The organism is Acidobacterium sp. FHG110202_01 (assembly GCF_059115305.1).
Window position 1 is genome coordinate 57,672 of the sequence record NZ_JBZYWJ010000003.1, and the last position, 461,373, is coordinate 519,044.

Annotated in this window: 391 protein-coding genes, 4 tRNA genes, 2 other RNA genes and 3 riboswitches (2 of these 400 running past the window's edge); of the genes, 185 read left to right on the forward strand and 212 right to left on the reverse strand. The window is 56.6% G+C overall.

All coding sequences use genetic code 11. The features are described from left to right. Positions 1-2,538 carry the 3' portion of an ABC transporter permease gene (locus AC5S16_RS06600; protein ID WP_493929246.1) on the forward strand. It extends 1,131 nt beyond the left edge of the window, so the window shows 2,538 of its 3,669 coding nt (coding positions 1,132-3,669); its start codon lies off the left edge, out of view; the stop codon is at positions 2,536-2,538. Between the two features lie 4 nt (positions 2,539-2,542). On the opposite strand, the gene AC5S16_RS06605 is transcribed toward AC5S16_RS06600, so the two are convergent. From AC5S16_RS06605 to AC5S16_RS06625, 5 genes are all read right to left on the reverse strand, one after another. Beyond that, complete coding sequence (locus AC5S16_RS06605; RefSeq protein ID WP_493929247.1) at positions 2,543-3,601, reverse strand: DUF6807 domain-containing protein; 1,059 nt, start codon at positions 3,599-3,601, stop codon at positions 2,543-2,545. Next, positions 3,591-4,949, reverse strand: coding sequence for a Gfo/Idh/MocA family oxidoreductase (locus tag AC5S16_RS06610; protein ID WP_493929248.1), 1,359 nt, complete (start codon positions 4,947-4,949; stop codon positions 3,591-3,593). Before AC5S16_RS06610 ends, AC5S16_RS06605 begins: the two co-directional genes overlap by 11 nt. Before the next feature lie 20 nt (positions 4,950-4,969). After that, positions 4,970-8,329, reverse strand: a complete 3,360-nt coding sequence (locus tag AC5S16_RS06615) for a TonB-dependent receptor (protein ID WP_493929249.1) — start codon at positions 8,327-8,329, stop codon at positions 4,970-4,972. A 571-nt stretch (positions 8,330-8,900) separates the two neighbouring features. Next, the gene (locus tag AC5S16_RS06620) at positions 8,901-9,080 is read right to left on the reverse strand and encodes a hypothetical protein (protein WP_493929250.1); all 180 of its coding nucleotides are present in this window, start codon (positions 9,078-9,080) and stop codon (positions 8,901-8,903) included. Further along, positions 9,074-9,490, reverse strand: a complete 417-nt coding sequence (locus AC5S16_RS06625; RefSeq protein WP_493929251.1) for a DUF6677 family protein — start codon at positions 9,488-9,490, stop codon at positions 9,074-9,076. Before AC5S16_RS06625 ends, AC5S16_RS06620 begins: the two co-directional genes overlap by 7 nt. Before the next feature lie 107 nt (positions 9,491-9,597). Between AC5S16_RS06625 and AC5S16_RS06630 the strand changes: the two genes are divergently transcribed. Then, positions 9,598-9,674: transfer RNA gene (locus AC5S16_RS06630), tRNA-Val, on the forward strand. A 220-nt stretch (positions 9,675-9,894) separates the two neighbouring features. Here AC5S16_RS06630 and AC5S16_RS06635 read toward each other — a convergent pair. The 7 genes from AC5S16_RS06635 to AC5S16_RS06665 all read right to left on the reverse strand — a co-directional run bounded on the left by AC5S16_RS06635 (position 9,895) and on the right by AC5S16_RS06665 (position 19,714). Then, complete coding sequence (locus tag AC5S16_RS06635) at positions 9,895-11,610, reverse strand: ATP-binding protein (protein WP_493929252.1); 1,716 nt, start codon at positions 11,608-11,610, stop codon at positions 9,895-9,897. Then, positions 11,607-15,962, reverse strand: a complete 4,356-nt coding sequence (locus AC5S16_RS06640) for a cobaltochelatase subunit CobN (RefSeq protein WP_493929253.1) — start codon at positions 15,960-15,962, stop codon at positions 11,607-11,609. Before AC5S16_RS06640 ends, AC5S16_RS06635 begins: the two co-directional genes overlap by 4 nt. After that, on the reverse strand, positions 15,959-16,966 hold the full coding sequence (locus AC5S16_RS06645; protein WP_493929254.1) for a FecCD family ABC transporter permease: 1,008 nt from the start codon (positions 16,964-16,966) through the stop codon (positions 15,959-15,961). The genes AC5S16_RS06640 and AC5S16_RS06645 overlap by 4 nt, the downstream gene beginning before the upstream one ends. Beyond that, positions 16,963-17,730, reverse strand: coding sequence for an ABC transporter ATP-binding protein (locus AC5S16_RS06650; protein ID WP_493929255.1), 768 nt, complete (start codon positions 17,728-17,730; stop codon positions 16,963-16,965). Before AC5S16_RS06650 ends, AC5S16_RS06645 begins: the two co-directional genes overlap by 4 nt. After that, positions 17,727-18,626, reverse strand: coding sequence for an ABC transporter substrate-binding protein (locus AC5S16_RS06655; protein ID WP_493929256.1), 900 nt, complete (start codon positions 18,624-18,626; stop codon positions 17,727-17,729). Before AC5S16_RS06655 ends, AC5S16_RS06650 begins: the two co-directional genes overlap by 4 nt. A 108-nt stretch (positions 18,627-18,734) precedes the next feature. After that, a complete protein-coding gene (locus AC5S16_RS06660; RefSeq protein WP_493929257.1) occupies positions 18,735-19,478 on the reverse strand; it encodes a CbtA family protein in 744 nt (247 codons plus the stop codon). Positions 19,479-19,492: 14 nt separating this feature from the next. Then, the gene (locus AC5S16_RS06665; protein WP_493929258.1) at positions 19,493-19,714 is read right to left on the reverse strand and encodes a CbtB domain-containing protein; all 222 of its coding nucleotides are present in this window, start codon (positions 19,712-19,714) and stop codon (positions 19,493-19,495) included. 199 nt (positions 19,715-19,913) lie between these two features. Here AC5S16_RS06665 and AC5S16_RS06670 point away from each other — a divergent pair, with 199 nt between their 5' ends. Next, positions 19,914-20,495: a histidine phosphatase family protein gene (locus AC5S16_RS06670; protein WP_493929259.1), complete on the forward strand. Its 582-nt coding sequence runs from the start codon at positions 19,914-19,916 to the stop codon at positions 20,493-20,495. Positions 20,496-20,673: 178 nt separating this feature from the next. On the opposite strand, the gene AC5S16_RS06675 is transcribed toward AC5S16_RS06670, so the two are convergent. The 22 genes from AC5S16_RS06675 to AC5S16_RS06780 form a co-directional block, all read right to left on the reverse strand. Further along, positions 20,674-23,094 (reverse strand): TonB-dependent receptor, encoded by a 2,421-nt coding sequence (locus tag AC5S16_RS06675; protein ID WP_493929260.1) that lies wholly within the window; start codon positions 23,092-23,094, stop codon positions 20,674-20,676. 33 nt (positions 23,095-23,127) lie between these two features. Further along, a riboswitch (cobalamin riboswitch) is annotated at positions 23,128-23,298 on the reverse strand. Positions 23,299-23,609: 311 nt separating this feature from the next. Next, positions 23,610-23,825: an ATP-binding cassette domain-containing protein gene (locus tag AC5S16_RS06680; RefSeq protein WP_493929261.1), complete on the reverse strand. Its 216-nt coding sequence runs from the start codon at positions 23,823-23,825 to the stop codon at positions 23,610-23,612. A 360-nt stretch (positions 23,826-24,185) separates the two neighbouring features. Next, a riboswitch (cobalamin riboswitch) is annotated at positions 24,186-24,382 on the reverse strand. A 209-nt stretch (positions 24,383-24,591) separates the two neighbouring features. Continuing rightward, a complete protein-coding gene (locus tag AC5S16_RS06685) occupies positions 24,592-25,719 on the reverse strand; it encodes a pyridoxal phosphate-dependent aminotransferase (RefSeq protein ID WP_493929262.1) in 1,128 nt (375 codons plus the stop codon). Continuing rightward, positions 25,716-26,687, reverse strand: a complete 972-nt coding sequence (gene cbiB / locus AC5S16_RS06690; protein WP_493929263.1) for an adenosylcobinamide-phosphate synthase CbiB — start codon at positions 26,685-26,687, stop codon at positions 25,716-25,718. The genes AC5S16_RS06685 and cbiB overlap by 4 nt, the downstream gene beginning before the upstream one ends. Continuing rightward, positions 26,684-28,273 carry a cobyric acid synthase gene (locus tag AC5S16_RS06695; protein WP_493929264.1) on the reverse strand — a complete coding sequence of 530 codons (1,590 nt, stop codon included), beginning with the start codon at positions 28,271-28,273 and terminating at the stop codon, positions 26,684-26,686. The genes cbiB and AC5S16_RS06695 overlap by 4 nt, the downstream gene beginning before the upstream one ends. After that, complete coding sequence (gene bluB, locus AC5S16_RS06700; protein WP_493929265.1) at positions 28,270-28,938, reverse strand: 5,6-dimethylbenzimidazole synthase; 669 nt, start codon at positions 28,936-28,938, stop codon at positions 28,270-28,272. Before bluB ends, AC5S16_RS06695 begins: the two co-directional genes overlap by 4 nt. 4 nt (positions 28,939-28,942) lie before the next feature. After that, the gene (locus AC5S16_RS06705) at positions 28,943-29,521 is read right to left on the reverse strand and encodes a cob(I)yrinic acid a,c-diamide adenosyltransferase (protein WP_493929266.1); all 579 of its coding nucleotides are present in this window, start codon (positions 29,519-29,521) and stop codon (positions 28,943-28,945) included. Beyond that, entirely contained in the window at positions 29,518-30,321 is an 804-nt protein-coding gene (locus AC5S16_RS06710; protein WP_493929267.1) for a hypothetical protein, read from the reverse strand. The genes AC5S16_RS06705 and AC5S16_RS06710 overlap by 4 nt, the downstream gene beginning before the upstream one ends. Next, positions 30,318-30,878 carry a histidine phosphatase family protein gene (locus tag AC5S16_RS06715; RefSeq protein WP_493929268.1) on the reverse strand — a complete coding sequence of 187 codons (561 nt, stop codon included), beginning with the start codon at positions 30,876-30,878 and terminating at the stop codon, positions 30,318-30,320. Before AC5S16_RS06715 ends, AC5S16_RS06710 begins: the two co-directional genes overlap by 4 nt. Beyond that, a complete protein-coding gene (gene cobS, locus AC5S16_RS06720) occupies positions 30,878-31,654 on the reverse strand; it encodes an adenosylcobinamide-GDP ribazoletransferase (protein WP_493929269.1) in 777 nt (258 codons plus the stop codon). The genes AC5S16_RS06715 and cobS overlap by 1 nt, the downstream gene beginning before the upstream one ends. Continuing rightward, the gene (gene cobT / locus AC5S16_RS06725; RefSeq protein WP_493929270.1) at positions 31,651-32,706 is read right to left on the reverse strand and encodes a nicotinate-nucleotide--dimethylbenzimidazole phosphoribosyltransferase; all 1,056 of its coding nucleotides are present in this window, start codon (positions 32,704-32,706) and stop codon (positions 31,651-31,653) included. Before cobT ends, cobS begins: the two co-directional genes overlap by 4 nt. 47 nt (positions 32,707-32,753) lie before the next feature. Beyond that, on the reverse strand, positions 32,754-33,311 hold the full coding sequence (cobU, locus tag AC5S16_RS06730) for a bifunctional adenosylcobinamide kinase/adenosylcobinamide-phosphate guanylyltransferase (RefSeq protein ID WP_493929271.1): 558 nt from the start codon (positions 33,309-33,311) through the stop codon (positions 32,754-32,756). 131 nt (positions 33,312-33,442) lie between these two features. Continuing rightward, a riboswitch (cobalamin riboswitch) is annotated at positions 33,443-33,621 on the reverse strand. A gap of 737 nt (positions 33,622-34,358) precedes the next feature. Next, the gene (locus AC5S16_RS06735) at positions 34,359-35,348 is read right to left on the reverse strand and encodes an alpha/beta hydrolase (RefSeq protein ID WP_493929272.1); all 990 of its coding nucleotides are present in this window, start codon (positions 35,346-35,348) and stop codon (positions 34,359-34,361) included. A 103-nt stretch (positions 35,349-35,451) separates the two neighbouring features. Further along, the gene (locus tag AC5S16_RS06740; protein ID WP_493929273.1) at positions 35,452-37,245 is read right to left on the reverse strand and encodes a hypothetical protein; all 1,794 of its coding nucleotides are present in this window, start codon (positions 37,243-37,245) and stop codon (positions 35,452-35,454) included. Between the two features lie 1,203 nt (positions 37,246-38,448). Further along, a complete protein-coding gene (locus tag AC5S16_RS06745) occupies positions 38,449-39,825 on the reverse strand; it encodes a hypothetical protein (protein WP_493929274.1) in 1,377 nt (458 codons plus the stop codon). Positions 39,826-39,836: 11 nt separating this feature from the next. Beyond that, on the reverse strand, positions 39,837-44,021 hold the full coding sequence (locus AC5S16_RS06750) for a TonB-dependent receptor (protein ID WP_493929275.1): 4,185 nt from the start codon (positions 44,019-44,021) through the stop codon (positions 39,837-39,839). A gap of 42 nt (positions 44,022-44,063) precedes the next feature. Further along, positions 44,064-45,962: a hypothetical protein gene (locus AC5S16_RS06755; RefSeq protein ID WP_493929276.1), complete on the reverse strand. Its 1,899-nt coding sequence runs from the start codon at positions 45,960-45,962 to the stop codon at positions 44,064-44,066. 22 nt (positions 45,963-45,984) lie between these two features. Next, positions 45,985-46,851, reverse strand: a complete 867-nt coding sequence (locus AC5S16_RS06760; RefSeq protein ID WP_493929277.1) for a hypothetical protein — start codon at positions 46,849-46,851, stop codon at positions 45,985-45,987. 110 nt (positions 46,852-46,961) lie between these two features. After that, entirely contained in the window at positions 46,962-50,846 is a 3,885-nt protein-coding gene (locus AC5S16_RS06765; protein ID WP_493929278.1) for a beta strand repeat-containing protein, read from the reverse strand. A gap of 13 nt (positions 50,847-50,859) precedes the next feature. Then, entirely contained in the window at positions 50,860-52,572 is a 1,713-nt protein-coding gene (locus AC5S16_RS06770) for a hypothetical protein (protein ID WP_493929279.1), read from the reverse strand. Between the two features lie 82 nt (positions 52,573-52,654). Beyond that, complete coding sequence (locus AC5S16_RS06775; RefSeq protein WP_493929280.1) at positions 52,655-53,275, reverse strand: RNA polymerase sigma factor; 621 nt, start codon at positions 53,273-53,275, stop codon at positions 52,655-52,657. A gap of 156 nt (positions 53,276-53,431) precedes the next feature. After that, positions 53,432-56,521 carry a chitobiase/beta-hexosaminidase C-terminal domain-containing protein gene (locus AC5S16_RS06780; RefSeq protein WP_493929281.1) on the reverse strand — a complete coding sequence of 1,030 codons (3,090 nt, stop codon included), beginning with the start codon at positions 56,519-56,521 and terminating at the stop codon, positions 53,432-53,434. Positions 56,522-57,442: 921 nt separating this feature from the next. Here AC5S16_RS06780 and AC5S16_RS06785 point away from each other — a divergent pair. Then, positions 57,443-58,426 (forward strand): YncE family protein, encoded by a 984-nt coding sequence (locus tag AC5S16_RS06785; protein WP_493929282.1) that lies wholly within the window; start codon positions 57,443-57,445, stop codon positions 58,424-58,426. A 380-nt stretch (positions 58,427-58,806) separates the two neighbouring features. On the opposite strand, the gene AC5S16_RS06790 is transcribed toward AC5S16_RS06785, so the two are convergent. Continuing rightward, positions 58,807-58,929, reverse strand: a complete 123-nt coding sequence (locus tag AC5S16_RS06790; RefSeq protein ID WP_493929283.1) for a hypothetical protein — start codon at positions 58,927-58,929, stop codon at positions 58,807-58,809. A gap of 877 nt (positions 58,930-59,806) precedes the next feature. Between AC5S16_RS06790 and AC5S16_RS06795 the strand changes: the two genes are divergently transcribed. Continuing rightward, positions 59,807-62,683 (forward strand): TonB-dependent receptor, encoded by a 2,877-nt coding sequence (locus AC5S16_RS06795; RefSeq protein WP_493929284.1) that lies wholly within the window; start codon positions 59,807-59,809, stop codon positions 62,681-62,683. A 150-nt stretch (positions 62,684-62,833) separates the two neighbouring features. Here the strand turns inward: AC5S16_RS06795 and AC5S16_RS06800 are convergent, their stop codons facing one another. After that, positions 62,834-65,197, reverse strand: a complete 2,364-nt coding sequence (locus AC5S16_RS06800) for a metallophosphoesterase (RefSeq protein WP_493929285.1) — start codon at positions 65,195-65,197, stop codon at positions 62,834-62,836. Positions 65,198-65,491: 294 nt separating this feature from the next. On the opposite strand from AC5S16_RS06800, the gene AC5S16_RS06805 reads away from it, so the two are divergent. Beyond that, positions 65,492-67,081, forward strand: a complete 1,590-nt coding sequence (locus tag AC5S16_RS06805; protein WP_493929286.1) for a multicopper oxidase family protein — start codon at positions 65,492-65,494, stop codon at positions 67,079-67,081. A gap of 36 nt (positions 67,082-67,117) precedes the next feature. On the opposite strand, the gene AC5S16_RS06810 is transcribed toward AC5S16_RS06805, so the two are convergent. From AC5S16_RS06810 to AC5S16_RS06835, 6 genes are all read right to left on the reverse strand, one after another. Further along, complete coding sequence (locus tag AC5S16_RS06810; RefSeq protein WP_493929287.1) at positions 67,118-68,305, reverse strand: VIT1/CCC1 transporter family protein; 1,188 nt, start codon at positions 68,303-68,305, stop codon at positions 67,118-67,120. 38 nt (positions 68,306-68,343) lie between these two features. Further along, the gene (locus AC5S16_RS06815; protein WP_493929288.1) at positions 68,344-68,865 is read right to left on the reverse strand and encodes a hypothetical protein; all 522 of its coding nucleotides are present in this window, start codon (positions 68,863-68,865) and stop codon (positions 68,344-68,346) included. After that, a complete protein-coding gene (locus AC5S16_RS06820) occupies positions 68,858-69,484 on the reverse strand; it encodes a response regulator (RefSeq protein ID WP_493929289.1) in 627 nt (208 codons plus the stop codon). The genes AC5S16_RS06815 and AC5S16_RS06820 overlap by 8 nt, the downstream gene beginning before the upstream one ends. 10 nt (positions 69,485-69,494) lie before the next feature. Continuing rightward, positions 69,495-72,527, reverse strand: coding sequence for a sensor histidine kinase (locus AC5S16_RS06825; RefSeq protein WP_493929290.1), 3,033 nt, complete (start codon positions 72,525-72,527; stop codon positions 69,495-69,497). Between the two features lie 65 nt (positions 72,528-72,592). Further along, positions 72,593-73,267, reverse strand: a complete 675-nt coding sequence (locus AC5S16_RS06830) for a metal-dependent transcriptional regulator (protein WP_493929291.1) — start codon at positions 73,265-73,267, stop codon at positions 72,593-72,595. A gap of 102 nt (positions 73,268-73,369) precedes the next feature. After that, positions 73,370-74,125 (reverse strand): tetratricopeptide repeat protein, encoded by a 756-nt coding sequence (locus tag AC5S16_RS06835; RefSeq protein ID WP_493929292.1) that lies wholly within the window; start codon positions 74,123-74,125, stop codon positions 73,370-73,372. A 362-nt stretch (positions 74,126-74,487) separates the two neighbouring features. Here AC5S16_RS06835 and AC5S16_RS06840 point away from each other — a divergent pair, with 362 nt between their 5' ends. Both AC5S16_RS06840 and AC5S16_RS06845 read left to right on the forward strand, forming a co-directional pair. Continuing rightward, complete coding sequence (locus AC5S16_RS06840) at positions 74,488-75,036, forward strand: hypothetical protein (protein WP_493929293.1); 549 nt, start codon at positions 74,488-74,490, stop codon at positions 75,034-75,036. A gap of 60 nt (positions 75,037-75,096) precedes the next feature. Next, positions 75,097-75,582 (forward strand): thioredoxin family protein, encoded by a 486-nt coding sequence (locus tag AC5S16_RS06845; RefSeq protein WP_493929294.1) that lies wholly within the window; start codon positions 75,097-75,099, stop codon positions 75,580-75,582. A gap of 2 nt (positions 75,583-75,584) precedes the next feature. Here AC5S16_RS06845 and tyrS read toward each other — a convergent pair whose 3' ends face one another. Continuing rightward, complete coding sequence (tyrS, locus tag AC5S16_RS06850; RefSeq protein ID WP_493929295.1) at positions 75,585-76,865, reverse strand: tyrosine--tRNA ligase; 1,281 nt, start codon at positions 76,863-76,865, stop codon at positions 75,585-75,587. A 119-nt stretch (positions 76,866-76,984) separates the two neighbouring features. On the opposite strand from tyrS, the gene AC5S16_RS06855 reads away from it, so the two are divergent. The 11 genes from AC5S16_RS06855 to AC5S16_RS06905 all read left to right on the forward strand — a co-directional run bounded on the left by AC5S16_RS06855 (position 76,985) and on the right by AC5S16_RS06905 (position 84,225). After that, positions 76,985-77,404, forward strand: coding sequence for an MmcQ/YjbR family DNA-binding protein (locus AC5S16_RS06855; RefSeq protein ID WP_493929296.1), 420 nt, complete (start codon positions 76,985-76,987; stop codon positions 77,402-77,404). 39 nt (positions 77,405-77,443) lie between these two features. Beyond that, positions 77,444-78,244 carry an SDR family NAD(P)-dependent oxidoreductase gene (locus AC5S16_RS06860; RefSeq protein WP_493929297.1) on the forward strand — a complete coding sequence of 267 codons (801 nt, stop codon included), beginning with the start codon at positions 77,444-77,446 and terminating at the stop codon, positions 78,242-78,244. Positions 78,245-78,295: 51 nt separating this feature from the next. Then, complete coding sequence (locus AC5S16_RS06865; RefSeq protein WP_493929298.1) at positions 78,296-79,096, forward strand: hypothetical protein; 801 nt, start codon at positions 78,296-78,298, stop codon at positions 79,094-79,096. Between the two features lie 108 nt (positions 79,097-79,204). Further along, the gene (locus tag AC5S16_RS06870; RefSeq protein WP_493929299.1) at positions 79,205-79,783 is read left to right on the forward strand and encodes an RNA polymerase sigma factor; all 579 of its coding nucleotides are present in this window, start codon (positions 79,205-79,207) and stop codon (positions 79,781-79,783) included. After that, on the forward strand, positions 79,780-80,244 hold the full coding sequence (locus AC5S16_RS06875) for a hypothetical protein (protein WP_493929300.1): 465 nt from the start codon (positions 79,780-79,782) through the stop codon (positions 80,242-80,244). Before AC5S16_RS06870 ends, AC5S16_RS06875 begins: the two co-directional genes overlap by 4 nt. After that, positions 80,228-80,791 (forward strand): Spy/CpxP family protein refolding chaperone, encoded by a 564-nt coding sequence (locus tag AC5S16_RS06880; protein ID WP_493929301.1) that lies wholly within the window; start codon positions 80,228-80,230, stop codon positions 80,789-80,791. Before AC5S16_RS06875 ends, AC5S16_RS06880 begins: the two co-directional genes overlap by 17 nt. Before the next feature lie 237 nt (positions 80,792-81,028). Next, positions 81,029-81,550 carry a 3-hydroxyacyl-ACP dehydratase FabZ gene (gene fabZ / locus AC5S16_RS06885; RefSeq protein ID WP_493929302.1) on the forward strand — a complete coding sequence of 174 codons (522 nt, stop codon included), beginning with the start codon at positions 81,029-81,031 and terminating at the stop codon, positions 81,548-81,550. After that, entirely contained in the window at positions 81,547-82,323 is a 777-nt protein-coding gene (gene lpxA / locus AC5S16_RS06890) for an acyl-ACP--UDP-N-acetylglucosamine O-acyltransferase (protein WP_493929303.1), read from the forward strand. The genes fabZ and lpxA overlap by 4 nt, the downstream gene beginning before the upstream one ends. 6 nt (positions 82,324-82,329) lie before the next feature. Next, positions 82,330-83,187: an LpxI family protein gene (locus AC5S16_RS06895; protein WP_493929304.1), complete on the forward strand. Its 858-nt coding sequence runs from the start codon at positions 82,330-82,332 to the stop codon at positions 83,185-83,187. A gap of 36 nt (positions 83,188-83,223) precedes the next feature. After that, on the forward strand, positions 83,224-83,775 hold the full coding sequence (locus AC5S16_RS06900; RefSeq protein WP_493929305.1) for a peroxiredoxin: 552 nt from the start codon (positions 83,224-83,226) through the stop codon (positions 83,773-83,775). A 6-nt stretch (positions 83,776-83,781) separates the two neighbouring features. Further along, complete coding sequence (locus AC5S16_RS06905; RefSeq protein ID WP_493929306.1) at positions 83,782-84,225, forward strand: DinB family protein; 444 nt, start codon at positions 83,782-83,784, stop codon at positions 84,223-84,225. Between the two features lie 159 nt (positions 84,226-84,384). Here AC5S16_RS06905 and AC5S16_RS06910 read toward each other — a convergent pair whose 3' ends face one another. Together AC5S16_RS06910 and AC5S16_RS06915 are read right to left on the reverse strand one after the other, a co-directional pair. Next, a complete protein-coding gene (locus AC5S16_RS06910) occupies positions 84,385-84,810 on the reverse strand; it encodes a hypothetical protein (RefSeq protein ID WP_493929307.1) in 426 nt (141 codons plus the stop codon). 320 nt (positions 84,811-85,130) lie between these two features. Continuing rightward, entirely contained in the window at positions 85,131-86,876 is a 1,746-nt protein-coding gene (locus AC5S16_RS06915) for a lytic transglycosylase domain-containing protein (RefSeq protein ID WP_493929308.1), read from the reverse strand. A 305-nt stretch (positions 86,877-87,181) separates the two neighbouring features. Here AC5S16_RS06915 and AC5S16_RS06920 point away from each other — a divergent pair, with 305 nt between their 5' ends. The 3 genes from AC5S16_RS06920 to lepA all read left to right on the forward strand — a co-directional run bounded on the left by AC5S16_RS06920 (position 87,182) and on the right by lepA (position 91,130). Beyond that, positions 87,182-87,640, forward strand: a complete 459-nt coding sequence (locus tag AC5S16_RS06920; protein WP_493929309.1) for a hypothetical protein — start codon at positions 87,182-87,184, stop codon at positions 87,638-87,640. Between the two features lie 106 nt (positions 87,641-87,746). After that, positions 87,747-89,162 (forward strand): glycosyl hydrolase family 79 C-terminal domain-containing protein, encoded by a 1,416-nt coding sequence (locus AC5S16_RS06925; RefSeq protein ID WP_493929310.1) that lies wholly within the window; start codon positions 87,747-87,749, stop codon positions 89,160-89,162. Positions 89,163-89,318: 156 nt separating this feature from the next. Further along, the gene (gene lepA / locus AC5S16_RS06930) at positions 89,319-91,130 is read left to right on the forward strand and encodes a translation elongation factor 4 (RefSeq protein WP_493929311.1); all 1,812 of its coding nucleotides are present in this window, start codon (positions 89,319-89,321) and stop codon (positions 91,128-91,130) included. Positions 91,131-91,448: 318 nt separating this feature from the next. Here lepA and AC5S16_RS06935 read toward each other — a convergent pair whose 3' ends face one another. From AC5S16_RS06935 to AC5S16_RS06955, 5 genes are all read right to left on the reverse strand, one after another. Then, entirely contained in the window at positions 91,449-92,117 is a 669-nt protein-coding gene (locus AC5S16_RS06935; protein ID WP_493929312.1) for an OmpH/Skp family outer membrane protein, read from the reverse strand. 527 nt (positions 92,118-92,644) lie between these two features. Then, positions 92,645-95,533, reverse strand: coding sequence for an outer membrane protein assembly factor BamA (bamA, locus tag AC5S16_RS06940; protein ID WP_493929313.1), 2,889 nt, complete (start codon positions 95,531-95,533; stop codon positions 92,645-92,647). A gap of 131 nt (positions 95,534-95,664) precedes the next feature. After that, positions 95,665-95,847: a CPXCG motif-containing cysteine-rich protein gene (locus tag AC5S16_RS06945; RefSeq protein ID WP_493929314.1), complete on the reverse strand. Its 183-nt coding sequence runs from the start codon at positions 95,845-95,847 to the stop codon at positions 95,665-95,667. 93 nt (positions 95,848-95,940) lie between these two features. Continuing rightward, entirely contained in the window at positions 95,941-98,043 is a 2,103-nt protein-coding gene (locus tag AC5S16_RS06950) for a molybdopterin-containing oxidoreductase family protein (protein ID WP_493929315.1), read from the reverse strand. A 64-nt stretch (positions 98,044-98,107) separates the two neighbouring features. Continuing rightward, complete coding sequence (locus tag AC5S16_RS06955) at positions 98,108-99,205, reverse strand: bifunctional transcriptional activator/DNA repair enzyme AdaA (protein WP_493929316.1); 1,098 nt, start codon at positions 99,203-99,205, stop codon at positions 98,108-98,110. Positions 99,206-99,311: 106 nt separating this feature from the next. Here AC5S16_RS06955 and AC5S16_RS06960 point away from each other — a divergent pair, with 106 nt between their 5' ends. Beyond that, the gene (locus tag AC5S16_RS06960; protein WP_493929317.1) at positions 99,312-99,758 is read left to right on the forward strand and encodes a YybH family protein; all 447 of its coding nucleotides are present in this window, start codon (positions 99,312-99,314) and stop codon (positions 99,756-99,758) included. A 160-nt stretch (positions 99,759-99,918) separates the two neighbouring features. On the opposite strand, the gene hslU is transcribed toward AC5S16_RS06960, so the two are convergent. Both hslU and hslV read right to left on the reverse strand, forming a co-directional pair. Further along, positions 99,919-101,451: an ATP-dependent protease ATPase subunit HslU gene (gene hslU / locus AC5S16_RS06965; RefSeq protein ID WP_493929318.1), complete on the reverse strand. Its 1,533-nt coding sequence runs from the start codon at positions 101,449-101,451 to the stop codon at positions 99,919-99,921. A gap of 31 nt (positions 101,452-101,482) precedes the next feature. Beyond that, positions 101,483-102,013: an ATP-dependent protease subunit HslV gene (gene hslV / locus AC5S16_RS06970; protein ID WP_493929698.1), complete on the reverse strand. Its 531-nt coding sequence runs from the start codon at positions 102,011-102,013 to the stop codon at positions 101,483-101,485. Positions 102,014-102,397: 384 nt separating this feature from the next. Here hslV and AC5S16_RS06975 point away from each other — a divergent pair, with 384 nt between their 5' ends. Both AC5S16_RS06975 and AC5S16_RS06980 read left to right on the forward strand, forming a co-directional pair. Next, positions 102,398-102,880 carry a hypothetical protein gene (locus AC5S16_RS06975; protein ID WP_493929319.1) on the forward strand — a complete coding sequence of 161 codons (483 nt, stop codon included), beginning with the start codon at positions 102,398-102,400 and terminating at the stop codon, positions 102,878-102,880. 52 nt (positions 102,881-102,932) lie between these two features. Further along, positions 102,933-103,832 carry a cation diffusion facilitator family transporter gene (locus tag AC5S16_RS06980; RefSeq protein ID WP_493929320.1) on the forward strand — a complete coding sequence of 300 codons (900 nt, stop codon included), beginning with the start codon at positions 102,933-102,935 and terminating at the stop codon, positions 103,830-103,832. 118 nt (positions 103,833-103,950) lie between these two features. On the opposite strand, the gene AC5S16_RS06985 is transcribed toward AC5S16_RS06980, so the two are convergent. Continuing rightward, on the reverse strand, positions 103,951-105,780 hold the full coding sequence (locus AC5S16_RS06985; protein ID WP_493929321.1) for an ATP-dependent DNA ligase: 1,830 nt from the start codon (positions 105,778-105,780) through the stop codon (positions 103,951-103,953). Between the two features lie 57 nt (positions 105,781-105,837). Here AC5S16_RS06985 and AC5S16_RS06990 point away from each other — a divergent pair, with 57 nt between their 5' ends. The 5 genes from AC5S16_RS06990 to AC5S16_RS07010 all read left to right on the forward strand — a co-directional run bounded on the left by AC5S16_RS06990 (position 105,838) and on the right by AC5S16_RS07010 (position 110,745). Further along, positions 105,838-106,143 (forward strand): hypothetical protein, encoded by a 306-nt coding sequence (locus tag AC5S16_RS06990; RefSeq protein ID WP_493929322.1) that lies wholly within the window; start codon positions 105,838-105,840, stop codon positions 106,141-106,143. 155 nt (positions 106,144-106,298) lie between these two features. Beyond that, positions 106,299-107,375, forward strand: coding sequence for a peptide chain release factor 1 (gene prfA / locus AC5S16_RS06995; protein WP_493929323.1), 1,077 nt, complete (start codon positions 106,299-106,301; stop codon positions 107,373-107,375). A 75-nt stretch (positions 107,376-107,450) separates the two neighbouring features. After that, complete coding sequence (prmC, locus tag AC5S16_RS07000) at positions 107,451-108,296, forward strand: peptide chain release factor N(5)-glutamine methyltransferase (protein ID WP_493929324.1); 846 nt, start codon at positions 107,451-107,453, stop codon at positions 108,294-108,296. A 15-nt stretch (positions 108,297-108,311) separates the two neighbouring features. After that, positions 108,312-109,568 carry an aminopeptidase gene (locus AC5S16_RS07005; RefSeq protein WP_493929325.1) on the forward strand — a complete coding sequence of 419 codons (1,257 nt, stop codon included), beginning with the start codon at positions 108,312-108,314 and terminating at the stop codon, positions 109,566-109,568. 184 nt (positions 109,569-109,752) lie between these two features. Further along, positions 109,753-110,745: a zinc-dependent alcohol dehydrogenase family protein gene (locus tag AC5S16_RS07010; protein WP_493929326.1), complete on the forward strand. Its 993-nt coding sequence runs from the start codon at positions 109,753-109,755 to the stop codon at positions 110,743-110,745. Between the two features lie 63 nt (positions 110,746-110,808). On the opposite strand, the gene AC5S16_RS07015 is transcribed toward AC5S16_RS07010, so the two are convergent. From AC5S16_RS07015 to AC5S16_RS07025, 3 genes are all read right to left on the reverse strand, one after another. Further along, positions 110,809-111,360: a glutathione peroxidase gene (locus AC5S16_RS07015; RefSeq protein ID WP_493929327.1), complete on the reverse strand. Its 552-nt coding sequence runs from the start codon at positions 111,358-111,360 to the stop codon at positions 110,809-110,811. 140 nt (positions 111,361-111,500) lie between these two features. Next, positions 111,501-114,155, reverse strand: coding sequence for an ATP-dependent chaperone ClpB (clpB, locus tag AC5S16_RS07020; RefSeq protein ID WP_493929328.1), 2,655 nt, complete (start codon positions 114,153-114,155; stop codon positions 111,501-111,503). Between the two features lie 124 nt (positions 114,156-114,279). Then, positions 114,280-114,774, reverse strand: coding sequence for an Hsp20/alpha crystallin family protein (locus AC5S16_RS07025; RefSeq protein WP_493929329.1), 495 nt, complete (start codon positions 114,772-114,774; stop codon positions 114,280-114,282). Positions 114,775-114,988: 214 nt separating this feature from the next. On the opposite strand from AC5S16_RS07025, the gene AC5S16_RS07030 reads away from it, so the two are divergent. Further along, positions 114,989-115,882: an ornithine cyclodeaminase family protein gene (locus tag AC5S16_RS07030; RefSeq protein WP_493929330.1), complete on the forward strand. Its 894-nt coding sequence runs from the start codon at positions 114,989-114,991 to the stop codon at positions 115,880-115,882. A gap of 278 nt (positions 115,883-116,160) precedes the next feature. Here AC5S16_RS07030 and AC5S16_RS07035 read toward each other — a convergent pair whose 3' ends face one another. Next, a complete protein-coding gene (locus AC5S16_RS07035; RefSeq protein ID WP_493929331.1) occupies positions 116,161-116,940 on the reverse strand; it encodes a hypothetical protein in 780 nt (259 codons plus the stop codon). A gap of 376 nt (positions 116,941-117,316) precedes the next feature. Between AC5S16_RS07035 and gyrB the strand changes: the two genes are divergently transcribed. The 3 genes from gyrB (at position 117,317) to AC5S16_RS07050 (ending at position 122,437) form a co-directional block, all read left to right on the forward strand. Continuing rightward, a complete protein-coding gene (gene gyrB / locus AC5S16_RS07040; RefSeq protein WP_493929332.1) occupies positions 117,317-119,965 on the forward strand; it encodes a DNA topoisomerase (ATP-hydrolyzing) subunit B in 2,649 nt (882 codons plus the stop codon). Positions 119,966-120,197: 232 nt separating this feature from the next. Then, positions 120,198-121,682 (forward strand): alpha-L-fucosidase, encoded by a 1,485-nt coding sequence (locus tag AC5S16_RS07045; RefSeq protein ID WP_493929333.1) that lies wholly within the window; start codon positions 120,198-120,200, stop codon positions 121,680-121,682. 80 nt (positions 121,683-121,762) lie between these two features. After that, a complete protein-coding gene (locus AC5S16_RS07050) occupies positions 121,763-122,437 on the forward strand; it encodes a hypothetical protein (protein WP_493929334.1) in 675 nt (224 codons plus the stop codon). Positions 122,438-122,585: 148 nt separating this feature from the next. On the opposite strand, the gene AC5S16_RS07055 is transcribed toward AC5S16_RS07050, so the two are convergent. Together AC5S16_RS07055 and AC5S16_RS07060 are read right to left on the reverse strand one after the other, a co-directional pair. Further along, entirely contained in the window at positions 122,586-123,242 is a 657-nt protein-coding gene (locus AC5S16_RS07055; protein ID WP_493929335.1) for a hypothetical protein, read from the reverse strand. A gap of 299 nt (positions 123,243-123,541) precedes the next feature. Beyond that, positions 123,542-124,357 (reverse strand): rhomboid family intramembrane serine protease, encoded by an 816-nt coding sequence (locus tag AC5S16_RS07060; protein WP_493929336.1) that lies wholly within the window; start codon positions 124,355-124,357, stop codon positions 123,542-123,544. A gap of 146 nt (positions 124,358-124,503) precedes the next feature. Here AC5S16_RS07060 and AC5S16_RS07065 point away from each other — a divergent pair, with 146 nt between their 5' ends. From AC5S16_RS07065 to AC5S16_RS07075, 3 genes are all read left to right on the forward strand, one after another. Then, entirely contained in the window at positions 124,504-126,498 is a 1,995-nt protein-coding gene (locus tag AC5S16_RS07065; RefSeq protein ID WP_493929337.1) for a serine hydrolase domain-containing protein, read from the forward strand. Between the two features lie 284 nt (positions 126,499-126,782). After that, positions 126,783-126,977 carry a hypothetical protein gene (locus tag AC5S16_RS07070; RefSeq protein WP_493929338.1) on the forward strand — a complete coding sequence of 65 codons (195 nt, stop codon included), beginning with the start codon at positions 126,783-126,785 and terminating at the stop codon, positions 126,975-126,977. Then, a complete protein-coding gene (locus tag AC5S16_RS07075) occupies positions 126,974-127,333 on the forward strand; it encodes a carboxypeptidase-like regulatory domain-containing protein (RefSeq protein ID WP_493929339.1) in 360 nt (119 codons plus the stop codon). Before AC5S16_RS07070 ends, AC5S16_RS07075 begins: the two co-directional genes overlap by 4 nt. A gap of 3 nt (positions 127,334-127,336) precedes the next feature. Here AC5S16_RS07075 and AC5S16_RS07080 read toward each other — a convergent pair whose 3' ends face one another. Continuing rightward, positions 127,337-128,602 (reverse strand): class I SAM-dependent rRNA methyltransferase, encoded by a 1,266-nt coding sequence (locus tag AC5S16_RS07080; RefSeq protein ID WP_493929340.1) that lies wholly within the window; start codon positions 128,600-128,602, stop codon positions 127,337-127,339. A 108-nt stretch (positions 128,603-128,710) separates the two neighbouring features. Between AC5S16_RS07080 and AC5S16_RS07085 the strand changes: the two genes are divergently transcribed. After that, the gene (locus AC5S16_RS07085; protein WP_493929341.1) at positions 128,711-130,984 is read left to right on the forward strand and encodes a RelA/SpoT family protein; all 2,274 of its coding nucleotides are present in this window, start codon (positions 128,711-128,713) and stop codon (positions 130,982-130,984) included. 75 nt (positions 130,985-131,059) lie between these two features. Then, positions 131,060-131,136, forward strand: a tRNA-Pro gene (locus AC5S16_RS07090). 848 nt (positions 131,137-131,984) lie between these two features. On the opposite strand, the gene AC5S16_RS07095 is transcribed toward AC5S16_RS07090, so the two are convergent. Continuing rightward, positions 131,985-135,332 carry a TonB-dependent receptor gene (locus AC5S16_RS07095; RefSeq protein ID WP_493929342.1) on the reverse strand — a complete coding sequence of 1,116 codons (3,348 nt, stop codon included), beginning with the start codon at positions 135,330-135,332 and terminating at the stop codon, positions 131,985-131,987. A gap of 353 nt (positions 135,333-135,685) precedes the next feature. Here AC5S16_RS07095 and AC5S16_RS07100 point away from each other — a divergent pair, with 353 nt between their 5' ends. The 4 genes from AC5S16_RS07100 (at position 135,686) to AC5S16_RS07115 (ending at position 137,833) form a co-directional block, all read left to right on the forward strand. After that, positions 135,686-135,958, forward strand: a complete 273-nt coding sequence (locus AC5S16_RS07100) for an oxidative damage protection protein (RefSeq protein WP_493929343.1) — start codon at positions 135,686-135,688, stop codon at positions 135,956-135,958. Between the two features lie 81 nt (positions 135,959-136,039). After that, on the forward strand, positions 136,040-136,432 hold the full coding sequence (locus AC5S16_RS07105) for a RidA family protein (protein WP_493929344.1): 393 nt from the start codon (positions 136,040-136,042) through the stop codon (positions 136,430-136,432). 25 nt (positions 136,433-136,457) lie between these two features. After that, entirely contained in the window at positions 136,458-136,850 is a 393-nt protein-coding gene (msrB, locus tag AC5S16_RS07110; protein WP_493929345.1) for a peptide-methionine (R)-S-oxide reductase MsrB, read from the forward strand. Between the two features lie 8 nt (positions 136,851-136,858). Beyond that, positions 136,859-137,833: a hypothetical protein gene (locus tag AC5S16_RS07115; protein WP_493929346.1), complete on the forward strand. Its 975-nt coding sequence runs from the start codon at positions 136,859-136,861 to the stop codon at positions 137,831-137,833. Here AC5S16_RS07115 and AC5S16_RS07120 read toward each other — a convergent pair. The 8 genes from AC5S16_RS07120 to AC5S16_RS07155 all read right to left on the reverse strand — a co-directional run bounded on the left by AC5S16_RS07120 (position 137,830) and on the right by AC5S16_RS07155 (position 143,084). Continuing rightward, on the reverse strand, positions 137,830-138,420 hold the full coding sequence (locus tag AC5S16_RS07120; protein WP_493929347.1) for a cation efflux transmembrane domain-containing protein: 591 nt from the start codon (positions 138,418-138,420) through the stop codon (positions 137,830-137,832). The two genes, AC5S16_RS07115 and AC5S16_RS07120, sit on opposite strands and share 4 nt — an antisense overlap. Positions 138,421-138,445: 25 nt before the next feature. After that, positions 138,446-138,742: a type II toxin-antitoxin system RelE/ParE family toxin gene (locus AC5S16_RS07125; RefSeq protein WP_493929348.1), complete on the reverse strand. Its 297-nt coding sequence runs from the start codon at positions 138,740-138,742 to the stop codon at positions 138,446-138,448. Next, positions 138,742-138,960 carry an addiction module protein gene (locus tag AC5S16_RS07130; RefSeq protein WP_493929349.1) on the reverse strand — a complete coding sequence of 73 codons (219 nt, stop codon included), beginning with the start codon at positions 138,958-138,960 and terminating at the stop codon, positions 138,742-138,744. Before AC5S16_RS07130 ends, AC5S16_RS07125 begins: the two co-directional genes overlap by 1 nt. A gap of 112 nt (positions 138,961-139,072) precedes the next feature. Beyond that, on the reverse strand, positions 139,073-139,261 hold the full coding sequence (rpmB, locus tag AC5S16_RS07135; protein ID WP_493929350.1) for a 50S ribosomal protein L28: 189 nt from the start codon (positions 139,259-139,261) through the stop codon (positions 139,073-139,075). 159 nt (positions 139,262-139,420) lie between these two features. After that, positions 139,421-139,858 carry a PIN domain-containing protein gene (locus tag AC5S16_RS07140; RefSeq protein ID WP_493929351.1) on the reverse strand — a complete coding sequence of 146 codons (438 nt, stop codon included), beginning with the start codon at positions 139,856-139,858 and terminating at the stop codon, positions 139,421-139,423. Continuing rightward, positions 139,836-140,084, reverse strand: coding sequence for a hypothetical protein (locus AC5S16_RS07145; RefSeq protein WP_493929352.1), 249 nt, complete (start codon positions 140,082-140,084; stop codon positions 139,836-139,838). Before AC5S16_RS07145 ends, AC5S16_RS07140 begins: the two co-directional genes overlap by 23 nt. 35 nt (positions 140,085-140,119) lie before the next feature. Continuing rightward, a complete protein-coding gene (locus AC5S16_RS07150) occupies positions 140,120-142,753 on the reverse strand; it encodes an ABC transporter permease (RefSeq protein WP_493929353.1) in 2,634 nt (877 codons plus the stop codon). 1 nt (position 142,754) lies between these two features. Then, on the reverse strand, positions 142,755-143,084 hold the full coding sequence (locus AC5S16_RS07155; RefSeq protein ID WP_493929354.1) for a PadR family transcriptional regulator: 330 nt from the start codon (positions 143,082-143,084) through the stop codon (positions 142,755-142,757). Positions 143,085-143,263: 179 nt separating this feature from the next. On the opposite strand from AC5S16_RS07155, the gene asnS reads away from it, so the two are divergent. From asnS to AC5S16_RS07180, 5 genes are all read left to right on the forward strand, one after another. Next, complete coding sequence (asnS, locus tag AC5S16_RS07160) at positions 143,264-144,628, forward strand: asparagine--tRNA ligase (RefSeq protein ID WP_493929355.1); 1,365 nt, start codon at positions 143,264-143,266, stop codon at positions 144,626-144,628. 185 nt (positions 144,629-144,813) lie between these two features. Continuing rightward, a complete protein-coding gene (rocF, locus tag AC5S16_RS07165; protein ID WP_493929356.1) occupies positions 144,814-145,815 on the forward strand; it encodes an arginase in 1,002 nt (333 codons plus the stop codon). A 269-nt stretch (positions 145,816-146,084) separates the two neighbouring features. Continuing rightward, positions 146,085-146,684 carry a hypothetical protein gene (locus tag AC5S16_RS07170; RefSeq protein ID WP_493929357.1) on the forward strand — a complete coding sequence of 200 codons (600 nt, stop codon included), beginning with the start codon at positions 146,085-146,087 and terminating at the stop codon, positions 146,682-146,684. Further along, complete coding sequence (locus AC5S16_RS07175; protein ID WP_493929358.1) at positions 146,681-147,862, forward strand: D-alanine--D-alanine ligase family protein; 1,182 nt, start codon at positions 146,681-146,683, stop codon at positions 147,860-147,862. The genes AC5S16_RS07170 and AC5S16_RS07175 overlap by 4 nt, the downstream gene beginning before the upstream one ends. Positions 147,863-148,040: 178 nt before the next feature. Next, positions 148,041-148,493: a hypothetical protein gene (locus AC5S16_RS07180; protein WP_493929359.1), complete on the forward strand. Its 453-nt coding sequence runs from the start codon at positions 148,041-148,043 to the stop codon at positions 148,491-148,493. Between the two features lie 92 nt (positions 148,494-148,585). On the opposite strand, the gene purF is transcribed toward AC5S16_RS07180, so the two are convergent. From purF to AC5S16_RS07210, 6 genes are all read right to left on the reverse strand, one after another. Beyond that, positions 148,586-150,046 carry an amidophosphoribosyltransferase gene (gene purF / locus AC5S16_RS07185; RefSeq protein WP_493929699.1) on the reverse strand — a complete coding sequence of 487 codons (1,461 nt, stop codon included), beginning with the start codon at positions 150,044-150,046 and terminating at the stop codon, positions 148,586-148,588. Between the two features lie 128 nt (positions 150,047-150,174). After that, positions 150,175-152,499, reverse strand: coding sequence for a phosphoribosylformylglycinamidine synthase subunit PurL (gene purL, locus AC5S16_RS07190; protein WP_493929360.1), 2,325 nt, complete (start codon positions 152,497-152,499; stop codon positions 150,175-150,177). A gap of 150 nt (positions 152,500-152,649) precedes the next feature. Continuing rightward, positions 152,650-153,663, reverse strand: coding sequence for a homocysteine S-methyltransferase (mmuM, locus tag AC5S16_RS07195; protein ID WP_493929361.1), 1,014 nt, complete (start codon positions 153,661-153,663; stop codon positions 152,650-152,652). A gap of 40 nt (positions 153,664-153,703) precedes the next feature. Beyond that, positions 153,704-154,876, reverse strand: a complete 1,173-nt coding sequence (locus tag AC5S16_RS07200) for a S1C family serine protease (protein WP_493929362.1) — start codon at positions 154,874-154,876, stop codon at positions 153,704-153,706. A gap of 214 nt (positions 154,877-155,090) precedes the next feature. Further along, positions 155,091-155,744: a dephospho-CoA kinase gene (coaE, locus tag AC5S16_RS07205; RefSeq protein WP_493929363.1), complete on the reverse strand. Its 654-nt coding sequence runs from the start codon at positions 155,742-155,744 to the stop codon at positions 155,091-155,093. A gap of 2 nt (positions 155,745-155,746) precedes the next feature. Then, a complete protein-coding gene (locus tag AC5S16_RS07210) occupies positions 155,747-156,673 on the reverse strand; it encodes a bifunctional 5,10-methylenetetrahydrofolate dehydrogenase/5,10-methenyltetrahydrofolate cyclohydrolase (protein ID WP_493929364.1) in 927 nt (308 codons plus the stop codon). Positions 156,674-156,709: 36 nt separating this feature from the next. On the opposite strand from AC5S16_RS07210, the gene AC5S16_RS07215 reads away from it, so the two are divergent. Together AC5S16_RS07215 and AC5S16_RS07220 are read left to right on the forward strand one after the other, a co-directional pair. After that, positions 156,710-156,883 carry a Trm112 family protein gene (locus AC5S16_RS07215; RefSeq protein WP_493929365.1) on the forward strand — a complete coding sequence of 58 codons (174 nt, stop codon included), beginning with the start codon at positions 156,710-156,712 and terminating at the stop codon, positions 156,881-156,883. Positions 156,884-157,143: 260 nt separating this feature from the next. After that, complete coding sequence (locus AC5S16_RS07220; protein WP_493929366.1) at positions 157,144-158,604, forward strand: UbiA family prenyltransferase; 1,461 nt, start codon at positions 157,144-157,146, stop codon at positions 158,602-158,604. Between the two features lie 601 nt (positions 158,605-159,205). On the opposite strand, the gene AC5S16_RS07225 is transcribed toward AC5S16_RS07220, so the two are convergent. Further along, the gene (locus AC5S16_RS07225; protein WP_493929367.1) at positions 159,206-160,210 is read right to left on the reverse strand and encodes a cytochrome D1 domain-containing protein; all 1,005 of its coding nucleotides are present in this window, start codon (positions 160,208-160,210) and stop codon (positions 159,206-159,208) included. Between the two features lie 171 nt (positions 160,211-160,381). Between AC5S16_RS07225 and AC5S16_RS07230 the strand changes: the two genes are divergently transcribed. After that, a complete protein-coding gene (locus AC5S16_RS07230) occupies positions 160,382-164,002 on the forward strand; it encodes a carboxypeptidase-like regulatory domain-containing protein (RefSeq protein ID WP_493929368.1) in 3,621 nt (1,206 codons plus the stop codon). A gap of 50 nt (positions 164,003-164,052) precedes the next feature. Here AC5S16_RS07230 and AC5S16_RS07235 read toward each other — a convergent pair whose 3' ends face one another. Next, positions 164,053-164,988, reverse strand: coding sequence for a tetratricopeptide repeat protein (locus AC5S16_RS07235; RefSeq protein WP_493929369.1), 936 nt, complete (start codon positions 164,986-164,988; stop codon positions 164,053-164,055). A gap of 54 nt (positions 164,989-165,042) precedes the next feature. Here AC5S16_RS07235 and AC5S16_RS07240 point away from each other — a divergent pair, with 54 nt between their 5' ends. The 3 genes from AC5S16_RS07240 (at position 165,043) to AC5S16_RS07250 (ending at position 171,054) form a co-directional block, all read left to right on the forward strand. Then, positions 165,043-166,635: a tetratricopeptide repeat protein gene (locus AC5S16_RS07240; RefSeq protein ID WP_493929370.1), complete on the forward strand. Its 1,593-nt coding sequence runs from the start codon at positions 165,043-165,045 to the stop codon at positions 166,633-166,635. A gap of 123 nt (positions 166,636-166,758) precedes the next feature. After that, positions 166,759-168,261: a glycoside hydrolase family 27 protein gene (locus AC5S16_RS07245; protein WP_493929371.1), complete on the forward strand. Its 1,503-nt coding sequence runs from the start codon at positions 166,759-166,761 to the stop codon at positions 168,259-168,261. Between the two features lie 228 nt (positions 168,262-168,489). After that, positions 168,490-171,054, forward strand: a complete 2,565-nt coding sequence (locus AC5S16_RS07250) for an ABC transporter permease (RefSeq protein WP_493929372.1) — start codon at positions 168,490-168,492, stop codon at positions 171,052-171,054. A 178-nt stretch (positions 171,055-171,232) separates the two neighbouring features. Here AC5S16_RS07250 and pyk read toward each other — a convergent pair whose 3' ends face one another. Both pyk and AC5S16_RS07260 read right to left on the reverse strand, forming a co-directional pair. Beyond that, positions 171,233-172,777, reverse strand: a complete 1,545-nt coding sequence (pyk, locus tag AC5S16_RS07255; RefSeq protein ID WP_493929373.1) for a pyruvate kinase — start codon at positions 172,775-172,777, stop codon at positions 171,233-171,235. Positions 172,778-172,861: 84 nt separating this feature from the next. Then, on the reverse strand, positions 172,862-173,743 hold the full coding sequence (locus tag AC5S16_RS07260) for a YihY/virulence factor BrkB family protein (RefSeq protein WP_493929374.1): 882 nt from the start codon (positions 173,741-173,743) through the stop codon (positions 172,862-172,864). Positions 173,744-174,194: 451 nt separating this feature from the next. Between AC5S16_RS07260 and AC5S16_RS07265 the strand changes: the two genes are divergently transcribed. Beyond that, positions 174,195-174,530 (forward strand): YegP family protein, encoded by a 336-nt coding sequence (locus AC5S16_RS07265; protein ID WP_493929375.1) that lies wholly within the window; start codon positions 174,195-174,197, stop codon positions 174,528-174,530. Positions 174,531-174,560: 30 nt separating this feature from the next. On the opposite strand, the gene AC5S16_RS07270 is transcribed toward AC5S16_RS07265, so the two are convergent. After that, complete coding sequence (locus tag AC5S16_RS07270) at positions 174,561-175,514, reverse strand: hypothetical protein (protein WP_493929376.1); 954 nt, start codon at positions 175,512-175,514, stop codon at positions 174,561-174,563. 512 nt (positions 175,515-176,026) lie between these two features. On the opposite strand from AC5S16_RS07270, the gene AC5S16_RS07275 reads away from it, so the two are divergent. Beyond that, positions 176,027-176,386: a DUF7684 family protein gene (locus AC5S16_RS07275; protein ID WP_493929700.1), complete on the forward strand. Its 360-nt coding sequence runs from the start codon at positions 176,027-176,029 to the stop codon at positions 176,384-176,386. Positions 176,387-176,589: 203 nt separating this feature from the next. Here the strand turns inward: AC5S16_RS07275 and AC5S16_RS07280 are convergent, their stop codons facing one another. The 3 genes from AC5S16_RS07280 to AC5S16_RS07290 form a co-directional block, all read right to left on the reverse strand. Then, the gene (locus AC5S16_RS07280) at positions 176,590-178,683 is read right to left on the reverse strand and encodes a radical SAM protein (protein ID WP_493929377.1); all 2,094 of its coding nucleotides are present in this window, start codon (positions 178,681-178,683) and stop codon (positions 176,590-176,592) included. Positions 178,684-179,126: 443 nt separating this feature from the next. Next, positions 179,127-179,465: a histidine triad nucleotide-binding protein gene (locus AC5S16_RS07285; protein WP_493929378.1), complete on the reverse strand. Its 339-nt coding sequence runs from the start codon at positions 179,463-179,465 to the stop codon at positions 179,127-179,129. Positions 179,466-179,596: 131 nt separating this feature from the next. Beyond that, positions 179,597-180,016: a pyridoxamine 5'-phosphate oxidase family protein gene (locus tag AC5S16_RS07290; RefSeq protein WP_493929379.1), complete on the reverse strand. Its 420-nt coding sequence runs from the start codon at positions 180,014-180,016 to the stop codon at positions 179,597-179,599. A 60-nt stretch (positions 180,017-180,076) separates the two neighbouring features. Between AC5S16_RS07290 and AC5S16_RS07295 the strand changes: the two genes are divergently transcribed. Further along, positions 180,077-180,778 (forward strand): DsbA family protein, encoded by a 702-nt coding sequence (locus AC5S16_RS07295; RefSeq protein WP_493929380.1) that lies wholly within the window; start codon positions 180,077-180,079, stop codon positions 180,776-180,778. Between the two features lie 190 nt (positions 180,779-180,968). After that, positions 180,969-181,277 (forward strand): FmdB family zinc ribbon protein, encoded by a 309-nt coding sequence (locus AC5S16_RS07300; protein WP_493929381.1) that lies wholly within the window; start codon positions 180,969-180,971, stop codon positions 181,275-181,277. Positions 181,278-181,590: 313 nt separating this feature from the next. Here AC5S16_RS07300 and AC5S16_RS07305 read toward each other — a convergent pair whose 3' ends face one another. After that, the gene (locus AC5S16_RS07305) at positions 181,591-183,153 is read right to left on the reverse strand and encodes a hypothetical protein (protein WP_493929382.1); all 1,563 of its coding nucleotides are present in this window, start codon (positions 183,151-183,153) and stop codon (positions 181,591-181,593) included. A 46-nt stretch (positions 183,154-183,199) separates the two neighbouring features. Here AC5S16_RS07305 and bcp point away from each other — a divergent pair, with 46 nt between their 5' ends. From bcp to AC5S16_RS07320, 3 genes are all read left to right on the forward strand, one after another. Then, positions 183,200-183,673 (forward strand): thioredoxin-dependent thiol peroxidase, encoded by a 474-nt coding sequence (gene bcp, locus AC5S16_RS07310; RefSeq protein WP_493929383.1) that lies wholly within the window; start codon positions 183,200-183,202, stop codon positions 183,671-183,673. 187 nt (positions 183,674-183,860) lie between these two features. Then, positions 183,861-184,472 carry a DNA-3-methyladenine glycosylase gene (locus AC5S16_RS07315; protein ID WP_493929384.1) on the forward strand — a complete coding sequence of 204 codons (612 nt, stop codon included), beginning with the start codon at positions 183,861-183,863 and terminating at the stop codon, positions 184,470-184,472. 76 nt (positions 184,473-184,548) lie between these two features. After that, positions 184,549-185,007 (forward strand): c-type cytochrome, encoded by a 459-nt coding sequence (locus tag AC5S16_RS07320; RefSeq protein ID WP_493929385.1) that lies wholly within the window; start codon positions 184,549-184,551, stop codon positions 185,005-185,007. A 240-nt stretch (positions 185,008-185,247) separates the two neighbouring features. Here AC5S16_RS07320 and panC read toward each other — a convergent pair whose 3' ends face one another. Then, a complete protein-coding gene (gene panC, locus AC5S16_RS07325) occupies positions 185,248-186,093 on the reverse strand; it encodes a pantoate--beta-alanine ligase (RefSeq protein WP_493929386.1) in 846 nt (281 codons plus the stop codon). 2 nt (positions 186,094-186,095) lie between these two features. Continuing rightward, positions 186,096-187,004 (reverse strand): 3-methyl-2-oxobutanoate hydroxymethyltransferase, encoded by a 909-nt coding sequence (gene panB / locus AC5S16_RS07330; RefSeq protein WP_493929387.1) that lies wholly within the window; start codon positions 187,002-187,004, stop codon positions 186,096-186,098. A gap of 245 nt (positions 187,005-187,249) precedes the next feature. Between panB and AC5S16_RS07335 the strand changes: the two genes are divergently transcribed. Further along, on the forward strand, positions 187,250-187,990 hold the full coding sequence (locus AC5S16_RS07335; RefSeq protein WP_493929388.1) for an MgtC/SapB family protein: 741 nt from the start codon (positions 187,250-187,252) through the stop codon (positions 187,988-187,990). Positions 187,991-188,045: 55 nt separating this feature from the next. Beyond that, entirely contained in the window at positions 188,046-188,255 is a 210-nt protein-coding gene (locus tag AC5S16_RS07340; protein WP_493929389.1) for a DUF6496 domain-containing protein, read from the forward strand. 199 nt (positions 188,256-188,454) lie between these two features. On the opposite strand, the gene AC5S16_RS07345 is transcribed toward AC5S16_RS07340, so the two are convergent. The 6 genes from AC5S16_RS07345 to AC5S16_RS07370 form a co-directional block, all read right to left on the reverse strand. Further along, positions 188,455-189,918: an efflux transporter outer membrane subunit gene (locus tag AC5S16_RS07345; protein ID WP_493929390.1), complete on the reverse strand. Its 1,464-nt coding sequence runs from the start codon at positions 189,916-189,918 to the stop codon at positions 188,455-188,457. Between the two features lie 3 nt (positions 189,919-189,921). Continuing rightward, positions 189,922-191,112, reverse strand: a complete 1,191-nt coding sequence (locus tag AC5S16_RS07350) for an efflux RND transporter periplasmic adaptor subunit (RefSeq protein WP_493929391.1) — start codon at positions 191,110-191,112, stop codon at positions 189,922-189,924. Beyond that, entirely contained in the window at positions 191,109-194,405 is a 3,297-nt protein-coding gene (locus AC5S16_RS07355) for an efflux RND transporter permease subunit (protein WP_493929392.1), read from the reverse strand. The genes AC5S16_RS07350 and AC5S16_RS07355 overlap by 4 nt, the downstream gene beginning before the upstream one ends. A gap of 364 nt (positions 194,406-194,769) precedes the next feature. Further along, positions 194,770-195,531 carry an SDR family oxidoreductase gene (locus AC5S16_RS07360; RefSeq protein WP_493929393.1) on the reverse strand — a complete coding sequence of 254 codons (762 nt, stop codon included), beginning with the start codon at positions 195,529-195,531 and terminating at the stop codon, positions 194,770-194,772. Further along, a complete protein-coding gene (locus AC5S16_RS07365; RefSeq protein ID WP_493929394.1) occupies positions 195,524-196,846 on the reverse strand; it encodes an FAD-binding oxidoreductase in 1,323 nt (440 codons plus the stop codon). Before AC5S16_RS07365 ends, AC5S16_RS07360 begins: the two co-directional genes overlap by 8 nt. Before the next feature lie 154 nt (positions 196,847-197,000). Continuing rightward, on the reverse strand, positions 197,001-198,878 hold the full coding sequence (locus AC5S16_RS07370) for a M61 family metallopeptidase (protein ID WP_493929395.1): 1,878 nt from the start codon (positions 198,876-198,878) through the stop codon (positions 197,001-197,003). Between the two features lie 57 nt (positions 198,879-198,935). Between AC5S16_RS07370 and trpC the strand changes: the two genes are divergently transcribed. The 8 genes from trpC to AC5S16_RS07410 all read left to right on the forward strand — a co-directional run bounded on the left by trpC (position 198,936) and on the right by AC5S16_RS07410 (position 206,547). Beyond that, positions 198,936-199,742 carry an indole-3-glycerol phosphate synthase TrpC gene (gene trpC / locus AC5S16_RS07375; RefSeq protein WP_493929396.1) on the forward strand — a complete coding sequence of 269 codons (807 nt, stop codon included), beginning with the start codon at positions 198,936-198,938 and terminating at the stop codon, positions 199,740-199,742. 5 nt (positions 199,743-199,747) lie between these two features. Then, positions 199,748-200,410, forward strand: a complete 663-nt coding sequence (locus tag AC5S16_RS07380) for a phosphoribosylanthranilate isomerase (RefSeq protein ID WP_493929397.1) — start codon at positions 199,748-199,750, stop codon at positions 200,408-200,410. A 21-nt stretch (positions 200,411-200,431) separates the two neighbouring features. Beyond that, the gene (trpB, locus tag AC5S16_RS07385) at positions 200,432-201,649 is read left to right on the forward strand and encodes a tryptophan synthase subunit beta (protein ID WP_493929398.1); all 1,218 of its coding nucleotides are present in this window, start codon (positions 200,432-200,434) and stop codon (positions 201,647-201,649) included. A gap of 11 nt (positions 201,650-201,660) precedes the next feature. Beyond that, positions 201,661-202,440, forward strand: a complete 780-nt coding sequence (trpA, locus tag AC5S16_RS07390; protein WP_493929399.1) for a tryptophan synthase subunit alpha — start codon at positions 201,661-201,663, stop codon at positions 202,438-202,440. Positions 202,441-202,519: 79 nt separating this feature from the next. Further along, positions 202,520-202,825: a chorismate mutase gene (locus tag AC5S16_RS07395; protein WP_493929400.1), complete on the forward strand. Its 306-nt coding sequence runs from the start codon at positions 202,520-202,522 to the stop codon at positions 202,823-202,825. Further along, positions 202,822-203,841: a 3-deoxy-7-phosphoheptulonate synthase gene (aroF, locus tag AC5S16_RS07400; protein ID WP_493929401.1), complete on the forward strand. Its 1,020-nt coding sequence runs from the start codon at positions 202,822-202,824 to the stop codon at positions 203,839-203,841. Before AC5S16_RS07395 ends, aroF begins: the two co-directional genes overlap by 4 nt. Positions 203,842-203,843: 2 nt before the next feature. Then, a complete protein-coding gene (locus AC5S16_RS07405; protein ID WP_493929402.1) occupies positions 203,844-204,722 on the forward strand; it encodes a prephenate dehydrogenase in 879 nt (292 codons plus the stop codon). Between the two features lie 10 nt (positions 204,723-204,732). Continuing rightward, entirely contained in the window at positions 204,733-206,547 is a 1,815-nt protein-coding gene (locus AC5S16_RS07410) for a glycoside hydrolase family 2 protein (RefSeq protein ID WP_493929403.1), read from the forward strand. A gap of 15 nt (positions 206,548-206,562) precedes the next feature. Here the strand turns inward: AC5S16_RS07410 and AC5S16_RS07415 are convergent, their stop codons facing one another. After that, positions 206,563-209,148, reverse strand: a complete 2,586-nt coding sequence (locus AC5S16_RS07415; RefSeq protein WP_493929404.1) for a ribonuclease R family protein — start codon at positions 209,146-209,148, stop codon at positions 206,563-206,565. A gap of 308 nt (positions 209,149-209,456) precedes the next feature. On the opposite strand from AC5S16_RS07415, the gene AC5S16_RS07420 reads away from it, so the two are divergent. The 5 genes from AC5S16_RS07420 to AC5S16_RS07440 all read left to right on the forward strand — a co-directional run bounded on the left by AC5S16_RS07420 (position 209,457) and on the right by AC5S16_RS07440 (position 215,751). Next, the gene (locus AC5S16_RS07420; protein ID WP_493929405.1) at positions 209,457-209,984 is read left to right on the forward strand and encodes a bactofilin family protein; all 528 of its coding nucleotides are present in this window, start codon (positions 209,457-209,459) and stop codon (positions 209,982-209,984) included. A 73-nt stretch (positions 209,985-210,057) separates the two neighbouring features. Further along, the gene (locus AC5S16_RS07425; RefSeq protein ID WP_493929406.1) at positions 210,058-210,948 is read left to right on the forward strand and encodes a LysR substrate-binding domain-containing protein; all 891 of its coding nucleotides are present in this window, start codon (positions 210,058-210,060) and stop codon (positions 210,946-210,948) included. 65 nt (positions 210,949-211,013) lie between these two features. Further along, positions 211,014-211,934 carry a YeiH family protein gene (locus AC5S16_RS07430; RefSeq protein WP_493929407.1) on the forward strand — a complete coding sequence of 307 codons (921 nt, stop codon included), beginning with the start codon at positions 211,014-211,016 and terminating at the stop codon, positions 211,932-211,934. Between the two features lie 145 nt (positions 211,935-212,079). Continuing rightward, the gene (locus AC5S16_RS07435; protein WP_493929408.1) at positions 212,080-213,813 is read left to right on the forward strand and encodes a putative bifunctional diguanylate cyclase/phosphodiesterase; all 1,734 of its coding nucleotides are present in this window, start codon (positions 212,080-212,082) and stop codon (positions 213,811-213,813) included. Positions 213,814-214,263: 450 nt separating this feature from the next. Further along, a complete protein-coding gene (locus AC5S16_RS07440; RefSeq protein WP_493929409.1) occupies positions 214,264-215,751 on the forward strand; it encodes a GGDEF domain-containing protein in 1,488 nt (495 codons plus the stop codon). 86 nt (positions 215,752-215,837) lie between these two features. Here the strand turns inward: AC5S16_RS07440 and AC5S16_RS07445 are convergent, their stop codons facing one another. Together AC5S16_RS07445 and AC5S16_RS07450 are read right to left on the reverse strand one after the other, a co-directional pair. Next, the gene (locus tag AC5S16_RS07445; RefSeq protein WP_493929410.1) at positions 215,838-217,967 is read right to left on the reverse strand and encodes a S9 family peptidase; all 2,130 of its coding nucleotides are present in this window, start codon (positions 217,965-217,967) and stop codon (positions 215,838-215,840) included. 83 nt (positions 217,968-218,050) lie between these two features. Continuing rightward, complete coding sequence (locus tag AC5S16_RS07450; protein WP_493929411.1) at positions 218,051-220,891, reverse strand: TonB-dependent receptor; 2,841 nt, start codon at positions 220,889-220,891, stop codon at positions 218,051-218,053. Between the two features lie 419 nt (positions 220,892-221,310). Here AC5S16_RS07450 and AC5S16_RS07455 point away from each other — a divergent pair. The 7 genes from AC5S16_RS07455 (at position 221,311) to AC5S16_RS07485 (ending at position 229,585) form a co-directional block, all read left to right on the forward strand. Beyond that, positions 221,311-221,387, forward strand: a tRNA-Ile gene (locus tag AC5S16_RS07455). A 71-nt stretch (positions 221,388-221,458) separates the two neighbouring features. After that, complete coding sequence (locus AC5S16_RS07460; RefSeq protein WP_493929412.1) at positions 221,459-222,580, forward strand: site-specific integrase; 1,122 nt, start codon at positions 221,459-221,461, stop codon at positions 222,578-222,580. Further along, complete coding sequence (locus tag AC5S16_RS07465; RefSeq protein ID WP_493929413.1) at positions 222,570-223,535, forward strand: DUF6387 family protein; 966 nt, start codon at positions 222,570-222,572, stop codon at positions 223,533-223,535. Before AC5S16_RS07460 ends, AC5S16_RS07465 begins: the two co-directional genes overlap by 11 nt. 145 nt (positions 223,536-223,680) lie before the next feature. Continuing rightward, a complete protein-coding gene (locus tag AC5S16_RS07470) occupies positions 223,681-223,917 on the forward strand; it encodes a hypothetical protein (protein ID WP_493929414.1) in 237 nt (78 codons plus the stop codon). A 102-nt stretch (positions 223,918-224,019) separates the two neighbouring features. After that, the gene (trfA, locus tag AC5S16_RS07475; RefSeq protein ID WP_493929415.1) at positions 224,020-225,006 is read left to right on the forward strand and encodes a plasmid replication initiator TrfA; all 987 of its coding nucleotides are present in this window, start codon (positions 224,020-224,022) and stop codon (positions 225,004-225,006) included. A gap of 443 nt (positions 225,007-225,449) precedes the next feature. Continuing rightward, positions 225,450-226,967: a site-specific DNA-methyltransferase gene (locus tag AC5S16_RS07480; RefSeq protein ID WP_493929416.1), complete on the forward strand. Its 1,518-nt coding sequence runs from the start codon at positions 225,450-225,452 to the stop codon at positions 226,965-226,967. Between the two features lie 2 nt (positions 226,968-226,969). After that, positions 226,970-229,585 carry a DEAD/DEAH box helicase gene (locus AC5S16_RS07485; RefSeq protein WP_493929417.1) on the forward strand — a complete coding sequence of 872 codons (2,616 nt, stop codon included), beginning with the start codon at positions 226,970-226,972 and terminating at the stop codon, positions 229,583-229,585. Between the two features lie 401 nt (positions 229,586-229,986). Here AC5S16_RS07485 and AC5S16_RS07490 read toward each other — a convergent pair whose 3' ends face one another. Continuing rightward, complete coding sequence (locus tag AC5S16_RS07490) at positions 229,987-230,673, reverse strand: metallophosphatase domain-containing protein (RefSeq protein WP_493929418.1); 687 nt, start codon at positions 230,671-230,673, stop codon at positions 229,987-229,989. A gap of 325 nt (positions 230,674-230,998) precedes the next feature. Between AC5S16_RS07490 and AC5S16_RS07495 the strand changes: the two genes are divergently transcribed. From AC5S16_RS07495 to AC5S16_RS07515, 5 genes are all read left to right on the forward strand, one after another. Further along, positions 230,999-231,442 carry a hypothetical protein gene (locus tag AC5S16_RS07495; RefSeq protein WP_493929419.1) on the forward strand — a complete coding sequence of 148 codons (444 nt, stop codon included), beginning with the start codon at positions 230,999-231,001 and terminating at the stop codon, positions 231,440-231,442. 402 nt (positions 231,443-231,844) lie between these two features. Then, positions 231,845-232,588, forward strand: coding sequence for a P-type conjugative transfer protein TrbJ (gene trbJ, locus AC5S16_RS07500; protein ID WP_493929420.1), 744 nt, complete (start codon positions 231,845-231,847; stop codon positions 232,586-232,588). A 19-nt stretch (positions 232,589-232,607) separates the two neighbouring features. Next, positions 232,608-232,961: a hypothetical protein gene (locus tag AC5S16_RS07505; RefSeq protein ID WP_493929421.1), complete on the forward strand. Its 354-nt coding sequence runs from the start codon at positions 232,608-232,610 to the stop codon at positions 232,959-232,961. Positions 232,962-232,971: 10 nt separating this feature from the next. Next, positions 232,972-234,840, forward strand: a complete 1,869-nt coding sequence (gene trbL / locus AC5S16_RS07510) for a P-type conjugative transfer protein TrbL (RefSeq protein ID WP_493929422.1) — start codon at positions 232,972-232,974, stop codon at positions 234,838-234,840. Between the two features lie 81 nt (positions 234,841-234,921). Beyond that, positions 234,922-235,605: a hypothetical protein gene (locus AC5S16_RS07515; RefSeq protein ID WP_493929423.1), complete on the forward strand. Its 684-nt coding sequence runs from the start codon at positions 234,922-234,924 to the stop codon at positions 235,603-235,605. A gap of 169 nt (positions 235,606-235,774) precedes the next feature. On the opposite strand, the gene AC5S16_RS07520 is transcribed toward AC5S16_RS07515, so the two are convergent. The 6 genes from AC5S16_RS07520 to AC5S16_RS07545 all read right to left on the reverse strand — a co-directional run bounded on the left by AC5S16_RS07520 (position 235,775) and on the right by AC5S16_RS07545 (position 240,568). Continuing rightward, complete coding sequence (locus AC5S16_RS07520) at positions 235,775-236,611, reverse strand: DUF8757 domain-containing protein (protein ID WP_493929424.1); 837 nt, start codon at positions 236,609-236,611, stop codon at positions 235,775-235,777. 2 nt (positions 236,612-236,613) lie between these two features. After that, the gene (locus AC5S16_RS07525) at positions 236,614-237,546 is read right to left on the reverse strand and encodes a DUF488 domain-containing protein (protein ID WP_493929425.1); all 933 of its coding nucleotides are present in this window, start codon (positions 237,544-237,546) and stop codon (positions 236,614-236,616) included. A gap of 177 nt (positions 237,547-237,723) precedes the next feature. After that, positions 237,724-238,134: a hypothetical protein gene (locus tag AC5S16_RS07530; protein WP_493929426.1), complete on the reverse strand. Its 411-nt coding sequence runs from the start codon at positions 238,132-238,134 to the stop codon at positions 237,724-237,726. Further along, a complete protein-coding gene (locus AC5S16_RS07535; RefSeq protein WP_493929427.1) occupies positions 238,106-238,681 on the reverse strand; it encodes a nucleotidyltransferase domain-containing protein in 576 nt (191 codons plus the stop codon). The genes AC5S16_RS07530 and AC5S16_RS07535 overlap by 29 nt, the downstream gene beginning before the upstream one ends. Positions 238,682-238,739: 58 nt before the next feature. Next, complete coding sequence (locus AC5S16_RS07540; RefSeq protein WP_493929428.1) at positions 238,740-239,639, reverse strand: retron St85 family RNA-directed DNA polymerase; 900 nt, start codon at positions 239,637-239,639, stop codon at positions 238,740-238,742. Positions 239,640-239,650: 11 nt separating this feature from the next. Then, complete coding sequence (locus AC5S16_RS07545; RefSeq protein ID WP_493929429.1) at positions 239,651-240,568, reverse strand: retron St85 family effector protein; 918 nt, start codon at positions 240,566-240,568, stop codon at positions 239,651-239,653. Positions 240,569-241,082: 514 nt separating this feature from the next. On the opposite strand from AC5S16_RS07545, the gene AC5S16_RS07550 reads away from it, so the two are divergent. The 3 genes from AC5S16_RS07550 (at position 241,083) to AC5S16_RS07560 (ending at position 246,578) form a co-directional block, all read left to right on the forward strand. Continuing rightward, positions 241,083-244,757 (forward strand): hypothetical protein, encoded by a 3,675-nt coding sequence (locus tag AC5S16_RS07550; RefSeq protein WP_493929430.1) that lies wholly within the window; start codon positions 241,083-241,085, stop codon positions 244,755-244,757. A gap of 21 nt (positions 244,758-244,778) precedes the next feature. Then, the gene (locus tag AC5S16_RS07555; protein ID WP_493929431.1) at positions 244,779-245,585 is read left to right on the forward strand and encodes an ABC transporter ATP-binding protein; all 807 of its coding nucleotides are present in this window, start codon (positions 244,779-244,781) and stop codon (positions 245,583-245,585) included. 240 nt (positions 245,586-245,825) lie between these two features. Beyond that, complete coding sequence (locus AC5S16_RS07560; protein ID WP_493929432.1) at positions 245,826-246,578, forward strand: metallophosphoesterase family protein; 753 nt, start codon at positions 245,826-245,828, stop codon at positions 246,576-246,578. Here AC5S16_RS07560 and AC5S16_RS07565 read toward each other — a convergent pair. The 3 genes from AC5S16_RS07565 to AC5S16_RS07575 form a co-directional block, all read right to left on the reverse strand. After that, entirely contained in the window at positions 246,575-246,856 is a 282-nt protein-coding gene (locus tag AC5S16_RS07565; protein WP_493929433.1) for a hypothetical protein, read from the reverse strand. The two genes, AC5S16_RS07560 and AC5S16_RS07565, sit on opposite strands and share 4 nt — an antisense overlap. 85 nt (positions 246,857-246,941) lie before the next feature. Further along, positions 246,942-247,964 carry an LLM class flavin-dependent oxidoreductase gene (locus AC5S16_RS07570; RefSeq protein WP_493929434.1) on the reverse strand — a complete coding sequence of 341 codons (1,023 nt, stop codon included), beginning with the start codon at positions 247,962-247,964 and terminating at the stop codon, positions 246,942-246,944. Continuing rightward, the gene (locus AC5S16_RS07575) at positions 247,964-248,785 is read right to left on the reverse strand and encodes an ATP-grasp domain-containing protein (protein WP_493929435.1); all 822 of its coding nucleotides are present in this window, start codon (positions 248,783-248,785) and stop codon (positions 247,964-247,966) included. Before AC5S16_RS07575 ends, AC5S16_RS07570 begins: the two co-directional genes overlap by 1 nt. 678 nt (positions 248,786-249,463) lie before the next feature. Between AC5S16_RS07575 and AC5S16_RS07580 the strand changes: the two genes are divergently transcribed. Together AC5S16_RS07580 and AC5S16_RS07585 are read left to right on the forward strand one after the other, a co-directional pair. After that, a complete protein-coding gene (locus tag AC5S16_RS07580) occupies positions 249,464-249,904 on the forward strand; it encodes an antitoxin Xre-like helix-turn-helix domain-containing protein (protein ID WP_493929436.1) in 441 nt (146 codons plus the stop codon). After that, complete coding sequence (locus AC5S16_RS07585; RefSeq protein WP_493929437.1) at positions 249,901-250,632, forward strand: RES family NAD+ phosphorylase; 732 nt, start codon at positions 249,901-249,903, stop codon at positions 250,630-250,632. The genes AC5S16_RS07580 and AC5S16_RS07585 overlap by 4 nt, the downstream gene beginning before the upstream one ends. A 422-nt stretch (positions 250,633-251,054) precedes the next feature. Here AC5S16_RS07585 and rplI read toward each other — a convergent pair whose 3' ends face one another. The 10 genes from rplI to AC5S16_RS07635 form a co-directional block, all read right to left on the reverse strand. Further along, positions 251,055-251,510 carry a 50S ribosomal protein L9 gene (rplI, locus tag AC5S16_RS07590; RefSeq protein ID WP_493929438.1) on the reverse strand — a complete coding sequence of 152 codons (456 nt, stop codon included), beginning with the start codon at positions 251,508-251,510 and terminating at the stop codon, positions 251,055-251,057. A 207-nt stretch (positions 251,511-251,717) separates the two neighbouring features. Beyond that, on the reverse strand, positions 251,718-252,059 hold the full coding sequence (gene rpsR / locus AC5S16_RS07595) for a 30S ribosomal protein S18 (RefSeq protein ID WP_493929439.1): 342 nt from the start codon (positions 252,057-252,059) through the stop codon (positions 251,718-251,720). Positions 252,060-252,180: 121 nt separating this feature from the next. Beyond that, positions 252,181-252,609 (reverse strand): 30S ribosomal protein S6, encoded by a 429-nt coding sequence (gene rpsF, locus AC5S16_RS07600; RefSeq protein WP_493929440.1) that lies wholly within the window; start codon positions 252,607-252,609, stop codon positions 252,181-252,183. Positions 252,610-252,722: 113 nt separating this feature from the next. Next, a complete protein-coding gene (gene pth, locus AC5S16_RS07605; protein ID WP_493929441.1) occupies positions 252,723-253,322 on the reverse strand; it encodes an aminoacyl-tRNA hydrolase in 600 nt (199 codons plus the stop codon). Between the two features lie 147 nt (positions 253,323-253,469). After that, positions 253,470-254,150 carry a 50S ribosomal protein L25 gene (locus tag AC5S16_RS07610; protein WP_493929442.1) on the reverse strand — a complete coding sequence of 227 codons (681 nt, stop codon included), beginning with the start codon at positions 254,148-254,150 and terminating at the stop codon, positions 253,470-253,472. 255 nt (positions 254,151-254,405) lie between these two features. Then, positions 254,406-255,446: a ribose-phosphate diphosphokinase gene (locus AC5S16_RS07615; RefSeq protein ID WP_493929443.1), complete on the reverse strand. Its 1,041-nt coding sequence runs from the start codon at positions 255,444-255,446 to the stop codon at positions 254,406-254,408. Positions 255,447-255,570: 124 nt separating this feature from the next. Next, positions 255,571-255,644: transfer RNA gene (locus AC5S16_RS07620), tRNA-Gln, on the reverse strand. An 81-nt stretch (positions 255,645-255,725) separates the two neighbouring features. Further along, positions 255,726-256,697, reverse strand: coding sequence for a 4-(cytidine 5'-diphospho)-2-C-methyl-D-erythritol kinase (gene ispE, locus AC5S16_RS07625; RefSeq protein ID WP_493929444.1), 972 nt, complete (start codon positions 256,695-256,697; stop codon positions 255,726-255,728). A gap of 193 nt (positions 256,698-256,890) precedes the next feature. Next, a complete protein-coding gene (locus AC5S16_RS07630) occupies positions 256,891-257,175 on the reverse strand; it encodes a HigA family addiction module antitoxin (RefSeq protein ID WP_493929445.1) in 285 nt (94 codons plus the stop codon). A 12-nt stretch (positions 257,176-257,187) separates the two neighbouring features. Then, entirely contained in the window at positions 257,188-257,673 is a 486-nt protein-coding gene (locus tag AC5S16_RS07635) for a type II toxin-antitoxin system RelE/ParE family toxin (RefSeq protein ID WP_493929446.1), read from the reverse strand. Here AC5S16_RS07635 and ggt point away from each other — a divergent pair. Continuing rightward, entirely contained in the window at positions 257,558-259,291 is a 1,734-nt protein-coding gene (ggt, locus tag AC5S16_RS07640; protein WP_493929447.1) for a gamma-glutamyltransferase, read from the forward strand. The two genes, AC5S16_RS07635 and ggt, sit on opposite strands and share 116 nt — an antisense overlap. A gap of 1 nt (position 259,292) precedes the next feature. On the opposite strand, the gene AC5S16_RS07645 is transcribed toward ggt, so the two are convergent. Together AC5S16_RS07645 and AC5S16_RS07650 are read right to left on the reverse strand one after the other, a co-directional pair. Continuing rightward, on the reverse strand, positions 259,293-259,583 hold the full coding sequence (locus AC5S16_RS07645) for a hypothetical protein (RefSeq protein WP_493929448.1): 291 nt from the start codon (positions 259,581-259,583) through the stop codon (positions 259,293-259,295). Continuing rightward, on the reverse strand, positions 259,580-259,882 hold the full coding sequence (locus tag AC5S16_RS07650) for a BrnT family toxin (protein WP_493929449.1): 303 nt from the start codon (positions 259,880-259,882) through the stop codon (positions 259,580-259,582). Before AC5S16_RS07650 ends, AC5S16_RS07645 begins: the two co-directional genes overlap by 4 nt. A 174-nt stretch (positions 259,883-260,056) precedes the next feature. On the opposite strand from AC5S16_RS07650, the gene AC5S16_RS07655 reads away from it, so the two are divergent. Together AC5S16_RS07655 and AC5S16_RS07660 are read left to right on the forward strand one after the other, a co-directional pair. Continuing rightward, positions 260,057-260,395 (forward strand): hypothetical protein, encoded by a 339-nt coding sequence (locus AC5S16_RS07655; protein WP_493929450.1) that lies wholly within the window; start codon positions 260,057-260,059, stop codon positions 260,393-260,395. A 5-nt stretch (positions 260,396-260,400) separates the two neighbouring features. Beyond that, positions 260,401-261,234, forward strand: a complete 834-nt coding sequence (locus AC5S16_RS07660) for an LOG family protein (protein ID WP_493929451.1) — start codon at positions 260,401-260,403, stop codon at positions 261,232-261,234. Positions 261,235-261,356: 122 nt separating this feature from the next. Here AC5S16_RS07660 and AC5S16_RS07665 read toward each other — a convergent pair whose 3' ends face one another. After that, positions 261,357-264,863, reverse strand: coding sequence for a TonB-dependent receptor (locus tag AC5S16_RS07665; RefSeq protein WP_493929452.1), 3,507 nt, complete (start codon positions 264,861-264,863; stop codon positions 261,357-261,359). Positions 264,864-265,124: 261 nt separating this feature from the next. Here AC5S16_RS07665 and AC5S16_RS07670 point away from each other — a divergent pair, with 261 nt between their 5' ends. The 5 genes from AC5S16_RS07670 (at position 265,125) to AC5S16_RS07690 (ending at position 268,692) form a co-directional block, all read left to right on the forward strand. Then, positions 265,125-265,880, forward strand: coding sequence for a YggS family pyridoxal phosphate-dependent enzyme (locus AC5S16_RS07670; protein ID WP_493929453.1), 756 nt, complete (start codon positions 265,125-265,127; stop codon positions 265,878-265,880). Then, on the forward strand, positions 265,877-266,185 hold the full coding sequence (locus AC5S16_RS07675; protein WP_493929454.1) for a DUF167 domain-containing protein: 309 nt from the start codon (positions 265,877-265,879) through the stop codon (positions 266,183-266,185). Before AC5S16_RS07670 ends, AC5S16_RS07675 begins: the two co-directional genes overlap by 4 nt. Before the next feature lie 29 nt (positions 266,186-266,214). After that, positions 266,215-266,739 carry a hypothetical protein gene (locus AC5S16_RS07680; protein ID WP_493929455.1) on the forward strand — a complete coding sequence of 175 codons (525 nt, stop codon included), beginning with the start codon at positions 266,215-266,217 and terminating at the stop codon, positions 266,737-266,739. 44 nt (positions 266,740-266,783) lie between these two features. Further along, positions 266,784-268,229 carry a sodium:solute symporter family protein gene (locus AC5S16_RS07685; protein ID WP_493929456.1) on the forward strand — a complete coding sequence of 482 codons (1,446 nt, stop codon included), beginning with the start codon at positions 266,784-266,786 and terminating at the stop codon, positions 268,227-268,229. 61 nt (positions 268,230-268,290) lie between these two features. Next, entirely contained in the window at positions 268,291-268,692 is a 402-nt protein-coding gene (locus AC5S16_RS07690) for a hypothetical protein (RefSeq protein WP_493929457.1), read from the forward strand. A gap of 66 nt (positions 268,693-268,758) precedes the next feature. Here the strand turns inward: AC5S16_RS07690 and AC5S16_RS07695 are convergent, their stop codons facing one another. Then, on the reverse strand, positions 268,759-270,279 hold the full coding sequence (locus AC5S16_RS07695) for an MBL fold metallo-hydrolase (RefSeq protein WP_493929458.1): 1,521 nt from the start codon (positions 270,277-270,279) through the stop codon (positions 268,759-268,761). A gap of 101 nt (positions 270,280-270,380) precedes the next feature. Between AC5S16_RS07695 and AC5S16_RS07700 the strand changes: the two genes are divergently transcribed. The 5 genes from AC5S16_RS07700 (at position 270,381) to AC5S16_RS07720 (ending at position 275,382) form a co-directional block, all read left to right on the forward strand. Continuing rightward, entirely contained in the window at positions 270,381-270,698 is a 318-nt protein-coding gene (locus AC5S16_RS07700) for a DUF503 domain-containing protein (protein WP_493929459.1), read from the forward strand. Positions 270,699-271,027: 329 nt separating this feature from the next. After that, entirely contained in the window at positions 271,028-271,399 is a 372-nt protein-coding gene (rbfA, locus tag AC5S16_RS07705; protein WP_493929460.1) for a 30S ribosome-binding factor RbfA, read from the forward strand. Between the two features lie 118 nt (positions 271,400-271,517). Continuing rightward, positions 271,518-272,495: a DHH family phosphoesterase gene (locus tag AC5S16_RS07710; protein ID WP_493929461.1), complete on the forward strand. Its 978-nt coding sequence runs from the start codon at positions 271,518-271,520 to the stop codon at positions 272,493-272,495. 58 nt (positions 272,496-272,553) lie between these two features. Beyond that, positions 272,554-274,299 carry an ArnT family glycosyltransferase gene (locus AC5S16_RS07715; protein ID WP_493929462.1) on the forward strand — a complete coding sequence of 582 codons (1,746 nt, stop codon included), beginning with the start codon at positions 272,554-272,556 and terminating at the stop codon, positions 274,297-274,299. 114 nt (positions 274,300-274,413) lie between these two features. After that, complete coding sequence (locus tag AC5S16_RS07720) at positions 274,414-275,382, forward strand: GNAT family N-acetyltransferase (RefSeq protein WP_493929463.1); 969 nt, start codon at positions 274,414-274,416, stop codon at positions 275,380-275,382. A 275-nt stretch (positions 275,383-275,657) separates the two neighbouring features. On the opposite strand, the gene AC5S16_RS07725 is transcribed toward AC5S16_RS07720, so the two are convergent. Together AC5S16_RS07725 and AC5S16_RS07730 are read right to left on the reverse strand one after the other, a co-directional pair. Next, the gene (locus AC5S16_RS07725; RefSeq protein ID WP_493929464.1) at positions 275,658-277,145 is read right to left on the reverse strand and encodes a B12-binding domain-containing radical SAM protein; all 1,488 of its coding nucleotides are present in this window, start codon (positions 277,143-277,145) and stop codon (positions 275,658-275,660) included. 63 nt (positions 277,146-277,208) lie between these two features. Further along, entirely contained in the window at positions 277,209-279,632 is a 2,424-nt protein-coding gene (locus AC5S16_RS07730) for an ABC transporter permease (RefSeq protein WP_493929465.1), read from the reverse strand. 279 nt (positions 279,633-279,911) lie between these two features. On the opposite strand from AC5S16_RS07730, the gene AC5S16_RS07735 reads away from it, so the two are divergent. Next, positions 279,912-281,813 (forward strand): DUF885 family protein, encoded by a 1,902-nt coding sequence (locus AC5S16_RS07735; RefSeq protein ID WP_493929466.1) that lies wholly within the window; start codon positions 279,912-279,914, stop codon positions 281,811-281,813. A gap of 167 nt (positions 281,814-281,980) precedes the next feature. After that, on the forward strand, positions 281,981-283,573 hold the full coding sequence (locus AC5S16_RS07740) for a GmrSD restriction endonuclease domain-containing protein (RefSeq protein WP_493929467.1): 1,593 nt from the start codon (positions 281,981-281,983) through the stop codon (positions 283,571-283,573). A gap of 334 nt (positions 283,574-283,907) precedes the next feature. On the opposite strand, the gene AC5S16_RS07745 is transcribed toward AC5S16_RS07740, so the two are convergent. Beyond that, the gene (locus AC5S16_RS07745; protein WP_493929468.1) at positions 283,908-284,672 is read right to left on the reverse strand and encodes a MerR family transcriptional regulator; all 765 of its coding nucleotides are present in this window, start codon (positions 284,670-284,672) and stop codon (positions 283,908-283,910) included. An 83-nt stretch (positions 284,673-284,755) separates the two neighbouring features. Here AC5S16_RS07745 and AC5S16_RS07750 point away from each other — a divergent pair, with 83 nt between their 5' ends. Further along, the gene (locus tag AC5S16_RS07750; protein ID WP_493929469.1) at positions 284,756-286,123 is read left to right on the forward strand and encodes a glycosyltransferase family protein; all 1,368 of its coding nucleotides are present in this window, start codon (positions 284,756-284,758) and stop codon (positions 286,121-286,123) included. Here the strand turns inward: AC5S16_RS07750 and AC5S16_RS07755 are convergent. Next, the gene (locus AC5S16_RS07755) at positions 286,114-286,395 is read right to left on the reverse strand and encodes a DUF2277 domain-containing protein (RefSeq protein WP_493929470.1); all 282 of its coding nucleotides are present in this window, start codon (positions 286,393-286,395) and stop codon (positions 286,114-286,116) included. The genes AC5S16_RS07750 and AC5S16_RS07755 overlap by 10 nt on opposite strands. Before the next feature lie 203 nt (positions 286,396-286,598). On the opposite strand from AC5S16_RS07755, the gene rplU reads away from it, so the two are divergent. Together rplU and rpmA are read left to right on the forward strand one after the other, a co-directional pair. Beyond that, positions 286,599-286,907, forward strand: coding sequence for a 50S ribosomal protein L21 (gene rplU / locus AC5S16_RS07760; protein WP_493929471.1), 309 nt, complete (start codon positions 286,599-286,601; stop codon positions 286,905-286,907). A gap of 117 nt (positions 286,908-287,024) precedes the next feature. Then, positions 287,025-287,285: a 50S ribosomal protein L27 gene (gene rpmA, locus AC5S16_RS07765; RefSeq protein WP_493929472.1), complete on the forward strand. Its 261-nt coding sequence runs from the start codon at positions 287,025-287,027 to the stop codon at positions 287,283-287,285. Positions 287,286-287,354: 69 nt separating this feature from the next. Here the strand turns inward: rpmA and galU are convergent, their stop codons facing one another. From galU to mfd, 3 genes are all read right to left on the reverse strand, one after another. Further along, on the reverse strand, positions 287,355-288,230 hold the full coding sequence (gene galU / locus AC5S16_RS07770; protein ID WP_493929473.1) for a UTP--glucose-1-phosphate uridylyltransferase GalU: 876 nt from the start codon (positions 288,228-288,230) through the stop codon (positions 287,355-287,357). 113 nt (positions 288,231-288,343) lie between these two features. Then, positions 288,344-290,092: a DUF885 domain-containing protein gene (locus AC5S16_RS07775; RefSeq protein ID WP_493929474.1), complete on the reverse strand. Its 1,749-nt coding sequence runs from the start codon at positions 290,090-290,092 to the stop codon at positions 288,344-288,346. An 18-nt stretch (positions 290,093-290,110) separates the two neighbouring features. Then, complete coding sequence (gene mfd, locus AC5S16_RS07780; RefSeq protein WP_493929475.1) at positions 290,111-293,668, reverse strand: transcription-repair coupling factor; 3,558 nt, start codon at positions 293,666-293,668, stop codon at positions 290,111-290,113. Between the two features lie 67 nt (positions 293,669-293,735). Between mfd and AC5S16_RS07785 the strand changes: the two genes are divergently transcribed. The 4 genes from AC5S16_RS07785 (at position 293,736) to gatB (ending at position 297,736) form a co-directional block, all read left to right on the forward strand. Further along, positions 293,736-294,137, forward strand: coding sequence for a hypothetical protein (locus AC5S16_RS07785; RefSeq protein WP_493929476.1), 402 nt, complete (start codon positions 293,736-293,738; stop codon positions 294,135-294,137). A gap of 82 nt (positions 294,138-294,219) precedes the next feature. After that, positions 294,220-295,413, forward strand: a complete 1,194-nt coding sequence (locus AC5S16_RS07790; RefSeq protein ID WP_493929477.1) for a carbohydrate porin — start codon at positions 294,220-294,222, stop codon at positions 295,411-295,413. Between the two features lie 195 nt (positions 295,414-295,608). Next, positions 295,609-296,226, forward strand: coding sequence for a DUF6338 family protein (locus tag AC5S16_RS07795; RefSeq protein WP_493929478.1), 618 nt, complete (start codon positions 295,609-295,611; stop codon positions 296,224-296,226). Between the two features lie 34 nt (positions 296,227-296,260). Beyond that, entirely contained in the window at positions 296,261-297,736 is a 1,476-nt protein-coding gene (gene gatB / locus AC5S16_RS07800) for an Asp-tRNA(Asn)/Glu-tRNA(Gln) amidotransferase subunit GatB (protein ID WP_493929479.1), read from the forward strand. On the opposite strand, the gene AC5S16_RS07805 is transcribed toward gatB, so the two are convergent. Genes AC5S16_RS07805 through purD form a run of 4 tightly spaced genes read right to left on the reverse strand, consistent with a single transcriptional unit; the run spans position 297,733 to position 300,739 of the window. Further along, on the reverse strand, positions 297,733-298,170 hold the full coding sequence (locus AC5S16_RS07805) for an SRPBCC domain-containing protein (protein WP_493929480.1): 438 nt from the start codon (positions 298,168-298,170) through the stop codon (positions 297,733-297,735). The two genes, gatB and AC5S16_RS07805, sit on opposite strands and share 4 nt — an antisense overlap. Positions 298,171-298,206: 36 nt before the next feature. Then, positions 298,207-298,704 carry a DinB family protein gene (locus tag AC5S16_RS07810; protein WP_493929481.1) on the reverse strand — a complete coding sequence of 166 codons (498 nt, stop codon included), beginning with the start codon at positions 298,702-298,704 and terminating at the stop codon, positions 298,207-298,209. Between the two features lie 5 nt (positions 298,705-298,709). Further along, positions 298,710-299,456: a dienelactone hydrolase family protein gene (locus tag AC5S16_RS07815; RefSeq protein WP_493929482.1), complete on the reverse strand. Its 747-nt coding sequence runs from the start codon at positions 299,454-299,456 to the stop codon at positions 298,710-298,712. Positions 299,457-299,461: 5 nt separating this feature from the next. Next, positions 299,462-300,739 carry a phosphoribosylamine--glycine ligase gene (gene purD, locus AC5S16_RS07820; protein WP_493929483.1) on the reverse strand — a complete coding sequence of 426 codons (1,278 nt, stop codon included), beginning with the start codon at positions 300,737-300,739 and terminating at the stop codon, positions 299,462-299,464. A gap of 155 nt (positions 300,740-300,894) precedes the next feature. Here purD and AC5S16_RS07825 point away from each other — a divergent pair, with 155 nt between their 5' ends. Beyond that, entirely contained in the window at positions 300,895-302,223 is a 1,329-nt protein-coding gene (locus AC5S16_RS07825; RefSeq protein WP_493929484.1) for an Nramp family divalent metal transporter, read from the forward strand. A gap of 10 nt (positions 302,224-302,233) precedes the next feature. Here AC5S16_RS07825 and AC5S16_RS07830 read toward each other — a convergent pair whose 3' ends face one another. Next, positions 302,234-303,451 carry a glycoside hydrolase family 18 protein gene (locus AC5S16_RS07830; RefSeq protein WP_493929485.1) on the reverse strand — a complete coding sequence of 406 codons (1,218 nt, stop codon included), beginning with the start codon at positions 303,449-303,451 and terminating at the stop codon, positions 302,234-302,236. 393 nt (positions 303,452-303,844) lie between these two features. Here AC5S16_RS07830 and acnA point away from each other — a divergent pair, with 393 nt between their 5' ends. Then, a complete protein-coding gene (acnA, locus tag AC5S16_RS07835; RefSeq protein ID WP_493929486.1) occupies positions 303,845-306,640 on the forward strand; it encodes an aconitate hydratase AcnA in 2,796 nt (931 codons plus the stop codon). Positions 306,641-306,773: 133 nt separating this feature from the next. On the opposite strand, the gene AC5S16_RS07840 is transcribed toward acnA, so the two are convergent. Then, entirely contained in the window at positions 306,774-307,082 is a 309-nt protein-coding gene (locus AC5S16_RS07840; protein WP_493929487.1) for a putative quinol monooxygenase, read from the reverse strand. Between the two features lie 115 nt (positions 307,083-307,197). Between AC5S16_RS07840 and AC5S16_RS07845 the strand changes: the two genes are divergently transcribed. Then, a complete protein-coding gene (locus tag AC5S16_RS07845; protein ID WP_493929488.1) occupies positions 307,198-307,503 on the forward strand; it encodes a winged helix-turn-helix transcriptional regulator in 306 nt (101 codons plus the stop codon). On the opposite strand, the gene AC5S16_RS07850 is transcribed toward AC5S16_RS07845, so the two are convergent. The 7 genes from AC5S16_RS07850 to AC5S16_RS07880 form a co-directional block, all read right to left on the reverse strand. After that, on the reverse strand, positions 307,500-307,715 hold the full coding sequence (locus tag AC5S16_RS07850; protein ID WP_493929489.1) for a hypothetical protein: 216 nt from the start codon (positions 307,713-307,715) through the stop codon (positions 307,500-307,502). The two genes, AC5S16_RS07845 and AC5S16_RS07850, sit on opposite strands and share 4 nt — an antisense overlap. Before the next feature lie 120 nt (positions 307,716-307,835). Continuing rightward, the gene (add, locus tag AC5S16_RS07855; RefSeq protein ID WP_493929490.1) at positions 307,836-308,846 is read right to left on the reverse strand and encodes an adenosine deaminase; all 1,011 of its coding nucleotides are present in this window, start codon (positions 308,844-308,846) and stop codon (positions 307,836-307,838) included. A 2-nt stretch (positions 308,847-308,848) separates the two neighbouring features. Continuing rightward, the gene (locus AC5S16_RS07860) at positions 308,849-309,298 is read right to left on the reverse strand and encodes a type II toxin-antitoxin system VapC family toxin (RefSeq protein ID WP_493929491.1); all 450 of its coding nucleotides are present in this window, start codon (positions 309,296-309,298) and stop codon (positions 308,849-308,851) included. Continuing rightward, a complete protein-coding gene (locus tag AC5S16_RS07865; protein ID WP_493929492.1) occupies positions 309,298-309,555 on the reverse strand; it encodes a hypothetical protein in 258 nt (85 codons plus the stop codon). Before AC5S16_RS07865 ends, AC5S16_RS07860 begins: the two co-directional genes overlap by 1 nt. A 57-nt stretch (positions 309,556-309,612) precedes the next feature. Further along, positions 309,613-311,133, reverse strand: coding sequence for an amino acid permease (locus tag AC5S16_RS07870; protein ID WP_493929701.1), 1,521 nt, complete (start codon positions 311,131-311,133; stop codon positions 309,613-309,615). Positions 311,134-311,268: 135 nt separating this feature from the next. Then, positions 311,269-311,424 carry a hypothetical protein gene (locus AC5S16_RS07875; protein WP_493929493.1) on the reverse strand — a complete coding sequence of 52 codons (156 nt, stop codon included), beginning with the start codon at positions 311,422-311,424 and terminating at the stop codon, positions 311,269-311,271. A gap of 44 nt (positions 311,425-311,468) precedes the next feature. Beyond that, positions 311,469-314,132, reverse strand: coding sequence for an ATP-dependent helicase (locus AC5S16_RS07880; protein WP_493929494.1), 2,664 nt, complete (start codon positions 314,130-314,132; stop codon positions 311,469-311,471). A 129-nt stretch (positions 314,133-314,261) separates the two neighbouring features. On the opposite strand from AC5S16_RS07880, the gene AC5S16_RS07885 reads away from it, so the two are divergent. The 3 genes from AC5S16_RS07885 to AC5S16_RS07895 are packed head-to-tail and all read left to right on the forward strand — an operon-like array spanning position 314,262 to position 315,513. Continuing rightward, on the forward strand, positions 314,262-314,507 hold the full coding sequence (locus tag AC5S16_RS07885) for an AbrB/MazE/SpoVT family DNA-binding domain-containing protein (RefSeq protein ID WP_493929495.1): 246 nt from the start codon (positions 314,262-314,264) through the stop codon (positions 314,505-314,507). Then, positions 314,504-314,899, forward strand: coding sequence for a type II toxin-antitoxin system VapC family toxin (locus AC5S16_RS07890; RefSeq protein ID WP_493929496.1), 396 nt, complete (start codon positions 314,504-314,506; stop codon positions 314,897-314,899). The genes AC5S16_RS07885 and AC5S16_RS07890 overlap by 4 nt, the downstream gene beginning before the upstream one ends. A gap of 11 nt (positions 314,900-314,910) precedes the next feature. Then, positions 314,911-315,513, forward strand: coding sequence for an LOG family protein (locus AC5S16_RS07895; protein WP_493929497.1), 603 nt, complete (start codon positions 314,911-314,913; stop codon positions 315,511-315,513). Here the strand turns inward: AC5S16_RS07895 and AC5S16_RS07900 are convergent, their stop codons facing one another. From AC5S16_RS07900 to AC5S16_RS07910, 3 genes are all read right to left on the reverse strand, one after another. Then, positions 315,514-315,723 carry a hypothetical protein gene (locus AC5S16_RS07900; RefSeq protein WP_493929498.1) on the reverse strand — a complete coding sequence of 70 codons (210 nt, stop codon included), beginning with the start codon at positions 315,721-315,723 and terminating at the stop codon, positions 315,514-315,516. 148 nt (positions 315,724-315,871) lie between these two features. Further along, the gene (locus AC5S16_RS07905; RefSeq protein WP_493929499.1) at positions 315,872-316,732 is read right to left on the reverse strand and encodes an EamA family transporter; all 861 of its coding nucleotides are present in this window, start codon (positions 316,730-316,732) and stop codon (positions 315,872-315,874) included. Next, positions 316,729-318,036 (reverse strand): VWA domain-containing protein, encoded by a 1,308-nt coding sequence (locus AC5S16_RS07910; protein WP_493929500.1) that lies wholly within the window; start codon positions 318,034-318,036, stop codon positions 316,729-316,731. Before AC5S16_RS07910 ends, AC5S16_RS07905 begins: the two co-directional genes overlap by 4 nt. Before the next feature lie 212 nt (positions 318,037-318,248). Here AC5S16_RS07910 and AC5S16_RS07915 point away from each other — a divergent pair, with 212 nt between their 5' ends. Beyond that, the gene (locus tag AC5S16_RS07915) at positions 318,249-319,316 is read left to right on the forward strand and encodes a VWA domain-containing protein (protein WP_493929501.1); all 1,068 of its coding nucleotides are present in this window, start codon (positions 318,249-318,251) and stop codon (positions 319,314-319,316) included. A gap of 20 nt (positions 319,317-319,336) precedes the next feature. Here the strand turns inward: AC5S16_RS07915 and AC5S16_RS07920 are convergent, their stop codons facing one another. Continuing rightward, on the reverse strand, positions 319,337-320,890 hold the full coding sequence (locus AC5S16_RS07920) for a GGDEF domain-containing protein (RefSeq protein WP_493929502.1): 1,554 nt from the start codon (positions 320,888-320,890) through the stop codon (positions 319,337-319,339). A gap of 233 nt (positions 320,891-321,123) precedes the next feature. Here AC5S16_RS07920 and AC5S16_RS07925 point away from each other — a divergent pair, with 233 nt between their 5' ends. Then, on the forward strand, positions 321,124-321,369 hold the full coding sequence (locus tag AC5S16_RS07925; protein ID WP_493929503.1) for a hypothetical protein: 246 nt from the start codon (positions 321,124-321,126) through the stop codon (positions 321,367-321,369). Positions 321,370-321,379: 10 nt separating this feature from the next. After that, positions 321,380-322,759 carry a DUF6895 family protein gene (locus AC5S16_RS07930; protein ID WP_493929504.1) on the forward strand — a complete coding sequence of 460 codons (1,380 nt, stop codon included), beginning with the start codon at positions 321,380-321,382 and terminating at the stop codon, positions 322,757-322,759. Here AC5S16_RS07930 and AC5S16_RS07935 read toward each other — a convergent pair. The 5 genes from AC5S16_RS07935 to fabD form a co-directional block, all read right to left on the reverse strand. Further along, complete coding sequence (locus AC5S16_RS07935) at positions 322,668-323,867, reverse strand: pyridoxal phosphate-dependent aminotransferase (RefSeq protein ID WP_493929505.1); 1,200 nt, start codon at positions 323,865-323,867, stop codon at positions 322,668-322,670. The two genes, AC5S16_RS07930 and AC5S16_RS07935, sit on opposite strands and share 92 nt — an antisense overlap. A 116-nt stretch (positions 323,868-323,983) precedes the next feature. Continuing rightward, complete coding sequence (locus AC5S16_RS07940; RefSeq protein WP_493929506.1) at positions 323,984-324,760, reverse strand: GntR family transcriptional regulator; 777 nt, start codon at positions 324,758-324,760, stop codon at positions 323,984-323,986. A 129-nt stretch (positions 324,761-324,889) separates the two neighbouring features. After that, positions 324,890-325,570, reverse strand: a complete 681-nt coding sequence (locus tag AC5S16_RS07945) for a MarC family protein (RefSeq protein ID WP_493929507.1) — start codon at positions 325,568-325,570, stop codon at positions 324,890-324,892. 12 nt (positions 325,571-325,582) lie between these two features. Then, the gene (locus AC5S16_RS07950) at positions 325,583-325,972 is read right to left on the reverse strand and encodes a DUF302 domain-containing protein (protein WP_493929508.1); all 390 of its coding nucleotides are present in this window, start codon (positions 325,970-325,972) and stop codon (positions 325,583-325,585) included. A gap of 12 nt (positions 325,973-325,984) precedes the next feature. Next, on the reverse strand, positions 325,985-326,938 hold the full coding sequence (gene fabD / locus AC5S16_RS07955) for an ACP S-malonyltransferase (protein WP_493929509.1): 954 nt from the start codon (positions 326,936-326,938) through the stop codon (positions 325,985-325,987). A gap of 199 nt (positions 326,939-327,137) precedes the next feature. On the opposite strand from fabD, the gene AC5S16_RS07960 reads away from it, so the two are divergent. Together AC5S16_RS07960 and AC5S16_RS07965 are read left to right on the forward strand one after the other, a co-directional pair. Beyond that, entirely contained in the window at positions 327,138-327,518 is a 381-nt protein-coding gene (locus AC5S16_RS07960; protein ID WP_493929510.1) for a BlaI/MecI/CopY family transcriptional regulator, read from the forward strand. Continuing rightward, the gene (locus tag AC5S16_RS07965; RefSeq protein WP_493929511.1) at positions 327,515-328,849 is read left to right on the forward strand and encodes a M56 family metallopeptidase; all 1,335 of its coding nucleotides are present in this window, start codon (positions 327,515-327,517) and stop codon (positions 328,847-328,849) included. Before AC5S16_RS07960 ends, AC5S16_RS07965 begins: the two co-directional genes overlap by 4 nt. A 98-nt stretch (positions 328,850-328,947) precedes the next feature. Here the strand turns inward: AC5S16_RS07965 and rnpB are convergent. Continuing rightward, an RNA gene (rnpB, locus tag AC5S16_RS07970) (RNase P RNA component class A) lies at positions 328,948-329,428 on the reverse strand. A gap of 234 nt (positions 329,429-329,662) precedes the next feature. Here rnpB and AC5S16_RS07975 point away from each other — a divergent pair. Then, on the forward strand, positions 329,663-330,280 hold the full coding sequence (locus tag AC5S16_RS07975) for a DNA-3-methyladenine glycosylase I (protein ID WP_493929512.1): 618 nt from the start codon (positions 329,663-329,665) through the stop codon (positions 330,278-330,280). Positions 330,281-330,399: 119 nt separating this feature from the next. Here AC5S16_RS07975 and AC5S16_RS07980 read toward each other — a convergent pair whose 3' ends face one another. Continuing rightward, positions 330,400-331,251 (reverse strand): DUF3037 domain-containing protein, encoded by an 852-nt coding sequence (locus AC5S16_RS07980; RefSeq protein WP_493929513.1) that lies wholly within the window; start codon positions 331,249-331,251, stop codon positions 330,400-330,402. Further along, positions 331,248-332,030, reverse strand: a complete 783-nt coding sequence (locus AC5S16_RS07985) for a HipA family kinase (protein WP_493929514.1) — start codon at positions 332,028-332,030, stop codon at positions 331,248-331,250. The genes AC5S16_RS07980 and AC5S16_RS07985 overlap by 4 nt, the downstream gene beginning before the upstream one ends. A 121-nt stretch (positions 332,031-332,151) precedes the next feature. On the opposite strand from AC5S16_RS07985, the gene AC5S16_RS07990 reads away from it, so the two are divergent. Genes AC5S16_RS07990 through AC5S16_RS08000 form a run of 3 tightly spaced genes read left to right on the forward strand, consistent with a single transcriptional unit; the run spans position 332,152 to position 334,532 of the window. After that, complete coding sequence (locus AC5S16_RS07990) at positions 332,152-332,922, forward strand: SDR family NAD(P)-dependent oxidoreductase (protein ID WP_493929515.1); 771 nt, start codon at positions 332,152-332,154, stop codon at positions 332,920-332,922. Positions 332,923-332,951: 29 nt separating this feature from the next. Then, a complete protein-coding gene (locus tag AC5S16_RS07995; protein ID WP_493929516.1) occupies positions 332,952-333,923 on the forward strand; it encodes a sugar phosphate isomerase/epimerase family protein in 972 nt (323 codons plus the stop codon). A gap of 39 nt (positions 333,924-333,962) precedes the next feature. Beyond that, the gene (locus AC5S16_RS08000) at positions 333,963-334,532 is read left to right on the forward strand and encodes a hypothetical protein (RefSeq protein ID WP_493929517.1); all 570 of its coding nucleotides are present in this window, start codon (positions 333,963-333,965) and stop codon (positions 334,530-334,532) included. A gap of 6 nt (positions 334,533-334,538) precedes the next feature. Here AC5S16_RS08000 and AC5S16_RS08005 read toward each other — a convergent pair whose 3' ends face one another. Further along, on the reverse strand, positions 334,539-335,537 hold the full coding sequence (locus AC5S16_RS08005) for an RluA family pseudouridine synthase (protein ID WP_493929518.1): 999 nt from the start codon (positions 335,535-335,537) through the stop codon (positions 334,539-334,541). Between the two features lie 26 nt (positions 335,538-335,563). Next, a complete protein-coding gene (locus AC5S16_RS08010) occupies positions 335,564-336,577 on the reverse strand; it encodes an alpha/beta hydrolase (RefSeq protein ID WP_493929519.1) in 1,014 nt (337 codons plus the stop codon). 71 nt (positions 336,578-336,648) lie between these two features. Here AC5S16_RS08010 and AC5S16_RS08015 point away from each other — a divergent pair, with 71 nt between their 5' ends. Further along, positions 336,649-337,683 carry a VWA domain-containing protein gene (locus AC5S16_RS08015; RefSeq protein WP_493929520.1) on the forward strand — a complete coding sequence of 345 codons (1,035 nt, stop codon included), beginning with the start codon at positions 336,649-336,651 and terminating at the stop codon, positions 337,681-337,683. A 154-nt stretch (positions 337,684-337,837) separates the two neighbouring features. On the opposite strand, the gene ligA is transcribed toward AC5S16_RS08015, so the two are convergent. Then, the gene (ligA, locus tag AC5S16_RS08020) at positions 337,838-339,880 is read right to left on the reverse strand and encodes an NAD-dependent DNA ligase LigA (protein WP_493929521.1); all 2,043 of its coding nucleotides are present in this window, start codon (positions 339,878-339,880) and stop codon (positions 337,838-337,840) included. Positions 339,881-340,041: 161 nt separating this feature from the next. On the opposite strand from ligA, the gene AC5S16_RS08025 reads away from it, so the two are divergent. Then, on the forward strand, positions 340,042-341,100 hold the full coding sequence (locus AC5S16_RS08025) for a metal-dependent hydrolase (RefSeq protein WP_493929522.1): 1,059 nt from the start codon (positions 340,042-340,044) through the stop codon (positions 341,098-341,100). A 225-nt stretch (positions 341,101-341,325) separates the two neighbouring features. On the opposite strand, the gene AC5S16_RS08030 is transcribed toward AC5S16_RS08025, so the two are convergent. Both AC5S16_RS08030 and AC5S16_RS08035 read right to left on the reverse strand, forming a co-directional pair. After that, on the reverse strand, positions 341,326-343,758 hold the full coding sequence (locus AC5S16_RS08030) for an ABC transporter permease (protein WP_493929523.1): 2,433 nt from the start codon (positions 343,756-343,758) through the stop codon (positions 341,326-341,328). Between the two features lie 349 nt (positions 343,759-344,107). Next, positions 344,108-345,304 (reverse strand): BaiN/RdsA family NAD(P)/FAD-dependent oxidoreductase, encoded by a 1,197-nt coding sequence (locus AC5S16_RS08035; protein WP_493929524.1) that lies wholly within the window; start codon positions 345,302-345,304, stop codon positions 344,108-344,110. 52 nt (positions 345,305-345,356) lie between these two features. On the opposite strand from AC5S16_RS08035, the gene AC5S16_RS08040 reads away from it, so the two are divergent. Together AC5S16_RS08040 and AC5S16_RS08045 are read left to right on the forward strand one after the other, a co-directional pair. Next, on the forward strand, positions 345,357-345,533 hold the full coding sequence (locus AC5S16_RS08040; RefSeq protein WP_493929525.1) for a hypothetical protein: 177 nt from the start codon (positions 345,357-345,359) through the stop codon (positions 345,531-345,533). A gap of 55 nt (positions 345,534-345,588) precedes the next feature. Continuing rightward, positions 345,589-345,960, forward strand: a complete 372-nt coding sequence (locus AC5S16_RS08045; protein WP_493929526.1) for a SnoaL-like domain-containing protein — start codon at positions 345,589-345,591, stop codon at positions 345,958-345,960. 22 nt (positions 345,961-345,982) lie between these two features. Here AC5S16_RS08045 and AC5S16_RS08050 read toward each other — a convergent pair whose 3' ends face one another. Continuing rightward, positions 345,983-347,203, reverse strand: a complete 1,221-nt coding sequence (locus AC5S16_RS08050; RefSeq protein WP_493929527.1) for a glycine C-acetyltransferase — start codon at positions 347,201-347,203, stop codon at positions 345,983-345,985. Between the two features lie 108 nt (positions 347,204-347,311). On the opposite strand from AC5S16_RS08050, the gene AC5S16_RS08055 reads away from it, so the two are divergent. The 7 genes from AC5S16_RS08055 (at position 347,312) to AC5S16_RS08085 (ending at position 355,685) form a co-directional block, all read left to right on the forward strand. Continuing rightward, positions 347,312-348,145: a hypothetical protein gene (locus tag AC5S16_RS08055; protein ID WP_493929528.1), complete on the forward strand. Its 834-nt coding sequence runs from the start codon at positions 347,312-347,314 to the stop codon at positions 348,143-348,145. Between the two features lie 264 nt (positions 348,146-348,409). Continuing rightward, on the forward strand, positions 348,410-348,751 hold the full coding sequence (locus tag AC5S16_RS08060) for a PadR family transcriptional regulator (protein WP_493929529.1): 342 nt from the start codon (positions 348,410-348,412) through the stop codon (positions 348,749-348,751). After that, positions 348,751-351,279, forward strand: coding sequence for an ABC transporter permease (locus tag AC5S16_RS08065; RefSeq protein WP_493929530.1), 2,529 nt, complete (start codon positions 348,751-348,753; stop codon positions 351,277-351,279). Before AC5S16_RS08060 ends, AC5S16_RS08065 begins: the two co-directional genes overlap by 1 nt. A gap of 128 nt (positions 351,280-351,407) precedes the next feature. Continuing rightward, entirely contained in the window at positions 351,408-354,092 is a 2,685-nt protein-coding gene (locus AC5S16_RS08070; RefSeq protein ID WP_493929531.1) for an ABC transporter permease, read from the forward strand. Between the two features lie 304 nt (positions 354,093-354,396). Next, positions 354,397-354,759 carry a response regulator gene (locus AC5S16_RS08075; protein WP_493929532.1) on the forward strand — a complete coding sequence of 121 codons (363 nt, stop codon included), beginning with the start codon at positions 354,397-354,399 and terminating at the stop codon, positions 354,757-354,759. Between the two features lie 107 nt (positions 354,760-354,866). Continuing rightward, entirely contained in the window at positions 354,867-355,292 is a 426-nt protein-coding gene (locus AC5S16_RS08080) for a MarR family winged helix-turn-helix transcriptional regulator (protein ID WP_493929533.1), read from the forward strand. 84 nt (positions 355,293-355,376) lie between these two features. Further along, positions 355,377-355,685 carry a hypothetical protein gene (locus AC5S16_RS08085; RefSeq protein WP_493929534.1) on the forward strand — a complete coding sequence of 103 codons (309 nt, stop codon included), beginning with the start codon at positions 355,377-355,379 and terminating at the stop codon, positions 355,683-355,685. 157 nt (positions 355,686-355,842) lie between these two features. On the opposite strand, the gene AC5S16_RS08090 is transcribed toward AC5S16_RS08085, so the two are convergent. Further along, positions 355,843-356,271: an NINE protein gene (locus AC5S16_RS08090; protein ID WP_493929535.1), complete on the reverse strand. Its 429-nt coding sequence runs from the start codon at positions 356,269-356,271 to the stop codon at positions 355,843-355,845. A gap of 155 nt (positions 356,272-356,426) precedes the next feature. Between AC5S16_RS08090 and AC5S16_RS08095 the strand changes: the two genes are divergently transcribed. The 4 genes from AC5S16_RS08095 to AC5S16_RS08110 are packed head-to-tail and all read left to right on the forward strand — an operon-like array spanning position 356,427 to position 361,305. After that, the gene (locus tag AC5S16_RS08095) at positions 356,427-358,292 is read left to right on the forward strand and encodes an AI-2E family transporter (protein WP_493929536.1); all 1,866 of its coding nucleotides are present in this window, start codon (positions 356,427-356,429) and stop codon (positions 358,290-358,292) included. 37 nt (positions 358,293-358,329) lie between these two features. Continuing rightward, positions 358,330-358,842: a heme-degrading domain-containing protein gene (locus tag AC5S16_RS08100; RefSeq protein ID WP_493929537.1), complete on the forward strand. Its 513-nt coding sequence runs from the start codon at positions 358,330-358,332 to the stop codon at positions 358,840-358,842. Positions 358,843-358,875: 33 nt separating this feature from the next. Continuing rightward, positions 358,876-360,045, forward strand: coding sequence for an alanine racemase (alr, locus tag AC5S16_RS08105; protein ID WP_493929538.1), 1,170 nt, complete (start codon positions 358,876-358,878; stop codon positions 360,043-360,045). A 9-nt stretch (positions 360,046-360,054) separates the two neighbouring features. Continuing rightward, a complete protein-coding gene (locus AC5S16_RS08110; RefSeq protein ID WP_493929539.1) occupies positions 360,055-361,305 on the forward strand; it encodes an alpha/beta fold hydrolase in 1,251 nt (416 codons plus the stop codon). 80 nt (positions 361,306-361,385) lie between these two features. On the opposite strand, the gene AC5S16_RS08115 is transcribed toward AC5S16_RS08110, so the two are convergent. After that, complete coding sequence (locus AC5S16_RS08115) at positions 361,386-362,279, reverse strand: peptidoglycan DD-metalloendopeptidase family protein (RefSeq protein WP_493929540.1); 894 nt, start codon at positions 362,277-362,279, stop codon at positions 361,386-361,388. 190 nt (positions 362,280-362,469) lie between these two features. Here AC5S16_RS08115 and glyA point away from each other — a divergent pair, with 190 nt between their 5' ends. After that, a complete protein-coding gene (gene glyA, locus AC5S16_RS08120; RefSeq protein ID WP_493929541.1) occupies positions 362,470-363,747 on the forward strand; it encodes a serine hydroxymethyltransferase in 1,278 nt (425 codons plus the stop codon). Positions 363,748-364,061: 314 nt separating this feature from the next. Here glyA and lpxC read toward each other — a convergent pair whose 3' ends face one another. Further along, positions 364,062-364,982 carry a UDP-3-O-acyl-N-acetylglucosamine deacetylase gene (gene lpxC, locus AC5S16_RS08125; RefSeq protein WP_493929542.1) on the reverse strand — a complete coding sequence of 307 codons (921 nt, stop codon included), beginning with the start codon at positions 364,980-364,982 and terminating at the stop codon, positions 364,062-364,064. Positions 364,983-365,119: 137 nt separating this feature from the next. On the opposite strand from lpxC, the gene AC5S16_RS08130 reads away from it, so the two are divergent. After that, positions 365,120-366,277 carry a M20 family metallopeptidase gene (locus AC5S16_RS08130; protein ID WP_493929543.1) on the forward strand — a complete coding sequence of 386 codons (1,158 nt, stop codon included), beginning with the start codon at positions 365,120-365,122 and terminating at the stop codon, positions 366,275-366,277. 6 nt (positions 366,278-366,283) lie between these two features. Further along, complete coding sequence (locus tag AC5S16_RS08135) at positions 366,284-366,433, forward strand: hypothetical protein (protein ID WP_493929544.1); 150 nt, start codon at positions 366,284-366,286, stop codon at positions 366,431-366,433. A 258-nt stretch (positions 366,434-366,691) separates the two neighbouring features. On the opposite strand, the gene AC5S16_RS08140 is transcribed toward AC5S16_RS08135, so the two are convergent. From AC5S16_RS08140 to AC5S16_RS08190, 11 genes are all read right to left on the reverse strand, one after another. Continuing rightward, positions 366,692-367,954, reverse strand: a complete 1,263-nt coding sequence (locus AC5S16_RS08140) for an RNA polymerase sigma factor (RefSeq protein WP_493929545.1) — start codon at positions 367,952-367,954, stop codon at positions 366,692-366,694. A 37-nt stretch (positions 367,955-367,991) separates the two neighbouring features. Beyond that, on the reverse strand, positions 367,992-368,372 hold the full coding sequence (locus tag AC5S16_RS08145; RefSeq protein WP_493929546.1) for a YciI family protein: 381 nt from the start codon (positions 368,370-368,372) through the stop codon (positions 367,992-367,994). 118 nt (positions 368,373-368,490) lie between these two features. Then, positions 368,491-368,841 (reverse strand): YciI family protein, encoded by a 351-nt coding sequence (locus AC5S16_RS08150; protein ID WP_493929547.1) that lies wholly within the window; start codon positions 368,839-368,841, stop codon positions 368,491-368,493. Positions 368,842-368,892: 51 nt separating this feature from the next. Beyond that, positions 368,893-369,303, reverse strand: a complete 411-nt coding sequence (locus tag AC5S16_RS08155) for a VOC family protein (protein WP_493929548.1) — start codon at positions 369,301-369,303, stop codon at positions 368,893-368,895. A gap of 153 nt (positions 369,304-369,456) precedes the next feature. Then, positions 369,457-369,846, reverse strand: coding sequence for a YciI family protein (locus AC5S16_RS08160; protein ID WP_493929549.1), 390 nt, complete (start codon positions 369,844-369,846; stop codon positions 369,457-369,459). A 36-nt stretch (positions 369,847-369,882) separates the two neighbouring features. Next, positions 369,883-370,311: a YciI family protein gene (locus AC5S16_RS08165; RefSeq protein WP_493929550.1), complete on the reverse strand. Its 429-nt coding sequence runs from the start codon at positions 370,309-370,311 to the stop codon at positions 369,883-369,885. Between the two features lie 61 nt (positions 370,312-370,372). Further along, positions 370,373-370,801 carry a YciI family protein gene (locus AC5S16_RS08170; protein ID WP_493929551.1) on the reverse strand — a complete coding sequence of 143 codons (429 nt, stop codon included), beginning with the start codon at positions 370,799-370,801 and terminating at the stop codon, positions 370,373-370,375. Next, entirely contained in the window at positions 370,780-371,031 is a 252-nt protein-coding gene (locus AC5S16_RS08175; protein ID WP_493929552.1) for a hypothetical protein, read from the reverse strand. Before AC5S16_RS08175 ends, AC5S16_RS08170 begins: the two co-directional genes overlap by 22 nt. Before the next feature lie 134 nt (positions 371,032-371,165). Continuing rightward, positions 371,166-372,542, reverse strand: a complete 1,377-nt coding sequence (locus tag AC5S16_RS08180; RefSeq protein ID WP_493929553.1) for an esterase-like activity of phytase family protein — start codon at positions 372,540-372,542, stop codon at positions 371,166-371,168. Positions 372,543-372,648: 106 nt separating this feature from the next. Then, the gene (gene ruvA, locus AC5S16_RS08185; RefSeq protein ID WP_493929554.1) at positions 372,649-373,236 is read right to left on the reverse strand and encodes a Holliday junction branch migration protein RuvA; all 588 of its coding nucleotides are present in this window, start codon (positions 373,234-373,236) and stop codon (positions 372,649-372,651) included. A gap of 119 nt (positions 373,237-373,355) precedes the next feature. Next, entirely contained in the window at positions 373,356-374,093 is a 738-nt protein-coding gene (locus tag AC5S16_RS08190) for a hypothetical protein (RefSeq protein ID WP_493929555.1), read from the reverse strand. Between the two features lie 21 nt (positions 374,094-374,114). Here AC5S16_RS08190 and AC5S16_RS08195 point away from each other — a divergent pair, with 21 nt between their 5' ends. Next, positions 374,115-374,396, forward strand: coding sequence for a hypothetical protein (locus AC5S16_RS08195; RefSeq protein ID WP_493929556.1), 282 nt, complete (start codon positions 374,115-374,117; stop codon positions 374,394-374,396). Positions 374,397-374,399: 3 nt separating this feature from the next. Then, positions 374,400-375,314: a Kdo hydroxylase family protein gene (locus tag AC5S16_RS08200; RefSeq protein WP_493929557.1), complete on the forward strand. Its 915-nt coding sequence runs from the start codon at positions 374,400-374,402 to the stop codon at positions 375,312-375,314. 6 nt (positions 375,315-375,320) lie between these two features. On the opposite strand, the gene AC5S16_RS08205 is transcribed toward AC5S16_RS08200, so the two are convergent. From AC5S16_RS08205 to AC5S16_RS08215, 3 genes are read right to left on the reverse strand one after another with little or no spacing between them, the layout of a single operon-like run. Continuing rightward, positions 375,321-375,614, reverse strand: a complete 294-nt coding sequence (locus tag AC5S16_RS08205) for a type II toxin-antitoxin system RelE/ParE family toxin (protein WP_493929558.1) — start codon at positions 375,612-375,614, stop codon at positions 375,321-375,323. Beyond that, positions 375,611-375,844 (reverse strand): addiction module protein, encoded by a 234-nt coding sequence (locus AC5S16_RS08210; protein ID WP_493929559.1) that lies wholly within the window; start codon positions 375,842-375,844, stop codon positions 375,611-375,613. The genes AC5S16_RS08205 and AC5S16_RS08210 overlap by 4 nt, the downstream gene beginning before the upstream one ends. 20 nt (positions 375,845-375,864) lie before the next feature. Beyond that, entirely contained in the window at positions 375,865-377,475 is a 1,611-nt protein-coding gene (locus AC5S16_RS08215; RefSeq protein WP_493929560.1) for a DHA2 family efflux MFS transporter permease subunit, read from the reverse strand. A 65-nt stretch (positions 377,476-377,540) separates the two neighbouring features. Here AC5S16_RS08215 and AC5S16_RS08220 point away from each other — a divergent pair, with 65 nt between their 5' ends. The 4 genes from AC5S16_RS08220 (at position 377,541) to AC5S16_RS08235 (ending at position 384,549) form a co-directional block, all read left to right on the forward strand. Next, positions 377,541-378,158 (forward strand): TetR family transcriptional regulator C-terminal domain-containing protein, encoded by a 618-nt coding sequence (locus AC5S16_RS08220; RefSeq protein ID WP_493929561.1) that lies wholly within the window; start codon positions 377,541-377,543, stop codon positions 378,156-378,158. 50 nt (positions 378,159-378,208) lie between these two features. Next, positions 378,209-378,901: a GNAT family N-acetyltransferase gene (locus AC5S16_RS08225; RefSeq protein WP_493929562.1), complete on the forward strand. Its 693-nt coding sequence runs from the start codon at positions 378,209-378,211 to the stop codon at positions 378,899-378,901. Positions 378,902-379,107: 206 nt separating this feature from the next. Continuing rightward, entirely contained in the window at positions 379,108-380,871 is a 1,764-nt protein-coding gene (locus AC5S16_RS08230; RefSeq protein WP_493929563.1) for a M20/M25/M40 family metallo-hydrolase, read from the forward strand. 294 nt (positions 380,872-381,165) lie between these two features. Further along, entirely contained in the window at positions 381,166-384,549 is a 3,384-nt protein-coding gene (locus tag AC5S16_RS08235; protein WP_493929564.1) for a TonB-dependent receptor, read from the forward strand. A gap of 758 nt (positions 384,550-385,307) precedes the next feature. On the opposite strand, the gene AC5S16_RS08240 is transcribed toward AC5S16_RS08235, so the two are convergent. Then, positions 385,308-386,210, reverse strand: a complete 903-nt coding sequence (locus tag AC5S16_RS08240; protein WP_493929565.1) for a LysR family transcriptional regulator — start codon at positions 386,208-386,210, stop codon at positions 385,308-385,310. Positions 386,211-386,311: 101 nt separating this feature from the next. On the opposite strand from AC5S16_RS08240, the gene AC5S16_RS08245 reads away from it, so the two are divergent. The 3 genes from AC5S16_RS08245 (at position 386,312) to AC5S16_RS08255 (ending at position 389,828) form a co-directional block, all read left to right on the forward strand. Continuing rightward, complete coding sequence (locus AC5S16_RS08245; protein ID WP_493929566.1) at positions 386,312-386,941, forward strand: hypothetical protein; 630 nt, start codon at positions 386,312-386,314, stop codon at positions 386,939-386,941. Between the two features lie 126 nt (positions 386,942-387,067). Continuing rightward, positions 387,068-389,107: a threonine--tRNA ligase gene (gene thrS / locus AC5S16_RS08250; protein WP_493929567.1), complete on the forward strand. Its 2,040-nt coding sequence runs from the start codon at positions 387,068-387,070 to the stop codon at positions 389,105-389,107. Between the two features lie 151 nt (positions 389,108-389,258). Then, positions 389,259-389,828 (forward strand): DinB family protein, encoded by a 570-nt coding sequence (locus AC5S16_RS08255; RefSeq protein WP_493929568.1) that lies wholly within the window; start codon positions 389,259-389,261, stop codon positions 389,826-389,828. 54 nt (positions 389,829-389,882) lie between these two features. On the opposite strand, the gene AC5S16_RS08260 is transcribed toward AC5S16_RS08255, so the two are convergent. From AC5S16_RS08260 to AC5S16_RS08275, 4 genes are all read right to left on the reverse strand, one after another. Next, positions 389,883-391,640 carry a hypothetical protein gene (locus AC5S16_RS08260; RefSeq protein WP_493929569.1) on the reverse strand — a complete coding sequence of 586 codons (1,758 nt, stop codon included), beginning with the start codon at positions 391,638-391,640 and terminating at the stop codon, positions 389,883-389,885. Positions 391,641-391,812: 172 nt separating this feature from the next. Continuing rightward, the gene (gene mnmE / locus AC5S16_RS08265) at positions 391,813-393,201 is read right to left on the reverse strand and encodes a tRNA uridine-5-carboxymethylaminomethyl(34) synthesis GTPase MnmE (protein ID WP_493929570.1); all 1,389 of its coding nucleotides are present in this window, start codon (positions 393,199-393,201) and stop codon (positions 391,813-391,815) included. Between the two features lie 5 nt (positions 393,202-393,206). Further along, positions 393,207-393,731, reverse strand: a complete 525-nt coding sequence (locus tag AC5S16_RS08270; protein ID WP_493929571.1) for a Jag family protein — start codon at positions 393,729-393,731, stop codon at positions 393,207-393,209. Positions 393,732-393,838: 107 nt separating this feature from the next. Then, positions 393,839-394,948 carry a Rieske 2Fe-2S domain-containing protein gene (locus tag AC5S16_RS08275; protein WP_493929572.1) on the reverse strand — a complete coding sequence of 370 codons (1,110 nt, stop codon included), beginning with the start codon at positions 394,946-394,948 and terminating at the stop codon, positions 393,839-393,841. Positions 394,949-394,999: 51 nt separating this feature from the next. Here AC5S16_RS08275 and AC5S16_RS08280 point away from each other — a divergent pair, with 51 nt between their 5' ends. Together AC5S16_RS08280 and AC5S16_RS08285 are read left to right on the forward strand one after the other, a co-directional pair. Further along, on the forward strand, positions 395,000-395,254 hold the full coding sequence (locus tag AC5S16_RS08280; protein ID WP_493929573.1) for a type II toxin-antitoxin system RelE/ParE family toxin: 255 nt from the start codon (positions 395,000-395,002) through the stop codon (positions 395,252-395,254). A 72-nt stretch (positions 395,255-395,326) separates the two neighbouring features. Beyond that, on the forward strand, positions 395,327-395,629 hold the full coding sequence (locus AC5S16_RS08285; protein ID WP_493929574.1) for an addiction module antidote protein: 303 nt from the start codon (positions 395,327-395,329) through the stop codon (positions 395,627-395,629). Positions 395,630-395,693: 64 nt separating this feature from the next. Here AC5S16_RS08285 and AC5S16_RS08290 read toward each other — a convergent pair whose 3' ends face one another. After that, complete coding sequence (locus AC5S16_RS08290) at positions 395,694-397,148, reverse strand: aldehyde dehydrogenase family protein (RefSeq protein WP_493929575.1); 1,455 nt, start codon at positions 397,146-397,148, stop codon at positions 395,694-395,696. Positions 397,149-397,163: 15 nt separating this feature from the next. Here AC5S16_RS08290 and AC5S16_RS08295 point away from each other — a divergent pair, with 15 nt between their 5' ends. Next, a complete protein-coding gene (locus AC5S16_RS08295; protein WP_493929576.1) occupies positions 397,164-397,853 on the forward strand; it encodes a DNA-3-methyladenine glycosylase family protein in 690 nt (229 codons plus the stop codon). A 189-nt stretch (positions 397,854-398,042) separates the two neighbouring features. On the opposite strand, the gene AC5S16_RS08300 is transcribed toward AC5S16_RS08295, so the two are convergent. Beyond that, on the reverse strand, positions 398,043-398,705 hold the full coding sequence (locus AC5S16_RS08300) for a Pr6Pr family membrane protein (protein WP_493929577.1): 663 nt from the start codon (positions 398,703-398,705) through the stop codon (positions 398,043-398,045). A gap of 249 nt (positions 398,706-398,954) precedes the next feature. Here AC5S16_RS08300 and AC5S16_RS08305 point away from each other — a divergent pair, with 249 nt between their 5' ends. Continuing rightward, on the forward strand, positions 398,955-399,488 hold the full coding sequence (locus tag AC5S16_RS08305) for a dihydrofolate reductase family protein (protein WP_493929578.1): 534 nt from the start codon (positions 398,955-398,957) through the stop codon (positions 399,486-399,488). A 25-nt stretch (positions 399,489-399,513) separates the two neighbouring features. Here AC5S16_RS08305 and AC5S16_RS08310 read toward each other — a convergent pair whose 3' ends face one another. The 11 genes from AC5S16_RS08310 to AC5S16_RS08360 all read right to left on the reverse strand — a co-directional run bounded on the left by AC5S16_RS08310 (position 399,514) and on the right by AC5S16_RS08360 (position 410,396). Continuing rightward, positions 399,514-401,211 carry a glycoside hydrolase family 43 protein gene (locus AC5S16_RS08310; protein ID WP_493929579.1) on the reverse strand — a complete coding sequence of 566 codons (1,698 nt, stop codon included), beginning with the start codon at positions 401,209-401,211 and terminating at the stop codon, positions 399,514-399,516. Between the two features lie 313 nt (positions 401,212-401,524). Then, on the reverse strand, positions 401,525-402,058 hold the full coding sequence (locus AC5S16_RS08315) for a hypothetical protein (protein WP_493929580.1): 534 nt from the start codon (positions 402,056-402,058) through the stop codon (positions 401,525-401,527). 20 nt (positions 402,059-402,078) lie between these two features. Then, positions 402,079-402,591, reverse strand: coding sequence for a hypothetical protein (locus AC5S16_RS08320; protein ID WP_493929581.1), 513 nt, complete (start codon positions 402,589-402,591; stop codon positions 402,079-402,081). Between the two features lie 480 nt (positions 402,592-403,071). Next, positions 403,072-403,647, reverse strand: a complete 576-nt coding sequence (locus AC5S16_RS08325) for a hypothetical protein (RefSeq protein WP_493929582.1) — start codon at positions 403,645-403,647, stop codon at positions 403,072-403,074. A gap of 192 nt (positions 403,648-403,839) precedes the next feature. Continuing rightward, positions 403,840-404,763, reverse strand: a complete 924-nt coding sequence (locus AC5S16_RS08330; protein WP_493929583.1) for a ParB/RepB/Spo0J family partition protein — start codon at positions 404,761-404,763, stop codon at positions 403,840-403,842. Between the two features lie 81 nt (positions 404,764-404,844). Further along, positions 404,845-405,690: a ParA family protein gene (locus tag AC5S16_RS08335; protein WP_493929584.1), complete on the reverse strand. Its 846-nt coding sequence runs from the start codon at positions 405,688-405,690 to the stop codon at positions 404,845-404,847. A 469-nt stretch (positions 405,691-406,159) separates the two neighbouring features. Next, on the reverse strand, positions 406,160-406,762 hold the full coding sequence (gene rsmG, locus AC5S16_RS08340; protein WP_493929585.1) for a 16S rRNA (guanine(527)-N(7))-methyltransferase RsmG: 603 nt from the start codon (positions 406,760-406,762) through the stop codon (positions 406,160-406,162). Then, positions 406,759-407,487 carry a gamma-glutamyl-gamma-aminobutyrate hydrolase family protein gene (locus tag AC5S16_RS08345; RefSeq protein ID WP_493929586.1) on the reverse strand — a complete coding sequence of 243 codons (729 nt, stop codon included), beginning with the start codon at positions 407,485-407,487 and terminating at the stop codon, positions 406,759-406,761. Before AC5S16_RS08345 ends, rsmG begins: the two co-directional genes overlap by 4 nt. Further along, positions 407,484-408,308, reverse strand: coding sequence for a lysophospholipid acyltransferase family protein (locus AC5S16_RS08350; protein WP_493929587.1), 825 nt, complete (start codon positions 408,306-408,308; stop codon positions 407,484-407,486). Before AC5S16_RS08350 ends, AC5S16_RS08345 begins: the two co-directional genes overlap by 4 nt. After that, the gene (locus AC5S16_RS08355) at positions 408,305-409,615 is read right to left on the reverse strand and encodes a bifunctional folylpolyglutamate synthase/dihydrofolate synthase (protein WP_493929588.1); all 1,311 of its coding nucleotides are present in this window, start codon (positions 409,613-409,615) and stop codon (positions 408,305-408,307) included. Before AC5S16_RS08355 ends, AC5S16_RS08350 begins: the two co-directional genes overlap by 4 nt. Positions 409,616-409,706: 91 nt before the next feature. Next, positions 409,707-410,396 carry a hypothetical protein gene (locus AC5S16_RS08360; protein ID WP_493929589.1) on the reverse strand — a complete coding sequence of 230 codons (690 nt, stop codon included), beginning with the start codon at positions 410,394-410,396 and terminating at the stop codon, positions 409,707-409,709. 267 nt (positions 410,397-410,663) lie between these two features. Here AC5S16_RS08360 and AC5S16_RS08365 point away from each other — a divergent pair, with 267 nt between their 5' ends. From AC5S16_RS08365 to AC5S16_RS08380, 4 genes are all read left to right on the forward strand, one after another. After that, positions 410,664-411,611: an isoaspartyl peptidase/L-asparaginase gene (locus AC5S16_RS08365; RefSeq protein WP_493929590.1), complete on the forward strand. Its 948-nt coding sequence runs from the start codon at positions 410,664-410,666 to the stop codon at positions 411,609-411,611. 547 nt (positions 411,612-412,158) lie between these two features. After that, positions 412,159-412,545 carry a hypothetical protein gene (locus tag AC5S16_RS08370; protein ID WP_493929591.1) on the forward strand — a complete coding sequence of 129 codons (387 nt, stop codon included), beginning with the start codon at positions 412,159-412,161 and terminating at the stop codon, positions 412,543-412,545. 28 nt (positions 412,546-412,573) lie between these two features. Next, positions 412,574-412,759, forward strand: coding sequence for a hypothetical protein (locus tag AC5S16_RS08375; protein WP_493929592.1), 186 nt, complete (start codon positions 412,574-412,576; stop codon positions 412,757-412,759). Between the two features lie 219 nt (positions 412,760-412,978). Beyond that, on the forward strand, positions 412,979-413,590 hold the full coding sequence (locus AC5S16_RS08380; RefSeq protein WP_493929593.1) for a Maf family protein: 612 nt from the start codon (positions 412,979-412,981) through the stop codon (positions 413,588-413,590). Between the two features lie 4 nt (positions 413,591-413,594). Here the strand turns inward: AC5S16_RS08380 and AC5S16_RS08385 are convergent, their stop codons facing one another. Genes AC5S16_RS08385 through AC5S16_RS08400 form a run of 4 tightly spaced genes read right to left on the reverse strand, consistent with a single transcriptional unit; the run spans position 413,595 to position 418,011 of the window. Next, positions 413,595-414,482 (reverse strand): dienelactone hydrolase family protein, encoded by an 888-nt coding sequence (locus tag AC5S16_RS08385; protein WP_493929594.1) that lies wholly within the window; start codon positions 414,480-414,482, stop codon positions 413,595-413,597. Between the two features lie 33 nt (positions 414,483-414,515). Further along, positions 414,516-415,250, reverse strand: coding sequence for a methyltransferase family protein (locus tag AC5S16_RS08390; protein WP_493929595.1), 735 nt, complete (start codon positions 415,248-415,250; stop codon positions 414,516-414,518). Further along, positions 415,247-416,167: an N-acetylmuramic acid 6-phosphate etherase gene (gene murQ / locus AC5S16_RS08395; protein ID WP_493929596.1), complete on the reverse strand. Its 921-nt coding sequence runs from the start codon at positions 416,165-416,167 to the stop codon at positions 415,247-415,249. Before murQ ends, AC5S16_RS08390 begins: the two co-directional genes overlap by 4 nt. Positions 416,168-416,190: 23 nt before the next feature. Then, entirely contained in the window at positions 416,191-418,011 is a 1,821-nt protein-coding gene (locus AC5S16_RS08400; RefSeq protein WP_493929597.1) for a glycoside hydrolase family 35 protein, read from the reverse strand. Between the two features lie 125 nt (positions 418,012-418,136). Between AC5S16_RS08400 and AC5S16_RS08405 the strand changes: the two genes are divergently transcribed. From AC5S16_RS08405 to AC5S16_RS08425, 5 genes are all read left to right on the forward strand, one after another. Next, positions 418,137-420,635 carry a DUF3536 domain-containing protein gene (locus AC5S16_RS08405; RefSeq protein WP_493929598.1) on the forward strand — a complete coding sequence of 833 codons (2,499 nt, stop codon included), beginning with the start codon at positions 418,137-418,139 and terminating at the stop codon, positions 420,633-420,635. 75 nt (positions 420,636-420,710) lie between these two features. Next, positions 420,711-420,901, forward strand: a non-coding RNA gene (ssrS, locus tag AC5S16_RS08410) — 6S RNA. A gap of 11 nt (positions 420,902-420,912) precedes the next feature. Beyond that, positions 420,913-421,701, forward strand: coding sequence for a prolipoprotein diacylglyceryl transferase (locus AC5S16_RS08415; protein ID WP_493929599.1), 789 nt, complete (start codon positions 420,913-420,915; stop codon positions 421,699-421,701). A gap of 13 nt (positions 421,702-421,714) precedes the next feature. Beyond that, positions 421,715-421,864 (forward strand): hypothetical protein, encoded by a 150-nt coding sequence (locus AC5S16_RS08420; RefSeq protein WP_493929600.1) that lies wholly within the window; start codon positions 421,715-421,717, stop codon positions 421,862-421,864. A gap of 75 nt (positions 421,865-421,939) precedes the next feature. Next, positions 421,940-422,509: a thioesterase family protein gene (locus AC5S16_RS08425; RefSeq protein ID WP_493929601.1), complete on the forward strand. Its 570-nt coding sequence runs from the start codon at positions 421,940-421,942 to the stop codon at positions 422,507-422,509. 30 nt (positions 422,510-422,539) lie between these two features. On the opposite strand, the gene AC5S16_RS08430 is transcribed toward AC5S16_RS08425, so the two are convergent. The 4 genes from AC5S16_RS08430 to AC5S16_RS08445 form a co-directional block, all read right to left on the reverse strand. Continuing rightward, on the reverse strand, positions 422,540-425,881 hold the full coding sequence (locus AC5S16_RS08430) for a WD40/YVTN/BNR-like repeat-containing protein (RefSeq protein ID WP_493929602.1): 3,342 nt from the start codon (positions 425,879-425,881) through the stop codon (positions 422,540-422,542). 136 nt (positions 425,882-426,017) lie between these two features. Next, a complete protein-coding gene (locus AC5S16_RS08435) occupies positions 426,018-426,635 on the reverse strand; it encodes a ferric reductase-like transmembrane domain-containing protein (RefSeq protein WP_493929603.1) in 618 nt (205 codons plus the stop codon). A 28-nt stretch (positions 426,636-426,663) separates the two neighbouring features. Further along, positions 426,664-427,629: a M48 family metalloprotease gene (locus AC5S16_RS08440; RefSeq protein WP_493929604.1), complete on the reverse strand. Its 966-nt coding sequence runs from the start codon at positions 427,627-427,629 to the stop codon at positions 426,664-426,666. Then, positions 427,629-428,048 (reverse strand): BlaI/MecI/CopY family transcriptional regulator, encoded by a 420-nt coding sequence (locus tag AC5S16_RS08445; protein ID WP_493929605.1) that lies wholly within the window; start codon positions 428,046-428,048, stop codon positions 427,629-427,631. The genes AC5S16_RS08440 and AC5S16_RS08445 overlap by 1 nt, the downstream gene beginning before the upstream one ends. Before the next feature lie 288 nt (positions 428,049-428,336). Here AC5S16_RS08445 and AC5S16_RS08450 point away from each other — a divergent pair, with 288 nt between their 5' ends. The 5 genes from AC5S16_RS08450 (at position 428,337) to AC5S16_RS08470 (ending at position 442,526) form a co-directional block, all read left to right on the forward strand. Further along, positions 428,337-431,540 (forward strand): VPS10 domain-containing protein, encoded by a 3,204-nt coding sequence (locus AC5S16_RS08450; protein WP_493929606.1) that lies wholly within the window; start codon positions 428,337-428,339, stop codon positions 431,538-431,540. A 146-nt stretch (positions 431,541-431,686) separates the two neighbouring features. Next, complete coding sequence (locus AC5S16_RS08455) at positions 431,687-434,635, forward strand: TonB-dependent receptor (protein ID WP_493929607.1); 2,949 nt, start codon at positions 431,687-431,689, stop codon at positions 434,633-434,635. 20 nt (positions 434,636-434,655) lie between these two features. Next, positions 434,656-437,475, forward strand: a complete 2,820-nt coding sequence (locus AC5S16_RS08460; RefSeq protein ID WP_493929608.1) for a TonB-dependent receptor — start codon at positions 434,656-434,658, stop codon at positions 437,473-437,475. Positions 437,476-437,590: 115 nt separating this feature from the next. Continuing rightward, on the forward strand, positions 437,591-440,464 hold the full coding sequence (locus AC5S16_RS08465; RefSeq protein WP_493929609.1) for a WD40/YVTN/BNR-like repeat-containing protein: 2,874 nt from the start codon (positions 437,591-437,593) through the stop codon (positions 440,462-440,464). Next, complete coding sequence (locus AC5S16_RS08470; protein WP_493929610.1) at positions 440,454-442,526, forward strand: alpha/beta hydrolase domain-containing protein; 2,073 nt, start codon at positions 440,454-440,456, stop codon at positions 442,524-442,526. Before AC5S16_RS08465 ends, AC5S16_RS08470 begins: the two co-directional genes overlap by 11 nt. A gap of 10 nt (positions 442,527-442,536) precedes the next feature. On the opposite strand, the gene dnaN is transcribed toward AC5S16_RS08470, so the two are convergent. Together dnaN and AC5S16_RS08480 are read right to left on the reverse strand one after the other, a co-directional pair. Beyond that, positions 442,537-443,706: a DNA polymerase III subunit beta gene (dnaN, locus tag AC5S16_RS08475; protein ID WP_493929611.1), complete on the reverse strand. Its 1,170-nt coding sequence runs from the start codon at positions 443,704-443,706 to the stop codon at positions 442,537-442,539. Positions 443,707-444,214: 508 nt separating this feature from the next. Further along, positions 444,215-445,336: a prolyl oligopeptidase family serine peptidase gene (locus AC5S16_RS08480; protein WP_493929612.1), complete on the reverse strand. Its 1,122-nt coding sequence runs from the start codon at positions 445,334-445,336 to the stop codon at positions 444,215-444,217. A gap of 221 nt (positions 445,337-445,557) precedes the next feature. Between AC5S16_RS08480 and AC5S16_RS08485 the strand changes: the two genes are divergently transcribed. Together AC5S16_RS08485 and AC5S16_RS08490 are read left to right on the forward strand one after the other, a co-directional pair. Then, positions 445,558-446,052, forward strand: a complete 495-nt coding sequence (locus tag AC5S16_RS08485) for a sunset domain-containing protein (RefSeq protein ID WP_493929613.1) — start codon at positions 445,558-445,560, stop codon at positions 446,050-446,052. Between the two features lie 39 nt (positions 446,053-446,091). Continuing rightward, positions 446,092-446,424, forward strand: a complete 333-nt coding sequence (locus tag AC5S16_RS08490; protein WP_493929614.1) for a ComEA family DNA-binding protein — start codon at positions 446,092-446,094, stop codon at positions 446,422-446,424. A 71-nt stretch (positions 446,425-446,495) separates the two neighbouring features. On the opposite strand, the gene AC5S16_RS08495 is transcribed toward AC5S16_RS08490, so the two are convergent. After that, positions 446,496-446,750, reverse strand: a complete 255-nt coding sequence (locus AC5S16_RS08495) for a GlsB/YeaQ/YmgE family stress response membrane protein (RefSeq protein WP_493929615.1) — start codon at positions 446,748-446,750, stop codon at positions 446,496-446,498. Between the two features lie 234 nt (positions 446,751-446,984). Next, complete coding sequence (dnaA, locus tag AC5S16_RS08500) at positions 446,985-448,421, reverse strand: chromosomal replication initiator protein DnaA (protein ID WP_493929616.1); 1,437 nt, start codon at positions 448,419-448,421, stop codon at positions 446,985-446,987. A gap of 457 nt (positions 448,422-448,878) precedes the next feature. On the opposite strand from dnaA, the gene rpmH reads away from it, so the two are divergent. Genes rpmH through yidC form a run of 4 tightly spaced genes read left to right on the forward strand, consistent with a single transcriptional unit; the run spans position 448,879 to position 451,570 of the window. After that, on the forward strand, positions 448,879-449,034 hold the full coding sequence (gene rpmH, locus AC5S16_RS08505; RefSeq protein ID WP_493929617.1) for a 50S ribosomal protein L34: 156 nt from the start codon (positions 448,879-448,881) through the stop codon (positions 449,032-449,034). Between the two features lie 52 nt (positions 449,035-449,086). Next, positions 449,087-449,482, forward strand: coding sequence for a ribonuclease P protein component (gene rnpA, locus AC5S16_RS08510; RefSeq protein WP_493929618.1), 396 nt, complete (start codon positions 449,087-449,089; stop codon positions 449,480-449,482). After that, positions 449,479-449,808, forward strand: coding sequence for a membrane protein insertion efficiency factor YidD (gene yidD / locus AC5S16_RS08515; RefSeq protein ID WP_493929619.1), 330 nt, complete (start codon positions 449,479-449,481; stop codon positions 449,806-449,808). Before rnpA ends, yidD begins: the two co-directional genes overlap by 4 nt. A gap of 10 nt (positions 449,809-449,818) precedes the next feature. Then, on the forward strand, positions 449,819-451,570 hold the full coding sequence (gene yidC, locus AC5S16_RS08520) for a membrane protein insertase YidC (RefSeq protein WP_493929620.1): 1,752 nt from the start codon (positions 449,819-449,821) through the stop codon (positions 451,568-451,570). Between the two features lie 79 nt (positions 451,571-451,649). Here yidC and AC5S16_RS08525 read toward each other — a convergent pair whose 3' ends face one another. The 5 genes from AC5S16_RS08525 to miaA all read right to left on the reverse strand — a co-directional run bounded on the left by AC5S16_RS08525 (position 451,650) and on the right by miaA (position 456,696). Further along, positions 451,650-451,988 (reverse strand): cell division protein ZapA, encoded by a 339-nt coding sequence (locus AC5S16_RS08525; protein WP_493929621.1) that lies wholly within the window; start codon positions 451,986-451,988, stop codon positions 451,650-451,652. Between the two features lie 29 nt (positions 451,989-452,017). Beyond that, positions 452,018-452,299: a hypothetical protein gene (locus AC5S16_RS08530; protein ID WP_493929622.1), complete on the reverse strand. Its 282-nt coding sequence runs from the start codon at positions 452,297-452,299 to the stop codon at positions 452,018-452,020. A gap of 152 nt (positions 452,300-452,451) precedes the next feature. Next, entirely contained in the window at positions 452,452-454,548 is a 2,097-nt protein-coding gene (gene pheT, locus AC5S16_RS08535) for a phenylalanine--tRNA ligase subunit beta (protein ID WP_493929623.1), read from the reverse strand. Next, positions 454,545-455,648, reverse strand: coding sequence for a phenylalanine--tRNA ligase subunit alpha (gene pheS, locus AC5S16_RS08540; protein ID WP_493929624.1), 1,104 nt, complete (start codon positions 455,646-455,648; stop codon positions 454,545-454,547). The genes pheT and pheS overlap by 4 nt, the downstream gene beginning before the upstream one ends. Before the next feature lie 112 nt (positions 455,649-455,760). Continuing rightward, entirely contained in the window at positions 455,761-456,696 is a 936-nt protein-coding gene (gene miaA, locus AC5S16_RS08545; RefSeq protein WP_493929702.1) for a tRNA (adenosine(37)-N6)-dimethylallyltransferase MiaA, read from the reverse strand. A 20-nt stretch (positions 456,697-456,716) separates the two neighbouring features. Between miaA and AC5S16_RS08550 the strand changes: the two genes are divergently transcribed. Then, positions 456,717-456,923 (forward strand): hypothetical protein, encoded by a 207-nt coding sequence (locus AC5S16_RS08550; RefSeq protein WP_493929625.1) that lies wholly within the window; start codon positions 456,717-456,719, stop codon positions 456,921-456,923. Here the strand turns inward: AC5S16_RS08550 and tolA are convergent. Continuing rightward, positions 456,907-458,004, reverse strand: coding sequence for a cell envelope integrity protein TolA (gene tolA, locus AC5S16_RS08555; RefSeq protein ID WP_493929626.1), 1,098 nt, complete (start codon positions 458,002-458,004; stop codon positions 456,907-456,909). The genes AC5S16_RS08550 and tolA overlap by 17 nt on opposite strands. A gap of 143 nt (positions 458,005-458,147) precedes the next feature. On the opposite strand from tolA, the gene AC5S16_RS08560 reads away from it, so the two are divergent. Both AC5S16_RS08560 and AC5S16_RS08565 read left to right on the forward strand, forming a co-directional pair. Continuing rightward, the gene (locus tag AC5S16_RS08560; RefSeq protein ID WP_493929627.1) at positions 458,148-458,660 is read left to right on the forward strand and encodes a MogA/MoaB family molybdenum cofactor biosynthesis protein; all 513 of its coding nucleotides are present in this window, start codon (positions 458,148-458,150) and stop codon (positions 458,658-458,660) included. Positions 458,661-458,665: 5 nt separating this feature from the next. Continuing rightward, the gene (locus AC5S16_RS08565; RefSeq protein WP_493929628.1) at positions 458,666-459,298 is read left to right on the forward strand and encodes a YqaA family protein; all 633 of its coding nucleotides are present in this window, start codon (positions 458,666-458,668) and stop codon (positions 459,296-459,298) included. Positions 459,299-459,361: 63 nt separating this feature from the next. Here AC5S16_RS08565 and AC5S16_RS08570 read toward each other — a convergent pair whose 3' ends face one another. Both AC5S16_RS08570 and AC5S16_RS08575 read right to left on the reverse strand, forming a co-directional pair. Next, positions 459,362-459,892 (reverse strand): 5' nucleotidase, NT5C type, encoded by a 531-nt coding sequence (locus AC5S16_RS08570; RefSeq protein WP_493929629.1) that lies wholly within the window; start codon positions 459,890-459,892, stop codon positions 459,362-459,364. Then, complete coding sequence (locus AC5S16_RS08575) at positions 459,889-460,659, reverse strand: zinc ribbon domain-containing protein (RefSeq protein WP_493929630.1); 771 nt, start codon at positions 460,657-460,659, stop codon at positions 459,889-459,891. The genes AC5S16_RS08570 and AC5S16_RS08575 overlap by 4 nt, the downstream gene beginning before the upstream one ends. Before the next feature lie 209 nt (positions 460,660-460,868). Between AC5S16_RS08575 and AC5S16_RS08580 the strand changes: the two genes are divergently transcribed. Beyond that, positions 460,869-461,373, forward strand: partial view of a DUF1684 domain-containing protein gene (locus AC5S16_RS08580; protein WP_493929631.1) — the 5' portion only. The gene runs 401 nt beyond the window's last position; the window shows 505 of its 906 coding nt (coding positions 1-505); it begins with the start codon at positions 460,869-460,871; the stop codon falls past the right edge of the window.

A 461,373-nucleotide genomic window follows, 5' to 3' on the forward strand; every position in this document is an offset into this window, starting at 1 on the left:
GTGGAAGGCGGCGCAGCGCTCTTCTTCTACATTGTTGCAACTTTATATGCCGCGGAACTCATCTGGCGCGAACGTGATACTCGCTTCTCCGGCATCCACGATGCCCTGCCGATCAGTGAAGTCACCGACTGGTTCTCCAAGCTCTTTGCCATCTGCTTTGTTGAGTTCGTTCTGCTTGCCGTCGCAGCCCTCTGCGGCATTCTCATGCAGACCATTGCGGGCTATCACCACTACGAGCTTCTCCAGTACTTCAAGGAGCTCTATCTCGTGACCTTCCCGCAGGTTCTTATCTTCGTTCTGCTCGCGCTCTTTATCCAGACTGTAGTTCCTAACAAATTCATTGGACACGGCATCGTCATCGGCATATTCGTAATTACGCCTATCCTCTATAGCTTCGGATGGGAAAATACTCTCTACCTCTTCGGAAACACGCCGCCTTACACCTACTCCGACATGAACGGCTACGGACACTTCGTGCCCGCGCTCTTCTGGTCCATCACTTACTGGCTCTCGATAGCAGCTGTCCTCGCTGTCATCTCCGTCGCGCTCGCGCGCCGTGGCTCCGATGATAACTGGGCTGCGCGCTTTCGTCTTGCCCGCCACCGCGCTCCGCATCTTCTGCCGGTTGCGATCATATTTCTTCTACTCGCCATCGGCAGCGGTGTCTGGTATTACTACAACGCTCACGTTCTGAATGAATACCTCACCGCAAAAGCGCGGCGCGATATCCAGGCCGGCTACGAACGCGACTTCAAGAAGTACGAGAACCTTCCCCAGCCTAAGATCATTGCCGTCGATTCCAACATCGATATCTATCCGGAACACCGCTCCTTCAGCGGCAGCGGCCACTTCGTTCTACAGAACAAGACAGCGCAGCCCATCAATCAGATACACATTACCGACCAGATGCAGTCGATATCGAATGTCCACTTCAGCCACGCATTCCATGTCGTCTCTTCCAGCCCGCGCGATCTCTACTCCATCTATCAGCTCGAAACTCCGCTTGCGCCCGGCGACAAGCTCGACATGACCTTCAACGTCGGCTACACCAGCCGCGGCTTCAAGGACGGCAACGAGCGCCCGGAACTTGCCTATTCAGGAACATTCTTTGACTCCAGCTACTTCCCCACCATTGGCTATGACAATAGCATCGAGCTTGGCGACCCGCGCCGTCGCCGCGAAGAACATCTCCCCGAGCAGGAGCTTCTTCCGCAGCGCGGCGACTCGGTCGGAAGCGTGACCAATCTCTTTACGCCTCACTCCGACTGGATCACCTATCGCACCACGGTCAGCACCTCCGATTCCGATTCGGAAGGCAAGCCTCAGATCGCACTCTCTCCCGGCTACCTCACGCGCGAATGGCACGCCAATGGGCGCCACTATTTCTCCTATGACATGGGCGCTGTCAGAACCCTCGACTTCTACGCCTTTGTCTCTGCCCGCTACGACGTGAAGCGCGAGATGTACAAGGGAGTTGAAAACCCAATCTCAATCGAGGTCTACCACATCCCCACGCATCCTTATGACGTGGACGATATGATCGCCTCTTCCAAGGCAGGCCTCGCCTATTACGAAAAGAACTTCAGCCCCTTCCAATTCCGCCAGTACCGCATCCTTGAATTTCCGCGGTACCGCACTTTTGCACAATCCTTCCCCAACACGGTTCCATTCTCTGAAGGTATCGGCTTCATCACTCGTGTAGAGAAGCCGATCGACATCGACTTCGCTTATTTCGTCACCGCGCATGAGCTCGGCCATCAGTGGTGGGCGCATCAACTTATCGGCGCGCGCGTTGAAGGCTCCAACATGCTCTCGGAAACGCTCGCCGAATACTCTGCTCTCATGGTGATGCAGCAGAAATATGGCCGCGACAACATGCGACGATTCCTCAAGCACGAGCTTGACCGTTACCTGCGCGGGCGCGCCGGAGAGATCCGCAAAGAACGCCCGGTCGTCCTCGTCCAGAACGAGCCCTATGTCTGGTATCAGAAGGGCGGCCAGGTCATGTACACGCTCGCCGACTACATCGGCGAAGACAAGGTCAACCTCGCCCTGCATAACTTCCTCATGCACTACCGCTACGCCAATGCAACTGACTCACAGTCCGGTCCCTACCCCGATACGCGCCAGTTCATCGACGCCCTCCGTGCGCAGACTCCCGCCGACCTGCAGTACTACATCACAGACGCATTCGAAAACATCGTTCTCTATGACAACAAGGTGGTTTCCGCCACTGTCACGCCTACGCCTGACCACAAATACAAGGTCACGCTCGTCGTTCAGGCGCGCAAAGTCAAATCGGATGGCAGCGGCAATGAATCGCCTATGCCGCTCAATGATCTGATCGATATCGGCATCTTTACCGGCAAGAAAGATGAAGAGAAGCCGCTTTATCTTGAGAAGACACGTATTTCGCAACCCAGTCAGACATTTGAAATTGTCGTAGACAAGATGCCCACGCGCGCAGGCATCGATCCCTACAACAAACTCATCGACCGCAATTCAGACGACAACCTGATTGACGTCACCAATCATTGAGGAACTACTTATACTCCGCGGCAAAGGCATCCGTCGCGTGGTTCATCTCCTCTGGAGTAACAGCGCGCGGGTATAGGAGCACTCTGTACCGGAAGGTCGCAGTCTGATCCTTCTCGATGCTGTAGTTAAGAGCAGGCTGCTTTGTATCGAAGATTTTCTGCCCTAAAGGATTCGCCGCAAACAAGCCATAGCCGCGCGCATGCCAGTAGGTCGGATACCCGGGGTTGCCCGGATGATCGAGAATGGCAATCGAAACCGTCTTACCGTCTTTGGAGCCGGTCAACGTGCACCAGCGCCCGCGAGTGCTCCACACCGCATCACCGCGCTTTCCTTCGCTGGTCAGATAGATTCCACTCGCGCCCGGAGAACCCGAGCCGGCAACTTTCGTCGTGTTGCCGTTCGCATCGGTGAATTCGCCGCCCTTTTCCGTCGGCGATTCCAGCCAGCTCGCCACGCGGATGCCAAGCATCCCTTCCTTGTCGTCGTTGAAGACGACATGATCGAGTGCCTTCAGTGTCGTAACCTGATCGATGACGCGCGCATCGCCCTGCACGGCGAAGACATATCGCGTCGTATCATCCAGAATCTTCTCACCTGTTCCGGTGACCCATACTGATTCGACGACCAGTTCACCAGCATCGTGCCCGCTTTTTGCAGAAAGGATTTTCTCCTGATAGATCGAACCCATCTTGCTGCGGTTCTCAGGCTTGATCGCATCGGAATTATTCCAGAAATCAAATCCGTTCACGTTGCCATAGTTAAACCACATTCCCGCATGGTGCGGGTGATCGACGCGCTCGCCCGCATGCGGAGTCAGCGGGTATCCGCGCGTGACCACAGTCCCACCTGGAGCAATCAAAGGAAACAGAACAGGCTTTTTAAGCGAGGTGGGCCACATATAGGTAGTGAACGGTTCGCCGTCAATTGTGATATCGACACGCCTCTCTGCCTCGTTCGGCGTTACCTGCACGCGCTCCTTCAGCTCCTTTGCGATGACCCTTCCGCTAAACCCTGAGAGAACCAGCAATGAACAAACAACCAGCGCGGAACCTTTAGCCAGCATACGGCTTGCCTCCGACCATCACTTTCTCTGTCTTATCGTCGAAGGTGACTTTTTCTCCGGTCTGGATTGCGGCAACGTTCATGCAGAGCGCGACGGAATGGCTGTAGCCCGCGTCAATGCTGGCGTTCGGTGTTTTCCGCGAGCGGACACACTCCATCCAGTTGCGCATATTCGCTGAAGTCATCGGATCTCCGTGAGTGTCCGCTGAGGTATCCACCTTCTGCGATTCATCCCCCAGAGAAAAGGTCTGCAGCAGGTCTTCTTTCATTCCCATCTCTGCGGCTGCTTTTGCATGCAGGCCACCCTCAGGGGTCACACGCTGCGTATCCATATCAAGCATCCCGCCAACGGAGTAATAGAGCTCTTTCACGCCGCCAGCCGAGTTCGTCTGCCGCGATGTATACAGGACCTGGAAACCCTTTGAAAGATCATCCGGCGGACCATAGTCAAAAACGGCAGTCATCGTGTCCCAGTTCTTGCGTCCATCCCTCCACGCATAAATGCCGCCATTCGCCACCACGCTGCGCGGATGCGGATACCCGCTGAACCAATGCACAGTATCAATCTGGTGGACGAGCCATTGATCGGGGATGCCCGAGGAGTAAGGCCAGAAGAGGCGGAACTCGAGATACTTCCGCGCATTGAACGGCTCATAGGGCCGGTTCATCAGATAGCGCTTCCAGTCCGTGTCTTCTTCCTTCAGCAGCGGCACAAGCTCGGGCCGCCGCCAGCGCCCAGGCTGATTGACGTTCCACGTCATCTCGACCATCACGATGTCACCGAACTTGCCGGACTTGATGTATTCAGCAGCCTTCTGATAGCTCGGCGTGCTGCGGCGCTGTGTACCCACCTGCACAATCTTGCCCGTCTTCTTGACCGCATCGCGAAATGCCTTCGCATCCGCCATCGTGTGCGCCGTCGGCTTCTCCACATAAGCATCGCGGCCGGCATGGACTGCTTCCACGCCATGCATGGCATGCTGGAAATCAGCCGTCGCAACCAGCACAGCATCCACATCCTTGCGCTCATACAGTTCGTCGTTGTTGCGCACAGCCGTAATGGAACTGCCGCACAGTTTCTGGATATACGCAACGCCATCTTCGCGCTGCTTTTTCCAGATATCGGAAACGGCAACAAATTCGAAATTCATGTCCTTCGCATTCTGATGGAAGGCCGGGATCAGTGCGCCTTTCATGCGGTCTCCGCAGCCCACAACTCCTACACCAACGCGGTCATTCGCGCCGATCACACGCGCATAGCTCTTTGCGCTCCATGAGACGGCCGCTCCTGCCAGGGCGGCCCCACTCATCTTCAGGAAGTCTCTACGATTGCTGTCCTCTACTGTCATGGCTCACCTGTGCTTTGAATTCAGAACGTAAGTTTCACAGCGCCCTGAAAAACCCGAGCGCCATACGAGTTGAGTGTAGATGTGATCTGGCCAAAGGTCGACGACACCAGCGAACTGCTCGACCCCAGATAGCCACTGCCGCTGCCGGGAGCCGCGAACGCCGGATGATTCAGCACGTTGAAGGCCTCGATGCGCAGATTCAGGGCCAGCCTTTCATGCAACGGGAAGGTCCGGCTTACTTCACTGTCGAACTGGAAGTAGCCTGGACCGCGATATGCAAATCGCCCGGAATTACCGAACGTGCCGGTAGAATTCTGCGTGAATGAGGATGCATTTATCCACGACCGGTTTCCTCCGTTGGAACTCGATTGCGTGATCTTCTTATGCGTGTAAACATCTCCTGGCTTCACGTTAGGCCGGTCGTTGCCGACATCTGTAAGTGAATTATCAATGCCGGAAGTCACTGTGAATGGCGAGCCATCCTGAATGTGAATGAGCGGAGCAAGCTGCCAGTTATTCGCGAGCGCAGCCTTCCATCCACTCAAAGGAAATTTGCTCGACACAACCATCGTGGTATTGAAGACGTTACGGAAATCAAAACCGCAATTCGACTGGTCTCCCTTGATGTTGGCTGGGTTCTGCACCGTTGTGCCCGCAATATCTCCTGGATTGTCTTCAATGTCGATACAGTGCGACCACGTATAGTTCGCGAGAAAGCTGAAGTTGGACGAGAGACGATGTTGGATCGACGCTACAAGTCCGTCGTAAAAAGCATTCGCACCTGATGCGACAAGAATCGAACCACCGCCGCCACCTGCATATCCAGGACCTGCTGTTGGATTCTGCAAAGCCAGATAGAAGCGCGAAGCCTGATTACCGGTGGTTGAACATGGCCCGCTCCCGCATGTGCCTGGAATGTAGACCGCTGGATTCAGCGGATACCCATATCCGTTAAAGCTTGTCTTCGATCCGATGTAATCAAGCTGGAATTGCCATCCGTGCGGAAGCTCCTGCTGCATGCTCGCCGTCCACTGAACCGTGTAGGGTGGATGAAAATGTTTCGGCAGAACAATATATTGCGACTGCTTCGCAAATGTCGTTGATGCAGGCGGCTTGAAAGGCAAAGGAAAAGGATTGCCCGGCGTACTGCCGTTCGACCATGGACTGCTGAAGCTCAGCGGAACTCCCTGAGGAACATTCGAGATAGCAGTTGCATAAGGCGGATTCTGGTTTACGCGCTGCGCTGTAAAGAAGTTCGGCTCATCATACACAATCGCTGAGCCTGCGCGAAATACCGTCTTGCCCTGGCCCGTTGGATCAAACGTGATGCCGATGCGTGGAGAAAACTGCCATGGCGAGTTCTGCGTAAATGCCTCCGGCACTCCGGCGTCGCCATAATAAAAGCTCCCTGCCGGAGCATTCGGAAATACATTGCTCTGAGTATTGCTGAGAAACGATGCCATGTCGAAGGTAGAGCCGCGATGGAAATAATCCACCGGAACAAACTCAGGGTCCCAGCGCACGCCGGCAGACAACACAAACCGCTGCGTCACATGATACGTGTCCTGAATGTAGAGGCTCGGGATCGGCGCACGCAGTGCATTCTGCTGCGCCTTGCTCTGCTGGTAAGTATTCAGCGCTCCCATCAGAAAATCGAGATTCGCATCCGCGCCTGTGCCTCCCGGGCTGTTCCCCGCAGGCCCTTTCTGGCTGTAGACACCGCTGATTCCGAAATTCCCATTCGACTCATAAAGATTGCTGATGTTCAGCTGCGAACGGACGAACTCGCCTCCGAATGCAAGCTGATGCTTGCCCAGCACCATGTTCACATCATCCGCAAAAGAGAATGTGTTCACATTGAAATGCGCCGCCGCACATGTACCGCAGTAGGTGCTCCACTTGTTCGTAACCGTCAGTTCCAGGAAATTATCGGCGGGCGCATACGAGTCGATTCCGATTGTGCCTGGCCCGATTCCTTCTGAAGCAGCACCACGGTTGTTGCGCCGCCTCGTTGCCGTTGCATGAAATGAATTCACAAAATGTGAATTGATCACCCATGTCTCGCCGATCGTCAGCCCCTGCGCGCGCTCAAGATTTCCCGGAAGCGTTGTGATCAGTACATTGGTCGGAGAAAAATACGCAGGGTTCGAATAGTCGTCGTAAAAGTACCGCCCGTACAGGCTATGCTTCGCATTGATGGTCGCGTCGATGCGACCGACAATCTGGTCTTCTGTCTGCAGCGAAGGAATTGCATACGTCACCAGCCCGCAGTCGTTCGTGGCCTGAGGCAGATACTGCATCAGCTTCAGCGAGCTTGCGTTGAACTGTGATGGATCAATCTGATTATTCGGCAGCACCTCTCCAGTTAAAGGATTCAGCAGCTGAATCGCCTTGCCGCTCGATTGGCAGGCCGCGCTTTCCGTTGCAGAAAAATCCCCACGAAGGTTCGCTGCAGTAGGTACATAAGCCTGAGTCGAAGCCTGTGTCTGCGCCGCCCTCAGGTGCTGATATCCGCCGAAGAAAAACAGCTTGTCGCGAATGATCTTGCCACCCAGTGTCCCACCATACTGGTTCTGGTGCAGAGTATCTTTGCTCGTCGAGAAGAAGTTGGTCGCGTCGATAAAGTTATTGCGGATGAACTCAAATGCAGACCCATGCCAGTCATTCGATCCCGAACGCGTCACCACGTTGACCAGCCCCCCCGGATGCAGCCCGCTCTGCGCTCCCAGCGACGATGTCTCCACGCTGAACTGGCTCACCGCATCTGGAAAAGGAAATGGAAGATTGACATTGGTCATGTAATCGTTGTGGTCGCCGCCATCCAGACGATAGTCCGTCGCATTGCCCATTCCGCCACCGACTGAAACCACCACGGAGCTGAAAAATGTCTTGCTTCCCTGAACGTCGCTGCCTTCGTTCGCATTCGCAGAGCCGCCTGACAATGTAATCAGCGAAGTCACCTGGCGTCCATTCAGAGGCAGCTCCGTAATCGTTTTCTGATCAATCGTCTGCTTAAACGAAGGGTCTTCTGTTTGCAGGGCCATGCTGCTGGCTTGAACCACAACCCTCTGGTCCGTTGTGCCCACAGACAGAGGCACATTGACAGCGATGCTGCTTCCTACCTCAAGCACAATGTGCGACTGCGTATAATGCTGAAACCCCTGCGCCGACACATCAAGGTTATAGACCCCGATGGGGGTATTCGGAAAGCTATAGAGCCCATCCGCACCGGTCGTTGTTTTGTGCTGCACTCCCGTTGAGTCATCAGTAATTGTCACAACGCCGCCCTGAACAACCGCACCCGTTTGATCCGTAAGTGTGCCTTGAATATTTCCCGTACCAGCAGTTTGCGCGAACAAGGGCACGGAGATCAGAAGCATACAACTCACACAGGCACTGTACAGACTTATTTTTCTAGAATGACGTAAACACACTTCGAGCCTCCAAAATGCCCGTAAAGGTCCGACCTCTCTTTATGAGCGGAAACAGTGTGGTGACGAGAACTCAGAACTGTCAAGAACAAACTTTTGAAGGCTGGTTAAGCAGCACTTTCGCTATACGAGGCCTCGAGAAAAAAGGCACCCACTCCACCTGTATAAGGTGGATCATAAGCATATTATTTACATGTAGATAAGTGTGTGCTCTATGGCTATGCTTAAGAAGCCGAAAACGATTGAGCCCCTAGTCCCAAAGGAAAAGCTCCTACCGTTAAAGGGGACGTGGCCAAATCGCAGACCCGCGCCACATAGTCAAGCAGCGAACGTATCTGATAATGAAACCGGGAAGATATAGTGGTTAGACCTTAGCATCTATTCACAAATAAAAAAATGAAGCCGAATCGGTGTTCCGCGAACATACTATCTCAATGTCAATTGTTTATCGACCAGGAGTTACACGCCAAGGAAGTCAGTAGACAACTGACCTCGATGCTTCCTTTGATAGAAAAAGGCCTCAGCGCCGGACCAACCACATAAGCCAGCTGGCGGCGATCACGATCCCGACAAATAAGGCCCAGCAATAGAGCCCATAACGGACCATTGCCTTTGGCGCCGTGCGCTGTGTAATCCCGAAGACCACCGAGGCGAAAGTAGCAAAGAGCAGGACGGAAGAAAAATGTGAGAGCACTAACATGCCGGCTTCCTGCCAATATAAAGGTTGTGCGCGTCCACCGCAGAGATGACATTCAACAGCCCGGCAACCACGATGAACTTCGTCCCGTAATCTGCTGTGGCAATCTGCACCGCGCCATGTCCAAGGTCCATGACGCGCCCAAGGAGGTAGAGCGCGCCACCGCCAAGATCACCGGCAAACCCGAGCATCTCCAACATGTCACCAGTGTTTGCCTGATAGAGTTTCCCCTGCATCAACAGCCCGAGGACAAACATGGCGATAATCGAGACGAAGAGAAGCACCGCACGAATCCAATGCTTGGTGAGCACATGCCCAAGGCCTGGAATCAGCCATCCAAGAATGAGCGCAGTGTACAGAAAACCGGGAGTCTTCGCCTCCGGCTTAGAGTTTACCTGGACTTTCGAAGCCATTATTTAAGACTATACAGCAGCAGAAGTAGCTCTTTCCGCTGGATAAAGAACTCGTGCCACAGGCAGGAAAATCTTGATATCATAAACAGGTAAGTCTCCCACCTTGCAGGCGCGTAGCTCAGTTGGTTAGAGCGCTACCTTGACACGGTAGAGGTCAGCGGTTCGAATCCGCTCGTGCCTACCATATCCTTCTATTACTTAGCTCCATCTCCCTCTCTTGTCGATACTCCAAATTGCTCCGGTTAGACCACTATCTCCTTGATAAATAGGCGGTTTAGAGATGATCCAATTGGAGGTAGACATTAATTAAACGTTGATTTCGGGAATGGAAGTATCAATCTCTTCTGAAAGAATGGATTGGACGAGGCGCTGTTGCACCATTCTCTTTGCACCAGTTTCCGATGCTAGAACCTCGTGGGTTCTTCCGAGGATTTCTTGATCTCCAGTCGGTCGAGATCTTCGAAGTCAGCAAGAGTGATTAAGGAGGCCCTCAACGCGTCTGCCAGCTCGCCGGCACGTCGGCCCGAATATGCGGCGTTCTCTGTGTCGACAACGAGAGAGCGACAGTGCAGCTGCCTGGCGATTTCCAAAGCCTCCTTCCACGGATCACCGTCGCGGAAAGCCACGTTCGCTCGTCCGTCACTCAATACAATCAGAAGGGTTGAGGAGGTAAGATACGTCTTCGCGAGTTCAAGGGCATGCGACAGTGGTGTTCGTCCGCCTGTGGGAAGGTATTCAAGGGCTGCAGCAACGTCGTCTAGCTGATGCGACGGCTCAAGCAACACCTTAGCATCGACGCCACGAAAGACAACGATTGCCACTTCATCATCTTTCTTGAATGAGCGATTGAGTATGCCGAGAACTGCACCCTTCACAAGCCGCATCTTCTCCTGCGCCGCATGCGAGCCACTTGAATCGATCAGAAATAGATACCTCACACCTGATCTTGGTGCGCGCACTTTCTCATGCATATCCGACAGGCGCGGTTGAAGAGTTCCTCTTTCGAGCACTGCATGGTTCAGAGTCGCGCGAAGATCAACCTCCCGAGGGGTTTCGGTTCGTCGCGTGGCGATAACCGGCCCTGGGTGTTCAACAAGGGCTGCCTGAGCATCGCCGCGCTGTGCAGATTCGTTCACAGGCGCGTAAATAACCGGCGCAATCATTTCCCTTGGAGCGAAGATACGCTCCATTGCTTCCTTCGCATTTTGATTTTGACCAGAGTTTTCGGGCTGTGGGCGCGGAAGGGGCGAAGGAGTTGGCGGCATGGAACGAACACCTGTTTTTGTGCGGTGATTGAGCACGAGGGGAAGTACAGCATCGACATGGCGTGACTCTACGCTCGCATCACCCATTACGGAAGCACATGCAATGCTGGCACGCACTGCGGCAAGGTCTGCTCGCAGTGAGCGCACACCTGCTGCACAGATTGCCGCTCCGATCTGTGTCAAAATTTCTCCTGGGCAATTGACTGAATTTATGCGATCTCTGCCTCGGGCAATCTTGTCATGCAGTGCTTTCTGTTCGTTGGCCCACTCCACTACGAATCCTTCCGGATTGCGCTCGAATTCGAGTCTGCGCTCTACAATCATCTGCCGCTCTTGCACTTCCAGAGGCGCTGCAATGTCCACAGACAGGGCGAAGCGATCGAGTAACTGTGGGCGCAGGAGACCTTCTTCCGGATTCATGCTGCCGAGCAGCACGAACTCCGCCGGGTGGGATACGCTGAAGCCTTCACGCTCGATCACATGAACACCAGTGGCAGCGGCGTCGAGTAGCGCATCTCCGAGATGTGCCGGCAGGAGATTCACTTCATCGATATAAAGCACACCTTCGTTGGCCTCAGAGAGCAGCCCAGGCTTCAGAGAAGGACTTCCTTTGAGGGTACTTTCGAGGTGAAGGCCTCCAAGCAGGCGATCCTCCGTAATGCCAATGGGCAGATTCACGAATGGCGCCGGTTCAGGAAGCAGCATTGCGAGCGCACGTGCCGTTGTGGTTTTGCCGGCACCTTTGTCGCCGCGCAGCAGAACGCCGAGACGCCAGTCAACGGCAGCCAGGAGTAAGGCAAGTTTCATTTGCTCCTGCCCGACGATAGCTGAGAACGGATACGTGATCGGCTTCATTCCACTGCTTCCCGCTTCGGTTCACCTTGTGCTTCGAGAACCGCTTCGCTTTCCAGCAGTACGCCTCGCAGAGCCTCCAGCGTCTCCGGATTTGGATTCTCCCACAGCCCACGATTGACCGCCTCTAAGAGCCGTTCGGCAATCGCATTCAAAGCCCAGGGATTCGATTTTGAGAGGAATTCTTTCATCTCCTGCGAAAGCGCATAGTGTTCGGTAAGTCCTTCGTAGACGAAGTCTGGTGCGATCTGCGCCGTGGCATCGAAGCCGAAGATGTAATCGACTGTGGCTGCAAGTTCGAGACCGCCCTTATATCCGTGGTGCTTGATGCTTTCTATCCACTTCGGATTGACGACGCGCGAGCGATAGACGCGCAGAGCTTCCTCCTTCAAATCGCGGACGCGCACAGCATCAGGCCGGGAGCTGTCGCCGAAATAGGCCTTGGGTTGAACACCTGTGAGCGCACGGATAGATGCAACCATGCCGCCGTGAAATTGGAAGTAGTCGTCGGAATCGAAGATGTCGTGTTCTCGATTGTCTTGATTGTGAAGTGCGACCTGAATGGACTGAAGTCGCTCGGCAAATACTGGCCGTGCATCGACGCCTGCCGCAGTTCCGCCATAAGCGTAGCCGCCCCATTCCAGGAAGGCGCGGGCAAAGTCTTGTTCGTCTTTCCAGTTGCCGGTCTCAATCAGAGGGAGAATGCCCGCTCCGTAGGCGCCGGGCTTTGCTCCGAATATACGATAGCGCGCCTGAGCCTCGGCTTCATCGGCAGGTAGTTCCTTCTTCTTTTCGAGGTCCGCCAGATAGTGTTTCCGTGGGAAGTTCTGGTCGAGCGGTTCATCCTGATCGATCACCAGCGAGACTGCCTGGTCAAAGAGATCGATCAGGTGCGGGAATGCGTCGCGGAAGAATCCGCTGATGCGCAAGGTCACGTCGATGCGCGGCCTTCCCAGATTTTGAAGTGCGATTAGAGAAACGCCATCAATGCGGCGGGACTGCGCGTTCCATCTCGGCTCAACACCAAGCAGGGCGAAGGCCTCTGCGATGTCGTCACCGTGAGTCCGCATCTGTGAGGTGCCCCACACGCTTAATCCCATCATCTCGGGATATGTGCCCTCTTCTTTGACGAAACGCTCGATGGCTTCGTGTGCGAGGTGTTGGCCGACTCGCCAGGATGCTTGAGAGGGGAGCGCTCTTGGATCGACGGCATAGAAGTTGCGGCCAGTCGGCAGGATATGCGCCATTCCTCGCGTGGGAGCACCTGCTGGTCCTGCAGGGACGTATTTCCCCTCAAGCGCATCAAGTAGATGTTCAATCTCATCGCCGGCCTGCTCCAACCGTGGAACAAGCGTTGCGCAGGCAAAGTCGAGAACATTGCTAACGTCCTCTGACGCGAAGCCGAGAACAGCCTTCTGAACCTCAGAGATAGAATCTCTCCGAAAGCCCAAGTTTTCGAGCATGGTGTACAGATCGAGTGCCGCTTTATCGAGCAAATCCAGGACATCGGCATGCGTATGCACTATCTGACCAAGTAGATTGCGGCTCTCTGGAAGCCGCTCTCCTGGTTTTTCCAGAAGAGCCGCAAGGTCAAAACCGGATGCGCTGGCTATAGACGACTGAAGGCTTGGAGCACTTGAGTTGGAGAGACGTGTCAGCGACTGAAGCATTTCCGGCAGAGGTGGCATTTGCCCCAATGTATGCAATCCACTACGAATCTGCGCCATGCCCAGTTCGCAGAGGTAGCCGTCGAGGTCTTCAATTAGGTGAGCGACGTCATTGCCGCTCATTTCCGCCAGCGTTGTCGGAATTCCCTCTGGCGTCAGTTCGTCATCCCAATCGTGCTTATGGTCGCCATGATCACGGCTGAGCATCGTCTTGAGGCCAAGGTCGGCCTGTAGATTCGCTTTTTGCACGAGATCCCATATCTGCTGCTGCAAATAAGGCAGCTTTGCGGGATCAAGCTTTTCTACGGCGTAATACTCGTTGACAAGCTGATTGAGCTCAGCGAGCACGCCGTAGGTTTCTGCCGTGGTCATTGGTGGAGTCAGGTGATCGATGATTACCGCATGCGCGCGGCGTTTGGACTGGCTGCCTTCACCGGGGTCGTTGATGATGAATGGATAGACAAGAGGCATGTCCCCCAGTAGAAGATCGGGAAAACACTCCTCAGAGAGACCGATGCCTTTGCCGGGAAGCCATTCAAGTGTGCCGTGCTTCCCCAGATGCACGATGGCATCTGCGCCCCACCCGCCTTCCGATTGCGGCGTGCTGAGCCAACGGTAGAAGGCGGCATACTGATGCGTCGGTGGGAGATCAGGTGTGTGATAGATGGTATCCGGATCGATGCCGAATCCGCGTGGTGGCTGGAGAGCCACCAGTGCATTGCCAAAGTTGAGAGATGCGAAGTGATAGCTTTGCTCGTCGCTCCACGGCTCATGATCGAGGGCTGCGAGTTTTCCAGCGAGCGAGCCCATGAGCTTCTTATCCGTCTTTGGCTTCGCGGAGCGCACGCTGGATCCATGAGGCTGCGGCTGTCCCCAGTAGTCTTCCATTCTGCGGCGGGAACGCTCAGGGAACGCGGAGAACTGTGCGTGATATGCCGCTCTTGAGAAACGTTCCGCATAGTCGGGATGTAGCGGGTGACGATCGTCATACGATCCGCGTTCGAGCAAACTCTGCATCAGGTCGTCGGATGTATTCGGCAATGCGGTGATGTTGTAGCGGCGACTTCGCATGGCGTGCAGTGCCGTCAGGAGACTTGCGGGAGTATCGAGACCAACTGCTCCGCCAACCTGAGAGGCCTTGGCGGCTGAGTTTGTGAGAACAAAGGCGATACGCCGTTCTGAGTTTGGCGTGTGGCTAAGCTTCGCCAAGCGGGCTGCGATTCCGGCTACTCGTTCGATCCGTTTCTCGTGCGGAACATAGAGACCATCGGAAACCGATGCGCCGCGTTCCTTGAAGGAAATCGGTACGGTGATAATGCGGCCATCAAATTCAGGAATGGCTACATTGATGGCAGTATCGAGCGAGTTCAGGCCTCGGCGCGATCCTTCCCATGCGCCTTGCGCCATTCCGCTGGCAATGGCTTGGATGACGGGAACTCCTAGTTCTTCGAGCGATGTGACGGCTTCGCCTGGTTCCGTAATGTCTCCGGTGTTGACTTCGCCAAGCGCAAATGACAGCGTTGAAATTAGCACGTCTGTGCGCCCTTCGATCCACTGGAAGGCTGCAGGTCTGCCGGCCTCCAACGACTTGAGGCTCGAAGTGAAGATGCAGAGTGCATTCATTCCACGCTCTTCGATTGCCTGCGCCAGGGCATCGATAAATCCAGTGTTGCCGCTCATGCGATGAGCCCGGTAGAAGAGCACAGCAACCGTGGGCTTGCGCGGATCGGCTCTGCGTTCCCAGTCTTCGATGGCGGCAATATCCATGTCGGGGAGATAGACACCATGTTCCGGCATTGGAGTGGGAGCTGCGTAGCCATGTCCGGTTAGTAGAAGGCGGTCGGAAAGGAAGCGACACAACTCGATAAAGTTGTTGACGCCGCCAAGAGCAAGATACTGAGCGGCCGTCTCCATCACGTCGCCAGGAACGTTGACGGTTTGCGAGAACTCGGGGCTTAGCTCGCCGGTGCCGCTGATGAGCACGAGAGACTGTCCGCGCTGAATGCACATCTCGCGCAGGCGGTTAAACGCTGGCACGCAACTGAGAGGGCCATGAACACGCAGCACAATAACGCGGGCACGGCCTAACTTCCCGCCAAGCAGTACCTCCATCTGATCTTCGCTGTGGAGTGCGTTGAGGGAATAAGAACCTACTTCGAGTTCCGCAGGGAGAAGGTCTTTTGCGCGGGCTAACGTCAAAAGGTCCGTATCCGCGTGTGAAAGCAGCATGATGCCGCCGGTTGGTTGCGGAGCCTCGGTTTCGTCGGGCAGTTCGGCCGGTTTGCGTACATCCCAGTCGTAGTAGTTGAAGACGAACTCGCTCAGCTCAGCCGGAGGTTTGAGGAATCGGTCGGCTTTGAGCATCGACTCGGTGTAATCGAAGATCTGCCGGACCTGCCAGGCGCTGTTTACGGAGTGGAACCAAACGGATCGCCCGTCAAAGACGAGGCAGGCTACATTCGCCAACGCGCAGGGGCCGAGGCATCCGCCTTTGGTGAGATGTACTTCATTGCGGATTTTGCGCCGCAGCCACTCTTCCTTATAGACATCGACCGGAACCTCAGCATAGCCGCGGTCGGTTCGGCCACAGCAGCAGCCGGTTACGCAGTACGACAGATGCCCGCGGTGTTGAACGATGTTCAGAGTGCGGCCATCCGCACGGATGACGCGCTGACGATACGATGTCATATCTCCTCCACAGGCGTTCTTTGGCGGATTACCCAGACCAGGTATGGGCCACCAATTAAGGCAAGTACAGCACCGGCTGGAAGCTCCGAGGGCGGCATGATGATGCGACCGAGGGCATCACAGAGCGCGAGTAGTGCTCCACCTAAGAGAAAGGAACAAGGCATCAGGAGCCGATGATCGGGGCTGATGCGTGAGCGCACAAGATGCGGCACAATCAATCCGACAAAACCGATGGGGCCGGTGAGAGCAATTGCCCCGGCAACAAGAATTGAGCCGAGGATATAGCCTTGCGCGAGTAGAGCTCCAACACGCACACCACGCGAGGCCGCCCATCGCTCCCCAACAGCAAGCAGATTCCAACTGCGTGCCTGCGCGAGTATGAAGGCAGAAGTTATGAACACAACTGCTGCCAACACTACTAGCGAGGTGTAGCTTGTCGCGTCGATGCTGCCGATCAGCCATCGCGCAATGGAGAACGAACGCGACATGCCAGCGAAATTGCTCAAGATAATGATGAAGGCAGCACAGATGCTATTAATGGCGATCCCTGTCAGGAGCAGGCTGAAAACTGAAATCTGGCGTTGACGAAATGCGCCTCCGATCACGAGGATGAGAACACCGAAGGCCCCGGTCAAGGCTCCGATCCACGTTACGGGAACTCCGAGGAAGGTCTCCCAGCCGGCGGCTATGACGGCGACTGCTCCTAGTGAAGCGCCCGCCGAGATGCCAAGTGTGTATGGTGTGGCAAGCGCATCGCGCAGCATCGCCTGAAAAAGCGTACCTGCGAGTGAAAGTGCGCCTCCGGCAACGAGTGCGAGAAGAGTACGGGATACCCGCAATTGAAGCAAAATCTCGTAGTCCGGCGCCTCACGTTGCAGCACGCGCGTCAGGCTGATGGGGCCGGCTCCGACCCACGGGAGCAGCAACGCTGCTCCGACAAAGACCATGAAGGAGAGCAGGACGCTGTACCGCGTCAGGAAGCCAAGCTGTTGGGTTGTGGTCATTGGTACCACACCCAGGGCGAGCCTGCCGGAGTGCTGCCCATATCGAGGCGTTTTGAAAACAGGCTCAGCCATTCTGTGTTGTCATGGGTTTCTGCGGTTCGGATGTCATAGGCGATGGCTCCGCTTGCAAGCACGATGAGGCGTGTACAGTAGGTTAGCGCCAGATTCAAGTCATGCGTAGCGGCGATGCAGAGTTTTCCTTCACGCGCTTCTTCCCGCAATATGTTGAAGCAGTGCAACTGCTGTTCGATGTCGAGGAAGGTGGATGGCTCGTCCAGAAGGAGCGTATTGGCGTTCTGAGCGAGACACGCGGCGAGCAGCACACGCTGGCGTTCACCTCCGCTCAGAGAGCGAAAGGCGCGATGACGCTGCGGCCAGCAGGAAGTGCGCTCCATAGCCGCACGGATGTATTTGTGGTCCTCCTCGGATTCATACCAGTGGTCAGTGTGCGGGTATCGGCCCATACCGACTAACTGCTCTGCAGTGAATGGGAGATCGGCATGGATGGCCTGCGGCAGATGACTAATCTGTTGCGCGATTTCCCGGCGTCTCCATTGCTTCTGATGGCGTCCGACGATGGTGACTGCACCGGTTTCGGGCATGCGAAACCCGGAGATGATGTCGAGCAGAGTGCTCTTTCCGGAGCCGTTGATGCCGAGCAGCGCAAGGAACTCTCCTTCTTCGGCGCAAAAGCTGATCGAATCAAGGACGGGGCGGCTTCCGTAGGAGAAGCTCACGCCATCGACTTCCAGCAGACAGCTCAATCCGAACCTCCGATGCCATGAACGAAATCAAATAGCTGTTGCGTCGCAATCGGAGTGCGCGGGCCGGGAACGACGAGCGAATCGGTGGTGCCGGCGTAAACGTGTCCAGTTCGGACAGCCGCAAGATCCCGATATTGACTCCACAAGGCAAGAGTTGCGGCACGTGAGGCTCGGCGAGCCTCTTCAGTTTCCTGTGTACCACTCAGATCGATAATGACATCAGGATTCTCACGCAGGACCGTTTCAAGCGAAATATGCGGGTATTGCGGCAGACCTGGTTTTGCCAGGACATTGATGCCGCCGGCAATTTCGAGAACCTGGTTCACATAACTATCAGGACCAACAGCAATCAGATTATTCAGCGTTCCCTGTTGACGATCCACTATGATCAGCACACGCGGGGAGCGCATAGTCTTTGCTTTGGACTGAATGGCGTCGAGAGAGCTTTTGATCTGGGCGATCAGGATGGCCGAGCGGTCGGGAACGCCTGCGGCTTTCCCGATGAGCTGAATGCCTGTGTAAATATCTTCCAGCCTGACGTATGGCACTTCGACGAATGGAATGTGAAGAGCAGTCAACCTGTCCGTTAGATCATTGGCATTGCTTTTGCGCTCCAGCACAACGAGGTCAGGCACAAGTCGAGCAATGGCCTCGGCATCAGGATGGACATAGCTGCCGACTTTTGGAAGTTTCTGAACCTGAGGCGGGTAATTCGAGAAGCGTGACACCCCGACGACCTCATCTCCAACGCCCAGCGCAAAGAGCGTTTCCGTGATACTGGGGGATGTGGAAACTATCCGCTGCGGTCTGGTTTGTGCCGAAAGCGTCAAGACGTGGATCGGCACATAAACCAGCAGAAGAATTGCTTTGAGGCGGAATTGCTGTCGTAGAGCCATGCCAAACCGGAGAACCCTCCTCGGAGGATGCGAACGATGGATGCCAGAGTTTGAGGATTCCTGCAGCGGATACATTGTTTCTTGTCCTTTGGTAAAACGAAGGCTTATCTACTGGCTGTATGCCGTCCAGCGATGTGTGCTTTCAGGGCTTGATGCAGCTTTCTCCGCAAGCCACCCAAAAAAGAACCCAAGTACAGTCCACAGAAGCATCTGCATTTCGAGGACGGCCATACGGAATCTCCACATCAAGGTCACGGGAAATCCGACCGGAACCTCGTCGAAATTTGGAAGAAAATGAGCACCTGTGGCAACGACAACGACGAAGAAAACTGCCGCAACCAGCAAAGCATTCCAGACGCCCAAACGGTTATGCAAACGGTTCTCAACTTGAACTGCGAGGACCATGGCAATGACCGAAACGGCAAGCAGCAGGAAGAATGCCCCGGTGCGCAGGCCGATGGTTTCGGGATTCCCTACGGAAGGCGGATTTGCCGGATATTTCAGCGCAGGGACAACTGCAAGTGTTGCAAATCCCAAACCTGCCAACAGGGCTGAAAGTGAACGCGGGCTTGTCACAGGCATCCGGCCATAGGCGAAGGCAAAAACAAGCGCGAAAATGCCACCTATGGCAGTACCTTCAATGACGGTCGCCGTCAGCAATCCGAAGTTCCTTTGAATGCTGCGGCTCACAATTTCAGGCTCAGGCGGCTCGTCTTTCGCCCGGTCCATGCTGATTTCAATTGCGATGGCGCGTTCTACCTGCGGTTCGCCGATCCACCGGGCCAATGCGAAGACGAAAAGGCCTGCGACGACGCCTGCAAGCATCCCGCGCAGAAGCAGGATGCGAATCATCTAATAGCCTCTTGTCAGTGACAGGGAAATCCGAGGAGATGACGGCCGTCATGCACGAATTCATGAACGGCATGTCCCTGGATGAGAGAAGTAGCCCCCTGTTCGGCTCCGACAAAGTAAATCGCCAGCAACATCAGGAGCCCGCCAAACAAGGCCCAAGGCAATATTTCGCGGACGGGAATAGCTGGAATGGAAACAGGTTGAGGCGTCAGCACACTAACTACGGATTGGGCCATTTGAGAACCTCCCGGGATCATGCGTCCCACAAGCAGAGTTCGCTTCAGGAATGAAGGAAGGTCTGGCTTATATCACAGTGGCGCGACCGCGCCGGAATTGCACCGGCTTCTTCACTTCATTATCAAAGACTAATCTAACCCTATGGTCCCTCTATCATAAGTGTCAAGGTTCTGGTATAGACCCGGCAGAGGAACTCCCTTGACCGCTCGGCTCACGCTCATCGCGCACGCAGCAACAGAATCACAAAGACAGGCAGCCTTTCCGCTCGACGAACCTGTTATCGAGCGCGATGATAAGGGGATTGGTGGATTTCCCTGGACTGTGCCTCGGGCGGACCGCATTTTGTCAGCACCCGAGCAAAGAGCCCAACAAACATCCCATATCTTGGGACTCCCGGTGGTGCTGGCAGAGGAACTGCGAGACTACGACTATGGACGATGGAGCGGTAGGAAGTTGGATGTACTGCAAGCCGAGGATCCCGACGGAGTCCTTGCGTGGTTGACCGATCCAAGCGCCGCACCGCACGGAGGAGAGTCGCTGGAAAACCTAATTGCTCGAGTCGGAAGATGGATGGACGAGCAGCGGTCAATAAAACACACCATCGCCGTAACTCATCCAGCGGTAACTCGTGCAGCGATTGTCCATGCTTTGCAAATGCCCATGATGATTTTCTGGCGAGTGGACATTGCTCCGCTGACTCTGACCGATCTGCGTTTCAGCCGTGGCGTTTGGACGCTGCGTTGCGTAGGTTGCTCACTGAAGCAACACTCGGACGAGTGAGATGTCTGATCCGAGAAATCGCGAGGCTCGCGTCCAAAGTTGGCCGGGTGTTCCTATCCATTGTTGGGGGGAATCTAGGTAAGGGCAAGTTGCTTCCTCGTTCATTTTGTGCTCCTGATGAGCTTGAGCACAGCCTGTGCAATTGAAAGGCGGTGCTCAAAACCTGCACTCGGTTTCGCTATTTCCAGAAAGCCCAGCCTGTTGGGCCGCCTAGCGTGAACCGAAGGCCGCTGCGGATGGTAAACGGTGTGGCCGGGAACCCGAAGGCCGCTTGATAGTGTTGGCTGAAGAGATTTTCGATGCTGGTGTAAAGCTGCAATGAAGAGCGTAAGTTATAAGAGCCACTCATATCGAACTTCTGATAGGCAGGAGCCAGATTCCGGTTAGGAAGCAACATGGTATTGCCGCCATCTGCATTGGAGAGAAACGTGCTGTCATCGCGGCTTCCAATCAGAGACCCGCTGAAGGTCGCAGTGAAATTTTTGTGGTTGTAGAAGAGAGCCAGGCTTCCGGAATGGGGGGCACGTCGAAAAGGTCTTGCTCCGACGAGTGGAGAAAAAGCTCCAATTGGAATACTGGGAAACTGTGGATTGAACGATGGAACACCGAAGGCCTTGGTGGTCACTGGATCGAGATACGTATAGTTTCCCTGAAAGATCAGGCCATGCCTCAGGTCGATTTTGGCGTCGAGCTCAGCACCCAATGCGCGTTCGGAGTCCGCATTGACGTATGCTCCGCCGAAAGGCGTGGCTTCGGCGGCTTCCGGAGGCACTCCCAAAGCGACCAGTTCATTTACATTCAGAAAGGAAATCAGATCATAAAATCTGTTATAGAAGAAGGTTGCCCCGACGATGGCACGTCCATTCCAGAGTCCCTGTTCGATACCCGCATCGAATGTACGGCTTCTTTGGGGACCGATCGGCGAAATGTTGAACTGACTGATCTGCTCCGGAGTAAGCAAGGCAAAGAGTGCTGACCCCTGCTGTGATGTACTGGGCTCCTCGATTCCTTGTCCATAGTTGAATCTCAGTTTCGTTTGTCCAAAGAATCCTGCGTCCAGCGGGCTCCGCAAATAATAGGCCAGAGAGACGCGCGGCGTTGCGGCAACGCCAAAGACTTCGTTCTTATCGACGCCCACGCCTGCAGTCGCAAAAAAGCGATGGGCCAGGCTGCCGTGACCTTCAGCAAAGTAACGGTAATTGTTGCGAGTCAGTCCCTGGCCGTTCTCATGCTCGAAACGAGCACCTGCGACTCCTGTCCAGTCTTCCCAGAAACGATACTCCGTCTGGGCATTGATGGACCGGTGGCCTTCATATGACGAGAAGATCATTGGATAGGCGCCGCCGAAATCAAGAATTGCCTGGCCGGTCACACTGTATCCATTGCTTCCGCGAATGGTTACCGTATTTCCCAGATACACAGGTCCTTCAATTGGTGAATCGAAGAATGAGCCCGTCGGTGTTGGATTAACATTCAGGTCGCTGAATTGTGTATAAGCGAACTGCGCCTGATTATGCCAGCGTTCTGTGGTTTGATCCTGTATGGTTCCACCGATGTATGTGTTCTCGTTTCGTTGCGTGGAATCATCTTCAATCCCATAGAACAAGATGCCGTTGGGGGTTCCAAGATTGGTGGTATTGTGACGTGCGGTGATGCGTATGCCTGTTCTCTCGTTCAAAAACCAGCCAAGATTTCCGTCGAACGTAACATTATGAAAGAAATCGTTGGAATAGCTGCCTCTCGTGTCATAACGCGCAAAGTTGCCGAAGTAATCGAAGTGCCCGATTGCCTGCCCAAGAGAGGCGTCCTGATTGTAGGTATTGAAGTTTCCGCCGTCTGCTGCGTATTTCAACTGAGGAGTGCTGGTTGAGCCTTTGGCTGAGGTCACACTCACGACACCGACCAGCGCATTGCTTCCATAGAGAACACTGTTCGATCCGCGAAGCACTTCCACGCTGGCAACCCCACTGTTGGTGAGCTGCGCGAAGTCGAAGCCGCCTCCGATGCTGTTTGCCGGAATGCCATCGATCAAAACCTTATTGAAATCGGATTCGCCTCCACGAAGGAACAGGGAAGTGGTGCCTCCGCGCTGACTGGTCTGGACGATCTGTGCTCCGGGCACCAGCCGAAGTTCCTCGAGAACATCCAGCTTGTTCAATGCCTGAATCTGGTCGCTGTCGATGAGGCTGATCGATGCGCCCGTCTGGGACTCCGGAATCGCTGTTCCGGTTGCAGTCACGACAATCTGCTGCGGCAGAGCGCCAACGCTCAAATGCACGGTCGTCTCTACCGTCTTTCCGTCGCCGACAAATATTGGTGAAATGGTCTGTTCTGAAAAGCCCTCGGCCTCGATGTGAAGGCTGTATGTTCCTGATCGAGGCGCGTTGAGCGAGAAAAAGCCTTCGGCATCCACAGTGCCTTCGGCGACTTTATTGTCTCCCTGAAGAAGAGCGACTCTAGCAGGCGAAACTGCATTGCCTAAGGAGTCCAGGACCTTGCCGCGTATTGTTTCGCCCGTTTGAGCATTTAGATTCAGTACGAATAGAACAGCCAGCAAACTCAGACCGGTAGAAAATAGAAATCGAAATCTTGCAATCACTTTTCGTGTCCTCCTTCGCCCTAGAAAGAGCGGACTTATCGTGCTGGAGGGATCGGTCTTCTGACTTGCGATGTCTTGCCGCGACTGCGCCTTCCCACCCTTACAAGGGCAGTGGCATTGTGCAATCGGTTCCATCGCATACAGCTGCTGGGCAGTGGCGGATTCGCACCGCGCTTCCCGTACATCCCGCCTTGTATTAAATTGTGCAAAGCTCCGACGCGCTTTGTTCAGATATAAAAGGACCCTACTTAACAAGTTCTAAATTGCGGAACTACATTTCCCGACTGTGCCCCTTTCCGTCCTCACTCGTATGAAAGACATAGAATGGATGCCCCTCGCGTCCGTAGAGAGTTTCGGCAGTGACACGAAAGACTTCTTCGATGGATTGCGCATTCAACACCCGTTCGCAGGGGCCAATCGATTGAATTCGCCCAGATGCATGAGTGCAACTTTCGAGCAATAACGAGCGACTGCGGTAAGCCTCCGGCACAGGGTGAGAACTTCCAGCGAATGTTCTATGTCGAGATTTGCCATTGGCTCATCGAGCAGGATGCCTCCTCAGAAGTAGCTCTCCAAAGACCGGCAATCGTACGCAGCAATGTGCTTTTTCCGCTTCCGTTTGGCCCGACTATCGCCAGAAAGTCTCCCGTCCGCAGCCGAATCGAAACTGAGTCGAGGATCGTCCTTCCCCCTCGCACTACGGATGCCTGCCTTAGTTCAAGAATGCTCATTGGGCTGCTACGTCCTTGTATTGGCGCATCAAAAGCCAAATAAACACCGGCCCACCGATGGTGGAGCGATTGGCGGTGGATGCATCTGAGTCATACTTTGTTTCGACATTGATCGCGGGCTCTTGCACAACTTCTCCTTCCTGCGCCGCAAGGCACAGCAGACCGAAAGGCGAACGCGGAGAAGCTCTGCATCAGCCTGGGCTCATGCTCATGCGCTCTCCTCCGAGACATATCAGGCGGTTTTACCGGCCGATTATCTCTTCATCCTGGCGGAAAGCCGACGGAGACATTCTTGGAATGAGAAGTGGAAACTGGATCGGAAAAGAACCGTCGCATTCTGCCTGTTCTCCGCAGGGCTTTACGTCAGAATCATTCAGGGTAGGTCTCCTGACTCCCAGGTAGAACGGGCTATGCCATTCTTAGTCCTTCCGCCTTCCCCAGCCGAAGCTGAGTGGCGATTGGAAGGACCTGCTCCTGGTAACAGTGGCGGGACCGTGCCGGACTCACACCGGCTTCCCTTTTATGTCCTTGCGGACACCCTGAATCTTTGTAAGACAACAATAGCACAGCGATGCAGTCAGATTGTCACTGTTTTGTCGCTTATGAGCGAGATCATTGCTCCGGATTATCGGTCTGCACCTGATCGTTCCCCCGAGGATCTACCGCCGATTCAGAGGCCCTTGGATGTAGCAGGCGAGGGATTCCGTTTTTGAAGTAATCCTCTTAGCCGGAAGCAAAGGCAGGTACTAGTGCGCCATGCTCTCGGTTACCCTTCCTCGCGCTCTTCAGATATAACTTTGGCACTCATCCCAAACGACACGAATGTCAGCCTTAGAGCTTCTACCAATTTGCGGTTCTCGAAATCACTACGCACAGCTGCGCGAAGATAGCCTTCTGGAAGAGCCTCGTAATCCTTGCACAACCGCAATACGATGTGATGCTCATCAATCATGCGTTTCCAGAACGCGCCAGCATCGATCCATGATGGCAAGCGGAACAGAACAAAATTCGAGGAAGAGGGTTCGGTTCGCAATGAAAGCTTCCGCAGCTCATCGTCAAGCCGACTACGCCTTCGCTCATTGAGTCTCAGTGTCTGGCGGATATAGTCCTTGTCCGCCAATGCTGCTGCGGCAGCACGAGACGCAAGTGTGGTAATCGACCACGGCGCGATTCGATCCTGAATCCGAGAAACTGTGTTAGCACATGAAACCGCATACGCCACGCGAAGTCCCGGCATGCCGAAGAACTTCGTCACGGAACGAAAAACGACAAGGTTCGGATATCGATCCACATCACCCACAAGCGATGCTTCGGGATGATAATCGATAAATGCCTCGTCAAGGAAAATCAGGATTCCCTGTTCTGCAGCCAGGTGAGTAAGCTCCAGTATCCTCTCGCGAGCTTGCAGAACCCCAGTGGGATTCTGCGGATTTGCGAGCAGAATTGCCTCATGGGAACCCTGCAACAAAGACTCGATGTCGTACTGAAAGTTCGATTCTGGATCAAGGCATTCGGGGACAATTTCAACCGAGGAGTTCGACAAGACCCGGCGGTACTCAATGAATGCAGGAACCGGAAGCCGGCATCGCCGTATGGACAAGGCTCGTAAAGCAGCATCAAGAAGCGGAACAAAGCCATTGGCAACCGCGATGTTTTCAGTCTCGACGCCGGCATAAGAGGCCAATGCTCGGCGTAGCGCAGTTTCTTCCAATTCCGGATAGGCAGTGAGCACGGAAGGTTCGTCTAGCGCCTGGCGTAACGCGGCATACATACCAAAAGGAGGACCATCCGGATTGATGTTGGCACTGAAGTCGAGAAGGCTCTCCGCAGGAACGCCAATGTTCTTCGCGATCTTCTGCAACTGACCGCCGTGGAGAGGATGTTCCATCATCATGCCTGTCCTCTCCTCCGGAAAAATGCGGCTATCAGAACGCCGGCGCCGAAGCCAAGCAACGTAACAACCGAGACGATGCGAAGTGCCTTGCGAGCGTCCTTTGGCATTGGCTGTCGAAACTCGGCGCCAAGTAGCGGCGCGGGTACAAACTCGCCTCCATAGACATTCCCACCACCAAGACGGACTCCAAGAGCTCCGGCCATGGCGCTTTCAGGATGGCCTGCATTCGGACTTTTGTGCCGGTTCCCGTCGCGCAGCCAGGTACTCAAAGCAGCTTGTGGAATGCCTTCAGCTGACAACGCCGAAGCTGCCACTGTGGCCAGTGCCGTCAGGCGTGCCGGCAGATAATTCGCAACATCGTCCAATCGCGCGGCGGCTTTTCCAAAGAAGAAATAGCGTTCGTCTGCATGACCGATCATTGAATCAAGAGTGTTGACGGCCTTATAAGCCATCGCAAGCGGAACACCACCCAGCACCATATAGAACACAGGCGCTATCACCCCATCCGATGCGCTCTCGGCCAAGGTTTCGATCACCGCACGGCCGATGTCCTGTGTGCCGAGTTGCTCCGTATCGCGCCCAACAATCCGCGCAACCCGCTGGCGTGCCAGTTCTATATCCTTCACATCAAGCGCTGCCAGAACAGAAGAGGATTCCTGCGTAAGACTGCGGGCCGCGATGCACGTCCAACCAAGCGTAATCTCCACCAGAGAACCCAGCATGCGAGAGCGGCGATAAGCTTCACGAATGATAAGCCGCGTCAACAGGTAACTTGAAGCCACGAGTGCTGTCGCCAGCAAAACACCTCGCAGGAATTCTTCGCGTGGACTTTGCCCCGGCCTACGAAGCAGGAACTCTCCTCGCGCGATTGCGCACCCCATCCATCGCACGGGATGCGGAAACCACTCCGGGTCGCCTACGACCTGATCGGCGAGATAAACGGCTGGGAGCAAATAACCGCGCTTCATAAGACTGACTCGCCGAGGCCTCTCTCATACTGCGGTTGATATGTCAGTCCAACCCACTCGAAGATGCTTTTCATATCAAGGGATTGACTGGCAACGCCTGCCAGCCGGTCAAATGACGCCCGGCGCTTTGTCCACCAGTTATTCAACTCAGCTGCCGGAGCCAGATGGCAAAACATACGGGCCGAGGTAATGAAGGTATGGCGAAACTCGTCTTCGTCAAAAATGCCGTGAAGATATGTGCCGAATACCCGTGAGTCTGGGCTGATGCAGCCATCAGCCACCAACTCCGCTTGTTCCTGTGTTCGCCGCACGAGTTGAGCAAAGGGTTGCGCTTTGTCGAGATATTCGGTCTCGCCGACATGGATTTCGTATCCATGCACGTCAATTTCATCAACCGACTGCTCAAAGAGGGATCGCGTTAAAAGTCGCCCCGTGCCCGTAAGAGTAATCTTCTCTGTCCGCATGGTAGTGCTGATTGGCAGCAGGCACAGGCCTCGAATCGATCTTGCACTCTCTATCTCATATGGATCGAATATACGTTGGCCCAACATCTGCATTCCACCGCAAATGCCGACCACTAAGCTACTATTAGCGCCCTCCGTTACCGCTATATCCAGGCCTTCCGCCCGCATCCAGAACAAATCATCCACTGTTTGCTTACTGCCGGGCAGGACAATGACATCTGCTCCTTGTAATTGCGCTCGACTGCGGCAGAACCGTACCACAACCGACGACTCGGCACGCAGCGCATCAAAATCCGTAAAGTTGGAAAGCGACGGAAATGCGATCACCGCAACACGCAACGGCCTCTCATCGCTGACCGCAGACCACAGCGCATTGCACAGCGAATCCACTGCCGGCAATCCGAGACTGTCCTCTTCTTCGAGGGCAAGACCCTGAAGATATGGCATCACTCCAATACAAGGTTTGCCGAGCCGATCTTCCATCATGCGAATACCGGGCGCAAGCAACGAAACATCACCGCGGAATTTGTTGATGACGAAGCCGCCGATGCGCGCCCGCTCTTCAGGCTCCAACAACTCCACAGTTCCCAGCAGCGAGGCAAAGACGCCGCCGCGGTCAATGTCGCCAACCAGCAGACACGTGGCATCTGCCAACTCCGCCATCCGCATATTCACAATGTCATGCTGCTTCAGGTTGATTTCGGCCGGCGACCCGGCTCCCTCAAGCACAATCACGTCATTCTCTGCTTCCAGCCTTTCATAACTCTCTCTGACAAGCGGCATCAGTTCTTCCACCCGCCGTTGGTGATACTCAGCAGCAGAAAGGCGTCCCCAGATTTTTCCACGCACGATCACTTGTGATGTCATATTCCCCGCAGGCTTCAGCAGGATCGGATTCATGTGAACCGATGGAATAATTCCAGCAGCCTCTGCCTGCAGTGCCTGGGCGCGACCAATCTCAAGCCCTTCCGGCGTAGCCGCAGAATTGAGTGACATATTTTGCGATTTGAAAGGTGCGGCCTGATAACCATGCTGAGCAAAGATGCGACACAGTGCCGCGGTCAGCAGAGATTTTCCGGCGTGGGAGCTTGTGCCAAGAACCATCACTGCACGGGCCGTCATGGTTTCTCCGTCCCGGAAAAACGATCGTAGGACACAACACTCTCCAACCCGACACGTTTTTCCCACCCTAATCGTTCGAGATCAGGCTCCAATGCAAAGTCATCGACATAACCGAGGCAAAGATACGCAACGAACGTCAGGTGTTCCGGCACATGGAGCAACTTGCAGAGTTGCTCTGGATCGAGAATGCTAACCCAACCAACGCCGACACCCTCACTACGAGCTGCGAGCCACAGGTTCTGAATCGCACAGACGCTTGAGTAGACCGCCGTTTCCGGCATCGTCTGGCGGCCTAGTCCGGACCCGCGCGTGCTACCTGAATCACACAACACACAAAGATTTTGTGGAGCTTCCAGGATCCCTTCAAGCTTCAGGCCGAAGTATCGTTCCGCCTGGTCGCCAGCGTAGCTCTCCCGAGCCTGATGGTTCGCTTCCGAGAAAATGTCATGGACCGCCTTGCGAACTTCATAATCTCGGATCACGACAAATCTCGTTGGCTGCATCAGGCCAACGGAAGGAGCGCTGTGCGCGGCGGCAAGCAGGCGGTTGAGCAATTCCTCTGGCAAAGGTACGTCGAGAAAGCCCCGGCGAACATCGCGGCGCTCCACTATCGCACGGTAGACCGCGGCGCGTTCACTATCGCCAAAAGCGTGAGACTGAATCATGACGCTACCACGCTCTCGAAAATTTTGGACCGGCGTTGCTGTCCTCGCGCAAGCGGCTGTTGATGCCGGCATTGTGCTCGATCACGCGGCCGAAGAGCCAGATCACATCGGAAAGTCGATTGAGATAGGCCAACACCTCTGGCTGCACATCCATTGCGCCACTCTCCACAAAGCGAACAGCGCAGCGCTCGGCGCGGCGGCAGACAGTGCGCGCAATCTCATATGCCGCGGACTCTGTGTGACCTCCGGGAAGCGACCAATCCGCGAGAATGCCTTCTATCTCCTCCATCCTGTGCACGAGTTCTGTGAGCTTGTCCACATCTTCGACTGAGATAGCGGGCGGCTTTTTTCTGCTCTCGGGAGGGGTAGCTAATGCTGACCCGACGCGAAAGAGCGTTCTCTGAATCTCCTCGGTCCATGCCGCAATCTCCTTGTTCTGGCAGATGCTGCGGGCAAAACCAAGATGCGTATTAAGTTCATCGACCGTACCGTAGGCCTCCACGCGAAGGTCAGCCTTCGAGACACGAATGCCACCGGCCAAACCGGTCTGTCCTTTATCTCCACGCTTGGTTGCAATGCTCATTGTTCTTCTCCTTGCAGGGAATAGGTCTCCTCCAACGTAAGGCGAAGCGTCTTGATGAGAGGAGAGCGTTCGTATTGGATAACGAGTTCATCATCGAGGAAGTCGAGAATTCGCGGCGGCGCATCAGAAAAAAGCACGCTCTCAGAAAAGAACCAGGGCTGGGCAGCTCCCAGTTCTTCGAGGGTCCGTGCTCGGACAATCACAGCGGGAAGATAGAAGACACCCGATTGCAGAGCGCGAAATGCCCTGTGATAGCCGTCTCGAAGAAACCATCGTCCACGGTATTCCCCTACCTCAAAGAATGGACTTCCTGAATGGACTACGACCGGATTGGAACTATCATCCGTCAGACGAAATTGCAGGTTTGGGTTTCTAGAGCGAAGCAGGACAGATGTGTTTGTCCGTATGGCATCGCAGACCACAGGCTTTGTCTCTCCAAAGCACAGATCCATCAGGCTGTCCCAATCGTTATTCTCTGGCATCGGGAGCTGCTGCGTTTCTGAATCGAAAATAAGCCTTCGTTGAAAGGCGAGAAGAAACCGAAGATCCACGACACCGAGAAACCAGTCTAGCCCGGTCATTTCGCTGTGAAGATCGGCTCGCGATGTCTGCTCTTCGAAGCGCACAGTTAATCTGCTATCGCAGCATTCCATTAGGGCTGATCTGTCTTCAAACAGCACTCTCCGAGCCACGACCTTGCGTGCCGCCTCTGGACTGCCGCGATCCATTGCAGGGCGGTATTCGTCCTCATCGAGACCCCATCCCGCCAGCTCTCTCACGCGAGCCTTCACGCCATTCATGCCATCCTCCCCGGTTGATAGCGGAAGAAGCTGCAATATTCTCGAGTCCGCTCCCAGGCTTCCCTCTCATCAACTCCACAAAGCGAACGAAGCACAACACGCATGGCTCCCCCGTGTGTAACCACCGCGGCCATTCTTTGCGAAGGTACAGTGAGGAGGCGTTCCACTTCGGTCAGGACTCTGGATTGGAATACTTCAAATCTCTCGCCACTTGGCGCCGGTAAGTCCGGATAGGCTTCTGACCAGCGGCGAGCGTACCCTTGATCGCGGGATTCGATTTCCTCCCAACTCAGTCCTTCCCACTCCCCGAAGTTGATCTCACGAAGTTGGGGGACCGCTATCGGCAAATGGCCGCTGGCTCTCCCGATTGCCTCTGCCGTAGCCAGCGCTCGAACTAGATCGCTGGTATAAATGGCATCGATGGATCCGGCCTTCAGTGCTTTCAGAAGCCTCTCGATTTGTCGCTGACCACGTTTGTTGATTGGCGGGTCGGAATGTCCACAAAACCGGCCCGCAAGATCGGTCTCGGCGTGCCGGATGAAGATGAGTGTATCCATCACGACCACGCTCCACAAAGATACACCGCGACCTCAGCCAGTTGATTTGTGGCGCCGAAGCAATCGCCAGTGATGCCGCCGATCCTGCACTTGTAATAGAGTGCCGTAGCAAGTGTTACGGCCACGCTAGCCATGACAGGAACGAGCGCGCGGAGGTGCAATAACGCAAACACAGTCACTAGCGTGAGCAGGCTTCCAACGACTAAGCTGCTGCTTGTCGTGAGACGTGCGATCCGCGCGCCCTGTCCGTCGACTTGCTCCTTATTCTGTTCTCGCGCAGGCGGGAGGTAGAAGCTGAGCGGCAGAGTCGTCCACCTGCACAATACAGGAGCGGCGATGAGATAACCTGCAGCCTCGGAGTGAGACAACGATGCAATTAAAAATATCCGCACAATTAGAGTGAGCGTCAATGCTGCTGCTCCGTATGTGCCAATGTGACTGTCGCGCATGATGGCCAGAACCTTCTCGCGATCCCTTCCGCCACCAAAGCCATCCGCAGCATCGGCAAGCCCGTCTTCATGCAGGCAGCCCGTGATGGTGACCAGGTATCCAACGATCAACACGGCAACAAGTGTCACGGGAAGATGCGGAACCAATAGGAAATACAACAGAGCACTCCCCAGGCCAATCAATGCTCCGACAATCGGAAAGAATTTCACTGACCGAGCGAGAGTATGCGGCTCGTAGGGGCCAGCCGGAACCCGCAAGCGGGTCAGGAACTGCACAGCCGCGAGCAGATCGAACCATGTTCGCCGGATCTGGTTCACTACGCTCATTGCGTAGCTCCACTTACCCCAGCGGAAGTGAAGGTCGCCATCTGATGGTAAAGAGCAATCGCCGATTCAATGATCGGCATTGCCAGCACAGCTCCGGTCCCTTCGCCGAGACGCATCCCGAGGGAAAGCAAAGGATCCAACTGGAGATGTTCCTGGAGCAACCTATGTCCTGGCTCCTCCGAGCGGTGTCCTGCAATGAGATACCCAAGTACATGCGGCACCATGCCAACCGCGAGGGCCGCCGCCGCAGTAGAGATAAATCCATCTAATACGACAACAAGGCGATGTCTGGCGCCAGCAAGCACCATCCCGGTCATGGCGGCAATTTCAAGCCCTCCGAGGCAACGCAAAATCTCAACAGGCGAAGTGGTGATGGAAGCACCGCAATGTTTGACGACGGCAGCTTCGACCACGCGCACCTTGTTCGCATACGCAGAGGGATCAACTCCAGTGCCTTTTCCGGTCGCCTCTGCGGCCGCCGTACCCGTGAGAGCACAGGTCACAGCGCTGGCCGCGGTCGTGTTGCCAATCCCCATTTCTCCAATCGCAAGGATGTTATGCCCAGCGGCCGCAGCTTCTACTCCAAGTAGATAACCGACTCTCAGCGCCTTCCCAACCTCCTCTTCGCTCATCGCGGCCTCGCGCAGCATATTCCGTGTACCACGCCGCACCTTGCGGTCGAGAAGCCCCGGAATCGAACCAAAATCCGTATCCACTCCCACATCGACGACGTGTAATGCGGCCTGATGCAACCGCGCCAGCACATTGATCGCAGCACCCTCCGCCAGAAAATTCAGAACCATCTGCCGGGTCACTTCACGCGGATACGCACTGACGCCCTCTTCTGCCACCCCATGATCCGCGGCAAAGACAAAGACCGCCTTGTGGACTGGTTCGCTGAGTTTCTCGCCTCGAATAGCCGCAGCCTGTGCCGCAACATTTTCAAGTCGGCCAAGACTTCCGAGCGGCTTGGTCAGGCTGTCGAGGCGCAGACGCGCCCTCTGGCGCCAATCTTCGCTCGGCGGATCTATGCCTCGAATGAGTTTGTCCATATCAGGTTGGCTACCTTCCGCTTCTTGCCTGGATTCGCGGGGACGGATCATACGCCCTCCCTGAGGAGAGAGCCCTTAAGAGCAAGTGGAAGTCCTGCCACCATCAAAACGACATGGTCAGCCACTGCGGCGACGCGCTGATTGATTTCGCCGAGCAGATCCCGGTATCGCCTCCCCATCTCGAAAGCCGGGACAACTCCGCTCCCAACCTCGTTCGAAACCAGAACAATGGAGAATTGATTCGATTTGAGGGCCGCACACAGCGCATCAATTCTTTGGCTGATAGCTGCCGCATCGTTTTCATAAATCTCAAGGAGTTTTCCCGCGAACAGCGTCAGGCAATCCACAATCATTAGGTCGCAGTCCGTTGCCGATGCAATCACTACCGCCAGATTCAGAGGCTCTTCGATCGTTGTCCAGTGTTCAGGCCGCTCGGAGCGGTGTCGTTCGATCTTGCGCTGCATCTCACTGTCCTGGCGATGTTCCGCTGTTGCAAGAAATGTGACCTTTGCCGCACCCGACGCGAGCTGCAACGCATAGCGGCTCTTGCCGCTGCGGACACCGCCCAGTACGAGAGTCACATTTCGGGCAGAAGCTGAACCCATGCATCGTTCTCCGCGTCACTCACGCAAACGCTCAAAAGACAGGCGGGAAGAAATACTGAGGCAGCTGCCACCGCAGTCCTAGAAGCGTACACTGCGGGTATGCTTTTCAACTCTCCCATCGAAGTCGAATAAGCCCAGGCTGGCATCTGGCCGGTCTCCTGACTTGCGCTTCATCAAGATCGGGCGGCCTTCCCGGAGACATAAATCCCCAGTGGCTTCCAAAAGGAGTGCCGATCTCTCAGCGTTCACAGTTACGGGGTAGTGGCGGAATTGCACCGCCTTCCCGAACACCAGATGCCTTGAAAGATACCGTTTTAGAAGTCTGCTGGTCAATGGGACGTGCGGGTCAAGCCGATGTTTCGGTTGTCTACTTCTTGCAGACAGTATCACCAGGTAAACTCGCCTCACGGCAACTATGATCCCGGTTATCGATAGCCAAACTCTTCCTGACAGACAAAAGATAACGATTATGTCCCAAAGAGGCCTATGCCGATAAAGCCAGGGAATGTCGAAATCGTGAAGGCCCTGATAGAGCCAGCGGTCCAGGCGCTCCCAGCGAGTGTAGCTTCTGGTAGAGCGATCCAGATAAAGAATGGACTGCTGAGGATCGTTGAACCGCAGAAACAATGCAGGCAATCGCAACCGATTTTTAGGATCGGCATAATGTGCCTCATAGCGTGTTATGAGCCGCGATTCAGTGATGGAGTATGGCAGCGCAGCGTACGCTGCGATGGACTTCAAAGCGCCTGGATTTAACAGCGTCTGGCGGAGCCACTTTCTGGAAGAATGATGGTTTTAGAAAGGACTCTTGACAGCAATCGTGCTTACCATATCCTCAATCACTTACGGAATAGCTTAGAAATTAATTATTGATACCCTTTGCTCAATAGGAACTTAGGGCATCTCTTCAACTCTTTCACTTCAGGTAAAACATGCCCATTATTCGGCATTGCCTTGGCAGATAGCCGCAATTTGGCTGGCCTGTTAGCTATCCCACCGGCGTAAATGCAATTCCGGCATGGGTTGGCGCCCAACTCTCTCCAAGCGCTAAGGTAACAACCCATTCCGCACGGTCTGCTGGATATTGAGTTGCTCTCCGAACCATCCGACAAGGCCCTCTGCACCCAGCGCTTTGGCTTCTGCCGTCAGGTCTGGATACTGTTCCACCAGTGCTGTCTTCGGGACCGCATCCACAATCTTCTTCCTGGCAGCCGCTGGCGTAGCTGTGTCAGAAGTAAGCTGCTGAATGCGGAGAGCCTTTCCTTCTAATCGTGAAAGATAAAGTACGGGATCAAGACTTGAGACGCGTCGCAAAAACTCAGGCTTGAGATATGCCGTCCGTTCTTCTTCAGATATCTGTTTGGAACCCTTCAGCCAATCTGGCCAATCACCCCATGGATCCATCAAATCAAGTGCGGCAATTCGAGGATCGGCAGCCGCAGCAAGAATGGCAATGGCCCCTCCCGATCCTTGCCCGAATATACCCGCATGCTCCACATTGAGATCACCGCGTGTCTCCAGATAATTCAAAATCATCTGGACGTCGTGGGCGGAGGTAGCCAGCGCCTCCTGCAACTCACTAACAAACCATTTTGTTAGGGGGCGCGGCATATGAATCCGCGGCCAGGACAGAGCGGATGGAAACCCGGCCACAGCGAATCCATTATGCACTGCGCGCTCGCACCAGCGGTCTTCTCGAAAAACATCTATGTCGTAGGTGTAGTTGTACAGAAAAAGGACAACAGGCATTTTTCCTAAGTGCTTAGGCCGTATCACGTAGAGATCAATGGGATCGTTCGATCGCCATTGCAGACGCACCAGCTCCCGGGTACATCCCTGCTGAAGCTCTATTTTACTGAGAACAACGCCTCCTGTTGCATGAAGCGGAAGCCCGCTCTTTGCTAGATAAATAGTCGTCCAGTCTTCATTGCCTGACGTTACTTCCGATTGCCCTGGTTGAGAAGTCTCTGTCTGTGCCTGAAGGATCGAAATAGTGAATGCAAGACATGCGAGCATTACAGCCAAGCGGCGGTACATTCCCTGCTCCTGACAAACATCTCTCGGTTTGCGTAAAACAAGAAACAAGCAGACCCGCCGTAGAGACAGGTCTGCCTGCTGAAGAATGATGGAACCGGGATACTTACCGGCGCTGTGTTGTGGTACCAGCAGTGTTTGTTGAGCTGCACGAGCTGGAATCCTTTGTCAGCGAAATGACTACACCACCCACATCGCCACCAGTTTCCGGCAGTTTTGTGCAGGAGGTTCTGCCGGTGCCGAGCTTCGAATCACCGTTAGCCAGATTTGCAGCAGCTGGCTGCCCTACGCCGGCAGGAGGAACGAAGTGCGAGCGGACCACAGTAAGCTGTGACGGAGTTTTGAAGTCCGGGCGCGAGCTGGTGGTGCCGAAGCTGACGAATGCCTGCGCTGCACTGGCCAGGTTCGCGACCCCGGTCGACACAGCCGAACCGGTGTTGACCAGACGAATCAGAGACCAGATCGGATAATTCACTGTGTTTCCAAAACCCGCGAAGGTTCCAGAGGCTTGCGTGCTGTTCAGGGTGTGGAGATCAACGTGTGACAGCTCTGTGCTGCCCGTGGTGGGGATGGCGCCATTGAAGGTGGAGTACGGAGTGCTGGCATCCAGCAGGGGATCAATGCCATCGACGGTGAGGTACTTGACGTTAGCTGGGTTGAAGGTTGATGAGCTGGCAAAGTTGGCGACGCTCCAGAAAGCATAGCCGAGAGCATCGGTGTTCGTGCTCACCTCAGTCAGTTCCTGGCCAGTGCCGATGGCTCGCACACGCTTGCCGCCACCGGTAGTTGCGATATCCAGCGGGTTCTTCGAGACACCGGTGCCGCTGCAATTCTTCTGAGCGCTGGCCTGGTTTTGTCCCACATCCTGCGAGGTGAAATTTCCTGTGTCTCCGTCCAGTGTGTTGCTGATTGTGTTCGGAACATTGAATTCCATCGTGTTGTAAGTTCCGGAAAGCGGCTCGCGAATGACGACCGTTGCCACAGCACCGGAGTTCGCGCTGGGATTTGTAGCCTGGTTCACAAAGGAAAAGGTTCCATCGAGGAACTTGGCCAGAGTCGAGCTGCTGAGGTTAGTGATAGTGCTTTGCCCGAATCCGCTCGTATTGGTTTTATTGACAACAACCACGATCGGAGTAGCGCCGACCGGAGTTACGGTATAGCTGGAGGGAAGGCTGAAGTTAATCACATGGAAGGAGCTGCTGCTGAAGAAGCTCAGAATATCTTCACCGCTGCTATAGCCAAGTCCCTGATATGAGGAACCCGTTGCCACAGCCTGACCACAGGGCGCGATTGCGCGGGCGGTAGCAAATTCAGCGTCTTCCGGACGAATATCCGTGCCGGCTGCGTTCGGAGCATGACCGGTACCGGCGGTGGTAGCAGTGCCGCCGCTAAGAATATGCGCAATAGCCGCAGGAAGCGCGCATTCTCCAGGGGTTGTGGTATTTCCGCAATCTGTGGTTGGACCTGCAAGAATCAGGTTGGCTGGGGTGGTTCCTGCTGCGCTTTCATAGCTGATCTTGCATTCTGGCGTGGATAGCGCGCCGTTGAACAGGCAACGGTTGCCGACCACGGAATCGGTCTGCAGATAAGCATAAATTTGAGCTGAGGTGCCAGGAGCTGCGCAGGTTCCTCCTCCAGTCGTCCACGCCACCCAGGCGTTGCCTGTGTCCGTGAGAGAGGTATTAGAGACGCTTGTGTCAGTCGCGACGACGCCTGACTTTCCGCTCCATACGCAGGTTGCTTTAATGGGACCGTTGGGGTTCCATGCGCCCAAGCCGGCCTCGAGAAAGAGAGCGGAAGAACCGATGCCGCTCACTTGTACGCTCTGTGCCTTGACAACCCCCGACAGTGCGGCGGCGGTGATGCCAATAGCAAGAAAGATTTTAAGGAAACTCTTCATGGGAATTGCTCCTAATCGTTCAGGTTTAGGAAATGCCCTGGCTGCTCGAGTCCAGGCCGCTGTCTCGTTTTGCAAATCCCGCAGACTGAGGAAAGTTTTTGTATTGCCGTACAGACTTTGTAGCTGTGCCGCTACAGATAGTTTTTGTGCTTCTGAGAGGTAGACAAGGAGAGCGAATCTATCCCAACGGATCACCCATGAAATTCATCGCGGTTCAACAGAAGATTCACATGGATGGTGATTCAACACATTCTGGATATTTCGTCTCACAGTGTGATGGAAGGGGTGAATGGGAAGAGGTTTTCTGCCACTCTGGAGCAAATTAAAGCAGTTTTCACTCTGGGTATAGACCAGGTTTTCAAGAGGTAGGAGCACCAGCCTTCAGGCCGGTGAATACCAGCTGAAAACCCCAGGGCTTTAGCTCAGGAGTTTATCCATCATATCGGCCCATGAGCAACGCGAAGGGATAGCGGAGGAGCCTTCCGGTTACACGAATTCCTAATCCGCCTTGTCAACGATTCCGAAAGTAACATTGTGCTGTAAGTTGCTGGCTTCAAATGATAGTAGTTGCGACGAACAATGAACGGATATTTCCTCTCTTTTTGGTATCCTGAATGTAAGAGGGAAAAGGAACAGAAAACCCGCCTGACTGGCGGGTTTTTTTATTGCCGGCTCAAATTTCGTATTGGTGTGATCCGTCATTCTTACGGCCAATGGGAGGAAGTATCTCAGTGATGCCGGTTAGTTTCAGACCAGCCGGTATGATAGCGATGTTCGATGATAGAAATCAGTACTTTACCTCAAAGCTTTCTGTTTTCAATACTTTGCCAACATTGAAAATGAGGGCCGTATGTTTTCAAAGACTTAGCCCCTCCCCCGGGGAGGGGGAGGGGGCATCCCATGGGCGACCAGATGTTAGAGCAAAATCAGGTTTGAGTGAAATCACTTCATGAATTGTCATCTCGGCTGGACCCCTGACCTGAATAATGTAGTGAAGAGGGGAGGAGAGCGGAGGGACCTGTAGTTTCTCTTCCGGGCTACACTCATTCACCATCCGGCATAAGGGCGGCACAATGGAGCTCTCCATTCTTTAAAACGGACACCAGCTCCAAAAAAGAAGGCAGACCAACAAGGGGTCTGCCTGTGAACGAACCATCGGGGTGTTGATGGTTAACGGCGAAGCGCTGCGATCCCGGCTTTACTCTAATTCGACTGCAACAGGTAGATTCCCCAGGGTTGCGTGGGATCGACTCCGATGACAAAGATGGCGTACTTGCCATTCAGTTGTCCGGCAATGGCTACTGCCTGAAAGGAATACGTGGCTCCTGTAGTATTTGCGAGATAATTAGCGCCCACCCACACTGTGGCGTGAGGGTATAAGCCATTGGTGGAAGCATCCTGGACGCCAAGATCGATGGCGAAGTCGCAATTGCCGAAACCGTCCTGCGAAGTAGATGGATCGTCGTTGGGGAAGTCTCCGCCATAGATGAGTGTGCTGGTTTTAGGCGCGACAGAAGCGCAACCCGACGGCGGATTAGAGAAACCGAAGGAGGCAACATGCGAAGTCCAGCCGGCAGGTGGCTGTTCGGCACTTGTAAATATACCTGAGGAATAGATAAAGCCCAGATATTGCGCGCCAACCACAGCCCCTGTGTCTACCGCGCCTGATGACTTTGGAAGCCCAACGCTTCCGGAACCAGCACCGAGAACATTGAAACGGCTATTTTCAACCAGAAGCCCGCTTGTACTGATTCCAATCATTGTCTGTGGAGACGCGCTTTGATTGACCCCTGGATTTGTAATCATCAATTGGCCCGGGACATTTGTGATATAGCCGTAAGAGGTTGGCCCACAAACACCTGTTTGTGAGGAAGAGGCAGGCTGAGCTGGCGCTCCGCTTCCTCCTACCGAAGGCAGAGTGAACTGGCGGATATTTTGGAAATTTACCGTGCTGCCGCTGGAGCTGATGTCCACGCTGCCATAAGCTGTATCCGTAGTGGAGTCCCAGGCCAGCGCTTGTGGACCCGTGATCGAGAGGCCCTCTGGAATTGTAACGAAGAGATAGGTTTGCGCAGTCTTCTGGCTGGGGCATTGTGTAGCGGCAACCAGAGGCTCGACTGGATGCGCCACTAACTGAACGAGTCCTCCCGTCTGACCTGCAAGTTCCACTGCGAAACTCCCAGGCTTGGGTGGATTGTAGGTCTGAGTATTGCTGCCCGGGTTGTAGTTTGCTGTGATTCCCAGGCTGCGCAGGTTTCTCTGGCCTACCGTGAAGACGCCGGCATTGAGCACTTGAGAATATACAATTCCTGGCGGATCAAGTTCATAGATTGTCTGCGAAAATTTGTTCCCCTTATCGTCGATTGTGTATGTCAGCGGCATGAAATCACTTTCAGTGGTTCCGGCAACATACGGAGCAAAGTAGGTTTGCGGTCCCGGTTGCGGTGTGTTATCGGCAGGTGTCGCGCCGGGGCCCGGAGTTGTTCCGCACCCGGAAGCCCAGAACACCAGCAACAGACCCAGGCAGGTTTTCTCCGCAGAACTTCGAAATGAATAGATCAACCGCTTCAGTTTCTCCATAGCTCCCTCCGTTAAAAGCTGCCTTTAAGGGCAAACTGAAGGATGCGCGGATCGTGCGCATCTACCGGATGCAGGAAGGAGTTGCCCACAAGACATCCGGACCCTCCTGCGGAATAGATCTCCGCCTGGGAGCCGTAGCAGTTGATGACGTTGTTGCCGATGTTGCCGGGATTCGCAGGATCGGTAATGCGGAACTGGGTATGGTTGAAGACATTGAAAGCCTCAGCGCGAAACTCGATATCGAGCCGCTCCGAGAATGGTTTGAAGTGCTTGAACAACGCCATGTTGAAATTGATCCGCGAGGGATTGTTCAGGTAATTGCGGCCGGAATTGCCGAAGGTGAGTCCGCGCGGCGCTGAGAACCCCCCTGGATTCAGAAGCAGAGGGCCAACGTTGTTTACGCCCTGCGCGACGAACGGCTTGCCCACGCGCGCTTTGCCGCTGACGTCCGCATAAGACCCGATTCCCAATCCATCAGCCACTCCGGCATTGTCTGCCGTGCCTGTGCCGTTGGATCCGCCTCCGTTGATAACGCTGAAGGGAGTTCCGGTTGCATAGGTTGTGATGCCGCTGAGCTGCCACTTGTCGAGCAGCGTCTTCCAGATGGGAGCAATGTTCCAGGGCGTTTTTTCAGTTGGAGCAGGAGCGGGAGCGGAATCATTGTCCGCATCGCTGCCGCTTCCCACCAGATGAACAAAACCATCCAGCAGCCGCATGATCGGGAGATCGTAAATATAGTTGACGTTCAGCAGATGTCTTTGATCAAAGTCCGAACTTGCATGATTGGAGTGGATGTCGAGAGAGTTAGCGAAATTGGCTGAGGCCCGGTCGGAGGAATCATCGAGCGAATGGCTGTAGGTATAGGCTACGCCAATGGTCAGGGGACCAGTCGTCTGGCGGAGCGTAGCCTGAAGCGCGTTGTATTCGGAATCAGCGACGTTCTCTACAGAAATAATGTTGCTCATGCCGAGATAGGGCCGCGTGATGTCGGCGCTTACTCCAAGTTTTGTCGGCGTGCTGCCGCTACGGAGTTGTCTGACAAAGCCTGGATTACCAGTACAGGCAATAAAGATATTGATGTAGCCAGGATCGCCGGGACCAATACCAGGCGAGCTTGGTATCGTAATTCCTGAACCAGGTGTTCCACTGTTCAAGCCGGCCACGGAAAAATAGTTGAAAGTCGCTCCGCTTCGGCAAACGTCAGCAGTAATAGGCTGGCCTTTCCCGAAAGGATTGAGATCATTGCTGAGCGGCTGCAGCTGGTTGAGATCGCGCACCGCGGTAAGGTGCGTCCCCTTGGTGCCTACGTAAGTGATCTGGCCGACCATTCCTCTGCGTAATTCGTGCTGCACTCCAAAACTCCATTGCTGGACGTAGGAATAAATCGCCTTTTGCGGAATGGAGGTAACGTTTAACGGGAAGGTGGCGCCCCCCGCTGGAATACTGGCGCTGCCGCACTGTGTCGTGCCGTCCTGGCAGGAAAGCCCGATCAGGTTGTACGCGCTAAAGGCCGGAGGATTATTAGAATCGCCATGAAGGTTGGACTGTGTCTCGCTTAATACCAGAGGCGCGCTGCCAATGAGAGAACCGACATTCGCTTCATATCCGGTGCCATGCTCCCAGAAGAGCCCATACCCGGCGCGGATCGCGGTCTTGCCATTGCCCCATGGGTCCCATACGATGCCCACACGCGGTGAAGGATGAAAGAGGCTGTTGGACATGCAGGAATTGGAAACTCCATTCGCGCCGCATTGCACCAGGCCATTAGTGATGATAGAATCTAGAGAGCTGACACTATACGGCCCTGTCCGGCTCAATGGAACCGGGGCGCCCGTATTCTTGTTGACCAGATAGCCCTGGTTTGGGTCTACGAAAATAGATGCTCCAACAGAGGTGTCAAATGCTTCGGGACGCCAGTTGTAGGCCGTATTTTTTGCGTTGTACCATGCACCGAAAAAACTCCCCCGGAGTCCAAGATTCACCGTGAGCCTGGGGAGAGCGCGCCAGTCGTCTTGAAGATAGAGATCAACCGTCTTGTAGCGGGTGTAATACTTCGCCTGGCCGCTGTCCTGCGTATAGCTCTTGATTGCACCCTGCACGACGCCTGTGCCTGTTACATCCTGACTGTTCTCGAAGCCGGAACCGGCAAGAAAATCAGCAAATGCGTTGCCCGTGGTATAGATGGATTGCTGATTGCTGAAGGTCAGCAGGCCTTGCAGATCGCCGGAATTTGCGCCGGTAACACCGCTTAATTCATTCTGCTGTATGTACGATCCCCAGAAGCCCCACTGCAAATTGTGCTTTCCTACAATTTTGCTGGCATCATCACGGATAGTGAAGGTCGGATTGGCCTGATTCCACGGAGCATATCCGGTGTCAGCGGCAAAGCCGTGGCCTCCATAGGCGCCGTTGTTTCCTTGAAAAATGAGCCCAGGCAGTTTATTGCCGAATCCATTGTTGAAGATATAGCCCATGGGGCACTCGACGAGCGACGATGGGACATCATTTCCGTTGGGAGTAAATTGCGAGCATAACTTCGCATTGGGAACAGCGGACCCGCCCGCCAAAGAGGGATTGTCCAGAATCTGAGACCTGCTCAGCGACGCTACTCCAGGACCCGGCTGAGGAGTCAGGGTGATGTGTTCCACTTCATAGCTCGCGGAAATCAGGTTGTTGAAGTTATGCGGCAATGTCTGCGCCAGAATGACCGCCATGTTCAGGCCGGGCCCGTTGAGCTGGTTCTGGACTGTTGGGAAACTGTTATGAACAACGCCCCACAACGGTACCAGCGTCACGGTGTCCCATGCATCGTGCACATAGCGAAATGAGAGGCGGGTGTAATCGGTTATGTTGTGGTCGATGCGGAACAACTCCTCGCGCCAATGGGTCGGCGGTGAAATAGCAGTCACATAGCAATGCGGCAGTGGCGAGGGATTGGTGGAGTTGCAGCCGCTGGATGCGTTGGGCTCCGGGAGAAGGCCCGAATTGAGGATCGCGGCGCTGGTGTAATCCACCGGAGCATGGCGGCCCGGATAGAGTTGCGATGTCTGCGGGCAGTCAGGATATTTGGATGTATCCAACGGTGCGTCGCCGCTGGGCTGAAGCGTTGGGCACACATCGGAGAAGTCTCCCGAGCGCTCTGCCATGGTCGGCACAGCCTGGTTGTAGTCAACAGGCGTCTTTTCGCGGCGAACTTCTTCTGAGAAAAAGAAGAAGGTCTTCTTTTTCGCCGGATTGTAGAGATGAGGAATGTAAAACGGACCGCCAATCGTCCCGCCAAAATCGAGACGGCGGTAAAGAGGTGTCCGGTATGTGCGCTTGCCTTCGTATCCCTGAGGAATCGGATTCGGCGGATCGAAGAAATTTCGCGCATTGAACATTTCATTGCGCAGAAAACCATAAGCACTGCCGTGAAACTTGTCCGTGCCCGATTTCGTGGTCACCAGCACACTTCCCGATGCGCTTTTGCCATACAGGGCGCTGTAGTCCGCGGTGAGAACCTTCATGTCCTGAATTGCATCAATGCTGGGATAAACAATGAGAGGCAAGCCCTGTCCGCGGCTGCTATTGATGCTCGTGTTGAGAACATCGCTGCCATCCACCTCGAATGTGTTGTATTCCACGCGACCGCCGTTGACACTGAACTTCGCGCTTCCGGCCACACCCACCTTGGCCTCATCCTGTCCGGTCTGGTTGCTCACGCCGGGCGCCATGGTAATCAGTTGCGAGAAGTTGCGGCCATTCAGCCCGTAGCCCGTGACCTCCTGACTGCCCAGCGTTGTGTCAATCGACGCGGAATTTGTTTCCACTCTGGTGATTCCTGCTTCTGCAACCTGCACTTCCTCCTTTACAACGCTTACGGAAATCTGAGCATTAAAGACAACCGCTTGTCCTGGCGACAAGGTCAAAATATCGCTTGACCTCCGACTGAATCCCTCCGCCTCCACAATGATTTGATAGCGTCCGGGCAGCAGTCCCGGAACGTGATATTCGCCTGCGCTGTCTGTTTTCTCCTCGCGCTTTACCAGCGTGTCCTGATTAATGACCTGAACAGTGGCTCCGGGAATAACGCCTCCGTCCGGATCGGTGACATGGCCGGAGAAGCTCCCGGTGCCACGCTGACCCACAAGAGGCGGAACATGAACCATGACAATAAGAACCGCTGTGAACAGAAGCCGCGAAAACAACCGACGCATTTTCAGAACTACTCCTTCCCTTGTTCCGCTTCGCCTGGCTCTTTATTGAGGCAGGTAATAGCGGAAGGAGGTAAACCACATGTTGTCGATAGCTTTTGGAGAATTGGGCAGTCCTGCCACAGGATTGCCAATTCCCTGCCATGTGTGGCGGACGGCATAGGAATACTGAATGCCCTGCTGCAAAGTGCCTCGCGCTCCTTTGTAGAAGCGGAACCAGTAGCCTAGAGTTCCTTCCTGAATATTGCGGGTATCTGCGTTGCAGTTGGACGCGCTGCCGGGAACGTTGCCTCCACCATTAGGCGATGACACAGGCAGCACCTCCACGTAGCATCCGGAGACAATATTGGTAGGAGCGCCGTAACCGGTCAGGATCGGTTGACCGAAGGTTGGGCCTGGGGTAGTGATCGTATAACCCGTGTCATAGTAGGCGCGCTTGGCGTACTCCCCGCCGTAATAACCATAAAGATCAAGCCGCGGATTAGGATGCCACTCTATAGAACCCAGGGCAGACCCGCCTGCCAGAAGCTCCAGAGAGCCATCGGGATGTGCGGTTGCATCTGGCAACAGGGCGCTGCTGTATCTGCCAAGGCCGTTTCCTATGAGTCCATGCGCACCGATGACGAGGCTTTTATCCAGGAGCCATATGCGCCCATTCGCGCCTACTCCTCCGCCTTCAGTCTTTGAGTTATATGCTCCGAGCGCCGAAGGCGATGGGTTTGAAGGAGCACCGGTCGGAGTAGGCCCGTTCGGATAGACACGGTTGCGGAAGAAACGCCCTATGCCGAAGGCTTCGAAATGGCCCCAGTTATTTTCGTAGGCCATTTTGGCAACCAGGTCAGGAGCATAGTTATAGCTGTAGTTAGCTGTTGGGTTATACAGGCCGCCCGCATTACCGGCCTGCTGGTAGAGAATGGTAGGCAGATTGTGTCCACCAATATTAAGCGTCTGTGCCGCTTCGACCGCTCCGCCGACCCAGAATTTATTTCCGATTTCCTTTACAACACGAAATCCGTACTGCCGCTCCCACGTAAATCCAACATTGTATTGAGAATCAATTGTCAGTGGAATGGCTTCGGAAAGGTTCGCAAGCCCGTGAGTGTACTCTGTGGCGAGTGACCACATCTGGCCGCCAGTCAGCGTCCATCCGCTGTCGAGGGCAGCTTGTGCCCAGGCCTGTCGCTGGCGCAGAGTATAGCTGTTGCTTTGATTGTCATTTGAGGTAGTTCCTGCAGAAAGGAAGTCGGCTTCCCAGTAGCCGCGCAGGACCGCTGACGGCAGCTTGCCCTCAGCCAGCAATGAAATGCGCGACTGACGCCCAGTGGCATTGAATTCAGATGCGAGTCCAGCCGACTGGCCAGTAAAAGGAATACCGGAAAACTGCGTATTAATGTCTCCGCCGGTAGCGCGCTGCCGATTAACTGTCTCAGCTGCAAGGAAACCACCGGGCTTGAGGTCCACGCCCTTGAAACGGATCGCTTCCGGATTCGAGAGCTTCCTGGTCTCTTGCTGTGTCGTCTGTACTTGAGAAGAAAGTGTGTCTGAAGTAGACTTCAAGGTCGCAACTTCGTTCTGCAGAGTCGTAACTGAAGACCCGTTCACTCCGATGTTCTGCTGCGTGGCTTCAAGCTTCTGCCTTGCGTCAGCAGCATCAGCCTGTGCAGCAGTGGCATTCTTCTGTGCCTGCTCCAGCTCGGCATCGCGCGCCGTTATACGCTGCTGCAGAGAATCAAACTTCCGCTGCAGATCGTCGTATTTCTGGTTTAGTTCGTCAAGCTTCTGGAACTTGTCATTCAACTGTTCCAGGAGAATTCGCTCTTGCGTCTTCGGACTCGCCTTGCTGGTCTTTGCCCTTGCTGCCGGCTGACTTGCGCTGGTCTGCGCCGGCGAACTGACGCATGTAGCCAGAGTGATGCCAGCCAGTATCGCTTTCAGAGTGTGCATCGGTTCTCCTTGAATTCCTTCTCTAACTGCGGGAAATACGTTCCTTGTTCCTGTCCACTGCACCAGTGCTCGAAGTATAGGCATGAGTTCCGGACCGCATATCGCCTGCTGGCTGCTCAGGTCGCATAACGGAACTGCTGGCCGGCTGGGCCGAAATGTTATAGCTGACAGCTTTGTTGGGATCTGCCACAGAAGCCGCCGTAATCTGCACTTGAACTGCGCCGGTCCCGCCAGGCGCTGTATAGGTAGTCGCTACGCCGCTTGCTGTTGTCGTTGGATTGAAGGAACCGCAATCGGATAACTGGCAGGTTACTTTCCAGATCACACCTGAGTTTGTCGGATCATTGTTCACAACCGCTGTGAGCTGTGTGCTTGATCCCAGCACTACTGTCGATGGCGGAAGAGGCTCGAAGGCAATGGATATGGATTGGGGATCTACAATCAGAGTCGTCGTGGACAAATGGCTGTGATCGGTGGTCGCCGTAGCATAAAGAGTAATCGTGCCTGATTTCGGAGGAGCTGCAGGCGCGGTGAAGAGAGTAACGTATCCTGAGGGATTGGTAACGTAGCCGGGAATCGGACCACTCATCGTATGCACCGGAATAAATGTCCCGCACGATTGGTCCTGTGTCTGTCCCGGAGGTAGAGGCGTACCGGGTGGCGGCGCGCTTCCACAATAAACGCTCCAATCTGCGCCCAGGTTCTCAGGATCGTTCGTCAAGGTCACATCCATATAGGCGCTCTCACCCGCCGTGAGAACTTTGCGTGTTGTCTGCGGAGCTCCGTTTGCATCGGTAAATGCGATCGGACCGACCTGCAGCCTGGAGGGAGAGGCGTCAGATCCGCAACCAGAAGCAGCAACCAGGCCAGCCAGCAAAAAAGCGAGCATCGTTAAGCTTATGGAGTTGGACTTATGTGAAATAGCAGTCTTTCTGGACATGAAAGTGCGAACCATTTTTGTCTTTCCTTGAGAAGCCTGATGTGCAGACAAAGAACCGCTCATGGCTCCGCTCCCAGCTTTTTGTTTTTGAGCCCCAGAGCGATGGGAGTCATGACTGGAGTTGCAGCTCCCACGTATTCGGTGATGGTGTTATCCGCGAGCAGTACCCAGACATTGCCGGATCCGTCTACAGCAACGCGTAACGGACCGGCAGCGAGAGTTTGTGACACTAAATAGCCATGACTACTCAGTGAGGACAAAGCTGAAGGAATGATAGGAAGCACACTGGGCGGTATGAGCGCAGATCCGTTTGCACCACCCTGGCTGGCAACCCATCCTGTGGCTGAACCGTCAAGCGCAATGCCTCTTGCGTTGGCCAAGGAGGTCAGGCCGGGAAAACAAACATTACCGAAGTCCAGAGTAGATCCACTTCCACCGTAAGGCGGCACTCTGCAAGCGTTGAATGAAGAAAGAACGGCCCAGATGTAACCTGAGTTATCAGCGGCAAGCCCGGGGAATATTGTTGTGTTAGAGCCGTTCCCCTCATTCACAATCAATTGCCCGCCGGGATTGGTTAATTCAGCAAAATTTGCATTGGCAGTGCCACTACTGGTGTTCTGGTCTCCCAACCAAACATTGTTGGAACTATCAATGCCAACAGCAGAAATGGCTGTGACACTGTTATTTACAAAGCCATTCTTTGGGGAGATGGCGACTCCAAGATTGGATATCTCATTCACTCCATCGCCATTCGCAATCCAGAGATTGCTCTGCGCGTCGAAGGCCATGTCGCTGCCGCTACCAGCTATTCCAGTGAAGGGGCTTCCGGGAGCAGGAGTACCGAAACTCGTCAGCTCCGTCAGTTTGCTGTCGCCGGAAATCCATATGTTGCCGGATGCATCGATGGCAATTGGACCGCCGCCTGCAGCGAATCCGGTAGAGGGCGAGATCGCCGCGCCCACGGCATTCCACTCGATCACGCTGCTGTTTGCTGTATCCGTAATCCAGAGACTTCCAGATGCATCGATCGCAAACGAGCCTACCGTGCTCGTGGAAGAGAGCCCTCCTCCGCCGGTGTAGTTCAGCGAGATGGACCAGTCATTCGGTTGAGTAGTCAGAATGGGTTGGAAAGGAGAACTGGATGTTGCCAGGCTCAAAAGGACTGGGGCACTGTTTAGGGAGAAATCCAAACTATAGCCATAGTTCCCGCCTTCGACTGGATGCTGCGCAATGTTATAAACCGCCTGCAATGTATCGGACGGAGCAATGGAGCTGGGGTAAAGCACGTGATTTGACAGCACGTCCGTATCGAAAAACAAGGTGCTGCACGCACTTCCATCGCCTTCTGTCCCGCCCGCCGTCGCCGTGCAGGCACTGAGCATGTCCGCCAGGGTATTTATCTCCACGTAGGGCACAGACGCATTTCCTGCTGGAGTCATGAATCTCGCCTGACCCGTTGTGATATCCACTAAATTGTTGACGGCGGCAAACGCATTGACCAGGCCAGCAGCATTGCTGCTGCTCGTCCCGAGATAGAGATAGCTGAGGTTGCCATTGAGCGCGTCATTTGCTGCGAACGGAGCAGTCGCGAATGCCGACGCAACTGTCGTGACCTCATTCACCACGAACGGAGAGCCAAGATTGCTGCAGTTCCCAAGCGCGGTCATCAAGGTAAGATTTGGGTTTGCCGCGTTTGTGCCAACCTTGCCACCTGTAGCTACCAAGTACATCTGGCTGGAGGACGACGGGCACGCATATCCGGCAGGCAAGGTAAAGTTGCCGTTGCCGTCGCTGGTGGCTGAGGCAACTTGCGCAGAAGCGGACGCATATCCGCTGCTTCCAGCCGCATACAGAACAACGGAAGCCCCTGCGACTGGCTGCGACCCCGCTTTCACGACTCCGCTTAACGCCGGCCCGCTTGCGCTGGTGCTGATGACGGTCGAGCCGGAGACCGTTTTCGTTGAGTCTGCATGCGCCGACGCCATGATGGTGACATTGCCGGATGAAGGCAGCTGCGATGGAGCAGTGTAAGGAATCGGCGACCCATTGGGCCACGCGGAAACGCTTGTAGCCGTCACCGCTGGAACAGCTGGAACATACGGTGTAGTTGCAGTGGCAGGAATTTCCGGTTGCGCGGGCTTAATCGTGAAGAAACCGCATCCGCTCGGGCAGACCTGCCAATCAATACCCGCATTGCTTGCATCGTTTGCGACAGCTGCTATCAGGTTTACTGTAGTGTCCGTCTGCACCTGCGCCGGAAGCGAAGGTATGAAACTGACTGACAGGGTTGTATTCGAATTGATCGCAATAGAATTTGAAGTAATGCTCACATCCGGATCTGCAGTCGAAGTTGCCGTGATCGTCACCGAGGTCCCCATCGATGTCACGGGCGGCGCCGTATAGATTGCTGTTGCTCCGCTCGCCGTCTGCACGGGCCCGATCCAGCCGCAGCCTCCTGGGACAGTGTTTCCGCATTGCATAGACCAGGTGACTCCGCCCGGGGAAACATCATTCGCAACGGTGGCACTGACCTGCGCTTGTGTCGCCGCTACCATGCTGTCCGGCGGCTGCTGTGAGAATGAAACGGATGGCGATTGGGCAATGATTGTAGTGACGGCGACCGCGGGATTCGACCCGGACGCGGGCGAGGAAGCTGTAATCGTCACAATGCTTCCTGACGGAACCGCAGACGGCGCTGTATAGATGATCTGTCCTCCACTCGCTGTATGCGCTGGGGATAGATTGAAGCTGCCGCATGCGCCCGAACTGCCGCAATTTGCTGTCCAGTCCACTCCAAGGTTAGCCGTATCCGAGCTGACATTTGCCGCAAGCGTTGCTTGAGTTCCTGGCATCAGCGTTGGTGGAGGAGCACTGGACATGGTCACAGAAACCGGAGTGACCGACACCACTTTCGCAGTGGCCGTGGCTTTCGCAGATGGATTTGCAGTCGATGCCGCTGTGACCGTGACATTTCCGCCCGAAGGAATTGATGGCGGCGCCGAGTACGTTGCGGCAACGCCGCTCGCGGTATGAGCGGTGATTCCTCCGCAGTTCGAAGCGCCACAACTTAGCGACCAATCCACTCCGGCAGCTGAAGAGTCATTGGAAACTATGCCTACAAGATGAGCTGTATGAGCGGCGCCTACTGTCTGGACGTATATGGTTGCCGGCAGAACGCTCGTGGTTATGTTGGGTGGTGGAGTTGGTGTCGTTATAGTGAGCGTAGCGCTCGCTGACTTCGTGGTGTCCGTCAACGAAGTAGCAGTGATGTTTACGGTTCCGCCAGCGGGCACTGCCGATGGAGCGGTATAAGTTGATGAAGGTGACGTGCTCGGATTAAATGATCCGCACGCACTCGACCCGCATGTGGCTGTCCAGATTACTCCTGCATCCAAAGGATCGTTCGTGACCTGAGCAGTCAGTGGCAAAGCTGTGTTGACATTCAAGGAGCTGGGAACTGTGGTTGCAAATAAAACTGCGATCGGAGCAGGAATGATCGTCAGGCTCATGTTGCTGCTTTGCGAGGGATTGCTAGTCGCCATTGCCGTAATGGTGATGGAGTTGTTGATCGGCACCACGGAGGGCGCAGTGTAGACAGTAGTCCCGCCATCCGCCGTATGTGCCGGCGTCAACGTTCCACACGCGCCTTTACTCGTGCTGCCCGTGACCGGATTGCCACTACACAACACGGTCCAATCGACGCCAGCATTTATCCTGTCGCCGGACGGCATCATGCTGAGCTTCAGTGCGGAACCCACTGCAAGCACGCTGACCTTTGCGTTTGAACCGACAACAGATATAGGGCCTGCCGTTGCATGAGAGCCGGAACCACTCCCGCAACCGATCACTCCCAGAAAAAGCGCGCACAGAAAGCCGGCAATTACCGGCAAAGCAGGTTCCTGTATGAATCCAGGCGTCAATCTTTGAACAAGCGTGGTTAACATGGCTCGGCGATTTCTATCTCTTCTCATTCAGAACAGCGTCTTTGTGTGGCTTGCCGTATACCTCATGAGCGGCAGCATTGAGACGGTCCAGCGTCCCCGACAACTTGGCAAATATCTCTTCGGCGCTGTATTGAGAAGGAGAGTTGGTCGCTGTAAGCTCTTTCGAAAGTTCGAGGTTGCGAACCGCCGCATCCGCAAGCGAGAGATCGCCTCGCTCGGAGTTATCCGCGCCCGGCACAGGAGTTACTCCTGCTGCCTTCAACAGCTCGCGCTCCCGTTGCAGCGCAGCCTCCAGACGTTGTTGATGGCTATAGAGCAGCTCTGCCAGCGTTGCTGATGCGATGAGGGACATCCGTTCCGGAGAAACAAAGCGAGCCTTTAAGTCATCAATGGCCTTGCTTTCCTGACTGATCTTCAGTGCTTCATTGAATATGTCTCCGGCCTGCGTACTGATGTCCGCGACACTGCGTCCTTGCGCCACCAGATATGTTTCCAAAGGGGACGGAGTATCCGGCAGCGTGGCGGCCTTGATGCTGACCGACGCGTTGCCTGAGGCAGGATTTTCCCTCAAGTCCGTCACGCTTTGGATAGAAACCTTCAACCGCGGCACAATCATCAACTGGGTGATCAACTCTCGTTTGCGTTTGTCCGTCTCGACGAGCCCTTCTACTTCAACTTCCTGCGGAGAACGGTGAATCTCAATCTGTTCGTCCGTGTCTGCATGAAGCTGATTCAGAATCAGCCTTGCGGCGAGTTCAGTTTCATCAAGCTGCTCACTGCTTGACATCGGTGGAAGATGCAATTGCGGGAGATCACGCGACTGGGTTGTCGCCACACCATTCGCTAAGCCTCCGATGGGTTCGAAAACATTTGCATCCACCGCGCTCCAGGGCAATACCTTAAAATCGAGTTCTGCAATCTCGATCATTTGGTGATTTCGGAAGCCAACGGTTCGTTCGACTGGATGAAAATCCGAGTCGCGCACCGTAAGCGACGCTTCTGCTACTGTGCTGTCTGCCACGGTGGTCGTGAGGGTAAGCAAATGATCGCCGGTGCGAGTAACACGGTCTGCCTGCACGCGTTGTCGCCCGCGCCATGCTCCATAAGCGGAAGCAGAAATGGGCCGATCCCAATCCACTCCTGCCTGGTTCAACTCTGTTCTGAGTTTTTCTGTAGCGGTGGACAGGGCTACATGCCTGAGCTTGCGCTTCCCTTCCACATCCCAGTAAATAGAGCGATCGAAAGTCTGACCCGGGGCAGTGATGCGGACCGTTTGATGTGCAATACCGGGCTGGACCGCATCATCTCCCGATGCTTCTCCTTTCTCCGCACGCGCAAGGAGCGTATTTACACTCACCTCTGGCGCGTGCTGACGCCTCCAGTACAGGAGAGCGGGAATTGCTGCGACCACGGCAAGCATGGCTGCCAGTGCTGCGCGAGATAGCAACGGCAATCGTGGCAGTGTCCGGATCTGTGAGCTGCGCTGCTCCTGCTGTGTCGCGGTCAAGGCATGAAGATCCAGCCACGCAACAAAAGCAGCGCGCGGCTCTTCCGGGAGCCATGGATTCTCTTCGCGGATGACCTCACGGTAGAGTTGCAATGCGCGTTGCGCGCGCGGGCCCAGGAGATGTTCCTGGCGAAGACGGCAAGGCTGACATTTCTTCAGATGACGCTGTGTCGCCCACCTCTCGGCAAGAGAGAGGTCACCGCAAAAAAGATTCGCCATTTCCTCATCAGAAAGATGACGGCTCGAGTCCGGAATAAAAAGCCGCAAAAGCTTTTCAACCACCACGTTACTCACCACCTTGCTATCCACAGATTGCCGCCAGACGCACCGCCACTTGTTTCACGATGAAAGCCGCTCGCTGTTCACTGATTCCGAAGGCAAGGCCGATGTCCTTATAACGGAAACCCTGTGCGCGCATCTGGAAGCATTGCCGATGCAGCGGTTTCAGATTGGACAGCGCGATTTTCATCCGTCTGGATTGTTCTTTCTTCGAATAAATCTCTTCGGGACTCAAGCCGGAACCGGCGCGGTTTTCAATCGCAAAAGCAACGCTCTCATCCGAGAAAACGGGCTCCCGTTGCTTTTTCAGCGTGTCCACTGCAAAGTTATGGGCAACCCTTACGATCCATCCCTGCACATTCCCGATCATGGTTCCCTTGAGCAGTTCCGCAGTCAGTCGCATGAACGTCTCCTGGATCACTTCATCTGCAGAATCCTGTCCCAGATTCATGCTGCGCATATATCTGAAGAGCCGGGGACGATACTCGTCATAAAGCGCGAGGATTCTTTCCTGCAAATTGCCGCCCAATTTTTTTTCGTCCTGCGCTGCATCATCGCCCAATGACAGATCAAAAGCCTCATCAGCTGAATTCAGTTCCATAGCAGGTTTTGAACCAGGCACAGCCCTGTGACACGTGCTCATCCGTCCAACTCCTCTTCTGCTTGCGGGGCGCACTTTAGGCGGGAACGATTCCTGGACACGAGCGGCCAAGACGAAGTCTTGTATTGCGCGCACATCGAGTATGGTGCCAGTGTTCACGTTCATTCTCCTGCCGTGCCGTTGAGTTTCCGCATTTTGTTATGGGCGCGCTCCCAGTTGACCGTGCTGAAGCGCGATAGAGGTAGGCGTAACTACAGGGGCAGCGAGTCCGACAAACTCCACCAGCACGTTGCCAGGCTGCGGGCTTCCATTCGTGTCTGCATTCAGAACCCACAGGTTGCCGGAACTGTCGATAGCTGCATTTTGTGGATAGTACGAAATACCGAGAGGAATATTGGGATCTTGGGTGATAGTAGGAAGCTCGCTATCACTGGTTCCGGTGTAACCATTCGCCGGCGAACTCAGCGAGACTGCATTGCCGCTAACTGTAAACTCATCGACTGCAGCGCCAGGCGGGTAGCCTAACCCATCACTCACCGCAAAGAAATGCCCTTGCCCGTCAAGCAATAATTGCGCGCCACAGCCTCTGCTTGTCGAGATCGGATAGTTGCCTGCGGCGCCCCCAGCATTAAACACATCAAGGGTTTGACCTCCGGAATCTCCGCAGACATATACGTTTCCTGAACCATCTGCTGCGAGTGTCAAAGGAGTGAATGACGCGCCTGAAGGAAACAGATTTGAGGCGATGCTCCCGTCAGATGTGTTGATCTGATATAAGGTGGGGACTAGAAAATCTGCGCCCCATAACCCCCCATTTGCGTCGAAGGCAAGATAAGCTAGTGAGTCGTACGTGGAGGTATTCGTAGAGCTTTGCCCGTTACTAGATAAAATTTTTGTCCCGTCGTTTTGTAATGCATATATTCCGCCAAGGTTTCCAAACCACGCATTTCCATTGCCGTCGATTGCTGCACTAAAAACTGAATTCCCTAATGCTTGAGGAGGAAGCACGACTGAGAGATTGGGAGTTGTACTTACTTTCAGGATGTTTCCACTGGCGGATCCGTCTCCCAGCCACAGATTCCCTGTTTGGTCGAAGGCGCCTACAGTCAACGCCAACAATGCGTTCGGTTCCGGAACGAAGCCGCCAAAGGTTACAACCGGAGGATTATCCGAACTTAATGTGGTTGCTGGCGTGAGGGGAGCTCCCAGGTTGTTAAACCCGGCCAGTAAAGAATTAATCGCACCGCCCACTGCTGGAGAAAAGGGAGTGTTTTCGCCGTAAGCAGTAACCCAGATATTTCCATTGGCATCGATCGCCAAAGAAGTATTGATAATGGGCCCTACACCTGTATAGGTGTTCCCTCCCACTTGAACCGTAGCTGATGTTCCTGGCGCAATCCCCAATCCCGCTCCGGTAAAGGTCAACGTGAGCGTCCAGTCATTTGGCGCATCAATAAGCAGCGGCTGGAACGGTCCACTGGAAGACGCAAGGTCGAAGAGCGCCGGCACATTAGCTCCTGGATTTTGCGCGATATCCAGGATGGCCTGCAAAGTATTGTCGGGAGCCGTACCTGATGCGGGCGTTGCATTCCCGAAGAGACCCGAGCAGCCCGTGCTGCTGGCGCCATTCGAATCCACGCACGCATTCAGGATTCCCGCCAACGTATTAATGCGTGCCTGCGGCACGGTGCTGCTGTTGAGATAAGGGACAGGATTACTGGCGTAAGCCGGCGTGATGCTGAGTGAGTTTCCGGTAGTTACGTCCACCAGATTGTTGACTGTGCCGAAGGCATTGCTCATCCCTTGATAGTTCCCTGAGGAAGAGCTGACGTTCGGCGCAGTAGTCATGAACTGGGCCAGCGCATAACTCGACGCGACCGTGGTCACCTCATTGACGATGATCCCCTTGGTCACGATGTTGCTGGTCGAAGTCAGCTGACTGCATGGCCCAAGCGCTGTCATTAAGTCCAAAGCAGAATTCGGTCCGGCGCCCGTATCGCCCCCTGTCACAACCAGGTATATGAGGTCGCCCGGAGAAGGCGGGCAATTGTAAGTGCTCATGGAAAATGCGCCATTGCTGTCTGTAGTTACAGGCGAACCCAGCGTGGTCGCATTCGTGCTATAGCCGGAAAGTCCTGCCGCGTACAACTGCACCGTGGAGTTCTTGACCGGTTTCGTTCCACTAAGGACTGTGCCGTTGAATGGCGTACCCGGAGTGCTCGGAGGCAGCACAGTATATGTAGCTGACGCTACCTGGCTGCTTTCACCTGAATCAATGGCAATGGCACTGATGGCTGTAGTACCTTGCGTCGACAGCGTGATTGGAGCGGTGTACTGCGTTGATGTTGCATCAGGAATGCTTCCATCGCTCGTGTAGTAAATGGCTGCATTCTGGTCAGCGTCTGCAATGGTCACTTGCTGCCCTGCGGAAATCGTCCCTGCAGCAGGATTGAACGTCGGCGCAGGCACAGCCACGACCGCGGAAATCGTATAGGCCACGACAGTGATAGGACTGACGCTTCCATTCACCACCGCAATAGCGCTGATCGTCTCTGTCTTGGAAACCGTAATCGGGCCTGCGTACGGAATCGAAGAGGATGATGGCGCGCTGCTGTTGATCGCGTAATAGATCGCGGCATTCGGGGTTGCATCGCTGATCGTCACCATCTGCGCCGATGCATAATTCCCGGTAGCAAGCGAGAAGACAGGCGCGGCTACAGGTTGGTTAATGGTGTAAGCTGCGCTGGCCACTCCGCTGGTGGAATAGCCTGATGCCGCTGCGATGGCATTGATGGTCTGGCTGCTGGAGACTGCGACCGGGCCGGTGTACAGTGCTGACGCTGCAGTCGGCACGCTGCCATCCACGGTGTAATAGATATTTGCCCCTGTGGTCGCATCAGAAAGAGTGACCTGTTGAGGAGATGTATAGCTGCCTCCGGCAGGAGAGAACGTAGGCGTCGCTGCGGCGCTCAGCGTAATCGTGTACGCTGCGGAAGCGACAGTGCTTGGATTCTTACCCGGTGCGACAGCAATCGCCTGAAGAAATTCCGTCTGAAAAACCGTAGTCGGCTGGGAGCATTTCGGCGATGAAGTTGTCGGCGTCGTTCCATCCGTAGTGCAGTAAAACACTGCGCCGCTGGTCTGGTCTGAGATAGTGACCGCCTTTGGTGCGCTGTAAGCTCCTCCACCCGGACTGAAAGTAGGAGTTGCGGTTACATTTGACGACGGATTAAACGAACCGCCACCGCATCCCGCTATTCCCAATGCAGACAGCAGAGCAACGGCCATAACTTTCGGCCTAACCCTATTCAACATACGCAGAACGGCCTCCACAGGCACGGCATTCTTCCACGACTCAAAAAACATATGAACTAATATGCGGAGAAGTAAGGAAAGTTCACCCTCGTCAACAGTGACTGTTGAACCCAGCAGTTCTCAACGGCCTTCCACAAATTTTTCTTGTTTCTGTTGGAGGCGGATTTATCCCCAAGGCAAAAAGACATCACTGCGGATGTCAAAAAAAACGCGTGCGCGTCACAGTTTGTATTGAAAGCGGCTTCATTGTGGCATATCGGAGCTGCACCATTGCGTTAAAAACATATAAATTGACGGCTTGTTACATTTATCGGCAAAACTCCGCGTCTCGTCACAGATCGTTTCTCTTGAATCTAAATAACAAAATGTTTGCAGAGCGCCAGACGCAATAGAGTTCAGCTTGACGTTGCTGACATCCGATTCGATCTTCTTCTACGCCAGTCGTTCACGTTTTCTTCCAGAAGGATTCACCGAAACTTAAATCAAATTGCATTGAGTGAGCAGGCTGCTAACAGTCATTCCTGGCAGGTAGAAACAATGCGGCGAGCATAATCTAGTGCAGAGTGTGCTCATCGCAAGAGACTTCTACTTCCGGCATCCAGTGAGAGCAGTTACGAACTAGGTTGCACGGCGCTGCCCGGAGCAGCAGCAGGAATCATGTAAGGCAACGTCGTTCTGAGCGAAGCAAAGAATTTCAGCGATTCTCGTCTGCGGACACATTGCTAAAATTCCCCCTCTCCCTACGCACCGCTCAGAATTCTCAGTTCGATGGGTGCATTACAGCAGTCCTGCTGCTCCTAAAAATATCCCGTGACATACTTTCCGCCGACTGCCACGAACAAAGGTTCACCAGTGCGGCCAAAACGAAGAGAGGCGATATCGATGAGAAATCAAGTGTGCAAACTTCTTGCGATGGCCATGCTGGCTACAGGCATTTCTGTATCTGCTGGCGCGCAGACCATCAAAACAGTTATTAATTTTCCGATTGCGACGCAGGGGTTAGCGGCCAATCCGGTAACGAACAAAATCTACGTTGTTTCTCCGGGGCTATTTGGAGCTACGAACGACAATCTCGCGGTAATCGATGGGAATCAGGACGTATTGCTCCAGAATGTCGCTGTTCCTTCGGGAGCATCGTTCGCCACAGTTGACTATCTCACAAATCGCATCTACGTTGCCGGATGCAATTACAACGAGGATCCGATTTCCTGCACTGTTACTGCGATCAACGGCAAGACAAACACAGTGATCACCACAATCCCTGTTACCACAACATCCGGTTTCGGCCTCACTGGAATCGTTGCAAATCCACTCAATGGACTCGTCTACGTAGCAAATGGAAGTGATAACGTCATCAACATCATCGATGGATGTAAAAACAAGCTCGTCGGAACAATTAGCCTGAATGGTAATTCTCCTGCGGCCATCGCCTTGAATCCAATTCAGGACCGGCTTTACGTCCCCTTCGGAACCAATCTGACTGGCATCGTAGACGCCGGCAAAAAGAAGCTCCTGACCACAACTACCTTCGGTAGCTTAACAATAGGGGCAGCAGTGAATCTTGCAACGGGCCGTGTCTTTGTCACAGACGATGAGTTGACGTCCACATCTGCGACTGGCGTACTGGACAAGAACGGTAAAGTGCTGTCCAGTATTACTGTGGATGACGCTCCTTTAGGCGTGGATGTAGATCCACTAACAAACCTGGCATTTGTGGCAAGCACGGCGCTCGACAGTGTCACCGTGATTGATGGCTCTACGAATACCGTGAAGTCCATTGTCACTGGTACTCCAGCCGATTATGTCGCTGTAAACCCAGTTACTCAGAAGGTGTATATCTCTGGCCGGAATGGTGTGACAGTCCTGACAGAGAAGTAATCACTCATACTAGAAATGGACATTGCAATTCGCGAAAGGGCCGGCAAGAAGTTTCGTTGCGGGCTCTTTTGCGTTTTTAGCTTAAGTAAAGTATTTAAACCTCTTCTCAGCAACTTCGACTCATCACTGAGAGAATGCCAAACTTAAACCCATCATTCCTGTCTTTGCCCAAAATAATGCACGATGAGTCCATACTGATTCAATCAGTCAGCCCCAATAATAGACGCAACAGTAGTTAAGGTTCGGTACATGCATTGGCATCATTTGAGGAAGCATGGCTGCGACTGAGATTTGCTTTAGAAACAAGTCAATGCTTCAATAAAAGGTTGCGTAGACTCCTAGCCATTTTGTTGCTGGCATTTGCGTGCTTGCCCTTTGCGTCAACGCTCTTTGCGATGATTGCAGAAAACACGAACGCGCCCATGTGCTGCCGCAGTGATGGCAAGCATCACTGCATGATGACGATGGTTGAGCGTAACCAGCAGGAGAGTCGTAATACCCACATCCATGCTCCGGCAGAAAAATGCCCATACTGGCCAGGGACAGTCGCAGTTGTTCACGATATCTCCTGTTTCCCTCCCGTAGCTCAGGCTATCTTTGCCTCGTTGGTTGCTCATCCAGCGAACAATGCACAAGTTGAGTCCAAACTTCGCATCTCCGAGAATCGTTCTCGCCAGAAGCGCGGCCCACCTGCCTCATCTTTCTCTCTGGCTTAGTTTCAAAAACGGATCGCTCGTCCCAGTTGCATAACCTTATCTCTTAGGCATGAGTGGGCTCTCTGTTCTTTGAATGCTAAGGTGACTCCCACGAGTAGCAACCGATCTATTTAGGGATCTGGTGTTACGGATCGGCAAAACCTTTTCAGCCAACAACAAAGGGCTTTGATCTTGCAGGCGAAAGTGTATTCAAGGGAGAGAAGACAACACGGCCAAGTCAGCGCACTGTTTCTGGTCCTGAGTCTCCTCCTTCCTTTTGCGCAACTGGCATTTGGCTCATCGCAAAATGCTGAAAGCCTGTTGCCTGCCTGCTGTCGCGTTCATGGAAAACACAAGTGCGCGCTGAGTTCATTACGCGATTCTGAAGGAAACATATCTGCGAAATTCTCTTCGCCTCAGCTCGCTCAGATCGGCGAGAAATGCCCGTGTCTACCGGCATTATCGTCTTCATCGCACAGCCAGCCGTTCTGGAATCGCGCTCCGGCAGGCAACAGTTTTCCAATAGATGAAGACTGGGACTCGATCAGCTGGATCAAAGGCGTCCGATTCTCTCTTCCGGAACGCTCCAACCAAAAACGAGGCCCGCCCAGCTCCAGTATTTCCGCCTGAGCCAACGCACTCTGGCCCGCAGCCTTACGGCTGCCGAAATACTTGGAGACCAAAGATGTTTCGATTTGTACGATGCATTTCTCTGATCATCGCGATATTGCTTTTTAGTGTACCGATAGCCATTCTTGCCCAGGAGTCTCTTACCAACGCTTCCGTCACAGGAAGACTATTTGATCCAAGCGGCGCAGTAGTTCCAAATGCAACTGTAACCGCATTACAAGTTGCTACCAACCAGGCCCATACCGCGAAAACGGATAATCAGGGCCGTTTTCGCTTCTCCTACCTGCCGGCAGGACAATACCGCATCAGTGCCGGGGCCAGCGGTTTTGCAGAAGCAGTTCAGGTAGTAGTGCTCACAGTAAGCGCTGCGTTTGATGTGACGCTCAAATTTTCTCTTTTTCAAGCTGCCACAAGCGTTCAAGTGACAGCGCAACCGCCGGTGATTGAAACAGAGCGCAGCCAGATTGGAGAAACAGTCAACCAATCCGAAATCGCACATCTTCCGTTTGAGGGGCGCAATTATCTTGACCTCGCATTGTTACTGCCAGGCGTATCGCCAACAAATACGGCCAGCACGCAAACGCTGGCAGAGACGTCGGAAGTGGCAGGTCAAGGTTATTCGGTAAATTCCCAGCGAAATTTCTCGAATGGCTTCATCGTAGACGGCCTCTCTGCAAACGATGACGCCGCAGGCGTAGCCGGCAATGTCTTCGGGATGGATGTCGTCAGCGAATTTCAGGTTGTGACTTCGGGTGGTCAGGCCGAATTCGGACGCGCTCTTGGCGGATACTTCAACATCATTACAAAGAGCGGGACCAATGAATTGCACGGCGCGGCTTACGGCTTTCTGCGCAACCAACGACTGAATGCAGACAATGCACTCTCTGGAACGAAGCTGCCTTTGACGCAGGGACTGTACGGCGCAAGCCTTGGTGGACCGATTCGCAAAGATCGTACTTTTCTGTTTGGCAATTTTGAAGAAGGCAAGTTGAATACAAATGGTGTCATCACGGTCACACCAACGAATGCAGCGACGATCAACGCCCATCTGATTGCAGTTGGATACAGCGTTCCGCTGCTGCCTGTGGGGACAGCGGCAACGAGCTTGTACCCGACTACGCTGCATACAGATACGCTCTTTTTGCGCGGCGACCATCGCTTCAGCCGGAACGATCAGTTCAACATGCGGTACAGCCTCTACAAACTCAGCAGCACGAATGCCCGCGGCACAGGCGGCTTGAACGAAATAAGTAATGGAACGTCGGTATACGACACGAACCATACCGTAGCCGCCAGCAATATTTTGACTCTGTCCCCACGCACCTTCAATGAGACACGTGCTCAGTTCAGTTATGACGACCTGACCGCTCCACCTAACGATCAGACTGGCCCCGCAGTGACAATTTCCGGTGTAGCCGTCTTTGGCCGCTCAGTATCGTCCCCGACTGCCCGGTTGAACTATCTTGGGGAGGCCGTCGACAACCTTCTGCTGGAAAGAGGCGCACATACCTTCAAGACCGGAATTGATTTTCTTTATAACGACGACACGATTGCATATCCGCAGTCCCTGCGCGGCTCTTATAGTTTTTCCTCTCTGGCAAGCTTCCTGGCTGGCACATATAACAACCAGGGCTACACGCAGAACTTCGGCACTCCCACAATTCAGCAGAACAATCCTAATCTGGGTTTCTATGCTCAGGATGACTGGAAGATCAGCCCGTCATTTACTGTGAATGCCGGCGTCAGATATGACCTGGAGTGGCTGAAAACAATCAATACAGATAAGAGCAATGTTTCTCCGCGCATTGGTTTCGCATGGTCGCCATACGCTAACGGAAGAACCGTGGTGCGCGGCAGCTATGGCCTCTTTTATGACCGCATACCGCTGAGGCCGCTAGCGAACGCGCTCCTTTCGGCAAACAATACGATTGATCCGGCGCAGGCGCGCTTCTTCAGCTATTCTTTTTCGCCCACAGATGCAGGCGCTCCGGTTTTCCCCTCTGTAGCGGCAGCTCCGCCCGCTGTTGCGAAGCTTAACTACTCGACAATGAACAAGGATATTCAAAATCCTTATTCACAGCAGGCGAGTCTTGAAGTGGAGCAGCAGATATCGCCCACAAGTACGCTGGGTATCAGCTATCAGCATGTGCGTGGACTGCATCTCATCAGTTCCATCAACACCAACATCAACCTAGATGGAACGCGCTCTGACCCGACACGCGGGAATATCAAGCCGTATAGCTCAGTCTTCGACTCTTACTACGACGGTCTTGCCGTTTCCTACTTGCAAAGACCTGTCTCCTGGGGATCAGTGCGGCTCTCCTATACATGGTCGAAGGGGATCGATAATGTCGGCGAGTTCTTCTTCAGTTCGCCAATCAACAATTTCAATTTCGCAATGGACCGTAACCGTTCCGATGATGACCAGCGCCATCGCGTTGTGTTCGATGCGACAGTGAATTCGCCGATGTCGCCGGCGCATGGTTTTGTGCAACGCCTGACGCATGACTGGAGGCTCGGAGGCATCCTGCAGTATTACTCAAAACTCCCCTTCAATATCACAACCGGAGGCAATACGAAGCAGGCAACAACCCAGCGGCCATGTGCCGCAGGTTTCAGTTTGACTGCAAATGGGGGATTGAATCCTTGCACGGAAGCCTTGCCCGGCGCGGTGATTGGACGAAATGCCGGGACCGGCTTTGACCTCTTCAACCTGAATGCACGATTGAGCCGTACGTTTGCTCTTACTGAGCGGGTAAAGCTCGAGGGTGTCGCTGAGGCCTTCAATTCCCTCAATCACCGTAATGACATGATTCCGAATGCCACGTGGGGAACCGGGGCGTATCCAACGACTCCTAATACGACATTTGGCCAGGCCACTGCTGTTGGAGACCCGCGTAATGTGCAACTCGCTATACGGGTGAGTTTCTAGCTGCCAAATCGAAGGGCAAGAGCATCTGCCCTCCGATCCTCTCAAGCTGATGTGGCACGCGCAGCGACGATCCTTGAAAGCGTGCAGAGAGCAGGAAAAACGCGGCAGGATATTTCCTGCCGCGCTGGAAGATGTTGTCTTGTTGATGAATTAGCGGATCACAATGGTTGTCGCTCTGTTTGTGAAAGCAGGGAGGGCGGTCGATGAGGTAACGGTTGCAAATCCCGTGATTAGCCCACGGCTTTGCGGAGAAACTGCTGCAGGGATAGTAATGGTTTGCCCGCTACCAGCAGCCAGGCGCCCAATAGTTACCACGACTTCATTACCTTGGAGGGTTGTGGTGGTGCCTGTTGTTCCCGCGAATGTTACTCCAGCAGGGAGCGCCAGTCGCACCTGTGTTCCGTTCAACGAATACCGTGAGTGGTTCTTAACCTGGATAGTGTAGGTGAGTGTACTGCCGGCATGAACCTTTTCCGCCCCTATCAGGGTTGCTGATAGGAAAGAAAATATCTCCGGTTTAGTGATCGTCCATTTATCGAGTAGGGCCGAAGTTCCGTTCGCTGGAACGGAGGTGACCTGTCCGGTTGAAGGATCGAGTTCGGTATCCGGTATCGGATCGTTTAGTGGCTCGCCATTGATATCGGTTCCGTAAGGAGCAGGGTCAGCGGATGTTGCGGATGAAGTGGATTGTAGCGGCTCGCTGATCTGGTAGAGGGTCAGTTTGTTGTGATCCACCAACACATGGCCGAAGGAAAACACCTTCGCCTTGAACTTCGTGGTGATCTTTGCCCCCTGGCCAGCGTTGGGCAGGAAATTGATCATCTCGGGATTGGTCAGGTTCGTGTCGAGCCATGATGCCGGGCCTTGCGGCACGGTCAGCCCTGGTTCGTCGGTGAAGGTTCCGGCCGCAGAGTCATCTTGATCGAGACCCACGCCGCTGCCGCGCGGCGGTGCGAAGTTGCCGTCGAAGTCGCGGTTGCCTCCCGCACCTTCCACGATGTAGAGGACACCGTCAGGCACCGTCTTCGTCATACCATCGAACTTCTGGTCGACATAGACTGCCGGCGTTCCCACGCTAGTACTCACTGGGCCAGCGGTACGCGCCGTCGAACGGATCGGTAGCGTGCGCTGGTAGTTGTGCTCGTGGCCATTGAAGACAATGCTCACGCCGTGGTCCTCAAGTAGCTTGGCGACGGCACGCATCTGGCCATTGACGATGGTGGCGTCTCCGGATGAGAAGGCAGGCTGATGATAGACGACGATCTTCCAGAGTTGCTTGCTCGAGTCGAGATCGTTGATAACCCACTGGCCGAGCGCGGTCGGGTACGACGTGAAGACCGGGGGCGCCGCATTGAAGGCATTGGTACTGGGCAGATTGTCGTTGAAGAGGTGCGGGTTAGCGTCGAGATAGAGGAAGTGCGCATTGCCATAGTCGAACGAGTAGTTGCTCTGGTGATCGATCTGCGTGCTCGGACCCATGCCGGTATCTACCTTTGTGGAAGCACGGAAGGCAGCAAGAGCAGCCGGGGAGTTATAATTCTGTCCCTGATAAGTAAAGGTGAAACCGGTGGCTGAGGGCGTATCACCGTTCCATGCGTACTGGATGTCAAAGCCCTTGGGACCATTCTGGGGAAAGTAAAAATCGGTGAAGTAGGAGAGTGCGTCTCCGCCGCTCAGGTTGCCGCTGAAAAGCGGCGCAGAATTGTCTGCCAGCAGGTTGGCCGAGACCCCAGTGCTTCCGAGGTCGTGGTTGCCATCGACGTGGAAGAAGAGTTTGCTCCGGAGGAGCGGCGCTCCGGTCTCGTTAGAATCCTGATCGCTGTTAAAGACCCCGAAAAAGAAATCGCGGTAATTATCTTCGGTGCCCTCGTTGTAGACGTTGTCGCCTGTATTGAGAACAAATTCGGGCTCAGGACGATTGGGCTCATTGGGCAGTTGAATATCAGCTGCGTCGTAAATCAGATGTGCGATGCGCGCCTCGTAGTCAACGATCGTGGATGCATTGGATACAGGGAAGTAGCCTTCGTCCCCCTCCACCGCAAAGGAAAATACAGGATCCAGCTTGCGCGTACGGAATGATGCGGCAAATCCGTTGCCAGGCATGCCCGGGCCGGTTACGCGGTAGTGATAGACCGTGTCATAGCGCAGACCGCGCACGACTGCTGTGTAGTTGGTGTGCGCGCCATAGGCACCCGGAATCGGCGGCAACGACGGATCGGCGGCGAGGTAGTTATCGACCACACGGCCGTTGGGCGTAATGGTAGAGTCGTGACCATGACCGTGTTTATCGATGGAAAACTCAACCTTGTAGGCGGAGGGATTGGGCGACGTCTCGTTGGTCTGCCATGCGATCACGATCTGATCCGCAGGAGCAAGCGTCCCGTTAGCACCAAGTTGAATGTAAGGGAAAAATGTAACCTCCTGGCTGAAGGCAGCGGGCGTAAACGCAGCGCAGCTCAACAGAGCGGGAACAGCTAATCTTGAGAATGCGCGCATCGGGGAGAATAGCTTCATGGGGAATCTCCTTTCGCTCCGGCGGGCTCATAGAATGAGGACACAGAACTGCGCAGACCGGAGACGAGCGCGAGTCTAAGCCCAGCTCCATCACATATTCGTGAATACAGCTTCAAAATTTGTGCGGGTTCGCTGGCGTGTCCGGCGTGGATGTGCTTCAAATTTAATCTGCCAGCAATGTCCGTCATTCAGGCTCGATCTGCGGCGGTCCTTCATGCCTCTGATGAAGACAGCCTCCGCGATTCCAGGCCAGGGTTCATGATACGGATTACAAGGCGGCGATTCCTCGAGCAGATGAGCTGGTTCACGGCGGCCGGGGCTGTAGTGCCCGTGGCAAATGGCGTCCATGTCATGCAAGCAGCGGGGACGGCACCGCAACTGCTCGATACAAGAGCGCTGGCTCGCTTTGTTGACCCGCTCCTGATTCCGGAGCTCGCGACACCAACGGGTATTAAGCCGAGTCCGACGGACACAACTATACAGACGCCTTATTACCGCATTGTCATGCAGCAATTTCAGGCGAAGATTCATCGCGATATGCCCCCAACGACATTCTGGGGATATGGAGCATCCTGTCCCGGACCTACGCTAGAAGTGCACGAAGGAAAGCCGATTTTCGTTGAGTGGGTCAATCAGCTTCCGCAGCAGCATCTCTTTCCCATTGATCACACTCTCCACGGAGCCGAGTCCGACAAACCCGATGTGCGCACGGTAGTGCATCTCCACGGTGGTAAAACCAGACCAGAGAGCGATGGCTATCCGGAAGACTGGTTTGTCAGCGGGCAGTCTGCTACCTGTTATTACCCAAATCAACAGGAAGCGGCCAGCCTCTTCTATCACGACCACGCCATGGGCATCACACGCCTGAACGCGGCTGCGGGCCTGATGGGGCTGTATCTCGTGCGTAGCGAATTCGAAGACGAACTGAATCTGCCAAAAGGAAAGTATGAGATTCCGCTGGTGATCTTCGACCGGTCATTCCGGCTCGATGGCCAGATTTACTATCCCGTGTCGGGTAAGCCCGGAGCGCCCTGGGTTTCGGAATATTACGGCAGTGCGATTCTCGTTAACGGAAAGATCTTCCCGTACCACGAAGTCGAGCCGCGAAAGTATCGCCTTCGTCTGCTCAACAGCTCGAACGGCAGTTTCTATAAGCTCTCCTTTTCGCCGAAAGCTACCGTCACATCGGAAGCTCTTGCGTTTTATCTGATCGGAAGCGAACAAGGATTTCTGTCAGCACCGGCAGAGACAAATCTCCTTATTCTTGGCCCCGGCGAACGCGCTGATCTTATCATCGACTTCAGTAGCCATGCAGGCAAAGAGGCCATCCTGCGAACTGACGTAGCAATCATCATGCAGTTTCGCGTGTCAGATGCAAAGGCTGCCGACCCCTCATCTCTGCCCAAGACTCTTCGTCCAATTGTCCGCATAACGGAATCGAGCGCTACGCGCACGCGTGAGCTGACTCTGGCGGATTATCAGAACCGTCTAGGCAAGTCGAGCGTGATGCTGCTGAACGGCGCACACTGGCAGATGCCAGTCACGGAAAACCCGGTACTGAACTCGACCGAAATATGGTCATTCATCAATCTGACTGATGATTCCCATCCCATCCACTTGCATCTGGTCCGCTTCCAGGTACTCGACCGCAGGCCGTTCGACGTCGCTGTATACCAACTCACCGGCAAAATCGTCTTCATCGGCCCTGCTGTGGCCCTTACCGCCAACGAGCTTGGATGGAAGGATACCGTCCGCGTCGACCCTTTCACCGTCACCCGCATCATCGTAAAATTTGAAGGCTACACCGGACGCTATGTCTGGCACTGTCACATGCTCGAGCATGAAGACAATGAGATGATGCGTCCCTACATCGTTACGACTTAAGTATTGTTGCTTTAAGAAAGTCGCATGCGGAATTCCTCAGCTCCCAATGCCCCCAAGAGCGATGCCGATGACGTAAGTGACCAGGCCTTCGACTGCACCGACGAGGGTCATCTCCAAGCCGCTCGACCACCAGGAACGCACAGTGATGAGTGACTTTGCCGCGCCGACGGCGAAGTGAGCCAGGAGTGAAACGATGGCCGAGACGATCACTGCCGGATATCCGCTGAGGAAGAAGAAGGGGATGACAGGAATGAATGCGCCCAGGGCGGTCGAGAGCGATCCGGATACGGCGGATACCAGCGGCTTGGGCAGAGCTTCTTCGGTAGAGTTCAGTCTTTCGGCGGCGAGGGCGCGGAGGAACTGGTGCTGGTCCTGAGCGATGTGTTCCACCATGCGGTCAGCGTCGTCAGCCGGAAGTCCTTTTACCTGGTAGTAGAGGGAGAGCAGTTCGCAGGCTTCGGGACCGTTCATCTGGATGGCTTCGCGTTCGCGCGAGACCTCAGCCTCGTAGATTTCGCGTTCGCTTTTCGCGGCAAGATACGCGCCTGAGCCCATGGATAGTGCGCTGGCGACCATGCCGGCTATGCCCGCCAGAAGAACGTACTTGCTGTTGCCGAGAGTTGCACCGGAAACGCCAGAGACAATGCCGAAGATCGCGCCCAGTCCGTCGTTCACTCCATAGATAGCGTCGCCGATCCATCCAGCGGCCTGACGGCCGGAGTTGCCCCGCTTGGCGAGCAGTTCCTCAAGCATGACCTTAGGATCGACGGCCTGGGTGACGCTGCGCGGGTAACGCTGGCGGATGAGACTGCTGAGCTCCTGGTAGTGCTCCTGCTCGTCTTCTATGACGCGGTGCAGGATGGCGATGCTTGGTTCGTCTCCGAGCTCTTTCAATTGCTGGCCATAGCGGGCAATGTCGCGGCTCTCGTCAATTTCGAGGCGGCGCAGGGTCATGCCGGAGCCGCCAATTTTATTGGCTACCGAATTCGCATCGCCGGAAGGATTACCACGATACACGGGCTCTTCACCGCCCAGCTCGCGAATGCGCTGTGCCCATAGAGCTGCATGGCCCTCCTCGGCTTCGGCTAAATGCAGAAGCGTCTTTTTCCGTAGAGGGTCCTTGTCCTGTTCAGCGAGCGCCTTATAAGTGCAGAAGCCGTACATCTCGGCCTGCCAGTTCTGTTCGAGGGCGTTAAGAAGTTTTTTGTTTTTTGTGTCTGCCATGCAGGTGCTCAGGAAATCATACCGCGCACCTGCTCTTTCTAGCCTTCGATCTGATAGGGGAAGGTGAAGCGTCCGATCTGTATGAGGGACTTTTCTGCCGGAGGCCAGATGCGGAAAGATTCAACGCGGGTGATGGAGGAATTCCTTGCCGCTTCGACCGCGCCCAGCAACCTGCCACTGGTGGCTTCATAGACACTCACGGTCAGCGAGTCTTCGCTGCTGTGCTTCCATCCGATGAGGTAATTGCCAGCGCCGAGATGCACATCACCGATCTTCAACGGGACCTGCGTGATCAGAAAATGCGAGTACTTGCCTTCGGCGGAGTATCCGGCGGTGATAAGCACCACCCCGGCGACATATTTGCCTTTGCCGTCGGTTATGCCGGAGGCGGTACGCAGCTCGGTTTCGATGCGCTCCTGCACAACGGGAGCGCGCGCAGGGATCAGGACTTTTAGTTCGGAATCTGTTGCGATACGCCACAAACTCTGCGCAAAGGAGACGGCTGCCATAGAAAGGAACAAGGCAAAGCCAAGCCAGATTTTTTTATTTGTATCAGTCAAGGTGCACAATTCCCCGTTGCAGAGCAGTGGTTGCGGCCTGGGTCCTGTCACTTACACCAAGCTTGCTGAGAATACTGTTGATGTGGGTTTTTACGGTGGCTTCAGAAATGAACAGGTCGCCGGCGATTTCCTTGTTGCTGCGGCCGACGACGATGCGCCTCAGTACTTCGAGCTCGCGCGCGGTGAGCGACGGCCCGCCCATGCGGCTGGCAAGACGCTCGGCCACGATGGCGGGAATGCGTGATTTACCTGCGTGCACGGTGCGGATAGCCTCGATGAGCTCGTCAGCGTTCATGCCTTTGAGCAGGTAGCCTTTTGCTCCAGCCTGCAGTGCGCGGTAGATATCTTCGTCGCCATCGAAGGTGGTGAGAACGATGATGCGCGCTGAAGGAAATGCTTCGCGTATCTCGGCGATAGCATCGACTCCGTTTTTATTCGGCAGACGGAGGTCCATGAGGGTGACGTCCGGTTTGTGCTGGCGGAACAACTCTACGGCCTGCTCGCCGTCGGAGGCTTCAGCGATGACCTCGATGTCCGGGACGGTGCGGATGAGCGCGACCAGTCCCTGACGCACGATATGGTGGTCGTCGACGACCATGATGCGGATTGCTTCTGCCATAGGCTCCTTCTTAAATGGGCACCTCGACTTTGATCTCTGTGCCGCATCCTTTTGCAGTAGTGACTTCGAACTGTGCACCAATTTGTTGCGCTCGCTCGCGCATTCCTGTCAGGCCAAAGTGACCGTTCCGACTGTAGGCATCCAGACTGCCTTCAAAGCCGCAGCCATCGTCCTTGATCGTCATGCGTAGAAGCTTTTCCTGAAAGAGCAGCGTAACATCGATGCGCGTTGCCCGCGCGTGACGAACGGCATTGTTGACGGCTTCCTGTGCGATACGCAGGAGCTCCGATTCAAGCGACGGAGCGAGAGGGCGGTATGTTCCGCTTATTCGGACATGCGGTTTGGCGCTGCTCTTTGCGGCGATGCGTTCGGCTGAGCTGGTGATGGCCGCAGCGAGATCGTTCTGCTCTGAACCCTGCGAGCGCAGGTTCCAGATGGACCGGCGCGCTTCGTCAATGCATTCGCGCGTGAGTGTCTGGGCCTGCTGCAGGTGTTCGCGTGCGGCTTCAGTGGAAGAGTTCAGCAGCCGCCCGACGACTTCGAGCTGCACGGAGACGGCGACGAATCCCTGCGCGAGAGTGTCGTGAATTTCGCGTGCGATACGGGTGCGCTCGGCGAGGACTACGTTAAAGCGCGATTCGACGCTGCGCAGACGCCACTGATAAATGGCCCAGGCGAGTAACGCCGCAAGCAAAACGAGAAGCAGATAGAACCACCATGTCTGGTAGAAATGCGGACGCAGGCGGAAGCTGAGCTGCGCTGTCTGTTCGCTCCACACACCGTCGTTATTGCACGCCATCACGCGGAAGGTGTGACGTCCTGAAGGAATGTTGGTGTAATAGGCAGTCCGGCGCATGCCGGCGTCGACCCAGTCGCGGTCCACGCCATCGAGCTTGTAGCGGAAACGGACCTTTTGCGGAGCGGCGAAACTCAGGGCAGCATACTGAAATGCAAAGCGCGTGTGCCCTGGATCAATCTCCATAGATGTGTTTGCTGGAAGCGAGGAATCGTCGACCGAAACCTGTTCGATTGAGACGAGCGGAGGTACGCGATTGACGGGCATGTGTGCGGGATCAACGGTGGTGACTCCACGCAGTGTGGCGAACCAGAGCGTGCCGTCCTGCGCCTTCCATGCGGCGGGATGGCCTCCGCTGCTGCATTCACTGATGCGCATGCCGTCGGATGTGCCGTAGGCGTCAGGCATAATGGGCGCAGATTCGTGCAGCGCATGCTTGCTGATACGGAAGATGCCTTTGTCAGTCGCGAGCCAGAGATTTTCGCTCGCATCTTCCAGAATTCCGTAAATGTTCTGAGGCAGATGCGTGCGCTCGGGCGGGAAACTCAGGAGCTTCCCGTTTTCCCGCGCATTCAGGCTGCCACCATTGGTGCCGATCCATAGCGTACCGGCGCTGTCCTGATAGAGCACAGTGATAACGTTGCTCGACAGGCCATTCTGTATGGTGAAGTTAGTGAAATGCCCGTTGGCAAAATGGGTGAGGCCGCCGAGAGTGCCGATCCAGAGGCTGCCGTCTGCATCTTCAGTGATAGCGCCGACCAGGTCGCTGCCCAGGCCGTCCATGGCGGAGTAGGAAGTGAAGGTACCGTCTTTGTAGCGCGTGAGGCCGCGGCGCGTGCCGATCCATAATGTGCCGCTGCGATCAGTGTAGAGGGAGCGGACGAAATCGTCGGCTAAGCCATCAGCAGAAGTAAAGACGGTGGTATTACTACCTTGGATACGATTCAATCCATCAGGTGTGCCGATCCAGAGATTGCCTTTCGCATCATCAGCTAATGCGAGGGCAACTCGGCTGGATAAGCCTGCTGCTCCGGATAATGGAGAGAATTTTCCTTTAGCGAACTGATTGACCCCGCCTGCATTGGTGCCGACTAATACCGTGCCGTCGTGCGTCTGAAAGACGGAGCGCACGAGGTCATCGGTCAAGCCATCCTGCGAGGTGTAGGTGATGAACTTACGGTCGCGCAATACGCCTAAACCGCCGGATTCGGTGCCAAGCCAGAGATTGCCTTCGCGGTCTTCATAAAACGCGATCACTTGGTTGCTGGAGAGGCCCTGTTGCGGGGTGAAGGCTTCAACGTGACCTGCAAAGATGCGAGCGATACCGTGTCCGGTGGCAATCCAGATGGCGTGCTGATGGTCTTCAAACAAGCCAGTGATGTGGTTATCGGGCAGGCCGTCGCGGGCGGTGTATACGTGCGTAGTTTTGCCGTCGAATTCCCCCAGGCCGTTGCTGGTGCCGATCCAGATGTGGCCGCTGCTGGAGTTGAGGAGACTGCTGACGTCGGAGCCCAGGCCCTCAGGCAAGTGAAATGGAGAAGGCGATTGCCCTGGCGCGATGGTTTCAAGACCTGTGCGCGAGCCGATCCAGATGCCGCCTGCATGATCGCTGATGAGCACTTGTGGTTGAGTGTCTGCGTAGAACGCATGATTGGCGCCGATTCTGACGACGCTGTCTGCTGCGAAGAGCCAGAGAGAGCCGTCCGGCGTTTCGGTCATTGCGCCAGTGCTGGAAACGGCAGGCACATCAGGCACGGATTCAAAATGGCCGTCTTTATAGCGCGCGAGACCTGCAACTGTCAGTGCCCAGAGAGTTCCGTTATGGTCTTGATAGACAGAAAAAACCATGTCGGCAGGCAGTCCATTCTTTGTGTTGAATGTGCGGAAACGGTTGGCTTCGAGAACCACGAGACCGTCGGCGGTGCCGATCCACAGTGCGCCGCTTTTGTCTTCAAAAAGGCTGTTGATGACATTGCTTGTGAACTGCGGCGTGCTGGATTTATCGAAGACGGCGAATTGTATGCCGTCGAAGCGCACGAGGCCGGCTTCGGTGGCGATCCAGAGAAAGCCGTCGCGCGTCTGCAGCACAGCATGGACGGTGTTCTGCGGCAGTCCGCCATCGGTCTGCCAGGACTGGTATCCGTAATGCTGCAGCGGGTGATGAGGATCGAGAGCTGCTGCGCGGAGGCTGATAAACAGAAACAGGCATGCGCAGCGTGTGATCCATGAGTGGCGGCAGACAGACATTTACGGACTTACACGAATACTACACACCAGCCAGTGGGAAAGAACACTCCACCAAAAGGTGGAGATTACGCCTTTGCTCTGCGGCGCTTTACCCAGACCTTGTCGGCTGCGGGCGCACCGATGGTGAATGTGCCTCCGGCTGTTTCGATGGCCACAGTCTGGTCGTAGTTCTTCTGGAGGACACGCACTGTGCCTCCCGGTTCGATGCCTACATGATGCAGGAAGCGCAGCAGCTTCGGATCGCGCTCGTAAAGGCTGAAGACGATGTATTCGGCGTCTTCCTTGACTTCGGAGAGCAGTTGAAGGCCGTACTTTGCGCGCTGGGCCGGCGTTTCCGGAAGCACCGAATTGCCGTGCGGACAGGTGCCCTTTTCGCCCAGCTTTTCCAGCAGTCGCGCTTCAAATGTGGGCGAAACAGCGTGTTCCAGGCGCTCGGCTTCATCATGCACCTCGTACCACGGCATGCCGAACATTTCGGACAGCATGCGCTCGATCAGATAATGGCGCAGCGCTGTGCGATAGGCGGTCTCCTTGCCTTTTGCGGTCAGCTTGATGATGCCGTCGGTTTTGACATCGACATAGCCATCGCGCTTCAGGCGGCGGAGCGCCATCGAAACCGCGGGAGGAGAAACTTCAAGCCAGTGAGCGAGGGTGGCGGAGATAACATTCTGGCCTTCGCTTTCGGCTTCGAGAATTGCCTTGAGGTAGTCCTCTTTGGAAATGCTGATTGCAGTCTTCACCGCAATCAGAATACAGTTTGCGCCGGGTTCGGGCTATTTCGCAAAAGCTACCGCCTAGAGGCTAAGAGCGCCAAGATCCGCCAGGGAATACAGCAGCCGCAGCTATCGCTTCTCAGCAATCAACTGCTGAAACTCGGGAGTTGTGCGCATTCCTGCGAACTCCTTGTCTTCCTGAAGCTTCTTGCGGTCGTTGAAGCCTTCATCGAGCGCCTTGCGCAGATAGTAGAGCGCTTCCTCTTTTCGTCCTTCAGCCGCATAGGTTTTGGCCAACAGATAGTTCAGTTCGGCCATTTCATGGGTCGGGCCGGCTTCGGCAACCTTGGCCGCGGGGTCGCCGTTAAAGACATTCGGATCGAGTCGCAGCGCTGTGCGGTATGCTTCAGCGCCCTTCTTGTATTTGCCCTGCGCGACATAGGCAGTCCCGAGATTGCTGTAGAATGTGGCCGACCTGGGGCTGAGTTTGATGGCCTTCTTGTAGGCGTGCTCGGCGTCCTTATAGTTCTTTTCGCCATAGTAAACGGCACCGAGATTGTTGAACACCTCGGGATAATGAGGATTCAGTTTCAGGGCCTTCACATAGTCCCTTTCAGCCTCGCGCAGGTTGAACAGATGATGGTTCGCGATGCCCATTTTGTTCCACAGCACGGCTGAATCAGCAGGGCCTGTGCGATATGCGTCGAGAGCCGCAATGTAACGTTGGCGCGCCATGAGGATGTCTCCCTGTGACTCGGCGCTGAGCGCGAAGTGCGGCGAATCATCCATCTTTACCGGTGGTTGCTGGGCATAACTGCCCATGGCGACAAAAGAGTTGGGTGTCTGGCCGATGGAATCGAAAGTGACTGCACAAGCAAGGGCCATAACCGCACAAGCAGATGAAGTGTGTGACCAGCCCATAACCGCCTCCTGCGCTGGAATGGAATGCAACGGAGGATGAGACTGAGGGCCCGGGGAGACGACGCTCACGACCACTGCGCGTTCCGTTAACGCAGCAGGCGGCTGCACGGAGCTGTGTCCAGGTGACCCAGCCTTTGGACTGTCATTTTAACTCTATTAACTTATGACCGGCGATATGACTCCTATGCAAAATTCGTCAAGAATTCGTCAGGACGGTGGCCGTGAGAGCCAGTCCGTTGCCTGATCATGTTCCACGCCGTCTTTTTGCCCGGATCGTAATTTTCCATTGACCGTACGTTATTGCAGACACACTACTTTTTAGGCGGATGAAAACTACAAGCGATTTGCGTTCGTGGCTTGCGCCGCTGGCCTGCTGGAACTGGAAATGCGCCATCCTGGCTGCCCTGATGCGCGGGTCGGCCTGCATCCTGGCCTTGAGACATGCACAGCCGCACGCGCGCCAGCACTTCGGGCTGGTGGAGATGGGCTATGTGTTGCTCACTTCAGGCATGTTTTCCGGATGGCAGCAGCAATCGCTGAAGCTGAAGCCGCGGCACATCGCGTGGCTTATGGTGGTCATTATCCTGCCGCTGGTATCACTTGGGGCTGATGCGCTGGTCCATATATGGCTTGACAGCGTCAAAGCGCACGCACTCGGCATTGGTGCTCTCATCTTCACGCTGATTTCCGCCATGTTCCACTGGCACGTCATGGAAAATGGCGCCATGCTCGTGGGCGAAGGCGGACGCTCTTTCGCAAGTGATCTCCGGCAGATACCCATCCTTCTGCTGTCGTTTGTCTGCGCGCCGTATGTGGCTCTGAGGAAAGCAGTCATCAGCGGCGAGATGGAAAAAGCCGATCTCGAAATCGCCTGAACCAGTCCGTCCTTTGTGGCATCCTATACGATAAAGCTACAAGGAGGCTGCAGCATCTCTATGCGCGCATCCGCGCGAAAAGCTTTCCCTATCGGCATCGCCGTTCTTTTCCTTGCTATTTCTGCCGCTTACGCGCAGCAGCTGAACCGCATGGTCTATTCCGAGACAGCCAATGCGCATCTGGATATCCGGCAGGCGCTCATCGATGCAAAGCGTGAGCACAAGCGCATCATTCTCGATTTTGGCGGGAACTGGTGTGGCGACTGCCTGGTGCTCGACTATTACCTCCATCAGGAACCGAATTTGAGCCTGCTTGAAAAAAACTTCGTGATGGTTCACGTAAATATTGGCCACTACGACAAAAACACTGATCTGGCAGAGAAATATCAGATTCCACTGAAGAAGGGTGTACCCGCACTGGCAGTCCTTGATGCGCACGGTAAGCTTCTCTACAGCCAGAAGAACAAGGAGTTTGAAAAAATGGCCAACGTGGCCCCCAGTTCGGTGACGGCATTTCTGAATGAATGGAAGGCGACGAAGATCTAGCCTTACGACTCGATCACCGCGATTTTCGCCCTCTTCCCAACGCGGACCGTAATCCTTGCCGGACGCTTTCCTAAGTCAAAGAACTTCTCGGTCGTGGTCGCGCCATCGATGTTCACCCCGGCGGCAACCTGCTTTTCCGCCTCGGTACGTGATGCCTTAATACCAAGCGCAACCAGCAGCTTCGCCACATTCACGCGGACCTCGACTGACGGGTCCTGCGCGGCGCGCTCGATATGCGCCCGATCGCCGATAGCAACGCTCGACAGATGCACGTGCGTTTCTTCTGTAACCGCAGTTGTATCTTTTTGCTGGAAAAGCCGCGCCCAGTTTTCGTCAGCCTCTTTTGCTGCAGCTTCTGAATAAAACCCGGAAACGATCGTGCGCGCAAGCTGCTTCTTGGCTTCCATGGGATGCAGCGCTCCGCTGGCAACATCGGCTTGCATCTTCTCGATCTCGGACTGGCGCAGGTCTGTGAGCAGTGTCCAGTAGCGCCACATCAACTCGTCGTTAACGGACATGAGTTTGCCGTACATCTCCTGCGGCAGTTCATTAATCCCAATCGCATTGTTGAGCGATTTCGACATCTTCTGCACGCCGTCGAGCCCTTCGATGATCGGCGTCATCAGGATGATCTGCGGCTGCTGGCCGTAGTCGCGCTGCAGCTGGCGGCCGGTAAGCAGGTTGAATTTCTGGTCGGTGCCGCCGAGCTCGACGTCGGCCTTGAGCGCGACCGAATCATAGGCCATGGCCAGTGGATAGAGAATCTCATGAAGCGCGATCGGCTGCTCATTCTGGAAGCGTGTGTGGAACTCATCGCGCTCAAGCATCTGCGAGACGGTGAACTTCTGCGCGAGCCGGATCATACCTTCAAAGCCCAGCGTGCTCAGCCACTCCGAATTGAAGCGGACCTCAGTTTTTTCACGATTCAGAATGCGGAAGACTTGGTCGGTGTAGGTCTTCGCGTTTTCATCGATCTCTTCGCGCGTGAGCACCTTGCGCGTTGCCGAGCGTCCGCTGGGGTCGCCGATCAACGAGGTGAAGTCGCCGATAAGAAAAATCACCTGATGGCCCAGGTCCTGAAAGTGCTTCAACTTCCGCATGACTACGGTGTGGCCAAGATGCAAGTCGGGCGCGGTGGGGTCGAAGCCGGCCTTCACGCGCAAGGGCGTGCCGGTCTGCCGCGACTTCTCAAGACGCTCCCTCAATTCGGAAACGCGGATGATCTCTGCTGCGCCTTTTTCCAGCAGGTCGAGCTGTTCATCTACAGGAAGAAATGTGGACATTGTTGATTCAGTATAAAAGCTAAACACCGGCTAGCTAAGAAGCGGTCAGCGCGGCTTGCGCCGCCGGCAAGTCAGTGGGTTATCTCAGCGAGCCTTCTCATTGGCCGATAATGTTGGTTATGGATGCTGAGCGTCTGCGTGAATACCTGCTGAAGCTACCTCATGTCGAAGAGACGATGCAGTGGGGCGCGAATCTTGTCTTCTGGGCGGCGGACAAGTCCATCGGCGGCAAGATGTTTGCGCTTGCCAATCTCGACGGAGATGGCAAGGGTGTTCTGTCTTTTGCAGCGGGCCCGGAGCGCTATAACGAGCTGCTGGAGAATGAGGGTGTAATCCCCGCTCCTTACCTGGCGCGGGCTTATTGGGTGTGTCTCGAACGATGGGATGCTCTGCCTGACCGTGAGCTGAAAGAGCATCTGGCTCATGCGTACGAGATTGTCTTTGCCAAACTGCCGAAGAAGACGCGCGATGTGCTTTCCATGCCTCCCAGTGAGCGCCGGAAAGCGATTGCTGCAAGGAAGAAGGGGCTCGCCCGGTAGAGTTGCGCCTGAAATGAGACTTCCTTTAGCGTCAAGAACATGAGTGATGGAAATCATGGAGTGACGCTGTCGCTTGCGGGCCTGGTTGCGCTGATTACCGGCGGCTCGCGTGGAATCGGTGCCGAATGCGTGCGTCTTTTTCAGAAATCGGGCGCCAGGGTTGCGTTCAATTATCGAACAGCGCAGGCTGAGGCCGATGCTCTTGCCGCAGAACTCGGCAAGGATTGCGTTGCCGTACAGCAGGACTTGTCTTCCCCGGAAGATGGACGCGCACTGGTCGCGAAAACGGTGAATGCGTTTGGAAGGCTCGACTGCCTGGTCGTGAATCATGGCATCTGGCCGCCCAACGATGCTCCGATTGCCGCAATGGACGAAGCACAGTGGCGTAAAACCCTCCAGGTGAACCTCGATAGCGTCTTCGGTCTGGTGCAGGCGGCGGTCGCGCAAATACAGAAGCAGGGGCGTCCATCGCAGGATGCTGCCGCGGGGCACATCGTCCTTGTCAGCTCCACGGCGGGACAGCGCGGCGAGGCCTTTCACGCCGACTACGCGGTGACGAAGGGCGCGCTCATCAGTCTTACCAAGAGCCTTTCGAGCGAGCTGGCCCGTGAGGGCATCTACGTCAATTGCGTGGCTCCGGGATGGGTGGCGACCGAGATGTCCGCTCCGGCATTGAATAATCCGGTGACGCGGGAGAAGATTTTTGCGACCATTCCATTGGGACGCGTAGCTTCAGCGCGCGAAATTGCGGGACCGATTCTGTTTCTCTGCACGCCGTTCGCAGGCTTTATGAGCGGCGAGATCGTCAATGTAAATGGCGGCGCGGTTCTGGTGGGGTGAGGATTGAGAACTACCTCAGGGGCTAAAGCCCTTTCGAATCTGGTGGCTTTTTTGCGAGGACTAAAGTCCTCGCCTACCTTTGTTTTACGCACTGTTTCCACCTTTGTTCTCCTGCTTACATTGAGTGCGTGCAGTGCGTTTGCGCAGGATGCAAGCGCGAAGAAGGCGCACGACCTTCTTGACGCGATGGTGCAGGCTCTCGGCGGCGACCGTTGGCTGAACCTGCAGAACAGCTACCTTGAAGGCCGAAGCTCCGGCTTTTATCAGGGCAAGCCGACGGGCGCGATCGGCGATTTTTTCTCGTGGCATGTCTTCCCTGACCAGGACCGTGTCGATCTTACGAAGAAGCATGACGTTGTCGAAATCTTTACCGGCCGCCAGGGATGGGAGATCACCTATCGCGGCAAGCGTCAGCTGGAAAAAGACCTGGTGGATGATTTTCTACGCAGGCGCGACCACTCGATCGAGACAGCAGTAAAGGTCTGGATGAAAGATCCAAACACGATTTATCTATACGAAGGCCAGACGCTTGCGGAGCGCCACCTAACCGACCAGGTCACGCTCATCTCCTCCTCGAACGATTCGATCACTTTGCGGCTTGCCGCCGACACGCACCTTCCTATGAGCCGCACTTTTCAATGGCGCGATCCTGTGTACAAGGACAAGAACGAAGAAGTGGAAGAGTACGACGATTACCACACCATTGACGGTATTCCCACCCCGTTTACCATTGCACGCTTCCACAACGGCGACATGACCGGCCAGCGCTTTATCTATAAGGCCGCATACAACGTGCCTCTTCCACCGGATGGGTTTAATGCGGACACTTTAGCGGCGAAAATCAAAAAGTAGGGCTTACCGCTCAGGTTCGTCTCGTCTGGTTTAGCTTGTGACTTACCCGGACAGCGCTTAATGTGCTTCTGTAAACTCCTCCTATAGCCCTCCCGTCTATTCCTATGCATGGAACAGATCGCAACGGGTGAGCTCACCCACTTGACGCGAGAGCAGGCAGTGCTCGATCTGGCCGACTTCGATGAAGTTGTACGGCTCTATCGTCCGCGTGTCTTCCGGTTTCTTCTGGCATCGCTGCGCGACCGCGATGCAGCCGAAAACCTGACGCAGGATTGCTTCCTGCGCGCGTACCTGGCGCGGGAGAACTTTCGCGGCGACTCGAGCCTGAGCACATGGCTGATGAAGATCGCCATCAACCTGCTGCGTGACCATTTGCGCAACCGGCGTATGCGTTTCTGGACGAAGACGCGCGAGTCGGCGCTCGATCCGATGGATGTGAGCGACTGGCTGCCGGACCAGCATAGTTCGCCGGAAGAGAGTTTTGCGGCGCGGTCGCAGGTAAAAGCTGTGTGGGACGCGGTGAATGAGCTTCCAGTAAAGCAGCGCAACGTTTTTGTTTTGCGCTTTGTGGAAGAGATGGAGTTGAGAGAAATTGCAGAGGCTACGGGGATGAATCCTAGCACGGTGAAGACGCACCTCTACCGCGCGTTGGCGGCGGTGCGGGCAACCGTAGGAGGCAGGATATGACGAGAGAAATGACAAATCGGCAGATCGAGGAACTGTATCCGGAGAGCGATGCAGCCACGAAGCGCGATCTCGAAAGCCTGGCAAATGCAATCAGTCAGTTCCGCGCGGCGGTGAGCCACATCGCGGCTAAAAGAAATGATGTGCCGGCCGCGGTCCAGCTGGAGCAGGCGAGACAACGGAGGCATTCCGTGCAAAGACGCGTGGCGCTTGAGTGGGCCTTTGCCACGGTAGCGGCGGCCGCGCTGCTGCTTCCTGGAGCTGAATATTACCGCCATCATGCAGCGATGGCGCGCGCACAGCAGGAGCAAGCGTTGAAGCAGAGCGAGGCCGACGCCGCATTGCTTGACCAGGTAGCCAGCGAGATTTCAGCAGATGTGCCTGTTGCAATGCGTCCGCTTGATTACACAAACGATCAGGATTTGACAAAGCAGGGGGAGAAGAACGGTGGGAAAGACAACTAGAAAGTATTCGAGACTGGCTCTTGGGCTGGCTTTACTTATGGGGACAGGTCTCTGTGGCAGTGCATTTGCACAGGACGGACGGATGGGTCCACCTCCGATGGAGCGCGCTTTTCAGGGGCGGATGATGCATGGCCGCTGGTGGAATGATCCAAAGGTCGCGCAACAAGTCGGGTTGACTGCTGACCAGCAGAAAAAGATGGACGATATTTTTCAGCAGAACCGCCTGAAACTGATTGACCTGAGCGCAGCACTTGAAAAGCAGGAACTGATCATGCAACCGCTGATGGAAGCCGATCAACCAGATGAAACGAAGGTTCTGAAACAGATCGACGCTATCGCCCAGGCGCGGGCCGAGCTCGAAAAGAATAACGCGCGGATGTTGCTAGGGATACGACAAGTGCTGACACCTGACCAGTGGAAAAAGTTAAAGGACATACAGCCCCAGGAAAAACGACTTTTTGTTCAGAGGTTTGGGCGCAGAGATGGCGACGGGCCGCCACCGCCTCCAGATGGTGGGCCTAGGAAACCTGCGCCACCGCAAGAGTAGCGGTTTTCTTCAGACAAGCGAGAGGAGCGGCCTAGGTCGCTCCTTTTTACTTGAACGATGCTTGTGGAGAGAGATGTGGGATTTGGTTCCTGCCCACCCTATCGCAGCAAACTACAAGGTTCCTTCGGCCACGCTCAGAATGGCAACCATAAGGAATACACGAGTCAAAGCAAGAATGGCCCCTGAAAGGCGCGTCCGCCCGGGACCGCCAGTCCCTTATAATGGCCTCTGGTAGACATGGAGAACCCGACACATATTGCTGAGGCGCGCCAGGTGCTCGAAATTGGTGACATCATGGCGATTCTGCCTCACCGTTTCCCCTTTCTTCTGATCGACCGCGTCATCGAGATCGAGCGCAAGAAGCGTATTGTTGCGATTAAGAACGTCACCATCAATGAGCCTTTTTTTCAGGGACATTTTCCCGACTACCCGATCATGCCGGGCGTGCTCGTGGTGGAAGCCATTGCTCAAGCAGGCGGCGCGCTGCTGTTGACCGAAGTCCCGGACCGCGAGAACAAGCTGATGGTCTTTACCGGCATTGAGCGCGCGAAGTTCCGCCGTCCTGTCGTGCCCGGAGATCAACTCCGTATCGAGATCAGCGTGCTCCAGTGGAAGTCGCGCGCTGTGCGTATGGAGGGACTGGTAACGGTGGACGACAAGCTGGCCTGCGAGGCGGTTGTCATGTGCCAGCTCGTTCCGCGGCGCAGGCAGCAGGCGCAAGCGGAAGCGCCTGTACTGGCAGCGGTGACGGAAGAGTGAGCATTCATCCTACTGCGATCATTGCACCTACGGCGGTCATTCCTGAATCCTGTATTGTCGGCCCTTATTGCACCATCGGTCCGGATGTTGTGCTTGGAGAAGCATGCGAGCTGATATCTCATGTCGTTCTCGATGGACATCTGACAGTAGGTACACGAAACAAATTCTATTCATTTGCATGCGTAGGCGTTGCTCCGCAGGATCTGAAATACAAAGGAGAGCCGACAGCCGTTCAATTGGGAGACGACAATGTCATCCGTGAGTGCGTGACAATTTCTCGCGGCACTGCGGGCGGCGGCGGTACCACATATATCGGCAGCCACTGCCTCATCATGGCATACACACATGTCGGGCATGACAGTGTAATCGGAAGCCACTGCATTCTGGCGAATGCAGCAACGCTTGCAGGTCACGTGATTGTCGAGGACTATGCGACTGTGGGTGCGCTCAACCAGGTGCATCAATTCTGCCGCATTGGTAAATATGCCTACACTGGCGGTGGCACTACGGTGACGCAGGATGTGTTGCCGTTCTCTCTGACTTCGGCAAAGCGCGAAACCCATGCTTATGGGCTGAACAAAATCGGCCTAGAACGGCAGGGCTTTGATCGCGAACGGCTACGGGCACTTCAGCACGCGTACCGCTATCTGCTTGCGGGGAAAATGAACACATCGCAGGCCCTCGAGAAATTGAAGAGCGAAGAAGCGGCTTCTGAGGATGTTGCTTACCTTATTGGGTTTATTGAGGCATCGGAGCGCGGAGTGTTGAAGTAAGCTGCCATGAAGCTCGGACTCATTGCAGGCAACGGACGCTTCCCCTTTCTTCTGCTCGATGCGGCGCGCGCACATGGCGTCGATGTGATTGTTGCCGCCATTAAAGAAGAGACTGATCCAGAGATGAATGACCGGGCTCAAGCTGACGCAGGCGTGTGCGTGTACTGGCTGTCTCTGGGTGAGCTGTCGAAACTCATCGAGACATTCCACGAGGAAGGTGTCACGCGTGCGGTGATGGCCGGACAGGTGAAGCATAAGCAGATTTTTTCAAGCATCCGACCGGACTGGCGGCTGGCGAAACTTCTGCTTTCGCTACGCACCAAGAATACGGACATGCTGCTGGGCGCAGTCGCGAAAGTCCTCAACGATGAGGGCATCGAGCTGATCTCGTCGACTGCGTATCTTGAGCCGCTGCTGGCAAAGGCTGGGATTCTCACCGAGCGCGCTCCCTCCGAGCAGGAGCAGAAGGACATCACCTATGGCCGCAGCGTGGCGAATGCGCTCGCCGGATACGATATCGGCCAGACGGTGGTTGTCGCCAGCCAGTCCTGTGTTGCCGTGGAGGCGATGGAGGGTACCGATGCCGCCATCGAACGTGCTGGGGGCATTATGAAGACCATGGCTCTTGAAGGCGATGCTTCGACCTTCGACCGCAGCCTGACCGTAGTGAAGGTCGCGAAACCAAAGCAGGACATGCGCTTTGACGTGCCCGTGATCGGCCTTAAAACCATCGAGACGATGGAGCGCGCCGGAGCCACATGCCTTGCCATCGAGGCAGGCCGCACGCTGATTTTTGATAACGATACAATCATTTCCCGCGCTAACACCGTCGGGATTGCGATTGTAGCAGTCGAACAGAGATAATAAGCGCACGCATAAGCTACAGGAGGACCATGCGCCGTGTCTAAGCTCTCTATTTTTGTCATCGCAGCAGTCGTAGTTCTCGGAATTGGTTTTGCGGCAGCTCGCGGTTTTGCTGCTGACGACCAGCCGATGCCGCAGGTCGGCGCTCAGGCGCCCAACTTTTCTCTGCTGTCGCAGGAGGGCAAACAGGTCAGCCTGGATAACTTCCGCGGCAAATGGGTGGTGCTCTATTTTTATCCAAAGGACATGACCACGGGCTGCACCATTGAGGCCCACAACTTTCAGCATGATCAGGACAAGTATCTGAAGGCCAATGCCGTGATTCTCGGCGTGAGCGTTGATTCGGTCGACAGCCACAAGGAGTTTTGTGCCAAGGACGGACTGAACTTCACACTGCTCAGCGATACAGACAAGAAAGTTGTTGCGGAATATGGCTCGCTTGGCAGCTATGCAGGATTCAAGATTGCGAACCGCAATACCTTCCTCATCGATCCGCAAGGCAAAATCGTAAAGGTGTGGACGAAGGTCGATCCCTCGCATCACAGTGAAGAAGTGCTGACGGCTCTCAATCAGATCAAGGGCCAATAAGCGCGGATGAACAAAACAGCACGGGAATTTCTAACAAGTTGCGAGGCGGTTTACGCCTCGCTTCTTTCTGTGCCCGAGAATCTTGCTTCCGTTCCATGGCGCGAAGGTGGCTGGACGCGCAAGCAGGTGCTGGGACACATGATCGATTCAGCCGCAAACAATCATCAGCGATTTGTGCGCGCCTCGCTCGATGGCGGCTATACCGGACCGTTCTATGCGCAGGATGCGTGGGTCGATGCCCATGGCTATAACGACATGCAGTGGTCCGTGCTGCTTGAATGGTGGCGGGTGTATCACGACATTCTAAAGGCGGTAGTCGAGCGCATTCCAGGAGACAGGTATGAAGCGGTCTGCCACATCGGTGATAACGGCTCGGCAACGCTGCGCTTCCTTATTGAGGATTACATCGCGCACCAGAATCATCATCTGGAGCAGATTCTGACAGCGTAAAAACCATTGCACCCAACACACGTGTTATTCGCGTGTTGGGTGCGGGCAGTGAAGTAGCAGTGAAATGACGCTGAAGATGCACATGCCGCGGACGTCCGTCCGCGGGCGCAAAAAAGCCCGGCGATGAGCCGGGCTCTTTTGCTTGCCTGATGCAGCTGGTTACTTCTTCTTAGCTGCCTTTTTGGTTGCCTTTTTTACAGCCTTCTTCGTTGCCTTCTTGGCTGCCTTTTTCTTTGCAGGAGCCTTCTTGGCTGCTGCCTTCTTTGCTGCTTTCTTCACTGCCAAATTAGTTTTACCTCGTTTGGTGGATTTTTTACTGCTGGCGCTCTTTTTCGCGGCCACGGACTTTTTCGTAGCCTTGCTGCCGCCCCGAGCGCCCTTGCTGGACTTCGCGGCAGATTTCTTTGCGGCCTTTTTCGCCGGAGCTTTTTTCGCAGCCTTCTTGGCTGGTGCTTTCTTCGCAGCTTTTTTCGCGGGAATTTTCTTTGCCGGTGCCTTCTTGACTGCTTTCTTCGTGGGAGACTTCGGCGGCGCAACCGGCTCAGCTTCGACCACAGCTACTTCTTCGGCGATGATCGCCGGCACTTCAACATACTCCGGTTTTTCTTCTTCAAGGTCCTCAAGGTCGTCATCATCGGAAGAAATGGAGATGCTCACTTCTTCCTCTTCGTCTTCGCCGAAGCCATCATCAACTTCATCGGAGAAGTCGTCATGTTCGGGTCCAAATTCATTGTCATTCTGCGCGTAAAGTTTGCGATCATCCTGCATGAAATGCCCTCCGGCTTATCGGCGCCTGTTTTCCTGTTCTATCACAGGGCAAGGCTATTAATAACATTGCCCTGCGGCGCGGATTATAGCAACAGCATGCAACGTCTTTCCAATCGAACGCAAGTACTTAATTCAGTTCACTGCTTTGTTTTCTTCCCGCTCACGCCTCGCCTTGGAGCCGCTGCCTTCGTATCCGCACGAACCTGTGCCTGTGCATTCGCTCCGTGATGAGATGCGCTTTTCACATTGCGCGTCGAAGCTTTTCCGCGTTTTGAGCGCGAAGAAACTGCAATGCGTGCCGGTTCTGCGACGTAAAGCCTGTGCCCTGCAGTGACTGCGTTACCACTCAGGTGATTCCAGCGCTGCAGCTGCTCTACCGTCACACCGAAGCGATCAGCCACAGTTACCAATGTATCGCCGCGACGTGTCTGATAGGTGCTGCTGCGCAACGAGGAGGGTGCAGCTGCTGGAGTAATGGGAATCACAAGCGAATCAAGGCCGGTGACATCGTTCGATGAGTTGAGCTGGTTGACGAAGGCAATCTCCGAGGCCGAGACACGATACTGCCTCGCCACATCATCGAGCGTCTCGCCTGCGGTCAACACGTGGAAGCGCCAGTAGCGGCGCTTGTCTTCCGGAATCTCAGCAATGCGTTTTTGAAAAAGTTCTTTTCCACCCGGAGGCAGATGCAGTTCATACGGCTCATCCGGAGGCGTGGACATGCGCAGCAGGCTGGGATTCAGACTGACGACATCCTGCACTGGGGCGTTCACCACATCTGCGACCAGCCGCAGGTCGACAGCATAGTTAGTGGTGATTGTCTCAGTAACTAAAGGCGGATCGGGAACGACATCCGTCAGTCCATACTGCTTCGGGTTCTTCGCCATGATCGTAACGGCGAGAATGATGGGGACGTAGTTCTTCGTCTCGGGTGGAAGATTGTTGCGGCGGTACAGTTCCCAGAAGTCTGCGTAGCCGGTGCGCTCGACCGCACGTTGGATATTGCCCGTGCCCCAGTCATACGCAGCCATGGCAAGGTACCAGTCACCCAACTGATCATAGAGTTGCTTGATCCAGCGTGCATAAGCGCGAGTGGCCTTTTCGGGATCAAAGCGTTCGTCATACCAGCCCGTGCGTGTAAGGCCATAAGGCCCATAAGGCAGGAACTGCCACATGCCGCCTGCCCCATAGCGAGAATTCACAACTTGCGGACGGAAACCGGATTCGGCAAAGGCCTGATAGATCAAGTCCTGAGGCACACCCTCTTCTTTAAGGATGCGCTCGATCATGTCCTTATAACGGCCGGCGCGCGTAAGGGAGGCAACGATGGTGTTGTGGCCTTTGGCGCTGTTGGAGAAGAAGTTGATGTAACTCGCCACGTAGTCGTTCATTACCAGCGGCAAATCGGATTGCGTCGTCTTCAGTTCTGCTTCTGCCTGTGCTCGTACCTTTGGATCAGCGGGAAAGGTCACATCATTCGCAACATCGACCGGCGCGTCTTCAGGATGTTGCTGCGCAGTCTGTGTGCCGTTTTCGCGAAGAGCGTCCATCTCAAGCGTGTTGATGGCATCGACGATGTGGTCGAACTCTTCGTTGATCGCAGGGTCATTCTTGAGGTCGATGCCGCTACGCAGAATGATGTCTACGGCGTAATCGAAATTCGATCGCGCTGCAGTGATGTGCCCGTCTTTATAGTTGGCCAGGCCCGCCTGATAGGCCTTTTCGACGCTGTCAATTAGCGTCTGGTCGCGCTGCGAAATAGCGGGCAAGGACGAAGGCTTGGCGGTATTTTGCGTCTGCGCCGACGCAACGTCCGCTCCGCGACCCAGGGATAAAAACATTGCCGCGACAAGAGCGGCGGCTGGCAATTTTCGAACAACCATGAAGATTTACTACTTTATTGTATTTGCTGCGGCTGTGGCGCGTCACACTCCCTGTAGGAATGGGATCAATTTTTGCACCATATTTGTTGACTTCTGAACATTTGATTCTGACGGACCCCAGCGTTGCTATGCTCAAGTGCATTCCGTAAGGCGAAGCACCCAATAAATAAGTTCGAGAAACTGATTTTCGAATCTGGACAATAGCAGGCCGAAAAACAGCAGCTTTCAAAATTCTGGGAACCGGCCAGAAAAAATAACCGTACCTTCTACGAAGAGTTTCGTCAATCCTGTGGAGGAGTACGCAAATGACCATCCATTGGCCAGATCTTGCAGCTGGGGCTGCATTAGGAGTCGTACTGGGAGCCATCGCCGATTGGAAGATCGGCGCGAGATTCCGAAAGTGGTCAGAACTGCGGGCACTCACCAGGGAATACTGCTCACTGACGGGCCAGTACCTGAATTACCGCATCAGAGACGACGGAACGCATGAGCCGACCGGCGGCACAGTGGAAATCACATGGCAGCCCAGGGAAGGCCTCCTCGAAGCCGCCGGCTTCCACGCAAAAGGCGATCCGGAGTGGCACAGCTATATCCGAATGAGCCGTGAGCACAGAGGCGCAGGGGTTGGACACTACAACAACTCGAACTCAATCCACGGAGGCATTCATCAGGTCATCTATTCAAAGCAGACGCGCTCTTTCAACGTGATGGGAACCAGCCACACACGAAAAGAATTTGCCCATTGCTGGAAGCGTGAAGAATAATCCAGGTCCTCTATATCTGACAAGCGTCAACCGGGATGTGCCGGCAGCGTGATAGTGTGACGGAAGAAATCTGTTATGGCCGTTGAAATCAGGAGCCCGTACCACTATGGTGACTCGCCGATCGCTTCTAGGAAACGCATTGAAAATTTCCGCCGGACTGGCGTTTATTTCCAAAGCAGTACTTCCTGCTGAGGGCCAACCTGCCATCGCACTTAGACTGGGCAAGACTGCTCCTGTAACTGTTCCCGCCAACTTTATCGGGCTTGGATACGAAATGTCTTCCGTTGCTCCAATCGGTTTATTGAGTGCTGCGAACCATCGCTATGTTGAACTGGTCAAAGGTCTCGGACCTCAAGGCGTCATTCGTGTCGGCGGTATCGTGGCAGACTATACCCGATATGAGCCTAACGGAACCATTGTGGCGGATCGCCAGAATACAGTGATCACCCGCGCGAGCCTTGAACAGTTTGCCGGCTTTCTCAAGGCAATCGGCTGGACCGCAATCTGGAGCGTCAACTTTGCTCAAGGCAGCATTCAGGAGGCGGTGGATGAGGCGAGTGCCCTTGCCTCAGTTCTGGGATCGCGATTACTTGCTCTTGAAATCGGCAACGAAGTGGAGAATTATGACCGGGGCCAGAAACCATTTCGTAAGTCACCATATGAGTACCAGACGTATCGCAAAGAGTACAGTGATTGGCGCTCTGCAACTCTGAAGGCGGTACCAGGTGTACGCTTTGCCGCTCCGGATACAGCCAGCTCGGTCGAATGGGCCGAACGAATGGCCGCGGACGCGAAAGGCGAAGTCCAGCTGCTGACCACGCATTACTACCGCAATGGCCAGACTCGCGGCAGCGTCGAGCAATTGCTCAAGCCTGACCCGAGACTGAGAGAGGTCCTTGTACGTCTGCAAGCTGCTTCGCAACAGAGCGGGATCCCATGGCGAATGTGCGAAACAAATTCCTTCTCAGGTGGAGGCCGTCCCGGCGTCAGCGATACCTTTGTTGGCGCTCTGTGGACGCTCGATTTTATGCTGCTGCTTGCACAGTATGGATGCACTGGCGTCAATATAGAGACAGGCGTCAACCAGCTGGGGTTCGTGAGCTCATACTCTCCAATCCAGGATGACGGCAAAGGCGTGAATACGGCAGGTGTGCCTTACTATGGCATGCTTGCATTTGCCAATGCCATGTCAGGCTGTCACGAAGTGCTGCCAATCGACTTTGAAGCGCCGGGTGTGAACGTCACGGCCTATGCTCTTGGAGTCAGAGGAAAGCCTCGATCAGTCGTCGTCGTAAATAGAGACCTCTCGCAAGATGCGAAGCTCTCCATTGCTGAACTGGGCATGAGGGAGGTTTCGGCTCTGTGGTTGACAGCACCTTCGCCCGATAGCAAAACGGGTATCACTTTTGGCGGGGCTTCAGTTGACACGGAAGGGCGTTGGCAGGCGAAGGATCAGGGGCGACTCAGTACTGGAGCGGTAAGGGTACCGAAGATGAGTGGCGTCGTTCTTCGTTCGGCCTGAACTTCGTATCAATGACTCATCGTCAATATATTTCATCCAAACCAAAACAAATCCACTATGTGCTATACCCCAAAATCCCTCACCATATCTCTGCGATAATAAAAATACAGGTTGGGAAAGTCTTTCGAAGCAATCCTTCCGCCTTGTATTGATTCCATGGACAGTAAGTTTATCCGCAATTTCGCGATCATCGCGCATATCGATCACGGTAAGTCCACGCTCTCTGACCGGCTACTCGAGCTGACCGGCGCTCTCACTGCACGCGAGATGCAGGCTCAGGTACTCGATGCCATGGACCTCGAACGCGAGCGCGGCATCACCATCAAGGCGCATGCCGTGCGCATGATGTATCCGGCCAAGGACGGGCAGACCTATCAACTGAATCTGATCGACACGCCAGGGCACGTCGATTTCTCATACGAGGTCTCGCGCTCGCTGGCGTCGTGTGAGGGCGCACTTCTTGTCGTCGATGCGTCGCAGGGAGTCGAAGCGCAGACGCTCGCCAATGCGTACCTAGCCATCAATCACGGCCTCGAGATCATTCCCGTCATCAACAAGATCGACCTGCCCAGCGCCGACATTCCGCGCACGCAGGAGATGATCGAGCAGGCCGTAGGACTCGACGCCACCGACGCGATCCCGGTAAGCGCGAAGACCGGCCTCGGCGTCCCCGACATTCTTGAGGCGATCGTGCATCGTCTGCTTCCGCCAACCGGAGACGCTAATGCCCCGCTGCAGGCACTGATCTTCGATTCCTGGTTTGACGCCTACCGCGGCGTGATCGTGCTGGCGCGCGTGGTGAACGGCACGCTGCGCAAGGGCGCGAAGATCCGCCTGATGTCGAACGGCAAGGTCTTTGACGTGGAGTCGCTGGGGATTCTCACACCCAAGCCGGTTGAGATTGACGAGCTTTCCGCCGGTGAGGTCGGCTTCTTTGTCGCGACCATCAAGAATGTCAGCGACACCAAGATCGGCGATACCGTCACCGAAGACGGCCGCCCCGCCGCTGAGCCGCTGCCCGGCTTTGAAGACATCAAGTCGATGGTTTTTGCCGGGCTCTACACCGTCGACTCGCATGAGCACACTCTGCTGCGCGATGCGCTTGAAAAGCTTCGCCTGAACGACTCATCGTTCTTCTTCGAGCCGGAAAGCTCAGCGGCCTTGGGCTTCGGTTTCCGCTGTGGTTTCCTCGGCCTGCTGCACATGGAGATCATCCAGGAGCGACTGGAGCGTGAGTTTAATCTCGACCTGATCACTACAGCTCCGGGCGTACGCTACAAGGTCACCATGACTGACGGCTCGCTGCTCGAGGTCGATAACCCGTCTCGCTGGCCTGATCCCAGCGAGATTGAAAAGGTCGAGGAGCCGATCATCACGGCAACTATCCTGACCAACGAGGAGTATGTCGGCGGCATTCTAAAGCTGGTCGAAGAAAAGCGCGGGCGGCAGAAGAATTTCGAATACGTCACGCCAACGCGGGTGATGCTGACCTACGAGCTTCCCCTGAATGAAATCGTGCTCGACTTCTACGACCGTCTGAAGTCGGTCTCGCGAGGGTATGCGTCGCTCGACTACCACCTCTCCGGTAGCTGGGAATCTCCGATGGTGAAGATGGACATCCTCGTCTCCGGTGAGCCGGTGGATGCGCTCTCGATCATCGTCCACCGCGACTTTGCCTATGAACGCGGTCGGGCTCTGGTCTCGAAGATGCGCGAGCTGATCCCAAGGCAGCAGTTCGAAGTCGCCATCCAGGCAGCAATCGGATCGAAGATCATTGCACGGGAAACTGTTGCGGCGCTGCGCAAGAACGTGCTGGCCAAGTGCTACGGCGGCGACATCAGCCGTAAGCGCAAGCTGCTCGAGAAGCAGAAAGAAGGCAAGAAACGCATGAAGCGCATTGGCAAAGTGGATATCCCACAGGAGGCCTTCCTGGCGGTCCTCAAAGTTGGAGAAGATAGCGGCAGGTAATCCAACTATTGGCCCTGCATGAGACCAACAGTCATACTCCCTTAACTTGTCCTGTGGAAAGCACAAGCTGTGCCTTTCCATGGATTCGCGCAGATTTATGAAGGGTTGGAGCACCTTCAGCGCATTTCTCTATTGAAAATAAAGAGGTTGCAGGGTCCCTACAGTCCTGTTTAACAAATTTGTGCTTTTGCGAAAATGTTCGAAGAAGTCACGGTCGCGTCTTCCACATTTTTTTCCACAGCCACATCGGCTCTTTGGGGGAATTCATTAACAATAAAAAGCCCCGGCTGAACCGGGGCTTTTTTGATTGGAACGTTATTACTGTTTCGGAGTAGTTCCGCTAGGCCGCGGAGCAGTCCGCGGTGTCGGAGCCGAAGGTGCACCGGCTGCAGCACCGCCCGCAGGAGCAGGAACACCGGACTTCTGGTTGTAGGCCTGGATGACGGCCTGAGTGATATTCGTCGCCTCGCTGGCCCAGAGAACCGGGCTCTGCTGCGCACTTGAATCAATCACGATAGTGTAACCATTCTGCTGTGCATAGGTCTGGACGACTGTGAAGACTTTTTCCGCCAGCTGGGTGTAGGTATTCTGCAGATCCTGCTGGAAGTCGTTCTGTGTGTCCTCGCCGAGGCGCTGGAAGGCCTTTTCCTTCTCGTCGATGCTTTTCGCGCGGTTTCCGCGTTCGGCATCGCTGAGGTTGGCGCCGCCGCTCTGAAGCGACTTCTTGAGATTGTCAATCTCATCGCTCATGCTCTTCAGCTGAGTCCGCTTCGGGTCGTATTTCTTTTGCAGATCAGCAAAATTACGCTGGCCCTCGTTCGTCTGCATGACTGCGGGCTGAAACATGATGACGGCGATTTTGGTCCCGCCCGTAGGCGCGGCTGCGGCTGCAGCTGGCGCAGGATCAGTGGCGCTGCCCGCCTGGGCCACGGCGTGCAGGCCGAGTCCGGACGCGAGCATGCAAACGAGTGCTAACGAACGCTTCATGGAAATCAGAAACTCCTTCGGTTCTTGGGTGTGATCGCCCGCATTTCGGTGCGGAAGCGAACTTTCGCTCCCTGGCTTTCCCGTCTGAGGCGCTTCGTGCGACTGTTTTCTGGCTCAGCGCCGAAAACACAGACTGAAACACGGACAGAGGACATTCTCAGGAACTCAAGCGAATTATATAAGGGAGCGGGTGGTGAAGGTCAAATATGAGGTATCACCGTCTATAGATTCCACGGCGATGGCTGACCTTCAAAACCAATACCTGCTATTCCTTGCGGTAAAGCAGGTTCCGAATAGCCTTCCTCCGTGCTTCGTTCAATCCAGCATCGCCTTTGTCTTCGCCAGCATTAATTGTGCCGGTTGATTCAGGCTCGCTGCATTCCGGGCAGCGATTGGCAAAACCTGGCTTGTCCGGTTTCAGCTCAAATTCCTGCGAACAGATGACACAGATTTTGATCGGATACGGCATTACTCTATGGTAAACAAAAAGGCCATCTTATAGGATGGCCTTCTGTCCTGCAGCTGTTTTAGAATGTGGTGCTGACCGTCAGACGGAAGGTCTTGGTCGGCTCACGCAACTCGTAAATCTGGCCGTAGAGTTGCTGCGCCTGGGCATAGCTGTAGTCGCCCGCTCCTCCTGCAGGGAACATGCTGCGGGTGATCAGGTGCTGGCCTGGAAAGGAATCGTGCAGGCGCAGCGGGTTATAGGCATAGTAGATACGGAACGGCGCATTGATGATCGGCATCATGACCGAAATCTGCGCGCCGATCGAATCGCGTGGGACGTAATTGGTCCCAGGAATCGGCCGGATGTAGCGATCAAACTGGATCTGCTGTCCGCCTACGCAGGCGCCGTTCACATAATTTGGGCAGCCGTAGAGCGGAGCGTTCAGCTGATCGAAGCCCTGCGGACTCTGTTTGAGCTGACCGGAGCTGATCGCCATGTTCATGCCGAAGTCGTTGAAGAGCTCGAGCGCAGCCGTGCGCCCGACCAGCGGAATGCGGTATTCGATGTTGCCGGTAATCTCCGTGTCGCCGCCGATGGGGCCGATGCCATAAACAGGAATCGGCACCTTGATGCACTGGTTCGTTTGCGGATTGGTCGGATCCTGCGGCACGCAACTGCCGTCCGGATTGGTGAGGTTGAACTGCACACGCGTCGGGACGAATCCGTATGGTGTTGCGGTGCGAATATCAAATCCGCGGATTTCGCTCTCGCCGCCTTGATAGAAGCGATTGAAGGGCGGCGCTACATCGCCACTAATGCCATGGATATAGTTAGCCTGGATGCGGTAACCCAGGACATTGCGGCCTTCATTGTTGAATTTGAACCACTTAATTGGCCTGAACTGCTTGTATTCCACGATTGGACTGAAGTAGCGCACGTTGCCCCAGATGCCCGCGATTTGGAAGACGCTGTTGAACGATGAGCCTGTGCGCGGCATGTAGGTCGAGTCCAGCCTGTTCCACGAGAAGCTGAGCGATGCCATGCTGCTCACAATGCCTTCGAGCGAGTTCTGCCCCTGGATGCCGCTGCGGAAGGCCAGCGTCTGGAAGAGGTTCTGCGAAGCAGCGCTGAATGTTGTCACCGAAGAGCGGTTCAGGGCATACGTCAGGCCGATGCGCTTGAAGGAGTGACGGATCGGGTAGGCGCCAGAAACCGTAAAGCCGGTCGTCGACTGATTGTAGTTCTGAGTGAGCGAATTGACGGCGGCTGAGGTGTTCGCATCTGCGCCGCTCAGGTTATAGGCCTTGGCTGAGTTGTAATCGTACTTCTGCGCGTAAATCTGGAAACCGAGATTGATGGGTTTGTTGCGGATGTACGGCTCAGTGAAGCCGAAGAGCAAGTTGCGCGACAGATTGCCAGCGCTGGCCTGCACGCTGAGCGTCTCGCCCAGTCCGAGGAAGTTGTTGGTCTGGTAGTTCAGGCCAAGGAACGTTCCCGAAAGGCCGCTGACGCCGCCGTTGAGGCCGATGGAGTTCTTGCCCTTCTCGTGCACCTTGAGCAGGAGATCTACCGTGCCGGCTTCGGGGTTCTGGTGTGTCTCCGTGTCCTGATCGACCTTGAGTGCGTCGAAGTAGTCGAGCTGGTTCAGGCGAAGCAGGCTCAGTTCCCAGAGATGGCTGTTGTAGACCTGCCCCTCTTCGAGGTAAAGCTCGCGGCGGATGACGAAGTCGCGGGTAACGGTGTTGCCCTGGAACTCGATGTGTGAGACATAGAATTGCTTGCCCTCTTCGAGATCGACTTCGAAAGAGACGATCTTCTTGTCGTCATCGATCTGCGGTACAGGGTTAGCAGTGAAGTTGATATAGCCAAGCGTGCTGTAGGCCTTCTGCAGGTTTTGCAGACCCTTGCCGAAGGCGGTGAAATTGAAATATTCGCCATCCTTCAACGGGAACTGTGCGCGCAGGGCATTCACATTCAGATTCTGAATTTTGCTGCCTTTGAAAGTGATGGAGCCCAGGCGATAGCGTGCGCCCTCATCGACCGGGATGCGGATGTCGATGCGCTTGCCCTTGCGCGGACGGAAGGTGAACAATGACAGCCCGCCTTCGTTGCGCAGACGCGTCTGTGGATCGCCCGTTGAGGCACGGAAATAACCCTTGTCGCGATAGGCCTGGCGGACGCGCTCAGCGTCTTCTTCAAGCTTGCTGGCATCGTAGGTCTTGGCAAAGAGGTTCTCAAAGAAGATCGAATGCGGAATCCCAATGGGGCGCAGGTTCTTCATGGACCGACGCAGATCGCGCGCAGGGATGTGCTGGTTGCCGGTAAAGCTGATATTGCCGACCTTGACCTTGGGGCCTTCCTTGACGAGGAAGTTCAGCTGCACCGAGGCCGGGGGAATGTTCTTGACGTCCCACTTGATGGTGGCGAACTGGTGGCCGTGCTCGGAGAGCATCTCCTTGATGACGGCGATGGCGTGGGCAATTTTTGAAGGATCGTACTGGCTCTCAATAGACAGGCCGACCTTTTCCTTCTTAAAGCGGTCAAGCACGTCGGACTGGGTAACGGAGTTCAGGCCCTTGTAATTGATCTCGCGGATGGTGGGTTTTTCCCGGACATACACGTCGAGGATGATGCCGCCCTTGGGCGATTCTTCGCGCTCGATGCGGACGCTTTCAAAATAGCCCGTGTTCCACAGTGAGTTGAAGTCGCGCTCGACCGTCGTGGGGTCGAAGGCCTCGTTCTCATGGCTGAACATGCGGGCGAGGATCGTCTCTTTCGGGATGCGGCGGTTGCCGATGACGCGAATCTGATTGATGGTCTGGCCCTGCTGTCCCCATACCGGAAAGATGGTGAAGCAAAGGAGAATGAAGGCCAATGGCTTCCACGCGCGGCAGAGCTTGCGGCCGGCAATCTGGCTTGTTGTGTGTGGAGAGCTCACGCTCTCGCGCATGACGGGAAAAATAGGCACACCCTCACTGCAAAAAATCGAATCGAATTGAGGAAAAAGCGATTATAAGTGACCGGAGGCACTGTTCCCAACTCCGGAGCGTCTTCAGACCGCCTTCCAATCATTGGGCGAAGCCGATCCACCCACAATAGCTAGCTCTCCAATTCCGCCTGAATATCGAAGCCATCACCATTCCAGACGATTCTGAGAACGTTTGGTTTGCAGCAAACCTGACAATCTTCGACGTAAGATTGCCGCATGCCGGCTGATTCATCCACCACAGTTTCATTCCACTCCCCACAGCCAGCGCATTGGAAACCCGCTGCGAACGGCATGACGAAATCCGTTCTTAGTCTATCGGATAGGAGGGTTTTTCGCCTGCTTTGAGGACGTTGGAGATGGCAGAAAATTGTTTGTCGAGAGTTGGACTAAACCCTCCGCACCTCAACCAGCGTGGAATAGAATGTAGGTCCGCCTCCGATATCCGTCAGCCGCTGCGAGGTGAGCAGGTTCACATTATGCCCATCGGGCGAGAGTTTGTTCCAATTGAGACGGCTGGCGACTGCGCCGCGAGGCACACTGTCATTCACATGAGCCGTCATGCGTAGACGGCCACGACCGTTGAATATTTCGACCGTGTCACCGTCCTGGATGCCTCGTGTGTCTGCATCGTCGGCGTGCATTTCCAGGTAATTCGTGAAGGCCGCCTCCATGCGTCGGTGTCCGGGCAGGTTGGCGAAGGTCGAATTCATATAGTTGTCAGCCTTGCGGGGCAGGAATTCGAGCGGATACTCAGGCGGTGCGTTGTGGCGCGACTCTGTGGCAGGATGAAACACAGGCAGCGGGTCTGCGCCTTTTTTCGCCAGCGTCTCTGAATAGAACTCCACTTTGCCGCTGGGAGTCAGGAAGGGCCCGGCAGTAAAGGGGAGAAAACCGTCTTCAAACTTCAGGTGCTGATGGCCTCCCGCGGCATTGAGCGATGCTTCCGTTACCCCCTCCATCCATGGGCCGGGCTTGCCGAGAGCCTGAGCGATCAGTTCTTCAGGAGTGTCGCGGAAGCAGGGTTCGGTGAATCCCATGCGCTGCGCTAACTCCGAGAAAAGCCGCACATTCGGCCAGGCCTCGCCCAGCGGCTCGATGGCAGGGTTCGAAATCTGGACATAGTAATGGCCATAGGCGCCCTGCACATCCTTGTGCTCAAGGAAAGTAGTTGCTGGCAGCACCATGTCGGCGTAGTCGGTTGTGTCGGTGAAGAACTGCTCGTGAACTACGGTAAAAAGATCCGGACGTCTCATGCCGCGTAGTATCTGCGACTGGTCCGGCGCAACCGCTGCCGGATTCGAGTTGTAGACGAAAAGCGCTTTTACCGGTGGATCGTTCAGTTCCGTCAATGCCTGCCCGAGCAGCGACATGTTCACGACGCGCGCATGCCGTTTGAGCGGGCTGGTCAGCATCAGATCAGGGCGATCGATCGTGACTTTGTCCCAGGAAAAGGCGCCGCTGGTTGAAAGCTGGAAGCCTCCGCCCCTGTGCTTCCATGCTCCGATGAGCGCAGGCAGCATGGCAATGGCGCGTGCGGCAGCTCCACCATTTTCGCTGCGCTGCACACCGTAGTTCATGCGGATGACAGCCGGAGCCGTGGTCGCATATTCGCGCGCCAGAAGGACAATTTCCTCGGGTGTCAAGCCCGTCCATGCAGAAACGCGATCTGGTGTGTAACTCTCGACATGCTGCTTCAGCGATTCGAAGCCGTGGGTTTTTTCGGCGATGTAGGCGCGATCTTCGAGACCATCGCGCAGAATCACATGCATCAGTCCAAGCGCGAGCGCCGTATCGGTTCCCGGATTGATTGCGATGTGCCAGTCAGCCAGCTTCGCTGTGCGCGTTTTATAGGGATCGATGACGACCAGCTTCGCGCCATTGCGCCGCGCCTCTTCAATGAACGGCCACAGATGAATATTGTTGCCGTGGATGTTCGCGCCCCACGCGATAATGTAGCGCGCGTCGGGAAAGCACTCGGGATCAGTGCCCAGCTTGCGTCCGTAAACGGAGACAAGCGCGTCTCCGCCAGCCGTAGAGCAGATGGTCCGGTCGAGCTGCGACGCGCCGAGGCGGTGGAAAAAGCGGCGGTCCATCGAGCCGTAGCCGAGTGTGCCGATGGTTCCAGCATAGGAATACGGCAGGATCGATTCCGGCCCATGCTCGTCGCTGATCTGTTGTAGCTTTTGGGCAATGGAAGCCAGCGCCTCGTCCCATGAGATACGTTCGAAGGCTTCAGCTTCTTCCCCTTGCGGCAGCGAGCCCTTCGCGACTCCGGCACGGCGGCGAAGAGGGTAAAGCAAACGATCAGGAGAATAGACTCGGTCGAGATACTTCGCCACCTTGGCGCAGAGAAATCCACGGGTGACCGGATGGTTCGGGTCGCCCTGCACACGCGTCGCTCGGCCCACCTCATCTACAGTGACGAGAACACCGCAAGAGTCAGGGCAGTCATGTGAGCACACAGTGTGAATAGTCTTTGCCGGAGGCATATTTCGATTGTAGGGCTCTTGTGTGCGTTTTTCGAGCCATCACCAGGCTCGGGCTCTGAGGAAACTACTCTCTATCAACCTCCCCGCTGCGTTCCAGTTCCAGCAGCAACCGCTTACGCCACAGTCCCCCACCGTAGCCGGTAAGATTGCCGTCTTTCCCAATCACTCGATGACACGGAACTGCGATAGCGAGGCGATTCATGCCGTTGGCGCGCCCCACAGCGCGCACTGCGCCGGGATTGCCGACGCGCCCGGCGAGCTCTTCATACGAAACGGTCGTTCCATAAGGAATGCACTCCAACTGCTCCCAGACGCGCCTCTCGAAGTCCGTGCCGATGTGCAGAAATTTTGACGTGAAGCTCCTGTTCTTTCCGTCAAAGTAGGCATCGAGCTCCTTACGTAGTACGGCGTGGTGTGGAGACTCTCCCGGAACCGTAGCTGTAGAAAAGCGCCGGCGCAGAAAGCTCATCTCCGTTTCGAGCATCCGCCGGTCGGTGAATTCAAGCAGGCAAAGGCCGTTCTCGAGGGCGCCTGCGACCATCGGCCCCAGCGGCGTGTCGATCCACGCCAGTCGAATCGGATCAATCGCGTCATATTTTCCCGGAGGCTGCCCGAAGGTATTGGCAAAGCTTTCGCGGAAGCCACTGTGCGAGGCAAAGCCTGCGTCAAAAACTGCATTGTCGAGCGTGCTTCCTTTGCGAATGCTTTCCAGGGCACGGCTCAGACGGCGTCCGCGGCAGTAGGCCTGGAAGGTAAGGCCGAAGTGTTTTGCGAAATAGCGGCGCACGCGCACCGGGTCGCTGTCGAGAGCACGCAAGTCCTGATCGGTGAAGCGACGGCCTGGCTCCGCGTCAACCGCATCGAGGACGCGGCGGATCCAATCAGGCGTGCCAGCCTGCTGTTCCATCGGCCGGCAACGGAGGCAAGGGCGGTATCCGGCAAAGAGCACTTCTTTCACCGAAGCAAAAAACTCGACGTTCTCCGGCATTGGCTTTCTGGCCCTGCACGAAGGCAGGCAAAATATTCCGGTCGTCTTGACCGCGATATAGAAGATGCCGTCATAGCTCGGGTCGCTGCGAAGGTACGCCTGCTCCATCGCCTTACGCGACGGCAATGGAAAAAGAACAGTGGAAGCGGGTTGTGCGATTGCCTGGATTGCCATAGGAATTTTCCTGTACGTTCATAGATCACATCTCGAATAAAATTTCGTCCACCGGAAATTGAACATGGAATTTTGGTTCCGGTGCGGCATTCATTCAGAGGAAACCATGAGATCTTCAAAGCATATTCTTCTTGCCTGCCTGGTTGGATTGCTCTTCCTGCCAGGACGATTTCTTTTTGCGCAGGATGTCGAGGGTAGCATCCGCAAAGTGATTGCCGACCAGGCCGCTGCCTGGAACCAGGGCGACATCGACGCCTTCATGCAGGGGTACAAGAATGCGCCGGATACTACATTCATGGGAAAGACCTTGCGGCACGGCTGGCGGCAGGTGCTGGAGCGCTATAAGCAGAGCTATCCCACGAAAGATGCGATGGGTAAGCTCGACTTCTCTGACATAGAGGTCCGCGTGCTGGGAGCCGATCACGCTGTAGTGACTGGGAAGTATCATCTGGCGCGCAGCACATCCGGCGGAGGCGATGCCAGCGGCGTTTTCTCGCTCGTATGGGAAAAGACGGCTGAGGGTTGGAAGATCATTCTGGATCACACGAGCTAGCCAACCTTCATTTGCTGTTATCCTGCCCCTGAACGGAGTGAAGGGGCAGGATCTGCTTTTCACTGGCAGCTGCACGAAATTTGCAAAAAAGCAGTTCCTTCGACTGGGGCTGCAAATCAGCCTCCGCTCAGGATGACAATTCTTAGAAGAACAAACAGCGCTACAAAATATACCGCGACAAATCCTGATCCTTCACAATCGAAGCCACCATTTGCCGGACATATTCCGCCCCGATAACCGCAGCCTTCTCTGTGCCGGACGCCGTCTCGCGTTCCACGATGGGCAAAGGCACAGTAGCACCGTTGTCAGCCGCAGCAGCAATATCGATGACGTTGCTCTCGCTCTTTGCCACCTTCATCAGGTCCGGGGCAAGAAAGCTGATTTCATCGAGCACGCGCTCCATGATGGTATGCAGGCGGCGCGCGCCGATATTCTCTGTCGTCTCATTTACGCGGAAGGCGAAGCGCGCCATCTCCTCAATGGCATCGGAAGTGAATTCGAGCTTCAGCCCTTCGGTTTCAAGCAGCGCCGTGTACTGCTTGGTAAGCGACGACTTGGGTTCGGTCAGGATGCGGATGAAGTCTTCTACGGTAAGCGACTGCAGCTCGACACGGATCGGGAAGCGTCCCTGCAATTCAGGGATCAGGTCGCTGGGCTTTGAGACATGGAAGGCCCCAGCCGCAATGAAAAGGATATGGTCCGTACGCACCATACCGTAACGCGTGTTGACGGTAGTGCCTTCAACAATCGGCAGAATATCGCGCTGTACTCCTTCGCGCGAGACATCAGGCCCGTGCCCGCCTTCACGTCCGGCAATCTTGTCTATTTCATCCAAAAAAACAATACCCGAGTTCTCGACACGCTCGACAGCGGTGCGCGTGACCTGGTCCATATCGATGAGGCGGCCCTCCTCTTCCTGCACCAGGTATTCGAAGGCTTCGGCGACCTTCATCTTGCGCTTCTTGGTGCGCTGGCCAAAGATATTCGGCAGCACATCCTTGAGGTTGATATCCATCTCCTCGACGCCCTGGTTCGAGATGATCTCGAATGACGGCGCATTGCGTTCGCGCACATCGATCTCGACCAGGCGCTCATCGAGCTTGCCTTCGCGGAACTGCTGGCGCAGCTTCTCTCTTGTTCTCTGGTGCGACTCGTTGCTTGGCGCAGGAAACGTAAGCGTGTTGCTGCCCTGTTCATTCTGCGTGGCCTGCGAAGCTGCCGGAGCAGGTGCCGGAGGGGGGAGCAGTACGTCGAGCAGGCGCTCTTCAGCGTTCAGCTCGGCCTTGTCTTCCACCTCTTCGAGCTTCTCTTCGCGCACCATGTCGATGGCGATCTCGACCAGGTCTCGCACCATGGATTCAACATCGCGGCCCACATAACCGACCTCGGTGAACTTCGAAGCCTCAACCTTCAAGAAGGGAGAATTGGTCAGCTTGGCGAGCCTCCGTGCAATCTCAGTCTTGCCCACGCCCGTCGGCCCGATCATGATGATGTTCTTCGGCATGATCTCTTCGGCGAGATCGGGGGTAAGCTTCTGGCGCCGCATGCGGTTGCGCAGCGCAATGGCGACAGCGCGCTTGGCGGCCTTCTGGCCGACGACATATTTGTCCAGCTCAGCGACGATTTCGCGCGGCGTCAACTCTTCGAGCGCGAGTTCCTGGTCTTCAGCGGTTCCGGGTAGATAGATGGCCATGTGCCTGCCTCCTTGGGCGGGCCTTATCTGATTATGCGTGCAACTCTTCGACGGTGATCTGGTCGTTGGTGTAGATGCAGATCTGTCCGGCAATACGCAACGACTTCTCCGCGATCTCCCGCGCAGGCAGCTCCGTGTTCTGGTAAAGAGCGCGGGCCGCAGCCAGCGCGTACGAGCCTCCGCTACCGATAGCGGCTATACCTTCATCGGGCTCAATCACATCGCCCGATCCGCTGATCAGGAAGGTCTGGTGCGGGTCGGAGACAATCAGCAGAGCCTCGAGGCTGCGCAGCATCTTGTCCGTGCGCCAGTCTTTGGCCAACTCGACTGAGGCGCGGCCAAGGTTGCCGGCGTACTGCTCGAGCTTGGCTTCAAAACGGCTGAAGAGCGAAAAAGCATCGGCAGTCGATCCGGCAAACCCCGCCAGGATCTTGTCCTGATAGAGACGGCGGATTTTCTTCGCCGTATGCTTGATGACCGACTCACCCAGAGTGACCTGACCATCGGCGGCCATAACCACGCTCGAGTCGCGCCGTACGCATACAACCGTAGTCGACCGGATACGCGGGGAACTCTGCGCTTTGCTTTCTAAGTGAGAAAAGCCACGGGAAGCCGCGGCTGGAAAAGGCGTTCGATTCGGCATGTTCAGCTTTAAGTATAAGACATTTCAAGATGCAGGAAGGCGGTATTCCTTAGCTTCCTGCGGATGTGAGAAAGCAGGGATATTCAAGGATAGAGTGGGAAAACCTTCCTGGAAAGCCTACCAGCATACGTCTGCCCTGGGCATCGGCTGGCACAAAAATATTGCTGCACTCCCGCCTTCATTCGAATGACTCCTTTTAGGTTCCGTAATGAAAAAGAGCCTGCGAGAGACGGTTTCTGTAAGGAATCCTGCCCTGTATCTGGGATATTCTGCTCGTAGAGGCGGATTGAAGCGGAAACCCGGATGAATGCTTTTTCCCTGCGAGATCCCGAGGTAATAGGAACCCTGACGGTTGCCGGACTTTGCCTGGGCGGTGCGGCCCTTTATTTCATGCTGCGCAAGAAGCCCAGCGAGGATGAGATGGAGCGGGAGCGGCGCACGTATCTGGTTACCACCGGACGCATCATTGACGGGACGCTGCTCGATATCTCGGACTTGAGCCCGGAAGAAAGCGGTCGACCCACAGGCATGCAGCTCATTCTTTATAAATATGAGATTGGCGGCGTTGTTTATGAGTGCTCGCAGGATGTAACACCCCTACGTGACCTCGTGAATATTTACGACTGCCGCCTGGGTTTTCCCTGCTCGGTCCGCTACGACACCCACAAACCAGAAAACAGCATCGTGGTGGCCGAGACCTGGAGCGGGCTGCGCAACACCGCCAGCGGTGTGCCGGTGCGGCGCGCCATGCCCAAGCCGCAGCGCCCCCGGAGCGCAACACGGTAACGCAACACGATAAACTGAATCTATGCATGTCCACGGCGCACCCACCGGCAAAATGCAGCGAGTCCTTCGCTTTTCGCTGGCGGCGACGCTCGTTTATGTGGCGATCACCTTTATTGCCGGATTGCGCGCGCACTCCCTGGCGCTGATCTCGGAGGCCGGACACAATGTTTCCGATGCCCTGGCGCTGCTGCTCTCGTTTGTTGCCGTCTACTTTCAGGGCCGTCCGGCGACCGATCAAAAGACCTTCGGCTACCAGCGCGCGGGTGTGCTGGCCGGCTTCGTGAATGCGCTGTCGCTGATCGTGATTGCGGTCTTTATTGCGATTGAGGCAGTGCACCGTCTCAGCGAGCCTGTCCCTGTGCAGCCGCGCTTGATGATGATTGTTGCCGCCGCGGGCGTACTAATGAACGGCGTGATTGCCGCATTGCTGTCACGTGTGAATACCGACGTCAATATGCGCAGCGCGTTCATTCATATGCTGGGCGACACGCTTTCGACCGCCACGGTCATCATAGGCGGCGCAGCCATTCTCTGGACAGGCCAGTCGTGGATCGATCCTGTACTGTCGCTGGCCATCGCTGCGCTTATCGTCTGGTCATCACTTTCGATTGTGCGCGAGACGCTGAACATCCTGCTCGAAGGCACGCCGCGCGGCATTTCGCTTACAGACATTCGCGAGGCACTGCAGGTGATTGACGGCGTCGAAGACGTGCACGATCTGCATGTCTGGAGCCTGGGATCACAAACGCACGCGCTCGCCAGCCATGTGACCATCGCCGACATTCCGCCATCTGAAAGCAACCGTATTCTCGCGGAGATCAAGACGACGCTGCATGCGCGCTTCCACATCGACCACACCACGATTCAATTCGAGAATGTAGACTGCGAAGTCGCGCACGGCTGTGTGATGGTCATCGAGGAAATGCACGCCCACCATGGGCATAGTCACTGAGTACGTAAGATTGTCATCCTGAGCATAGCGAAGAATCTGCTTTTCTTGGCGGCTGCACATCAAGGGGCGCCCCGTTCTTTCGCGCAGTTTGCGGGCGAAAGGGTGGGAAGCGATACCCTTAGTTCTCTACCGCCTTATCCGGCTGCGCATTGTAAATCTCTTCCACCCGCTCGATCGTATCGATCTCGCTCAACGGCTTATCGTCTCTTATGCGCAGAATGCGCGGAAAACGCAACGCGAAACCGCTGTTATGCCGGGTAGAACGCATGATGTTGTTGAAGGCGACTTCAAGAACAATCAGCGGTTCCACCACGCGAAAATGCCCCTTGTCTTCAAGTGTGTGCTGCCTGAAGAATTTTGTAAGCTCATCGATCTCCGCATCAGTCAGCCCGGAATAAGCCTTGCCAATGTTTCTGAGCTCCTCGCCATCGCGTATCGCAAAGGTATAGTCGCTTAACACTCCGACACGCCTGCCGTGGCCATATTCAGCTCCGGTCACGACCACATCCAGAGTCGCCAGCTCTCGCTTCAGTTTGAGCCATGCCAACCCGCGCCGTCCCGGCTGATAGATGCTGTGCACGGCTTTCAGCATCACGCCTTCATTGCCGCGTTCGCGCGCTTCCGTGTAGGCGCGGTCGAGTTGTTCGGCGCTGCGCAGCTGCACTGCCGGAGCCAGCACCAGCTTCGAAAATTCGCTATCGCTCCTGGCAAAGAGATGCGTCTGCCCACGCTGCTTTCCGTGCCTGGTAGTTTCAGAACAGCGCGAAACAAATGTTTCCAGCGCCTGTCTGCGCTCGCGCAAAGGCCGCTCCAGCAGCAGCTCCTTGCTGCGATAGAGCAGATCGAAGGCCACAAACACTACTGGTGTCTGCTCGCGCAACTCACGGGAAACGCGCTTGCGTCCAAGACGCTGCTGCAAAGATGTGAAGGGCAGAGCGCGCTCGTCCGTCGGGTTCCAGGCAACGATCTCGCCGTCGAGAATCGCCGGCTCACGAATGGACGCAAAGGCATCGATGAGTTCAGGAAAGCTCTCGCTGATGTCTTCGCGGTTGCGCGAAAAGAGCGCGACGCGCTCCAGCTCGTCCGGATCGCCGCAGTGGAGTTGCGCCCGGACTCCATCGTACTTGTCTTCTAGCTGCGCGTCGCGGAGAGCTTCCGATGGCCTGACAGCGACACCATCATGCGGAACGCGCTCCTCTTCCGGAAGAGCCTCTGATACTCCCTGGTGCTCGGCCGCAACTTCTTCGGTGAAACGTGCCAGGGCCTCTTCTATCGTGGCAACCGGGCTCGCCAGCATGAATCCCAGCGCATGAAAGAGCCGCATCTGCGCCTTATCGAGCGTTCCAGAAATAGCCATCGCAGTCACTTCAGGCAGACTGCCGGTCAGCATCATCGCGCGCCGCACTTGATCAGGTTTTGCGTCATTGGCGAAAGCGATAGCTTCTTCCACCAGGCTTTGCTTCACGCCGATGCGCATGTCTCCGGTGATGAGCTTGATGAGGTACTTCGCTTCAGTGGGCGTCGCTTTGTCTAGCAGATCGAGCACAAGGCGCAGCTTGGCTGCCGGACCTCGGGCGGCCGCGATCTTTCCGAATGACTGTTCACTCTCTTCAAGAGTGAGTGAAGGCTCTACATTCTGCCGCGCCTGGAGCAGGTCGTAAGCCACAGCTCCAAGGTCGCCGTTCCTGCGATACGCGGCGTACATTGTATTGCGGTCGGCGTCCGAAAGCTGCGCCACGGCCTTGGACAGCAGCGAGCCGCCGACATTGAGCGTGCGGCGGTCTGTCTCGGCAAAAGGCTGACCAGAAAGATAGAGCGCTGCGCGTCCGGCGTCTTCAGCCTGCAAACCTTTCAGGTGGTTCGAGATGAGCGCGCGTTTTTCGAGCTTTTTAGTCGTCTCAGAAAGCGACTGGCACAGCTCGGCGAATGAATGAAAGCGAGCGCTCATGTCTGTCGAATATAGAGCAGATCAGCGCCTGGGTGCGTCCTGTGCTTGGAGGGCGCAATGAATACATGGTCGCTGGTGAGAAATGCAGTTCGAGATGTGCTGGCTTTAGGCGGCGTCTTTGCTCTAGGGTGGTCATTGCAAGGGAAGACTGTTCATGCGGCTTCTGATGAGATTCAGTTTCAGATGCAGGCGGCGCATATGGACAGTTCGCTGCTTATCTACCATCCTTCGGACAAGACCATATATGTGTATCAGGGGGCAATGAGCGGCAGCTCGGCTCTGCAATGTTCATTTCGCTACCGTCTTGACTCAGAGGGCGTGGTGCGGCGCGAAAACTGCCCGGCAGGATCGTTGCTGAAGTAGCTGTACCGCAAAATCGATTCGCAGTAAAATAAAAGAGATGCTGTTTCTTCCCATGAACGGCGCTCTTCTCTAGCGGCTCCCGCCGCCGATACATTCGTCTGCCCATTTTCCCTGTTTCATGTTTCATATAAGCCGCAAAACGCGGGAGAAATCCAATGTTTGAACGTTTAGACCAGATTGCAGCCCGTTACGAGGAGCTGGGAGCGCAGCTTGCTTCGCCCGATGTCGTTTCCGATCCGCAGAAGTATCAGAAGATTGCGAAGCAGCATCGCGAGCTTGAAGCGGTTGTCGAAAAATACCGCGAGTACAGGCAGGTAAAGACCGGCATCCGCGATGCAAGGAACATGCTCAATGAGAGCGACCCCGATATTCGCGCCATGGCCGATGAGGAGCTGGTCACGCTCGAAGAGCGCCTTCCCCAAATTGAAGAAGACCTGAAGCTCTTGCTATTGCCGAAAGACCCGAACGACGAGAAGAACGTCGTCCTCGAAATTCGCGCCGGTACGGGTGGCGATGAGGCCTCGCTCTTCGCAGCGGAAATCTTCCGCATGTACTCGCGCTTTGCCGAACTGCATCGCTGGAAGGTCGAGGTGCTTTCCAGCTCCGAGTCATCCGTCGGTGGATTAAAGGAAGTTATCGCCATTATCGAAGGCGATCGCGTTTATTCGCAGCTGAAATATGAGAGCGGCGTGCATCGCGTGCAGCGCGTTCCGGCGACGGAAACGCAGGGCCGCGTGCATACTTCGGCCATCACCGTGGCCGTGCTTCCCGAAGCCGAAGATGTGGACGTAAAGATCGAAGCCAAGGACCTTCGCATCGATACTTTCTGTTCCTCCGGTCCGGGCGGGCAGTCGGTCAACACTACCTACTCTGCCGTCCGCATCACGCATCTTCCTACAAACACCGTCGTGAGCTGCCAGGACGAAAAATCGCAGATTAAAAACCGCGAAAAAGCAATGCGCGTGCTGCGTGCCCGTCTCTATGAAGTGGAGATGGAGAAGCAGCAGGAGGCGCTGGCGAAGGAACGCAAGCAGCAGGTTGGCTCCGGTGACCGCAGCGAGAAGATCCGTACCTACAACTTCCCGCAGAACCGCCTCACCGATCACCGCATCGGGCTGACCATCCACCAGCTCGCCGATATGATGGAAGGCAGGCTGCAGCCAGTGATCGACGCATTGACCGCGCACTTCAACGCGGAAAGACTGAAGGCCGAAACCGCATCCGCTGCCTGAGAACATATGGGCAGCAACAATTTGTCATCCCGACCGGAGCGTAGCGAAGTGGAGGGACCTGCAGTTACTTCTTTCATGCGCGGCAGTCTTAATCTGAAGCAGGCGTTAGCAGAAGGAGCGAGCAGGCTCGAAGGCATCTCCGCCCAGCCGCGTCGCGATGCCGAGTTGCTGCTGATGCGCCTTCTCGGCTGTGACCGCGTCTTTCTGCTGACGCATCCCAGCACCATACTGACCGCCGAGCAGGCCGTCATGTTTGAAAGCTGGCTGCGCCGCCGCGCTGCGCATGAGCCGGTCCAGTACATTCTTGGTGAGCAGGAATTTTTTGGCCTTAACTTTGCGGTTACACCCGAAGTGTTGATCCCGCGTCCGGAGACAGAGCATCTCGTTGAAGGCCTGCTGGCGCGTGTGCTGCAGGATAGCCCATTGAAGATTGCGGACATAGGCACAGGCTCGGGAGCCATCGCCATCGCTCTCGCTGTTTCATTGCCGCAGGCGCAGATTACAGCTCTTGATATTTCTTCCACGGCGCTGGAGGTTGCGCGCAGCAATGCACAAACCCATCATGTTGCCGAGCGCATCCGTTTTCTCGAATCCGACCTGTTAAGCGCGGTTGCCGGAGAGACTTTCGATGCCATCGTCTCCAATCCTCCTTATGTTGCGGAAGCTGACCGTGTATCGCTTGAGCCGCAGGTGCGCGAATACGAGCCCGATGGCGCTCTCTTTGCCGGACTCTCCGGTCTCGATGTTTATAAGCGCCTGATCCCTCAGGCCTGCGATGCGCTCAGGCCCGGCGGATGGCTGTTGATGGAAATCGGACAAGGCCAGCAGGATGCCATCACGCAACTTCTTTCCAGCTGGAGGCGTGTCAGTTTTATCGACGACCTCCAGGGCATCCCGCGAGTCGCGTGCGCCCGGCGATAGGCATACACTTGGAGCATGACCACTGCAGCACTCGCCGCCGAACAGCTCACGCACGAACAGAAAATCGACCGCCTTGCCGAAGTAGCCATCCGCGTAGGACTGGGACTCGAACGCGGACAGGAACTGGTGATGACCGCGTCGCTCGACTCGCTGGCGCTGGCGCGCCGCATCACCGAGCACGCCTACCGCGCAGGCGCTTCACTGGTCACCACGCTCTTCAGTGATGACGAAGCTGCGCTCATGCGATATAAGTTCGCTCCCGATGAGAGCTTCGACCGCGCTCCTGCATGGCTCTATGACGGAATGGGCGCGGCCTTCAAAAGCGGCGCAGCGCGGCTGGCGATTGCCGGCGCGAATCCGTCGCTGCTCTCGAATGAGGACCCGGAAAAAGTTGGACGCGCGAACCGTGCCGTCTCGCAGGCCTACCGTCCCGCGCTCGAGCTGATTACGCGGCACGACATCAACTGGACGATCGTAGCCAGCGCGACGCCGGCATGGGCAGCAGCAGTGTTTCCCAACGATGCTTCAGAAGTGGCCTTCGAAAAACTGTGGGATGCGATCTTCAAATCATCGCGCGTCGATGCTGACGATCCGGTCGAGGCATGGAAGGCGCATGATGCAACGCTGCACAAGCGCGCCGATTATCTGAACAACAAGCGCTATGCTGCGCTGCAATATAGCGCGCCGGGAACTGATTTCCGCCTTGGTCTTGCTGACGATCATCTCTGGCTGGGCGGCGGAACGAAGGCAGGCAATGGCCTTTACTGCATTCCCAACATGCCCACCGAGGAAGTCTTCACTACTCCGCATAAGGACCGCGCAGACGGAACAGTGACGGCAACCAAGCCGCTCTCGCATCAGGGGACGATGATCGAAGGCATCCAGGTGCGTTTTGAAAAAGGCCGTATCGTGGAAGCGAAGGCCACGAAAGGGCAGGAAGTTCTGCAGAAGCTGATCGACACCGACAAGGGTGCGCGCCGGCTGGGCGAAGTGGCGCTGGTGCCGCATTCCTCGCCCATTGCTGCGAGCGGCCTGCTTTTCCTGAATACGCTGTTTGACGAGAATGCTGCATGCCACATCGCCCTTGGGCAGTCCTACAGCTCGTGCCTGCGCGACGGCGACAAGCTCACCCCCGAACAGCTTGCTTCCAAGGGCGCGAATGACAGCCTCATCCACGTGGACTGGATGATCGGGTCCGACAAGCTCGATATCGATGGCATCACTGCATCGGGAGCTGCCGAGCCACTGATGCGCCAGGGCGAGTGGATCTAGGACTTGCCGTCCAAGCGGACGCGCGCTCTGCGCGCCATTTATTGCTGGTGCATATTTCTTTTCATCGTTCCTCCGCTTCCGTTGGTCGCTGGATCGTTAGCGCGAAATACTAAGCCGCATTATTCGATTTTTTTCGAATCATATTCTCCAGCCTTCCATCCAAACGAACACAAGGTGATTTCGAATGCCGAAGATTGTTCGTTTCGAGAAGCGGGGCGGCCCTGAAGTGCTGAAATTTGTGGAAGTGCCTTCACCCGAACCCGGCAAAGGCGAAGTGCGTCTGCGCGTGCAGGCGATTGGTCTGAACCGCGCTGAGTCCATGTTCTTTCATGGGCAGTACCTCTATGAACCCAAATTCCCAGCCAGTCTTGGTTACGAGGCAAGCGGCATCGTGGATACTGTCGGACCCGATGTAGACAAGAGCTGGATCGGCAAGCAGGTCTCGACGATTCCGGCTTTCTCACTCAACGACTATGGGACGGTGGGAGAAGAAGTCATTGTTCCGGTAACAGCCCTGGGCGAGTATCCGGCGAAGCTTTCACCGATAGAAGGCACTGCAATCTGGATGCAGTACATCACTGCGTATGGAGCGCTGATCAGGATTGCCCAGCTGACAAAAGGCGATTTCGTTGTGATTCCAGCGGCGTCGAGCAGCGTGGGTGTTGCCGCCATCGAGATCGCAAAAGCAGAGGGCGCAATTTCCATTGCCACAACGCGGAAGAGCGATAAGAAAGCCGAATTGCTTTCGCTTGGCGCCGATCATGTGATTGCCACCGAGGAAGAAGACTTTGTCGCCCGCGTGCAGCAGATTACTGGCGGCAAGGGCGCGCGGGTCACCTTCAATCCTGTAGCCGGACCATTCATCGAAAAACTGGTTGAAGCGGCAGCTCCCGGCGGCATCATCTTTGCATATGGCGCGCTCTCCGGCGAGCCGACGCCGCTTCCTTTGTTCAACACTCTGAGCAAGAGATTGAGCATTCGCGGCTATACATTGATGGAATTTACGCGCGTCCCGGAAGAACAGGCCATGGCGAAAAAGTACGTCTATGACCGCCTGGCCGATGGCCGTTTCCAGCCGAAGATCGCGAAGACTTTTCCTTTTGCGCGGATCGTGGATGCCTACAAGTATCTTGAGTCGAACACACAGGTAGGAAAGATCGTGGTTACCGTTCCGTAAGTGAAGCTTTGCTGGGATTCCCATCCCGTTGCGTAGTTTTTGCGACAGGATGGAATTCCAATATTACTTGGTTAATTCTGCTTCGACAGCACTGACAAGCGCAGGATCATCGGGTTTGGTATTTGGGGCGAAGCGCGCCGCCACTTTTCCATCTCGTCCGACAATAAATTTCTCGAAGTTCCACAGGATCTCTGGCGGAGAGTTGGGCTGGACACCGAAACGTATCAGGTCTTCAGTAAACGGCACTTCTGATGTGCTCACAGCTTCAGGCTGCTCTTCAATCAATGCCTGGTAGAGCGGATGCTTATCTTCTCCAACGACAGCGATCTTTTCAAAGAGCGGAAAGTCAACGCTGTAATTCAGTGAGCAGAAGCTCTGGATTTCCTCATTCGTTCCCGGCTCCTGTCCTGCGAAATCATTCGAAGGAAATCCGGCGATCACAAAGCCGCGATCACGATAAAGGCGATAGAGGTTTTGAAGTCCATCGTACTGTGGCGTGAGGCCACACTTCGAAGCCACATTGACGACAAGAAGGACATTGCCATGAAACTCAGCAAGAGTGGTTTCCTCTCCAGTAATGCGGCGTACTGGGATGTTCTGAATGGGTGTGCTCATAAACCCAGATTGTATGCTGCGTCGGACGAATGCGGCGTGAATAAAGGTGAAAACCCCAAAAAGGAGAGGAGCAAAAGCTCCTCTCCTTTTTTGCTTAGGCCCGTCCGGCAAGCACGCAGGACCCGCCGGAGGCAGTCGATTTAAGCCCGTCCAATAGCTACATGGCTCTCAAGCGGGATGCCGGCACGGCTGGTCACATCGAAGGTCAGCTTGTTGCTGCGCGGGTCAGCATCGATCTTCACTTCATCACCGTGCAGAATCTCACCGTCGAGAATCTTCATCGCCAGCGGATCCTGGATCAGCTTCTGGATTACGCGTTTCAGCGGACGCGCGCCATAAGCGCGATCGTAACCTTGCGTGAAGAGCATGCGTCTGGCCGCGTCAGTGAGCGTGATCTCGATTTTGCGGTCAGACAGCAGCTTCTTGAGGTCGGCGAGCCGCAGATCGATGATGTGCGTCAGTTGATCTTCACCCAGCGGGCGGAAGATGACAATGTCATCGATGCGGTTCAGGAACTCGGGCCGGAAGCTCTGCCGCAGCACATCGAGCACCTGCTGGCGCGCCTTCTCGAATGCCACTTCGCTTGAGAGCGATTCTGCGTTCAGAGCAAATGCGCCCAGGTTCGAAGTCATAATCAGCACCGTGTTCTTGAAGTCAACCGTGCGGCCCTTCGAGTCGGTGAGACGACCGTCATCAAGCACCTGCAGAAGTACATTGAAGACATCCGGATGCGCCTTTTCGATCTCGTCGAAGAGCACGACCGAGTATGGACGGCGACGGACAGCTTCGGTCAGCTGACCGCCTTCGTCAAAGCCGATGTAGCCCGGAGGCGCGCCAATCAGGCGTGCGACGGCATGTCTCTCCATGTACTCTGACATGTCGATACGAATCATCGCCTGCTCGTCATCAAAAAGAAACTCAGCGAGAGCGCGCGCTGTCTCGGTTTTTCCTACGCCTGTTTGTCCAAGAAAAATGAAGCTGCCAATGGGCCGTTTCGGATCGCTCAGCCCGGCGCGTGAGCGGCGAATAGCGTTAGCGACGGTGGACAGAGCTTCGTCCTGTCCAACTACGCGTTCGCGCAGGCGGTCTTCCATCTGAACAAGCTTCTTGATTTCCCCTTCGAGCATCTTCGAGACAGGAATTCCCGTCCACTTCGAAACGATGCCAGCGATGTCCTCCTCATCGACTTCTTCCTTCAGCATGCGGTGGGCGGATGCGTTCCCGTCCTGCGCGGCATTCAGCTTTTTCAACTCAGCTTCAAGCTTGGGCAGCTCGCCATACTGAATCTGCGCCGCTCGTTCGAGATTGCCCTGGCGTGTCTGCTCTTCAGCTTCAAAGCGCAGCGCTTCGACCTTCTTTTTCAGCTCAGCGAGATTGGTGATGGCTTCGCGCTCTTTTTGCCAGCGCGCACGCAGGCCAGTGGCCTTCTCACGCAGGGCCGCCAACTCGCGTTCTACCTCTTCAAGGCGCTTCTGCGAGTTCTCATCGCTCTCGCGCTTGAGCGCAGCTTTCTCGATTTCGAGCGAAGTCGCTTCGCGTTCCAGCTGATCAATCTCAGTTGGCACAGAGCCGATCTGGATCGCCAGTGACGCTGCCGCTTCATCGACCAGGTCGATAGCCTTGTCGGGCAGAAAGCGGTCAGAGATATAGCGATGCGAGAGCTCGGCGGCGGCTACGATGGCCGAGTCCTTGATACGCACATTGTGGTGCGCCTCATAGCGCTCCTTCAGACCGCGCAAAATGGCGATCGTATCTTCGACGCTCGGCTCACCAACATAGACAATCTGGAAACGGCGCTCGAGCGCGGCGTCTTTTTCGATGTACTTGCGGTACTCGTTCAGCGTGGTTGCGCCGATAGCTCGCAGCTCACCGCGAGCCAGCGCCGGCTTGAGCATGTTCGAAGCATCGATTGCGCCCTCTGCAGCGCCAGCGCCTACAAGCGTGTGCAGCTCGTCGATAAAGAGGACAATCTGGCCATTCGATTCCTCAATTTCCTTGAGCACGGCCTTCAGGCGGTCTTCAAATTCGCCACGATATTTTGCGCCGGCAAGCATCGATCCCAAATCGAGCGAGATGACGCGCTTGTTGCGCAGAATCTCGGGCACATCGCCGGAAACGATGCGGCGCGCAAGACCTTCCACAATGGCTGTCTTGCCCACACCGGGCTCGCCAATGAGCACGGGATTATTTTTTGTGCGGCGTGAGAGCACCTGGATCACGCGGCGAATCTCTTCATCGCGGCCAATGACAGGGTCAAGCTTGCCGCGGCGGGCGAGCTCGGTCAGGTCTTTGGCATATTTTTCAAGCGCCTGGTATTTCGCCTCAGGGGTCTGGTCGGTGACGCGCTGGTTGCCGCGCACGGAGGTCAGGCTCTTGAGGATGGCGTCATATGTCGCACCGAACGAGGCCAGCAGCAATTGCGCTCCGTCATTCTTCTGCTGGGCAAGGGCCAGCAACAGATGCTCGGTCGAGACGTATTCGTCTTTGAAGTTGTCAGCTTCCTTGAACGATTGCTCAAGAACCTTCTGCATGGCGCTCGACATGCCAGGCTGCGCGTCTCCCCCGGAAACCTTCGGCAGCTTGCTGATGGCGTCCTGTGCCTTGAGCAGAAGCTGCGATGTGGGCACGCCCACTTTTTCGAGCACCGGGACGATGATGCCTTCCTTGTCATCGAGCAGGGCGGCGAGCAGGTGCAGCGGCAGCAGCTCCGGATTACCGTTTTCGGTGGCAAGCGAACTCGCCGCCTGCACCGCTTCCTGCGATTTCACTGTGAATTTGTCCCAACGGATTGCCATAATTTGTTCTCAGTTCTTAGTGATTTGTTCTTAGTTCTCAGATGAAGAAACGCGGAAGAAAGCCAATTTTGACTCTCTTCCGCGAAAAGGGCAAATGCCCACTTACACAAGTCAGGCTTATTTCTTACGCAGCAGTTTTGGTTTCAGTCTTACCCGCTTCGATGGGCCTGGCCGTGCCTACGGCAACCTTGATCTGCTTTGGCTTGGCTTCGGCCTTCTTGTGCATTTCGATTTTCAGCACGCCGGCATCATAGCTGGCCTGTACCGTGTCCGTGTCAACGGTGGTGGGCACAGTAAAGGCGCGATAGAAGCTGCCGTAGCGACGCTCGATGCGGTGGAAGTTTTCCTGCTTCTCTTCCTTTTCGAACTTGCGCTCCCCGCGAATGGACAGCGTGTTGTTTTCCACGCGAATGTCGAGTTCGTCCTGCTTCAGGCCCGGAACCTCCAGCTTGAGGACCACTTTCTGGTCGTCCTCATAGATGTCGACCGGCGGGACGAAGGCAGCGGTCGTTAGGGTATCCTGCTCGCCCTGGCCGCGGGTGAAGTCATCGAAGAATGAGTCCAAACGGTGCTGAAGAGCAAATACGTCGCGAAATGGGTCCCAACGAGTGATAGCCATAAATTCCTCCAAAGTGAGGCCAGATTTCCGGCCTTGCACTTCATCTGATAACGACTATAGCATAATTGATTCATAAAATATGAGTGTAATATTATCAGATTGTGACGCTAATCACGTTAATGCTAATAACTCATTCATTCAGAATGATTTATACTCTGCAAAAAGGTGCCAATCGGACACTTCTATCCCTCCGATCCGTTATCATCGTTTCACGATGGTTCACCTCAGCGAAGAAGAGATCCGTCCACTGCTTCGTTATGAAGACCTGATTCCTGCCATGGAAGCGGCGCTCATTCGCTTCTCCTTGGGCCAAGTGCAGCAGCCTGTGCGCTCCGTGTTGCGCGTCCCGGAACACAACGGCCTGTGGGGGCTGATGCCCACCGTGGACAACGACGTCATGGGCATCAAACTCGTCACCGTTTATGAAGAGAACAGCAGGCTCGGACTGCCTACGCACCAGGCAATCATCCAGCTCTTTTCAGCAAGGACAGGCGAGCCTCTGGTGTCGATGGACGGAAGGCTCATTACCGAGATGCGCACCGCAGCCGTCTCCGCTGTGGCTACGCGCCTTCTGTCGAAGCCCGATGTGCGCATGCTGACTATCCTCGGCACAGGAGTGCAGGCACGGGCGCATCTTCACGCGCTCAGGCTGGTGCGGCAGTTTGAGGAGATCCGCGTCTGGGGACGAACGCCCAAAAACGCGCAGATTGTTGCCCAGGAATTCGGCGCGCAGTCAGTTGAAAGCCTCGAAGAGTCCATACGGGGAGCAGATGTTGTCGTAAGCGTGGCCCATGTAAGTGAGCCGCTGGTCAAGGGCTGCTGGCTGGGCGCAGAGACCTATGTAAATGCCGTCGCTACCGTTGGTTTAAACCGGCGTGAGCTTGACGATGAAGCCATGGATGCTGTAATTTTCGTCGAGTCGAAAGAAGCGGCCCTGCGGGAATCCGGTGATATTGCAGGTTCAGGCGCTCCGATCTATGCCGAACTTGGAGAATTGCTGGCAGGCAAAGCGTCAGTTCCTTCAGGAAAAAGGATTGTATATAAGGCGCTGGGGATCGGAGCCGAAGACCTGGCCGCCGCAAAGCTGGTTTATTCGGCCATGCAGTGAATTGCTGATTGATCGTTAATGTTGGACTTTCTGTTGCTGCCCTATCTTTCTAGAGCTCTCAAAAAACTGAATAAAAATAGGGACGATCCATGCATGTACACGCTGGAATTCTCGTTGGTTTTCTTGTCTTGGCGCTCTTCCTGATCGGAGGTTTTCTCTGGCAGGCCATCGATATTGAAGAGTTCCCCCATGTTCCCGCCTGGTGCCGGCCACAATGGCTCTGCCGGCTTGTGGGAATCCCCTGGCGTATATCTCCGCATGGAAAGTGAAGCGCGCTGCTAGTTTCTGGCCGCGTTCTTGGCGAGGACCCGGTCAACCAGATGCTCCACATCGTGCAGGAAGCCACTCTGCGTCCGTGCTGGTTCTTTCGTTTCCTGCCCTATGGCAAGCGCCAGATCGTTCCAGTGCATCAGCGCGGCAACGGGAACGGTAGCGGGCTGTTTCTGCGACTCAGCAAGAACAAAATAGAGCATCCATACCAGCAGGCAGAGGAAGGTTGCCATTTCGGAGATGCCGCTAAGCCAATGGTGTCCTGTTGCTGGTTCCGCGGAAAGCGACACCATATCTCCCATGCCCATGATGACCAATCCAATGCAGATACCGAATACCTGGCTGCGCGCCGGATGGCCCAGCGCACGAAGAGCGATCATCAGAAATGCGACCAGACACAGTTCAAGCACGCAAAGCCCCGAGGAGATCTGCACGAATACAAAGGCTGTATGTCCGTCATGTGGAGGCCTCAGCAGAGATGGCAGAAGAGAAGCGCAGGCAACGAGCAGCGCCACCAGCGCGGCCCATCGAAAACAGAGGCTGCCCAGCCGGACAAGTCCCGGCAAGGGAGAGATAACGCAGCGGAAAATCTCCTGCAGGGAAAAGAAAAGAGCAATGAAGCTTATCAGATAGCTAATCCAGCCGAAATAAAAAGAAATGCCTTCCGCAGTGCTGCTGTTCAGAGCAACCGCCTTCTCGGCGAGCGAAAGACTGGCCAGCCCAAAAGCGGCGACTGCGCGGATCGCAAGGAAGATTCCAAAGGCCCAAAAACGGGCACGATCCTTCATCCGCCAGAAACTCAGCAGTGCTACGAGCCAGAGGAATGGTTCAAGAAAGCCAGGCATATATACATGTGCTGGGGGAGCCATGTTTCAGTATGGAGCAGATACTTACTCTTATGAGAGTAGATCGACATATTTCGTTGTATCAATACACTTTTATAATCAGTAGTAATATCGCCCTTGTTACTTTCTACTTATCCTGCATTTTCCTCAGCTTGTTTTACGCCTTGATTGTGCGCAGTTCAGCCCCCTGCTTTTCACCTTCCAGCATGCTATAATTGTTAAGAGATTCAAAGCAGAAACCTCTTCGCTTTCAATCTGTTAATCCAAATTTGGGCCGGTCTGGCCCGGCGCGATGAAAAGCCTGCTTTACCGGAGTTCCATGTCCACTAAAGAGCTTGCCGTTTCAACAACTTCCCTTGACGAATTAGAAAAGCCTGCCCCGGAAAAGGGTAGCCGAAAGCAAAACAACGGCCAGGCATACACCAGCGAGAACATCAAGGTTCTCGAAGGACTGGAAGCTGTGCGACTGCGTCCTGCCATGTACATCGGTTCGACTGGCGAGATGGGGTTGCATCACCTGGTCTATGAGGTTGTCGACAACTCGGTGGACGAGGCTCTGGCTGGATTTGCGACCAAGATCGACGTGGTCATCCACGTCGACAACTCCATCACTGTCATCGACGATGGCCGCGGCATTCCTGTCGACGAAAAAACCCTCGACAACGGCGAAAAGATGCCGGCCGTGCAGGTGGTCCTGACCAAGCTGCACGCGGGCGGTAAGTTCGACTCCTCTACCTACAAGGTTTCTGGCGGACTCCATGGCGTCGGTGTTTCCTGCGTCAATGCATTGAGCGAAGAATTCGACGTCGAAATCTGGCGCGACAACCATACCTACGAGCAGGACTATGAGCGTGGTAATCCCGTATCGAAGCTGCGCCAGACGGGCACGTCCAAAAAGCGTGGCACGAAAGTCCACTTCCTGCCCGACAAGACCATCTTCACCGCCACGGAATACAACTACGACACGCTGGCCCAGCGCCTGCGCGAGCTCGCCTTCCTGAACAAGGGGCTTGAGATCACGCTGGTCGATGAGCGCGTAACCGATCCGAAGACGGGCGAAGCCAAGCGTACTGAGTTCAAGTATGTCGGCGGCATCGCCGAATTCATCAAGCACCTCAACAAGGGCAAGCAGGTGCTGCACGAAAAGCCCATCGTGATGGAAGCCATGCGCGACAACGTCGACATGGAGATCGCCCTCCAGTACAACGACGGCTACTCAGAGACCATCTTCACCTTTGCCAACAATATCAATACCGCAGACGGCGGCACGCACCTCTCCGGCTTCCGTACCGCGCTTACGCGCACCATCAATGCCATCGGCCAGCAGATGGGCCTCTTCAAGGATGTGAAGGAGAACCTTTCCGGCGACGACGTGCGTGAAGGCCTGGTTGCCGTCATCAGCGTGAAGCTGCCGCAGCCGCAGTTTGAAGGCCAGACCAAGGGCAAGCTGAACTCCGACATTGCCGGAACCGTGCAGGCCCTCGTCAATGAGCGCCTGGGCATGTTCCTCGAGCAGAACCCACCCGTCGCCCGCAAGATCATCAACAAGGCTATCGATGCCGCGCGCGCCCGCGAAGCTGCGCGCAAGGCCCGAGATCTGACCCGCCGCAAGGGAGCTCTCGATTCAGGCGGTCTGCCTGGCAAGCTCGCCGATTGCAGCGAGCGTCAGCCGGAGCGTTGTGAGCTTTATCTCGTCGAGGGCGAGTCGGCAGGCGGAACCGCCAAGCAGGGACGCGACCGCCGCTTCCAGGCCATCCTGCCCCTCAAAGGCAAGATACTCAACGTGGAAAAGGCCCGCTACGACAAGATGCTGGGCCATGAAGAAATCCGCGCCATGATCACCGCGCTCGGCACCGGCATCGGCAAGGACGACTTCGACGCGACCAAGCTGCGCTACGGCAAGATCATCCTCATGACCGACGCCGATGTCGACGGTTCACACATCCGTACGCTGCTGCTGACTTTCTTCTTCCGCCACATGAACGACCTCATCAAGCGTGGACACGTCTACATTGCGCAGCCGCCACTCTATCGCATCAAGAAGGGCAAATTCGAGCAGTACATCAAGGACGACCGCGAGTTCGTCAAGGTCATGGTAAAGCGCGCCTCCGATGGTATGATCGTTCGCCACGGCGAGAACGCCACCAAGCTCGAAGGCGCGGCGCTGACCAAGTTCATGGGCCAGCTTAATGAGTACCTCGGCTTCTTCGATAAGGTAAACAAGCGCCTGCGCAACGATGAAGTCACCGGCCTCTTCGCGAAGCTCTTTGCACACGAAGGCAAGGAACCGGTGAAGCGCGCCGACTTTGAAGGCGATGCAAAGTCCGTCCCGGCAAAGCTGAACGATCTCTACAACGAACTGAAGAAAATTGAAAAGAAGCACCAGTTCAAGTCGCTCGACAAGCCTGTCTACGATGAAGAGCATCAGACCTGGTCGCTTGTCTTCCATGACGCCCAAGGCGCCGAGCGTAAGCTTGACTGGACCTTCGCATCTGCCCCCGAGACACGCCAGATGCTGGCAAAGTACGCGCAGATCAAGGACGCGATCGAGCCGCCGTTCCTCATCGAATATGCCAGCAAGACCGCCGCTACTCCTGAATCTGATGCGGAAGAGACCGAGAGCGAGACAACCGGCGAAGTCGAAGCCGGCAAGCCCGCGCCGAAGCGAGCCGGCCGCGCCTCGCACGATCCGGTCGAAAAGCAGACGCCGCACGAGCTCTTCGAGTACGTCATCGAGCAGGGTCGCCGCGACTATCAGGTCCAGCGCTACAAAGGCCTGGGCGAGATGACCTCAACCCAGCTTTGGGAAACCACGATGGACCCCGAGCGCCGTACGTTGCTCAAGGTGAAGCTCGAAGACATCGCGGAGACAGAAACCATCTTCACCACCCTGATGGGAGAAGACGTGGAAGCGCGCCGTAAGTTCATCGAAGACAATGCGCTCGACGTCAAGAATCTCGACATTTAGCGGGAAAAAAATCATCGTCATCGCGGATACCCAGATGCTGCCTGCACCCGAGTATCCGTCGATGGTCTGCATGGATGTGTTCCGAGCAGAAACTGGATCGATCTGCGTCAACTCACTATCTGCCCGATGACGAGCGCTTCAAGTTCCTTCATCGAGCTGGCCTTTGAGGGATATTTGACTTTTGTTTCTTACTAATTCCTATTAGTAAATAGGCACATCTTAAGGATCGGGAATGGCTGTTACTCGACGCAGTTTTTTGGTTTCTTCCGCTGTATCGCTCGGCAGCGGACTTCTTTACGCAGAAAAAACAACCCCTCCCGCCCCTTATGGAGTTCTGCCATCCGCACGCCAGCTTGCATGGCACGAGATGGAAACATATAGCTTCCTCCATTTCACAGTGAATACCTTCTCCAACAAGGAATGGGGCTATGGAGATGAAGATCCGGCAATTTTTCGTCCAACAGCTTTCGATCCAGATGCGATTATCGGCGCTTTGAAGGCCGGGGGCATGAAAGGCATTATCCTGACCTGCAAGCACCATGATGGTTTTTGCCTGTGGCCTACGAAAACGACGGAGCACTGTATTCGTAACAGCCCGTGGAAGGATGGAAAGGGCGACGTTGTTCGCGAGATATCAGATGCAGCACGCCGGCACGGACTAAAGTTCGGAGTCTACGTCTCTCCCTGGGACAGGAGCAATGCGAATTATGGCAAACCGGAATACATTTCCATCTATCGCCAACAGATCACCGAACTATTGACCGGCTATGGTCCTGTATTTGAAATCTGGTTCGATGGTGCAAATGGCGGTGATGGGTATTATGGTGGCGCTCGAGAAAAACGAATCATCGACAAACACTCCTACTATGGCTGGCAGCAAACATGGGAAATAATTCGAAAACTACAGCCTGAAGCGGTGATCTTCAGCGATGTGGGGCCAGATGTTCGGTGGGCAGGCAATGAGGGCGGCCACGCCGGAAAAACATGTTGGGCAACCTACAGTCCTGTTGGTGAAAATGGCGGCCCAGCATCGCCTGGAGATGTTCGATCCCAGGAGTCGACGGTTGGCACGCGCAACGGTTCTTCCTGGATGCCAGCGGAGTGCGATGTATCGATTCGTCCCGGCTGGTTCTGGCATGAAGCGGAGAACTCTCGCGTCAAAACACCGCAGCAATTGATGGATTTGTATTTTGATTCTGTCGGCCGCGGCGCAAGCTTTCTCCTGAATGTTCCTCCAGATCGGCGCGGCGTTCTAGCTGAAGAGGACATAGCTTCCCTCAACGGCTTCCATCAGCTTTGGCATCAGACATTCGATAACAACTTAGCCGTAGATGCGCGTTTGCATGCCTCCAATGTGCGAGGAAGCAAACACATCTATGGGCCACAGAATCTACTGAATTCCAACAGGCAATCCTATTGGGCTACCGACGATGCGGTAAGAACTCCTGAACTGGTTGTAGATCTGCGCACGGAGCAGGCCTTCAATATAATTCGTCTTCGCGAGGCCATCCAGCTAGGCCAACGTATTGAGGCATTCGCGCTCGATACATGGCAGAACGGCAGCTGGTCAGAAATAGCACAGGATACAAGCATTGGATCCTGTAAGCTCATTCAATTAAAAGAGTCGATAACGGCACGCCGTCTTCGACTACGCGTTACGTCGTCACCCGTATGTATTGCACTCTCTGAATTCGGTCTTTTTCTCGCAAAGCAATAAGGCTCCGTATGTAATGCGAAGTCTTGAGTTCCCTGAGGGAACAGTACTCGTGAAAATTTATGTGAGATGCTGGTGGTCAAATGTACATCCTCTCCGCCATCACATACTTCTTCGCGCATTACACCTTTCTGCCCATGCTGGCGTTGGCTCTTTTGTTCGGCATGCTTGGTGGAGCGATTGCAGCATGGCGAAAGCAGCCCGCCTGGGGCATGCTGTTTATCGCCGGCTTCTTCTTTGGCGGAATCAATGCCTTCACCGGTCACATTGTGAATGCACTGCTTCTTAATGCAGCTGGGGTACGCGGCAGCGCGGTCATCGTCCACTCCTCGCAAACAAACAATATGCTGAACGAACACTATGTCTGGGAATATGACGTGGTGTTGAAGACCGCCGCCGGCGACATGGCCACGAAAGTCGATGATATGTCAGCGAGCATCTACCCGGTTCGCAATCAAATACTAATCCCACCCGAGGGGCAGGCCTTCATCATAAAGTACGTCCCGGGCTTTGAGCGCAACTTCGTCATCATGAGTGATGAATCGCAGTATGGAAAGGAACGTCTGATCGCATTGGATTTTCAACCCGTCGAGAAGGCCGCAGCCCAACTCGAGGTGAGCCCGGACAATTCGGCCTTTATCGAGGAGTATCGTACTGCCCTGCAAAAGTTCATCAACGCGCATCGCGACGATGCCGACCCCAGACTGATCGAGGGTTGCGAACAAAAACTCAATTCTCTCGGTCCCGCCTCAAAATAGCACGTAGCGATTAAACCCGACTGCATGCCAAGACATACACCTCGGGCTTGAACTGGAGATCTACAAACGGATAAGTCAGTTTTCTGCACCGGTTTGGCAGCCAGAAATCTCTTCAACCCGGTGAATACAGGCTGAGAAGACCCAGCTTCTACCGCAGCTTCCCGAACTTGTAGACAATCCCCGCGCTGCCGGCAAACTCATTCTGAGTAATAAAGCCATAGTGCGTGGGCTGCCAGTCGGCGACGGCGCGCACGGACCAGTTCGGCGTCAGGTTATAGTCAGCCCACGTGCCCACCGCCATCCCGAAAGCCACCTTGTTGTTATAGATACCAACCTGATTCGGCTGCACACCGGAATTCTTAAAACCTTGATCAAAGGATCCGTCGGCTGCTCCGATCAGCACATGAGTGCCGACTGTATAGTTTTCTCTCCGGATTACCCGGAAATTAGGGCCCACCAAGAACAGGTGCTCAGACATGTTCGACGTGGTGATGTTATACGCATTCGTCGGCACAATGATGGTCCCATAATAACCACGTATGGAAAACTCAAGTCCGAATAGCTGCTTGAACCACGCCGTCGCATCGCCTGTCCAACCCTTCACCCAGATGGCTGACACGCCGCGGCCCTGTCCGGGGTTGAAGTGCGAAGCAGCAAATCCGCCATACAAATCCCAGCGCTGCTCATACTGTGGCAGCACACTTACCGGCGCAGTAGCCTGCACTTGTGCGTGTATGGATGTGAAAGCAAAAAAGCAAACGGAATACGCAAACAAAACGCGCAGAAAACGGGTGCTAAAAATCACGCTATTTCAAACCTCATGGACTGGCCATCCAGGCGGACGCGCGCCATTCTTGCTCAGGCCTGTCGTTTCAACTTCCTTCCCGCTCCCGTTAGTCGCTCGGGCAGCGGCAAAAGGCACTTCTATAACTTATCATTCTGACGGCTGAGGCGATGCGTCGTCACTAATTCCACCTAGGGGATCTGACCAAGCCACGACCAAAGGGAACGAAAAGTAAATCGAGCCAGTCAGCAGCAGCAAAATGGCGCGCAGAGCACGAGAGTGCCTAGAACCTGCCCTGAGCGAAGCCGAAGGGGCCAGTCCTAGTTCATGCGGCGGCGGTCATTTGAGTCCTTTTCGTTGCCTATGTAGCGACCTTCTTTGTCGAAGTGTGCATCGAGGTTCTGCTTGCGCATATAGACTTCGAACTTCTTCGCGGCACGGCGTCGTTTCCAGCGATAGTAGCTGTTGCGCAGCCCGAAGTAGCTTTCGCTCGCGGCAAACGCATATCCCCGGCGTGGAGCGGCCTTGATGTAGAGGTAGCCGGCAAGCGCGCCGCCGAGCTGCGCAAGCGCATATACGCGGTTTGAAGAAAATAGCATGGCGACGGCGATCAGCATATAGACGATGACGAGGTATTTCGCCTTCATTGTCATGGGTAGTGGAAAGAGCATGAACTCCAGGTCGCCATAGAGAACACCAAAAGCCACGAGAAGGCCAAAGATGCCGCCGAAGCAGCCTGTGATGGCATATGCGGAAAAGCCATCGGCGCGCATTACCAGGCTGAGACCAATGGCAGCAATTCCTGCGCCAATCACGCTGATAAAGAACAGCTCTGCCAGCCAGCGTGGCCCATGATTCGCCTCAAGAAAGCTACCCAGGAACCATAGCGACAGCAATTCAAGCGCCGTGCCCAGGATTCCCTGATGGACAAAGCAGTAGGTAATGATCTGCCAGAGGTATCCATGTAGGAAATAAGGGGGAATCAGCGCTGCGATGCGAATGACCTGGACAGCAACCGGAGCAGCAACCCAGCCCAGCACCAGAAGCACAAAGAAGGTACCCAGGTTCCAAAGGATAAGGTTGCGCGTGAAGCCGCGGAAGTCGGGAAAATTCAGGATTCCGGCAGTGCGTGGCATACGAGGCATACGAATAGAAATATTGTCTCAGGAAGCGGGAATCTCGTCTTGCGGACAGCGGACCGAGGCTGCGTTTTAACTGAATTCAGCTCTAGTTTTTGCCGTAGAATGGTCGGCACTTGTCCGACTACCATTCCGGAGACCGCATGCGACTGTTTCAAGCAGTTGTCTTATCCATGACTGTTTTCATCGGCCTGTCGGCCCACGCTCATACACAGCCTTCTCCCGTTCCTCAAATGCCCTCTCCGCACCCTCAACCAGACGGAAATCAACCACCACCTACTATCCTTTCAGCCGCGCATGCTCTCGAAGCCTCCGACCTTGAAGCCTTCTTCGACGGCATCATCCCCCTGCAACTCGAAAGGTCTGACATTGCCGGCGCATCCGTTCTTGTGATGAAAGACGGCAACGTGCTCCTCAAAAAAGGCTACGGCTACGCCGACCTCAAGACCAAGAAACCTGTCGATCCGGAAACATCCATCTTCCGCCTCGCCTCCATCTCCAAGCTCTTTACCTGGGTCTCCATCATGCAGCTTCAGGAGCAGGGCAAGCTCGACATCGATACCGACATCAACCACTATCTCGATTTCCAGATTCGTCCGGCCTTCGGCAAGTCCATCACCCTGCGCAACCTCATGACGCATACCGGCGGCTTTGAGGAAGAAGACCGCGACCTCATCGTGATCAACTCGAAGAAGGACATCCCTCTGCGACAGTTTCTGGTCGAGAACCAGCCCCGACGCATGTATCCTCCCGGCATCATCCCCGCATATTCGAATTACGGAGTAGGCTTGGCCAGCTACATTGTCCAGCGCGTGAGCGGTAAGCCCTATGAGCAGTATGTTGCCGAACACATCTTCGCTCCGCTGGGCATGACGCACTCCACCTTTTACCAGCCGCCGCGCGACACGCTCGCCAAATTGCCCTCCACCGGCTACCACGGCAACACCGAAAAGCCTCCTGTTGGCTTTGAAATTGTTCATCCTGCCGGAGCTGGTGCACTCTCATCTACCGCTTCGGATATGGGCCGCTTCGGCACAGCATTGCTTAATGGAGGTGAGCTTGACGGCAAGCGTATCCTCAGGCCTGAAACGCTGGCCGCTATGTGGATGCCGCAATTCCGCGCCAACGACCAGATGCCGCCCATCTGCATGGGCTTTTATCAGACATGGAGGAACCAGCTGCGCTGGATCGGTCACGAAGGTGACCTGATCGCCTTCCACAGCCTCTTCTTCCTCGAACCGAGCAAAAAACTGATCCTCTTCGTCTCCTACAACTCCGCCGGTGGAGGCGATAAGCCCAGACCTGAGATCATCAACATGTTCACCGACCGCTACTATCCAGGCGACAACAAGCAGATATTCCTGACCCTCCCGCACAGCGATCTGACCGCCATCGAAGGGACCTACCAGACCACCCGCCGCGCCGACAGCACCATGCTCGCTCTCGGCAACCTGTTTTCTCAACGGCGCGCCACCGTCGACAAAGACGGAGTCCTCAGAATTACCGATATAAAAGACCTGCGCGACCACACCGTCAAATGGAAGCCCATCGGCAAAGACCTCTGGCAGGAGATCGACGGCCAGCGCCGCCTATTCACCATCCGCGACGGACAGGGCCGCATCATCCGCCTGGCATACGATTTTCCCGGTATCCAGTCACAGCGCGTGCCGTGGCATGAAAACAGCAGGTTCGTGTTGCCCCTCGCCGGGGGCAGCCTTGCCATCCTGGCCGCGGTAGTCCTGGCTTCGCTCATCCGCCTCTTCCAGCGCATTTTCTTGCGGAAACGCCCGCGTCCCGAACCCGGGCCGGGAACTATCCGGCTGCACCTTACCTCGCGTCTTGCGGCGTGGTTTTGGGTCGTAATGCTTCTTGCCATCTTTATCTTCTTTGCCGGTGCGGGAGATGACCTGCTCCCGCCGACCAGCGCCTGGGACAAATATTTTCACTTGGTCAACGCCGTTATATTTCTCGCCATCATCCTGAGCCTTTTCTCCGTTATTTCCGGACTGAGTATCTGGAAATGGAAAGAGCTGCGCAGAATCACCAAGGTAAAGTTCTCGCTGGTGGCCCTGACCTGTGCGGTCTTGAGCTGGCTTGCAATCCACTACAACCTGACCGGACCAGCAACCCGCTACTGAAATGTTTTCGTGAACTTTTCCGGGCCGGTCGCGTCTTATCTCTGAAGATGACCCAGCATCTTGCTTGCGGGTTATTACGTCAGAAGCAGTATAGGTATCTGTGGTAACGAATATCGCTATGCGACCCCATTCACAAAAATTTCTCTGGAATGCAATACAGGAGTGACGAAAGTTAATGGAAACATCTTGACGCGTTTACGCCTTTTCTAAAAAACTAACGAAGTTGCATCCTGCAATTTGTTGGAATCATCCTATTCTCCGATTTCTGTAGATGGAGGGAATTTATGCCTAATTGCCCTGAATGTGAGAGTGTTCTCGACTTTGATGAAGAAGAAGTAGAAGAAGGCGACGTTGTCGTCTGTGATGAGTGCGGAACTGAGTTTGAAGTAGTCGCCACCGATCCTCTGGAGCTTGCAAAAGTAGAAGAAGACTATGAGGATGAAGAAGAGGACTACTCTGAAGAAGAGGAAGAGGAATGAAGCAGTTTTGCCGTACCGTTGATCGCACTGCCGCGATCGTTTTGCTGATAGCCTGTTTTGCCTTCACCGCCGCTGCCGTTGCGCAAAGCTCATCGGCGCGGTCGGTCGAAGGCAAGGTATATGACGCGCAGAGCGCCGTCGTGACCGGCGCCGTCGTCTACCTGCAGGACGGCAAGACAAACAACATCAAAAGCTTTATCTCTACTCAGGACGGAAGCTACCGCTTCGGCCAGCTCTCGACCGACATCGACTACCAGGTCTGGGCCGACTACAAAGGTAAAAAGAGCGACAAGAAGACTATCAGCTCCTTCAATTCGAAGAAGCAGCTGGTGATCGACCTGCACCTCAAGGAATAAGACTTACTCCACCCGGCAGATCAGGCATTTCAGGTACTCCGTTTCCGGAATCGTCAGGATGACCGGGTGATCTTTTGCTGCCCCGCGTCGCTCGATCAGGCGCACGCGCCGTCCCGCATCACCTGCCGCTGCGGCAACGATCTCCTGAAAGTCTGCGAACGATACATGATGCGAGCAGGAGCACGTCACCAGCGTCCCGCCTGGACGTAGCATCTTCAATGCGCGCAGATTCAGCTCCTTGTACCCGCGAAGCGCGCCTTCCACTGCGCGCTTCGATTTCGCAAACGCCGGCGGGTCGAGCACGATGGTGTCATAAACTGTGCCCGACATGCTCCAGTCGCGCAGCAGGTCGAAGGCGTTGGCTTCGATCCAGTCCACATTCGCATTCGCGAGCGCCGCTGCATTCGCCGCAAGATTCTTCTCCGCAACTTCAAGCGCAGCGCGCGAAACATCAACACCCGTAACACGCTGGCAGCCCCGTACAAGGTGCAGCGCAAACCCTCCCTGATACGTGCAGACATCCAGAGCCTCGCCATGTGCATAGCGCGCCGCCGCGGCATAATTCTCCCGCTGGTCGAGAAACGCACCTGTCTTCTGTCCTGCATTTGCGTCGTATTGGAACACAAGCCCATTCAGCAGGAAATTTACCTGCGTCAACGGCGCACTGGCATCAACCGAAAACAGCGGAGCAGCCAAAGGCGCGCTCATCTGCTCGAGCTCGCGAATGCGCAGATCAGGCCTCTCAATGATGCTCACTGGACTGAGCTCTTCGCCAAGCACTCGTACGATCACGTTCCGCAGGACATCGTTGTCGAGCGGCTTGGTGAGCAGCTGCAGGATGACAAGCTCTCCATACTTGTCCACAATAATTCCCGGCAGCGCATCCGCTTCGCTGAAGACCAGCCGGCAGGCATTGGTCTCTGCGTTAAGCAAAGGCTTCCGCAGAGCAATCGCAGCCTGAAGTCGCGCCTCTATCAGGCCAAACCACTGCGCCTCGTCGATCATATCGGCCGAGACCAGCCGCAGCGCAATCTGCGAGACGGAACTGTAAAGCGCAGTCCCCAGTAGAATCCCCCGCTGGTCGGCCACCGGAACCAATCCGCTCGGCTCGCCCGCAATTTCCAAAACATCTGACTGGTAAACCCAGACATGCCCCGCGCGCAGACGGTCCGCCGCCCGGCGCGAAATGATCGCCACCGCCCCATCAAACTCCATCCTCGGCCTGATCTCCAGTTGTTTTTCCCTGGAACGGCGGGCCGTTTGCTTCATGCCTAACTCCTTAAAAACCCATAAAATACACTATCAAAATCCCCACAAATGCAGACGATGGGACGCATCCATTTACCCATGATTTGCATGTCGCGCCTATAATCAATTATGGCAACTGCGCAAAGCGCGTCGGTTTTCTCTACAAAGAAACCAACGGGCTCTCCCCCGAATGAGGCCGCGACGCACGATCCTTTTGCGCCTCAATTCGAAAAGCTGATTGCCACCGTCCGCGCCAACCGCCCCAGCGACGACACCGAGATCATCCGCCGTGCCTGGGAGTTTTGCCTCGAGCATCACAAGGGCCAGCTCCGCGCCTCTGGCGAGCCGTTCGTCCTTCACCCGCTTGAAGTTGCTGTCGTGCTGGCAGAAATGAAGCTCGATTCAACTGCCATTGCCGCCGGCCTGCTCCACGACGCTGTCGAAGACACCCCCGTCACCACCGCCGACATCGCCGCCCGCTTCGGCGAGCAGGTGGCCCATATCGTCGAAGGTGTCACCAAGATCGACAAGATCCAGTTCGCCAACAAGGAAGACCGCCAGGCCGAGAACGTCCGCAAGATGCTGCTCGCCATGGTCAGCGACGTGCGCGTCGTTCTCATCAAGCTGGCCGACCGCCTGCACAACATGCGCACACTCGAGCACCTGTCGCCGGAAAAGCAGCAGGTGATCGCCCGCGAGACGCTCGATATCTACGCTCCACTCGCTCATCGTCTGGGCATGGGCAAAGTGCGCGGCGAGCTCGAAGACCTGGCCTTCCGCTATGTCGATCCCTACGGCTACAGCCAGGTGCATGACGAGATCGAAGAACGCCGCAGCGAGGGTGAACAGTTTCTTGCCGGAGTAGAGTCGCTGCTCTCCGAAAAGCTGCGCGAGCACAACATCAAGGCGCGCGTCGAGTGGCGCATCAAGCGTCTCTACAGCATCCATCAGAAGCTGGTGAAGTCGCGCATCAACGTCGACCAGGTCTATGACCTGCTTGCTCTCCGCGTCATCACCGCGAGCGTGCAGGATTGCTATGCCGTCTTCGGCCTCATCCACTCCATCTGGCGTCCGGTGCCCGGCCGCATCAAGGACTTTATCGCCATGCCGCGGCCCAACCTCTACCAGTCACTGCACACTACTGTGATGGGCGAGGGCGGCCACCAGTTCGAGGTGCAGATCCGCACTGAGGACATGCACCGCATCGCCGAAGAAGGCATCGCCGCACACTGGAAGTACAAAGCTGGCGGATCGCCCATCAGCGCGCGCGACGAGCAGCGCCTTGCCTGGGTGCGGCAGCTCGTCGAGTGGCAGCGCGAGATGAGCGACCCGAATGAATTTCTTTCGACGCTCAAGATCGATCTCTACCCCGAAGAGGTTTACACCTTCACTCCGAAGGGCAAGGTAGTCGTGCTTCCCAAAGACGCGACGCCGCTTGACTTTGCCTACTCCATCCACACTGAAGTGGGCCACAGCTGCGTCGGCGCCAAGGTCAACGGACGCATGGTTCCATTGCGTTCGAAGCTCCGCAACGGCGACATCGTCGAAGTCGTCACCCAGAACGGGCACACGCCCAGCCGCGACTGGCTCACCTTCGTCAAGAGCTCGCGGGCGCGCAACAAGATCAAGCACTGGCTCAACGAACACCAGCGCGAGCGTGCCATCGAGATCGGGAAAAAGCTCATCGAGCGTGAAGCGCGCAAGTACAAGGTAGCGATCTCAAAGTTTGAAGATTCCGACTATGAGCGCGTGGCCAAGGACTACAGCATGGTCACGCCCAACGATCTGTTGGCTTCGGTCGGCTTCGGCAAATACTCGGCGCGCCAGGTACTCAACCGTCTCGCTCCCGGCTCAACCATCCAGCAGACGCAGGAGACAGACGCGGCCGTCACCGGTACCTCCGACGCCGTCAAGCGCGTCACTGCGGCCAGCGGCGCCGATTCGCTCCAGGTGGAAGGCCACAACGAGTTGCTCGTCTACCGCGCGCGATGTTGCAATCCTATCCGCGGCGAAGAGATTATCGGCTATGTCACCCGCGGCAAGGGAGTGGCTGTACACGCGCGCAACTGCCCCAACGTCCAGAACCTGCTCTACGAATCCGATCGCCGCATCACCGTCGAGTGGGCGCGCGCATCCGATGAAGCACAGTCCCGCCGCACGACGTATCCGGTGAAGCTGACCATCTTTTGCGACGACCGCGCCGGCATGCTGAAAGAGATGACAGCCATCATCAGCGACGACAATACCAACATCCGTTCAGTCGACTCCCGCCCCGGCCCCGACGGCAGCGCCACAGTGGAATTCGTGGTCGAAGCCGAGGACGTGCGCCACCTCACCCGCCTGGTGCAGGGCCTGCGGCGCGTTCCCGGAGTGCGCGAAGTCCTCCGCTCACAGAAGCTTTAGACCGCCGTTCCTGAGCAGGCCGGAGCGCGGTGAAGGCGTGCAAAGGATCGTGTACACTGGAGTAGACCCCCGTGTCGGGACGTGGCTCAGCCTGGTAGAGCACTCGCTTGGGGTGCGAGGGGTCGGCAGTTCAAATCTGCCCGTCCCGACCATTGCATGGAGCAGCCGCCTTGTCAGATTCTGGTGCTCCTACTATTTGCAACAAAAACATCAAAATCCACGAACAAGTTGTGTTGAGTTTGTGTACCGGGGTGCCCACCCCTATCGCACTGCGGCTGCCCAAGCGTTGCGATGGGAAGGGAAGACTTCAGACAGGAAGAAGTGGAAGAAGCAGGGGGGACCCCCTCCCCCCTATGTAGCAGTTGGTTTATTTGTTTTCAATGACTTACGAGGGGGTTACCCCCTGCTATGTGATTGATTCTTCTATTGCTTGTGCACTACTCCATTGTTTTCTTATATTTAGTGGGTAATCTATTTTTTGGTTACCTTCTCGGCAGTGCTCAGACAAGCGTTCTTCAGGATTCGGAGGGTGTCAGTTCGTGGTTGAAAACAGCCGGGCGCTATGGCGCTTGATGTTTTGTATGGATCCTTCATTCCATTCAGGATGACAAATTCGCAGGGTATTGGCTTCCCTCCGTCGGCCTTTTTGGCCGACCTCCCACGAGCCCTTCGATTCGCTCAGGGCAGGTTCTTTCTGCTCGTGGGGGTCCTTCGACTCCCCCTTCACCCTGTTCAGGGTTCGCTCAGGATGACCAGAGTGGCGGAATGTACAAAAGCCCGCCTTCATTGGCGGGCTTTTTCTCTCTATTTTTAGTTTATCAATTTTCACCCTAATGCTATGCCAACTATTTCTATTCTATTTTTGCTTTGGTTTGTTGGGGTTGCGAAGTTTTGTTCGGTTTCCGGGGCTTGACAAAGGTTTCGCATCCCTCGGTAAACACATGGCCAAAAGAAAAGCGGCCCATCCGGGCCGCTTTCTCAAAGCAGAGCTAACTTCCGGTTAGAACTGGAAGCTGGCTTTGAGCTGGATGATACGTGGTGAAGCGTCTCCGCCCAGCCCGTTGCCGAAGATGCTGGTCGGGGTGCTTACGACGCTATTGATCAGTCCGAAAAGCGGGCTCGAGATGTCGCTCACGGGCTGCGCGAAGTTCGGATGGTTGAAGAGGTTGAAGAACTGCGCTCCCACATTCAGACTGGCGCCTTCCCAGTGCGGAATGGCGAAGCCTTTCTGCGCAGCGAAGTCGGTATTCACATAGTGCGGGCCGAAGAACTGGTTACGGCGCTGGCCTCCGAAGCCCGTCGGAGAAGCGAAGCTGTTGATGTCGAGGCAGGGATTGCCTTCGCCGGTAGCCACGTTGGCGACTGCGCTGGAGCTGCAGTTGTAAGAGGATTGCGGGCCAAGCTGCTGGGCAAAGGCTGGGCCGTAGTAGTTCTGTCCGTTGAGCGCCGAGGCCAGGTTGCCGTCAGTAATCGAATAGGGAAAGCCGGTGTGGTAGAAGACCGTTCCACTGAGCTGCCATTTGTCAGTAAGCACGTGCGGGCCGCCCCAATAAGGCAGGCGGACAACATAGTCGGCAGTGATGTTGTGGCGAACGTCGTAGTCGGCGTTGCCGTAGTTCTGGCTCAGATCATACGGATTGTTCGGGCTGCTGGTGTTGCCGGGATTGAAGGGCAGGAAACCGCCATTCGAAATCTCGTCAAAAGCATGGCTGTAGGTGTAGTTGAGCGAGACGGTGGCGTACTTGTCGCGGTGGTTGGCGGTAACCATCAGGCCGTTGTAGTTTGAGGACGCGGCGCTCTGATAAAGCTGTACCTGGGCAAAGGACGGCACTGGAGCCGTTGTGGGCAGAGTGCCGAAGCCATAGGCGTTCGCGCTGTTGTTCACGACCGGCTCGTGATAACCGTGGTTGCCCACATAGCCAACCGCGAGAGCGGTGTTGTACGGGAACTGGTGCTCAATCTGCAGACTCCACTCTTCGTACTGCGGATACTGAACACTCTGTGCGCCGGAAACGAAGTTGGGCTGCGAGAAGGTGGGATTGCTTGCTGACAGGCTGTCGAAGCTTGCCCCGGTGGTGAAACCGCTGCGGAAGGCAGCAGCATCGGCTGCTGCGATCTGCGAGCCGCTTCCGGGCTGTGAAGGATCGATCAGAGCACCGAAGACGGGGAAGGTCGGCTCAGTAGGCGGGTTGGCGATGAGGCTATCGGCAACAGTGCCGGGAAAGACATCAGCAAACATGCCGAAGCCGCCACGAACTACAGTGTTGTTGTCAGGGAACGGAGACCAGTTGAAGCCGATGCGCGGCTCGGCCATGATCGACTGGTAGCCGTGGAAGGCCTGATGCTGGTTTGCAGCGATGTAGCTGCTGTAGGGCGTAGAGGTGTCGGGGTTCTGCCCGAAGAAATCGCCGGAAAGGCGGGCAAAGACATTCTTCGTGCTGATGGGGTTCGAATTGTGCTCGAAGCGAATGCCCGCATTCAGCTTGAAATTGGGGCGAATGGCCCAGTCATCCTGAACATAGGCGCCGAGCTGATAAAAGGCGAGAGGCTGCGACTTGCTGAGCGGGAAGGCCTGTACGGTCTGGTAGGCATAGCCGTTGTCGAAGGAGTTCGAGCCGACACCGGACTCCTGAGACAGGGTCGGGCCGAAACCTATCATCAACGGGGCGGTAAACTCCATTGGATCGTAGTCGCTGATGTCATCGCGCTTGAAGGAAGCGCCTACCTTGATGGTGTGGCTGCCGCGCGTGATACTCACGTCATCGAGGAACCCATACTGGGTTGCATTGCGGCCGTTGGGGAAATAGCCGTACTGGCTCAGAGTGGTGAACTGGTCCGTGTGTCCGGTGGTGGGATCCTGATCGTCGAAGAACTCGAAGGTTCCCGGGAAGGCGGCGAGGGCCGCTACCGGGTCAGGCGCCTGGAAGATGGCGCGATAGTACGAAGCGTTGAAGGTGAACTGGTTGATGATGTTGGGTGAGAAGCTGTGCGTTTCCGCAAGCTGGCCTTCATAGGAAGGCTGGTTGCTGACCAGGTTGAAGATCGGATTAATGGGGTCGGTATAGGATGGCTGGAAACCCTTGTCCTGCTTGTAGCGGACATAGAGCTTGTCGTTATCGCTGATGTTCCAGTCAACACGCCCGGCGAGAATCCACTCATTGGCTCCGGAAGAGGCGGTGGAGCGGAAAGTGTTGACGTCAGGGTTGACGCCACCGCCATCGACAAAGGGAGTCGCACCTGCAACTCCAGGAGCGGTGTTATAGAGGTTGAACATGTTCTGGTAGAAACCGACTTCGCTGGGGTTGTTGGCGGCTACCTGGCTTAGAATGCGGCTCTGGTAGGAAGCACTCGGGACATAGACAGCAGTATTGGTGGGGAAGACGACGCGCAGGCCTTCGGTATCGAGGAAGAAGAAGAGCTTGTCCTTCTTGACGGGACCACCGATGGATGCCGCCCACTGGTTGTCGTTATCAAAGGGCTTCTTCACGCCTTGCTGGTTGTTGAAATACTCGTTCGCGTTGAGGACGCTGCCGTTCCACCAGTAGACGAGGTTGCCATGGAAGGTGTTCGAGCCGGAGCGGGTGATCTCGTTCATCTTGGCGCCGCCCAGTCCGCCGTATTGCGCAGCATAGGCATTGCTGATGACGGTGGCTTCGCTGATTTCGTTATTGCCCAGCAGAATATTGGTCGCGCCAGAGTTATTCACGTTGAAGAACGGATCATTCTCATCGGTTCCATTCACCGTGAAATTATTCGAGGTCGCCGGCAGACCAAAGCTTGAGAAATTGCCGTAGCCGAACTGGCCGTTGGTGGCCTGGTTGGTGCTGTTGATCACCGATCCGGGAGCGAGCTGGCCCATGAAGGTGATGTCATTGCCCGGATTGGGCATGCTCTGAATCTGCTGCTGGTTGAAGCTGGTGGAAATATTCGCGTCTTCGGTATGGATCAGCGGCTCAGAGGTGGCGCTGACTTCGACGGTCTGCGAGCTGGAGCCGACACTCAGCTTGAGGTTCCCGGCGGCGATGGTTCCGTTCTGCACAGTAACCTTGACGCTGGTGTTCTGAAAACCGGGAGCGGACACGGTGATCTCATACTGGCCGGGCTTGAGCAGGGAGACGCGGTAGGAGCCGGCATCATTCGTCGTGGCGGTCTTGACTTCGCCGGTATCGAGGCTCCTGACGGAAACAGAGGCATTGGGCACAACGGCGCCGGCAGGGTCGGTGATCGAACCGACAATGTCTCCGGAGATAGACGACTGGGCGGCCGCCTGCTGGATTCCGGATCCAAGGAGGAAGGCAGCCAGAACTGCAAGCACCCCAAGGATGGAGCGAATATTTGTTCTTTTCATATTATCTATATGTGCAACTGTCATACCAAAGTCGAGCTAGAGCAGATTTCTGTTAATAATTAGTTAATACATAGATAATAAGTGATTTATTTGGAATTTAAAGGCAAAGTCACGTGTTACAGGATGGGACGGGTCGGGAGCAGGCGGGCACCATATGGATTCTGGAATATGCGATCTATTAATTAGTAGATTATGTATTGTTTTACAAATATTGCTGCTGATTTGTTGAGCTTCCATTAGCTATATGCCCGGGTAATTACGCCGGGCATGGGCAGTTATGGCAGATGCAGCGTCGGGGATTCGCGTCCTTGCCGGTTCCTGCTTACAATAGCGGGGAAAGGTACTTGAAAACGATGGCACATATGGTGTTTTGCGCGCGCTATAAACAGGAGCTGGAGGGGCTGGACGAGCCTCCCTTTGACAGCGATTTCGGCAACAAGATTTATCACAACGTCTCGAAGAGGGCCTGGCTGGAGTGGCTGGAACACCAGAAGATGCTGCTGAATGAATACCGTCTGCAGCCCTGGACGCCGCAGGCGCAGGAGTTCCTGGTGGAGCAGATGGACCGCTATTTCTTCGGCGAGGGATCGGAACTGCCGAAGGAGTATGTTCCTCCGGCGCATTAAACTCCTCTTCATTCCTCAATGCATTTGCGAGGGCTAAAGCCCTCGCCTACTGGTTCAGGTCTGACTGATTTCGAGGAATTCATGAGCGAAAAGAAGGTTGTTTCTACGTCCAAGGCTCCGGCGGCGATCGGGCCATATTCGCAGGCGGTGCGGGTTGGCGATTTTCTTTACACTTCGGGGCAAGTGGGGCTTGATCCGGCGAGCGGCACGGTGGTCGAAGGCGGCATTGAAGCGCAGACGACACGGGTTCTCGAAAACCTGAAAGCTGTTCTCGAAGCTGCGGGGATTGATCTGATTCACGTCGTAAAGACCACGGTTTTCCTGAAAAACATGAACGATTTTGCAGCCATGAATGCCATCTACGGCAAGTATTTTGCGCCGGATGGCGTGGTGGCTCCAGCACGTTCTACGATTGAGGTGGCGCGGCTGCCGAAGGATGCATTGGTTGAGATTGAAGCGATTGCGAAGCTCTGACCATCGAAAGGAATAGAGGGCTGCGATGGAAAAAGTCCACAAGACAGAAGAAGAATGGCGCAAGCTGCTGACGCCGGAGCAGTTTCACGTCACACGCGAAAAGGGCACCGAGCCGCCGTTTACCGGCAAGCTGTATTACAACCACGATGACGGCATCTACCGCTGCGTGGCCTGCGGGGCGGAGTTGTTCACTTCAGACAAGAAGTTCGAGTCGGGCAGCGGGTGGCCCAGCTTCTGGCTGCCGGTGAGTCCGGAGGCGGTTGAGGCGCATGAAGACTCGAGCCATGGCATGCAGCGTGTTGAGGTGACATGCGCCCGCTGCGGCGCCCATCTCGGGCACGTCTTTCCGGATGGTCCGCAGCCTACAGGACTGCGCTACTGCATCAATTCGGCTTCGCTCGACTTCGAGAAGAAATAATTGGGATCATGAAACGCGGCAGTGCTGAGATTTTTCTTCGCAGCACTGCCGCTTTGTTTCTGGTGATGTTGAGTAGCGCGGGTCATGCGCAGTTTCGCGGCGGCCCTCCGTGGTCGCATCCTGTGGCCTCTTCGCGATTCATCCATATTGGTTCGGCAACGATTCAGGTTGATTTTGGCCCCGGAGCGTTTGATCTGCCGACGGACCGTATCATGCAGTGGGTGAGGAATGCTGCCGGCGCTGTTGCTGGTTACTATGGCCGGTTTCCTGTGGAGCGGGACCGCATTCTCATTGAATTCGCTCCGGGACATGGGGTGTTGCGCGGCACGAGTTGGGGCGACGTGGGCGGATTTCCTGCGTTTCACCGGATGGTACTTGGACAACAGAGCACACAACGCGATCTTGACGAGGACTGGGAAATGACGCATGAGCTGGTGCACTCAGCGTTTCCCACAGTCGATGACGCGCACTCCTGGATCGAAGAAGGCCTGGCAACTTATGTGGAGCCGATCGCGCGGGCACAGAACGGCCTGCTGCAGCCGGAAAAGATATGGGCAGACATGCTGCGCGACATGCCGAGGGGCAATCCGGAGAGCTTTGACCGCGGACTTGACCTTACGCACACCTGGGGACGGACGTATTGGGGCGGCGCTCAGTTCTGCCTGATGGCTGATGTGATGATCCGCGAACAGACGCACAACCAGAAGGGCCTCGAAGACGCGCTGCGGGCGATTGTCGCCGCGGGCGGCACGATTGATCATGACTGGCCGCTGCGCAAGGCGCTTGAGACCGGCGATGCCGCGACCGGAGTCCACGTTCTAACGCAGCTTTATGACGAGATGGGCGATCGGCCTAAGCAGCTTGATCTAGACAGCCTGTGGAAGCGGCTGGGAGTTGTGCGGGATGGCGACAGCGTACGATTCGACGATCATGCGCCGCTCGCGGACATTCGCAAGGCGATTACGCAGAGGCCGAAGACTTAACAGCAGCATTCCTTTCCCTTGCGTGCTTCGTTTGCCTCGTAAAGTACGAGCGGCACGAGCGCGAGGGCGGCGACGGAATCGGCCCACGGCAGGTGGAAGGCGGCGTTCATGGCGAGTCCGGCGAGGGCGATCCACGAAAGGTATCCGCAGACGGAGCTTTGCACGGCATCGGCTTTGAGCGAGATGCTGCAGGTCTGGGCGGCCAGCATGCGCTTTCTGCGGCCGAGCCAGGGCATGACGAGAGCCGCGGCGATGAGAAGCGCCATGCCCGGATAGGAGGCTTCAGGGCGTGGAGCTTTACCGAGCAGAGCTGCGATGGAGCTCAAGACGATGAAGGCTGCGAGCGCGTAGAGCAGGATGGTGGCGATGCGCGCGGCCTGTTTCTCGGCGTGTCCACCAAGGTAGAAGCGGCGCAGGACGATGGCGGCGGAGAAGAGCTCGACGGCGCTGTCTCCACCGAAAGCGAGCAGGGCGACGCTGTGGGCCTGAATGCCTGAAGCAGCGGCCACTGCCAGTTCGATGGTCATCCAGGTGACGGTCAGCCATTGAAGCTGGAGAACGGCGGATTTGTGTTCTGCTGCTTCCATTCGTTAGAGATTATTGTAAAGAACTTCACATTCGCTTCTGCCAGCGGATTGGCTCACGACTGCCGTGGAAACAGGCGATCACGGTTAAAGATTCGTCGTCTTCAAGGATGAACATCAGCGCGTAGGGGAAGCGACGCAGCAAGGCGCGGCGAATGTTGTTGTAGATGACCGGGAATTGTTTTGGATTGCTGCTGATACGTTCGACCAGTGCGTTTACTGCGGTGCCGAAACGTCGTCCTAATCCGGGGGATTCGTTCTCATACCAGTCCTGCGCGTCGATCAATTCCTGCCGGGCGATCGGAGTAAAGATGACCGGGTGCACTATGGACAGCGCTGCTCCAGCTCAGCCTTCAGGGCAGCCCACGAGATGCCCTCGCGCCGGTCCTGATCGAGTGTCTCAAGGCGGCGGTCAAGCTCCACCTGCTGTGCAGCAGTTAAAGGAAGCTGTTCAGCTTCCAGGCTGTCCCAAAGCTGCGAAATCAGCGCCAGACGCTCCGGTGGAGTCAAACGTACCAGCTCGTCATGGGTGAGCCTGTCCATATTCTCAGCCTACGAAAAAAGCAGCTTCAGCTCAAGACGAATGCGAACTTCAGAACAAATAAAAACCCCGGGGAGAGCCGGGGTTTTTGTAGCGGAGAAGGCTCCGCTGAAATTAAGCCTTGACGACCTTGCCGCTCTTGATGCAACTGGTGCAGACGCGTAGCTTCTTCGCGGCAGTGCCTACCTTGGCCTTCACCGGGCGGAGATTGACGTTCCAGCGCCGCTTGCTGACATTGTGCGCGTGCGAGATGTTGTTTCCGAACTGCGGGCCTTTGCCGCAGATTTCGCAGACCTGAGCCATGACTCACTCCAAATTGCTGAACTTTTCGCGCAGACCAGAACCCGCCTCAAAACTGCATTTCGTCGCGTTGTGCGAGGAGAACGGGCAGGCGGACAGACATGTGCCGTACTGGTGCCGAATCTTAAGTCTAACCCAGAACGCAACGGTTAGCAACGTGGTCTACGACAGCAAAGACGCGGGATCGCGAAGAAAGGGATTTACGATGAGCAATCCATCCAGATCCTGGTCGGCCTGAAGATTTTCCGTCAGGAGGTATTTGCACGAAGCGCTTTTGGCTGCCGCGACGATCAGGGCATCCCAAAACGAAAGCTGGAAACGATCTTGAATTTTCCAGCCATGCTCAAGGACTCCTTCATCCATGGCTACAGGTTGCCAGGCCAGAAGATCACGTATCTCTGACCTGGCTGCCTGGCGGGCGTCCGGCCATTTTTTGCTGACCTTTACATAAAACTCCTGCAAAACCTGAAAACTGATGCGTCCCAGGCGACTCTTCCACAACGCTTCCCGCCACAAACGGGCACGCTCCTGTTTCCGGGGATCGGCTTGGTCGAGCGCATAAATAAAAACATTTGTGTCAACGAAGACTGGAGCGCTCATGCGCCTCCTCGCGCGATGCATACTGGCCGTCTGTCTTCAGGAATGGCTTTCGCGCCAGGGCGCGCCGCATGGACTTCTCGTAGGCATCCTCTTCCTGCATATGCTTTTTGAGAATTGTAGCGAGCAGGCGGGACACACTCATATCTCTTCGCGCAGCTTCGAGTCTGGCCCATCGGGCGAGATTCTCATCGAGAGTGATGGTGATATTTCTTAAGGATGCTTTCATGACACGAATTCAGTGTAACACGATATTCGTGTCATTTACTCGGCGCGCAGCATGATTACCGGATCGACGCGCAATGCCCGCAGCACAGCAGGAACGGCGGCGATGCCGAGAGTGGCAAGGATGATGAGGCACGGGAGCGCGAGGAAGGCTGCGTCGGTGGATTTGACCTGATAGAGCAGCGACTCGATGTAGCGGGTGGAACCGAGTCCAAGTACGAGGCCAGCGATGGCGCCCATAGTTACGGCAAAAGAAATGCCCGCAATGATGGGGCGGACGATGCCTCCCACCTGGGCGCCGAGCGCCATGCGGATGCCGATTTCACGCTCGCGCTGCTGCACGGAATAATTCAGCACTCCATACAGTCCTATTCCGGCAAGCAGGAGCGCGACGGCGCCGAAGAAGAAAGCCAGGGTTGCCAGAAGGCGCTCGCGGAGGGTCTGTGCCTGATTCAGCTCCTGTTGTGTCAAAACATTCGAGACGCGAAATCCGGAGTGCGCCTGCGCCACTTCCCTTCGCAGGGTGGCAGCCAGAGCCAGCGGGTTTGAGGAAGCCGTACGCACGATGAACGTCTGGCTTCCAAGGGGATCCGACTCAAACGGGACATAGACCACCGGCAAAATTGGCCCACGAATATTGTTGTAATACGCATCGCGCGCCACACCGATGACCTGCATGCGCTGGCGGCGGCCGTCGTCGGAAGCTTTTTCAAAGAACCTTCCGACTGGATGCTCATCATTCAGAAATCTTCTGGCGAAGGTTTGATTCACTATCGCGGCGTCGGGAAACTTATCTCCATTGCGAAAGTCTCTGCCTTCGAGAAGCGGGATTCGCATTGTCTCCAGCCAGCGTGGTGAAACATTGAGGAAATATGCGAGGTCTATGCTTGGCGGGCCGCCGTTGATTGAGATGGAATCGTTCCAGCCGGTGTTATTCAACAGCGCCCATCCTGCGCGGGACACGCGCTCAACGCCCGGCACCGCACGCAGATGATCGGCTACCTGTTCCCAGTACATATCGAGCTGTGGAGGCTTGCCTGTTGTGTCCAGCAGAAGAATTCTGTCGGCGGAAAATCCGGTAGGCTTGCTGGAAAGCCGCTGGAAGGTCGCGACAAACAATCCCGCAATAAACAAGACGAGAAAACAAAAGGCCACCTGCAGTGCGATCATTCCGTGCATCAGGCGCCGCCGCGAGTGCGGATCGTCGCCGCCCTTCAATACACTGACGGGCTTTACGGCGGAAGTACGCGCGGCAGGCAAGAGGCCAAAGAGCAGGACAACGCAGAGTGTAAGCGCCACGCCAAAACCGAGTACGCGCCAATCTGCAGGGAGAATGAGGCGCGCCGGGTTGTCCGGAGGATTGATCATGCTCACGACCAGAGGCGCAGACCACCATGCGAAGAGCGCGCCGCCTGCCGCAGCAAGAAAAGCCAGCAGAGCACTTTCTGCCAGAACCATCTGCACCAGACGCCATCGTCCCGCGCCGATGGAGATGCGCAGGGCCATTTCGCGCGTACGCGCAGCAGCCTGGGCGGTCATCAGATTGGCCACATTGACGCAGGCAATGAGCAGCACCATCAGCACGAGCACGGCAATGGCAGCAAGAGCGCGGCTGTATTCCTCCTGCATCCCGGATGCGCCGGTAGACGCCGGTTTTATCAGCACCTGATTTTTCAGGACATTGTGCAGCGTCTCCTCTGAGAGCCCTTTTTCGCCGCTCAGCCGGTTTTCTTCAAAGGCATGGCTTACGGCTGCCAGCTTTGCACGCAGCGGCTCAACAACGACTCCGGGCTTGACTACGGCCAGAGTGCGAATCCAAGTGCAGTCAGAACGTGTTGCGCAGCGGTGCATCGTCGTGGGGACGAAAATATCTACGACGATGCCCGGCTCTGTGCCGGTGAACTTCTTCTCGCTTACGCCGACGATTTCGTAAACGCTATCGCCAAAATGAAAGGTGCGTCCGACGACTTTGGGGTCGCGTCCGAAACGGAGGCTCCAGTAGTCATAGGAGATCACCGCGTAGGGCGCGGCTCCCGGCTTGAGATCGTCGTTCTCCGTAAACAACCTGCCTGCGGCAGGGCCAATGCCGAGCGTCGAGAACATCCACCCTGAGACATACTGCACGCGGGCCTTTTCCATCTCAGCATCGGTTTTGTAGGTCACATCGTCGTGGCTGGCATAGGAGATGGCGATCAATTCCGCTTCGCCTTTTGCCGCGGCGCGCATCAGCCTGAAGCCTGGGTATGCCCATGAGTCCCACTCACCGGGCTTGTTGTCAAAGCCCATGCCTTTTCGAGACAGAACATAGAGCTGCTCAGGATGCGCGACGGGCAAGGGCCGCAGGAGCAATGCGTCGATGAGACGAAATGCCGCGGCGCACGATCCAATTGCCAAGGCCAGGGAGAGAATGGCCGCGGCTGAAGTGACTTTGTTCCGCTTGAGCTGCCGCCATCCGAAAACAAAATCGGCGCGCAGCGAATCGAGCCATCCGATCACGCGAATGTCATGGCTTTGCTGGCGCTGCCGCACGGCCGCGCCGAGCGCCCGCCGGGCTTCTTCCGGATCGCGTCCCTGCTCGACGGCTTCGGCGATGTGCGCTTCGAGCTCTTCCTCGATTTCGCGGTTCAGGCGCTCGCCGCGAAAGACGTTCGCAATTCTCGACCAGAGAGACATGTCACACCGTCCTCAGGATGCGGTTTACTGCTGAAGTTACGGCCTGCCAGCGTGATTCCTCGGCAGACAATTGCTTTTTGCCCGCGGCGGTCAGCTCGTAAATGCGCGCGCGGCGGCCTGTATCCTTTGTGACCCATGCAGCTTTGATCCAGCCTGCTTCCTCCATCCGGTGGAGCGCGGGATAGAGTGAGCCTTCTTCGGCTCGGAGCACATCGTCAGACATTTCGGCGATGGCGGACATGATGGCATAGCCGTGCAGGCGCGGCCTGCGGGAGAGAATTTTGAGAACGAGCAGATCGAGCGAGCCTTGCAGCGAATCGGTCTTTGCCATAATTAGACATCTAAATATAGACATCTAAGTATGACTGTCAAGTTTATTTTTGCTGTCATCCTGCGAACCTCCCACCCTTTCCTCCGGAAAGGATGGGGCACCCATGTTTCCGGAGTATCCATTTCGGACGCGGTACACTGAGGGGTTCGGCCTTCGTTGAGAAGGCCGCTGAGAAAGCTATGTCTGAAGAAATTACTGTATCTGCTGCGGAAGCTCAGGTTGCAGCTCCGGTTACGACTATTGCCCTCATCGGTGAGCATGAGGGCAAGTCTGTCACGCTGAAGGGGTGGCTCTATAACCTGCGCGAGAGCGGCAAGCTGCTCTTCCCTATCTTTCGCGATGGGTCGGGGACGATTCAGGGCGTTGTGCCCAAGGCTGCGGTTGCTCCGGAAGTTTTTGAGCGAATCAAAAATCTGACACAGGAGTCGAGCGTCATTGTTACCGGGAAAGTTCGCGCGGACAAGCGCGCTCCGGGCGGCTATGAGCTCGATGTGGAGAATGTCGAAGTTCTGCAGCGCGTGCCGGAGGAGACGCCGTTTCCTATCTCGCTCAAGGAGCATGGCACGGACTTCCTAATGGAGCACCGCCATCTGTGGATCCGCACGCCGCGCCAGTCGGCGATTCTGCGCATTCGTGCGGAGATCATCAAGGCGGCGCGCGATTTTCTCGATGACAACGGCTTTGTGCTGACCGATCCGCCGATTCTGACGCCGGCGGCGTGCGAGGGCACGAGCACGCTGTTTCCTGTCGAGTATTTTGGCGATGAGGCGTACCTGACGCAGAGCGGCCAGCTCTACATTGAGAGCACGGCGCTGGCGCTGGGCAAGGTCTACAGCTTCGGGCCGACGTTTCGCGCGGAGAAGTCGAAAACGCGGCGGCACCTGACCGAGTTCTGGATGGTGGAGCCGGAATGGGCCTATGCGACGCTCGATGATTTGATGGGGCTGGCGGAGCAGTTCATCAGCTTTATTGTGGAGCGCGTGCTGACACGGCGGGCTGCTGATCTGAAAGTGCTGGGCCGCGATGTGACGAAGCTCGAGACGATCAAAGCGCCGTTTCCTCGTCTTCGCTACGACGAAGCTGTTGCGATGCTGAACGACGCGCATGCGAAGGGGCTGCTGGAACAGCCGTTTGAGTATGGCAACGATTTCGGGTCGCCGGATGAAACCTATATCTCATCGCAATTTGACCGTCCTGTGATGGTGCACCGGTATCCTGCAGCGGTGAAGGCTTTTTATATGGAGCCTGATCCGCAGGACCCGAAGTATGCGCTGTGCGTGGATGTGCTGGCGCCGGAGGGCTATGGAGAGGTGATCGGCGGCTCGCAGCGTATTGCGTCATACGAGCTGCTGAAAAAGCGCATTGAAGAGCATAATCTGCCGCTCGATGCGTTCCAGTGGTATCTCGATTTGCGGCGGTATGGTTCGGTTCCACACTCGGGTTTTGGAATGGGGATCGAGCGGGCAGTGGCGTGGATTTGCGGGCTCGAGCATGTGAGGGAGACGATTCCGTTTGCCCGGACGCTGAACCGGATCTATCCGTAATGGAACATCTCCAGGTTACCCTTCGACTTTGCTCAGGGAACCTGGGGCACCCGGCATCCAGGGTTGTGGCTGAAAGCTGCCGAGTGCTGTGGCACTCGATGCTTGTGTATGGATCCTTCCCCTTCCCCTTCACTTTGTTCAGGGTCAGGGGTCAGGATGACAGCAAACGGAACTCTTGGAAGTGTATGGCTAAGATCAGCGAAGCAGTCGCTCAGGAAAAGATGATCGTAGGACGTGGTACCGGTGCAGTTCACAGCGGAGTGCAGTCGCTTCCGCCGCGGAAGATCTGCGTGATTGGCGTTCCGCTCGATCTTGGGGCTTCGCGGCGCGGCGTGGATATGGGTCCTTCGGCGGTCCGCGTGGCGGGATTGGAAGCACGTCTCGAGGCGCTTGGCCACAATGTTACTGATGGCGGCAATATTGGCGTGGACATTGCCGAAACAAAGCAGGCTGGCGAAGAGAATGCACGTTATCTCAAGGAAATTTCTGAGACCTGCATTCGCATGGCGGACAACGTGGTCGAGGCGCTTGAAGAAGACATGACACCAGTCATTCTTGGTGGCGATCATTCGGTGGCTGCGGGCAGCGTCTCGGGCGTGGCGGAATTTTATCGCCGCAAGAACCAGAAGATCGGACTTATCTGGATTGACGCGCACTCGGACTTGAATACTCCGGAGACTTCTCCGAGCGGCAATGTTCATGGAATGCCGCTTGCTGCGTTGCTGGGGCTTGGACCTGATTCGCTCAAGAACATCTGCGGGTTTTCACCTAAGGTACTGCCTGAGAATACAGTCCTGATCGGCGTGCGTGATATTGATGCTACCGAGAAGGAGAACATCAAGCGCTCAGGGCTCACCGAGGTCTACACGATGCGCGACATTGACGAGCGCGGCATGCGCACGGTGATGGAAGAGGCGCTGCGCGCGGCGGGACGCGGCACGGCCGGCTATCATGTGTCGCTCGATATGGACTGGGTCGATCCGGAGGATGCGCCCGGCGTTGGCACTCCGGTGCGCGGCGGTGCGACGTATCGAGAAGCGCATCTGGCGATGGAGATCATTGCTGACCATGGGCGCATGCTTAGCCTTGAAGTGGTCGAGGTGAATCCGGTGATCGACGAACATAACCGCACGGCGGATTTAGCGGTGGAGCTGATCTCTTCTGCGTTTGGGAAGAAGATTCTGTAGTTATATTGACTGGGAAACTCTATCTGGCATACTTGAGATATACGAAGGTGATTTGTGAAAAACAAGAATAGAGCCAATGGCTGGAGTTCTGAAGCTGCCGGGGACCTTATGACTGCTGCCGAACGCGAAAATGTGCACGCATTTCGCCGGGCTATTCGAGCATATACACGAAAGGCAGTGAGTTCGCAGGCCACGGCGATGCAGGCACTCATTGATGCTGGACTCTATACGGTTCACGGAAAACCCAAAAAGCAATTCCGCTAACTTTCTTGCATAAGCTCACGGCATCTTTTGTTCTGGGTTATCACGGGTGCGATCAGAAGATCGGTGAACGTCTCCTGCGGAATCAGAAATTTCTGTTCAGCCAGAACAATTATGATTGGCTAGGTTCGGGTATCTACTTCTGGGAAGCCAATCCTCTGCGTGCTCTCCAATTTGCGCAAGAGGTCTCTATTCGTGAACAAAATAAAATCAAGAGGCCGTTTGTGATTGGCGCAATTCTCGACTTAGGAAACTGCCTGGATTTGACGACGCATGCCGGCCTTGTGATGGTGAAAGAAGCATACGAATCTCTAGTGAAGGTCTACGATGCAGCAGGCGAGCCATTGCCGGTCAATTATCCTGAGCGCTTCAGGCATCCATTAGATTGTGCTGTCATTAACTATCTGCATTCCATTCGCGAAGCACAAAAGCAATCCAGGATTGATAGCGTGAAGGGACTTTTTACGGAAGGCGGATCTTTGTATCCGGGTTCAGAATTTCAACAAAAAAACCACATTCAGATCGTTGTGCGGAATCTGGATTGTATTAAGGGAGTATTCCGCGTTCCGAAAACGCATCTCGATCCCACAATCAATAATCCATCATGAGCAAACTCCGCGTAGGTGTTCTTTTTGGCGGCCGCAGCGGCGAGCATGAGGTTTCGCTGCTTTCGGCTGCTTCGGTTTTAAAAGCTATTGATCCTAAGAAATATGACGTCATTCCTATCGGCATCACGAAGGAAGGGCGATGGGTGACGGCGACGGATGCTGCGCGCCTGCTGAGCGGAGAGGCATTGTCTCCGCGACAGCTGCGGGCGGGCGATCCTGACGCGACAGCTCCGGCGGCGGTGCTGGCCAAAGGAGAAGCGGTGATTGTGCCGCCTGTGCCCTCCAAAGCAAAGACGGGGTCGCTGGTTCCTTTTGAGACTGCGGGCCATCCGGCGCACCAGGCGCTGAGTGTGGACGTAATCTTCCCTGTACTGCATGGGACGTTTGGCGAGGATGGGACGATCCAGGGATTGTTTGAGCTGGCGGGCATCGCGTATGTAGGCTCGGGCGTGCTTGGGTCGGCCACGGGCATGGACAAGGACATCATGAAGCGGCTCTTCGCCTCGGTAAAGCTGCCGATTACGAAGCATGTCACGTTTCTGCGCGGCGAGTGGGAAACGAGTCCGAGAAAAATTGCTGCCCGCGTGGAAGCGGCGCTGAAGTATCCCGTTTTTGTGAAGCCTGCGAACCTTGGCTCTTCGGTGGGCATCAGCAAGGCGCATGACCGCAAGGAGCTGGGGCCGGCGATTGAGCTGGCTGCGGGCTATGATCGCAAGATTGTGATTGAGCAGGGCGTGGGCGGCAAGCGCGGCAAGGCGCGCGAGCTTGAAGTCGCCGTGCTGGGCAATGATGACCCCAAAGCTTCGGTGGTGGGTGAGGTTGTGCCCATCAAGGAGTTCTACGACTACGAGGCCAAGTATCTGAGCGAGGGCTCGGACCTTATCATTCCGGCAAAGCTCACCAAGCAGCAGACGAAGCAGATTCAGCAGATGGCCGTGGGAGCTTTCAAGGCCTGCGACTGTTCGGGGCTGGCGCGCGTGGATTTCCTGATGGAACCGGGTAGGTCGGGGCGTGTTTATCTGAACGAGATCAATACGCTGCCCGGATTTACGGCGATCAGCATGTATCCGAAGCTGTGGGCTGCGTCAGGGGTGCCGTATACGGAGCTGATTGACCGGCTGATTAGATTGGCGCTGGAGCGGCGAGAAGAGAAGGACCGGACGCAGTATTCGCGGTGAATTGGTGCATTGCTTCCCACACTTCGCTACGCGAAGTATGGGGCACCCCTTTTCGTGCTGACCGGTGCGAAAAGCAGATCCTTTGCTTCGCTCAGGATGACAAAACTGCGGTGAAGTGAAACATACGGCGGGTTGGCGGTGTCAAAGTACAATGGTGAGGAAGTAGAGGCCTGCATTCATGACCCTTCTTGATGCGCCTGTTTACAATGCGCGGCGTGCGCGCCTGATTCGCAACTCAATCATTGCGGTTTTGATTGCGGTGGTGGTGCTTGCGATTGGAACCTGGTGGTTCTGGGACTGGCCGGAGGAGCACCGCGTCAACAACTTCTTTGCGGCGCTTGAGGGTGGAGACGTCAAGAAGGCCTATTCCATGTGGAACAACGACCCGAACTGGGAGCAGCACCCGGAGCAGTACAAGCTCTATGACTTTAACCAGTTCACCAAGGACTGGGGTCCCTCGGGCGATTACGGCGTGATCAAGAGCCACCAGATTGTGATTACCAAGACGGTTGGCAATGGCGTGGTGATGGGCGTTAATGTGAATGGCGGCCGGACACCGGTTTTTCTGCGCGTGGATCACAAGACGAAGCAAATCGGGTACTCGCCGGTTGAGCTTTATGTCGGGCCGTAGAGAAAGGACACTGCTGGCAGCATCCTGCAAACCTCCCACGTTAGCTACGCGAACGTGGGGCACCCGGATGTTCGAAGCTGCCCTGCCAGGAGTTACTGCGCCACGGCGGCGGGCAGGATGTCTTCGACGTCGACCCACTCGGTCGGGTAGTCGCCGGTGTAGCAGGCGATGCAGAAGTGGTTGCCCTCGCCGCCGTCGCAGGCCTTTTGTAACCCTTCGAGTGACAAATAAGCGAGCGAGTCGGCTTCAATGAAGCAGCGGATCTCTTCGATGGAATTGTTAGCCGCGATGAGGTCCTTTTTGCGCGGCGTGTCCACTCCGTAGAAGCAGGGCGAGATGGTGGGCGGGCAGCTGATGCGCAGATGCACTTCCTTTGCGCCGGCAGCGCGCACCATACGGACAATCTTGCGGCTGGTGGTGCCGCGGATGATGGAGTCGTCGACGAGGATGATGCGCTTGCCTTCGAGCAGATTGCGCACGGGGTTCAGCTTGAGTTTTACGCCGAAGTCGCGGACGCGCTGCTCGGGCTCGATGAAGGTGCGGCCAACGTAGTGATTGCGGATAAGTCCGAAGCGGAAAGGGATCCCGCTTTCTGCGGCGTAGCCGATGGCTGCGGTAACACCGGAATCAGGAACAGGCACGACGAGGTCGGCAGGGACGTGCGACTCGCGGGCGAGCTCGCGGCCCATCTCTTCGCGGCTCTCCTGCACCCAGCGGTTGTAGATTTTGCTGTCGGGGCGGGCGAAGTAGACGTGTTCGAAGATGCAACTCGACTGTGGAATGCCTGTTGCATACTGGACGGAGGTCACGCCGTCTTTTGTGACCATGACGAGCTCGCCCGGCTTTACGTCACGCTCGAATTTAGCGCGCAGCAGATCGAAGGCGCAGGTTTCGGAGGCGAAGACGATGGTGTCAGGGCCGTTGGGGTTCTCGATGCGGCCCATCGAAAGCGGGCGAAAGCCGCGGGGATCGCGGGCAGCGAAGATGCGATCGCGCGTCATCATGACGATGGAGAAAGCTCCATCAACCTGGCGAAGCGAGTCGGCGATGGCGTCGACAAGCGTGCCTGCTTTGGAGTGCGCGATGAGCTGGACGATGATTTCGGAGTCGCTGGTGGTCTGGAAGAAGGCTCCTTCGCGCTCGAGCTTCGCGCGCACGTTGCCGAGATTGACCAAGTTGCCGTTGTGGGCGATGGCGATGAGGCCCTTGGTGGAATCGACGCGAATGGGCTGCGCATTGAGCAGCGCGGAATCGCCGGTGGTCGAGTAGCGCGTGTGGCCGATGGCCATTTCGCCGTTGAGCTTGCCGAGGACTTCTTCGGTGAAGATGTCGGCGACTAGGCCCATGCCTTTGATGTTCGCGAGATTCGTGCCGTCGGCGGTGGCGATGCCAGCGGATTCCTGCCCGCGATGCTGGAGGGCGTAGAGAGCGAGGTAGGCTTGGCGGGCGGCGTCGGGATGTCCGTAGATGGCTACTACGCCGCATTCTTCGCGGAGTTTATCATCTGCTCTATTATCCTGCGAACCTCCCAGGTTACCCTTCGCTTTGCTCAGGGGAACCTGGGGCACCCTGGTTTGAGTAAGCACACGGGAAACTGCGGGTCGCTCCGCTCCGCTGCGCTCCGGCCGGGATGACAAATCAGAGATTTCGAGGATGCCTTCGATCAGGAGATGGCGCTGGTTCACGCAGACACCTCATCGTAGAGCCTGGCTTCGAGTGCGCCAGCCCATACATGCTGCAGTCCGGGGACGGTTTCGTCAATCACTGTTTTGCCGTTGATCTGAATGCGGAAATCATCGTCTTTTGTGGTTTCGCCGATGTTTTCGACGAGGAGCCCGGGATACTTCTTCACGATGGTCTTGATCTTATCGACCGCGGACATGTTGCAGGTCAAGATGGCCTGGGTTGCGGTTTCGCTGAACAGCGCCCATGCAGGGGGCAGGTCGGAGGTCTCTTCGAGATAGGCATTCACGCCGATATTATTTCCGAAGGCGCCTTCGGACAGGGCGACGGCGATGCCGCCATCGGATATGTCGCCTGCGGAGTGAAGCAGGCCGACATCAGCCAGCTCAGCCAGACACTTGTGCAGAGTGGCTTCGGCACTGAGGTCGAGCGCGGGCGGCGTTCCCCATATCTCGCCGAGTACGGTCTTGGCGTATTCGGATGAACCGAATTCGCGCAGGCGCTCTTCGATGGGCGGCAATTTCGCGGCTGCGAGGAGCAGAATGGCGTCGCCTTCTTTGCGGAAAGCAGAAGGCACGGTTCTGGTGACGTCTTCGAGGATGCCGACGATTCCGAGAACCGGCGTGGGGTAAATGCCTTCGCCGCGCGTTTCATTGTAGAGGGAGACGTTGCCGCCGGTGATGGGCGTGCCGAGAGCGATGCAGGCCTCGGAGATGCCATCGATGGCGGCGGAAAGCTGCGCCATGATCTCCGGCTTTTCCGGATTGCCGAAGTTGAGGCAGTTGGTGGCGGCGATGGGTGTCGCTCCGGTACAGGCTACCTTGCGCGCGGCTTCGGCTACTGCGTGCTTTGCGCCGAGTTTCGGGTTGAGATAACACCAGCGTCCGTTGCCGTCGAGGGACATGGCGAGGCCGCGCTTCGTCCCCTTGATGCGCATCACGCCGCCTTCGCCGCCCGGGCCCTGCACAGTGTTGGTCTGCACCATCGAATCGTATTGTTCGTGTACCCAGCGCTTGGAGCAGATGTTCGAAGATGCGAGCAGCTTGCGCAGGTCTTCGGTATGGTCGCGGGTCGAGACCTTGTCTTCGTAATTCAGCTTTTCTAGAGCGCTCCGTGTGGGCTCAGCCGGGACGGGCGCTTTCCATTCGCCGACGGGGCGGTGGTAGACGGGTGCATCGTCGGTAAGCGACTGGTTGGGAATGTCGGCCATGAGCTTGCCGTGATGCAGGATGCGCAGGCGCGGCTCGGGGATGACGGTGCCGACGATGACGGCGTCGAGTCCCCATTTGGTGAAGACATCAAGCACTTCCTGCTCGCGGCCCTTGTCGGCGACAAGCAGCATGCGCTCCTGCGATTCGCTGAGCATCATTTCGTAGGCGGTCATGCCGGTTTCGCGCTGCGGAATGTAGTCCAGATTCATTTCGAGACCGACACCGCCGCGCGCTCCCATCTCGCAACTGGAAGAAGTGAGGCCCGCAGCACCCATGTCCTGAATGCCGACGATGGCGCCGGTCTTCATGGCTTCGAGGCAGGCTTCAAGAAGAAGCTTTTCCATGAAGGGATCGCCGACCTGCACGTTGGGGCGCTTCTGCTCGGAACCTTCCTTGAACTCTTCGCTGGCCATGGTGGCGCCGTGGATGCCGTCGCGGCCGGTCTTGGCTCCGACGTAGATCACCGGATTGCCGACGCCGGTGGCCTTGGCGTAGAAGATTTCATCGCGGCGGACGAGGCCGAGGGCAAAGGCATTCACCAGCGGGTTGCCGGAGTAGCACTCCTCGAAGCGGGTTTCGCCGCCCAGATTGGGGACGCCGAAACAGTTTCCGTATCCGGCAATGCCGTGGACTACGCCTTCGACGATGGAGTGATTCTTATGTGCGAGCTCCTGCGATGTGTCTTTTTCTTCGGCGATGGGACCGAAACGCAGCGAGTCCATGACGGCAAAGGGGCGCGCGCCCATGGTGAAGATGTCGCGCAGGATGCCGCCGACGCCGGTGGCCGCGCCCTGAAACGGCTCGATGTAAGAGGGGTGGTTATGCGACTCGATTTTGAAGGCGCAAGCCCATCCGTCGCCTACGTCGATGATGCCGGCATTTTCGCCTGGACCCTGGACGACGCGGTCACTTTTGGTGGGCAGGCGCTTCAGGTGCACGCGCGAGGACTTGTAGGAGCAGTGCTCGCTCCACATGACGGAGTAGATGCCCAGTTCGGTGAGGCTGGGGGTGCGTCCCAGAGCAGCGACGATGCGGTCGTATTCCTCAGGGGTAATACTGTGCTGAGCCAGAAGCTCGGGGGTGATGGCTGCTGGGAGCGGTTCTGATTTCATGGCGGATACACATCTATTGTCGCATGGGACTGCGCGGATTCGATAGATGTACTGCGTGCTCCGGCGTCCTGTGAACCTCCCACGTTAGCTACGCGAACCCATTCGGCTTCGCTCAGGGCAGGCTGTGGGGCACTCAGGTTTTGTCCCGGCTTACGTCAGAGCTTTGCGGATGGCGCGAATGTGGTCCGGGGTGGTGCGGCAGCAACCGCCGATGATCTGTGCTCCAGCGGCGGGCCACTCCCGGGCTAACTGGCCGAACTCGGCGGCATCGGAGGTTCCCGTCCAGCGGCGATGTTCGGCGTCCCAGCCTTCTCCGGAGTTGGGATAGACGACGATGGGCTTGCTTGTGGACTGCTTCAGTTCGCCAATGAGCGGAGTGATGAACTTCGGAAGGGTGCAGTTGATGCCGATGGCGATGACCTGTTTTTCCTTGTCCAGGAACTCTGCGCACTGGGTGAGTTTTTCTCCGTGAGCGACGTGCTCAGCGTCCCTGCAGGTGAAGGAGATCCAGCCCTGGACCGATGGGTGCTGATGCAGAGCTTCAATGATGGCTTTGGCTTCTTCGATGGACGGGATTGTCTCGAAGGCGACGAAATCGGCCTGGGTTGTTTCGATGACTGCCAGGCGCTCGGAGTGGAAGCTGACTAGATCCGTGGAACTCAGGTCGTAGTTGCCGTGGTATTCAGCTCCGTTGTGCAGGGCTGCTCCGTAGGGGCCCAGGGAGGCTCCAATCCAGATGGGTCGGGGGGATTGGTTGTTGTATTTTTTTCGGGCGGAAAGAGCTAAGTTGATAGATTGACGGAGGGCTTCTTCTGCTTTTGTGCTCGCATTTTCGTTCTGCGAACCTCCCAGGTTAGCTTCGCGAACCTGGGGCACCCATGTTTTGGGTTCCGTGTCGGTTCCACCCACCCTGGTTTTCGTCTTCGCGTTTCCTAGTTCGGCGTAGCCTTTGGCGGAGACCTGATAGCTGGCGGTGAGGATGCAGTCAGCTCCGGCTTCGAGATAGCTGAGGTGGACGGCTTCGATGATCTCTGGGTTGTCTTCGAGCACGTGAGCGGACCAGAGTGGGCCGCTGATGTCGCATCCGCGGCGCTCGAGCTCTGACGCCAGGCCGCCGTCGAGAATGCGGATGCCGGAGATATCGAGCTGGGATGCGGGTGTCATTGTTAGAAAATCAGGGGACTACAAAATCAGGGACTGCAGATCAGGCGGCGCGGTCTCCGGCTTCGCCCAGGGTGACGCGGGCGGTCAGCTTGCGGCGTCCGCGGATGTAGGTCACGGTCACAGAGTCTCCAACCTGGTGGTGGTCCATGATGTCGGAAAGGTCTTCTTTGCTCGAGACCTGCTGACCGTCAATAGCCACGATGAGGTCGCCGCCGAGATTGATCTGTGTGTTATTGAGGTAGGCTGCCTCGTTGCCGGCGCGCAGTCCGGCGCGTTCCGCAGGGCTTCCCGGGGCAACGCGCTGTATCAGGAGGCCGTATTCGGCGGCGAGGCCTATCTGCTGGGCGAGATCCGGGCCAATCGGCAGAGTCTCAACACCAAGTACCGGGCGGCGCACGCGGCCATAGCGCTGGAAGTCGCTGAGAACGGCTTTTGCGGTATCGATGGGGATGGCAAAGCCGATGCCGGCGCTCTGTTCGACGCCTTCATTGGGATTGGTAGCGATGAGCGAGGTGATGCCGATGACCTCGCCGCGCGAGTTGAGCAACGGTCCGCCGGAGTTGCCGGGGTTGATGGCAGCATCGGTCTGGATAGCGTTCTCAATGGGGTCGCCCCCGGGCCCGCGGATGGAACGCAACGCGCTGATGATGCCTGTGGTCATGGTGCCGTTCAATCCAAAGGGATTGCCGATGGCGTAGACCTTCTGGCCGACGACAAGGTTGCGGGAGTCAGCCAGTACTGCGGGAACAAGGTTGTTGCCGCCCTTAATCTGCAGCATGGCGAGATCGTGATGCGCGTCGGTAGCGACGATGGTGGCTTTGTAGTGGTGCTTGTCATAAGTGGTGACGTCGACCTGCGTTCCGCGCTGCACGCGGGTATTTCCGTTGGCGATGACGTGAAAGTTGGTGAGAATCTGGCCTTCTGATGACAGGATGAAGCCCGAGCCCTGGCCCTGCTGGGGAACCAGTCCATAGAAGAAGTTGAACGCCTGGGAAGTGGCAGTGATGTTGACCACCGACGGCAGCACCTTCTTATAGACGCCGATGTTGTTCAGCTCTTCGGCGTCATAGGCGGGTGCGGCGTGAGCTTCGGTCAAGTGCAGCGGCGCAATGCCGGAGCGGGAAAACATCTGATCGACTGGCAGGCCGTGGTTGATGAAGTACCAGAAGCCGAAGACCAGCAAGAGCACCAGGATAATCCTGCGAAAGATCATAGTGATTCGTCCGTTTCCAGCCTGTATGCATGGATGCAGGCAAGAGCGTATTTCATAGGTTATTTCAGGACAGCCCGGGGCTAAAGCCCCTCCTGGTCTAACTGTTTCTTCACCGGCCTGAAGGCCGGTGCTTCTACCTGGCCCTGCGGTGCAGGGCTGGAAGAATTCTTACAGTGTTTCTACCTAAGCACTATGAAACATGCTTTTATCAATTTTAGCGGTTTGGGGGCTGGTGGAGTTGGGCGAGAACTTCTTCGACCTGACGTTCGGTACCGGCGAGGTCTTCGCTGTTGTCGATGATGAAATCGCTGAGCGGAATTTTTTTTTTGTCAGGGATTTGTGCTGCGAGCCGGGCGCGGGCGTCTTCTTCGATGACTTTTCGTTGATCGGGGTCTTTTGCAGCGTCAGTGCGCGCGAGGAAACGCTTGATTTTCAACTCGTCGGGAGCAGTCACGAGGATGATGCGGTCGAAGCGGTCGCGCCATCCAGGAACGCTGCCCGAGGCTCCGGCCTCAAAGATCAGGGCGGATTCGATCATGGCGATGGCGTTGGGATCGCGGGCGAAGATTTCCTCCGCCCATTTTTCCTGCGCGGCGATGACCGGCGGATGGACGATGCGGTTCAACTCGTCGAGGCGGCCCTGCCGGAAGGCGAGCTGGGCCAGCTTTTTCCGGTCGAGCGCGCCGTCGGGCTGAACGACTTCCGGGCCAAAGTGCCCGACGATCTGCCGGTAGACCTCCTCGCCAGGCTGCATGAGACGGCGGCCTACCTCATCGGCGGAGATGACATGCACGCCGCGCGCTGCGAACATCTGCGCCACGGTGGTCTTGCCGCTACCTAACCCGCCGGTGAGGCCTACGCGCAGCATTTCTAGACTGTAAGCCCACGACGCAGTTTTGCGGCACGCACGGTGTTCGCCATGAGCATGGCGATGGTGAGGGGGCCGACTCCTCCGGGGACGGGTGTGTAGGCGCCGGCGAGCTTGAAGGCTTCCGGGTGCACGTCGCCGACGATGGTCGATCCTTTGAGGAGGAATGTTTCTTCGCGCTTCTTGTTTCCGGCGAAATACTTGTCGAACTCTTCGCGCGTGGTGATGCGGTTGATGCCCACGTCGAGAATGGTCGATCCGGGCTTGACCATCTCCGGAGTGACGTAGCCGGGGCGGCCGATGGCGGCGACGAGGATGTCGGCGTTGCGGGTGAAGCCTGGGAGATCGCGCGTTTTGCTGTGGCAGATGGTGACCGTCGCGTTTTCGTGCAGGAGCAGGATGGAGATGGGCTTGCCGACAATGTCGCTGCGGCCAATGACCACAGCATTCTGGCCGGAGATGGGCAGGTCGCTGCGCTTGAGCATCTCGATCATGCCTGCGGGAGTGCAGGGGGCAAGCGCGGACTGTCCGCTTTGCAGGCGGCCTACGTTGACGGGATGGAAGCCGTCCACGTCTTTTGCTGGAGAGACGGCTTCGAGCAGCAGCTTGGCGTTTACCTGCTTCGGCAGCGGCAGCTGGATGAGGATGCCGTCGATGTCGTCGCGGGCATTGAGCTTTGCGACCAGCTCGAGCATTTCTTCGGTGGTGATGGTTTCGGGCGGAGTAATGAGGTCGGAGTAGATGCCGAGCTGCTCACTGGTGCGGACTTTGTTGCGGACGTAAATCTCAGAAGCAGGCACATGGCCTACGAGCACCGCGGCCAGTCCGGGACGAATGCCCTGAGCGGCCAGCCGCTGGACCTCGGCGGCAACTTCGGTTTTGATCTGGGAGGCAATGGCGTTTCCGTCGAGTATGCGTGGTGTCGTCATCACTGTTTCATGGTAAAGGATGCGTACACTGTTGTTATGACTGAGACGATTGTTTCTCCGGAGCTGCTGGCGATGTTTGTCTGCCCTGTGTGCCATGGCAAGCTGGCTTTGGACGGGAGCCGCCTGGGATGCGCGCAGTGTGGCCGCAAGTATCCGATTGAGGATGGGATTCCTGTCCTGCTTGCGGACCGGGCGGAGAATGCACATTGAGCCAGAAGGGCGGGCTGTCATGGGGGGCCATGCTGGCTTTGCTGCTGTTGGCACTTGCTTTGGCCTTCGGGATTGCTTTCTGGGCGCTTTATCCTTTCTTTCGACATGCGCGGTAGGTACCAAAAGCTTTTCACCACAGAGGACGCAAAGAGCACAGCGGTTTCGCAGAGGATGTTCCATGCGGCAGGCTGGTATTTTTGTAATTTTCAGGCGGGGTGCGCGGACAGTAGACTGGAGTTTTAGAAGTAAGTAACGTTTTGTTGAACCAGGCACAACTCGATGTAGCGGCACAGGCAGCGGTGCAGCGGCCCCTGTGTGTTGATCTGGATGGGACGCTGGTCAAGAGCGATACGCTGCTCGATTCATTGCTCGTGCTGGTGCGCACGCATCCGCTGAGCGTGTTCAAGACCTTTCGCTGGGTGATGGGCGGGAAGGCAGCACTCAAGGCAGAGGTCAGCTCCGTGGTTTCGCTCGATGTGGCGCATCTGCCTTATAACCGTCCGCTGCTTGAGTACCTGGAGCAGGAGCGCGGGCAGGGGCGACGGATTTTTCTGGCAACCGGCGCGGATGGGAAGCTCGCAGAGCGCATTGCCGCGCATCTGGGAATCTTTGACGGCGTGCTGGCCAGCGATGGGCGCACCAACCTTACGGGAAGCAATAAGCTGAACGGACTGGGCGCGGAGTTCGGGGAGATGGGCTTCGACTACATCGGCAATGCCCGCCCCGACCTGCCTCTGCTCGAGCATGCGGGCGAAGCGATGCTGGCCAATCCTCACGCTTCGCTCAAGGGGCTGGTCCGCGCGCGCGGCATCAAGATCAGCCGCAGCTTTGAAGACCGCATGCCGCGGATGAAGACTTTCCTGAGAGCTATCCGGCTGCACCAGTGGGCAAAAAATGTGCTGATCTTTCTGCCGGTGCTGCTGGCCCATGCTTTGCGGCTGCAGCTCATTCTGGATGCGCTGCTCGCGTTTCTCTGCTTCAGTCTTTGCGCTTCTGCCACGTACATCATCAATGACCTTCTGGATATCGAGGCTGACCGCAGGCACCCGCGAAAACGCTTCCGGCCTTTTGCTGCCGGCGATCTGCAGGCCACGACCGGAGTGGCGATCAGCCTGCTTTGCCTCGCTGCCGGTTTCGGAGGCGCGCTGTTGCTTCCCGGAGCATTTGTGGGATGGCTCGCGGCCTATCTGGTCACGACGCTGAGTTATTCGCTCGCTCTGAAACGTGTCGTCCTGCTCGATGTGATCCTGCTCTCAGGGCTCTACACGCTGCGCATACTCGCGGGCGGCTCGGCTACGGATACGGGCATCTCGACCTGGCTCGCAGCCTTCTCAGTGTTTTTCTTCTTCAGCCTGGCCATGGTGAAGCGCTTCAGCGAGCTGCAGAACCTGCGCGAGCGCGGGCTTGCTCCGTCCAATGGGCGCGGCTACCTCGTGGCCGATATCGAACAGCTGCGCAGCTTCGGCACGGCCAGCGCGTATGCGGCGGTGGTTGTGTTTGCGCTCTACATCAGCGGAAGCAATATCCAGGAGCTCTATGCCCACCCGGTGAGGATGTGGCTGATTGTTCCGTTGATGCTGCTATGGGTAAGCCGTGTCTGGCTGCTGGCCTCACGCGGCGAGATGAATGAAGATCCGGTGATCTTTGCTGTGACCGACAGAATGAGCCTGCTGATGGGGCTGGGCGTGGTCATCGTTGCTGTTCTCGCCGCGATCCAGTAGGGACTGGCCGTCCAGGCAATGCATCCGCTCTTCGCGGATGCCAAACCTCTGTCGCGCCATTACCGCGCCATCACAAGGATGATCTCCTCTCCCTGGGGAGAGGTGCTAAGTCTTTGAAAACAAGCTCCTTCTATTTTAAAGGCGACAAAGTATTGAAAACAAGATAGTTCCATGCAAAGTCCTGATTCCAGGCAATATAAAACCCGCCATGAAGGCGGGTTTCTGTTTATTTCGTTCCTACTTTCAGGATATCAGGAAAAGGGGAAATATAATGTCATTGTTCGTTTCAACGAATATCACTTGGAACCAGTAATTTACAGCAAAATGTTACTTTCGGAATGGTTGACAGGACGATATCATCCGCGTCGAGGCTGAAGCACTTTATTCACCGGGATACTGAAAAATCCATTGCAGTTCAAAAGCAATCCCTCGGCGGCTAAAGCCGCGCTGATTTAAGGCTATTTACGGCACGACTGAAGTCGTGGCCCCTTCAAAACCAGGATTTTTTCAGCACCGCTGAAAGGCCGGTGCTTCTACCCTAAAAGCGAATACACACCAAAACAAATCTGTCCCAAAACCTAATCCGCTCCCAGATGAAAAGTCACTCGGCCCAGCCGAGACCGTCGGCCATTTTGCCTGCGGTGATCAGCTTCTTGACATTCCAGTGATCCAGGTCGACGGCGGCCACCTTTCCGCTGGAGTTGCATGAGACATAGGCTACCTTGCTGCCGCGAGGGATAAGAATCTCCTGCGGTGTGCTGGGGACGTCGATGCTGCGCGCTACGGTCATATTGTTCAGATCGACTACAGCCACCTGGTTCTTCGAAGGGACGGCGACGAGAAGCCAGCGGCCATCGGGAGTGGGAGCTGTGCCGTAGCCTGTACCGGGCAGCGGGACCCATGTCTTCACTTTTTTTGTTGCTGTATCGATCACGGCGAGCTGAGGTCTGGTCTGGTCGGAGGTGAAGACCAGCTTGTCGTCATTGGAGATGGAGATGCGCTGCACCATACCGGAGACAGGGACGACGGCGAGGGTCTTGCGGCCCGTCATGTCCAGCATGGAGACTGTGCCCGGACCGACGTTTGCCGTGTAACCGAAGCGGCCATCGTGGGAGAGGACGAGCATGTGCGACTCTTCCTGTCCGGTGGGGATGGCGCCGATGATCTTGCGCGTGTGTGGATCGATGATAGTCACGGATTTGTCGAGCTCGGTGGTGACGTAGAGCACGCCGCGCGCGGGATCAAGCACGGGCTGGTGCGGGCGCACTCCATGGCCGAAGTCGATGTTGCCGATGATCTTTTTTGATGGCACGTCGATGATGAGCATCTGGTGGCCGTCGATGCCCGGCTTCCCTACTCCGGTGCTGCCGTAAATCGGCATATATGCAATTCGCCCATCGCTCGAAACGGCAATCTCGTGGCCGTGGACTCCGGGAGTGTTCTCAGCTACGGTTGCCACCTGTGTGGCCGATGCTGCGTCAACGAGGCTCAGGTTGCTGTCGCCCTGATTGACTACGAGCAGTGTTTGCGCGGCAGCGCTCACGGCAATGATTCCGCCGAGGCAGAGGCTCGTCAGCAGGCGACGAAGAGAGAAGGTCTTAGACATAGAGCCAAAGTATAGCGAACAGTGATGGGCTGCTGGTTGACAATTCCTGAGTCCGCATTTTACCGTTGGAACCGGTTTTCAATTAGCAGTTCCAAAGCACGGTAAATGTAACCGTTTCCAGATCTTTGCAAGACAAAGAAACTAAGAAAAATTTACGAGGTTGAGAGACACATGCAGGATAGGGGTTCGTCTGCAGTCCAGTGGCTGCTGTGCATTTTATTGTGTCTGGTAGCGGCCGGACACGGTTTCGGTCAGGACACAAACGCTTCGTTGACGGGCACGGTCACAGACCCGAACGGGGCTGCTGTACCTGGTGCAACGCTGACGCTCTCCAACGAGGTCACACAATTCAAGATCAACTTCACTGCCAACGATGCAGGCGAGTTCAACTTCACCAACGTTCCGCCGGGCAAGTACGACCTGTTTGCCAAGGCCAATGGTTTCCAGTCAGTCACGCAGAAAGGGATCGAGCTAGCTGCCACGCAGCAGGCGCGCGTCAACGTACAGCTCCCGATTGGAAATGTCGCGGAAAATGTGACGGTCACCGGCGAGGCTTCGCAGATCAACTATGTTGATCCGACGGTTGGCGGCGGCATCGCTCCGGAAACGCTGCAGGACTTTCCGCTGACGGTTTCCGGCGCGCCGCGCTCTTCGGTGACAGTTGCCGATATGCTGCCTGGCGTAAGCACCGGCGCAAGCGGCAACGCATACAACACGCGCATCAATGGCGGACTGGTCAGCGGCGATGAGGCGCTGGTAGACGGCGCGACCGCGATGGAAGGCTACATGAACCAGAGCGGCATGGTGAGCCTGGAGACGGACTTCGGCATGTCGCCCGACATTACCAGCGAAGTCCACGTGTTGACGGCGAATTATGATGCACAGTACGGCAATTCGACGTCCGGACAGCTGATCATTGCCACGCGCTCGGGCGGCGACCAGTTTCATGGCGCGGCATACGAGTACGCACGCAACGACGCGTTGAACGCGCGCCAATGGGGGCTTCCGCTCACTTCGCGAAAGCCGGCGGACAAGGAGAATGACTTCGGCGCGAATGTCGGCGGACCGATTCCAATCCCCGGAATGCATGGCCCTTCGTCGTTTCTGAAGGGCTACTTCTACTTCAACTGGGAAGGCTTCAAGGAAGCCGGCGGGGCCAATTCCGCCACGCTGTCCATTCCTTCGCTCGCGGCGCGCAATGGAAATTTCAGCGGAGTGGGCAGCCAGCTTTACTACCCGAATGATCCTTCCAAGTACGGCGCCGATGCGGGACAGCCCATCGCTTATGGCGGCGTCCCCAACCAGGTCAATCCGGCTTATGAGGACCCGGTTGCTGCGGCCTGGATGGCCGCACTGCCCACGCCGACCAACAGCGGAGAAATCAATAACTACTTCATCCCCAAGGCGGGCCAGGGATCGCTGACCGCGAATGAGAATGTTTACTTCGGCCGCGTTGACATGAACGTAGGCTCGAAGGACCACTTCTTCTGGACAACATGGTGGCAGCGCTCGGGAACGAACACGCAGAGCAATCTCCCGGTGGATATTTCGACAGCAAGTCCTGCGAACCCGGAGAACGCCAACATCCAGCGCCTGAACTGGGAGCATAACTTTTCCGGCAACATGACCAATCACGCAACCATCGGGTATCTCAACCGCAACGAGGCCTATTACGCGCTGAATGGTCATGCCCAGCTGCCTACAGTTCCTGGTGTTGCGAACACATCGTTCCTGCCGCAATTCTCCTTTGGCGGCGGCTACACTCAGCTCGGCAACTCGGCAGCTCCGAACCCGGGGCAAACGAAGACTACCCGCGGCACCTGGGCCTTCAACGATGTGTTTACGCGCATCATTGGATCGCACACACTGAATGCGGGCTTCGAGTGGCGCCTTGCTGGAACTTCTATTCACCTGGGCACAAACCAGGGAGGAACCTTTACCTTCAATGGGGATACAACCGGCAACCAGGGCTGTTCGGCTGCGGCTCCCTGTCCGGGAAGTGCCGCGGCCAGCTTCTATCTCGGCTCGGTATCCTCTGCCAACGTGGCCTACTACAACATCTTTGCTGAATATCCCCGGCAGGATGCATGGGCGGTTCATGTGGGCGACAGCTGGCGCATTATGCCGAAGCTCACGGTCGACTACAGCCTGCGCTGGGATTACATTCAGCCTTTCCGCGAGAAATACAACAACCTTTCGTTCTTTGACCCGAATGGCCTGAATCCCGGCGCGGTTACTGCCGGCGGGACCGAGCTGAAGGGCCGCCTTGCCTTTGCCGGCAACAAATTCGGAGACGCCAGCTATGGGGCTCCTTATCCTGAGATTCCGTTCAAGAAAGGCTTCGCGCCTCGCCTTGGCTTTGCCTACACAGTGAATGAAAAGACAGTCGTCCGCGCAGGCTACGGGATTTACTTCGGACAGGCTTTTTATCCGGGGTGGTCCGGCGGCATGAGCCAAGACGGATTCAACAAGACCGTTACCCTGAATGAGAAGTCGCTCGGCAACCTCAAAGTGCCGGCACTCTATCTGGCCAGCGGCATCAGCCCCGACCAGGTGGGGCCAACGAAAAACATCTCTTCGAGCTTCGACAACGGACAAACGCCTTCGCTCTATCGTCCGCTGGACGGCAACCGCAGGCCGTACTCCTCGCAGTGGAACCTGACCATCGAGCGCCAGCTGCCACAGAGCTTTACGGCAACGGTTTCCTATGTCGGCACACAGGGCACCCATCTGCCTTCGCAGATCAGCCCCCTCAACATACTTAACCCGAATGACAAAGCGATTACCAGCATGGGTGCAGACCTTGCGGCGAACTACGACTCGCCGGATGGTCCGGCCACTTTCGCCGCTCATGGCGTGAGCACGCCTTATGTGGGCTGGGAAACGCAGATGACAGGCTGCGCGCCAACGCTGGCGCAGGCCCTGGTGCCGTACCCGCAGTTCTGCGGCACACTGCAGGGACTGAATGAGCAGCATGCGACTTCGTCTTATCACTCGCTGCAGCTCGGGGTAAACCGGCGCGCGAAGAACGGCCTGTTTGTGCTGGGCTCGTTCACGTATTCGAAACTGATGACCAATGCCTCGTATACCACCCAGGCAAGCAGCGGCAATGGGATTGGGAACAGCGGCGACTTCTCGCCGTTCAATAACACCACGCGCGATTATGCGCTCGCGCCTGACAATGTTCCGATCACCGCTCAGATCTCCGTGGTTTACGATCTTCCGTTCGGCTACCACAAGCGTTTCCTGAACCAGGGCGGCGTGATGAATGTTTTTGTCGGCGGATGGCAGGTGGCTCCGCTCTATCACTACGAGTACGGAACGCCATTGTGGTTCAGCTCGTCTTCATGCCCGACCAGCAGCCTGGTGCCTGCATTCCGCCAATCCTGTATCCCGGGCGTTCTGCCGGGCCACAAGCCATTTCTTCACAGCCGCAACGGCTTCAACCCGAACACCAATGGACGGCTGCTCGATCCAACAGCCTTTGAAACGGACTTCTCGCAATTTGGGAATACCGGCACCGGCAGCGCTGTTTCAAACCTCTACGGTCCGGGCTATCAGGACACCGACATCGCCTTTACCAAGAACACGAGGATCACGGAGAGAGTGAACTTCAAGTTCATGGCCAACTTCTTCAACGCATTCAACAATCATTACTTTGTTTCGCAAGGCAATGGACCTTCGCTTCCCTTCGTGACCGATGTTGCCGCTTCCGGCAATTCCTTCGGCACGTGGAATGGAACGGTGAGCAATCCGCGAACGATCCAGTTCGCCGGGCGCATCGAGTTCTAGGGGGAGAAAAATATGAGCTGCTCAGCCTGTTCCGGACTGAGCAGCTTTTCTTATTGCTGTGATTCCTGCGACGCATGGTGAAGGCGCAGATATATCTGGACCTCCTGCTGCGCGAGTTCGGCCTTGCCCAGCTTGCGGTACATGCGCGCCAGCGCGAAGTGCGGCTCCGCGTAATGGGCATCGAGCTGCGCGGCCTTGCTGTATTCGCTGACTGCAGCCTGCGAGTCTCCCTTGTTGTCGAGCACATTGCCCAGCTCAAAGTGCGCCGAAGCAATTGCCGGGTCCAGCCGGATAGCGTCGCGAAGACTGGCCTCTGCTTCCGGCAGGTGTCCCAGAACCTGCAAAGCGGCGGCAAGGTTGATGTGCGGCCATGCCACGCCGGGATCGAGCGCGATCGACTTTTCAAAGTTCGCGACCGCAATCGTATTTTCGTTTCGATAGAAATAGCAGAGGCCCAGATTGTTGTAGGCCCGCGCCATGCCGGGATCCAATTGAATGGCCTTTTGAAACTCAGCGATGGCGTCTTCATAGGCATGGGCATCGTAGTCGATGCGTCCAAGCCAGTAGGGATAAAGCGCGTTGGCCGCGTCCGCTGCGGCGAGCGCCTTCAGTTCCGTTCGCGCCCAGTCGCGATGCCCCATGCGTATGTATGCCATGGCAAGCGAGAACTGCAAAGGCGCAGGCAGCGGAGCAATGCTCTCCGCTTTTTTCCACGCGACGGCGGCATGCAGATCGTCATGATTGAGGAAATAGACTCCGCCCACGAACTGCAGCAGACGGTCTTTATAGGCGGCCTCATGCGCCGCCTCGATTTCCGGCAGCAGAATGCTTTCGGCTTTTATGTAATCACGCGCATCCAGCGCCTGCTGCAATGCTGCAGCCTGGGCCGGCTGCAATCCCAGAGTGTCCACAAGCAGGGAGCCGGGCAGTGTTTGGGCGTCTCCACGACATGCGAGTGCAAGCACAAGCGCAGCGCTGGCGATCACCTTCCTGTGCCACCTCGACATAGGCCCAGTTTATTATGGCCACGAGAGATCCTTTTGCTTCGTTCCTTCTTCCAATGGTGTCTGCTGGTCTTTACGCTTGCTGGAGCAGAAGCTATGGAAGCGCAGCAGACCTCCTACCAGGCAACGATCCTCGACATTCAGCAGCAAATCGAACGCGGCGACCTGAGCGGCGTGTATGCAGCGCTCGATGCAGCGATGAAGCGTTATCCGAATGACGGTGGACTGGAAAATCTTCTTGGCGTTGTCGAGATTCAGAGCGGGCACACGGAAGCGGCAAAGCAGGCATTCGCCCATGCCGTCGCTCATAGTCCCAGGTTGATCAGCGCATATTCGAATCTCGCGCGCATCGATATGCAAACCGCAGATCACGATGCAAAAAGCGCCGATGAAGCTCTCCGGCTGTATCAGAGAGTGCTCGCACTCGATGCGGCGAATCCTGAAGCGGCTTATGGCGCAGGTACCGCGGCTATGTGGCGGCGGGAATATGCGGTCTCGCTCACGAGCCTCGGCAAGCTGAGCGCAGAAGAGCGCGCGAAGGCGCGCGTGCAGGCTGTGCTGTGCGCGGATGAACTGGGCCTCGGCCACAAGGAAGCAGCGGAAAAGGCTGCGGCGGCTATGTCTGCGAGCCCTGACCTGTCTGAAAGCGACGTGATGCTTGCCCTGCCAGCGCTGCGCGCCGCGCACCGCGCCGATCTTCTCGATACGCTCCTTTCCGCAGCGAATGAGCGCCAGCCGTTATCTGCGCCGGGCCTGCGCATGCTCGGTCTTGCCCAGGAGGCGGAAGGCAAGCAGCAGGAAGCACGGGCAACGCTGGAGCGCGCCTACGCAATGGGTCCATCAGATACATCAGCCACGGCGACGCTGGTCGACCTGGCGCGGCTTGCTCTGGCCACGAATGACAAGCAGGGCGCTCTTGGCTACCTTGCGCATGCGCGATCGCTTGCCCCGAAAGATGCGGAGCTCGCTTACGAGTATGGCTTTGTATGCCTGGAGATGAATCTGCTGCGCGAAGCGCGCCTTGCTATCGGAGAAGCCGTAAAACTCTCGCCGGACAACCCTGATTACATTCTTACGATGGGCACTGTTTCTTCGGGCGCGGATGCCTTGCCCTACCTTCGCAGGTACCATGAGCTTCGGCCCAATGATGCGGCGGGTGATCTTGCCTTCGGGATCGCATATTTTCAGAACAACGATTTTGAGAACGCGAGCACGTGGCTCACCAGGGCGACGACCGATGAGAAAACTGCGGCTTCCGCCCGTTACTATCTCGGCCGCACTCTCAACCAGCAGGGCAGATACAGCGAGGCGATTGCGCAACTGCGCCAATCAGCTGCTCTCAAGCCCAGGCAGCCCGAAGTTTCAGCTGAACTGGGTGCTGCGTATCTTTCGCTGAAGCAATATCCCGAGGCCACCGCCGAACTGCAGCGCGCTTTAGACCTTGAGCCCGATAACTATACAGCCAATTACGCTCTGGTGCGGCTCTATGCGCAGACAAACGATCCGCACCGCAGCGAACAGGCAAAGCGCTTTGCGGCTCTGCGGAATAAACAGGAGGAACAATATCACGACGCCATGCGCGTTATTGAGGCGCGTCCGCAACCTACGTCAAGTGATGCGCAGCAGTAGCGCACCGCCTTACGGTATATATGCGTTGCAGTCTAAAGGGCTGGAATATATACTTTCCGCGAAATCAAAAACAGTAAAAACATATCTCTGATTGAAAGCGATTACACAATGAATCAGGTAGTGATGAAGTCCCGCAAGGGGTTGGTCTGTACATGCGTTTCCGTCCTGTTCTTCTGCGTGCTGCTCTCAGCATGCAGGCAGCCGAGTATTGCCGGGAAGTGGGCGGCGCCGGGAAATACGCTCGACAACGGCGAGGTGCAGAAGACCATTCTCGATTTGCAGCAGAACGGCAGCGATGTGACCGGAACTTTCAAGACGCTGGGCTACTCGATGGACGTTACCGGCACAGTGAAAGGCACGCACTTCGAGCTGTTCAACAAGGAGCATCCGGAGAAGCCTTTCGCTACAGGCGATCTCGTAAATGGCGAACTCCACGGGATCCGCGGCACTCATCATCCTTTTGTCGCCAAGGCTGCGGGACCGGGAGACGATCTGCCAACCGTCGAGTATATCGAGCCGCCGGCGCTTAAACCTGTTTCTTATAACGGCCTGGCAAAAACGCCGCCGATGGGCTGGAACAGCTGGAATCTTTTTGCGAACAAGGTTGACGACCAGACTGTCCGCACGATGGCCGACGCCATGGTTTCCAGCGGCATGCGCGATGCCGGCTACATCTACATCAACATCGACGACACATGGGAAGGCGTGCGCGATGCGCAGGGAAATATCCAGTCCAATCGCAAATTTCCTGACATGAAGGCGCTCGCTGACTACGTGCATTCCAAAGGGCTGAAGCTCGGCATCTACTCGTCGCCCGGGCCGCGCACCTGCGCCAGTTATCCCGGAAGCTATGGACACGAAGATCAGGATGCGAAGACGTTCGCGGCCTGGGGCATCGATTACCTGAAGTATGACTGGTGCAGCGCCGGCGGAATCTATAAGGACGCGCAGCTGCAGCCTGTCTACCAGAAGATGGGCGCAGCACTGCAGGCAACCGGACGGCCGATCGTCTACAGCCTGTGCGAATATGGCCGCGGCCACGTGGAGAAGTGGGGACCGGATGTATCGGGGAACCTGTGGCGCACGACGGATGATATCCGCGATGAGTGGTCGAGCATGATGGGCAACATCGAAGAACAGGTGCCCACTGCTCCTTATGCCGGGCCCGGGCACTGGAACGATCCTGACATGCTCGAGATCGGCAACGGCCACATGACCGACGATGAATACCGCACGCACATGAGCCTGTGGGCGCTGACTGCCGCTCCCCTGCTTGCCGGCAACGACCTGCGCAACATGACGCCGGCGACGAAGGACATTCTGATGAACAAGGAAGTCATCGCCGTCGATCAGGACAAGTTGGGCAAGCAGGCTTCTCCGGCGAAGAACGGCGATCTTGAAACCTGGGTCAAGCCACTGGCTGACGGCAGTGTTGCGGTCGGGGTGGTCAACCTTGGCGGATCGGAAGCGAAGGCCACGATCGCAGCAACTGACCTGCAGCTGAAAGGCCCGGTGAAGAAGGCGCGCGACCTGTGGCAGCACAAGGATGTGGCGTTTACGGATGGATCGTATTCGGCACAGGTTCCTTCGCATGGGGTCCTTCTGTTGAAGGTGAGCGGCAAGTAGCTGGGAATGAAGGAGGCTGCTAAGAAAGTCCATTTGATTTAAAAAGCAATCCCTCGGCGGCTAAAGCCGCGTTGATTGAAGGCCATTTACGGCACGACTGAAGTCGTGCCCCTTCAAAACAGGGACTATTTCAACAACCTCTGAAGGGCCCCCGATCTTTGGCCTTGCATCCGGGAACTGCGGAAGGCATAGTTCCGTAATACCGGATGGAAACGGGATTGGGGGCCTATGCTGTCAGATCTGCGCGACGCACTGCGGCAACTCAGGAAGGCGCCGGGATTTGCCATCACAGCGGTAATCACACTGGCGCTGGGGATCGGCGCGACGACGGCGATCTTTACGCTTGTGCATCAGGTGATGCTGAAGTCGCTGCCGGTAGCCAAACCGGAGGAGCTGTGGCGGATTGGAGACAAGGATCGCTGCTGCAACTGGGGCGGGTATGTCCAGGGTGAGGATGGCGATTTTGCGCTGTTCTCGTGGGAAGCATACAAGAACTTCCGCGCGCATACTCCGGAGTTCGCAGAGCTGGCCGCGCTGCAGGCAGGCAATGCGCCGCTCGGCGTTCGGAGAGCGGGCTCGCAGGCGCCGGTAGATACGCGCAACGGGGAATACGTCTCCGGAAATTTCTTCAAGACAATGGGCGTGCAGCCGTGGATTGGCAGGCTGATGACCGACGCCGATGACGTGGAAGGCGCGCCCTCAGTCGCGGTGATGAGCTACCACATCTGGCAGGAGAAGTATGGCTCCGATCCCTCGGTGGCCGGCGCTACCTATCAGATCAACGGCCATCCTTTTACCGTGATCGGCGTGGCTCCGCCCGGATTCTATGGTGCGAAACTGGCCGGCGGGGGCATGCCGGATTTCTGGCTTCCGCTGACCACAGAGCCGCTGATCGATGGAGATACGGCGCGCCTCAAAAGACCGAACGGTAATTTTCTCGACCTGCTCGGAAGAGTGCGCCCAGGCGTGAATCCGAAGTCTCTTGAAGCGAAGCTCAAGGTGGAGTTCCACGACTGGCTGGCCAGCCATGTACAGGACATGGAGCCGGGCGAGAAACAGTTGTGGCAGCAGCAGACGCTTCATCTGGTTCCCGGCGGCGCAGGCGTGGCCTCGATGCGGGATGACTATCAGGATGGGCTGAAGCTGCTGCTTGTGGCCTCGGCGTGTGTGCTGCTGGTAGCCTGCGGGAATCTGGCGAACCTGATGCTGGCGCGTGGGCTGAAGGACCGGGCGCAGACTTCTGTCCGCGTGGCGCTGGGCGCTTCACGTTCGCGGCTGGTGCGCAGGGCGCTGGTGGAATGCGTGATGCTGGCGATGATTGGCGGAGCGCTGGGTGTTGCTGTGGCATATGCCGGGACGAGGCTGATTCTGTATCTGGCCTTCCAGATCGGCGGGTCGAATAACTATGTGCCCGTCAGCGCGACGCCATCGTGGCCGGTGCTGTTCTTTACGCTGGGCGTGTCTGTTCTGACAGGAATCATTTTCGGGATTGCGCCGGCGTGGGTGACGTCGCATGCCGATCCGGTGGAGGCACTGCGCGGCGCAAACCGTTCGGTGGGCGGCGGACGCTCCTGGGCGCAGAAGTCGCTGGTGATCGCACAGGCAGCCATGTCGCTGGTGCTTCTGTCAGCAGCGGCTCTGCTGGGCAAGAGCCTGCGCAATCTGGAGCATCAGAATTTCGGATTTGAGACTGAGGGCAGATATATTGCGTGGATCAATCCAATGCTGAGCAACTATAAGCCGGAGCAGATGGAGCCCATGTTCCGCGAGATTGATGATCGGCTGCGACAGATTCCCGGTGTGCGCATGACGGCTCCGGCGCTCTATGCGCCGATGACAGGCGACAGCTGGAACGATGGGATTCGCATTGAAGGCAGGCCGGAACCCGGAGCCAAGGAAGACACAAGCGCAGGCTGGGCACGGGTGATGCCGGGGTTCTTCGAAACGCTGGGCGCAAAGATGATGCTGGGCCGGTCCATTACCGAGGCAGACACAGCATCTACACGAAACATCGCGGTGATCAACGAAGCATTCGCCAAGAGGTTCTTCAAAGACCAGAACCCGATCGGGCAGCACTTCGGGCCGGACAAGATCAAGTATGCGTCGAACTTTGAAATTGTCGGAGTCGTGAAGGACATGCGGTACATGACCTACGAATACAAGAAGCCGGTCGGGCCGATGTTCTGGGTGCCTGAGGCACAGACAGTCAGCTACGACGATCAGGCCTACAAGAGCGGCGAGATCTGGTCTCACTTCCTGTACAACATCGTGATCTGGGCGCCGGGCTTCCAGCCAAATATGGAGAAGCGCGTGCGCGATGCGCTGGCCAAGGTCGATCCGAACTTTGTGATCTACGGCGTGGATCCATATGCCAAGGTGGTGAGCGCGGATTTCCAGCAGCAGAACATGATCGCTACCCTGACGACGCTGTTCGGAGTGCTGGGGCTGGTGCTGGCAGCCATCGGGCTCTATGGAGTGATGGCCTATACCGTGGAGCAGCGCACGAACGAGATTGGCGTGCGCATGGCGCTGGGCGCAGATCGCCGGGATGTAGTGAAGATGGTGCTGCGCGGCGCGTTTCTGCAGGTGGGCATCGGACTGGCACTGGGTATTCCGGCGGCGATTCTGGCCGGCAAGCTGATGAGCGATCAGCTCTTCGCGGTCAGGCCATGGGACCCGGTGATGTTGATGCTGGCTACGCTGCTGCTCGGCCTTGCGGCTTTGGTGGCGTCGCTGATTCCTGCGCAACGCGCGGCGAGCGTAGAACCGATGGTGGCTTTGCGGAATGAGTAGGACTTGAAACCCTCAGGGGCTGGGGCTTTTGCGGGTTATTGCGAGGGCTGAAGCCCTCGCCTACCTGATGACCGTAACAATGCGGGTGTTTGAACTGCAGGTCCCTCCGCTTCGCTCCCTTTGGTCGCTCCGGTCGGGATGACAATTTATAAGTGATTATGGTGGGAACTAATTTGCGCTAGCTTGCCTTTTTTGTCTTCCCTTTCGCGGCTTTCTTCGCCTGGGGCTTTGATGCCTTGTTCTTCGACATGCTCTTCTTTACGGATTCCGTGATGCGGTCGCCCAGCACGTGCAGGCGCAGGAAGTTGGTCGAGCCCGACTTTGTGCGCGTGCCTGCAACCAGTCCGAGAATATCCTGCGGACGGGCGTAGCCGCCTTCTTCCAATAATTGCTCCGCGATGTCGACCATCTGCTCGGTGGTGTGGGCCTTGGCACATTTGAGAGGATGCACTCCCCAGAGCAGGTTCATGCGGTTAATTACCGGCTCGACGCTCGAAAGAGCGTAGATGGGCGACCTGGGACGGTACTTTGAAAGCTGCCGCGCGGTCGTCCCTGTCTCGGTGAAAACGGCGACTGCAGCAATGTCCAGATCTTCGGCGGCGTGGGCCATCGATTCGCAGATGGTTTCGGCAACGGTGAGTCGCGTATGCACCGGCTGATGATTGTGCGCGGGCACGACGGGTTTCTGCCCTTCGGTTTCCATGACGATCTTGGCCATCATCTTCACCGCTTCGACCGGATACTTGCCGGCGGCGCTTTCTGCAGAAAGCATCACGGCATCGGTTCCGTCATAGATGGCGTTGGCCACGTCGCTCGCTTCGGCGCGCGTGGGGCGCGGGTTCTCGATCATCGATTCGAGCATCTGCGTTGCGGTAATGACCGGCTTGCGGTAACTGGCGGCAGTACGAATAACGTATTTCTGGATCGCCGGCACCTTCTCGGGCGGCACCTCGACGCCGAGGTCGCCGCGGGCCACCATCACGCCGTCCGATACTTCGAGGATGCTTTCAAGATTGTCGATGGCCTGCGGTTTTTCAAGCTTGGCGATGACCCATGTGTCGGCTCCAAGCGCGCTAATGCGGTACTTCACCAGGCGGACATCGTCAGCCGTGCGCACAAAGGAGACGGCAATGGCATCGACGTTGTTCTTGATGGCGAACTCAAGATCCCGCTCATCCTTTTCCGTGAGCGATGGCACGCGCACGGGAATACCCGGCAGGTTGATGCCCTTGTTTTCGCCCAGCATGCCGCCGTTGATGACTTCGCAGTCCACGTCTTCGCCCGGCACTTCCACAACGAGCAGCTCGATCAGGCCGTCGGCGAGCAGGATGCGCGCTCCGGATTCGAGATTTTCTGCAAGTGTTGGGAATGTTGTGCTGATGAGAGCGGCGGTTCCGGGAATGTCGCGAGGTGTGATGGTGAGGCGCTGGCCGGCTTTGAGTTGAACCGGGATGCGGTTCTTGAGGCGGCCTGTGCGGATTTTCGGTCCCTGCAGGTCGGCCAGGATACAGAGCGGTTTTTGCTCCTCGTGCGCGACCTTGCGCACCATCTCGATCAGCTTGAGCTTTTCCGGATGCGTGCCGTGGGAAAAGTTCAAGCGGGCCACATCGAGTCCGGCGCGAACAAGCTCGCGAAAGGTCGATTCGTGATTCGATGCGGGTCCGAGAGTTCCCACAATCTTGGCGCGGCGCACAATCGCAGGGCCGGCAGATGTTACGTTCATCCATCCCCCAAACAACGACTCAATAGATGAGTTGTGGTTATAAATTCTTTCCTATTTTAACCTGCAGATGTTAAAGGCAGTTGTCTATACGGTTTGCGCATTGCTTTGTGTCAAAGCGGTATCCGTTTCGGCAACCGGCATAGGGATGGGAAACATCTGTGCATTGAACTCTGCGCCGACGAGGATACTCATGGAAACCATGTAGAGCCACACGAGAGTAGCGACTGCGGCCGAGAGCGATCCGTAGACAACCGAGTAGTCGGCAAAGCGGGTGACATAGAGGCCATAAAGCAGCGTGGTCAGGAACCAGGTGACCGTTGCCAGCAAGGCCCCGGGCACCACGCGCCGCCAGTCCTGCATTTTTGGCGTACCGAAGTGGTAGATGATGGCGAGCACAGCAACGCTGGTGAGCATGGCGATGAACCAGCGCACCATTCTCCATAGAAAGAGCACGTAGGCGCGCAGATTGTGGTCGGCATTCTCGATCATCCAGCGCTCGATCTGATGACCGAAGACAATGAGCATCGTCGCAAAAAGCATCGGCACAAGCGTAATGGGGATCAGTCCGAAGGCAACGGCGCGCTCCCGCCAGAAGTTCCATGTACCCTCGGGCAGTTTGTAGGCTCGGCGGAAGCCTTCCATGATGGAGAGCATGAAACCTGCCGACGCAAGCACCGCCACGGCAGTTGCCGACCAGACCAGGCGCACCGAGCGAGCGTGATTGATCTGGAAGTAGCTCTGCACTACATCCATCGTGTCGGGCGGAAGGATGTCATAGAACGCGGCGCGGATGTCATTGAGCGTATCGCTCTCCGGGCCGAGCGCGAGAACCGTGGTTCCGACGAGGATTGCCGGAAAGAGGCTCAGGATGGCCGAGTATGCCGCGGCCTTGGCGAGGGTGAAGGCTCCGTGGTTGAAGGCATTCCATGCCGCGCGCCGAAGATGTGTCCAGAGGGACCACAACATACGTTGTCGAGAGTAAATGAACAACACCAGTGAGGAAACAATACTTTATGACGGATCAGGAATCAGTGTGCCGAGAGCTAACTGCAAGTTTCTTTGACTTTGTCACCTGGGAATCCATTCCGTACTGACACGGTTTTACCTCTCTCCTCTTATTTTGTACGGAGATTATTTGTTTTCAATGGATTAAGCCTGCGTTTTATGGATTAGTCCCCAGTCATCATTCTGCGAACCTCCCACCCTAACTTCGTCAGGATGGGGCACCCAGGTTTTTCTCTGCGGTGTAAATATTTCTGTATCAATGGGTTAGGTGATTCCTGGGCTTGACAAAGAAAATTGCCTGAGCTACTTTGCTCTTCCCGGCGGATAGTGCTGAGCCAAGCTGCTTCAAACCGGAGTAGAATGCAGCACGGCATGCAGACGGCCGCAAATCTCCCCTTTAAGGAAGGTACCGATGGCAGGCAAGTTCGAAATCAAGCACGCGAAAGACGGTCAGTTCTATTTCCACCTGAAAGCCAGCAATGGCGAGATCATCCTGAAGAGCGAGTTGTATAAGGCCAAGGCATCGGCGGAAAACGGCATCGCGTCGGTCAAGAAGAACGCGGCGAATGACGCTCTTTATGAGAAGAAGGTCGCCCATAACGGCCAGCACATGTTCAACCTGAAGGCTGCGAACCACGAGATCATCGGTACCAGCGAGACGTACTCGAGCGAAGCAGCGCGCGATAATGGGATCGCCTCGGTGAAGACGCATGTTGTCGATGCGGCTGTTGAGGATTTGACCGTCTAGTGAACCGGGGGACTTTGCTCCCCCGGTTTCTCAATGTTTCATGAATGGGTTGTAGACTGCGGTCGACATGTCCGGGACAACCGGCAAGTTCGGGGAGCAGACAGCATCGAAGTCAGCATTCATGGCACTCTTCTGCAGTTTGGTTTCGGGTCCATCGACCTTTTTCTGACAGTAGCGCCACCCCTCGCTGGTATGACTGTAGATATAGAGGATCCTCTGTGACACAACTGTCTCAGGTTCCTTTCCCTCTTCCATGGCTTGGTTGGCAGACTGATCGGCAACAAGCGCAAATCGCCCCTTGCCATCTGTTCCGATAGTAAAAATGGCCTCGTCGAAGGTTTCAGGGTCACAGGGATCGTTCATGCGCATACAGATTTCCTTCGACGGCAAGTGCTTGGCGTGCTCGCGGGCCAGTTGTGCACGCAGAGCGTCGTCCTTGGGTGGGTAAAGCTCGGTTGTCGCGCCGGTGCGCAGATCGGCCAGTTGCAGACGTTCAGGATGAACGGGAGAGAAATGAACCATGTTCTCGGTGATAATGATTTGTCCGGGAGCGACGATCACTGGTTCGAATCCATAAAATTTTTGGCGCAGGTTGAGCGTTTGATCGAATGCCAGAAGACATTCACCTGATGGAGAAATACTGGTAGACAGAAGAATGAACTCGCCGATAAAGAAAACTTCATCCGTCGATCCTGAGCAGATATCGGTCTTGTCTAAATCCCGACGCAGGATGGTGTTGCTGGCACGGTCGTAGCTGACGAGATGCGTAGGGCCAACGAGCATGTCACCGTTACGAGACTGGTATGCCAGGAATACCGTCTGTTTTTCGCCGGCGACGAGAATCGCCACATTTTGCTGGAGTTCAGATTCCTGAAATGACGAAAGAGGGACTTTCTGGGCGAGCAGCACCTGCCTCAGCGTTTCTGCAAGAGACACGGGGGCGGCGAGCAGCGGGATGAACAGCAAAGCGACGAGACGCAGCATGTTTTTAATCGGGGGATTGGAGAAATATGCCGCAGGCGGGTCATTCAGCGCAAGAAGTTTTCGTGGCTGGTGATCAGGTTTTTGGGGGCCGCGATTCTTGCGGGTGAAAGAGGGGTCGCTTCGACTTTGTCTCCGCTCCGGCCTACGGCAGTGAGGTTTGTCTCCTTCGGCGACGGCTTATTTCGGGGACTAAAGTCCCCGGCTTCTACCTGGAGGCGCTTTGCGCCTCTTTTTTTGCCATGGTTTTTTTTGGGCTTGAGGTGGGGTTAGTTTTCAAACTACGTGCCGAGTAGCTTAAGGCTTGAATGGGTCACTCGTCTGACCTCTTTTAAGGTAAATATCAAGCAGTAATAATCTTCATTCGATCTTTTGGAGAAATCTCTTGCTTGAAATGCAACCGGACAAGCACAACCCTGCACGACGATATTGCGTTGGGATTGTGCCTCACTTTGAAGAACTTCCGTTTGTACTGGAGCCGGTTTCGGCAAATTACACCTTGTTTGTGGCGATGGATGCGACCTCCATCGATAATCAAGCCATACGAAAAAACCGCAAAATCTCTGTTGGACAGAGGGATCGCCTACTTGTGTGTATGGGGACCAGATTGCGAAAGGGTACATGACCAATTCGACCTAGAGCGTATTCCTGATGAACCAGAAGAACGGACTGTGATGACGACTTGGCATTCCAATGAACCTCTCTCAGAGGCTCTATGGTTTTTTGCGAATTGCGTAGTGCCTGACGAAGGCTTCAAGGCAGATTGCAAAGATTGGGTAGCTTTGTCCGTAATGAACGAGGCTTGGGGGAAACAAATTCGAACTGATTTAATCGAGGGACGGGTGACGGGAAAAGACAATCCTCCTCTTGAATAGTCTTTTCAATGCAAAAGCGGGCCTTGCTGCGCAAGGCAAAGAGCGCACGAATTTCATTCGTGCGGGTCCTTCGACTCCGCGTTGCTTCGCTCAGGATGACAACTCTTGAGGAAGTGCACACAGAGACAGAAAAAGAGAAATGAAAAGCCCGGCGCTAGGCCGGGCTTTTTTCTTTTGCGCCGAAGGCGCGTGTGCCTCGATGGCTAATCGCCCATGACGGGTTCTTCGGTGGGGGTGGTGGATGGTTTTGCCGGAGCGATGGAGTTCACCGAGACCAGGCCTTCGACCGGCTTTTCGCCGAGGATGTGCTGGCGGTAGAGGGCAGCCATGCGGGCGTTTTCGGCGTCCTGCTTGAGCTTGGCGTCGCGGGCGCGGATTTTTTCTTCGCGCGAGTTCTTCGCTACTCCGAGCTTGTCGAGAGTGTCGTTGGCCGCGGCGTTCACGTGCTCGTCGTTGAGGACCAGCGTATGCTGCGCGTCGGCCATACCGACTTTCTTGCCGCCGGCAAAGATTTCGTGACGGCCATGCTCGTCGTACCACTTGGTAAGCGTGGCGGTCATGTGCATCTTCTCGATGATGTTGCGCCAGCCCACGCCCGTGTTGTAGGCGCAGAAGCTGATCTCGCCTTCCTGCGTAGCGTAAGGGATGATGCACTGCTCGGTGCGGCGGAAGTCGTAATTGAAGAGATCCTGAAACCACATGCCGGCGATGAAGAGGAAGTTCCAGCGGTCGGCGCGGCGCATCTCGATGTCGGCCATGGTGCGGTCAGCCTTCACTGAGCCGTAGTTGCGCTTGGTCGAGCCGGAGAACTTGTCGAACTTCTTGAGCAGGTCGGCGATGCGCATGTGCGTCGGCGCCTTGGTAGGATCGTAGTTGCGCAGCAGCGCGAGGGTGATGCCGAGGAGCGAAAGGAACTTGCCGCGGGCGGCGTCATTGACCTTGGCCACGTCGCGGGCCAGGCGGTCAGCATTGAGGAAGGCGGTGACGGGCACGGCTTCCTTGGTTTCCTTGTCGATCATGATGGCCATGCCGATGCCGCAGTTCGGGTGGCATCCGCAGGAGATCTGTCCCCAGTCGCGCTCGGGTCCGTGGACGAGGTCGGCGAAGTCAGAGAATGTCGAGATAAAGCTGATGGGGAACCAGTCGCGGGTCGGCTCGCCGATGCCCGTCTGGCTCTTGACGTCGTGCGCCAGGTGCGAGAGGGTGTAGCGCTGGGCGGCGCGGCGCTCGTCGCTGACTTCCTCGTCGCGACCGGTGAACGAAACCGGCTGGAAGCTGAGGAAGTTGATCCTCTTGGGGTTATCGAGGGCGAACTGGATGATGTGGCCGACCTGTTCGTTATTGATGCCGTTGACGATGGTGGTGACCGGGACGATGTCGACGCCGGCCTCGTGCAGATTGTGGATGGCCTGGAGCTTTACATCAAAGAGGTTGCCGACCTTGCGGTGCGAATTGGCGGCGTTGCCGATGCCATCGAACTGGAGGTAGGCGTAGCGGAGTCCGGCTTCGGCTGCAGCCCTGCAGAGCTCCTTGGATTTTGCGAACTCGATGCCGTTGGTCGCGGCCTGGACGGATTCATATCCGACTTTGCGGGAGTAGGCAACCGCGTCGAGGAAGTAGGGCGAAAGCGTGGGCTCGCCGCCTGAGAACTGCACCGACATCTGGCGCTTCGGCTTGATGGTGATGGCGTTGTCGAGCATGGTCTTGATGTCGTCCCAGGTGAGCTCGTGGACGAAGCCAACCTGGTTGGCGTCCATGAAGCAGGGGTCGCACATCATATTGCAGCGGTTGGTCAGGTCGATAGTGAGGACCGAGCCGCGGCCATGGGTGACCGTCGAAGTGCCGTGGTTGTGGAGCTTTTCGTCATTGTGGGCGCGGATGTCGCGGCCCGGGAAGGACTCTTCGAGGTGCTTGAAGAAGGCCGGATCGATGGACATGACGTCCTCGAAGTGGCCGTGCTTGGGGCAGTCCTTGACCATGAGGATCTTGCCGTCGCGCTCGATGATCTGCGCCTTGATTTCGCCAACCTTCTCATTCAGAAGGATCTCGTGGGGCAGCTTGCCGTCGACGATCTGCTGGCGGATCTCAGGGATGCACTTGGGGCAGAGCGAGTCTGTGGTGCGAGGCCAGCCAAGGGGCGGCTTTTCCTTCTGCCAGGACTTGAGCAGAGGCTTATCTGACCATTTGGGGGTGAACGACTCGTTCGGGCTGATGCTGTTCAGCTTCTCAAAGACAGACCAGACGCCATTGGCGGCGAGGGTGACCGCGCGCTCTGCGTATTTAACGGCTTTGGACATTTTTTCCTTGTCTCCTGGGGGCTTGCCTGCCGTTTTTCTCTTCAGGCAGGAAAGCTAAGCTTAAATGCTTACCGGCCTCCGGGGGAAGTGCTGTCTCCAGAGGACTTTACCAGCGTCCAGCATAGTCATGGAGCCACAGAAGAGGAAACGACTTTAACCGAATGGGGAAAATTGGTGTTTAGACGGGGATGCGTGGGTGTGAACGGAGGACTGCGCGTCCAGCGATACGCGCACTTTGTGCGCCTTTCTTGCCTAGGCAGGTTTAACGGCTTTCCTTCCCGCTCCCGTTGGTCGCTAATGGTTCACCGTAGAAGCTCATCCCCGGCAATGCTGTTATGAGCCTGCGCTAAGACTGGACGCTGAGCAAATCCAACACTCTAGAAGGTGCGCAAAGCGCGCGTATGCCTGAGAGCCTGCCCTGAGCGCAGTCGAAGGGGCCAGTCCTAGCCGGGGGGCCAGTGCATCTGGCGGCCTCCGAGCAGGTGGACGTGGAGATGGAAGACAGTCTGGCCGCCTTCGAGTCCGGTATTGATGACGGTGCGGTAGCCTCCGGTGAGGCTGGCTTCGCGCGCGAGGCTGGCGGCGGTTTCATGGAGGCGCCCGAGGAGCAAGGTGTCGTTGGGGCTGGTTTCGGCCAGGGAGGCGATGTGCTTCTTCGGCACGATCAGGATGTGAGTGGGGGCTTTGGGGTCGATGTCGCGGAAGGCGTAGACATGGTCGTCTTCGTAGACTTTTTGGGACGGGATTGTTCCGGCGATGATTTTGCAGAAGAGGCAATCCATGCAGGACAGAATATCGTGGACTGGCCCCTTCGGCCATGCTCAGGGCAGGCTCTCAGGCGCACTAGTGGGTCTGAATTCTGTGGGCTCCCCTTTGCTACACAAAGGATGGGGCACCTGGCAGGCAGAATATCCTAGAAACTGAGTTCTTCGATTTGCTGCGACATGAAATCGCTGTAACGCACCCATTTTGGCTTGACCAGAAAATATGCAATGCCAGGCCAGCGCTCGCGTTCACGGCCATCGGGCCATGCAGCAAAATAGATGGACTTCGCGCGAGCCAGTTCCTCGCCTTCAGGTTCCTGGGCCAAGCCTTCATATTGGACTGTCGTTTCGTTTTCCCATCCAAAGACAATGGAAATACGCGGATCGCGCTTCAGGTTGGGATATTTGCGTGAGGACTTTACCGTGTCGAAGACGATTTCGAGGTCAGGAGAAACAGCGAAGCCTACCAGCGCCGATTGCGGGCTGCCATCTGGCCCAATGCTGGAAACAACAGCCAGCCTGCGTGCGTGGAGAAATGCATAGAGTTCTTTGCGGGCAATGGCGGCCATGGAAAATCCCGGTAATTTCCAAGGTATTCGATAAAATAGTAGATACCGAGTTTAATCCACATGTACGCCTCTAAGCGATCTGCTTTAAAAATCTCTGCCGTCCTGGTTGTGGTGATGTTCTCTATGGCTGTGCCCGTGCTGGCGCAGTTTTCGAGCCCGACAACGACGGTGCACAATGCCAAGGCGCTCCGTCCGCCGGCCGGGGCCAAGGTTGCGATTTATGAATTTGAAGACCTTGAGTGTCCTGATTGCGCGCGCGCCAATCCGTTGCTCAAAGAGGCCGCTGAGAAGTACCGCATTCCGTGGGTAAAGCATGATTTTCCATTGCCTCAACACACCTGGAGCTTCGATGCGGCGGTAGCGGCGCGCTGGTTCGATACGAAGTCAAAGAAGCTGGGCGATGATTTCCGCGATGAGGTCTTTGCCAACCAGGCGAGTATTACGACGCAGGACGGTCTTCGCGCTTTTGCGCAGAAGTTTGCCCAGGACCATGGGCTGGCTTTTCCGTTTGTCGTCGATCCACAGGGCAAGCTGACCGCATTGGTGAAGGCGGATTATGACCTCGGGCAGAGCATCGGCATTCAGCACACGCCGACGATCTGGATTGTGACGAATAAAACCAGCGGCACCCCGTTTGTGGAGGTACTAGATCGCACGCGTTTGTACGAACTGATTGATCAGGCAATTGCGGAGACGAAGGGACTGGCCCCTTCGACAGGCTCAGGGCAGGCTGTCCAGGCACACGCGCCTTCGGCGCATTAGCGGGTTTGAGTTTGTGGTCTCCCCACCCTATCTCCACCCCGGTCTCGCAAAAAACGCGATAGGATGGGGCACCCAGGGTTTGTGCTGATGTGGAGAAAAAGCAGGTTCTTCGCTTCGCTCAGAATGACAAACTTTTTTCATCCGCTCAGGATGACAACCTTTAGATGAATTGCGTGAAGGAGTAAGAACGTTGCCGTTATACGAATACCGCTGCAAAGTCTGCGGGCATGTGTTTGAGAAGATCAAGAGCTTCAGCGATCCGGAAGAGAAAGAATGTCCGGTTTGCAAAGGCGAAGTGGAGAGGCTGCTTTCCGCTCCGGCTGTGCAATTCAAAGGCTCGGGATGGTATGTGACTGACTATGCCAGCAAAGGTGGAAGCAAGCCCGCGGCTTCTGCTTCGAGTGACAGTAATGGAGGCAAGGCTGCAGAGAAATCCGCGGACAAGCCCGCTGCTTCATCGTCTGATAGCAAGCCTACTGGTCCGGCTAAGAGCGAGTAAAGGATTCACCGCCCTTCGGCTACCCACCCCAGCACACGAACACCGCGCGTGCCGGGGACCCCGGCTACGCTCAGGACAGGCTCCGGACGCGGAGTTTGCGCGGAGGTCCGCGGAGGTTGACTGCAGGTCCCTTCGCTTTATGCTTCACACTCCGGCCGGGATGATAATTTATCGCGCCTGATAAATCGTGTCATGCCCGGGGCTAAAGCCCCGGTGTGCGTTCCGTACTTTGTTCACCGGCCTAAAGGCCGGTGCTTCTACCTGAAAACCGCACCCACTGATTCATTCGACACCATCTAATTTGCGCCAGCGCTTAGGGCGCCTGTGTGGTGAAGGCCTCTTCGGCGTGCCGGTTTACTACGCGATAGATGGCGAACTGGCGGCTGGTTTTGCCGCGCAGCTCGAAAATCAGTTCTGCGCGGTTGTCTGCGTCCGTGTCGACGGCGTCTACCAGCCTCATACGCGGTGTAATGTCGAGCCGGTCATCGCTTGTCACCTGCTTGAAGATCACCTTGGGATTTCCGTCGAAATCGGGCTGGGCAATCAGCGTAACGTATTTGACGGTGCTGTCTGCGCCTGTCTGCTTTGCGGTGAAGACAAGTGTCGCGCTTCCGTTGTAAGAGAGCTCGTAAGCGTTGAAGGTCTCATCCTCAAGGGCAGGCAAGTTGGGTGGCGGCGCCGGGACGGTTTTTCTGCGGATGGTGGATTTTGTGCCTGATGCAGTTACAGATTTCTGAGCTGTGGCTGTTGTGCTGGATCCGCCGGCGAGGGCCTGCCTTGCCATATCTTCCATCGTAGCTTTCATTTTCGCGGCGTCTGCGGGATCGGACCAGCTGTAGACGTAGGAATGCGCCTCGCGGTCTTTCACATCGGAGACGGCTGTCATCTGATTCATGTCTTTGGGGATTCCTTCAAGCTTCGACGGCTCCACTGCTCCTTCGAGCACTTCCGGCTTGCCATAGCGCAGTTTCGGGCGATTGGGATCGGTGTCTGCCGTGGCGGTTACCGGGGCGGAGCTGTCGGTGCTCGTATTTGGCTTGTCTGTGTGCTTATGCAGCGTAGGGCGGTCGGGATCGACGCTGGGCGCGCTGCTTGTGCTTCCGGAGTTTCCGGAACTTGATCCGGAACTGTCGCCGGTATCGCGGCGATGCAGGGTTGGGCGATCGTTATCACTGCTTGTCGTCGATGAGCCACTGCCAGAGCCTGGCTGGGAATTACCTGAGCTGCTGCCGGAACCATTGCTCGATCCACTGCCTGAGTCACTCGGCGATCCGGAGTCTTTGCGATGCAGTGTGGGCCTGTCCGGGTCGGCGTTGGATGACGTGCTTTGAGTTTGAGTATTACCAGAACTGCCACCCGATCCGCTGCCGGAGCTGCTGCCGGAAGCCGAGTCCTTGCGATGCAGCGTAGGGCGGTCTGAGTCCGCATCCTTATCCTTGACCACTACGGGCGGGTACCTGGACATGGGCGGTTTTGGCTTGAGGGATACAGTCTGCAGCTTGATTGCGCCAAGACCGATCCATGAGCCTTGAAGATTTTCCGCGGTGTTGACCTGGAATGTTCCCTTGAGTGTGCCTGCCTGTTCGAGCTGGTAAACCGTTCCGGTGAGCACGGTGAGCGGCGCTGGCTGCGCCAGATAAAGACCGCCAGGCTGGTATTGCTGCCCGTCCCACACGGCGATGGGGACGATGCGTCCGGCGGCAGGTTTCGCGAGATCGCCGGTCCATTCATAAACGGCGGTAGCGCGTAGAGTGGGCGTGCTGTCGGCATCTTTGGAAATGTGGCCGACATATTGGCCATGGGCCTGTGTGCAAATGAGGACTGTGAGAAGAAGCCAAATGATTCTTGCGCGGAGTGGCAGACGAAGCAGTGACATACAATCAACTTGCTTGCAACATCTATTCTGGCAGAAGGACTGATTCATGGAAGTCAACGAGAAAGTTGCCGATTTCACGCTCCAGGACGACGAAGGAAAAACCGTTCACCTTTCAGATTACGCCGGTACGCCGCCCGAAAAACCCATCGTGTTGTTCTTTTATCCAAGGGCCGATACTCCGGGCTGCACGATTGAGGCCTGCGGCTTTCGTGACACCTTCAAGAAGCTCCAGAAGGCGGGCGCGGTGGTGGTTGGCATCTCGCGCGATACGGTGAAAGCACAGGCCAAATTCAAGGCAAAGTACGACCTTCAGTATCCGCTCCTTGCAGATGTAGACGAAAAAGTCTGCAAACAGTTTGGCGTGCTCAAGGAAAAGAACATGTACGGCAAGAAAGTGATGGGAATTGAGCGGACTACGTTTCTCATTGGACCGGATCTGACGCTTCTGAAGGTTTTTCCCAAGGTCAAGCCGGAGGGGCATGCCGAAGAGGTTCTGGAGACTTTGAAAGAGTTGAAGTAGTGATTTCCGGGTTCGTGCTTTCCCACCCTTTCGCAAAATACGCGAAGGGATGGGGCACCCGATATTTGTATCGACCGGGGCGAAAAGCAGGTCCTTCGACTGCGCGCTTCGCGCTCCGCTCAGGATGACAACTTATTTTTTGTCTCGCTCAGATTCAGAATGGCAAGTTTGTTTTTTGATGGCATTGATGGATTGCACACAGATGAAGCTTGTGCCGCGGACGTTTTATGAAGGCTCGCCCGAGGTAGTGGCGCGCGGCCTGCTCGGTAAGCTCATCGTGCGTGACTATGACGGCGAGCGGCTTGCGGGACGCATTGTGGAAACGGAGGCCTACTTCGGCCTGGAAGACCCTGCCGCACATGCGTTTGCCGGGCGCACGGCGCGCAACGCCGTGCTCTTTGGTCCGCCGGGATTTGCTTACGTCTACTTCATCTATGGGATGTACTACTGTCTGAATGTTTCCTGCGAACCGGATGGGCAAGCTGGATGCGTTCTGATCCGCGCGCTTGAACCGGTTGCGGGGCTGGCAACAATGGCGAAACTGCGCAGGCTGCCGCCTGATCCGAAACCGCGGCTGCTGACTTCGGGGCCGGGGCGGTTGTGCCAGGCGCTCGACATTACCCGTGCCGCGCATAATGGCCTCGATGTAACCAGCGCTTCTTCGTGTTTGCGCATTGAAGATGATGGTTGCACGATGGCGAAAATTGAGGTCACGGCGCGCATCGGCATCCGCCATGCGGCAGAGCGTCCGGCTCGCTATGTGATCGAAGGCAATCCATTTGTTTCGCGAAGTTTGTAACTCTTTTACAGGTTTGTCCGTATACTGTGCAGGATCAGCAGCAACTTAGATTAGATCAGTTTCGATCGGAGATCGGATGAGACGCTTTCCCCTTTTCCTGATTGCATGCGCGAGCCTTCCTCTCGCAGCCCAGATGGCTCCCCAGCAGCATCGTCCTTTGCCCAAGCCCACGAACCTGAAGGTGCTGCCCAAGGACACTTCTCCGGAAGACCTGATGAAGCTGATGCACGGCTATTCGCAGGCGCTGGGCGTCCACTGCAACTTCTGCCATGAGGTGAATGAGCAGACGCACCAGGCAAATTTTGCCGCCGACACCAAGCCGGACAAGGATATAGCGCGCACCATGATCGCGATGACGCAGGAAATCAACGCGAAATACATGTCGACGATCAAGGATCCGGATGCTACTCCGGAGATGAAGACGGTGACTTGCGGGACATGTCATCGCGGCAATTCGATGCCGGATGTGTTTAAGCCCAAGCCGGAAGAGCATGGCCCTGGCGGCGGGGCTGCTGCTCCTCCGAAACCGCAGTAGCTTGCGAGCGGTTTGCGCCTCCACACCCCACTTAATGGGGCACCTTGTGGCGGCTGCCGATGCAAAAAAGCAGGTCCTTCACTTCCTCTTAGTTTCACTCAGAGTCGGGTCAGGGTGACGGCGTTGGAGATGGCGGCATGATTGGTGGGCGGAGGTGGTTGAAAGCTGCCGGAGGCTATGGCGCTCGATGCTTGTGTATGGATCCTTCCCCTTCGTTGCACTCAGGGTCAGGATGACAGACTAGAGTCGAATCAGGGTGTTATCGATAAGCCGTGTTGTCCCGACAAATGCGGCCACAGCTACCAGCGCTCCGCTGCGAATATCCGACACATCTTCAAGCGTGTCAGGGTCGACTATGGCTATGTAGTCAATCCTGACTTTCGGTTCTTCTGCAAAGACACTGCGTGCCGCTTCGATTAGTTTCTCTGAGGTGGTCTCGCTTTTCATGGCCAGCTCTTTGACGTGATTCAGTACGCGCGAGAGCACCAGTGCCTGCCTGCGTTCTTCAGGAGATAGATAACGGTTGCGGGAGCTCATCGCGAGGCCGTCGGGCTCGCGCACGATGGGGCAGACAACAAGCTGCACGGGGCAGTTCAGATCGCGCACCATTTTGCGCAGTACGGCGACCTGGGCCGCATCCTTCTGTCCGAAGTAGGCCTTGTGCGGGGTGAGGATGTGGAAGAGCTTGCTGACCACGGTTGTTACACCGCGAAAATGTCCGGGACGCGAGGCTCCATCGAGCTGCTCGCTCGGGCCCTCGACCAGCACGAATGTGCTCGCGCCTGCGGGATACATCTGTTCCACGGTTGGCGCAAAGATCATGTGAACGCCTTCGCGTTCGAGCAGCGCTCTGTCCTGCTCAAAGGTGCGCGGATATCTGGAGAAGTCTTCGCTGGGGCCGAACTGCGTCGGGTTCACGAAGATGGAAACGGCGACGACATCGCATTCAGCCTTTGCGGCACGCACCAGCGAGAGATGGCCCTCATGCAGCGCGCCCATGGTGGGGACAAGGCCAAGCACGCGGCCCTCACCGCGTAACTGCGCACAGGCAGACTGCGTCTCCTGGATGGATTGGAAGACCAGCATGGCTATGCTTTGCGTCGCAGTGGAGACGAGGCTTCAAACGCAGACCGCATCTCTTTTGACAGATGATAGCTTTCGTTCTCGCCGGGAAAGTCGCGCTGTTCTACGTCGTGCACATAGCCTTCGATCGCAGAGCGGAAGAGGGCGGCGGCGTCTCCATACTGGCGGACGAACTTTGCGGGCTTCGAGAAGCTTAGGTTCACGAGGTCGTGAAAGACGAGGATCTGACCGTCGCAGTCAGGGCCGGCACCGATGCCGATGGTCGGGATGTTCAGCCGCTGGGTGATGAATTGCGCCACTTCGCGCGGCATGCCTTCGAGCACGATCAGGGATGCTCCGGCAGCTTCGAGAGCAAGCGCATCTTTGAGCAGCACATCGGCGGCAGCGGCGGACTTGCCCTGCACCTTGTATCCGCCCATGCGGTGCACGGATTGCGGCGTGAGGCCGAGATGGCCGAGGACGGGAATCTCCGCGTCTACGAGGCGCTCGACCAGTTCGACGCGGTTCGCTCCGCCTTCGATCTTCACGGCTTCGGCGCCTGCTTCCTTCATGAATCGCGCGGCGTTGGTTACGCCCTCTTCGACATTGATGTGATAGGAGCCATAGGGCAGGTCGGCGGCGACGATGGCATGCTTCACGGCACGACGTACGGCTCGCGTGTGATGCAGCATTTCATCGACGGTGACGGGGAGCGTGGTGTCATAGCCGAGCACGACCTGCGCCAGCGAATCGCCGACGAGAATCAGATCGACTCCGGCTTCGTCTACGAGGCGCGCGGTGGCATAGTCGTACGCGGTGAGCGCGCTGATGGGCTGGCTGTGTTGCTTCTTTTCCTGAAGTGTCTGGAAGGTAACCTTGGCGCGAGTGGCCGAGGCGTTTTGCGCGTCCGCGCTACAGAAGTTTGTTACGCTCATTGTTTGTCTCCAGTGCCGCTCCGGTGGGGATGCGGCCCGAACCCAATTTCTGACTATACGCCTTCCCAGAGGTTGCGTACAGTGACTCAAAGAGAGGCAACAGGTATTTGAAGAAAGCTGTACCTCAGGGGCTGAAAAGTTGAAAGCAATCCCTCGGCGGCTAAAGCCGCGCTGATTTACGGCCTTTAACGGCACGACTAAAGTCGTGCCCCTTCAAAACTACATTTGAACCAGCGAGTGGCTACATGCTTCTAGACAATCCCTGGCTCCATTGGTGGACGGATGCGGTGCCGCTGCTGCACCAGGCGACCTTCCCGCGTCTTCTGGTAGCGCTGGTTCTGGGGATATGCGTGGGCGCGGAGCGGCAATGGCGGCAGCGTGCCGCGGGACTGCGCACCAATACTCTCGTTTGCCTGGGAGCCGCGGCTTTTGTCGATCTTGGTCTGACGGTCGCGCCGAATACAACACAGGTGATTGCGTATGTTGTCTCGGGCGTGGGCTTTCTTGGCGCGGGCGCAATCATGAAAGACGGCGGCAGCGTTCGCGGATTGAATACCGCGGCAACACTCTGGTGCTCGGCTGCGGTGGGGGCTTGCGCGGGCGCAGGAGAATTGCTCGATGCAGTCTTCGTTGCAGCACTTTTGATCGGGGTGAATTCGGTACTGCGTCCGCTTTCGCGGTATATCGATCGGCGCTCGCTTGCTGTGCTGAACACGCATACGCTCTATCGCCTGAGAGTGATTTGCGAGACGCAACACCAGACAGACGCTGAATATCAGTTGACGCGCGCCATCGCGGAACGTTCGCTCGTGCTGCGTGAACTGCGTGCTGAAGCTGTCGAAGACACTGCGACTTCCATCGTGCAGGCAGTAATCGAGTCAAGCACGCGGGATGCTGCTGTGTTTGATGCGCTGACGGACGAACTGCGTGCTTTTCCCTGGACCGAATCCGCTGACTGGACAGAAACCGAAGCTGAAGCGGAGTAAATGGCGCAACCCGTTCAGGTCTGCTGTGCTTCCCACTTATTTAGAGGTGAATACGATGCCTGCCACCAAAAAGAAATCGAGCAGTCGCAAATATAGTCCCAGTGCCTCAAGATCTGTGGAGCGCGAGATGCACGCGATGAAGGGAGGCAAGCTGAGAAGCGGACGCAGCGGGAAGAAGGTCTCCAGCAGAAAACAGGCGATCGCGATTGGGCTTTCTGAGGCGCGAAAGTCCGGAGCGAGGGTTCCGAAGAAGAAGAGCGCTTAGATAGCTGTGGTCTCCCACCCCATGACGCGAACAACGCGCGCCATGGGGACCCCGTTTCGCAAAAAACGCGATAGGATGGGGCACCCCGGCGGGTATATTCGTGGCTGAAAACTGCCGGACACTGTGGCGTTCGATGCTCTGTATGGTTCCTTCGCTCTGCTCAGGATGACAATTCTGTTATATAGAGACGTCGCTACTCTTACGGTGTGGGCAGCTGGGATGTATCCCATCCTCCGCCGAGCGCTTTGACGAGCTGTGCGCTGGCGGCGAACTGCCGCGTGGTGATGTCGGCGCGTGTGCGCTGATTGGTAAGCAGCGCGGTCTGCGCCGTGAGCACTTCCAGGTAATCGACCAGACCCTGCTTGTAGCGCGTGGTGCTGAGATCGAGCGAACGCTGCGCGGCTGTAACTGCGGCGTCCTGGGTTACCGATTCCTGGCTGAGAATGCGCAGGGCGGCGAGGTTGTCTTCGACTTCCTGGAAGGCATTCAACACACTCTGCCGGTAGTTAGCGACAGTGACTTCATAGTTGTCACGCGCTTCTTCCGTGACGGCATGACGGCGGCCGGCATCGAAGAGCAGTTCTGTTGCCGATGCTCCGAGAGACCAGAGGGCGCTTGGTCCCTGGATCCATGTGCCGGGATTGCGGCTTTCAAAGCCGCCGCTGCCGGAGAGCGTGATGTTTGGATAGTACGCAGAGATGGCGATACCGATTTGTGCGTTAGCGGCATCGGCGCGGCGTTCAGCACCGGCAATGTCAGGGCGTCTCTCGAGAAGCTCTGACGGCAATGCCAGCGGAACCTGCGGCAGCTGCAGAGTCAACGGAGACAGGTCAACGCTGAAGGTCGAGGCGGGCTGGCCAATGAGGGTCGCAATGGCGTGCTCGAACTGCGCGCGCGCTACGCCCACGTCGATATCCTGCGCACGGGTACTCTCGAGCTGCGTCTGGGCAAGAGCCACATCGGTGTCAGTGGCGACACCGCCCTTGAAGCGAACCTGCGTAAGCTTCAGGAAGTCCTCGAAAGAAACCACGGTGTTATCGAGCAGCTGCTTCTGCGTATCAAGGCCGCGCAATTCGAAGTAGTCGAGGGCCAGCTCGGAGCGGATGCTGAGCTCGACGTTTGCGAGGTCGGCGGCACTGGCCTGCGCCGTGGCGCGCGCGGATTCAACGCTGCGACGCACCTGTCCCCAGAAGTCCGGCTCCCAGCTGGCCTGCCCGGCTATAGAGAAATCATTGTACTGATTGGCGGAGCCGGAAGTTGCGGTGGGGCGATTCTTTGACAGATGATCGCGCGAGATGGCCGGGCCGGCGCTGAGCGTGGGGTAGTAATTTGCGCGGAAGACCTGGACAGCTGCGCGCGCGGAAAAATATTGCTCCGTCGCTGCCTTGAGCGTCTGGTTCGAAACGGAGACCTTTTCTTCAAGCGCATTCAGCTGCGGATCGTTGTAAATCTCCCACCATTTGCCGCGCAGAGACTGATCGTTGGGCTGCACCTGCTTCCATCCGCCATTCGGAATACCCGGAGGCGGCGGCTGTGCTTCCTTGAACGCAGGCGGAGGCGGGGTGGCCGCATCCGGACGCTTATAGTTGGGGCCGACGGTGCACCCGGCAACGAAAGCGCAGGCAGCGGTCGCAGCGGTAATTTTTGTACGGAGAGCGGTCATCCTTTAATTACCTCTGCTTTGTTGCGCCGGCGGCTTCTGCTGGTTTGGTTGCAGCACATGCACGACCTCGCCGTCGATGATCGAATCCGGAGGGTTCTGAATCACCTGATCATCGGGCTGCAGGCCATCGGATATCTCCACTACGCGGCCGTCGTCACGGCCAATAGTGATGGGAACAAGCTTGGCCTTGCCGTCGACAACTGTGGCAATGCGCAGACCTTCCGAACGGAAGATGAGTGCGGGAACCGGGACGATCAACGAAGGCTGCGCGCTCTGTAACTTAAAGTGCACCTGCGCGTAGGCTCCGGGAACAAGCTCGCCTTTGCGGTTGTCGACATCGACTTCAACGAGCAGGGTGCGCGACGTGGGATCAATGGCTTTCGATGTGCGGACGACCTTGCCCTGGAAGGTGCGGCCAGGGTATTCAGCAAAGGTGAGATCGGCCAGCACTCCCGGGGTACAGGAGAGCGAATAAATCTGCGGCACATTCACATAAACACGCAGCACATGCTCGTCAGACAGATGAAACAGTTCTTTTGTGGCGCCGGCGTCGATGAGCTGGCCGGTATCGATGCCGCGCGCCGTCACCACGCCGTCAAAAGGCGCATACACCTTTTCGAAAGAGACCAGCTGCTCGAGCCGCTGCACGTTGGCCTGGGCTGATTTGACCTGCGTGTTCGTGGCCTGGGCCTGCGTAGTAAAGTTTTCCGTGTCCTGTTGCGAAACAGCATTCGACTTCACAAGGTCCTGATAGCGGGCCGATGTAGTCAGCGCATATTTGGCGTTGGCCTCGGCGGTCAGAAGATCAGCGCGGGCCTGGGAGAGCTGCTGGTCGACTTCCGGGCTTTCGATTTCAGCCAGAAGCTGACCTCTCTTTACGTGCGCTCCGATGTCAAAGTACCACTTCTTGAGATAGCCGTTGGTACGCGCAAAAACGGGCGAGTCGACGTAAGCAAAGATATTGCCCGGCAGTATGACTTCTTCTGACGGCTTGCCTTTCTGAGGCGCAGCCACCTCTACGTCAGGCGCGGCGAGCTGGTTGGTCTGATCCTGCAGCTGGGTGCGGGCGCGCAGCCGCGGAATGATGCCAGTCACAGCAAGGATGGCCGCCACAACAAGAACCACAATCAGGAAAGTAATCGCTGCGCCACGCGACATCGGCGACGCTTGCGGATTTTCAGGTGCATGACTCATGACGAATGTGTCTCCCCAAAGTCTGGCTGGGTGTATCTCGCGTGTTCTTTGCGCTCACGCTCACGGCGCTTCCGTTCAATCCTGCCATGCAGGACACTGAAAAAAGTCGGGACGAAGAAAAGTGTAGAGACGGTGGCCAGCAGCAATCCGCCAATCACGGCGCGGCCCAGTGGAGCATTCTGTTCGCCGCCGTCGCCCAGACCGAGCGCCATGGGCACCATGCCGATGATCATGGCCAGCGCAGTCATGATGACCGGACGGAAGCGCGTGAAGCCCGCAGCCAGCGCGGCTGCGGGAGCATCGCCGACATTTTCCTCCAGTCTTTCACGCGCAAAGCTGATGACAAGGATCGAGTTCGATGTGGCCACGCCCATGCACATGATGGCCCCGGTCAGAGCAGGAACGCTGATGCGCGTATGCGTAATGAACAGGAACCATATGATGCCGCACAAGGCAGCGGGCAGCGCAGAGATGACGATAAATGGATCCAGCCAGGACTGAAAGTTGACGACGATGAGCAGATAGACCAGCAGGATCGAGAAGACGAGCCCGAGCAACAGGCCGATGAACGAAGTCCGCATGGTCTGTATCTGGCCGCGCACGACAATCTGCGAACCGCGCGGGAGCTGACCCTTCATTTCGGCAATGATTTTGTCGATCTGCGCATTTACGCTGGCCAGGTCGCTGTTCACGACGTTGCCATAGATGTCGATGACTGGCGCAATGTTGTAGTGCGTGTCGGTACCCATCTCTGATCCGGGTGTGACGGAAGCAAGATTGCCCAGGATCTGGATGGGCTGGCCCCCCATCGGCGCATTCACAGGCACAGGCGCACTGCCTGCTCCATTACTGGCGGCGATTGAGGGAGTCGTGCTGGGCGGACCCGCTGTGAGGGGAATATTCTGCAGGTCCTGCATGCTATCCAGGTTGTATTGCGGCGACTGGACGGCGATGTTGTAACTGACGCCTGTTTTAGGGTTCAACCAGAAACTGGGCGAGGTCTGGAAGCTTCCGCTGGTAGCAACTAACAAGCTTTGCGCGACATCGTTCTGCTGCATGCCGATCTGCTGCGCCTTGGTGCGATCCACATTGATAAAGAGGCGCGGATTATCAAAAGGCTGCTGAATGCGCATGTCCGCAGCTCCGGGAACATATTTCACCCGGTTCAGCAGCTTTTCCGCGAAGGCACGATTGCCATATCTGTCCGGGCCGACAACCTGGATATCGATTGGCGCAGGCAGGCCAAAATTCAGAATCTGCGTCACCATATCGGTGGGCAGCTCATAGAAGACAACGCCAGGAAAACGGTGTCCCAGCACCCCGCGCAATCGCTGCACGTAGGCTTCGGTCGGGTGGTGGTCTTCCGCGAGAGAGACCTGGATGTCGGCATCCGCGGGGCCGATCATGCCTGAATTACTGTAGGTCAGATTGATGCCGCTATAAGGCAGACCGATGTTGTCACTGATGGAGGTGAGCTCGTTTTTCGGAATCACCTCGCGAATGGCGCCCTCAACCAGATCGCAAAGGCGCGCCGTTTCCTCAATACGCGTACCGGTATGAGCGCGCACGTGCAGCTTGAATTGTCCGGCATCCACCGAAGGGAAGAAGTCCTGGCCAAGAAACGGATAGAGGAAAATGGCCGATCCGAGACAGAAGACAAAGAAGATGGTGAGGAAGATACCCGAGTGTGCAATGCACATATGCAGCAGACCAAAGTAAGCGCCCCGCAACTTCTCGAATCCGTGCTCAAAGGCCAGCTGAAAACGCACCAGCGGATTGCGGCTATGCTGCCTGCGCTCTACTTCCTCGTCGTCATGCTCCTGCAGCAGGTACTTTGCCATGGTGGGCACCACAGTACGAGAAAGCAGGTAGGAAGCCAGCATGGCGAAGATCACGGCTTCCGCCAGCGGAACGAAGAGGAACTTCGCCACGCCGCCCAGGAAGAACATAGGCACGAAGACGATGCAGATGGAGATGGTGGCGACGAAGGCCGGAACCGCGATCTGCGCGGCACCGTCGAGGATGGCCTGCTCGATGGCCTTGCCCTGTTCGATATTGCGGTTGATGTTTTCAATTTCAACCGTGGCGTCGTCAACAAGGATGCCGACGGCCAGGGCCAGACCACCAAGCGTCATGATGTTGATGGTTTCGCCCATGGCGCTCAACACGATCAGCGAGGTGAGAATCGAAAGCGGGATCGAAACAGCGATGATCAGCGTGCTGCGCCAGCTGCCGAGAAAGACCAGGATCATGATGGCCGTCAGGCAGGCGGCGATCAGGGCTTCGCGTACTACGCCATTGATCGAGGCCCGGACAAAGATCGACTGATCGGCCAGCGGAGTGATCTTTAACACCGGCGGGAGCTGCGACTTGATAACCGGGAGTTTTGCGCGAATGCCGGAGACGATATCAAGCGTGGAAGCATCACCCGTCTTGATAACACTGAGCAATGAAGCGCGCTGGCCATCGACGCGCACGATATTCGTCTGCGGAGGAAACCCATCGCGGACGTGGGCCACATCACGGATGTAGACGACCGAGCCGTTGACCGCGCGAATGGGAAGATTGTTCAGCTCCTCGACCGCATCAGGCGCGCTGTTTGTTTCCACCTGGTATTCGAACTGCGAGATTTTGGTGGTTCCCGAGGGCGTGATCAGGTTTTGAGTTGAGACAGCGTTGGTGACGTCCGCAGGCGACAGTCCTTTTGACTGCAGGGCCTGCATGTTGAGGTCTACCTGCACCTGACGCTGTTTTCCTCCGTAAGGAAACGGGATACCAACGCCATTGATCGTGACCAGCTGCGTACGGATGAAGTTCGTTCCAAAATCATTCAGCTGCTGTTCCGACAGGCCTTCGCCGGAAAGACCGAGCTGAATGATGGGCACGCTGGAGGCGTTATATGCAATCACAAGGGGAGGGTTTGTGCCCGGCGGCAGCTGGCGCAGCTGCGTCTGCGCGATGGCCGCGACCTGCGCTACCGCCATGGAGATATTGACCTTGGGCTGGAAGAAAATCTTGATAATGCCAATGCCGTTGAGCGATTGCGATTCGGTGTGCTCAATGTCGTTGACAGTGGTTGTCAGCGTGCGCTCGCTTTGGAATACGATGCGCGTCCCCATCTGCTCCGGAGACAGCCCTGCAAATTGCCAGACCATGGCGACCACAGGAATGTCGATATTCGGGAAAATATCCGTAGGTGTGCTCAGGATCGAGACCGGCCCGAGAATCAGCAAAAGCAGAGCAAAAACAGCAAAGGTATAGGGCCGTCGCAGTGCGAGGCGAACAATCCACATAGCTCGTCAATCTCTCCGCGGCTCACGGCTGGCGTGACCGAAAGGTAGCCCCTCCATTTTCTCGATTTCGGCGTACATATATCGTGCGCGTTTATCGAAAAAACGTGTGACTGTTGTTCAGTAAACGTACTCCATTCCCTGCGAGAATCCCCCAGGAACACTTCTCCCTGCCGTCATCCGGCACTTTCCCAGGAGAATTGATCTTATGACTGGGCGATCAGGTCAATTGCAAGCAGTTCCATTTTACGGTAGACGGTCCTGGCGCAGAAAAAGCCGAATTTCCAAAAAAATCGAATTTACGTGTTTAACGATGCCCCATGGCCGGCATTCGATTCATAAAATTCCCTTCAAAGGTCTGACCACTCTAGAGATTCAGCTTCTTGAAGATGAAGTTCGGGATGGCGCGGATGATGAACATGATGACAGCCCAGATGGGCGGCACATAGGCAACGTCCTTGCGTTTTTCGACGGCCCTGAGAATGCCCTGGCCCACGACTGCGGGATCGGCGAAGAGCGCGCCCTGAGGGAGATGCTCCGTCATGGGAGTGGCCACGAATCCCGGCTTGATGGTGAGCACCTGGACGCCAGCGCGGTCGATGCGGTTGCGGACGCCGTCGAGAAAGATGTTCAGCGCGCCTTTTGAGGCTCCGTAGACGTAGTTGCTCTTGCGACCGCGATCGCCGGCGACGGAGGAGATGACGGCCAGTGTTCCCTGCTTGGTCGATTCGAAGTAATTCGCGAGCCAGGTGATGAGAGACACGGCGGAGAGGAAATTTGTCTGCAAGATGGCTTCCGCCACCGCGTAATAGGTCTGCGCTTTTTCCTGGTCGCCGAGGATGCCGTGCGCGATCAGCGCGAGCTCGATGGTTTCAAGCTTCTGCTTTGCCTCATCGAGCATCTGCGCGTGTGCGGCGGTATCGTCGAGGTCCATTGCGCAGGTGAATACAGCGGATGCGCCGCGCGTTTTGAGGTCGCCGGCGACAGCAGCAAGCTTTTCCCGATTGCGCGCCACCAGATAGAAACTGGCACCACGCCGGGCAAGCGGACGCAGTACACCGCCGGCAATGGCAGAAGTTGCGCCAAGCACGAGGATGCGGGATGGAAGCCGGTTCTGTGCGTCAGCCACGTCCGGTCACCCTCTGCCAGAAAGCCGAATCGAATGCAGGATCGATATAGCGCGCGAAGTGCTGCCACTGCGGATAAAACGCCTGGAACTGATCGGCAGTCATGCGCGCATCCTTAGCAGAGTACATGCGCCCGCCATACTCCTTCGTAATGCGCGCCAGGCTATCGAGCAGGTCAAAACTCACGGCGCGAACGGGGAAATCGAGCGCCAGCGTGATTCCCGGCGCGGGGAAGGACATCATTCCGGGTGATGGCACATCGCCGAAGACCTTGATGACTGCGAGAAAAGAGGCGAGGCCTGAGGCGGTGATTGCCTTGAGGATTTTTGTTATGCCCATCTGCTGATCTGCTTCCCAGGGCAACACGCACTGGAATTGCAACAGGCCGTTTTTGCCGTACATGCGGTTCCAGTGCAGAAGGCTGTCGAGCGGATAGAAGAACGGCTCGTAATCGACGAGGCCGGTCTTCTCCTTGCCGCGCTGCTTGTTGTAGTAGAGCGTGTTGAAGAGGCCGATGGAGTAGCGGTTCAGCAGGAATTCCGGAAGGTCTACCGGAAGCGACAGCTTCGGCTGCTTGCTCGGATAGAGCGGGTCTGCGTTCTGGGAATGATCGCCCTGCATGAAGATGCCGCGGGCGAAGTTTTTGCCGGTGGCGACGCAGTCGATCCAGGCGACGGTGTATTCCACATTTGCGCTGGCTTTTGAGAGAGCGACGAACTCATCGATGCCGAGGAACTTCGTTCCCTTGTACTGGATCCTGCGCGAGACAATGGGGCGCAGCTTGATTTCCGCCCAGGTGATGAGGCCTGTGAGGCCCATGCCTCCGACGGTCGCCTGAAACCAGTCGGGATTCTGCGAGGGGCTGCAGATGAAGCGCGCTCCGTCGGAACGGACAAGCTCGAACTGCAGCACGTGGTTACCGAATGTTCCGGCGACGTGATGGTTCTTGCCGTGAATGTCGTTGGCGATTGCTCCGCCAACGGTTACGTATTTCGTGCCCGGAGTGACGGACAGAAAGAAACCGCGCGGCACGGCGAAGTCGAGGATCTCGGCCAGCATCACACCTGCTTCGCAACGCAGGATTCCTGTCTGCGGATCGAAGCTCTGGAAGCGGTCCATGCCCCGCGTCTTGAGCAGCGTGCCTTCCTTAAGCAGGCAGACGTCGCCATAGCTGCGGCCCGCGCCAACGGGGAGCATTTTTCCAGCAGGAGGATGCGTGATGGGGAAATCAACCGTCCAGCTCAGGGGGACGAGGTTTGCGGGCAATTTCGGATAACGGCCCCAGGATTCGAACTGACTCTGCGAACTTCTAGCCATTCCTCTTTCATCGTAACGGAAAGATGGCCGGATGATGGTGAGTCCAGCCGCGTAAAAAGCCGGGGCTAAAGCCCCAGCTTTTTCTGCTTTTATTCACCGGCCTAAAGGCCGGTGCTTCTACCCAAGAACCACCCCATTGACTCGGCAGTTACTGCTAACCCTGTTTTTTGCTTCCAGGGATTGGTTGAACCTGGGTCATGGGCTTGACGATGTCGTCCAGCAGCGCCGGACTACCTTCGATGCGCTGGAAGGACGGATATTTTTCGCCGTCGTGATAACCGAGATCGATGTTGTAGATATAGGTGTCGGACTGGACGATCAGGTGGATAGGCTCAGAGTTGCCCTTCGCCTGCTTGATGGCGTCGCGCAGCACATCGGTCGAGAAGATGCGGCCGTTAATGGCGATGACTTTTTCGCCCGGAGCGAGCTTGGCATTATCCGCTGCCGAAGAAACGCGCACATCGGTGATGGTTCCATCGCGGCGAATGCGCAATCCGGCGGAAAACCATCCATCGTATGCTCCTGTGCGCCCGGCGATGGCACGCTCATAGATGGTTGGCGTATCGGTATAGACCAGCTTGTAGCCGCCGTGCTCAATTCCAGCAAGGTTGGCATGGGGATTGAGCGTGGTGACGCGCTCGCGCAGGAAGCCGGCCCAGTCATACGCGACGACCTGGTTGAGCGTGCTGGCAAGTTCGTCGAAGGTATAAGGAATGACCATCGGGCCTGTGTCGCCGCCTTTGCCTACGAAGAGCACCAGAAAATCATGCAGCGACTTTTTGCCGTGCGTAAGCTGGCGGATGGTCGTGTCCACATCGAGCCAGAGCAGCTCGCCTTCCTGGTAATAGTCCTGGCCTCGGCGCCAGTTTGACCATGCGGGATTGCCTCCGCGCAGGATGGATGCAGCGACGGCAGTGTCCTCTGTATTGCGCCAGGTGCGGCCGGGGCGGTTGTCAAGGTTAGCGGCGGAGTAGGCCAGCGCCTCGCGATACTGCTCGGGCGTGCGGAAGCCGGAGCGCGCGGCCAGCACATTGCCGAGATACTGAGTCATGCCCTCGTAAACCCAGAGCAACTCGCCCTTCATCGGCGTGGTGTAGTCGGGCGTGGCCAGTCCAGCAGGGCGGCGGTATTTGCCGTTCCATGAATGCGTGAACTCGTGTGGCAGCAGATCGGCTTCGAGCAGCGCGTGTTGGTCATCAGCGAAACCTTGCTCGTCGACTCCGTTATCTGAAGACTGGTGATGCTCGAGGCCTTCGCCGCCGGCGAAATCGGAGAGCGTGAGCAGGAAGTGATAGCTGTTGTAGTGGTGCGAGCTGTACATGGCGCCGGCTTCATGCACGAGATTGTTGAGCGCGGTGAGAAACTGCGGGCGCAGATCGATGTCTTCGGGCGCGTCGCCGGCCACATCGAGGAAGTGCTTCGGGGTGACGTCGGGAGCGAGCGGGATTTCCTTGAAGTATTTGCCGGTGATGACGGGCGAGTCTTCAAGCATCTCCACGCTTACAGGCGCGAAGTGCGTGGTGCTGCCTTCGGTACCTGTGGGTGTAAGCGCGGTGCCGACGCCCCAGCCGGCGGGCACGGTGATGGATGGCTGAATCTGGATATCGGCTACTGGCGTTCCTGCGGGATAGAGAAGCAGCTTCTCCCACTCGAGCATGGCCAGCTTGTCAGAGAGGCGCGCGGTGACGATGGCATCCACATGCACCTGCAGGCTGGTGACGCCGGTGGGCACGGTCACGTGAAATGTATAGAGGTCAACATCATCGCGCCGCCATGTCAGCGTCTGTCCATTGGCCTTGATGACAAGCCCGGTCAGATTATCGACAGGACCTTCGGGGCGGTGCGTGCCGGGAATCCACTTGGCGGCGGTCAGCGTGACCGGGCCAGCCTGAATGGGGATCGTGATATCGGCATGCCAGAGCTTTCGCGGAGCTTCAGAGAGATCGGCAGTAATCGCAATCGGCGCAGCAACGGCAGGGATTGCCGCCAGCAGAGATGCAGACAGCAGGAGAGCAGTAAAACATCTTTTCATAGCGTCATGATACGGGCAGAGGGCGAAAGTTATACTGGAAATATCTCAGTTTGAGACATGGATAATGTAGTGCACCTCGAACGCATTCTGGCTAAAACCCGCGAAACCGTTGCTGAACGCAAGCAGCGTGTCCCCTTTACTGAGCTTGAAAAGCGCGCGGCGGAGCATGTTCCAAGAGGCTTCGCCCGGGCTCTGAGCAGACGCGCGCAGGAGGCTCCGGCCATTATTGCCGAGTTGAAGAAAGCCTCGCCATCGAAGGGGCTTATCCGTCCGGAGTTTGACGTGCAGGCGCTGGCTGCGGAACTGGCGCAGGCTGGAGCTTCGGTGCTGTCAGTGCTTACAGATGAGCCGTTCTTCCAGGGCAGCCTTGAGAACCTTGAAATTGCTTCGGCTACGGTTACGATTCCCTGCCTGCGCAAGGACTTTATGGTGGACGAGTACCAGATTGTGGAAGCGCGCGCGCATAAGGCCGATGCGATTCTGCTGATCGTGGCTGCGCTTACGGACGCGGAGCTGCGGACATTAAATGATGCTGCGCACCGCTACGATCTCGACGTATTGTGCGAAGTGCATACGGCTGAAGAACTCCAGCGCGCGCATGATCTTGGCTGCGACGCTTATGGCGTGAACAATCGCGACCTCAAAACATTCAACGTCAGCCTGGAGACTTCGCTGGACCTGGCTGCGCAGCTGCCCTCCAGCGCTGTGCATGTTGCCGAAAGCGGCATCCACACGGCTGATGATATCCAGCGGCTGCGGGCTGCCGGATACCATGCGTTTCTTGTAGGCGAGTCACTGATGCGGCAGCCTTCGCCGGGGGCGGCGTTGACGCAGCTTCTGCAGCCTGCTGCGGCGCGAGTGTAATTCAGATGTGGATCAAAATCTGCGGGAATACGAACCTCGATGACGCGCTGCTCGCTGCTGACGCGGGAGCGGATGCGGTGGGGTTTGTGTTTGCAGAAAGCCCGCGGCGCGTGACTGTAGAACAGGTGAGCGCGATTACGCCGCATCTGCCGGAGGGGCTTGAAAAGTATGGCGTCTTTGTCGATTGGGACTTTGAACAGATTGCGCGGGTAGTGACGGAAGGCGGCCTGACCGGTGTGCAACTGCATGCGACGAATGATGCTCTGCTGCCGTCGAAGCTGCGCGAGCTCTTTGGGTCTGATCTTGGCATTCTGCGGGTCGTCCATTACACGCAGGATCTGGAGCCGCAGCTGAAGGTTCTTGAGACAGACCACAGCATCAACGGCGTGCTGGTCGATTCGCGTACAGCCGCGGCAGTTGGTGGAACGGGAGTCCGCTTCGATTGGAAGGCTGCTCGGCATGGTTTTCTTGAGGCTGCACCGCATCTGAGGCTGATTGCCGCCGGTGGGCTGAATCCGGCCAATGTTAGCGAGGCGATCCAAACGCTTGAGCCTTGGGGAGTGGATGTTTCGAGCGGCGTGGAAGCTGCTCCGGGCAGGAAAGATCATGACCGTGTACGCGCCTTCATCAGCTCGGCCAAAGCAGCTGCGGCGCAGATGATGGCGTAATCTGAAGGTGGAGGAGTCACCATGAGCACAGCAACGTATCCGGCAGAGACGAAAACCACGGGCCGCTTTGGCGCGTATGGCGGGCGCTACGTTCCTGAAACGCTGATGGCGGCGCTCGAAGAGCTGGAGCAGGCTTATGCGGAGGCGCAGGCTGATCCCGCATTTCATGCTGAGCTGGACTCGCTGCTGCGCGACTACGTGGGCCGTCCCACGCCGCTCTACTTTGCCTCGCGCCTGACGGAGCAGCTTGGCGGCGCAAAGATTTATTTCAAGCGCGAAGACCTTCTGCATACCGGCGCGCATAAGATCAACAACTGCATCGGGCAGGGCCTGCTCGCCAGGCGGATGGGCAAGAAGCGCATCATTGCCGAGACGGGCGCGGGCCAGCACGGAGTAGCGACAGCGACGGTCTGCGCGCTGTTTGGCCTTGAATGCGTCGTCTACATGGGCGAAGAGGACATGCGCCGGCAGGAGCTGAATGTCTATCGCATGCGGCTGCTGGGCGCAGAGGTGCGCGGCGTCAGCTCCGGTTCGCGCACGCTGAAAGACGCGATTAACGAGGCCATGCGCGACTGGGTCACGAATGTCCGGACCACCCACTACTTACTTGGCAGCGTGCTCGGAGCGCATCCTTATCCGATGATGGTGCGTGATTTTCATCGCGTCATCGGCAAGGAAGCGCGGCAGCAGATTCTGGAAAAAGAAGGCCGCCTGCCGAATGCAATCATCGCGTGTGTCGGCGGCGGGTCGAATGCCATCGGCGCGTTTTATGAATTTATTCCTGACAAGGAAGTCCGTCTGATCGGAGTAGAGGCAGGCGGGCGCGGGCCGGAACTCGGAGAGCACGCGGCGCGTTTCAGCGGCGGGTCGCCGGGAGTGCTGCAGGGCACCTACTCCTATGTATTGCAGGACGACGCTGGACAGATTGCGCTGACGCATTCGGTTTCCGCGGGACTCGACTATGCATCGGTCGGCCCCGAGCATGCAATGCTGCATGATTCCGGGCGCGCGGAGTATACCTCGGCTACCGATGAAGATGCGCTCAAAGCAACTGTAACTCTGGCGCGCACAGAAGGCATTCTGCCGGCGCTCGAAAGCGCGCACGCAGTTGCCGAGTGCATCAAGCTTGCGCCGACTCTCTCACGGCATGACATACTAATAGTCAACCTCTCAGGACGCGGCGATAAGGATATGGGCATCCTCGCGCGCGAACTGAAGTTGAAGGGAGCCGCGGAGTAGAGACTCGATTCATGCCGATTCGTTTCCAAAGCAAGCCCGGTCTGGTCGCTTATCTGACGGCCGGCGATCCTGATCTCGAAACTACGCGCGCGATTGCGCTGGCCGCGATTGATGCGGGCGCCGATGTGCTCGAACTGGGCGTGCCCTTCAGCGATCCTGTTGCGGATGGGCCTGTGATCCAGCGGGCCAGCGAGCGTGCTGTGCAAGGCGGAACGAAGCTTGCCGATGTGCTTGCGCTTGCCGCTGATCTGCGGCGCGAACGGCCTGAAGCCGGGCTCGTTATCTTCTCTTATTACAATCCTGTGCTGCGCTTCGGGCTGGAGCGCTTCTGTGAAACGGCGGAAAAGGCCGGCGTGGACGGTGTGCTTATCACCGACATGATTGTCGAAGAGGCGGATGCATATCTGAAGCAGCTGAGCGCGCATCATCTTGCGCCTGTTTTTCTTGCTGCTCCTACGAGTCCCGATGAGCGCCTCAAGCGCATTGCGCAGGCATCGCAGGGCTTTGTCTACGCGATTTCCCGCACCGGCATCACGGGCACGCAGAAGGCACTTACATCGGACGCGGAAGAGCTGGTGAAGCGGCTGCGCAAATTCACTGATCTGCCGGTTGCTGTCGGCTTCGGCATCTCGAATGTGGAGCATGTTGCAGCGGTCGGAGAATATGCGGATGCCGCAGTGGTAGGCAGCGCGCTGGTTGCCATCATTGAAAAGTCGACGCGCGAAGAAGCCCCCAGCTCCATCGCACGATTTATCAGGGGTCTGCGCCAACCCGTGGCGCTGGCCCAGTAATCCGCGCAAAAGTTTCCAAGGCAGCTTAACTACAGCGCAGGCGCGCAGCCGCGCGTTCTCTTACGCAGGAAGGAACTACATGGACATTGCAGACTGGCGCAAGAAGATTGATGAACTCGATCGTCAGATTGTGTCGCTCATCAGCGAGCGCGCTATGGCCGCGCAGGCCATCGGCAAGTTGAAGAAATCCACAAGCCTGCCTGTGTATGAACCGAACCGCGAGCGCGTGATCTTTGAAAATGTGCGTGCAGCCAACAAGGGCCCCCTGCCCGATAGTGAGCTGGTGCATATTTATGAGCGCATTATCGATGTGATGCGGTCGCTGCAGCAGGATGAGCTTGCCTCACAAAGGTCTGCAACAGGGGAGACAGGAAAGAAATCATGATCGTCGCCATGCAAGAGAAGGCATCCGAAGAACAGATACAAAACATAACCGAGCGGATGATCGATCTCGGCTTCAAGGTTCATCGCACCACCGGCACGGTACAAACCATTCTTGCCGGAGTAGGAACTCCGGCGGCCTTTGACGTTAAGGATTTTGAAGTGCTCGAAGGAGTTGCGGAGGCCTACCGCATCTCTTCGCCCTATAAGCTTGCTGGACGTGGCTTTCGCCCGGAAGGCACAGTGATCAAGTTCAAGAACGGGGTGACGGTCGGCAATATGGAAGCGGTGGTGATGGCCGGGCCGTGCTCGGTGGAAAGCCGCGAGCAGATTTTTGCGGCTGCCGAAAAAGTGAAAGCCGCAGGCGCAAAATTTCTGCGCGGAGGCGCCTTCAAGCCGCGCAGCTCGCCGTATTCCTTCCAGGGGCTCGGACTGGAAGGGCTGAAGCTGCTGCGCGAAGTGGGCGATGCGACCGGGTTGCTCATCATCAGCGAGGTGATGGAGATTTCGCAGATCGAGTTGATGATGCCTTACGTCGATGTCTTTCAAGTAGGCGCGCGCAACATGCAGAACTTCAACCTGCTGCGGGAGCTTGGACAGGTGCGCAAGCCGGTGCTGCTGAAGCGCGGCATTGCCGCTACCATTGAGGAGCTGCTGCTTTCGGCTGAATACATTCTGTCCGGCGGCAACTATGAAGTGATGCTGTGCGAGCGCGGCATCCGCACCTTTGAGACGTACACGCGCAATACCATGGATATTTCGGCCATTCCGGTGCTAAAGAAGCTGTCGCACCTGCCGGTGCTTGGCGATCCGTCGCATGGCGTGGGCATTCGCGACAAGGTTCCGGCAATGGCGCGAGCTGCGATTGCCGCGGGCGCGGATGGACTGCTGATCGAGGTGCATCCCAACCCGGATAAGGCTGTTTCGGATGGAGCACAGACGCTCTTTCCGGAACAGTTCGCAAAGCTGATGCAGGAGCTTCGGCTTATCGCAACCGCTGTAGGGAGAAACATCGCTTAGCCATGGCCATCGAGCGTATCGCCATTCTCGGAACGGGGCTGATTGGTAGCTCAATCGGGATGGCGCTGCGCCAGAATGGCTTTGCCGGCACGATCTTCGGCTGGGACCGCGACGTGGTCCAGGCAGCGATCGCCCTTGGGCGTGAAGCAGTCACGGTGATCGCCGATGATCCGCTGATGGCTGCTGAGCAGAGCGACGTGGTGCTGCTCAGCGGGCCGGTCTTCAGCATCCTTGAATGGCTGGAGAGGCTCGCTCCTGTTCTGCGTGCAGATCAGCTGGTCACTGATGTCGGCAGCGTGAAGGGCGTGCTCTGTGAGCACGCTTCCGGGCTCTACAATGAGCTGGACAAGCCTGGATTTTTGCCAGGGCATCCCATGGCGGGCAAAGAAGTCAGCGGAGCGGCGCATGCGGATGGGAATCTTTTTCATGGCGCAGTTTGGCTTTTTACGGAATGCATGAGCGGCTCGGGAATGTCGGTCGAGGCGCGGGCAAAAGCCGACGAATGGCGTACCTGGATACAGAGGCTCGGCAGCCGCGTGATCGATCTCGACCCGAAGCGCCATGACGAGCTGTGCGCCTGGGTGAGCCACCTTCCCCAGTTTGTTTCGACTGCGATGAGCGCGCTTCTTGAAGACAAATTTCGTGACGATGAGGAGCTGCGCGCGATCGGGGGTCGCGCTCTACGCGAAATGACGCGCCTGGGCGCAAGTCCTTATTCCATGTGGCGCGACATTGCGCACACCAATGCTGAGGCTGTTGCGGCGAGCCTTCACGCGCTTGAGCAGCGGCTCACGCATCTGCGCGAGAACCTGAAGACGCCGGAGCTGCGCGACGAATTCGATCTCGCAAATCAGTTTCGTCTTGGCGCTCCCCGCAAGTAAGATGTTGGCCATGCGCAAATATGGTCTGACCACTGCCTGTCTTTTTATTTTCCTCTCCGCCTTGATCCCGCTTCGGGCGCAACAGCCCACGACATTGCTGGTGGATGTCGATCATCGACAACAGACAAGCCTGAACGGGCCGTGGCATTCCATTGTCGATCCGTACTGGAATGGATGGGGCAGCCATCCGGACAAGCCCAATCTGAATGGATATGCGAAGAACGGGCATCCGGTTCCGGGCGGAGCTTTGCAGGAGTATGACTTTGCGAAATCGCCCACGCTTCAGGTTCCCGGCGACTGGAACTCGCAGAAACAGGACCTGTTTTTCTATGAGGGGCTGCTCTGGTACGAGAAAGATTTTGATTATCAGCCCAAGCCGCACACGCACGTCTTTCTGCACTTTGGAGCAGTGAATTACGCGGCGCACATCTTTGTGAACGGCAGCTATGTCTGCCAGCATGAAGGCGGATACACGGCCTTCGATTGTGATGTAACCAGCGTTTTAAAGCCGGGCGAGAACTTCGCTGTGGTTGCGGTAGATAACCAGCGGCAGGTGGAGCGCGTGCCCGGAATCAAGAGTGACTGGTGGAACTATGGCGGCATCACACGCGAAGTCTCGCTGGTGGAGGTGCCGGAAAGCTTCATCGATGACTACTCGCTCCAGCTGAAGCGCGGCCCCGGAGATCAGCTTGATGGCTTTGTTCACGTCGTCGGAGCAAGCGCGGGCGAGAAGGTTACGCTGCGCGTTCCCGAACTGAAGATCGAGAAGACAGCTGAGACAGATACTTCCGGCAACGCTGTTTTCTCGATTGCCGCATCCGGGCTCATGCGATGGTCACCGGAGAATCCGAAGCTCTACGGCGTGGAACTGCGTGCGGGTGCTGATGCTCTGAAGGATGAAGTCGGTTTCCGCACGATTGAGGTCCAAGGCGAAAAGATTCTGCTGAACGGCAAGCCGGTATTTCTGCGCGGCATCTGCATCCATGCGGAAGCGCCGTACCGTTCGGGGCGCGCGTGGTCGGAAGAAGATGCGCAGACGCTTCTTGGGTGGGCGCATGAGCTGCATGCAAATTTTGTGCGGCTCGCGCACTATCCGCACAGCGAGCACATGACGCGCGTGGCCGACAGACTGGGCATTATGGTGTGGTCGGAGATTCCGGTGTACTGGGGCAATGCCTGGACGAATCCGCATACGTTTGATGTGGCTTCCGGGCAGCTTCACGATATGATCCGGCGCGACAATGACAAGGCGTCGGTCATCATGTGGTCGATGTCGAATGAAACGCCGGTCAGTCCGGAGCGGACGGAATTTATCGGAAAGCTTGCCGGCCTGGCGCGCCAGCAGGATCCCACGCGCCTGATTACTTCAGCGGTCGTAATTCCTCACCATGGCAACAGCGATAAGACGGTTGTGATGGATGATCCGCTGGGGCAGTATCTCGATGTGCTGGGCTATAACGAATACTTTGGCTGGTACACCAATAAGCCGGAAGAGATTCCTGAGATCAAGTGGGAAAATCCGATGCACAAACCGCTGATCATCAGCGAATTTGGCGGAGGCGCAAAGGCCGGCCTGCATAGGGATGCGACATACAGGTTCAGCGAAGAGTATCAGGCGAATCTGTTTCAGCAGCAGTTTCAGATGTTCAAAAACATTCCCTTCCTCGCCGGCATTACGCCGTGGGTGTTGATGGACTTCCGTTCGCCTATGCGGCAGCTTCCCGGTATTCAGGACTACTACAACCGCAAGGGGCTGGTTTCCGATAAGGGAGAGAAGAAGAAGGCCTTCACTGTGCTTCAGGATTACTACGCGCAGCAGCACTGAGAAGCATTTGCTCGCTTATTTTCTGCGCTTTTTGCCGGAGGGCTTCCTGGGCTTTGCGCCGTGATGCTTTGATGACTTCTGCTTCTGTTTGCGGGATTTTGCACTCTTTCCGGGTTGCTTCCTCCGCTCCTGCGGTCCCTCGTCGAGAACTGAGAACTGCAGGCGACGCTCATTGGCATCCACGCGGTCGAGCACGACACGCAGCTTCTGGCCGAAGGTGAATTTGCGGCCCCATCGTTCTCCGATGATCTGGCGGGTGTTGTCGCGGTAGGTGTAGTAGTCACCGTCAAACTGGCCGAGGCTCTGGATGGGCACCAGTCCCTCGATGAAGAGGTTGTCGAGCTCGACGAAGAGGCCGTATTTGGTTGCGCTCAGAACCATGGCGCTGAAGTCCTCGCCAACGCGGTCCTGCATGAACTTGACCTTCTTCCACTCGACCAGTTCGCGTTCGGCGTCGGCAGCGCGGCGCTCGGTCTCGCTTGATTCCTGCGCGATGGCTGCTAGTGCGGGCTCGTCCAGACCTGAAAAACCTTCCCTCGGCGGCTGAAGCCGCGTGGATCCCGGATGACTTGCGGCACGGCTGAAGCCGTGCCCCTTCAAAGAATGTTCGACGTCACGTTTCCACGGAGGCATACTTGCGCGTTCGATCGCATGCGGCTCGCCCGCCACGAGATGACCTTCGCCGCTCACACCCTCAGACAGCAGGGCCTTCGTGATGCGGTGCACGATTAAATCCGGATAGCGCCGGATGGGCGAAGTGAAGTGCGTATAACAGGGAGCGGCCAGCGCGAAGTGGCCTTCGTTCTTTTCGCTGTAGCGCGCCTGCTTGAGCGAGCGCAGCATCAGGTAGGAGAGAATGCGCTCCTCGGGCTTGCCGGCGATCTTCGCTGTCAGCTTCTGATACATGCGCGGCGTGACGACGATGTCCTCGGGAACCTCATGTTGTCGCGGATTGCGCCCGCGTCCATGTTGTTCACGGCGCTCGGACTTCATCTGAAATTTGCGCACGGGCAGGTTGCCGACGCCGAGCGAATAGCCGAAGCTGGCGGCTGTCTCTTCAAACTCGACGACGCGACGCGGCTCGGGTTTCTCATGGATGCGGTAGATAGAGGCGACGCCCTGCTGTTCGATCCATGAAGCGACGCATTCGTTGGCGGCGAGCATGAATTCCTCGATGAGGCGATGCGCCCAGTTGCGCGCCGAACGCGAGATGCTCTTCATGGCGCCGAACTCGTCGAACTCGATGATGGGCTCGGGCAGGTCGAAATCGATGGAGCCGCGGCGCTCGCGCTTTTTGTTGAGAATCTGCGCGAGCCGGTGCATACGCTCGAATTCGGGGACCAGCTCGCGGAACTCGGAGCGCACGGTTTCATCACCTTCCAGAATCGCGTGCACCTGGGTGTAGGTCATGCGGCGCGCTGAGCGGATGACGCCTTCGGTGATCTCATAACTGAGGACGTCGCCGTAGGCGTCAATGTTCATCAGGCAGGAAAGGACGAGGCGGTCTTCATCCGGGCGCAGGCTGCAGATGTTGGTGGAAAGCTCCTGCGGAAGCATGGGAATGGCGCGGTCTGGAAAGTAAACCGAATTGCCGCGCAGGCGCGCTTCCAGATCGAGCGCGGTGGCGGGAAAAACGTATTGCGCCACGTCGGCGATGTGAACCTGGAGCTCGAATGTGCCGTCGCTGTGCTCGCGGACGAGAACGGCATCGTCGAAGTCGCGGGCTGTTTCCCCATCGATGGTGACAATGGACAGGCGGCGGAAGTCGCGGCGGGCGGCGACGGTCTCCGGATCAAGAAAGGCTACGCTGCGCGCTTCTTCGAGCACCTTGTCCGGAAAAACATGGGGAAGATGGTGCTTGCGGATGACGATTTCAACATCGACGCCGAAATCGTCTTCCGCGCCCAGCACTTCGATGACGCGGCCTCGCGCGGGACGGCCCATGGTGGGCCATTCGGTGATTTCCACATCAACGACCAGACCTTCCAGATCGTCAAAGTTATGGCGTTTTGCCTCTTCGCCGAGAACGCGGTGCGGAGTGCCGGAGGGCTTGTCTGCGGGAGGCAGTTCCTGACCGAAAGGAACCAGGATGGGCTGGGTCATGCGCTCGTCAAAGGGCATGACGGAGTGGCCCTGCGCACGGTCGTTGCGGGCGTAGTGGAAAATGCCTACCACGGTGGGGTTGCGGCGGGTAAGCACGCGCAGCACACGGCCCAGCTTGCGGCCGTCGGCGCGCGGCGACAGGAGTTCGACCAGCACCTGGTCGCCCTGCATGGCGCCGCTCAGCTCATTGGGAGGAATGAAGATATCGTCGTCGCCTGCGCGGCTGCGGTCGGTGGGGCGGACGAAGCCGTATCCGTCGCGGTGGAGATCGATGCGGCCAGCGACAAGGTTGTCGCGCTGGGCAGCCGCTTTGGGGATGCTCCAGTGGTCGCGGTCGATTTTGACCAGCGCGCCGCGCGCAGTGAGCCGCGCCAGGTGCTCGAGCAACAGGCGGCGGTCACGTCCTCCGCCGAGGCCGAGTTCACGGACGAGCTGCTTGTAGCCAGTTTTTTGACCGGGCGAGCGCTCGATGCGGTGAAGAAGTTCACGATCAGTCATACAATAGGAGAAAAGGCGCGCAATAGGAGAAAAGGCGCGGTGCGATTTCAAAATGGTTTCCTTCGGAACCATATTAGAGCGCATTGGAAAAAAGATTTCTGCGAATGGGGTGCAATTTTCGCGCAACCCTGTTTAAGATGCAGACAGCAGCGCCGATTGCGCGGATTCGGGACAGTAAAGCTCCCGAACAGGACAAGGTTCGACGTTCGATGCTTCTTGATTTCGGGACGAAATAAGCGGTCGAGGGACTCGCGCGAGATCCCGGAGCAGAAGCAAGCCAAGAGGAGAAGAAAGGAAACCCCAAGCAGATGTGGAAACCAAATCAGACCGGAAGCTCTTCGCCAACACCCAGCGAGCCAACTCGGCCGGCCGCTCCAACAACCCCAAGCTTTGACTCGAGCGCACGCAGCAGCGCGCCAGCTGCCGCCTCACAGGCAACGTCCGATCAGGCTACCATCGGCAAGAGCCTCATCATTAAGGGTGAGGTCACAGGTTCGGAATCACTCTATATCGATGGCAAAGTCGAGGGCTCGATCAACCTGCCCGGCAACCGCGTGACCATTGGCCGTAATGGACAGGTGACGGCCAACATCTCGGCCCGCGAAATCGTTGTTCTGGGCAAAGTCCGCGGCAACGTGAACGCCAGCGACCGCGTCGATATCCGCAGCGAGGGCTCGCTCTCGGGCGACGTGATAGCGCAGCGCATCTCGATTGAAGACGGCGCCTTCTTCAAGGGCGGCATCGATATCCGCAAGCCGGGTAACGAGAAGTCTGCAGATGTCAAGCCGAACTCCGGCGCAACGCAGACCGAATCAGCCAAGGCTGTGACTGTTTAAAGCCAAACCTTCATTCGCAGTGATGCCAGAAGCCCCGGAGACCTCGGGGCTTCTGTGTTTCAGAACGGCATAAATGGAAAATTTCCGGCTGAAAGTCTTCCGCGCTGTGGCAGCGCAGGCCAGCTTCCGCAAGGCCTCGGAGACGTTGCACCTCAGCCAGCCTGCGGTCAGCCAGCACATCCATGCGCTTGAAGAAGAGCTGGGAACGCGCCTCTTCGACCGGAGCGGCACGCGCATCTCGCTCACTCCTGCGGGAAAGCTGCTGCTTAAATATGCCGAGCGTTCGGCGCGCGTGCTTGAAGAAGCGAGAGTTGCGCTGGCCGGGCTCGGCAGCGAAGCAAGCGGCGCGCTGCGCCTGGGCGCTTCGACGACCGTGGCTCAGTACATTCTTCCCCGCATTCTGGGGGCTTTTCTTAAGGACAATCCCAGAGTTGCGCTTTCGGTGGTGAGCGGCAATACAGAAGAGATTGTTTCGCTGCTACTGAAAGACCAGATCATGCTGGGCATGATTGAAGGGCCGCCGCTGACCAAGGAAGTCCATACAGAGAAGTTCCTCGAAGACCGCATGGTGCTGATTGCTCCGCGCAGCCATGAATGGAGCGGGCTTGCAGGGGTTCCATTGAAATCGCTTGCTGAGGTGCCGCTGCTTTTGCGGGAGCAGGGCTCAGGCTCACGGCGTGTGGTAGAACAGGCGATTCGTAAAGCGGGTTTGCCACTGAACCGGTTACAAATTCGGATGGAGCTCGATTCGACAGAAGCGATTCTCTCGGGCGTCGAGGCCGGGCTGGGGCTCGGTTTTGTCTCGGAGTGGGCGATCGGCAAGTCTCTGCGCCTGGGTACGATTGCCACGGTGAAGATAGAGGGACTCGAGATTCGCCGCGGCCTTACGCTGATCCGAAGGCTCGGGCCCGAGCCGGAAGGTGCGGCCGCCGCGTTCCAGCGCTTTCTGAATACTCATAAGTAAAACGAATCAGGCATCACAAATCACTCTTGGACGCGCATGCCTTCCGGCTGCAAAGCTCAGAGTGTATGGCGAAGAATCTCTTTTTTGTCGCGATTATTCTGGCGGCGAGCGGGCTGCTTTCTCCTCCGCTGGCCCTGGCTTCGGGGCTGGCTTATGGAATGCTGCTGAAGCATCCTTATCATCTCGACAGCAAGAGGCTGGCGAAGTTTCTGCTGCAGGTTTCGGTGGTGTGCCTCGGATTTGGCATGGATCTGGGTGAGGTCATCAAGGTCGGCCGCTCCGGATTTCTTTATACCGCCGTTGGCATTGCGTTCGCGCTTGGGCTTGGCGCGTTGCTGGGGCATCTTCTGAGGGTTGAAAAGACGCAGTCGTTCCTTATCTCTGCGGGGACGGCGATCTGCGGCGGCAGCGCCATTGCAGCGCTCGGCCCGGTCACCAATGCCAATGAGGAGGAGATGGCTGTCTCACTGGGCACGGTGTTTGTGCTCAATTCGGTTGCACTGTTTGTCTTCCCGGCGATCGGTACGGCGCTTCATCTTTCGCAGACGCAGTTCGGGTTGTGGTCAGCGCTGGCGATTCACGACACCAGCTCAGTTGTGGGAGCGGCGGCGAAGTATGGCGCTGCGGCACTGGCTATCGGCACGACGGTAAAGCTGGCGCGTGCTTTGTGGATTGTTCCTGTTGCGCTGGCGACAGCAGCCGTGAAGAAGAACGGAGCGCGCATCCATCTGCCCTGGTTCATTCTCTTCTTCTGCCTGGCGGCGGTGATGAACAGCTATCTGCCGCAGCTCCATATGGCCTATGCTTCCGTCTATCGATTGGGGAAGCTTGGCTTGGCGGTGACGCTGTTTCTGATCGGGAGCGGGATCAGCCGGCAGACATTCAAGGAAACGGGCGTGAGACCGATGCTGCAGGGGCTGCTGTTGTGGATTGTGGTGGCGACGCTGTCGCTGATTGCGATTGCGCGCGGCGTGATTCATTTATGATTCTGTTTAGCTTTGTGATTCCTGCTTCGATGACCCCTTAAACTTCTTCCTTCTATAGCCGATAAACACGAGGAAGCTCAAGGCCGAAGTGTAGCCGGCGGCGGGCCATCTTATGACTCAAAGTTTTCAGTCAGATCAGGCTTGTTTGCAAGCCGGCTTTGCATCCGAGCCGGCGCATTTCCGGTATGAACTGGGGGCGCGTGCTTCATCGGATGGGTTCTGGGAGTGGGACCTGCGGGCCGGGTGCGTCGATTACTCGCACCGCTGGCAGACAATTGCGGGGCTTGAGCCTGCAGACTTTTCAGGCTCTCTAGAGCACTGGCTGGGCCACGCGCATCCGGAAGACAGACCGCGGCTCGAAGCAGAGTTGAAGGCGCTGGCTGCAGGCAAAACGTGCGGCTTTCACTATGAACACCGCATCCGTCACAGCGATGGAAGCTGGCGCTGGGTGGTGGCGCGTGGCATCGCGGATCAGAAGCAGAGGCGCGTAGGAGGCTCGCTTACCGACCACACTGAGCGCCGGACCTGCGATCCCCTGACCGGATTGCCGAACCGCCTCTTCTTTCTTGACCGCCTGGAGCGGCGGCTGCGCCGGGCGCAGGACAAGAAGGAGTGGAATTTTGCCGTGATCTCGCTCAGTCTGGATCGCTACCGTTTTATTCCTGAGAGCCTGGGCTTTGCGGCTGCCGATACGCTTTTGCTTGAGATCGCACGCCGACTCACGAATGCTTTGCGCAGCGGCAATCTGAGCTGCGAGTCGCTGGTAGCGCGCACCACGGACGCAGAGTTCTCGATTCTTCTCGATGGAGTTGAGCGCAAGCTGCATGCTTTGCAGATAGCGTGCACATTCCATGATGCGCTGGCGCAGCCCTTTACTTTACGAAAGAAGGCGGTCAGCATCGATGCGCATCTCGGCGTGGCGATGGCTGGCGCCAGCTATGGCTCCGCGGAAGACCTGCTGCGCGACGCTGACCTTGCCATGTATCAAGCCAAATCCGATGGGCGCGGCAAACCGGTCTGTTTCTCCCCGAGCATGCGCGAGCGCACACTGCGCCAGATGCAGCTTGAATCAGAGCTGCGTCACGCGATTGAAGCCGGCCAGCTGGTCCTCTACTATCAGCCGGAGGTCGATCTTCAATCAGGGCGAGTCATCAGCCTGGAGGCGCTTGTCCGCTGGAACCATCCGGATCGCGGACTGATTCCGCCTTCGGAGTTTATTCCCATCGCAGAAGAGACCAGCCTGATTCTTCCCCTGGGCGACTGGGTGCTCAGGGAAGTCTGCCGCCAGATTGTTGCCTGGCGTGCGCTGAGCGCTGATGCACTCGACCTGCGCGTAAGCGTGAATCTTTCGGCGAAGCAATTTGCCCAGCCCGATCTGGTGGAGCGCGTCTCAAATGCGCTTGAAACTTCTGGAGTGGACGCGGGAAATGTGAGTCTGGAGATGACAGAGAGCAGCCTCATGGATAACTCCGACGCTGCGCTCAAAACGATGCAGCACCTGCGCCGCATGGGCGTAGGTCTGCACATGGATGATTTCGGGACCGGTTACAGCTCACTGAACCATCTGCACCGCTTCCCTTTTGACACGCTCAAGATTGACCGCTCCTTTATCCAGCGCATGACGGAGCGAAAGGAATCGCAGGAGATTGTGAGCGCGATCGTTCACCTTGCACAGTCGCTCAAGATGAATGTCGTCGCCGAGGGCATTGAGAATGCCGAGCAGCTCCAGTGGCTGCAGTCGCTAGGCTGCCACTTTGGCCAGGGCTATTACTTCGCCAAGCCCCTGCCGGCAAGCGCGGTCAGCGCTATTCTTGCGGCCCAGGTTTCAGGACAGGATCCGGTCATGCTGCGCTTTGCTTCTGCTGCGTCCCACAGCTAGGACGATGTATTGGTGAATCGAGTCCTGTTGACACTGAGAATCGCACAAGATTGTTTCCGGAAATTAAAGACAATGGAGGTGGATTGAGCATCTTAGCGATATAAATGGCCTGCACGGCAGAGTAGTTCTATATAGCATTGAGAACAGAAGATGGTGGCGCGAACTGAAAATATCTCAGCACCGGATTCTGCAACTCAATCCGGAACCGCTTTTCCCCGCACACTGATCCGGCAGCGCCTGCGAGCAGTCATTATCACAGTTTGCACCCTCCTTCTTCTGGTAATTGCGGGATTTCTCTGGAATCAATGGAACACATATTCAGATGCCAGGAAGGCTACCTCTGCGTTTGACATATTTCGCGCCACACTCATGACAATGGGAAAAGTATCGGCTGAACGCGGGCCGACCAATAGCGTGCTGGGTGAGGATCTTCCAATTCCTGAGACACAATTGGACGCGTTGCGGGCGGCGCGCAGCGCCAGCGATATTTCCATAGCAAAGTTGTCCACGCTACTCGCTACAGCTAACTGTACGGGGTGCGCTATTGGGTCAAAGGCAATAGAGCAGTTGCAAAGCGACCTGTTCGCTGCGCGTGGCTACGTCGACCAACTTGCTGGAATACCGCTCTCACAACGTACGAGGCCATCACTGGATGAGGCTGTCAACCGTATGGTCAACGTTATTCCGCAATTCACGCAGGTGATCGAAGCAAGCGAACTGGATATTGCCGGAGACGATGCGCATGCATTGAGCTTCCTCCAGATGGCGCGTTTTGCCGCTATGCTTCGCGAGTATGCGGGATTACTTGGTTCGCGCTTCACAGGAGCTCTCGTTGAGCGAAGGCCGCTAACAGAGACAGAGCAACTGAACATTGAAAATGCTCTGGGCCACGTCGATCAGTTGCGCTGGGCGATCGGATCACTTGCCGCGAACAACTCCACCCTGACAGTGGAGCCGCTTGAACGCGTGAGGGAGCAGTATTTCGAGCGGGGGCTTGACTACATTCAGTCCGTGCGCAGGTTTCAGAATGGTTCAGCGGCAGCGCTTCCCTCGACGGCACAGTTCGCAAATCAGTATGTCCCCCTGATGCATCCGATCATTGATTTCCGCGACGAGATGCTCAATCGAGCTGGCGCAGAATTACAGCGACACCTCGACAGAGTACTGACGCGGCTCATCGGAACTACGGCCATCGGCATGGTCCTCATAGGAGCGCAGTTTCTGGTTATCTGGATGTATCGCAGATATGTGATTCTGCCATTCCACGACGCGACGCGGGCGATCATTGCAATAGCAGCGGACAAGCTCCCAGCGCAGATACAATCACGAACGTATCACGGTGAAATCCAGTCGCTCTTCAATGCGGTGCAAATCCTTAAAGCACATAGCAGCCGGAGGTTGCAGCTGGAGGATGAACTGAGAGCGATGGCGGAAACCGATGCGTTAACCGGCCTGCTGAATCGACGCTCATTTGAATCCCGCGGCCGCGTACTTTGCGCGGTTTCTCCAACAGAGCACTCATCTCTTGCCCTGATTATGTTTGACATCGATCATTTCAAGCAGATCAATGACACATACGGCCATCCAACAGGAGATCTCGCACTGAAGACAATCGGAGATCTTTGCCGCAAAACATGGCGTAAAGACGATATTGTCGCCCGGATAGGCGGAGAAGAATTTGCGGTGCTTCTTGAAACACCGAATCCTGTAGACGCAATTCACACCGTGCAGCGATTTCGTGAGAATATTGCCGCGGCAAACCTGTGTTCGACACAGGGAGAATGCTTCAACTTCACTGCCAGTTTTGGTATTGCTTTCTCTACGCGCATGGAGCCGCAGGAGGTCACAACCCTTCTGGCACAAGCAGATGAACTGCTCTACAAAGCCAAAGAAGGCGGAAGGAATCGCGTCGAGGCAGATGTGACGCGATTTTCCTAAGCAGCGATATCGAAAGCACAATGCCGCCCGCGCACTTCTCACCATGATTTCCGGTTCCAGCAGACACAGCTCACCTCATTGAGATTTCATTGCTCCTTCAACCAATGCGCAAAAAAATTGTCCACCCTGTGCCATGCATCGTCCAGTACATGCTCGCGGCTGAAGTAGTGGAACTCGCCCGGATACATCATGAACGTGATGAGATCGCCTTTGCCTTTCTTGAGGGCTTCGTCTATCAACCAGACGGACTCGAGATATGGGACATTGACGTCCGCTGTTCCGTGCAGGACGAGCAATGGACGCGCGAGGCGATCGATGTGTGAGATGGGGGAGGCTTGCGCGTAGACTTGCGGGTTCTGCTCGGGAGTGCCGATGCGGCTCGCTGTCCAGTCGCCGTGATAGGGATCGCTGTAGTACATGGCGTAGTCGACGACACCTGCGACATCGACGGCAGCGCGAAAAAGAGTCGGCTGATCGGTCACAGCAATCAGGGTGAAGAAGCCGCCGTAGCTCAGGCCCCATACGCCCATGTGATCGCTGTCGACATAGGGGAGCGTCTTGAGATAGTTTGCCGCCATCCATGCGTCTTTGGCGTCGTTGCCACCTACATCCATGTACACGCCGTTGCGCCATTCCCTGCCGTAACCAATGCTGCCCCGATAGTCGGGCGCAAAGACGACGTAGCCCTGCTGCAACAAATACTGATGGAAGCTGTAGTACACGGAGTAATTTCGCTGGATGTGCCAGCCGTCATAGTTCTGATTGATGCCGTCGCCGTGAATCCAGACGATGGCCGGATGCTTCTTGGTGCGGTCCAGGTTTTTGGGAACGAAGAGCCAGCCGGGAACGGGCTTGCCGTCGGGGCCTGGATAATGCACGAACTCCGGCGCGACGAATTCAGAACGGTCTACACCGGCAGGCAACGAATCGCTCAAACGGACGGGCTGCGACCCGGGCGCGGCTGCAATGACGAAGAGGTCAGCAGGATTTTTCGTATCGGTGTGCTGGTAAACGAGACTCTTATCGTCAGGAGACCATTGCGGCTCGACGTTCGTTCCCGTTCCGGTGGTGATATAGCTGACAGTCGCGTGTGAGGCGTCGCTTCCGATGGAAGCAATGCCCAGTCGGCGATCTCCGGGATGATCAGGCTCGTTGGCGTCGAAGGCAATTTTTTTGCTGTCATGCGACCATGACGGCCGCCATGCCTCAAAATGCCCTTTGGTGATTTGAACTGCATTGCCGCCCCTCGCCGGCATCACGTAAAGGTGATCCCATCCGTCGACATCGCTCAGGAAGCAGACCCACTTGCCGTCAGGGGAGGGTTGAGGTTGCGCTTTGGCTCCCCATCCTGGGATGCTCCAGAATTTGTCTTCCTTATCACTGTGAATGGCCTGCAGGAAGCCGCTCTGCGTGTCAGCAATGTTGATGGTTCGCGTTCTGTAATCAGAGGATTCTGTTTCGAAGGTGAGATGCGTGTTGCCGATCCAGAAGACATGACCGTAGTGACCGGGAGCGCCTATAGCTGCTGGGCTTCCTCCGGTGGATGCGACAACGTAAAGCTGGCCGGGCAGCTGCTCGGTCACGCGATAGACGAGCTTTGCTCCGGAATACGCAGGGGATTCGTCATGGTGAACGATTTTGAGATCACCGACATAGGCGATCCTTGATCCGTCGAGCGACCAGCTGATACCGGAGATATGTGCCGGGCTCTCGGCGAGTTTTATCTCTGTGCCATCCGCAAGCGAGCGCACAATCAATTCGCTGCCGGCCTTGCCGGGTCTTACAAGCGCGATGCGCTGTCCGTCAGGTGAGGGAGTGATGCTGCCGCTCTGCTCAGCCGTCGATGCTGGCTGCGGGGTGCCGCCTAAGGAAGCAACCTTCCACAATTGGCCGCCGTGCGAGTAATAGATAGCCGTGCCATCGTGGCTCCAGAACACATCGTCGACCTTTCCATCAGGATAGGAAGTAAGCGCCACCGGCGCACCGTTTCCATCGGCATTAGCAAGGTAGAGATTGACGATGTCTGCGCGGTCCCACAGAAAGGCTACCTTCTTTCCATCCGGCGACCAGACAGGGTTCGTAGGAAATTTGATATCGATCAGCTGCTCGATGGTCAGAGGATGAGAGTGGCCGTCCGTCTGTGCGATTGCGCTGTTGGTTGTGGAGAATATTGCAGCCACAAATAAGGCTGCCAGCACTCTTGTTTTGTTTGGCATCTGATCCCTCTTGATGTTATTGCCTACATAGTTTGGCGGCATGCCGAATCAAACGGCACACCGCCAGATTGCCGGAGAGTTTCTTAGAACGTAAGCCGCAATGCAAAGCGTGCAATAAACGGGTTCAGCATCTGATCTGTCGGACGGAGAAAATTGGGGCCATAGGTTGATGCCTTGCCAGTCACCGTGCTCGCATCCGCGACATTGAATAGATCCACGATTGGTTCGAGCTGGAAGCGATCGGTAAGTGCTGTCGGTCGGGAGAGACGGAAGTTCAGCAGGCTGACATTGGGAAGACGCAGCGTTCCCAGCGGCTCAAGGATGACATTTACCTGTCCTTGATTGAGGGTGGTGGTGTTTCCTGAACTGTCTGTGACTTCTGAGAATACTCCCTGGGGAGGGCCGTTGTTCGGATCGAGCGGATAGCCAGTATAGAACTGGTAGTTGCCGCTGAAGGAGATGCGCCATGGCGCAACATAGGTCCAGTCCACTTTGAAGACATTGGTAGCGTCGTAATCGAGCACGCTGTCGGCGCGGTTGACGTTGTTATTCGGATTGTTGAAGTCGTCAGTGAGGCCGCGACGATAGGTGCCCTTCTTCTGCTGCAAGGTATATCCGGCCAGCAGCTGCCAGCGCTTCGACATCTGCTTGCGCGCCGTGATTTCGAGCGCATTGAAGTGATTGTTGTTGAGGTCAGAGATATTGGTAATAACATAATTTGCCTGGCCTACATCGGCGGCCGCAAGGTTATACAGGGTCAGCGGCTTGTTGGTCAGCGGATTTGTGGTTTGTACTGCTGTGTAATCGGATGTCGGCGCAGCAAGATTACGCTCGGCATACCAGTTGCGCGTTGTCCGGTAGTAGTAGTTGATGCCAAGGTTGACGCCGCCGAAAAGCTCCTGCTGATAGCCGACGTTGACTGCATCGGAGTAGGGCCGCTTTAAGCCGGAATCAACATGTGTATAGAGGCCGCCGGAACTTGCTACGAGATTCTGCGGAAGAAGCCACTCACCCTGTTGCGGGATGCCATCGCCGTTGGTATCGTTCCAGGTGTATTCCTGATAGCTCAGTCCGTTGGGATTGAGTGTCTCGGCCACTTCCGTGCCTTCGATTACGTCATATTGTCCGAACGAGGCGCGAACGACAGACTTGCCCTTGCCGGTCGGATCCCATGTGACGCCCAGGCGCGGACGAACTGTATTCCAGACAACATAATCTGCAGATTGTGGAAAGGTGCGATCAGGAAAGAGATCGGGAAATGTTGCCGCAGGGCTTGATTGTTTCGGGTTGAAGGTATTGAAGTGGGAGTAGCGCACGCCCAGATTCAGCGTCCAATGCCTTTTGAAGCTGAGGGAGTCCTGCGCATACAGCGCGCTTTCATGGTAGATGCTCTTCTGATCGAGAGGCGAGTTGTAGGCAATGATGAACGAAGGCACGCCGTTGTTATAGATGGCGTTGATTCCCTGATTGATCTGGTAGATATAACCGTTGCGGTTAGTGGAGAAATCGAAACCGAACTTGAAATTGTGCGATGCGCCCAGCCAGTGGCCCTTGTAGTAGGAAACAGCTTCAGAGAATGCCAGGCTCTGTGCGGGGTTGATGTATTCGTAGGGCGGGGCTCCGGTCTCAGTGGATAGCGTCGTGTCCTCGCGGTTGAAATCAGCGTTGGTGATGCCCGGCTGGTATCCAAGCGGGAAGATCTGATGCATATAACCGATGCGCGAGTCGAAGATGAAGTTCTTGACTATGCTCGTCCACTGGCCCTGAAGAATGTATGCAGGTTCGATCTGCCGCCACGCGGCTTCAGGATAAACAAAGGCAAAGGCTGTGTCGCGGCGGAAGAAGCGATTTTGTGCGTTGTACCACCACACAAAATTCAGCGTGTTGTTGGAGTTCAGCTTGAAATCCGAGCGCAGCAGCGTGTTGGTTTGATGATTGGGATCAGTAGCAGGGGCGCCATTCGGAGGAGTAAGAACGGAAAGAATGCTTTCCTTCACCAGGTAGTAGCGCCATGCTCCGAAGATCCACCATTTGTCGCGAATCAATGGCCCGCCTGCGTTGGCGGCAAGATCGCGGCTCATAATGATGGGTGAACCTGCGCTTACTTTTGATCCGTTGTATTCCGGCTGGTCGATGGTGGCCTGCGTGCCGGCGCTTTCATAGTAAGCGGCGGCCAGGCCATGGATCTGGTTCGTTCCCGACTTCGGCACCATATTCATATACACGCCGCCGACGGCAACTTCAGCCGGCGCGCTATCGGTGATGACTTGAAACTCCTGCAGCGCATCCTGGTCCACATAGAAGGACGTATAACCACCGGTTGAACCGGGCCAGTTCAATCGCAGACCATTGAAGCTGTAGACCTGCTCTCCGGGAATGCTGCCGTGCACTTCCATGGATGACTGCTGAAAGCTCTGGTTTCCGCCGACATCGAAATTGCTGGAGGTAACGCCGGGTACCTGAGCGACCTGAGAGAAAGTGTCGCGTCCACTGGGCACGCCTTGCAGCAGCGCATTATCAAATGTCGTGGACGTGGCATTCGCCTGTGTATCGACCACGGGAGCCGAAGCGGTGACGATGACGGCCTGCTGCTCCTGGCCGAGGACAAGCGTCGAGCTAAGCGTCGCCGTGAATCCTGAAGAGATGACGATGTTTTCCTGTACGAACTGCTGAAAGCCGGGTGCAGTGATCGTCACCTTGTAAGTTCCGGGGGCGAGCTTGTCGACGAGAAAGCCTCCGTCCTGCGAAGTTTTGGTGGAACGGCTCGTCGCAAGCTCCAATCCTGAAACATTGACATTTGCTCCTACGACGGAGGCTCCAGAGGGGTCGCTGACAGTGCCGCGAATCTGACCAGTCACAGAAACCTGTGCATGCGCTTCAAACGTCACCAAAAGGGAAAAGAGCAGAAGGAGCAACTTACGCATAGATGCCTCCATCAGGGAACGGATATTGAATCGTATTCTAAGATGTATACAATTATTAGTGCATTTATCTTGGCATGGATCATGGATTAGTCAAGAGAAATTAAAAATATTGATGGATGGCATCAACAGCTTGATGGGGCCTATTTTCCGGAGAACGCAGTGACTAAACTCGAAGCAGATATGGAGCGTCTGCATCGCGCTGCAAGTCAAGCGGCATAACCGCACCGAGGTGCCACGGGAGGTTGGGCATCGCCAGCAAAAGCAGTGATAATCTAAGGAAATACAGCTGATTAGCCATTCCTGAGGGCCTGTAGCTCAATGGTTAGAGCAGGGGACTCATAATCTGAAGATGCACCAAAGGATTGTGGTACAGTTGAGCGCAGGAACGGGACAATTCGGCAAGCGCATTCGTCGCATAAGGGCCTATAGCTCAATCGGTTAGAGCAGCGAACTCATAATTCGTTGGTTCCAGGTTCAAGTCCTGGTGGGCCCACCAAAACCTCCAAGAATCGTCCGAGGTACACTTGAGGTACAGTGCACAATTGCGGCACTCTGCCGGAGGTACGCTTGGCAACTCTCGTAAAGACTGATCTTGGCAAATGGAAAGCCGTCATCCGAAAGACTGGGTGGCCCACAGCATCGAAGACCTTTCGCACGAAACGCGACGCGGAAGACTGGGCACGTCGAACCGAAGACGATATGGTGCGCGGCGCATATATCCAGCGTGCTCCCGCAGACCGTCTTACCGTTGCAAAGGCTCTCGAACGCTATCTCGCTGAAGTGACACCGACTAAGCGGCCCAGCTCGCAGATTTCGGACCAAAACCGCTCAAAGATTTTGACCGAGCATCTGGGCAAGTATTCCCTTACAGCTTTGACACCGGAAGTCGTGGCACGTTTCCGCGACATGCGGCTTGCTGGCGAAGATCGGAAAGATGAGAAGGGCAAACCAATCCCGCGCGCAAACGATACGGTGCGGCTTGACCTGGCTCTGCTCGGACATCTGTTCACGATAGCAATCAAGGAATGGGGCATCGGCCTTCCGTCAAACCCGGTCATGAATATCCGCAGACCCGCGCCGGGGCCGGGACGCAATCGCAGGCTTTCCGCCGAAGAGGAGAAGCGTCTGCTTGCGGCAGTGGACCAGCACTCGAACCCAATGTTGCGATGGATTGTTCGGATTGCCCTCGAAACCGGGATGCGAGCGTCAGAGATCGTCACACTACGCCGAGTGCAAGTTGATTTGAAGCGGCGGATAGTCCGCTTGCTCGAAACGAAAAACACAACGCCGCGAACTGTACCTCTGAGCACAACTGCTGTTGCCTTGTTTCGAGAAGCATTGAACTATCCGGGGCGTCCCAAAGATACCGACCTGATTTTTTATGGAGAGCCTGGACGTGATGCCAAGCGCCGTCCCTACCAGTTCAATCCTGTATGGCTGAAGATCAAACATGAAGTAGGGCTGCCAGATGTGCGTTTCCACGATCTACGGCATGAAGCAGTAAGCCGCTATGTCGAAGCTGGTTTTTCCGATCAGGAAGTCTCAGCTATCAGCGGACATAAGTCGATGCAGATGCTGAAGCGCTACACACATTTGCGTGCTGAGGACCTCGTAGTGCGTATCGATGCACTCACAAAACGCCAAAAAACAGCGTCTTCTAAGTCCTCGGAGAAGCAACATGCACGGTAAGAAGAGCCTAAAAACTGCGCAGTTGATTCAGAAATATGCCCCCTGGTTTAGCTTGAGCAAGTACGAGGGAGTGAAAAATCTCGGCGCTATCGGTTGGGCCTGGCAAATAGCGGTCAGAGTCGATCTTCAGGCACTGTCCCCTGCAACTCTGCTTCGAGGGAGGATGCTTGCTGCCAGCTCACTTCAGGCCAGCTTTTATGAATTGCTCGCTTTGCTGTATGAAAAACCGCTTATAAGCGAAAAAGAAATCTCCAAAATCCTTGCGAGCAATCATCCGTTTTTGCCTGGAAGCTTTGCTGCACTTGCAAAGCTCAATCGGTACGGGCATGGCGTTCATCCTCTCACAGTGCTGGACTGCATTCGCATCGGTAGAGACTTACGAGAAGATTCACAAGAACGAATCGATGCCGCAATGGAATCGCGGAGGCAAAATCGATCAAGCATGGAACTTACTGGTGATCCTGGCTGGCACGAAAGGGAAACCGAAGAGGTACTGCATGAGCCAGTCAAACTTCATCTCACTTCGCAGCATGTGCCCAACCAAACTGTCTTTCTGACAGTAAACCTAAGCCTGCCGCCAGAGCTTCTCATTAGGCAGTTCAAAGAGGTTATTTACCAGCAACAAGAGGACTGCCTGTACAAGCCTGTCAAACCGAAACAGGATAAGAAACCCGCTCTTCTCAAATGGGAGAAATCAAAAGTCCTCCCATACATTGATCTCCTCTTCTGGAGGAGTCGTCTTGAAGATGTTTCTCTTCGGAAAAGTTTCAATGACGCGGTGATGGCACATCTGCTTGAAATGGATGATCTGGGTTTGCTACGCACGACCAAGGCTCATCGAGAGGAACTCCTGGACCCACTAGGGCCAGTCTTTGCTGGGCTCATTGAAGCCGCCATCAGTAAAATGCGTGGGCCAGTGCCTCTGACCAGGCAGAGCAGAAAAAAGCGTCACTGAAATTGCAAAAATAAAAGTTAGTTTTTGCCTCGATCACGAAAGCGCCGCGATCTACCGTAGCTCCAGATTACGCAATCTGAGCAGATGTTTACGCGTGCAAACAGCATTGCTTCGCTAAATATCTCTCCTGTACGGAGGCATTCTCGTGACTACGGAAGAAATACTCGTTCAACGTTATGGGGCAACGATGTCCTTTGGCGATCTGGCCGAGGTGCTTAAGAGCAAAAGTCCAAATGCGGTTCGTGTCCGACTGCATGGCAGGTCTGTTGCTTCTCAGAAGCTGCGGGGCATTCGTAAGCAGCATGGCCGCCGTGTTTATTTCCTCACTGTGGATGTTGCTGCGTTACTCGTCCAAGGAATTGCCGAAGACGCTCGGCGATGAAGAACCAACATATTCTCCGAGGCTCTTACGAGAGACTGCTCAGGCAGATGACCAGCCCATTGGGGACAGTAGCGGACATAGTCCCGGCCAAGGGATGATGTAATGCACAATCGACAGCTTCCTGTGCAGCTTCCAATTTGGCCGGAGAAGGTGCGTGGTGGCCCGAACCCTTTCCTCCGAAGCGCTCTCTTTGCAGGCGTTCCATCGCGGTTCCGAAAGATTCTTGAAACCCGAAAGTCTGCTGCGGATGAACCCGAAGGAGTCATGATCGCCGCTCAGCAGGGAATATCCATCTGGTACACGGGGACTCAACTCAATCAGTACGACGCCGACGTGTTCTTTGAAGTGCTCCACCGTGCTCGCCGCTCCCCACTGGGAGAAGTGGCGCGTTTCAGCGGCTGTAATTTTCTTCGATCCATCGGACGCGGGACTTCCGAGAGCGAATATCAGGACCTCGATACTGCGTTGCGCCGGTTGAAGAGAGGCTTGGTTGATGTTGAATGGGCAACTCGAAGCAAACGACTCGCCTACACTGGGAGCCTACTGGATGACTTCGAGCGCGACCTTAACACTAAGGAGTATTGCGTCTCTCTGTCTCCGAAAATCAAAACACTCTTTGAGTCGTCAAGCTTTACCCATATTGAATGGGATGAACGTCAACGGCTTTTGAGAAATCCCTTGGCCCAATGGCTTCATAGCTACTACTCCACACACGCAAAGCCATTCAGCGTAAGCATCGCCTTTCTCCAACAAATTTCCGGGCAGGAGTCAGCACGTCCGCGTGATTTTGCTCAATCCTTACGTCGCGCACTCAACTTGCTGCAAGCGGAGCTTGGATGGTTTGTGGAGTGGCTGGAAGGCAATCTGGTGAAAGTCACGCGCCCTCCTTCAAATACTCAGATTCGGCATCTCAACCGTAAAGCTGCTCGTAAACAGTCGCTCGAAATTGCTAATAGGCCACGATCTGCACCGCCAGTTCTGAGATCATCGCCAACCGCAGGTGCTTGGCCAACTCCTACCCGCACAGATCAAATGAGTGAGGAAGGCTTGGTTCCCATCCGAGAGATTCTCTCAGCGCACTTCCGTTAAGAATAGATGTTCGGGTTTCATTCGCGCCTGGCAGCGCTTGTGCTCTCTGTTTTTGCAGACGTCTCGCGCCGGAGAAGTTTTCCGCAGATTGTGGACGGTTCGGGTTTCATTCGCGTTAGATTCGGGTTCCATACGCCCCCAGTTCGGGTTCTACTCGCGGAAATTCGGGTTTCACTCGCGCGCTCATTTTCGCATCTTTCTCATTATCAATGAGTTAAACGAGAGTTCTTGCAGCCTAATCCTTTATAATCCCTATTTAATCTGTATTAAATCCCAATGAACCGACAGCTCTTGAGTCTCTCTAAACTATGAGAGCCATTGTTCCCTCATGGCTAGATCACAGGTAATGCCGAGCTTCTGTGTCACGCCTGGCGCTGCTGGAGCCAGTAGTGTCCAAGGTGCTATGAGGCAATGATGCTTCGCTGTTTACAATCAAAACGTCCATGCCCAAGCTCGATTGGTTGACTCGAAACGAAGATGAGAAGGTTGCGGCCCGTGTCCCTTACCGGCTGCTAACAGAGGTTCCTGAGCACTCTTATGGCGACTCCAGCGCCGAAAATATGCTCATCCAAGGGGACAATCTGGAGGCACTGAAGGCCCTCCTCCCGTTCTATGGTGGCCGGGTGAAGTGCATCTTCATTGACCCGCCCTACAACACGCGCAGCGCCTTTGAGCACTATGACGACAATCTGGAGCATACGCAATGGTTGGGTATGATGTACCCGCGCTTAGAACTGCTACGGGATTTCCTGGCGGAGGGCGGCAGTATCTGGGTCACGATCGATGACAATGAGGCACACTACTTGAAGGTCATCATGGATGAGATTTTTGGGAGGAATAATTTTGTAGCGAACATCGTTTGGCAGAAAAGGTATGCACCAGACGCAAGAATTGCAATCAGTGACGCACACGAACACTTGCTTTGCTATGCAAGAGAGCCGCGGTTGTTTGGTGAAAGACGAAATCTACTTTCTTTGACAGAAGCGCAAACAAAGCAGTTCAAGAACCCTGACAATGATCCACGTGGACCGTGGAAGGCCGACAATTTCACCGCTGCTGGTTTTCGCCCCAATCAGATGTATGAGATTACGCTTCCGTCGGGTCGAGTGGTAACGCCACCTGAAGGGAGGTGTTGGCGCGTCACTAAAGAAGGGTTTCTCAAATTTCAAGCTCAGGGAATGATGTACTACGGACCGAAGGGTAGTAGCTTGCCTTCTCTTAAGCGGTTTCTCTCAGAGATGGAAGGAATGGTGCCATGGACTTGGTGGGGACACACTGAGGCTGGTCATTCGCAAGAGGGCAAGAAAGAAAGTCAGATGCTCTTTGGGAGAGATGAAGCATTCTCTACACCAAAGCCGGAACGCCTAATCGCACGCGCAATTCATATTGCGACTAATGAAAACGATATCGTGCTTGACTCGTTTCTGGGCTCCGGTACAACCGCTGCTGTGGCGCACAAAATGGGTCGCCGTTACATTGGCATTGAGACGGGAGAGCACGCGAGTACCCACTGTGTCCCGCGCTTGAAGAAAGTGGTGGACGGAGAGCAGGGCGGAGTTTCTGAGGCCATAGGCTGGCAGGGCGGCGGCGGATTCCGCTTCTACAAGCTGGGCAGCCCCATCTTTGACGTAGACGGGCGGATTAACCCGGAAGTGAAATTTGCCCACCTTGCTGCGCATATCTGGTTTGCGGAGACGCGCACGCCCATTCCACACCCACGGCGGCGCTCACCTCTGCTGGGTGTGCATGAGGGTGTGGGATATTACCTGCTTTTCAACGGTATTCTTGGCGACAAGCGACCCGATGGCGGCAACGTACTTACACGCCGCGTGCTGGCAGACTTGCCCGCGCATGACGGCCCCAAAGTCATCTACGGGGAAAGCTCGCGCCTGAGCAAAGAGGTGCTGGCCCAGCTTGGCATCACCTTCAAACAAACACCCTACGACGTGAAGGCACGATAATCATGGAGCTCAAGAACTTTCAAAAAGACACTCTGACCAAGCTGAAGAAGTATTTCGAGGCGGCGCGCCTTACGAATGATCCCGCAATTGCCTTCATTCAGACGGTGCAATCTCCCGATGGCCGCTTGCCCGTGTATCGCCGGATACCAGAGCTGGAAGATGTGCCTTATGTTTGTTTGCGTGTGCCCACCGGCGGCGGCAAAACCGTCATCGGCGCGTATGCCATCCGCGTGGCCGCACAGAGCTACATAGAGAAAGACTATCCGGTGGTGTTGTGGCTGGTGCCGTCCAACTCCATCCGCACACAGACGGCGGAAGCGCTAAAGAATACCGCGCACCCATACCGCATAGCGCTAGACGAGGCCTTTGATGGCAGCGTGCGTGTCTTTGAGATTTCAGAGATTGAGAACATCCGCCCGCAGGATTTGCGGGATCGAGTATGCGTGGTGGTGGGCACCATTCAATCGCTGCGTGTGACCAGCACCGAAGGCCGGGACGTGTACGCGCACAAAGAGGCATTGGAAGACCACTTTACCAAGCTGGCCGTGAGTGCGCCAGGGCTGGAACGCATAGAGGACGGAGCAGATGCAGGCAAAGTGAAATATTCCTTTGCCAACTTGATGGCTGTGCATAGGCCGCTCATCATCATGGACGAGGCGCACAATGCTCGCACATCCTTAACTTTCGACACGCTGAAGCGGCTTTCCCCTGTTGCGATTGTGGAGCTGACGGCCACACCGGACACGAATCTGAAAACGGGCAGCAATGTGCTGCACCGTGTCTCCGCGTCTGAGCTGAAGTCCGCAGAGATGATTAAGCTGCCCGTGGTGCTGAAAGAGCACCGCGGCGATTGGCACGAGGCCGTGAGCGCCGCGTGCCTTACGCGCAACGGGCTGGCGGAGTTAGCGAAGGGCGAAACGGAGTTTGTGCGGCCCATTCTGCTGATACAGGCCGAGAACAAAGACAAAGAAGCCAACGTGGAGGCGGTGAAAAAGTACCTGCTGGAGAACGAGCACCTGAGCGTGGAGCAGATTGCCATTGCCACGGGTGACCAGCGGGAACTGGACGGCATCAACCTCTTTGATCCGAACTGCAAGATTGAAGTCATCATTACCGTGCAGGCGCTCAAAGAAGGCTGGGATTGCTCCTTCGCCTATGTATTCAGCTCCACAGCAAACATTAGCAGCAGCAAGGACGTGGAGCAGTTGCTTGGCCGTGTGCTTCGGATGCCATACGCAAAGCGGCGCAAGGTGCCGGAGCTGAATAAGGCGTATGCCCACGTTTCCAGTCCAGACTTCGGCGCGGCGGCCAAGAAGCTGGAGCAGAACATGGTGGAAATGGGCTTCGATGAGGCGGAGGCACAGCAGTACATCGAAGTGGAGCAGCCTGATTTACCGAACCTGCCGCTATTTCTTCAGAGTGAGCCGTTGCGTGTGACAGTAGCCGCGCCGGTAAATCTGGAGCCACTTTCCAAGCAGGAACGCGAATTTATCGCAGTAAAGGCGGAGTCTCCCGGCAAGATAGAGCTGGAAGTCCATCACATTACTCCGGAGATACAGAAGCAGGTATTAGAAGCCGTGCCGGAGCCGGATCGTCCCGCCGTGGAGCGCCAGATACGGGAGTATATCGCCAAGCAAGAGGCACGCCGTGCACCAGCATTGCGCGGGGAGCAATTTGTGGTGCCCCGGCTGTGCGTTTCATTCGACGGCGAACTGCTGCCATTCGACAAGAGCTTATTTCTGGATGCCGCTTCATGGAGCCTGAGCCGTTGCCCGGTGGACCTGAGCGATTTTCGGTTTAATGATAATTCGCAAACCTTTGAGTTTGATGTGTACGGCGACAAGATCCACTACACATGGAAGGGCGAGCAGCAGTTAAACCTGAATCTGACGGCGGCCAACTGGACGGAGAACGATTTAGTGCGCTGGCTGGATAGAGAGCTGCGCGACCTGTCAATACGGCAGGAAGAGAGCCTCGCGTGGCTCCGCGCTTGCGTTTCGCAGTTGGCAAGTCGTGTGGACCTGGGCCTTGCCCGATTGATAGGCGCGAAGTTTATTCTGGCACGCAAACTGGAAACCAAACGGGAAGAGTGCCGCCTTGCTGCTTACAATACGGGCTATCAGGAATTGCTCTTTGGCCCAAGCGCTGCGCCGGAGACGAGCTATGAATATGCCTTCCGGTACGATCCGAACGTCTATCCTGCACGTTGGCTGTACACGGGCACATATCGTTTTGGAAAGCACTTCTATGAATTAGTGGGAGAGCTGGAGCCGAAGGGCGAAGAATTTGATTGCGCGTTCGCGCTGGATGGGCAATCGGGTGTAAAGCATTGGGTGCGGAATCTGGCGCTTCAGCCAGAATCCTCGTTCTGGCTCCAGACCTCCACAGACCGCTTTTATCCCGATTTCGTGGCGGAGCTGCTGGATGGTCGCTTGCTGGTGGTGGAATACAAAGGCAAGGATTACGCCACAAACGACGATTCCAAGGAAAAGAAGCTACTGGGAGAAGTATGGGAGCGCAAGAGCAACGGCAAGGTGCTATTCCTGATGGCCGTCAAAAAGGATGAGCGCGGGCTGGGCGTTCACGATCAAATAAGAGCGAAAATTGAGGGTTGGTAGATTGTGGGCTGACTCAGAATTGTAGACCTCGGCCAGCTATGGCTTTCAAACGGCCTCTATAGATTGTCCTAAAACCCAGAGAGGCCGCTAACTGAAGCAATAAAGATAGTGTTGGAATAAGGCGCGAGCATCTTGGTTCCGGCTAGCAGCTTCAGTCGTCCTTGATTGGCGTCTGGTCCTGTCAATAGTTCTGCTGTTGATCGTCTTGCTGATGAAGCAGGCGCAACCCCGGAGAGGCAGCAACCCTCTCCGGGCCTAGCTTCATCGCTCTCAGTATAAACCCAGCTTGCCAAGCGGGAGTTTCCGCTTTCAACACGACCTGTGACCTATACCTACCGAGAATTTGCTTTACCCGCCACCTAAACCTACCGAAATACGCTAGAGGGGAACCAAACCCTGCCCTATCCGACGGCTATTTCGACAACAGTGGGAGGATTGGCGATACGGCGGCCAGTGTTGACGACAGCACAGTTGACTAGAAGCGTGCTTCCCCATGCCAGCTCGTGACCATGTCCGCCGTGAATGTGCCCGAAGAGATGGAGCTTTGGCTTGATGCGTAGCAGCGCGCTGGTCAGGTACTGGCAGCCATGATGCCTGCCAAGAATATCGTTCTTGTCCAAGGTTCCATAAGGTGGTCCGTGTGTGATAAGCACGTCAGTATCGCCTGGCGCCTTATCCCACACCGCGCGGGCTTTTGCACCGTTGGTTGTCGCAAAAGCCATCGTCTCCATTACGGGAGTGATAGGTGAGCCCCAAAAGCGGACGCCCTCCAGCACGACCCCGGAGTTTTCCAGATAGTGAGCGTTGGTCAAGAGCGTTCTGGCTTTCTTCGGCTCTTCTTGAAAGATCAGATCATGGTTTCCAGCAATGACAATCTTGTGGCGATGGGACAGCTCACCTAGCCAGTCGTTGAAGTCCTTCAGCATTTCCATTGATTTTTCTAACGGCTGGAAGAAGTTCGTCACGTCTCCCGCATGGATGAGTACGTCTCCCTCTGGGACTTGCACCTCACGGTGCAGACCGTGCGTGTCACTCAGGCAGACGATGCGAAGCGCCTTCGGCTTTGATTTCTTGAGACTACGTGCCATTCCCGAAATCTCTTCTCCCTATTTTGTTTCTTACTCTAAAAATGCGACATAAGTCCAACATAAGCTCACGATAAGCCTGACGTAAGCATTCATCTCGGATACGCCGAACATAAGCTCGACATAAGCTCACTGTAAGTCCCACATAAGCTCAGGCAATAAAACAGCGTAGAGAGTGCATCAAAAAAGTGCCTTAGAGGAACATAAAGAAAATGACACCATTCGAGTATTTTTTATATCTAACTACTTTTAGATACAGCACGAACTTGTCGGACAAATCTTTTGAATTTGTATGACATTTGACGCACACGATATAGTGAGCAGCACTATGAGTAAGAAATGGGGTAAAAAACCGAGAAAAGATCGAACGGGACGCCTCTCATTGCGTGTGGATGAACCCAATGCAAAACACATCGAGGTTCAGTCCAAGAATCCTCACTTTGGTAACAAGACGAACTATCTGAACTGGCTCATTGCCCAGGACCGAGCGGGCCGGGATGAGGGCTTGCGTGGCCTGGAAGAAACCCTCGTCAAGACCATCAATGCTCTCGAAAAAGAGATACGAAACATCCGGCTCAATGTCTCAACCCTGAACGCCTTTGCTCACGCTTCAATGAAGATGTACCTGGTCAATCATCCCGAAGCCCATGCAGATACAAAGCGGCTCGCGCAGGGCATTGCAAAGGCGCGTTATCAGCATTTGCTTGAGCAGGCGGCACAGGAATTGTCTTACGGAGAGGATGAAGATGCTGCCGATGATGAGGAGGAATAACAGTACCGGCACTGCATCCGGCAAAAATGCTCTTCAGCGATGAGTCAAGCTATTTTGTTTTTATAAATTTTGACCACTTAATGGAACAGGCAGAAAGCACTTCTCTTTCCCTGCAAAGAGTGATACAAGGTTCTGCATAGGGCTCCGCGATTCTTAATCGTGGATTTACCTACCGACCAATAACTCATTGAATCCGGTTTCTGCGCCGGGTCGAGCCATATACTCGCAAATCCCATAGTTGTCTTCACAGCTCTGAACAGTGCTGCATGTGCATTTGTTCGAGCAATGCGGAGTATTGGTGTCGAATGATGCAAAAGCATTCTCCACGAAACTTCTTGCTGTGAAGGCCTGCGTACATTGGTGTGCCCATGCACGCCCCATGAGCATGAAAGGAGAACAGCCGTGGAAGCAAACCGATACACCTTGCCTGGCAAGAAGTGCGTTGCATCGCTTTTGGCCATAAGCCTTGTCGCGTTGTTGGAACCTCGGCCTGCGAGAGCTGGCGGGGTCTTTCTCGGTGCGACAGAAATTACGCAGTTGTTGAACCACGCTGAACTTGTCTCGCAGTACATCCAGCAAGTGCAGCAATACGAAACGCAGCTCCAACAGTGGCAAAACGAAATCAAGCAAGCCGCGATGCTGCCGCAGCAGACCTTTAGCCAGGTCGAAGCGCAGCTCATAGGCTTGCAGTCTGTCGTACAGGGCGGAAACGCGCTCTCGTATGCAATGGCGAACATGGACTCGCAATTTACGTCCCGGTTCGCATCGTTGGGCTATCAGCCGGGCACGTCGTATGCACAACGCTACGCAACGTGGTCGAAGACCGCGATGGATACCACGCAGAAGACGCTTGACGCTGCTCACTATCAGAACCAACAGGTAGCAACGCAGGCAGCACTTCTACAGCAGCTCCAGCAGGACGCGAAATCCGCGGACGGCCAGGAGAAGGCAATCCAGACCGGCAACGAGATCGCGGCAGAGGAAGCCAATCAGCTCCTCCAACTCCGCGAGCTGATGATGGCCGACATTCAGAGCAAGGCCGCATTTCAGGCCAAGCAGATTGCAGAGGAAGACGAGCAAAAGCGCTCGGCTGGCTTCTACAACTCGGTCGATTTGTTTGATGGGCAATATGCGCGTCATCCATAGGCATTGAGTGGAGAGAGAAATGAAGAGTGTATTTATCGCGGTTATGGCAGCCTCTCTGCTGGTTGCAGTCGGATGTAAATCTGCAAGCTCGTCAAACTCGAAGATCGTTGCAGAAGTGGAAGCGGCTGGATCGGGAAGGCTGGAAGGACTTGATGAAGCGGCAATCCAAAGCTGGCTTGCGAAGCACGATGACGTGGCAGCAAAGATTGGCCCTGAATGCTCCGTCGTGATGAAAACTGCCACTGCGGATTGGGCCAATACAACAGAAGGCGCAGTGTGTACGGCTGCCGCGCGAGTTCTTTTTTATAAGTCGAAAGATTTGTTTAACGGGCAGTACGCTCAGCCCCAACCAAAACCGCAATCGACCAAGTGAGGGGAGGGCAATGATGAAGGCTTTGCTCAAGAATCATTGGCCGTTGCTTCTCGTGGTGATGGTCTTCACTGTAGCCGTATTGTCCCCTGCCTCGATCTTCGCGCAGACATCGCTTCCGTCAAGTGGGGGTGAGGCTCCCGGAGCGTTTAGCAGTGCTGGACCTTCGACCATTGCGAATACTTTTTATAACGCCACGCAAGGCTGGATCAATGGCTTGAAGGGTCCAGCGCAAGCATTGTTTTGGGGGCTTGCGGGAATCGATTTCACATGGACCTGCATCAGCCTCATCCTTCAGCACCAAGAGCTGTATCCGTGGATGGCTGGCCTGATTCGCAAGATTCTGACGATTGGTTTCTATGCCACGCTATTACAGAATGGTTCCGATTGGATCGCAGATATAGTCAACTTTTTTGTGAATCTTGGAGGAAGTGCGGGAGGCGTATCAGTAAGTTCTTTGAGCGCATCGGGAATTATGGGGGCAGGCATTCAGCTTGCCGGACACATGCTGCATTCTGCGGCCTCGGCATCTCAGACGGGTGCTGTTACGAACCCAATTTCGCTTTTGATTTCCGGCCCTTCTTCTATTGGAACAACCTTATTCCTTTTTGCCGGCGCAGTTTTGATGGTGGGAGCATACATGATAGTCGCTCTGCACTTTGTCATGTCGATGGTTGAGGCTTATGTAACCGTTGGCGCTGGCTATATTTTCCTCGGCTTTGGTGGTTCGCGCTGGACTTTGCCGTACACAGAAAAGTACCTCGGCATGGTTGTGGCAGCCGGGGTCAGAATCATGGTTCTGGAGCTGCTGATTGGCTTGGGAAGCAATCTCTACCCGCAATGGGACCAGATGGCGCAGAAAATCTCCGCAATTCCTGACCTCATGGACGGTGGTATGGTCGGCGGGCAATGGAGCGGCATCGAGCTGGAAGCAGCACTTGTTACTTCCATCGCTATTTACGGCTTGTTGTGCTGGATGATTCCACGGCTTGCCAGCAATGTCGTGCAGGGCGGACTCTCCATGTCTGGAGGAGATGTGATTGCGAGCGGGGCCGCAGTTGCGAGTACAGGCATGGCTGCCGCATCGTTTCTGTCTGGCTCTTCTCAATCATCATCAAAGGCAGTCTCGGAAGTAGCGCAGGCCGCGGCCATGAAGGGCGCGGAGATGGGCGTGCAGCTTGGCATGGCTGCGATGACGGGTGGCGCAAGCGGAGCGGTTGCGGGAGCGTCGAGTGCGGCAAGTATAGGCGGCGCATCAAATGTCGGCGGAGCTGCTGGAATGTCAGCGATAGATGGCTTTACGCCTCCGCCGCCTACAAGCGGCACACCGGATGCTCCAAGCGGAGGAAGTGGATCGGCGGGTGGCTGGAGCGATAAAACGCCTCCTCCTCCATCTTCTGTATCGGATGTAAATGATGCAGCAGGGGACAGAGGTGTGGATACCGGCGATATAGGCCCTATCGGTTCCTCAAGCGAGGTTGAAGTGGCAGCGCAAGAGGCGGAGGCCGCACAGGTAGAAGGCGAGTTTGCCGCTTCTTCGGTGACCAGCACGGATCAAAGTGTGTCAACGGTATCCGAAGTTGCCAGAGACGCAGGTGCGGAAAACGAAACGAAAGAACCTGCGCCGGTGAATCCGCAGACACCGCAGGTTCCCTCTACAGAAACTTCCATGAATCCTGCGAAGGGCCCTGAAATAAGTTCGTCGTCAGGCGGAACTGGACAAGGTTCAACCCCTCAAGCGCCGACAGGCAGGAGCGGGACAGGTGGAATCATCAATGCGCTCGAAACAGTAGTGAATGAGGGTGAGCGAGCAATCAACAAATTGCCGGACAGTGGCGGTCACGTCGGCGGCACAACGCCCAAAATGGACCACGGTGAATAGGCCAGGTAGACAGGCAAATGCGGTAGGTATAGGTGGCGGGTGCAGTAGCAAAGAAGCATTGCCCGCAGAGAGCAGGCAACGATGGAACATCAGCAGATAGTGCCGGGATTCGAGATTCCACAGCAATGCCGAGCCGCTGTGGAGCTGGAAATGCAGATGTGCGGGTTAGACGATGAGCAGCGCCAGGTCGTGATGCAAGCCGTTGACTCCTACGTTGTAGAGGCCATCGTTGCCAGCGCATCGGAGATGCTGACAACGAAGCGTGACGATGTGCGCTGGACGCTATGGGATATTGAGCATCGGGTGCTGCCCGGTGCGCCCGTGAGCGGAGAAGAGATGCTTGCGCGCGTAACGGCGGCAGCCGCAACGCGCTCGAATGTTGTTGATAGCTTCGACCGCATACGGAAAAAGCTCGGTGAGAAGCCAGCGGCAACGGCTGCGCCGGTGAAACCGGCTCCTAAACCAGTACAGACCACTGCGCCAGCTCCAAGTGCGGTCGCGCCTGCACCCGCGCAGATGTCCGTGGTACAAGCCCCGGCCCCGCAGCCTCAGATTGTGTCAGTGGCGGTTGCTGGGTGGAATCTCGTAAAGCCCACTCTGACTCTTCCGGCGCTGCTCCTGCTTTACCTGTTTGGCATCTTCATCACATTTGTCATTGTGATCTGGTTTCTGAATACATCCGGCATTGCGAACTTGATGCAGGCAAAACAGCCGGTTGGCATCTCAGTGCAGCCAGGGACAACGGAAAGAATGGTACAGAGGTAACTCCGTAATGAAGCGGGATAAAGCAGGTTCCGACGCCATCGGAAAGCGCGGCATCATGGACGAAAACTACCACCTGATTGATCCTTGCAAAACTAAACATAGGTCTATGGAGCAATAAGACGGCGTGGGTCCAGCGAGCTATTCCTACCGGATAATCCCCAATCTTTCGTTACAAATCAGAAGGAAATTGGTCAAAAAGCGACGGTGTGGATTCAGATTTTGCTTGCAATTTCGGAGGCCAGTATACGCCAATGACTACCCATGATTTGGGATGAGCTAAAACAGTGCCCACATAGAAGTGCGTATCAATCTTAGAGGCGCAAAGTTGATCCAAGAATTTTGCCCTCACTTTCGCGCACGCTTCAGTTGGTGTTGCACCGTTATCAATACACTTCCAATAAAGGGAACCAAGTTCCCAATCTTCGAGCATCATCTGGTGTCCCTTGCAGCGCATGTCCTCGCAGGAAAACTTGTACTGAAATTTGAATGGCACTTTGCGTGGAGGTTCTTTGCTTGCTTTCCTGTTTTCCCAGAGGCGTTGTTGCTGCAATGCGGCCTTAAAACCGGGCTTCCAATCTACCTCATCGGTTTTAACCACCAAATCCTGGATGTTCTTCGGTCGGAAAATGCCAAGCGAGGTTTTGTCCTGCTGTTGGCGAGCCGCAAGTTCTTCCATAGACTGTGAGGCTTTAGCGAGCGCGTATTTTGACCGTTCAGCCCAATTATTCTTCGTGTGAATCGGTTCACCTATCAGGCGAATTGTGTCGCAGTCAGGGCGATAGCTCTCTTTGCGGCTATCCCGTCCTGTGTGCTTTGTCGCAGTGACTTCCAACCACTGGTATTTCTTGTATTGCTGGTTCCACGGGAGATCGCGAAAATTAACCGGGTACAGCCTGATGAAGTCGCCGAATTCATTTACGCCGGCCGTACAGACTAACTCGTCGTACTTAGATGAGGGAATCGGATAGGTTTTTACTGTGATCAAAACCTTGAGTTGTTCGTTCATGTTTACAGGTGGACAATCTTGAGCCCCGTTTGGTCAGCAATTTTGGCTGCAAGACGACTGCGATGACAGTCCACTGCCTCCTTCTCCATGCATACAAGCACAGATGGCTTCTTTTTCATCAATTCCGAGACTGCTGTAATCTCATCGAGCTTCGCCGGTAGAGTTTTTCTTTCGTAGTAGCCGAAGAGTTTCTCAAAGTCCTTAGGTGTTTCCATACCCTTGCGCCGATCCGAAGTGATGCCCAGTTCTGGGTGATGAACATACTCAATGCCCAGTTTCATAGCGATGGACGACATTGATCCTTTTGCAAAGCCATACTTGCGTGACACTGGGTTTGACCGCACATCTATGACGCGACGAATGCCTGTCCTAAGCAGCTTTTCAAAGAAACCGTCTACTGAACGGTCTTCATAGCCCATTGTGTAGATGCCAGGAGATGCGATAGCCGTAGTGGGGACATTTTTCGGCACAATATCCTTGGCCTCACTGTTGATTGCATACCAAGGGTATCTAGCATAAACATCCTTCATGAGATCACGGGGAGCCAGCCTCCCGTACTTTGAGAATGCCACGATCATAGCGCGTTCTGTATCTGTATCGACACCAGCCGCTTCTTTCTTACCCGAAGATGTAACGGTCAGATTCTTGAATGTACCGGCAGTGGATGCTTCCACGTACTGATAAGCAATAAGCGCATCTATTTCGCGGTTTGCTGCGAATGAATATGGGCCGAATTTGTATGGCAAGAAGTCATAAAATGCTGTATCTCGGCCTAGGGAAGTCTCTTGCTTTAGCAGAAACAAGAACTTTTGAAGTTGGACAGATGACAGAGAGCCGCCAGCAGTGCCCAATAGTTTGAGAATTGTACGTTGCCTACGGAGCATGATTTCACCAAAGAATAGCAATGATGGGTTCAACTTAATATCGAATTTCAACGTGCTTGAACGCTAGGTAGACTTCTAGTCATCGTTGACGTGCGTTGGATTCCGCATAAGGGAAATCCGCATGCAGTTACCAACTTTCAGTTTACCTGATTTGATTGTCACGCAAATGGCTGGTAAATCTCATTGGATCAATCGGTTAGAGCTTCTTATACATTTGTTCGAGACAACTCAGGGGATTCTCTTTTTGATGTCAGCCTCGATAAACAATAAATACTGCTCTGCAGTTGAAACGCCTTCCTGGGCTTCTGTGTCGCTAATGATGGTCACGTCATAGAAGGCGTCATTGCGCTTGCGCCGCATCCGGTCGAACAGGATGAAGGTTGTTGCCGGGCAACTTGCTAGGTGTTGCTGTGCAAATTCAATGATTGCGATGTGGTGGCCGAGCTGCTTGCGTGGGCGCTGCCCGTGGCTGAGCATGAGCGCCAGAGAACCTTTAATCATGGCCTCGTAAGCAATCTCATAGGCAGTTTCAGCGTCAATGGCAAGGTTCTTTCGAGCGGCGGTGGTCCTCTTCTGCGCATCAGCGAAAAATTGCTTCACCTGTTTTGGATTAATGTGCTGCAGCTTCGTTTTGCTCATTCCCTATTAGCTCGATTCGTTTTCCTTCCCACACATCTGTGAGGAACGGGTCATGGGCTGCGAGTTTTCGTTTCAGCTCTTGCAGATTGAAAACCGTGTAATTCACTTCCCGATTGAGTGTTTTTTCCAGCTTTCTAACCTCGGCTGCCAGATTTTCGGGATCAGGTTGACCGACAATGAACAAGTCAATGTCGCTGGCTGCATCTGCTTCATTTTTAGCAAAAGAGCCGTACAGATGAGCCTGGTCAATTCCACGCACACGGTGCAGTGCTGACTTGAGCGTTGGTACAATCCCCACTGTTCCCTGGAGGAGAGAGAACACCGCTTTCAGATACGGGTACTGCGGGTTGATGCTGTAATATCGCTGGCGACCTTCCACTTCGGAGCGTAGAAGTCCTTCCCGTTCCAAACGCGCCAGCTCACGCGACAGATTGGTGGAATCCACGCCCAGGGCATGCGCTAACTGACGGACATACGCGCGCGCCGAACGGTTCGCGTAGAAGTATGTCAGTAGCTTGCGCCGAAGCTCAGAACGAAGAGAGAACATTGCAGTAGAATTATACTGCAAATGCAGTGATAGTTTACTGCATCTTTGAGAAAGATGCTTAGGGCCTCCCGTCACGCGCCCGAATTGCCTGAACATGCCCGTACTTGCGGACAAGAGTGTTCATGAATTCTGGATCAAACCCGGTAATATACGAGATCATTCCAGCCAACTGAACGCGATCTTTTGTGGCAAGGCTATCCAACCTATGCACCTGGGATCGAACCTTTCGTTTCAACTGCCTTCCAACATATACGTTGCCATCACTGCCGAGAACTATCCCTGTAACTCGTCTCGCACCTTTTTTTGAACTGTGCCGAGTCTTTGTTTCATTGATCCGAAGTTTGCTGGGAAGTGTCAACTTCGATACCGCTAGTTTTACCTCCTGCTCTATTTCGGTAAGTACACCTGCTTCGTTTGTCGAAAAGAAAAGGTCATCGGCATATCTTGTGTAGTTGACTCCACGTGACTGGCAAATGCCATCCAGGGTTAAGTCGAGGTTGAAGCACAGAGCGTTTGAAACCGCAGGCGATGTCGGCGCACCTATCGTCAATCGACTAAAGCGGAATACTAAGAAACAGAACCATTCAAAGTCTTGATCTGACCAGTCCTTAAACAAGTTTGGTCGCCTATCCTTATAAGCAATCATGTCGTCCACCGTTAGCGACGGGAAGAACTCTTGCATATCCATACGCAACAGAAACCGTGTTCCGGCATGAGCCTTCGCGTTGTCGAGAATCGTACGTTCTTTGCGATAAGCGGAGGCTGCATTGTGCATGGGCCAGGACACGATAACATTGGCCAGCAACCATTTTTGCAATGCCTTAAGACGTCTTGAAGGATGCATGATTGTTCGCGTTCCTCCTCCACGTTTAGCAATCTCGTATTCCTTGTACTGATATGAAGCGGTCTTTACAAGCCGAGCGATGTGGTTCGCTGGCAGCGATAGCTCCTTGGCCATTCGTTCTATAATCATCGCTTTAAATTGACCTCTCTCATCACAGAAACAGCTTCTGGGATTGACTGCAGCCCGGACAGGAATTCAGCGCGCAATTCGGCAAAACTTACCCACTTGATTCGGTGATAAGGGTGCTGAAGCGCTTCGGTATTCGCTGGAGAGAAGAATGTCACTATGCTGCCGTTGACCATAATGTCGTCCTTCCTTATAAGTCCCATTGCTTCTGCTAATCCGACGAGAAGCGTGACTTCCAACTCAGCTGTTGGTACCGTAGGCGCTACCTTCGACATGAAGAATTCGATTGCATCAATCGTGGTTGGAGCAAGTACGCCTATTAGGTCACAGATGAAGAAGAGTAGATGTTTACGGCTGCGCGCCAAATCCGATACTTTTTCAGACTTCGGTTTTGGGATCGTGGCAATTCTGCGCTCAAGCTCACCAGCGCATTCAAGTATCTGGTTATGTCGCGTCCAGACAGTAGGTCGGAAATCAGACTCCGCATCGATCCATTGGATCGGGCCAGTATTGATGAATGAGTTGGCTCCCCGGTATTGCTGATCGACAATCGGCAATAGCTTCTTTCTCAGGGCTTCGACATGCGAAAAGGCACCTAGCTCCGCAAAGGTTCCTGGACTCTCCACAATTATGATGATGAGGTCCGAGAGCGCCGCAAGGTCCGACTCCATTTTGAGAGCCCCAAGCCCAGGATTGGCAGAAATCAGCTCCCAAACCCGTTCTGCGTAGAAGATCTGAAGATCCGGCTTTTGTTGCTTGAGGTACGCACGGAGGGTATCGCGAGGAGCACTGTTCAGCCCACCGCAGATGAAGATAACAGGCGATATTCGCCTGAATCGATAGTGCTCCGGACTCAGAGAACTAATAATTCGATCGCAGGCCGAACGTAGCTTGGCCTGCTCGACCCACGATCTCATAGCTCCTACTTCGAATGGCGGCCCGGAGCGCAGCGCAGGGCCGAGAATGCGTATCAATAAATCCAGGCTGGCTATGCACCAGCCTTGAGTAATACATCTAGCTATTACTACTTGTCTGCTAGGAGCAGTTCAAAAATAAATTGCCTGCATTTGTAGGTCAAGCCTAAAACCCATCGACTTGCATTACAGCATCTATGGCAAGTCACGTACATTTGCAGGTACAGCAGAGGTACACACATCAGCTTAGACAGGCTTCGATAAATTGCGCTAAATTACGGTCACTCAATTACTTACGGCTTCGCTCGATTACGCCCGCATTTCCTGCATTATCATAGACTTACAGCATTGGGCCAAAACTCATAATCCCTTGGTTGGGGGTTCGAATCCCTCCGGGCCCACCATTGACTCCTTTTCAAAATTCTTCGAAAAGCCGTTCCATCATCTGGACTTTTACCGAAACGACTCTCCTCTTTCCTTTCCCTATCCTTAGGACGACATGGGCCTGGAGGGGGCTGTGTACCGGCAAGTGGGCGGTTCTGCACTGCTGCTTTTGTTACTTACGTCTGTGATCTCGCATATCGCCGGGCGAGGCACTCATGCGTCTGCCGGGAGACCTGCAAGTGAAAGCCATGCAGCTGCGAGTGCTTCCGGAAGCTCGGCGGCAGATCCTGACTGGCGAAAGTGCTATGCCTTTGAGGCTTTGCGCCAATATATGGGACTCGCTGAAGCAGAGTCGAAATCTGAAACGGCAGCATCAGGAAATTTACTCTGTACGGCTTCGAGCTTTGCCGCTGTTTTTCCATCGGGCATTCCCGAAATTGACCGTGCGGGCAGCCAGGTGCTTATCGCCACGGTGCCCGATCCGCTGGAGACATCGGAAGAGCTGCAGTTTGACCGGGACATTGCCGCGCTGCAGGAAGCAGCCTCGACTTCCGGATATGATTTCGTCCGGCTGGCTACTCCATGGCGGGCGTCTGATCTCTCCGACACGAAAGATCCGAAGGACTCTCGTGAACTGGAGCGCTACCGCGAGCATTTTGGCGATGAGCCCGGCGCTCTGCTCTTCCGCAAGCGCACGCGTGCCGAAAATGTACAGCTTGCAACACCTGACAGCCTGCTGATGATCGTTCTGGTCCCGGAATCGCCGATCTATGGACTGAATCTGGCGGCGGCCCGCGAAGGACTGAGCGCTGTCGAGACTCTGCTCGGGAAGGGTTTTCATGCAGCTTCTTCAGACACATCAGGAAAGGCGCGGATACGATGGATCGGCCCGAGCTATTCGGCTTCAGCGCCGGGTCTGCGAATGCTGGAGCGCGAAGTCGCGCCGCAAATATCTTTCAACGTATTGAGCGGCACGATCAGTACGAGTACCGCGAATGCTTTTCTTGTAGACATCGACCAGAATGCATCAAGAACAGCAGCGCCAACAGAATCTAAAGCGACGCTGAGTGAACTTGATCAGGACGCGCTCTGCTGGGTCCTGGGGCAGGAGTCCCGCATCGGAAAACGATCCTATGAGCCGGTGGTAGTGCTGCAGGAAGATGAGACTGCGTACGGCACCAGCACAGGCGATGCGGTCGGCACAAACAGTCCCTGTGGTCACCTGCGGGACATGGTGCGGCGTTTTTCATTTCCGCGCGGAGTTTCGCATGTGCGGAGCATTTTTGGAAGCACGCTGAAGAATGCAACCCCACCACAGGCACAGGATGAAAACAGCAGCGCCAACAACGGCGATCCGAGCCTCACGTTTCATGATGCCCTGGAAGATTCACTTGATGCCGCTCCGGAGTTCGCGCCGCAGTCGCCGGTGTCGAATGAGAGCGTGCTGGCGACAATCGCGACCACGATCAAGCATCTGCATGCGCGCGCTATTGTAATTCGCACGAGCGACCCGCTCGATCAGCTTTTTCTGGCGCGCTACTTCCGGCAGCAATGTCCTGACAGCAGAGTGGTGCTGTTCAATGCGGAGCGGCTGCTTACGCGGCTGCGGGGGGACTTTAATCTCGATGGCACGCTGATTGTCACACGCTTTCCGCTGTTTCAAAATTCCTATCTGCAGACGCCGTTTCGCGGTGAGTCGCGCCATTCGCTCAGCTTCACCAACAGCCGCGAGGAGGCTGTTTTTCTGGCAGCGCTGATGCAGCTCGAGGAGAAACAATTGCCTCTGCTGCAATCGCCTTTTGCGCACCAGCACTTTGCTCTTGCTCCGTGGATTGGCGTGGCGTCCGGGGGAGACTTCTGGCCGGTTGCGTACCTGGGCAAAGATCAGGTTGCACGCGATCCAGCCTCAAGAGAGAACGCCCTGCTGCTGACGGACACGCCTCCGGAACCACTGCCTGTGCTGTGGACGCTGGTGCTGCTGGCGCTGCTTCTTCTTTCGGTTGTTCACTTCCTCTTCTTCATGATTGCGGTGCCGCTGAACGCACGGCTGCGAAACAGCAAGAAGGAGTGGGTGCGGCGCATCGCTGTCCACCAGCTGCTTGCGTACTATTTATTTCCACCTTCGCCTACGTGCGATCAATCGCGCTTGTTCGCGGGACAGTGCTGGTGGCTGCTGAATGTGAGCACGGAACTCATGCTCATGGTGTCGTATCTGCTCTTTCCAGCGATTGCGTATCAGGCGAAGATACAGAACATAACGTCTGTGCCTGCCGCGATTCGCGATTTTCCCATACAGACCACGATCTTCTCCGGATTTACTCTCGTTGTGCTGCTGCTTCAGTTATGGATGGCCACCATGCTGGTGGTGCTGCTGGCAAAACAATGCGGACCGCGCGGGAAAAACTTCTTTGTCCGTTTCGAGCATTGCCTGTTGCCGATGATCTCTGCTGTCTGGCTCGTGGTTTCGCTTTCGCTCTTTACTGCGCAATTGACTGACACGCAGACCGGCTTTGCCTTTGCCTCGCGGTGCCTGCACCTTTCTTCCGGCGTCTGTCCTATCCTGCCATTGCTGCTGCTGTCTGCTGGATTCCTGATTGCAGCGGTCGTAAATCTGAATGCGCTGAGCATGGGAGTTACGCGCAATCCAGGTGTGCCTGACCTGCAGTGGTTTTATCTCGACCTGAACGCATGGCAGAAAAAGCTGAAGGGCTTTACCGAGCTCTGGTATGGACTTCCCGGAGCAGACGGAAAACTACTGGCGTCTTTTGTTGTGCTCGCCTGGTTACTGCTGCATCCGCAGAGGCTTTTCGCCACATTCGATACATCGTTCATCGGATGGCTTTACACGCTGAATTTCGTCTTTGCTATCTGGACAGTGCTGTGGCTGTGGGCCAGGTTTCTCCGCATCTGGGCGGTGCTGCGCGGCGGGCTCGACTGCCTGGAAGGCTCGCCGCTGCGATTTGCCTTTTCGCGTTTGCCGGCGATTTTTTCGATTGATCCGATATGGTCGTATTCCGGACTGCGCCGCGTGGTGGTGGTGCCGATGCGGTGGTTTGAGTATCTCAGGGTATCTCCTCCGACTTCTGAGGCAAAACAGCCCATTCTCGATGACAACCGCTGGCAGTTGGGCAAAATTCTCGATCAGATGCGGGATTCGGAATGGCTGGACAGCCTGACCTTTGCTCGGTTCAGCAATGAACAGAACGAATATGCAGCCGCGCTTTCACAGGAACCGGCGATAAAAGCGAGTTGGGAGCGCGGCGGTCCGGACTGCGGTGTGGCCACTCCGGCAAAACAGGAGGCAGGCGATAGAGACGAGCCGCCCGCTGCCACAGGACAAAAGCTGCGGCTTGATGTTCCATCACCGTGCGGCACGACCTTTGATGCCGGCAACTGTGCGGTCGAGATCGGGAATGAATATATTGCGATGCGGATTGCCGCATACATCCGCTACGTCACGCTACACATGAAAAACCTGATGACGTTCATGTCGCTTGGCTTTCTGCTCATCCTGTTAGCGGCCATCAGCTATCCATTTGATCGCCCGCAGATCATTGCATGGTCAGAAACGATTGTGCTGGCTGCTCTACTGTTCACGGTGGGAACTGTGCTGGCACAGATGGATCGCGACGCGATTCTGAGCCGCATGAGCAACACCGTTCCGGGTCATGTGCGGTACATGCCGCTACTAAAGCACATGCTGGCCGTTGGAGGTCTGCCGCTGGCCACAGTTCTGGCGACCCTGTTCCCTTCGATCAGCAGCCTGCTTTTCTCCTGGGCTGCTCCCTTGTTTGAGAGCCTGCACTGAGCGAAACGTTATGATGCTCTAGTGAGCGCATTGTTGGAGATCGATCGTCTTTCTATCGCATTCCAGGCGCATAATGCCGTCGACAATCTGACACTGAATATTGCGCCGGGCGAAGTGCTTGGCCTGGTCGGTGAATCAGGCTCGGGAAAGTCGGTGACTGCGCTTGCTATTCTGCGGCTGCTCGACGCTGCGGCGCGCGTGGAAGGCGCGATACGCTTCGATGGTCGCGACCTGCTGGCTCTCAGCGAAGAAGAAATGCGGCAACTGCGCGGGCGCGAGATTTCCATGATCTTTCAGGAGTCGATGACGGCGCTGAATCCGGTGATGCCTGTAGGCGAACAGATTGCCGAGGCGATTCGCACGCATCACCCCGAGCGCAATCGCAGACAGGTGCGCGAGGCCGTGATTGAAGCCATGCAGGCGGTTGCCCTGCCTGAGCCCGAGCGGCGACTGCGCGATTATCCACACCAGTTTTCCGGAGGACAGCGCCAGCGCATCCTCATTGCCATGGCGATTGTGAACCGTCCACGTCTGCTGATTGCCGATGAGCCTACGACGGCTCTTGATGTCACGGTGCAGGCGCAGATTCTGGAGCTGCTTGCAGATTTGCAGAAGCGCTATGGGCTTTCGATGCTCTTCATCTCGCATGATCTTGCAGTGGTTTCGCAGGTGGCCGATCGTGTTGCTGTGATGCGCCATGGCGTGCTGCTCGAAGAAGGTTCGAAGCGGGCGATATTTCAATCGCCGCAGCATGCTTACACGCGCAGCCTGCTGGGCGCGGTGCCTACCCTGCAGACAGACCTCACCAAACCGCTGGCAACGTTGTGAACTAACCCCACCTTACGGCAAATCCTGAGTTGATATAGCCATATTGATTATTGTGCAAGGTCGCCGCCCCTTGGGGTCGCGTCGACTTGAGTGCAGTGGCTTCGATGTACAGCTACTCAGGAATTGCTTTAACGCCCAAAAGCAGGGCGCGAAGATGGGGCATCCGATGTTTGGTGAAGACCAATCCTCCAGCTTGGAATTCGCATCTATTACGACTAGATTTGGAGACGGGCCTTTTCCATGCGTGCGTTGATCCTGTCCGATATTCACGCCAATCTTGAAGCGTTGGACGCGGTGCTTGCCGCTGCTCCTGCTCACGATGTGGTGTGGAACCTTGGCGACATCGTCGGCTATGGCGCGAGCCCGAACGAAGTCATCGACCGCGTGCGCGCTTTGGGCAGTGTGTTTGTGCGCGGCAACCATGACCGCGCCTGCAGCGGACTCCCCGGCATTGAAGACTTCAATCCCATTGCCAGCCGCGCCGCGCGATGGACGCAGTGCGTGCTTTCAGCCGAGCACATTGCGTGGCTGCGGCAGCTTGCCGCCGGGCCTGTGCTGCCGGATGGTCCGAACGTAGCCTGCACTCACGGCTCGCCGCTCGATGAGGATGAGTACATCCTCTCCATGCGCGATGCGTGGCAGCCGCTGGCGAAAGTGACGACGTCCGTCAATTTCTTCGGACATACGCATCTGCAGGGTGGCTTCGCGACGAATGGGGATGACTCGTTCAAGCTCGTTCCTGATTACGCCACGCATGATGAGGCGGAAGAGTATGAAATTCAGTTGCGTGAAGGCGTGCGCTATCTGCTGAATCCGGGATCCGTGGGGCAGCCGCGCGATGGCGACTGGCGTCCGGCATTTGCTATTTATGATGATGCGGCGCGAACTGTGACCTTCTACCGGGTGCCTTATGAGGTGCGAGTGGCGCAGATGCGGATTATCCGTGCTGGCTTGCCGGATCGGCTGGCTACTCGGCTGAGGGATGGGCGCTAGGTTGCTTTTCTCTTGATGAGGACTTTCACTACCCAATAAAAGACTTTCAATATCCAGTAAAGGATGGCTGCGTTCACAATTCCGCCAACAACAATGTCAATTGGAGGACTGCAGAATGGCGTTCCTCGTTTGCATAGCATCTGGCTCCAGGGAAATGTGGCGTAGAAAGCCGGGATAAAGCTGTAGCCGAATTCATCGAGATTGATCAGAGCCAACACCAGGAAACCTGTAACGATCGCCAGATAAATGACGGTTATGATTACAGGACCGCGGCTCATAGAAGTTTGGTACTACTTTATCCCGCAGGTTGTGATAGACGAAGCGAAAAGCAGGTCCTTCGTTTCACTCAGGATGACAACCTTATTATGTGGTCTTCATCACCTGGGCGGCGAAGCGTTCCATCTCTTCGAGCTGCGGGCTTGATTGCAGCAGCACCAGATCGACACCGACAGCGGCAAACTCTTCGAGGCGGGCGGAAACCTGCTCCGGCGTGCCGACGAAGCCGCTGCGCAGTCCGCGATTGGAGACGGAGTAGTCTTCGAGCGAAACCTTCTGCTCTAGCTGTGAGCCGGTGATCCACTGCTGGTAGTTGGCGTAGCCGCGCGCTGACTGCCGGACGTCGGTGATGCGGGCGACTTCCTTCTTTGCTTCCGCTTCGGAGTCGCGCACGATGGCGTATCCGGCGACGCCGAAGACCATCGGCGGCAGTCCGGCAGCTTCGCGGCGCTGACGCATGTCGGCGATCTTTTTGCCTACGATCTCCGGCGGGTCGCCGTGCATCAGGTAGGCATCGCATTTCTGCGCGATGAGGTTCTTGGCTGTCTCCGATTCGCCGCCAGCGTAGAGCGTGGGCCGCGGCTTGCGCACGGGCTTGGGCGAAAGCACGTTGTCACCGACGCGGTAATACTTGCCCTGGTAGGAGAAGCCTTGCTGGTTCCAGCAGCCGTTCACTACCTCAAGCCACTCTGAAGTGCGAGCGTAGCGGTCGTCGTGCTGATCGAAGGCGATGCCATACTTCGTAGCCTCATCGGCCCACCAACTGGAAACGACGTTGAGGGTGAGGCGGCCGTTGGCGATGTGGTCGATGTTGGCGGCCTGCTTGGCCAGAAGCGCAGGATTGTGAAACGTGGGCCGGACGGCGACCATCAGTTCCAGTTTCTTCGTTACCGCGGCAAGAGCGGCAGTAGTCGACCAGGCGTCGAGCGACGGCGCTTCGACACCCTTGATGTCGTTCAGGTTTAGCTCGGCAATCAGCGTGAGGTCGTAGCCGATCTCTTCTGCGCGGCGCGCGAGACGGCTGGCGTACTCCCAGCTGGCCTCCATCTGCTCGTCTTCTACATTGCGCAGCCATCCGCCAAAGACGGGGAGCCAGAAGCCGTAGCGCACTATTGGGCTCCTACAGTTTCTGCTTCGTTGACCTTGGCGGCTTCAGCTTCGAGCCAGTCGGCTAGCTTGACGAAGGGGTCAAAGCCGATGACACGCGGGCCGTCGGCGACGAAGTTTGAGAGCGCGTTGATGTCGTAGTAGAGGCGCCGGCCATCGCGGTTGTCGGTGATGTACTCGATGCCGCCGAGCTCGATGCCCGCTGCCTGCATGATGCGTTCAACGTCGGCAACGACTTCCTGCGGAGGCACGTAGCCTTCGACGCTGATGCCGGTCCTGGGGGCGTCGACGGGGCAGGCGGCGCGGTTGAGCTCCACTCCCCCGGTGGTGCGGCAGATGTCTGCCGGGCAGAGGTCGAAAGTCTCGCCGGTGATGTGGACCTTGATGGCATAGAGGAACTTTCCGTTGAGCACTTCGCAGCGGACGATGTGGCTGTCGCGAGCCGGAATGAATTCCTGGACGAGCGCGGTGGAGTCGAGGCCGAAGGCCAGCTCGCCGGCATCAGCGGCCTGATTCAGTGCTTCCGGAGTATCGAAACGCTTCACTCCTGCACCGGAGCCGCCGATGTTCGGCTTGACCACAATAGGCCAGCGCAGGCCGTCGGTCGCCGCGAGCGCTTGCGATGCGCGATGGATGACGCGGGCCTTGGGATAGGGGAGCCCCAGATCATCGAGGAGCGAGAGCTGGGCTGCTTTCGAGAGTTCAGTGCGGAAGGCCTTGAGACCATTGATGACGCGTACGCCGCGCCGCTCAAGGTGGTCGAGGAAACCGAGGGTGTAGAAGATGGCGTCGCTGTGGTCGCGGTTCCAGGCCGAGGGGCTCATGCGGTTGACGACGACCGACCAGCTACGCTCGGGGTGCTCCTCTATGGCCCAGGCGTGGGTGATCGCGTCCAGCTTGATGTAGTCGGTGCCGCGGCGGTCAAGCTCGGCGAAGAGCGGCTTGAACCAGTTGGGCTGCTCGTAATAGATGGCGATGGGCTTTGGCACTATGGACCCCTCCCCTCCCCCTATGTAGCGGAGGTTTTACTTGTTTTCAATGACTTACGAGGGGGTTACCCCCTGCTATCTTATTGATTCTTCAATTGCTTGTGCACTACTGCTGTGTTTTCAAATATTTAGAGGGGGGTCTTTGTCAGGCTCAGGTCTCAGGACACAGGGCTCAGAAAATCTCTCCCTTAATTTCAGGATATCAAGTCTGACGAGGAAATATGCCAAATCGCCGCAAGTTTAAGCGGTTTGTTTTGAGCGGGTTAAAGAAAAATTTCAATGAGAGGGGCTTGACATCTGAATATCTATCGCCAAGACGACTAGATTCGCCAAGACTTGAACATGATAATGTCCAGGGAGCCTTGCTGCGCAAGGCAAAAGGCGCACGAACTTTCGTTCGTGCGGGTCCTTCGACTTCGCTGCGCTTCGCTCAGGATGACAAATCTGTGGTGCATTTGAGGTTGCCGGTATCCTCTAAATCGAGGATAATATAATTCGAAATCGAGGCATGAGATGGCTGTATCTTTAGCGCTTCCGAATACAGCTCAGCTGTTTGACCGGGCCCCTGATCTGACGAGTGCGGAACAGAGGGAGAAGCTGAGTCCCAGCGCGATCAAGGCCTTTGCGAATATCGCTGACAAGTGGAAGTTGACTGAGGCGCAGGCTCGGGGGCTGCTTGGCGGCATCGCTTCCTCTACCTATCACGAGTGGAAGGCCAGGCCGAAGGGCCGGAAGCTCGACCAGGATACGCTGATGCGCATCTCGCTGGTGATCGGCATCTACAAGGCACTGCATATTTACTTCGGCCAACCATGGGCGGACCGCTGGGTGATGCTGGGAAACCGCAACTCGCTGTTTGGGGGTGCTGCACCTATCGATTACATGCTGCTTCGCGGGCAGCCGGGCATGATGCAGGTGCGCCTGATGCTCGATACGTGGCGGGGAGGCCGATGAGGCTTCCGCCCACGGTGGAGTGGGCTGCGGATGGAATGCACCGGCTGATTCCGTCGCGCTACAGCGAAAAACAGACAGTTCTGGCTGATGTTGCCGATGATGATGCAATGCTCGATGACATTACGTTGCTGGATGGAGCAACGAACGAACGCATTCAAACGGAGCAGACAGGCAAGGTCGGCATCAGCACGTATGAGCTGGTGTACGGCATTCCGAATGCGCATATTGTGAATGCGGCCTTCAGCTATGCGTCTGCCTCCGGCTCGCGGTTCAATGACGAAACACGCGGCGCATGGTATGCGGCGGATGAGCTCGATACGTCACTGGCCGAGGTGACGTATCACAAGGCGCGGCGGCTGGGCGAGATGATTGTTCCCGGGCTTCCAGGGGAGCGTCCGGACCGCGATGTTTCTACCTACGATGACTGGCTCGCGGATTTCCGCGGGCAGTTTCATGCGCTCGATCCTCCGGAGCAGTGGAGTGACTGTCTCGAAGCCGAGCCGGTGCCGGATTGCTATGCCGCGGGACAGCGGCTGGCTCAGGCTTTGCTTCACGAGGGATCGAATGGGCTGGTGTATTCCAGTGTGCGGCGCGCCGGGCATACTTGCCTGGTCTGCTTTCGGCCGGCGCTGGTGTATCGTCCACGGCGGGATGTTCGGCTGGAGATTGTTTTTGAGGCGGCTGAGGTTGGGTATGAGTGGACGAAGCGGGTGGTGGGGATTCACTGATACTGAGAGAAGATCAATGTCCAAGCCCGCAAGGGAATCCGATCAACTAAAGCCACTCTACAGACGCTGGAAAGATTTAACAGCATACATTGCAATAGGTGCTATGTATTTGAGACATGCCAAAGAAAGCGATCGAGAAGATAGGTAGTCAATGATCGTCCAGACCAGAGATTTCTAAAAAGCGGGCCTTGCTGCGCAAGGCAAAAAGCGCACGAACGTTGTTCGTGTGGGTCCTTCGACTACGCGCCTTTGGCGCTTCGCTCAGGATGACTCCAGTGGTAGAACAGGCTTTCGAGGCATGACACAAAGCATTGGGTAAGCGGTAACATTCGACAAAATGAAAAGCCCCAGTGGAAACCGGGGCTTTTCATTTGCCCCGGACGGCCAGTCCGCCGCCGGAGGCATTGCTTTTTGTTTCTAAGCTACTCAGCGGCTTCTTCGGGCTTCACCGTCACCTTGATGTGGGCGGTGACTTCTCGGTGCAGTTTCACCGGGATGAGGAACTCGCCGATGGACTTCAACGGTTCGTCGAGGCTCACCTTGCGGCGGTCGATGTTGAAGCTCTTCGCTTCGAGCGACTGCGCGATATCAGCTGAGGTGACCGAGCCGAAGAGATGGTCGTGCTCGCCTACCTTACGTTCGAAGACCAGCGCCACTTCATTGAGCTGGGCGACGAGCTGCTCGGCTTCCGCCTTTTCCTTCGCTGAGCGGCGCACGGCCGACGCCTTCATCTGCTCGATGACAACCTTGTTGGCGGCGGTCGCTTCCATGGCGAGCTTTTTGGGCAGCAGGTAGTTGCGGCCATAGCCGTCAGCGACCTTCACCACGTCGCCGCGGTGGCCCAGGTTTTGTACGTCTTCTTTCAGAATGACTTCCATTTTTGCCAATCTCCAAAATCTGTGCGGATCGAAATTGAGGACCATTCCCTCGGCGGCTAAAGCCGCTCGCTCCGCTCCAACTTATGGCACGGCTGAAGCCGTGCCCCTTCAAAGAAATCTGAATCACCGTCTACGACGGCGGACTGGTAAGGCCCACATTAGGCGCGAGGCGCCGAACATGGGGCACCCGGCTTCTACCAAAAATCCTTAATACTTCACCGCAAAGGGCAGCAGGGCAATGTTCCGCGCCTGCTTGATGGCCCGCGTGAGGCGTCGCTGATGCGTCGTGCACACGCCGGTCAGGCGGCGGGGAACGATCTTGCCGCGCTCGGCGACAAACTGCTGCAGCAGGCGCACGTCGCGGTAGGAGATCGCGTCGATCTTCTCCGTGCAGAACTTGCAGACCTTCTTGCGGCGGAAAAACTTGCGTGGTCCGCCGGCGCCGGGCGCTCCACCCGGACCACCGGAGCGGGGACCGGCAGGGCGGCCCGTACCTGTGCCTGTGCTCTCAGGGGCCTTCTGTGTTGTTGTGGTTGTTTCTTCAGCCATGTTCTTATCCTTCTTTGAAATTGCCTCTGGGGCTAAACCCCTTGAATCTTTTGGATTGATTGTGAGAGCTGAAGCCCTCACCTACCCAGTCCTTGCCTGCCTGATCGCACGCCGATGAAGCTTAGGCACTGGCCTGTGCGGCTTCCGCGGGAGCCTCTGGTGCTTCGGCGGCGACAGGGGCAGCAGGAGCCGGTGCGGTCTCCGAGCTCACCTTCTTGCGGGTGGCGCGGATGGCCTTGATCTTGTCGATGCGCTTCTGCTCTTCATCCGTGCGCACGGTGATGAACTTGATCACCTGTTCGGTAACGCGGAGGCGGCGCTCAAGCTCGGCAACCAGCACGCCGTCGGCTTCAATGGTCAGCAGAATGTAGTTGCCTTCGCTGAACTTGCGCACGAGGTAGGCGAGCTTGCGGCGGCCCAGCTTTTCCGTGGCGCGGACAGTTCCGCCGCCGTTGGTGACCGTGGTTTCAAAGCCGGCAATCAGCTTGTCCAGCTCTTCGTCCTGCACATCGGGCCGGACGATAAACATGACTTCATAAGAACGTTGCATTTGTTTCTCTCTTCTCGATTCGCAGCTGCAATTTGCAACCGTGACCGTTACGAAAAATTCCGGGGCTGAAGCCCCTTTTTATTTCTGTTCACCGGCCTAAAAGGCCGATGCTTCTACCCCTCCGCCGGGCCGTTTTGCTCGCGGCGGTTGAACTCATTCATCGCAGCCTTGATGCCCTCGGCTGCGATCATTTCTACGGCCCGGGCTGCCTTGTCGAGCACCGGGTCGATCTCAGTTAAATCTGCCTTGCGCATCGGCGTCAGCAGATAATCTTTGCCGCGGCGTCCGCTCAGCTCACCGGGTCTGGGTCCTACGCCGATCCTGATCCGCGCCCACTCTTCTGTCCTGAGAGCGCCGTTGATCGACTTAGCCCCGTTGTGTCCGCCGGAGCTTCCTCCTGTCCGCACCCTGATGGAACCCAGCGGCAGGGCCAGCTCGTCATAAATCACGGCCAGGTCACGCTCCGGATCGGCATCGAATTCCCGTACCAGCGCCTCAACTGAAATACCGCTGAGATTCATGTACGTCTCGGGCTTGGCCAGGATGACTTCGCGTCCTGCCATCCGAACCGTTGCCGTTACTGCGCGGCTGCGGCGATTGGCCACCTGCACGCCGTAGTCGTCGGCAATGCGGTCAATCGCGAGAAAGCCAGCGTTGTGCGGCGTGAACTGGTACTCGATGCCCGGATTGCCAAGACCGACGACCAGGAACACGCCGCGATTTGTTTCTCCATCCAAGCGCTTGTGAACCAGGGCTAAAGCCCTTTATATCCTTGCCCTGATTCACCGGACTAAAAGTCCGGTGCTTCTACCTCAACGGCCTGGCATTCGAAAGCTACTGCCTTCGAATGCCTGCCTCACTTATTTCTTCGCCGGAGCTGCGGCCTCGGCTTCCTGCTTGCCCTTCTTTGCCACTTCAGGCTCAGCCGGGCCAGCTGCGGCAGCGGCTGCTTCTGCTTCAGGCGTGGCTGCAGCCTCTTCCTTCACAGCAACAACGTGCGCAACGGTGTTGTTCTCGTCAGAGAGGAACTTCAGCTTCCCGCCGTGCGGCAGGTCAGAGACGCGCACCACATCGCCGAAAGCAAGATTGGTGACATCAATGTCGATGTGGCTCGGAATGTCTCCGGGCAGGCACTCGATTTCGACTTCACGCAGCACCTGGTCAAGGATGCCACCCTGCGTCTTGACGCCCACAGGCGTACCAATGAGGTGAATCGGCACTTCGACGCGAATGGGCTTGTCGAGCGCGATGCGCTTGAAGTCGATGTGAAGCAGAGAACCCTTGATCGGCTCGTACTGCCAGTCGACGATCATGGCCTTGGCCTTCTTGTCGCCGATTTCGAGATCAAAGATCGAGTTGTGGCCGGCGTCCGAGTGGAGGATGCGGAGGATCTGCTTGGGGTCGACTTCAACGGCGACCGAGGCCTCCTGCGCTCCGTAAACGACGGCAGGAATTTTGCCGGCGGCGCGAACGCGGCGGGCTGCATTCTTGTTGAACTTGCCCTCGCGGGGCGTGGCTGCTACGACTTCCTGTGTAATCATTCTGTCCTTTTCCTTCGGGCACGGAGATTAAAACAGGGACGAGGGAATTAGGGAATAGGGATTAGCCCTTATAGCCTCTACTGTTTTGCTTTACCGCTCCCTTTTCCGGAAGGGTTGATTCTTCCGGATGATTTCGCGAACCTCAGGGGCTGAAGCCCCTCTTATTCGTCGTTTGTTTTCTGCGAGGGCTAAAGCCCTCGCCTACCTGAGAACCAGGCCTATTCCCTAGTTCCCTAAAACCCTCATTCCCTGCATTCAGCTGAACAGCGTGCTGACGCTGGTTTCCATGTGGATGTTCTCAATGGCTGCACCTAGCAGGCCGGCAACTGAGAGCACCTTGATCTTCGGCAACTTCTTTGCCTCTTCGCTGAGAGGAATCGAGTCGGTGACGACGACTTCCTCCAGCCTGGAGTTCGCAATGCGCTCCACTGCCTGCCCGGAGAGCACGGCGTGCGAAGCGCCTGCGTAAACCTTTGTCGCGCCCTTTTCAAGCAGCGCGTCGACTGTCTTGACCAGCGTGCCGGCCGTGTCGATGATGTCGTCGATGATGAGGCAGGTGCGCCCGCTCACATCGCCGATCACATGCATCACTTCCGTCACGTTGATGTCCGTCCGGCGCTTGTCGACGATCGCCAGAGGGACTCCCATCTTCGTCGCAAAGTGGCGCGCGCGTTCCACGCCTCCCGCGTCGGGTGAAACCACGGTCAGGTTCGGCAGGTTCAGCTCCTTGAAGTGGCTCACCATCACCGGACTGGCGAATACGTGGTCCACCGGAATGTTAAAGAACCCCTGAATCTGCGCCGCGTGCAAATCCATAAACAATGCGCGATTGGCGCCCGCGGTGGTCAGCAGATCGGCGACCAGCTTGGACGAAATCGCAACGCGCGGGCGGTCTTTTCTGTCCTGCCGCGCATAGCCGTAGTACGGAACGACGGTGGTAATTCTTCCGGCCGATGCGCGCTTGAGCGCGTCCACCATGATCAGCAGCTCCACCAGGTGCTGATCGACCGGATTGCATGTCGGCTGGACAACAAAAACGTCCACGCCGCGTACGTTCTCGAGAAGCTGGAAGTACACCTCTCCATCGGAGAAGCGCTGCATCTTGGTTTCACCCAGCGTCACGCCGATGTGCCTGCAGATATCGTGGGCCAGCTGCTGATTGGCGGTTCCGGAAAAAATCTTGAACCGCCTGTCTTCGCTCAAGCCCCGTGAGCGCTTGCGTTCGGGCAGCTGCTTGCCGCGTCCGTCTGCCGGTGCTTCCGCTGTCAGTACTTCTACCGTCGCTTCGTTCTTCATAAGAAACCCCCAAGCTGGTTTGCGTTGGTTGTCACTCATGCTGGCCTGACTGCATGGCCAGCGGCTTCATTGTCCGTGGTGTCGGTTCATGAAAAGTTAGTCATGAAAACAACACCGCAAATTCTGGCTGGGCGACTAGGATTCGAACCTAGACAAAGTGCTCCAAAGGCACTTGACCTACCATTAGTCGATCGCCCAGTGTTCTAAGGGCCCGGGGCTGAAGCCCCTTGTTTTTCAGCCCATCTTTCACCGACCTAAAAGGTCGGTGCTTCTACCCTATTACTGCCCTACTATCATGGTCGCCCAGTAGGCTTCGCGCGGCAAGGTCTTTGTCCGCAGAAAAGCTGTTCCGTAGGCTGACAGCCGCTCTTCTGCCGCGGTAGCTGCTTCTTCAGTCTGGTAGAGGCCAAAAACGGCTGAACCAGAGCCGGAGAGCGCAGCGTAGACAGCTCGTTGATCCAGAATGCGCTTGATTTCGCCGAGGGAGGGATATTGACGGAAGACGACTTGTTCAAAGTCGTTGTCAATCCCGGTTCGGACAAGCGCGAGAAGCGGATCCTCGGGCTGGCCTTCTCCTTTGGAGAAGACACCGGAGACATGCGGTCCACTCAGGCAAGCTGAGAGGACACGGCTCAACTCTTTTAGTCTATCGGAGGGCTCGGCTGCGGTCAATCTTTGATCCCAGTCGCGGAAGGCCTGCGGCGTGGAGACGCCGACCGCGGGGAGTGCGATGACGCAGTGGGTTTCAGGCAGGTCGAGCATGGGATAGACTTCCTCGCCGCGCCCTAACCCGAGAACTGCTCCTCCGATCAGGAAGAGTGGCACGTCGGAGCCGACGTCGGCAGCGATGCGCAGACGCTGGGCTGCAGGAAGACGCTCGCCCAACTCGTGCTCGAGTCCAATGAGGGCAGCGACAGCATTGGCTGAGCCGGCGCCCAATCCGCCCTGGACGGGGAGCTTTTTTTCTATATGGACTTGAACCTCAACCGGAAGTTCGCCCACGGCCAGTGCCAGCGACTGAGAGAGCATCTTCCAGACGGTATTGCGTGAGTCCGTGGGGACGCGCGCGTCGTTCGTCGTCAGTACGATGCCGCCCTGTCCGCTTGAAAGTCGCTGCGCCTCGACGGTGACGACATCATGGGCGGCGAGTGTCTGGTAGAGCGTGGTCAGGGCGTGGAAGCCGTCCGGACGCGGTGGGCCGATGGCCAGGCCGAGGTTGATCTTGGAAAATGAGCGGACGCGCGTGGACATGCAGAATGGATTGTAGCTGTTTAAACGTTGAGAAAAGAAAATCTACCGTCAAGACGCTAAGGGACGCCAAGATGCGCAAAGAATTCTTCCCCCACCCTTCGACGTCGCTCAGGGCAGGCTCCGTACGCAGAGAACACAGAGGTTTCGCAGAGCCGTCTAATTTTTTCCGTCATCGGGGTAACAAGTAGAGCCATTAAGCCGCGTGCCCGAGTGGCTTGATTTTCTTCCGCGACCGCTGCGACTCCTGCCAGAGGTCGTACTGCGCCTGCATTCTTAAAAGCAGTTCAGGAGAAACGCCGAATGCCTGAGACAGACGAATTGACATATCCGCCGTAATCGCTGAGCTGCCGTTGACAATCCGGGACATAGTCGCGCGGGATACTCCGATATGTTTCGCCACAGCAGCAATGGAACGCTCTCCGAGATATTCTTTGACCAGCAAGCCGGGATGCGCCGGGTTGTGCATCTGCGAATACATAATGAAACCTCTTCAGTGATAGTCCTGGTAGTCGACCAGAATCGCGTCTGTACCTTCAAAGGCAAAAGTCAGTCTCCAATTGCCGTTTACTTTGACCGCCCAATGCCCTGCAAGATTGCCTTTGAGAGGATGCCAGTCCCAGCCGGGAACATTCATCTGTTCAGGAACAGTAGCTGAATTCAGAACTGACAGCAAAAGCTGTAATCTCTGTGCATGTTTTGGCTGAATGCCAGCCTTCGATCCCGTCTTGAAGAACTTCTCAATTCCTCGATGACGGAAGCTCCTGATCACCCCATCGAGTGTAACATGTGACGTTACGCTATGAATAAACCGGAAAACTGCACGGCATTGCCGGGAAATTCGGGTTAAACTAGCGCCTATCATGGCGCGACGTGTCATTTGTTTTTCTGCAGTTCTCTGCCTGATTTCGCTTCCTTTGTCTGGCCAGCCGGTGCAGGCTGCTCCGCATGAAACGCCTGCGCACGCGAAGCATGCCATGGTGGTCAGCATTCATCATCTGGCGACGGATGCCGGTGTTGAAGTTCTGAAGGAGGGCGGCAATGCCGTCGATGCGGCTGTAGCCACGGGATTTGCGCTGGCTGTGGTGCATCCAGCAGCGGGCAATATCGGCGGCGGCGGATTCATGCTCATCCACCTGCGGAATAAGCCGTCTACCTTTATTGACTATCGCGAGAAGGCCCCGCTGGCCGCTTCGGCCAACATGTATCTCGACAGCAAGGGCAACGTCATTCCCAATGCGAGCGTTGTGGGATACAAGGCAGTCGGCGTTCCCGGCTCGGTGGCCGGAATGGCGTATGCGGAGAAGAAATACGGCAAACTGACGCTGGCGAAGGTGATGGAGCCGGCGATCCGGCTGGCGTCGGAAGGGTTCACGCTAACAGACGAAGAAGCGCAGGAATTACATGAGTCGGGGCTGGCGCAGTTTCCTGAATCGAAGCACATCTTTCAGCGAGACGGCAACTATTACAGCGCGGGTGAGGTCTTCAAGCAGCCGGAACTTGCGGCAACGCTGCGCCGCATCGCCAAAGACCCGGATGATTTCTATCACGGCCAAATTGCAAAACAGCTTGCAGCAGATGTGCAGAAGGGCGGCGGCCTGATTACGGAGCGCGACCTTGCCTACTACGAGGTCAAGGAGCGCGAGCCGGTTACCGGCACCTATAAGGGATATACGATTGTCTCCGCGCCGCCTCCATCGTCGGGCGGGATTGTGCTGCTTGAGATCCTGAACATGCTTGAGGGCTATAATCTCGGACGCTTCGGCGACCGCACGCCAGCAGAAATGCACCTCATCACCGAAGCCTTCCGCCGCGCCTACATGGACCGTTCGGACTATCTCGGCGATCCGGATTACGTGAAGATTCCAGTCGAGCAGCTCATCGACAAGAAGTATGCAGCGGCATGGCGCTCAAGCATTCAGGAGGACCAGGAGACAGCTTCGGCCAGCCTCAGGCGTCCGGCTAATTTCCTGCCTGCTCCACCTACCATGGATGAAGTGCGGCACGAATCGATGCAGACGACGCACTACTCCGTGATGGATGCGGACGGCAACGCGGTTGCGGTCACCACCACGCTCAATAACAGCTTCGGCAGCTACGCTACGGCTGCAGGACTGGGCTTCGTGCTCAACGACGAGATGGATGACTTCGCTTCGAAGCAGGGCGTTCCGAATATGTACGGGCTGATTCAGGGGCCGGCCAATTCGATCGCACCGGGAAAGAGGCCGCTGTCGGCGATGACTCCGACGATCGTGCTCAAGGACGGAAAGGTGGCGATGGTGCTGGGCTCTCCCGGCGGAGGACGCATTATTTCTACAGTCGCCAATATTTTTCTGAGCGTCGCCGATGAAGGGCTCAACATTCAGGATGCGGTCGATGCTCCGCGCTTCCATCACCAATATCTTCCCGATGTGCTCTCGCTGGAACCTGGCTTCCCGGATGCGACTATCGATGGCCTGCGCGCTCTTGGCTACCACGTGAATGTGGCGAAGGGACACTGGAGCGATGGCGAGTGCATTATGGTCGATCCTGAAACCGGAGAGCTCGAAGGCGGGCAGGATCACCGGCATCATTATGGGAAAGCTGCGGGGTATTGAATCAGCTGGCCCGCTCGGCCTTCTTCAGAGCTTCGTGCAACAACATTTTGAGATAGGTTTGATAGCGCAGTCCTTTTCGTTCCGCCTGAGATCGCGCGAGCCTGATATCGGCTGGATCTAATCGGATAGTTGTCGTAGGAAGAGCGGCGCGCTTGACTACTGTTCCCCTTCCGACTTTGCCTTTGGCCGCCGCGCGTTCAAACTCATCTGCAATCTTGTCTTCGCGGCTTGCCCACCATCTGGCTTCTTCCGCTTCACTTGCGAAAACAGGAAGCTTTGCCTTGCTCTTCATTGACTCTCCCTTCCCGTATTGGATTTCAGACTTTTCCAATAACGTCTAAGCCGTTCTTTTGCCGGCCATGCAGTAACCACTCTGATCTTTCTCCCCGAGAAAGTAGAGATCACAATCAAGATGCGGCCCGCGTTCGTTTCACCCACTTGCATGAACCGGTCTTCGCCATCCTGGTTTTGCTCTTCGAGATCAGCCGGATTGTTGAGAATGACTTCTTCCGCTTCTTCTGGAGTGACCAGGTGTTCTGCGATATGACTGCGGTTTTGGTCATCCCATTCAAACTCGACCTGAGCCTTCACCAAATTATCGTAGCTACTTTGTAGCTACGATACAAGCACCACCGAATTTTCAGGAACTCACAGAGAACAAAACCGATTGGAGGAGATGGCCAATTCGAGTCTCGTGCGTGTGTTACTGTTTGGAAAAGAGTTCATTTTTTTGACTGCGCACTTTTTTGCAGTCTTCACAGACGCATGTCGCATCAGCCGAACCTGTTTTCGTCGAACACTCCGCACGGCTCGGCCGCTCCTCCTCCGAAATCTGCGCCGCAGACGCTTCCCACCGAACATCGCACACCCGTGTGGCTGCGCCGCGTCGATCTGTTTCTGCGTGTGGTGGTGCGGCTCTATCTCGGTCTTCTGATCGTGGCGCTGCCATGGACGCATTTCTGGAGTGAAAATCATCTCTTCGCACTAGTCCCGCAGGTTGCGGTGTTCACATCGAATGGAGCAGTGCGCGGCATCGTTTCCGGCCTGGGAATATTGAATATCTGGATCGCCATCAGCGACGCCATTCACTACCGTGAGCCCTGATCTTTATGTCTGAACAGAATCCCGACCCGCTCGCAAGCGCTCCCCTGGCGTATGAAAATCCCGGCTTTCTCAACAGCCCCGATGGGCGCATCATCCGCATCCTTTCTGAATACTCCGAGCCGCTGGCGCGCTTTCGCCATGAGCGCATTCAGGACACTGTCGTCTTCTTTGGATCGGCGCGCAATAACAAAATCGATGGAGTGACAGCGGAGGCGCATCGCGAAATGGCGCAGTACTATGAAGATGCGCGCCAGCTGGCCCGCATGCTGACGGAATGGGCCATGACGCTCAAATCGCGGCGTTACCGCTTTGTCGTCACCTCGGGCGGGGGCCCCGGCATTATGGAGGCGGCCAACCGCGGTGCCTTCGAAGCCGGCGGCAAGACGATCGGGCTCAACATCAAGCTGCCCTTTGAACAGGCTCCGAACCGCTACATCACGCCTGCGCTCAACTTCGAGTTCCACTACTTCTTCATGCGCAAGTACTGGTTTGCTTATCTGGCGAAGGCGCTGGTGGTGTTTCCCGGAGGCTTCGGCACCCTGGACGAGATGTTCGAGCTGCTGACGCTGGCGCAGACGCAGAAGCTGGCCAAGAAAATCACGGTAGTCATATATGGATCTGCGTACTGGAAGAGTGTACTGAACTTGCAGATGCTTGTGGACAAGGGCGCCATCTCACCGCATGACCTCGAGCTTTTTCAATTCGCAGACACCCCGGAAGAGGCATTCAACCTGCTGAAGGACGGCTTGACGAAGAATCATCTGGCCTTCGAAAAGCCAATCTCTGAGACCGAAGATGAGAGCGCCTTCCGTCCGGAGATTGCGAAGACCCGGGCTTAAGAAAGCTACCGCCAAGACGCAAAGAACACCAAGATGCGCCAGGCAGGACCGCAACAGAACTAACCTTCCGCAAAAATAAGGGCGCTCCGAGGAGCGCCCCTGCTTCGGTCCATGGGACCGAGCTAAAAGGTAACTTTGCCACCAATCTGGATATTGCGGTTGCCGGTGCCCTGCGAGAAAGCGCCACCAGCAGCGAGGCTGCCGCCACCGCCTCCGCTATAGAAATTGTTAAGGAAGCCTGACGGGATCAGGTTGGCATAGTCCTCGATGCTGGGATCGGGCGTTCCGTAGTAGCCACGATTAAGGATGTTGAACGAGGTCACCTGCAGCTGCATCCTGACGCGCTCGGTGAGTTGGATGTCCTTGTAGACGCTGAGGTCGAGATTGTTGAAGGTGTCGCCACGCAGGGTATTGCGTCCAACTCCGGGAAATGGGTTCCCACGAGCAAGCGCTTCATATCTGTTATTCCAGAGCCAGTGGACATCGGAGGGTGAAACAGGGTTACCGGTACGGTAATCAACGTAACCCTGAGGCCCGAGGTTAATGCCGACGGTGCCAATGGGTGCACGCGGGTTAGAAAGGATGGGGCGGCAACTGCCCTGAGCGAAGTTCTGGTCAAAAGCAAAGTCACAGAAGCTGGTGGTGGCCAGTGTATCGGTGATGCCGGAAAGAGCTTCGGATTGCACTGTTGTATTCTGGCTCACGCTGAAAGGCTGGCCGCTGTTATAGGTGTAAAGCGAGTTGAAGGAGTAACCGCCGAGCAGCCGACCCAGCAGACCTTTCTGGTTCTTGAAGAAGGGTTCGGAGTAATTCAGGCCCAGACCCACAACATGCGGATAGGAGTTGCCGCTGACTCCGCGCTCGGCCACGTTGGGATCAAGCGGGTTCTGTGCGTAAGCATTCGTATTGCCGCCTGTACCAGTGCTAAAGATTTCGCTGGTGTTATCAATGGCACGGCTGAAGGTATAGGAGATCGTGCCCGTCCAGTTGTAGAAATTTCTGGTGGTGAATGAAGTCTGCAGCGCACTGTAATTCGAAAAGGCTGTGTTTGCCGTCGTGCTCACTACGTTGTAATTGCAATCTGGTCTTCCGAGACCGGTAGCTGTCGCCGTGGTGCAGACGGAAATGCCCGCTCCATAAGCCGGGAAGTATGCCTGCACATCCGCGATGTCGGGATTGGCATTGAGCGCCTGGAACTGGCGGAAGGTGTGGTTACCTACATAACGCACTTCAGCTACGCCGCTCTTTGCGACCTGGTACTGCACGCCCAGGGTGTAGCTCTCAGCCATCGGTGTCCGGAAGTTCTTGGGAACCGTCTGGAATGGCTGCAGGCGCGGGTCCCCACCTGTGGGAATGAACTGATTGTCCGCCGCATGCACGGAGCCATAGGTAAGGCCTCCGCTGGGCAGGCAGTTGGCTGTGGCACCGTCACAGTTGAAGGATCCAGCATTCGAGACCGGTGTACCGCTGGCGATGTTGATGAAAATGTTGTCGAATGCGGGATCAACATTGATAGCGAATCCTCCGTGAACGACGAGGCCCTGGGCAAACGAAGGATTCCAGGCAAAGCCCACGCGCGGCTCGATGTTCTTGTAAAAGGAATCGATTTTGGGGAAGGTGGTGGCCGAGAGCGGCAGGCTGGTATCCCAGAAGGGGTTCGGCCCGGTCTGCTGCTGCATGCTCAGATCATGGAGCAGATTGATGCTCTGACCGAAGTACTCGTAGCGGAGACCGATGTTTGCTGTGAAGGTGGGCGTGATCTTCCAGTCGTCCTGGAAGTAAAGGGCAAAGTCAGGCTCGGTGAAATGGTCTGTCGGAGTTCCGGCGGTCAACTGGGTATGCGCCACTCCCTGCAAAAGACCGGAGATGCCATTGTTGAGCATTTTGCTCTTATCAGTGCCAGTCGCTCCCTGAGCGAAATTGAAGTTGCCCGCAGCATTGGGCAGAAAAACGTTGGGCGAGTTCTGGTAGTCGAATTCGCCGCCGAACAGAATATTGTGCTTGCCCTTGGACCAGCTGGCGTTGTCCTGGATCTGGGTAACCTTGACTACCCGGCCCTGAGGCATATTTGTCGGATAGCCATATCCTTCAAGTCCTGCGCCCAAGGCCACATTTGACGGGCACGAAGCGAAATTCGTGATGGTGCACTTGGGGTCGCCGCCTCCGTCGAATGCCAGCGTCGACTGCTGGAAGGAGTAACGGAGCTGATTCACCAAAGTCGGAGAAAAGGTATGCGTCCAGTCGGCTCCGACCGAGTGCACCGTGTCTCTGACATCCGTGAAGCCGCCGGTTACCAGGGTTCCGGAAAAAGGGCTGGTGGGATTGTCCTGGTACATATAGCGCAGGTAGAAGCGGTCATTGGGCGAGAGCTGGTAGTCAAGTCGGCCCAGGTGCTCCTGGTCGAGGCTGTAGCTGGGCAGGGTGCGCGCATACTGCGAGACTTCAATGCCGGTGGTAGTGTTCCCGTCAGTGACCGTAAGCGTCGAAGTTGGGCCGAAAGGAGCGGGGTTCCCAATAGGGAAGGCATAGGGGCCGTTGGCCACCAGAGAATCGACGCCGGGGTTGTTGGGATAGGCGGACTGAAGCTGCTTCAGGCCGTTCGGCGTGGGGAAGAGATTGCCGTTCGTCGTGCGGCGGAATCCGCCCTGATAGGTACGGCCCCAATAGGTGCTGCCGAAGAAGAAGAGCTTGTCTTTGAGGACGGGGCCACCAAGCGTGCCGCCGAAGAGGTTCTGCACGAAGCGAGGCACTGCAGGCGTCACGCAACCGGTGTCCGCGCTGACTCCCGGCGGGCAGAAACCGAATTGCGGGCCCTTTGTACCCTGCGTCAGCGAGGAGAGCCAGGAGCCGGTGTAAAACTCAAAGGCCGAGCCATGGAACTGGTTGGTGCCGCTCTTGGTCACGTAGTTGATGACCGAGCCCATATTGCGCCCGTACTGAGCGCTGAACTGGTTGCTGATGACCTGGATTTCCTGGATGGCGTCCTGGTTCGAAAAGAAAATCTGCGGCCCTGTGACCGAGTTGTCGTTGTTCGACTGGCCGTCGATTTCGGCGTTGTTGGAGCGCCCTCGTTGTCCGTTGGCCGAGAAATTGGTGCCGTTGGTGTTCGACATGTTGTCGTCATGCGTGGCTACCACGCCGGGAACAAGCAGTGCAGTGTTGTCGAAGCCGCCGCTTACCGGAAAGTTCTGGAGCTGCTTTGAGTCAAAGACAATCTCGCCCTGCGACGAAGTGGTGTTGATCAGGGCCGATGCGCCGCCTTCCACCTCGACCGTTTCCGCAGCTGTACCGGGATTGAGCGTGCGCTGACCAAGAGCAGTGGCGTTTCCAGTGACCACCAGTACATTATTGATGGTCGATTTGTTGAAGCCTTGAGCGTCGAGGGTAATGGTGTAAGTGCCGATGGGCACATTCGAAATCAGGAAGGCGCCTTCAGCGTTGGTGATTCCCGTAAGTGTCGCGCCGGTGGTGCTATTGACGGCGGTCACCGTAGCGTTCGAAATGACTGCTCCGGTCGGATCGGTGACAGAACCTGAAAGCGACCCGGTGATGATGCCCTGGCCAAATGCGAGATGTCCAAGTGCCAGAAGAGACAATACTGCAACAAAGAACCTGACTGTGCGTGCCATGATTTTCCCCTCGATGCAGATGCAAATGAAAGACAGCTGTTGTTCTGTTAATTAATTTCGGAGCCGAGAATGGCAAATGATAAGGCAATTTGCCCTCCAAAAAATGACATAACAGTTAAAATCCTGCAACGTATTAGAACGGATAAAGTTACTAATCAGTAATGATTACAGGGCCAGCATAAATTTTCTCTTAAGGTATTCAAAACATACATATTTAGGAACAGGGCATTCTATTTTCTGTATTCTTAATTCACACCTCTTATGCCTCTGCTCAACAACAGCCTTACGGCGAACCTGGAACTGCTGCACGGGAAAATCTCAGCCGCTTCAAAGCGGGCCGGACGATCGCCAAGCGAAGTGAAGCTGATGGCGGTTTCAAAGACACATCCGGCAGAGGCTATGGCGGCTGTCTATGGGGCAGGTGTGCGGCTCTTCGGCGAGAACCGGGTGCAGGAGTTCCAGAGAAAAAAAGAAGAGCTGAAAGGGCTGGGCATTTCCGTTGCCGGTTTTGGTGAAGCAGATGCTAGCGGCGCCGAAGTACATTTGATCGGGCATCTGCAGTCGAACAAGACCGGAAAGGCCGCCGAGATATTTACGGGAATTGATACGGTGGATTCACTCAAGCTGGCCGAGCGGATTGAGGACGCTGCGGCGAAGCTGGGGCGGCGTATCCCTGTCCTGCTCGAGATCAAGCTGAGCGCCGAAGAGGCGAAGACGGGTCTTGGTCCTGATTCTTCAGAACTGACGGAACTATTAGAGCGGCTGCCCGATCTTGACCATCTTCAGATGCGCGGGCTGATGACGGTCGCGCCCTTCGATGAGAATCCGGAGACGACGCGGGTGTGTTTTCGCAGGCTGCGGCAGCTGAGAGACGGGCTCGCTTCTCAGCATCCACGGCTTGATTTCGGCGAGCTCTCGATGGGCATGTCCGGCGACTTTGAGATTGCGATTGAAGAGGGCTCGACGCTCGTGCGGATCGGGACAGCGATTTTTGGAGCGCGACCGAAACCTGCATGATTCCTCTGCGAGAAAGCGCTGCCGGTGTGGGCTTCGCCGTCCGCGTGCAGCCGCGCGCGAGCCGCACCGCAATCACAGGCGTGCTGGGCGAGGGTGAAGACGCGGTGCTGAAGGTAGCGTTGGCTGCTCCGGCAATTGAAGGACGCGCGAACGAGGCATTGATCCGCTTCTTTGCCGAGCTGTTTGATGTGGCGCGTTCGTCGGTCGAGATTGTGAGCGGCGGGCTGTCACGGAACAAGGTGGTGCGGGTGAGAGGAGTAAGCGCCAGGCAGGTGGAAATCCTGCTCTCGCCTTTTATCTCCTGAGCTTCATAGAATGTGCCAGGATTGGGTTGATGAAAACTCTGCTCCGCCACTTTGATATGCGCGGCCTGCATGCAGCGCTCGATGTTGCGCGGCGTGATCGCGGTTTAAGCTGGGTCGCACTGGTGGCCGAGATCAACAAGCCTTTTGCGGGAACGACCTCGATCCCGATCAGCGTCAGTACAGTCAGAGGCATCGCGAACAAGCGGTCCGTCACCAGCGCAGTTGTATTACAGATTCTGAGGTGGATGGGCCGGACGCCGGAGAGCTTCCTATCGGGAAATGCCGCTGCTCCACAGGTGCATGAGCTGCTGACCGAACCCGGACCAGGGCGCATTCTCCGCTTCAGCACGCGCGCCATGCATGCGGAGCTCGACGCAGAGCGCATCCGGCGCGGAATGACATGGAAGCAGGTCGCCGGCGAGCTGCCGGGCTTTACCGAGAACATGCTCAGGAATCTGGCGACAGGGCCTCTGATCGGCTTTCCGCGGGTGATGATGATTCCGCAATGGCTGGGCCGTTCTGCGGCAAGTTTCGTGCGCGACCATAATCGATAGATCAGTTTCCTCTTTCGCTTCTTTCCCCGTACACTGTCGCTTACATGAACCATCTGTATGCCGCTGTCGTCGGCGCCATTATCCTCACACTGCTTATTGTCTCGCTTACCCGGCTGGGCAAGGTAAAAACCAAGGCGGATTACCTGGTTGCGGGGCGCTCTCTGCCTGCATTTGTGCTGATCTTTACGCTGCTCTCTTCGTGGATCGGCTCGGGGTCGCTGCTGGGAGGCGCGGAGAATGCCTACAAGAACGGCCTTGTGGCGTTGTGGCAGGGCGGAGGCGGATGGGCCGGGCTGCTGCTGATCTACTTTATTGCGCCGCGCGCGCGGCGGTCGCTGCAGTTCACGATTCCCGACCTGCTGGAAGCGCGCTACAACCAGCTGGCGCGCGTGCTGGGGGTGGTGGCGGTGCTGTTTGCCTATACGGGCATCACCAGCTATCAGCTGATTGGCGGCGGCGATATTCTGAGCCTGATTTTCCCCACGATGATTACGCCTGATCTCGGCAAATACATCATCGCAATTTTTGTCATCGTGTTTACGGCCATCGCCGGCATGTCGTCGGTCGCATATATGGATGTTGTCATCGGCCTGCTGGCGACGGTCACGCTGCTGGCTGCATTTCCTCTGCTGCTGCACTCGGCAGGAGGATGGAGTGGTTTTCATGCCGCGCTGCCTGCATCGCACTTCACTGCACTGGGCACAGGATCTTTCATTCAGGCGATGGAGCTGTTTCTTCCGTCGTGCCTGCTGATGCTGGGCAACCAGGCGATGTATCAGAAGTTCTTCTCAGCGAAGTCAGAGAAAGACGCCCGCACAGCCGTGGTGGGATGGATCATCGGCACGGTAATTCTTGAGACGGTCATTGTGCTGCTGGCGATGCTGGGACACGTGCTGGCGATGAAGAGCGGCGCGACGCCCTTTCCGCGAGAGATACTCGCCTTTACTGCTCTGCATAGCCTGCCGGGGCTCGCAGGCGCGTTGTTGATGGGCGCGGTTTTCGCCAAGATGATTTCGACGGCGAACAGTTTTCTCTTTTCTCCGGCAACAAATCTTGTGAACGATATTTTTGTACGCTACATTTCACCCGAGGCCTCGAACAAGCGCATCCTGATCGTCTCTCGGCTGATGGTAGTGCTGCTGGGTGCGTGGGCGCTCTACCAGGCGATGCATACCGGGTCGGTGCTTAAGAAAACACTCTATGCCTATACCGTTTATTCAGCGGCGCTGACGCCGGTGATTCTGGCGGCGTTTTATTCAAAGCGCGCCAATGCCGCCGGAGCCGTGAGCGCGATCTTTGCCGGGACCTTCATCACGGTTTTCTGGGACACCAGCTTTGTCCATCATCATCTGCCGGCAGTTCTGGCGGAACGTGATGCGATCTTTCCCGCGCTGATCGTCGCCGTGCTCTGCCTTGTCGTGGTGAGCGCGCTGACTCCGCCTCCACGCAAGGAGCAGGTGGCGATGTTCTTTCCGGATCAGACCAGTTAATTCTCTATCAGCACTTTTCTGCCTTGTCGCGCTAGGATGGACGCGTTACAAGGAGGGATCGATGTCACACGATGCCTGCTTCATGTGCGGACTTAGCCTGATCCTCATTCCAACCATTGTCTACGGAGGGCTCACGATTCTGGGCGTGGTTACCGGAGGCGCTTATGGCGTGCCGTCGCCGAAACTTTCCGCAGAGCAATCGGGACTCTATCGCGCAGGACACGCGCATGCCGGAGTGCTGACGCTGCTCGCGCTCTTTCTGCAGGTGGCTTTGGATGATGCGAGGATTCCCGGCGATTATGTCTGGCCGGTACGCATTGCAATCTTTGCTGTTCCGCTGCTTGTTTCGGGCGGATTCTTCGGGCTCGCGCATCTGCCGGTATTGCGCTGGCTTTTGTACCTGGGTGCGGTGCTTCTGGTTGGCGTTACGCTGACCGTCGGAATCGGGCTGCTGCGCGCTTAGAAAAAGGCAGGCAGCCTGCATCGTGCGAAGCCGCCTGCCGCGAAAGGAGCACAGCATGGGTTGCGGTCATCCTGATTTCGCAAGGAGCGCGAGCACATCACTCCAGGCCGTGGGCCCTTCGTGCATGGCATAAACTTTTTCAACAACAAGGTGCTCGCGCGCAACGGCCTGCGACACTTCGTGCATCAGCTGCGGCTCATAGAGCGTATGATCCGGATTGATCACTAGTGTATCGCTGGCATAAAGCAGGTGTTGTTCCGGAAAATACACCATATATTGCCGCTCAGTCGCTGCTCCACGCAAAGGATAAAGCTCCATGCGATTCGGGCCGGAGCCGATTTCCACTTTGCCGGAAACAATCTTCCAAGCAGGTTTTGCAGGAGAGGATTGCAACGCATCGGGAGCCATTGTGTGCGGTGCGGTCACCATGCGATCGAGCAGAGGTTGATTCAGGTCGAGGATGTAGACGGGCACCTTCTGCGATACATCGAAACGAATGCCGCCGACGTGCGGCCATGAATCCGAAGTCGATAAGACTGCCTTGATCTTCTCGCCGGGATATTTCTTCTTTGCCTCTTCGAAAACCCCTTGTACAAAGCCCTGGGATATCGGCGATTCCAGAATGACAATGCCATCTGCCTGGTGAACGATGGTCGTGTTCCACGCTCCAGAATAAAGGTCGATGCCGGAAGCCAGCTGCGCGTGATTCCCTGCGCTGAATGGCATGTCCCATCCTTTTCCTTTGGCGCTCTTCTCGACAGCTTTTGCATCCATGACGAAGCTTTTCCCGTCGATGGGAATATTGAATTGCATGTCGAGGGCCTGCAGAGATTTCCACAGAATGCCATTGCGCTCAATGATTTCATTCGACGGATAGACAATTCCTTGCATGTAGCGCCAGTTGTCCCAGTAGATGCGCTGCCGTACATCGCCCCAGTAGTACCACCAGTCCTGGAACTGTCCCGTCATCTCAACGGCATCAGGCAGATGGTTGAAACGGTTCAGCAGCAACCGTACAGGAAACTTATTCCAGGTAAAAGCAACGACCGTGTGCGGTGTCGACCGCAGCGTCTGTGCCGGCTCATAGTGCAGGTCAGCAGCTTGAAACGCTGTAAGCAAAACGCGCGCCGGACCTAACTCAAGAACATAATGCGCGTTCTCAATGTCCTGCAGCCTGCATGGGGAGTCACCCTGCGCATTGTGATACACCCCGCCGGAAGGCGTAACGATCAGCGTGGTATCAAACTCTGCCTGATGAGGATCAGCTTCCGGCCAGACCATATGGGCTTCTCTGCGAACGCGCTGATTTGCAAGATCAATGATGGTTTTGTCGCGCTCATAAGAAGTAATGAACGGTTCCTGCCGGTAAGACTGTTCCGTGAGAGCTATATGCGAAACGACATCGAGCTGGATGCTTCGAATCGCTTCCAGTTTCTGTTTTCCGCCCATCGCATCGAGCGCAAGGGTAAGGCATTGGGCCGGCGTCAGGTTCGCGCAGCCGGGTGTTTCAACCGTGCTCGCATGAGATGTAGAAAAGGCAGAGAGTACCGCGATAACTGCCGACAGCAGACGAAAGAAAAGGCCCATTCCTCGGGGATTCTCCTATTGGTGGCCAGCGTAATGGAAGGGTTGTAAAGGGCTATCTATTTCGGGCTGCGCGGTGGAAAATCTGCGATGGGCCGTTCGCCGTGCCTGTTAACGTGATGCGTATGCCTGTTGCCGCTCTTACACTCGAAATCCGGATCGAACATGCACAGTCGCTCAAGGACAGGCGGCAGGTGGTGCGCAGCCTGAAGGAGAAGCTGCAGAATGGGTTCAACATTTCTGTCGCGGAGCTCGATGAAGCCGTGACGTGGCGATCGGCAACAATTGGAGTGGCGGCTATTTCCGGTTCACGCGATTATCTTGCCGGCCTGATGAAGCAGGTCGAGGATGCAGCCGTTCGCGTCGCCAATGACCTGGGCGCGCAGGTTGCGGATTCATGGTGGGAGTTTCTGGAAGAGTGAAAATTTTTCCCGCTAATGACCAGGGCTAAAGCCCTTGTGTTTTCGGCCCTTTATTCACCGGACTAAAGTCCGGTGCTTCTACCCTGAAAACCACACTAAAATCGCACTAAAACTACACTAAACCACGATCTATGATTCGTCTTAAGCTGCCTAAACCACGCCATGACTCGTCTCAAGCTGCCTGAAGCTGCTCCCCGGCAAGCCGCACTATCTTCTTTCAATCCTCGTATTTCCCGTTTGATCACAACTTTTTCGCATTGCGCTCACTTTTGAGTGATATGGGCCGTCAGGTCTGATATTCTCAATCGTTTAACCAAAGGAAGTTGGAAATGCCGGAGCAACGGGGCCGCAAGTATCACCAGGACCGCGTGGCGGAAACGCTGCGGGAAGAAATTGGAGCCATGATTGAGGGCGAATTATCGGATCCACGGATCAGTTTTGCTTATGTCAGCCAGGTGCTGCTGAATCCGGGCGGCAAGTCGGCGCAGATCTATGTCGCTGTCGATGGCGGCCCAAAGGAAGAAGAAGACACGCTCGCCGGGCTGATGGCGGCGCGCGGGTATATCCGGCATGAATTGCTGGAGCGGATGGGCGTGCGGCATGTGCCCGATCTGGTGTTTCACGTCGATCGCTCGGAGAAGATGAAAGCGCGGATCGAAGAGCTGCTGGGGAGAGCGAAGAAGAGAGCGAAGGCCCAGTAGTGTTGCCCTTTCGCAAGTGCGCGAAAGAGGCGACTAAAAGCAGGTCCTTCGACTTCCCCTTCCTCTTCGTTCAGGGTCCGCTCAGGATGACAAGTTAATTTTTGACATATTCAGGGTCATGGGAGAAAGGCATAACATCCAGTCAGTATTGAACGCGATTGCGCGCGGCGAGAGGTTTCTCGTCACAGCGCATGCGCGTCCGGATGGAGACGCTGTGGGGTCGATGCTCGCCTGCGCCATGATGCTCGAACAGCTGGGCAAGCAGGTTGAGATGGTTTCAATCGACCGCGTGCCGCTCATCTACCGCTCGCTGCCCTGCTCTTCGGCCATCCGGCAGGTGTCGCGCGTGGAAGGCAATTACGATGCGGTAATCCTTCTGGAGTGCGACGGCATCGAGCGCACCAGGCTGCAGGGGCTCGAAGACCGGTTCCTTATCAACATTGACCATCATGTGAGCGGCAAGTACTTCGGCAACATCAACTGGATCGACACCGAAGCCTGCGCTGTCGCCGAAATGGTCTACGATCTGGCGATGCTTTCCGGTGTCCGCGTCACTCCGGAGATGGCGTCGTGCCTTTACACCGCCGTGCTCACCGACACGGGCCAGTTCTGTTACGACGGGACCGACGCACATACGTTTGAGCTTGCGGCCGAGCTCGTCCGTCATGGCGCCCGCTCAGCCTCCATTGCCAGGGACGTGTATTTCTCGCATCCCATGTCGAAAATGCTGCTGATGGGAGCGGCGCTCTCAAACCTGCGGCGCGAGGGCCGCATTGCCTGGATGTGGGTGACCTGCGACGACATGCTGCGCACAAGCGCCGTAGAGGAAGACTGTGAAGGACTGGTGAATTACGCCATTGCCATTGCTGGGGTGGATGTCGCCATCTTTCTGCGCGAGCTGAGCAACCACCGCGTCCGGCTTTCGCTGCGCAGCAAGGGCAGCCTGGATGTGGCGCGCATCGCCGAAAGCCTGGGTGGAGGAGGCCACCAGCACGCCAGCGGATGCACGATCGACGGGCCTCTGCCCGATGCAGCGGAGATGATTCTGGCCATCGTCCGCAAGAGCCTGGGGCGGGTGGTTCATGAAGTTGCCTGATTGAATCTGATAGCCTTACTTCGGAAAGCAATTCACCCGGAACTTCCATAAAACGAACGTGGTAATCCCGAAGAGCATCAAGGCGCTGCAAGCAGCACCCTCAGACCTCCTGAACCGTTTCCCATTTCTCGGGACAACACTCGAGGCTCTGACCCTTTTTCTGTTCGCGGCCTTTTTCTTCTTTTACGGGCTGGTTCCGATCTTCGGCGGAGACGGCATCGGCCTGGTCGGCGCCGACGAGCCGCGTTATGCCCAGGTGGCGCGCGAGATGCTCGACCGCAAAGATTATGTCACGCCGATCCTTTATGGAAAGCCATGGCTGGAAAAGCCGGCGCTCTACTACTGGCGGGCGATGTTCGCCTTCCGGGAGTTCGGCATCCATGACTGGTCGGCGCGCCTGCCTTCGGCCAGCATTGCCTTCATGCTGGTCACGCTGATCTATTTGCACATGAGGCGTTTCCGGCCCGGAGGGCAGCTCGATGCCGCGCTGCTGACGGCATCCTGCGTAGGAATCCTGAGTTTTGCGCGCGGCGCATCCACGGACATGCAGCTTGCCGCGCCATTCTGTATCGGGATGCTGGGCTGGTATGCCTGGTATGAGACGGACCGCAAGTTCTGGCTCTTCGATCTCTACTTCTTCGTTGGAGCAGCGACTCTCGCCAAAGGCCCGGTAGCTCCGTTTCTTGCGATTGTGATCATTACCGCCTTTGCCGCACTTAGAAAAGAGTGGTCGATCCTGCGACGAAGCATCTGGTGGCCTGGGATTGTGCTGTACCTGGTCATGGTGCTGCCATGGTTTATTGCGGTGCAGAAGCGCAACCCGGATTTCCTGCGCGTCTTCTTTCTTCAACACAATCTGGAGCGCTTTGCCACCAACCGCTTCGAGCATGAGCAGCATTTCTGGTACTACATTCCGGTGCTTCTGCTCAGCCTGATGCCCTGGGCAATCATTGCGATTGCGGCGTTAACCAATGCCATTCAGGGTTCGATTGCAGAGTGGCGGGCGCGACGCGCGAAGTTCCACTACATGGGCCACCAGCGCGCAGGCGACGCCTTTCCTGAGTTTCTGGTGCTCTGGGCGCTGATTCCAATCGTCTTCTTCTCCTTTTCGGATTCAAAGCTGCCCGGATACATCCTTCCTTCGATTCCTCCGCTTACGATTCTGTCCGGCGATTATCTAAACCGCATGCGCGAAAGGGGCCTGAAGCCCTGGCTGCTGATTCTGCACGGGCTTGTCGCCGGATGCCTGACGATGCTGGTGCTGCTGATTCCGCGGCTGTTGCAGCACTTTGAGATGCCGCCGGCCAATGCGATGTTCGCAGCGGGGACGACAGGGCTTGCAGCAACGTTGTTCATTCTTGTCACCACGGCGCGCTTTGGATTGAAGCGCCTGCGCATCGCCACCATGGTTCCCCTGGTGATCCTGCTGGTGTTCCTGTACGGGATCGGCCCGTTTTTCGGCTTTGCTCAGGTCAAATCGAGCAAAGGCAATATCCAGCTGATCGATCTGACGTACTCGGCACGGCAACTGACAAAGATGCTGGGCCAGCTCGTGCCTCCGGACGGCACCGTGGCCGTATATAAAGTCAGGCGTGATGTGGAATATGGAATTTCTTTCTACCGGAACAAAAAAACTGTGAACTACGAGCAGGATGGCGTTCCGCCGGAACAACATATTCTGGTAGTTCGTGCGTCCTATATCGACGACGAATTGCGTCAAAAGCTTGCCGGCAGGAGATACGAGCCACTCTTCGTGTATCCTGCTCAGAACCTGGTCATCTATGCTGTAACTGCGCAGCAGTAAGCATGTTCAGGGCAGTCAATCTGATTTTTCGTTGCTTCTCCTTCTGCTGTGACCACAAAAAGTGCATACAGGATGGGTAGTCAGCTAACTATGCCGATAGGGCAGGCGGGAAAGGTGAAAGTGAGTTCCGCGTTGCAGCTTGAAATTCTCGATCTGCGGCATTTCTCCGCCAGCAGCCTGCGGCCAGTGCTTGAAGCGGAAAGCCGCGTCTGGAGCGAGCGCCTGCGCTGGGACTACCGCTCGTCGGCTGACCTTCTGCTGCAATACCTCGACTCGCGCGTGCTGCCGGGCTTTGTCGCAATCGAAAACGGACGCATCACCGGATATGCCTTTTGCGTTTACGAAGAACACAAGGCCATCATTGGCGACGTCTTCTCACTCCCCAGCACTTCTCCGGGCGTAGAGGCGGAGTTGCTACGGCACCTGGTGGAGCTGCTGCAGCACTCACCCGGCATCGATCGCATCGAGTGCCAGCTGCTGCTGCATCCTCATGGTCAGCACGCGGACATTTTCGCCCAGGCGGGCTTCCGGACATTCCGCCGGCTGTTTATGGAGCTTGACCTGACGGACTTCAAGCCCTCATCGCAACGCCCGCTGCCCGACGGACTGTCGATACACCCATGGCGGGAAATTGATTACCATCCCTCCGGATACCTGATCGCTGACGCCTACGAGAACCATCTGGACAGCTACATCAATGACCAGTATCGCTCGGTCAGCGGCTCGCTGCGCTTCCTGCACAACATCATCCGCTTCCCTGGCTGCGGATTGTTCGATCCTCTCTCGTCGCGCTCCATCACCCGCGCGCAGGACGGCACGCTGGCTGGAGTGCTTTTATGCTCGCGCGTTTGTGAAGATGTGGGGCATATCACGCAGGTCTGCGTGTCGAAAAACCTGCGAGGGCAGGGTCTTGGGATACAGCTGATCGAAGCCTGCGCCGAAAGCCTGCGCGAGCGGAAGTTCACCGGCCTGACGCTGACCGTCACCGAAGAGAACACAAATGCTGTAGAGCTCTACCGCCGCATTGGTTTCGTGGAAAAGCATGCCTTCGACGCCATGGTCTGGGACCGCAGCTGGAAATAGGCAGCGCTTGATGAATCCACTCGAGGATGCTGAAAAAGTCATAGTTTTGAAAGGGCACGGCTTCAGCCGTGCCGTAAGTGGCCGGAATTCAGCGCGGCTTTAGCCGCTGAGGGACTGTCTTTCGGATGAACACAATTTTTTCAACAACCCCACTCGTATGCTAACTAAGCTGCAAAAAAAACTGCCCTGCCATCATGGAGAAAAGCAGATCCTTCGCTATGCTCAGGATGACAACCGCAGGACATGTGTTTGCAGCTATCAATCCCTAATGCGAATCAGAGATACTCGCGTTCCCGGCGGCGCAGCTCCTTATAGCGGGTAAATGCCTGGCGGTCATCTTCCCATCCGAACATCGCGCGCCACTTGCTGCCGCGGTAGGTATGCTTCATCATCTTCCGCGCGTTCGTCACGACAAACCATGGATCGTGCAGAAACACAGGCAGGATGTGGCGGGTCTTGATGCCGCGCTCCGCCTTCCAGCGCAGATACTCCACCTCGTCGGATGAGAGATGCTTGGTGCGCACTACGGCGGTGGTGCCGTCGTATTCCTCAAGGTGGTCGTTGGTAATGAGGTTCTGCTCGCGGAACTCGCGCGTCATGGGCGTGCGCGGATAGGGCGTGGGGTGCTGGATATAGGGCCAGTCGACGTACTTACGGGCGAAGGCGAGATTGGCTTCGATCGATTCCACTGTGTCATCGGGATTGCCGACGATCAGTCCGCCGACGACGAACATCTGATTGCGGTGCAGGTAGTCGATGGCCTTGAGCGTGGCATTGCCGGTCTTTTTGCCCTGTTCGCGCGCTGTGTTCTTTGAGGATGCGTTGAGAAAGGTGAGATCGCTTTCGAGAATGTTTTCGATGCCGAGGAAGACATAGCGGAATCCAGCCTTGCGCATGAGCGGCGCAAGCGTCTCGCCGTGGTTGGCGATGGCCGAGGTCATGCCCTGGATGAAGTAGTCGAGCTTGTTCAGGCCTGCATCGATGATGGCGTTGCAGAGCGCCTCAAAGCGGCGCACGTCGAGGGTGATGTTGTCGTCAACGAGGAAGATGGTTTCTGCGCCGTGGTCGCGGGCGTCGCGGATATCGGCCAGCACGCGGTCAAAGGAATAAGTGTGGAAGTTCCGCCCGCGCATCTCGATGATGGAACAGAAGCTGCAATCGAAGGTGCACCCGCGCGAGGTTTCGATCACGTCCACCTTGCGGCCCATCAGAGTATAGCCATTGAGAACGCGGGCATCGCGCTTCGGCATGCGGATTTCGTTGTCCTCAAGACGATGCACAGCACGATTGGGGTTGTGCACCCAGCGGCCGTTTTCCCGATGCGAAAGGCCGGCAATGAAATGCAGCGCCGCCTTCTTTTCAAGAGCCCGGAGCAGCTCGCGGAAAGTGACTTCGCCTTCGCCGCGCACAATGAAGTCGAAGGCCAGGGTCGCGTAATCCTCGAAGGCGAGGCTGGGGTCGTAACCGCCGGCAACGATCTTCGCGTCCGGCTTGAGCCTGCGGACCAGGTCGGCAATGCGCCCGGCGGTGCGGCGCTGGAAGGTCATGATCGACATGCCGACCACATCCGGCTGGTGCTCGTGGATAAGCTGCGTCACGGTTTCGCGCACCTTGTCCTGGCAGAGGATCAGGTCAGCGATAGCGACCTTGTGATGCGTGTCTACATTGCCGGCGAGCGAGGTGAGCGCGCCGTTGGGCATGCGGATGGCTACCGTCGGCATATGCTCGAAGGAGTCCGGCATGGAAAGGAGAAGAATGTTCATATTTCCTCTGTTCCGAGGACAGACAGATGCGTCCCATCTTATTGGATTCAGAAGAAAATGCAATCACTCCATACGCAGCAGCTCCATTGGCTCGACGGACGCCGCCCGGCGCGCCGGCAGGTAGCACGCGAGCAATGCCGCTATCAGAAGCACCAGACCTACGGCCCCGAAGGCGGAGAAATCCATTGCGCTGACTCCATAGAGGGTGGAGCGCATAGCCCGGCCAACGAAGTACGCGCCGACGAGTCCCAGCCCCAGGCCGGCAAAGGCAAGAATGATTCCTTCTTTCAGGATCAGGACCACGACTCCATTGCGCGTCGAGCCCAGCGCCATGCGCAGCGCAATCTCATGCGAACGCTGCGCGACAGAGAAGGCCATGACTCCATAAATGCCCAGCGCGGCGAGCAGCAGCGCGACGACGGCAAAACAGGCAAAGAGGATCAGCGTAAAGCGGTCATTGGCCATCAGCAGGCCGCGGATGTCGTCCATTGTGCGCGGCTCGGCCAGAGCGACCTGCGAGTCGACAGAATGAATGGCAGCGGCAATGCTGTGGGTCATGGCTGCAGGGTCGCCGGCGGTGCGAACGCCGATGCTCGCGCTTGGCCAGGGAATCTGCCAGAAGGGTATCTCCATCTCCGGGTAATCCTGACGGAAGTCGCCGTTGCGTACGTTGTGATAGACGCCGACAATCTGCCACGCGATGGGCGGACCAAGCTTGGTCACGCCGGGAATGATCTGCTCGACCAGAGCGCGCTTCCGGAGCGGATCGGCTCCATTGAGATATTTACGGACGAACTCCTCGTTGACGACGGCGACTTTCACGCTGTTGGCCGTGTCCTGCTCATTAAGCATGCGCCCCTTCACCAGGCGGATGCCGTAAGTCTTCAGGTAATCCGGCGTGACCATGCCGAAGCCGGTGTTCGGGCGCTTTGATGGATCGTCGTAATTCTGCTTGTCTTCCATCACGAAGGGCATTCCGAAGCCTGAGCCAAAGAGCGGTGTTCCGGTTCCAACCGTTGCAGAGGTCACTCCGGGAACGGCCTGAATCTTGGCCAGAATCTGGCGGTAATAGGCAACGATGAGCGCGGGGTCTTTCGATCGCGAGTCAGGCACATTAAGTGAAAAGTTGAGGACGTGATCGGTCTGCACTCCCAGATCGACGCGCTGCAGATTCATGAAGCTGTGAATCGCGAGGCCAGCGCCGGCAAGAAGGGCCAGCGCCAGCGTGAATTCGCCGATAACCAGGATCCTGCGCAGGCGGTGGCGGCCCATGCTTGTGCCTGTGCGGCCGCCTTCCTTGAGCGTCTCCGCGGGATCGACACGCGAGGCAAACCAGGCGGGGATGCATCCGAAGAGGACTCCGGCAATGGTCGTGGCCGCGAGGGTAAAGAGCAGAATGGGAAAATTCAGATGCAGGTTCACTTCATTGGGCAGCGTACCCTCGGGCATCACGGCAACCAGGCCGCGCAGCATGGCATAACCCACGCCGATTCCAAGAGCGCCGCCGGCCAGAGCCAGCAGCAGGCTCTCGGTCAAAAGCTGCGTGAAGATCACGCGCGGCGTTGCTCCGAGCGAGCTGCGCACGGCCATCTCCTTCTGGCGGGTCATGCTCTTGGCCAGCAGCAGGTTCGCCACATTCACGCAGGCGATGAGCAGGATAAACGCGACCGCCCCGAGCAGCAGCCACAGCGTCTGGATGCGCTCCTTGGGCATGAAGTCGTTCTTGAGGGGATCGACATACGAGCCCCATCCTTTGTTGCTCTTCGGATAGGCAGCGGCGATGTGCGTCGTGACGTTATTCATGTCCGCCTGCGCCTGCTTGATGGTCACGCCGGGCTTCAAACGGCCCATCACCAGCAGCCAGTGGAAATCGTGATTCAACTGCTCGGGCTTGAAGACCAGCGGCGTTGCCAGCTGCCAGTTGAAACGGTCATACAATCCCGGCGCGAGCACGCCCACGACGGTATAAGGCGCGCCGTCGAGCTGAATGCTCGTCCCGATGATCTTTGGATTGGCCCCGAGCTTTTCCCACCTGCGGTGGGTAAGGACGACGACGTGATCTTTGCCTTCCTGCCCTTCCTCGGGGAGAAAATCGCGGCCAAGAAAAAAGGGCATTCCCTGCATGTGGAACATGCCGGTGGTGGTCTTCACGCCATTGATGTATTCCGGCTGGTCTTTTGCGGCAACGTTGAACGAGCCGCCGGTCCATGCGACCAGCTCCTGAAACGAAGTGCTCTGCTGCTTCCAGTCGGTGTAATCGCCCGCAGAGACACTGTTGTGAAAGTCCTGAATCTTCGACCAGACCATCACCAACTGGTCAGGATCCTTGTAGGGCAAGGGCGCGAGCAGCGTCGCATAGTCCACCGTGAAGATGGCCGTGTTGGCGCCGATGCCGAGGGCGAGCGTCAGCAGAACAGTGAGGGTCAGGCCAGGGCTTTTGAACAGCATGCGCAGGCTGAAGCGGAGATTCTGAAGCAGGTTCTGCATAACGCTCCTTGACTGCAACTACGACTGCTGGGGCAGGGGGTTCCGGTGACTTAGACTTGCAGTCTCTTTAAAAGCATCTACGAATGTATTCGTAAGCAATTGGCAGACCATTTTTCCTAATTGCCAAGTACTGCTGAATCAATACTGTGTGGATCCAGGACCGAGCTGGAGGTGTCCGCAACCGGACGAAGTTGTGCGTTCATGGACAACAACACTTCAGGGGGATTTGGTATGGATGTGAAATTGTATACAATTGCCTCACCCATCGGAGCTCATTAGATGACCACTCGCCGCGCCTTTCTCTTTTGCAGTGTGCCTTCAGCCGCTGCCTTGAGCCTTGCCGCTCCCAGACTTGCCTTCGCCTTGCCTGACGGGAAAACTCCGCCTGCTTCGAATACAGAGATCGATACCTCGACCAGCGAGCTGCGGCCCTACATCGAGCGCTTTTCCGCCGATCAGCAATTGCTGCGCCGTTACTACAGCATCCCCTTTGCATCACAGACGCGCGACCGCATGCGAAAGCTCTACAGCGAATGGCAGGCACGGCTTGCAGGAATGGATTTCGACCGGCTCGGCGAGGACGCGCACGTGGACTATGTTCTCTTTCGCAACTACCTTGAACGGCAGTTGAGCCATCTTGACGAGGACGCGCAATTCCAGAGCGAAGCTGCGCCCTATACGCCGTTCGCGGACACGATCATTACGCTGTTTTTTGCCATGCGAGACCTGGAGCCGATAGACGGCAAGCAGTCCGCAGCAACCCTGGAGCAGATCGAGCAGGCTTGTGCCAGCACGCAGAAAGACCTCGAAGCAAAACTCAGCGCAAGTAAAGACGAGCCCAAAAGCATCGCCTCACAGCGCCGCCGCGAAGCGGCGAATCGCGCCGTGCAGAACCTGCAGGCCCTGCGGCAAACGCTGCACAGCTGGTTCGAGTTCTACGACGGTTACGATCCGATGTTTACCTGGTGGGCTGAGCAGCCATACAAGACCACCGATGCCGCGCTCGATTCCTACGGCAAATTTCTGGCGGAAAAAGTTGTCGGCCTGCATCCGGCTACAGATGGGAAAAAGCTGCCGCCCAGCGGCGAAGCCGACGACGGAGCGTACCAGCAATCGATGGCTTCCGCGCATCCCGGCGACAGCAGCGACATCATCGGACACGCCATCGGCCGCGATGCCCTGATCCGCGAACTCGGTTTCTCCATGATCCCCTACACTCCGGAAGAGCTCATAACCATCGCCGAAAAGGAATTCGCGTGGAACGACAGGGAGATGATCCGCGCCTCACGTGAAATGGGCTTTGGCGATGACTGGAAGAAGGCGCTCGACAAAGTGAAAAACACTTATGTCGAGCCGGGAAAGCAGACCGAGCTCGCGCACAAATACGTCCAGCAGGCGCTCGAATTTATCGCGCAGCATGACCTGGTCACAGTTCCCGAGCTCGCGCGCGAGACATGGCGCATGCGCATGATTCCTCCGCAGCAGCAGCTGGTTTCGCCATTCTTTCTCGGAGGCGAGGTCCTGCAGGTCTCCTACCCGACCAACACCATGTCGTACGAACAGCGCATCACCACATTCCGCGCCAACAACATGGCCATGTCGCATGCAACCGTCTTCCACGAAATGCTGCCCGGGCATGAGCTGCAGGGCTTTATTGAGGCGCGCTACCGCGCCTACCGGCAAGCCTTTAGAGGAACGCCGTTCCTGATCGAGGGCTGGGCGCTCTATTGGGAGATGCTCTTCTGGGACATGGACTTCAATCGCACCCCTGAAGAGCGGGTCGGCGCGCTGGCGTGGCGCCGTCACCGCTGCGGGCGCATCATCTTCTCGCTCAGCTTCCATCTGGGCAAGTGGACGCCGCAGCAATGCATCGACTTCCTTGTGGACCGCGTGGGCTTCGAGCGCCAGGCTGCGACGGGAGAAGTGCGCCGCTCCTTTGGAGGGGCGTATGAACCGCTGTACCAGGCAGCCTACCTGTTGGGCGGCATGCAGATTTACGCGCTCCATCGCGAGCTGGTCGGCGGTGGCAAGATGACGAACCGCCAGTTCCACGATGCCGTGCTCAGGGAAAACAACATTCCCATTGAATTGATTCGCGCCAGCCTCACCCATCAGAAGCTGGCACGGGATTTCCATACGCAATGGAAGTTTTATGGCGATGTGACGGCGAGCGCGGGCTAGAACATCAAGCTATCCAGCCCACCAGGTGTTTCTTCCGAGAAGAGCGTTTCTTGGTAGTAATCACTGCTGGGGAGAATTCTTGCGATCCCCGGTCTCAGAATCGAGACCGGGGGCACCCGGCCACATGTAAGATTCTGGTTAGATTACGGTCCCAGAGGAATAACATAATGGCGGTCACGACGGTAACAATCAGGCAATTGCTTCAACGGATTGCCGATGGAGAGATTCGCATCCCAGCTTTTCAACGAGAATTTGTCTGGGAGCCGGATCGCGTTCAGTTCCTCATGGATAGCATTTTTAAAGGCTATCCAATTGGGACCGTCCTTTTCTGGAGGACGAAGGAGAAACTCTCTTATGACCGTGACCTTGGTCCATTCACCTTACCTGACCCCAAAAAAGAATATCCGATTGATTATGTACTAGACGGACAGCAGCGTCTAACATCGATCTTCTCTACGTTTCAAACCGATCTGAAGCAGAATCCAAACACAAAAGTTAGCTGGACTGACATCTATTTTGATCTTGAAGCATCCCCCAACGCTCAAGACTCCCAGTTTGTCGCTCTCGAATCTACCGAGGTAAGGAAGCAACACGTTCCTTTGCGCGTGCTTTTCGATGTTGCAGAATTCGGAAAACTTATGAGGACCATTACCGATGAAGCGCAATTGAAACGAGTGGATCAATTGCAGGCTTTGTTCAAAGAGGCTTTGATTCCTGTCGAGACAGTCGAAACGGAAGAACACTCCAAGATCGCAATCATTTTTGAGCGGATCAATCGTGGTGGTGTTCCACTGGATACGTATCAACTCCTCTCGGCTTGGACATGGAGCGGGGATTTTGATCTAAGAACCAAGTTTGACGAACTGTCAATCGAACTCGACGAAGTCGGCTACAACGACCTTCGGGAAGATCCTGATTTGTTACTGAAGTGTTGTGCAGCAGTCGTGCGGAATGATGCTTCTGCACACGCAATTATTGACCTTAAGGGGTCCGAGGTCCGTGATTCCTTCACCGTTCTTCGAACTGGTGTCCTCGGCGCAATTGATTTTCTGCGTCGAGATTGCGGCGTTGCCTCCCTCAAAGTGTTGCCCTATAAGTCGATGATCATACCGCTTGCAAGATGTTTCGCAACAGATAAAGAGGCAGGTTTTCATCCTGACGCTAACCAAAGGCGAGCTCTTCGACATTGGTTTTGGCATAGTTGCTTCTCGCGGCGATATTCGAACAGCGTGGATACTGCGCTATCGCAAGATATCGCGGCGGTTCAGCAATTACTCGCAGGCAATACCGCTGATTTCGACAAGCGCAGCTTTAAAGTTGAACCCAACTACTTTACTGACAATACATTTCTGCTTACATCCGTAAACACTAAGGTGTTCGTGCTTTTGTTGGCGCAAGCAAAACCGAAATCTTTTATTTCATCTGCCGATGTCGACCTAGAAAATGTTCTCATCACGTGCAACAGAACTGAATTCCATCATATCTTCCCTAAAAACTTTCTACTAATGAAAGAAAATATTACCGATAGATCTCAGCAATTTGTGCTGGCAAACTTCGCCTTCTTGTCTCAGACTGACAATCGCAGCATTCAAGACAAAGCTCCGGCTGAATATCTAAAAATGATTCCCCCTGCTAGCAAAGATTCCATCCTGGACTCCGCGCTGATTCCGAAAAATGGACTTGAGATGACGTACAAAGATTTCATTACTGCACGCTCGCAGCTTCTTGCGTCGAAGGCAAACGAACTGCTTGTGGGCTAGCGGCGTGGGTTGGAATCAGGGCGTGAGAGGCGAACCACCCACGTGCGAAGCAGTGCTGTGGAGCTTCTCGCTACCAATTCATTTCGATTCTCAATTGGCGCTAACCCACTCACGGGGCCGGATTACTACCCGCAAGTCGGCTTCTCCCAGTCAAATTCTTCGCTGTCCCCGGGAGAGTCCTGTTGAGTACTGCTTCGATGCGGGAAAAGAGAAATACCCCTCCAGACACCCTAAAGAGAGGGGCTTGATCCTTTCGAGAGAATTCTTGCTTGGTCTGTCATCCTGAGCGGAGCATAGTCGGCCAGCTCCGGTCAGAATGACAGCCGGTAAAAGGTTACGACACGCAGCTCATTTCATGCGCCTTGATAGCGGCATGAATGAACTGACCTGCGGCCTCGCTGACCGGGCGCTTGAAGGATTGCGGCCAGTTCGTCTTGTCGGCGTAGAGGCAGTTCAGGCTCTCCTGCACGCCGGGGTCGCCTCCGGTAAAGAGCGCGATCAACTCATTCCAGCGCTGGGCAAGTTTGCCGGCTTCGTCGCTTGCCGGGTTGACACCCTTTGCCGCGGCCTCTTCCACCTCCGGAATCAGCTTTGCCCAGCCTTGCTTCCCTTGCTGGATAAGCTCCGGAGTCTTGCGCGACTCGATCACGGCCAGTTGCTCGGGCGTGAAGTACTGCTTCATCCATTGCTTGTTCTGTTCCATTTGGGTCACCTCGATGATGGTCTGCAAGGCCTCCCAGTCAGCCTTTCCCGACTGAGTGAAGAGCTTCTGCGCGCGATCGACTGCCTTGAGAGCGCGGTCGATGACCTTCCGCTTTCTCTCAAGCGCCTCCCGCTGCAGCGAAAGAATCGCGCCCAGCTCGGACGTTGAACTGCTGAGAATGGCCTTGATTTCTTTCAGAGAACAGCCAATGAACTTGAGCATTGTGATCTGCTGCAGACGCACCAGCTCGCGCTCGCCGTACATGCGATAGCCGGATTGCGTGCGCCCAGCAGGCCGCAGCAACCCCAGGCGGTCATAGTGATGGAGCGTGCGCACCGTGACATGGGTGCGGCGCGCAAACTCCTGAATCCGCATTGGAGCGATGCCTTCGCTCATCTGCTGCCTCCGGAAACGATGGTCGAGGATGACGTTACGTCAGGGTCAAGGACATAATTTACGCCAATTACAATTTCTTCTACGTGACTTCGGAAAGAAAGAACCCATTCACCGCCCCCTGGACCATCTTCTGGGTGGCGCTCGCTGTAAGGCTGGCCTATGTCCTGGTGGCCCGCACCTGGCACATGCGTCCCTATGATGACCACTTCAGCTTCGGGTGGGAGATGGGCCGCATTGCCCGCGCCCTTGTGACCGGATACGGCTATGCCGATCCCTTTCGCGGTCATTCCGGGCCAACTGCCTGGGTCACGCCCGCGTATCCCCTGATGATTGCGGGGGCGTTCAAGCTCTTCGGCGTCTATGCTCCGTTCGCGGCCTGGGTATTGATCGCGATCAACTGTGTCTTCAACGCTCTCGTCGTGCGCACCACATGGGAGATCGCCGCACGCTGCTTCAATGCGAACGTCGCAAAGTGGTCGGCATGGATCTGGGCGCTCTATCCGGCGGCCATGCAGTATGCCGTCAAGTGGATTTGGGAGATGTCGCTGACCACTTTCCTATTTTCCTGGGTGCTGGTCATGGCGCTCAGGATGCGGGACATCGGCGGCGCGCCTGAAGATGCGGCGCAGGCTGCGAATCCAAGCCGCTGGGCTCTCTTTGGGCTGCTCTGGGGGCTGATTGCTCTCAGCAATCCATCACTGCTGGTGTTTCTACCCTTATGTGGGCTCTGGATATTGTGGGGGGCGCTCTCTAAATCTTTCACCACCCTTCGGCTGCGCTCAGGGCTGGCTCTGAGCACAGAGAACACGGAGAAAAGCCGCACAGTATCTTGGCAGTTTTATGGTGTGCTGCTCTCTGCCATTGTCTTCCTCGCATGCATCATGCCGTGGGCGTATAGAAACTGGCGTGCCTTTCATCACTTCGTGCCCATGCGCACGAATTTCGGCGCGGAGCTCTATCTCGGCAACGGCCCGGGAGCGATTGGACTGCTGATGGAATATGACCATCCCGCGCAGGATCCGGTGCAGCTTCGCCTCTATACGCAGATGGGCGAGTTTGCCTACGCAAAGATGCGCGGCGATCTGGCGAAGGCCGTCATCCGCAAAAACCCGAAGCATTTTCTCGCGCTGTGCCTGAAGCGCGTCTATTATTTCTGGTTCAGTGTGCCGCATGGCGCAGATGAAAGCTTTATCAACGAATACGGCCGCATGCTCAACTTCCAGTTCACGAGCATCGTCGGCCTGCTGGGTTTGGCACTGGCCCTGAAGCGGCGTGTCCCTGGCGCGGTTCTTTTTGCCTGGGTGTTTCTGCTGCTGCCGCTGGTCTATTACTTGGTGACGGTGCATGCGCGCTTCCGCCATCCGCTTGAGCCACTGGTCGCTATTCTTGGCGTGTATCTCTTCCAGTCGGCGGAAAGGAGCTGGCGCGTGCGCTGGTTCGCTCAGGCGTGAAAGCGCTCCGGAAACCGTTCCGCGGAGCGGGCCTTTGCTTTGGCGGCTTCTTCTTCGCGGCTCTTTGGCGGCGCGGTCGTTTCGAGCGAGTGGAGAAGCCTGGCGGCAGCGGCGGCTACCTCATCGATCGCCAGCAGAAAGGCCGGTTCGTTCGCCTTCGAGGGCTTGTTGAAGCCGCTGATCTTTCTCACGAACTGAAGTGAGGCGGCACGAATCTCCTCGTCGGTCACCGGCGGGTCGAAGTTGAAGAGGGTTTTGATGTTCCGGCACATGGTCTGATCGCCTGCCTCCATTATGCCCCTATACCCTTCTCAGAATTGACCTGAACGCCAATTCCCAGTACACTAGTCTAGGTTGGCGATCCTGCCCGTTGCCGTTTGAGCGCGCTCTGCTCACCGCAACCGCCCCCAGGCAAGCATGTATCTGCCCAGTTTTGAATAAGTTTGCGCGCCCGCGACTGGGCGCTGGAGGAATTATGTACGCGGTCATCCGCACTGGTGGAAAGCAGTATCGTGTCGCTCCGGGCGACGTGGTGAAGATTGAGAAGGTTGCCGCAGACGAGAACGGCGCGGTTGAGTTCAGCGATGTTCTGGCCGTCTCCGGCGACAATGGCTCGGTAGCCAGGCCCGCGTCAGCCAAGGTGCTGGGGACCGTGCTTGGCGAGGGCCGCGGCGACAAGATCCTGGTCTTCCACTACAAGCGGAAGAAGCAGTACAAGAAGCTGCAGGGACACCGTCAGGCCTTCACCCAGGTGAAAATCAACGAAATCCAGGTGGAAGACTAGCCGTCCAGGCGGGCGCGCTTCGCGTCTTATAGCCTGAGCGAGATTTGAGGAGCACGGCTTTTAGCCGTGCAATAGAACAGATGGAATGCCGGAAAGATCCGGCGCGAGGATTAGGAAATGGCACATAAAAAAGGCGGTGGAAGCTCTAATAACGGTCGCGACTCTAATGCGCAGCGGCTTGGCGTAAAGGCCTTCGGTGGCCAGTTTGTGACCGGCGGATCGATCATCGTGCGCCAGCGCGGCACGCGCCTGAAGCCGGGCCGCAACGTTGGCCGCGGCAGCGATGACACGCTCTTTGCCAAGATCGACGGCACCGTGAAGTTCGTCGACCGCGGCAACATGGGCCGCTTTGTAGTAGTGGAAGCAGCGGCTGAGTAAGCGAAAAAATTCAAGGCAACAATAAAGCCCTCGCATTGCGAGGGCTTTTGTTATTTGTACCGGATTGGTTTAGAGCGACAGCGATTTCAGATACTCACGGAACTGCGGTCCGAGGTCTTCGCGCTTGAGTGCGAAATCCACGGTCGCCTTGAGCATGCCGAATTTGTCACCGGCATCGTGACGAATTCCTTCGAAGGTATAGCCGTAGACTTTTTCCGTCTCCAGCAGCGCCTTGATGCCATCGGTGAGCTGCAGCTCGCCGCCGGCCCCGAGAGGAGTTTTTTCGAGCAGCTCAAAAATCTTTGGCGTGAGAATATAACGGCCGATGATCGCGTTCTTCGAGGGAGCCTCGGCAGGCTTGGGCTTTTCCACCATGCCCTTCACATCCATCACGCGCGGATTGCCCGAGACGGCCTTTCCGTCGAGCACGCCATAGGCTGAGATCGCCGGCCCTTCAACAATCTGCGTCGCCAGCACTGAGCCCTGCAGCTGGTCATATACATCGCTCATCTGCTTCAGGCACGGCGTGGATGCGTCGATGACATCGTCTGGAAGGATGACGGCGAACGGCTCATCGCCCACCAGATCGCGCGCCATCAGCACAGCATGGCCGAGACCGCGCGCTTCCTTCTGGCGAACGTAGGAGAGCTCAACCATATTCGAGACATTGCGCGTAAGAGCCAGGAGCTCTTTCTTGCCCCGGCGTTCGAGTGTCGCTTCGAGCTCGAAGCTCACGTCGAAGTGGTCTTCAATCGAGCCCTTGCCGCGGCCTGTGACGATGATGATCTGCTCAATGCCGGAGGCGAGCGCTTCTTCCACTCCATACTGGATGATGGGCTTGTCGATCAGCGCCAGCATCTCTTTAGGAACGGATTTTGTCGCTGGCAAAAAACGAGTGCCTAGCCCCGCGGCGGGGAAGACTGCTTTACGCACTTTCTTGCTCATTTGATGTCCTTCAACTGAAGAATGATTGCGAATCCAGGGAACAAAGGATTGTACCGCAGGAGAAACTCAGGAGACGACTCGCGTCTCTTTTGTGTATAGGATGCAATTCCACTTCAGAGTGTTGGTGAGTTATCTCCCAACAAAACCTGTCTGACAATCTTAATGGGCGCTCCTCCCTGACGCATGAAGTCATCATGAAATCTCTCGAGTGAGAAGCTCGTTCCTTCCTTCTTTTGAAGATCGGCGCGCAGCTTCATGATTTCGAGCTTGCCGAGCGTGTAATAAAGATATGTCGGATCGGATGTGCCGCGCTTGGTCTCTACTGTTCCGACAGAATGCGACTGGTAGCCTTCTTTCACAAAAAAATCGACAGCCTGATCGAAAGTCATTTCGCCGGTGTGCATCTTGATGCCGACAATAAAGCGAGCATCGCGCAGAAGCGCGTCCTGCAGCTGGCCCAGGCGAATCAGCCTGGCCTCGCGCGCGTCTTTTGCTCCGGTTCCCGGCTGGCCGTAGCCTTCATCGAGCATCATCTGCTCGCAGTAATGCGCCCAGCCTTCAATATTGGTGTTGGCTCCGATCAGCTTGCGCACCTTGCTGAGCGGTGTGTGATTCGTCCATAGAAACTGCACGTAGTGTCCGGGATAGGCCTCATGCACCGACGTGCTGATGACTGTGCCATCGTTGAATGCAGCCATGTGCTCGGCGATATGCTCCGGCGTCCAGCCCTTCTCCGGCAGAGTGACGTTGAAATACGCCGTAGTGGAGTGCATCTCAAACGGCCCCGGCGGATCCATCGATGCCTGCGTGGTCGCGCGCATGAAGGGCGGCGTCTCTTCGAGCGTTGGCCGCACATCCGAAGGAATCGTGATGATGTGCTTCGTATTGATGAACGAGATCAGGCTGTCGAAAGTGTTGCGGAAGGATTGCAGTAGCTGGTCAGGAGCTGGATGAACCGTTGCCAGCTCCGCCAGAATCTCCTGCGGAGTTTTCGACGCATCGACTTCCTTCGCTACACGCGCAAACTCAGCCTGGTTCCTGTGCATGTCTGCATACGCAATCTCAAGCAACTTGGGGAGCGACGTGTCGACCATCTCATCGTATTCGAGTTTCTTTGAGAAGGTTTCTGCGCCGAGGCGGAAGTCGCCGTTCGAGCGCGGCAGAACATCCTGCTTCAACCAGGATTCATAGCTGCGAAGCTCGGCAATGACCTGCGCATTAGTCTTCTTGAATTCGGCGATTGTTTTGGCGTCAGTCGCATCCTTGAAAGCGGACGGCACATCGGTTTCAAAAAAGCTGATGAGCCCCGGAAGCTGTTCAAGAGCGATCTCGGTATAGATGTGCGGAGGATTCTTGAGATTTTCGCGCGCTGCCTTGAAGACAGCAGGCATCTGTTTCTCGCGTTCCACAAGCGAGCGCAGCCGTTCATTCGCAGGAGCAAATTTACGCTCCATTAGAACAAAGGCGCTGCCTGTGATACCGCTTGAGTAGATATCAGGGTTCTTTTCCCATGGCTTGATGACCTGCAGTGTCAACAGGCTGCTGCGGATGTTGTTCAGCACCATCTCGCGGTCGGCCTGCGTGGACTGGTCCAGCTGAAATGCAGGAAGCTCCTCAAACTTTTTCTCGAAATCATGCAGCGCAATGATCTCCGCATCGACAGCTGCGCGACTGTAATCGTCGAGTTTCGCATCATACTGGTGGAGTCCGACCGCAGTGCCAAAGGTTGGACCGTAGGCGAAGGTCACCTGGTCGAAATACTGATCGGCAAGCTTACGGAAGTTATCATTTGCATCCAGCGCGTGTGCTTCCGTCATCATGCCTCCAAAAACAAGAGCAAGCAGAATCAATCTGGCTTTCAAGAAAGGCCTCTTTCTGTTCTATTTCGCAGCCGCAGACTCCAGCATCAGCTCATCCAGCAGCAGTCGGATCTCCATCAAGACCTCGTCCGGCTTTGTCTGAGTAAGCGGATAACGAAGAATGCCCTGTGGCGTGAATTGTGCGCCGCGCTTCGCGTTTTTCGCAACCAGTTTCATCAGGCGCCCCGGATCGACACCGGCATGCTCAGAGAAGCGGATATGCAGCTGGTCGCGCTTTCTGTCTATCTGCGCGATGCCGATGCGTTCGCTCTCGGCGCGCAGCAGTGCAGCTTCCAGCAGCAGCTTCACACCCTCAGGCAGCGGGCCGTAGCGGTCTTCGAGCTCTGACTGCACATCGGCCACCGCGCCTTCAGTCTGCGCGCCGGCGATGCGCTTATAAATGCGCAGGCGCTGGTTTTCTTCCGTGATGTAGCTCTCGTCAATGCGCAGGCTGATGCCGAGGTTGAGCTGCGTGACTGGAACCTCGACGCGCTCCTCGCCCTTGAGCTTTGCTACCGCCTCTTCGAGCATGCTGGTATACAGCTCAAAGCCGACGGCTTCGATGTGCCCGCTCTGTTCACCACCCAGCATATTGCCGGCGCCGCGCAGTTCAAGGTCGAGCGCTGCGATCTTGAATCCGGCTCCAAGGTCGGAAAATTCCTTCAATGCCGCAAGGCGACGGCGCGCAACATCGCTCAGCTCCTGCTCCGGCGGGATCAGCAGATACGAATACGCTCGCCGGTTTGAGCGGCCCACGCGCCCGCGCAGCTGATACAGCTCCGATAATCCATGCCGGTCGGCGCGGTTGATGATGATAGTGTTCGCGAGCGGGATGTCGAGACCGTTTTCAATGATCGTCGTCGCCACCAGAACATCGTGCTCATGGTGCATGAACGAAAGCATCACTTTTTCGAGTTCGCCTTCGCTCATCTGCCCGTGTCCGACGGTGATGCGCGCCGTAGGCGCGAGCTCCTGAATCTTGGCGGCAATTTCGTAGATCGTCTCGACGCGATTGTGGACGAAATAAATCTGCCCGCCGCGCTCGAGCTCCACCTCGATCGCTGAGCGAATGAGCTTCTCATCGAATTTTGCAACGACCGTCTGAATTGCCATACGGTCTTTGGGCGGTGTTTCAATCACGCTCATATCACGTAGGCCGACAAGCGACATATGCAGCGTGCGCGGAATCGGCGTGGCCGACATGGCCAGCACATCGATCGACTGCCGCATCTGCTTCAGACGCTCTTTGTGCCGCACGCCGAAGCGCTGCTCTTCATCAACGATGAGCAGTCCAAGCTCGTGGAACTTGAGGTCTTTGGAAAGCAGGCGATGCGTGCCAATCAAAATATCGACCCGCCCCAGTTCCACCTGCTCGATGATCTGCTTCTGCTCCTTCGGCGTGCGGAAGCGCGAAATCATCTCAACGGTGATGGGGAACTGCTTGAAGCGCTTCTTGAATGTCTCGAAGTGCTGGAAGCTCAGGACCGTCGTAGGCGTAAGCACCGCGACCTGCTTGCCATCCTGCACCGCCTTGAAAGCCGCGCGCATGGCCACTTCCGTCTTGCCGTAACCGACATCGCCGCAGAGCAGGCGGTCCATCGGCATGGTCGATTCCATGTCGCTCTTGATGTCGGCGATGGCAGACAGTTGATCGTCAGTCTCGTTGTAGTCGAAGGCGTCTTCAAACTCGCGCTGGAATTCATTGTCCGGCGTGAATGCGTGGCCCTGTGCCGCCTTGCGCTGCGCGTAAAGCTTCAGCAGATCGTCGGCCATGTCCTGCATGGCCTTCTTCACGCGCGCCTTGGTCTTGGCCCACTGCTGCGAGCCGAGCCGGTTAAGCACTGGAGCAGTGCCTGCTTCACTTGAGCGGTATTTCTGGATGAGATCGAGCCGCGTCAGCGGAACATACAGCCGCGCCTGCTCAGCAAATTCCAGAATCATGAACTCAATGTTGACGCCGTCCTGAGCAATCTCCTTGAGGCCCATGTACTGCGCAATGCCGTGTTCCACGTGGACAACATAATCGCCGACGGCGAGGTCGCGGAAGTCAGAGACGAAGGCAGCGGTCTTCGATTTCTTGGGAGCGGGCCGCGCTGCAATATCAGCCTCGTCAGAAAAATCATTCGCACCGAAGACGACGAGATTCGCTGAGGGAAGGCTTACGCCGTTTGCGATCTGAGTGCGCACCAGAATCGGCGTGCGCAGGTCACCGGCAAGATAGCTCGACTCGTCATAGACTGTCTCACTGCCCGCATGATGAAGCCGGCTGCCGAGCCGGTAAGGAATTTCGTATTCGCGCAGCAGATTTGCGAGCCGCTCCACTTCGCCCTGGTTGGGAGCTGCCAGCAGCATGCGCGTCTCCTGCTCCATGAGCGTGCGCACCTGCTCAATGAATGCAGGAATCGAGCCGTGAAAGCGCAAAGTGGGACGCGATGAGAACTCGATCTCGCCCAGCGTCTCATCGTCTTCGAGCACATCCACTGCGCCCAGCTGATCAATGTCAAGCCCCTGGTGTGAAGCCAGCGTCGCCTGCAATATCTCAGGCCGCATGTAGATATCGTGGGGCTGAATAAGCGAGCCGATGCCGGAGCGCTCATGCCGCTGCTCGACCTTGTTCCACCAGCGGTCAATCTGGTTGCGGATCATCGCCGGCTCTTCCACAAAGAGCGCGCATCGGGAAAACAGATCGAGCAGCGTCTTGTCCGCTCCGGCAACGGTTGAGAAAAATTCCCAGCCGGGAAAGATGCTCACGCCGCCGGCAGCTACGGCCTCTGCTACAAGCTCCGGATCATCCGCGGCTTCCACACGCGCGCCGCTCAGGCGAGCATGAACCGCGGCCAGCAGGCGCTCGGTGATGGGCGTCTCGGTGAGGGGCAGCAGCACTGCCTCATCGAGCGGAGTCGACGAGCGCTGCGACTCGGGATCGAACTTGCGGATCGAATCAATCTCATCGCCAAAAAATTCGACGCGCACCGGTCGATCAGCTTCCGGCGAATACACGTCGAGGATGCCGCCTCGCCGCGAGAACTGGCCCGGCATCTCGACAATATCCGCCGTGCTATAGCCCACGCTTGAAAGGTGCGCGATCAGCGTATCGAGATCGATCTCTTCGCCGCGCCGAAGCGTCTGCGCCAGGCCGGAATAATAGTCAGCAGGGAAAAACTTCATCGCCGCGGCTTCGACCGGAACAATCACGATCGATGCCGCTCCGGTGGCTATCTTCCATAGTGTTGCCGCTCGCTGCTCCTGAATCTCAGGATGCGGCGAAAGATTTTCAAAGGGCAGCACATCGTGCGCGGGTAGTTTCAGAATGCGTTCGGGGGCAATGACGCCAGTCAGTTCGCCTCCGGCGCGCAGGGCGATCTGCAAAGAATCAGCGCCCTTGTTGTCCGCAACTACGATGACAACCGGAACATTTGCCGCACGCGCAAAGAGCGGCAGGTAAAGAGCGCGGGCGGTTGCGGTCAGCCCAGAAACACGACGGCGCCCACGGGCGAGGGCGAGATGCCTTCGTGCCTGTTCAAAAGATGAGGAATGCTCCAGATCCGCCAACAGTTCGCGGACAAACGGGAGGATCATGCAATATTCAGTTTAGCAGCGGGTTCGTAACAGTGCTTTTGCGCAGTTTTGTTAACATGGCGGCGCTATGCTACGCCGCTTTTCTGCCTGTTTCGCCCTCATTGTGTGCTGCAGCCTGTGCTTTGCCCGGGCCAGCATTTTGCTGTCGAATGCTCGCAGGATCTACATCGAGAAGATGCCGGACAATCTCGATCAGTATCTGGCTTCAGCCATCTCGAAGAAGTTCCGCGGCAATGTCACCGTGGTCCTGAATCGCAGCGAAGCCGATGCCATCATGAAGGGCATCAACATCGGCGCGCAGACCACTACCCAGGCCACAGTCCAGTTAGTCGATCCTGGCGAGCGGCAAGTGCTCTGGTCCGGAACTTCAGGTGACCGCAGCTGGAGCACCCTTGAACTAAAGCACGGCGGACAGCAGAAAGTTGCCGACCACTTGATCGACAACCTGAAAAAATCTATGCAGCGATAAACCCTCGCATGCGGTTACCGTACAGCTCACGAAGCACTGAATCCGTCTATGATGGCAGGTACAGCAGTGGAGAGGAGCTCGTGTGCGCTTCTATGGCTGGCTGTCTGTTCTTATCTGTCCCACGTTGCTATTCGCGCAGACTCACTCCTGCCAGGACAACAAGGCCGGAGCATCCACGTATTCCCTTCTGCAGACTGATCTGCTCTGCCCCATATTAAGCCCGGTGGATGCGGCCAACCTGCGGCTGAAGAATGCCACGAATCTTGCGCTCACAGCTTCCTACACTTTTCTGGGCCAGTATGCGGTGGTCACGCCGGACACGCGCCACAGCCAGTTCAGCACGCGCCTCGACTTCCAGGGCACGTGGACTTTTCATACGAATGACAAGGACTCGAGCTCCATCACCATGCTCCTGCGCTCGGGCACGAACATCGGCCAGAGCCAGCAGTGGAACCTGAGCGACAGCCTCGGATCGATCCTCGGACTGAATTCGCTGCAGGGCGGCGGCGCGCAGCGTCCTGTCACCATCAACCTGCTTTATTTCAAGCAGACCTGGGATGACCAGAAAGTCGCGCTCTATATCGGCAAGCTGCACCCCAACCAGCACATCGGACTGAGCCCGGTGAATAACGATGAGTCGTCGCAGTTTCTCGGCGGTCCTTTCGACGGCAATCCATCTGAACCGCGTCTCGGCAGCTATGCGCCCGGCGCCGCGATTGAGATTGGCCCGCCGAACGGCTTTTACACGCACGCGCTGATTGTGGATGCGGAAGCCAAGCCATGGACAGGCACGCAGACGCTCCTCGACGGCCACTACTACGAATCGTGGGAAGTGGGCTGGAAGTCGCACCTGCAGACGGAGCAGGGGCGTGACATCCGCGCCGCCGTCTGGCACAACGATACGAAAGAGCTGGGCCGCGGCACCGGCGTCGGGATCGGCGCCGACTGGGAATTCGGCGACGGCTGGCTGCCCTTCGGCCGCTGGGGCATCAATGCCGCGTCGGGGTCGACGACCAAGCAGGTAGAAACAATCGGCGTCGCCAACGTCGCTCCCTTTGGCCGCGTAAAAGCTGACATGTTCGGCGCCGCCACCACCTGGACACGCCCCAGCCGTCCCGGCCAGCGCCTTGAAGAGCTGACGGAATTCTTCTACAGGCTGAAGCTGAGTAACAGCATCGAGCTCTCACCCGACGTGCAGTGGCTGCGCCATCCTTCCATTCGAAACAAGATTGAAGAGACGGCGGCGCTCAACCTGCGGCTGAAGGTGATCTTCTGATGGGGATGTACCAGGCTCATCGTCAATGGTAGAATTTCAATGTGCCTTACGTTCGTGATGGACGGCCAACAAAAAGCTCTTCTGACAGAGGTACGAAACCAACGCCTCCCGCCAAGGTGCCGCTTCCGCCTCCAGTAAGAATTCCGCCTCCACCGAAAACGGCAAGTAAATAAGACCCCTTTTCAGGCCAAGCGAATGCCCACGACGCTTGTAGCTCTTCAAATTTTTCTAATTCTTCTGCCAGGATTCTCAGCCGCTTATATTGTGCAACTGCTGGCTTTGCGAGCAGCCCAGACAGACTTGGATAAAATCACAGAAGCTTTACTCTTTAGCTTCCTCATTTATTCAGCATATCTCTTCTGTAACCACGGATCTCTTCCATTCACGCTCTCCCCGGCAGTCAAAGGAGCTGACACTCCGACAATTGTGTGGCAGACCTCCAGACTTGCATGGCTCGTAGGAATAACTTTTGCATTTGCGCTATCGATTGCTGCCTATATCAATCTGGATGGTGTACGTGTTTTCCGGCTGCTGAAGTTGACGGAACGCACATCTCGTCGATCCATCTGGAATGACATTTTTCAGGACGAAGCCAAGAACCCGCAGATTCTGCAAGTAGAGTTGGATGATGGAAGAAGTGTATTGGGTATTCTCAGCTACTATTCTGATTCAGCCGAGGACTGCTCTGTCTATCTGACACAAGCAGAGTGGGTTGGCGAGAACGGTGTAACCGTTCCTATCAAGGGTCCGGGTATCTTGCTGACAAAAAATTCGGGAATCAGGTCAATTTCCTTTCTGGACCCACCCAGTTAGTGCCAGTCACTCGGCTGCTAAAATCAAGCTATCTATGGCTACTACTGCGAGCGTGTCGCCGGATGTCCTGGCGAAGTACGAACCGGTCATCGGACTTGAAGTCCACGTCCAGTTGCTGACGGCAACCAAGGCCTTCTGCAGCTGCTCGAACAAGTTCGGCGCGCCTCCCAATACCAACGTCTGCCCTGTGTGTCTCGGGCTGCCCGGAGCGCTGCCGGTCCTGAATGAGAAGGCCGTGGAATTTGCTGCGCTGGCCGCGCTGGCGCTCAACTGCCAGGTGCGCGACCGCTCCATCTTTGCGCGCAAGAACTACTTCTATCCTGACCTGCCCAAGGGATATCAGATCTCGCAGTTCGACAAGCCGCTCGCCGAGCATGGATGGATCGACGTGCCTACGCCGCAGGGAACGAAGCGCATCGGCATCACGCGCCTGCACATGGAAGAGGACGCGGGCAAAAGCCTGCACGACGGCTTCCCCGATTCGGCCACGCGCACCTACGTCGATTTGAACCGCTGCGGCACTCCGCTGGTTGAGATCGTCAGCGAGCCCGACATCCGTACACCGGACGAAGCCTATGAGTACCTCACGCGCCTCAAGGAAATTCTGCTCTTCACCGGCGTGAGCGATTGCAACATGGAAGAAGGCTCTCTGCGCTGCGATGCCAATGTGAGCGTGCGCCCGCGCGGGCAGGAAAAATTCGGCACCAAGGCAGAAGTGAAGAACGTCAACAGCTTTCGCTTTATCCGAGCTGCGCTTGAATACGAGATCGAGCGCCAGGTGGAAGTGATCGAAAGCGGCGGCCGCGTGGTACAGGAAACACGCCTGTGGAACGCGAACGAAGGCCGCACCTACTCCATGCGCTCGAAGGAGCAGGCGCACGACTACCGTTATTTTCCCGAGCCGGACCTTCCGCCGCTCGTGCTCACCGCGCACCTCAAGGAAGAAGTCGCAAAGCTGATGCCGGAGCTGCCGGAAGCGCGCCGCAAGCGCATGATCGCCGAATACGAAATCAGCGAGCAGGACGCGCAAACGCTGACCGCAACGCGCGAGTTTGCTGACCAGTTCGAAGCCGCGGCAAAAGCCGCGAAAAGCCCGAAGCGCGTCGCTAACCTCGTGCAGAGCGAGCTGACCAGCCGCCTCAAAGCCAAGGGCCTCGAGCTTGAGCAATCGCCGATCACGATGAAGGGCATCGCTCTTGCTGCCGATCTTGCCGAAGATGGCAAGCTCTCAAGCAAGCAGCTTAAGCAGCTCTTCGACACGGCCTTCGAAACTGGCGAAGATTTCCCCGCAGTCTACGAACGCGAGAAGCCGCAGCAGATCACCGATCCGGGAGCGATTGAAAAGCTGATCGATGAAGTGATCGCCGCTAATCCAAAGCAGGTAGAGCAGTACCGCGGCGGCAAGAAGACGGTCGCGGCTTTCTTTGTCGGCCAAGTGATGAAGCTATCAAAGGGCCAGGCGAACCCGGCACTCTTGAATGAGCTGGTGACGAAGAAGCTGGACAGTTAAGCCCACAGATTCAGCGGCTCGCCTGTCTCGATCATCGACTTCAGGCGCGAGAGCAGCTTCCATGTTCCATCGACTGTGTGCTGCCGTGTCGGGTCGTCATCGTGCAGCCCGATATGCTTGACCGTCAGTTTTGTGCAGGAAGCAATCGGTTCCAGCTCATAAACCAGCTCTGATACAAAGCCCTCACCGCCCGTGCTATAAGTTGTGCGCAGAATCCGCGGTGGATCGCATTCCAGGATTGTGCCTGCCAGGTACACGGTCTCGCCGCCTTTGCCGTCATCCCCGACATAGCGGTAGCTGCTGCCGGGCTCGAAACTCGTTTCCAGACGCGCGCCGAAAAACATCTTGCGCACACCTTCGGCTCCGGTGATCGCTTCCCAGACGCGTTCCGGTTTTGCACCGATGTAGAAGATGTAGACAGGATCAGCCTGCATGATGTTCTCCCTGCGCGTAAAAAATGAACCGCTTACTTACCGGATTACTGCGCTGCCTAGAATATCGTGCACCCAATCTGGACGGAAGCCATTTACCCGTAGAACCGGAACGATCTGCGCCCAGTGTCTGGTCGCATGCACCCACACGTGCAGGAAGAGCTTCCGCTTTGTCCCGGAGATTCCGGGCCTCTGTTCGCCCGGCCGCTGAATCTGGAACTTGTCTTCGAGTGTGGTTTCCGTAGCCGTATCCAGAAATTGCCTCAGCTTCTTCGTTCCTTCGGCGTAAATTACAAAGCCCGTAGAAATACCGTGCTCCGGAAAAAGCGATGCAAGATTACTCAGCTCTTCGCCAAGCAGGCGCTGTGCTGTTCGGAACGAGGCCGCATAGATATGCCGCACGAGTTCGCCGACATTCTGCGCCCCAGCAATGTCTGTCGGGATGAGCGCGGCTTCGGGATTTGCATCGAAGAAATTTTTCCAGCGGGCAGCCGTGGCCTCGTAGTCTGCCAACAGGTCTTCAAGTGTGACAGCCATGTGACTCATACTGTAGCCAGCCTCCGGTGCAGCAGTGACAGCACCAGTCCCTTGCATTGATATTCGAGCTCCGGATCGTACCGATAGCCCTCATCGCGCATAAAGGCGTGCGCTCCGTTCACTTCCACCCATTGGTAATTTGCGCCCACTTCATCGAGGCGCGCCTTGATCTTGATGCGGCCTTCGAGCGGAACATGCGGGTCCTGACGGCCCCAGATGTGCAGCAGCTCGCCTTTTATTTCGCCAGCGCGCGCCAGCGAATTGTCGCTCTTGCCCTTGCCCAGCGATCCCGAATGGATGTCCGTCGCATAGAAGCAGGCAGCGGCGCAAATCTCAGGATTCATCGCCGCGCGGAAGGCAAGGTGCCCGCCAAGGCAGATGCCGATAACGCCCAGCCGTCCGTTGCACTGCGGCAGTGTCGGCAGGTAGCCGATCAGCGCGCGCGCATCGCCGTCGTAGGAAGACAACTCCTTCGCGTACTTGTCGACATTGCCTTTGTCAGAGCCTGCCTGGTCATAGGCGAGCACTGTGCCTGCCTCTTCCAGTTCGTGATAGACCTCAGGCACTGCGACCACATATCCATGACCGGCGATGAAAGACGCGAAGCGGCGGATCGGCCCGGTCAGCTGAAAAATCTCCGAGTAAAGAATCACGCCCGGATAGCGTCCCTCAGCCGCGGGGTGGAAGAAGTACGTGCGCATCGGGCCGGTGCCCGTGGCAATGTCGTGAACCAGATCGTCTTTGATGATCATTGGATTTATGCCTTTGGGTTGAGCGCGCGGTGGCCAATGTCGCGACGGTAGTACATGCCGTCGAAGTGAATTTTGCCGATGCCCTCATAGGCGAGACCGAGAGCATCTTCGAGCGTATCAGCAGCAGCGGTCACTGCCAGCACACGGCCGCCATTTGTCAGATATGTGCCGTCGAGCAGCGACGTTCCTGCATGAAATACCTCAACGCCGGGAATCGTTGCTGCTTCATCGAGGCCGGTGATTTTCTGGCCAGTCGTATAGCTGCCGGGGTACCCATTCGAAGCGGCTACCACGCAAGCTGAAGCGCCGGAACGCCAGCGCAACGCAGTCTCGCTTAAAAGGCCTTTCGCACTGGCTTCGAGAGCATCCACCAGATCGCTTTCGAGGCGCACCAGAATTGCCTGCGTCTCCGGATCGCCGAAGCGCGCGTTGTATTCCAGCACCATGGGGCCGCGCGCGGTCATCATCAGCCCGCAGTAAAGCACCCCGGCAAAGGGTGTGTCCTCTTCAGCCATGCCGTCGATGGTCGGCTGCACAATGTGGTGCAGAATCCAGTCGCGCATCTGCTGGTCGAGCATGGTGTCCGTCGAATAAACGCCCATGCCGCCGGTATTCGGGCCGGTGTCGCCTTCTCCGATGCGCTTGTGGTCCTGCGCAGGAAGCAGTGGAGTGACATGTTTGCCGTCGCTCAGCACAAGAAGCGATATCTCTTCGCCCTGAAGGAATTCTTCGATCACAATGCTGGTTTCGACCGAACCGAGAAGCTTCCCGCTGAAGAGCCCGGCAATCGCATCCTGCGCTTCTTTCTCTGTCTGGCAGATGAGCACACCTTTGCCGGCAGCCAGGCCATCGGCCTTGATGACGACCGGCAGATGAAAAAGGCCTAGCGCGCCCAGAGCTTCTTCCTGCGTGGCGCATACGGCGTAATTTGCCGTGGGAATCTTATAGCGCTGCATGAAGCGCTTGGCGAAGGACTTGCTCGTTTCAAGCATGGCCGCGGCCCGCGTCGGCCCGAACACAGGCAGGCTCCGGCGCTGCAGCTCGTCCACCAGTCCGAGCGCCAGTGGGGCCTCGGGGCCAACCACTGTCAAATCAGGATCTTCTGCCGCAACGACGCGCAGCAGGTCATTGATATCTTTCTGATTTGCCTGGACGAGCCGCGCCACCTGCGCGATGCCGCCATTGCCCGGCGCACACACCACTTCACTCACGCGGGGCGATTTGCGAATGGACCACGCAAGAGCGTGCTCCCGGCCTCCCGAACCGATAACGAGGACTTTCATGCCTGCCTGATGGTCTCCTGTTTTCTTTTCAAAGGCTACAGCACCGCCGGAGAGCCGCCAAGTCTGGACCGTTGGATCAATAATTGTTAATAAAATTAAGTTAACTATGGTTTACTTAAAGACGGAATCACCCTATACTCAGACGAAAGTAAACGATGGCCTTTTTTTCAACCCAATCCACGGCAGGAACAGTCCGGCAGAAGCTGCCGCGGATGCGCACATCGGAGCTGTGGTACTACTTCGGACCCGCCTTCGTCGCCAGCATCGCCTACATTGACCCCGGCAACTTTGCGACCAACTTCGATGGAGGAGCGCGCTTCGGCTATCGCCTGCTCTGGGTGCTGCTGTGGTCCAATGCCATGGCGATTCTCATTCAATACCTCGCCGCCAAGCTCGGCATTGCCACAGGAAGAACGCTGCCCCAGAACTGCCGCGATCATTTCTCTCGCCCGACGACCATCGGTCTTTGGATTGCCGCCGAGATATCCGCCCTCGCCACCGACATGGCAGAATTCCTGGGCGCAGCCCTTGGCTTCTATCTGCTGTTCGGCCCGTGGCTCACCGGTTTCGGCTGGAGCAAGACAGAAATCCTGCTTGGCGCTGCGATTCTCTCAGCCATCTGCGTCTTCGCCATTCTTGCGCTTGAACTGTGGGGCTTCCGCCGGCTGGAGCTCGCCATTATGGGCTTCGTCTGCATCATTGGACTCTGCTATGCCGTCGAGATGTTCTTCATTCATCCCGACTGGAAGGCCATCGCAATCCATACGCTTGTCCCTACCATCGACAGCAGGAGCATCTACATCGCTGTCGGCATGCTGGGCGCGACCGTGATGCCGCACGTGGTATACCTGCATTCCGCGCTGGTGCAACCGCGCGTGCAGAGTGAAACGGCGGACACGCCTCGCCGCCGTTATCTTTCGCGCCTGCGGCATCTGCGCTTCGAGACCATCGATGTCTTTGCCGCAATGAACGCTGCGTGGCTGGTCAATTCCGCAATGATCGTCGTATCGGCAGCGGCCTTTGCCGGGCGTCAGTGGCAGAACGGCATGTCGATTGAAGAGGCGCATCGCACGCTGGGACCGCTGCTCGGCCCGACGTCGGCTGTGGTCTTTGCCATTGCGCTGTTATGCTCAGGGCTTTCTTCGTCCACGGTAGGAACCATGGCGGGGCAGGTCATCATCGAAGGCTTTCTCGAAGTGAAGTTCAGCATCTTTCTGCGGCGGCTGCTGACGCTCATTCCCGCAATCATTGTCATTGCCACAGGGCTTGATCCGCTGAAGATTCTCATCCTCTCGCAGGTGGCATTAAGCTTCACGCTGCCGTTCGCGCTGGTGCCGCTGCTGCTGCTCACCAGCAACAGCAATGTGATGGGAGAATTCGTAAACCGCCCGCCGATCCGATTATTGGGCTGGCTCACGATAAGCATTATTCTTGCGTTGAATGGCTTTCTTATTTGGCAGGCGATCTTCGGTCAGGGCGCTTAATCGCAGCTGATTACTGCCTTCCAGAATTATTGCCCGCCGACGGAACTCCGGCCACCTGCTGCTCGACAGGCTCACGCAGCCCTTTGTTCACTGCCTTCAGCAGTTGCGCATCGCTCGCATCCTCGCCGAGCTCCCACACCATCACGCCGCCAAGCTGGTGCTTCCCTGCATAGGAGCCCTTGAAGCGCGCCGAAACGGGGTCTTCATAAGTCCAGAAGGTATTGCCGTCATAGAGCCACGGCGCCTGTGCTGCGGGGTCGCGATACACGGTTGACGCGCTGACAATCGTCTGGATATAGCTGTAGGGCCAGTCCTCATGCACGGACTCACCCGGCTGGTAAAGCCCATGATTCTCCGCACTCACTGATTTCCATGAATAGCCATAGAAGGGCACGCCCAGCAAAAGTTTGCCCGCAGGCACGCCCGCTTCTTCATAAGCGCGAATGGTGCCATCGGCGCTACCGCCGTGGTCGCTGTAGAGCGGCGCGTGGAAGCCGGTTTCCTTGTGCCACGGTCCGATGTAGTCGTAGTTCATCAGGCCGACCAGGTCAACTATCTTCGCGACTGCCCCAAAGTCCACGCCGTGGTACATGCGCGGATGCGGCCCTGCCGCCACTGTCAGCCTCAACCCTGGCTGCGCGGCCTCGAGCTGCTTGCGGAACTCCTGCAGCAATGCGGTGTAATTCTCCGCGTCGTCATCAGACGGATACTCCCAGTCAATATCAAAGCCCGCAAAGACTCCCGGAGCGTGAATGCCGGGCGCAAAGTTTCCGTATACGAACATGTCAATGCACGATGCGACGAATGCAGCGCGGTTTTCCGGCTTTGCGGCTTCAGCAAAAGCAGAGGCCTTGCCTTCGAGCGAAATCAGAATCTTCATCTGCGGATAGAGCTTTTTGAGTTCCTGCAGCTGATGGAAGCTGCCGCGCAGAGGCGATGCCGGGTCATCCACTGAGCCATCGACACTGTTCGCAGCGGTGTAGGTCAGGTTCAGGTCTGCATTAGGGTCGGCGACGGCGCATCGCGCATTACTGATGTGGCCCTGCGCGTAATTCAGCTGATCGAGCAGTGGCGCAGATCCGCTGGTGATGAGATTTTTTACGAAATACTGCGGCTGGTTATAAATGCCCCACTGGGGAAAATAGCCGATCAGCAATGGCTTTGTTTCAGCGGCGCGGGCCACCAGAGACAACACGAGAAAGGTATACAGAGATAAGCGGCGCCACATGGTCGCGTATGAATCCTTTGAAAAAATACGTGCTCACTGGAATTTCTTCTCGGCGATACATAGCCGCGAGATAGGCTTGCTAAGGTGATCTATAGGAAAGACGCACCCGCGCGCACGGTGGTTGCAGGAGATTCGAAAGGGCCGCGTTAAAATATTGTCAGGATCATGAATTATCCCGCCCCGCCCCGCCTGAAGCGTTTTCGTCGCGGCCGCCCGGACCGTGGACGAAAGACCATCGCCTGATTAATCTTTGAGTGTAGAAATTTCGCGTGGAATTGAGCGCGCCGCAATCGGTGTCCCCGGAATGCGCGGTTTCGCGTTCTGGGGTGATCATGCGTGTGCAGCATCCGCGCGACTGAAGATTTGCGTCCCACCATAAAAAGGAAGGAACCAATGAGCCAGTCTGGAAATAGCTTTGGCAGCCGGTCTGAGTTGCAAACCGGCAATCGTACCTATGAAGTTTTCCGCCTCGATGCACTCGAAAAAAAAGGCGTGAATCTATCGCGCCTGCCCTACAGCCTGCGCATTCTGCTTGAAAACCTGCTGCGGCAGGAGGACGGCAAGAGTGTCACCGCCGACGATATCGAATTCCTCGCCAAATGGGACCCGGAGGCCGAGCCTTCGCGCGAAATTGCCTACATGCCTGCGCGCGTTCTCATGCAGGACTTCACCGGCGTCCCGGCCATCGTCGATCTCGCGGCGATGCGCGACGCCATGAAGCAGCTGGGCGGCGATCCGCAAAAGATCAATCCGCTGCAGCCAGCGGAGCTGGTCATCGACCACTCCGTGCAGGTCGATGAGTTCGGCACGAAGAATTCCTACTCGCTGAATGCGATGCTCGAGTTCCAGCGCAACCGAGAGCGCTATGCCTTCCTCAAGTGGGGACAGTCGGCCTTTCATAACTTCTCCGCTGTGCCTCCGGGGATGGGCATCTGCCATCAGGTGAATCTCGAATACCTCGCCCGCGTCGTCTTCACTACAGAAGGCGACAAGCCGCGCGCTTATCCTGACACGCTGGTCGGCACCGATTCGCACACCACGATGATCAACGGCCTCGGCGTTCTTGGATGGGGCGTCGGCGGCATCGAAGCTGAAGCCGCGATGCTGGGCCAGCCGGTTTCGATGCTGGTGCCGCAGGTTGTCGGCTTCAAGCTCACCGGCAAGCTGCGCGAAGGCGCAACCGCAACTGATCTCGTGCTGACCGTGACCGAGATGCTGCGCAAGCTCGGTGTCGTAGGCAAGTTTGTCGAGTTCTACGGATCGGGCATCGGTGAATTGCCCCTCGCCGATCGCGCCACCATCGGCAACATGGCGCCCGAATACGGCGCAACCTGCGGCATCTTTCCTGTCGATGCGGAGACGCTGCGCTACCTCAAGCTCACGGGCCGCAGCGATGAGCAGATCAAGCTGGTCGAGACCTATTACAAAGAGCAGGGACTCTTCCATAGCGCCGACTCGCCGGAAGCTGAATATTCGCAGACCATCTCGCTCGATCTCGCAACCGTTGAGCCAAGCGTTGCCGGTCCCAAGCGACCGCAGGACCGCGTGCGCCTGAGCGAAACCGGTGCTGGTTTCAAGAAGCAACTGCCGAATCTGCTCGGACCGAATGCCGACAAGAATGGCGTGCGCCAGGTCGTCCGCTGGGAGGGTGAAGGCGGCCATCCTGCTGAGACTGCGGATGCAGCACAGGGCGTACATGAGTCCGGCCCTGTATCGACGGTGAAGGAACGCTTTGGCGTGGACGTGGACAAGTATCTCGACCACGGCTCCATCGTCATCGCTGCGATCACCAGCTGCACGAACACGTCGAATCCCTCGGTCATGGTTGCTGCCGGAATCCTGGCGAAGAAGGCGGTCGAAAAGGGACTCGCTGTTCCGCCGTGGGTCAAGACCTCGCTTGCTCCCGGCTCGCGCGTTGTGACCGATTACTACGAGAAGTCCGGCCTGCTGCCGTATCTTGAAAAGCTGCGCTTCAACGTTGTCGGATACGGCTGCACTACATGTATTGGAAATTCCGGCCCGCTGCCGACTGATATCTCGAAATCGATTGAAGACCACGGCCTGGTTGCGGTCTCGGTGCTGAGCGGCAATCGCAACTTTGAGGGTCGCATCAACTCCGACGTGCGCGCGAACTATCTCATGTCGCCGCCGCTGGTTGTGGCGTATGCTCTTGCGGGACGCATCGATCTTGATCTTGAGAAAGAAGCGCTGGGCAAGGGCAAGGATGGCCAGCCAGTGTATCTCAAGGAAATCTGGCCGACGCAGAAGGAAGTCTCCGACATTGTTGCCTCATCCATCGACTCCGACATCTTCCGCAAGGAGTATGCAACGGTGGCCGATGGCGACAGCAACTGGCAGGGATTGAAATTCCCGAGCGGCGACGTCTACCAGTGGGAGGCGGACTCGACCTACATCCGCAAAGCTCCATACTTTGATGGAATGCCGGCTAAGCCTGCGGCGGTCGAAGACATCAAGGGTGCGCGCGTGCTCGCTGTTCTGGGCGACAGCGTGACTACTGACCACATCTCGCCCGCCGGATCGATCAAGCTAAACGGTCCTGCAGGCAAGTACCTCACCGAGCACGGCGTAAAACCAGCAGACTTCAATTCCTATGGCTCGCGCCGCGGCAACCATGAAGTCATGGTGCGCGGAACCTTTGCCAATGTGCGTCTGCGCAACAAGCTCGCTCCGGGAACCGAAGGGGGCGTTACGCGCCTGCTGCCGGAAGGCGAACAAATGAGCATCTTCGACGCGAGCGTGAAGTACGCCGAGCGCAAGACCCCGCTCGTTATTCTCGCCGGAAAGGAATACGGCTCAGGCTCATCGCGCGACTGGGCAGCCAAAGGTCCGCGCCTGCTCGGCGTGCGTGCTGTGATTGCGGAAAGCTACGAGCGCATTCACCGCTCGAACCTGGTCGGCATGGGCATTCTGCCGCTGCAATTTGCGGACGGACAGAATGTGGAGAGCCTCGGACTGACGGGCGAGGAAGTTTTCGATTTCCCGGGACTGAAGGCTCTGCTCGACGCAAAGTTTGCCAACGGACGTACGTTGAAGGTAAAGGCAACCTCGCCGGATGGCAAGGTCAAGGAATTCGAGACCAAAGTCCGCATCGACACGCCACAGGAAATTCTTTACTACGAGAATGGCGGTATCCTGCAGTACGTCCTGCGCCAGCTCGCTGGCAAGTAACTATATTTGGGTGCCCCACGTTCGCGTTAGCTAACGTGGGAGGTTCGCAGGGTATTCCAATTATCGCTTTTGGAAAGAACTGGATGAACAACCCCAGGTTAGCTTTCGCGAACCTGGGGCACCAAATATGGCTTTATTTTCTGCGGCTCACTCCAGTCACCTGATAATGCCGCATCTCGGCGATCTCTTTCACAAAACTCCCAATCACAGCAAAGAACGGCGGAAAGTTCGGGCCTTTACGAAAGCCCTGCATATGTGCCTCGCCTGATGTCCATTCAATGCGCAATGTGTACGCCGTAGAATCCTCCTCACACACTGACAGTTCGTAAGCAAGACATTCCGGCGCAGCATCCAGGCTTGCGCTCGCTTTTTTGTATGCCTCGACCAGCTCCGCGCCGCGCGCAGCATCTTTTACCGTATAGCGAATGTATTCAATAATCATGCCGTTTTAGCTATATCACTCATAGATACGGCAAACAATTACGCACAAATTTGTGCCTGCCGGAGCGTAAGGATGGAGCGGTACACTCGTAGCCATGCAACTGGATGAATGCACTGTGAAAACGACGATCGACGTCATTGGAGGCAAGTGGAAGCCGCTGATTCTCCGTGAACTGAAAGATGGACCGCGGCGCTTCGGAGAGCTGCGAAGAGCAGTGCCCGGAGTCCGCCACAAAGTACTCACTGAGCAGCTCAGACAGCTCGAAGCAGAGGGGATTCTTTTCAGGACCGTGCAGGCAGAGGCATCTGTTGTTTACACGGAGTACAAGCTCAGTGAATATGGCGAGACCTTGAAGCCGATTCTGCAGCAGATGGCAGACTGGGGACTGCATCACCGCGAGAGGCGGGAGGCGCTGGTCTAAACGCCAACTCCGTAATCAGCCGATGGAATCTGGTCGCCCGCATGCGAGTAGAAATCGTAAGGCGTGCGGCGATTGAATTTATAGCGCAGGCGCAGCTCGCGGCCCACATAGAGACCCAGCGCAACGACTCCTACTGCAACCGAAGTCCAGCCAATCGTCTTCAGGGCAATTGCGGACTCATCTTTTTTTCTCAGACTTGGCAACACGATCACTTTTGCCTTCTTTCCCGATCGAAAAAGCCTTTCTTTCCGCAACGCCCTCATGCCGTCATCATAGCGCACTTTGCGGACGCTTTGCCTGTATGGTGCGCATCGGCAACGTGCCGTATCTCTTTAGACATACTCTTCTATTTGATGTAACCATCGCACTTTTTGTTCCGGCGGAAGGAAGCTCGCTTCGATGGCATTCGCCGCCAGCTCGCGCAAATGCTCCTGGGTAAAGCCGAATTCTTCATGCGCCAGCAGGAACTCGCCTTCGAGATCGCTGCCAAACATCGTCGGATCGTCTGAGTTGAGCGTCACCATCAGGCCGGAATCGAAGTACTGCCGAACGGGATGGGCTTCGAGATTCGCAAGGCAGCCGGTTTTGACATTGGATGTCATGCAGATTTCGAGCGGTACCTGGCGTTCTGCCAGCAGGTGCATCAGCTCGGGGTCATGGATTGCAGTCAGCGCATGCCCCAACCGTTCCGCGCCGATGTTCAGCGCGCCCCAGATGCTCTCCGGGCCCACGGATTCGCCGGCGTGAACCGTCAATCGCAGGCCGGCATCGCGCGCTTCGCTGTAGAGCTCGCGGAACATCTCGGCTGGCCCCTTGCGCTCATCGCCGCCAATGCCGATGCCCACAATGCTCGGGTATTCACGTTTCATCTCGGCGGCTTTCTGGAAGACGCGCGCCGCGGGTTCCAAACCAAACTGCCGCACAGCATCGAATATCCAGTACAGGGTGATGCCGAAGTCCTGCTCGGCTTTTATGCGTGCCCGTTCCATCGCGGCAAAGATCGGCTCAAACTCGGAACGCCCCCAGAAGTAAACGACGCCTACGGCGACATACGCCTCAGCATGGACTACTCCCTGCCCCGCAAGCTGCTGCAACATTTTGTAAGTAATCAGCTCATAGTCTTCCGGAGTGCGCAGCCGCTCGGTGACTGCCTTGAACGCCATGAGGAATCCGGTGAAGTCTGTGTATTGATAGAGGGCCTGCGCTTGCTCCAGCGTCAGCGGCTCAGCATCATGCCGACGGCTCAACTCGACCAGCGTCTCCGGAGTGATCGTGCCTTCGAGATGCAGATGCAGTTCTGCTTTGGGGAGCCGGCGGAGGAATGCCTGAAGCTGATCCGGCATAGCTATTTCACTTCCTCAGGATGTATTGGCTTGATTTCCTGGTACCTGCTGAAATCCTTAATATTAAAGGTAAGAATATGGTCAATTCCATGCACACGCATGGATGCAACAAGCCTTGCATCGTGCACTTGCACGCCGGAAACTTTGTATTTCACAAGCAATTCGCGCCAGATATCGTGGATCAGCGGCGTGTCCGGCAAAAGCCGCAGTTTTCCTTCGAATGATCGGGCGCGCAAGTCCGCTTCGTGGGGACTAAGCCCGAATCCATTTCGTTCCATCGGGCGTGTGCACGCATTCCAGAACTCTCCCAGGTTTTGCGAAGTGTAAAAAAGGTCGCAGCCCTGACCTGCAAGCAGAGAAAGCGCTATCTCTACAATCGGGAAATCCTTGTTATGAGGCTGTACCCAGCGGAGCAGAATATTACTGTCGATAAGAAAGGGCTGGGCTGGCATTACTCCCGGCCTTCGTAGAAGCTCTCTCGCGAAAATGCGCTTGTCGGAAGATTGGGTAAGTTTTCAGAGCCTTCTCCCATAGCCCGCAGCATCTCGCGCACATCATCCGGCGTCAGTTTTTTGACAGGCTTCGGATGTAATTCCAGAGCTTCCATTACAAGCTCCCGCGTGTACTGCTCAACCGCAATCCCGCGGGCAGCCGCTTCTGCCACGATTCGAGCTTCTATCTCTGGATTGAGTTCTAACTGAACAGTCATGATTTACCCCCCACTTAAAGGGTATCGCAGGCCAGTCAGAAACTTCCAGAGCGCTTCTTATCGCATCTTCTGCGCGGGGCAGAACTCGCTCCGCTTGCGGCTGTAGAAGAAATAAATCAGCAGTCCGATCCCCAGCCAGACAAAAAAGCGCAGCCAGGTCATGATCGGCAGTCCGGCCATCAGCAGCACGCAGAAGATAATGCTCAGAACCGGCAGCACAGGGCCGCCGGGACATCGGAAACTGCGGTGACGCTGCGGATCCTTATAGCGCAGAATCAACACGCCCGCCGATACCAGCACAAACGCAAACAGCGTCCCGATATTCGACAAGTCAGAGAACGTCCCGATATCGAGCAGTCCCGCCGGCAGCCCGACCACAAATCCAGCCACCCAGGTCGAAACCGCGGGCGTCCGGTAGCGCGGATGCACCTTTGAAAAGACCGAAGGAAGCAGGCGGTCGCGCGACATGGCAAACCACACCCGCGCCTGCCCGATCTGGAAGACCAGGATCGACGAAATCATGCCCAGCAGCGCGCCGATAAGAATCGCCAGCCGCACCCAGTGCAGCGATGCGCTCCCTGTTGCCACCGACAGCTTGCGCAGCGTATTGACCACTGGCGCCGCGTCGCCGACAAGCTGGTCCCACTTGATCAGTCCCGTCAGCACCACCGCCACGCCAATGTAGAGCACGGTGCAGATCAACAGCGTCGCCAGAATGCCGATCGGCACATCACGCTGCGGATTCTTGCATTCCTCCGCCGCGGTCGAAACCGAATCAAACCCGATGTAGGTGAAGAAAATGATCGAGCCGCCCGTCAGCAGTCCCGACCATCCGTTGGGATAAAACGGATGCCAGTTCGAAGGATGAATGAAGTGCGCGCCAAAGGCAATGAAGACGAGGATGGCCGCAATCTTCAGCAGCACCATGACGTTGTTGGTCTCTGCCGACTCGCGGATGCCGCGCACCAGTACGACCGTCAGAATCATGACGATCAGGAATGCAGGCCAGTTAAAGCCGAAGTGCCATCCCGGCGCGTACAGCACATTGCCGTGAAAGTCCTGCAAGCCACTGGGCAGATAGGCAGGCGAAATCCATTGCGGCGCCGGATGAATGCCCAGCCAGTCCAGCAGATCGACCACATGCGCGGCAAAGCCGACCGAAACCGCCATGTTTGAAAAGGCATATTCCAGAATCAGGTCCCAGCCGATGATCCACGCAATCAGCTCACCCAGCGTCGCGTAGGTATAGGTATAGGCCGAGCCTGCAATCGGAATCATCGATGCGAGCTCCGCATAACAGAGACCGGTGAAGGCGCAGACAATCGCAACCAGTACGAGCGACAATGCCAGCGCCGGTCCTGCTCCCGGACGCCCGATGAGCGCCGTATGATGCACCAGGTAATCCAGTACAGGCGTATTCAGAATCGACGAGGTGTCGAACTGCTCGCCCGCAATCGCCGTGCCGATGACAGTGAAAATCCCCGAGCCAATGACCGCGCCAACGCCCAGCGCGGTAAGCGACCACGGCCCGAGCGTCTTCTTAAGGCTGTGCTCCGGCGATTCCGAGTCGCTGATCAGTTTGTCGATCGATTTTCTGGCGAAGACCTGTGTCGGCAGAACCCTGACTCCTGCAGTTCTAATGAGGGGAGTGTAGCCGCTCGGGGCCTGTCCCGCGAAGCAAAATCGGCAGGACAGGCCTCATTTCAGCGAGCGCTAGCGCTTGCTCTGTCCGCGTACCAGTTTCCTGACCTTCTTCTTGTTCGAGCCGCGCGGAGTGGTCCGCTTGGCCTTGGGAGCAGCCTTTTTGCGCGCTGCGCGCTTCACTTTCTTGCGTTCTTCTGTGCTTTCAATCTTCTTGGTATTTGCCATTCTCTATGAATCTCTCTGAAAATTTTTCGGATCGTGAACAGCCGTCACAGCCGTTCCAGCTGGGCAAACTTCTCCACCAGCTTTTTCACACCGAACCTTGTAAATTGTACCGTGATCTTCGCGTCTTCACCGTCTCCTTCGCGCCGGAAGACCACGCCTTCGCCGTATTTCGGGTGCCGGACGCGCTGTCCGCTCTTGAATCCTGTTTTGCCTTTCGGCTCGGAAACCTCGACCTTAGGCCGCGTCGAATTCGCGCCATGAGCGCCGCCCCTGGACCCAAAGAACTGCGCGATGTTATCCAGCGATTCGCCTTCACGCCCGGAAACTGAAGTACGTGATGATGTAGATGTAGAGCGGTTGCGCTGCGCTATAGGCCGCTGATCTTCATCCTCGTAGTTGTAATGACGGCTGCCTTCAAAGTCATCGTCATACGAAGACCTCCGGCGCATCCAAGACGGCTGCTCCGTGTAGGAAGCGGCATATCCGCCCCAGCCCGAAGAGCGCTGCTGCCCGCCGCTGAGGTCTTCGAGCAGCTGTGGCGGCACTTCTTCGAGAAACCGCGACGGCATCGAGGCTTCCGGCATGTCATTGCCATAGCGCCGGCGGTAGCGCGCCCGCGTCAGCACAAGAACATCCATCGCCCGCGTCATGCCGACGTAGGCAAGCCGGCGCTCTTCTTCCATCTGCTCCGGATCATTCAATGTCCGCGAGTGCGGAAACAGACCTTCTTCCATTCCCGCAAGCAGCACCAGCGGGAACTCGAGCCCCTTGGCCGAATGCAGCGTCATCAGCGTAACGTGCGCGTTGGCGTCATACTTGTCGGTATCGCTCACCAGCGCCGCATGGTCCAGAAATTCATCCAGAGTTTCGCCTCGCTCCTGCGCATCCTGCGCCGCGTTCGCCAGTTCCTTCAGGTTCTCAATCCGCGAAAAGGCTTCCGGCGTGCCCTCTTCCTCAAGCGCGCGAATATATCCGCTGCGGTCGATGACGAAGCGGATCAGCTCAGGCAGTGTCGCCGCAGCGCCTGGTTTGCGAAAACCCGGAACAGCTTCCGGAACTGCCTTTTCCTGGGTGCCTGATGCTGGTTCTTCGTCCGCATCCTCTGCAAACGGATTGAACTCCGAGGCATCGAAAGCCACATCATTGTCTGAGAACGCAAACCCATGCTGCTCGGCATCGCCGAATTCAAAGCTCGTATCTTCATCTGAAGCTGGCGCAGCTTCATCCACAGCAACATCAGCAGTCAGCTTCTCTGCGAGCTCCGCTGAGAGCATTGCCCGCGCATCCTCAATCAGCTTGCGAAATGCATCGAGCGAAATGCAGGCTCTCGTTGGGACGAGCCGCTCCGCCAATGCCCGTTCGATCGCATTCCATGTGCTCGTGCCGGTTTCAAGCGCAATCCGCTCCAGCGTTTCGAGCGTCGCTTTTCCGATCCCGCGCGCCGGCGTATTGATCACCCGCTGCAGCGCAATCGAGTCATGCGGATTCTGCACCAGCTTCAGATAACTCAGCAGGTCTTTGATCTCCGACCGCTCATAGAATGAGAAGCCGCCCACCATCGTGTAGCTGATACCGTACCGCCGCAGCGCCTCTTCAACCAGGCGCGACTGCGAATTCGTCCGGTAGAGCACGGCCACGCGCACATCTTCGTGTTCCTGCCCAGCCTTGCGCAGATACTTCTGGATGTAGTCGGCAATAAACAGCGCTTCATTCTCGCCATCCGGAGCTTCGTAGTAGCCGATCTTCGCTCCGCCCTCGCGCGCCGTCCACAGATGCTTGCCCTTGCGCTGCGAGTTGCGCGCCACCACCGCGCCCGCCGCTTCCAGAATGATCTGCGTTGAGCGATAGTTCTGCTCGAGACGAATCACCTTCGCGTCGGGAAAGTCCTTCTCAAACTCCAGAATGTTGCGGATGTCCGCGCCGCGCCATGAGTAGATGCTCTGGTCTTCATCGCCCACCACACAGACATTCTTCGTCTCCCCGGCGAGCAGCTTCATCAGCTCATACTGCGGACGGTTCGTGTCCTGATATTCATCAATCAGCAGGTAGCGATAGCGGCGGTTGTATTTCTCGCGCACATCGGCAGAAGACTTGAGCAACCGCACCGCTTCGAGCAATAGATCGTCGAAATCAAGTGCGTTGTTCTTGCGCAGCTCTTTCCTGTAAGCCTCAAAGATGTGGGCGATTTTCTCGCTGAGGGGATCGGCGGATTGCAGGTAGTACTCCTGCGGATCGATCATGTGGTTCTTCGCCCAGGAAATCTTCGACAGCACGACGCGCGGCGTCAGCTGCTTGTCATCGAGACCCATGCGCCGCATGATCTGCTTCACCAGGTTCTGCTGATCACTCTCGTCATAGATGGCGAAGGTCTTTGTCAGGCCTTCATTGCCGATGCGCAGCGCTTCGATGTCCCGACGCAGCATCCGCACGCAGAGGGAGTGGAAGGTCGCAATCAGCGGCTTGGCCAGCGTCGAATGCCCGATCAGCTTGTCGACGCGCTCGCCCATCTCGGCTGCGGCCTTGTTGGTAAAGGTCACCGCGAGAATGGCATCGGGAGCAACGCCGCGCTCCTGGATCAGGTACGCAATGCGATGCGTAATGACGCGCGTCTTGCCTGACCCCGCGCCGGCAAGGATCAGAACCGGGCCGTCCACGGCCTCTACCCCAGCCCGTTGCTGGGGATTCAACTTGTCGAGTAACTGCTGCAAAATGGGTTCCCGGAATGTTGTTTCGGTAGGCTCTTCTTTTAGTGTATCGCGCTTCACCCTGCGCGCATCTGCGATTTTCATTACTAAAAAGTAAGGAATCAGACTATGATTAAGGAAGGAGTAGGGCATATGGCAGCATCCACCATTACCTCTAAAGGACAGATCACAATTCCTATTGAAGTACGTATCGAACTTGGCGTGAGCACGGGTGACCGCATTGAATTTGTCCGCAATCAGGAAACAGGCCATTATGAAGTAATCCCTGCTACTGTTTCCATACAATCGCTTAAAGGCATTCTCCCAAAACGGAAGAAGCCAGTCAGCATCCATGAAATGAATGAGGCTATTGCCGAGGGAGGAGCCTCTGCGCGGTGATAGGCCTCGATACGAATGTGCTAGTGCGATATTTTGCCCGGGATGATCCAGCCCAGTTCTCGAAGGCATCAGCGCTGATCGGATCTCTCACAGCAGAGAACCCAGGCTATATCACGATCGCTTCGGTAGTGGAATTGGTGTGGGTCCTGACTCGGGCCTATCAGGCTGACCGTGGCACTGTCATTCATATCCTTGAGGAACTGTTGAGAGCGAAAGAAATTATTGTTGAGCAATCGCCTCTCGTGTGGCAGGCACTGCACTTGTATAAAGTTTCAAAGGCAGATTTTGGCGATTGTCTTATCGAACGGTCCTGCCATGCCGCAGGTTGTCACTACACAGTAACTTTCGACAGCGCGGCGGCCAAGACAGCAGGAATGCGTCTGATTAAGTAAACTTCCCTGTGATGCCACAACCGAACAAACTCCGCATCTGCGTCTTCTGCGGATCAGCTGACGGCGCTGATCCTGTTTACGTCCATGCCGCAAAAGAATTAGGCCGCCGCATTGCCACAGCCGGAATGAGCCTGGTCTATGGCGGGACATCCGTCGGGCTGATGGGATACCTCGCCGATGGAGCGCTTGCTTTCGGAAGTGAAGTCGTCGGTGTGCTTCCCGAAGTCCTCACCGACCGCGAGATCGCTCACAAGGGCCTGACCGAGCTTCACTTCGTCAAGACCATGCACGAGCGCAAGGCGCTCATGTACGATCACTCCGACGCCTTCATCGCGCTCCCCGGAGGCTACGGCACGCTCGACGAATTCATCGAAATCGTTACCTGGGCACAGCTCAAAATCCATCAGAAGCCGTGCATTCTGCTCAACACGAACGGCTACTATGACGGCTTCCTGATGTTCCTTGATCACGCTGTATCGCAGGGCTTCATCAAGCCGGAAAACCGCACGCTGATTCAGGTGGCAGACAGCGCGGAATCGGCTCTCGAAATCGCACGAACGCAGCCGGCAGCGCCGTCGCACGATACCAAGCTGGATGAATTGATTGGAAGATAGCTAGTACTGCCGCAAGCCGCGAATCTGCCGCCGCAGCAGGGCGATTTCCCGGCGCGTACTGCGAAAGACGGGCACAATGTAGGCGCGGGACATGCGTGGCAACGCATGAAACATAGAAATCAGCATGTTGAGCTGGTCTTTCTTCGTCGCCAGATCTCGTTCCAGGGCCGCGAGCAATTGGTTTCGCTCGGGGGTCTGAGCGTTAAGCATTATCCAATGGTAACCATAGTAGAGGCGCATTGTCATCCAACAGCCGGCTGTTTGTGCTCCGGCAGGTTACAAATTGGAACCAGAGAAAATACCTTCCGGACCAGAAAACCTTCAGCAGATCAAACTAAAAAAACCGTTGACATACAGCCTAAGCCGAAATCATCGCAACCGCAACTAGAGCGAGCGCCATGCCTGTCGTCTGGCTCCGCGTAGCCCGCTCTTTCAGCAGCCAGATGGCCAGCAGAATCGTCCCCGCAGGATAAAGCGAGGACAGAACCGCTGCCACATCGAGCCGGCCCACCAGGGATGAAAATGTATAGAGCAGGTTGCCGAATGTATCGAGCAGACCGGCAATCCCGGCCAGTGGTACAAAGGCTATCCAGTTGGCCCCAGGCTGCCTCATCGGCTGGGCGCCGCGCAGCGCGACCATTCCCGCCGAAGCTAAAGCACAGGTTACAGACCCAACGCGCGAGAAAGCCAGCGCCCAGAGAACGCTGCCTTTCCCGCCAATATGAAGAAAGACCAGCAGGAACCCAAAGCCCAGCCCCGCGCCGACAGCGAGGCCCAGGCCGTGAGCCTTCCCCGATCCCGGCGTGTAGGCGATCAGCCAGATAGCGGCTGTGGCCAGAGCAAAGCCGGCGATCTGCAGGCCCGTGGGCCGTCCATCGCTGAAAAAGGAGACCACTACCGGCACCACCGCCGTTACAACTCCGGAGAGCGCGGCGACGAGGCCCATGGAACCAAGTGAAAGTCCTTTGTAGAGCAGAAGCAGTCCTATGCCGCCTGTAAATCCGGCCAGCAATCCGAATACGACCGTGTGCTCTGAAGGCATTCCCGGCCGGACCACAGCCAGCACCAGAAGCAATGCAGCCAGGCCCAGGCCATGGGCAATTGCCACAATCAGGGCAGAAGAGGCCTTGCGCGCCGCCAGACCGCCGCAGAAGTCAGACGCTCCCCACACGAGGGCTGCAACTAAAGCCATCGCAGGCCCGTTGACGGGCGCGCTCATTGCCGCATGGAGGCAGACGGGTAGTAGCCGTCCTTCGACGTCACATCCAGATTGGGCACTTCGACCACCACTGTGATCTTGTGGAACTTGTCGCTCATGATGCCTGAGTGCGTGTAATAGCCCAGCGTGTACTGCGCGCGCACTGACGCCGTAATCTTGGCAAAGCTCTCCTGGATACCATTTTCCGAGTACTGCGACTCAAGACTGCCGCCCGTTGCCAGCGAGTACTTCGGCAGAATGTTGTCGCGCATAGTCGGCAGCAGCGGAATATGCCATTTGTCGAGATAGCCAACGCCCCACATCGCCGAATCGCCCACCAGGGTGCCATAAATAGAAATGTTGTTGGTCAGCAGGTAGCGCACGACCTCTTTGTACGAGGCCTTGCTGCCCGATTCCTTGCCGTCGCTGATGACGTAGAGAATACGGCGGCGCTCCTTGGGCTGTTGCGCCAGTGCTTTTGCCGCTTCCAGAATCGCGTCGTTCAGTGGATGGACTTCCTTCGGAATAGTGATAAAGCCCGCGTTGCCGCGCTGCGGAGCCAGATTCGGGTCAACCCCCTTGCCGTTGATCGTCGGGCCGTTATCGAGCGGGCCGCCCGGGGAGATAACACCCATGTCCCGTCCTGAGGACTTGGCGCTCTGCAGAACCGCGGGCAGACGCGCACCCTGCGCTCCGGTGAAGTCGGTATACATCCGTGTGCTGCTGTTGTAGCCAAAAACCGCCACCGAATCATACGGAGCAAATGCACCAGTCACCGCAGACAGGCTCTGGTTCACCTTGTTCATCACGTCTGAGGGCAGGCTCTGGTCGATAACAAACGCTACCGAGAGCGGAAGCGGGTCCACCGAAAATGTGGCAATGTTCTGCCGGAGTCCGTCTTCAAAGATCTTGAATTGCCGCCATTGGAGACCCGCTACGAGAGTATGGCTCTTTTTCTCGCGCACAGTGACTGGAACCTGAATGTAGGTGACTGGCACGCGGATCAGGAAGCTTTGCTGCTGCTGGCCATTCATGATTTCCGGAGCCTGCTGTTGCTGCGGGGCATTATCCGGTGGCGGCGGCGCTTGCGTATCCGACGAGGATGGTTGCCCTGCGGGCGCGGGCTGCTGCCCCTCAGGTGTGCTCTGCGCCGGCGCTGTCTGGACTGCTGCTCCTCGTCCCGGAGTGACTCCGCTCTTCAGGTTGGGAAGATCACCAGCGTTGGCGGGCTGGGGCGCAGGCGCGTCCGGAATACTCTGCTGTTGTTGCTGCTGAGGCACACCCAGCATGAGAAAAGCCAGCAATACTGCTACGGCACCTTGCATTGTTGCGAAAGACCCCCGCCATACTTGTACAACAGCCTGCCGCCAAAGCAGTACGGCAGCTTGATTGCACTACTCTTAGATGCTCCGGGCCAGCATTCGTTAGTGAAGGGAAGGATGACCCGATTCTTTTAGACTACCAAAATAGCCGTCCTCCCGCCTGATCCGTTTCCGTTTGACCTTTCCCCTTCATTGCTCGTCAAATAGACGTGTCGATGCGCGGGCGTAAATCCATTCTTTTTCTCTTTGCGGCCATGCTGGCGGTGGCGGGCCGTTCCGCCATGGTGTATGCGCAGGAAGCCCCGTCTGCCGATGCTCCCCCGGTGAGCAACGCGCCTGACACTACCAAAGACATCGCGGCTACTCCCACCTTCCGCGCCAACGTCAACCTTGTCAGCCTTTATTTCACGGTCCGCAACAAGCAGGGCGGCCTCATTTCCACCCTGACCAAAAACGACTGCAATATCCTTGAAGACAAGCAGCAGCAGACGGTCAAGAACTTCTCCGCCGAAGCCGATCTCCCTCTTACGCTGGGTATCCTGCTTGACACCAGCGGCAGCCAGCAGAATGTTCTCCCCATGGAGCAGCAGACCGGCAGCGCTTTCGTCAAGCGCATCCTCCGTTCGAAGGATCAGGCGTTTCTCGTCTCCTTTGATGTTCAGGTGAGCCTGATGCAGGATTTCACCAGCAATCCGCGCGCCATCGAAAAAGCCATGAGTGAAGCCGAGATTAACACCGGGGGCGGGGGCGGCGGTGTTCCCGGAATCGGCCAGGGCCCGGTGCCGGTGCACGGCACTCCCAAGGGCACACTGCTCTATGACGCGGTCTATCAGGTAGCAACTGAAAAGCTGCACTCCGAGACTGGCCGCAAAGCCATCATCCTGCTCACCGACGGCGAAGACCAGGGCAGCACGCACAAAATCGCCGACGCCATCGAGGCCGCGCAGAAATCCAATCTCATCATTTATGCCCTGCTGATCGCCGACCGCGGCTTCTACTTCGGCTACAACATGGGCTATTCCGGCGCATCCGAGCTGAAGAAGATGGCCGACGAAACCGGCGGCCGCATGATCGACGTAGGCAACAACGGCAAGAAGATGGAAGCCGCCTTCCAGCAGATTGAAGATGAGCTGCGCACCCAGTATCTGGCCAGCTACACGCCCGCTAACAAAAAACTCGACGGCGGCTACCGCAAGCTCGACATCTCCTGCAAGGGCGATGGCTTCAAAGTGCAGGCACGCAAGGGCTACTATGCCCTGCCGCCCGACGATCAGGGCCAGTAGCGCACAATCACTCACAAAATCTATTTCAGTGATGCCTCTGTCGCAATTTCATAGCGGTTGCGGCCATTTCGCTTCGCGACATAAAGCGCCTTGTCCGCTACATCGACAAAGCGGCTGCAGTTCACTCCCTCGCTGCATTCGTAGGCGGCGATTCCCACGCTGATCGTCACGAAATCCCCGATCTCCGTTTCGTTGGGGATCAGCAGCTCAGCGACAGCGCTGCGAAGTTTTTCCGCGACGCTGACTGCGCCTTCTATATCCGTCTTCGGCAGAATCACGGCGAACTCCTCACCGCCGTAACGCGCCACTGTGTCACTGGAGCGGTTCAGGTTCCTTTCCAGCTCCGTGGCAATGCGCACCAGGCAATCGTCGCCATGCAGATGCCCGTAGGTGTCGTTGAGGGTCTTGAAGAGGTCGACGTCGATCATGAGCAGCGCAAGAGGGTCGCCTGTGCGCTGCGCCCGTTCACATTCGAGCCGCAGCGCACGCTCAAAACCACCCCGGTTCGCGACACCAGTCAGTGAATCGCGCAGGGAAAGCGCATGCAGCTTGTTGTTAGCCTCATAGAGCGCCATCTGCGTGCTGAAATACCAGGCCTGCAGCATGGTGGCGCGCAGGCAGTAAATCACCAGCGCGACGCAGGTCACCGCAATCCCCAGATAGAGATTCTGCGTCGTCATATACGCGCCCAGTCCAAGCACTGCGAGCGTGAACAGAATGGGGCTTGCGTTGTTTACGAAGAGCGCAACCGGATTCGCCCCGGCCGCAACTGAAAGTTCCTCCTGCCCGACTGCCAGCCCGAATGCGGGCACAATCAGGAACAGCCACGGAACGTCGATCAGAAGATCGATCAAGGTTCCCGTCCGCAGATTCCAATAGGTCAGGCCGTGGTTGTAGAGCGCGATCGCCATCGCGTACGAGATCGTATAGGCGCTCAGGATGCGATAGAAATTCTTCTCCTCTGCCCGCTGCCTGGCCAGAAGGGGAAAAACGGAAGCCACGGCCAGCACGATATTTTCCACGTCATACACGCGTACCAGAACCGGCAGAGTAATGGGCCGCACGCCGCCTTTCGCGAAGGGAAAAGCATTGAACAGCACAAAATACGCCAGCGCCACAGCCAGCAGGGCCTGCAGGATGTCGAGCAGCAGGATAGGGCGGAAGTTCTGGTCGGATCCGGTGACGGAAAGCGCTACCAGAACCGGCACTCCATAGATGAAGAAGAGAAAATCCTCCAGCAGGGCAGTATTTTGCTGCGCATGCAGAAAGACATCATCCCGCACATAAAGCGCCATGCCCATAGACCAGAACAGCATGCCGGCTCCCACCAGCGTCCATTTCGCACGGATGATTCCTCTGCACCCGGCCGCGCGCCACAGGCAGGCCAGCGACGACATCAAGGGCAACGCGAACAGAATCACGTAAGAGATAGCGATGGACCGCCTGCCGCCTGCCAGGACGATCAGCACGTGAAGTGCGAGGCATGCTCCCGCCACAAGCAGCAGTACTGCCACACGCGGGAAACGTTCCCGCGCTCTTCCTGTCACTGCACCCTGATAAATCTCAGCAGGCATTCTTGCTTTCACCCGGCAGATTTGCTCCAGCATTGTAACTCAGGTTTGTTTGCGCTTTTGAGCAAGCGACTTAAGTAAAAGATCCTTTCCTTTGTGTGTCTTGGCGCGGCAGCTCTCGTGCGCCACGAAAATTCCGGCGTCTGCGATGAAACAGAACCCGCAGCCTCTGCACCATTCCAGCAGTCGCGGTTCCCTCCCCTCTACGCCAACCCGCGAGAGACAAGGAGAATCACATGGGAAATCTCGATCAGCACAGACAGGTTGTCAAGCAGTTGCTTGACACCAAAGCCGTCGACTTTGCCGCCATCGGCAAGGCCGTCGCCGAACTCGGCCCCTCACTTTCGCTTGCCGAAGATCCGGGAGACTTCTTCTGCGGGACCAATCGCATTTTCATTCACCTTTACCGTGTCTTCAATCCCGGCGGAGCGGTAGAAGAACTGGAAAAGCTCGCCGCCAACGCTGGCGAACTTGCCCGGTAGACATCGAGCCATGGCAGACAGGAGAAAACCAGCCCTGCGGCGGCACTGCGAACACGATCTCATCCGCCGCCTCTGCCATGCGCTCGATATTGCCCGGTTCACCGTCGAACATCTGGCAGCCGGCGGATACACCGACGCCCGCGATTCCGCGAAGAACGTCCGCGCCGAGAAGATCATCGCCGAAACCGCAGTTCTGCTTCTCGCTGCGTCTGAAATTTCTCATCGGGAAGTCGAGGAGCGCGTCAAAATCATCGCTCAGCATCTTGCGCCACATGCGCGCAGCGAACGCGCCATGCTGGGCATGTGCCTTGAACCCTGCGCGGCATGGGAATACGCCATGGGGCACCTCTGCCTCAATCGTCTCGGATTTCCAGACTCTGCCTTCGACGAACTGCTCCACCGCGCTCTTAAATCCCAGGCCAGTGCCGGACGAGAGCGTGTCCCCCATCGTATGCTCGAAAAAGAGTGGGCTGCTCTGGGACTGCCGCAACATGAGTCCGACCATCGCTACCGCAATCTCATCCGCCTCTCGGTTCTCAATCATCCGCTTGACGTGCTCGCCTGCTCGCGCGATGACCTCTACGCCTTCACCCACGCGCTGATGTACACAACCGATTTCGGTAGAAATCCCCGTGCTCTCCCGCGTCCGCGGGATATCATCCTTGCCGAAGCTGAAGCAGCGCTGGCCCACTGCCTGGACGAGCAGGACTACGATCTTGCCGGCGAAATCTTGTTGAGCTGGCCGCTTACCGGAAAGACCTGGAGCAGTGTTGCAGCCTTTGCCTTCCGCGTGCTCACGCGCGTCGAAGACAAGGCCGGCTTTCTGCCGACTCCCGCCACGCGCATCTCCGAGATTGAAGCACGCACCGGCCTCGAGCGCACGCATTACCGGCTCGCAACTGCGTATCACACGGCCTATGTCATGGGACTGCTCTGCGCAGCATCATTAAGGTCCGACCACGCACCGCCAATCGAGATTCGAGCAGGTGGCGTAAAACGCAGAAAAGCAAAGCATCTGCTGCGCCTGCTCGACTTCGATGGAAAATACGCGCACTGGCGCGATGAATTCGGCGGGCTGGCAGATAGGGAAGTCCATGCACTCGCCGGATTCCTGCTCCACATCGCCTTTCGCAGAAGAATGTCGGAGCGCGACTACACCGGTATGCTCGAAGTTCTTCGTTTTGCCCGTGATCTGAAGATGACAGCAATACCGTCAGCTACCCAGGCCGCAGAACTGCTCGAGCGCCTTGCCGCCTATTCGGAAGCGGCAAAGCGTCAGCAGTCAAAAACAATCTCAGTTAAGAGAGATGAGTATAAGGATGCTCCCGCAGGCGTTCCGGAAGCGGCAGAGGTTCCAGGCCCGCAGTCGATGAGCTCATCACTTCCTTGAAAGCAACACGGAACTTTTCCATCTCAGGCTTAGTGCCGACCGTGATGCGGACATAGTTCGGCCATACAGGCCACACCCGGCCCACATAAACTTTCTTCGCCGCAAGAGCTGCCAGCACTTCTTTGCCTGGGCGCCCGGTATCGAGCATGAAGCAATTGCTCTGCGAAGGCGTGAACTTGTAGTTGTTCGCCGCCAGCCACTCCATGGTCTCCTGGCGGATGTCTGCATTGATCTTCTTCCGCTGTGGGACCAGTTCTTTTTCCTGCAGGCTGGCCGTGGCCGCGGCAACCGCCATGATCGGCATCGAGTTCATGCCGTAATAATTCATCTTCGCCAACAGGTCCGGACGACCCACTGCAAATCCGCAGCGCACGCCCGCCATGCCATAAATCTTCGAGAAGGTGCGCAGTACAATCACATCCTTGTCGGCCTTCACCAGGTCCAGATTCGGGGTCGCGTCAGAGAAATGGATGTAGGCCTCGTCAATCAGCAGAATCGAACCCTTGGGCTTGTTGGCCAGCAGATATTCAATATCTTCGCGGCTGGTTACAGTGCCTGTCGGGTTATTGGGATTGCAGATGTAAATGACCCCGGCATTCGGATCGGCCGCAGCCATTGCCTTCACATCGTGCGCATAGCTCGCCGTGAGCGGAACCTTGATGACCTTCGCGCCATTCAAATCGGCGGCGCGCATGCCCGCTTCGTAGCCCGGATCAGCCGTGACATACGGCTTGTCTTTCGAGGTATAGGCGAGCACCGAGTAATGCAGAGGCTCGCTCGACCCCGCATACGGCATCACATAATCCATCTTGAGCCCTTCGATCTCCGCGAAGGTCTTCACCAGTTTGATTGTCAGGTTGAAGTCGTAGCGTCCACCCTCGGGAATCAGGCTCGAAATCGACGCGCAGGCGCCGGAGCACGGCCCCAGCGGATTCTCATTTGCGTCGATACGAACAGCGTCAGGCGGAATGTCCCTCGCCACCATGCGCCGCTGCGCATATGCCAGGTGAGATTCAGTCAGGATGGGTACGGAAGCAACTACGGATGCGGCAGCAGAATAGCGAAGGAAAGAACGGCGGGAGAAGTGTGAGAGTCCGACAGGACACATAAAGTCCTCCTCAGGATGGAATACCTCAATGTATTCCCGTCCCTACAGGCGAAACAAGCTCCTGCTGAGCCGTTTCCTACAGTATTCACACACTTTTTCCGGAAAATAAGAATGACTTATACAGCAGGTGAGAACTCCAGCAGCTCGCGGTTCATCCGCATCAGCCGGTTCACTACCCGGTAGCGGTCGCCACGATATACCGACCGCACATACTCCACCGGGCGCCCGCTCTGCATATAGGAGATGCGCGTAAACAGAAACGCCGGGCTGCTTTTGGCCGTCTTGAGCAGCTGCGCTTCTTCTTTATTAGCAAAACCGACTTCCACCACCTCATCGGCAACCGAGATATGCACGCCATAGCTTCGCGCAAGAGCATCGTAGAGCGAAGTGCGCGGGTCGAAACGCTCCAGAAGGTCAGGGCACATGCGCTCAGGAAGCGAGCAATACTCGATCCCCATGGGCTGCGTGTTCGCCAGCCGCAAGCGGCTCAGATGGAAGACCTTTTCCATAGGCCGGATCTGCAGCGCCTCAGCCACTTCCGGATCGGGAACGCGAACCTCAAAGGCCAGCACCTTCGACCCCGGCGTCGAGCCGCGCGCCTTCATGTCTTCTGTAAAAGAGAGCACCTGGCGGAAATTCTTATCGATCTTGATACCGGAAATGTAGGTTCCCTTACCCTGCTCGCTATAAAGGATGCCCAGCTCGCTGAGGGACTTGATCGCCTGCCGCACCGTCATCTGGCTCACGCCTAGAGACACCGCGATCTCCTGCGAAGAGGGAAGCGGCTCGCCGAGCTTGAAGATGCCGGCCTGGATCTGGCCTAACAGGCGCTGCTGAATCTGGTGGTAAAGGGGAACGACGCTTTCACGGTCAAGTGGTGGAAGGGAGACCATTTCTTACACTCTCTTCTGGCTGAATCGACTATATACCGGCATCCGGGTTTGTTAAAGATGCTCTATCTATAGACGTATAAGAAGCGGTAGCCGCTTCCCCGGCAATCATCAATCCAGTGAAGGAACCTTTCAGAGCGGCCGCAGTGTAGCGAGATATGCCTTCACGCCCGCGCAGACAATCTGCACTCCAATACACATCAGAATGAACGACGAAAGCCGCATCACCACCATCGTCCCCGATGCCCCGAGCAGGCGTTCGGCCGCCGTAGCGTAGCGGTAACAGATATAGACAATCGCGCAGACTGCCGCGCAGCCCACCAGCGCGGCGATGAGCACACGAGGCGAAAGATATGACGAGGCTCCCAGCTCCGAAGGCAGATGCGCTCCCAGCGTGACAGCGACAGAAATCGAGCCCGGTCCGACAGTCAGCGGCAGCGTATATGGATAAAAGGCGTGCTGCAGAATCTCTTCCTGGCTGACAGAGCTCGACCGTACCCTGCTCGTTCCCTGCGCGAGCAAAGTCCATCCGGTAGCAGCTACCACCAGGCCTCCGCCGATCTGCACCGCATAGATCGAGATGCCGAAGAAGGTAAGGATCTTCCCGCCCCACAGCAGGGAACAGATCAGCAGCACGAAGCTGTAGCTCGCTATTTTTTTTGAAAGGGCAGCGTGCAGCTTCAGGTCGATCTCGCCGACCATGTTGATGAAGATCGCCGCGCTGCCCAGCGGATTGATGATTGGAAAAAGCGTGGCCACAACCAGAATGGTGGCCTCGGCCACAGCCGTAATGTTCTGCCAGATATCGATCAATGCGCCACCCGTTCAGCCGGCAACTGCAACAGCCAGTTGCTCAATCACAGCAATATTCTTGAGAAGCTCTCGCGGCAGATCATGCCGCGCTGCCAGATACGAGGGAGCATTCCAGGAAACCCACACGCTCCCCTTCGTATCCTGCCAGAAGAGCAGTTTCAGCGGCAGGTCAATAGCAATCGAAGGTGCGGCCAGCATCAGCGGAGTCCCTGCCTTAGGGCTGCCAAAGATCGCGAGCTTCGTCGGCGGCATCTCCAGGCCGGCGCTCGCGGCCTCGCCGCTGTGATCGACCAGCGCAAACAGCTTGATGCCCTTTTCTGCGAGCACCTTCTCCAACCGCTCGACCAGCTCATCGACAGAGAAATGGCTGGGAATCGTAACAATGCCGTCATCAGGGGACATGGTGCTCTGAGCCTACGCCTGTCCTGTGAATGCAGCTACCGTTTTCTCGAGACTCGCTTCATCCTCGACGTTCAGCGCCGTCTGGCTCCGGTCAATCTGGCGCATCAGCCCGCACAGCACCTTGCCCGGCCCCACTTCGACAAAATGTGTCGGCTTTTGTGCAATTAACAAACGTGTGGATTCCACCCATCGCACCGACCCCGTCACCTGCCGGATCAGCGCATCGCGCAGCTGCTCGCCATCTGTCACAAGCGCCGCATCCACATTCGTCACCACCGGCACGCTCGGAGCAGAGAAGCTCAACCGCCGCAGGTCTTCGGCAAGACGGTCCTGCGCTGGCTGCATCAGTGCACAATGGAAGGGCGCGCTCACCGGAAGCATCACCGCGCGTTTGGCGCCGGCCTCCTTCGCCAGAGCAGCGGCGCGCTCCACCGCAGCCGCAGCACCCGAAATCACCGTCTGCTCCGGCGAGTTGAGGTTCGCCGCTGAAACCACCGCGCCTGCTTCTGCCGCAGCCTTCGCGCAGACCTCAATGACCGCTTCCGAAGCAAGCCCGAGAATCGCCGCCATCGCGCCTTGTCCTGCAGGCACCGCCTCCTGCATATAGCGCCCGCGATTGCGCACAGTCTTCACTGCATCAGCAAAGGACAGCACTCCCGCCGCCACATCCGCCGAATATTCTCCCAGCGAATGCCCGGCAACAAAGCCCGGAGTAATCCCTTTCTCCGCCAGCACGCGCTGCGCGGCAATCGAAACCGTAAAGATGGCAGGCTGCGTGTACTCCGTCAGCCGCAGCTGCTCCTCGGGGCCTTCAAAGCAGAGCTTCGAAAGCGCAAACCCCAGCGCCTCATCGGCCTCTTCAAATGTCTGCTTTGCGACGGAGAACTTCTCATACAGATCGCGGCCCATACCCACAGCCTGCGAGCCCTGCCCCGGAAAAAGAAATGCCAGTTTTTTCTCACTCATGCCTTGGGTATTTCAAATGATTCACAGAATTGTCGCAAGTTTTTACCGCAGGGGACGCAAAGGTGGCGCAGAGGCTCGCGGAGGAAAAATGCCGAGTTCTAAAGCGCCTTCCTCTGCGGTTTGCTTTTTTCACTCCTAACTTTTTAGTTGACAACTCTGATCCGCAAAACTAGACTCCTAACAACTTAGGAGATGCCTCGTGGGAGAACACGAAAAAGACACCCTCACCAAGCTTGAGCTCCAGCTCATGCAGGTCATCTGGAAGCTCGGCCCCAGCACTGTAGGCGACGTGCAGACTGCACTCGAGCAGAAGCTCGCCTACACCACCGTCCAGACCATGCTCAACATCCTCGAAAAGAAGGGCAAGCTCAAGCGCAAGCTCCGCGGACGCGCCTACGTCTACAGCGCGACCGTTACGGAAGCCAAAGCCACTGGCCACGCCCTGCGCGACCTCATCGACCGCATGTTCGGCGGCTCAAGCGAAGAGCTGGTGATGAGCCTGATCAAGAGCCGCCAGATTGACGCCAAAAAAATAGCCGAACTGAGCAAGCGTCTTGATGAAGAGGAGAGCGATTCATGACCGCCGCCACCTATCTCGTGAACTCCCTCTGGCAGGTCCCGCTGGTATTTATCGCGGCATGGGCCGCAGCGCGATTGGCGCGGCAGGCCGGCCCGCGCATGGAGCATCGCGTCTGGGTCATCGCCCTGCTGCTCGAAACGGTCCTACCTTTCTGCCGCATTCGCCTCGATGACCTGAGCGCTCTATGGCAGCAGGCATACTCCATGGTCTTGTCATGGTTCGGATCCGCAACTCCAAATGGCCAAACCCGGGTCACTCTCGGCCCCGCCATCGTTCCGGCCGGACACATGCTGCGGCTGCCCTCAACCGCGCTTGAAGCCATCACAGCCGCGTATGCTTTGGGACTTCTCTACTTCGCTGCGCGCCTCCTATGGGCGCTCTGGAAAACGGAGACCATGCGCCGCCAGGCAACACACGCAACGCTGACAGATGAGATCGCGCAGAAACTCAACCGCTGCGGCAATCTCTTCCGCATCCCTGCCGGTTCCGTCGAAGTCGCCATTTCGCCCATGATCCCCGGCCCGGTCACGGTCGGCATCCGGCACAGCACGCTGCTCCTGCCGCCGAACTTTCTCCGGAACATACATGCTGGCGATCTCGACGCCGTGCTTGCGCATGAATTCGCGCACCTGCGGCGGCATGACTTCGCCAAAAATCTTCTCTACGGACTCGCCAGCCTGCCCATTGCCTGGCATCCTCTCGTCTGGCTGACGCGCTCGCGCATTGCCGAAACCCGCGAAATCGTATGCGACGCCATAGCTGCCGAGGCCGTCCAGGGCCGTGATAACTATGCCCGTTCGCTGCTGCGGCTGGCGTCAATGCTGTCGAATCGCACTCCAGCCACCACCCTTCACGCCATCGGAATCTTCGATGCCAACGTCTTTGAAAGGAGAATCATGAACCTCACCCGGAAACATTTCGAGATAAGCGGCCTCGGACGGTTGGTCATCGCCACCGCCTGCGGGGTCATCGCGCTGGCCACCTGCACCTCCGCGCTGGCCTTTCGCGTCGATGCCGGCGCACAGAGCAAGCAGCCCCAGAAGCTGCATGTAAGCGCTGATGCGATGCAGGGAAACATCCTCTATAAAGTAGCGCCCGTCTACCCTGAAGAGGCAAAGAAGCAGAAGATCGAGGGCAAGGTGGTCATTTCCTTAGACATTAACAAGGAGGGCGTGCCGGAAAATCTCCAGGTAACGGAAAGCCCCGACAACCAGCTGAGCCAGAGCGCAACCGAAGCCGTCAACCAGTGGCGCTGGAAGCCTTACCTCCTGAACGGAAACCCTGTCGAGGTCGAGACAACCGTGAACGTGATCTACTCCCTGGCAAAGTGAGGCTTAGCGAAACCTTGGCGTCCTTAGCGTCTTGGCGGTAGATTTTCCAGACAAAAGAGGGAAGGCCCCGCCCTCCTGACCGGGAGAAGCGGGGCCATCAATGCAAGCAGCCTGTAAGCCGAATTCTGTCGAGGACGGTCATTCCTCTAGGCGACGCATCGCTGCGCCGCTCAAGCGACCTACCCGGAGGTTTCCGCTCCACTTGGCAGGGCATGCCCCGCCAGTCTGGATGACCCTCGTTAGCGAACCGGGCCGGCACGCCGCGCAGGCCAAAGGGTCTCGCCCGCGCATCCCTCCCTATTTGGTCTTGCTCCGTGTGGGGTTTACCCTGCCCCCGAACGTTGCCGCCGGGGCGGTGCGCTCTTACCGCACCTTTTCACCCTTACCTTGCGCCGTTCCCGCCAGACCTCATCTCGAACGAGGCCTCGCAGGAACAGCACAGGCGGTATCTTCTCTGTGGCACTAGCCGTCTCGAGGCCTTGACGCCCCGATCCCGGACGTTATCCGGCACACTGCCCTGCGGAGTTCGGACTTTCCTCTCCCGGTCTCGCGACCGGCAGCGACCGCCCAGCTGCCCGCTTACTTCTATTCTAGCCAAATCACCACAAAAGTTGTCATCCTGAGCGGAGTGACCGCAGGGAACGCAGTCGAAGGACCTGCTTTTTTCCCGGCAGCTGCACAAAAAACGGGTGCCCCATCCTATCGCGTTCTTTGCGATAGGGTGGGAGGGCAGAATCCACACCAGCCTTGCAAATCTAGTGTTGCTCACCCCTGGGAGTGAACCACGTATTATTAGGGCTTACTGAGGACCAGATGACAGACAAGAACAACACAAAGAAACGCTGTACCTGGGCCGAAACCGATCCGTTGCTGCAGCAATATCACGACGAAGAGTGGGGAGTTCCGCAGTATGACAGCCGCGCGCTCTGGGAACTGCTGATGCTCGAAGGTTTCCAGGCCGGACTTTCCTGGCTGACCGTGCTCAGGAAACGCGAAGCCTTCCGGAAAGCCTTCAAACAATTCGATCCCGCAAAGGTGGCTCGCTTTACTGAGACAGACATTCAGAAACTGCTTCAGGATCCCGGCATCATCCGCTCGCGGGCAAAGATTGAAGCCACCATCAAGGGAGCACAGATCTTTTCAGAGATGAAGAAATCCGGCGAGGACTTCGCTCCTTTCCTCTGGAAAATAGCAGGCGGCAAACCCATCCAGACCAAAGGTCCCAGACCGGTACAGACAGACCTCGCGGTTGAGATATCAAAACAACTGAAGAAACGCGGATTCAAGTTTGTAGGACCAGTCATCGTCTACGCATTCATGCAGGCCGCAGGAATCGTGAACGACCACAGTGACGACTGCTTCCGCCGCAAAGCAGTCACGAAATTGAAAAGCAGCACACTATCTTCTGGAAAAAATCTGACATCTCTTTGAGATGTGGCTCAGACGTTATCCGACGCACAACCTTGCGGAGTTCGAACTTTCCTCTTGACCTTTAAGATCGGCAACGACGACGACCGCCTAGCTGCCTGCTTTGGTGCATGGGTACGTACTTAGCTTTCTATGCCTGCGTGTTGTTTAATTTCGGATTCTACCTCTTCAGCAAATTCTTCTGCGTCTCTCTCGCGAATGAATTCACGCTGCCCCGGCATTTTTGCCAGAATATTTTCAGCTTTATTAAAGGCTGCTTGTAGCCTCTGATCTTTAGGTTCGCCAAGAAGTAGATACAGCTTGAAAGGCTCTGTGCTATCGATGAGATTTGTTACCCGTCCAAGCCAGCGATTTGCCTTATCCAAAATTGAACCAGTGTCCAAAAGATCGAATGATACTGGTTCATAGACGTGCCAGACGCCATTCTTCCACGAACGCTCAAACTGATATTCATAATTTGGCGCAACGATTAACTTGGACTCCAGTCGATCAGTTATTTTTCTTTTTTCGAGAGGCTTTTTGAAAACTCGCCACACTTCTTCGTCGTCACGCCGGAAAGATTCGGTTGTCTGTTCGTATCGAGCAACATACCTCTGATATAGCTCTTGCAGAGTCCGCTCAGGGCTTTCAGTTAGTCCAACGCCACCCGCAGCAAACCTGACTGCACTATCATCAACCGGGAGGACCCTTGCAAGAATATTTTCAAGCTTTTCGTTGTAATCAACGAACAAAGCTCCTTTAGCCCATTCTTGACTTACAGATGAGATACTGTCCTGGATATAACGAGTCAGACTCCTAAAAGACGCTCCATCAATGCGATGAAACATTTTGGAGATTCTGCTGTAATGGCTCGTGCATATCGCCTTGAGAAAGCTAAGCTGAGGCGCATATATCACCACGCCAATGTTTACGAACTCTTGCGTTACGGGGTCGTAAACATAGCGGAGCATGTTGAAGTAATATTTCACTTTCACGCGAGTCTCCTTTGAATCTCTTCCGTGAACTCATCTGCATGCATTCTGATAAGTCGTAAGTGATTCTCTATCCTTAGAACCATATTTTCTCGCCACTCTTCAGGAATTTGATCGGAGAATGACTTCAGTAGGTCATCAGTCAATTCCAAAAGTTTATCCTTGAATGATTCTGGAACTGTTTTGCCTTTTAGCTGTCGTACAAATACGTGATTGGCAAGATATGATTGCGATCCCAACTTCCAAGGCTCGTCTGAAGGAAATATCTCCAGCAAAAATGAGAAACACAGCTCATGGTCAAAAACAACAATCCTACCGTCAACCGTTCCAAGATTTGGATTGTCGTATCGTCTGTCGGGATTCTGCAGGAGTGCGTCAAATGCAAACACCTTAATCGCTTCTTCCAGGATTCCAGCTGGCACTCCTCGGTCAACCGGCCAAGTCGATATGTTCGGCAAGAATTTGGTCCCGAAATTTAATCCTATACTCTCACGGAGGATTGCTGCACGGGTTGCATCGTTGACAGTTTCTGCGGCCAAAGTTGCAAGCTCTTCATCTATCTCAACGAGAGCTGGTTCAGGTGCTGCGAGATCAAAATGTCTCGCCAGCAATGCTGCATAAGCTTCGCATAGCAATGCAGTTCTGCCTGACACACCGCGCCTCAGCTTAACGACATATTCTTCGCTTTCTAAGTGGTCAGCAGTATTACATCGGAATAGAGCCGGGAATGTTCTTCCTGAAGTCATGAACCTGTTGAAAGTATTCACATAGACTCTATTCATCTAAGATTCTGCTTTCTCTATCATCTATGCTGAAAAATATACCGTTGATTAGGCTACCTACGGCTATATTCTTCATTCCAAAAGCCCCTGTGGCCATGACGTCGGTGCTATCCTCACCCTCATGCAGGCATTACCATCCTTCAACCTCACCGGACAGATCGCCCTGGTCACCGCATCGGCGCGCGGACTGGGCCGCGCCATCGCTCTTGCCCTTGCTGAAGCCGGTGCCGACGTGGCCATCGGGTTGCGCAACATCGAGCGCGACTCCGGCCTTGCCGGGGAGATCAAAGCGCGCGGGCGCCGCGTGCTGCCTCTCCAGATGGAGATGACCAGCCTCGCGCAAATCAGCAATGCAGTTGATGAGGTAGTAAAAACATTCGGCCGCCTCGACATTCTGGTAAACAACGCCGGAGTGGCCCCCACCAATCTTGCCGAGAACGTCACCGAAAAAGATTTCGACTACACACTGGCCGTCAACCTGAAAGGAACCTTCTTCGCCTGCCAGGCCGCGGGCCGCGTCATGATCCAGCAGAAATATGGGCGCATCATCAACATGGGTTCGCAGGCCGGCTTCGCCGCATTGCCAACCGAGTCCGTCTACTGCATGACCAAGGCAGGCATCGCGCACCTAACCAAGTGCCTCGCCGTTGAATGGGGCAAGCACAACATCAACGTCAACGCCGTCGCTCCCACATTCATCCGCACTGACGGCACAGCGCCCGTGCTCTCCGACCCGGCGTTCTACGCAGACACAGTCGAGCGCATCGCCGCGCTGCACCGCATCGGCGAACCCATTGAGGTGGCAGGCGCGGTTGTCTTTCTTGCCTCGCCCGCCGCGTCACTCATCACTGGCCACACCATCCTGATCGACGGCGGCTGGACCGCGCGCTGAAAGATAACCGCAAAGATTCCCGAGACGTTATGCTGGTTGGCATGAAGGTTGGCGTCTTTACTCCCCTGCTGTCACAGCTCCCGCTCGATCAGGTGCTGGCAAAACTGAAAACTTTCAACATCAATACCATCGAGCTGGGAACGGGCAACTATCCCGGCGACGCGCACTGCAAGCTCTCCATGCTCGACGATGCCGCGGCGCTCGCGACATTCAAGCAGACCCTGGCCGATCAAGGCGTAACCATCAGCGCGTTGAGTTGCCATGGCAACGCGCTCCATCCTGACAAAGATCAGGCGCAGAAAGCGAAAGAGGTAAGCCGCAAGACTATTCTTCTCGCCGAAAAACTGGGCGTGCCTGTCGTGGTCGATTTCTCCGGCTGCCCGGGCGACTCGCACGACGCGAAGCGGCCCAACTGGGTCACCTGTCCCTGGCCGCCTGAGTACCGCGAGCTGCTCGACTGGCAATGGAACAAAGTCGTCGCGCCTTACTGGATCGAGCACGCAAAGTTCGCCGCCGACCATGGCGTGAAGATCGCCATCGAAATGCATCCCGGTTTCGTCGTCTACAGCCCGGAGACGCTGTTCTGGCTGCGCTCCATCGCCGGCACGAATGTGGGCTGCAACTTCGACCCCAGCCATCTTTTCTGGCAGCAGATCGACCCCATCGCCGCCGTCCGCATCCTTGGCGACGCCGTCTTCCACGTCCATGCCAAGGACACGCAGCTCTACCCCGCCAACCAGCCGCGCACCGGCGTGCTCGACACCAAACCCTATACCGACGAGCGCAACCGCGGATGGATCTTCCGCACCTGCGGCTACGGGCACGGCGAATCATGGTGGCGCGAGTTCGTCTCGACGCTGCGCATGTTCGGCTATGACAACGTGCTGTCGATCGAGCACGAAGACAGCCTGCTTTCCGCCGAAGAAGGGCTGACGAAGGCCGCGAATTTTCTGCAATCGATCGTGATCCGCGAGCAGCCCGGCGCTGCGTGGTGGACGTAAACACGCTCCACGATACAATGAGCGCTGCGCCTAACAACCATGGATCTCTATCTCCACGTCAGGGTTCTGCTGAGCATGATTCTGGGCCTTGGCGTGGCCCACCTTCTGCGCGGAGTAGCGCGCATCGTCCAACACCCGAAGAAGTTCGCGCTCTACTGGGTGCACCTGGTCTGGGCGCTGTTTCTGTTTCTCTACCTCATCCACTTCTGGTGGTGGGAATTCAGCCTGCAGAAGATCACTCAGTGGACCTTTCCGCTCTACTTCTTCATCGCAATCTACGCCACGCTGCTCTACCTGCTGTGCACATTCTTCTTTCCCGATGAAATGGATGACTACGACGGATTCAAGAACTACTTCTACCGTCGCAGGCAGTGGATTTTCGCGCTGATGACCGCCCTCTTCATCGCTGACATCATAGATACCCTCATCAAAGGCAGTGAGTATCACGCAAGGCTGGGGCCGCTCTATGACGTGCGCACGGGATCATTTCTCATCTTGTGTGCGCTTGCGACGAAGATCAAAAACCAGCACTTTCACGCAGTTTTCGCCGTCTTTGCTCTCGTCTTTGAAGTGATCCTGATCTTGAAGCTGTACAGCACCGTTCACTGAGAGAGCTTATTGCGCGGCTTCCAGCCGCGCGAGGAATTCCTCAAGCTCCGCCGGCAGAGGCGCACTGAGCTCGAGCAGTTTTCCCGTCCGCGGATGCGCAAAGGCCAGCTCTGCCGCATGCAGAAAGTTCCTGTCGAGCGCGATGGACTCGGCGTCCGTGCTTGCACGCTTGTTCTTCGCTGGAACAGCAAGCCGCGCAGGCGCTCCATAAAGCGTGTCTCCAACTACAGGATGCCCGATCGACGCCATGTGCACGCGAATCTGATGCGTGCGGCCTGTCTCAATGCGCACGCGGACCAGCGCGAACGGCCCGAAGCTCGATGCAATACGGCGGATGACTTCGTAGTGCGAGATGGCAGCGCGCCCTCCAGCAGCGCGGCGCGTAGTCATGCGCGTGCGGCGCACAAGGTCGCGGCTGATAGCTGCGTTAATCGTCCCTGAGTCCTGCTTAAGATTGCCGTGCACCAGCGCAATATAGGTCTTGCGCATCTGGCGGCGCGAAAACATCTCGGCCAGCTTCAGATGCGTGGCATCATTGCGTGCTACGATAATCAGCCCGCTGGTCTGCTTGTCGAGCCGATGCACGATGCCGGGCCTCAGCTCGCCTCCGGTAGAGGAAAGCTCGCGGTAATGATGCAGCAGCGCATTCACCAGCGTGCCGCGATTGCGCTCATCTTCCGTCGCGCCCGATCCTGCGTGAACCATCATGCCCGCGGGCTTGTTCACCACGGAAAGATCATCGTCCTCATAAACAATATCGAGCGGAATCTCTTCAGCTATTGCGCGCAGCAGAGGTGGCGCCGCTTCGCCCAGCACTTCCACCGCTTCGCCGCCGCGCAGTTTGAGCGAAGGCTTTGCGGCCTTGCCGTCAACGAGCACCTTCTCTTGCTCGAGCAGCATCTGCACGCGCGAGCGGCTTACCCCTTCAAGCTGCGCCGCAAGCCATGCGTCGAGGCGCTGGCCCGCGGACTCCTGCTCAACGGTATGGACGGTGGCTTGCGGCAATGCGAAACGAAGGCCTCAGCCAGATTCTACCTTCCACTTGGTGGTTTTACCGGCTCCGGCTTTCCCGGTCCCTCCAGTCCTTCGGGCCACGATGGATACGGCGCCTCAATCGGCGGCAGCGCCGGAGCATTCTTCGGCATCCAGCCGCCGTGGATCAGCCAGCTGCGCAACAGCTGCGGCCATGTAGAAAGCTCCGGAATGTTGCCGCACAATCCGCATCCGTGGTTCGCGTAGTCATAAATATGCAGCTCCACCGGAACATGCGCACGCTCCAATGTGCGATATAGATCGAGACTATTCTCTACCGGAACCGTCCGGTCGCCCGTCGTGGCAAACAGAAACGCTGGCGGCGTGTGCGGGTCGGCCGTCAGCTGATTGGAGAACTTCCACTCCATTTCCGGATCGGGTGTTTCGCCCAGCAGATAGCGCCGCGAACCGGCATGCGTTTCCGGCAGCTCCATGCTCACGACCGGATACGACAGGATCATGAAGTTCGGCTTCGCATCCACCTGGTTTAGAGGATCATTATCCGGGGGCGGGGCGGCATCATTGCCATGAACGCCAAGCGTCGAGGCAAGATGGCCGCCCGCAGACGATCCCCATACGCCGATTCGCTTCGGATCGATGCCATACTCAGTTGCATGCGCACGCACATAACGCAAGGCGCGCATGCCGTCCTGGATTTCCGCAGGATATTTATAGGGCGCAACACGGTAATCCAGCACGAAGGCCGTAACACCCTGCGCATTCAGCCAGCGCGCATACTGGAAGCCCTCATGCCCAATGGCGTCGTGTTGATATCCGCCACCGGGAAGGATAAGAACAGCGGCAGTCGTCGATCTTAGCTGCGCCACAAAAGGATAGAGGCGTGGCTTGTCCGCCTCCTCCGTGCCCAGCGCTCCAGGCGCGCCGTTTGGCCAGAGAAAGACGGGCTTCGGCAGCTGCCGGATGATCTCTGCTGCTGACGCCGCAGGCGTTTGCCCAATCGAAACAGATACAAAGGCCCAGGAAAGGAGAACCACCAGGAAAAAATTTTTCATTCGGAAGCCAGTATATGTTGTGTATCAAGGTGGATGCCGCTTTAGCCGCAATGTAGAATGGCCTCAGCCACATGAAGACGGTAGTTACCTGCACGCTCACCGCTGCATTTTCCCTTTTCTTTGCCCATGCGCAAACCGCTGCGCCTGCTGCTTCGGCGCAACAGCAACAGCCGGCGCAGACGGCACAGCCCAGTGGCCAGCAACAGCCGCAACCAAACCAGCAGCCGGCGCAGCAGCAACCGGGCCAGCCCAATGGTCAGCAGGATCAGGAATACACCATCTCCACGTCGGCCAACGAAGTCAACCTTGTCTTCACGGTAACGGACAAGCACGGCCGCTTTATCAAGGATTTGAGACTCAATGACTTCGCCCTGCTCGATGACCAGAAGGCCCCGGCCCAGGTTTTCAGCTTCACCCAGCAGACCAACCTGCCGCTGCGCGTCGGTGTCATTGTCGACACCAGCACGTCCATCCGTCAGCGCTTCCAGTTCGAGCAGCAGTCCGCGAATGAGTTTCTGTTGCAGCTGCTGCGTCCGAAGAGCGACAAGGCCTTCGTCATGGGCTTCGACGTCACCCCCGATTACAAGCAGGACTGGACCAACAATCTCGATCTGCTGAGCACAGGAGTGAACGCGCTGCGTCCCGGCGGAGGAACTGCGCTCTTCGATGCCGTCTACAGCGCATGCCGTGACAAGATGCTCGACGCTGCGCGCGAGCGCGAGCCCGTGCGCCGGGCCATGGTGCTCGTCTCCGACGGCAACGACAATCAGAGCCACGCCTATCTTGATGACGCCATCAAGGCATGCCAGCGTGCGCAGACCATCGTCTACACTATCAGCACCAACACCAGCCCCAGCCGCGACCGCGGCGACGAAGTGCTCGAAAAAATTGCGCTGGCCACCGGCGGACGCGCCTTCTTCCCCAAGCGCATGGAAGACATGTACGGGAACTTCCAGGACATTGAAGACGAGCTGCGAAGCCAGTATTCGCTGGTCTACAAGCCGGCTGACTTCCAGCCAAATGGAGCCTTCCGCACCATCTACCTCTACTGCATGGACCGCAAATACACCGTCCGCGCCAGCAAGGGTTATTTCGCTACGAAGTAAGTTAACGCACCTTCTGCGCAGCTAAAAGACGGGTAGCGATAATACGGCCAGCTAAAAACACACGGCTCGCCTTCGGCGAATTGGCCTGGAATAGCTATCCGCTTTTTTTGCTGACACGCCGAAAGGCGTGCTGGCGCGCAGCGCTAACCGTTTCTTAGCTGCCTTCCAATATCTCCAGCAGCTTCGCCTCGTCAATCACTGGAACCTTCAGTTCCTGCGCTTTGTCGAGCTTCGATCCGGCTTCTTCTCCGGCGACGACGTAGCTCGTCTTTTTGCTCACCGAGCCGGAGACGCGCCCGCCTGCGGCTTCGATCTTTGCCTTCGCCTCATCGCGGGAGAGACTCGGCAGCGTCCCCGTCAGCACAAACGTCATCCCTTCGAGCTGCGATGACTTCTTCCTCTTCTCCGCCGTAAAGGTAAGCCCGGCTTCGCGCAGATGCTCGATCAGCTGGCGGTTTTTCTCTTCATCAAAGAATTCGCGGATCGCCTGCGACACCTTCGGCCCGACTTCGTTGACCCGCTCCAGCTCTTCCTGTGAAGCAGCCATCAACGCATCCATCGAGCCGAACTCTTCGGCCAGAAGCTGCGCCGTGCGCTCGCCCACAAATCGAATGCCGAGCCCGAAAAGCACACGGTTCAGCGGAGCCTTCTTTGACTGCGCAATTTCATGCAGCAGCGAACGCGCCGATTTCTCGCCAAAGCGCTCCAGCGCAAGTATCGCTTCTTCATTAAGCTTGTAAAGATCTGCAATGCTTCGCACCATTTTGCGGTCAAGCAGCTGGTTTACCACCGCTTCGCCCAGGCCTTCAATGTTCATTACGCCGCGCGCAGCATAATGCAGCAGGCTCTCGCGCAACCGCGCGGGGCAATCCACATTCACGCAGCGGTAATCGGCCTCGCCTTCAGTGCGCACAACCTCGCTGCCGCACTCCGGACAATGCGAGGGGAAATGAAACTTCCTGTGTCCGCGCGGATGCTCCTTGTCATCGACGACCTCAACGATCTTAGGAATCACATCGCCGCCGCGTTCTACCTTTACCCAGTCGCCGATCAATAAACCAAGCCGCTCGATCTCATCCGCATTGTGCAGCGTGGCGCGGCTCACCGTCGTTCCGCCAATCGAGACCGGAGTCAGCACCGCGACCGGAGTCAGCTTGCCTGTACGTCCCACCTGAACCTTGATGTCCTCTACCTGCGTGATGCCCGCGCGTGCCGTGAACTTATAAGCGACCGCCCAACGCGGAGCGCGTCCCGTATAGCCGAGCCGCGCCTGCAACTCAGTCGAGCTGACCTTGATCACCACACCGTCAATCTCATAACCAAGCGTGGCCCGGTGCTGTTCGGCGCGATTGATGAACTCCATCAGCTTGTCAAAACTGTGAATGGCTTCGCGATGCGGGTTCACGCGAAAACCCGCAGTCGTCAGTGCATCGAGCGCATCGCTCTGTTCGGTGAAGATGTTGTCGCCTGTTGGAGTCAGCGCGAAGTAAGCATAGAAATCCAGCCGCCGCTGCGCCACAATGTTCGGCTCAAGTGTGCGAATCGTGCCTGCGGCATAGTTGCGCGGGTTCGCTGCGGGAGCCAGCCCCTGCGCTTCGCGCTCTTCATTTGCCTTCTGGAATGCGGCCAGCGGCATCACCACTTCTCCACGCACCTCGAAGGTCGCGGGCAGCTTCGCCTTCTTGAGCTTCGCAGCGGAAACTGACAGCGGCACCGAGCGTATCGTGCGCACATTCGTCGTTACATCTTCTCCGATGGTCCCATTGCCGCGCGTCAGCCCCAGGGCAAGATATGCCGCGTCGCCCTTTCCCTCCTGATAGCGCAGCGCCATCGACAAACCGTCCAGTTTGTATTCGCAGACGTAGCTGATCTCCGTATTGGCTCCGGCAAGCTGACGCACGCGGCGGTCCCAGTCGCGCAGTTCCTCTTCGCTGGTCACGTTGTCGAGCGAGAGCATCGACCGCGAATGCGCAACCTTGGCAAAGCCTTCCTTCGGCTTTCCTCCCACACGCTGCGTAGGCGAATCAGGCGTGATGAGCTCAGGATGCTCCTTTTCGAGCGCCTGCAGTTCGCGCACCAGCCCGTCATATTCAGCGTCTGAAATTTCCGGCGAGTCGAGAACGTAATAAAGATGTTCGTGGTGGCGAATCTTCTCGCGCAGGGCTTCCATGCGTTCGGCTACAGTGGTCTGGGCCATGAGGAAGATTATAAGAAGCAAGCAGCCGGCACGCCTTCCGGCGTGTTAGCTAAAAAGCGGATGGCATTTTGCTGACCGGTTTTCAGCTATCCGGTTCTTAGCCGGCCACGCCAAAGGCGTGCAAACGCGAAGCGTTTACCCGCTATCATGTTGCCAGAAGCATGGACCCAGTCACACACTTCCTCACCGGCGCCGTTCTAGGACGCGCAGGCTTTAACCGCAAAGCCGCATATGCAACGCTGGCCATGACGCTTGCCGCCGAAGCGCCCGACCTCGACATATTCTGGAGATTCCGTGGGCCGGTCGCCGCCTTCGAGCATCATCGCGGCATCACGCATACATTCCTGGCGATGCCCTTCATCGCTCTGGCTGCGACTGGAGTAGCGTGGCTGATTCATCGCTTTCGAAAGAAGCGCACCCTCGCACGTCCGCGATGGGCCCTCCTGTGGTTTTTTTCCCTGATCGCAGCTCTCAGCCATCTGCTGCTCGACTTCACCAATAATTACGGCCTGCGGCCATTCTTTCCGTTCAACCCTCGCTGGTATTCCTGGGACATCGTCTACATCATCGAGCCGCTGATGCTGGCCGCATTGATCCTGGCCCTCATCATGCCGTGGCTCTTTGGCCTGGCTGACCGCGAGATCGGCGCGAAGCGCCAGAAATTTCACGGACGCGGATGGGCCATTGCCGCTCTCGTCTTCATCGCACTGCTCTACGCTGTGCGCAATGGCGAGCATGCGCACGCTCTCAACCTCGCCCGCAACTCCAGTGTTACCAGCGAACGCATCCTGAGGGTGGCCGCCCAACCGCATCCCATCAATCCCTTCCGGTGGTACGTCATCATGGAAACGCCGGACTACTACCAGACCGCATCGGTCAACACACGTTCCGACGAGGTAGACACCGACGCCGGCAAAATGATCTACAAGCCTCCAGTAAACGCCGCTGTGTCAGCTGCTGAACATTCATGGCTGGGTCGCGTCTATCTCGACTGGTCGAGCTTCCCAATCGTCGAAGATAAAGGCGCAATGCCGCTGGACGGATACAATGTCGACCCTCCCCGGAAGAACTGGCACACGATTCAATTCCGCGATCTACGCTTCGGCTATCCTGTGCTCTCGTTCAATCCGAATGACTCAGTGCTCGGCGGATGGGTCTATGTCGGCCCGCAACAGGAGATCGAAGGCATGTTCATGAGCGGCTCCGAGCAGAAGGACTAGCCGTCCAGGCAATAGCCTGTCCTGAGCGAAGCCGAAGGACGCCTTCGGCGCCCTTTTATACCCGTGGAACAGTCTTCTATGCTGCCACTTTAGGACTTAGAACGAAGTAGTTCGCAACTGCTGGAAGCAAAAGAGGCAGGTGAGGACTTCAGTCCCTGAGGTATCACTCAAGTCGACCGCACCAATTATGAAAACGCTATAGGCGCTGTCAAAGCACTCGCGCCTTCACTCCAGCCTCAACGACTTCATCGGATCGCTCATCGATGCGCGCAATGCGGGAACAACACAGGCCAGGAGGGATACAACGATAAGAAGCACACATATCCCCAACAGCATCAGCGGACTGGTGGCGGAATTCTCCACCCAGTGCGAGATCAGGTTGTGGAACACGAAGCTTAACACGAGCCCGATCACCAGCCCTGATCCCACACTGATGCTCACAGCGCCCAGAACATTTTTCAAGATGTCCCAGCGCTGCGCGCCCAGCGCAATGCGGACCCCAAACTCATTGGTGCGCTGCGCCACCGTGTAGGAAACCACGCTGTAAAGCCCGACGCTTGCCAGCATCAGCGCCAGCACAGAAAACACGGTAGAGAGCACCGCTATCAAGTGGCCTCGCGCCCACTCCGACTGGTGCTCAATGTTTTCCTGCAGTGAATCGACCGGATAGGTCACCTGCTGTCCGGGATTGACACTAGCGATCTGTTGACGCACCGCCCGTTCCAGTTCTGTAGGATCGCCATCCGCCCGGACAAAGAGATGCACCAGGCTCACCATGTAGTACGAGTAAGGAAAATAAATCTCCGGCTTGATCGGGCTGTCAAGCCCGTTGTTCCGCGCATTGCCCACCACGCCGATGACTTGCGCCCAGCTGTTGCTGTCTGCCACCGCCAGCCCGCGCGGAGGATGGTTCACCAGCCTTGGCAGCCGCACCGAATGGCCAAGCACATCTCCATTGGGAAAATATTGCTTCATGAACGCCTCGTTCACAATCGCAAGCCGTGCGCCGCGGCTTGCTTCCGCTTCATCCCATAACCGGCCCTGAAGAAGCGGAATACGCAGGCCGCGAAAGAATTGCGAGTCAACAAAATTGACATTGGCAATCTGCGCACCGAGTGCATCGCGTCCCAGTATCTCCACCGGAAGGTCCCACAAACTCATCGGTGGAATAGTCAGGGAAAGCGAAGCGGAGAGCACACCCGGCGTCTGTGCCACGCGGTCGCGCAATTGCCGGAAATAATTCGCCCGCTCTTCCCACGTTGTATAGCTGCCGGGATGTATCGGAATCGTGAAAGCCGCGACATGGTTAGGGTCATAGCCCAGCTGCGTGCGTTCGAGCACGCGAAAGCCCTGGATGGCTGTAGCCGCAGCAGAAAGCAGAACCATTGCCAGAGCAATCTGTCCCGCAATCAGAAAAACGTGCACTCTGTGTCCGGAGACGCTGCCTGTTGCCTTGCGCGAATTGGCCTGCATCAGCTCGCGGATTTCCGGCTTGGCAAACTGCAGCGCAGGAAACAGCCCAAAGAGCAGGCTGGTGAAAATTGCTACCACGATGCTGAAAGTCAGTACTGGCACATGGACCGGAATCTGCAGCCCGCGCGGAAACAGCTGCCATGGCAACATGGAAACTACATAAGGTGTCGTGCGGTAGGTAATCACAACACCAAGCACGCCTCCTGCGACGCCAAGAATCAGCGACTCAGTCAGCAACTGCCGGATGATGCGCCGGCCGCTCGCTCCCACCGCGGCCCGCACTGCAAACTCGTGCTGCCTTGCAGAGCCGCGCGCCAGCAGCAGAATCGACACATTGACGCAGCCGATAACCAGCAACAGCAGCACTCCTGCAAAGAGGACATACAGCATCCTGCCCAGTGACCGCTCAAAGCGCTCATTGATGCCGATAACCTCGACATTCACTCCCTTCAGTATCGAGTTCGGATGCTCGCGCATCATCTGCTGAAAGATGGGCTGGATTCCTTCTGTTGCCTGCTGCGGGGTGATCCCCTGCTTCAGGCTCATGACTGTCATAAAGGTATCGACAGCGGCATCGGAGGTATCAATCGGTACGTAGACATCGGCATCCCACCAGGTAAAGCTGCGCGGCATCACGCCCAGGACCGTGTAGCTGCGGTCGTCAATCTGCATCGTTTGGCCGACAACCGCCGGGTTCCCGTTAAAACGCCGCTGCCAGTACTGGTAGGTCAGCACAACCACCGGCTGCGGAGATTGGCCGGCAGGCGCATCCGAAGCCAGAAACGTCCGCCCCAGCATCGCCGGAACACCGAAGAAGGAAAATGCATTGCCAGAAAGAAAAACAGCATCGATGTCCTGCGGAACATCAGTTGTGGTCTCCGCCAGATACTTCTCATCCATCATCACGACATCGTCAATAAATGGGGCTTCGCGCAGCTGGCGAATCTGAGCGCGATAAATATAAGGCGTAAATTCGACCTCAGACTTGCCGCGAATATAAAACTGCACAATGCGATCGCCATGTGGATATGGCGTCGGATGCAACAGCACGCTGTACATCACGCTGAACACTGCGACCGTGGCCGCGATTCCAAGAGCGAGGGAAAAAATGGCGGTAAGTGCAAATCCGGGATGCTTCCACAATTGCCGGAAAGCAAAGCGGATGTCTTGAAGCAGGATCGACACGGTGTCTCAGATAAGGAGTAAATTGGACCGCGACTGAATCTCCAAGTGTAAATGAATGCCGCCTGCCCTGGCATCGTTCGACAGCAACTTTTACTTACCTGCTCCCCGCCACAATCTCATAAATGAAAAACCCGAGCACAGAAAGAACTAGAAAGGTAAAAGCCAGCAGTGACCCGCCAATTACTACATTCGCAAGGCGTTGCTGTTCCGGCCTTGGACGAGTAATACCAAAAGTAGAAATAAACATCTCTGTTAGATACTCAAGTAACTTCATGTCCTGAATCCGGTCATCCTCGGCTGAAAAATTCTAGACGTCACTCTGTCCAGATACAGCATACGCCGCACACCATCATAGACTGCGCCCCGCGGCAGCTCCCGAAGCCCAGGCCCACTGAAAATTGAATCCGCCCAGATGCCCGGTCACATCCACCACCTCGCCGATGAAGTAAAGGCCCGGAACCTGCCTGCACTCCATCGTCTTCGCTGAAAGCTCGTCTGTATCCACTCCGCCTGCTGTAACTTCAGCTTTGTCGTAGCCTTCTGTTCCGCTGGGAACAATCGCCCAATGATGCAGTCTGCGTTCCAGTTCCTCGATCGCATGGTTCGTCCATGACTTCGCACCAAAAAGCAGCAACATGCGATCGGCCAGCCGCTGCGGAAGAGCTTCACGCAGCACAGCAGCGGCTCTGGTCGCATCGCGTCCGGAACTGTTCTGCAACAACTGCGAGAAAACCTGCTTCTCTGGAGCAAGATCCATCGCAACCGCTTCCCCATCCGACCAGTACGACGAGATTTGCAGAATTGCCGGCCCGCTCAGCCCGCGATGCGTCACCAGCATCTTCTCGCGGAAGCGCCGTCGCCCAATCGACGTCACCACTTCAGCCGAGACTCCGGTCAAATCGCACAGCGTCGCGCAGTCTTTCTCCGAAAGTATCAAAGGTACAAGAGCAGGCCGAGTCGGAACCATCCTGATTCCGAATTGGCGCGCTATCTCATATCCAAAACCTGTTGCTCCCATCTTTGGAATCGATAACCCTCCGGTCGCAACCACCAGCGACGGCGCACGAAAAACGCCCTTGCTCGTGTGAACCGTAAACTCATCGCCGCGTTCAATGCGCTCCGCGCGTGTGCTGAGAAAAATCGCCACGCCCGCATCACCGCATTCGGCGAGCAGCATATCGAGTATCTGCCGCGACGACTGATCGCAGAAGAGCTGGCCCAGCGTCTTCTCGTGATACGCAATGCCGTGCTTGTTCACCAGCGCGAGAAAATCCTGCGGCGTGTAGCGCGCCAGCGCCGACTTGGCAAAATGCGGGTTCGCCGAAAGAAAATTCTCCGCGCGGCAGTGGATGTTGGTGAAGTTGCACCGCCCTCCACCGGAGATGAGGATCTTCTTCCCTGGCCGGTCAGCCAGCTCAAGTATGGCAACGCGCCGGCCGCGTCTGCCCGCTTTCATGGCGCACATAAGCCCCGCTGCGCCTGCTCCGAGAATGATGGCGTCGAAATTCTGCATGACAACTGTCACATCGCTTTGCTGACAAACCATACTGCTGTCTTTCGCCAGACGATGAGACTCTCAGATTATCGAAGGAGGCGTTATGAACAACATCCCGTCACAACCAGGACCCCAGGCAGCGCGGGCATGCAGCGACCCCACCACACGCGCACTTTACGGAGTGGGCATGGCCCTCTTCATGTTCGGAATTTTTGTCCCGGGCGCGCACGCCCTCATGATGGTCGGACTCGCGTTCCTTGCGATCTTCTGGGCCGTATAAGCATTCACGTGACTGTGCTACACTCCGCTCTGGATTCTTCCATCCGGATGGAAATATGTCGATTGCCGATATTGCGAATGATCTGGTCGCTCTGTGCCGCGAGGATAAAAACCTGGAAGCCGTCGACAAGTATTATTCAAACGACATCGTAAGCGTTGAGTCTGCCAGCAGTCCCGGTATGCCGGCCGAGATGAAGGGAATAGAAGCCATTCGGGGCAAGAACAAGTGGTGGCTCGACAACCACACCATCCATAGTCAGGAAGTGAATGGTCCTTATATTGGCAAAGATCAGTTTGCTGCCGAATTCAAAATCGACTTCACCAACAAGCCATCCGGCAAGCGGATACAGCTAAGCGAGATGGCGCTGTACACAGTGAAGGACGGAAAGATCGTCCACGAGCACTTTTATTACAACCCCGGCGCCTGACTCGCAGATATAGTTCACCGGTCTAGTTCGCTAAAATCCCGAGCTTCTTCGCCACGCTCTCCAGCGTCTCGAGCGCCTGGTCAAGCTGCTCGCGCGTGTGCTCGCTGGTCATGATGGTGCGGATACGCGCCTTGCCTTCGGGCACCGTGGGGAAGGCGATGCCCGTGGCCATCACACCGGCATCAAACAGCGCCTTCGAAAACTCCATCGTCTTCCTACCGTCGCCGACAAGGATCGGAGTAATCGGCGTCTCGCTCGCCGGAGTTGTCACGCCCCCAATATCGAAGCCAATCCTGCCCAGCTCGCCCTTGAAGTAGCGCGTGTTCTCCCACAGCCGCTCGATGCGTTCCGGTTCGCTCTCCAGCAGATCGAAGGCGGCAATGCACGTCGCCGTCACCGATGGCGGATGCGAAGTCGAAAACAGAAAGGGCCGCGCGCGGTGGTAGAGATAATCAATCAGGTCGCGGCTGCCGCACACATATCCGCCCAGCGCGCCGATGGCCTTCGACAGCGTGCCCACCTGCACATCCACGCGCCCATGGCACCCGAAGTGATCGACCGACCCGCGCCCGTTACGCCCCAGCACACCCGAGGCATGCGCGTCGTCAACCATCATGATCGCGCCATACTTCTCCGCCAGGTCGCACAGCTTGTCCACAGGACCAATGTCCCCATCCATCGAAAAGACGCCGTCCGTGATGATGAGCTTGTGCCCGGGCTCATTCGCAACTTCCTTCAGCAGCTCTTCGGCATGGGCCACGTCCTTGTGGCGGAAGACCTTGATCTTCGCCCGCGAGAGCCGCGCACCGTCAATAATGCTCGCGTGGTTCAGCTCATCGGAGATGATGAAGTCTTCCTTGCCCAGGATCGACGAAACCGTGCCCGCATTCGCCGTAAATCCACTCTGGAAGACTACGCAGGCCTCGACATTCTTGAAGCGGGCAATTTTTTCCTCCAGCTCCATGTGGATCTTCATCGTGCCCGCAATCGTGCGCACCGCGCCCGAGCCTACGCCGTAATCCTTGATGGCCTGGACCGCCGCCTCGCGCAGCTTCGGGTGGTCGCACAGGCCGAGATAGTTGTTCGAAGCAAGGTTGATGACTTTTTTCCCGTCATAGATGCACACCGGTGCCTGCGCATCGTCCAGCACGCGCAGCTTGAAGTAGGTGCCCTTCTGCTTCAGCTCATTCAACTGGCTGGTTAAATGCTTCAATTGCGGACGCTCCGAGAGCACTGCGGACATAAAAAGTTGCCTCACTTTACAAAAAAGATGCGCTTATTAAGCATCCTACCCTGTAGGGGTGTGGAGGGTGCAAGCCACCCGAATCAGGGCGAACCAAGGAGAAAGAAAATGACACGCATCAAGCAGCTTCCGTATGCAGCACTACTACTGGCCATTGCTCTCACAGCAGGCTGCAACAAAAGCAAACAGAATGCGGAAAACCCGCCAGCGGGTACTCCGGCAGCGTCACAACCATCCGGCGACCAGTCGGCGCAGCCTCCGGCGCAAAGTTCAGCCCCGGCAGCGTCGGGTCAACCGTCGGCTCAGGGATCATCAGCGGCCCCGCCTCCACCGCCCGCGGCATCCCAAGGGTCAGCAGCGGCCCCAGCGCAAAGCGCATCAGCAGCTCCCCCGCCACCGTCCGCAGCGGGTCAGGAAGCCCCGGCTCCCGCACCGCTTCCCGTTGTCCCCGCCGGAACCACACTCAGCGTGCGCATGAGCCAGACTATTGACGTAAAACATGCCCAGTCCGGGCAGCCCTTCTCCGGCACGGTCGTCAACCCTGTAGTGGTTGACAGCAACACCGTCGTCCCCTCCGGATCAACGGCGGAAGGCGTCGTCGTGCGCGCGCACAAGCGCGGCCACTTCAAGGGATCATCGATACTGCAGCTCACATTGACCGGCCTGAATATCAACGGACAGCACTACCGCATTGAGAGCAGCAGCATCACCCGCACCAAGAAGGGCAAGGGCAAGCGGTCGCTGGGCTTCATCGGCGGCGGCACCGGCCTCGGCATGCTCATCGGTGGAGTCGCCACCGGCGGTGTTGGCCTCCTCGTCGGCGGCCTCGCTGGAGCAGGCGCCGGTACCGGCGTCGCAGGCCTCACCGGCAACAAGGACATCACCATCCCCGCCGAATCGGTCGTAACCTTCCGGCTGGCAGACTCCATTCACCTCCGATAAAAATGGGTGCCCCAGGTTCCCCTGAGCAACGTCGAAGGGTAACCTGGGGTTGTTCCCCCCACGAGCTGCGGCGCTGGGTGCCCATCCTATCGCGTCCTTTGCGATAGAACGGGAGACCTCAGCCCTCTCCCAGCCTTGTCATCCCGACCGGAGCCGTAGGCGTAGCGAAGTGACCTGCAGTTTTAATCTCAACAATCAACCCCTCCTCTTGCATTCCCATAGGAACCGTGCCATGATTCCTATGGGAATGCAAGAGGAGCAGCAATGGGCGACAAAAAAGATGTCTGGCAGGGCACGCTGGCCCTGATGATCCTGAAAACGCTCGAATCCATGGGCCCGCAGCACGGATACGGCATCGCGCGCCGCATCGAGCAGACCAGCGGAGACATGCTCTCGTTGAACTATGGAACCCTCTATCCCGCGCTGCTGAAGCTCGAGCAGGAGGGTGCAATCACTTCCGAGTGGGGCCTTTCCGACAACAATCGCAAGGCCAAGTTCTACCGCCTGACCAGCGCCGGAAGAAAGCAGCTCAAACGCGAAACCCGCGACTGGAAAGCGACGACAGCGATCCTCGCCCGCTTCCTCTCTCCTGCTGAGGAGGCCTGATGAGCAAACTCCGAGCACTCGGGCTGCGCCTGCAGGGACTCGTCAACAAGAGCAAAGCCGACGAAGAATTCTCAGTCGAACTCGAAAGCCACCTCCAGCTGCACATCGAAGACAACCTGCGCAGGGGCATGTCTACAGAAGAAGCCCGTCGCCAAGCCCTCATCAAACTCGGCGGCCTGGAACAAACAAAACAGTCCTATCGCGAGCGCAGCACGCTTCCTTCCCTTGAAAATTTTCTACAAGATGTGCGTTATGGGTTGCGTCAGTTGCGCAAGAATCCAGGCTTTGCCTGCACCTCAATTCTGGTTCTTGCCTTGGGCATCGGAGCGAGTGTGGCCATGTTCGCTTTTGTGGACGCAGCCCTGATCAAGCCACTTCCTTACGTAAACCCCACCCGCCTGATGGCACTCTTTGAGAGCAGAGTAGAATCACAGCTCTGGCCGCTCTCGTATCCGGATTTTGTCGACTGGCAACAACGAAACAAATCTTTAAGCTCGCTTGCTATCTATACCGGACGTGGTTTTCTATTTCACAGTTCGTCAGGAGTAGAGCCGGTCCCGGGTGAGCGTGTGAGTGGCAGCTTTTTTCAGACTCTGGGTGTGCAGCCCATGCTCGGGCGCGACTTCCGTCCGGGCGAGAATCGATTAGGTGGACCAGATGTTGTGATCCTCAGTTACAGGACCTGGCTGCATCGCTTCGGTGCGCGAAAAAACGTGATCGGTCAGACCGTGGATCTGGACAACACAGCCTACACTGTCATCGGAGTGTTGCCTCGCTCGTTTTCCTTTGCGCCCGGAGGTAACGCGGAGTTCTGGGTCCCTGTCAATACACTCAGCACTCACGAAAATACGCGGCGCTTTTATGCCTTTACCGGGCTCGGAAGACTGTGCGACGGTGTCACAGCACAGACAGCACAAGCAGAACTGACGGGCATTGCGCGGCAATTGCAGCGGCAATATGGCATACCCGGCCCCGATGTGAACGCCAGCGTCACGCCGCTCTCTGAAATCTTCATCGGAAATGTGCGGCCTATCCTGCTGACACTGCTCGGCGGAGCAGGGCTGCTGTTGTTGATCGCCTGTATCAATGTTGCCAGCCTCGTTCTGGCGCGCTCGGAGAGCCGCAGGCGCGAAATTGCTCTGCGAGGAACCTTGGGCGCGACTCCAACACATTTAGTGCGCCAGTTCTTGATCGAGGGACTTGTTCTAGCCATATTTGGCGGCATTGCAAGCATAGCTGTTGCTGCCGGGCTCATGCAGCTTCTCACTCGCCTGGTTCCCAAAGACATGGCATCGAAGATGCCGTTTCTCGAGGGCGTTGATTTAAACGCGCACACTTCCGTGTTCGCTCTTGTAATCATCCTCCTGGCCGCATTGCTGTCCGCGGCCACACCGATTGTGCGTCTTTCATTTCAAAAGATCCGCGATGGATTGGCTGAAGGCGATCGCGGCGCAGCCGGCAGGCTTTGGCAGAGACTGGGAGCAAATCTTGTAGTCATGGAACTCGCAGTCGCTGTCGTGCTGCTTGCCGGAGCAGGATTGCTCGGGCAAAGCCTCTATCGCCTGTTGCATGTTCCTTTAGGCTTTGATTCAAACCATCTGGCGACTGTGAGCGTCATGGCTCCCGGCACGATTTATAAGAGTGACGAACAGATAGCGGAGCTTCACCGGGAGATTGTGCGCCGTGTTGCAAACCTTCCCGGCGTTGAGTCAGCGGGACTCACCAGCATGCTCCCTGTGTGTTGCAACGGCCCGACTGACCGGATTGATTTCCCGGGAAGGCCGCACAGCGGGGAAGAGAATTACGTAGTCGAGCGCCACATCGGTCCTGACTATCTGCCTGCGCTGAAAATCAGGCTTCTGCGTGGCCGCCTCTTTACTGATTCCGATGACGCCTCGAGGCCTGGAGTAGCTGTCATCAACGAGACATTGGCGCGGAAGTATTTTTCAGGGCAGGATCCGATAGGCCAAAGGATAGCCAATGACGAAGGTGGACGGCCCTCTGAATGGGAAATTGTCGGCATAGTCAATGACGTTCATGAAGGTGCGCTGGATGCCGACCTTTGGCCGGCAGAATACTTCCCCATCAGTCAGACGCACGACCACGATTTCAACCTCGCAGTGCACACCGGGCAGGATCCCGGCGCGCTATTGCCAACGCTGGTAAGCACACTCCATCAGGTTAACTCGAACCTCGGCGTATCCGACGAAGCAACCATGAGTGACAGGGTCGGCAGTACGCAGGCAGCACTGCTGCACCGTTTTTCCGCATGGCTCGTGGGCGGCTTTGCAGCCATGGCTCTGATATTGGGTGCAGTAGGACTGTATGGCGTAGTTGCTTATTCCGTAAGCCAGCGTACGCGAGAGATCGGCGTACGCATGGCTCTTGGAGCGCAACGCAGTTCTGTCTACAGTCTCATCCTGCGACAGGCAGGCTGGTTGACCATATTGGGCCTGGCAATCGGACTGGTCTCTTCGATCGGCTGCTCCATCCTAATCCAGAAGCTGCTCTTTGGCGTTCATGCCTGAGATGCGATCACTCTGACCAGCGTAGCTGCGCTGCTCGGCCTGGCGTCCTTGGTGGCAAGCTTCCTGCCCGCCCGCCGAGCCGCCTCCATCGACCCCATGCAGGCACTGCGCAGCGAATAGGAGAAATCATGCGAAAGCTCAGAGCATTATGGATCCGGCTGCGCGGACTCTCCAGCAGGAACAAAGCCGACGAAGAATTCAATGCCGAGCTCGAAAGCCATCTCCAGCTGCACATAGAAGACAACCTGCGCAAAGGCATGCCCCCAGAAGAAGCCCGCCGCAGTGCCCTCATCAAACTCGGCGGCATAACCCAGACACAGCAATCCTACCGCGAGCGCAGCACCCTGCCTTCGCTCGAAACCATCTGGCAGGACATCCGCTTCGGAGTGCGCCAGCTTTTCAAGAGCCCCGGATTCACGACCATTGCCATTCTGACGCTGACACTCGGCATCGGCGCAAACACAGCGCTGTTCTCCGTCGTGAATGGCGTGCTGCTGAACCCGCTGCCCTATCCGCATCCTGAAGAGCTCGTGACCGTGCATGCCAGCAAACCCAACTTCAGCGAGGGATCGATCTCCTATCCCAATTTTCGCGACTGGCAGCGAGACAACAAAACGCTGGCAGCCCTTGCCGTGGCGCGCGGAACCGGCTTCAGCATGACAGGCCTGGGCGAATCTGAAGAAGTGCGCGCCGAACTCGTTTCGTCAGATTTCTTTTCGCTTCTGGGCCTGAAGCCCGTGATCGGACGACTCTTTGCTCCGCATGAAGACGAAATCGGTCGCGCGTCGCTGGTCATCATCAGCGAAGGTCTCTGGGAGCGTAAGTTTGGCTCGCGCCCCGATGTTCTCGGCAAGGTGCTCACGCTCGACGGGCGCAATTACACCATCATCGGCGTGCTGCCAGCCACTTTTAATCTCACAATCAATAACTTCCGCGCGGCTGACATTTACGTGCCCATTGGCCAGTTCCTCAACTCCGCTCTGAATGAGCGCGCCGCCGGACTCGGCATTCACGGCATCGCGCGCCTCAAGCCAGGAATAACGCTCGCGATGGCGCAGGATGACATGCTGCGCGTTTCCAGACAGCTCGAAAAGGAATACCCGGAAACAGACAAGGATATTCGCGCGAAGCTTGTTCCTTTCCAGCTCGCGATGGTGCGCGACGTGAAGCCGCTGCTCCTGGTCCTGATGGGCGCCGTGGGTTTCGTTCTGTTGATTGCCTGCATAAACATCGCCAACCTGCTCCTCGTCCGCGCCAACACGCGTGCGCAGGAGTTCGCCGTGCGTTCCGCGCTCGGAGCAGGACGCACTCGCCTGCTCCGCCAGCTGCTTACAGAAAGCCTGCTGCTCTCACTCGCCGGTGGAGCGTTGGGCCTCGCTCTGGCCGCATGGGGAACGCAATTGCTGCTGCACCTGCTTCCACAGCAACTGCCCCGCGCAGCAGAGATTCACTTGAGCGCGCCGGTGCTCGCCTTCACGCTTCTGATTTCTCTCGCCGCCGGAATGCTCTTCGGCCTGATGCCCGCAATGAAAGTCTTCCGCCAGAATCTGCAGGACACGCTGAAAGAAGGCAGCCGCACAGCGAGCGGCACTCATCACGGTGTGCAGAGCTGGCTGGTAGTCTTTCAGATGGCGACAACGCTGGTGTTGCTCGCCGGGGCTGGCCTGATGATTCGCAGCCTCGAAAAGCTCTCCGAGGTGAAGCCAGGATTTGAGCCGCACGGCGTGCTTACTTTCGGCCTCGAAGGGCCGCCTTCCACGATCGGCTCCACTCCTGAGACAGTGCGCGCCTGGCTGCGCGAAGCCAATGCGCGCATCACCGCCGTGCCGGGCGTCGAAGCCGCATCATTCACCTGGGCCGCTTTGCCCATGGGGGCCGACGACGAACAGCTTTTCTGGCTCGACGGCGAGCCGAAGCCGCAGAATCAGAACGCCATGCACTGGTCGATTCGCTACATCGTCGAGCCAGGATATCTGAAGGCGATGAGCATTCCGCTGCTCAAAGGCCGTTTCTTCGCGCCCGGCGATGATGAGCACGCGCCGCGTGTCGTGGTCATCGACGACGTGTTCGCGAAAAAGTTCTTCGGCAACGACGATCCGCTGGGCAAGCGCATCTTTCTCGAGCAATTCGATCAGCCCGCCACCATCATCGGCGTCGTGGGCCACGTCAACCAGTGGGGACTCGACAACGATGCCGTCTCGCCACTGCGCGCTGAAACCTATCAGGCGATAACACAGATGCCCGAAGAACAGCATCAACTTGTGCCCTTAGGAACGAGTGTCGTCGTCCGCTCACACTACAGTGCCGACGCGGCATTTCAGGACATCCGCCGTGCGCTTCTCAATATGAACCGCGAGCAGGTGGTCTATAACCCTGCCTCGATGGAGTCGATCATCGCCGACACGCTCGCCGGCCGGCGTTTCTCTATGATCCTGCTCTCAGCCTTTGCCTGGACGGCCCTGCTGCTGGCCAGCATCGGCATCTACGGCGTCATCTCGTATCTGGTGGATCAGCGCGCAAAAGAAATCGGCATACGCATGGCCCTCGGCGCTGGCCGCCGCGAAGTCTTCCGCTGGATCATCGCGCGCAGCGGACGTCTCGCACTCCTCGGTGTTGTCATCGGCATTCCTGCCGCGCTGCTGCTAACCCGCTACGTGCTTCCGTCTTACATGGTTTACGGAATCCCCACTTATGATCCGTTGACGCTGCTGTTCGTAACCGCACTACTGATCACAGTAGCGCTCGTTGCCTGCTGTCTCCCTGCACGCCGCGCCACACGCATCGACCCTATGCAGGCGCTGCGCACTGAATAAGGTGCTTTTATCTTTTCGCGAGGATGAGAGTTTCGCAGGCAGCGCTTCGCCATCCATCCTGCGAGCGACTGTTTGACTCTGCGGCTTCCGATTACTTCACAGAATACGCAAATAAGATGATGAATCTTCCTTAAGGGAAGCCTGGTGCAGGCTGGATAAATTGCGCAATAAATCAACGCAACTCTAATCGCATTCTTACGTTCCTACGTAGGCGGAAGTAGTGAATCGATGCGCCGTTGAAGATACGTCATCAGCATCAGGTTCAAGGCTATTCATTTCATTTTTTATGGACAGGAGGTAAATCATGACTTCGAAAACAATATTCGTTGTAGACGACGAAGCTGTGATTGCTGATACGCTCGCTGTCATTCTCCGCCAGTCAGGGTTCGTTGCCAAATCATTTCATCGCCCTGATGAAGTTCTTAGCGCTGCGGAGTTGATCGTTCCCGATTTAATCATCAGCGATGTAGTCATGCCCGGCATGACCGGGATCGAACTGGCAAAGCGTATACGGTCGCAATACCCGGAATGTAAGGTTCTTCTATTTTCCGGGCAGGCGAACACCAAGAATTTGCTGAGGAGCGCACATGATGACTTTAACTTTGAGATCTTGCCGAAACCAATCCACCCTGCCGAACTTCTAGCGCTCATCGAAGAAACCCTGTGATGCATCGGGAACTCCTGAATAGTCCTGCATATCTGTAGCGCGCGGCGAGGCATATAGACAGTCAAACTTGCAAGTTAAACTTCTAATGTGCTAGCCTCTCATTTGCGATGAAGAAGGATATCGATGCGGAAATCAACGATCTGATTTACGCCGTGAGCCTCGTCGTGCGTCGCATTCGCGCGGAAGCTGGATCGCAGAAGCTCTCCTTGAGCGAAGCCGCCGTCCTCAAGCGTCTCGACGAGGATGGCACAGTGACCACGGCGGATTTGGCCCGGGCCGAGAACATGAAGCCTCAGTCCATGGGTGCGATCGTAGCTGCGCTTGAAGAAGACGGTTTCGTGGAGCGGCAGCCCCATCCGACTGACGGGCGCCAGATGCTCCTTAAGCTGACCATGAAAGGCGCGGCATTGCGCAAAAGCAGGAGCGCTGCGAAACGAGGCTGGCTGGCGCAGGCAATCGCCCATCTCGACAAGGACGAACAGGCTGCCCTGTTCCATGCCGCTCAGCTTCTCAAGCGTCTGGCTGAGCCATGAGCAAGATGCCCAAAATGAGCGCACTGGCGTCATCGCAGCAAAACCAGCAACAAACTGAATGCAGGCAGAAAAGGAAGACACTCAATGATTTGGTACGAATATGTGGCGAGCTTCTTCGCAGGCGCTTTTCTTGCGAATGTGGTACCTCACTTCGTCCACGGCATCTCCGGGGACCGCTTCCCAACACCTTTCGCCAACCCGCCAGGTAAGGGACTGTCCTCGGCAACTGTAAATGTGCTCTGGTCTCTGGCGAATCTGGTTGTCGGCTATCTCCTGTTTCGTCTTGGCAGGGTCTCAGACGGTGGTTCGGTAATCCTGGTTATTTTCCTCGCTGGAATAGCAGTGATCAGCCTGTTCTCGAGTGTGCATTTCACAAACAAAGAGCCGCAGTGAACTTGCGGAAAAGGAATCATTCGTCAAGTCACCCGAAAGTAACAAATTCCCCGGCAACTAACAGAAAATACGCAATAGCAGAATCACTAACTTAGCAGGGGATAATCCCCGCCGTAAGTTATTGAAAACAAAACCAACTGCTACATAGGGGGTGGGGTTAGGAAGCCTGCCCCACAGTAGCTCCGCAGCGGCTGCAGAACTTCACCCCGGTCACCAGCGGAGCCCCGCAGGAAGAGCAGGTGGCCGCAACAATCGTGCTCCCGGTCACTGGAGTCCCGGGTACCGCATACTGCAGGTTCGCCGCCAGAATCGCTGCCTGCTCGGCGTTGTATTGCCGCACGCGCCCGGGCATGAAGAAGCACTCGACAACGCCCATAATCGCCGTGATCCCTGTCCAGAAGAAGAGCAGGTAGAGGATCCCCAGCCCGTTGCGGCGGAGATAAAAATGGTGCGCCCCGAACGCGCCCAGGAACAATGCCAGCAGAACACCCACAACCTCATCCTTCTGCACCGCAGGATACTGCGCATTAAAAATAGCGCGCTGCTGGTCATTCAGGCTGCCCGCGATGAAAGGTGTTGTCCCCATGGCCTTGACTCCGTTTTTTCTTACGAATCGCTCTTCTTACGAAATCTATACGTTTATAGATACGTTTCTTTCGCCGGGGTTGTTCCCGCTCACCATCTTCCCTGTGATGCATCTGAAAGAGAAAGCTGCAGAAAGACCTTATCCTATTCAGAAGCATGAACGGACAGAATCTTCACCGGCATAAGCGCGGATGGCTCGCCAATGAGCCCCTCCTGATGCTGGGCCTCGTCCTGCTTACGCTTTACTTCGCCCGCGACCTGCTCATTCCGTTCGCCATGGCGCTGACCTTCAACTTCCTGCTCGCGCCCGCGGTCATACAGTTGGAAAAGCTCCGCATCCGCCGCATCCCCGCAGTCATCCTCGTGGTCATTACCGCCTCGGCACTGATCGGCGGCTGCGGATTGGTGGTAGCCCGACAACTGCTCAGTGTTGCCAGCGATCTGCCCAACTACCGCACCAACATCAGCGACAAGCTGGCGCAGGTTCACGCTCCGACAAAAGGCCCGCTCGGCGATGCTATCAAGGGGGTCCAGTCCTTCAGCCAGCAGGTATCCGGTACCCCGACTCCCCAGCCCCTGCCTTCAGTAGCCGAACAGGAAAAATCCCGCCGCCGGCGCGGACACGAGCCGCAACCACCCCCAGCCCCGGTCGCTCCCGCCCCGCAGCCCACCAGTGACTGGGCCTACGCGCAACAGCTTCTCAAACCTGTCATCAAGCCGCTCGGCATGCTGGGCATGGTTGTGATCTTCGCCATCTATATGCTGCTCAAGCGGGAAGACCTTCGCAACCGCGTGCTGTTGCTCGCCGGAATGGGGCGGATGAACGTGATGACGCAGGCGCTCAACGACGCCGCAGGCCGCATCAGCAGCTACCTGCTGATGAATGTCCTGGTGAACGCCAGCTATGGCCTCATCTTCGGTATCGGGCTGTTTCTGCTCCACGTGCCCAATGCCACACTGTGGGGCGTGCTGCTCGCCATCCTGCGCATGGTGCCCTATGCCGGCATGATTCTTGCCGGCGGGCTGCCGATCTGCTTCGCCTTCGCCGTCTTTCCCGGCTGGTGGACGCCGCTTTTCGTCCTGCTGTTCTTTATCGTCCTCGAAGTCACGGTCAGCAACTTCATCGAGCCCTGGCTCTACGGCAGTCATACCGGAATATCGCCGCTCGCGCTGGTGACGACAGCCATGGTCTGGACGTTGCTCTGGGGCCTGCCGGGACTCATCCTCTCAACGCCGCTCACGGTCTGCCTCATCGTGATGGGCCGCTATGTTCCGCAGATGTCTTTCCTGCACATCCTTCTCGGCGACGAGGCGCAGCTCGCGCCCGAGGCCCATTTCTATGAGCGCCTGCTGGCAATGGACCAGACCGAAGCGCACCACATTGCCGATAAGTTTCTCGAAGGGCACACGCTTGTCGACCTCTACGACGAGGTCATTCTGCCCGCGCTGAGCCTCGCCGAGCAGGACCGCCACAAAGGCTTTCTCGACGAGACGCGCAGCGCATTCCTTTTCCAGAGCGCTACCGAGCTTATCGCCGAGCTGACCGACTATCACTCGCCTCTGCTTGGCGGAGAAAGCGAAGCCGCTACAGCGCGCCCCTGCCCGGTCGTCTGCATTCCGGCAAACGATCAGGCCGACGAGATCGCCGCCGTCATGCTCGCGCAGCTGCTCGAACGGCGTGGACACAAGACCATCCTGTTGCACACCGAGGCGCTGACCTCGGAGATTCTTACGCGGCTGGGCGAAGAGACCAGCACCACCGTCTGCATCTCCGCTCTGCCGCCCTTTGCCTTTGTGCATGCCCGCAGTCTCTGCCAGCGCATCCGCCACTATCTGCCGGAGAACCGAGTCCTGATCGGCCTCTGGGGATCCATCGGCAACAGTGACTCGCTGCGTGAACGCTTCGGCGCTGTGTGTCCCGATGCCGTGGCCACGACACTCGCTCACGCCATGCATCTCACACGCTATTGCGAAGGCTCGCCGGCTGCTGCCTCATACGAACAGGCAGTACAGCGAACATAATCATGCCCCAAATTCCAACTTAGAGAAAGATAGCGCCATGAGCATCAGTGAAGATCTGCAAGCAATCGCAGCACAGGAAAAGGAATTGCAATTCCAGCAATTCGATGCCACCGTGGCATGGCGCATCGGAACGCGCCTTCATGAACTCGCGACCGGGCGCAACCTTGCCGTGGTGATTGACGTGCGACGCTTTGGGCAACCACTTTTTTATGCGGCACTCGCCGGCACATCACCCGACAATGCGGAGTGGGCAAGGCGAAAGGCAAACACTGTCGCCCGATTCCATCGCAGTTCCTATGCAATTGGCCTCGAGCTGCAGCTGAAAAAGAGCACGCTTACCGAAAGATATGGCCTTCCAGCCGCAGATTACGCCGCCCATGGCGGTTCTTTTCCTATTTCCGTCGTGAATGCGGGCATCATTGGCAGCATTACTGTTTCCGGCCTTCCGCAGCGCCAGGACCACGAGTTTGTGGTGGAAGCTCTATGTAGTCTGACCGGACACGACTATGCTCGCCTGGCGCTTCCTCCTATTTCTCCACCGACTTCGTGACCCACGCCCACCGTTTAGGATGAAAGCATCACCATGAAGCCAACGCGTCCTGTCTGGGCAGAGATTTCCCGCTCGCAGCTCCTCGCTAACTGGAAGGTATTAAAAGAAGCAGCGCCGCCTGATGCCGAAGTCCTCGCCGTGGTGAAGGCCAATGCTTACGGCCACGGCGCGCTCACGTGCGGAGAGATTCTCTCGAAAGCCGGAGCAAAGTGGTTCGGTGTTACCTGCGTGGAAGAAGGAGCAGCGCTGCGCAATGTCTGCGCAGGTGCCCGCATCCTCGTCATGTCAGGGCTGTGGAATGGCGAAGCCGATACAGCCATCGAACACCGCCTCGCGCCGCAGGTGTGGGAGCCGTTTCACTTCGAGCTTCTCGAGACAGCAGCCCGACAGCGCGGTCTCGCGCCGCAATCCGTTCCAGTCCATCTTGAAATCGACACCGGCATGTCGCGCCAGGGTGTCCGCTCGCTCGATACGCTGAAGACCTTGCTCTTGCAGCGGCCAACAGGTTCAACCATACAGATCGAAGGCGTGATGACCCACTTCAGCGCGCCTGAAGTTCTCGATCCGGATGCAACGAAAGAGCAGATCGCACGATTCGCCGCTGCGCTCGAAGTCATTCACGCACACGGCATCAAGCCCACATATATCCACGCAGGAAACTCGGCCACGCTGTTTGTTCCGCAGCATCTTCAGGCACTCAGCGAGCTCGCAAAGAAATACAGCGCGCAACTGATGCTCCGCCCCGGGCTCGCACTCTATGGATATTCGCCGCGATTCACGCCGCAATTCCCGGGCGCTCCAGTCAGTCCGGTGCTTGCATGGAAGACACGCGTCGTTTCTCTGAGAGACATCGAAGAAGGCGAAGCCGCCGGATACAACATGACCTTCCGCGCCACACACCCAACCCGGCTCGCGCTTATCCCGGTAGGCTACGCCGATGGCCTCAACCGCCTGCTCTCCAATCGCGGACACGCGCTCGTACGCGGGAAGAAGGTACCCATCGCCGGACGCGTATCTATGGACCAGACCATCCTCGATGTCACCGGCGTTCCCGGCATCGCCATTGGCGATGAAGTCGTGCTCATCGGCCAGCAGGGAAACGAGCACATCACGGCATACGATCTCGCCGACCTGACAGGAACCATTCCCTACGAAGTCACCTGCGCGATCAGTTCGCGTGTGCGGCGCGTTCTGATTGATTAAACTGGAAGTATGCTTGGCAAGTGGTATGCGCGCTGGATGTATGCCTGGGAGACTGCGCTCACAACGCGCGATGAAAACCGTGTCGTTCGGCCCGTAGAGTGGGGATTTGAATGGCTCGATGACGTGCTGCGCGCCGAAGGCCTGGATGGCGCAGCACAGATGTCGCTCGACCCCTCAAGAGCCGAAGAGAGCATGACCGCACTGAACGAATTCATTATTCGTGACAGTGACAGTTTCTTTTCTTACGAGCCTCCTGACGACTATCGCATCGAGTCGCGCTACCCCGAGTTGTTTCCTACCAACGTACGCCCGGAAACTCTGGCGCACGATGCAAAGGTCAAAGCCATGACCGCCGAGGGCAAGATGAAGCCTGCCGAGTTTCTGCGCTTCACCTCACCTGTGCGCTCGCCCTATCCGGAAAATGATCTGGTCAACGCACGCTGGTATCCGGCGCCGGAAGAAAAGCAGGCCGGTAAGCCAAAGCAGGCCATGATCGTCATGCCGCAGTGGAACGCCGATGCCTTCAGCCATAACGCGCTCTGCTCGCTCTTCAACCGCTTCGGCGTCTCCGCGCTGCGGTTGAGCAAGCCTTACCACGATATCCGCCGCCCCGCGGAACTCGCGCGCTCCGACTATGCCGTCAGCTCAAACATCGGCCGTACCATCGCCGCCTGCCGCCAGGCCGTAGTCGATATCCGCTGCTGCATCGACTGGCTGGAAGCACAGGGCTACGAGCAGTTTGGCATTCTGGGAACAAGCCTTGGCTCCTGCTATGCCTTCATCGCCAGCGCACACGACGCCCGCCTGCGCGTCAACGCCTTCAACCACGCCTCCACTTCCTTCGGCGATGTGGTCTGGACCGGCCAGAGCACGCGGCACATCCGCAAGGCATTTGAAGACGCAGGCATGTCACAGTTACGGTTACAAAATCTGTGGGCTTCCGTCAGCCCTGTTTTCTACATGGAGCGATTCGCTGCTCTGCCCAAAAAAGTACTGGTCGTCCACGCAACCTACGACCTGACTTTCCTGCGCGAGTACTCGCTCAAGGTGCTGCGCCGCTTTTCCGAGCTGGGCGTCGACTTCGTCTCGAAGGTTCTGCCCTGCGGGCACTACACCACCGGCGAAACCCCATACAAATTTATCGACGGCTGGTATCTGGGCTCATTCGTCTATACTGCCTTCAAGCAGCTGGCCGAAGAGCCAGTATCATCGGAGCATCCACAAGGAATCTCGCCCAAAGAGGAGTTGGTTTCCCGCTAACCTCTCCCCACTTGTCATCCTGAGCGCAGCGAAGGACCTGCTTTTCGCCTCAATAGCTGCGATTGTGTGCGAAACAACCGCTATCTCACCTCCGCGAGCCTCAACCTGAACAGAATCGCCGGATCAAGATACGCACCCTCCCAGCGCACCGCGAAATGCAGGTGCGGCCCGGTGGCGCGCCCGGTGGCTCCGCTCAACCCAAGCAGCTGATGCATCTCGACCCTGTCGCCCTCCTTCACGGCAATCTTTGACAGATGCATATAAATGGTCATGAACTGCTGCCCATGATCGATCACCACGCAATTCCCCTCATAAAAAAGGCTGCGTGCCAGAATCACCCTTCCGGCATTCGCCGCATGGACCGGAGTTCCGGATGCCGCACGGAAATCCATCCCACGATGTACACTGGCCAGCTTGCCGTTAAAGACGCGCCGCGTGCCAAAGGAATCGGTTGCCGGCGAATTTACCGGGAGAGCGAAGTCCCCGCGCCACAGCGGCAGCACAGCGCTCTGCGAAAAGGTCTCGTCCTTGATCGCCTTGTCCTCAGCGATTCTCTTGAGCGTGGCTGCGTCAGGCGAAACGAAGTTTTCCGGGACATGCAGTTCCACCTGACGATAGTGCGCAGGTTCGACGCTGATCTCACGCGTGGCTTCTGCCTTCCGGCCATCGGCAAAGGTTGCGTGCAGCGTGAGCGTATAGGCACCGGGAGCGGTCTCCACATCCGCGCCCGCCAGCGCATGCCATACGGTTTTGTTGTTTGCAGGAAAGAACTCAACCTTATGGCCAAACCATTCGCCTTCCAAAGTCGCCGGGGCACTCTCGAACTCAACGGTAAACAAACATGGTGAGCCGCTGGCAAGCGATGCCGGTGTCCAACTGATGCGCTGGAAGACAGAATCCCCCTGCGCCAGCCCAAAAACAGGCAGCCAGAACACGGCAATCCAAAGTAAGGCGCGACTAAGACAAATCAACATGCCTCCACAATACCCTGCTTATACAGCTGTTTTCTGGCGACAACAGACCATGGGGTAATTGCTAAGCATCTTCAGCAAGAAAGAGCAGGAGGGTTTTACTCCTGCTCTTTCTTGCTGGTACGCCCGTCCGGCAAGGACCGCTGTCCGCGCAGGACCCGCCGGAGGCATGAGTAATGGTTAGAATGGATGCATGTCCGACCGCATGTCTTTGCCGCTTTCGCAGGCCGATCCCGAAATCGCCGCCGCCGTTGAGCATGAGCTTCGCCGCCAGCACGAGGGGCTTGAGATGATCGCCTCAGAAAACTTCGTGAGCGAAGCCGTTCTCGAGGCCGCAGGCACCATCTTCACCAACAAGTATGCGGAGGGCTATCCGGGCCGCCGCTACTATGGCGGATGCGAGTTCACCGACATCGTCGAGAACCTGGCACGCGAGCGCGTGAAGCAGCTCTTCGGCGCGGAGCATGCAAATGTGCAGCCGCACTCGGGCTCTCAGGCCAATGCTGCGGCCTATATGTCGGTGCTCAACCCGGGCGATACGATTCTCGGCCTCGATCTCGCGCACGGCGGACACCTTACCCACGGCCACAAGCTAAATTTCTCCGGCAAGCTCTATAAGGTCGTCTCCTATGGAGTACGTAACGATACCGAAGTCATCGACTACGACGAGCTTGAAGAAATTGCCGAGCGCGAGAAACCCAAGGTCATCATTGGCGGAGGCAGTGCCTACCCGCGCATCTTCGATTTCGCGCGCATGCGCCAGATCGCGGATAAAGCCGGTGCGCTGCTCATTGTCGACATGGCGCATTTCGCCGGCCTCGTTGCCGGAGGAGCGCATCCTTCACCTGTCCCTCACGCGCACATCGTCACCAGCACCACGCATAAGACGCTGCGCGGACCGCGTTCAGGCCTGATCCTGTCGCAGCAGCAGTTTGCCGCAGCCATCGACAAGTCCGTCTTCCCCGGCCAGCAGGGAGGGCCGCTGGTTCACGTCATTGCAGCCAAGGCTGTCGCCTTCAATGAAGCACTGCAGCCTGAATTCAAGCAGTACGCCAAACAGATCGTCGCCAATGCCCGCGTTCTGGCAGAAGCGCTGCAGGCAGAAGGCTTCCGCATCATCTCCGGTGGAACAGACACGCACCTCATGCTGGTCGATGTCTTCGCCAAAGGCATGCTGGGCAGCGAAGCAGAAACTGCTCTGGGCGAAGCCGGCATCACTGTCAACAAAAACGCGATTCCCTACGACACCAACCCGCCGCTCAAGCCGTCAGGCATCCGCATCGGAACGCCGGCCCTCACCACGCGCGGCATGAAGGAATCCGAAATGCGCACCATCGCCAGGTGGATTACGGAAGCGCTCAACGAACGCAACAATCCCCAGGCACTCAAACGCATTCGCGAACAAGTGCTGGAGCTCGCCGAGCAATTCCCGCTCTACAGCTGGCTGCGTCAGCCTGCGGTCGCCGCGTAAGAGCCTGCGAAATATGCCTCCGGCGGCCGCTACGCGCGGAGCGGTCCTTGCCGGACGGGCGTACCAGGAAAAAGGGCGGGAGATTTTCTCCCGCCCTTTTTCCTGAATGCTCTCGGTTATCACCCATCTCGCTGTCATCCTGAGCGCAGCGAAGGATCTGCTTTTCGTAGGTCGCCGCACAAAAAGTGTAAGAAAAGCATGATCTCTTCCGAACCAAATAAGCAAGCGACTAACGGGAGCGGGGGAAATCCGAGACACATTCATCCGGGCAAGAATGGCGCGCAAAAGCGCGCATCCGCCTGGACGGCCAGTCCTTACGCAGTTACCAGCGACGGCGCTGGTACAACAACCTTCTTTACTTTCACCTTCTCCGGAACAACCGTTACCAGCTTCCACGCCGAGCGGTCTTTGAGCAGCCTGGCTACAAGCGCAGTGTGCATGGCATGTCCGGCGCGCTCAGCAACTACGCGGCCCAGAATCTGCCGACCAGCCAGCGCAAGATCGCCAATCAGGTCGAGCACCTTGTGCCGCACAAATTCATCATCGAAGCGTAGCGGCCCATTCACCACGCCGCGCCGGGTAAGAATGATCGCGCTTGATTCAGATACTCCGCGAATCAGCCCCATGTTGCGCAGCGTCTGCTCGTCTTCCTTGAAACCAAATGTACGTGCCGGAGCAATCTCGCGCCCATAGCCGCCCGAAGCCAGATCGACAATGTATGCCTGTTTGCCGATAGGAGAGGGGAAATCGATGTGGTAGGAAACGCTGTATCCTTCGCCCGGATATACGCCGATAAACTTGTCGCCGTCGCGGACCTCGACATTCTTTAGAATCCGCATATACTCGCGCTTTCGCCGCTGCATTTTCACGCCCACCTGCTCAAAGGCTTCGACATAGGGCAGCGCGCTGCCATCGAGAATCGGCAGCTCCAGGTTATCGAGCTCGACGATGACGTTATCGATGCCCCTGCCGATAAGCGCCGACAGCAGGTGTTCCGTCGTAGAGATGAGAACGCTCTGCCGCATCAGGCTGGTGGCATAGCTTACCTTTGCCACGTTGCGGCTGGTCGCGGAAATCTCAAAATTATCGAGATCAGTCCGTCGAAAAACGATGCCGGAACCGGCAGGCGCAGGCAGCAAACGCATCTGGACAGGCGCACCGCTGTGCAGGCCAATACCAGAAAACTCAATCGGCGATGCAATCGTCTGTTCCAAGTGCAACAATGGATCGGGCAAAAAAATTACTCCACTTCTTAGCATTTTCTTTGGCTAACGACATAGACTACAGCTCCGGAATTAAGTTTCACTGTTGTATATTTGCCACACCGTAGTGGCAGAATCGCATCGGATACAAAAAGGTACATGGTCAGTAAATGATTGAACAGAAAAGTAGTTACCAGGCGGATACCTTCCTGGACTCCGCCCTGCACCATCAACATGGCACTCTCGATTTGCTCCGCTCCATGGTCGAAATCGAGTCCCCCAGCGATAACAAAGCTGCGGTCGATCAGTGTGTTTCTTTTGTGGCCGAACATGCCAGATCGCTCGGCGGTCGCATTCGCATGTACCGGCAGAAGGAATTTGGCGATCTGCTCGAGGTCCGCTTCGGCCCCATGAAGAGCACAAAAAAACCTGCCCTTCTGCTCGGTCACCTTGATACGGTCTGGTCTCTCGGAACACTACAGAGTATGCCCTTCCGCGTTACTAAAGGACGCGTTTGGGGTCCGGGCGTTCTGGACATGAAGGCAGGAGTGGCCATGGCATTAACAGCCATCGCCATTCTGAAAGAGCAAGGCAGATTAAAGCGCCCGGTTGTGATGCTGCTCAACAGCGATGAAGAGGTTGGCAGCATCGCATCGCGTCCGGTGACAGAGAAGCTAGCCCGTCAATGCGAGGCAGTGTACGTTCTCGAACCGGCGCAGGGTTTGGAAGGCGCGTACAAGACCGCGCGCAAGGGAATCGGCAACTACCTGGTTCGCGTGAAAGGAATCGCGGCGCATAGCGGCGTCGATTTCGAGCGCGGACACAGCGCCATCGCCGAACTTGCACGGCAGGTCGAACGCATCACAGGTTTCACCGAATTAGACCGTGGAATCACCGTGAATGTTGGAACCATTCATGGTGGAACTCGATCTAACGTGATAGCAGCCGAGGCCCAGGCGGAGGTTGACGTTCGCATTGCAAGGGCCAAAGATGAGGCGCGCATCGAGAAACGTTTTCGTTCGCTGCGCGTCTTTGATAACAAATGCAGTCTGCACGTTGATGGCGGACTGAATCGTCCTCCCATGGAGCGCACTCGCGGCACAGTCGCGCTCTATAAGCGGGCAGCAGCCCACGCTCGCGCGCTCGGGTTCGAGCTCGCAGAAGCAGCCACCGGAGGCGGATCAGACGGCAACTTCACCTCCGCTCTAGGCGTGCCTACGTTGGACGGAATGGGAGCAGTGGGAGAAGGCGCTCATGCAGCGCACGAATCTCTGTTGCTCGAACACCTGGCGCCGCGTATCGCTCTGCTGGCGGCCATGCTGGAATGAGGTCCCATGTTGAAGTTCATCGAATTCGGATTGCTGGCTGTATCGCTGCTCATCATCTTTGGGCTGGTCTCCACATCTCCGCGCAGCCAGCAACCCATCCCTGCCGAAATCGCAGAGGGGACTGAGACGGAAGTCTCTCCCTTGCCCAAGCTTTAATTCTTCAGGTTGTCATCCTGACCCTGAACGGAGTGAAGGGGAAGGATCCATACATAGCATCGAGCGTCACGGCATCCGGCAGCTTTCAGCCACATCCACGGGTGCCTCAGAGCCTGCCCTGAGCGGAGCCGAAGGGGTCGCGAATCGGGGTCCCAACACGCGCGATTTTCGCGTGCTGGGGTGAGAAGCTAACCTGGGTCCCCATTGCGCGCAGTTCGTGCAATGGGGCGGGAAGAAAGGAATGGGAAAACCACAAACTCAACCACCAACCTCACACCCTTTCGCGCGATCCAGCAGCAGCTTACGTTCACGCTCATTTCGAGTCATCTCGGCGGCGCGTTCAAATTCCCGCTGTGCTTCAGAAAAACGCCCCAGCTTAAACAGCAGATCGCCGCGCACACTCGGCAGCAGATGATAGTTTTTGAGTGACGGTTCCGAAGTAAGCCCATCAACGATAGCGAGACCATCCGCCGGCCCCGAGTCCATCGCAACAGCAACTGCGCGGTTCAGCTCCACCACCGGCGAAGGCATTACTCGTGCAAGTTCTGCATAAAGAGCCGCGATCTGCGCCCAGTCCGTGTCTTCCGCGCGACGCGCGCGCGCATGGCAGGCAGCAATCTCAGCCTGCAGGACGTAAGGTCCGCGCGCCCCGCCCAAAGCCTCGGCTCGTGCGAGCGCAGCCAGGCCCCGATGGATGAGCAGCTGGTCCCAGCGCGAGCGGTCCTGATCCAGCAGAAGAATGGGCTCACCTCCCGGGTCGATGCGCGCAGCCGAGCGCGATGCCTGGATCTCCATCAGCGCCACCAGCCCATGCGCCTCCGGTTCCCTGGGCATCAGCTCGGCGACGATGCGTCCCAGCCGCAGCGCCTCTTCGCACAGAGAAGGACGCATCCAGTCATCTCCTGCTGTCGCTGTGTAGCCTTCATTAAAGATGAGGTAGATGACACCCAGCACCGACGAGACACGCGAAGCCAGCTCTGCTCCCCGCGGCACTTCAAACGGAACACGCGCATCTGCCAGCGTCTTTTTGGCGCGCACAATGCGCTGCGCCAGCGTAGCTTCAGGAATGAGAAACGAACGCGCAATCTCAGGAGTGGTCAACCCGCCAAGCATGCGCAGCGTGAGCGCGACACGCGCCTCAGTCGTAAGCACCGGATGGCATGCGGTAAAGATGAGCCGCAGCAGATCATCGCCGATCTCGTCATCCATCGCATCGAAATCGGGCATGGCGCTCATCTGTTTTATCTCGAGTTCGCGTCCCAGCTCTTCATGCTTGCGCTCACGCAGCTGGTGGCTGCGGAAGTAATCGATAGCGCGGCGTTTGGCCGTGGTCATGAGCCACGCGCCCGGCTTGTCCGGAATACCAGCCTCCGGCCATTGCTCGAGCGCGGCAACCAGCGCCTCCTGCGCCAGGTCTTCAGCAAGACCCACATCGCGCGTAATGCGCGCCAGCCCGCCGATAAGTTTCGCCGACTCCATTCGCCAGACAGCTTCAATGGCGCGGTGTGTATCGGTAGCCATCACAGCTACCGATCACATCATGTTTTCAAGACTGAGTTCAAGCTGAAGCGGAACTGCCCTCTCGAAGTTCGGGCGGAAAGTCCGTCGGTTCAAAAACCTGGCGGAGTTCAAGCACTCCGCCTTCAGGCAGAGGACAGCGGCCGGCCCAGTCCAGCGCCTCCTCTTTCGACTTCACCTGAATAATCCAGAAGCCCGCGATGACTTCCTTGGCCTCGCTGAAAGGGCCGTCCGTCACAATGCGCTTGCCGCCGGAGACGCGGATACGCGTTCCTTTAGAAGTCGGATGAAGCCCTTCTTCGGAAAGCAGAATACCCGCCTTCCTCATTTCCGCGTCGTATTTCCGCATAGGTTCAACGAATTCCTTCTTCGGCGGAAAGGCCTTCTCCAGGCCCTCAGGCGGAGCTGGCAATAACATCATGAACCGCACCACGAATCTCCTTTCCGAATCTTGCTCTGCGAAACCTCTGTGTACTCCGTGTTCTCTGTGGTGAGAACTTTCTTCACGTATCGGGCTCTTAGCGTATTGGCGGTAAATTTTAGCCCTGCAGAACCTCGCGAATCTCGTACTCCGCCTCCACATCGCCGCGCAGAGTGGGGCAACGCTTGATCCAGGCAATCGCTTCTTCCCTGGAGCTGACCTCGATCATGGTGACTCCGGCGATCAGCTCCTTGGCTTCGGAAAACGGTCCATCGGTGACTGTGAATTTGCCTTCGGAAAGATTCACACGCGTGCCTTTCGCACTCGGCTTCAGGCGCTCCACTGCCACCAGAACGCCCGCCTTCCTCATCTCTTCGTCATACTGTCTCATAGCTTCGAAGAGCTCCGGGCTGGCCGGCGTATCCGATTCCATCGTCGCGTCCGACTTCCGCAGAATCACGAACCGCATTGTGCAACCTCCATTGCTAACGTCGCAATGGAATGATTGCACACAACCGCTCTAGCTGACCGTATTCGTATTCACCATCCAGGAAATGCCGAACCGGTCCGTGAGCATTCCAAAAGCCGGCGACCAGAAGGTTTTCTGCAGCGGCATGGACACAGTTCCTTTTTCTGACAATGCCTTGAATACGCGCTCCGCTTCCGCCGCGTCCTTTACCGAGACGGAAACAGAAAACCCCTGCGGCGTCTTGTAATATTGCGGCGGCGCATCGGAGCCCAGCAGACGCCTGTCTCCAACCTGCAATGAGATGTGCATGACCTTGTCGCGCCATTCCGGCCCTACCTGATCCGCCATGGGCGACTCGCCATGTGTCATTTTGAATTCAATCTTGCCGCTGAAACACTGCTCATAAAGCTTGAATGCTTCTTCACAATTTCCGCTGAAATTCAAATATGGATCTATCTGCATGGTCCTCTCCTTGACCTGAATTCTTGCCATTGGGTTAGTTTTTGAAGGGGCGCGGCTTCAGCCGTGCCGTAAAGCCAACCATGAAAAGGGCTTTAGCCCCTGAGGGGAAGCTCTCTCAAACCCGACCTGCCAAATTTTCTACTGTTCCACCTGTTATTTAGCTGCCGTTGTTTCTTTTGGAATGTCAACGCAAGTCTCAAATGCGTCCGGATCATACAGCTGGCGAATCTCCGTTTCGCCATCGCCGGCAATGCTGAGAAATGTCTTTGTCCGCTCGATGATTTCCGCCTTGGAGCTCGCTTGAATGATCGCGAATCCTCCAATCAGCTCTTTGGCTTCGCTAAACGGGCCGTCTGTCACAGTCACATTGCCATTCGACTGCCGGACCCGCGCGCCCTTCTCGCTTGGCATGCAGCCTTCGGTAGCCAGCAGCCAGCCTGATTGAAACCCATCTTCAATCAGCTTGCCCATTCGGTTCATTTCTTCCTGAGCAGGAGGAGCGCCCTCCTGCTTCGCCGGCTTATAGATACATAGAAATCTCATGGTTCATCTCCATCTGTGTAATGAGGAATTTATGTTTCAGGCCTCTCCGTGCTGCCCGATCTGCGCTTTCATCTCAGAAAATCCTTGCGCCGCCTTTTTTACCTCTTCAGGAAAATCCGCCATCTCCTGCACCTGGCGAATCTCAATGACTTCGTTATCCGATCCGGGGCAGCGCTTTGCCCACTCAATTGCCTCTTCTCTGGACTTGGCCTGAATCATCCAGTAGCCGCCAAGCACTTCTTTGGCTTCAGGAAAAGGCCCGTCCGTGACCGCAGGCTTTCCTCCGGCAAATGAAACGCGCGCGCCCATCGACGGCGGATGCAGCCCATCGAGCGCCAGCAGCACTCCCGCCTTTTGCAGGGATTCGTTGTACTTCATCATCGCCTCCACCGCCTTTGGATCAGGCAGCGTACCCGGTGTGGCGCTTTCATATCCTTTCGGAATCATCAGCATCATGAATCGCATTGCGAATCTCTCCTTCTATCAACGCGTCGAACGGCTCGGACTGAAATCGACAGTCGCCAATTTATTTTTTTGCTGTCAGCTGTTCACGTAGACGCTCTTCCTGTTCTTTGAGCTCAGGCGTCAACGCATCGCCCAAGTCTTCCATCTCATAGATCGGACGTATTTCAACGTCGGACGCTTCGTCTGTAGACGGGCAGGGGCACCGCTTCAGCCACTCGACCGCCTCATCCATTGACTTCACGCGCCATATCCAATAGCCGGCAATCAGTTCCTTCGTTTCCGCAAAAGGCCCATCGATGACCGTACGTTCCGCACCGGAAAACCGGATGCGTTTGCCCTTTGAGCTGGGCTGCAAGCCCTCGGCCGCAAGCATTATTCCGGCCTGCACGAGCTCCTCGTTAAATTTGCCCATTTCCTCAAACAGCTTGCTGTCAGGCAGCACGCCCGTCTCTGATTTCTTGTTCGCTTTCACGATGACCATGACTCGCATTTCAGATCTCTCCTTTTCGCGGACATTCCCTTGTATCCCACGCTCTGTCTGTACGTCGAACGCCACAGGGCAGAATCGACACGCTCTACATCTTTTTTCGAAGGGTTTTTATCGAGCACTGCCGCCAGCGCACTCAGAAACGGTCCGCTGCTCTCAGATGGCAGCTTCGCGTCAGTGCGAAACACCACCAGGCAGATTCCCGCAAACACTATGGCAATGATCTCCAGCATTCCCAAACCCCCTCTCTATTCACACGTCGAAGGAGACCCGGCCAGATCGACAAAGCCCACTAAAATTTCTGCGCTAAGCACGGAAAACAAAAGGCGCCCCAAAAGGCGCCTTTTGTGTCCTTGCTTTTCATGATCTACCAGAGGAAAGGAAACCAGTGCGGCTGCGGGACATATACAGAACCACTCAGATCTGCATCGGTAAAACCAAAGACGAAGAACTCATTTGGATTCGTATTCGGTCCGCTGTAATCCTGCAGGAAGTCATTATCATTGGCAACCCAGACCGTATGAACCTTGCGGCCTTTGTAGACCACGTCCGGCCCGAAGCTGACACCCTCAATTTTTGCTGGAATCTGATCAGCCGTGATGCCGTTTGCCGTCAGGCTCTGCACGATGTCGAGAAAGAGCGTCTTGTCCACAGCATGAGACGCCGCCTGCGTGCCATTCATGCCGCTGACATCGACGGCATTCTTCAGGTCAATTTTGAAAAGCTGCTTCACCTTGGCCTTGCTGCCGTCGCCCAGTCCCTTGCCATCGCGCTCATCGACGATGAATTCATGATTATTGAGCGCCGTAATCTCGCTCACGCCTGAGCCGGTGGTCAACAGATAGGCATACTGGTGCGTTGTTTTGCCGGAGAAAATATCGATAGTCACAATGCGCAGCATGTTGGCCGCTGCTCCGCCTTCGGACGCATCCTGGATCAGCGAATTTTGCATGATACCCACCAGCGTCCGCCCGTCAGGAGTGATAGCCAGTCCCTCCATGCCTTTATTGGGTACTCTTCCCGAGGTGTTGGCGGCAGTTTCGCCATCGCCGGTCGGTTTTGGATTGGCGACAAAAAATTCATTCGGCAGCCGGAAGGTGCGGATGCGCTCGCCGTTAAAGCTGAGGAACTGGTATACGTAAGGGCCGTATTCATCCGAGATGAAGACCGACAACCCATCGCTCGATACGCGGATGCTCTCCGGGTCGAGCCGCGAGTCGAAAGCATCTCCCGAGTTGTGGTCCGGATCGAAGCCGTCCGAGCGTCCCGAAAAATAGTGCTTGAATGGCGTATTCACCGGCGGTTTGCCCGAACCGATATTCAGTCCCTCGCCAGTGCCATAGACCAGTGGTTGTCCTGAATAAAGCAAGGTCGTCTCACGCAGCTCAGGCGTAAGTGTGAACGGCAGGCTGGAGCCCTTGCTGGGTGTCAGCTTCATCGTGACGGTATGAAACCTGGGAATATAGGTCACCGTATCGTCCACCAGCGAGTTGAAGCTGACAGCGTTCGGCCCGCGATCCGGAAGCGCAAGAAACGTGTCGCCGCCCGTATAGGTGATGCTCGACCCCAGGCCTCCGAGCAGGTTGGCGGCAACTCCATTCTCAAGCGTGTTGTTCAATCCGGACAGGTCCTTGTACTGGCCGGCTTTCGAACCAGTCAAAGTGCCTTTGGCCAGCAAAGTCACCTGGGCATGCAGTGCAGTGCATGCCATCGCAAGCAACGCAATAGATAGTGTTTTTTTCACGGAATTCTCCTGAATAGACATTGCAAAAACCAGGAGAAATTCTATGCAGACTTAACGGCTGAAACGTAAATGTTCGGTCAATTTCCACGGAAGGTACAAACGGTTTTTACCGGATCACCTGCAACGCAGACCGGAACAGTTCATCGAAGCTCTCACCAGCAGCCTTGTCCTTAGCGACCGCCGTCTCAATCGCCTTCTGCGCTGCGGGCCTCTGATAGCCCAGGTTCACGAGTGCTGACAACACATCGTCAGCCGCAGGGGCCGACGTCGTCACCACCGGAGCAGCTGCCATATCTTCGAGCTTGTCTTTCAGCTCGACTACCAGCCGTTCGGCCAGCTTCTTTCCAACACCAGGAATCCGCGTCAGCGAAGCATGGTCCTGCCCGCGAATCGCAGTCACCGTCCGCTCCGGGCTCAGCCCGCTCAGAATCGTCACTGCCAGCTTCGGCCCAACTCCGGAGACAGTGATCAGCCGCTCAAACAGCCTCTTCTCATTGAGATCAAGAAAACCAAAGAGCGCCAGGATGTCTTCACGCACCTGCGTATGGATGTGCAGCGAAACTTCAGTTCCTTCCGCAGGCAGCGCCGTAAAGGTAGGAATGCTGATGGTGACCTCGTAGCCCACACCTCCGGCATCGACAATCGCCCGCCCCGGCGTTTTCAGAAAAAGACGTCCCCGCAAATGCGCAATCATGCCGCGATTGTAAATAGTACAGCGGGCAGTTGCTCTGCGTACTCTGTGCTCTCTGTGGTGAAAATCCTCTGCGGGCCTCAGCGCAAACTCAGCGTCCTCTGCGGTTCAGCTTTGAGAAGCTAAGAACGCCGCCGATACCTGATTTCAAAATCATACCCAGAATTCGGAGGAAACAGCTCCGCAACATGCCGCAGCCGCTCCGCTAGCGCCGGAGCAGCGAGCAGCGGATACTCGCGCTCGCGCAGATCCCCGTAGTCAAAATCAATCGTCAGCGAAAGCAGATAAATGGCAATCGCATCTGAGAAGGCTGCATCGAAAAAATTGTTTTTCGCCTTCTCATCAATCAGTCCACGCTCCGTAGCGTGGCGGCGGTTCTCGAAGGCATCCTGGCTGGTTTCGCCGCGCGCATCCGCCTGCGCCTGCGACCAGGCAAGCTTCGAGAAACTCTCAGGAACGCCAGCCGCTTCCACAAAGTGGTGGCCTGCGTTGATAAAAAACTCAAAGGCCAGCGCGAAGCGGTCCTGCATAAGCCGCGTGGAGATGAAGATGCACTCCGAATTGCCGAAGCGAACATTGCGATGACAGATGGCTCGGTCACTGAAGTCGATCGTGTATCCGGGAGCGACCAGCGTCTCCTCATTTTCACTGATGGTAAGCGGGACGAAATAGTATGCGCGACGGCGCAGCGCAGTTGCGATGCTCGCCGGCACCGCCTGCACCACGCGCTCCAGGTCCTGCGGAGTCAGGTGCGTATCGCCGAACTGCGCATAACAGATGCCATTCTGCGCCTGCAGCACCTGCGCTTCCTGCGCTACTTTCTGAGCAGGCAACAACTCTATCTGGGCGGCTTCAGCCATAAACTTGTATTCTAGCCTGTTATGGTTGCCTCTTCGAACCAGGGCAGGATCTTCGGCATTCCCTTAGGTGATTTCGGCCTCTTTGCCAGCCTGCTCATGTCCTTTTCTCTGGGGTTTGCCGCCTTTTTCGCCACCAGCTTCCTCGCGATCGTGGGAATCCTCATCTACAACACCGCCGGCCATCAGGTGAATTATGCTGACAGCTACCGCTACATCGCGCTGCCCGTCGGACTCATCGTGCTGGCTGTCAGTCTCATCACCTTCATCGGCCTGTGGCTGCGACGCAGATTGAGCGGAAACTGAATTATGGCTGTCATTTCTATTTCGCATGAAGCTCTTGCATCGAGCTCCCCCAAGCAGACGCATCAATGGTGCGCGCAGCTGGAAGCAGGAGATATCCTCTACTTCCCGCACACGCCCATTGACATCCCCCAAAATGACATCGAGTTTCTGCTCGGGCAGCAGCAAACCGACAGCTCTCTGCACAAAAACATCGCCTACAAACCGAACATCGACAAGCTGAGCGGCGTTGATACAAAAACCGCAGATGCTCATGCCGTCGCACGTCTGCAGAACACCATGCGCCAATATTCAAAGAGCGTGACGGAATTCCTCACCGGATTCCTCGCGCCCTACAAAGCCAACTGGCAGCTTGACTACGCCAGCTTCCGCCCGCAGGAAGAAGAGGGCCGCGACCTGCCGCTGCGCCGCCGCAATGATCTTCTGCACACTGACGCCTTTCCTACGCGCCCTACCTATGGCGCGCGCATTCTGCGCTTCTTCAACAATATTCATCCCACGAGAACGCGCGATTGGGTGGTCAGCGATCCTTTTGCCAAGGTCGTGAAGCAGTTTGTTCCTGCCGAGATTGCTCCGCAGGTAGATAACACCTTCAGCCGTGCAGCGAAATCCGTGGGCCGTGGCATTGGATTAGCCGCAGCCATCCCGTCCATTAAGCGCTCGCCCTATGACGACTTCATGATGCGCTTCCACAATTTTCTAAAGGAAAATCCGCGCTTCCAGTCCGGCTGCCCGAAGTACAACTTTGAATTCCCGCCAGGCTCAAGCTGGATGGTCTATACCGACACCGTCCCGCACGCCGTCCTCGCCGGCCAATACGCACTAGAGCAGACCTTCCTCGTCCGCCCTGACGCGCTGGTCACACCGGAAACCTCTCCACTCAAAGTGCTGGAATCGATTGCCGGCGCTTCACTGGTGTAAACACATTTATCGATTGCGCCAATAGTTCGGACGCCGTTTTGCGTGGGCAACGGCGATCACCTGAATGCAATCAGGCGCAATCCTGAAGACGGCAAAATACGGGAAGTGCCTAAGGATTGCTTTCCGGGTGCCCTTGTGAAAAACAGGAAATAGCTGAGGGTTGCGAACAATCAAATCGAACGTATGAGATAACTCATCAAGAAAGCGTTCCGCAATCCGTTCGCTTCGAAGCGCATACCACTGAACAGCCGCATCAACCTCTTCAACTGCTTCCAAGTAAAAACGAATTTGGTAATTCAATGCTTCAGCCGTTTGCGCAAACGGGCTTCAGCCTCTGTCCACGAAATAAGTTCGCCTTCACCGCGATCGATGCTGTCAAGCCTGCGCTCAATCTCTTCCTGCCATGCCTGTTCGGCGTGCTCGTCCACAGAAGCATCCAGGCTATTCAACAATGAATCCGCGATGGATGCGCGTGCTTCAGCAGGCAATTCCAAAGCTTCATGCAGTAGCTGGGCAGGGTCGCGAGCCATATTGATTCTTAGGATAGCAGCTAGTGCCCACCACCGCCTCCGCCACCAGGCTTAAAGCCTCGCGTAAAGAACGCGATGGGAATCCCAAGCAGCGCAATCCATCCGAGCAGATAAAAGCAGTCCCGAAACCCAAGCAGGCTTGCCTGCTGCATCAGCAGGTTGTACATGCGCCCGCTCGCATGTTGTGTCGCATCTGCCTGTGAAAATCCAAGTCCCTGAAATGTCTTGCTCAAAGTATCGCGCGTTGAATCAAACAGTGGAACAGCATGCGCCAGCGTATCCGCCAGCCGCGATTGATGCAGATCCGTTCGCCGCTCATGAAATGTAGTGACAAAGGCAACGCCGAAACTGCCGCCCCAGTTGCGCGCAAGATTGGTGAGGCTCGAAGCCTTGTTGTTCTTCTCCGGAGGCAGATACGAATATGCCATCACGCTGACAGGCACAAAGAGAAACGCATAGCCAAATCCCTGAATCGCGCGCGCAAACGCATAGTGAAAGTAATCTGTCTGCGGAGTGAAGCTGCCGTAGTACCACATGGAACACGCAACCACCGCATAGCTGAAGACGATCAGCCCTTTCGGGCTCACCTTGCCCGACTGCACTACACGCGCCACCACTGGAGCAAGAAATGTAATCACCAGAGCGCCCGGTCCCAGCACCAGTCCGGCATCCGTCGCCGTGTAGCCATAAAGCTCTTGCAGAATCTCCGGAATCATCGTCGTGCTGCCAAATAGCACAAAGCCAAAGAGAAAATAGAAGATCGTGGAGGAAGCAAAATTTCGCTCTCTTAGCAGAGTTAGCTCCACTACAGGATCGGTATGCGTCCACTCCCAATAGACCGCAAACGCCAGCGTAAACACGGCAACCAGCGTTAATGCAAGGATCGTCCTGCTGCCGAACCAGTCGTCAATCTGCCCGCGGTCGAGTACGACTTCGAGGCATCCAAAACCGACCGCAATCAGCAAAATGCCCAGCGTGTCGATGCGCAGCTTGCCGCTGGCGCGCAACTTCGCAATCTCCTCCTTGAAATGCGGCGGATCATGCACCAGCCTGCTGCTCAGAATCAGTGAAACAGCACCAATCGGCACGTTGATGAAGAAGACCCAGCGCCACGAGAAACTATCAGTAATCCATCCGCCCAGCGGAGGCCCGATCGCAGGCGCAGTAACAATCGCCATGCTGTAAAGCGCAAACGCAGCAGCGCGTTTTGCCGGAGGAAATGTATCCACCAGAATCGCCTGTTCCACCGGAGCAAGGCCGCCACCGCCAATCCCCTGCATCACGCGAAAGAGCAGCAGCAACCCCAGCGTCGGTGCAATACCGCAAAGGAATGATGTCACCGTAAACAGCGCCACGCACATCATGTAGTAGCGCTTCCTCCCGAAAACGCGGCTCAGCCACGCACTCAGCGGCAACACCACCGCATTCGCAACCAGATATGAGGTAAGCACCCAGGTCGCTTCATCGAAGCTTGAACCAAGCCCGCCGGCAATATGCGGCAACGACACATTGGCGATCGAAGTATCGAGAAGCTCCATAAACGTCGCCAGCGTGACTGTAATAGCCACAGCCCACGGATTCACAGCGGGCTTTGCAGAAACTGGCGGATGTTCGAGTGTCGCTGTGCTCATCAGGAATAAACCGGTATGTACAGCACAGATTCAAAATGAGACTGATCGGTCGCAAAAATTCTGTTATGATCGTTCCTGTGAAATCGCCGCTCAGCAAGGGTGAGCAGACACGGCAGAAGATCATTCGGAAAGCCGCACCCATCTTCAACCGCCATGGGTACGTCGGCGCCAGCCTGTCCGAATTGATGAAGGAGACCGGCCTCGAAAAAGGCGGCATCTATCGCCATTTCGAGAACAAGGAAGAATTGGCAGTCGAAGCATTCGATTACTCCTGGTCAGAAATCAAGCGCATCCGCCTCGAACAGCTCAACAACGCTCCAACACCGCTGGGCAAGCTGCGAGCGATGGTCAATCACTTCGCTACCAGGCCCTCGCCCGTACCCGGCGGATGCGCACTTTTGAACACTGCGATCGATACAGATGACGGCAATCCAGTGCTGCGTGAGCACGCCCGCAATGCTCTCCATGAATGGCTGGATTATCTTGAGATGCTCGTGCGCCAGGGAATTAAAGAAGGCGAGATTCGCCCGAAGACATCACCACGCAGTGTGGCCTCCATCATCATTGCCACACTCGAAGGCAGCCTGATGATGGATCGTCTGACGGACAGTCGCGACGCACTCAAGCTCGCTCGCAAACATCTCCATACCTTCCTCGACAGCATCGCAAACAAGCCGAAATAATTTCCTGCGGCTTTCGCGAAAGGCCATTCATCTATTCCACATCACAAGACATGAGCGGGCAGATCGAAGTCCTCGACAATCCAATCTGGCATGCGCTCTCGACAGAGCACACTCAGTTTGCTGAAGGCAATAGCCTCGCAAAGCGCTACCACACTGACATTGGTCCGCTGGCTGGCGTGCGCGAGCAAAGCCCCGAAGCATACAAATCGCTCGGCGATTTGCTCGGTCCCGACGATTTTGCCGTGCTTTTTCTCGATAAGCCGCCGCAACTGCCCGAAGGCTGGCGCTTTCTCATGAACACGTTTATGGAGCAGATGGTCTGCGTCACTCCACCGCCCGCCTCAGAATGCTCACACCTTATCGAAGACCTGTACACAAGCAACGTGCCGGAGATGATCGCCCTCGCGGAGCTGACCGAGCCAGGCCCGTTCCGTCAGCGCACCATCGAATTCGGCGGCTTTCGCGGCATCCGCGACGCTGGCCGTCTCGCCGCCATGACCGGCCAGCGTACGCACCCTCCAGGGTTCGTCGAAGTCAGCGCCGTCTGTACTCATCCCGACTATAGAAAGCGCGGCTATGCCAACGCGCTTGTCTCCGATGTCTCGCACCGGATTCTTGCGCGCAACGAAACTCCCTTCCTCGGAGTTCTGCAAAGCAATGTGAATGCCATCCGCGTATATGAAAAGCAGGGCTTTAAAATCCGCCGGACCTTGTACCTTGCCGTTGTAAAAAGACCGCTATAAGCACGCTGCAATTTGTCATCCTGAGCGGAGCGACCGGCAGGGAGCGCAGTCGAAGGACCTGCAGTTTCTGAACCGGTAGCCACGGCGCTCCGGACTTCCTGAGACTAAATCGCCGCATCAGCCGTCATCCTTCTCAACATACCCCTGTGGAGAGTCTGATATTCTTCCACTTCCCTTGATTCATTCCTGAGGAGGACCACAAACGCATGTTTGACTGCTGCCGCAGGCCAGTCGCAGCTCTGCTGCTGGCTGTTGCGATTCCGGCTTTTGCCGCCGACAAATCCAAACCCAAGACCGACGACGCAACCCCTTCCTACGATGCGCCACAACCCGCGACGGAAAACCTCGACCTCACCATGTATCAGCGCATTCGCGAAGAAGGCCTGATGCACTCGCACATCATGGAGTACGCTTCCGCGCTGACCGACGACATCGGCCCGCGGCTCACCGGCTCACCCAACATGGCCAAGGCCAATGCCTGGACGCGCGACCAGCTCACCGCCATGGGCTGCGTTAACGCGCATCTTGAGGACTGGGGAGAATTCGGAATGGGCTGGCAGCAGCTCAACACCTGGGTGCGCATGACCTCGCCCGACACCGCGGTCTTCATCGCGCAGGCCACGCCCTGGTCGCCATCGACCAACGGCCCCGTGAGCGGCGAAGCAGTCTACGTCAATATTCAGGAAGAAGGCGACTTCGATAAATACAAGGGCAAGCTTGCCGGCAAGATTGCCCTGCTTGGTGAAATGCGCGAAGTGCCTCCCGTCGATAAGGGCCTCTTCGATCGCTACTCCGACAAAGAGCTCGAAGAGCTCGCTCAGTATCCCGTAAGCGACCGCGAAGGCCGCGAGATGCAGGCGCGCATGCGCACCTACATGCAGCGCTATCGCCTGGTTGACCGCATCGCGCAGTTCTTGGCTGACGAAAAAGTTGCGGCCATCATCCGTCCCAGCCGCGATGCCAGAAACGGCGGCGGTTCCGGCGGTACCATCTTCGACGACAACGGCGCCGCGCTCGGCCGCCAGCCCTATGTTGTCGACCACAAGGTAAAAGTGCCTGTTATCGTCATGGCCATCGAGAGCTACGGCCGTGTCTATCGCCTGCTCCAGGCGCACGTCCCCGTCACTCTGGAGACAGACGTGGAAACCAAATTTACCGGCGACCACGAGCACGGCTTTGACACTGTTGCCGAAATCCCCGGTTCCGATCCGAAGCTGAAGGATGAAGTCGTCATGGTCGGCGGCCATCTCGACAGCTGGATCGCGGGCACCGGCGCGACCGACAATGGCGCCGGCTCCATCGTTGCCATGGAAGTCATGCGTATCCTGAAAGCCCTTGACGTCCATCCGCGCCGCACCGTCCGCATCGCTTTGTGGAGCGGTGAGGAAGAAGGCCTCTTCGGTTCCCGCGGATATGTGAAGCAGCACTTCGGCTTCGCCGCCCCGCTCACAACGCCCGACCAGCAGGCGCTGCCCGAATTTATGCGCAAGTCCGGCCCGCTCGAATTGAAGCCCGAGCAGAAGCTTGTCTCCGGTTACTTCAACGTTGATAACGGTTCCGGTAAGATTCGCGGCGTCTATCTGCAGGAGAACGCGGCCGTCGGCCCCATCTTCGAGCAATGGATTGCTCCGCTCAAAGACCTCGGCGTCACCACCATCTCCATGCGCAATACCGGCGGCACCGACCACCTTTCGTTCGACGCAGTCGGCATCCCGGGCTTCCAGTTCATCCAGGATGAACTCGACTACGAGACTCGCACCCATCACTCCAACCAGGACGTCTACGAACGCCTGCAGCCGGCAGACCTGAAGCAGGTCGCAACGGTCGAGGCCATCTTCGTCTACAACACAGCCATGCGCGACCAGATGCTGCCGCGCAAACCTCTGCCGCATCCTGAACTGCGCGACAGGCAGAATGCGCCTATTCCCAACCTCTTCCCGGGAGCAGCTCCCTCAGAAGAGAAGAAGTAACTGTAAAAAACGCGGAGGCTTTGGATAGCCTCCGCGTTTCTTTTGGAACCCGTCAAGAAATACAAGCTTCCATATATATCAATCAGCTAGTACCTGGCTGGTTATCGGCAAAATAAATAGAAATAATTGAAAATATATTTTTCTTGACGAACACTTTCCCTCCAAATAAATTCACCCCTAACAATCGCGGATAAATTTATGCCTTCGGGCAATAAATCCACGACACAACCGGTTTGCATGCAAACCGGTATTTCGCCCTGATGTGGGCATTTTTTCCCTGGAGGGTCAGTACCATTGCGAAGTCACCGCTTCGCAGCCGACGCATTGGTGTGTCCGCTGCTGCTTCTGTTCGCCTTAATTCTCCTGCCTGTCACAGCATTCAGCCAGGAAACTACCGCCGGTCTTGAAGGAACCGTAAAAGATACCGCCGGCGCCGCCATTCCCCACGCCAGCGTAGAACTCACCGGCAACAAGCTCATCGGCAGCAAAGTTCTTGAAACCGATGGCGCCGGATACTATCACTTCTTTAACCTGCCACCCGGCACTTATACAGTCACAGTTACTGCCAGCGGATTTTCGAAGATCATCCGCGAAGGTGTCGTCCTTGAGACCGGCCACTTGCCGGCCGTCAACGTGGCTATGGAAGTAGGCGCAACCGCGACTACCATCCAGGTCAACGCTTCAGAAACTGCTATCGATCCAACGCAGTCGCTCTCACAGACCAACGTCACCAGCGAGATGATCGAGAACCTGCCGCGTGGAACCAACTTCCAGTCGGCCCTGGCCTTCACCCCAGGCGCGCGCAATGAGCCGCTGCAGGGCGGTTATGCCATCAACGGCGCTGCTACTTCCGAGAACAGCTATCTCGTCGAAGGCATGGACATCTCCAGCATCAGCAATGGCCTGAACAGCACCAACGCCTGGACCGGCAGCGGCCTCAGCGGCAAGAGTATTCCCTTTGAATTCCTGGAAGAAGTCCCCATCAAAACCTCAGGCATTTCAGCAGAAGACGGCGGCGCCCTTGGCGGCGTAGTCAATGCTGTGCAGAGGCGCGGCGGCAACCAGTGGCATGGACAGGTATTGACGTTCTTTGAAGCCGCTCCATTCGATGCCAGAGGAGCGGGCGGCGTTGGCGCGACCAGCGCCAGTGTCAGCGGAAACAGCCTCCGCTTCAATCCTCAGATTGCTACACCTGCAACCAGGCAGGATGTGCCATACCAGTTCTACACTCCAACGAGGGACAACTACCACATCGTTCAGCCCGGATTCAACATCGGAGGGCCGCTCTGGAACAACAAACTGTGGGCCTTCGTCGCCACAGAGCCTTTCTTCCAGCGGTTCAGCCGCACCGTAAACATGACTGGGTACGGGCCGCTGACGTTCAGCCGCAACACGGAGCTCTATTACAGCCTCGCCCGCGTGGACGCAGCCATTACCAACCGCGTCCGCGTCTATGGAGCCTGGTATTACAACTACCTGCGCGTTGCCGGCAGCAGCCTTCCGAACGCTGACGACGTGTATGGCCTGTACAACACTACATCTGCCAACTCGCCGGCGCAGTACCTGCACAGCATCGGATACACCACTCCCGGCGTGCTGATTACCGCAGGCGCAGACGTCACCCTGACGCCAAGCCTCATCCTGACCTCCAAGTATGGCTACAACTACGCCAACTATCAGGATCGCGGCCTTCCCACGGGCACACGCTACACCTGGAACAATTCGGCGCAAGGCGTCGTCGGCCTCGATGGAACACCGATCGATCCTTCCAGCCCCGCGTACTTCGCAAACGGCCACAGCAACATCAGCTCGAACTCGCAGTATCTCGCCAACCAGATGGCGCGCCACCAGCTCAATGAAGACATTGCATGGTTCAAGAGCGGCTGGTTCGGCACGCACAACTTCAAAGCTGGATATCAGTTCAACCACCTCTACAACAACATCGCCAACACCTACAACACCGGCCTGGTGGAATTGCACTGGGGCATCCCGTATGCGCCGCTTGCAACCAACCTGCCTCGCTGCGACGCCATTAACCAGACCAACATTCAGCGTTATGGGAAGTCTGGATCAACAGGCCCGAACTGCATGGGCGATTTCGGATACGCCGACCTGCGGGAATATGGAACCATCGGCGCAGCGTCCAGCAATAACCATGGCTTCTATGTCCAGGACAGCTGGCAGGTGGCCAAAGGCATCACCGCAAACCTCGGCGTGCGAGTCGAGAAGGAATCTCTCCCGGCTTACAACCAATACCCCTCCGGCATCGACTTCAGCTGGGGCGACAAAGTCAGTCCGCGTCTCGGCATTGCATGGGACATGCTGCAGAACGGCAAGCTCAAGGCATTCGGCAGCTATGGCGTCTTCTATGACGTAATGAAGACCAATCTGGCCATCGACTCCTTCGGCGGCGCTTACTGGCACAACTGCTTCTACGCGCTCGACAGCCCCGATTACTCGCAGATCGTGCCTCAGCGCGCATCCAATGGCCACTACTGCTCCGGAACAGGCGAAGCCAACTTTGCTGGCGGAAGCACACCGTCCATCCTCCGCTTTATTGAAAACCAGGACTACCGCATCCCCGCGAACGATCCTTCACAGGGTGCTGCAGTGGATCCAAACCTAAAACCCTATCGCCAGCACCAGGTCACGGCAGGAATGGAATTTCAGGCCGCGCCCGAGTGGACGCTGGCTGCCACTTTTGTCCGCAACCGCGTCGACAACGTGATTGAAGACGCGGGCACCATCACCCCTGCCGGCGAAACCTTCCTCATCATCAATCCGGGACAGGGCATCGACAAACAACCCGTTGCCGATTGTGGCGGATGCAAAGAGCAACCAAAAGCAGCCCGCGCCTACAACGGCCTCGAGATAGCTGCTACCAAACTCACCTCGCATCACTGGTACGCTCACCTTACCTATACCTACAGCCGCCTCACCGGCAACTACTCCGGACTCACCGGCAGCGACGTGGCCGACGGCGGCCTGAATGCACCTCGCAACTCCCCGAATGACAGCCGCGCCTTTGACGAGCCGTTCTTCCAGTTCGACTCTCATGGACGCGTCTTCAACGGCCTGCTCGCCACCGACCGGCCGCACTCCTTCAACGGCACCGGCTACTATGTGCTGCCTCGCATTCCGGGGCTCTCGCGCAACTCCATCAGCATTGGCGGCCAGCAGTACTGGTACAGCGGAACGCCGCTCAGCTCCTACATGAACGTAGGCTCCGGCGGCGGCTACCCCGTGTACGTGGAAGGCCGCGGCAAGTGGGTTGACGCCACTGCTGACAGCAATGGCAACATCACCTTCGGCAACCCCTACGTGCGCCGCACTCCGTGGTTTGTGCAGACAGACGCCAGCTTTAAGGATGAGTTCAAAGTGAGCAACGTCCATGAAGGCTGGAAGCTTTCCTTCGAAGCCAACGTCACCAACCTGTTCAACCGCAAGGCAGCAACGGAATACTCGTCAAACATCGACACCGGAAACAAGAGCGGATACATTGCTCCTCCGGGATCCACCGATGCTGACGGCAACCTGAACTACGCCGTGCTCGAAAGCGGCTATGACTACAAGACCCTCGCCAATACCGATGGCATCACGCTGAACGGCGAGTACGGCCAGCCAGGCTCATGGCAGGCAGGACGCAGCATCCGTCTGCTGGCCCGCTTCACCTTCTGACAAACAATTGCAGTTTCATCTCAAGCGCGGAGGTCAAAACCTCCGCGCTTTTTCTTTGGTCAGAGAAACGTAGGTGCCCCATCCTGACGGAACCGGGTCCGCGGAATGCGCGGTGTCCGCGTTCTGGGATTGGAGAGTCAGGGTGCGAGGTTCGCAGGACTTTCTCGAGTTGTACTGCACAGGCGCCCCGGAGGTGCTGAAAAGTCACAGTTTTGAAGAGACACGACTTCAGTCGTGCCGTAAGTTGCCTTAAATCATCGCGGCTTTAGCCGCCGAGGGATTTGCTTTTCAACTCATGTGGACTCTTTCAGCACTCTACAGCCCGCTGAATTAAGACCTGGCGCAAGCGTCGCATCTCACTACCGTAGGCTATCCGAGGCCCCCTGCTATGCAGTCTTTGCGGTGTCGGGTGATGCGGCGAAACTCTCGATGTCAAAGTATTTCCAAAGTAATATTCTGCCGTAAGCTACAGATTCAAAAATGTAATCGTCGCAACAAGCAATGACAGGATATTTTCCTCCCTTCCTGATATCCTGAAGATAAGGACGGAATAGACAGAAGGCCCGCCTGCATCCAGCGGGTTTTTATCGCCTGGAATCAGTACTTTACATGAAACCTGCCTGTTTTCAATACTTTGCCATATTGAAAACAGAAGCCATGAATTTTCAAAGACTTAACACCTCCCCCGGGAAGGGGGAGGGGGGGCACTCGGTGGAAAGTTCGGAGGATTTCCGGGGCAGGAAGCGGAAAAGGAACAATCAGCGGTGAGCCACTACATCCTGCAGCTTCTCTTTCAGAACATCAAGGAACGCAAGCATCCCCGGCGAAAGCCACTTGTCCTTATGCCACACGATATGAGTCGCGATATTCAGATCGGGCCCGGCCCAATCCAGGTCCTTGATCTGTTTCCTCGCTAATTCAGCCGCAACAACAATCTCCGGTAGCAGACCGATCCCCATGCCGGCCGTCGCGCACTGTTTCACCGCCTCCACGCTTGAGAATTCAGTGACGCCGCCCGGACGCACCTTGTGCGCCGCCAACAGTTTGTCGAGCTTCTTGCGGTATGCGCACCCGGCTTCGGTCAACAGCAGTTGCTCTCCATCAAGATCAGCTGGTTTTACTGCTGCCTTGCCCACCAGCGGATGCTCCGGATGCGTAATCAGAAAGATCCTCTCCATCTGCAGGCGCTCAGAGGCGATTTGAGTGTTTGCAATTTCATCAGCCATGCTGATGATCATGTCCAGCTTGCCGCTTTCCAGCGTACTCACCATCCCGTCGTCCCACTGCGGTCGGAAGATCAATTCCACCTCCGGATAGCGCCTGCGGAACTCCCGCAAAACACCGGGCAGCCGATAGGCCAGCACGCTTTCCGGCGCACCGATGCGCAAAGTCCCCGCCGGTTCCGAGCCGCTGCGAACGGCAAATTGTCCTTCGGTCATGGCCGCCAGCGCCTTTTCTGCAAAGGGAAGGAAACGCCGTCCGGCCTCGGTCAGGACCACGCGTTTGGCCAAACGGTCAAAGAGCGGTGTGCCCAGTTCCTCCTCAAGGGTCTTGATTTGCGTCGTGACATTCGACTGCACCGTATGAACGCGCTCTGCTGTGCGCGTAAAGTTCAGCTCTTCGGCCAGGATGCAGAAGATCTGGAGCTGCCGGACTTCCATTGGTTCTCCTCCCGCCTATCTTTGATGAAGATCAGGATAATCCAGGCAATCTATTTGACAGATTTTATAGCTTGCATCAAATATTTTTATAGGAGATGCAAGTGCGTTTTTGTCGCCCAACCCGTCTCGCTTCTTCCCTGGCCATTCTTATCGCCTTTCTTCTGCCATGGACCTCCAGGGCACAAAATTCCGGAAATACTCTGATCTTTTATGCGGATAAGCAGGTAAACGATGGCGTATGGAATCCGCTGTTCGATGCCATCCGCGAAGACCTCGCAGACAGAGACTACGGCCTCGACCGCCATCCGCGCCTTCTGCGGGGGACACAAATCCTGCCCGGTAATGAGTTCTCCGGCGTCATCGAGGTCCGGCTGCTCGGGCGCTGCGATGTAGTGCAGCAGGCCTGGCGCCCGCTCCCGCCCGGCCCCCTCGGATGGGTGCTGCGCGTGCATGGAGAAATCCAGCCCTTCATCTACATCGACTGCACCCGCATGGCGCAGGTGCTGAACCCGTCGACATTAGGGCTTTCGCGCGAAGACCGCACACGCGCCATGTCGCAGGCCATCGCACATGTCCTCGTGCACGAGTGGGTCCACATCGCCACACAAAACGCGAACCATACCGATCGCGGGATCACCCAGGCCCAGCTCACCAACCGCCAGCTGACCACCGAACCAAGCCAACCTCAAGTATTCATCGAATCGGACAACGCCGGCCCAGCCGAGAACTAAAACATGGGTGCCCCATCCTTTCGCGCTTTTTGCGAAAGGGTGGGAGCTTCGCAGGATTTCCATTTGAGCACTCGTCCAGAGGAAACTTCCCACCTGCTAGCATGGAAAGAAAGAAAACTTCAGCGTATGAATTCACCCGCAAGCTCCATCCGCGTTCAACTGCCCGACGGTTCCACCAGAGAGCTCCCTTCAGGATCGACACCACTCGACGTGGCTAACAGCATCTCAAAGCGTCTGGCTGCGTCAGCCGTAGTCGCGCGCATCAAGCCGCTCAACTCTGAAGCGGCAACCGCGACTGCCCAGCAGACACAAGGCGAAGCCGCCATGTATGGCACAGAGAACACGCAGGACGAGCGCCTGGTAGATCTGAACGCTCCGCTCACGGAAGATGTCGCGCTCAAACTGCTCACAGAAAAAGACGCTGACGCGCTCAAAGTCCTGCGCCACTCCGCCGCGCACGTTCTCGCGACTGCAGTGCTTGAGGTCTTCCCGGAAACAAAACTCGGCCACGGTCCGCCGACAGATTCGGGATTCTTCTATGACTTCTACCGCCCCACACCGTTCACGCCCGAAGACCTGAAGCTCATCGAGTCGAAAATGTCCGAAGTGGTCGCGCGTGATGAGAAGTTCATCCGCGAATGGGAGCCGCGCGAGCAGGGTCTCGCCCGCTTCAAGGCCGACAACGACTTCATGAAGATCCACTTCATCGAGCGTTTCACAAAACCTGGTGAAGAGATTTCTCTCTACCGTAACGGCGCATTCGTCGATTTCTGCCGCGGCCCGCATGTACCTTCAACCGGACGTGTCAAGGCATTCAAGGTGACGAACCTTGCCGGAGCCTACTGGCTCGGCGATGAGAAGAACCCGCAGCTCCAGCGCATCTATGGCACCGCCTTCTTTTCGAAGAAAGAACTGGACGAACACTTCGAACGCCTCGAAGAGGCCGCTCGCCGTGACCATCGCGTGCTGGGCAAGCAGCTCGATCTTTTCTCCATTCAGGAAGTCGCCGGCTCAGGCCTGATCTTCTGGCATCCCAAGGGCGCCATGATTCGCAAGATCATGGAAGACTGGATGCGCGAAGAATGTATCCGTCGCGGTTACGATTTGGTCTACACGCCGCACGTCATGCGCACCGATCTCTGGAAGATCAGCGGCCACGAAGGCTTCTACGCGCAGAATATGTTCACGCCCATGGAGCTCGACGATGCGGACTACCGCATGAAGCCGATGAATTGTCCGGGGCACATCCTCATCTATAGAAATTCACCCAAAAGTTACCGGGACCTGCCTGTGCGCCTTGCCGAACTCGGCAATGTATATCGCTATGAACGCTCCGGCACCATGCATGGCCTTCTGCGCGTGCGCGGCTTTACGCAGGACGATGCTCACATCTTCTGCACGCCCGAACAGATTGAAGATGAAGTGGTAGCCTGCATCGATTTTGCGCAAATCGTGCTGAAGACATTCGGTTTCACCGATTTCCAGGTCGAGCTTTCCACATGGGACCCCAAAGACCGCCAGAGCTACGCCGGTTCGGACGATAAGTGGGATCTCGCTATTTCCTCGCTCGAAAATGCCTTGAAGCGGAGAGATATTCCCTATAAGACAATCTCCGGCGAAGCCGCATTCTATGGGCCCAAGATCGATATAAAACTCGTCGATGTGCTCGGACGTCTGTGGCAGCTCTCGACCGTGCAGTTTGATTTCAATCTGCCCGCGCGCTTCGAGCTTGAATACGTCGGCGAAGACGGCGAGCGCCATCAGCCCCTCATGGTGCACCGCGCGCTCTTCGGATCGGTGGAGAGATTCTTCGGCGTGCTCATCGAACACTATGCCGGAGCCTTCCCGCTCTGGCTCGCTCCCGTGCAGATCGGCCTGGTGCCTATCAGCGAACGCCATCTGTCTTACGCAGAAAAAGTACAGCGGCAGTTACAAAATGCCGGGCTGCGTGTAGAACTCGACGGCCGCAATGAAAAAATGAATGCCAAGATACGCGACTTCACTCTACAGAAGACTCCTTATGTATTAGTGATGGGCGACAAGGAAGCCGAAGCTAACGCAGTCAGTGTGCGTACGCGTGGCAAAGGCGACCAGGGATCGGTTCCACTCGACGACTTCCTGGCAAAGGCTAGCAAGCTGATCGAAGAGAAATTAACGGAGTTATAACCACCATGTTGGTCCTTCCGGGTTGTCATCCTGAGCGCAGCGAAGGACCTGCTTTTTGCTTCGATAACCACAACAAGGGGTGCCCCATCCTTTCGCGCTTTTTGCGAAAGGATGGGAGACCACAACTCTCAGCCGAGGAGGTAGCACTCCCATGCACTACTCCCACATCGCAATCCCCGAATCCGCCATTCCCAAAGCGGCAAATCCGCTCTTCCAGCATCTGCTCGACACCTATGTAAGCGAATCAAACAAGGTCATATCAACATGGCGCATCTTCTCTGACGCCGACCTCGACTACAAACCACATCCACGCTCCACCAGCGTGCGCACCATCCTCAAACACCAGCTGCTTTCCGAGCGTCGCTTCTTCGGTGAATTCCTGCACACACCAGAGCCGGCGCCGGAACAGGTATTGCCCACGACTCTGACCGTCGAAACCGCCTGCACACGCTTCATCGAACTCGTCATGCCGCGTCTCAACTTTTTCGCGAAGCAGGAAACCGCATGGTGGATGGAAGTCGTACCCTTCTTCGACGTCAACCGACAGCGCATCTGGATCTTCTGGCGGCGAGTCCTGCATACTTCGCACCACCGGACGCAGCTCACCGTCTATCTCCGGCTACTGGATAAAGAAGTTCCGTCAACATACGGCCCAACCGCCGACGTCACATGGAAAGGCGCCGACCCGACAACTTCCGTAGAAGCCGCAGGCCGGCGCTAAGAAACGTACAGGATGGGCTCCCGCCCTCTTCCATACTTCCTTATTTCGAGCCCATCAATGATGCTCCTGCGGCCTTCCTTCCGGACGCTGCTCAGGCTTGTGCTGCTGAGGTGCGGGTCGGGCCTCGCGCTGTGGCTGCGGGCGCTGCGCCTGCTGCTGGGGCCGGGCCTGCTGGCGTGGTGCTGCCTGAGCAGGGCGGCTTACCTGCTGCGGACGCTGCTGCTGAGGTGCAGGCCGGGCCTCTGGCCGCTGTTGCGGAGCTGCTGCAGGACGCTGCTGTTGCGGTTGCGGGCGCTGCGTCTGCTGCTGTGGTCTTGCTTCCGGATGCTGTGCCGGCGCCGCCGGTCGATTTTCCTGCTGCGGACGCTGTACCTGAGCCGGGCGATTTTCCTGGGCTGGATGCTGCTGCTGCTGTGCCGGTGCCGGCCTTGTCTCAGGCCGTTGCTGTGCCGGAGCAGCAGGACGTTGCTCTCCTGGAACAGGACGGTTTTGCTGTTGCGCCGGCGTCGGATGTGCGCCTTGCTGTGGCGCACCAGGATGATTCGCCGGCTGTGCCCCGGGCCGAATCAAGTTTGCACCCTGCTGCGGAGTCGGCCGCGCTTGATTTAACGGCGCCGCTCCTGGCCGTGCCTGATTCTGTGGTGCAACGCCTGGCCGCTGCGGCGCGCTTTGTCCGGGACGCAGTGCCTGCGGGCGATTCGCCAGCTGCTGTTGCCGTGCAGCTAATCCAGGATTGGCAACATTTCTTGCGGGAGGCTGAGCTGCCGGCGCGCGATAAGGCGTTGCCAACGGACGCGTCATAGCTGCGACCTGCGGTCGCCCCTGGTTAACGGCGTAGTGCAGATCGCGGTTCTGGCTCGCTTCGCGCACGTGCTGAGCCTGCGCATTCAGCGGAGGCAGGTGTGGATCTCGCGCCGCCATCACTTCCGCCTGGCTGGGACGCGCACGTAACCCTCCGGGTCCGCCGTTATAGCTTACGCGGCTTGTGTTGTAGTTGTTGATCGTGACGTTGTTGATGGTTACGTTGTGAACATACACATTCCGCACCACAGTCGTGTTCACATTCGTAATCGAGCGGTTATAGAAGAAGTTGCTGTTGCTCCAGTAGCCACCGTAATAACCGCTGCCCACGTATCCGTGCCCATAGTTGATGCCGCCATAGTAGCCAATGTGCGGGCCCCAGTATCCGTGATGCCATAAGAACCGCCCGGTGACGAAACCCCAGAAGCCAGGTGTCCAAAGCGCGCCAGTATAAGGTGCGACGACCCACACACCAGGAACCCAGTAGTATCCCGTCGACTGGTAATTCCAGTAACCCGGTGTCCACATATAGTTCGGCCCCGGGCACGGAGGCTGCTCATACACTGGAATCGGCGGAGGAGCTTGCGGAGCATACACAGGTGCCGCGCCGGCGGAATAATCGTAATACTCGCTCTGATCTGAGCTGACATCTGCTGCCGGAACTTCGCTTGGCTCTGTGTACGTCGGCGCGCTCTCATCCGGTGCCGGAGGAACAGCCTCGCCGCTCGATACCGGCTGCGAAGGCTGCACTGTACTTGGTGCAGCTGCTGTCGACGGTGCGGTCGCTGGCGCGGTTGATGGTGCAGCGCCTGGTGCTGCTGTACTCTCAGCGGGAGCCGGTGGAACAGATGTATCACCCGGCGCCATATTGGCTGCTGCGGGATCAGTAGACTGGTCTGGCATCTGTTGGTTCTGTGCTGTCTGGTCAGCTTGCTTATTGCATCCAGTGGCGCCGCCAATCAGCATCATGGCAACGGTGGCCGCTGCCCCATACTTCTGAAAAGAGTGCATATCTCTTGCTCCGAATGGCTTAGATGCACTTTCAGTTAGAAAGTCGTGCAGATACAGCTTTTTCGACAAACTTTATTGCCGTACAGCACCCTCAGCGAGCGAAACCTTAACTCTAGCTGAATGCTTAAACTTGCCGCACCGAAACACATGGGGCAGTAAAGAGCGCATGCAATTATTTTCCGATACAGAAAGTAGAAAAAATCAGGTTCAAAATATCATCGGATGTTGTTTCACCAGTAAGCGAATCCAGCTGGCGCAGTGCTGCATAAAGATCAAGCAGCAGCATCTCGTGTGGAATTTTTTCCTTCACAGCTTTCTTTGCCGCAGTCAGTGCACCGAGCGCCGCTGTCACCGCCTGGTGATGACGCACGCTGGTCAGCATGCCATCTTCGTTGCCCGAACCCGATCCATGTAAAAGGTTCAAAATCGCAGCGCGCAGTTCCTCCAGCCCTTCGCCCGTAACAGCAGAAGTGTGGATGGCGCTGAATCCGTCAGATGTTTGCGTTTGCTCTAAATTAAGATCGCTTTTGTTTGCAACAACCAGCGCTCTTCTATCTGTCAATGACTGAATCAGCGCAGCCTCATCGTCACGCAAGGGAACCGATGCGTCCAGCACCACCAGAACCAGATCAGCGTCCGCCAATGCCTCGCGCGATTTCTGTATCCCGATTGATTCCGCTTCGTCCGAAGCCTCTCGCAAACCTGCGGTATCAATTAATTCAATCGGAATGCCTCCGATCGACACGCGCTCCGTCACCAAGTCGCGTGTTGTTCCAGGAATGGCCGTTACAATGGCACGCTCACGTTCTACAAGACGGTTAAAGAGCGAAGACTTGCCGACGTTCGGACGCCCGACAATCGCCAGTGCCAGCCCGGAATGCACAATGCGTCCCTGCTCGAAAGAGCGCACTAATTCTGCAATCGGTACAGTTACAGATTCAATACGGCTCGTGATTTCGGAGTCCGGCGCAACATCCACATCATCTTCAGCAAAATCAATGCCAGCTTCCAGGACAGCAATCAACTCGACCAGCTTCTGCTTGATCGGCTTGACGCGCCGTGATAGTGCTCCATCGAGCTGCTGTGCAGCAATGCGTGCCTGATAAAGCGTCTGCGATTCGATCAGGTCACGCACCGCCTCGGCCTGCGTCAGATCCATACGTCCGGAAAGAAACGCGCGCTCGGTAAACTCTCCTGGGTTCGCCAGCCGTGCCCCACCCCTGAGCGCCTGCCTCACCAGCAGATCAAGAATTACAGGCGATCCATGCGCCGCAATCTCAACTATGTCTTCCCCTGTATAGGAATTGGGTCGGGCGAAATAAGTAACAACGGCCTCATCTAACTTCGTCTGCGTCTCCGGATCGGCAATCTCAGCAAAACGCGCGCGCGCATGCTCCAGTCCGCTACGCATCTTCAGCAGTGGCCCTGCGATCTCAACTGCGCGCGGGCCTGAAAGGCGCACTATCCCGATGCCACCGCGTCCCGGCGGGGTCGAAACAGCAACAATGGTCTCATTCGCAGAAAGAGCTTGTTCTGCTGCGGATTGTGGATTGGGTTGCACAGCTATCAGCGCGGGCGTGCTTTTGCCTGGTCATATCCCTTGGGATAGGCAACAACAAACCGCCGCAAACCTTCGCCGCTCGACGCAGTCTCTACATCTTCGTATCCGCGGAAAGCAAGATGCAGCATGCGTCGCTCGCGCGAGCTCATGGGAGCAAAGCTGTATGGCTGCCCAGTACGGCGAACCTTGTCTGCTGCAGTCTCCGCAGCCAGTTTCAGTTCACGCGCGCGCATGGCTTTGAAGTTGTTCGCGTCGAAAGAAACCTTGTCGTGCTCTTCTGTTTCCAGGCGGATAATCTTTGCTGCTACATGTTCAAGCGAGCGCAGCAACTCTCCGCCACGTTGCGTCAGCAGAAATGCATCCGGCCCGGCAAGCTCCACATATATCTCGCGCGCTTCCAGGCCTTCAGGATCCGCAGCACCTTCGCCCGCAGTAATCCTGTACTTCAGCCGAAGACCGCCAAGCGTTGTCAGGTTTTTGAGGAATGCGGCAATTTTCTGAGCTGCTGCAGAATAGTCGTCAATTGGCATCGACTTAGTATCTCATTGCAGTTGGTTAGGACGCTAACCAGGGTCTTTATGTTTTCATTATTGCTCTGGTTCTCAGTCTGCCCTCAGCGAAGCCGAAGGCTCCAGTCCTAACTACGCCACCGGAGCGTGGTCAGCCCAGACATCGGATGCTTCATCGGCTGTCCTGTCGCCGCGGATTCCAGCCGTGCCTGCTTCAATGCAAAATACCACTTCGCCGGGCGGTCTGCATCATCAATCAGCATCAGTGTTGGATCATATTTCAGCCCTTCGGCCTGCTGGATCATCGTTACCTGGTCCTGCTCCACGAAACGCCTGCCGAAGAACATCGCAATCGAAGTCACAAATGGAATGTGATAGAAAACATTCCACGCCCCATAGACATCGATGCGGCATGCATTTGCAACTGTGGGAGTTACAGTTGTGATGCTGGCAAACCACTTGTCGCCCGCGCGGATCGTCTCATAGCGCCGGTTGGGCAGCACAAAATCAATGGTCGTCGTAATCGCCTCGCCATATACGCCCAGCAGCTTGTAAGGCGCGCTGTTTGCTGAAGGCGCATGCGACGACATGCGAAAACCCTGCTCGATCGGCTCGAAATGCTTTTCCTTCTCGTGAATGCTCGCCTGTTTGCGCCACCACCACGACTGATGCACGAACGGCCCGTGCGCCGGATCCATCAATCCAATAATGCCGTGGTCCACATTGCAGGGCAGATCAGCCGTCAAATGTGCTGAGCGAAATTTCGTGCTGAACTTCGGCACCTCCGGAACGGGCGGCAGCGCCGCATTATCCGTACGCACCCGCCCTGAACCCGGCTCCGGCACATATACCCACACATATCCATCGCGCTCCTCGCAGGGAAAAGCCGTTCCATAAATACGCGTCGGATCGAGCGTGTCGTGACTGGTCAACGATGGAATTTCTACACACTGACCACCGCACGGCTCAAAAGACCATCCGTGATATTTGCATGTGAGTTTCTGACCATCGAACCACCCATAGGAAAGAGGAATGCCGCGATGAGGACAGCTGTCACGCATCGCAAAGATGCGGCCATCCGAGCGCCTGCCCACCACCATGGGAATACCCATGAGCATCGTAGTCACAAGCTTCTTGCCCAGCAGCAGCTCGCTGCGCATCGCTGGATACCAGTCGTTATAGATAAGCGTTGTGACCGGCCCCTGCGGCGCGGCAATCGGAGTAGCTTTCGTCACCATCGTTTTAACTATATCTCGCGAATGTTGTAATTTATAGATTACAATCGACTGGTGATCGAAATCCGACGGTACCTTACTCGTACAGGCAAGGATGTTATCGGTGATTGGTTATCCGAACTAAAAGATCTAAGGGCACGTGCAAAAATCTCAATCCGAATTGACCAATTGGCAGCTGGAAATTTCGGTGACTGCAAATCGTTGCGTGATGGGCTTTACGAATTCCGGATTGATTGGGGCCCCGGTTATCGTTTGTATCACGCAATGATTGGCCGGACATGTGTGCTGCTATTGTGCCGGTGGAGATAAGAGGAAACAATCAGCAGACATCACTAGAGCTTTGGAATATCTCACGGACTACAGGAAAAGGACGGTCCAGTAATGAAGCGCAAAACAAGCATCTCTCACGATGCAGCAATAATTGAAGAACTTAAGAAAGACCCCGCATTTGCCGCCGAATATCTTCGCGCCGCATTGGAAGAAACAGATGAGCCGCAGGTGTTGCTGACTGCCCTGCGTCGCGTAGCCGAGTCCAAAGGCGGGATTGCCAAAGTAGCAAAAAGCGCCGGCATAGAACGGGAAAGTCTCTACCGCGCTTTGTCTTCCAAAGGCAATCCAAGACTTTCTACACTGGTCGCGGTCATGCGCGCTGTTGGATTAAAGCTCAGCGTCGAAGCCGCATAAACTAAAGACAAGAGGAGATATTCAGCAGATAGCCATCCTCTTCACTCAGCTGTTTCACGGCTGATCACAAAGCCATCACCAGCAACTTGCGCTCCGTCATCTCTTCCACCGCATAACGAACTCCCTCGCGCCCGAACCCTGAATCCTTCACACCGCCATAAGGCATAGGATCCAGCCGCCACGTAGGCGTATCGCCGACAATTAATCCACCCACATCGAGCGATTCATAAGCGCGAAAGATTCGCCCCGCATCGCGCGTAAACAGACCAGCCTGCAATCCATATCGCGAGCGATTCACTTCATCGAGCACCGCATCGAAATCATCGTAAGGCTCAATCGCTAGCACCGGTGCGAAGACCTCTTCATCGAGCACCTTCATCCCATTGCGTGTCCCGGTAAGCAGCGTCGGCTCCACCATTGAGCCTTCACGCGAGCCGCCCGCAAGCACTGTAGCGCCGGACCTGCGTGCCTCATCAATACAGCTCTCGATGCGCTCCGCATCCGACAGGCGAATCACCGGGCCAACATCCGTAGCCTCATGCACCGGATCGCCCATTACCAGCGTTCCAGCATAATGAACCGCGCGGTCGACAAACGTATCGAAGACAGCCCGCTCCACATAAACACGCTGCACTGAGATACAGCTCTGCCCCGCATAACTCGTCCCCGCAGTCACTGCCTTCTTCGCAACCGCATCGATATCCGGCCAGTCGCCGTGAACGATCATTGCCGCATTCCCGCCCAGCTCCAGCACCACGCGCTTCTTCGCCGCTTTCTGTTTCAGCGCCCACCCCACCTTCGCACTCCCCGTAAAACTCAGCAGCTTCAACCGGTCTTCGTGCTCGAGCAGAAACTCCGCATCATCGTTGCTGAGCGGCAGCACCGCCAGAGCATCCGCCGGCCATCCCGCCTCCACCAGAAAATCCCCCAGCTTCAGCGAGCAGAACGGAGTCTGCGGCGCAGGCTTCAACAGCAGCGGACAACCCGCCGCAACCGCGGGCGCAAGCTTGTGCGCCACCAGGTTCAGCGGAAAATTAAAAGGAGTAATCGCAAACACCGGCCCAACAGGGAAGCGCCGCACCATCCCCCATCGGCCTTCATTGCCGGCAAGCAGGTCGAGCGACAACACCTCGCCGTCCTGCCGCACTGCCTCTTCTGCCGCAGTCGTAAACGTAAAAGCAGCGCGCTCCACCTCAACCCGCGCCGCCTTCAATGGCTTGCCCGCCTCGGCAACAATCAGCCGCGCCAGCTCATCTTTCTGCGCCGAAATCTTCTCCGCCACATCCAGCAGAATGCGCTTGCGCTCATAGCTCGCTATCTTGCGCATCACAGCAAACGATCGCTCCAGCAATCGCGCAGCTTCTACTGCATCCTTCCGCGAAGCCTGCCGGACTGTTCCCACCAGGCTCTGTTCCCAGGGAGAGCGAATCGCAACCGCCTCGCCGTCAAAATGCTCTTTCCCGCCAAGCAGAAAGCCACGATTCATCGAAGAAGACTTCGCCATTTCTTCCCTTTTCAAGTACACTCTCCTTGCATGACTGACGGACGCCGCCCTGTACGATACGATGCCGCTCTCGCCTGCCGCGAGCTGGCCGCCGCCGACCCCAAACTTGGCCTGCTGATCGAGCGCGCCGGCCCCTACACCCTCCGGCTCAAGAGCCAGCACTCGCCTTTTGAGACGCTGCTCGAATCCATCATCTACCAGCAGCTCCACGGCAAGGCCGCCGCCGCGATTCTAAAACGTCTGCTCACCTTGTTTGGAGAAATCCATCCCAGCCCCGAGCACCTGCTCGGCGCCAGCGACGACATGCTGCGCTCCGTAGGATTGTCAGCCGGCAAATCAAAGGCTCTGCGCGACCTCGCTGCCAAAACCATCGACGGAACCGTCCCCACGCTCGCTGCCATCCGCCGCATGTCCGACTCCGAGATCGTCGACCGTCTCACGCAGGTCCGCGGCATCGGCCCATGGACAGTAGAAATGCTCTTGATCTTCCGCCTCGGCCGCCCCGATATTTTTCCAGTAACTGACTACGGCGTGCGCAAAGGCTTCTCGCTGACTTTCAAGAAGCTGCCGAAGAACAAACCCTTCGACGCAAAGATGCTCGCCACTCCCGCTGAAATGCTGCGCCGCGGAGAAAAGTGGAAACCCTGGCGCTCCGTAGCCAGCTGGTATTTGTGGAGAGCCTGCGACCTGAACGGAAAACCATCCCCACCCCCCGAATAGAAGCAGCCTTGTAACTCAGGAAGAACCAGGGTGCCCCACGTTCGCGAAGCTAACGTGGGAGGTTCGCAGGATGACACTACAGGCTCAAAGATTTAGTTGCGTGTTGAAAAACAATCTACTGGATTGCCTCTGTGTTCTCTGCGTCCTCTGTGGTAAAGTTTTTGCGGTTTGCTTCTCCCGCAGATGCGATCAGTCCGCCGACTCCGCCGCCGGCAACGCAGCAGCAGAAACCATCACCCGCGAAGCGCCAACCACCATCATCCCCAGCACCCAGAAAACAATCGTGAATCCGGCAGCATTCATCAGCACCCGCGCATACCCAAGCGTGGTCACATCCACAAATGGATAAGGATAGTAGCCAACGATCGAGCCGCGCAGCAGCGTGTATCCGAGATAACCCAGCGGATAAAGCAGCCATTGGCCCGCAGCCTTGATGCGCAGGCCCGATTTATCCGCGAACACCACCCAATAAATCACGTAGAAGACCGGTGCAGCATCATGCACCAGCGCATCGGCAACCTTCGCCCATCCGACCGGATGATACAACTGCCGCAGCAGCAGGTTATACACCGCTCCCACCACCACGATGTAGACCAGCGTGCCGCCGCGCATCGAAGCACTTGCAAACCACCTGCCCGCAGCCGATCCGGAAGCAAGCAGCGGCAGCGCATACCCAGACACCACCAGCAGATTCGTAAGGATGGTGAAGAAGCTGAAGAAGCGCACCACCGCCTCCGCAGTCGAAAGCCCCGGAATCTGCATCATGGAATAAAACTGCAGCCCGACGCCCGCGATTCCGATCAGCGCGCCCGCAGCCATCATCGATTTCTCATGGAGAGACGTGGTCTGCATAGCCCAGAACACCTCTACTCCAGAATCATATCGAGTGCGGTGAATTTTCAATCCACTAAATAAATGCTGTCATTCTGCCCCTGACTCTGAGTGAGTCAAAGGGCAACGGGTAGTGTCTCAGTTTGATAAGCGGACCTCTGGTTATTGGTCACACCGCCAATGCGACGCGTAGATTGTTTCCAATCTCACTCCCGTGCAACGTCGACGTAAGCTATTCTTCTGATGAACCTGAGGCGGAGGCTTTGTAGCATGGCAAAGCTCGTGTATGCATTGAACCAGTCTCTGGACGGCTACGTCGATCACATGAAAATGGGGCCACCCGATCCTGTGCTCTTTCGTCACTTCATCGAGATGACACGCGGTCTGACGGGCACGGTATACGGTCGACGCATGTACGAGATCATGCGTTATTGGGACGATGACCTTCCGGATTGGGACACGGAGGAACGCGACTTCGCGGCGGTGTGGCGGAGCCAGCGGAAGTGGGTCGTGTCGCGCTCGTTGAAGTCGGTCGGCCCCAACGCCACCCTCATCGAGGGTGACTTCGAGGCGATGATCCGCGGGCTGAAGGCTCAGTTGGATGGGGAGATTGACGTAGCCGGACCAAATCTGGCAGGGAGCCTGACCAACCTTGGTCTCATTGATGAGTATCGAGTCTACCTCCATCCCATCGTGCTTGGGTCTGGCCAGCCGTTCTTCGCCGGCCCCCGGCCGCGGCTCCGCCTGGTGGCCAGCGATCGAATTGGCGAGGACGTGATTCGGTTGACGTACGTTCCTGCTTGATCGCGCGCCTCGCCCGAAGACGCACCTACTTCAGCCGGTACACGCGCACATAATCAAAATCCATCTTGAACCCGGCCGTATTCTCCGCCGAGATCCCGATCTGTGCCCCCGCACCAAGCTGATGCTGCCATGTGCCGCCTTTCACCCAGTGTTCGCCGTCATTCGAGCTGTACGCCGTATACAGCTCGCCCGCGCTGCCATTGCTGTGCCGCACAACCCGCAGCCACGTCGTCTCTCCCGGAGGACCGCCCACCTGGTGATCGTATGTCGGATAATTCGCCGGCACCGGCCCCACCTGCTTGCCGAACTCCACCTGCCGCGTATCGAAGATCGGCACCACATCCAGCTTGATGCTGTTCTGGTCATCCAGATAAATAAACAGTGCGCCCTGCGCGTAGTTGTAGCAGCATGAGTTGTCGAACGGAACGCTCGTCGTCACCTTTGTCTCGACCATCCAGTCGCCGCTCGAAGGCACAGGCTCGGCCAGAATCGAGACATGCGCAGGATCAGGAGTCTCATCCGGCCCCTGCGTCACGACCTCATATGCGCCGCCCGTCAGCATATACGCATTGTTCGCGTTGGGATGAACAAAATGCCACTGCGAAGAAAGCGTCGAGCCGTTGAACTCATCCGAGAGATTCGTGATCTCCGCGCCCGGCTGGTCTGCCGTATTGATCTTCGTGACGTAGGCATTCGTCTGCCCAGACTGCGCTGCCGGAGCAGGCTGCGCCGTCATCGAAGCACCATAGCCGCCGCGCACCACCGGCCAGCCATTCACCCAGTCAATTGGATCGATCAGCGCAGGCCGCCGCGTCGCTCCCGGAAATCCACTGAAATAAGGCCCATTCAGATCCACCGAGTGGTACAGCATGTAATCCTGCCCCGCGTCATCGGTAAAGACCACATTGCCGCCCGGCCCCGCCCAGCGATTGCCGTTCGCCGCAATCGCAAACCCTCCGCCCGCCGCAAATGTTGTCAGCGAGACTCCGTTCTGATCCAGGAACGGCCCCAGCGGTGACTTCGCACACCCCACCCGCACGCTGTATCCCGTTAACGGACCATCGCAGCAGTTTGAAGTCGAAACCATCAGATAGTAGTAGGCGCCATGCTTCCAGAAGTTCGCACCCTCGGCGTAATTGTCAATCGCAATCTGCGTCTCCGAGCTTGCGTCTGAAGTCAGTCCATCCGCCGACAGCTTGCGGATACTCACGCCGCCATTGAACGTGCCATACGAGATGTAGCGCTGCCCCGAACTGTCCTGAATCTCATCCGGATCGATCACCACCCGCTGAATCGAGCTGTTATAAGGATTCTGCTCCGGAGCCACCACCGGCGCGCCGCTATCCACCCACGGCCCCGCCGGACTCGCGCTCGTCGCCACGCCAATCGCGCTGCCGCCCAGGTCCGAGTTCGGAGCTGCATAGTAGAGGTAATACTTCCCGTTGAAATACTTCACCGCCGGAGCCCAGAACTGCCCCGTCGCCGTGCCCACCCACGCCGGAGTCTGCGTAAACGCATCCCCGACGTATGTCCAGTGAATAAGATCTGTAGATTTGAACTGGAGAATCAGGTGCGTCTTCAGGTTCCCATTCGCATCCACATCGCTCGAGTTGAGCGCATCACCCGTGCAGTACAAATACCAGGTGTCCACCTTTTTGACGGTCTGCTTGATGATCGCCGGATCAGGGCAGCTCACCGCCGCACCCTGATTCGTAGTGTTCAATATGAGTGGATTGGTATAAGTCGCAGGTCTTGATGAATTAGATGGACTGGATGATTCCGTCTGTCCAAAACAAAAACCTGAGAAAACAAAGAGAACAACCGCAATCCTTTTGCACCAGAGCATGGGGGAGGGCTCCTTCGAACGAGGAAGTACACGACGGCGAGCAGTGTAAGCGCTTCCATAAATCTTGGGCAACCACTTTCCACAAAAAGAACATGAAAATTTTCTGAGAGATTGACTCGTACGAGATCAGCCACCGGCATACGCCTAAGCAAAAGAGATTTTAGATGACCTGTTTCTAGCGGCGTAATCGTTAAGGCAGGGGAGCGCCAGGCAAGGATTTCCTGTCTTGCAATATCCAGGGTCGTAAAAAATATGTTCCGTCCGCTTTCTCCCCGACAGACACACCATAGGATTTGAATGTGTTGATGAATAATCCCCAGGTGCTGGTATTTTCCTTTTCTCCACTGGTGTCGGCATCCAGTGCTCCCAAAACTACTACGCCATTGTGATGGATTGGTGATCCCCAGTTGTCGAATTGAAGCTTCCCCACTCCATAAGGATTCAATTGCATGGAGACGGCGTAATTACCATTCTCGTCTTTTAAATCCAACATTGGTTCTTCTGTCTTGATCGCAGGATAGCGCGGAGGATTTATTTTGAATTCTCCTCGAACTCGGCCTTGATTGTCGATAAGTTCAAGCTTATGCGTACGAATCGTGTCCATCACATCATTGCTGGCTGAACTACGCGATCCCGAGGCTTCTCGGCGCCGATCCAGCGCGTGCGTGATCAGCACCGAGAGAATGACAGAAATAACGACTGTAATCGAATGCCTAATCCACATAGAAGTCTGTTACGTCTTTCTTAGGGGTATTGATCTTCCGATTTAGGTGTCCATGGATTGGGACAATTATCGTATATCCACTTGGTGAAATCATCGCTGTTGTTTACTTCAATCAAACCGTAACTAGCGAAATGGCTGAAAATATCATTGTCAGTCCATCCAGTAAATCGATGCACTTGTTCATGTATGACTGTAAACTCCCTCCGTCTGTTACTGGTGTGCTGTGCAGCCGTTCCATAAAAATTCGGGAACAGGTTTATAGGCCTACCAGGAGCCGTTGAATCGGTGTCAGCCGACCAGTTCGGATCATGTGCTGGCGTATTCGGTGCTCCTGCGGGGTATTGATTAATTGTTGCAGTCAAGAGGTCTGCAAAGAACTGAGATTTTGTATAGCTGCCGCCAATTGCAGCCGCGAAGTCAGCATCGCATGTAGCAGGAAAATCCCCCTGTGCATAAGAGATCAAAAGATTTGTATCGATTGGATAAACTTTGGTTTCTGCAGTATTACCTATGTGGATATTCGAAGTCTTCATCTGTTGTTCTGGACCTGGTCCTATCCACACATATGTCAGGGGATGTATTGACTCATCTGATGAGTAAAACTCAAAATTATATGGGTCCAAGTAGAAATACTGAATAGGTTTCCCCGGAGGGGGTTCCGCATAATCACGAACACTTGCGACTCCCAAGTGAGTAGAAGTCACCGTGTATGTGGTACCGGGTGTTCCGGCGAAAGTCAAGATGACTTGAGCTTCGTTGCCGCCGGTTTCGTGAAGTTGCCCAGACGCAACAAGATTGCCCTCTCCATCGTTAACTTTGCAGGCGGTGAAGGCTGATAGTAACTCTCTGCAAGACCGTCGAGTAAAGTGTCACAAACTGCAGTAACTATTCCGGTTGTCTGGTCTATATCGATGTTGGCGCTGCCTGTGATTTCCTGACCATGTACCTGTATCACACTTGCAACTAAAATTGCAGCAAGAGGTAAATATCGCAAGATGCGTCTAGTCCTCATCCTATTGATCTCCCTTGCTTGTTCCATGATCGGTGGAATGCACAAACTGGCTGGAAGTAATATTTGTCTGCCGAATGTGTTTGTCAGCTCGCTCGAAATCTTCCTGTTTTAACTCACTTCGAAATCGATCACGATATCGAAGAACCAACACATCCTCTGATTCTTGCAATGAGACTAATTCAGGGGGAGGTGTAATATCTGTGCTCGGCTTAGCAATGCCATTGGGGAACCGTGCATGAAATGTAGAGAGTGCGTGCTGTTTTTGCTCGTCTATCGTTGACAGCTCAATCTTGAAATCGGCGGCGATTCTTTCGAGCTTCGATGCGTCCTCATCACTAAGTTCTAAGCGATTACTGATGAGTCTCCTGTAGTAGGCCTTATCTTCAGATGTAGCCTCACTCCTGTTGGTGATTTCATTAAATGCACAGACCTTTCGAAATAGCATCTGATACGCATTGATGATCGTCTTATCTGGCATCTGCTGAGCAGATAAAGTATGTATGTTGATTGACGCGAGTAGCGGTAGTGCGATGAATATCCGCAGGATGGCTTGTTTAACTGCTAGATAGTGGGTCATCGTGCCCAGGAGACTAGCATGTATAACTAGTGTAGTGAAGCGGGTACGTCACCGATTTGAAGACAGTAGGAGTACCTTGGTAATCTTAATTTTTTATAGGAAGAATTCCTCATCTACGAAACCATAATGAAAGAACAGGATTTGCTTTTTCTCCTTTGCACGGACAACCTGCTTCGTAGTTGAATACGAAATCTAACCCAGCATCTCCAGCAAAGTATCAAAATCCTCCAGCCGCGAATACTCAATAATCACGCGCCCGCGCCCATGCTTGTCCTCAATCCTGACCTTCAGCCCCAGCGACCGCTGCAGCCGGTCCTGCGCCTCGCGCACATTCGGATCGACAGGCTGCTCTTTCGTCTTATCTTCGCCATTCTGTTTCTTCTCTGGATTTAGCAGCCCCTGCACGTAGCTCTCCGTCTGCCGCACCGACATCGAGAGCGCCGACACCTTCTGCGCCGCCTTCAAAATGCTTTCCGGATCTTCCAGCGGCAGCAGCGCCCGCGCATGGCCGAAGCTCAGCTCGCCGCCTTCGACCTTCCCCTGCACTTCGACCGGAAGTCTGAGCAGCCTCAGAAAATTCGCCACCGACGCGCGGTTCTTGCCTGTGCGCTGCGCCATCTGTTCCTGCGTCAGTTTGAACTCACGACCCAGCCGCTCATACGCGCGCGCCTGCTCCATCGGGTTCAGGTCCGTGCGCTGCAGGTTTTCGACGATGGTCATCTCCATCGCCTGTTCGTCTGACACCTGACGGATAATCGCCGGCACCGTCTCTTTGCCCGCCTTCTGTGAAGCCAGCCAGCGACGCTCGCCGGCAATCAGCTGGAAGCGCCCATCTGCCACCGGCCGCACCAGAATCGGCTGCACCACTCCTGTCACCGCAATCGAGGCCGCCAGTTCCGCCAGCTGCTGCTCGTCAAAGCGGCTGCGTGTCTGGTAAGGATTGCGGTCAATCATGCTCGCCGGAATCTCGCGCGGCTTGCCCGCTTCCGATTCGTTAGGTAGCGCGTCTTCCCGCGGAGGCGGCGGAGGTGTAATGGCCGCATGCACCCGCGGCAGCAATGATTCCAGCCCCTTACCCAGGGCCCGCCGTTTCGGAGTCTCAGTAGCTGTGCTCATAATCCTTCCAGTCTTTGCATCAAGTTCTTAGCACTCTGTGATACCTCTGTGCTCTCTGTGTCCTCTGTGGTAAAGAGTTTTTCACGCATAAGGCCAGAACCGAACTTCCGGCTTCCCTCGCTTAGCCGCAACTGTCTTCCGCTCCTTGGCCTTGGGACTCTCGATCTTGTTCCGCGCCAGAATCTCATCGCCCAGGTCGCGGTAGCTCTCCGCCCCGCGCGACTTCGGGTCATACAGCATCACCGGCTTGCCATAGCTCGGAGCCTCCGCCAGCCGCACATTTCTCGGAATCACCGTCTTCAGCAGCTTGTCTTTGAAGAACTCACGCAGGTTTTCCGTCACCTGCTGCGCCAGGTTCGTGCGGTCGTCATACATGGTCAGCAGCACGCCCTCAATCTCTAATTTAGGATTGAAGCTCTCTTTTACCCGCTCCATCGTCTGCATCAGCTCACTGATACCTTCCAGAGCAAAGTACTCCGCCTGCATGGGAACCAGCAGCGTGTCCGATGCGACCAGCGCGTTCAGCGTCAGCAGGTCGAGTGCCGGGGGGCAATCTAGAATCACAAAGTCATACTCACCGCGTACCGGCCCCAGCGCCTCCTTGAGACGGTCCGAGCGGTTGTCCTGCTGGATCAGCTCCACATTCGCCCCGATCAGGTTCTTGCTCGAAGGAATCAGCTTGAGCGTCTCAATCTCGGTCGGAAGAACAGCCTCAGCGATAGTTGCCTCGCCTACCAGAATGTCGTACGTGGTCTTCCGCTCCTCGTCGCGCGCCAGACCATACCCTCCCGTGGAGTTGGCCTGGGGATCGCAATCGATAAGCAGGCATTTCAGCCCTTCCAGCGCTAGGGCGGCAGCCAGATTGATCGCGGTCGTGGTCTTTCCCACCCCGCCTTTCTGGTTCACAACAGCAAGAACTTTACTCATAAACAATAGGAAAAAGACTAAAGTTTAGGGGCGAGGAATTCAATCGTCACAGGCTGTGAACAACGCGTCCCAAATTGTGGAAGACTTTCCGCATCCTCCCGGCTACCGCCAGTAACTCACTGTTTCAGATAGAGATAGCAGCCGTCATGGCAAGATAGGTTCGTCCATCGAGATTTTGCGCAAAGTGGAAATCTTCCTTGACGAATGAGCTGTAGGCTTCGTGTTCCACGTGGAACACATACCGGAAATCGACAGCTTGTCATTGGGCGAAGCGGAGGAACCCGTAGTTTTCTCCCTGCATTCAAAACAACAGTGAAAGAGACTTCCTCTGTGAAGCCTCTGTGTTCTCTGCGTACTCTGTGGTAAAAAAAGGGACTCGTGTTCCACGTGGAACATTGGCCTTGGCGAAACCTTGGCGCCCTTAGCGGTAGATTTTCCGGAAACAGGGCGTGTTCCACGTGGAACAAAACTAAGATTTCCGCCCGATCAGAAGCACCCGCTGCTCCGACCCGGGCAACAGAAACCGCGACTCCCACGCAATCCCCTCGAAAGCCTCCTCGGCATTCCCGGTAAGAAAAGGCACAAAATACCCGCCCGGCTTAACCTTCTCGAGAGCCACCCGGCAGGCTTCCTCCATCCGATCCACCGCCCGCAAGGTCACCGCATCGAACTGCCGGTCCAGCTTCTCCACCCGCCCGTCAAAGATTTCGGCATTCCCAAGCCCCAGCGTCCGCACTGCCTCCCGCAGAAAAGCCGCCTTCTTCGCCTGCGATTCCCCCAGCGTCACCCGGATCTCCGGACAGCAGATCGCAATCGGAATCCCGGGAAACCCGCCCCCTGATCCGAAATCCAGCAGCGTCCCGATCCCGGAAGGCCCCGTTACGGAAGGAAGGTTCTGCGCCGCAAAGATGCTCTCGACAAAATGCCGCTCGACAATCTCTTCCGGCTCCCGGATGGCCGTAAGGTTCAGCCGCGCATTCCACTTCAGCAGAAGCTCAAGGTAGGACCGGAATTGCCGCTCCATCTCCGGGGCCAGCGGCTTCAGGCCGGCCTTCTCGAGCGCTTCGTTCATTGTGCAATCGATTCCCGAATCTCGCGCGGCTTCCACGCCCGCGCCGCCTCGACAAACTCGGAGAAAATCTCCTGCGATTCCGCCTTCTGCTCAAACGTCCGCTCCGGATGCCACTGCAATCCCAGGACAAAATGCTCGCCCCGCTGCTCGACCGCCTCAATCGTCCCGTCCGGAGCCGTAGCCACCACGTGCAGTCCATCTCCCGGGTTTTCAATCGCCTGGTGATGGCTGCTGTTCACAGTACTCATCGCCGGAACACGCTCGGCATCGGGAGCTACCGTCACTGCATGTGCGTCGACCACCTCGCGTCCCGCCTTATGGTTCACCTGCGTCGCCAAATGTTGAATAAGAGTTCCGCCCTTCCACACATTCAGTGACTGCGCCCCATAGCAGATGCACAGCAGCGGCTTATGCAGATTAAAGGCGTCCTGCAGGAGCAGCTCGTCCACGGCTTCCCGTTTTGCATCAGGCTCCGCGCTCTCCGGTGCCGCCTCTTGCCCGTATTTCTGTGGATTCACGTCCGCCGGACTGCCTGGCAGCAGCACTCCCGAGCACGAAGCTACCAGGCTCGCCACCGCTGCCGGCAACTCCGAAAGCGGCACCCGTACCGGAACGCCGCCCACAGCCTCTACCGCGCGGGCATACTGCGGCCAGCTGCGCTCGTTGTAATCCGGCTTCATCGAATTCGGCTCAGGGATAGCAATACGTGGGGCTTCCTGGCTCATACCGTACCCTCCGGAATCTCGGTAATCTCCTCAAGCTGAGGTCGCGCCGGAGCCTCCAGATAAGAATGCGCATAGAACAACCGGCATATCTCATCGCTCAGCCGTTGCGTCAGCTGGTCTATCTGCCGTATTGAATATTCCGAAGTATCAATCGGCTCGCCAACCGCCAGCGTGATCGGCACCGGATAAAACTGCGATGTATGAATCGGCAAAAGCTCATGCGTGCCAACCAGCGCCATGGGTACGATCGGGACCTGCGCCCGGATCGCCATAAACGCCGGCCCATTCAGAAACGAAGCAATATGCCCGCTCTCGCTGCGCCCACCCTCAGGAAAGATAAACAGCGGCATCCCCGACTTGAGCGTCTTGACCGCGCTGCCCAGGCTCGAAATCGAAGCCCGCGGATTTTCGACGTTGACCGAAACCTGCCCTGACCGCCGCAAGTGCCAGCCGATAAAAGGCATCTTCCAGAGATCATGCCGCGCCACAATCCTGAACTGAAACGGCAGCGAGCTGAAGATTACCGGCGTATCCATATAAGAGAGATGATTGCAGGCGTACACCGCGACCTTGCGCTTCTTGAGGTTCTCTGAGCTAACCACTCTGACCGGACTCCTGCTGATGGCAACCGAAACCCGTGCCCATGTCTGGGCAATACGGTGCTGCCACTTGCCGTCCGTCTCAAACAGCGAAGCCGCTAGCGACAGGCTCCCAAAGAAAGCTGTCGACGCAAAAAAGAGAGGCGCCTGCAGGCAATTTGAGACAATGCGGTTCACCAGCGGCAGAGGCTTCGGCCTCGGCTCCAGCGGATGCCGGATCACGAAGCCAGCTCCGCGCGCAGACTTCCTATCAGGTACACCGAGCCCGTCCCCACAATCAGCCCCTCTGGTGGAGTCAGCTCCAGCCCGACAGCAAGCGCCGTCTTCGCATCGGCCAGCGTTTCGAATGACGCGCCGGTGGCCTCTGCCGCAGCAGCCAGTTCCTCCAGACTCGCCGACCGCGGCGAGTCAACTGGCGTCAGCAGCACGCGATCAAAGAGCGGAAAGAGTATCTGGGCCATCTCGGCAATCGCCTTGTCGCGAAGGCAGCCGAAGATAAGAGTTCGTGGCTGGCGGTCTTCCATTCCCGCAAGCACCGAGCGCAGGGCCCACGCGCCCGCAGGATTATGGCCAACATCCAATAAAATGGTTACTCCATTTTTGGAGATACATTGCTCCATGCGTCCAGGCCAGCGCGTAGCTCGAATTCCTGCCTTGATCTGAGCAGGCATAATTTTGTAACAGTGTTTGTTACTTAATTCGACTGCTGCTGCGATGGCCAGTGCAATGTTCCTCTGCTGGTGCTGCCCCATAAGCGGCGAATCCACTTCCACCGGCTGTCCCAGCACCTGAACCGAGTAGCGGGATTCCGTCGTGCGCGACGGAATATATTCCGCGGCATTCACGCCGCGCACACCCAGCGCCGTCGCTGCCTCGCCCAATGCCTGGTTGGCTTCCGGATGCTGCGGCAGCGTCACCATCACGCCGCCTTCGCGCAGAATGCCTGCCTTCTCCCGCGTAATGTCGGTAATTGTAGACCCAAGCCATTCCGTGTGATCGAGTGAAATGTCAGTAATGACAGAAATGAGCGGCTCGATAATGTTCGTCGCATCCAGCCGGCCGCCCATGCCCACTTCGAGCACCGCAATGTCGACCTTCTCATCGGCGAAAGCAGTAAATGCAAGCGCCGTCATCATCTCAAAAAAACTCGGAGGAGCCGGCAGCTTTCCTTCATCCACTAATCTTCGCGCGGTGTCATCCACCTGAAAATAGAGCTGCGCAAACCCATCGTCAGAAATGTCCTCACCCGCAATCCGGATGCGTTCATTCACGCGCACCAGATGCGGCGAAGTATAAAGCCCAACGCGATAACCCGACGCTTCAAGAATCGCCGCCAGCGTCGCCGACGTCGATCCCTTGCCGTTGGTGCCGGCAATCAAAACGGAAGGAAATTTTTTCTGCGGGTCGCCCAGCGCCGCAGCCAGCACCCGCGTCTGTTCAAGATCAAACTTGCGCCGCGGCTGCCCGGGAGCAGTATGCAGCTCCCCGGCAAGCGCAAACAAACTATCAATCGCTGCAGCGTAGGACATGAACAAATTTTAGTTGAATCAGCGGACCTCAGCGTAAATCAAGCGGGCGTCAAAACTGGCATAAAAGTCCTGGCGAATAAAAACACGAACATCAATTCTCATCGCCGTCCGCATCACCATCTTCCACCAGCACCGCCGACAATCCCACCAGATCGTAGCTGACCTGCGTTCCGCCCGTCGGCACGAAAGTGATGCGCAGCGGATCGCGCTGCCATGTCGAAGGCGCGCATGCCGGCGTAGGATGATCCCCCACATCCCAGGCCCCAAGTTTTTTCGCAAGCACCGGCTTGCGCGCAGCCACCTGCGCCACCACCGCATACAGCTGCTTGCCGCTCGCCGTCAGTCCGCAATACGCAGCATAGTCGCGAAACCACACCACCCGCGAAACCGCAGGATCATAATCAGGCAGCTTCGGCGCCGTCACGTGGCCGGACACGCGATCAATCAACAGCCACGGCCCGCGCTGCCACACCCAATGCTCCACCTTGTCCGTAGGCAGAGCGTCATTCAACCGGATCGCGCGCCGCACGGCAAAGGTGCGGTCGGTCACATCATGCGCTTCGCCCGTCGTCCACTCCTTCACCTTGCCGTCAACAATCAGCGGACGCACACGCAGCTCCTTCTCTTCCTCCGCCGCACCCGCTGGATCGCCCGTAGTCGAATACGGCACCTTCTTCACCGCTCCCAGCCCAACCACATGAGGCTTGGGAACAGCAAAAGCAATGCCCGGCAGGACCAAAGCCACGGCCAGAACAAGAAAGACAGATTGCAGGCGGTTCATGCAGTCAGCCTAGGAGGCGAGAAGCCGCAATACAAGCCCCATGCACCATTACGAAGGTGACTTGACCAGAATCAAAGTCACCAACCGCCAACAATGCCTCCGGCGGGTCCTGCGCGGACGGCGGGACTGACCGTCCAAGTATACCAGCAGGTATACCAGTAAGAAGAGTGGGAGGTTTTTCTCCCACTCTTCTTACTGCTAAGGCCCGTCTGGCAAAGACCGCGCCGCGCGTAGCGGCCGCCGGAGGCATAAAATCGGAAGTTGCCTATGCCGCATACACCCATTCTGCTGGTTCACGGAGGCGCCTGGGCCATCCCGGACGACATGGTCGAAGCGCACGAGCGCGGCGTACGCCATGCGCTCGATGCCGGATACGCGCTGCTCGCAAAAGGCTCGTCTGCCGTCGATGCAGTTGAGGCTGCGGTGGCTGTACTTGAAGACGACGACACCTTCGACGCTGGACGCGGCAGCTTTCTCACCCGCGATGGCCGCGTGCAGCTCGACGCGCTGCTCATGGATGGCAGAACGATGCGCGCCGGAGGCGTGGCCTGCGTCGAGCGTCTGCGCAATCCCATTCGCGCCGCGCGCCTGGTGCTCGATAAAAGCCCGCATGTGTATTTCGTCGGCCAGGGCGCAGAGGAGTTCGCCCGCACACACGGCATGGAGCTGATCGACAACTCCGAGCTGGTGCTCGACCGCGAAAAGCAGCGCCTCGAAGACGCACAGGCAAAGGAACGCGCAGGCCTGCCCGACCTGACATTCGCCGGAGACGACAAATCTCCTGAGACCGCGGCTGAACTCACCTCGCACGACACTGTAGGCGCAGTCGCTCTCGACTCCAAGGGCGGAATCGCCGCCGCAACCTCCACCGGAGGCACGCTGAACAAGGCTCCCGGACGCGTTGGCGACTCCTCGCTCATCGGCTGCGGCTGTTATGCCGACAACACCAGCGCCGCCGTCTCCCTCACCGGATGGGGCGAGCCCATCATGAAGCTGGTCTTGGGCAAGTGGGCCGTCGACCGCGTGCAGCAGGGCCGCTCCCCCGAGCAGGTCGCCCCCGACGCCATCGCCTACCTATATAAAAGACTCAGTGGACACGGCGGCATCATCCTTCTCGCCCCCGATGGCCGCTACGGCCTGGCGCACAACACTCCGCGCATGGCCTGGGGTATCTGCAACGCCCAGGGCCCACGCACCGGCATCGCCATCGAATAGATACATCCAGATCGAGGCCAAAAATCAGTCGTAAGCATGGGTGCCCCACGTTCGCGGAGCTAACGTGGGAGGTTCGCAGGATGCATCGTTCGCAGAAATTCAGCAACGGATTTGTTCATTCCGAGCGTGGCCGAAAGGCTTGATTTAAGATTTGTCATCCTGAGCGAAGTCGAAAGACCCGCGCCCTAAGGACGCGCTTTGTGCCTTGCGCAGCAAGGCCCGGGAAGTGTCTCTGCCCAAAAACCATGTCAAGTCTCCAAAGTAACCCCCATCCGCACAACCCCAACAATCCAAAGCAGATAAACCAGAATCCAAACCGCAGGCAATTTCCCCCTAATTTGCTATCCTGAAAGTAGAAAGAAAATGAACAAAAGGCATGGCCCAAAGCCATGCCTTTTTTGTTTCTCTGTGTACTCCGTGCTCTCTGTGGTAAATGCTTTCTCTGCGAACCTCAGCGGAACTCTGCGTCTTCTGCGGTAAAGCTTTTACAACTCTAACCCACTGAAAACAAACAATCCCCGTACAAAACACGGGGGAGGGGGGTTCCATGTTCAGTTATTGCCGTCACATCCGTCCCAGCGGTGGCCGCTGCCGCACCCGCGCCATCGAAGGACACGACTTCTGCTACTACCACCAATCCCAGCGCAAGCCGTTCCCGAGTCTGGAGCTCCCGCCCATCGAAGACCGCTTCGCCGTCCAGATCGCCGTCTCCCGCGTGCTCAATGCCCTCGTCTCCGGAGCCATCGATAAGCGCATCGCCGGACTATGCCTCTATGGCATCCAGATCGACGCCTCCAACCCCCCCAAAGACATCGCCATCCTCGACCCTGAGCGCGCAGAGTCTGAAATCGTCCAGGGCGTAGTTCTCACTCAACAGCAACAAGAGGTCGCCTTCGCCGAGAACATCCTTCCAGCCGGACCTCAGACGCATTGAAGGCTACGAGCTGGCCGTCCAGAAGCTCATGAAAGAAATCGCCGAATCCGACAGCCCCTTGGCCGCGGAAGCCGCCTTCTCCCTCCACCTGAACACCAACAAAAAGCCACAAACTCCAGACGATGTCATCCTGACTCTGAACGAAGTGAAGGAGAAGGACCTGCTTTTCGCATCGGCAGCCGCCACAGGGGGTGCCCCAGGTTCGCGCAGCTAACCTGGGGGTTTTACAGGATGACAAGCCAACTTATTGAAAACAAACATTTCCCGCATAAGCCTTCACCGTAAGTGCTTGAAAATAAACCATCCCCGTACAAAAACAGGGGGAGGGGGGTAAGATCGATCCCGGCCCTCATGCACGTATCATGAAGATAAGTTGAAAGACACGAGGCCCTTATGCTCGGATGACCCATTCCTGTCTTAATCTAAGAAAATCATGCTGGTACTTGCTTCCGCATCGCCGCGCCGCAAAGAGCTTCTCACTCAGGCAGGATTCGCCTTCCGCGTCCATCCCTCATCGGTTCCGGAAGAGATCAAGCCGGGAGAAGATCCGTATGCCTTAGCCGCACGTCTGGCGCGCGAAAAGGCCGAGGCCGTCTTCGCGGAACAGGCATCGCTCGACATGCCCGACGATCCGCTATTGGTGCTGGGTGCCGATACCATCGTCATCTCGCCGGCAAAAGAGATCCTCGGCAAACCCAAAGATGCGAACGACGCAGCCCGCATGCTGCGGGCACTCTCCGGCTGCACGCACTCAGTGGTAACAGGCGTCGCGCTGGTCTCGCGCCTGGGAGTCGAAGTCGCGTCCGAGCTGACGTACGTGACCATGCGCACCATTTCTGAAAATGAGATCGATGCCTACATCCAGACCGGCGAGCCCATGGACAAGGCCGGAGCCTATGGCATTCAGGGCCGCGCCAGCGTATGGATTCCCCGCATTCATGGATGCTATTTCAATGTTGTCGGCCTGCCTGTAGCTCTTGTTACCAGCATGACGGAAGGCGCCGAAAAACATCTGCGCAGTGAAGTGGCAGCCGCCGTGCGATAAACGCTTACCGCAGATTTTTATTAAAGAAATCGAGCGTGCGCTGCCACGCCAGCTTCGCCGCTGCCTCGTCGTAACGGGGAGTCGTGTCGTTATGGAAGCCGTGGTTTGCGCCCTCATAGAAATACACCTGGTAACTGACGTGGTTTGCCTTGAGAGCTTCTTCATAGGCCGGCCATCCGGCGTCGATGCGGGTATCGAGCGAAGCATAGTGAATCAGCAGTGGCGCTTTGATCTTCGCCACATCTGCTGCCGGCGGCTGCGCACCATAGAACGGAACCGAAGCTGCAAGATCAGGCAGCCGCACTGCCAGCTTGTTCGCCACGCCGCCGCCAAAGCAGAAGCCGACAACGCCAATCTTGCCCGTGCACTCAGGTCTCGCCTTCAGCCACTCCGCCGAAGCGACGAAGTCCTCAAACATCTTGTCCGGATCGACCTTGCGGAAGGCCTCGCCGCCCTTCTCATCATCGCCCGGATAGCCGCCGACAGAAGTAAGGCCATCTGGAGCAAAGGCCAGGAAGTTGGCCACGCCTAGGCGGCGCGCTACGTCTTCGATATAAGGATTCAGCCCGCGGTTCTCGTGGATGACCAGCACGCCCGGCAGCTTTCCGCCCGGGTTCGCAGGTCGAACGAAGTACCCTTTGATGCTCCCATTGCCCTTCGGCGAAGGCACGGTCGCATACTCGGCATGCAGACGCTTGTCATCCTTCGGCACCTGCTGGGCATAAGCATAGTTGGCCTTCAGGCTTTCCCATAGGCCAACAGCGGTAAGGCCACCGATGGCGAACTTTCCCGCGCCGTCGAGAAACTGGCGGCGGTTCATGTCCCCATGAACATACAGATCGAACAGGTTCAGCAGTTCCTGCGGATAGTCGGACGCCTTCTTTCGTTCCATCGAGTTGCTCCTTTGTCCTGATGACGAACGAGCTTAAGCTGCAGACGCCTTCTTAGGCAACATGGCACGAATGATAAGCGACGCTCCAAAACAGATGATGAGACATTTCGTTAAAAGATACGCATTGTAACGCCATGCAAAAATCGCGAAGCACACCGTCATGCTGACGTTGTAACTCTCAGCCAGAATGCTTATAAGCCACTGCGGCCTGGCAGCCGATGCAGGAACACGCGCACGCAGGCTGCGCCAGAAGCGCGGCACAAGTCGCTTATAGGCAAGATAGGCTTCGCCTTGCTGCGACGTAAGGTAAGCCTCTTCTCTCAGAATGAGCCGGTAATAAAAGACAGCCTGCGCTGCAAGGAAGAAGATCGCGCCTGTCGGAGGCATGAGAATCGAAACAGCAATCGAGAAGATAAAACTGCCAAGATACAGCGGATTGCGCGTATATCGGTAAGGCCCTGAAGCGACAACCTCCGATCCGTGCAGTGCGCTGTCGTGAACGACGCTTGCTCCCAGGTACGCCGTGCCCCAGACGCGGAAGACCGTGCCTTTAACCGCACACAGAAGTGCAATCACCGTAACGAGAATCGTCGCGTCATTCAAAGACAGCCAATGCGCGCTGGCTAGCGCGCCGCACAGCTCAAGCCATGCAGTCGAGACGGAGGAAGAACCGCGCAGATACCGCTCCCACGGCGCTGTGAAACCAAGAAGGTAGAACAGGAAAATGATGACGACACGAAAACGGAATTCGAACTCGGTGGCCTTCATTCCGCCGCTGCTCCGGACGTCAGAGCAACGCCCAATCTCCCCTTCGCAGCCTTCAATCTCGTTTCGGCTTCCTCGCGGGTCACGCCAAGCTTCTGCATCACTGCTGCAGCTTTGACCGAGCCCGCTTTCGTCAGCAGCGCAGCGGCATCTTCATAAGAAACGCCTGTCAGCGCAATGATGATTCGTGTAGCACGGTTGGTGAGCTTCACATTCGTAGGCTGCACGTTCACCATCAGGTTGCCGTAAACATAGCCAAGGCGCACCATCGCTCCCGTCGAGAGCATGTTGAGAACGAGCTTCGTCGCCGTGCCCGCTTTCATCCGCGTCGACCCAGTCACCACTTCCGGCCCGACCGCCGGAGTGATGGAAATCTCCGCTTGCTTCGCCAGCTGTGATCCAGGCGCGCAGCTCAGCCCGATTGTCGCCGCTCCCAGCTTGCGCGCGTATTCGATTCCGCCAAGAACGTATGGCGTGCGCCCGCTGGCGGCAATGCCCACCAGAACATCCTTTGCCGTAAAACCGTGCGCTGCAAGGTCCTTCTCACCCTGAGTCGCATCATCCTCAGCGCGCTCGACAGAGCGGCGCAGCGCCACATCGCCTCCGGCAATCAACCCCTGCACCAGTTCCGGTGGAGTGTTGTAAGTCGGCGGGCACTCCGATGCATCGAGCACTCCAAGACGGCCCGATGTGCCGGCTCCGAGATAAAACAGTCGTCCGCCGTCATCGATCCGCGCCACAATGACATCGACTGCCTTCGCAACACTCGCAAGCTCACGCTCAACCGCATCGAGTACCTCCCGATCGGCAGCATGCATCGTCCGGATCAGGTCAATGGTCGAGAGCTGATCGAGGTTGGCAGTCTTCGGATTGCGCGCCTCGGTAAGAAGCTGGTCGAGTTGCAATTCTGTTTCAGACATTTATGGAAATCATAGCGAATCGCTTATTGCTTCACCGGACCATCCAGCACCGGCTTATTCAACCCCTGCAGGCTGCGGCCCGATGCTCCGTCAAGATCAAAGACAACCACTTCATTCTCGCCGGCCTTCAACCACGGCCCGGGAACGTAAAGCGTCTTCTGTGGCCCAATGTTCCAGACTCGCCCAAGCGCATGGCCATTCAGCCAGACTTCTCCCTTGGTGAAGGCGCTGGTGTCGAGAAAGGTGTCCGCTGGCCTGTCCACTTTGAACGTCGCCCGATAGAAGCATGCTCCGGTGCACTCAGCATTGGAGTAATGCAGTGTTTGCGGTGTAAGCATCGGCAGCGGATAAACGTCCCATCCAGTAACCGGCTTGCCCGCCAGCGTGACCTGCTTCGTGATTCCCTTGCGTTCGCCGCGCAAGACCTTGGTGAAATTCACGCGGCCGGTATTCTCAACCAGAATGTCGAGACGCGCATTGGTGGAAGCAACGTTTAAAGGCAGCTTGCTCTGATTCAGCCGCCGGTCGAGCGTGCCCACAAGCTTTCCATCCACATAGATCTGCGCATAGTCATGGAGCTCATCAAGAAGAAGATCACCGCTCACAGGACCATGCAGCGTTGTGCGGTAGAGAATGTAGCCGTAGGCTTGGTCGAGGTCTTCCATCGTAAGCGGCTGCTCGCTGTGCACTGGCTTTGGCAGATTCTTCCAGAGCGATGCTGTCTGCGTGAGAGTAAAGGCCGGCACTGTGATTGCCGGCGCAACCGGTGGCACTGGCGGAGGAGTCACTCCCGTCGCCTTGGCAATCGTATCGCGGAATAGAAAGTACTTCGGCGTAGGGCGCCCGCTCTCATCGAGCGGCGAGTCGTAATCATAGCTGGTTACATCCGGCTCATAGTTCTTGCCGTTGGAGTTCGCGCCGTTCATCCATCCGAAGCTCGTGCCGCCATGAAACATATACAGACTGATGGAGTATCCCTGACGCAGCGTCCAATCTAAATCTGAGGTCTGTTGCTGCGCATCGGTCTTCGCATGTTTCGATCCCCAGTGATCAAACCAACCGTCCCAGTATTCGCTATTCATGAATGGGCCATCGGGACGCAGCGTCTTGAACTTCGCAAAACCTTTCTGCGATTCGCCCGGGCCAAAGTTGATAGCGGCAGGAAGCTCCGGCAATGAGCCATCAGGCACCTGCTCGGGACCATCCGCAGTGTAGAGTTGCGCTTTCGTAAATCCGGCATCGACCAGCATGTGATGGATCTGCTCCATATATGCATGGTCCTTATCGAAGGAGCCGTATTCGTTTTCTACCTGCACCAGAATGATCGGTCCGCCATTGCCGACCTGCAGCGGAGCAAGTTCCTGTCCTAGCCGCGTAATCCAGCGCTGTGCAGCAGAGATAAATTTTGGATCGCTCGATCGCACAACAATATCGTGGTCTTTCAAAAGCCATGCCGGATATCCGCCAAATTCCCACTCTGCGCAGGCATAAGGGCCGGGACGCAGGATGACATAAAGACCTTCCTGTTGGGCTTCGCGGATGAATTCTGCTGCATCGTTATTGCCGGAAAAGTCGTACACGCCTGGGCTGGTCTCGTGCACGTTCCAGAAAACATAGGTCGTGATGGTGTTCAGGCCCATCGCCTTCGCCATTCTGAGACGGTCGCGCCAATAGGCGCGCGGAATGCGCGGATAGTGCATCTCACCAGAGATGACCTGAAATGGTTTGCCATCAAGGGTAAAATGACCGTTCTCTGCTTTGAATGTATGCGGTTCCGCAGCAAAAGATTTTTGACTGACGAAACTGAACAGCAAAAGCAACAGTGCGATAACGTTCCGACTCATGAATTTTCGTTTTTTCTCCGGATTGTCTCGAAGAAGTAGTTTACAGGCAGAAGAAAAATTCTGAATTTCGTGCATCCTGCATACTGCCTACAATGAACTAAGTTAAAAATGAATGGGGTATTTCCATGTCAACTGCGACGCGCTACATCTGCATTCATGGCCACTTTTATCAACCTCCGCGCGAAAACCCCTGGCTCGAGCAGGTAGAGACGCAGGACACCGCTGCACCATATCATGACTGGAATGACCGCATTACTGCCGAGTGCTACGCTCCGAATGGCGCTTCGCGCATCGTGAACACAGACAATGAGATTATTCGCATTCTAAATAACTATGCACACATCAGCTTCAACTTCGGCCCCACTCTGCTCTCATGGCTTGAGACAAACGCGCACCGCACCCATAACATGATTCTTGAGGCCGACCGCATCAGTCAGAAGAGATTTTCCGGTCACGGCTCGGCCATGGCGCAGGTCTACAATCACATCATCATGCCGCTGGCTAACCGGCGCGATAAAATCACGCAGATTCGCTGGGGCATCGCTGATTTTGAGTACCGCTTCAAACGTAGACCGGAAGGCATGTGGCTGGCCGAGACAGCAGTCGACTCAGAAACATTAGAGCTTCTGGCTGACCACGGCATTCTCTTTACTGTGCTTGCACCGCACCAGTGTGCACGTATCCGTCCGCTCGACAAAAAAGGCGACGGCCAGTGGACTGAAACGCAGGCCGACACAGTCGATACACGCCATCCTTATCTCATCAAGTTAAAGACTGGAAAAACAATTACAGTCTTTTTCTACGACGGACCGCGTTCCCGCGCAATTGCGTTTGAAGGGCTTCTGAATAGCGGCGATACCTTCGCTGCGCGCCTGATGGGCGGCTTCTCAGAAGGAGGAGCGACTCAGCTGGTGCATGTAGCAACCGATGGCGAAAGTTATGGGCACCACCATAAGCACGGCGAAATGGCGCTCTCCTATGCATTGAAGCTGATCGAACAAAATCCAGATGTGTGCCTTACAAACTATGGCGCATTTCTCGAGAAGTTCCCACCAGCATGGGAGGCGCAGATCGTCGAAAACACATCCTGGAGCTGTGCGCACGGCATTGAGCGCTGGCGTTCGAACTGCGGCTGCAATACTGGAGCACATCCGGGCTGGAACCAGGAATGGCGCCGTCCTCTGCGCGAAGCGCTCGATCAGCTGCGCGATGCATTAATTCCTCTTACCGAGAAGACAGCTAAACCACTTCTTACGGATATATGGGCCTCTCGCGATACGTACATTGATGTCGTGCTCGATCGAAACAGCACCACTATAGGTGAATTTCTTGCAAAGCAAGCAACTCATGAGTTGAACGCGGAAGAGCGCATCCTTGCGCTCAAGCTGATGGAACTGCAGCGCCACACATTACTGATGTATACAAGCTGCGGTTGGTTCTTTAATGACATTTCAGGCCTCGAAACTGTGCAGATCATCGCCTATGCGGGCCGCGTGTTGCAGCTCGCGGCAGACATCTTCGGCAAAGATGGCGCAGTTCTCGAAGAACAATTCGTTGAGATACTGCGCAACGCTAAGAGCAATGCTCCGCAAAAAGAAGATGGTGCAGCGATCTATCTAAGCCGGATCAAGAAAATGCAGGTTGGACTGGAGCAAGTCGTGGCACACTATGCCATCAGCTCTGTCTTCACCAGCTACGCTGATGAAACTGAGCTGTTCTGCTATTCGATTCGCAGGCAGTCGTATGAAGTGGCGACTTCAGGACGGTCCAGGTCGTTGTTTGGCCAGGCACGCATCGCATCACAGATCACGCAGGAGCCGGAAACTGCGGTATTCGCTGTCGTCCACTTTGGTGATCAAAACATTACTGCCGTAGTGAAACGCTATGATGAAACACGGATCGAACAATATACAAAATTTATAGAAGACGCGCGTGCAGCTGTTGTTGGCGCGGATATTCCCGAGCTCATTCGTCTGTTTGATCGCATCTTCGACGGAACTACTTACTCCATTAAGTCACTGTTCAAAGACGAGCAGCGGCGGATTCTGAATCTCATCCTGCAAACCCCTGTCTCTGAAGTGGAATCGAGTCTGATCACTATCTATGAAGATCATGCGTCCCTGCTGCGTTTTCTAAGCCAAAATGGATTGCCGAAGCCCCCAGCGCTTGAGCTGGCAGCCGGCTTTGCTGTCAATGCAGGCTTGCGTCGGGCGATAGAAAGTGATCCAATCGATGCCTTGCAAGTACGCGCTTATCGAGGCCTGTCTTCAACTGACCAGATCGATTTGGATACAAGTCTGCTGCGCTATGTCGCCGACCAGAAAATGAAGCGCGTCATGGTGAAGTTCGTAGCAGCTCCGGAAAAGATCGATCTGCTTGATGATGCTCTTCTGACAGCACGCACGCTGATCGAGTTGCCTTTCGACTTGAATCTTTGGCAGGCACAAAACATCTGGTATGACCTGCTTAAGCTGTCGACGCGGCAAAAGATGCCTGATGAGTGGACGGAGAAGTTCCACGAACTAGGCTACCAAATGAAGATTCGCGTGGATGAGCTGGTGGTCGAAGAAGCAGCGAATGGAGATGGTGGCCACGCAGTATCAGGCGTGGCTCAGCGACCATAGAAAAAACGTGCATCAACATCACCTTGCGTCTTCAGCTTGCAATCTGCGCTGCTACCCGCTAGCATCCATCTAGAAACCGGCCTGCAAAGCAGGTGGTTGTGATAATTGCCGGTTGAACCTACATTCATTGAACAGGGAGCCCGACTCGAATAATCGGTTCGGTGCGCAGTGTCCGCCAGTCCGGAATGCCTAAAGAACCGCGGAGGGTTCCCACCGTCTTAGGACGGGTTCACCGGCACATCGCTCCACGGCCCCGCGGGTCGGTTTTTGCTTTTGCTTGCATCCGCGCCTCTTCCAGTTCGGACACGTTGCCATTCCAACCTACGGCGTATTTGCGGCGCTGGCGCTCATCAGTGCGCTCGGGTTTGCAACACGGACGGCGCGACGCCTCGACCTTGATCCGAACAAAATCTGGAACCTCGGCCTCATCGGCATCTTCTCTGTTCTGCTCGGTTCACGCTTGCTTCTGATCCTTTTTCATCCATCTGATTTTCTTGCTCATCCTTTCTGGATGCTGGGCCTGATCACGATCCGCAGCAATGTTGCTTTTTATGGAAGCCTGCTGATCGCAATTTGTGCCTGTATCGGTTACATATTTGTCCATCGTCTGCCGATGCGGCTTACGCTGGACTGCCTGGCCCCTGCGGCGGCACTGGGATTGGGCATTCGCAGCCTAGGCACATTTTTTGGAGGCTCGGATTACGGCTCTCCGACCACCGCTCCGTGGGGCGTGGTTTACATGCACAGGCTTGCAAGCCTGTGGTCTGGCACTCCGCTGGGAATTCGACTGCATCCCGTTCAGCTTTATGAGGCCGCAATCTTCTTCGCGCTCTTTGTCATGCTTGCGTTTCTATTGTCGCGTGAGAAACCGGAGGGTTCGTTGGCTGGAATTTTCCTCTTCGTTTACGGTGCGACTCTTTTCTTTCTAGATTTCTATCGCGGAGATCGCAGCTTTGTTTTGAGGGATGCTCTTTCCATAGAGCAGATACTTGGCATCGCTCTGGTGCTCGCCGGATCTCCCCTCCTGGTAAAAACTTCTGTCAAGCAACAGCCGGTTAGCGAATAACCATCCCTTTAACATGATTCGCAAACTGAAATCCGGAGAATACCGCCTTTACTCGCGCAAGCGAGACGCATCAACGGGCAAGCGTCGTAACCTCGGCACATTTCCAACGCTGGAAAAAGCCAAGCAGCACGAGCGCGAAGTGCAGTATTTCAAGAAAGATTGATCCAGGGAGTGCACTGATCTCCTGAGTGGCAGCGAAGAGGTTCCTGAGAAACCTGTAAACTCTTCGCAGAACTGCATGGCGCACATCAACAGCTTTGTCCGCATTCCACTGCTGGCGATTCGTCAGCGCATTCGTCCACTTCGGCGTATTGGTTTGCTTGATGAAGACTGCATCCGGATGCGGGTGTGGCCCAATGACATTGACTTCAACTTCCATCTGAATAACTCGCGCTACCTGAGCTGCATGGACTATGGACGCATCCACATGATGGCGGCCAATGGCATTCTGGACCATGCTCTGCGGGAGAAGTGGGTTCCACTGGTAGGCTCAGTCGATGTGACCTATCGGCGGTCGCTCGACCTGTTTGCGCGCTTTGAACTGCGCTCGCGCACACTCGGCTGGGACGAGAAATGGTTCTACATGGAGCAGAGCTTCCACGGAGAGGCCGGGCTGGCGGCAGTGGCCTGGGTCAAGGGCCTCTTTCGTAACAAGGACGGAAACATTCCGCCGCAGCAGTGTGTTGATCTGGTAGCGCCTCGGTCGAGTTCGCCGCCGCTGTTGGAATCATTGCGCGAATGGAATGAAATCACGAAGAAAAGGCTGGAGGGGCAGTACTCCGCCGAGGCGCTGGCACTTAAGAAATAGCTCGATGCGGAGCACTGCTCCTTTCATTCATCAAATTGTTCCACCGCCGTCTCCGTCTTCATCGGCTGAGCCTTCCTGATCTGTGTCTGTTGGCGCGCCTTCTTTTGGCGGAGGTCCGGCAGTGATGAGCGATATACCGGCCTTCTGCAAAGTTGCGTTATATGCGGGCACTGCGCTTGTATCGATCTCATGCACTGCTGACTGGACGGAGTGGAGCTGGCCATCGAGAAGCGTAAAGACCTGCTGCTCCGGCTCAGTGGGAGCATAGTCAGAGTTGCCTGCCACATCGCCTCCGCCGGTGCCTGCTTCTGCTCCGAGCCAGACGAATTTGAGGTAGAGGCCAAGCGGGCCGCGGAAGGATTTTTCATCGCCCTCAGCAATCGTGGGATGAAGAAGCTGGTCTTCCTGCGCCAGATATTTTTTGTTCAGCTCGTCGGTTGCATCGAGCAGTGACTTCGACGCGCTGCGCTCGGCAAGAAGAGCGCGTGTGTCTTCGAGCTGTTTGCGGCTCCACTCGATCTGGTTGATGAGTTGCGCGGAGAGATTTGTGTCCTGGTAGATGCTGTAGGAAAGCTTCGATGAAGCGATAGCGTCATCGACCGAGGCCGGCGTTCGCGGGTCCTTCTTCACGACGACAGGCTGACTTTGCGTCTGGCCTGCGGCGGCGAGCTTCACAGTGTAGGTTCCAGGCGGCACGAGCGGGCCGTCAGTCGATTCGCCGCCTACGCCGTAATAGAAGACCGGGCGCGTCTTTTTGCCGGCGAAGCGCTTCTCGCTCCAGATGTGAGGATTGCCGGGCGGTGTGGTGCGCAAAGCAACGGCGAGGGTAGGCTCGTAGCGGAGGTTCCACCAGACACGGTTGATGCCCGCATGTGGAGTGATGCGGAGCTGCTGCACACGTTTGCCTGCGCTATCGAAAACTTCAAGGGTGACCTTCGTCTTTTCCGACTTGAGGAAGAAGTTCACCGGGACGCCATCAGGTGGGTTCTGCCCGACCGATGCTCCGGCAGGCGCCATGTCGCGCTTGAATCCGGCACGGAGCCGGTATGCATGGCGCATGGGGTAGAGGCTCGCATCGCCTTCTTCAGCTTCAGACTTGTAGTGCTGCAGCGGCGTGACGTCGTCGAGGATCCAGAAGCCGCGGCCGTAGGTGCCTACAACGAGGTCGTTGAACTCAGGCTGAACTGTAAGCCAGTAGACAGGAGTATGCGGCAGGTTAAGCTGGAATGATTTCCAGTGCGCTCCATCATCGAAGGAGATGTAGAGGCCGTTCTCGGTTCCAGCATAGAGCAGGCCCTTGCGCACGGGATCTTCGCGGACGACGTGAGTATAGCTCAGCTGCGATGCGGGGATGCCGTCAGTGATCTTCGTCCAGGTCTTGCCGTAGTCGGTTGTCTTATATAGATAAGGATCGCGGATATCGACCTGGTGGCCGTCGAAAGCCACATAGCAGGTCCCAGCTGCGTACTTCGAGGGCTCGATGCTGTCGACGGTCATCTTGGGTGGAAGTCCAGCGATATTCGCTGTGAGGTTTGTCCAGTGCGCGCCACCGTCGCGGGTCATCTGCAACTGGCCATCGTTGGTGCCGGCCCATATCTGGCCCTTTTCTACGAGAGACTCGGCAATGGCGTAGACCACACCAGCATATTCGACACTCAGATTGTCGACGGTAAGGCCGCCAGAGTCGCCGTGCATCGCGGGATCATTCAGCGTGAGGTCAGGGCTGATCTGCGTCCAGTGCGCGCCGCCATCAGTGGTGCGGTGAACGTACTGGCTGCCTACATAAACAGTGTTGTGATCGTGTGGCGATATGGCGAGAGGATAGGTCCAGTTCATCCGAACCTTGACCTCGCCTGCGTTCGCGCCCATGGTGCGGTCGGGCCACACGCTCACAGAGCGCGAGAAGCCTGACTTGGCATCGAAGCGCTCGGTCACGCCTGCGTAGCAGCCTCCCCAGACGATGTCGTTATCGACCGGGTCGGGCATGTTCCATCCCGTCTCGCATCCGGCAGTGGTTGTCCACTCACTGGCGCTGATACGGCCTTCACCGGGCGCATTGCTGGGGCCATGAAGGGGCGAGCCGTCCTGCATCTGGCCGTAGACCATATAGGGAATACGGTTATCTGTCGCGACGTGATACATCTGTGCGATGGGCAAGCGGATCATGTTCCAGGAGCGGCCGCGCTCGGTGCTGATGAGGACTCCGCCATCGGAGCCGATCATCATGCGGCTGGGGTTGGTGGGATCAGCCCACATATCGTGGTTGTCGCCGCCGCAGCCACCGCCTCCTCGGCGTCCGGCGCCGCCTTCCATGGCGGGATTGTCACCGGGGCAGTGCATGTGATCGGCAGTGTCGCCACCATCGAAGGTCACACTGATGCCGTTCGACGGGAAGTACACTTCGTTTTCATTGTCGGGCATGACCAGCATGCGGGTGTAGTAGTGCGGACGCTCATTCAGCAAGCGGCTGTAGTTGACGACCGTCCAATCGGAGCCCCCGTCGTCGGAGCGCCAGAGAGTTCCGCCCTGTCCGGTTTCAATCAGCGCATAAACGCGGCGCTGATCGCTGGGCGCGAAGCTGACTGCGATTTTGCCGAGCGGGGACGGCGGAAGACCATGGCCACTGATTTTCTTCCAGGTATCGCCGCCGTCAGTGGTCATGAAGAGGCCGCTGCCGGGACCGCCGCTCTGCCGTCCCCAGGTCTTGATGTCGATCTGCCAGGAGGCAGCGATCAGCTTGCCCGGGTTCGCCGGATCCATGGTGATGTCATAGACGCCGGTGTTCTGATCGACGAAGAGGACCTGCTTCCACGTCTTGCCTCCGTCAGTGGTGCGGTAGACGCCGCGCTCTTGCTGCGGGCCGTAGCATGTGCCGAGCGCTGCCGCGTAAACAATGTCAGGATTCTGGGGATCGATGATGACGCGGCCGATGCGGCCCGTTTTTTCGAGCCCCATGTGCTGCCAGGTCTTGCCGCCATCGGTTGATTTATAGATGCCATCGCCCAGCGAGACATTGCTGCGAATGAAGGGCTCGCCGGTGCCGACCCAGAGGATGCTGTGATTCGAAGGAGCAATGGCGATGGAGCCGATGGACTGCGCGCTCTCCCGGTCAAATATTGGGTACCAATGCTGGCCTGCGTCGAAGGACTTCCATACGCCACCTGAAGCCGCGCCCGCGTAGTACACGTTCATGTCGCCGGGAACACCGACGACTGAAGTGACACGATTGCCCGGAGGCCCGATGAATCGATAACGCAGAGCGCCGAAGGGATTGCCAGAAGCGGGTGATTGCGCGCGTGCGAGGCTGGGAAGCAGCAAAGAAAGAGACGCAACAGTGGCGACACAAAGGGAGCGGAGACTTCTCGAGGTCAACACGTCCTCCTGAGTTCTTGCAGTCGGCCGAAGGGCTTTAGCAACTCCGGCGTCATAGAGATGAAAAAGAATGTGAGCAGAAGTGTAGCAGCAGATATGCAATTCACAAGCGCGAAATGGGCGTTCATTCCTGCTGTCAACTCTCCAGGCTTGTAGTCGTAACCGCCGGGGAAGCAACTTTACGGTTGGCGAGCGGCCTCAGTCCCTTGCCCCGCAGGCGAATGCGCAGCGCAATCGCAAGGAAACAGACCACAGTTGATATCTCGACAAAGACCTTGCCTCCATCGAGCAGATCGGGATGGCCATCCTTGAGCGCGGGATCGGTCAGAATACTGTGCAGGAACAGCAGCACGGCGGCAGGAAAGACCAGGTAATGCGTCTTCCGCCAGAGGGGCCGTCCGATACGCGCCCGCAGAAGCGAAGTGATGAAGACCAAAAGCAGCAGATACATGGCGACCGCGCCGGCAAGATTGAGCTTCGGCTGCAACGGAGACTGAATAGGCAGCAGGATATCGAAGACGCGGAAATGCGGCTTGTCGATGAACAGCAGCACCACCGGATGGCTGAGCATCAGCAGGACCGTGCCATAGGCTGTCCACTGATGCAGAGCAAAGATGTTTACATGTCGATGCGGCCAATAACGCACCGGGCTGTAACGCAGAGAGATGAGCAATCCAAGAAGAAGATTGATCGCAGCCCCGCCGGCGGCGCCTAGACCAAGATATGCGCAAAGATCCAGTAAGGTTATGCCCATCAAGCGGTACAGCTTCTCCTCTTCATCTTCAGCCCAGGTGCAGAATGGTTTCGGCGGCCTCGTGCAGCCACGGAGCGATATGCGTCAGAAATAAGATGGCCGTTACAAGGGTCGCTCCCCCACATGAGAGCAGCATAGGTAATGTCAGGCCATCCCCGATACGCGGACTCTCAAAACCAAGAAGCCGGTCGATGCGCGCGCTCAGCTCATCTTCGTGCGCGGCGAATCCTGTGAAGAGGAAACCTTGCCCGGCTGCGGGAATGGACTTCGCACAGGCTATAAGGCTTTCAGCCAGCATCAGGGCGCGGGGCTGGCTGCCATTGACTGCCTCATCGTCCGCAGCCCAGTCATTGTAGCGCTGCCACAGGCGCATCGATGTTGGCCGCTTCCTTGTATGCAGGCCGAGATGCGGAAGACAGGTGAGGGTAAAGAGCTTCCAGTTGTCGCGATGCCGAACGTGTGCGCGCTCGTGGTCGAGTGCAATGGTAAGAGCCTCGGCGCTCAGCTTTTCCTGGTCAAGCATAGTTTTTGCAATGAAGATGCGAGGACGCAGAAGGCCGACGAGCGCGAGCGGAGGACACGGTCCGGGAAGACTCATCAACCCTGGCTCTGAGATCGATACGCTCTCTGCTCTGCGCTCAAGCTGCACCGCTCGCCACCACATCCTGAGTCCATGCACCAGAGAGCGCACGTAGCGGGCGAGCATCAAGGCCGCGGCGGTGATGCTGAGATAACCAACCCGCTCAGCAAAGAGATTCGTTTCGGCAGCGACATACCGCGGGACGAAGAAGACGAGTGTAAGCAGAAGTGCGAGCACCTGGGTCATGACCTGCCCCCAGAAGAGGAGCTGCTCCTGCCGGCGCGCCCCGCTGCGGTCGAGCATCCGGGCCAGACGGGGAGAGGCTAGCCAGAAAGCGAGCTCAGCAAAGGCCTGCGCAGCGCCGATGCCGAGCAGAGCGAGGCACAAGAGCCGGAATGAATACGAGAGAAGCATCAGCGATTCTTCTCCTTCTTTGCCAACCGGATCTTTTCTTCGAGGTCGGAGAGAAGCTTTTTATCGTAATGCTGTACAGCATCGACAAAGCAGGAGAGCAGAACGTCATGGCTTGTGACGGAACCGGAGAAGAACTGCCGCACCATGTTCGTGGTTCGATCCTGCTCCAGTGTGCATGCGGTGACTGCGGCGGAATAAACGAAGGCGCGGTCCTGCTTCTCGCGCATGACCAGGCCCTTCTTGAAGAGGCGGTCGAGGATGGTCATGACCGTGGTGTAAGCAAGCGGCGCGCTAAGGCGGTCTGCGACCTGCTGCACAGTCGCGCTGCTGCAACCCCACAGCACCTCCAGGACTTCGCGTTCGCGCTCTCCCAGTCGGCTGGCCGTGGGGCCGCCGGCGAGATAGTCTCTTCCGCGCAAGTGCTCCTCCTCTTTAAATTGGGGGTCACGACCAGAGACGGCGGGGGAAGACTCATAGTTTCGCCCAGTAAAGGGTAAAGCAGGATAAATTCGCCGCACCAGAAATTCCTGTGCTGGTCAGTATAAATATTCCCTATACTGTTCTGACCTCTGGAGTTCACCCTGAAATGATTTATGCCGCATGGATGAACGAGGAATGTATCTTGTCCGTAAGAATCACATTTAACTGATTTCTGCTTCGCGGCGCTCAGAAGCGAAGCTTCATTTTGATTGAGGCAGAGAAATTCCATGAAGAATCGTTATGCTTTGTTCCTGGCTCTGGTAGCGGGCATGGTTGCACCCGCCGTTGTTAAAGCACAGTCCGGCCCGGTAGATCCCAGCCTGTTCTCTGATATGCGATGGCGAGAGATCGGACCAATGCGCGCAGGGCGCACGCGGGCACTCGCCGGAGTGACGAGCGAGCCCGCTACTTTTTACTTCGGCGCGGTCGATGGCGGCGTATGGAAGACGACCGACGCCGGAGCCACCTGGCACAGCGTGTGGGACAAGGAACCGACAGGCTCCATCGGCTCGATTGCGGTTGCCGAGAGCGATCCCAACACTGTCTATGTGGCCAGCGGTGAAGGGCTGGCGCGGCCTGACCTCTCGGTAGGAGATGGCGTGTACAAATCAACGGATGACGGAAAGACATGGGAGCATTTGGGCCTGCGCGACGGCCAGCAGATTGGGCAAATCTCGGTCGATCCGACCGATGCCAACCGCGTCTTTGTTGCGGTCACCGGTCATCCGTATGGTCCGAACGAAGAGCGCGGCCTGTATCGCTCGACCGACGGCGGCAAAAGCTTCAAGAGAGTGCTTTTCGTCAACCAGGAAACAGGCGCTTCTGATGTTCAGATCGATCCGCAGCACCCGAACATTGTCTTCGCTGGCATGTGGCAGCGGCGCGAAGGACCATGGGAGAACGGCGCATGGTCGGGCCCGGACGGAGGGTTTTTCCGCTCCGATAACGGCGGCGACACCTGGACAAAGATCGCTGGCCACGGCTTGCCGGACAACATCGTGCAGGTAAATGTAACCATCTCGCCTGCTGACTCGCGCCGTATCTATGCCGCAGTGGCGTCACTCGACGGCAAGGTCGGCATTTATCGCTCGGATGATGGCGGTGCGAACTGGGTGCATGCTTCGGTGAATGATGAGCGTCCCGAGGCGCGCATCGGCGGCGGCGATCTTCCCGTGCCGCGCGTCGATCCGAAAGACCCGGATACGCTCTATGTGGCTACGACCGTCACCTGGAAATCGACGGACAAGGGCGTGACCTGGACCGGCTTTCGCGGATCGCCAGGCGGCGACGACTACCAGAATGCCTATATCAATCCGAAAAACCCGAAGATCATTGCGCTGGCGAGCGACCAGGGCGTGTTGGTATCACAGAACGGCGGAGAAAGCTGGACGCAGTGGTACAACCAGGCCACGGCGCAGATCTATCACGTAACCGCCGACAACGCATTTCCCTATCGTGTCTGCGGAGGACAGCAGGATAGCGGTAGCGCGTGTGTTTCTAGCCGCAGCAACGACGGACGCATCACCTTTAACGACTGGCATCCGGTAGGCATTGAAGAATATGGCTATGCGGCTCCCGATCCTCTGGACCCGGACATTGTTTATGGCGGGAAGGTGACGCGATACGATCGCCGAACGGGCCAAATCCAGAACATAGAGCCGAAGCCATTGCGTAGCTATCGCGTACTGCGCACGGAGCCGCTGATGTTTTCACCGGTCGATCCGCACCGGCTGTACTTTGCTGCCAACACGCTCTGGCTCACGACGGACTACGGCAAGAACTGGAAAGAAATCAGTCCTGACCTGAGCCGCGAAACGTATGACCTGCCGCCGACATTGGCTGCCTATAAGGATTCGCCGACCGCCAAACCAATCCGCCGTGGAGTGATTTATTCGCTGGCGCTGTCGCCGCTTGACGTGAACCGGCTGTGGGCGGGTACCGATGACGGGCTCATCTGGACGACGACGGATGCCGGAGCAAACTGGCAGAACGTGACTCCACCAGAGCTCAAGCCCTTCTGGAAGGTCTTCAACATGGACCCCGGGCACTTCGATACGCAGACTGCCTATGCCGCTGTCAACACGATGCGACTCGACGACATGCGTCCACACCTTTTCCGCACGCATGACGGCGGCAAAACATGGAAAGAAATCAACAACGGCATTCCTGACGGCGCGGCGACCAGCGCCATCCGTGAAGACCCTAAACGCAAAGGGCTGCTCTATGCAGGAACCGAGACACAGGTCTATGTCTCCTTCGATGACGGAGACCACTGGCAGTCGCTGCGGCTGAATATGCCGGCCAGCTCGGTGCGCGATCTTGAGATCAAGGATGATGACCTCATCGCAGGCACACACGGACGCGGATTCCTGATTCTCGACAACGTGACGCCGCTGCGGCAGATTGCGGCATCGAGAGTTCGGGGAAATGCGCATCTTTATGAACCGCAAACAGCGCTGCGCATCCGTGGCGATATGAATCCGCCAACGCCATGGCCCCCGGAGATGGCGACGGGCGAGAACCCACCGAATGGCGCGATGATCGATTACTACATAAGGCCGAAGTTTTCGGGTGAGGTGACGCTGGAGATCCTGGACAGCAAAGGCGGACTGGTCAGCCGATTCAAGAGTACCGACCCAGTGCCTCCACTCGATCCGCGTTATCCTGACCCGACACTCTGGGCCCGTGCGCCGCGCGTGCTGTCGGCTGCGCCGGGCCATCACCGCTTCCTGTGGGACATGCAGTATCCGCAGGTGCCGGGCATGTCGACCGGACCCGACGCAGAGCAGGCAGTTCCGCATGATACGCCGTCCGTCTCGACTGCGCCGTGGGTAATGCCGGGGATGTATACGGTGCGGCTGATTGCAGGCGGCGAAACGCTGACAGCTCCGTTGAAGATCGTCATGGATCCACGCGTGAAAACATCGGAGGCCGATCTTGCTGAGCAATTCAAGGTGTCGAAATCGATCTACGACGACATGCTGAAGGCGACTGAGGCCCTTCATCAGATCACCGTATTGCGCGATCAGTTGAAGGCGCGCTCATCGCAGCCTGCGATTGCTGATGCATCGGATTCACTTGAATCGAAGCTGAACAAGATTGCAGGCTCCGAGCGTGGAGAGCGTGGTGGACCGCCTCGCGGAGGCTCGGCACGACCAGCAACATTGGGTTCGGTGCGCATGCAACTGGCGCGTCTTGAGCACTCCATTCAGAATGCAGATGTTGCTCCGACGACTGCGCAGGTCGAGGCCTGCCAGATCGCGGGCAAACCGCTGACGGACCTGTTAGATCAATGGGAGCAGCTCAAGAAGACCGATCTCAAGGCTCTGAATGCGACATTGCAACAGGAGCATCTGGCAGTTCTTCGTCTGAATACGGACAAGATCAACCACGACGTCGAAGACCAGGTCGAGATGGGAGACGAACAGTAGCGGAGAAGCTGAAGCTGCAACGGCAGCTCTGCAGAAAGCCCACTACTACCGCTGGTAGTAGTGGGCTTTCTGTTTTAGGTATGGAACAAAAGAATTTTCATTCTTCTTTCATCATTTCCACCCCAGATTCTTCTTGGAGGCGCATATTGCGTCGTTTTTCTTTCTTTCTCGTTCTGGTCTTTTCGCTCGTTGCTGCCGCACAAACTACGGACACCGCCATTCTGCAGGGCACAGTTACCGACCAGACGAACACGGCTGTGGCACAGGCTGAGATCACAGTACAGAATGCTCTTACCGGCCTGCGCCGCACTACGACAACAGACGTGGCTGGCGCTTTTCTCCTGGCCGGGCTGCCCATCGCCGGTGAATACCAGGTCACGGTCGAGCGCCAGGGTTTTGCTCCAGCACACGTCGATCACGTCACACTCGCCGCGGGCAGTGCTGCACGCATCTCGGTGGCGCTGAATGTTGCTGCGGAGAACACGGAAATCCGCGTGGTTGGCTCAGCCAGCGATGTAAGAATCGACCAGCCGCAGCTTGGAGTCCGCCTGGGCTCGCAGCAGATTGAAGAGACTCCGCTTCTCGGGCGGCGCATCACGTATCTTCCGCTGCTCAACGCAGCCAATCGCCCGGCAATCAACCAGGGCGACGTCTTCATGAATGAGAACCTCTTCACCACAAACGGAGCGGGGCGCAGACAGACCTGGTTTGAGCTGGACGGCAGCAACGGCAATGACAGCTGGGGACGTCAGACGATCTTTACCAACATGCCGCAGATGGCCGTCGATGAGATGACGGTGCTCACCAATGGATTTTCTGTGCAGTATGGCGCGGGCACAGGAAGTGTCGTCAATATCGTTACGCGCAGCGGCGGCGATGCGCTGCATGGTCAGCTGCTGGAGCTGTGGAGACCAGCAGGGCCCGAGGCTTCGCTCTCTGGATTCACTCCGGGGAATGCGGGCAGCGGCAACGATCTCACCAGCGATACGCTCGGCCAGACAGCGGCAGCACTCGGCGGCAAGATTGGCAGAGATGGAAAAACGCACTTCTTTCTCGCAGGGGAATTCAATCGCCAGAACCGCGAATCTCCGATCATTTCACCCCTCGCTCCCGGAAACTATGACGGACATTACCGAGGCTGGCTTGGCTTTCTTCGTCTCGACCGCCAGCTCAATGAGCGCAACAATGTCTTCCTGCGCCTGAATATGGATCACTTTTACGACACGAACCCCAACGGAATTGTCGGCGGCAATTCACTGCCGAGCGTCGCGCGCATCTTCCGGCGTTACACCTATTCCGGGGAACTGGGCGAGACGGCGGTCCTCAGTCCGGGCATATTGAACAACGTGCGTCTGCAATTTCAGCTCGCATCGCCTATCACGGAATTTGATCCGGTTGTCTTCGGCACGCAGTATGTTGTGCCTATTACCAGCTCATGCGGCTCGACCGCCTGTGGCACTTTCACCTCGGGCACGTCGCAGTCAGCGTTGCTGATGAACCGGCAATACAACGTAAACGAAATTCTGGCCATCGCGCATGGACATCATCAATTCAATCTCGGCGGCAGTCTGGTCTATGCGCATACAGGCGGCAACAGCAAGGAGTTTGGCGGGCCGATCTTCCTCGGCTCGTTCACCTACAAGCCCTGCTCACTCTCTGTAGCAGACTGCGAGAGCTCGACATACCTGAATAACATCGCGAATGTGCAGAACTACCAGCAGAGTTATGGCACTGCCGACTACACAGTCGATGATCAGCTCTGGTCGCTCTTTGCGCAGGATGACTACCGCGTTTCGCGGCACCTCACTCTCAACCTGGGCCTGCGCTATGAACGCCAAACCTTCACAGATGCCAAGCTGAACTTCGCGCCGCGTGTTGGTTTTGTCTATGACACCACAGGAAAAGGAACGATCATCGTGCGCGGCGGCTTCGGCATCTATCACTCGCAGATCGTCGATAATTCCGAGGCGAACTATGTACTGGGCAGCCCTGAGGGCGTCTTCAATTACACGGCCACTCCAGGGCAGGTAGGCTTCCCTGCAAGCGTTGCGGATGCCCCGCGGCCATCGCTGCCCCCTGGCGCTCAGGTGCCGGTGCGCAGCCTTTATGTGCGGCCCGGCGACAGTGCATATCTCGATCAGTTCTTTCCTACATCGGTGCTGCAAGGCTATCCCGACAAACTTCTGAATCCCTACTCAGAGCAGTGGACGCTGAGCCTCGAGCACCAACTCACGGCGCAATGGGTTATGAGCATTGATTACGTCGGCACGCACACGCTGCGCATCGGCCGGCCTCTCGATGTGGACGCCCCATCTTATTTCCCGCGCACCGCCCCAGGACAGGTGCGCTCAGCACAGGCGGCGAACTGTACGCGTCCATACTGGATTTACTGGTACAACCAGAACGACATGACCTGCGATCCGGCAAAGGCCACGAATCCGCAGCCCGCGTACAACACCATCCAGACCGATGTGAACGACGGCTATCTGCACTACAACGCACTCGATGTGAACCTTACGCACAACTTCAGTCATGGATTCTCCATTCTGGCAAGCTACACATGGTCGCATACGCTCGATAACGTCGACCCTGACACGACCAGTCAAAATCCGAATGATGCGAACTTCACTGGACATGAAGAGTACGGCAACGCGATTTACGACCAGCGGCATCGCTTTGTGCTGAGCGGCTTCTACATGGCGCCGCTCAATATTCGCATCGGCGGAGTAACAACGCTGGCGAGCGGGCTGCCCTACAACCTGACGACCGGCGTCGTGAACAATGGCGATACGGGTGGAACTACTGCGCGTCCCGTAATCAATGGAGTAGTAGTTGGCAGAAACACAGGACGCGGCAACGCGATCTATTCGGTCGATCCTTATGTTGCGCGTGCTTTTCCAATTTACAAGGAGCGCGTTCAGCTTGACCTGCGCGCCGAGGCTTTCAATGCGCTCAACCATGCGAATTTTGTGGGATACAACGGAACATGGGGCAATGGCGCCACGCCGGGAACAGGCTTCGGACAGCCTCTGGCTGGCATCACCAATCAGTTGCCTGCGCGCATGATGCAGTTCTCAGCCAGGGTGTCGTTCTGATGCTGCAGTTGTCATCTTTCTTGAAGTGGCTTTCTCTGGCAGCTTTGGTTTGTCTTGTGGTTGTGAATGCTGGAGCGCAGTCGAATACCGGCTCAATCTCGGGGACAGTGGTCGATCCGCATGGGAAGAATGTCGCGGATGCTGAGGTCACGATTCGCAGCACTGATCTCGCGGCGAAGCGATCTGTGCGGACGGACAGCAACGGCGCATTTCGCGTCTCCGGTCTCGTTCCCGGCGCGTATGAGGTTCAGGTCAAGGCAGAAAGCCTGGTCCTGAGGCCACCGGTTCGCCTGACGATCAGTCTGGGCAGCAGCACACAGCTATCGATTCGCCTCAAGGTGGCGGCAGTGAGGCAGAGCGCCACCGTTCGCGCACAGGGAGAGACATCAGAAGGCAACACCCTTCCTCCCGCGATCAATAAGAGCGAGCCCTCGGTGAATAACTTCTTCGCCGGCATGACCGTGACTTATCTGCCGAACCGCGACCGTGACTTCACGCAGTTTGGTCAGCTCGGGGCGGGCTCGCATGAGGATGAGTCTGGAACAGGAGTGATCGTCTCCGGCCAGCGCGCATCGGCTGTGATTACTGAGGTCGACGGCACTAATTTCAACAGCCCGCTGCTGGGTGGACGGCGCGGGTCGGAGGATGGCGTGTTCTTTCTTCCGCAGACAGTGGTCCGCGAGTTCCAGATTGTACGCTCCGGCGTAACAGCAGACACGGGCGGCACCAATGCCGGGCTGATCAATGTGGTCACCAAGGAAGGCTCGAACAAATATCACGGCGAGGCCTTCTATACTGGCCGACCTACACCCTTCACCTCAGCGGATGCCTTCGGGCACTCACTCGACAGTCTGCAGAACACCTTCGGCGGATCGTTTGGCGGGCCTATTATTCGCAACCGCAGCTTCTTCTATGCAGGGGTAGAGCAGGATTTTCTTCATGCGCCTTACTTCGCGCAATTCGAGCCGCAGGCCGGCGATGTTGTGATTCCTTCGGCGATTGCGACGCAGCAGGGACAGATCACTGAAAGGAACTCGCCGACAGCCGGATTTGTGAGGCTTGATTTCCTGCTGAATGCGGCGAACACGCTGAACCTGCAGCTCAGCGCAAACCGTGTTCGCGCCTCGAACGTCGGCGATGGCCTCACACGCAGCATCGGAACAGAGGATTATGCCTCATCGCTGAGCGGCCAGAGCTTCTGGAGCCGCGCCGGCCTCACCACAGTCGTCAACAGCCGCAGCGTCAACCAGCTTCTTGTTGCCTGGTCGCCCGATCATCGCAACCTCTCACCAAATTCGACGACGCCTGAGTCCTTCATCAACGGCTTCGGCATTCTTGGCGGCAACAGCCTGGGACAACATCTCTACAGCTCGCGCCAGCTGCAGCTTGCCAATACTCTTTCAGTCGAGCACGGCGCGTCCTCCTATGACATCGGGAGCAGTTTCGCTTACGACCCGATGTATGAACAGCGCGAAGCGAATCTGGGTGGCCGCTATGACTACAACTCACTCGCCGATTACCTGGCGAATGCGCCACGCCGCTTCCAGCAGACTTTCGTTACAGGCGACACACACTTCTCCGGATCGATTCGCGAGCTGAGTCTCTTCGCCAATGCGAAACGCGAGCTGCATAGAGGACTAACGCTAACGGCCGGAATCCGCTGGACCGGGCAGTGGAATCCGCAGCCGGGCCATCCCAATCCTGCGATTCCTCAGACACAGAAGATCCCGAGCGATCTTGCGCAGTGGCAGCCGCGCGCCGGTCTCGCATGGAATCCGGTAAGCAAGACAGTCTTCCGCCTTTCTGCGGGACTCTACAATGCGCCAACTCCGGGAACCATCTTCCATCGCGTCTTTGCCGACAACGGCATGGAGACCGTCGTCGCCGACAGTTATTTCGATCCTGAAATCACGCAGCCGCTGTCTTCTCCGCCGCCTGGATTGACGCAGCCGCAGGCGCTTGTTGTCGGCATGGATCGCGGCTTTCGCAATCCGGCTTCTGCACAAACTGCATTCAGCATCGACCAGCAGGTCGTGCCTAAACTTGAGCTCAATGCCGGCTACCTGCATAGCTCGACGTGGCATGTGCAGCGGCGTCTCGATGAAAATCTCAGCCCTCCGACGATCAATGCGCAGGGTGTTCCGGTCTTTCCTGCGACGCGCCCGGACGCTGCCATAGGCCGCCTGCTAATCAATCAATCTTCCGCGCATTCTTCGTATAACGCCTTTGTGCTTACCGCGACTTCGCAGATTTCGCGCCGCTCGCAGCTGGTGGCGAACTACACTTTGTCGCACACGAGAGACGACGACTCCAACATTGGACCGTACAGCATGGATGCTGCGGTTGATCCATATGATCTGCGCGAGGAGCGCGCATTTTCATCACTCGATCAACGTCACGTCCTCAGCCTGAGCGCTATCTTCAATCTGCCTGTCGGGTTCAAGCTCAACCCACTGTTGGTAGCGCATTCCGGCCAGCCGTACACGCCGATCATCGGCTTCGACACACAGGGCGACGCCAATGACTGGAATGACCGCGCGATCCTCAACGGCAGAATGGCTGGACGCAACAGCCTGCGGCAGCCTGCGTTTTCGGATTTCGATCTACGGATTGTCAAAGACTTCACGCTGAAAGGTGAAGGGCACCACCTTGACCTCTTCATGGATATCTTCAATCTCGCGAACGCGGGCAACCGCAACTTTGGCCCGGAAGGGGTGAGTTTTTACGGGCTTCCCGAAGCGCCTGTTTTCAGCGCAGGTCAGCCGCTCTTCGCTCCGGGAGCAACGCGGATTGGAGGCCCAAGAGCGATCCAGTTCACGGCACGATTGGTCGCATTTTAATCCCGCGCGCTGACTTTCCATCCTGTGTAACCGGGAGGCTTTGTATTTGCGCCTCCCCGATTCTGTTGTATTCTTCCCTTTTCAATTCAAATTCATTGTTTGCAGGAGCGGCATCGTGCTACGTCTGCCTCGTTGTCTCGTATTGCTTGCGTTTCTTTCTCTCACAGGCGTCGCAGCGATTGCACAGCAGTATCCTGCGAATTTCTTCTCCGGTCTTGAGTGGCGCGATGTAGGACCGATGCGCGGAGGCCGTACTTACGCGGTCGCCGGACATGCAAGTCAGCCCGACACTTTTTATTTCGGCTCCGTGGGTGGCGGCGTTTGGAAGACGGAAAACAGCGGACACACCTGGTTTCCGATCAGCGATGAAGGGATTCCCATCGGCTCGATTGGCGCAATTGCGGTAGCGCCGTCCGATCCCAATATTATTTACGTGGGCACAGGCGAGCCGGATATCCGCAGCCAGCACTCCTACGGCATTGGCATGTTCAAGTCAACGGATGCGGGCAAGACGTGGACGCACATCGGCCTTGAAGAGACGCGCCAGATTGGCCGCATCGTTGTCGATCCTTCCGATCCGAACCTTGTCTATGTTGCGGCGCTCGGTCATGTTTATGACTCCAATTCAGATCGCGGCGTCTTTCGTTCAACCGACGGCGGCGCGCACTGGAAGAAGATCCTCGCAAGCGCCAAGTATCCCAACGATGTGGGCGCGGTGGAGCTGGCGCTCGATCCCAACAATCCGCACGTGCTTTATGCATCGCTCTGGGCCACGCGCCGACCGCCTTGGTCCGTGTATGCGCCTTCGTATATGCCGGGCAGCGGGCTCTATAAGTCCACCGATGGCGGCGATACCTGGAAGCAGCTGGCCGGCGGTCTGCCGACGGATGACTTTGTAGGCAAGATCGGAATCGCGGTCGCTCCGAGTAACTCCAATCGACTGTGGGCCGTCGTGGACGATGTCGGAAGCCCTGTTGCCGCGCCGCTCATGATGGGTCCGCAGGCTGAGAAGAAAGGGCCGCCGCCTCCCGGAGGCGTGTATGTCTCCGATGATGCAGGAGCAACATGGAGGCTGGTGAACCGCGAGACGCGCCTGTGGGGACGCGGCTGGTACTTCGAATCAGTCTCTGTCGATCCGAAAGACCCTGACCGCGCTTACGTTATCAACACTGCAACCTATATGACCACTGATGGGGGCAAAACATTCGTCCCCATCAAAGGTGCACCCGGCGGAGACGATTACCACCAGATGTGGGTCAATCCGAAAGACGGCAACCGCATGGTGCTCAGCAGTGACCAGGGGACGGTCGTGAGCGTGGACGGCGGACGCACCTGGAGCACCTGGTATAACCAGCCCACGGCGCAGATCTATCACATCGCCGCCGACAATCGCTTTCCCTACTGGCTCTATGGAGCGCAGCAGGACTCGGGCGGCGTAGGCGTCAGCACATGGTCGCGCCAGGGCGTTCTCTCGTTCCGCAACTGGGAGCCGACTTGTCTCGCCGGCGAAAGCAATACGGTCGTGCCTGACCCGAAGGATGGAAACTTCCTTTACGGAGGAGGCGCGGCGCGCTGCGACCAGGCGTTGAACCTTTCCGCATCGCTCGGAGGCGAGCTGCCGCCGCCCGATCCGAATGACCCGAATCGCAAGACGTGGACGCTGCCGACAGTTTTCTCGCCGGCAGATGAGGCCCTGTACTTCTCCAACCAGTTCGTGATGCGCACACGCGACCGCGGACACAAATGGGAGAAAATCAGTCCTGATCTCGCGCGCGTCAATCCGGAAGTGCCGAAGACACTCGATCCTGTCACAGCCAAAGATATCGACCAGCCGATGAAAGACCGCTTCGGCGTTGTCTACACGATCAGCCCCTCTTCACTCGATGCAAAGACTATCTGGGTGGGGACGGATGATGGCCTCATCCACGTGACACGCGATGACGGCAAGACGTGGCAGAACACGACGCCGCGCGAATTGACTGCGTGGAGCAAGGTATCTCAGATTGAAGCCGGGCACTTCGACATCGGCACCGCTTATGCATCAGTCGATCGTCATCGCCTTGCGGACAACAAGCCCTACATCTATCGCACTCACGATGGCGGCAAGACATGGCAGAGCATCGTCACCGGCATTCCTGACGGCGCTTTCGTCAATTCGGTGAAAGAAGACATCAAGGTCAAAGGCCTGCTCTTCGCTGCCACTGAGCTTCGCGTCTATGTCTCCTTCAATGACGGAGATCAGTGGTATCCGCTCGAGAACAACATGCCCGTCACCTCGGTGCGCGACATTGTTGTGCATGGAGAGGACCTCGCAGTTGCAACCTTTGGCCGGGGCTTCTGGGTAATGGACCAGATCGCTGCGCTGCGGCAGATCGCGCAGAAGGGACGCGATATTGCCTCGTCAAGCGCCTATCTTTTCGAGCCCGGTGAGACGCTCGCCATCCACAACGGAAGCATGAACGGCACGCCGCTGCCGCATGAAGAGCCTCAGGAGCAGAATCCTCCCTACGGCGTTGTTGCCTACTACTGGCTCGCGAACACTGCCTCGCAGCCTCTGAAAATCGAGCTGGTAGACAGCAAGGGCAAGGTGCATGCCTGCCTGGCCAGCGATACTCCCGTGCATCCTGTCGATACCGAAGCCATCAATGTGCAGGCTGTGTGGATGCAGCCGCCACAGCCGCCTTCTGCCGCCGCTGGAATGCACCGCGTAGCGCTCGGTCCTGACCAGCGTAGAGGGTTCGGCTTTGGGCGGGGCGCGAATGTAACGCCGCCACAGGATGCCTGTCATCCTGCCGGCTCGCAACCCGCGGCGCCTGCTGAAACTCCAGTGCGCGGACGGCGCGGGCCTGAATTTCTTGAGCCCGGCAACTACACCGTGAAGCTGACCGTGGACGGAAAGACTTACACGCAGCCAGCCGTTGTGAAGGCCGATCCGCGCGGCATGTTGCAAGGCGCCGCTCCCGGAGATAACGACGACGATGATCAATAAGAGACCAGGGCTGGCGGAGCGCCTGATTGAAAGATATGGCCAGGCGCTCCACCATCTTTGCCTTGTCTCTTTCGTGGTCCTCTCTGTTCTGCCGCTCAGTGCGCGCGTCACGCATGTTGAGATTGCTTCGCGCAGCGATGTGCTGAATGGAAAGCCCTTCGGCGATGCAGGAAGTTATGAACGCATCACCGGCCGCGTTTACTTTTCGCTTCCCGTGGTAAACCCGCACAACCAGAATATTGTTGATCTCCATAACGCAGTGAACCTGAAAAATGGCGAAGTCGAGTTCTCTTCCGACTTCATCGCTGTCCGCCCCAAGGACACTGCAAAGGGCAATGGCTCCATGCTTCTCGAAGTTCCCAACCGAGGCCGCGGGCGCATCATTTCTCTGGTCGATGGCGGCGACTGGGACCTGGCCAACACTGCAGGAGATGCCTGGCTCCTGCGCCAGGGGTACACCGTCGTAAGCCTCGGCTGGCAATGGGATGCGGCCGGTGCGGATGCATTGAAGTTCTTTGCTCCCATAGCAAAGGAGAACGGAAAGACGATCACCGGATTACTGCGCGGCGACCTGATGCCTTCAAAGATAATGCCCGAGATCCCGCTCGGCCACCTGATTCTCGGCAACATCGGAGGCATTGAGTATCCGGTCTCCGATCCTGACGATTCTCGCAATGTGCTTACCGTCCGCGACTCGCGCGATGGACAACGCACGGTGATTCCACGCTCAGACTGGCAATTCGCGCACACAGCCGACGGCAAACTTGTTCCAAGCAACAGGCACATCCACCTGAACGGTGGTTTCCAGCCCGGCAAAATTTATGAATACGTCTATGTTGTCGCAGATCCTGTTGTGGCCGGAGGAGGCTTCGCCGCCATACGCGACTTCGCTTCCTACGCCAAGCATGCGCCTGATGCAATCGCTCCTGCTGTGCGTGTCTATGGCCAAGGCATTTCGCAGAATGGCCGCTTTCTGCGCGACTTTCTCTACGAGGGATTCAACGCTGATGAAGAGGGCAGGATCGCGCTCGACGGCGTTCTCGCTCACGTTGCCGGAGCTGGCCGCGGCAGTTTCAACTACCGCTTCGCGCAACCATCGCGCGACGCACAGCCCACCTCTTCAGTTTTCTTCCCGACAGACATCTTTCCCTTCACCGATCAACCGGAACAGGATCCCGTTACAGGAGAATCCGGCGGATTGCTCGACCGCGCGGTTGCAGACAATGTCGTACCCCGCATCTTTTTCTCCAACACATCGTTTGAATACTGGGGACGCGCGGCAGCGTTGATTCATATCAGCGCCGACGGCAAACACGACGCAGTAATCTCGGACCATGTCCGCATCTATCACTTCACCGGCCTGCAGCACTTCTCAGGTCCATTTCCCCCGGAAAAAGGCAAGGGCGATCTGTTGGGACAGGAGCCGCAATCGCCGCTGCCGATTAAATATTTCTGGCGCGCGATGATCGCGAACATGGATGCATGGGTACGCAACAACATGCCTCCGCCGGCAAGCAGTTACCCCAGGATTGCTGATGGAACTCTCGTACCCTTGCGCGAATATGCGCTGCCTGCCATACCCGGCGTGCATCGCCCGCATGAAGCAAGCGAGGCATGGCGCGTCGACTTCGGCCCGAACTGGCGCAACGGCATCCTGAGCATTCAGCCGCCGAAAGTTGGCCAGCCGTTCCCGGTCATGGTGCCACAGGTCGATGCAGATGGAAATGAGCGGGACGGCATCCGCCTGCCTGAGATTACGGTTCCACTTGCAACCTACACCGCATGGAACCTGCGCGACCCTTCGATCGGCGCGCCTGACCAGCGCGTTGCCTTCGAGGCATCGTACATTCCTTTCCCCCGGAATGTCGAAGAGCGCAGAAAGACAGGCGATCCACGCAAGTCGATAGCAGAACGCTACTCAGGCCAGGATGACTACATGAGGCGTTATACAAATGCCGTAGACGATCTGGTAAAGCAGCGCTGGATTCTTCCGGAAGATCGCGCTGCCCTTCTGCTTCGTGGCGAACAGGAATGGGCTGGCGCCACGACGATGACGAAATAGCTGCCGATCCTCAGATGCGCATAGGCATAATGATGTAGCGGTACTTGTAGTCTTCAGAGCCGTCTTCGGGGCGCATCTGGCCGGCGGATTGCGCGTCTTTGAACTCCAGGCGCACTTCACCCGAGTTGCCGGTAGCCTTCAGGAAGTCCAGCATATAGGCGGAATTGAAGCCGACGACCAGCGGATCGAAGCTATAAGGCGTTTCTATGACGTCTTCGGATTCGCCCGAGTCCGTGGATGAAGAAGAAATCTTCAGTTCGTTCTGCTCCACGCGAATCTTGATGGCGCCCGAGCGTTCATCGGCAAACTGCGCGACGCGCTGAATGGAGCTGGTAAGGTCCTCGTTACGCACCACGACAAACTTGTTATTGTCGCGCGGCATCACGGCTTCAAAGTTCGGGAACTGGCCCGTCAGCTTGCGACTGGTGAGGGTACGGTGGCCGATGCGAAAGAACAGCGTCTGCTCGTCGTCGGCAAACTCCAGGTACTCGTCCTCGCTCGCTGCCAGCAGGGACTGCAGTTCAGCCAGAGCCTTGCGCGGAATGAGAGTCCGCTTCTCTCCGCTTATGCCGGACAGGCTCTCGCCTGATTTCTCGATGTGTGCAAGTCGGTGGCCGTCGGTGGCTACCATCGTGAGGCTTTCCGCTTTCAGGACCAGCAACGCGCCGTTCAGCGTGTAGCGTGATTCTTCATTGGAGATGGCAAAGATGGTCTTCGCTATCAGGTTCCTGAGAGACGCGCTGGGGATCTTCGTAATGCTGGCTTCCGGAAACTCCGGAACCTGCGGGAAGTTCGCGCGCGCCATGCCCACCATCTTGGTATTGGAGCGGCCGGCGCGAATCTGCACCCAGTGGTTTTCCAGCAGCTTGATGGAGATATCGCCATCGCCCAGCAGCTTGATGTAGTCATAGAGCTTCCGAGCCGGAATCGTGCAGGCTCCTGGCTTTTTCACCTTGGCAGGGCAGGAGGTCTTCATACTCTGGTCAAGGTCTGTTCCAGTGATGGTGAGCTTGTCATCAGTCGCTTCGAGCAAAAAGTTCGAGAGGATGGGGATCGTGGTTTTGCGCTCGACTACGCTTTGCGTTGCTGTCAACTCACGCAGCAGCTCCTGCCGGCTGATGCTGATTTCCATAGCTCCCTGTGCCGTCTGTTTCTCCTGCTCTACGCCCACGCCAGGCATACCTTCCCCCCCTTTAGGGATTTGCCACACTTTACACCACAATGCGCTGAAGAAAAAGCGCACAAACCCTTGGCATTCATTCTAGAGACAAATTACGAAATTGTACCTGCGGAAATCGTGCCGGGACACAGGAAAACCGGAATGACAGTATCCGGTAGTGGCAGCACGACTACCATTTTTATTAGAGAAGTTAATCTTTCTATCCAGCCGTAGCAGTAGATGGATTCGGAAAAGTGGAAAGATTGCCCGAAACCATGCAGGAGCGTGTTTTTGGCTGGTACATGTTTTAGAAAAGCGGTCTTCCGTAAAACGAAAAAACAGGAATACCGGATGAAAGCATCAAAAACCGTACCCTGTCCTCCGCAGCTCTCACAGCTGGCTGCAAAAGGGTGTGTGGAAACTGCAGCCTCGGCGTGGAAAGCATGTTCCTGTGCAGTGAATACGCGCGTTCCACGATAGGGAGAAATCCACCGGGTGCGGCTTATCCGCAGAATCCACAGAGCTGGTTCTAGTGAGGAGCAGGCGGAGTGCGCAGCTGTGTCACCCGGGCCCAGAATTCTTCATGGCGATCATCGCGGAAGAGGATGCCGCGGATTTGTCCGGCTGCGTCTTTCTGGAAAATGAGCCGTGTCGGGCTGCCGGATGCGTAAAAGAAAGTCGTAGTACTCTCCGGCAGGAGCTCATTGCTTTGGCCTACGCGGCTCCTGGCATAGAGAGAGTCGCCCTGGCGATAGATCGTAGCCTGGATGACGCCCTGGTCTTCGTAAACCCCGGCGTAGGCGTCGTAGATCGCAGGGTTGATCTTTGCTGGAACCGGATGCACAGGCACCAGCACCTGCTCGGCGACAGGCTGAAGCTGAGCAATCTGATTGAGATTATGCGCGAGCAGCCAGCGCGGCAGATCGGGTTCGGCATAGGCCTTATCCCAGGCATTATGTCGAACGGTGGCATACTCCCAGAACCTGACATTGCCGCCGTTCGCCTTCAATGCTCCGTAGAGAACCTCGGCCTGTTTAGGCAAAACCACTGGATCGGCGGCGCCGTGGAAAATCCAGACCGGAGTCCGCCCCACCGCGCGCGCGTATTCACCGGGAAGGCTGGTATCTTCCCACCGCTTGGGAGCGTAGGACCAGAAAATGCCTCCACAGACGGGAACGATGGCAGCAAAAGTGTGCGGCCATTTGCGCGCGATCTCCCATACCCCGTAGCCGCCCATGGAGAGCCCGGTAAGGTAAAGACGGTCGCGGTCGCCATGGAACTCCTTTACTGAAGCCTCGAGGGCGTCCATAGCCATCTGCATCATGTCCGGGTCGGTCCAGTGGTGATGAAGGAAGGGCACCTGCGGCATCACCACAACGAACGGCCATCGCTCAGGATGCGACCGTATGGAGGCCGGCAGGCCGATCTGTGTCTGGTCCATTCCGTCGGACCCGCGCTCGCCAGTACCGTGCAGAAAGAGAATGACAGGCCAGCGTTCGTGTGAATTCCAGCCCTCAGGAACGTAGACCTGGTATTTGTGAGCCACCCCATCCACCAGGATGGTACGGTTCAGAAAACCGGTATCCTGGGGGCGCGCAAACGCCGGCAGCGCAAGAAGCAGGGAACATCCAAGAATGAAAACATGGCGCAAACCCATTACCGGAGAGGATAGCAAAGATGCGCCCTGACTAAGTTTCCTGCCAAGGGGGAACTCGGCGGTGAACCGGGTTATAAACGTGCGGTCTCCTTGACAATACGCCTCGAAACAGCAGACGATGAACGCCCGTAGAAACAAATATGAACAAGTGCGTGTTTCTACAGGGCGGCTTGTTACTATCACCCATGCAGCAGCAGACAGCAAAAGGAGGCTGAATGAAACTGCATATCAGGCATCGTATCTCATCCATCGTTCTGGCAGCGCTGTTTTTCGGAATGGTCGCGCCGTTCACCCTGCATGCGCAGAGCACACAGGACCAGAGCACCGCCTCAACCCCAACCACTACCAAGTCGAAAAAGAAAAAGAAGAGCACAACGGACGCTGCCGCAAGTACTGCCAGTACAGCTGCAGGAACCTCCGCCGCGAACACTACAGCGTCCACTCAGGCGGCAAGCGCTTCCACTGCAGCGCAAACCAGCGCTCCTGCGAGCGCCGCCACTGCTGCTTCCACGACAGCAAAGGCGAAAACCAAGTCCGCTGCCAGCTCTGTACAGGCCCAGACTCCGCCTTCGCCGGGCATGGTATGGGTGAACACGGACTCAGGTGTGTATCACAAGTCCGGGTCCCGCTGGTACGGGAAGACCAAGCAGGGTAAATGGATGACAGAGGGAGACGCCCAGAAGGCTGGATACAAGTCCGCCTCAAACTAGTAGTTTGATCCAATTCCTACAGCAAGGAGACAAGCAGGAATGAAACGGAAACTATCGTGGTTTATGGCAGGGGTTCTCGTCCTGGCACTGATGCTCGGCGTCAGCGTCGCGAAATCAGCTGCGCAGGCAGCGTCTTCCGGGGCCTCATCGTCAGCCAAACCGACGACGGCGCAGGCGTCGAATCTGCTCGACCTGAATACAGCCAGCCTGGATCAGTTAAAGGCATTACCGGGAATTGGCGATACCTACGCGCAGAAGATCGTCGACGGACGTCCCTATGCGAAGAAAACCGACCTGGTGCAGAAGAAAATCATTCCGGCGGCAACTTATAAGAAGATTGCCAGCCAGGTGATTGCAAAACAGACGAAGTAGCTAAGCCAGGAAAATCTGGAGTAAATCGAGGACTGAGCTCTAAGCTCAGTCCTCGATTTGTTTCCGTCGGATCACGCCTTTTTGCCGGTGATCAATCGAATCAGGAAAGTTAGAATCACAGCGCCGAGGACAGCGACGATGATCGTATAAATCATTCCACCCTGTCCGGAAAAGCCCAGAGCCCGCATGATAAAGCCGCCGATAATAGCTCCGGCAATACCGACAATGATGTCCATGAGCGCGCCATAGCCGCCGCCTTTCATTAGCTTGCCGGTGATCCACCCTGCAATCAGACCAACGATGATCCACCAGATGATTGTGAACATGCACTTCTCCCTTCGCTGAGTTTCGCAGGCATCATGTAGATGAGGCTGTTCCTGCGCTTTTGTGAAGCGCAGGAACGTTACCTCAAAAGGGATAGTGTTTTCAAGCGGGAAATGGACAGCGATCCCACCCACAGTGTCGCCAAGCAAGCGACCAACGGGAGCGAAAGGAAGTCAATCCACCAAGCACCAGCAAAGAATGGCGCCGAAAGGCGCGTATCGCTGGACGCGCAGTCCTCAGTTGTTGAGGGTTTCTTGAAGCTTGTTGATCATCCGGTTCAGGTCCTTGTCGGCGCGGCGCTGCTCATCGATTTTCGCGATGGAGTGCATCACCGTCGTGTGGTGCTTGCCTCCAAACTGGCGTCCGATTTCGGGCAGCGAAGCCTCCGTCATGCTCTTGGCCAGAAACATTGCAATCTGGCGTGGTACGACTACTGAGCGGGAGTTGTTTTTCTGCTTCAGCTCGGCGACACGCATGCCGAACTGTTCGGCAACAGCGCGCTGGATGGCTTCAATGGTGATCTTGCGCACCTGTGTATCGATGAACTGCTTCAGGCACTGCTGCGCGGCGGGAAGCGTGATCTCGACGCCGCTCATGCTGCACCACGCGAACAGTCGCGTCAGCGCGCCTTCGAGCTCGCGGACGTTGGTGCGCACATTCGATGCGATGAAGAGGGCCACATCGACAGGTAAAGTTACATGATCGTTCTCCGCCTTCTTTTGCAGAATGGCGACTTTGGTTTCAAGATCGGGCGGCTGAATGTCCGCGATCAATCCCCATTCGAAGCGCGAGCGCAGACGGTCTTCGATCTCAGCCAGCTCCTTGGGAGGACGGTCCGAAGCAATGACAATCTGCTTCATGTTTTCATGCAGCGCATTGAAGGTGTGGAAGAACTCCTCCTGCGTGCGCTCTTTCTGCGCGAGGAACTGGATGTCGTCAATCAGCAACAGGTCAACGGAGCGGAACCGGTCGCGGAAGGTCGTCATCTTGTCGTAGCGCAGCGAGTTGATCATGTCGTTGGTGAACTTCTCGCTCGACACGTAGCAGATGGAGCATTGCGGATCGCGGCGCTTCACCTCATGACCGATGGCATGCATCAGATGGGTCTTGCCCATACCCACGCCGCCGTAGAGAAAGAGCGGATTATAGGCCTTCGATGGCTTCTCAGCGACTGCCTCGGCAGCAGCGCGCGCAAACTGGTTGCCTGCGCCGACGACAAAAGCGTCGAAAGTATAGCGCGGATTCAGCTGTGCTGCTGAAGACCAGTCGAAGCGGCTTTGCTGAGGGGCGCCGGCGCGCTGAGCCGGACGTGACACACCATCGCGCACGCTGTTCGGCGGAGCGGCAGGCGAATGTGTGGGCACAGGGGCGAAGCCGCCGTCCTCGCGGACACGAACCAGAGTTGGATCTTCTTCGGGCGTAACGAAGACCACTTCGTCGAATTCCATCTGCAGGTTGTCGATGGCTTCCTGGATCAGATCGCCGTAGGTGTCGCCAATGTGCTGGAACTCAGGCGTGGGAATACGCACGAAGAGTTTCTTGCCGTTGATGTGGCTGAACCGTGTCGGCTTCAGCCATTTCTCAAAAGACTGCCGGTTGATCTTTTTTTCAAGCGCACCGAGAATCCGCACCCAGGGATTGAGTGTGGTTGGGGCTGTAGCTACAAAAGACATCGCGTTTCCTTAACGCAACGTCTGCCACCTGATTTCGATCAGAAGCGCCGCCCAGGGTCTCTAGCGAAAAACAAAGTCCCGACCCGGGTATACAAACCCAGGGCAGCGTTTCGCTCTGGTATGCCAGGAGCTAAGAGTGAGGGTGGTGCTGCGACCTCACGGCGCGATCTGTAGAAAGTAGCAAGACGTGCAGAAAAATCTCTAGTGAACGCTGCCGATAGTAGCACAATTCCACAGCGTCCGAACGCTACTTTCGATGCAAAATTTGTGACCGAGGTTTGGTTGCACCAAACGTTGTGAAAAAAGAGGTCGAGTTATGTATCAGCCAGTCGCAGCCTCATGTTTTTTGCAGTTATCGCCGTATTCGGATATACTTAGGAATTGCTGCATAGAGTGATTTCCTGCTCTGTAGACGGCGCCCATTTTCAGTGAAGATTTTTTTGAGGAGCGCACTTCCATGCCGAAGCGCACATTTCAACCCAATCGCCGCCGCCGCTCGAAGACCCACGGCTTCCGCACCCGCATGAAGACCAAGAGCGGAGCTGCTGTGCTGTCGCGCCGCCGCGCCAAGGGCCGCAAGCGCGTTGCTGTCAGCGCGAGCTATCGCGACTAGTCTCTGTTTCTTGCCTTTAAGAGTTCCGGTTTCCGGAAACCAGACAAAAGCCATGCTGGAAAAAGCTTCTGAACGGATGCCGCGCACGATGCGCGGCGCACGCCTCAGCAGGCATTCTGATTACCAGCGCGTTTATCAGCAGAGCCGGAAACATTTCTCCGCATCGATGACCTACTTTTTCTGCGCGCGCCCTGATGCACTTGGCCCACGCATTGGTCTCACTGCCGGCCGCGTGCTCGGCAAGGCGGTGGAACGCAACCGCATCAAGCGCCGCATGCGCGAAGCTGTGAGATTGAATCTCGATCGGCTGCGCGCCAATGTCGACCTTGTGCTGCATCCGCGAAAGAGCGTGCTCGAGATGGATTTTTCCCGCCTCAAGGGTGAGGTAGCAACAATCTTCGCCAGGGTGGAAGACGCCGCGCAAAAACAAGCGGAGCGCCAGGCATGAACCAGAGCCGCAGTTCGTACGTATTTCCCTTAGCGGCTATGCACGCCTTCTACAAGTTCGTGCTTTCGCCTGTGCTGCACGCTGGCGCCGGAATGACCGGCGGAGCTTGCCGCTTCCAGCCCACATGCTCGGAATACACAAACATTGCCATCCACGAACACGGGCTGCTGCGCGGCGGCTGGATGGCTTTGAAGCGCATTCTTCGCTGCCATCCCGGCTGCGCGGGAGGCTTTGATCCTGTTCCTTCAAAGCGCGGATTCATGCAGACTTATTCCTCGCCAGTTACCATAAAAAAAGGCGCAATCTCTCACGATTCAAGATCATAGGAAGCACCACTTGGCAGAAATACGAAATCCGAACCAGCAAGGCGGCGGGCAGGACTCAAAGACGATGCTCGCATTCACCGCGGTCTTTCTCGTCATCTTCCTTGGCCTGCAGTTTTTTCTAAAGCCTAAGAAGCCTGCGGCGGCCGCGCCGAATCAGCAGCAACAGACCGCAAGCACAAATGCACCAGCGCAGCCCGCCGCTCCTGCGGCAACAGCTAATGCGGCCGCAGCGCCGGGCACCCAGGCTGCAACGGAATCTATCACCGTGGTGGAGAACGAGCTGTACCGCATCACCTTCTCCAACCGCGGAGCCCAGGTCACATCGTGGATCCTGAAGAAGTACAAGGACGATGACGGCAAGCCGTTTGATCTGATAAATCGTGAATCCGCTGCGAAGTTTGGTTATCCGCTCTCGCTTTACACCTATGACGCAGGACTGCGCAGCCAGCTGCAGCAGGCGATGTTCGTACCCTCGGCAACAGGCAGCATTACGGCGCCCGGAACGCTGAGCTTCGAATATTCCGCCGGCGGCCTCGTTGTCCACAAGACATTCAAGTTCGATTCAAGCTACGTGATTCACGGAGAGGTTTCTGTCACGCAGAATGGCGCGCCCGTCGCCGCATTGCTCTCATGGCCCTCTGGATTCGGCGATCAAGACACGCTACCGCACTACGCCACCGGAGCGGGCATCGACACAGCCCGCGATGGCAAGGCGGATCAGACAGATGTGAAGAAGGTGATCGGCGGGGATACTCTCCGTGGACCCTTCGACTGGGCCGGTGTCAGCGACTTGTACTTTGCGGCAATCTTTCTTCCGGAAAACCCGAAAGATGCCGACGTCGTAACCCTGCACAACACAATTCCCATTCCGCAGAACCGGAAGAATCCCGATCCCGCCCACACAGAACAGGCCCCGGTGCTTGGCGCTGCAATGGGCACAGCACAGCCTTACAGCGTGCGCCTTTTTGCAGGTCCCAAATCAATTGACGTGCTGGCCTCTGTCCCGACCGGCGGCGTGAGCCTTGAGAAAGCAGTCCATTTCGGGCTGTGGGGCATCATCTCGAAGCCGCTCTTCCTCATCCTGCGTTTCCTCCATGAGCACGTCGTCCCCAACTGGGGATGGGCAATCCTTATCCTGACGCTCGTGCTCAACCTGGCGATGCTGCCGACGCGCTTCCAGATGATGAGGTCGTCGCTCAAGATGCAGCGCATTCAGCCGCAGATGGAGGCGATCAAGGCCAAGTACGCGAAGTACAAGACCACCGATCCGCGCCGGCAGGAAATGAACAAGGAAATCTTCGACCTGCAGAAACGCGAAGGCGTGAACATGTTCGGCGGCTGTATTCCAATGCTGATCCAGTGGCCGCTGCTCTTTGCCTTCTACCGCATGCTCTCGAATGTCATCGAATTGCGGCAGGCGCACTGGCTCTGGCTGCCGGACCTTTCCTCTCCAGATCCACTGCACATTCTTCCCATCTTCTTTATCGTTTCGATGTTCCTGGTACAGTGGCTTACGCCTTCGCCGGGTGTCGATCCAGCGCAGCAGCGCATGATGGCTTTTACCATGCCGGCGGTCTTCGGCTTCATGACGTGGAACATCGGCTCCGGCCTCGCGCTTTACTGGGCAGGCAGCAACATTCTGGGCATTGTGCAGCAGATGGTGATGAACCGCACCACCCTGGGCAAGGAGATGCGCGCTCTGGCTGCCAAACGTGCCGCAAAGAAAGCTGGAACGGGAAAACCTGCAGTGGCCCGAAGATGAGCCGCAGATTATTAGGCCAGACAAAAAGGCATCCAGTTTTCCGGATGCCTTTTTGTTGATACCAGTCAGAGCTGCTGATTCAGCTGATTTTGCGTTCCTCACCCAAAACAGCATCGAGCAACCCAGTAAGTTTCGTGGCGCGGCTGCGCAGATTTTCTTTTGAAGTGCCGGTGAGCTGGCTCAGCCGCTCTTCCAGTGCAGAAAGTTCATCGGCGATGTTCAGAGCTGCCAGAACGGCCACGCGCAATGAATCGACTGTCTTGCCCTGCGCGGCCACTGAGCGCATCTTGGTGTCGACAATTTCTGCAAGCTTCTGAATATAGACCGGATCCTGTCCGCGCAGGCGGTAGGTCTGGTCATAGATGTCTACTGTGACAAACTGCAACGGGTCATTCGTTTCTTGCTGAGAATCGGCCATTCGCCCAACTGCTCCTGTTCGATTTTTTCTCAGGCAGAAAGTTCATCCAGCTGCTTCAACATTCGTTCGACACGCTGGCGCGCTGTTTCGCGCTCCTGCTCGAGCGCCTTGACCCGTTCCTGCGTTTTGTTCAGTTCCGCTGACTGCTCGTCAAGAAGCTGCTGCAGTGTCGCTGCATTCTGCTCGGCAGTCGCGCGGGCGTCGCGCTCTTTCTTGAGCAGCTCCACAGTGCGCAGAACGCGCTGTTCGAGCGCATTGAAATCATCGGCAGCCATGGGGAGTTCAGCTTCATTCAGTGCAACGGTGGACATCGGATACCTCAACAAAAGTGTTCTTCGCGCAGTATAGCCGTTTTTCCCCGGAGGAAATTCACAGAATGCAGAGAATCCAGGGAAATGGCACTGGTTTGATACGGAAAGTCAGACAGCTTTCGTTCCATGCAACCGAATTAATGAAAAATGCTTCAGCCTCGAAGCTTCCCGCCCAGACCTTCCATCGCTGCAACCACATGCTGCGAAAATTTCTGTAACTCCTCTTCCTGCAGCGTGCGGTCCTGCGCCTGAAAGACCGTGCCGAGCAGCAGCGAAAAATGGCCTTGAGGAATGCGCTTGCCTTCCTTGTCGCGCAGGATCTCCTTCGGTTCAAAGCGTTGCAGCTCGCCGATATTCAGAGCCGACAGCGCATCTGCGATTTGCCCATAGGAAATCGTGTCCGCAAAGATGAAAGAGAAGTCGCGGCGAACGGCCTGGAAACGCGACAGCTCGCGCACCGCAGGCTGGCACAGGTTTTGCTTATAAAGACGGTCAAGATAAAACTCGCCGACAAAGACCGGTTGCTTCAGTTTGCGCTGTTGTGCTTCCGCTGGATGCAGCTCGCCAAAATAACCAACCGTGGCCCCGTCGATAACCGCGCGAGCCGAGCGTCCTGGGTGCAGCCATGACGGCATCAACCCTGAGTCCGATGGAAAGCGGTCGAAGTAGAGCGATCTGGCCCCAAATTTTCCCAGCAGCTGTTCCACGCTGCCCTTCATGTCATAAAAATCGAGCTCGCGAGCCGGCTGCAGCGGCCCGGCAAACGGAAGCCTGCCCACGGCGCCAATGGCTAGCGCTGGCTTCTCTTCGACCCTGTCCGTAGAACCGGAAAAGACCGTGCCCATCTCGAAGAGCATTGCGTCCTCAACGTCGCGGTTCAGGTTCAGTGCCAGCATCGCCAGCATTCCCGAGGCGAGCGACGGCCGCAGCATGCCTGCTTCTTCGCTCAGCGGATTGCCCATCGGCACGGCAGAGTTGGGCTCCGGCGCAAATGTAGCCGCGTCCGCTGCGGAACAGAAGGTGCTCGATACAGCCTCGGTCCATCCCAACCCGAGCAATGTGCTGCGAACAGTGGATTCTTTCTCTGCCCAGGTCAGTTCGATAACAGCGCCTTCAAAACTCGGCAGCGTGTTCTGGAAGCGGTTGTAGCCGTAAACGCGGGCAATCTCTTCAATCAGGTCAATCTCGCGCTCAAGATCAAGCCGCCAGCTCGGCAGCGTCACCTGGTATGCTTCTCCAGTCTCTTTCTTGAGTGTGCAGCCGAGTCCGCTGAGAATTTTCTCCGAGTCAGCCGCCGTAATACCGGCCTGGTCTTCGGTATTTCCAAGAATCCTGCGCGCCTCGCCGACGGCAAAGTTGATGCTCGCGCGTCTGGCAGTGCGCTGTTCTGCTTCAGGAATCACAGCGTCAACGAACTCGCCTTCGATCTCGCCTCCCGCCTCAAGAATGATGCTGCTCACCAGCGCCGAAGCAACGGGCGGAGCGTTGAAGTCTGCTCTGCGTTCGAAACGGTGCGATGCATCCGTATGCAGCAGGTGGCGCTTCGAGCTGCGGCGCACCGTGCCCGGGTCAAACCATGCTGCCTCAACAAGAATGTTCTTCGTCTCCGGAGTAATCATCGTGTCCCAGCCGCCCATCACTCCGGCGATGGCGAGCGCTTTCTTCTCATCGGCTACGACCAGATCATCCGGGTCGAGTGTCCGCTCGATTCCATCCAGCGTGCGCAGTTTTTCGCCTTTGCGCGCGCGGCGCAGGATGATCCCACCCTCAACCTTATCGAGATCAAATGCGTGTGTCGGCTGACCGATTGCCAGCGTGACATAATTCGTCGCGTCCACGGCATTCAAAATGAGCTTCTGCTCCAGCAGACGAAAGCGCTCAGCCACAATGCCGCTCGATTGCGTGATCTTGATGTTGCGCAGCACCCGCGCCGTAAAGCGCCCGCAGAGCGAGGGCTCTTCAATACTTACCGGAAACGGCTTGGCGGCAGGCTTCGCCTTAGGAAGCGCCGTATCCAGTTCTTTGAGCGCGAGCCCATAAATAGTCGCAGCCTCGCGCGCGATGCCATAGTGATTCATCGCATCGACGCGGTTGGTCGTAATGTCCATCTCAAAGAGAGAGCCATTCTCCCCCAGATCAAATACTCCCTCAACGGCAATACCACGCAGCGTAAGATCGTCAGCCAACTGCCGATCAGTTACGTCGAGTTTGGGTAGATAAGAGCGAAGCCAGCCGCTGAGTATCTTCATCCAAACTGCTCCAGGAACCGCGCGTCACCCGAGTACAGCAAACTAATGTCGCTGATGCCGTATTTCATCATTGCAATCCTGTCCACGCCCATGCCGAATGCAAATCCCGAAATCTTTTTCGGGTCATAGGTGGGTTGCTTGCCACGTACAGACTCAAAGACCGCAGGATCGACCATGCCGCAGCCAAGCAACTCAATCCATCCCGAGTGCTTGCATTTGCGGCAGCCTTTGCCTCCGCAGAAGGGGCAGCTGATCTGCACATCCGCGCTTGGCTCCGTAAACGGAAAAAACGACGGGAAGAAGCGCGTCTTCACGCTCGAGCCAAAGAACTCCTTCATCGCATGATCGAGCGTGCCCTTCAGATCAGAGAAGGTAATGTTGGTGTCCACACAGAGGCCTTCAATCTGGTGAAAGATCGGCGAGTGCGTGGCGTCAGACTCGTCATTGCGATGGACCTTGCCCGGAATCACAATCCGCACCGGAGGTGGATGCTGCTCCATCGTGCGGATCTGGACAGGCGAAGTATGGGTCCGCATCAGCAGACGGTCGCGCAGCGGCTTGCGCTCCTGGTTCGCTATGACGAGCGTATCCTGCGTATCGCGCGCCGGATGCCCCGGCGGAAAGTTTAGCGACTCAAAGTTGTAGTAATCCGTTTCCACCTCAGGCCCGACGCCGACCGAGTATCCCATGCGCTGGAAGACAGCGACCATCTCGTGCATGGTCTTGATCAGCGGGTGCTCAGCGCCAAGACTGCGCCGTGTCCCTGGAAGGGTGATGTCAATCGCTTCCGCATCAAGCGCAAACTGGCTGCTCACTCCGGAAGCGCGCTCGAGGCGCTCTTCAATCGCCGCCTTGAGCTGGTTAAAGCGCTGGCCGAGAGGCTTCTTGGCTTCTACGGGCGCAGACTTGAGCCATGCATCGCTGATTGACTTGAGCCGCCCTTGTTTGCGGCCCAACCAGTGCAGACGGAACTGCTCGACCTGCTCAGCTGAGGCAAGCCCACGCGCCGAGGTTTCGACCTCATGACCCAACGCGGCAAAGGCCTGTTCCAGTGCGGCTTCATCGTAGCCGCTTAATGGTGGAATAGCATCTTGCGACATATCTCTTCTGAGGATAAATCACAGGGGGAATAACCTTACAGAACCGACCATAGAAGGCGAATGTTTCCTGTGGGATGATTAGCTGCCCGTCGTATCAGTGGTTGCCTTCACGCTAAGATATTCCTCCCTCCAGCCTCTCGACGGCTTTCCTCTGCACCCTCACATCATCTCCAAATCCGCGCAGCCAATATATATCAGGCTCACGGCGGAACCAGGTAAGCTGGCGCTTCGCATAGTTGCGATGTCCCTGCTGTGCCTGAGCAATCGCGTCGTTCTTGCGGATCTCGCCGCGCAATAGCGCCCTTGCCTGCTTATAGCCAAGTGAATCAAACGGACGAGCCTCGCCATATCTCTCCAGCAGCATGCGCGTCTCTTCCACCAGCCCGTTCTCGAACATCGCCGCCGCCCGCCGATTGATGCGCTCGTAAAGCTGTTCGCGTTCGGGCTCAAGCCCGATACGCAGAATACGAAACCCCTGCAGCGCATCTCGGCCTTCCTTCCAGGCTTCCGACATGGGCTGCCGGGCAGAAATGCAGACTTCAAGAGCGCGAATCAGCTTTGGCAGATCATTCGCATGGATACGCGCGGCGGATTTTGGATCGAGCCTCATCAGGATTTGATAAAGCCATCCCCGGCCATGCCTCTCTGCGCTCAGCTTCAGCCGGTCCCGCAGCGACTGCGACCGCTGCGGCCCCGCGAAGAGGCCGTCAATCAATGCACGCAGATAAAGCCCGGTGCCGCCGGTAACAATCGGAAGATGCCCCCGGGCAGCGATTTCCTTCAGGGCCGCTCGAGCATCGCGGCTGTAATCGCCAGCCGTGTAATGCTTCGTAGGGGCGACAACATCGATGAGATGATGTGGAAGCCGCTCGCGATCGGCCTTGTCGGGCTTCGCTGTGCCGATCTCCATATCGCGATACACCGCGACCGAATCGCAGCTCACAATTTCGCCGTTGAATTTTTCTGCGAGATGCAGGGAGAGCGATGTCTTGCCGCTGGCTGTCGGTCCAGCTAGAACAACAAGGAGCGGGTCTACCAAACGTGCCACCATCCGCGAGGAAAAACAGTATGCGCCGGCGCGCGCAGCAGTGCAATCACAAGCACAGCTGCGGCAATCATCATCAGCCCAAGGATCTGGCGCTTCCGGTATTTGATCAAGGCATTCATTTCCAGGCTAAAGAGCGGTCCGCTAAAAAGCGGTTACGCTTCTCAGCTGACCGTATCATCGCTGACAGCTTCTTCGCTGCACCAGCCCTTATTACTCACCAGGCTTGAGGTTATAGAGGAAGTAGAAGCGCAGCTCCAGAAACGGCCCCTTGAAGTCCTTAGGCAGCGGCGGATAGGGCGAAGCTCCGGTAATGCCGCCCCATGCCGCGCGGTCAAGCGCCACGTCGCCTGATGGAAATTCAAGGATCATCTCCTTCACGCTCCCGTCAGGCAGAATCCTGAAACGAATGCCGACCTTGCCCTCCTTATTGATCGGCGGACGCGCCGACTCAGGGATAATCGGCCACCACGAGCGCTCTGTGTCATAAATAATGCGTCGCAGATATGGGCCGAAATCGACACCCATCGTGTCGCTCAGAATGTCGACTGACCCATTGATTCCCGGATGCTGCGAAGGAGCATTGGAGCCCATATCGCCGCCTCCGCCTACCTGCCCGCGCATGGCATTACGCGCCGCCTGCTGAATCGCCTGCGCAGCCGTTGTTCCGCCTGTATTAAAGTTCGGCTGGGTAGGCGCAGGCTTCGGCGCTTCAAGCTGCGATTGCTGGTTTTGCTGCAAAGGCTGCGCAGGATGCTGCTGTGGCATCGGTTGTGGCGGCGGGGGAGCAGCCTGCGCCTGTTGCTGCTGCTGTGGCGCCGGAGGCTGCGGCGTCTGCCCCATCTGCGGCGCTGGTTGCGGAGCAGGTGCTGGTGGCCCGGCGCGCTTCATCGCCTGCAACTCGCGCAGCGTCTTTCTGTCGAGCGTCGGGCTCTTCGATTGGGCAGTACGATCCTTGTCTGAAATCACATCCGAGTGTTTCGGCTTGATCTGCTTCAATGCATCCGGAGGCAGATCAAGATAGGTCATCTGCTTTTCGCGTTCCCGCAGAACGGTCGAAGGATCCACCACGCGTACCTGATGGAAGATATACCGCGGCCCATATGCGATAAACCAGAAAATAAGCAGGTGGACGATGATCGAAACCCAGAAAACTTCGCGCAGCCGCGCCCGCGAACGCTCATCCTGAAGCTCGTCCATGACCTGTAGCAGTTCATGGCGGTCAAGATTTTCGTAGCGCTGGCTTCTGCGATTCCGTGGCGGCTCGGGTGGAGCGCCAGCGGGACTGGTTGGGACTTCAGTGATGGGCATTCGGGAACGGTTTCAGGCCGCCGGCCGGTTTTTCTGTATCTTTTATTCTCTCACACGGGCAAGCGCAACAAACCCATGTAATTTGACTCATTTCTATGACAAACGGTAGTTCTTGCGCTTCATCCCGTTACAATCGGAAAAGCATGCCCACCGCAGCCGTCATCACCGTTAGCGACTCCTGTTTTGTGGGCACGCGTACCGACCTCTCGGGTCCTTCTGTAGCGGAGCTGCTTGAATCCCATGGCTTCGAGGTCACACTGAAGCTTACAGTTCCAGACGATCAGTCATCCATAGAAGACGCATTACGGAAGTATTGCGACAAGACTGCCCTCGTCGTCACCACCGGAGGCACCGGTGTCGCTCCCAGAGACGTCACCCCGGAGGCAACCCGCAACGTCTGTGACCGTATGCTCGATGGCCTTGCCGAAGTTATGCGCGCCGAAGGCCGCAAGGAAACGCCCTATGCGTCCTTAAGCCGCGCCGTTTGCGGAACGCTGGGCCAGTCGCTTATCGTGAACCTGCCGGGCAGCCCCCGGGGAGCGGCAACGTCTCTGCGCGCCGTTCTGCCTCTGCTGCCGCATGCGCTCGGCCTCCTCGCCGGAACCGAGACAGAGCACCAGCAAACAGAAACATTCTCCCAGGCAGGGAACAAGTAATCGTCTTGAAACGTTTTTCAGCCCTTTTTCTCAAATTCAGCGCATGGCTGGTTGCCGTGCTCAAGCCGCTCGGCTTCTGGGGAGCGGGGGCCATCTCCATGCTCGATTCGAGCACCATACCCGTGCCCATGGACCTCATCATCTCGGGCTACGTCTGGGCCGACCGAAAGCATTTTTATCTCTACTGCCTCATGGCCGCCATCGGCTCATCCATCGGCGGACTGCTGCCCTTTTACCTGGGCCGCGCCGGAGGTGAGCTCTTCCTCCTCAAGCGTGTGGACCGCGCCCGCTACGAGCAGCTGCGCGACCGCTTCGAGCGCCAGGAGTTCTTCGCCCTGTTCATTCCCTCGATGCTGCCCCCGCCCACTCCATGGAAGCTCTTCGTCTTCGGTGCCGGCGTCTTCGAAATGCGCGTCCGCGATTTTCTGGGAGCAGTCTTCCTCGGCCGCCTCGTCCGCTTCACTGTCGAAGGACTGCTCGTTATCCGCTACGGCCCCCAGATCGTCACCCTCATCCACGACCTGACAAAGAAGCATTCCGCCGCTTTGTTCATCGGCATCGGCGTGGTTCTCGCGTTGCTGACCCTCTTTGCCCTGCGCAAAGGCCTGGGCAAACGAAAAAACACAACGCAGGAATGATCGGGTGCCTCAGGTTCGCGTAGCTAACCTGGGTAGTTGGCTGTAAAGCGAGCTTTTGTAAGGCTAATCCGTCAGAAACAGCCTCTCCACATCCGGCCAGTCCTCCACCCGGCGAAACCCCTGTACATTCCGGTTATGCGGAGCAGAAAACAAGATTCCCTCGCCTGAAAAACGGCGGAAATTCAGAGGCTGATCATCGATCATGAAATCCGCCTTCAGAATTCCCTTGTTGCCGCAGAAGACAAAGTGCGTCGGCGGCAGGAAGGGAAAGTGCCGTCGCAGCCAGCGGAACTTCGGGCCAAACGAGTTGGGAAACTCCATCGCCGCTGTGGCGATGAAGACTTCATACCGCTGCGTCAGCGCCTTGACGACGCGCTGGCTCTCCGGCATCACTTCCAGGTTTTCGAAGAAATCCTCAGCGTGCAGGTAGCCATCGAGCCGCTCCTGACGATCAGCCGAGACAATCTCCCAGAGCCACTTGCCCTCCAGATCAGCCTTGGCAATCGATTCATCATGGTCACGGTTGTAGCGCGCGAGGTGCTCCGCGAGAGTGTCGGCCAGCACCTCATCCATATCAATGGCGATACGTTTCATGATCCGGTGCTGCCGGTCCGGTTCTTCCAGTCCGGACGATCGTCAGCATGTTGCCCAGCCGGGTCGGCCACAGACTCGTAGTAGAGCAGCCGTCCGCAGCTCTCGCAATGCACCAGCGCCCCGCTCCGCACCTGGTTCCACATTTGCGGACGAAGGGCCATCTGGCATCCAAAACAGCGCTGGTCTTTTACGCGGGCAATGGCCGTGCCACGCCCCCTCGCGATACGGTCATAGTCGGCCAGCAGGTCAGGATCAGCCTGGCTGCGGAGCTCCGTGTGCTCTTTCGTAAGCTCATCCAGAAGCGCCTGCTTGTGCCCGATCTCGACGCGCGCAGATTCTTTTTCCTGCTCTACGAATGCTGCCTGCCGCTCAAGCTCCTGCTGCGCGGCCTTGCGCGCGGCTTCCAGATGTTCTGACCGCTCCATGCTCTCAAGCTCTGTATCTTCGAGCCGGCGAATCTCTTTTTCCGCAAACGTGATTTCATGCTGGAGCGCGTGAAACTGCTCATTCGTCTTCACGCCGCTCGACTGCTCGCGAAACTTGGCGATTTTCTGCTGCTGGTCCTTGATATCGCTCTCGATGCGCCGCCGCTTCGGTTCTTCCGCCTGGATCGCCTTGCCGGCATCCTCGACAACAAGCTTCTGTGAGCGCAGTTTTTCTTCAATGGCAGCCAGATGTTGAGGCAGCGCAGCAATCGATTTCCGCAGCTGCGCAATCTCCAGGTCGATGTCCTGCAGGTGAAACAGATGTTCGAGAGAAGTGTCCATTGCTAGAATCGCAGTCTACCATTGCATGCAGTAGCCATGCCGTCGGCGCCTCGCACTTATGGATTGGGAATATTTTCCTTCTATGCTACGCTTCTCAGCAGTGACCCACTCCCATCCATCCTTCGGCTCACTCCTCTTCTGTTGTCGCTGATCCTGCGCCTCTTTTCTGTATAAATTCCGTTTCCTTCCCAATTCTCAAGGATCCAAAAATGAAAGCTTCCCGTCGTACTTTTTCCTGGTTTGTGCTTTCTCTCGTGGCGTTGGTTGCAACTGCCACGACGATTGATACTCACTGGAAGGAGGGCCTGCTGCAGTGGCGCTCCGACCGCGCCAGGCACCTCTCTGCGCCCGATGGATGGCTTACACTGGTTGGTCTGGAATGGCTGCAACCGGGTGTGAATACCTTTGGGGCTGGGACTGACAACCATATCCGCTTGAACGCGGCTGTCGATGCTCACCTGGGGGTGCTGGAGCTTAAAGGCAACGATGTGTACCTGTCGTCTCCTTCCTCGGGACTAACCGCCAATGACGCTCCAGCACGCGCGGGCAAGATTAATACGGAAGGGCCGAATCCTACTGTGTTGAAAGCAGGCACGCTTACCCTGCTGGTGATTCATCGCGGCGACCGCTATGCGCTGCGCATCAAGGACTCAGAGGCGCCGACGCGGGTTCATTTCCAGGGATTGCACTGGTATGTTCCCGACCCGCGCTACC

Bases quoted from the DNA above. Each gene is read 5' to 3' on its own strand.
- AC5S16_RS06905 (WP_493929306.1), top strand. From the start codon at position 83,782: ATGAACAAAACAGCACGGGAATTTCTAACAAGTTGCGAGGCGGTTTAC.
- AC5S16_RS08295 (WP_493929576.1), top strand. From the start codon at position 397,164: ATGACTGACGGACGCCGCCCTGTACGATACGATGCCGCTCTCGCCTGC.
- AC5S16_RS08160 (WP_493929549.1), bottom strand. From the start codon at position 369,846: ATGAGATTTCTATGTATCTATAAGCCGGCGAAGCAGGAGGGCGCTCCT.
- AC5S16_RS06860 (WP_493929297.1), top strand. From the start codon at position 77,444: ATGAGTGATGGAAATCATGGAGTGACGCTGTCGCTTGCGGGCCTGGTT.
- AC5S16_RS08040 (WP_493929525.1), top strand. From the start codon at position 345,357: ATGAACAACATCCCGTCACAACCAGGACCCCAGGCAGCGCGGGCATGC.
- AC5S16_RS08285 (WP_493929574.1), top strand. From the start codon at position 395,327: ATGAAGCGCAAAACAAGCATCTCTCACGATGCAGCAATAATTGAAGAA.
- AC5S16_RS07465 (WP_493929413.1), top strand. From the start codon at position 222,570: ATGCACGGTAAGAAGAGCCTAAAAACTGCGCAGTTGATTCAGAAATAT.
- bluB (WP_493929265.1), bottom strand. From the start codon at position 28,938: ATGATTCAGTCTCACGCTTTTGGCGATAGTGAACGCGCCGCGGTCTAC.
- AC5S16_RS06805 (WP_493929286.1), top strand. From the start codon at position 65,492: ATGAGCTGGTTCACGGCGGCCGGGGCTGTAGTGCCCGTGGCAAATGGC.
- AC5S16_RS08300 (WP_493929577.1), bottom strand. From the start codon at position 398,705: ATGCAGACCACGTCTCTCCATGAGAAATCGATGATGGCTGCGGGCGCG.
- AC5S16_RS07830 (WP_493929485.1), bottom strand. From the start codon at position 303,451: ATGTGGCGCCGCTTATCTCTGTATACCTTTCTCGTGTTGTCTCTGGTG.
- ispE (WP_493929444.1), bottom strand. From the start codon at position 256,697: ATGTCCACGCGCGTCCGCTCATTTTCCAAGATCAACCTCGGCCTGGCC.
- AC5S16_RS08325 (WP_493929582.1), bottom strand. From the start codon at position 403,647: ATGACCCACTATCTAGCAGTTAAACAAGCCATCCTGCGGATATTCATC.
- AC5S16_RS07710 (WP_493929461.1), top strand. From the start codon at position 271,518: ATGGGAGAAAGGCATAACATCCAGTCAGTATTGAACGCGATTGCGCGC.
- AC5S16_RS07320 (WP_493929385.1), top strand. From the start codon at position 184,549: ATGAGACGCTTTCCCCTTTTCCTGATTGCATGCGCGAGCCTTCCTCTC.
- AC5S16_RS07940 (WP_493929506.1), bottom strand. From the start codon at position 324,760: ATGGTCTCCCTTCCACCACTTGACCGTGAAAGCGTCGTTCCCCTTTAC.
- AC5S16_RS07690 (WP_493929457.1), top strand. From the start codon at position 268,291: ATGTCACACGATGCCTGCTTCATGTGCGGACTTAGCCTGATCCTCATT.
- AC5S16_RS06915 (WP_493929308.1), bottom strand. From the start codon at position 86,876: ATGGTTGTTCGAAAATTGCCAGCCGCCGCTCTTGTCGCGGCAATGTTT.
- AC5S16_RS08330 (WP_493929583.1), bottom strand. From the start codon at position 404,763: ATGAGCACAGCTACTGAGACTCCGAAACGGCGGGCCCTGGGTAAGGGG.
- hslU (WP_493929318.1), bottom strand. From the start codon at position 101,451: ATGGCCATCTATCTACCCGGAACCGCTGAAGACCAGGAACTCGCGCTC.
- AC5S16_RS07245 (WP_493929371.1), top strand. From the start codon at position 166,759: ATGAAGTCCCGCAAGGGGTTGGTCTGTACATGCGTTTCCGTCCTGTTC.
- pyk (WP_493929373.1), bottom strand. From the start codon at position 172,777: ATGAACGTAACATCTGCCGGCCCTGCGATTGTGCGCCGCGCCAAGATT.
- AC5S16_RS07585 (WP_493929437.1), top strand. From the start codon at position 249,901: ATGAGGCTTCCGCCCACGGTGGAGTGGGCTGCGGATGGAATGCACCGG.
- AC5S16_RS07065 (WP_493929337.1), top strand. From the start codon at position 124,504: ATGCGACTGTTTCAAGCAGTTGTCTTATCCATGACTGTTTTCATCGGC.
- prfA (WP_493929323.1), top strand. From the start codon at position 106,299: ATGTTTGAACGTTTAGACCAGATTGCAGCCCGTTACGAGGAGCTGGGA.
- AC5S16_RS08075 (WP_493929532.1), top strand. From the start codon at position 354,397: ATGACTTCGAAAACAATATTCGTTGTAGACGACGAAGCTGTGATTGCT.
- AC5S16_RS07895 (WP_493929497.1), top strand. From the start codon at position 314,911: ATGCCACAACCGAACAAACTCCGCATCTGCGTCTTCTGCGGATCAGCT.
- AC5S16_RS07485 (WP_493929417.1), top strand. From the start codon at position 226,970: ATGGAGCTCAAGAACTTTCAAAAAGACACTCTGACCAAGCTGAAGAAG.
- trpB (WP_493929398.1), top strand. From the start codon at position 200,432: ATGAGCACAGCAACGTATCCGGCAGAGACGAAAACCACGGGCCGCTTT.
- AC5S16_RS08370 (WP_493929591.1), top strand. From the start codon at position 412,159: ATGTTCAGTTATTGCCGTCACATCCGTCCCAGCGGTGGCCGCTGCCGC.
- AC5S16_RS08375 (WP_493929592.1), top strand. From the start codon at position 412,574: ATGAAAGAAATCGCCGAATCCGACAGCCCCTTGGCCGCGGAAGCCGCC.
- AC5S16_RS07315 (WP_493929384.1), top strand. From the start codon at position 183,861: ATGGATTGCACACAGATGAAGCTTGTGCCGCGGACGTTTTATGAAGGC.
- AC5S16_RS07495 (WP_493929419.1), top strand. From the start codon at position 230,999: ATGAGTAAGAAATGGGGTAAAAAACCGAGAAAAGATCGAACGGGACGC.
- ruvA (WP_493929554.1), bottom strand. From the start codon at position 373,236: ATGATTGCGCATTTGCGGGGACGTCTTTTTCTGAAAACGCCGGGGCGG.
- AC5S16_RS07425 (WP_493929406.1), top strand. From the start codon at position 210,058: ATGGAAAATTTCCGGCTGAAAGTCTTCCGCGCTGTGGCAGCGCAGGCC.
- AC5S16_RS08110 (WP_493929539.1), top strand. From the start codon at position 360,055: ATGCTTGGCAAGTGGTATGCGCGCTGGATGTATGCCTGGGAGACTGCG.
- AC5S16_RS07335 (WP_493929388.1), top strand. From the start codon at position 187,250: ATGCTTCTAGACAATCCCTGGCTCCATTGGTGGACGGATGCGGTGCCG.
- AC5S16_RS06745 (WP_493929274.1), bottom strand. From the start codon at position 39,825: ATGGAGAAACTGAAGCGGTTGATCTATTCATTTCGAAGTTCTGCGGAG.
- AC5S16_RS07370 (WP_493929395.1), bottom strand. From the start codon at position 198,878: ATGAAAAGATGTTTTACTGCTCTCCTGCTGTCTGCATCTCTGCTGGCG.
- AC5S16_RS08170 (WP_493929551.1), bottom strand. From the start codon at position 370,801: ATGCGAGTCATGGTCATCGTGAAAGCGAACAAGAAATCAGAGACGGGC.
- AC5S16_RS07785 (WP_493929476.1), top strand. From the start codon at position 293,736: ATGCTACGCCGCTTTTCTGCCTGTTTCGCCCTCATTGTGTGCTGCAGC.
- AC5S16_RS07805 (WP_493929480.1), bottom strand. From the start codon at position 298,170: ATGCAGGCTGATCCTGTCTACATCTTCTACATCGGTGCAAAACCGGAA.
- add (WP_493929490.1), bottom strand. From the start codon at position 308,846: ATGCCGGATCAGCTTCAGGCATTCCTCCGCCGGCTCCCCAAAGCAGAA.
- AC5S16_RS07540 (WP_493929428.1), bottom strand. From the start codon at position 239,639: ATGGCCAAGGAGCTATCGCTGCCAGCGAACCACATCGCTCGGCTTGTA.
- AC5S16_RS06750 (WP_493929275.1), bottom strand. From the start codon at position 44,021: ATGCGTCGGTTGTTTTCGCGGCTTCTGTTCACAGCGGTTCTTATTGTC.
- rpsR (WP_493929439.1), bottom strand. From the start codon at position 252,059: ATGGCTGAAGAAACAACCACAACAACACAGAAGGCCCCTGAGAGCACA.
- AC5S16_RS07365 (WP_493929394.1), bottom strand. From the start codon at position 196,846: ATGGCTAGAAGTTCGCAGAGTCAGTTCGAATCCTGGGGCCGTTATCCG.
- AC5S16_RS08215 (WP_493929560.1), bottom strand. From the start codon at position 377,475: ATGAGCACAGCGACACTCGAACATCCGCCAGTTTCTGCAAAGCCCGCT.
- AC5S16_RS06655 (WP_493929256.1), bottom strand. From the start codon at position 18,626: ATGGCTCTACGACAGCAATTCCGCCTCAAAGCAATTCTTCTGCTGGTT.
- msrB (WP_493929345.1), top strand. From the start codon at position 136,458: ATGGAAAAAGTCCACAAGACAGAAGAAGAATGGCGCAAGCTGCTGACG.
- AC5S16_RS08275 (WP_493929572.1), bottom strand. From the start codon at position 394,948: ATGGTGACGAAAGCTACTCCGATTGCCGCGCCGCAGGGGCCGGTCACA.
- AC5S16_RS08495 (WP_493929615.1), bottom strand. From the start codon at position 446,750: ATGTTCACAATCATCTGGTGGATCATCGTTGGTCTGATTGCAGGGTGG.
- AC5S16_RS07565 (WP_493929433.1), bottom strand. From the start codon at position 246,856: ATGAGCCGCGGTCCTGTAATCATAACCGTCATTTATCTGGCGATCGTT.
- AC5S16_RS07280 (WP_493929377.1), bottom strand. From the start codon at position 178,683: ATGTCCAAAGCCGTTAAATACGCAGAGCGCGCGGTCACCCTCGCCGCC.
- AC5S16_RS08100 (WP_493929537.1), top strand. From the start codon at position 358,330: ATGAGCATCAGTGAAGATCTGCAAGCAATCGCAGCACAGGAAAAGGAA.
- AC5S16_RS07070 (WP_493929338.1), top strand. From the start codon at position 126,783: ATGCCTAATTGCCCTGAATGTGAGAGTGTTCTCGACTTTGATGAAGAA.
- rpmB (WP_493929350.1), bottom strand. From the start codon at position 139,261: ATGGCTCAGGTCTGCGAAATCTGCGGCAAAGGCCCGCAGTTCGGAAAC.
- AC5S16_RS08230 (WP_493929563.1), top strand. From the start codon at position 379,108: ATGTTTGACTGCTGCCGCAGGCCAGTCGCAGCTCTGCTGCTGGCTGTT.
- AC5S16_RS08335 (WP_493929584.1), bottom strand. From the start codon at position 405,690: ATGAGTAAAGTTCTTGCTGTTGTGAACCAGAAAGGCGGGGTGGGAAAG.
- AC5S16_RS08550 (WP_493929625.1), top strand. From the start codon at position 456,717: ATGCGCCGGCGCGCGCAGCAGTGCAATCACAAGCACAGCTGCGGCAAT.
- AC5S16_RS08490 (WP_493929614.1), top strand. From the start codon at position 446,092: ATGAAACGGAAACTATCGTGGTTTATGGCAGGGGTTCTCGTCCTGGCA.
- AC5S16_RS08055 (WP_493929528.1), top strand. From the start codon at position 347,312: ATGACACGCATCAAGCAGCTTCCGTATGCAGCACTACTACTGGCCATT.
- AC5S16_RS07875 (WP_493929493.1), bottom strand. From the start codon at position 311,424: ATGGCAAATACCAAGAAGATTGAAAGCACAGAAGAACGCAAGAAAGTG.
- AC5S16_RS06795 (WP_493929284.1), top strand. From the start codon at position 59,807: ATGTTTCGATTTGTACGATGCATTTCTCTGATCATCGCGATATTGCTT.
- AC5S16_RS07405 (WP_493929402.1), top strand. From the start codon at position 203,844: ATGGCCATCGAGCGTATCGCCATTCTCGGAACGGGGCTGATTGGTAGC.
- AC5S16_RS08390 (WP_493929595.1), bottom strand. From the start codon at position 415,250: ATGAAGGCCACCGAGTTCGAATTCCGTTTTCGTGTCGTCATCATTTTC.
- AC5S16_RS08560 (WP_493929627.1), top strand. From the start codon at position 458,148: ATGCCCACCGCAGCCGTCATCACCGTTAGCGACTCCTGTTTTGTGGGC.
- AC5S16_RS07340 (WP_493929389.1), top strand. From the start codon at position 188,046: ATGCCTGCCACCAAAAAGAAATCGAGCAGTCGCAAATATAGTCCCAGT.
- mmuM (WP_493929361.1), bottom strand. From the start codon at position 153,663: ATGACACCCGCATCCCAGCTCGATATCTCCGGCATCCGCATTCTCGAC.
- AC5S16_RS06685 (WP_493929262.1), bottom strand. From the start codon at position 25,719: ATGATGATGGAACATCCTCTCCACGGCGGTCAGTTGCAGAAGATCGCG.
- AC5S16_RS06975 (WP_493929319.1), top strand. From the start codon at position 102,398: ATGAATGCTTTTTCCCTGCGAGATCCCGAGGTAATAGGAACCCTGACG.
- AC5S16_RS08095 (WP_493929536.1), top strand. From the start codon at position 356,427: ATGAACGGACAGAATCTTCACCGGCATAAGCGCGGATGGCTCGCCAAT.
- AC5S16_RS08080 (WP_493929533.1), top strand. From the start codon at position 354,867: ATGAAGAAGGATATCGATGCGGAAATCAACGATCTGATTTACGCCGTG.
- AC5S16_RS08435 (WP_493929603.1), bottom strand. From the start codon at position 426,635: ATGGGCATAACCTTACTGGATCTTTGCGCATATCTTGGTCTAGGCGCC.
- AC5S16_RS06640 (WP_493929253.1), bottom strand. From the start codon at position 15,962: ATGACATCGTATCGTCAGCGCGTCATCCGTGCGGATGGCCGCACTCTG.
- AC5S16_RS08010 (WP_493929519.1), bottom strand. From the start codon at position 336,577: ATGAAAAATTTTTTCCTGGTGGTTCTCCTTTCCTGGGCCTTTGTATCT.
- AC5S16_RS08425 (WP_493929601.1), top strand. From the start codon at position 421,940: ATGGCGCACATCAACAGCTTTGTCCGCATTCCACTGCTGGCGATTCGT.
- AC5S16_RS08355 (WP_493929588.1), bottom strand. From the start codon at position 409,615: ATGTCCTACGCTGCAGCGATTGATAGTTTGTTTGCGCTTGCCGGGGAG.
- AC5S16_RS07275 (WP_493929700.1), top strand. From the start codon at position 176,027: ATGCGACCTCCATCGATAATCAAGCCATACGAAAAAACCGCAAAATCT.
- AC5S16_RS08140 (WP_493929545.1), bottom strand. From the start codon at position 367,954: ATGGCTACCGATACACACCGCGCCATTGAAGCTGTCTGGCGAATGGAG.
- AC5S16_RS07145 (WP_493929352.1), bottom strand. From the start codon at position 140,084: ATGAAAGCATCCTTAAGAAATATCACCATCACTCTCGATGAGAATCTC.
- AC5S16_RS07285 (WP_493929378.1), bottom strand. From the start codon at position 179,465: ATGGATTGCCTCTTCTGCAAAATCATCGCCGGAACAATCCCGTCCCAA.
- AC5S16_RS07995 (WP_493929516.1), top strand. From the start codon at position 332,952: ATGCTGGTTGGCATGAAGGTTGGCGTCTTTACTCCCCTGCTGTCACAG.
- AC5S16_RS07345 (WP_493929390.1), bottom strand. From the start codon at position 189,918: ATGACCGCTCTCCGTACAAAAATTACCGCTGCGACCGCTGCCTGCGCT.
- rpmH (WP_493929617.1), top strand. From the start codon at position 448,879: ATGCCGAAGCGCACATTTCAACCCAATCGCCGCCGCCGCTCGAAGACC.
- ligA (WP_493929521.1), bottom strand. From the start codon at position 339,880: ATGGCCCAGACCACTGTAGCCGAACGCATGGAAGCCCTGCGCGAGAAG.
- bcp (WP_493929383.1), top strand. From the start codon at position 183,200: ATGGAAGTCAACGAGAAAGTTGCCGATTTCACGCTCCAGGACGACGAA.
- AC5S16_RS07045 (WP_493929333.1), top strand. From the start codon at position 120,198: ATGGCTGTTACTCGACGCAGTTTTTTGGTTTCTTCCGCTGTATCGCTC.
- AC5S16_RS07745 (WP_493929468.1), bottom strand. From the start codon at position 284,672: ATGAGCGAAGGCATCGCTCCAATGCGGATTCAGGAGTTTGCGCGCCGC.
- AC5S16_RS06920 (WP_493929309.1), top strand. From the start codon at position 87,182: ATGACCATCCATTGGCCAGATCTTGCAGCTGGGGCTGCATTAGGAGTC.
- alr (WP_493929538.1), top strand. From the start codon at position 358,876: ATGAAGCCAACGCGTCCTGTCTGGGCAGAGATTTCCCGCTCGCAGCTC.
- AC5S16_RS08240 (WP_493929565.1), bottom strand. From the start codon at position 386,210: ATGGAAGTCCGGCAGCTCCAGATCTTCTGCATCCTGGCCGAAGAGCTG.
- AC5S16_RS07025 (WP_493929329.1), bottom strand. From the start codon at position 114,774: ATGGCTATCACTCGTTGGGACCCATTTCGCGACGTATTTGCTCTTCAG.
- AC5S16_RS07925 (WP_493929503.1), top strand. From the start codon at position 321,124: ATGGGAAATCTCGATCAGCACAGACAGGTTGTCAAGCAGTTGCTTGAC.
- AC5S16_RS07410 (WP_493929403.1), top strand. From the start codon at position 204,733: ATGCGCAAATATGGTCTGACCACTGCCTGTCTTTTTATTTTCCTCTCC.
- AC5S16_RS06735 (WP_493929272.1), bottom strand. From the start codon at position 35,348: ATGTACCGCCGCTTGGCTGTAATGCTCGCATGTCTTGCATTCACTATT.
- AC5S16_RS07060 (WP_493929336.1), bottom strand. From the start codon at position 124,357: ATGCCACGCACTGCCGGAATCCTGAATTTTCCCGACTTCCGCGGCTTC.
- AC5S16_RS08485 (WP_493929613.1), top strand. From the start codon at position 445,558: ATGAAACTGCATATCAGGCATCGTATCTCATCCATCGTTCTGGCAGCG.
- AC5S16_RS07450 (WP_493929411.1), bottom strand. From the start codon at position 220,891: ATGCGTAAGTTGCTCCTTCTGCTCTTTTCCCTTTTGGTGACGTTTGAA.
- cobT (WP_493929270.1), bottom strand. From the start codon at position 32,706: ATGGACAAACTCATTCGAGGCATAGATCCGCCGAGCGAAGATTGGCGC.
- gyrB (WP_493929332.1), top strand. From the start codon at position 117,317: ATGTCCACTAAAGAGCTTGCCGTTTCAACAACTTCCCTTGACGAATTA.
- AC5S16_RS06820 (WP_493929289.1), bottom strand. From the start codon at position 69,484: ATGGCAGAAGCAATCCGCATCATGGTCGTCGACGACCACCATATCGTG.
- AC5S16_RS08060 (WP_493929529.1), top strand. From the start codon at position 348,410: ATGGGCGACAAAAAAGATGTCTGGCAGGGCACGCTGGCCCTGATGATC.
- AC5S16_RS07825 (WP_493929484.1), top strand. From the start codon at position 300,895: ATGGCCTTTTTTTCAACCCAATCCACGGCAGGAACAGTCCGGCAGAAG.
- gatB (WP_493929479.1), top strand. From the start codon at position 296,261: ATGGCTACTACTGCGAGCGTGTCGCCGGATGTCCTGGCGAAGTACGAA.
- AC5S16_RS06740 (WP_493929273.1), bottom strand. From the start codon at position 37,245: ATGAAGAGTTTCCTTAAAATCTTTCTTGCTATTGGCATCACCGCCGCC.
- AC5S16_RS07930 (WP_493929504.1), top strand. From the start codon at position 321,380: ATGGCAGACAGGAGAAAACCAGCCCTGCGGCGGCACTGCGAACACGAT.
- AC5S16_RS07095 (WP_493929342.1), bottom strand. From the start codon at position 135,332: ATGAAAAGAACAAATATTCGCTCCATCCTTGGGGTGCTTGCAGTTCTG.
- AC5S16_RS07530 (WP_493929426.1), bottom strand. From the start codon at position 238,134: ATGAGCAAAACGAAGCTGCAGCACATTAATCCAAAACAGGTGAAGCAA.
- AC5S16_RS06705 (WP_493929266.1), bottom strand. From the start codon at position 29,521: ATGAGCATTGCAACCAAGCGTGGAGATAAAGGACAGACCGGTTTGGCC.
- AC5S16_RS08165 (WP_493929550.1), bottom strand. From the start codon at position 370,311: ATGCGATTCATGATGCTGATGATTCCGAAAGGATATGAAAGCGCCACA.
- AC5S16_RS08135 (WP_493929544.1), top strand. From the start codon at position 366,284: ATGTTGAAGTTCATCGAATTCGGATTGCTGGCTGTATCGCTGCTCATC.
- AC5S16_RS06660 (WP_493929257.1), bottom strand. From the start codon at position 19,478: ATGATTCGCATCCTGCTTCTGCGCGGGATGCTTGCAGGCGTCGTCGCA.
- AC5S16_RS06835 (WP_493929292.1), bottom strand. From the start codon at position 74,125: ATGGCCCTTGCTTGTGCAGTCACTTTCGATTCCATCGGCCAGACACCC.
- rnpA (WP_493929618.1), top strand. From the start codon at position 449,087: ATGCTGGAAAAAGCTTCTGAACGGATGCCGCGCACGATGCGCGGCGCA.
- AC5S16_RS07735 (WP_493929466.1), top strand. From the start codon at position 279,912: ATGACCACTCGCCGCGCCTTTCTCTTTTGCAGTGTGCCTTCAGCCGCT.
- AC5S16_RS08305 (WP_493929578.1), top strand. From the start codon at position 398,955: ATGGCAAAGCTCGTGTATGCATTGAACCAGTCTCTGGACGGCTACGTC.
- AC5S16_RS07920 (WP_493929502.1), bottom strand. From the start codon at position 320,890: ATGCCTGCTGAGATTTATCAGGGTGCAGTGACAGGAAGAGCGCGGGAA.
- AC5S16_RS06680 (WP_493929261.1), bottom strand. From the start codon at position 23,825: ATGAGCATTCTTGAACTAAGGCAGGCATCCGTAGTGCGAGGGGGAAGG.
- AC5S16_RS07395 (WP_493929400.1), top strand. From the start codon at position 202,520: ATGGACATTGCAGACTGGCGCAAGAAGATTGATGAACTCGATCGTCAG.
- AC5S16_RS08575 (WP_493929630.1), bottom strand. From the start codon at position 460,659: ATGGACACTTCTCTCGAACATCTGTTTCACCTGCAGGACATCGACCTG.
- AC5S16_RS08025 (WP_493929522.1), top strand. From the start codon at position 340,042: ATGGACCCAGTCACACACTTCCTCACCGGCGCCGTTCTAGGACGCGCA.
- AC5S16_RS07950 (WP_493929508.1), bottom strand. From the start codon at position 325,972: ATGTCCCCTGATGACGGCATTGTTACGATTCCCAGCCATTTCTCTGTC.
- AC5S16_RS08130 (WP_493929543.1), top strand. From the start codon at position 365,120: ATGATTGAACAGAAAAGTAGTTACCAGGCGGATACCTTCCTGGACTCC.
- AC5S16_RS07615 (WP_493929443.1), bottom strand. From the start codon at position 255,446: ATGAAGAACGAAGCGACGGTAGAAGTACTGACAGCGGAAGCACCGGCA.
- AC5S16_RS08210 (WP_493929559.1), bottom strand. From the start codon at position 375,844: ATGGCTCGCGACCCTGCCCAGCTACTGCATGAAGCTTTGGAATTGCCT.
- AC5S16_RS07350 (WP_493929391.1), bottom strand. From the start codon at position 191,112: ATGAGTCATGCACCTGAAAATCCGCAAGCGTCGCCGATGTCGCGTGGC.
- AC5S16_RS07015 (WP_493929327.1), bottom strand. From the start codon at position 111,360: ATGAGCACACCCATTCAGAACATCCCAGTACGCCGCATTACTGGAGAG.
- AC5S16_RS06990 (WP_493929322.1), top strand. From the start codon at position 105,838: ATGAATACATGGTCGCTGGTGAGAAATGCAGTTCGAGATGTGCTGGCT.
- AC5S16_RS07050 (WP_493929334.1), top strand. From the start codon at position 121,763: ATGTACATCCTCTCCGCCATCACATACTTCTTCGCGCATTACACCTTT.
- AC5S16_RS07695 (WP_493929458.1), bottom strand. From the start codon at position 270,279: ATGGGCCTTTTCTTTCGTCTGCTGTCGGCAGTTATCGCGGTACTCTCT.
- AC5S16_RS08255 (WP_493929568.1), top strand. From the start codon at position 389,259: ATGCACTACTCCCACATCGCAATCCCCGAATCCGCCATTCCCAAAGCG.
- AC5S16_RS08065 (WP_493929530.1), top strand. From the start codon at position 348,751: ATGAGCAAACTCCGAGCACTCGGGCTGCGCCTGCAGGGACTCGTCAAC.
- AC5S16_RS06845 (WP_493929294.1), top strand. From the start codon at position 75,097: ATGCGCGCATCCGCGCGAAAAGCTTTCCCTATCGGCATCGCCGTTCTT.
- AC5S16_RS07910 (WP_493929500.1), bottom strand. From the start codon at position 318,036: ATGCAAGGTGCCGTAGCAGTATTGCTGGCTTTTCTCATGCTGGGTGTG.
- purD (WP_493929483.1), bottom strand. From the start codon at position 300,739: ATGAAAGTCCTCGTTATCGGTTCGGGAGGCCGGGAGCACGCTCTTGCG.
- AC5S16_RS07030 (WP_493929330.1), top strand. From the start codon at position 114,989: ATGGTTCACCTCAGCGAAGAAGAGATCCGTCCACTGCTTCGTTATGAA.
- fabD (WP_493929509.1), bottom strand. From the start codon at position 326,938: ATGAGTGAGAAAAAACTGGCATTTCTTTTTCCGGGGCAGGGCTCGCAG.
- AC5S16_RS07010 (WP_493929326.1), top strand. From the start codon at position 109,753: ATGCCGAAGATTGTTCGTTTCGAGAAGCGGGGCGGCCCTGAAGTGCTG.
- AC5S16_RS06605 (WP_493929247.1), bottom strand. From the start codon at position 3,601: ATGCTGGCTAAAGGTTCCGCGCTGGTTGTTTGTTCATTGCTGGTTCTC.
- clpB (WP_493929328.1), bottom strand. From the start codon at position 114,155: ATGGCAATCCGTTGGGACAAATTCACAGTGAAATCGCAGGAAGCGGTG.
- AC5S16_RS06855 (WP_493929296.1), top strand. From the start codon at position 76,985: ATGGATGCTGAGCGTCTGCGTGAATACCTGCTGAAGCTACCTCATGTC.
- AC5S16_RS06755 (WP_493929276.1), bottom strand. From the start codon at position 45,962: ATGCACACTCTGAAAGCGATACTGGCTGGCATCACTCTGGCTACATGC.
- AC5S16_RS07990 (WP_493929515.1), top strand. From the start codon at position 332,152: ATGCAGGCATTACCATCCTTCAACCTCACCGGACAGATCGCCCTGGTC.
- mfd (WP_493929475.1), bottom strand. From the start codon at position 293,668: ATGATCCTCCCGTTTGTCCGCGAACTGTTGGCGGATCTGGAGCATTCC.
- AC5S16_RS07430 (WP_493929407.1), top strand. From the start codon at position 211,014: ATGGCGAAGAATCTCTTTTTTGTCGCGATTATTCTGGCGGCGAGCGGG.
- AC5S16_RS07840 (WP_493929487.1), bottom strand. From the start codon at position 307,082: ATGATTATTGAATACATTCGCTATACGGTAAAAGATGCTGCGCGCGGC.
- AC5S16_RS06710 (WP_493929267.1), bottom strand. From the start codon at position 30,321: ATGAATGGCGTGAAGGCTCGCGTGAGAGAGCTGGCGGGATGGGGTCTC.
- AC5S16_RS06765 (WP_493929278.1), bottom strand. From the start codon at position 50,846: ATGTTAACCACGCTTGTTCAAAGATTGACGCCTGGATTCATACAGGAA.
- AC5S16_RS06895 (WP_493929304.1), top strand. From the start codon at position 82,330: ATGAAGCTCGGACTCATTGCAGGCAACGGACGCTTCCCCTTTCTTCTG.
- AC5S16_RS07580 (WP_493929436.1), top strand. From the start codon at position 249,464: ATGGCTGTATCTTTAGCGCTTCCGAATACAGCTCAGCTGTTTGACCGG.
- thrS (WP_493929567.1), top strand. From the start codon at position 387,068: ATGAATTCACCCGCAAGCTCCATCCGCGTTCAACTGCCCGACGGTTCC.
- AC5S16_RS07935 (WP_493929505.1), bottom strand. From the start codon at position 323,867: ATGTGTCCTGTCGGACTCTCACACTTCTCCCGCCGTTCTTTCCTTCGC.
- rplU (WP_493929471.1), top strand. From the start codon at position 286,599: ATGTACGCGGTCATCCGCACTGGTGGAAAGCAGTATCGTGTCGCTCCG.
- AC5S16_RS07080 (WP_493929340.1), bottom strand. From the start codon at position 128,602: ATGAAGCAAACGGCCCGCCGTTCCAGGGAAAAACAACTGGAGATCAGG.
- AC5S16_RS08570 (WP_493929629.1), bottom strand. From the start codon at position 459,892: ATGAAACGTATCGCCATTGATATGGATGAGGTGCTGGCCGACACTCTC.
- AC5S16_RS07200 (WP_493929362.1), bottom strand. From the start codon at position 154,876: ATGATCTTTCGCAGGATTATCCTGGTGCTCTTGCTGGTCTTCGGCTTC.
- AC5S16_RS07210 (WP_493929364.1), bottom strand. From the start codon at position 156,673: ATGACGACACCACGCATACTCGACGGAAACGCCATTGCCTCCCAGATC.
- AC5S16_RS08260 (WP_493929569.1), bottom strand. From the start codon at position 391,640: ATGCACTCTTTTCAGAAGTATGGGGCAGCGGCCACCGTTGCCATGATG.
- AC5S16_RS07305 (WP_493929382.1), bottom strand. From the start codon at position 183,153: ATGTCACTGCTTCGTCTGCCACTCCGCGCAAGAATCATTTGGCTTCTT.
- AC5S16_RS06610 (WP_493929248.1), bottom strand. From the start codon at position 4,949: ATGACAGTAGAGGACAGCAATCGTAGAGACTTCCTGAAGATGAGTGGG.
- AC5S16_RS08315 (WP_493929580.1), bottom strand. From the start codon at position 402,058: ATGTGGATTAGGCATTCGATTACAGTCGTTATTTCTGTCATTCTCTCG.
- rpsF (WP_493929440.1), bottom strand. From the start codon at position 252,609: ATGCAACGTTCTTATGAAGTCATGTTTATCGTCCGGCCCGATGTGCAG.
- AC5S16_RS06695 (WP_493929264.1), bottom strand. From the start codon at position 28,273: ATGACGGCCCGTGCAGTGATGGTTCTTGGCACAAGCTCCCACGCCGGA.
- AC5S16_RS08360 (WP_493929589.1), bottom strand. From the start codon at position 410,396: ATGAACCGCCTGCAATCTGTCTTTCTTGTTCTGGCCGTGGCTTTGGTC.
- AC5S16_RS06625 (WP_493929251.1), bottom strand. From the start codon at position 9,490: ATGGCTTCGAAAGTCCAGGTAAACTCTAAGCCGGAGGCGAAGACTCCC.
- AC5S16_RS08525 (WP_493929621.1), bottom strand. From the start codon at position 451,988: ATGGCCGATTCTCAGCAAGAAACGAATGACCCGTTGCAGTTTGTCACA.
- AC5S16_RS06950 (WP_493929315.1), bottom strand. From the start codon at position 98,043: ATGCCTCCGGCAAAGACTATTCACACTGTGTGCTCACATGACTGCCCT.
- AC5S16_RS06840 (WP_493929293.1), top strand. From the start codon at position 74,488: ATGAAAACTACAAGCGATTTGCGTTCGTGGCTTGCGCCGCTGGCCTGC.
- AC5S16_RS07545 (WP_493929429.1), bottom strand. From the start codon at position 240,568: ATGAGATCGTGGGTCGAGCAGGCCAAGCTACGTTCGGCCTGCGATCGA.
- AC5S16_RS06635 (WP_493929252.1), bottom strand. From the start codon at position 11,610: ATGAAGCCGATCACGTATCCGTTCTCAGCTATCGTCGGGCAGGAGCAA.
- AC5S16_RS08470 (WP_493929610.1), top strand. From the start codon at position 440,454: ATGATCAATAAGAGACCAGGGCTGGCGGAGCGCCTGATTGAAAGATAT.
- aroF (WP_493929401.1), top strand. From the start codon at position 202,822: ATGATCGTCGCCATGCAAGAGAAGGCATCCGAAGAACAGATACAAAAC.
- yidD (WP_493929619.1), top strand. From the start codon at position 449,479: ATGAACCAGAGCCGCAGTTCGTACGTATTTCCCTTAGCGGCTATGCAC.
- AC5S16_RS07660 (WP_493929451.1), top strand. From the start codon at position 260,401: ATGTCTGAACAGAATCCCGACCCGCTCGCAAGCGCTCCCCTGGCGTAT.
- AC5S16_RS07575 (WP_493929435.1), bottom strand. From the start codon at position 248,785: ATGAGCCCCTCGGCCTGGAACCGCGACCACAGCGACGCCATCTTCTAC.
- panC (WP_493929386.1), bottom strand. From the start codon at position 186,093: ATGCTGGTCTTCCAATCCATCCAGGAGACGCAGTCTGCCTGTGCGCAG.
- AC5S16_RS07290 (WP_493929379.1), bottom strand. From the start codon at position 180,016: ATGGCCGCCATTGCCCGCAAAGAACTCTATGCATTTCTCCACGCACGC.
- AC5S16_RS07670 (WP_493929453.1), top strand. From the start codon at position 265,125: ATGCCTCTGCTCAACAACAGCCTTACGGCGAACCTGGAACTGCTGCAC.
- AC5S16_RS06985 (WP_493929321.1), bottom strand. From the start codon at position 105,780: ATGAGCGCTCGCTTTCATTCATTCGCCGAGCTGTGCCAGTCGCTTTCT.
- AC5S16_RS08015 (WP_493929520.1), top strand. From the start codon at position 336,649: ATGAAGACGGTAGTTACCTGCACGCTCACCGCTGCATTTTCCCTTTTC.
- panB (WP_493929387.1), bottom strand. From the start codon at position 187,004: ATGAGCGTAACAAACTTCTGTAGCGCGGACGCGCAAAACGCCTCGGCC.
- AC5S16_RS07965 (WP_493929511.1), top strand. From the start codon at position 327,515: ATGACCGCCGCCACCTATCTCGTGAACTCCCTCTGGCAGGTCCCGCTG.
- AC5S16_RS07265 (WP_493929375.1), top strand. From the start codon at position 174,195: ATGGCAGGCAAGTTCGAAATCAAGCACGCGAAAGACGGTCAGTTCTAT.
- trpC (WP_493929396.1), top strand. From the start codon at position 198,936: ATGGATAATGTAGTGCACCTCGAACGCATTCTGGCTAAAACCCGCGAA.
- AC5S16_RS07260 (WP_493929374.1), bottom strand. From the start codon at position 173,743: ATGTTGTGGTCCCTCTGGACACATCTTCGGCGCGCGGCATGGAATGCC.
- AC5S16_RS06620 (WP_493929250.1), bottom strand. From the start codon at position 9,080: ATGTTAGTGCTCTCACATTTTTCTTCCGTCCTGCTCTTTGCTACTTTC.
- AC5S16_RS08195 (WP_493929556.1), top strand. From the start codon at position 374,115: ATGGTTGCCTCTTCGAACCAGGGCAGGATCTTCGGCATTCCCTTAGGT.
- AC5S16_RS06945 (WP_493929314.1), bottom strand. From the start codon at position 95,847: ATGCCGTTCGCAGCGGGTTTCCAATGCGCTGGCTGTGGGGAGTGGAAT.
- AC5S16_RS07505 (WP_493929421.1), top strand. From the start codon at position 232,608: ATGAAGAGTGTATTTATCGCGGTTATGGCAGCCTCTCTGCTGGTTGCA.
- AC5S16_RS06810 (WP_493929287.1), bottom strand. From the start codon at position 68,305: ATGGCAGACACAAAAAACAAAAAACTTCTTAACGCCCTCGAACAGAAC.
- AC5S16_RS06665 (WP_493929258.1), bottom strand. From the start codon at position 19,714: ATGGCCCAATCCGTAGTTAGTGTGCTGACGCCTCAACCTGTTTCCATT.
- AC5S16_RS06935 (WP_493929312.1), bottom strand. From the start codon at position 92,117: ATGAAGCGTTCGTTAGCACTCGTTTGCATGCTCGCGTCCGGACTCGGC.
- AC5S16_RS08420 (WP_493929600.1), top strand. From the start codon at position 421,715: ATGATTCGCAAACTGAAATCCGGAGAATACCGCCTTTACTCGCGCAAG.
- AC5S16_RS07115 (WP_493929346.1), top strand. From the start codon at position 136,859: ATGAAACGCGGCAGTGCTGAGATTTTTCTTCGCAGCACTGCCGCTTTG.
- AC5S16_RS07490 (WP_493929418.1), bottom strand. From the start codon at position 230,673: ATGGCACGTAGTCTCAAGAAATCAAAGCCGAAGGCGCTTCGCATCGTC.
- fabZ (WP_493929302.1), top strand. From the start codon at position 81,029: ATGGAGAACCCGACACATATTGCTGAGGCGCGCCAGGTGCTCGAAATT.
- AC5S16_RS08045 (WP_493929526.1), top strand. From the start codon at position 345,589: ATGTCGATTGCCGATATTGCGAATGATCTGGTCGCTCTGTGCCGCGAG.
- acnA (WP_493929486.1), top strand. From the start codon at position 303,845: ATGAGCCAGTCTGGAAATAGCTTTGGCAGCCGGTCTGAGTTGCAAACC.
- trpA (WP_493929399.1), top strand. From the start codon at position 201,661: ATGCCGATTCGTTTCCAAAGCAAGCCCGGTCTGGTCGCTTATCTGACG.
- AC5S16_RS07905 (WP_493929499.1), bottom strand. From the start codon at position 316,732: ATGAGCGCGCCCGTCAACGGGCCTGCGATGGCTTTAGTTGCAGCCCTC.
- AC5S16_RS06825 (WP_493929290.1), bottom strand. From the start codon at position 72,527: ATGTCTGTCTGCCGCCACTCATGGATCACACGCTGCGCATGCCTGTTT.
- AC5S16_RS07420 (WP_493929405.1), top strand. From the start codon at position 209,457: ATGTGGAAACCAAATCAGACCGGAAGCTCTTCGCCAACACCCAGCGAG.
- AC5S16_RS06770 (WP_493929279.1), bottom strand. From the start codon at position 52,572: ATGGCGAATCTTTTTTGCGGTGACCTCTCTCTTGCCGAGAGGTGGGCG.
- AC5S16_RS07140 (WP_493929351.1), bottom strand. From the start codon at position 139,858: ATGAGCGCTCCAGTCTTCGTTGACACAAATGTTTTTATTTATGCGCTC.
- AC5S16_RS07665 (WP_493929452.1), bottom strand. From the start codon at position 264,863: ATGGCACGCACAGTCAGGTTCTTTGTTGCAGTATTGTCTCTTCTGGCA.
- AC5S16_RS07085 (WP_493929341.1), top strand. From the start codon at position 128,711: ATGGCAACTGCGCAAAGCGCGTCGGTTTTCTCTACAAAGAAACCAACG.
- AC5S16_RS07155 (WP_493929354.1), bottom strand. From the start codon at position 143,084: ATGGCAAAGACCGATTCGCTGCAAGGCTCGCTCGATCTGCTCGTTCTC.
- AC5S16_RS07105 (WP_493929344.1), top strand. From the start codon at position 136,040: ATGAGCGAAAAGAAGGTTGTTTCTACGTCCAAGGCTCCGGCGGCGATC.
- AC5S16_RS07415 (WP_493929404.1), bottom strand. From the start codon at position 209,148: ATGACTGATCGTGAACTTCTTCACCGCATCGAGCGCTCGCCCGGTCAA.
- AC5S16_RS06875 (WP_493929300.1), top strand. From the start codon at position 79,780: ATGACGAGAGAAATGACAAATCGGCAGATCGAGGAACTGTATCCGGAG.
- pheS (WP_493929624.1), bottom strand. From the start codon at position 455,648: ATGTCGCAAGATGCTATTCCACCATTAAGCGGCTACGATGAAGCCGCA.
- cbiB (WP_493929263.1), bottom strand. From the start codon at position 26,687: ATGAAGCGCGGTTATTTGCTCCCAGCCGTTTATCTCGCCGATCAGGTC.
- AC5S16_RS08220 (WP_493929561.1), top strand. From the start codon at position 377,541: ATGATCGTTCCTGTGAAATCGCCGCTCAGCAAGGGTGAGCAGACACGG.
- AC5S16_RS07535 (WP_493929427.1), bottom strand. From the start codon at position 238,681: ATGTTCTCTCTTCGTTCTGAGCTTCGGCGCAAGCTACTGACATACTTC.
- AC5S16_RS08115 (WP_493929540.1), bottom strand. From the start codon at position 362,279: ATGTTGATTTGTCTTAGTCGCGCCTTACTTTGGATTGCCGTGTTCTGG.
- cobU (WP_493929271.1), bottom strand. From the start codon at position 33,311: ATGGGTTCAGCTTCTGCCCGAAATGTGACTCTCGTACTGGGCGGTGTC.
- AC5S16_RS07215 (WP_493929365.1), top strand. From the start codon at position 156,710: ATGACTGAGACGATTGTTTCTCCGGAGCTGCTGGCGATGTTTGTCTGC.
- AC5S16_RS07635 (WP_493929446.1), bottom strand. From the start codon at position 257,673: ATGGCATGCTTCGCGTGCGCAGGCGTTTCATGCGGAGCAGCCTGCACC.
- purL (WP_493929360.1), bottom strand. From the start codon at position 152,499: ATGAAATCAGAACCGCTCCCAGCAGCCATCACCCCCGAGCTTCTGGCT.
- AC5S16_RS07355 (WP_493929392.1), bottom strand. From the start codon at position 194,405: ATGTGGATTGTTCGCCTCGCACTGCGACGGCCCTATACCTTTGCTGTT.
- prmC (WP_493929324.1), top strand. From the start codon at position 107,451: ATGCGCGGCAGTCTTAATCTGAAGCAGGCGTTAGCAGAAGGAGCGAGC.
- cobS (WP_493929269.1), bottom strand. From the start codon at position 31,654: ATGAGCGTAGTGAACCAGATCCGGCGAACATGGTTCGATCTGCTCGCG.
- AC5S16_RS08050 (WP_493929527.1), bottom strand. From the start codon at position 347,203: ATGTCCGCAGTGCTCTCGGAGCGTCCGCAATTGAAGCATTTAACCAGC.
- AC5S16_RS07975 (WP_493929512.1), top strand. From the start codon at position 329,663: ATGACAGACAAGAACAACACAAAGAAACGCTGTACCTGGGCCGAAACC.
- murQ (WP_493929596.1), bottom strand. From the start codon at position 416,167: ATGTCTGAAACAGAATTGCAACTCGACCAGCTTCTTACCGAGGCGCGC.
- AC5S16_RS07480 (WP_493929416.1), top strand. From the start codon at position 225,450: ATGCCCAAGCTCGATTGGTTGACTCGAAACGAAGATGAGAAGGTTGCG.
- AC5S16_RS08450 (WP_493929606.1), top strand. From the start codon at position 428,337: ATGAAGAATCGTTATGCTTTGTTCCTGGCTCTGGTAGCGGGCATGGTT.
- AC5S16_RS08380 (WP_493929593.1), top strand. From the start codon at position 412,979: ATGCTGGTACTTGCTTCCGCATCGCCGCGCCGCAAAGAGCTTCTCACT.
- AC5S16_RS08385 (WP_493929594.1), bottom strand. From the start codon at position 414,482: ATGGAACGAAAGAAGGCGTCCGACTATCCGCAGGAACTGCTGAACCTG.
- AC5S16_RS07740 (WP_493929467.1), top strand. From the start codon at position 281,981: ATGGCGGTCACGACGGTAACAATCAGGCAATTGCTTCAACGGATTGCC.
- AC5S16_RS07725 (WP_493929464.1), bottom strand. From the start codon at position 277,145: ATGAACATTCTTCTCCTTTCCATGCCGGACTCCTTCGAGCATATGCCG.
- AC5S16_RS08070 (WP_493929531.1), top strand. From the start codon at position 351,408: ATGCGAAAGCTCAGAGCATTATGGATCCGGCTGCGCGGACTCTCCAGC.
- AC5S16_RS07250 (WP_493929372.1), top strand. From the start codon at position 168,490: ATGCTGTCAGATCTGCGCGACGCACTGCGGCAACTCAGGAAGGCGCCG.
- AC5S16_RS08320 (WP_493929581.1), bottom strand. From the start codon at position 402,591: ATGAAGACTTCGAATATCCACATAGGTAATACTGCAGAAACCAAAGTT.
- AC5S16_RS07680 (WP_493929455.1), top strand. From the start codon at position 266,215: ATGAAAACTCTGCTCCGCCACTTTGATATGCGCGGCCTGCATGCAGCG.
- AC5S16_RS06925 (WP_493929310.1), top strand. From the start codon at position 87,747: ATGGTGACTCGCCGATCGCTTCTAGGAAACGCATTGAAAATTTCCGCC.
- dnaN (WP_493929611.1), bottom strand. From the start codon at position 443,706: ATGCCTGGCGTGGGCGTAGAGCAGGAGAAACAGACGGCACAGGGAGCT.
- AC5S16_RS07610 (WP_493929442.1), bottom strand. From the start codon at position 254,150: ATGATTACACAGGAAGTCGTAGCAGCCACGCCCCGCGAGGGCAAGTTC.
- AC5S16_RS08440 (WP_493929604.1), bottom strand. From the start codon at position 427,629: ATGCTTCTCTCGTATTCATTCCGGCTCTTGTGCCTCGCTCTGCTCGGC.
- AC5S16_RS06800 (WP_493929285.1), bottom strand. From the start codon at position 65,197: ATGAAGCTATTCTCCCCGATGCGCGCATTCTCAAGATTAGCTGTTCCC.
- AC5S16_RS07515 (WP_493929423.1), top strand. From the start codon at position 234,922: ATGGAACATCAGCAGATAGTGCCGGGATTCGAGATTCCACAGCAATGC.
- AC5S16_RS07445 (WP_493929410.1), bottom strand. From the start codon at position 217,967: ATGCCAAACAAAACAAGAGTGCTGGCAGCCTTATTTGTGGCTGCAATA.
- rpmA (WP_493929472.1), top strand. From the start codon at position 287,025: ATGGCACATAAAAAAGGCGGTGGAAGCTCTAATAACGGTCGCGACTCT.
- AC5S16_RS07755 (WP_493929470.1), bottom strand. From the start codon at position 286,395: ATGTGCCGGAACATCAAAACCCTCTTCAACTTCGACCCGCCGGTGACC.
- AC5S16_RS08405 (WP_493929598.1), top strand. From the start codon at position 418,137: ATGTCAACTGCGACGCGCTACATCTGCATTCATGGCCACTTTTATCAA.
- coaE (WP_493929363.1), bottom strand. From the start codon at position 155,744: ATGCTGCGCGTAGGCCTCACCGGCGGGTTAGGTAGCGGCAAGACCACC.
- AC5S16_RS07120 (WP_493929347.1), bottom strand. From the start codon at position 138,420: ATGGAAGCAGCAGAACACAAATCCGCCGTTCTCCAGCTTCAATGGCTG.
- AC5S16_RS08200 (WP_493929557.1), top strand. From the start codon at position 374,400: ATGGCTGTCATTTCTATTTCGCATGAAGCTCTTGCATCGAGCTCCCCC.
- AC5S16_RS07270 (WP_493929376.1), bottom strand. From the start codon at position 175,514: ATGCTGCGTCTCGTCGCTTTGCTGTTCATCCCGCTGCTCGCCGCCCCC.
- tolA (WP_493929626.1), bottom strand. From the start codon at position 458,004: ATGCCCATCACTGAAGTCCCAACCAGTCCCGCTGGCGCTCCACCCGAG.
- rocF (WP_493929356.1), top strand. From the start codon at position 144,814: ATGGCTAAGATCAGCGAAGCAGTCGCTCAGGAAAAGATGATCGTAGGA.
- AC5S16_RS06760 (WP_493929277.1), bottom strand. From the start codon at position 46,851: ATGCTCGCTTTTTTGCTGGCTGGCCTGGTTGCTGCTTCTGGTTGCGGA.
- glyA (WP_493929541.1), top strand. From the start codon at position 362,470: ATGTCCGACCGCATGTCTTTGCCGCTTTCGCAGGCCGATCCCGAAATC.
- AC5S16_RS06955 (WP_493929316.1), bottom strand. From the start codon at position 99,205: ATGGCAATCCAGGCAATCGCACAACCCGCTTCCACTGTTCTTTTTCCA.
- AC5S16_RS08035 (WP_493929524.1), bottom strand. From the start codon at position 345,304: ATGGTTTGTCAGCAAAGCGATGTGACAGTTGTCATGCAGAATTTCGAC.
- AC5S16_RS07180 (WP_493929359.1), top strand. From the start codon at position 148,041: ATGACCCTTCTTGATGCGCCTGTTTACAATGCGCGGCGTGCGCGCCTG.
- AC5S16_RS08090 (WP_493929535.1), bottom strand. From the start codon at position 356,271: ATGGGGACAACACCTTTCATCGCGGGCAGCCTGAATGACCAGCAGCGC.
- AC5S16_RS07225 (WP_493929367.1), bottom strand. From the start codon at position 160,210: ATGTCTAAGACCTTCTCTCTTCGTCGCCTGCTGACGAGCCTCTGCCTC.
- AC5S16_RS07860 (WP_493929491.1), bottom strand. From the start codon at position 309,298: ATGCCAGCCCAGCCCTTTCTTATCGACAGTAATATTCTGCTCCGCTGG.
- AC5S16_RS07130 (WP_493929349.1), bottom strand. From the start codon at position 138,960: ATGGACAGGCTCACCCATGACGAGCTGGTACGTTTGACTCCACCGGAG.
- AC5S16_RS07675 (WP_493929454.1), top strand. From the start codon at position 265,877: ATGATTCCTCTGCGAGAAAGCGCTGCCGGTGTGGGCTTCGCCGTCCGC.
- AC5S16_RS07655 (WP_493929450.1), top strand. From the start codon at position 260,057: ATGTCGCATCAGCCGAACCTGTTTTCGTCGAACACTCCGCACGGCTCG.
- AC5S16_RS07100 (WP_493929343.1), top strand. From the start codon at position 135,686: ATGGCACATATGGTGTTTTGCGCGCGCTATAAACAGGAGCTGGAGGGG.
- AC5S16_RS06645 (WP_493929254.1), bottom strand. From the start codon at position 16,966: ATGACCACAACCCAACAGCTTGGCTTCCTGACGCGGTACAGCGTCCTG.
- AC5S16_RS06615 (WP_493929249.1), bottom strand. From the start codon at position 8,329: ATGCTTCTGATCTCCGTGCCCTTGTTCGCGCAAACTGCTGGTACGGGA.
- AC5S16_RS08270 (WP_493929571.1), bottom strand. From the start codon at position 393,731: ATGCCAATTGACGACTATTCTGCAGCAGCTCAGAAAATTGCCGCATTC.
- AC5S16_RS06715 (WP_493929268.1), bottom strand. From the start codon at position 30,878: ATGGATACACTCATCTTCATCCGGCACGCCGAGACCGATCTTGCGGGC.
- AC5S16_RS08345 (WP_493929586.1), bottom strand. From the start codon at position 407,487: ATGAGCCAGGAAGCCCCACGTATTGCTATCCCTGAGCCGAATTCGATG.
- AC5S16_RS07985 (WP_493929514.1), bottom strand. From the start codon at position 332,030: ATGAATAGAGTCTATGTGAATACTTTCAACAGGTTCATGACTTCAGGA.
- dnaA (WP_493929616.1), bottom strand. From the start codon at position 448,421: ATGTCTTTTGTAGCTACAGCCCCAACCACACTCAATCCCTGGGTGCGG.
- AC5S16_RS07730 (WP_493929465.1), bottom strand. From the start codon at position 279,632: ATGCAGAACCTGCTTCAGAATCTCCGCTTCAGCCTGCGCATGCTGTTC.
- AC5S16_RS07075 (WP_493929339.1), top strand. From the start codon at position 126,974: ATGAAGCAGTTTTGCCGTACCGTTGATCGCACTGCCGCGATCGTTTTG.
- AC5S16_RS08145 (WP_493929546.1), bottom strand. From the start codon at position 368,372: ATGATGTTATTGCCAGCTCCGCCTGAGGGCCTGGAGAAGGCCTTTCCG.
- rsmG (WP_493929585.1), bottom strand. From the start codon at position 406,762: ATGAACGAAGCGCTCGAGAAGGCCGGCCTGAAGCCGCTGGCCCCGGAG.
- AC5S16_RS08000 (WP_493929517.1), top strand. From the start codon at position 333,963: ATGGATCTCTATCTCCACGTCAGGGTTCTGCTGAGCATGATTCTGGGC.
- AC5S16_RS07035 (WP_493929331.1), bottom strand. From the start codon at position 116,940: ATGAAGGATCGTGCCCGTTTTTGGGCCTTTGGAATCTTCCTTGCGATC.
- AC5S16_RS08150 (WP_493929547.1), bottom strand. From the start codon at position 368,841: ATGCGGTTCGTGATTCTGCGGAAGTCGGACGCGACGATGGAATCGGAT.
- AC5S16_RS08365 (WP_493929590.1), top strand. From the start codon at position 410,664: ATGCCGCATACACCCATTCTGCTGGTTCACGGAGGCGCCTGGGCCATC.
- AC5S16_RS08085 (WP_493929534.1), top strand. From the start codon at position 355,377: ATGATTTGGTACGAATATGTGGCGAGCTTCTTCGCAGGCGCTTTTCTT.
- asnS (WP_493929355.1), top strand. From the start codon at position 143,264: ATGTCTGAAGAAATTACTGTATCTGCTGCGGAAGCTCAGGTTGCAGCT.
- AC5S16_RS08175 (WP_493929552.1), bottom strand. From the start codon at position 371,031: ATGCTGGAGATCATTGCCATAGTGTTTGCGGGAATCTGCCTGGTGGTG.
- trfA (WP_493929415.1), top strand. From the start codon at position 224,020: ATGCACAATCGACAGCTTCCTGTGCAGCTTCCAATTTGGCCGGAGAAG.
- AC5S16_RS06870 (WP_493929299.1), top strand. From the start codon at position 79,205: ATGGAACAGATCGCAACGGGTGAGCTCACCCACTTGACGCGAGAGCAG.
- AC5S16_RS08530 (WP_493929622.1), bottom strand. From the start codon at position 452,299: ATGTCCACCGTTGCACTGAATGAAGCTGAACTCCCCATGGCTGCCGAT.
- AC5S16_RS07795 (WP_493929478.1), top strand. From the start codon at position 295,609: ATGCCCACGACGCTTGTAGCTCTTCAAATTTTTCTAATTCTTCTGCCA.
- AC5S16_RS08190 (WP_493929555.1), bottom strand. From the start codon at position 374,093: ATGGCTGAAGCCGCCCAGATAGAGTTGTTGCCTGCTCAGAAAGTAGCG.
- AC5S16_RS07645 (WP_493929448.1), bottom strand. From the start codon at position 259,583: ATGAAGAGCAAGGCAAAGCTTCCTGTTTTCGCAAGTGAAGCGGAAGAA.
- AC5S16_RS07380 (WP_493929397.1), top strand. From the start codon at position 199,748: ATGTGGATCAAAATCTGCGGGAATACGAACCTCGATGACGCGCTGCTC.
- AC5S16_RS07885 (WP_493929495.1), top strand. From the start codon at position 314,262: ATGGCAGCATCCACCATTACCTCTAAAGGACAGATCACAATTCCTATT.
- AC5S16_RS07810 (WP_493929481.1), bottom strand. From the start codon at position 298,704: ATGGCTGTCACACTTGAAGACCTGTTGGCAGACTACGAGGCCACGGCT.
- AC5S16_RS06780 (WP_493929281.1), bottom strand. From the start codon at position 56,521: ATGGCCGTTGCTCTGCTGTCTGCATTGGGAATAGCGGGATGCGGTGGC.
- AC5S16_RS07865 (WP_493929492.1), bottom strand. From the start codon at position 309,555: ATGACTGTTCAGTTAGAACTCAATCCAGAGATAGAAGCTCGAATCGTG.
- ggt (WP_493929447.1), top strand. From the start codon at position 257,558: ATGGCGCGACGTGTCATTTGTTTTTCTGCAGTTCTCTGCCTGATTTCG.
- AC5S16_RS07295 (WP_493929380.1), top strand. From the start codon at position 180,077: ATGTACGCCTCTAAGCGATCTGCTTTAAAAATCTCTGCCGTCCTGGTT.
- AC5S16_RS07685 (WP_493929456.1), top strand. From the start codon at position 266,784: ATGAACCATCTGTATGCCGCTGTCGTCGGCGCCATTATCCTCACACTG.
- pheT (WP_493929623.1), bottom strand. From the start codon at position 454,548: ATGAAGATACTCAGCGGCTGGCTTCGCTCTTATCTACCCAAACTCGAC.
- AC5S16_RS06980 (WP_493929320.1), top strand. From the start codon at position 102,933: ATGCAGCGAGTCCTTCGCTTTTCGCTGGCGGCGACGCTCGTTTATGTG.
- tyrS (WP_493929295.1), bottom strand. From the start codon at position 76,865: ATGTCCACATTTCTTCCTGTAGATGAACAGCTCGACCTGCTGGAAAAA.
- AC5S16_RS07900 (WP_493929498.1), bottom strand. From the start codon at position 315,723: ATGCTTAACGCTCAGACCCCCGAGCGAAACCAATTGCTCGCGGCCCTG.
- rbfA (WP_493929460.1), top strand. From the start codon at position 271,028: ATGCCGGAGCAACGGGGCCGCAAGTATCACCAGGACCGCGTGGCGGAA.
- AC5S16_RS08225 (WP_493929562.1), top strand. From the start codon at position 378,209: ATGAGCGGGCAGATCGAAGTCCTCGACAATCCAATCTGGCATGCGCTC.
- AC5S16_RS06775 (WP_493929280.1), bottom strand. From the start codon at position 53,275: ATGAGCACGTGTCACAGGGCTGTGCCTGGTTCAAAACCTGCTATGGAA.
- trbL (WP_493929422.1), top strand. From the start codon at position 232,972: ATGATGAAGGCTTTGCTCAAGAATCATTGGCCGTTGCTTCTCGTGGTG.
- AC5S16_RS08155 (WP_493929548.1), bottom strand. From the start codon at position 369,303: ATGCAGATAGATCCATATTTGAATTTCAGCGGAAATTGTGAAGAAGCA.
- AC5S16_RS07150 (WP_493929353.1), bottom strand. From the start codon at position 142,753: ATGTCTCTCTGGTCGAGAATTGCGAACGTCTTTCGCGGCGAGCGCCTG.
- AC5S16_RS07915 (WP_493929501.1), top strand. From the start codon at position 318,249: ATGCGCGGGCGTAAATCCATTCTTTTTCTCTTTGCGGCCATGCTGGCG.
- galU (WP_493929473.1), bottom strand. From the start codon at position 288,230: ATGAGCAAGAAAGTGCGTAAAGCAGTCTTCCCCGCCGCGGGGCTAGGC.
- AC5S16_RS07175 (WP_493929358.1), top strand. From the start codon at position 146,681: ATGAGCAAACTCCGCGTAGGTGTTCTTTTTGGCGGCCGCAGCGGCGAG.
- lepA (WP_493929311.1), top strand. From the start codon at position 89,319: ATGGACAGTAAGTTTATCCGCAATTTCGCGATCATCGCGCATATCGAT.
- AC5S16_RS07560 (WP_493929432.1), top strand. From the start codon at position 245,826: ATGCGTGCGTTGATCCTGTCCGATATTCACGCCAATCTTGAAGCGTTG.
- AC5S16_RS08400 (WP_493929597.1), bottom strand. From the start codon at position 418,011: ATGAGTCGGAACGTTATCGCACTGTTGCTTTTGCTGTTCAGTTTCGTC.
- rplI (WP_493929438.1), bottom strand. From the start codon at position 251,510: ATGGAAGTCATTCTGAAAGAAGACGTACAAAACCTGGGCCACCGCGGC.
- AC5S16_RS07520 (WP_493929424.1), bottom strand. From the start codon at position 236,611: ATGAACGAACAACTCAAGGTTTTGATCACAGTAAAAACCTATCCGATT.
- AC5S16_RS07815 (WP_493929482.1), bottom strand. From the start codon at position 299,456: ATGATCATCAAAGACGATCTGGTTCACGACATTGCCACGGGCACCGGC.
- AC5S16_RS07230 (WP_493929368.1), top strand. From the start codon at position 160,382: ATGCAGGATAGGGGTTCGTCTGCAGTCCAGTGGCTGCTGTGCATTTTA.
- AC5S16_RS07005 (WP_493929325.1), top strand. From the start codon at position 108,312: ATGACCACTGCAGCACTCGCCGCCGAACAGCTCACGCACGAACAGAAA.
- AC5S16_RS06960 (WP_493929317.1), top strand. From the start codon at position 99,312: ATGAGATCTTCAAAGCATATTCTTCTTGCCTGCCTGGTTGGATTGCTC.
- AC5S16_RS07630 (WP_493929445.1), bottom strand. From the start codon at position 257,175: ATGTATTCGCAGATGCACAACCCGGCGCATCCCGGCTTGCTGGTCAAA.